Source organism: Streptomyces sp. NBC_01429 (assembly GCF_036231945.1).
Taxonomy (GTDB): Bacteria; Actinomycetota; Actinomycetes; order Streptomycetales; family Streptomycetaceae; genus Streptomyces.
The window spans coordinates 5,791,656-6,253,028 of sequence record NZ_CP109599.1 but is presented as its reverse complement, the minus strand read 5'-3'; the positions used below and the strand labels follow the sequence as shown (position 1 = coordinate 6,253,028).

Below are 461,373 nucleotides of genomic sequence, written 5' to 3'. Positions count from 1 at the left end.
TCCCGGTCAGGAGGGTCTGCCCCTCCCCCGCCCGCCTCCGCCCGTTCCCGAAGAGAGCCCCGCCGTGACCCACCCCCTGCTGGACCTGCCCCCGCTGACCGCCGCGCACTTCGCCGCGATCGAGCGCCGTGTCGCCGCGCTCCTGGCCACCGGGAACGATGTCGTGATCACGCAGGGCGAGGCCCTGCTGCCGCTGGAGGGGTGCGTGCGCGGCGGCGCGAGGCCGGGTTCGACCGCGCTGAACGTGGTCACCGGGCCCTACGGGCAGACCTTCGGCAACTGGCTGCGGGACTGCGGCGCGAACGTCGTCGACCTGGAGGTGCCCTTCCACACGGCCGTCACCGCCGCCCAGGTCGAGCACGCCCTCGCCGCGCACCCCGAGATCGACTTCGTATCGCTGGTGCACGCCGAGGCGGCGACCGGCAACACCAATCCGGTCGCGGAGATCGGCGAGGTGGTACGGGCCCACGGCGCCCTGTTCATGCTGGACGCCGTCGCTTCGGTGGCCGCCGAGCCGCTGCTGCCGGACGCCTGGGGCGTCGACCTGTGCGTCATCGGCGCGCAGAAGGCGATGGGCGGGCCCGCCGGGGTCTCGGCGGTCTCGGTGAGCCCGCGCGCCTGGGAGCGGTTCGCGGCCAATCCGGCGGCGCCCCGGCGCTCGTACCTGTCGCTGCTCGACTGGAAGGAGCGCTGGATCGACGCGGGCCGCAGGGCGCTGCCGCACGCACCGGCCCAGCTGGAGATGCTGGCGCTGGAGGCGTGTCTGGAGCGCGTCGAGTCGGCCGGCCTCGACACCGTGGCGGCCCGGCACGCGTCCGCCGCCGCCGCGACGCGGGCGGGCGCGCGGGCGCTGGGCGGCGGTCTCGATCCGTTCGTCCACGAGGCCGCGGACGCCGCTCCGGTGGCGACGACGCTCCGCACCCCGGCCGGGGCGGACGCGGCCGAGCTGGTGGCGAAGGCGCTGGCGGCCGATCCGGCGCTGCCGCTGATCGCGGCGAGGGCGGGAACCGCCGAGCTGGTCCGGGTCAACCACTACGGGCCCCACGCGACCCTCGAAACGGTGCGGGCCTCGCTGGCGGCGCTGGGCGCGGCGCTCGGCGCGACGGGCGCCCCGGTGGACCTCGAAGCCGCCTCGCGCGCGGCCGGTGAAGCCTGGAAGTGAGGGGCCCAGCCCGGGAGCGAGCATCCGAAAAATTAAATGAAATCCACCGGTGGAGTTAATTCATGAATATGGGAAGCTATTTGTCGCGAGTAGCTTCCCATATTCGTCTGCCCGTTCTTCCCAGAGCTAAACGCCTCGATTTCACTGCGGCCTCGCGAGCGTTACGGATATGTGATCGAGCCCACGACCGCGCCCGCTTTGTCGCTGATTTCGGCATATAGTACCCCGGTTTTGGCCGATCCGACAGCCGTGTCCGCGCCCGCGTGATAACACAGGGCCGCTTCTCACCCAACCCCTCCAGAAGATGCATCTTTTGAATTTGCTCGGTAAATTCAAGCCGTATGACCGCCGCACAAGCAGACCTTGCAGGCGCCCGAAGCGAATTCTCCCGACTCCGCACGATCGACACCCCACGAGTGGAGGACGGAGCCGCGATCTGGCGCATCGCCCGCGACTCCGAGGTCCTGGACCTCAACTCCTCGTACAGCTACCTGCTCTGGTGTCGTGACTTCGCCGCCACCTCACTCGTCGCCCGCGACGACGGCGGAGCGCCGGTCGCGTTCGTCACGGGGTACGTCAGGCCCGAGCGCCCCGAGACCCTGGTCGTCTGGCAGGTGGCCGTCGACCGCGGCCAGCGCGGGAAGGGCCTGGCCGGCGCGCTGCTGGACGAGCTGACCGCCCGGGTCACCGGCGAGCTGGGAATCACCGCCGTCGAGACGACCGTGACCCCCGACAACACCGCCTCGGACCGGCTGTTCACCGCGTACGCGGCGCGCCACGGCGCGACGCTGGAGCGCGAGGTCCTCTTCGACGGCGAGCTGTTCCCCGACGGCGTGCACCAGCCGGAGGTGCTGTACCGCATCGGACCGCTCTCGCCCTGAGGCCGGCCCTCCCGGGGCCGTGGGCCGCAGGCCCCGCCCCCGGGCCGACGCGCGCCCGCCCACCACGGCGCCTGCCCGCCGCGACACGCAACGCCGCGGCACGCAACGCCCGCCCCGGCAACGCACCGCCCCGGTGACGCGCGCACCGGTGGCCCGTGCCCGCTCCCGGGCCGGTCCGTGTCCCGATCGCCCGAGCACTCCCCCGCACTTCTCTCACACCCCACGGCTGGAGATCCCCGTGACCATCACCCCGCCCGCCCTGAGTGTCTTCGAAACCCTTGAGTCCGAGGTCCGCAGCTACTGCCGCGGCTGGCCCGCCGTGTTCGACCGCGCGCAGGGCGCCCGGCTCACCGACGAGGACGGCCACAGCTATCTGGACTTCTTCGCCGGGGCCGGCTCACTCAACTACGGGCACAACAACCCGGTCCTCAAACGCGCGCTGATCGACTACATCGAGCGGGACGGCATCACGCACGGCCTGGACATGGCCACGACCGCGAAACGCGCCTTCCTGGAGTCCTTCCAGAACGTGGTGCTGCGGCCGCGCGACCTCCCGTACAAGGTGATGTTCCCCGGTCCGACCGGCACCAACGCGGTCGAGTCCGCCCTCAAGCTGGCCCGCAAGGTCAAGGGCCGCGAGTCGATCGTCTCGTTCACCAACGCCTTCCACGGCATGTCGCTGGGCTCGCTCGCCGTCACCGGCAACGCGTTCAAGCGCGCCGGAGCCGGGATCCCGCTGGTGCACGGCACCCCGATGCCGTTCGACAACTACCTGGACGGCCAGACGCCGGACTTCCTCTGGTTCGAGCGGCTGCTGGAGGACCAGGGCTCCGGCCTGAACAAGCCCGCCGCCGTGATCGTCGAGACCATCCAGGGCGAGGGCGGCATCAATGTCGCCCACCCCGACTGGCTGCGCGCGCTGGCCGATCTGTGCCGTCGCCAGGACATGCTGCTGATCGTGGACGACATCCAGATGGGGTGCGGCCGTACCGGCGCGTTCTTCTCCTTCGAGGAGGCGGGCATCACACCGGACATCGTGACGCTTTCGAAGTCCATCAGCGGGTACGGGCTTCCCATGTCCCTCTGCCTCTTCAACCCGGAGCTCGACATCTGGGAGCCGGGCGAGCACAACGGCACCTTCCGGGGCAACAACCCGGCCTTCGTCACCGCGACCGCCGCGCTCAACACGTACTGGGCCGACGGCCAGATGGAGAAGCAGACCCTCGCCCGGGGCGAGCAGGTCGAGCAGGCGCTCCTGGCGATCAGCGCGGAGTCCACCGGCGACATCCCCACGTTCCGCGGCCGGGGCCTGGTCTGGGGGCTGGAGTTCGCCGACAAGCAGCGGGCCTCGGCCGTCTGCGCCCGCGCCTTCGAGCTGGGACTGCTGCTGGAGACCTCGGGCCCGCAGAGCGAGGTGGTCAAGCTGCTGCCGCCGCTGACCATCACCGCCGACGAGCTGGACGAGGGCCTGCGCACGGTGGCCCGCGCGGTACGCGACACCGCCTGAGACCGCGGACCCGTCGGCGCGGGCCGGGCGGACGCCGGGCTCGGGCCGACGGGGACAGCACACGAAAGAGAAGAAGCGCACACGAGAAAGCGCACGAGAGAAAGGGTCGACGCACTGTGATCGTCCGATCGTTCAAGGACATCGAGAACACCGACCGCCATGTGAAGGCGGCGTCGGGCACCTGGGAGAGCAAGCGCATCGTGCTCGCCAAGGAGAAGGTCGGCTTCTCCCTGCACGAGACGATCCTGTACGCGGGTACGGAGACGTCGATGTGGTACGCCAACCACATCGAGGCCGTGCTCTGTGTCGAGGGCGAAGCCGAACTCACCGATGACGAGACCGGCGAGACCCACTGGATCGAACCCGGCACGATGTATCTGCTGAACGGGCACGAGCACCACACGCTCCGCCCGAAGACCGACTTCCGCTGCGTGTGTGTCTTCAACCCGCCGGTGACCGGGCGGGAGGACCACGACGAGAACGGCGTCTACCCGCTGCTGACCGAGGAGGGCTGACCATGACCACCACCCCCGTCCGTACCGAACGCACCGACCTGTATCCGACCCGGGGCGTCGGGGAGGTGACCACCCCGCGCCAGGACCCCGTCGTGTGGTCCGCGCCCGGGGCTCCGGGCCCGATCGACCCGGTGGGTCTCGGCTCCTTCGAGCGGGACGGCTTCCTCGCCATCGAGCAGCTGATCGGTCCGGACGAGGTGGCGCTCTACGGCGCCGAGCTGGAGCGGCTGATCAACGACCCGGCGGTACGGGCGGACGAGCGCTCGATCATCGAGCCGTCGTCCCAGGAGGTACGGTCCGTCTTCGAGATCCACCGGCTGAGTGAGATCTTCGCCGGGCTCGTACGCGACGAACGGGTGGTGGGACGTGCCCGCCAGATCCTCGGGTCCGACGTCTACGTCCACCAGACGCGGATCAACGTCAAGCCGGGGTTCGGCGCCTCGGGCTTCTACTGGCACTCGGACTTCGAGACCTGGCACGCCGAGGACGGTCTGCCGAACATGCGGACGGTCTCCGTCTCCATCGCGCTGACCGAGAACTACGACACCAACGGCGGCCTGATGATCATGCCGGGGTCGCACAAGTCGTTCCTGGGCTGCGCGGGCGAGACCCCCCGCGACAACTACAAGAAGTCGCTCCAGATGCAGGACGCCGGTACGCCCTCGGACGAGGCGCTGACCTCGCTGGCGAGCCGGCACGGCATCAAGCTCTTCACGGGCAAGGCCGGTTCGGCGACCTGGTTCGACTGCAACTGCATGCACGGCTCGGGCGACAACATCACGCCCTTCCCGCGCAGCAATGTCTTCATCGTCTTCAACAGCGTGGAGAACACGGCGGTCGAGCCGTTCGCGGCGCCGGTGCACAGGCCGGAGTTCATCGGGGCGCGGGACTTCACCCCGGTGCGCTGACACCGCGGGACGCGAAGGGGCGCGGGCCCGGTCATGACGACCGGCCCCGCGCCCCTTCGCGTACGGGCCCCTGTGGTCAGCTCGCCAGGAACGGGTAGTCGATGTAGCCCTTGTCGTCGCCGCCGAAGAACGTGGCCGGGTCGGCGGCGTTGTACGGGCCGCCCGCTTTCAGCCGGGCCGGCAGGTCCGGGTTGGCGAGGAAGAGCACGCCGAAGGAGATCAGGTCGGCCGTGCCGTCCTCGATCAGCTTCAGGTCGTCGGCGCTGGTCGGGCCCTCGGTCTTGGCGTTGAGGATGAACGTGCCCGAGTAGAGCTTGCGCACGGCGAGGGTGAACTCGCGGTCGTGCTCGATCAGATGCACGAAGGCGAGGCCGAGCGTCTCCAGCTCCCGCACCAGCGCGGTGTACGTGGGCTCGGGGTCGGGCTCCTCGGTGCCGAGCAGGCCGATGGCCGGCGAGAGCCGGATCCCGGTCCGCGCCGCGCCGATCTCGGCGGCCACCGCGCGGGACACCTCGACGGCGAAGCGGATGCGGTTCTCGACCGAGCCGCCCCACTTGTCCTCACGCAGATTGGTGTTGGGCGCCAGGAACTGGTGGATCAGATAGCCGTTGGCACCGTGCAGCTCGACGCCGTCGAAACCGGCCTCGATCGCGTTGCGGGACGCGGAGACGAAGTCCCCGATGGTCGCCTCGACCTCTTCGGAGGTCAGCTCGCGCGGGACGACGTAGTCCTTGGGACCGTCGTGCAGATAGACCTGACCGGGCGCGGCGACGGGCGAGGCACCGACCGGGACCAGGCCGTCGGGCAGCAGGTCCGGGTGGCCGATCCGGCCGCCGTGCATGATCTGGGCGACGATCTTCCCGCCCTTGGCGTGTACGGCGTCGGTGACCTTGCGCCAGGCGGCTATCTGCTCCTGGCTGTGCAGCCCGGGGGTGTCCGGGTAGCCCTGGCCGACCACGGAGGGCTGCGTCCCCTCGGTGATGATCAGCCCCGCCGAAGCCCGCTGCGCGTAGTACTCGGACGTCGAGTCGGTGGGCGAGTTGCCCGCGCCGAAGGCACGGCTGCGGGTCATCGGCGCGAGCGCGATGCGGTTGCCGAGCTGCGTACCGGCGAGATCGATCGGGTCGAACGCGGTGGTCATGAAGGCTCCTGAGCGTATGGGGAAGCGGTGTCACTGCGGACGCCACAACGGGCGGCCATCCCGATATGTGGTCGGCCAAGTAAATAACCGGGATTCACTGTAACTCATTCCTTGGTCGGCCAAGCTAAACTCTTGACCATGCCTTCGGACCCTGCCTGTACCGACGAACTCCCCGGCGCGGCGCGTGGCGGCCCCCTCAGCCACGCCCTGTCCCGGGTCGCGCGGCTGCACCGGATCGCGGCGACGAAGCTGCTGCGGAGCACCGGCCTCTACCCGGGGCAGGAGCTGCTGATGATGCATCTGTGGGACGAACCCGCCGTCCGGCAGGCCGAGCTGATCAAGTCGATGGACCTCGACCCGTCGACCGTGACCAAGATGCTCCAGCGGCTGGAGAGCGCGGGGTACGTGCGCCGCTCCCCCGACCCCGCCGACCGGCGCGCCGTCCTGGTCGAGGCCACCGAGGACAGTTGCGCGCTGCGCCCCGAGGTCAAGGACGCCTGGGAGCAGCTGGAGGAGCACACCCTCGCGGGGCTCGACGCGACCGAGCGCGCCGAGCTGGCGCGGCTGCTGGCCAAGGTCGAGGAGAACCTCTGCACGGAGACCGAGGACTGCCCGGAGCGCCGGGGGCAGGCAGGCCCCACCCGCGAGTGACGGGCCCGGCCGCCCGCGCGCGTACGGGCGGCCGGGCCGTCCTCGCGCGTACGGGCCGTCAGTGCGCGTACGGGCCGCCCCCGCGCGTACGGGCCGTCAGTGCAGCCGTCCGCCGACGCCGTGGCCGCGAGGGCGGTCAGGGTGGCCGTCTCGTCCAGCGCGTGCGCGTCGTCCGTCCAGCCGCACGGCGCCTGCGCCCGTGACTGGTGCGGGAAGAGCGCGGGCCGCTGATGATCGCCCTCGCGTGCGCGCTGGCCTTCAACGTCACCGACGCCATCCAGCGGGCCCTGCCCGACTACCCGTCCGCCGCGCAGCGGAAGATCGAGGACAGCGACACCGCCAGGCAGCAGCTGTCCGGGCTGTACGACAACTCCGACAAGGAGCTGTCGCGCTGCGAGGACGGGGTGAACGAACTTCGCTCCTGCGGCAAGGCGCCCACTGTCGAAGGCATCTCGAAGTGGCTCAACACCCCCGGCGGAGCGCCCGTCACCCTCGAATCGCTGCGCGGAAAGGTGGTGCTGAACGCGGGCAACGTCGCCGACCAGGCGAAGAAGCTCGGGGTGACCTGCCCGGTGGCCCTCGACAACAAGCTGTCCACCTGGAACAACTACCGCAACCGCTTCTGGCCCGCCAAGTACCTGATCGACGCGGACGGCACCGTGCGGTACTTCAACCACCGCGCCAGGAACGTGAACGTCGTCCTCTCCGGCGAAGGGCCGGTCCAGGTCTCATCCGGTCCGCACCCCACGCCCACCACACCTCACCCCGCCAGCACGTCCAGCGCCCGGTCCACGTCGGCGACGGTGTTGTAGAGGTGGAACGAGGCACGCACGTTGCCCGCGCGCAGCGAGACGTACACCTCGGCCCGCCGGAGATCCGGCTGACGGTGCTCCAGCCCCGGGACGGAGACGATCGCGGAGGGCCCGGAGACCGGGACGGGCTCGTGCCCCAGGGAGACGAGTCCGTCCCGGAAGCGGGCGGCGAGGGCGGTGACATGGGTGTGGACCGGCTCCACACCGATCTCCTCCAGGAGCGCCAGGGACGGTTCGGCGCCGTGGTACGAGAGGAACGACGTGGCCTCGTCGTAGCGGCTCGCGGTCCGGCTCAGCGGGGAGACCGGGCCGTAGTTGCTGCCCCACAGGTCCTCGCCGTTGAGCCATCCGGCGTGGATCGGGGTCAGCGACTTCTGGGCCTCCTCGGTCACGGTGAGGAAGGACGTGCCGCGCGGGCAGAGCAGGTACTTGAACGCGCCGGTGACCGTGTAGTCGTACGCCCCCGCGTCCAGCGGCAGCCAGCCCGCCGACTGGCTGGCGTCCAGCAGCGTACGGGCCCCGTGCGCGGCGGCGGCCTCCCGTACCGCCGGCAGGTCGGCGAGCCGGCCGTCCGCCGACTGGACGGAGGAGAACGCGACCAGGGCGGTCCCCGGCCGTACCTCGTCGGCCAGGCGCTCCAGCGGCACGTACCGGGGCCGGAGATCGCCCCGCACCGCGAACGGGGAGACGACCGAGCTGAACTCCCCCTCGGGCAGCAGCACTTCGGCCCCCGGCTCCAGCGAGGCCGCGATCAGCCCGACATGGACGGCGACGGCGCTGCCCAGGGCGACCCGCTCCGCGTCCACCCCCGCCAGCCGCCCGAACGAGGCGCGCGCGGCGGCCAGTGTCTCGAAGCTCCCCGCGCCGTCGCCGCGCCGCCCGGTCGCGTTCGCCTCGGCGAGGGCCTGGACGGCGGCGACGGACCGGCGCGGCAGCAGACCGCAGCTGGAGGTGTTCAGATACGTGGTGTCGGGCGCGAACTCGGCGCCTGCCAGGGATTCCATGGCTCCACCCTGGAACGCGCGGTGCGCCCGGTCAATCACGCATCTGTTGAGAGCTGACCCAAGCGATGCTTACACATGGCTCCCGGCCTGCGAGGATCCCGTGCGCGGCACCTCGCACGCGCCGTCGGCGTCGCACACCGCGGCGCCGTCCGTGCCCGTTTCGCCCGCGGTGACGCCGATCGGGGTGAGGGCCGTGACCGTACGGGTCTGCCACGCCTGCTCCAGCGCCTGGGCGAACACCTCGACCGGCTGCGCGCCCGAGACCCCGAACCGCCGGTCGAGCACGAAGAACGGCACGCCGCTCGCCCCCAGCTCGGCGGCCTCCCGCTCGTCGTCCCGTACGGCCCGCGCGTACGCGGTAGGGTCCGCCAGCACCTCGCGCGCCTCGGTCTCCGCGAGACCGGCCTCGACCGCGAGCGCGACAAGCGTCTCGTCGTCGTAGACGGAGCGCTCCTCGGCGAAGTTCGCCCGGTAGACGATGTCCAGCAGTTCGTTCTGCCGACCGCGCGCCTTGGCCAGGTGCAGCAGCCGGTGGATGTCGAAGGAGCCGCCGTGGTCGCGCCCCTCGGTCCTGAACCCGAGCCCCTCGGCGCGCGCGTGCCCGGCCACCGTCTCCTCCATGGCGCGCACCTGCTCGGGGCTCCGCCCGTACCTGGTGGCCAGCATGTCGGCCACCAGCCCGGTCTCACCCCGCGTCCGCTCCGGATCCAGCTCGAACGACCGGTGCACCACCTCGATGTCGTCCCGGTGGGCGAACCCGGCGAGCCCCTTCTCGAACCGGGCCTTGCCTATGTAGCACCAGGGACAGGCGATGTCGCCCCAGATCTCGACGCGCATGTGTCTGCTTCTCCCCATGGTCACGGCATCGCTGCCTCGCTCCGGTACGGAGGCACCCTCCGCGGGTACGGGAACGCCGACGGCCCGCGCCTTCATTCCCGGGAGGCCGCACTCCGGGCCGGGCGGGGATGGGGACGCGGACGGGGACGGGGACGGTCAGCGCACCTGGTGGATGTAGAGGGCGCCGCACGCGTGGCAGAGCGGCCGGCCCGCCTCCGTGCCCCACGCGTCGGCCGACTGTGTGACGGCGTCCGGGGCGAGGTCCCGGCCGCAGAGCCCGATCGCTTCGCCGGCCCGGACCATGTGCCACACCTCGAACCGGGAATCGGCGTCGCGGGGTGAGCGCCCGTCCGCGTACTCCGCGCGCATTTCGTAGTCCATGGTGCGTCTCCTGATCGGCTCGTACGGTGCGACGGCCGGGCCGTCCGGCGGACCGGCGACGCATGATTTCCGCGTGGACCGGCGCTTGAAACAGCGTCGGGCGGTCCTGCGGCCGTCAGAACACCGGGGTGAACCGGACGGAGCGCAGCTTCAGCCGGCTGCTCGCCGAGCCGCCGGGCGCCAGGGTGTAGCGCTCGCCGTCGCAGTCGGGCCCGGTGAAGACCGTCGCCCGGGAATCGGTGCGGTTGCGCGGTGAGTGCGCGGGCGGGAGGTATTCGCCGGCCGCGCCGGGGATCGTGACGCAGATCCAGCTGTCGGGGTTCTCCAGCACTCCGGTGTGCGGATCGCCGTCGAGGCCCGTGTACGTGTAGGCGAACTCGCCCTCGGCCGCCGCCGCGGATCCGGAGGCGGAGACGAGCAGGGCGAGAGCGCCGAGTGCGGCGACAAGTGCGGTACGGGTGCGCATGGCAGGTGACTCCTCGGGTCGGTGACGGACTCACGCTCCCCGACCCGGTGCCCCGGGAAGAGCCGCACCGGCCTCGTGTCACCTGAAAGGAGTCATCGGCCGGCCGTGCTTCATATGCCGATATGACGGACGGCCGTCGCTGTCACAGGACTCCCTTGCGCCACTCGCGCAGCAGCAGATAGCCGAGATAGACGCCGCCGATGGCCATCGTGTAGATGCCGACGGGCAGGTTCTCGAACAGGGGCAGCTGCTGTGCGCAGAGATCGGCGAGGACCAGCAGCAGCGCGCCGATCAGGGCGGAGAGCATCAGATGCGGGCCCGAGCCCCGGGTGAGGCGTTTGGCGATCTGGGGCGCGGTCAGGGCGACGAAGGAGATGGGGCCCGCGACGCTGACGGCGCCCGCCGAGAGCACGATGGAGAGCAGGACGGCGAGGGTCTTCGTGGTGCGCGGCTCGGCTCCGAGGCCGCCCGCGATCTCGTCGCCCATCTCGCCGATGGAGAGCCGGCGCGCGATGAGGGCGGTGAGCGGGGCGACGACCAGCAGGACGAGCCAGATGGTGGTGGCGTGGTCCCAGGAGCGGGCCGCGAGGCTGCCGTTGACGTAGGCGGTGAGGATGGCGGCCTTGTCGCGTTCCACCGCGTAGACGACGTACTGGATGACCGCAGTGGCGATGGCGGCGACGCCGATCCCGGCGACCACCAGCCGCCCGGGGTTGCGGAAACCGCTGCCCGTCGACACGTACACCAGCGCCATGGCGAGCGCGGCTCCGGCGAGCGCGCCCGTCCACACCGGTACGGTGCCGGGCAGCAGCAGCGCGACGATGGCGGCGCCCGCCCCGGCGCCCGCGCCGAGGCCGATCACGTCGGGGCTGCCCAGCGGGTTGCGGGTGACCGACTGGAACAGCGCGCCCGAGAGCCCGAAGGCCGCGCCGGTGCCGATGCCGACGACGAGGCGGGGGCCGCGCAGGCGTTCCAGCACGAAGGCGTCCTTGCCGCGCGCGCCGCCCGTGAGGGCGTCGGGGAGGTCGGCGAGGGAGACGCCGAGCCGGCCGAGGGTGAGCGTGGCGGTCGCGGCCGCCAGGAGCAGGACCACGGTGACGAGCGCGACGACGACGGAGATCCGCCGGACGGGCAGCGCGACGGCGCCCCCGAGGGTGAGGAAGCCGCGCGGGGCCGCGCTACGGGTGCCCCCGGCGCCCGGGAGACCCTTGGCCCCCTCGGTCCCCGCGGTCGGTTCGGTGCCGTCCGGTCGCTCCGCCTCCGTACCGGCCGGTGTGCGCGTCGTCATGCGTTCCCCCTCATCCTGCGTACGGCGAAGAGCAGCGCGGGTGCCCCGATGAACGCCGTCACCACACCGACCATCAGCTCCTGCGGGCGCAGCACGACCCGGCCCACCACGTCCGCGAGCAGCAGCAGCGCCGGTCCCAGGACGGCGGAGAACACGATCTGGACCCGGAAGTCGACGCCGACCAGGGCCCGCACGATGTGCGGTACCGCCAGACCGACGAAGGCGATGGGGCCGACGGCCGCCGTGGCCGCCGCGCTGAGCAGCGTGGCCGCGATCAGGCCGCCGCCGCGCAGCAGGGCCGGGTTGGCGCCGAGGGAGGTGGCGGATTCGTCGCCGAGCGCGAGGGTGTTGAGTCCGGGCCCGAGCAGCAGCGCGAGGAGCAGCCCGGCCGCGGCGAACGGCAGGACGGCGGTGAACACGTCGAAGTCCCGGCCGCCGAGGGCGCCGACGACCCAGTACCGGTAGCTGTCGAAGACCTTCGGCCTGCTCAGCGTCACCGCCTGGATGAACGCCATCAGGACGGCGGAGAGGACCGCGCCCGCGAGGACGAGCCGTACCAGACTCGTGCTCGCGCCCGCCGAGCCGATGGCGTGCACGAGCACCCCGGCCAGCAACGCCCCGGGCAGCGCCCACCACATGGTGTCCGTCGTGCCGGAGGCGCCGAGGAAGGCGGTGCCGGCGACGACGCCGGCCGCCGCGCCCGCGTTGATCCCGAGCAGCCCGGGGTCGGCGAGCGGGTTGCGGGTGACGCCCTGCATGAGCGTCCCCGCGACGGCGAGGCAGACCCCGGCGAGCAGCCCGAGCGCGGTCCTCGGGTAGCGGCTCTCGATGACGGTGGTCACATACGGGTCCGCCGTGCCGGACAGCGCGTCCACGACATCGCCGAACGAGGTGGTCCTGCTGCCGAACATGACGCTCGCGAGCACCGCGAGCACGAGCACGACGAGCCCGGCGATCAGGCTGTACACCAGCCGAGCGGTCCCCGCACGCGAGGTGCGGGCACCGCTCGGCGAAACGTGTGTGGTGGTGGTCATCCGGTTACGACACGCCTTACTTGTCGAGCTTGTCGAGTCATCCGCCCAGTGTGACCAGTCACTTGTCGAGTGTGGTGAGGGCCTTGTCGATCAGCGGCAGGTAGCGGTCGATGACCCACGGGACGGTCAGCGGGTTGATGATCGACGAGGCGGTGACGAAGGAGTTGTCGTTGCTGGCGACCACGGATCCGCGCTTGACGGCGGGGATCGCTCCGTACAGCTTCTGCGCCTCGATCTCCTTCTTCGTCTTGGCGTCGCTGTAGAAGGTGAAGACCAGGTCGCTGTCCTTGAGCTTCTCGGCGTTCTCCAGCCCGATGAGCGCGGAGGCGGTTCCCTCGGTCTCCTTGAACGTCTTCACCACGGGGTCGGGGGTGAGGCCGAGCGAGGAGACCATCTTCACGCGCTGCTCCTCCGGCAGGAACACCCCGAGGGTGCCGGGGCCCGAGGTGTAGATGTACGAGAACGAGACGTCCTTGTACTTGGGCCGGGTCGCCGCGGCGTCGGCGAGCTGCTTCTCGATCTTCGTGGTGAGCGTCTTCGCCTCGGCCGGCTCACCGAGCGCCTTGGCTATGATCTCGATCTGCTCGTCCCAGTCCGTGCTCCACGCCAGCTTGGGGTAGGCCACGGTCGGCGCGATGTCGGACAGGATGTCGTACTGCTCCTGCGTGATGCCGGACCAGGGCGCGAGGATCACATCGGGTTCCAGCTCGGTGATGGCCTCGAAGTCGATGTCCTCGCCGCCCGCGAACTGGGTGGGCGGTTTGTCACCGTTCTTCTTCACGGCCTCGTTGATCCACGGCAGGTAGCCGGACTTGTCGCTGCCCCACTCGTAGCTCTCGATACCGACCGGGGTGTGGCCGAGCGCGATGGCGGTCTCGGCGGACCCCTGGCCCAGGGTGACGACGCGCTCGGGCTGTTCGTCGATCTTCGCCGTGCCGAGCGCGCTCTTGATGGAGACGGGGAACGCGCCGTCGGCGCTCTTCTCCTTCGAGGACGAACCGGTCGACTCCGTGTCGCTCGACGAGCAGCCTCCGAGTACGAGCGCGAGAGCGGCCACCGTGGCGGTGGCCGATACGGTGAGGGTCTGGCGACGCGCGCGAGTGAACCAAGCTGGCATGGAGGGTCCTTCATGTTTTCGTCGGGCAGCACGGATCGCAAATTCTTAGGTAAGCCTAAGCTAAGCCCGATTTCACTTTCAACCGCCCTGCCCGAAGCGGCCCACGCGCACCATGAACAGGTGGAGGGGGCGGCCGCGAACGGCCGCCCCCTCCACCTTTCCCGTACCGAGCCGGTCCGGGTCAGTTCTCCCTGCGGCCGTCCACCCGGCGCGGCAGGTCCAGCGGGTTGTCGTCGCGCAGCTCCGGCGGGAGCAGCGCGGCGGGCGTGGACTGGTACGAGACCGGGCGCAGCCAGCGTTCGATCGCCGTGGTGCCGACCGAGGTCGAGGTGGAGGTAGTCGCCGGGTACGGGCCGCCGTGCTGCTGCGCGGGGGCCACGGCGACGCCGGTCGGCCAGCCGTTGACCAGGACGCGGCCCGCCAGCGGGGTGAGCGCGGCGAGCAGTTCGGCGCCGCCGGGCTGGGTGCCCGCGCCCTCCTCCTCGGCGATCTGGAGGGTGGCGGTGAGGTTGCCGGGGAGGCGGGAGAGCACCGCGGTGATCTCGTCGGCGGAGGTGTAGCGGGCGACGACCGTGACGGGGCCGAAGCACTCCTCCAGCAGCAGGTCGTGCGGGCCCTCGGCCGTGAGCAGGGCGGCGGGCAGCGTCAGGAAGCCCGCGCTGACGGTGTGTTCGCCGCCCGCGCCGGGGGTGATCGGGGCGTCGACGTCGGGGAGCGCGGCCCGTTCGGCGACGCCCGCGACGAAGGCGTCGCGCATCCGGTGGTCGAGCATCACGCCGGGCTCGGTCTCGCTGACGGCCGCCGTCAGGGTCTTGAGCAGCCGGTCGCCGGGCTCACCGGCCGGGGCGAGCACGAAGCCGGGCTTGGTGCAGAACTGGCCTACGCCCATGGACATCGAGCCCGCGAGGCCGGAGCCGATCTGCTCGGCGCGCTCGGTCGCGGCGGCCTCGGTGATCACGACGGGGTTGAGGGAGCCCAGCTCGCCGTAGAAGGGGATGGGCGTGGGCCGGGCGGCCGCCGCGTCGAAGAGGGCGCGGCCGCCGCGTACCGAGCCGGTGAAGCCTGCCGCGGTCACCAGCGGGTGGCCGATCAGCTCGACGCCCGCTTCGAAGCCGTGCACGAGCGTGATCACGTTCTCGTCGAGCCCGACCTCGGCGGCGGCCCTGCGCAGCACGGAGGCGCACAGTTCCGAGGTGGCCGGGTGGTCGGGGTGCGCCTTGACGACGACCGGGCAGCCGGCCGCGAGCGCGCTCGCGGTGTCGCCGCCGGGTACGGAGAAGGCGAGCGGGAAGTTGCTCGCGGAGTAGACGGCGACGACACCGAGCGGCACCTTGTAGCGGCGCAGGTCGGGCCACGGCGGGGTGCGCTCGCCGTCGGCGTGGTCGATGTACACGTCGAGAAACGCGCCTTCGTCCACGACCTCGGCGAACGCCCGCAACTGGGCGGTCGTACGGGCGAGTTCACCGGTGAGCCGGACCGGCCCGAGCGCGGTCTCGGCGTCCGCGGCCTCGATGACGTGCTCGCCGGCCTCGTCGAGGAGGTCCGCAGCCCTGCGCAGCAGCGCGGCGCGCGTGGTGCGGTCGGCGAGCGAACCGACGGCGGCGTGGGCACCCCGTACCGCGAGGTCCACTTCCTCGGCCGTGGCCTCGTGCGCGACCTGCTCACGAGGCTTTCCCGTTCGGGGGTCGACACTCCAGACTGGTGCTGTTGCCACCGCGGCTTCCTTCCCGACTGCGCGTACCTCGGCCCGGCCACGCGTGCTCCGGACCTCTGCCATCCACTGCTGTCCCACAGGATTCGTTCGGTATTCTGAACAAGATTCCTGATAGTGAATCTTCAGGGACTCTATTTCCGCGCGTTCCATGTGGTCAAGGTCTGTCCGGGCCAGGGCCCCGCGGCATGCGGTCGAGCGGTGAGAAGGGGCGAGTGACGATGTCGGCTGCGGAGAGCGGTGGCGCGCAGGTCAAGTCCGCTGTACGGACGGTGGAGCTGCTCGAGTACTTCGCCGGGCGTCCCGGGATGCACTCCCTGGCGACCGTCCAGGAGGCGGTCGGCTATCCCAAGTCCAGCCTCTACATGCTGCTGCGCACCCTGGTCGAGCTGGGCTGGGTGGAGACCGACGCGACGGGCACCCGGTACGGGATCGGGGTACGGGCGCTGCTGGTCGGCACCTCGTACATCGACGGTGACGAGGTGGTCGCCGCGGCCCGGCCCACCCTGGACCGGCTCTCGGACGACACCAGCGAGACGATCCACCTGGCGCGTCTCGACGGCACCAATGTGGTCTATCTCGCGACCCGCCAGTCCCAGCACTATCTGCGCCCCTTCACCCGCGTCGGCCGCCGGCTGCCCGCGCACTCGACCTCCCTCGGCAAGGCGCTGCTCGCGACGCACAGCGACGAGCAGGTGCGCGCGCTGCTGCCCGAGACGCTGCCGCCGCTGACCGAGCACACCATCACGGACCGCGAGAAGCTCATCGAGGAGCTGCGCTCCATCCGCGAGCAGGGGTACGCGGTGGACCGCGAGGAGAACACCCTCGGGCTGCGCTGCTTCGGCATCGCGGTCCCCTACCGGACCCCGGCGCGCGACGCGATCAGCTGCTCGGTGCCGGTGGCCAGGCTCACCCCGGGGCATGAACAGATGATCAAGGACGCGCTGTTCGACGCCCGCGACCGGCTGACGCTCGCCACCCGCCGGCTCTGATCCGCGGGCGGGCGCCCCGGACCAGGAGAGCGCGCCGGACGAGCACATGAGGAAATCCTGAGAAGCCGGGCGCGGGGGAACGCCGGCCCCCGCCCCGCTCGTCCCTTCTCCGGGATGAACAAGACGATCAGACACACAGCGGTCATCTGCCTGGGGATGGTGCTCGCCCTCATGGTGCGGGCGACCTGGGTGCAGGCGTACGAGGCGAAAGCCCTCGCGGACGACACGTACAACCGGCGCAACGTCATCGCCCAGTACGCGCGTCCGCAGGGCGACATCGTCGTGGCCGGTTCGCCGGTCACCGGATCCGCGAAGACGGACAGCGGCGACCTGGCGTACAAGCGGACCTACACCGACGGCGCGCTCTACGCGCCCGTCACCGGCTACAGCTCGCAGGTGTACGGCTCCACGCAGCTGGAGGGCATCTACAAGGACGTCCTCGACGGGACGGACACCCTGCTGAAGAACCCGCTCGACGCGCTCACCGGCAGACAGACCAAGCCGGGCGACGTCCTGACGACGATCGGCCCCTCGGTCCAGCGGGCCGGATACGCGGCGCTCGGCGGCAACAAGGGCGCGGCCGTCGCGATCGACCCGAAGACCGGCCGGGTGCTCGCGGTGGTCAGCACCCCCTCGTACGACCCGGCGAAGATCAGCGGCACGACGGACGGCGCCGCCTGGAAGCAGCTGACCGGCGACGCGGACAAGCCGATGGTCAACCGCGCGCTGCGCCAGCCGCTGCCGCCCGGCTCGACGTTCAAGCTGGTCGTCGCGGCGGCGGCGCTGGAGGACGGGCTGTACGGGTCGGTGGACGAGAGGACCGACAGCCCGGACCCGTACACCCTGCCCCACACGAAGACCGTGCTGGAGAACGAGAGCACGTCGGCGCCGTGCGAGAACGCCACCATCCGCACCGCCCTGCGCTACTCCTGCAACACCGTCTTCGCGAAGATGGCCGATCAGCTGGGGCAGTCGAAGGTCCGGGCGATGGCGGAGAAGTTCGGCTTCAACGACGCCGAGCAGGACGTGCCGGTGCGCGCCTCGCAGAGCGTGTACCCCTCCGGCATGGACGACGCCCAGACGGCGCTGTCGGGAATCGGCCAGTTCGACGTGACCGCCACCCCGCTCCAGATGGCGATGGTCTCGGCGGCGCTGGCGAACGACGGGCTGATGGCGGCGCCGCACATGGTGTCGAAGGTGGTGGACGGCAGCGGCGGCACGCTGCGGTCGTACCGGGACGGGGACACCACCCGGATCGTCTCCTCGGCCACGGCCGCGCAACTGCGCAGCGCGATGGTGACGGTGGTGGAGGACGGTACGGGGACGAACGCGAGGATCGCCGGGGCCGAGGTCGGCGGCAAGACGGGGACCGCCCAGCACGGCGTGGACAACGACGGGACGCCGTACGCCTGGTTCACCTCGTACGCGAAGGACGCGTCCACCGGCAAGGAGGTGGCCGTCGCTGTCGTGGTGGAGGACTCGGGCGCGGCGCGCTCGGAGGTCAGCGGCAACGGACTGGCCGCGCCCATCGCACAGAAGATGATGGCGGCGGCCCTGAAATAGCCACTTCCCCCCACCTCCTCCACACAACCGGCACAGCCACTCGTCGACCTGGACCACCCCTCATGTGATCCAGGTCATCTTTGGGGTTGGCCGAAATCAGTGTTACTTTTTCGTCGTCACGAGTCTCAGCGACAAGCCCCGGCTTGCTGAGCGGCAACCCTCCTTCTGCGGTGGGGTGCCCCGGGTGATGACACGGCTCCACGCGCACACCGATGTGCCGGGAGCAAGCGCGGACCTGTCGGCCAGGTCCTGGACCTGATGACGGGAGTACGGGATGACATCGCGATCAGCGCTTTCCGCCCCTCGCGTCCCCCGTACCACTCGCACCCCTCGTGCCTCGTGGCTCCCGTTCCGGCTTCAGCATGCGCGGCAATCGCCGTACTCACTCACCGCACGGAGGAGTTCTCCCTCATGAGATCTGTCCTGCCCCGCCCCGCACGTGCCCGCGGGCGCGGCTATCTGCTGGCCCTCGCATCGGCCGGCACCGCCACCGTCCTGACCGCCGTGGCCGGCTGCGGGGTCGACACGGGCGGCGGCTCCGACTCCTCCTCCGGCAGCGGGTCCTCGGGCGGCAAGGGCGAGCAGATCACCGTCACCGCGTTCGCGGGGGCGTGGGGAGACCTGTTCAAGAAGTCCTTCGTCGAGCCGTTCGAGAAGGACACCGGCATCAAGGTGAACCTCGTCTACGGCGCCGACTCCGACTGGGTCACCAAGCTGCGCGCGGCGGGCGGCTCCAACGCGCCGTTCGACGTCGTGGCCCTCACCCCCGGCTCGCTGCACCAGGCGGTCGGCGGCAAGCTCCTCCAGCCGCTGAAGACGGGCGATCTCAGCAACTGGAAGCAGCTCGACCCGGTGCTCACCCAGCAGTCGACGATCGACGGATCGTCGTACGGCGTGCCGCTGACCACCGGCTCCAACGGTCTGCTCTACCGCACCGACAAGATCAAGCAGGCGCCCAAGGACTGGACCGACATCTTCGACAAGAAGTTCTGCGGTCATGTCGCGCTGCCCCCGCTGACGTACAACGCGGGCCTGGAGTTCTTCTCCGCGCTGGTCTCCCAGGACGGCGGCAAGCTGTCCAACCCCGCCGATGTCGACAAGGGGTTCGAGAAGCTCGCCCAGCTGAAGAACTGCGTCTCGTCCTACCCGGCGGACGCGGGCAGCGTCTCCACGGTCCTCCAGAACGGCGACGCCTGGATCGTCCCGTTCTGGGACGGCCGCGCCTTCGCCATGGAGAAGGAGGGGCAGCCGATCGGCTTCACCTACCCCGCCTCCGGCGCGGTGGGCGCGCTGACCTCGTACTACGTGCCGAAGGGCTCGAAGCACACGGCCGCGGCCTACAAGTTCCTGGACTACCTCTCCTCCGCCGAGCACCAGAAGCCGTTCGCCGAGGGCACCTTCTACGGCGCGGGCAACGACACCATCGACTACGACCCCGCCTTCAAGGCCAAGGTGAAGTACGGCGAGGACGTCTACAAGAAGTTCACCTGGGTCGACTACAAGACCGCCACTCCGAAGCTGAACGAGTGGCAGCAGCGTTGGAACCAGATCTTCAAGTGAGCGGGAACCCCACAGTGACCAGCGACCGTGAAGCGGCCGGCGAACCGCCGGCGCCGCACACCCCGACCACCCCGCACATCGAGATCGAGGATCTCGCCGCCGGGTACGAGGGGCAGCGGGTGCTCGACGTCGACCGGCTCTCCATCCGGCGCGGCGAGTTCCTGTCGATCCTCGGCCCCAGCGGCTGCGGCAAGACGACCCTGCTCAACAGCCTGGCCGGATTCGTGCGTCCCACCGGGGGCCGGATCACGCTGGACGGGGTGGATCTCACCGATGTCCCGACCCACCGTCGGGGCCTCGGTCTGGTCTTCCAGAACTACGCGCTCTTCCCGCACATGACCGTCGCGGACAACGTCGCGTACGGGCTGAAGGTGCGGCGGGTGGAGCGCGCCGAGCGGGACGAGCGGGTCGCCGAGGCGCTGCGCCTCGTCGGTCTGGAGGCGTACGCGGGCCGTCGGCCCAAGCAGCTCTCGGGCGGCCAGCAGCAACGCGTCGCCGTGGCGCGGGCGCTGGCCACCCGGCCCGCCGTGCTGCTGCTCGACGAGCCGCTGTCGAACCTGGACGCCAAGCTGCGCCGCGAGATGCGGGTGGAGCTGCGGGAGCTCCAGCAGCGGCTCGGCATCACGATGGTCTTCGTCACGCACGACCAGGAGGAGGCCATGTCGCTGTCCGACCGGATCGCCGTGATGAACGGCGGCAGGGTCGAGCAGCTCGGCTCGCCCACCGAGGTCTACCGGACCCCGGCGACCCGGTTCGTCGCCGAGTTCATCGGCGCGGCCAACATCCTGGAGGGCACCGGCGCCTCCGACGGAACGCTCACCGTGGGCGCGGCACGGCTCGACTCGGGTCTGCCCTCGCTGGTGGACGGCGCGCCGGTCACCCTCGCCGTACGGCCCGAGCGGGTCGTGGTGGCCCCCGCCGGGGACGCGGGGACGGACCGGGCCGCGTTCCCCGCCGGGAGCGCCGCTCGCGGCTCCGGGATCGTCGGCTACCGGGCCTTCACCGGCGAGGCGTGGCAGGCGCAGATCGTCGTGGCGGAAGGCGTCGCGCTCAACGCCCGTACGGCGCAGGAGCCGCCGGCCGTCGGGGCCGCGGTGTCGTTCGGCTGGGGCCCGGACGACGTCATCCGGCTCGGTGACGTCCCCGGGGACGTCAGCGAGCCGCGGAGGACGGCCGTATGAGCGCGCCCGCGACCGCCCCCGCCGACAGGACCACGGGCAAGACCACCGCCGAGACCGCCGGGAAGACCGCCCGCAAGCGCTACGGCGTGCGCGGGCTGCTGCCCGTCACCCCCGTCGTCGTGTTCCTGCTGGCCCTGTTCGTGGTGCCGCTGGTGCGGGTGTTCTCGCTCAGCCTGCACCCGGTGGACGCGAACGGCTATCCCCTCGACGGCTACTCCTTCGTGCAGTACCGCAGGGTCTTCACCGAGTCGTTCTTCTCCGAGGCCCTGTGGCACAGCCTGTTCACCGCCCTGCTGGTGACCGCCCTGTGTGTGCTGCTCGGCTTCCCCGCCGCGTACGCGCTCTCCCGGGCCCGCAAGGGCGTGGTGCGCACGCTGCTGTTCGTGGCGGTCGTCTCGCCGCTGCTGACCAGCGTCGTCGTGCGCAGCTACGGCTGGGTCGTGCTGTTCTCGGCGAACGGGGTGGTGAACCGCGTACTGGTCGGGGTCGGTCTGCTGGACCAGCCCGCGCGCCTGCTGACCAGCTATTTCGTGGTGGTCGTCTCCATCGTCCACGTCATGCTGCCGTTCGCGATCCTGCCGCTGACCACCGCGCTGGGCGGGATCGACGACAATCTGCGCCGCGCCTCGCGGAGCCTGGGCGCCGGTCCTGTCCGTACCTTCTGGAAGGTCACCGTGCCGCTCAGCCTGCCGGGCATCGCGGTCGGCGCGACCGTGGTCTTCCCGCTGGCCATGGGCATCTACATCACGCCGCTGCTGGTCGGCGGCGCGAACCAGCCGCTGGCCGGGCTGCGGGTCTACTCGCAGATCACCAGCGTCTTCGACTATCCGGTGGCGGCGGCGCTCAGCCTCACCCTGCTGCTGCTCACCCTGCTGGGCGTCTCCGCGCTCGGCACCGGGTTCCGCTTCTGGGAACGGAGACTTCATGGCTGACACCTCGCGTGCCCCGCGCGCTCTGCGCCGTGCCGGGCGGATCGCCGCCGGGCTGCCCGCCGCCGCCGTCTTCGTCTTCCTGCTGGCGCCGCTCGTGGTGCTGGCGCTCAGCTCGCTGAACTCCACGAGTTCGCTGAGCTTCCCGCCGAGCGGTCTGTCCCTGCGCTGGTACGGCGAGGTGCTCTCGTCCCCCGACTGGCTGGTCTCGTTCCGGCTCAGCGGCATGCTGGTGCTGCTGGTGGTGCTCACCACCGTCACCATCGGCACCCTCGCCGCCTACGGGCTGGTGCGCGGTGACTTCCCCGGGCGCGGGGTGCTCTCCGGGCTCGCGCTGGCACCGCTGATGGTTCCCGAGATCATCATCGCGCTGGGGCTGCTCTACTACTTCCAGGGCCTCGGCCTGGTCAACACCCTTCCCGGGCTGTGGCTGGCGCACTCCCTGGTGGCGCTGCCCTTCGTGATCCGTACGGTGATGGTCAGCGCGCAGGCCCTCGACCCGACCCTGGAGCGGGCCGCGGCCACCCTCGGCGCCGGCCGGGCCCGAACGTTCCTCACCGTCACCCTGCCGCTGCTGCGGCCCGGCATCCTCGCGGGCGCGGTCTTCGCCGCCGTCACCTCGCTGGGCGAGGTCGCGGTCTCCGCGCTGGTGTCCGGGTCGAACACCACCACCGTGCCGGTACGGATCTTCTCCGCCGTGCAGTTCCAGCTCGACCCGTCCGTGGCCGCCGTCTCCACGCTGCTGATGCTCGCCAGCGTGGTGGTCCTGGTGGCGGTCGACCGGTTCACCAACTTCTCCGAGGTGCTCTGACCATGACCGCTGACCCCACCGCCGCGACCCCGCGCGCCCGTGTCGGGATCGACGTGGGCGGTACGTTCACGGACTTCGTCCTCGCGCTGCCCGGTGATCCGCGCGGGCTGCTGCACCACAAGGAGCCCAGCACCCCCGACGACCCGGCCCGCGCGGTCGCCGACGGCATCGCCGCCGTGCTCGGCCGGGCGGGACTGGACGCCGCCGACCTGGCGTCGATCACGCACGGCACCACCATCGGGCTGAACGCGATCATCCAGCGGCGCGGCGCCCGGATCGCCCTCGTCGTCACCGAGGGGTACCGGGACATCCTGGAGATCGGCCGCAGCCGGATGCCGTCCTCCTTCGATCTGCACGCCGCCAAGGAGGAGCCGCTCGTCCCCCGGGACCGGATCGTGGAGATCCCCGCGCGGCTCGGACCCGACGGGCGCGCGGTCCGTACGCCCAGCGACGCCGAACTGGCGCGCGTCGCCGAGGAGCTGGCCGCCACCGGGGCCGAGGCGGCCGCCGTACTCGTCCTGCACGGACACACCGACCCGGCGTTCGAGTCGGAGGTGACACGGCGGCTCGGCGCGCTGCTTCCGGAGATGCCGCTGACGTCGTCGGCCGCGATCTGGCCGGAGGTGCGCGAGTTCGAGCGCGCGCTCGTCACCTGTCTCAACGTCTACATCCAGCCGTTGATGCGCCGCTACTTCGACCGGCTCGAAACCCTGCTGGACGGGCTCGGGGTGACGGCTCCCGTCTATATCGCCGCCTCCAATGGAGGTTCGCTCAGCCTGCGTTCGGCGGTCGAGCGGCCCATCGAGACCGTGCTGTCGGGTCCGGCGGCGGGGGTCACGGCCGCCACCCGTCTCGGCCGGGCGGCCGGGATCTCCCGGCTCGTCACCTTCGACATGGGCGGCACCAGCAGCGACATCGCGGTGGCCGTCGACGGCGAGCCGGAGTTCGCCACCCACACCACCATCGGCGGACTGCCGCTGATCCTGCCCGTGGTCGCGGTGAGCGCCATCGGCGCGGGCGGCGGCTCGGTGGTACGGGCGGACGAGCACGGCGTCCTCAAGGTCGGCCCCGAGAGCGCGGGAGCGGCCCCGGGGCCCGTCGCGTACGGCCGGGGCGGCACCCGCCCGACCGTCACCGACTGCTATCTGCACACCGGGGTCATCGACCCGGCGACCTTCCTCGGCGGCCGGATGACCCTGGACGCGCCCGCCGCCGCCCGCGCGCTGGGCGAGGTGGCCGAGGGACTCGGCTTCGGCTCCGGCTCCGACGACGGCGGTACGGGTACGGGTACGGGAGCGGACCGCGCGGCCGACGGCGCGCTGCGCGTCGCCACCGCCGGGATGGCCGTGGAACTCCAGAAGACGCTGGCCGGACGCGGCCTGGACCCGGCCGAGTTCACCCTCGTACCGTTCGGCGGCGCGGGCCCCACCCACGCCGCCGTGCTGGCGGAGGAGGTCGGGATCCGCGAGATCGTCGTCCCGCCGACCGCCGCCACCTTCTGCGCGCTCGGCGCGGTCGGCGCCGACCTGCGCCGGGACTTCGCGCGCAGCCTGCGCCGCGAGCTGGACGGCGCCTCGGTCGCCGCCCTGGACGCCGTCCTGGCCGGTCTTGAGGAACAGGCGCGCGACTGGCTCGCCGGGCAGGGGCCTGCGGCCGGAGCGGCCGAACTGACCCTGGCCGCCGACATGAGCTACCGGGGACAGGCGTACGAGCTGCGGGTGCCGCTGCCCGCGCCGCTCACCCAGGACGCGCTGCGCGAGGCGTTCCACACCGAGCACGAGCGGCTGTACGGCTTCCGCGACACCGACGCCGCCATCAGCCTCGGCACCGCGCGCCTCGCCATCAGTTCGGCGGGGCCCGAGATCGTACCGGCGGCGGTGCCCGTCACCGCGCGCACGGAGCCGCCCGTCCCGACCGGGCACCGTACGGTCCTGCTCGCCGGGGACCGGGTCACCGCCGAGGTGCACCGGCGCGACGCGCTGCGCCCCGGGCAGACCCTGACGGGACCGGCCGTGGTCGAGCAGGACGACACCACCGTGCTGGTGCCGCCGGAGTGGACGGCCGGGGTGGACCCGCTCGGCAACCTCCGCCTCACCCGGTCCTGAGCCCCCCCGCTCCTGATCAGCACCCACCCGCACACAACGGCACGCACTGGCACGCACTGGCACGCAACGGCAAGGACGCACCCGCCCATGAAGCTCGACCCGGTCACCCTGGAGATCATCGGCAACAAGCTCGGCGCGCTGACCGAGGAGATGTGCCTCACCCTCCAGCGCACCAGCCGCTCCCTGTACGTCAAGGAGACCGCCGACTTCTGCTGCGCGCTCGCCGGGCCCGACGGCCGCTTCACCGCGTACCCGCGCGGCATCGGCGTCTCCGGCTTCGTCGGTCTCGACGTGCGCACGGCGGTCGAGCACGTGGGGCCGCTGGAGCCGGGCGACGTCATCATCACCAACGACCCGTACACCTCGGGCGGTCTGGCCACCCATCTGCCGGACATCCAGCTCATCGAGCCGTACTTCCACGAGGGCGAGATCGCGGGCTACGGCTGGGCGTTCATCCACTGCTCCGACATCGGCGGCCGGGTGCCCAGCAGCCTCGCGCCGACCAACCACGAGATCTACCAGGAGGGCCTGCGGATACCGCCGGTCAAGCTGGTACGGGCCGGTGAGCCCAGCCGTGACATCGCCGCCCTGCTCGCCGCGAACAGCCGTACCCCCGAAGCCAACGACGGCGATCTGCGCGCCATGCTCGCCGCGCTGCGCACCGGCCGTGAGCGGCTCGCCCGGGTGATCGAGCGGCACGGCGCGGCCGAGGTCGCCGCCGCCCACACGGACCTGGTGGAGTACACGGCGCAGAAGGCGCGGGCGGCGCTCGCCGGGCTGCGCGACGGCACCTACCGGTTCACCGACTATCTGGACGACGACGCCGTCTCCCCCGTACCGGTCCGTATCTCCGTCGCCGCCACCCTCGACCGGGGCGCGCTGCACCTCGACTTCACCGGCACCGACCCGCAGGTCGCCGCGGCCTTCAACATCGCCAGCCACGGGCGGGCGCACGCCTGGATCACCACCCGGGTCCTCGCGCTGATCTGCACCCTCGACCCGGCGATCCCGCTCAACGGCGGGCTGATCCGGCCCGTGACCGTCACCGCGCCGGAGGGCTCGGTCGTCAACGCCTCGGCGCCCGCCGCCGTCGGTATCCGGCACGCCACCGCCTCCCGGGTCAACGACGCGCTCGGCGGGGCGCTCGGCCTGGCCGCGCCCGAGGTGATGCCCGCGGCGAGCAGCGGCCTCGTCGTGCCCGTCGTCGTCGCCGAGAACGCGCCGGGCGGCGGGCAGAACGTCCAGGTCCTGGAGCCCATGGTCGGCGGCACCGGCGCGCGGGAGGGCGCGGACGGTGTGGACGGACGCGACAGCGGCATCTCCAACCTGGCCAACAACCCGGTGGAGACCGTCGAGACGGAGATCGGCGCGGAGATCGTCCGCTACGCGCTGCGCCCCGACTCCGGCGGCCCGGGACGCTGGCGCGGCGGCTGCGGTCTCGAACTCGTCTTCCGGATCCTCGGCGACGACTGCCGGCTGCTCGCCCGGGGCCTGGAGCGGATGCGCTTCCGTCCGTGGGGCGCGGCGGGCGGTGGCCCCGGAGTACCGGCCGAACTCGTCGTCAACGAGGGCCGGGACGACGAGCGGCGCCACGGGAAGATCGACATGGTGGCGCTGCGCAAGGGCGACACGGTCACCCTGCGCACCTCGGGCGCGGGCGGCTACGGCGACGCGTGGACCCGCGACCCGGCGGCGGTGCTGGACGACGTACGGCGCGCTCTGGTCACCGAGCGGGCCGCCGCGCGCGACTACGGCGTGGCGATCACCACCGGCGCCGACGGCCGCCCGGCGCTCGACGCACCGGCCACCGCCGAGCTGCGCCGCACCCCGCCGAACGCCCCGCACGGCGCGGGACCCGAGCGGGCCGCCTGGGACGCGGTGCACTCGACGGAGGCCGCCGACCGGCTGGTCGCGGCGCTCTTCGCGCTGCCGGCGGCGGGCCGCTACGCGCGCCGGGCCGCGATCCACACGGCGGTGCTCAACGAGCTGCCCGAGGGCTTCCCCTCGACGGCGCGGACCGCCCCGGCCTCCGAGACGCAGCTGACGGCGGCGCGCGCGGTGCTGGACCGGCTCACGGCGGAACTGGAAGCGGAGAGCACTGTCTAGGGCTGTCCGCAGCGCTCGCATACGGCGTTCACCCGATGCCGGAACCCGGTCCTCAGCCGCACGCTGACGGCTGTACGGGAACCGGAGCGGACGGGGCGGCGGCTGTGGGTGCGGGTGTGCGTGCGACGGCACGGGGTGGCGGGGTCCTGCGGGACCGCGAGGCGCGGCTGTATCTGTCCGGGGTGGTCGTCTCGGGTTTCGGCACGTCGGCGATGTGGCTGGCGGCGGGCGTCTGGACCAAGTCCCTGACCGGCTCGGACAGTCTGGCCGCGCTCACCGTCTTCGCGATGTGGGCGCCGGTGCTGGCGGGCCCGCTGCTGGGGGCGGTCGCCGACCGGGTGCGCAGACGGCCGCTGCTGATCGGCTGCCATCTCGCGATGGCGGTCGCGCTGTGCGCGCTGCTCGCCGTCGACGCGGCGGACCGGATCTGGATCGTCTTCTGCGTGCTGTTCCTGTACGGCGTGAGCGGGGTCGTCCAGGACGCGGCGGAGGCGGCCCTCGTCGCCGCGGCGGTCGCTCCCCGGCTGCGCGGCGACTTCAACGGGCTGCGGCTCACCGCCAACGAGGGCATGAAGCTCCTCGCCCCGCTCGCGGGCGCCGGGCTGTACGCCCGCTTCGGCGGCTCCACCGTCGCCCTCCTCGACACCGTGACCTTCGTGCTCGCCGCCGGATGCTTCGCGCTGATGCGCGTACGGGAGGAGCGGCCGGCGCCGCCGCCCCGGGGTAGCCGGCTCGCCGGTACGGCCGAGTCGGTCCGCAGGCTGTGGGAATCACGGACGCTGCGTCCGCTCGTCGGCGCGGCGGCGGCCACCATGCTGCTCGCCGGGCTCAACGGCGCGGCGGTCTACGCGGTGGTGGACCAGGGGCTCGGCCGCGCCCCCACGTACGTGGGGGTGTTGTACGCCGTCCAGGGCGCGGGGTCCGTGCTCACCGGACTGCTGGCGGGCCCGCTGCTGCGCCGGCTGCCGGAGCGGGTGTTCGGCGCGGCCGGGATCGCGCTGTTCGCGGTATCGGTGGCGGCGCGGGCGCTGCCGTACGACGCGGTGGTGCTGGCGGGTGCCGCCGGGGTGGGCGCCGGACTGCCGTGTGTGCTGATCGCCGCGCTGACGGCGGTGCAGCGGGAGATACCGGGCGCGGTGCTCGGCCGGACGGCCGCGACCGCCCACACGGTGATGTACGTACCCAACGCCCTCGCGCTGGCGCTGGGCGCGGGGCTGCTGACGGTCGTGCCGCCGGCCGTGCTGCTGCCGGTGGCCGGGGCGGCCGGGCTGCTGACGGCGTGCGCGCTGGCGGGCCGCGGCGGCCTGCCCCGGCTCCGGCCGCGCACGCGACAGCGGTCCAGGTCCGGGTCAGCCGAGGCGTGAGATCTCGCGCAGCGCGGATGCGACGGCCGCCAGGTCCGGGTCCGAGGCCAGCCCCGCGTGGTACAGCCGCAGTTCGGTCGCGCCGAGCGCCTTCGCCCGTACCGCGTCCCCGGCGAGCCCGTCGGGATCGCCGCCCATGCCCGTGACGACACCGAAGTTGGCGGCCAGTACGGACGCGTCGCTCCGGTGGTCAGCGAAGGGGCCGAGCATCGCCCCGGCCGCTCCTCCGGTACAGGGCAGGACGACGCCGTCCGCGACGCCCAGGATGTGCGCGGGGTCGACTCCGGCGTTGGCTCCGGTGCGGTACGGGGCGGGGTCGGCGTGCAGCAGCACCTGGAAGCCGGGGCCCGCCTCGGCCCGTACGGCGGCGACCGCCGACTCCTGGAGCGTACGGGCGACCCCGCCGCGCCAGTCGGCGGCGAGGGCGGCGAGATCCGCGCCGAGGAGCTTCTCGACGGCCGTCCATCCGGCCTCGGTGGAGCCGGTGGCCCAGCCGGGTGCCAGCGCGCGCCGCACGGCGTCGGCCAGTTCGTCCGGGTCCCCGCCGAGACCGGCGTATCCCTCCCGGCAGTCGGAGCAGAAGCAGAGCGACATCAGGTACCGCGCCGCGTCACCGAGCGCGACGCCGCCGGTCTTGTCGTGGGCGTGCAGATGCGTGAATCCGTACCAGCCACAGGATTCCAGCTCGACGCCGCGCGCCCCGGGGCGTACGGCCGCCTCGGCCGCCAGCTCCACGAGGTACGCGGCGACGGCGGGCCGCGCGATGCAGGGCGCCCAGGGGTAGCGGTCGCCGTACGCGTTGACCACGGAGGTGTCCGGGTGCTCGGCGCCGAGGCGGGAGCTGTGCGCGAGGACGACCCAGCTGTGCACGTCGAGACCGGCGGCGGTCAGCGCCTCGGCGGCCTCGCCGTACGCGTCGCCCGGCGCCCAGTCGCCCGCCGGGTAGGGGCGCGTCGCGTGGTCCGCCCATCGCGCGGGGTCCGGCGGGTAGAGGACGGCGGCGTACTCGGCGGTGACGACGCGGTGGCGCGGATGGCGCGGGGTCAGCGCGCGGGTGGAGTGGTAGGCGGCGGCGAGGGTGACCTGCTGGACGCCGAGGTCCGCGATCCGGGCGGCGGCAGCGGGGTCCCCCACCACGTCCCAGGGGTAGAGAAACACCGAGGTCTTCACGCGCCGGTCTCCTTGTCGTGGGCAGTGGATGCTCGCGGATCGCTCGCGGGGTCCCGTCCGTCGCCCTGGGGCAGCCGCGCGAGCAGGGCACGGCCCCGCTCGACGATCCCGGCGAGTTCGCCGATGTGCGCCGGGTCCGGCTCGCTCAGGGGCGGCCGTACCTCGCCGACGTCCAGTCCGCCCATTCTGACGCCCGCCTTGACGAGCGAGACGGCGTATCCCTTTCCCTTGGACCGCAGTTCGACCAGCGGGCGGTAGAAGCCGTCCAGCAGCCGGTTGACGGTGGTGTCGTCGCCGGTGGTCAGGGCCCGGTGGAAGGCGAGGGCGATCTCGGGGACGAAGCAGAAGACGGCGGAGGAGTAGAGGGTGATGCCGAGTCCCCGGTAGGCGAGAGCGGTGAGTTCGGCCGTGGGCAGCCCGTTGAAGAACAGGAAGTCCCGGCCGGGCCGTTCGGTGCGTACGGCGCTGACGATGCGCTGCGTCAGCTCCAGGTCGCCGTGGCCGTCCTTGAGACCGGCGATGGACTCGACCCCGGCGAGCGCGACGACGGTCTCGGGGGTGAGGACCGCGTTGTCGCGCTGGTAGACGATGGTCTCCAGGGAGGTGGCGGCGGCCAGCGCGGTGTAGTGGCGCAGCAGCCCCCGCTGGTCGGCGACGACGAGGTACGGCGGCATGGCGAGCAGCCCGTCCGCGCCGGCCTCCTCGGCGGCCCGCGCGTACTGGATCGCGAGCGCCGTGCCGTAGCCCGCGCCCGCGACGACGGGGATCCGGCCCGCGGTCTCCTCGACGGCCGCGGCGACGCAGTCGCGGAACTCCTCGGGGCTCAGGGCGTGGAACTCGCCGGTGCCGCAGCACGCGAAGACGGCGGCGGCCCCCGCCTCGACACCGCGCCGGACGTGCTCGCGGTAGGTGGCGAGGTCCGGGCCGCCGTCCGGACCGTACGCGGTGACGGGGAAGAACAGCGGCCCGGCCACCCGGGTGAGCCGGGCGGCGAGCGGGGCTGAGGTCACGGGGGCTCCCTGGCCGTGCGGCGAGCGGCGGACCACTCGTGCACCATGGTGATCGATGTCCATATCCCTGAACATCGCACGCTAAGGCAGCCTCTCCGGGCCGGTCAAGACGCGAAACAGCGACTCCGAGACGGATCCTCCCCTGTCGCGAGGCACTTGACGACGGTTCGCCACCCTCCATAAATTGTCCACGCATGTGAATGGCAGCTGCGCATATGAGCCTGGTTCGGGTCCGGATCCGATCCGGAAGCGGATCCGAGCCGTCGAGGAGAGACCCCATGCCCGCACCCCGCACCGTCCTGCTGACCGGCGCCGCCGGGGGCCTCGGCACCCTGATGCGGGGGCTGTTGCCCGCGTACGGCTATGAGCTGCGGCTCCTCGACGTCGCCCCCGTCGAGGGCGAGCCGGACGCCATCACCGCCGATCTCGCGGACCGCGAGGCGTTGCGCGAGGCCGTGCGGGGGGTCGACGCGATCATCCACCTCGCGGGCATCTCGCTGGAAGCCTCCTTCGACAAGATCCTGCGCGCCAACATCGAAGGCACCTACAACCTGTACGAGGCGGCCCGCGCCGAAGGGGTGCGGCGGACGGTCTTCGCCTCCAGCAACCACGCCGTGGGCTTCACCCCGCGTCCGGAGGACGGCGATCCGCTCATCGCGGTCGGGACCCCGCACCGTCCCGACACGTTCTACGGCCTGTCCAAGAGCTTCGGCGAGGACCTGTCCCAGTTCTACTGGGACAAGTACGGCCAGGAGACCGTCTCCGTACGCATCGGCTCCTGCTTCCTGGAGCCCACCTCGGTCCGCATGCTCTCCATCTGGCTGAGCCCCGGGGACTGCGCCCGGCTCTTCCACGCCGCGCTCACGGCGCCGGACGTCGGCCACAGCGTCGTGTACGGCTCGTCGGCCAACACCCGGCTCTGGTGGGACCTGACGAGCGCGCGGGCGCTGGGGTACGAGCCCCGGGACGACTCGGAGCAGTACGCGGAGAAGCTCGTCGCCGAACAGGGCGAGCTGGACCCGGCCCGCCACCCGGACCACGCCTACCTGGGCGGCGCGTTCGTCACGGACCCGCCGCGGTGGCCGTACTGAGCGCGGTGGCCGTACTGAGCGCGGGGCGAGGGCGGGGGACGAAGGCCCGGCCGGGGAAGACGCGTTCGGGTAAGGGAACGGCAAAGCCGAGCCGTTCGTTACACGCGGCATGACAGCAATGACCCCAGGCTCGAACATCCCCCTCTCCACCGCCCATGTGGCGGTGGACGTCGCCGCACCCGTGCGGCTCGACGTGTCGGGCCTGCTGCTCACCGGTGACGGCAAGGTGCGCTCGGACGACGACTTCATCTTCTACAACCAGCCGACGGGCCCCGGCGTGAGCTACCGCTCCGGCGGGGGCGCCGCGCCCGACGCGATCGTCATCGACACGGCGGCCGTCCCGGCCGGCATCGAGAAGATCGTCGTCACCGCGAGCCCGGACGAGGCGGGCCAGAGCTTCCAGGGCGTCGAGCCCACCGCCACCATCCGCGACTCCGCCACCGGCGCCGCGCTGGCCACCTTCACCCCGCCCCGGCTCGGTACCGAGACCGCCCTGGTGATCGTGGAGATCTATCTGCGCAACGGCGCCTGGAAGGCCCGCGCGGTCGGCCAGGGGTACGCGAACGGACTGGCGGGCATCGCCACCGACTTCGGCGTCTCGGTCGAGGAGCCCGCGCCCGCCCCGGCGGCGGCCCCGCGGCCCCCGACGCCCTCGCTCGCGACGCCCGCCCCGCCGGTCGCCCCGCCCGCCCCGGTGGCCGCGCCCGGCAGCGGCAAGATCAATCTGGACAAGGGCCGCGTCAGTCTCCGGAAGAACGAGACGGTGTCGCTGGTCAAGGCGGGCCGTCCGCTGCTCAGCCAGGTCAAGATGGGCCTCGGCTGGGAGCCCGCGTACAGCGGCGGCGACATCGACCTCGACGCCTCCGTCATCGCCTACGGTCCGAACCGCGACCATGTGGACAGCTGCTACTTCGGCAAGCTCTCCATCCTCAATGGAGCCATCAAGCATTCGGGTGACAACCTCACCGGCGACGGCGCGGGCGACGACGAGGTGATCGTGGTCGACCTCGGCCGGATCCCCCAGGAGGCGACCGGGCTGGTCTTCACGGTCAATTCCTTCTCGGGCCAGAAGTTCACCGAGGTCGCCAAGGCTTACTGCCGGCTGGTCGACGCGGCCACCGACGAGGAGCTGGTGCGCTTCGATCTGACGGGCGCCGAGCCGCAGACCGGCGTGATGATGGCCAAGCTGATCCGTCAGTTCTCCGGCGAGTGGGAGATGACGGCCATGGGCGAGTTCGTCAAGTCCCGCACGGTACGGGGGATGGTGAAGCCCGCCTCGAAGAGTCTGTGACGCAAGCGATCGCCCGACCGGGCGACGGGGCCGCGCGCAGCGCGATGACCCCAGGGCCTGTCCGGCGGATCATGGCCGGGTCCGCGACGCCTGACACAGCACCTCGCCGCGTTGCCGAAACGCCCGATAGCTCCGCTATCAGGACGCTCCGGCGCCTTGCGATGTACCGCGCCAGACGCCGCGGCCCGTCCGACCCCGACCCGCCGGACAGGCCCTGGCCGCCACGGGTCCTGACGGTCCGCGGCGCGAATCCCAGGGGCTCCGGCCTACCGGGGCAGCACGCCCTGGCTCAGGGACGGGCTTCAGAGCTTGGTCAGTTTGGAGAAGGGGCTCAGGATCCTCCCCTGGCGCCCCGAGAAATCGATGAGCACGGCATGTTCGCCCTCGACTCCGATGACTCTTCCCAACCCGAACTGATCGTGGGAGACACGGTCTCCCACATCGAACTGCTCGGGCGGGGGTGAGGCCGGGGCCTGGCGGTTGAAGGGACTGGACGGCAGGTGGCGCCGGGATCCGGCTGACTTTGTCATTACTTTGAGTATGCGCCCAATGAGGGCCGCCGCGCCATGCCCGATCAACCACAGGCCGCCCGATCACCCTTCCCACAGGGGCCTACGGGCGAATTCTTTACCCTTGCCCCGGCCGCCCCACAGGCCCCCGAGGCACCGGTGCGGGCCCCGGCGCCGACCCGGAAGCCGTCCCCCCACGGCTCCCTCACGACTCCCCGCCACCGCCCACGCGGCTCCGCCCTCAGCGCCCCGCGCGGGACCTCGCCTTGAACGCCGCCTTCCGGGCGTCCTTGGACGCCGTACGGTCCCGGTGCAGCCGCCCCATCGCCTCCAGCACCTCCGCCGTCGCCGGGTGGTCGACGCGCCAGGCCGCCTCGAAGAAGCCGCTGTGCTGCCCGACCAGGCCCTCCACCAGCTCCTGGAGTTCGTCCGGCTCACCCTCCGCGTCCAGCTGCGCCGCGATGGTGTCGATGGCCAGCCAGAAGATCATCGACTCGGGCGGCGGCGGTACGTCGGCCGCGCCCAGCTCGGCGAGCCAGACCCGGGCCAGACCGCCCAGCTCGGCGTCGTCCAGGACCTCCCGTACGGCGGGCTCGGCCTCCGCGCCGACCAGCGAGAGCGCCTGCTGACAGTGGAGACGGCGCAGCGGCGCGCCGGTGTCCGTGCCCCGGGCGGCGGCCAGCAGGTCACGCGCGGCGTCGGCGGGCGCGCGGCGGGCCAGCCACTGTTCGGTCTCGGCGCGGGCCGACAGCTCGGGGAAGGCGGCGACTCCGTCGAGCAGCGCGTGCGCGTCCTTGTCCGCGAGGTCGCCGACGGCGGGCGCGTCGACGCCCGCCTCCAGCATCCGGGCCCTGATCCCGTAGAGCCCCAGCGGCGTCAGCCGGACCATCCCGTACCGCGAGATGTCCTCCTCGTCAGCGGAGAGCGAGCGGTCGCCGCCCTCCGGGCCGCCCGCGCCGGCCGGCTCCTCCCCGTCCTCGATCATCAGGGCCTCGTCGACGGGGACGTACGAGACGAGACCGATCGGCTCCAGCAGCCTGAACTGGTCGTCCAGCCGCATCATCGCCTCGGAGACCTGCTCCAGGATGTCGTCGGTGGGCTCGCCCATGTCATCGGGAACGATCATCGACGCGGCGAGGACGGGCAGCGGTACGGGGCCCTCGGCCACGCCGCCGCTCTCCGCGACGGTCAGCAGATAGAGGTTGCCGAGCACGCCTTCCAGGAACTCCGCCTCCTCCTCCGGGTCCCAGTCGAGCGACTCGAAGTCGATCTCGCCGTCCTCCCCGATGACGGCGGCCAGGTCGTCCAGGACCGGCGCCGTCGCGTCGGCGAAGACGACGTCCAGGGCGTCCAGCCAGAGGGAGAGGACGTCCCCGGGGCCGCCCGAGGTGACCAGCGCCAGCTGCTCGCCCTCGGTGACGCGTCCCGTGCCGTCCTCCTCGTCCGAGCGGCCGTGGGCCTCCTCGTCCGGGTCCTCGACCGCCACCAGCCCGGTGTCGACCGCGACCCGCCACGCCTCGCTCGCGTACGCCTCGCCGTCGCCCTCCGACAACTCGTCCGCCTCGCCGCCGAGGCCGAGGACCTCCGCCGCGGCGGGCAGCTGTGCGTCGACCAGCTCGCCCCCGGCGCCGACCCGGGTGCCGGGACCGGCCCAGCGGGCGAGGCGCACCGCCCTGGCGAGCAGCGGAGCGGCCAGCGCGTCCCGCGCCAGTTCGGCCTCCGAGGTCAGTCGCACCGGCGGCAGGGTGGGGCGGTCTCCGGGCATCTGGAGGGTCTCCTTGTGGCATACGAGGGCAAGGCGGCCCCCAGCGTAGACGTTTTTGGCCCAACCCTTCCGGTCCACGTACTTGACAAGATCCTCGGCGCACCGTTTCGGGCAACCCCCGAAACAACCGCCCGCGGGCGCTACCCGGCGCTCAGACTGATGGCGGGCGTGTACCGCGACACCGCGTTGTGCCGCATTCCCGGGTACGTGAGCACCCGCCGCCACTTCTCGGTCGGGGAGCCGACGCCGTCCCCGGGCGCGGAGAGCGCGTCGTCGTACGCGGCCGCGCTCTCCCACTCCGCGTAGTTGAGCGCGCGCGTCCCGTCCGTGCCGAGGTGGAAGTGCGCCGAGATCAGGCCGGGGGCGGGGGCGGGGTCCGTGGCGAGCGCATCGAGGACGGCCTCGACCCACCCCTCGCGCCCCTCGCGCCCTTCGCCCCTGCTCGCGCCCTCGAACTCGACCTCGATGATCGCGACGCACCCCGCCACCCGCTCGTCGCCCGGCGTCCTCGGCAGGCTCCGGTACCGCTCGTACCGGCCCAGCCCGACGCGCTCGATGCCCGGCACCGCCGCGTCGATCTCCGCCACGCGCTCGTCCCGCGAGGCGGCGGCGAACCTCCCGTACACCTCAGCGCCGCTCCACTGCGCGTAGTTGAGCAGGGTGTCCCCGTCCTCCCCGATCGCCACGCTGTACGAGAGCAGCCCGGCGTCCGGCCACGCGCGGCCGCGCCAGACCCGGGAGACGGCCTCGGCAGCGGCCCGCTGGCGCGCGGGCGTACCCACGCGCCAGGTACTGACCGTGACGGCCCCGACGCCGGATCTGGCCGGATCGGGGGCCGTGGTGAGCTGAACGGACATGGCTGCGTACCTCCTGAGGAGGGCGCACCCCCGTGGTGCGCCGGCACTCACCATGCTCAAAGATGAAGCACGGTTGAGGTCAACCACGCCGGGCACACGGAGGCAGGACCGCCCCTCAGACCGCCCCTCAGACCACCACGTCGAACCACGGCCGGCGCGTGGTCGCCCAGTGCGCCACCCAGCCCGCGAAGCCCTCGCCCTCCGTACGGTGCCCGAACGCGGCCCCGAAGGGCGCCGCGCCCACATCGCTGATGTTCCAGATCCGCCCCCGGTGCGCGCCGGTGACGACCAGGTGCCAGTACATGCCGCTGCCGTCGGTGCCCAGCACCACGCTGCCGTGGTTGGAGACCTCGTCGATGAGCGGCTCTATCTCCTCGTACGGCCGGGGATCGTCCTCCCACACCCATGCCTCGGTGAGCGGAAAGGGCTTCGCCAGCACGCGCTGCGTCTGGTCGCACCCCCAGTCGGCGGGCAGCGCCGCCACGGGTATCAGCCCGTCGACATCGGCCGGCCCCTCCGGGCAGCCGTCGCATATCTCCGCGACCAGCGTGCGATAGGGCTCGGGCAGCACGATCCCGTGCTCGAACTCGAAGGCGCGCACGCCCTCCCAGCCCAGCGGTGGCAGGCTGTGCTCCGGCGGGAAGGCCGCGCGCAGCCCGTCGAGCTCACTCCTGAACGCATCGCCGCGGTCGGCGTATTCGCTGTTCATGCTTCTCCATGCCCCCATGTCCTCTATTGGACCAGCACCCACTGACAGTCCTGCCCCGGCTACCCCGCTTACCCCGAAGTACCTGCGGCACACAGGCAGTCCGGGGCCCGGTCATCCACTGGAGGCGGATCGCCACGGGGTCCACAGCGTCGCGGTCACCACTGAGCCGTACGATACGACCGCTCGCGACGCACGCGTACTCATGTCGAAGCCAACCTCGCCCGGCGCGTCGTAGGAGCATCCTCCCGTACGCCGAACAGGCGCCCGATCAGCGTCCGGTCGAACCGCCCGAAGCCACCGCGGAAACCTGTCCGGAAACCGACGGCGTCGGCAACCCTTCTTCGACAGCGGTCCGCGCACCGCCACGCTTCAGCATTCCTACGCCTTCACCCGAAGAAGATCTAAGTGGACCTTCACGGTCGACCGGGCGGACACTGCGGCCATGACCCCGGACCCACCGCACTCCGACGCACCGCACTCGACCGCCCCGCACCCCGCCGTCCCGGGTGCCGAAGCCACCACCGTCCCGCGCCCCTTCGGCCGTGCCCTCTGCGCCATGGTCACCCCCTTCACCGCCGCCGGGGAGCTGGACCTGGCCGGCGCCCGCGCGCTCGCCGCCCTGCTGGTCGCCGAAGGCTGCGACGGACTGGTGCTCAGCGGCACCACCGGCGAGTCGGCCACCACCACGGACGCCGAGAAGACCGCGCTCGTCAGGGCCGTGTGCGCGGAGGTCGGCGACCGGGCCGCCGTCCTCGCCGGCGTCGGCAGCGCGGACACCCGGCACACCCTCGCCCTGGCGCGCGAAGCCGAACGCGCGGGCGCGCACGGCCTGCTGGTGGTCGCGCCGTACTACAGCCGCCCGCCGCAGCGGGACGTCGAGGCGCACTTCCTGCGGATCGCGGACGCGTCGGGCGTCCCGCTGATGCTGTACGACATCCCGGCCCGCACCGGCACCCGTATCGAGCCCGGGACGCTGCTGCGGCTCGCCGCGCACCCCCGGGTCGTCGCCGTGAAGGACTGCGCGTACGACCTGTTCAGCAGCTCCAAGGTGATCGCCCGCACCTCGCTCGCGTACTACTCCGGCTGCGAGGAGCTGAACCTCCCCCTCTACGCGGTCGGCGGCGCCGGATTCGTCAGCACCGTGGCCAACGCCGCGCTCCGGCCGCTGCGGGCCGTGCTCGACGCGTACGACACGGGCGCTCGCGCCGAGTCCCTGCGGCTGCATCAGGCGGCGCTGCCGCTGGTGGAGTCGATGATGGGCGCGGGGCTGCCGGGCACGGTCACGGCCAAGGCGCTGCTCGGGGCGCTCGGGCGGCCGGCCGGACCGGTCCGTGAACCACTGCGGCCCGCCGGCCGGGAGACGGCCGACGGGCTGCTGAGGGCGTACGCGGAACTCACGGCGGCGGCGCGGGCGGTGTAGCCGCCGTACGCGGGCCAGGCCACCGCCCGTCCGCGCGTGATCAGTTGTGGCTGTGGAGCATGTCGTTGAGGCCGCCCCAGACCGCGTTGTTCGGCCGGGCCTCGACGGCGCCGGTGACCGAGTTGCGACGGAAGAGGATGTTGCTCGCGCCGGACAGCTCGCGCGCCTTGACGATCTGGCCGTCCGGCAGCGTGACCCGCGTCCCCGCCGTGACGTACAGCCCCGCCTCGACCACGCACTCGTCGCCCAGCGCGATCCCCACTCCGGCCTCGGCGCCGACCAGGCAGCGCTCGCCGATGACGATGCGCTGCGTGCCGCCGCCGGAGAGGGTGCCCATGGTGGAGGCGCCGCCGCCGATGTCGGAGCCGTCGCCGATGACCACACCGGCGGAGATGCGGCCCTCGACCATCGACGTGCCGAGCGTGCCCGCGTTGAAGTTGACGAAGCCCTCGTGCATCACCGTCGTGCCCTCGGCGAGGTGCGCGCCGAGCCGCACCCGGTCGGCGTCCGCGATACGGACGCCCTTGGGCGCCACGTAGTCCGTCATCCGGGGGAACTTGTCGACCGACGTCACCTGAAGGTGCAGGCCCTCGGCGCGCGCGTTGAGCCGTACGGTCTCCAGCGCGTCCACGGGGACCGGCCCGAGCGAGGTCCAGGCGACGTTGGCGAGCACGCCGAAGAGGCCGTCCAGGTTCTGGCCGTGCGGCTCGACCAGGCGGTGGCTGAGCAGGTGGAGGCGCAGGTACGCGTCGTGCGCGTCCAGCGGCTTGTCGTCGAGGGAGGCGATGACCGTACGGACGGCGACGACCTCGACCCCGCGTCGCGCGTCGGCGCCGACGGCTTTGGCCGCCCCCTCGCCCAGCAGCTCCGCGGCACGCTCGGCGGTCAGCCGCTCGGTGCCGGCCGGACCGGGCTCCTCGGAGAGCGCGGGCGACGGGTACCAGGTGTCGAGGACGGTGCCGTCCTCGGTCAGGGTGGCGAGGCCGGCGGCGACGGCGCCGGTGGTGCGGGGAGAAGTCTTCTCGGTCATGCTCAGAACCTAACGTTCCGGGCGCCGCGCGGGCCAACCGGTCTCAGGTGCCGGGCGCGCGGCGCGCGGGCCGCACGGGCGGCCCGCGGTCAGCTCAGCCGGTTGCCCTCGGAGCCGCCGGCCACATGATCGACGTCGTCCTCCGCGCGCGGCAGCGGACCGTGCCCCTCCGAATGGTGGTTCACCCAGCCGCAGACCCCGCAGCTGTAGCGCCCGTCGAGACCGGCGATCAGCGTGCCGCACTGTCTGCACTCGCCGTACGTGATCTCGGGCCCGGGAGGCGGTACGGGCCCGGTCGGCGGGACGGACGGGGAGGGCGGGACGCTCATCCCGCCAACCTACCGCCGGAAGCCGGACCGGCACCCGCACGCGCCCCTGGTCCGGCATCCGCACGCGCTTGCGCACCCGCCCCCGCGTCCGCACCCGCCATCACCCGCGCCAGCATCTCGCGCGCGTACGCCTCGTCGTACACCGAGCCCGTCAGCAGCACCTGGAGACAGATCCCGTCCAGCAGCGCGACCAGCGCCCGCGCGGTGACCGGATCGGTGCGGGGGGCGAGCGCCTCGGTGACCCCGGAACACCACTCGGCCGCCACCGGGCGCAGCGCGGGCCTGCGCAGGGCCGCGAGGTACAGCTCGTACTCCAGCTCCACACCGGTACGGTCACCGGCCAGCCACTCCCCCGTGAGCCGCGCCAGCTCGCCCGCGACGTCGCACCCCGGGGCCGCGAAGGCGCCGCTCTCCCGTACGGCCGCCGCGAAGCCCTCGTTGGCCTGCCGCAGGGCGGCGATCAGCAGCTCGTCGAGGGAGGCGAAGTGGTAGGTGGTCGAGCCGAGCGGCACATCCGCCTCGGTGGCGACGGTGCGATGGCTCAGCCCGGCGATACCTCCGCGCCCGACCACCCGGATCGCCGCGTCGATGATGCGCTGGCGCCGTTCGGGATCGTAACGACGGGTCATCAGTGGGCTCCTCCGAGGTTGAGGACGACGACGCCCGCGATCACCAGGGCGATGCCCGCCAGTTTGACCGCGTCCGCCGGCTCGTTCATGAAGAGCATGCCGATGACGGCGATGAGCGCCGTACCTGAACCGGCCCAGATCGCGTACGCGGTGCCCACGGAGAGCGTCTTCAGCGTCTGCGCGAGCAGGCCGAACGCCAGCAGATAGCCCGCCACTGTCAGCAGTGAGGGCCACAGCCGGGTGAAGCCCTCGCTGTACTTCATGGCCGTCGTGCCGGCCACCTCCGCCGCGATCGCCGCGGCCAGCAGTCCATATCCCATGTGTACGAGTGTACGCATCGATACGTACGACCGTACACAAACGGTCGAACGGGTGCCGTATACGGTGTGTTGTTCAGATAAAGAGATACCTCGGGGGCAGAGCGATGACGCAGGGCGGCACAGGTCAAGACGGTATGGGGCAGGGCGGTATGGGGCAGGGCGGAGGCGGAGGCGGACCGTACGCCAACGGGCCGCACGGGAACGGCCCGTACGGCAACGGGCCGCACGGCTGGGGCGGTCACGGTGGCTGGGGCGGCTGGACGCCGCCGTCGCCTCCCAAGCCCGGCGTGATACCGCTCGGCCCGCTCCGCACGAGCGACATACTCAGCGGCGCCTTCGCCACCATCAGCCGCTACTGGAAGCAGCTGCTCGGCACGGCCCTGGCGGTGTACGGGACGGCCGCGCTGGCCATGGCGGGCGCCGCGCTGGTCGCGTACTTGGCCGTCGGCGACCATCTGCGCACGATCTTCGGCGACCGGGGCGACACCGAGCCGCCGTGGGCGGAGATCCGCCCCGTGGTGATCGCCTTCGCCTGCTTCTGGCTCTTCGGGGTGCTGCTGGCGACCGCCACCAACGCCGCGATCCAGACGGCCTGCCCGGTCATCGTCCAGCAGGCGGTCCTGGGGCGCCCGGTCACGATCGGCGAGGTCGCCCGCAGAACGGGGGCACGACTCCCCTCGGTCCTGGGCGCCGTCCTCCTGACCTTCCTGACCGCCCTGCCGCCGGCCGCCCTGTTCCTGCTCGGCTGCGTCGGCCTGCTGTTCGTCCCGTCCGGCGCCGAAGACTGGCCCTTCGAGGGACCGAAGTGGCTCCTGCCGGTCGGATTCCTCGGCGCCTTCGCCCTGATGCCGCTCGCCGTCTGGCTCTGGACCCGCTTCTGCCTCGCCCCCTCGGTGGCCGTGATCGAGTCCAGCGGCCCGGTCACGGCCCTGCGCCGCTCGGCGGAACTGGTGCGCGGCGCGTGGTGGCGGATCTTCGGCGTCTCGCTCCTCGGCGCCCTCCTGGCCGGCATGGCCGGAGCACTCGTCCAGCAGGTCGTCAACGTGCTGGGCATGCTCACCGGCCAACTGAGCTTCACCACCGACGAGTCCGGCGTGTCGCCCGCCCGACTCCTCGCTTTCCTGGGCGGATACCTGATCGTCACCCTCGTCGTCGGCGTGATCAGCCAGGCCATCACGGCGACGTTCCCCCAACTCGTCCTGAACCTGCTCTACGTGGACCAGCGCATCCGCAACGAGAACCTGGGCCCCGTCCTGGCGACGGCCGCGAGCACCTCGCCGACATCGACACCAACACCGTAATTTCGGCCAATCAGTCGGCACATCAGGCGATATGCGCGTCGCCGCAATACGGGCAGGGGACAATGGCCGGCAAGGGGAAAAGAACATCGAGATCCTGTTCGGAAATCGCGTTCGAATGCTCACGAGTTCGATAATCGAATTCCCCCGAACTCCAATATCCCGGGAGTGAGATGAGGGGCATCAAGATTGCCGCCTGGACCCTGACGACCCTGCTGGCCGGCGGGACGGCGGTGACGGTGAGCACCGCGGCGTCGGCCTCCGCGGCGGTGGCCAGACCGGCGGGGTGTTCCGCCCCGAAACCGACCCTGTCCGAGAAGAACGGACTGCTGAAAGGGCGGGGGACGTCGACCTGCGACGCGGCCCTGACCCGCACCCTGCACATCGAGATCAAGTGGAACAAGTCCTACTTCCCCGACCCGCTGACGGCCAAGAGCGCCGACTCCGGGACGAAGAAGAAGTACGACGCCCAGGTCAGCACATGTGACGGCGGGGCGAAGCGGGGCTACTACGCCCGGGCGTACTTCACCCGCGACGACAACCACCACGACACCTCACCGCGCGACATCCGTTCCTGTGGCTGACACACACGACCGGACGGCAGGGGACGAGAGCAAGGGAATGACCGTGCGGGTGGTCGAGGCCCACGCACTGGAACAGCGCCGTGGAAAGCGGAAGATCCTGCACGGCCTCTCCTTCGGTATCGGAGAGGGAACGACAGGGTTGTTGGGACCCAATGGCGCGGGCAAGACCACCCTGCTGGAAACGCTCTGCACACTGCTCCGGCCGACCGCCGGGTCGCTGACGGTCCTCGGACTGTCGGCGGCCCGGCGGTACGACCGGGCCCAACTGCGGGCCTCCATTGGATTCCTGCCGCAGAACTTCGGCTATCAGCCGTCATTCAGCGTCCGCGACCATGTCGAATACGCGGCATGGAGCAAAGGACTCGGCGCGCGGGAAGTCCGCGAGGCGGCCCGCGCGGCCATCGCCTCGGTCGGCCTGGAGAAGGAGACCGGCCGACCGCTCAAGGCGCTCTCCGGCGGAATGCTCAGACGCGCCGGCATCGCCGCGTCCCTCGTGCACCGGCCCCGGCTGCTGATCCTGGACGAACCGACCGTGGGCCTCGACCCGGGCCAGCGCACCGGCTTCCGTGAACTGCTGCGTACGGTGGGCGAGTCCTGTGCGGTGGTACTGAGCACCCACCTGACCGAGGACATCGCGGCCGTGTGCGACCGCGTCATCGTGCTGGACGAGGGCCGGATCGCCCACGAGGGCACCACGGCCTCGCTGGCACGGCTCACGGGCGAGCGGGTCATCGGCCCGGGGACGGCCCCCGAGCTGGAACGCGGATACAACACGGTGGTGGGCCCGCGTGATTGAGTCGGCCAACGAGCGACCGCCGACGAGGAGCCCGCGCCCCGCTCCCCCGGACGCCGCACACCCCCCGGCCGTGGGCACCCGGGGCTTCTGGACCGTCGCCCTGCGCATCGAGCTGCTCCGCTCCCCCGTCGTATGGCTGGTGCCGGTCCTGCTGGGCGTCGGCATCGGCGTCACCTGGCACGCGCTGCCGCGGGGCATCGCGTACTGGCCGAGCACCCTCGCCGCGGCGAACGCGTCCGTCGCGCTGACCGGCCCGGTGCTCGGCGCCTTCGCCGCCTTCACCGGATCGCGCGAACACCGCCTCGGCCTGGGCCCGGCGCGGCGGCTCTCGATCCGTGGCGGCTGGCTGTTCGGCGCCGCCGAACTGGGCGCGCTGGCCGTGTGGAGCCTCGTGGCGCAGGCTGGGGTGGTCCTGACCGTGGTGATCCGCACGGCCCTGTCCTCCCCCACCGGCGAGTTCAGCCTCCTGGTCGTCACGGCGGGAGCGGCGGGCCTGCTGTGCAACGTGGCCCTCGGCCATCTCGCGGGTCGTCTGCTGCCGTACCGGCTGCTGCCCCCGCTGGTGGCGATCGCGCTGTACACGATCAACTTGCTGGGGTCGGGCCGCTACGGCAAGCAGGACTACCTGCTCTTCCCCGTCCTCATCGACGAACCCGGCGTCTTCGATGCCTGGCAACCGGGCCTGTACGAGCGCCAGTCGCTCTGGCTGCTCGGCGCGGCCACGCTGATCGCCCTCGCCTCCCTCGCCCTGGCCGGCCCGACCCGGACGCTGTACGTCGCGGGCGCGGCGGCACTGGCGGTCACGGTCACCGGAGCGGTGGCGACCACGGCCCTGGAGGGCCGGTACTTCGCCCGCTCCACCCCGGCCTTCACGTACTCCTGCGAGACCCGGTCCATCACCGTCTGCGTCCACCCGGCCTTCGCCGGGGCGCTGCCCGGCCTCACCCGTACCTTCACTCCGGTGGCCCGCCAGCTGGCCGGTACGCCGGCCTCCTTCGACCGTCTGGAACAGCGACCCAGAGGCGTCGGCGGCGCACCGTCCCCCGGCTCCCGCGCGATCCGCATGGACGATCTCGCCCCGGGCCGGATGGCCGCCACCCGGCAGGAGTTCTTCGAGGAACTCCTCGACGTCGACCGCTGCGCGGCGGCGGACCCGGAAGCGGTGGCGCGTACGGACGAGGCGGCGGCACTGCTCGAACGGACCCCCGAAGCGCTGCCGCCGCGCTGGGCGGCGGACCGCTTCGAGGCATTCACCACCTGCGCACTGCGGAAGAGCGATCTCCCCCGATGAAACACGTCGCCGAATGGCGCTTCCTCCCCCTCTTCGCCCGCGCCCGCAACCTCGGCCGGACAGCAGCCGCGGCGGGACTGCTCCTCATCGCTCCGGCGCTCGCCGGCGACCGCACCGTACGCACGGGGATCGACACCCCGATCACACTCCCGCTGGCCGTGCTGGTGCCCGCCGCGCTCGCGACGGTGATCGGCGCGGGAACGCACGAGGCCATGCCCCACCTGGACCGCCTGTCGAACGGCCGAGTGGTCCGCATGCGCGCGCGGTACGGCGTACTGACCCTGCTGGTGGCAGGCGCCGGTACGTGGCTGATGACCCCGGCCGCCAACGGGGCCCCGGACGTCCTGGCCCAGGGCCCGGAGGTGGCGGTACGCAACCTGGCCGCCCTGACCGGCCTCGCCCTCGCCTGCGCGACCGTCCTCGGCGCGGAACTCTCCTGGCCCCCGGCGGTCCTCCTCCTGGGCGCCGCGCTCTTCCTCGGCCGCACGGGCACGGCGGCCCCCCTCTGGTCCTGGCTGACCGCCCCGCCGGGCGACCCGGCCGCCCTGACCACCGCGTGCGCGCTGACGGCCACGGGCATCGGCCTGTACGTGCCGTACGGGGACGGGGGCCTGCGGCACGCGCTGCTGAGGGCGTGACGTCCCGCCCGTGTCAGGGGCGCGGTGCCGAGTCCGCAGCCCGGCCGGGGGCGGCCAGCAGCCCGGCGAGCAGGGTGAGCCGCTCGGCGTCGGGCCCGCCCTCCTCCGCCGTGTACACGATGAGCACCGGGCCGGGGGCGCCCGGCATCGGGTAGGCGTCCCAGTCCAGGTTCACCTCCCCGACCAGCGGATGGTTGACGCGCATCCGGCCACGGGTCGTCTCCGCCACGTCGTGACGGGCCCATATCGCGGCGAACTCGTCACTGCGCACCGCGAGTTCGCCGACCAGCTCCACGGCGCGCGGGTGCCCCGGCTCGGCGGCGACCTGTGCCCGCAGCATCGCGGTCAGCTCGGCGACGGTGGCCGCCCGTTCCGGGCATGCCTGGTCCGCCTCCGGGTGCAGCAGCAGCGACAGCAGGTTCCGCTCCGCCCGCGGCCGCTGGGTGAACTCGCCGAGCAGGGCGCCGGCGAGCGGGTTCCACGTCAGTACGTCCAGGAAGCGGCCGACGACCACGGCGGGCGAGGACAGGGTCCGCAGCAGCCGCAGCGTCGTGGGCGGCACCACCTCGGGCTCGTGCCGTCGCGGGCCGCGGGCGGGGGTGCGCGCGGCGGCGGCGAGGCTGTGCAGGTACCGCGACTCCTCGGTGGTGAAGTTGAGGGCGCGCGCGAGGGCGTCCAGGACCTGCTCGGAGGGCCGCACGTCGCGTCCCTGCTCCATGCGCTGGTAGTAGTCCGCGCTCACCCCTGCCAGCAGGGCCAGTTCCTCCCGCCGCAGCCCGGCGACGCGGCGCCTCGGACCGGGTTCCAGGCCGACGTCCTGCGGCCGGAGCCGGGTCCTGCGAGCCCGCAGGAAGTCGGCCAGTTCGCGTCGGGGATCGTCGGTCACGGGGAGGGGGGTCTCGGTCACGACGCCAGTATGGCGCGGGCGCGGCCGCCGAGGGTGGGTCTGCCGGTCCCAGGAAAAGGCGAACGACCGTGATGTGGCGTGCGGGGTCCAGTATCGGAAACACCACAGCCCACCACGGAAGGACCCCTCACATGAAGGCCGCCCAGATCACCGGTTACGGGGCGTCCGACGTCCTGCGGGTCAACGACGTCGACCGCCCCGCCCCCGCCGCGGGCGAGGTCCTGGTGTCGGTCGAGGCGTCCAGCGTGAACGGACACGACGTGATCATCCGCTCGGGGGAACTCCGCATCGTGTCGGGACGCCGTTTCCCCCTCGGTGCCGGTCTGGACTTCGCGGGCGTCGTCGTCGAGACCGGCGCCGACGTCGAGGGCCACCGGGCCGGCGACCGGGTGTGGGGCACGGTGCATCCCCGCCGGCGGCACACCACCGGTGGGGCGGCCGAGTACGTCGTGGTCTCCGCGGACCGCCTCGCGACCGCCCCGGCGGGCATCTCCCCGACCGACGCGGCCTCCCTGGTCGTCGCGGGCACGACGGCGCTGATCGCGCTGCGGGACACCGTGCACCTCGCGAGCGGGGAACGCGTCCTGATCCGGGGCGCGGCGGGCGGAGTCGGCACGGCCGCCGTACAGCTGGCGCACGCGCAGGGCTGCCACGTCACCGCGCTGGCCCGCGACCGCCACGCCGAAACGCTCACCGCCCTCGGCGCCGACCAGGTCCTCGACTACGGCTCCACCACCTCGGACCGGATCGGTCCGTTCGACGTCATCGTCGACATGGTCGGCACGGAACTGCACTGCTACCGGAGCCGGCTGGCCAAGGGCGGCCGGATGGTCACCGTCGGCCTCTCCGCCCCCGCCCTGGCCGCGATCGCGGCATCGACCGTGCACGGCCCGCGCCGCATCCGCACCTTCAGCGCGAACCCCGACACCGCCGTACTGCGCGACCTGGCCGCCCACGTCACCTCGGGCGCGCTGCGCCCGGTGGTCGACAGCGTCCACCCGCTCGCGGACATCGCGGCGGCGCACCGGGCGTTCGAGCGCGGCGGCGTCGTGGGCAAGCAGGTGATCGAGGTGGCGACGTCCTGACGGCGCACCGAACTCCCGCGCCTGACCCACGTCGGACCCGCGCCGGAAGGCTGTCGTCATCCGCGGTGGTGACAGAGAAGGGCCATCCCTACCCGTGCCCTCGGGCGCGACTGCGCCCGGCAGTCGACAACGGGATAGTTGCGGTGCGTGACGGAGTGCGGGTACCCGCTCGCGACAGTAGTTCTACGGTGCCAGAGTGCGCAGGACGCAGAACTCGTTGCCCTCGGGGTCTGCCATGACCACCCAGTTTCGGTCTGCGCCCTGCCCCGCATCCGTCTTGGTGGCGCCGAGGCCGAGCAATCTGGTCACCTCGTCCTCGGTGCTGCCGTCGATCGGGCAGGTCTTTCGCTTCGGTAGCTCCTTGATCAGCTGCTCGATGCGCACACGGGTCTCGGGCGGGAGGACCACGCGGAGGTGATCAGCGTCGAGGGCCACCGCCGCATGCGCACCCTGTCCCCCGACCGCGCCCTGCGCGCGTACCGTCTGGGCGCGCAGGTCACGCCGCAGCTCGTGTGGCTGTAGCCGGGATCAGGGTTCGGCCCCGGCCCCGGAGCCGAACCCCGAGACGGGCGGATCGAAACGTGCGAGGGCCCCGTCGACCGGTCCGGTCGACGGGGCCCTCGCACGCGCCGTCACAGCGCGGCGCGGCGCGGCGCTCAGACGTTGAAGCCCAGCGCCCGCAGCTGCTCGCGGCCGTCGTCGGTGATCTTGTCCGGGCCCCACGGGGGCATCCAGACCCAGTTGATCTTCAGCTCGTTGACGATGCCGTCCGTCGCCGACTTCGCCTGGTCCTCGATCACATCCGTCAGCGGACAGGCCGCCGACGTCAGGGTCATGTCCAGGGTGGCGATGTTCGCGTCGTCGATGTGGATGCCGTAGATCAGCCCGAGGTTGACGACGTCGATCCCCAGCTCGGGGTCGACCACGTCGTACAGCGCCTCGCGGACCTCCTCCTCGGAGGCCGGCTTCATCGTCACGGTGTCGTTCTCGCTCATGCCGTCTCCTTCAGAGGGTCGTCGCCCGAATCGTCGCCCGCGCCGGCTCCCAGCGCCTGGGCCGTGGCGTCCTTCCATGCCATCCAGGACAGCAGGGCGCACTTGACCCGGGCCGGGTACTTCGAGACGCCGGCGAACGCGACCGCGTCCTCCAGCACCTCCTCCATCGCGTCGTCCGGCTCCAGCTGGCCCCTGGACTGCATCAGCTCCAGGAAGGTGCCCTGGATCTTCCGCGCCTCGGCCAGCTCCTTGCCGACCAGCAGGTCGTTGAGCACGGACGCGCTGGCCTGGCTGATGGAGCAGCCCTGGCCCTCGTACGAGACGTCCGCGATCCGCGAGCCCTCGTACCGCACCCGCAGGGTGATCTCGTCACCGCAGGTCGGGTTCACATGGTGCACCTCGGCGTCGCCGTCCCGCAGACCGCGCCCGTGCGGGTGCTTGTAGTGGTCCAGGATGACGTCCTGGTACATCGAATCCAGCTTCACGGCTCAGTCCTCGACCCTCATCCGAAGAAGTTACGGACGTGCTCCAGCCCGTCGACCAGAGCGTCCACCTCGGCCGGAGTGGAGTACAGATAGAAAGACGCTCGCGTGGTCGCGGGAATTCCGTACCGCAGGCAGACCGGACGGGCGCAGTGGTGGCCGACCCGTACCGCGATGCCCTGCTCGTCGAGTACCTGCCCCACATCGTGCGGGTGGATGTCGCCGAGGGTGAAGGAGATCGTGGCGCCCCGGTCCTCGGCCGTCGTCGGGCCGATGATCCGCAGGTCGGGGACGTCCAGCAGGCGCTGGACCGCGTACTCGGTGATCGCGTGCTCATGCTCGGCGATCTTGTCCATGCCGATCGCGGACAGGTAGTCCACGGCCGCGCCGAGGCCGACGGCCTGGGCGATCGGGGGTGTACCGGCCTCGAACTTGTGCGGCGCCGGGGCGTAGGTGGACGAGTGCATCGACACGGTCTCGATCATCTCCCCGCCGCCCAGGAACGGCGGCAGGTCCTCCAGCAGCTCCTGGCGGCCCCACAGGACGCCGATGCCGGTCGGTCCGACCATCTTGTGGCCGGTGAAGGCCACGAAGTCCGCCTGGAGCGCCTGGACGTCGAGCACCTGGTGCGGTGCCGCCTGCGAGGCGTCGATGCAGACCAGCGCGCCGACCTCCTGGGCGCGGCGGACGATCGCCTCGACCGGGTTCTGGGTGCCCAGGATGTTGGAGACGAGCACGAAGGAGACGATCTTCGTCTTCTCGGTGATGACCTCGTTGATGTTGGACAGGTCGAGCCGGCCGTCGTCGGTGATGCCGAACCACTTCAGCTTCGCGCCGGTGCGCTGCGCGAGCAGCTGCCACGGGACGATGTTGGAGTGGTGCTCCATCTCCGTGATGACGATCTCGGTCTCGTGGTCCACCCGGTAGGGCTCGTCGGCGAAGCCGAGCATGTTGGCCACGAGGTTGAGCGACTCGGACGCGTTCTTGGTGAATATCACCTCGTCGCGGCTCGGCGCGTTGATGAACGCGGCGACCTTGTCACGGGCGCCCTCGTACAGCGCCGTGGCCTCCTCGGCGATGGTGTACACGCCGCGGTGGACGTTCGCATTGTGCTGCTCGTAGTACTCGGCGAGCGCGTCGAGGACCTGGCGCGGCTTCTGCGAGGTCGCCGCGGAGTCCAGGTACACGAGCTTCTTGCCGTGGATCACCCGATCGAGGATCGGGAAATCCTTGCGGAGCGCCTCGTCCAGGAGGCGGTCCGACGTGGGGAGAAGGCCCGGCAGCTGTGTCACGCGGTGACGCCACCCTTCACGTACGCCTCGTAGCCCTCGTTCTCCAGCTTGTCGGCCAGCTCGGCGCCGCCGGACTCGGCGATGCGGCCCTGGGCGAAGACGTGCACGAAGTCGGGCTTGATGTAGCGGAGGATCCGCGTGTAGTGCGTGATCAGCAGGGTGCCGACCTCGCCGGTCTCGCGGACGCGGTTGACGCCCTCGGAGACGACGCGCAGGGCGTCGACGTCGAGGCCGGAGTCGGTCTCGTCCAGGATCGCGACCTTGGGCTTGAGCAGTTCGAGCTGGAGGATCTCGTGGCGCTTCTTCTCGCCGCCGGAGAAGCCCTCGTTGAGGCTGCGCTCGGCGAAGGCCGGGTCCATCTGGAGGCGCTCCATGGTCTCGCGCACCTCCTTGACCCAGGTGCGCAGCTTGGGGGCCTCGCCGCGGACGGCGGTGGCCGAGGTGCGCAGGAAGTTGGAGACGGAGACGCCGGGGACCTCGACGGGGTACTGCATCGCCAGGAAGAGACCGGCGCGGGCGCGCTCGTCGACGGTCATCTCCAGGACGTTCTCGCCGTCCAGGGTGACGGTGCCGCCGGTGATGGTGTACTTCGGGTGGCCGGCGAGGGAGTAGGCGAGGGTCGACTTGCCGGAGCCGTTGGGGCCCATGATGGCGTGCGTCTCGCCCTGCTTCACGGTGAGGTCGACACCGCGCAGGATCTCCTTCGTGGCGTTCTCCGCCTCGACAGTGACGTGCAGGTCGTGGATTTCAAGCGTTGCCATGGGTGACTCAGGACTCCTGGGTGACGGAGACGAGCACATCGTCCCCTTGGATCTTTACGGGGTATACGGGGACGGGGCGCGTCGCGGGAAGGCCGGACGGCTTGCCGGTACGGAGGTCGAAGCTGGAACCGTGCAGCCAGCACTCGATCATGCAGTCCTCGACCTCGCCCTCCGAGAGGGACACGTTCGCGTGCGAGCAGATGTCGTTGATCGCGAACACCTCGCCCTCGGTGCGGACGACGGAGACGGGCGTGCCGTCGAGTTCCACCCGCTTCGGGGTGTCCTCCTCCAGCTCGCTCAGCCCACAGGCACGGACGAAGGTCATCAGACCGTTGCCTCCAGCTCCGCCTCGATCTTGGTCATCAGCCGCTCCTCGACGTCCGGCAGTCCGATCTGCTGGACCAGCTCGGCGAAGAAGCCGCGGACCACCAGTCGGCGGGCCTCGGTCTCCGGGATGCCGCGGGCCATCAGGTAGAAGAGCTGCTCGTCGTCGAAGCGGCCGGTGGCCGACGCGTGACCGGCGCCGGCGATCTCGCCCGTCTCGATCTCCAGGTTCGGTACGGAGTCGACGCGGGCGCCGTCCGTGAGGACCAGGTTGCGGTTCATCTCGTACGTGTCGGTGCCCTCGGCCTGGACGCGGATGACGACGTCACCGATCCACACCGCGTGCGCGTCGGCGCCCTGGAGCGCGCCCTTGTACATGGCGTTCGACTTGCAGTGCGGGGCGTTGTGGTCGATCAGGAGGCGGTGCTCCTGGTGCTGGCCGCGGTCGGTGAAGTAGAGGCCGAACAGCTCGGCCTCGCCGCCGGGCCCCGCGTAGCGCACGCGCGGGTGGAGCCGTACGACGTCGCCGCCGAAGGTGACGACGATCGACTTGAAGGAGGCGTCGCGGCCGACCAGCGCGTTGTGCTGGGCGACGTGGACGGCCTTGTCGTCCCAGTCCTGGACGGAGACGACGGTCAGCTTGGCGCCGTCGCCGATGAGGTAGTCGACGTTGGCGGCGAACACCGCGTCGCCGGTGTGGTCGATGACCACGACCGCCTCGGCGAAGGCTCCGAGTTCGACGATCTGCTGGCCGTAGGAGACGCCGCCCTCGCCGTGGACGGTGATCCTGATCGGCTCGGTGACGACGGCCTCCTTGGGCACCGAGATGACCGAGGCCCGCTCGAAGGAGGAGTACGCCTGGGCGGCGACCCGGTCCACGGGCTCGCCGGCCCGGCCGACCCGCGCGTCGTCGCGGCCCACCGTCTCGACGGTGACGCCCTCGGGGGCGGTCACCTCGACAGTGACGCCGTCCGTCGCGACGGCCGTACCGTCGTGCAGCCCGCGCAGGCGCTCCAGCGGCGTGAACCGCCACTCCTCCTCGCGACCGTGCGGGACGGGGAAGTCCGCGACGTCGAAGGACGGGGGCGCGCTCATGCGCGTGGCGACGGTCGACTCGGCGGCCACCGCGATCGAACCGGCGGTGGTGGAACCCACCGGAATGTTCTGAGCCTCAGCCATGGCTGTCGTCGTGCTCTCTCTCTGCCTCTGCGTAGGGAATGCGTTCGCGGTCGCCGCCGGGATACCCCGGCGGCGGCGTCGGTCGGTGCTGGTCGGCGCCGTCAGCCGACCGACCCCTCCATCTGAAGCTCGATCAGCCGGTTCAGCTCCAGCGCGTACTCCATGGGCAGCTCCTTGGCGATCGGCTCGACGAAGCCGCGCACGATCATCGCCATCGCCTCGAACTCCGTCATGCCGCGGCTCATCAGGTAGAAGAGCTGGTCCTCGGAGACCTTGGAGACGGTCGCCTCGTGGCCCATGGACACGTCGTCCTCGCGGACGTCCACGTACGGGTAGGTATCGGAGCGCGAGATGGTGTCGACCAGCAGCGCGTCACAGAGCACGTTGGACTTGGAGCCCTCGGCGCCCTCGCCGATCTCGATCAGACCGCGGTAGGAGGTGCGGCCGCCACCGCGCGCCACCGACTTGGAGACGATGTTGGACGAGGTGTTCGGGGCCATGTGGACCATCTTGGCGCCGGCGTCCTGGTGCTGGCCCTCGCCCGCGAAGGCGATGGACAGGGTCTCGCCCTTGGCGTGCTCGCCCATCAGGTAGACGGCGGGGTACTTCATGGTGACCTTGGAGCCGATGTTGCCGTCGACCCATTCCATCGTCGCGCCCTCGTAGGCCACGGCGCGCTTGGTCACCAGGTTGTAGACGTTGTTCGACCAGTTCTGGATGGTCGTGTAGCGGCAGCGGCCGCCCTTCTTGACGATGATCTCGACCACGGCGCTGTGCAGCGAGTCCGAGGAGTAGATCGGGGCGGTACAGCCCTCGACGTAGTGGACGTAGGCGTCCTCGTCGACGATGATCAGCGTCCGCTCGAACTGGCCCATGTTCTCCGTGTTGATACGGAAGTAGGCCTGGAGCGGGATGTCGACCTGCACGCCCTTCGGCACGTAGATGAACGATCCGCCGGACCACACGGACGTGTTGAGCGAGGCGAACTTGTTGTCGCCGACCGGGATCACCGTGCCGAAGTACTCCTGGAACAGCTCCGGGTGCTCCTTCAGCGCGGTGTCGGTGTCCTGGAAGATGACACCCTTCTCCTCCAGGTCCTCACGGATCTGGTGGTAGACCACCTCGGACTCGTACTGCGCGGCGACACCGGCGACCAGGCGCTGCTTCTCCGCCTCCGGGATGCCGAGCTTGTCGTACGTGTTCTTGATGTCCTCGGGCAGCTCCTCCCACGAAGCGGCCTGCTTCTCGGTGGAGCGCACGAAGTACTTGATGTTGTCGAAGTCGATGCCCGACAGGTCCGAGCCCCAGTTGGGCATGGGCTTCTTGTCGAACAGCCGCAGGCCCTTGAGGCGCAGCTTCAGCATCCACTCCGGCTCGTTCTTCTTCTCCGAGATGTCGCGGACGACGGCCTCGGAGAGACCGCGCTTGGCCGCGGCGCCTGCGGCGTCGGAGTCGGCCCAGCCGAATTCGTACGTACCCAGACCTTCAAGCTCAGGGTGGGCAGTCTCCGTGGGGAGCGTCATGCGGGGTTCCTCCCGGCTGTGCTTTCAGAAGCGTGATGGGTGGTCTGTGCGGGTGGTGGAGTCTGTGGTGGCTGTGGAGTGGCGCGGGGGATGAACGTCGTGCAGACACCGTCACCGTGGGCGATGGTGGCCAGTCGCTGCACATGTGTCCCGAGCAGCTGGGAGAAGAATTCCGTCTCCGCCTCGCACAGCTGGGGGAACTGCTCGGCGACATGCGCGACCGGGCAGTGGTGCTGGCAGAGCTGTTCGCCCTGCCGGTTCGGCGCGCCGCGAGCCGTAGCAGCGTACCCGTCCGCGCTCAGCGCCTCGGCGAGTGCCTTGGTGCGCCCGTCGGGACCGGCGGCCTCGACGGCCGAGCGGTAGCCCTCGGCCTGGTCGGCGATACGGGCCCGGGCGAAGGCGGCCACGGCGGCCTCGCCCCGCTCCCCGCCGCCGGCCGCGGTGGCGATCCAGCGCAGGGCGTCGGCGGCGAGCTGGTCGTAGGACTGGTCGAAGGCGTCCCGGCCGCAGTCGGTCAGGGCGAACGCCTTCGCGGGCCTGCCACGTCCTCGTGAGCCGTAGACTCGCTGGTCGCGCGGCTCCACCACGGAATCCGCGACCAAGGCGTCCAGATGGCGGCGGACGGCGGCCTGAGTGAGCCCGAGGCGCCCCGCCAGCTCGGAGACGGTGGACGGGCCGTGGTCCAGGATGGAGCGCGCGACCCGGTTGCGAGTGGAGTGCTCACCGGTCGCGAGTTCCTCCTGGGGAGCCTCGCCAACGTATTTCACAACGCCATTGTTGCGTAATTCCTTCGACGGCGGCAACCGCCGCCCCGCGCGGCCGACGGTGCCCTTCATCACTAAGGGTTACCTAAGAAATAGGGCGGAAGCGGGCCGGCGGCGGGCGGTCGCGGGGTTTCCGCCCCGCCGGGCCCGGCCACGATCCACCGGAAAGGCCCCCCTAGACTTCCGGGCATGCAACAGGTCTCCCCGGGTGGCTCCGTGCCCGACAGTCTCGTAGAGGTACGGGGGCTGGTGAAGCGGTACGGGACCAAGACCGCGGTCGACGGCCTCGACCTGGTGGTGCGCGCCGGTACGGTCACCGCCGTGCTCGGCCCCAACGGCGCGGGCAAGACCACCACCGTCGAGACCTGCGAGGGATACCGCCGCCCGGACGCCGGGACCGTACGCGTCCTCGGCCTCGACCCCGTCGCCGACGCCGCCCGGCTGCGCCCGCGCATCGGCGTGATGCTCCAGTCCGGAGGCGTGTACTCCGGCGCGCGCGCCGACGAGATGCTGCGCCACATGGCCCGGCTGCACGCGCACCCGCTGGACGTGGACACGCTGATCGAGCGCCTCGGCCTGGGCAGCTGCGGCCGTACCACCTACCGGCGGCTCTCCGGCGGCCAGCAGCAGCGGCTCGCGCTGGCGCTGGCGGTGGTCGGCCGGCCCGAGCTGGTCTTCCTGGACGAGCCGACCGCCGGGCTCGACCCGCAGGCCCGCCGCTCCACCTGGGAGCTGGTCCGCGAGCTGCGCGCCGACGGCGTCGGCACCGTGCTGACCACGCACTTCATGGACGAGGCCGAGGCACTGGCCGACGATGTCGTGATCATCGACGCGGGCCGGGTCATCGCCCAGGGCAGCCCCGAGGAGCTGTGCCGGGGCGGCGCGGAGAACACCCTGCGCTTCACCGGCCGCCCCGCGCTCGACCTCGGCTCCCTGCTGAAGGCCCTGCCCGACGGCACGGCCGCCGCCGAGCTGTCGCCCGGCGTGTACCGGATCAGCGGCGGGATCGATCCGCAGCTGCTGGCCACGGTGGCCTCCTGGTGCGCGCAGCACGGGGTGATGGCGGACGGGATCTCCGTCGAGCGGCGCACGCTGGAGGACGTCTTCCTCGAACTGACCGGCAAGGAGCTGCGTCCATGAGCACAGGGACCCCCGACACGGGGACCCACGCGGGCGCCGGCGCGTACGCCCCGGCGCCCGGAGCGGCCCCGCTGCTCCGGATGATCGCGGCACAGACGGCGTTCGAGACGAAGCTGCTGCTGCGCAACGGCGAGCAACTGCTGCTGACGGTGATCATCCCGTCGCTGCTGCTGGTGCTCTTCTCGACGGTGGACATCGTCGACACCGGTTCGGGCGCGGCGGTCGACTTCCTCGCTCCTGGCATCCTCGCGCTGGCCGTGATGTCCACGGCCTTCACCGGCCAGGCCATCGCGACGGGCTTCGAGCGGCGGTACGGGGTGCTCAAGCGGCTCGCGGTGTCGCCGCTGCCGCGCTGGGCGCTGATGACGGCGAAGTCGTTCTCCGTACTGGCCACCGAGGTGTTCCAGATCGTGCTGCTCGCGGTGATCGCCTTCGCGCTCGGCTGGTCGCCGCACGGCAATCCGTTCGCCGTGCTGCTGCTGCTCGTGCTGGGCACGGCGGCGTTCTCCGGGATCGGGCTGCTGATGGCGGGCACGCTCAGGGCGGAGGCGACCCTGGCGGCGGCGAACCTGGTCTTCCTGCTGCTGCTGATGGGCGGCGGGGTGATCGTGCCGCTGGACAAGTTCCCGGACGCGGCGGCCTCGGTCCTCGGGCTGCTGCCGATCTCGGCGCTCTCCGAGGGGCTGCGGGACGTCCTCCAGCACGGCGCGGCGATGCCGTGGGGCGATCTGGGGATCCTCGCCGTGTGGGCGGTACTGGGGCTCGGCGCGGCCGGCCGGTTCTTCCGCTGGGAGTAGCCGGGACCCGGTCGGCGAAGGCGCCGGGACCCGCTCCCACGAGGCGAAACGTGCCGTACGTACCCCTCGTGAAATCCTGCACAAGCGCCGTCCTACGATGGTGGCCGTGTTGAACCCCCTCGCGTATATCGCTCAGCGCTGGACACCTTCACCCCGCATTCTGCGCCGCGCCGCGCTCACCGCCGTCGTGATGAGCGTGGCCATCGTCGTGACCGGCGGCGCGGTGCGGCTGACCGGTTCCGGTCTCGGCTGCGACACCTGGCCCAAGTGCACGGACGACAGCCTCATCGCCACGCCGGAGCAGGGCCTGCACGGCGCGATCGAGTTCGGCAACCGGATGCTGACGTACGTCCTGTGCGCGGCCGTGGGCTGGGCGATCATCGCGGCGCGCTCCGTGAAGCCCCGGCGCCCCGGGCTGACCAGGCTCGCCTGGTCGCAGTTCTGGCTGGTGATGGGCAACGGTGTCATCGGCGGCATCACGGTGCTGACGGCCCTCAACCCGTGGACCGTGGCAGGTCACTTCCTCCTCGCCAGCGCCCTGCTCACCGTCACCACGCTCACCTGGCTGCGCACCCACGAGGGCGACGGCGCTCCCCGCCCGCGCGTCCCGCGTCCGGTGCGCAAGCTGTCCTGGGCGCTGGTCGTCTCCTCGGTGATACTGATCGCGGCGGGTACGACGGTGACGGGGTCGGGCCGGCACGCGGGCGACAGCAGCGACGTGCCGAGGATGCCGTTCGACTATGTGACCGCCGCCCATGTGCACGCGGTGTTCGCCTGGGTCGTCTGCGCGCTGGCGGTGGCGATGTGGCTGACGCTGCGCGTGGTGGACGCCCCGCTCGACACCCGGGCGCGGGCCCGGGATCTGCTGCTGGTGCTGCTCGCGCAGGGCGCCATCGGCTATGTGCAGTACTTCACCGACACCCCGGAGATCCTGGTCGGGATCCACATGCTCGGCTCGTGCCTGGTGTGGATCGCCGTGCTGCGGGTCGCGATGAGCACCCGGGAGCGCCCGCACACCACGGCGGAGATCCCGGCCCAGCCGACGGATCCGGCGCTGTCGACGGTCTGACCCCCGGTCGGCCCGGCCCTCGTCCCGCTCTCAGCCCGCCGCCGGAAGTCCGTACACGCGGCGGGCGTTGCCCCCGGCGATCATCCCCGCGACCCGCCGGGCGTCTCCGGGCGACCACGCCCCGTCGGCGACCCAGCCGCCGAGGACCCGCTCCAGCGCCTCCCGGAAGGTCTGGGCCGCCACCACGTGCAGTTCGGGCAGTCCGCGCGAGCCGCTGGAGAACATCAGCTTCCCGAACGGCGCGACGTCCAGCATCTGGGCGAGTACGGCGGCGGCCCCGGCCCCCGTGCGGGTGAGCGCGGTGCCCAGATCGGCGTACACGTGCGGGAAGACGCTCGCCAGATGCGCCGCCTGCCGGTGGTACGGGTAGCGGCCGAGGAGTACGAGATCGGCGCCGAGTCCGGCCGTGGCCGCCGCGAAAGCGGTGAGCGGCACCGGATCGGCGCTGTCGGTGCCGGTCCCCGGGAACGCGTCGTCCCGGTCACCGGGGCGCAGTTGCAGCGGCAGCCCCGTGCCGATGGCGGTCCAGAGCAGATGGCGCACGAGCAGGGGGTCGGTGAGCCGCCCGCCCGCCCGGCGCCCGGTCAGCCACCGCACGGCCGCGCCCCTGACCGCGCCGGGGCCCGGCGGCTCCGGCGCGAGGACGCCGCCGTGGGCCGTGGCGCTGACCGAGCTGAAGGCGACGGCCGTCGCCGCGGCGTGGTGCACGGACTCGGCCAGGCCCGCCAGGAAGGTGCTGGCGCCGCCCGAGACATCCGCGACGCGTTCGGCGAGACGTTCCAGCCGGACGATCTCGTGGCCGGCCGCCGCGCCCACGGCGGCCGTCTCACCGGGGCCCGCCAGATCGCCGGGCGCCGCCGGGTCGCCGGGGAGCCCGGTGTCCACCAGATAGGCGGAGATCCCGGTGGAGCGCAGCAGTCTGCGCCCGGTTTCGAGCGCGCCGAGTTCCCGGCGGCGCGCCAGGTAGTGGGCGGGCGGGCAGTGCGGTTCCAGCCCGAGTAACGGCGGGCACCAGCGCCGTACCGCGAACCCGGTCTGGGTGTCGAAGAAGGTGGTGCCGGCCGCGGGCTGTCCCACCGCCCCGCCGAGCTGTGTCTCGAACGTGCCGAGGCCCAGCTCCGTACGGAGGACACCGTGGCAGTACTGGTCCACCAGGGACGCTGTTTCGATCATCGGGATTCCCGTCGTGGACCTGGAACGCCGGCCGCTCGCCGGCCGGCGTCCTCCTGTAGTCCTAACGGATGAGCCCCCGGTCGGGTGGCGCTCCCGCCGGTGCCGGGCGCCTCAGGCGCTCCGGCGTCCACCGATCTGGAGTCCGGCCATCCGGTTCCACTCGTACGGTCCGGTGCGCACCTTGGCGGCGAACTCTCCGTCGAAGGACTCGTGGAGCGTAAGGCCCGCCCGCTCGGCCGCGCCACGCGCGATGTCGTGGGTCGGGGCGACGAGGTCGCCCCACGCGCCGTCCTCGCCGACGAGCACGATCCGGGTGCCCGCCTGCCCGATGTAGGCGAGCTGGCCCTCGGCGCCGCCGTGCTCGCGGGCGAACGCGTCGATCCGCCTGGCGAGCCGGGCGGCCCTGCGGCCCGCGCGCGCCTCGCGCCGGGCGAGGGCCCGGTCCTCGTCGCTCCGGCTGCCGCCGTCGTTCTCGTCGACCTGCTGGTTCTCTGCCATGAAAGGGATGCTACCGACGGGTAGCGAGAACGGGTAGGAAGAAAATAGAGAACGAGCGGCCGGTCAGCGCAGGAAGGGATCCACCGCGACCGCGACGAAGAGCAGCGACACATAGGTGATGGACCAGTGGAACAGCCGCATCTCCTTGAGCTTGGCGCCCTCTTTGCCCGCCTTGGCGCGGGAGTGCAGGCTGTGCGCCTCCCACAGCCAGAAGCCGCCCGCCAGCAGCGCCACCGTCGTGTAGAACCAGCCGGTGTAGCCCAGCGGGGTCAGCAGCAGCGAGACGGCGACCATCACCCAGCTGTAGAGGACGATCTGCCGCGCCACCACCCGGTTGGTCGCCACGACGGGAAGCATCGGGACGCCGACCCTCGCGTAGTCGTCCTTGACCTTCATGGACAGCGGCCAGTAGTGCGGCGGCGTCCAGAAGAACATCACGAGAAAGAGGATGACGGCGGCCCAGGACATCGAGTCGGTGACGGACGACCAGCCGATGAGTACCGGCAGACAGCCCGCGATACCGCCCCACACGATGTTCTGTGAAGTGCGCCTCTTGAGAATCATCGTGTAGACGACGACGTAGAAAAGCAGTGCGCCCAGTGCCAGCCAGGCGGAGAGCCAATTGACCAGGAATCCGAGCCAGAGAGTGGAGATCACCGCGAGGGTGAGTCCGAAGACCAATCCCTCGCGCGGCGACACCATTCCGGTGACCAGGGGGCGCTGCGACGTACGGTCCATCAGGGCGTCGATATCGCGGTCGATATACATGTTCAGCGCGTTGGCGCCGCCGGCGGAGAGATAACCGCCGACGCACGTGGCGAGTACCAGCCAGAGATCCGGCACGCCTTGCTGAGCCAGGAACATCACCGGAACAGTGGTGATGAGCAGTAGTTCGATGATTCGCGGCTTGGTCAGCGCCACGAACGCTTTGACGCGGGCCCCGAACGGCCGATGGCCACCCGAGCTCGGAGTCAGAACGACCCCTGCGGGTCGGGACTCGACGGCCGTCACGCACACCCCTGACAGAGAAATCCCAGCAAGCCACCGGCGTTAAGTCCCGGTAAAGACCTGCGCGTACCACGCCACTCTAGACGTTGCCCGCATGCCGATCCTCGCGGGGGTCGGGTCACCGGAACTCGTGTTGAACGCCCTGCGGACACGGCCCGTACACCCTGCCGAGAGCCTGCCGAGAGGCGAAGTCCTCACCCGCACCGCACCCTGGAAACGCGCTCGGAAAGATGCCAGATGCTGCGGGTAGGCTCGACAGCGAACCGGTGCGCCCAAAGACACCGGGATTCGAACATGTGGAGAGGAGCCCTGACTCAGGGTGAGCACCAAGCCGACCACCACAGACCTCGAGTGGACCGAAACGGACCGCCGGGCCGTTGACACCGCCCGCGTCCTGGCCATGGATTCCGTACAGAAGGTCGGCAACGGCCATCCGGGTACGGCCATGAGCCTCGCGCCCGCCGCGTATCTGCTCTTCCAGAAGCTCATGCGGCACGACCCCGCCGACGCGCAGTGGACGGGCCGCGACCGGTTCATCCTCTCGGCGGGTCACTCGTCGCTGACGCTCTACATCCAGCTCTACCTGGCCGGCTACGGCCTGGAGCTTTCCGACCTGGAGTCCTTCCGCACCTGGGGTTCGAAGACCCCCGGACACCCGGAGCACGGACACACCGTCGGTGTGGAGACGACCACCGGCCCGCTCGGGCAGGGGGTCGCCAACGCCGTGGGCATGGCCATGGCCGCCCGCTACGAGCGTGGCCTGTACGACCCGGACGCCGCCCCCGGCACGTCCCCCTTCGACCACACCATCTTCGCGATCGCCGGTGACGGCTGCCTCCAGGAAGGTGTCTCCGCGGAGGCGTCCTCGCTGGCCGGGCACCAGAAGCTCGGCAACCTCGTCCTGCTCTGGGACGACAATCACATCTCCATCGAGGGCGACACGGAGACCGCGGTCTCCGAGGACACCATCAAGCGGTACGAGGCGTACGGCTGGCACGTCCAGCGTGTGGCGCAGTCGCCCGACGGCGACCTCGACCCGCAGGGGCTGTACGAGGCGCTGCGGGCGGCCAAGGCCGAGACCGAGCGGCCCTCGTTCATCGCGGCCCGCTCGATCATCGCCTGGCCCGCCCCGCACGCCCAGAACACCGAGGCCGCGCACGGCTCGGCGCTCGGCGACGAGGAGGTCGCGGCGACGAAGAAGGTGCTCGGCTTCGACCCCGAGAAGTCCTTCGACGTCTCCGACGAGGTCATCACGCACACCCGTGAGGCCCTCGACCGCGGCCGTGAGGCGCGTCGTGAGTGGGACAAGGCGTTCGCCGCCTGGCGCACCGCCAACCCGGAGCGCGCGCAGACGTTCGACCGGGTGCGCGCGGGTGAACTGCCCGCCGGCTGGGAGGAGAAGCTCCCCGCCTTCGAGACCGGCAAGTCCGTCGCGACGCGCGCCGCGTCCGGCAAGGTCCTCCAGGCGCTCGGTGAGGTCATCCCCGAGCTGTGGGGCGGCTCGGCCGACCTGGCCGGCTCGAACAACACCACCATCGACAAGACGTCGTCGTTCCTCCCGGCGGGCAACCCGCTGCCGGAGGCCGACCCGTACGGCCGCACCGTGCACTACGGCATCCGCGAGCACGCCATGGGCTCGACGATGAACGGCATCTCGCTGCACGGCAACACCCGTATCTACGGCGGCACCTTCCTGGTGTTCTCCGACTACATGCGTCCGCCCGTCCGGCTCGCCGCGCTGATGAAGCTCCCGGTGACCTACGTGTGGACGCACGACTCGATCGGTCTCGGCGAGGACGGCCCGACCCACCAGCCGGTCGAGCAGCTGGCCGCGCTGCGCGCCATCCCGGGCCTCAACATCGTCCGCCCGGCCGACGCCAACGAGACGGCGATCGCCTGGCGCGAGATCCTCAAGCGCCACGACAAGGGCGCCCCGCACGGTCTGGCGCTCACCCGCCAGGGCGTGCCGACGTACGACGCCAACGAGGATGCCGCCAAGGGCGGTTACGTGCTGTTCGAGGCCGAAGGCGGCGCGCCGCAGGTCGTGCTGATCGGTACGGGCTCCGAGGTGCAGCTGGCCGTGGAGGCGCGCGAGCGGCTCCAGGCGGCGGGCGTGCCGACGCGTGTCGTGTCGATGCCGTCGGTGGAGTGGTTCGACGAGCAGGACCAGGCGTACAAGGACAGCGTGCTGCCGCCGTCCGTGAAGGCGCGCGTGGCGGTCGAGGCGGGCATCGGCCTGACCTGGCACCGTTTCGTGGGCGACGCCGGTCGCATCGTCTCGCTGGAGCACTTCGGAGCCTCGGCCGACGCGAAGATCCTCTTCCGCGAGTTCGGCTTCACCGCGGACGCGGTCACCGCCGCCGCCCGGGAATCTCTTGAGGCCTCGGCGCGCTGACGCCCATATACGAACTGTAGGAGATGCAAACCTCATGACAGACGCACTCAAGCGCCTCTCCGACGAAGGCGTCGCGATCTGGCTCGACGACCTCTCGCGCAAGCGGATCACGTCCGGCAATCTCGCCGAACTGATCGACCAGCAGCACGTGGTGGGCGTCACGACCAACCCGTCGATCTTCCAGAAGGCGATCAGCAGCGGTGACGGCTACGAGCAGCAGCTCGCCGATCTCGCCACCCGCAAGGTCACCGTCGAAGAAGCGGTCCGCATGATCACGACGGCGGACGTCCGTGACGCCGCCGACATCCTGCGTCCGGTCTTCGACGCGACGCAGGGCCAGGACGGCCGGGTCTCCATCGAGGTGGACCCGCGGCTGGCACACCACACCGAGGCGACCATCGCCGAGGCCAAGCAGCTCGCCTGGCTGGTGGACCGCCCGAACACCCTCATCAAGATCCCGGCGACCAAGGCCGGGCTGCCGGCGATCACCGAGACGATCGGCCGGGGCATCAGCGTCAACGTCACGCTGATCTTCTCGCTGGAGCGCTACCGCGAGGTCATGGCCGCCTACATCGCGGGTCTGGAGAAGGCGAAGGCCGCGGGCCTGGACCTCTCCAAGATCCACTCGGTGGCGTCCTTCTTCGTGTCCCGCGTGGACACCGAGATCGACAAGCGGCTCGACGCGCTGGACACCCCCGAGGCCAAGGCCGTCAAGGGCAAGGCCGCCCTCGCCAACGCCCGGCTCGCCTACGAGGCGTACGAGGAGGTCTTCGGCGGGGACGGCTGGGCGGACCTGGACCGGGCGCAGGCCAACAAGCAGCGTCCGCTGTGGGCCTCGACCGGCGTCAAGGACCCGGCGTACAAGGACACCCTGTACGTGGACGACCTGGTGGCCCCCAACACGGTGAACACCATGCCGGAGGCCACGCTCGACGCCACCGCCGACCACGGCCGGATCACCGGTGACACCGTGCGCGGCACCTACGACCAGGCGCGCGCCGAACTCGAAGCCGTCGCCAAGCTCGGCATCTCGTACGACGACGTCGTACAGCTGCTGGAGGACGAGGGCGTCGAGAAGTTCGAGGCCGCCTGGATTGACCTGCTCAAGTCGACCGAGGCGGAGCTCCAGCGCCTCGCCCCCTCGGAGGGCTGATCCCTTGACCGCAACCCACGGAGTGAACCCGCTCCGTGACGCCGCGGACCGACGGCTCCCGCGTATCGCGGGGCCGTCGGGCCTGGTCATCTTCGGCGTCACGGGCGATTTGTCCCGCAAAAAGCTGATGCCTGCCGTCTATGACCTCGCCAACCGTGGTCTTCTGCCGCCGGGCTTCTCCCTCATCGGCTTCGCCCGTCGCGAATGGCAGGACGAGGACTTCGCGAAGGAGGTCCACGACGCCGTCAAGGAGCACGCGCGCACGCCGTTCCGCGAGGAGGTCTGGCAGCAGCTCGTCCAGGGGATGCGCTTCGTCCAGGGCGTCTTCGACGACGACGACGCGTTCGAGAACCTGAAGGCGACGATCGCGGAGCTGGACAAGGCGCAGGGGACGGGCGGCAACTTCGCCTTCTACCTCTCCGTACCGCCGAAGTTCTTCCCGCAGGTCGTCCAGCAGCTCAAGAAGCACGGGCTCGCCGACCAGAAGGAGGGCTCCTGGCGGCGCGCCGTCATCGAGAAGCCCTTCGGCCACGACCTGGACTCGGCGATCGAGCTGAACAAGGTCGTCCACGAGGTCTTCCCGTCCAACGAGGTCTTCCGGATCGACCACTATCTGGGCAAGGAGACCGTCCAGAACATCCTGGCGCTGCGCTTCGCCAACACCCTCTTCGAGCCGATCTGGAACCGGTCGTACGTCGACCACGTACAGATCACGATGGCCGAGGACATCGGCATCGGCGGCCGGGCCGGGTACTACGACGGCATCGGCGCCGCCCGTGACGTCATCCAGAACCACCTCCTCCAACTGCTCGCGCTGACCGCGATGGAGGAGCCCGCCTCCTTCGACGCGGACGCGCTGGCGGCGGAGAAGACCAAGGTGCTCGGTGCGGTGAAGCTGCCCAGGGACCTGGGCGCGCACACGGTGCGCGGGCAGTACGCGGACGGCTGGCAGGGCGGCGAGCAGGCCGTCGGCTACCTCCAGGAAGACGGCATCGACCCCCGGTCGAAGACCGACACGTACGCCGCCGTGAAGCTGGAGATCGACAACCGCCGCTGGGCGGGCGTCCCCTTCTACCTCCGTACCGGCAAGCGGCTCGGCCGCCGGGTCACCGAGATCGCGGTCGTCTTCCAGCGCGCCCCGCACTCCCCCTTCGACCACACGGCGACGGAGGAGCTGGGGCAGAACGCCCTGGTCATCCGGGTCCAGCCGGACGAGGGCGTGACCATGCGGTTCGGTTCGAAGGTGCCGGGCACCTCGATGGAGGTGCGCGACGTCTCGATGGACTTCGCGTACGGCGAGTCCTTCACGGAGTCCAGCCCCGAGGCGTACGAGCGGCTCATCCTCGATGTGCTGCTCGGCGACTCGAACCTCTTCCCGCGCGTGGAGGAGGTCGAGCTGTCCTGGAAGATCCTCGACCCGATCGAGCGCTACTGGGACAAGCACGGCAAGCCCGCGCAGTACGAGTCCGGGACCTGGGGTCCGGTCGAGGCGGACGAAATGCTCGCACGAGACGGACGGAGCTGGCGTCGGCCATGAAGATCGACCTAACGGACACCACGTCCAGCAAGATCAACAAGGCGCTGGTGCAGGGCCGCCGGGCGATCGGCACCCCCGCCATCGGCATGGTCCTCACCCTGGTCCTCGTCACCGACGAGGAGAACCAGTACGACGCGCTCAAGGCCGCCAACGACGCGTCCCGCGAGCACCCGTCGCGCAAGCTGGTCGTCGTCAAGCGGGTCTCCCGCTCGCCGCGCGACCGCGCCAAGGCGAGGCTCGACGCGGAGGTACGGGTCGGAGCCGACGCGGGCACCGGCGAGACGGTCGTGCTGCGTCTGTACGGCGACGTGATAGACCACGCCCAGTCGGTGGTGCTGCCGCTGCTCCTGCCCGACGCCCCGGTCGTCGTGTGGTGGCCGGTCAACGCGCCGGTGAACCCCGCCAAGGACTCGCTGGGCAAGCTGGCGCAGCGCCGGGTGACGGACACGTACTCCGCCGAGAACCCGGTGGAGGAGCTGACGGCCCGCGCCGACGCCTACACCCCGGGCGACACGGATCTGTCCTGGACCCGGATCACCCCGTGGCGCTCGATGGTCGCCGCCGCCCTGGACCAGGTGGACTGCAAGGTCACCTCGGTGGAGGTGGAGGGCGAGGTGCACAACCCGAGCTGTGAGCTGCTCGCCATGTGGCTCGCGAACCGGCTGCGGGTGCCGGTGCGGCGCAGTGTCTCGGGCGGCCCCGGGCTGACGGCCGTCCGGATGGAGACGACCTGCGGGCCGATCAAGCTGGACCGGGCGGACGGGTCGCTGGCGACGCTGTCCATCCAGGGCCAGCCGGACCGCGCGGTGGCGCTGAAGCGGCGGGACACCGCCGAGCTGATCGCGGAGGAGCTGCGCCGGCTGGACCCGGACGACACCTACGCGGCGTCGCTGCGCTTCGGTGTGCACCGGCTGGGTGACACGTCGCGGGCGTCGCTGTCGGCGCCCTCGCACGCGGCGTCGTCGGTCGCGTCGGGATCCGCCGGGGAGTCCTCGGACGACTCGGCGTCCTCGGTGGCCACTCCGGCCACCATGCCGAAGAAGGCGTCGCCGAAGTGAGTACGCCGCAGCTGGTCGTGCACCGCGACAAGGAGTTGATGGCGCAGGCCGCGGCGGCCCGGCTGATCACGAGGATCGTGGACGCCCAGGCCGCCAGGGGCTCCGCCTCGGTGGTGCTGACCGGTGGCCGCAACGGCAACGGGCTGCTGGCCGCGCTGGCGGCGGCGCCCGCCAGGGACGCGGTGGACTGGGCGCGGCTCGACCTGTGGTGGGGCGACGAGCGCTTCCTGCCGGAGGGCGATCCGGAGCGGAACGTCACCCAGGCCAGGGAGGCGCTGCTCGACTCGGTGCCGCTGGACCCCGCGCGGGTGCACGCGATGCCGGCCTCGGACGGTCCGTACGGCAGTGACGTGGAGGCGGCGGCCGCCGCCTACGCCACGGAGCTGGCGGCGGCCGCCCGGCCCGGGGACCACGGGCGGGTGCCGACGTTCGACGTGCTGATGCTGGGCGTCGGTCCCGACACCCATGTCGCCTCGCTCTTCCCTGAGCTGCCGGCCGTGCGGGAGACGGAGCGCACGGTGGTCGCCGTGCACGGCGCGCCCAAGCCGCCGCCGGTCCGGATCTCGCTGACGCTGCCGGCGATCCGCGCGGCGCACGAGGTGTGGCTGCTGGCGGCGGGCGAGGACAAGGCGAAGGCGGCGGAGATCGCGCTGTCGGGAGCGGGCGAGATCCAGGCCCCGGCCGCCGGGGCGTACGGCCGTGGCCGCACGCTGTGGCTGCTGGACGCGGCGGCGGCCTCGGCCCTGCCGCGCGCTCTCTATCCCCCGGCGTCCGCCTGACGCCACCACGTCGGCCCGCCCCGGTACCCTCTTCGGTCCCGGGGTGGGCCGACGTGTGTGTCGGCTTCCTGTGCCGGTGTCCCCGACGGTCAGAGGATGGCCTGGTCGGAGCGGGCCTCCAGCCGCGCGACGGCCGTACGGGCAGCGCCCACGAACCGGTCGAAGACCTCGTTGGTGGAACCGGGGCGCCCGGCGCGGGTGTTGACGCCGAACATGGCCTGGCGCAGCTCGGTGGTGATCTCCAGCTGGCCGCCCATGGAGAGGACCGTGCGGTTGGCGATGTTCAGGGGCTGCACCCCGGCGAGGGCGGGCCTGGCCGAGCCGTCGACCGTCTGGAAGCCGGCCGCTCCGAAGGCGTCGTGCAGATACTGCTTGAAGGTGTTGTTGAGGCCGCCCACCACGATGGCCTCGGGCCGGCTGCCGGCGACGCCGGCCTGTGCCGCCGTACAGCCGTGCAGGCTCAGGACGTTGAGGCTGCCGCCCGCCATCGACAGGGCCACCCGGTCGTCGCAGTTCACGGACGTGACATGCAGTTCACCGTTGTCGCTCGACCGCAGCCCCTCGAACATCCAGTAGTCGTACACCGGGCCGGTCCCGGGTCTGACCTCGAAGGTCGCCGGATGGTAGCCGGCGATACCGATGCACAGCTCGGAGGTGCCGGTCTCGATGCCGCCGCCGTGGAGGGCCATGATCGTGGTGCGGTGGAACGGGTAGGAGGCGCTGAGGCTGTTGTCGGACTTCTCGTGCCGCTTGTAGCGCCGGGCGAAGTCGGTGCCCTCCTTGCCCGCGAGCTTGGTGTAGAGGTCGGTGTTGGAGGCGTACAGGTCGTCGGCGGCGTACGCGGGGGCGGCGCCCGCCCCGGTCAGCAGGGGACCGCTCACGGCGGCGGTGGCGAGGACGGTAAGAACCGCGCGGCGGCTGGCAGTTGTCATGCCGTAATGATCCATGCGCCCTGAGACCGACCGTCACATGGGGAGTGGGGGAGCTGTGCTGCCTGACTCCGCCGCGCGGTGCGGTGCGGGGTCCCTCACGAGGAAGGGCTCCAGCAGCCCCGGTACGGCCTCGGCGGCGAAGGCGAGTCCCTCGTCCCTGGCCGCGTCGTGGACGTGGTAGGCGCCCTCGCCGGCCGCCGTGGTCGCCGTCAGCGTGAGCAGCCCGGCGCGGCGCTGGAAGTAGGACTGCTTGACCGTCCAGCCGATCACGCCGCCGCGCTGGAGCGCCACGGTCGTCCGGCGCAGGGTGCCCGAGCGCGCCACCAGATAGCCGCCGCTCAGGCCGTGGCCCAGATTGCGGTAGGCGTCGAGGGCGAGGAGTACGGCGACCGGCAGCGCCACCACGGCGCAGACCGCGGCGGCCTGGAGGAGTACGCCGGTCAGCAGCGCGCCCAGCACGGCGAGGACAGCGACCGGCGCCAGCGCGGCGGCCAGCGCCCAGCGCAGCCGCCGGCCGCGCGCGGCGCGGGGGTGCGGGGCGAGCCGGGCGGTCCGGGTCGGGGAGAACGATTCGCCCAGCACGCGCGCGGCCACCTCGTCCGCCACCGCGCGCGGCGCGGCGGGCAGCAGGGTCTTGTGGTCGGCGTGCTCGTCCTCCTCGTCCTGGGCGAGACCGGTGGCGACCGCGTCGAGCCTGGCCGCACCCGCCAGCCGTACGCCGAGCGGCTCGACCAGCTCCACCCCGCGCAGCCGGCGCTCCTCGATGGAGACCGAGCGGGAGGTGAGCAGCCCGCGGCGCACCCGCAGGGTGCCGCCGGGCTCCCGCTCCAGCCGGTAGTTCCACCACATCTCGGTCCACAGCCCGAGCGCGCCGATCACCCCGGCGAGGGCGGCGGCGGCCACGACGGAGGCGATCAGCCAGCCGAGCGGGGTGTCGTGGAAGCGGTCGTCGACCCAGTGGAACAGCCGGGCCTGTACGCCGAACCAGTCGCTCACCTGGAGCACGGCGCCGATGGAGGCGCCGCCGAGCACGGGGGCGAGGAACGAGATCGGCGCGTACCGCATCCAGCGGAGGTCGAGGACCGCCAGCATGCCGTCGCGGTCGGCGCCCGGCTCGCCGGTGACGGCGCGGGCGAGGAGGACGGTGCGCAGCCGCTCGCCCTCGGCCTTGGTCACCGGTTCCAGCTCCAGCGTGGATTCGCCGCCGGACTGTTCGCCGGTGCCGATACGGACCTTGACCAGGCCGAGTATCCGCAGCAGCGGGTGGGCGGTCAGATCGACGCTGCGGATGCGTTCACGCGCCAGGGAGCGGCGCTTGACGACGAACAGGCCCGTGTGGAGTTCGGCGCGCTCGGGCCCGACGCGGTAGCGGGTACGGCGCCAGCGGACGTACTCCCCCCACAGCCCGAGGCCGATGACCAGCACCGCGGCGGCGGCCACCCAGGACAGCGCCCGCCACAGCGGCATCCGGCCGGTCATCCCGATGGCGGTCGGGACCGCGCCGCCGAGGACGACCCCGGCGAGGACGACGGCCGTGACGAGCAGGGTGCGCGGGTCCAGCCGCCGCCACTCCCCCTCGCCGGCGGCCCCGGCCGTTTCGGCGGGGGCCACGGGGGCGCCGGGGACGACGGCTTCGGCCGCCCCCGGCAGCGGCTCCACGAACTCCACGGGCTCGCTCATGTGGCGTCCCCGGGGGTGGCCTGGGTGATGTGCGTCAGCCGCTCGGCCAGCTCGGCGGCCAGCTCGTGGTCGAGCCCCGCGATATGCACCGCGCCCTTGGACGACGCGGTGGTGACGATCACCGTGGAGAGCCGGAACAGCTGCTCCAGCGGACCGCGCACGGTGTCCACCGTCTGGATCCGGGACATCGGCGCGATCCGCCACTCCTGCCAGAAGAAGCCGGTACGGACGTAGACCGCCTCGTCCGTCACCTCCCACCGGTGCACCCGGAACCACCACACGGGCACCAGCACCGCGCAGACCAGCCCGATCACGGCCAGGACGGCGGCGGGCACCAGCAGCCAGGTCCGTGCCGGGGCGATGAGCACCCCCAGCACGGCCAGTACGGCGACCGGGACCAGGGTCAGCAGCAGCCACTGCGCGCGCCACCAGCCGACGGCGCGCGCTGCCGGTGTGTTGTTCGGCGGCCGGAGCCGTACCCCCTCCCCCATCTGCTCAGCGACCGCGCAGCGAGCGGTACGTGGCGACGAGCGCCGCCGTCGAGGTGTCCAGCCCGTCGCCCCGCGCGTTCCCGGTGAGCACGGGCTCGATCTTCTTGGCGAGGACCTTGCCCAGCTCGACGCCCCACTGGTCGAAGGAGTCGATGTTCCAGACGGCGCCCTGGACGAACACCTTGTGCTCGTACAGCGCGATCAGCTGGCCCAGCACGGACGGGGTGAGGGACTCGGCGAGGATGGTGGTGGTCGGGTGGTCGCCCTGGAACGTCTTGTGCGGCACCAGCTCCTCGGGCACGCCCTCCGCCCGTACCTCCTCGGGCGTCTTGCCGAAGGCGAGCGCCTGCGTCTGCGCGAAGAAGTTGGCCATCAGCAGGTCGTGCTGGGCGACCAGACCGGGCAGCAGATCATCGACGGGCCGGGCGAAGCCGATGAAGTCGGCCGGGATGACCTTCGTGCCCTGGTGGATCAGCTGGTAGTACGCGTGCTGGCCGTTGGTGCCGGGCGTGCCCCAGACGACGGGGCCGGTCTGCCACTCCACCGGGTCGCCGTCCCGGTCCACCGACTTGCCGTTCGACTCCATGTCCAGCTGCTGGAGGTACGCGGTGAACTTCGACAGATAGTGGCTGTACGGCAGGACCGCGTGCGACTGGGCGTCGAAGAACGCCCCGTACCAGACGCCGAGCAGCCCGAGCAGCAGCGGAGCGTTCTCCTCGGGCGGCGCGGTGCGGAAGTGCTCGTCCACGAGGTGGAAGCCGTCGAGCATCTCGCGGAACCGGTCGGGGCCGATCGCGATCATCAGGGAGAGCCCGATGGCCGAGTCGTACGAGTAGCGCCCGCCGACCCAGTCCCAGAACTCGAACATGTTCGCGGTGTCGATGCCGAAGCCGGAGACCTTCTCGGCGTTCGTGGAGAGCGCCACGAAGTGCTTGGCGACGGCGCTCTGGTCGGCGCGCAGGCCGGTCAGCAGCCAGTCGCGCGCGGAGGTGGCGTTGGTGATGGTCTCGATGGTGGTGAAGGTCTTCGACGCGATGATGAACAGCGTCTCGGCCGGGTCCAGGTCCCGGACCGCCTCGTGCAGGTCGGCGCCGTCGACGTTGGAGACGAAGCGGACCGTCAGCTCGCGGTCGGTGAAGGAGCGCAGCGCCTCGTAGGCCATCGCGGGACCGAGGTCGGAGCCGCCGATGCCGACATTGACGATGTTCTTGATGGGCCGGCCGGTGTGACCGGTCCACTCGCCGGACCTGATCCGCTCGGCGAAGGCGCTCATCTTGTCGAGAACGGCGTGCACCGCCGGTACGACGTTCTGACCGTCGACCTCGATCACGGCGTCCCGGGGGGCGCGCAGCGCGGTGTGCAGCACCGCGCGGTCCTCGGTCGTGTTGATCTTGTCCCCGCGGAACATCGCGTCCCGCAGCTCCGCCACTCCGGTGGCGACGGCCAGCTCGCGCAGCAGCGCCAGCGTCTCGTCGGTCACCAGCTGCTTGGAGTAGTCCAGATGCAGATCGCCCACCCGAAGGGTGTAACCGGTGCCGCGTGCCGGGTCGGCGGCGAACAGCTCCCGCAGCCCCGTCCCGCCCAGCTGCTCCCGGTGCTTGCCCAGCGCGCTCCACTCGGGCAGCCGGTTGAGCTTCGTGCGTCCCTCTGCGTTCATTCGGACATCAGCCCACTTCTTCTCGTGCTTGCAGACATGCCCCGCTGTCGTCCCAACCTAATTGATCAGACGGCTGTACGAGACGCGGACAAGTGCAAGGCACGCGCAGCATTCCGGCCGGACACCTCTGGGGTGCCCGGCCGGAAGAAAGGCGGGAATGCGTGGAAAACGAATTGGCTAGAATTCGCCGCGAAGCTTGGCCAGGGCTTCGGCGAGGATCGCCTCGCCGTCCGCGTCGCTGCGCCGCTCCCGTACATACGCGAGATGCGTCTTGTACGGCTCGGTGCGGGGCGGGTCCGGCGGATTGTCCCGGTCCTGGCCTGCCGGGAAGCCGCAGCGCGGGCAGTCCCACGTCTCCGGAACCTGCGCGTCGCTGGCGAAGCTCGGCACCGTCTCGTGCCTGTTGGAGCACCAGAAGGAGATGCGCAGGCGGGGCGCTGACTCGCCGCGCTCGGCCTCACCCATCGGCCCCGCTCCGACCCGGCTTCCCCGGATCGCGTTGCCACTTGCCACGGTCGTAACTCCCTGCGTGATGGTGCCGCAATGCATCGGTAGGCAGCTCCGCTGCCGGGCTGGCCAGAGTCTACGTAAGGCCCAACGCGCTTGCAGTGAAGGGAGTTACTCCCCCGACGCCCGGCGCGGAACCCCATGATAGGCCGCGCCCGCGACGTCGTACCGTACCTCTGCTCAGCTGTCCAGCTTCATCAGCAGACCCAGCACGACAATGCACGCGAACCACAGCAGACCGACAACAACGGTGATGCGGTCGAGGTTACGCTCGGCGACCGAGGAACCACCCACCGACGACTGCATTCCGCCACCGAACATGTCGGAGAGGCCGCCGCCCTTTCCCTTGTGCATCAGCACCAGCAGCATCAGCAGCAGGCTGAAGATGATGAGGGCGATCGAGAACCCCATAACCACGGCTGGACCAACTTCCTCGGACTGACAGGCCAAGAACTGACAGGACTGAAAACGGATAACGGGGGCCGATGCGCCTGCCCCGAATACACGGAGTCGCGCTCCGCATACTCGGTTGAGCGTTCTCGGCCCCCGCCAGGGTACGACGGATCCGTGCTACCGCATACTTACTGGTCGCGGAACCTGACGATCTTGACGAACTCGTCGGCGTCCAGCGCCGCCCCGCCGACCAGAGCGCCGTCCACATCGGGCTGCGCCATGATCGCGGCGACATTCCCGGACTTGACCGAGCCGCCGTACTGGATGCGGACCCCGTCGGCCAGCTCCTGCGAGTACAGCTCGGCGAGCCGCGCGCGAATCGCCGCGCACACCTCCTGGGCGTCCTCGGGGGTGGCGACCTCGCCGGTGCCGATCGCCCACACCGGCTCGTACGCGATCACGACGGTCGCGGCCTGGTCGGCGGGAATGTCCTTGAGGCCGCCGTCCAGCTGGGCGAGCGTGTGCGGCACCTGCTGTCCGGCCTTGCGGACGTCGAGTCCCTCGCCGACACAGAGGATCGGGGTCAGACCGTGCTTGAAGGCGGCCTTCACCTTGGCGTTGCAGACCTCGTCCGACTCGGCGTGGTACTGCCGGCGCTCGGAGTGCCCGACGGCGACATAGGCGCACTTGAGCTTGGCGAGCATCGGGCCGGAGATCTCACCCGTGTACGCGCCGGAGTCGTACGCCGAGATGTCCTGGGCGCCGTACTTGATCTTGAGCTTGTCGCCGTCGACCAGGGTCTGTACGGACCGCAGGTCGGTGAAGGGCGCCAGGACGGCGACCTCGACGGCGTCGTAGTCCTTGTCCGACAGCGCGAAGGCGAGCTTCTGGGTGTGCGCGATGGCCTCAAGATGGTTGAGGTTCATCTTCCAGTTGCCCGCCATCAGCGGGGTGCGGCCGGTCTTTTCGGTGGAAGCGGTCATGAAGAGTTCAGTCCTCCAGTGCGGCGAGGCCGGGAAGCGTCTTGCCTTCGAGGTATTCGAGGCTCGCGCCGCCACCGGTCGAGATATGGCCGAATGCGTTCTCGTCGAAGCCGAGAATGCGGACGGCGGCGGCGGAGTCGCCACCGCCGACCACCGAGAAGCCCGGGGAGTCGACGAGCGCCTGGGCGACGGCGCGGGTGCCCTCGGCGTAGTCGGGGTGCTCGAAGACGCCCATCGGGCCGTTCCAGAAGACGGTGGCCGCGTCGGCGAGCTTCGAGGCGTAGAGCCGGCCGGTCTCGGGGCCGATGTCCAGGCCCATCCGTCCGGCGGGAATGGCGTCGGCGGCCACCGTCTCGGGGTGGGCGGGCGCCTTGGTCTTGAGGTCGGGGAACTCGGCGGCGACCAGGACGTCGACGGGGAGCACGAACTCCACGCCGCGCTCCTTCGCCCGCGTCAGGTACTCCTGGACGGCCGGGATCTGGTCCTCCTGGACGAGCGAGGAGCCGATCTCGTGGCCCTGCGCCTTGAGGAAGGTGAAGACCATGCCGCCGCCGACCAGGATGCGGTCGGCCCTCTCCAGCAGGTGGTCGATCACGGCGAGCTTGTCGGAGACCTTGGCACCGCCGAGAACGACCGCGTACGGCCGCTTCACGTCGTCGGTGAGCTTCTTGAGGACACCGACCTCGGTGGCGATCAGATAGCCGGCCGCGTGCGGCAGCCGGGCGGGCAGGTCGAAGACCGAGGCGTGCTTGCGGTGTACGGCGCCGAAGCCGTCACCCACGTACAGATCGGCCAGCCCGGCCAGTTCGTCGGCGAAGGCGCCGCGCTCGGCGTCGTCCTTCGAGGTCTCGCCCGCGTTGAAGCGGAGGTTCTCGATGACGGCGACCTCGCCGTCGGCGAGGGCCGCGACGCTCGCCCTGGCGGACTCGCCGACCGTGTCGGTCGCGAACGCCACGGGCGCGCCGAGGAGTTCACCGAGGCGCGCGGCGGCGGGGGCGAGCGAGAAAGCGGGGTCGGGCGCGCCCTTGGGGCGGCCCAGGTGCGAGGCGACGACGACGCGCGCGCCGGCCTCGGCCAGCTTGGCGATGGTCGGCGCGACGGCGCGGATCCGGCCGTCGTCGGTGATGGTGGTGCCGTCGAGCGGCACGTTGAGGTCGGCGCGGACGAGTACGCGCTTGCCCGCGACCCCGTCGGTGAGAAGTTCGTCGATCGTCTTCATCTGCTGCTGGACTCCTTGGGGATGTCTGGACAGGCCAACAGGGCTCGGACCGCGCCGCTGGAACATGTCCAGTGCGCCGCCCGAGCCCTGTCGCTCATGTCGAGGTGCCTACCGGCCCTGAATCAGAGCTGGCCGCCGACGAAGACGGTCAGGTCGACCAGACGGTTGGAGTAGCCCCACTCGTTGTCGTACCAGCCGATGATCTTCACGCTCTTGCCCTGGACCATGGTCAGGGAGGAGTCGAAGGTACAGGAGGCCGGCCAGTTGACGATGTCCGAGGAGACGATCGGGTCCTCGGTGTAGTCCAGGTAGCCCTTCAGCTCACCCTGCGAGGCCTTCTGGAACGCGGCGTTGACCTCTTCCTTGGTCACCACGCGCTCCGTCTCGACGACCAGGTCGGTGACGGATCCCGTCGGGACCGGCACCCGCATCGCCATGCCGTTGAGCTTGCCCGCCAGCTCCGGGATGACCAGGCCGAGGGCCTTGGCCGCACCGGTGCTCGCCGGAATGATGTTCTCGGCGGCGGCGCGGGCGCGACGCAGGTCCTTGTGCGGGAAGTCCTGGAGACGCTGGTCGCTGGTGTAGGCGTGGACCGTGGTCATCAGGCCCGAGACGATGCCGAAGTTCTCCAGGAGAACCTTGGCCATCGGCGCCACACAGTTGGTGGTGCAGGAGGCGTTGGAGATGATGTGGTGGTTCGCCGGGTCGTACTTGTCCTCGTTGACGCCGAGCACGATGGTGATGTCCTCGTCCGAGGCCGGAGCCGAGATGAGGACCTTCTTGGCGCCACCGGCGATGTGCTTCGCGGCGTCGGCCTTCTTGGTGAAGATGCCGGTCGACTCGATGACGATGTCGACGCCCAGCTCACCCCAGGGGATGTCGGCCGGGTCGCGCTCGGAGAGCACCTTGATGGTGTGACCGTCGACCGTGATCGTGTCGGCGGTGTGGGACACCTCGGCCTTGAGGCGGCCCAGGATGGTGTCGTACTTCAGCAGATGCGCCGTGGTCGCAGTGTCACCCAGGTCGTTGACAGCCACGATCTCGATGTCTGCACCCTGCTCCAGCAGCGCGCGGAAGTAGTTACGACCGATGCGGCCAAAGCCGTTGATGCCTACGCGGATCGTCACGAACCGATCTCCTCGTTGGTACGCCGGGTTTCGACGCCGGCGAGTTGTATGGGATGTCCCCGACCGCTTATGACCCTACCTCTCCACGGGCCGCGCGGTGACATCGAGTGGCCCCCGGAGCCGGCGCCCGCCCGCACCCGCCATTACCGGCGAGTACGGACAGACCCGGCGGCGCCGCGCACCGCGCCCGAACCGAGGTCCGCACGGGTGCGCGCGGATCCGTACGGGCGTACGCGCCGGGCCCGTACGGGCATCGCGACGGCGTGCGTACGGGCGCCCCGGCCGGATCCGCGCGGTGCGGCCCGGCCGGTGCGGCGTCAGCCGACGAGGCCGTCGGCCAGCTCCTCGCTGAGGTTGGACTCCGTGCCCGGAATCCCCAGGTCCTGGGCCCGCTTGTCGGCCATGGCCAGCAGCCGCCTGATCCGTCCGGCGACCGCGTCCTTGGTCAGCGGCGGGTCGGCGAGCGCGCCCAGCTCCTCCAGGGACGCCTGCTTGTGCTCCATCCGCAGCCGGCCGGCTGCGGCCAGGTGCTCGGGCACCTCCTCGGCCAGGATCTCCAGCGCGCGCTGCACCCGGGCTCCGGCGGCGACCGCCGCGCGGGCGGACCGGCGCAGATTCGCGTCGTCGAAGTTGGCCAGCCGGTTGGCCGTGGCGCGGACCTCGCGGCGCATCCGCCGCTCCTCCCAGGCCAGCACCGATTCGTGCGCCCCGAGCCGGGTCAGCAGCGCGCCGATCGCGTCCCCGTCCCGTACGACCACGCGGTCCACCCCGCGCACTTCGCGGGCCTTGGCGGCGATCTGGAGTCTGCGGGCCGCGCCGACCAGCGCGAGGGCGGCCTCGGGACCCGGGCAGGTCACCTCCAGGGAGGAGGAGCGGCCCGGCTCGGTGAGCGATCCGTGCGACAGGAACGCGCCGCGCCAGGCGGCCTCCGCGTCACAGGTGGCGCCGGAGACGACCTGTGGGGGAAGCCCGCGGATCGGGCGCCCCCTGCCGTCCACCAGACCGGTCTGCCGCGCCAGCTGATCACCGCCGGTGATCACCCGAACGACGTAACGGCTGCCGCGGCGCAGCCCGCCGGGGGCCATCACCACCAGCTCCGAGTTGTGCCCGAAGATCTCCAGGATGTCCTTGCGCAGTCGGCGCGCGGCGATGCTGGTGTCCAGCTCCGCTTCGATCACGATGCGGCCGCTCACCAGGTGCAGCCCGCCCGCGAACCGAAGGATCGCCGAAACCTCCGCCTTCCTGCAACACGTCCGGGTGACGGGGAGGCGGGCGATCTCGTCCTTCACCGCTGGCGTCATCGCCATGGGCCGATCCTTCCATGCATCCGAAAAATACGGTCGTACGCGGCTGCCAACAGCTCGGGATCATGGACCGGCGAACTGTCGGGCGCTGCCACCGGCGCCAGCTCGACCGCGGCACCGAACCGCTTCGCGGCATCGGAGAGAGATTCGCAGTCAGGCACGGCGGCCTCGTCGGCCAGCACCACGTCCAAGGCGAGTTTAGGGGCGTGTCGCCCCAAAACCTCCAAATGACGCTGCGGTGAGAAGCCATCGGTTTCACCGGGTTGCGGAGCGAGGTTCAGCGAGAGGACGCGTCGGGCCTTGGTCTCGACGAGCGCGTCGAGCAGCTCGGGCACCAGCAGATGTGGGATCACGGAGGAGAACCAGGAGCCGGGGCCGAGCACCACCCAGTCGGCGTCCATGACGGCGGCGACCGCTTCGGGGACGGCCGGGGGATCCTGCGGCACCAGATGGACGGACTGCACCTCGCCGCGGGTGAGCGCGACGGTCGCCTGGCCGCGTACGGTGTCGATCCGGTCGGGGAGGGCCGGGTCGTGCCCCCGTACGAGCGCCTGCAGCTCCAGCGGGACGGCGGACATGGGCAGCACCCGGCCGTGCGCGCCGAGGAGCTTGCCGACCAGGTCGAGGGCCTGGACATGGTCGCCGAGCTGCTCCCAGAGGGCGACGATCAGCAGATTGCCGACCGCGTGCTCGTGCAGGTCGCCCTGGGACTGGAAGCGGTGCTGGATGACCCGTGCCCAGGTCTGGCCCCAGTCGTCGTCCCCGCAGAGCGCGGCGAGGGCCTTGCGGAGATCGCCGGGCGGCAGGACGCCCAGCTCCTCCCGGAGCCGGCCGCTGGAGCCGCCGTCGTCCGCGACGGTGACGACCGCGGTGAGATCGCCGGTGATCCGGCGGAGCGCGGCGAGGGAGGCCGACAGGCCCATCCCCCCGCCGAGCGCGACGACCTTCGGCTGGGCGCCGCGCCCGCGCGCCGACAGCGTCGGGACACCCCGGCGCAGTCGGCGCATACGGAAGGTCCGTCCGGTCACTCGCGCCCCAGGTCCCGGTGGACGACCACGGTCTCGACGCCCTCCGCGGCGAGGCGCGCGCCGATCTTCTCGGACATCGCGACGGAACGGTGCTTGCCGCCGGTGCAGCCGACGGCGACGGTCACATAGCGCTTGCCCTCGCGGCGGTAGCCGGCGGCGATCAGCTGGAGCAGCTCGGTGTAGCGGTCGAGGAACTCCTTGGCGCCGGGCTGGTTGAAGACATACGTGGCCACCTCCTCGTTGAGCCCGGTGAAGGGGCGCAGCTCGGGGACCCAGTGCGGGTTGGGCAGGAAGCGGCAGTCCACCACCAGGTCGGCGTCGACCGGCAGCCCGTACTTGTAGCCGAAGGACATGACGGTGGCCCGCAGCTCCGGCTTCTCGTCGCCGGCGAACTGGGCGTCCATCTTGCTGCGCAGCTCGTGGACGTTGAGGTCGGAGGTGTCGATCACCAGGTCGGCGTCGCCGCGCAGCTCGCGCAGCAGATCGCGCTCCGCCTCGATGCCGTCGACGATCCGGCCGTCGCCCTGGAGGGGGTGCGGGCGGCGGACGGATTCGAAGCGGCGGACCAGCGCGTCGTCGGAGGACTCCAGGAAGACGATCCGCCGGGTGACCTCCTTGGCGTCGAGGTCGGCGAGGGATTCGCGGAGGTTGTCGAAGAAGCGCCGGCCACGGACGTCCACGACGACCGCGATCCGCGCCACGTTGCCCTGCGAGCGGGCGCCCAGCTCCACCATGGTGGGGATGAGCGCGGGCGGCAGGTTGTCCACGACGAACCAGCCGAGGTCCTCCAGGCACTTGGCCGCGGTGCTGCGGCCCGCGCCCGACATGCCGGAGATGATCACCAGCTCGGGGATGGCCGCCTCGACGGCGTCGCCGTTCTCCTTGGTGGTGCCCGTACCGCCTGCGCCCGTACCGCCCGTGCTCGTACTGCCCGTGCCTGTACTGCCCGTACTCACGTGCCCTGCTCCGTCCCGGTCGTGCTCAGTCATGCGTGGTGCCCCCGTTGTCTTCCATGATCTCTCCTGTTGCCGTGTTCACGGCGGGTGCCGCCGGGGCCGCGTCGGCGAAGGCCACGACAACCGACTCGGCCGTCTTGCGGCCGACGCCGGGCACCTCGCAGATCTGGTCGATTGTCGCCTGCCGCAGCCGCTTCACCGAGCCGAAATGCTTGATGAGGGCCTGCTTGCGGGACTCGCCCAGCCCGGCCACGTCGTCCAGCGGGCTGGTCCTGATGCGTTTGGCCCGTTTGGCGCGCTGATAGGTGATGGCGAAGCGGTGCGCCTCGTCGCGCACGCGCTGGAGCAGATAGAGCCCCTCGCTGGAGCGGGGCAGGACGACCGGGTCGCTCTCCCCCGGCACCCAGACCTCTTCGAGGCGCTTGGCCAGGCCGCAGACCGCGACATCGTCGATGCCCAGCTCGTCGAGGGCCCGCTGGGCGGCGGCGACCTGGGGCTGACCGCCGTCGACCACGACGAGCTGGGGCGGGTAGGCGAACCGCTTGGGCCGGCCGTCGTCCTCGGTGAGGGGCTCGGAGCCGGGCTGCTGATCGGGGCTGTCCGGCAGGGCGGCGCCGTCGGGCAGGGCGGCGGCGTCCGCGTCAGCGGGGATCTCCGGCTCGGTGGGGGTCTCCGGCTCGGTGGAGGTCTCCGGCTCCTCCGACCACTCGCCCGTGCGCTCCTTCTCCTGGAGGTAGCGCCGGAAGCGACGGGTGATCACCTCGTGCATCGACCGTACGTCGTCCTGGCCCTCGAACGTCTTGATCTGGAAGCGGCGGTACTCGCTCTTGCGGGCGAGGCCGTCCTCGAAGACCACCATGGACGCCACGACGTCGTCGCCCTGGAGGTGCGAGATGTCGAAGCACTCGATGCGCAGCGGCACGCTGTCCAGGTCGAGCGCCTGGGAGATCTCCTCCAGCGCGCGCGAGCGGGTGGTGAGGTCGCTGGCGCGCTTGGTCTTGTGCAGGACCAGGGACTGCTGCGCGTTGCGCGCGACCGTCACCATCAGGTCCTTCTTGTCGCCGCGCTGCGGGATGCGCAGCGAGACCTGGGCCCCCCTGCGCTCGCTCAGCCACTGGGCGAGGGCCTCGGTCTCGCCCTCGTCCCGGGGCAGCGCGGGGACGAGCACCTCCTTGGGCACGGCGTCGCCGCGCTCCTCCCCGTACAGCTGCTGGAGCGCGTGTTCCACCAGGCCCGCCGTCTCGACGGCCTCGACCTTGTCGGTGACCCAGCCGCGCTGGCCGCGGACCCGGCCGCCGCGGACGTGGAAGATCTGTACGGCGGCCTCCAGCTCGTCCTCGGCGACCGCGATCAGGTCGGCGTCGGTGGCGTCGGCCAGCACGACGGCGTTCTTCTCCATCGCGCGGCGCAGGGCGCCTATGTCGTCGCGCAGCCGGGCCGCCCTCTCGTACTCCATCTCCTCGGCCGCGTCCGTCATCCGCTTCTCCAGGCGGCGGAGGTACGTGCCGGTGCGGCCGGCCATGAAGTCGCAGAACTCCTCGGCCAGTTCGCGGTGCTCCTCGGGGGTGACCCGGCCCACGCAGGGCGCCGAGCACTTGTCGATATAGCCGAGGAGGCAGGGGCGGCCGGTCCGCGCCGCGTTCTTGAACACCCCGGCGGAGCAGGTCCGTACGGGAAAGACACGGAGCATCAGGTCGACGGTCTCGCGGATGGCCCAGGCGTGTCCGTACGGTCCGAAGTAGCGCACGCCCTTCTTCTTGGCGCCGCGCATCACCTGGACCCGGGGGAACTCCTCGTTCAGCGTGACGGCGAGGGACGGATAGCTCTTGTCGTCGCGGTACTTGACGTTGAACCGGGGGTCGTACTCCTTGATCCAGGAGTACTCCAGCTGGAGCGCCTCGACCTCGGTGGAGACGACGGTCCACTCGACGGAGGCGGCGGTGGTGACCATGGAGCGGGTGCGCGGATGCAGACCCGCCAGGTCCTGGAAGTAGCTGGCGAGCCGCTGACGCAGGCTTTTCGCCTTCCCGACGTAGATCACCCGGCGGTGGTCGTCGCGGAATTTGTAGACCCCCGGCGAGTCGGGGATCTGTCCCGGCTTGGGGCGGTAGCTGGAGGGGTCGGCCATACACTCCACCCTACTGTCGGGCACCGACAGCGGGGTGGTGCAGGGCGGTGCGAGGTGAACGGCTCACGCCGTCAGCTCCGCGGGCCTCAGTTCTGCGGCCCTCAGCTCCGCCGGCCTCAGCTCCGCGGGCCCGCGACGAGCTTCCCGCCCGCGGCCGTCACCGGCACCTCGGGCAGCGGCGCGGTCGCCGGGCCGTGGAGCACCTCTCCGGTGGTGACGTCGAACTTGCTGCCGTGGCACGGGCAGTCCCCCACGGTGCCCTCCAGCTTCTCCAGGAGGCAGCCCGCGTGGGTGCACTGCGCGCTGAACGCCTTGTACTGGCCCTTCGCCGGGCAGCTGACCACGACGCGCTGCTCCTTGTAGAGCTTGGCGCCCCCGACCGGCACCTCGGACGCCTCGCCCAGATCGACCGGCGCGGTGGGCGTGGGGGTCTCCGCGTGGCCGAGCTTCGAATCGGTGGAACAGGCGGCCACTCCCAGCCCGGCCACCCCGGCGAGGGCTGCGCCCTTCAGCACGGTACGGCGGGGGGCTGACGGGCCGGCCATGGTGTCTCCACTGGTCAGGGGGTCGGTGACATACCTGACGATACCGGTGCCCTCCCGGCGGCCGGTCAGGGGCCGCCCTCTGCGGCCCCCTCGCTCCCGGGAGCGGGAGCGGCAGGGGGAGCCGGGGCGGAGCCGGGAGCGGGCTCGGGAGCCGGGGCGGGCGCGGGCGGGGAAGCGGGCGCGGGCGCGCCCCCGGTGCCGCTCCCGCCCGTCCGGCGGTGGCTGGAGATCCGCCGCAGCACTTCGACGGCGTCCTCGATGCGGTGCGCGGCCACCCCGTCGAGGCTCTCCGCCAGCGACGCCTGGGAGGCGCGGTCGACGCGCGCCAGGGTGTCCGACCCCAGCGGGGTGGGCGTGATCCGCCGCGCGCGGCGGTCCGCCGGTTCCAGCACGCGTTCGACCAGACCTTGTCGTTCGAGTTCCCGTACCTGCCGGGTGACATGGGGGGTACGGACCCCCAGCCGCTCCGCGATCCGTCCGATCCGCAGGGGCTGCCCCTCCTCCACCAGCACGCGCAGGAGGGCGAGCCCGGCGCGGTCGACCGGCATTCCGGCCATGGCGACGATCCGCTCGTGGGTCCGGGGGCGGGTGAGGTCGTAGGCGAGCGCGGACAGCAGCGCCTGCAGCTCGGCGATGCCGCGTCCCGTCCGGTCGGATGAACCGTGCACCCGGTCCATCATGCCGGAGACCGCGCGCGCCGCGGAGTGCCGGGACGCGCCGGGGCGCTGCCCCCCGGGAGCGGCGGGCGCGGAGATGGCCGAAGACGTACTTGTCCTATACACGCACCGAGGAGACGCTACTTAAGGTAACTAACTTCAGACCCGCACCGGTATCCGCGGAGAAGTGGAGAAATCCCATGCGTATCGCGATCGACGAGGACAAGTGCTGCGGCGCGGGACAGTGCGTTCTCGCGGCCGACGACCTCTTCGACCAGCGGGACGAGGACGGCGTCGTCGTCCTGCTCGATCCCGCGCCGCCCGCCGACGCCCTCGACCGGGCGCGGGAGGCCGCGACGCTGTGCCCGGCCGCCGCCATCGAGGTCAGCGCCTGACCCCCGCACGACCAGCCACCCCCTACTGCCCGGAGGAAGCGTCATGCCCGAGACGGCCGTCCCCACCTTTCCGCTGAGCCGCGCGTCCGGCTACCCCTTCGACCCCCCACCGCAGTACGCGACGCTGCGCGAAGAGGCACCGGTCTCCCCGATCCGTCTCTGGAACGGGCAGGTCGCCTGGCTGCTGACGCGTTACGCGGACCAGCGCGCCGTACTCGCCGATCCGCGGTTCAGCGCCGACGTCACCCGTCCGGGACACCCGGCCCAGAGCGCGGGCGTGGAGGCCAGCCGCAACCTCGACCGGCTGCCGTTCATCGCCCGGGACGACCCCGAGCACAACCATCAACGGCTCATGTTCACCGCCCACTTCACGGTCAAGCGCGTCGCCGCCATGAGGCCCCGTATCCAGGAGATCATCGACCGGCTCCTGGACGACATGGAGGCGGCCGGCCCGCCGGCCGACCTGGTGAGCGCGTTCGCCCTGCCGATGCCCTCGCTCGTCATCAGCGAACTCCTCGGCGTCCCCCACCGGGACCGCGGTCTCTTCCAGCGCGCCGCGCGCGCCCTGGTCACCCTCGACAGCACACCGGAACAGGCCAGGGCGGCCTCCGGGGAACTCGCCGCCTATCTGGACGAGCTGATCACCGTCAAGGAGCGCGAGCCCGCCGACGATCTGCTCAGCACTCTGGTCGTGGAGCGGGTGCGCACCGGCGAACTGGACCGGAGGCATCTGGTCGAGAACGCGATCCTGCTGCTGAGCGCGGGCCACGAGACCACCGCGAACATGACCGCCCTGGGCACCCTCGCCCTGCTCCACCACCCCGAACAGCTCGCCACCGTCCGGGACAGCGACGACCCCGCCCGCGTCGCCAACGCCGTGGAGGAGCTGCTGCGTTATCTCACCATCACCCACAGCGGGCGGCGCCGCGTGGCCACCGAGGACGTGGAGATCGCCGGCACGGTCGTCCGCGCGGGTGAGGGGGTCGTCCTCGCCAATGACGCCGGGAACCGGGACGGGACCGTCTTCCCCGACCCCGACCGTCTCGACATAGACCGGCCCGAGGTGCGCCGCCACATGGCCTTCGGCCACGGCAGCCATCAGTGCCTCGGCCAGAATCTGGCCCGCGCCGAGCTGCAACTCGCCTATCCGGCCCTGCTGCGGCGCTTCCCCGGCCTGCGCACCACCGTCCCCGACGGCGAACTCCGCTTCAAGGAGGACATGCTCGTGTACGGCGTCCACGAACTCCCCGTCGCCTGGTAGGGCCACTGCCCCGTCCGTCCCGTCCCGTCCACCCGTGGGGCGGACGGAACGGGACGGCCTCGCGTCAGGAGCGGCGCGAGCCGGTGGCGGACTTCTTGGCCGGTGCCTTCTTGGCGGCGGCCGTCGTCTTCACCGCGGCCGGCTTCACGGCGGCCGGCTTCTTGGCCGCGGTCGCCTTCTTGGCCGCCGTCTTCCTCGCCGGGGCCTTCTTCGCAGGGACCGCCGCGTCGCTGATGCGCTCGGCGTCCAGGATGTCGCGCAGGAACTTGCCGGTGTGGCTGGCCGGGACCCCGGCCACCTGCTCCGGGGTGCCTTCGGCGACGACCAGGCCGCCTCCGTTGCCGCCCTCGGGACCCATGTCGATCACCCAGTCCGCCGTCTTGATGACGTCCAGGTTGTGCTCGATGACGATCACCGAGTTGCCCTTTTCGACCAGCCCCGACAGCACGGTGATCAGCTTGCTGATGTCCTCGAAGTGCAGACCGGTCGTCGGCTCGTCCAGGACGTAGACCGTACGGCCCGTGGAGCGCTTCTGCAGCTCGCTCGACAGCTTCACGCGCTGGGCCTCGCCGCCCGAGAGGGTCGGCGCGGACTGGCCGAGCCGGACATAGCCGAGTCCGACCTCGTTGAGCGTCCGGAGGTGGCGCGAGATGGTGGGAACGGCCTCGAAGAAGTCCAGCGCCTCCTCGATCGGCATGTCCAGCACCTCGGCGATGGACTTGCCCTTGTAGTGGACCTCCAGCGTCTCCCGGTTGTAGCGCGCCCCGTGGCAGACCTCGCACGGAACGTAGACGTCCGGCAGGAAGTTCATCTCGATCTTGATGGTGCCGTCGCCCGAGCAGTTCTCGCAGCGGCCGCCCTTGACGTTGAAGGAGAAGCGCCCGGGGAGGTAGCCGCGGACCTTCGCCTCCATCGTCTCCGCGAAGAGCTTGCGGACATGGTCGAAGACACCGGTGTACGTGGCCGGGTTGGACCGGGGCGTCCGGCCGATGGGCGACTGGTCGACATGGACGACCTTGTCGACCAGGTGGTCGCCGTCGACCCGGGTGTGCCGGCCGGGCACCGACTTGGCGCCGTTCAGCTCGCGCGCCAGATGCGTGTAGAGGATGTCGTTGACCAGCGTCGACTTGCCGGAGCCCGAGACCCCGGTGATCGCGGTGAACACCCCCAGCGGGAAGGAGACGTCGATGTCCCGCAGGTTGTTCTCCCGGGCACCGTGCACCGTGAGCCGACGTGCCGGGTCGACGGGGCGGCGGATGTCCGGGGTCGGGATGGACCGCTTGCCGGAGAGGTACTGGCCGGTCATCGACTCCTTGTTGGCCAGCAGGCCCTTCAACGGGCCCGAGTGGACGACCTTGCCGCCGTGCTCACCCGCGCCGGGGCCGATGTCGACCACCCAGTCGGCCACCTTGATGGTGTCCTCGTCGTGCTCCACGACGATCAGGGTGTTGCCCATGTCCCGCAGCCGGACCAGGGTCTCGATGAGCCGGTGGTTGTCCCGCTGGTGCAGACCGATGGACGGCTCGTCCAGGACGTACAGCACGCCCACCAGACCCGAGCCGATCTGGGTGGCGAGCCGGATGCGCTGTGCCTCGCCGCCGGAGAGGGTGCCGGCCGCGCGGTTGAGCGAGAGGTAGTCGAGGCCGACGTCGACCAGGAATTTCAGCCGCTCGTTGACCTCCTTGAGCACCCGCTCGGCGATCTTCTTGTCGCGCGCGTTGAGCGTGAGCCTGCTGAGGAAGTCGGCGCAGTCGCTGATGGACAGCGCGGAGACCTCGGCGATGGACTTGTCCATCACCGTGACCGCGAGGACGATCGGCTTGAGCCGGGTGCCGTCACAGGTCGGGCAGGGCACCTCGCGCATATAGCCCTCGAAGCGCTCCCTGCTGGTGTCGCTCTCGGCCTCGGTATGACGCCTCTTGACGAAGGAGACCGCGCCCTCGAAGGCGGGGGTGGTGTAGGCGCGCTCGCGCCCGTACCGGTTGCGGTAGCGGACCTCGACCTGCGTCTTGTGCCCGTGGAGCAGCGCCTTCTTGGCGCGCTGGGGCAGTCCGGCCCACGGGATGTCCGTACGGAAGCCGAGGGCCTTGGCGAGGCCGCCGATCATCCGGCCGAAGTACTCCTTGGTGTGGCCGTGGGACCAGGGGTGGATCGCGCCCTCGTCGAGGGACTTGTCCTCGTCGGGGACGATCAGCTCCGGGTCGACCTCCATGCGCGTCCCGATGCCGGTGCAGTCGGGGCAGGCGCCGAAGGGGGAGTTGAAGGAGAAGGAGCGGGGCTCCAGCTCCTCGAAGGAGAGGTCGTCGTACGGGCAGTACAGATGCTCGGAGTACATCCGCTCGCGCTCGGGGTCGTCCTCGGGGAGGTCGACGAAGTCGAGCACGACCATGCCGCCGGAGAGCCCGAGGGCCGTCTCGACGGAGTCGGTGAGCCGGCGCTTCGCGCTGTCCTTCACCGTGAGGCGGTCGACGACCACCTCGATGGTGTGCTTCTCCTGCTTCTTCAGCGTGGGCGGCTCGGTGAGCTGGACGGTCTGCCCGTCGACCCTGGCCCGGCTGTACCCCTTGGTCTGGAGGTCGGAGAAGAGGTCGACGAACTCGCCCTTGCGCTCGCGCACCAGCGGCGAGAGCACCTGGAAGCGGCTGCCCTCGGGCAGCTCCAGGACCCGGTCCACGATGGCCTGCGGCGACTGGCGGGAGATCGGCCGCGCGCACTGGGGACAGTGCGGCTTGCCGATCCGGGCGAAGAGCAGCCGGAGGTAGTCGTAGACCTCGGTGATCGTGCCGACCGTCGAGCGCGGGTTGCGCGAGGTCGACTTCTGGTCGATGGAGACGGCCGGGGAGAGCCCTTCGATGAAGTCGACGTCCGGCTTGTCCATCTGGCCGAGGAACTGCCGGGCGTACGAGGAGAGCGACTCCACGTACCGGCGCTGCCCCTCGGCGAAGATCGTGTCGAACGCGAGAGAGGACTTGCCCGACCCGGAGAGCCCGGTGAAGACGATGAGTGAGTCACGGGGGAGGTCGAGCGAGACGTTCTTGAGATTGTGCTCGCGCGCGCCACGGACGATGAGACGGTCGGCCACGCCGGTCCGCACCTTTCTGAAGAGAGACAGGGGCAAAGCCCCCGCCCGGACCTGTCGGGTCCGGGCCTCGGGGATCGCCGGAACGAATGAATCGCCAAGCGGTGGATCGCCGGGCTTCGGGGCCGGGCTCGGGAGCGCCGGTGGAATTGCCTACATGCCAGGATGCCTCTTCCGAGCTTATAGCACGTACATTCGATTTGCGGCGGCCCTCCGTCGTCTTCACCCGATCGAGTGGCGGCGCTATCGTCGGCGGCATGATCGATCACGCGCGGGACCTGGAATCCCTACGGGAAGCGACCGACCGACTCCTCGGCGCGGCCGCCGCACTGGACAACGCCGCCGTCGCCGAGCCGTCACGGCTGCCGGGCTGGAGCCGTGGTCACGTACTGGCGCACATCGCCAGGAACGCGGACGCGCTGGCGAATGTTCTGGAGGGCCGGCCGATGTACACGGACAGCACGACCCGTGACGCGGACATCGAGCGGGACGCTCCCCGGCCCCTCGCGGTCCAGCTCGACGACGTACGTAACACCGCGGACGGTTTCCGGCATTCCGCGGCCCGCTCCGTCGACTGGAGCCGGGTGGTCACGTTGCGCAACGGCGTGACGGACACGGCAGCCCGGGTGCCCTTCCGCCGCTGGATCGAGGTCGAGCTGCACCATGTCGACCTGGGGCTGGGCAGCGAGCTGGAAGATCTCTCCGCGGAGTTCACCGAACGGGAGATCGGCTTCCTGGCGGAGCGCTTCTCGGGGAACCCCGCGGTGCCGGCGCTGACACTGAGCGCGCCGGACGGGCGGACCTGGCGCACCGGCCGCCGGGAGGGCGCAGCGCTCGCGGTGACCGGCCCCGCGCCCGACCTGCTGGGCTGGCTGGCGGGCCGGCGCGACGGGGCCGCGCTGGACCTCGCGGGCGGGGAGCTGCCCGTACTTCCGCCGCTTTAGATCGGCCGTCCCAGCGGTCTCGTGTGAGAGGCCACGCGCCGGTTATAGGCTGCGCGGCATGACATACAGCGGAGCGGTGAAGGTCGGCGGACCGGCGGACGTGCATGAACTGCCCGCCCTGATGATCTCCAAGGTCGCCGTCGGGCCGATGGAGAACAACGCCTATCTGCTGCGCTGCCGGGCCACCGGCGCGCAGTTGCTGATCGACGCGGCCAATGACGCGCCGACCCTGCTGACCCTGATCGGCGCCGACGGCATCGCGTCCGTCGTCACCACCCATCGCCACGGCGACCACTGGCAGGCACTGGCCGAGGTCGTGGCGGCCACGGGCGCCACGACGTACGCCGGCCGGTACGACGCGGAGGGCATCCCCGTACCCACCGATGTGCCGGTCGCCGACGGGGACACCGTCAGGGTCGGGGAGATCGGGCTCAGGGCGCTGCACCTGGTGGGCCACACCCCCGGGTCGATCGCGCTGGTCTACGACGATCCGCACGGTCACGCGCATGTCTTCACGGGTGACTGCCTCTTCCCGGGCGGCCCGGGGAAGACGGCGGGTCCCGCCGAGTTCACCAGCCTGCTGGACGGGCTCGAAGCGAAGATCTTCGACACCCTGCCGGACGAGGCGTGGATCTATCCGGGCCACGGCGACGACTCCACGCTCGGCGCCGAGCGCCCGCACCTGGCCGAGTGGCGGGCGCGGGGCTGGTAGGCGCGGGACCGGTGGTCGCGGACCGGCCGGTCACGGTCACGCGGGGCGAGTGGCGGCTCTGACACTCGCCCCGCGCTTCTGACCGCGTGGGTCAGACCTGGATGCTGTCCTTGCCGGACTCGCCGCCGCCCTGGTCGCCGCCGTCCGCCTCGGCCGCCTCGCGCTCCGCCTGCTTCTTGGAGGCGATGAGGCTGGTGATCGTGGTGACGACCAGCACACCGCAGATGACCGCCAGCGAGACCGGTATGGAGATCTCGGGGACGTGCACCCCGGACTCGTGCAGCGCGTGGAGCACCAGCTTCACACCGATGAAGCCGAGGATCACCGACAGGCCGTAGCTGAGGTGCACCAGCTTCTTGAGCAGACCGCCGATCAGGAAGTAGAGCTGCCGCAGGCCCATCAGGGCGAACGCGTTGGCGGTGAAGACGATGTACGGGTCCTGGGTGAGACCGAAGATCGCGGGGATGGAGTCCAGAGCGAAGAGCACATCGGTGGTCCCGATGGCGAGCATGACCACCATCAGCGGGGTCAGGATCCGCTTGCCGTTGGCCCGGATGAAGAGCTTGGTGCCGTGGTAGCGGTCGGCGACGCCGAAGCGCTTCTCGATGGACTTCAGGAGGCGGTTCTCCTCGAACTCCTCTTCCTCCTCGTCCGAGCGCGCCTCCTGGATGAGCTTCCAGGCGGTGTACATCAGGAACGCGCCGAAGATGAAGAAGACCCACGAGAAGCTGGCGATGATGGCGGCGCCGGCGGCGATGAACACGGCCCGCAGGACCAGGGCTATCAGCACCCCGACCAGCAGCACACGCTGCTGGAGATGGGTGGGCACCGAGAACTTCGCCATGATCAGGACGAAGACGAAGAGGTTGTCGACGCTGAGCGACTTCTCGGTGATGAAGCCCGCGAAGAACTCTCCGGAAGCCTGTGCCGTACCGAACAGCATCAGGCCGAGGCCGAACAGCGCGGCGAGGGCGATCCAGACGACCGTCCAGATACCGGCTTCCCTCATCGACACGTCATGGGGCTTGCGCCCGATGAAGAAGTCGACGGCGATCAGGGCGGACAGACCAAGAATGGTCAGCACCCACAGGTTCAACGAGACGTCCACTGTTCCTCCGGCTTGGTACGGCAACTGATCAGCGTTGTCCGCTGCCGGAGGTCTCCTCCACCCGGGCGGCTCAGCCGCGTACCGGGCCGACGCCCCGGGACCGATGGCGGTCCGTATTGACGGGTACGTCGCGATGGTGGGAGTACTCCCCTCCGCTGCGAAAACAGTACAGCAAAACCCAAGAGAAGGTAAAGAGAAAGGTAAAGAAGACCCAAGTATGCAGGTCAGCGCCGGGGGGCGCGACGTTTTTGCGCCACTTGGCGCAAAACGCGATCCAGTATCCCGCTGCCCGGAGGGACCACCGGCGGCTCGTACGTCCACGCGTGGCCGACCCAGGGATCCGCCAGGTGATCATCGGGGACGGGGGTGATCCGGAGCAGCGACCGCCACAGCGGATCCAGCACCGGTCCGTAACCGCTCGCGTCCTCGCGGTCCGCGACCATCATCAGATGGACGCCGACGGCGGGCCCCTCGTCGGCGAGGTAGCGCAGCTGGGTCACCGTGCGGTCGTCGAAGCCGTGCGGGAAGTCGTGGACGATCAGCAGCTGCTCCGCCGGGTCCAGATCCGGCGGCAGCGACTCGGCGGCGCCGCCGCGCACCGCCATCTGCACCAGGTCCACCCGCCGGGTGAGCCGCGCGAGGAGCGCCGCCACTCCCCCGGCCCCGGTGGCCGGCGGCCCGTCGAGCACTCCGGCGGCCGTGAGCGGCGCCAGGGCGGCGGTCGCGGAGCCGGCCGGGTCGATCACCTGGACGGTGAACGCGCCGGGCGGATGGACCGCGAGAAGGCGCGCGGCGTGCGAGACCGCCGTGTCCATGGCCGACCGGCGCGGGTCGGCCGCCGGGGCCACCGCGGGGCCGGAGCGGCCGCTGTCGATCCACAGCCCGCGCTCCAGCGGCAGCCGCACCAGCATCGGGATCCGCAGCCCGGGGCGCTCGGGCAGCCGGAGATCGCCCAGGCGCAGCGCCATCGGGGCCTCCCGGGGCACCTGGTAGTCCTGCCAGCAGGCGCTGTCCCAGCGCGCGTACGCCGGTGGCAGGGCGGGCTCGACGACCTCGGACTCGGCGGCGAGCCGGTCGAGGTCGCGGTCGAGAACGGTGCGGGCCCGCCCGGCCAGCTCGTCGTGCGCGGCGCGGGCCCGCGCGCGGGCCGCCTCGCCCGCCCCGCCGGTCCGGCCGCGCGGGTCGGCGAGGAGGCGGTCCAGCTCCTGGTCCATCCGGGACTCGGCGAAACCCGTCGCGCTCCGGTACGCGGCGACGGAGCGGGCGAGGTCCTCGAACATGCCCCAGACCTGGTTGTAGAGGCGCTCGTCCATGGTCCAGCCGCCGGCGTCGCCCGCCACCGGGCGGGGCGGCTCACCGGGCCCTGACGGCGGGGCGGACGCCTCGGCCGGGGACGAGGTCGCGGGCGGGGTCGCGGGCGAGGTCGCGGGAGTGGCGGTGAGCCTCGGCCGGCCCGGGTGGATGTAGTTCACGGCGCCGGGGCGGCGCGCTCCGTCGGGCGTTCCCGGCCCGGGCCCGGCTTCCCGCACGGCACGGGCCGGGTGGCGGCCGGCCGCCTCCTGGATTCCGGCGGCTGTCTCGCGGGCGCCGGGCACTCCCTGGTCGGCGAGGAGTTCCCCGAGGCCGCCCGCGTATCCCTGGCCGACCGCGCGGACCTTCCAGCCGCCGTGACGGCGGTACAGCTCCAGCGCGATGACGGCGGACTCGGCGTCCAGTCCGGTCAGGGTGAAGCCGGCGATCTCGGCGCCGTCAGCGGAGGCGACCACGGCGGAGGGGGCGGCGGCGGCGCCGAAGCGGTCGGGCCCGCCGACGCCCTCGGGGAGCGCGAGCACCACCCGTACCAGCTGTACCGGTGCGGGTACGGCTTCCAGATCGATGTGGAAGCGGGGGCCGGTGGCGGCCCGGCGGGAGACCTCGACGCCCGGCAGGGCGGGTGAGCCGGGGTGGGCCACCGAGTCGGTCCCCGGCGCGTCACCCCGTTCGTCGCCGAACGTGGCACAGGCCAGGACGGGGACACCGGCCGTCACCCGTATCTCCAGTCGGGTGTGCGGCAGGGGATGGTTCTGCCCCCGGACCAGCTCGGCGGTCATCGCCTCTGTCCCCTCGTCGGCTGTGGCGGTACGGGTGTGGCGGTACTGGTGTGGCGGTACGGGGCGCCACGGCAGCGGCGCGGCCCCCGGCGGATCGCGCGAGGCGACCGGTCGCCGGGGACCGCGTGCGGCTGTCGGACAGGACCTACAGGTGCGGCAGGATCGCCGGCATCAGGTCCTGGAACGTACGGCCGTTGGCCGGGCTGCCCAGGGCCGTCATCCGCCAGCCCGCGCCCGAGCGGTGGACCTTCGCCATGATCTGCGCGGTGTACTGGCCACCGCCGTCCAGGGTGTAGCGGGCCAGCTCCTGGCCGTTCGTCTCGTCGACGATGCGGCAGAACGCGTTCTGGACCTCCTGGAACGTCTGGCCGGTGAACGAGTTCACCGTGAAGACGATCTGGTCGATATGGACCGGGACCCGCTCCAGGTCGACCAGGATCGCCTCGTCGTCGCCGCCCTGGCCCGCCCCGCCGACCAGGTTGTCCCCGGTGTGCTTGACCGAGCCGTCGTCACTGACGAGGTGACGGAAGAAGACGACGTCGACCGGCTGCTTGTCGGCGAAGAGGACCGCCGAGGCGTCGAGGTCGATCTCGCGCGTGCGGGAGCCGAACAGCCCCCGGCGCGGCGCGGCCTGCCAGCCGAGCCCCATCCGCACCGCGGTCAGGGTGCCGCCGCCCTTCTTCTCCAGGCTGATGGCCTGCCCCTTGGTCAGATTGACCCCAGGGCCCCCGGGCGCACTGCCCTTGGATACGTCCGCCACGCGCTGTCCCCTTCTCGAATGGTCCCCCGCAACCGTCCGTGTGCGGTTGTGCGGAACCCTACGCAGAGGCGTGGCGGACGCAGCAGGCCCGAGCCTGTTTTGTGGCGTTCTTGCAACACACCCGATGTCCCGGCGTGTCAGGCGAGTCCCGCCTCCCTCATCTGCCGCAATTCCTTCTTCAGCTCGCCGACTTCGTCCCGGAGCCGGGCGGCCACCTCGAACTGCAATTCGGCGGCGGCGGCCCGCATCCGGTCGGTCATCTCCTCGATGATCCCGGCCAGTTCGGCCGCGGGCCGGTCCGTGACCACCGCGCCGGAGGCGCCCGCCCCGCCGCCCTTGCGGCCGGCCTTGGCGCCGAGCGAGGGCACCGGAGTCCTGGCGGGCTTGCCGTCCTTCGTCTGCCGGTAGCCGGTGCCGAGCAGCGCCTCCGTGTCGACCTCCTCACGCGCGATGGTCGCGACGATGTCGTTGATCTTCTTGCGGAGCGGCTGGGGGTCGATGCCGCGCTCGGTGTTGTACGCGATCTGCTTCTCGCGGCGGCGGTTCGTCTCGTCGATGGCCTGCTCCATCGCCGGGGTGATCCTGTCCGCGTACATGTGGACCTGCCCGGAGACATTGCGCGCCGCCCGGCCGATGGTCTGGATCAGCGAGGTGCCCGAGCGCAGGAAGCCCTGCTTGTCCGCGTCGAGGATCGCCACCAGCGAGACCTCGGGGAGGTCGAGGCCCTCGCGCAGCAGGTTGATCCCGACCAGGACGTCGTACTCCCCGGCGCGCAGTTCGCGCAGCAGCTCGATCCGGCGCAGGGTGTCGACGTCGCTGTGGAGATAGCGCACCTGGATGCCCAGCTCCAGGAAGTAGTCGGTGAGGTCCTCGGCCATCTTCTTGGTGAGGGTGGTCACCAGGACGCGCTCGTCCTTCGCGGTGCGCTCGCGGATCTCGTGCACCAGGTCGTCGATCTGGCCCTCGGTGGGCTTGACGACGACCTCCGGGTCGATGAGTCCGGTGGGGCGGATGATCTGCTCGACGAAGCCGTCGGAGCGGGACATCTCGTAGGTGCCCGGGGTGGCGGAGAGGTAGACGGTCTGATCGATCCGCTCCTGGAACTCCTCCCACTTCAGCGGCCGGTTGTCGAGCGCGGACGGCAGCCGGAAGCCGTGGTCGACCAGGGTCCGCTTGCGGGAGGCGTCCCCCTCGTACATCGCGCCGATCTGCGGCACGGTGACATGGGACTCGTCGATGACCAGCAGGAAGTCCTCGGGGAAGTAGTCGAGGAGGGTGTTGGGCGGGGAACCGGGGTCGCGGTCGTCGAAATGCATGGAGTAGTTCTCGATGCCGGAGCAGGAGCCGATCTGCCGCATCATCTCGATGTCGTACGTCGTCCGCATGCGCAGCCGCTGGGACTCCAGCAGCTTGCCCTGCTTGTCCAGCTCGGCCAGCCGGGATTCCAGCTCGCGCTCGATCCCGTTGACCGCCTTCTCCATGCGCTCGGGTCCGGCCACGTAGTGGCTGGCGGGGAAGATGTACAGCTCCTGGTCGTCGCTGATGACCTCGCCGGTGAGCGGGTGCAGCGTGGAGAGCGCCTCGATCTCGTCGCCGAACATCTCGATCCGGACGGCCAGCTCCTCGTAGACCGGGAAGATCTCGATGGTGTCGCCGCGCACCCGGAAGGTGCCGCGCGTGAACGCCAGGTCGTTGCGCGTGTACTGGATGTCGACGAAACGGCGCAGCATCTGGTCGCGGTCCATCTCGGCGCCGACCTTCAGCGGCACCATGCGGTCCACGTACTCCTGTGGGGTACCGAGGCCGTAGATGCAGGAGACCGAGGCGACGACGATCACGTCGCGGCGGGTCAGCAGCGAGTTGGTCGCCGAGTGGCGCAGCCGCTCCACCTCGTCGTTGACGGAGGAGTCCTTCTCGATGTAGGTGTCCGACTGCGGGACGTACGCCTCCGGCTGGTAGTAGTCGTAGTAGGAGACGAAGTACTCGACGGCGTTGTTGGGGAGCAGCTCGCGGAACTCGTTCGCCAGCTGGGCGGCGAGCGTCTTGTTCGGCGCCATCACCAGGGTGGGCCGCTGAAGCTTCTCGATCATCCAGGCGGTGGTCGCCGACTTGCCCGTGCCGGTCGCGCCGAGCAGGACGACGTCCTTCTCACCCGCGCGGACACGCCGCTCCAGGTCGGCGATGGCCGCCGGCTGATCGCCACTGGGCTGGTAGGAGCTGACGACCTCGAAAGGCGCCACCGTACGTTCGATCTTGGAAACGGGCCGCATGGATCCACCGTACGACCCCGCACTGACAGTCGGGCGATTCCGGACTGCGGACCGCCCCCGGGACCCCGCCGGCTCACCAGTCGTGGAGGTCCTGGGAGCCGTGCCGGGGCCGGGCGGAGCGGGCGGCCGCCCGGTCGGCGGGCTCGCGGTGGGGCGAGCGCGCCCGGGACCGCTGCGCGGGCACGCCCGTGTGATCGCACGGACCGGGAACGGCCGGTGCGGGACGCTCCTCCCGGTCCCGGCCAGCCACCAGGAACGGATCGAACAGCACGGCCACCCCGGCCAGCAGCAGGAAGACCGCCGGGCCGATCAGCATCGGGATGAGCAGTTCGGTGGCCGGTTCGCCGCCGGGGGCGGCGTTGACCTCCGCGAGATGGACGTGGACGGCGGACATCCCCGTGTAGTGCATGCCGGTCGACGCGACGCCCATCACCAGGCTGGCGGCCAGGCCGGCCAGGAAGCCGCGGTGCGAGACGACGACCCACAGCGCGGCCGTCGCGGCGGCGACGGCGATCAGGACGGAGAGGGTGACGGTCGCGATGTCGTAGTCGACGCGCCCGTTCACCCGCATCCCGGCCATGCCGAGGTAGTGCATGGTGGCGATGGCCAGGCCGGTGATGATGCCGCCGGTGACCAGCGCCATCCGGGTCGAGCCCCGGTAACCGACGATGAAGATCCCGATCCCGACCATGATGATCCCCACGGCCAGACTGGCGAAGGTCGTCGGCGCGTCGTACCCGATCGGCGCCTCCGCGACGGAGAAACCCGTCATCGCGATGAAGTGCATGGTCCAGATGCCCGAACCGATCGCGGCCGCGCCCAGGGCGAGCCCGCCCGGCTTCCAGGAGCTGTGGGCGCGCAGGGATCTCACGGTGCAGCGCAGGCCGAGCGCCGCGCCCAGGCAGGCCATGAGAAAGGCCGCCACGGGTGTGACGAGGCCGTAGCTGAATCCGTCGATGGTGCCCTGCATAGTGGTGTGCCCTTCGCCCCTTGTGCTTACTGTACGGATGCGCTGGTTCCGGGAGGGTAGGACGGCAAGCACGTGAATCAAACAGATGTCTGCCGATTTGTCGATATGACCTTGGCCTCATTCTGGTCCGCGCCCCGTCCGCACCCTCGATTCACGCCTCTCACGAGCACGAGGAGTTCCCGTTGAAGACACGATCCTCGGTGACAGTGGCCGCCGTGCTGCTGAGTGCCGCGTTACTGGTCGCGCCGGGCGCCGCCACGGCCGCCGGGCCCGACGGGGAGGCGGGCGCGCGGCACGGGCGCCCGCTGGTCATCGCGCACCGGGGCGCCTCGGCGTACGCGCCCGAGAACACGCTCGCCGCCGTCGACAAGGCCCATGAGCTGGGCATCGACTGGGTGGAGAACGATGTCCAGCGCACCCGGGACGGCGAGCTGGTCGTGATCCACGACGACACGCTGCGGCGGACCACGGACGCCGAACGGGTCTTCCCCGACCGCGCCCCCTGGAAGGTCGAGGACTTCACCGCGGCGGAGATCGCGCGGCTGGACGCGGGCAGCTGGTTCGGCGAGCGGTGGGCGGGCGCGCGGGTGCCGACCCTGAGCCAGTATCTGAGGACCGTCGAGGCCAACGGGCAGAAGCTGCTCCTGGAGATCAAGGCGCCCGAGCTGTACCCGGGCGTCGAGGGCGACATCCTGCGCGTGCTGCGCGCGGAGGGCTGGCTGGACCGCTCGCACGTCGCGCGGAGGCTGGTCGTCCAGAGCTTCTCGGCGGACAGCGTCCGTACGGTGCACGAACGGCGGCCGGAGATCACGACGGGCTTCCTGGGCACGCCCGAGGCGGCCGACCTGCCCGGGTACGCCGCGTTCACGGACCAGATCAATCCGTCGCACACCTCGCTCACCGCCGGGCAGGTCGCGGCGGCGCACCGGCTGAAGGGGCCGCACGGCAAGCCGCTCACGGTGCACACCTGGACCGTCAACGACGCGGCGGGCGCGGTGCGGGCCAGGGATCTCGGGGTGGACGGGATCATCACCAACAACCCCGACGTGGTGCGGGACGCGCTGGGCCGGGCCGGGAGCGGCTGAGCCGGGGGAAGGGGCGGCCGGGCGGCCGTCCGGGCCGGTTGTCAGTGGCGGCCCGTACCGTGGTCCGCATGAACGAGTACGGGGAGTCGCGGCCTTCGGTGGAGTGGGCGGTGACGCCGAGCGACATCGGGCCGCTGCTGCTGGCCGCGACCCGGCGGGGGCTGGTGAGCGTGGTCTTCCACGCCCGGGGGCCGGTGCGGGAGCGGGCGCTCGGGCGGATAGCCGGCCGGCTGGGCGCCGAGCCGGTCGCGTGCGCGTCGGGGCTGCTGGCCGAGCCGATACGCCGGCTGTCGGCGTATTTCGCGGGCGAGCCGCTGGAGTTCGGGCTGCCGCTCGACTGGTCGCTCTCCGCCGGCTTCAACGAGCGGGTCCTGCGCGAGCTGGCGTCCGGCGTTCCGTACGGCACGGTGGTGGGATACGGCGAGCTGGCGGAGCGGGTGGGGCGGCCCGGGGGCGCGCAGGCCGTGGGTGCGGCGATGGGCTCCAACCCGCTGCCGGTGGTGGTGCCGTGCCACCGGGTGGTGGAGAGCGACGGCGGGCTCGGCGGCTTCGGCGGCGGACTGGAGACGAAGCGGCGGCTGCTGGCGCTGGAGGGCGTGCTGCCGGCGCCGCTCTTCTGAGCCCACGGCCTACCGGCCCCACGGGTTTCCGAGCCCACGGGTTTCCGAGCCCACGAACCTGTGGCCCGATTCATGAATTTTACCCTCACTTGTCCGTATTCCTTGCCGGACTTAGGCTGAGGGTGGAGCACCACCGCGCGTACGGCCCGGCGGAGTCGGCGCACCGGCACCCCCGTACCCCTTGCCCGTACGCGGCCCTGGCCGGACCGCCCGAGCGGTAGCAGACTCCATCCGGACCGAGTCATCCGCTGGACGAGCAGATCCGAAGGGACGGCGAACCGGCATGAGTGGTGGAAACAAGGCGGTCGCTTACATCAAACCGGGCATCGTGGACGTGAGAACCACGGAGTATCCGACGCTCCAACTCCAGGACGGGCCGGGGGTGGCCCGGGACAACATCGGGCGCACCTGCCGGCACGGGGTCATCCTCAAGGTCCTCGCCACCAACATCTGCGGCAGCGACCAGCACATGGTGCGTGGCCGCACCACCGCGCCGGAGGGGCTGGTCCTCGGCCACGAGATCACCGGAGAGGTCGTCGAGTGCGGCCCCGACGTCGAGTTCATCACGGTGGGCGATGTCGTCTCCGTGCCCTTCAACATCGCCTGCGGGCGCTGCCGCAACTGCAAGGAGCGGCAGACCGGTATCTGTCTGAACGTCAATCCGGCCCGGCCGGGCGCGGCGTACGGCTATGTCGACATGGGCGGCTGGGTCGGCGGTCAGGCCGAGTACGTGATGGTGCCGTACGCGGACTTCAATCTGCTCCGCTTCCCCGACCGGGACGCGGCCCGCGAGAAGCTGCTCGATCTGACGATGCTGTCGGACATCTTCCCGACCGGCTTCCACGGCGCGGTGACCGCCGGTACGGGCGTCGGTTCCACGGTGTACGTGGCGGGTGCGGGCCCGGTGGGCCTGGCGGCCGCCGCCTCGGCCCAGTTGCTCGGCGCCGCCGTCGTCATCGTCGGCGACCTCAACGCGGAACGGCTCGCCCAGGCCCGCAGCTTCGGCTGCGAGACCGTGGATCTCACCCAGGGCTCGGTCGAGGACCAGATAGCCCAGCTCCTCGGCGAGCCCGAGGTGGACGCGGCGGTCGACGCGGTCGGCTTCGAGGCGCGCGCCCACGGCCGGGACTCCGAGGAGGCCCCGGCGACCGTCCTCAACTCCCTGATGGGCGTGGTGCGGGCGGGTGGCGCGCTCGGCATTCCGGGGCTGTACGTCACGGAGGACCCGGGCGGCGTCGACCAGGACGCCAGGACCGGGACGCTGAAGGTGCGCCTCGGCCTCGGCTGGGCGAAGAGCCACCAGTTCAGCACGGGCCAGTGCCCGGTCATGAAGTACCACCGGGGGCTGGCGATGGCGATCCTGCACGACAAGGTCCATATCGCCAAGGCGGTCAACGCGACGGTGATCTCGCTGGACGACGCGCCGCGCGGCTACGCGGAGTTCGACCACGGCGCGAGCCGGAAGTACGTGCTCAACCCGCACGGCGCGCTCGACGGGGTGCAGGCCGCCTGACCGTTCCCGGGCCGCCGCCGGAGCCGTCCGGCGGCGGCCGACGTTTGCGCGGACCTCGCGCGCGCCATGGATGGGGACATGCCAGACACATCGCACCGCGCCGCGTCGCGGTTGTCACCCGAGGTACGTGAGGCGTTCGCCACGGGCCGTCCCGTGGTCGCCCTGGAGTCGACGATCATCGCGCACGGACTGCCGCGCCCGCGCAATCTGGCGGTCGCGGAGGAGCTGGAGTCGCTCGTTCGGGAGGGTGGCGCCGTGCCCGCGACGGTGGCCGTACTGGACGGCCGGCCCCAGGTGGGGCTGGTCAAGGACCAGTTGGAGCGGATCGCGGAGGACGACTCCGTGCGCAAGCTGGGCCACCGGGATCTGGCTCCCGCGCTCGCGGCGGGCGCCAGTGGGGCGACGACCGTCTCCGCCACGGCGTTTCTGGCCGCGCGCGCCGGGATCCGGGTCTTCGCGACGGGCGGGCTCGGCGGGGTGCACCGCGGCTGGACCAAGACCCAGGACGAGTCGGCGGACCTGCGGCTGCTGGCGACGGCCCGGATCACGGTCGTCTGCGCGGGCGTCAAGTCGATCCTCGACGTACCGGCCACGCTCCAGCGGCTGGAGACCCTGGGCGTGACGGTCCTGGGGTACGGGACGGATCGTTTCCCCGGCTTCTACCTCGCCTCCTCCGGCGAGCCCGTCGACTGGACGGTCCGTACCCCCGAGGAGGTCGTCGCGGTGATGGACGCGCGGGACGGGCTCGGCGGCCCGGAGTCGGCGATCATCGTCGCCAACCCCGTACCCGAGTCGGAGCAGCTGGATCCGGCGCTGCACGACCGGGTCCTCGCCGAGGCGCTCGGCGCCTGCCGGGAGCGGGGCATCGGCGGGCAGGCCGTCACCCCGTTCCTGCTGGAGGAGTTGGCGCGGCGCACCGGTGGCGCGTCGCTGGAGGCCAATCTCGCGGCGGTGCGCGGCAATGTACGGCTCGCGGCACGGATCGCCGTGGCCCGCGCCGCGGCGGTCCGGTGAGCGGCAGTCCGGTGAGCGGCAGTCCGGTGAACGGCGGGGCGCTGCTGGTGATCGGGGACGTGGTCACGGATGTGGTGGCCCGGCACCGTACGCCGCTCGCCCACGGCACCGACACGGTGGCCGAGATCCGTACGCTGCCCGGCGGCGCCGGGGCCAACGCCGCCTGCTGGGCGGTGCGCGCCGGATGCGCCGACGTACGGCTGCTGGCCCGGGTGGGCGCGGACGCCCACGACTGGCACGAGGAGCGGCTGCGGCGGGCGGGGGTACGCACACATCTCGTGCGCGACGAGAAGGAGCCGACCGGAACGGTGATCTGCCTGGTCGACGCCGCCGCGGAACGTACCCTGCTCACCGACAGCGGCGCGACGCTGCGGCTGACGCCCGCGGACTGGTCGCCGGCCCTGCTGGAGGGGGTCGGCCGGCTGCACCTCTCCGGCTATCTCTTCTTCGCCGCGACCACCAGGGAACTGGCCTCGGCCGCGATGGAATCGGCGCGGGAGCGAGGGATTCCGGTGAGCGTGGATCCCGCTTCGGCCGGATTCATCGAGGAGTTGGGCGTGCCTCGCTTCCTGGCGGCCGTCGCGGGCGCGGAAACGCTTCTCCCCAATGCGGACGAGGCACGGCTCCTCACCGGCCGGACCGACCCCGAGGACGCAGCCGCCGAACTGAGCCGACGGGTACCGCTCGCGGTGGTGACCCTCGGCGGCGCCGGCGCGCTGGTGGCCGAGGCGGGCGCGGTCACGGCACGGCTGCCCCCGGTCCCGGCCGAGGCGGTGGACTCGACCGGCGCGGGGGACGCCTTCACCGGCACCTTTCTCGCCTCCCGGCTCAGGGGCTCCACGCCCGCGCGCGCCGCGGCGGCGGGGTGCCGGGCGGGCGCCCACGCGGTGACGATCCCGGGCGGACGGCCGCGGACGCCGTGACCCCCGGGGCGTACGGCGGTGCGAAGCGAGCCGTCCCGACCGGGTCAGTCGCCGCCGCCCCGGCCGAAGCCGCCCCACGCCGGGTGCCGCGGATCGTCGGTCCGTACCACCACGTCGGCGGCCTCGGCCGGGGCGACCTCGGCCTCGTACCTCTCGAAGGCCGGAAGCGTCCAGCGCTCCGCCTCCGCCGTGCGCCGCCGGAGCGCGCCCGGGGAGAGCCGCAGATGCACCGTGAGGTCGAACGGGAACCAGTGCCCCATCAGCAGCGGCCCGTGCACCACCAGCACACCGCCGGGCGGCAGTTCGGCGCGCGGGCTGCGGGTCGCCCGGTCGGTGGCCGGGTCCCAGAGGTCGGGCAGGACCAGCCCCGTACCGCCGGGCTCCAGCGGTCCGAGGACCTCCCGCCAGAGCGCGCCGGTGTCGAACCAGCCGCCGTAGTACGTGTCGGGGTCCTCGCGCCCGTACTCGAAGCGCAGCGAGGCGGGACGCAGGAAGCCGCCCGTACCGACCACCAGCACCGAACGGCCGCGCAGCCGCAGTGCCTCGGCCAGCGCCTCGGCCCGCTCACCGGTCCCGGCGGCCGGTGCTCCGTCCACGGCGACGCGCGGCCAGGGACCGCCGTCCGCCGTCGCGGCGCTCAGCACCCGCTCGGCGAGGGTGTCGGTCAGCCGCTCCCAGGTGATCGCTTCAAGTCGCACCCGGCCATCTTCGTCCAAGGGACTCCCGAAGGGCGGCGGGCGACAGCGCGGGCCCGAAGCCGGGGTACAGCGGGTCCGGAGGCGCGGCAGGTCAGCCGATCTCCACCGGAAGCGTCTGTTCCGCCCAGATCGTCTTACCGGCCGCGCCCTGCCGGGTGCCCCAGCTCTGGGTGAGCTGGGCGACCAGGAGCAGCCCCCGACCGCCCTCGTCGGAGACGCGTGCCCGGCGCAGATGAGGGGCGGTGTTGCTGCCGTCGGAGACCTCGCAGATGAGGCTGCCGTCGTGGATCAGGCGCAGCTGAATGGGCGCCTCGGCGTAGCGGATGGCATTGGTGACCAGCTCGCTGACCACCAGTTCCGTGGTGAAGACCGCTTCCTCCAGCCCCCAGAGGGCCAGCTGCTCCGAGACGTTTCTGCGCGCCTCCGCCACGATGGCCGGATCGCAGGCCAGCTCCCAGGTCACCACCTGGCTCGTACCGAGCGCGCGGGTACGGGCCAGCAACAGGGCGACGTCGTCGGCCGGGTGGGCCGGGAGCAGTGAGCCGAGGACGGTGTCGCAGATGTCCTCCAGCGGTGCGGCGGGCCGCGCCAGGGCGGTGCGCAGCGCGGCCAGCGTCTCGTCGGGGGCGCGCTCGCGCGACTCGATCAGGCCGTTGGTGTAGAGGGCGAGCAGGCTGCCCTCGGCCAGCTCCACCTCGACGCTCTCGAAGGGCAGTCCGCCCAGCCCGAGCGGGGGTCCGGCGGGCACGTCGAGGAATTCGACTCCGCCGTCCGGGCTGACCACGGCGGGCTCCGGGTGTCCGGCGCGGGCCACGGAACAGCGGCGGGAGACCGGGTCGTACACCGCGTAGAGACAGGTCGCTCCGACATCCCCGCTGATCTCCCCATCGATCTCGCCGCCGGACTCCCCCTCGGCGCCGGCGCCGCGGCCGCCCGCCGCCTCGGCGGAGAGGTGGGTGACGAGATCGTCGAGATGGGTGAGCAGTTCGTCCGGGGGAAGATCGACGTCGGCGAGGGTGCGTACGGCCGTACGGAGCCGGCCCATCGTGGCCGAGGCGCGCACGCCATGTCCGACCACATCGCCCACGACCAGGGCCACCCGCGAGCCGGACAGCGGGATCACATCGAACCAGTCGCCGCCCACCCCGGCCCCCGTGTCGGTGGGCAGGTACCGGAAGGCGGCCTCGACCGCGACGTGTTCGGGCAGCGCCGCCGGCAGCAGGCTGCGCTGGAGGGCGAGGGCGATCTCGCGTTCGCGGGTGTAGCGGCGGGCGTTGTCGACGCAGACGGCGGCCCGCGCCGTTATCTCCTCGGCGAGCAGCAGATCGTCCTGCTCGAAGGGGTCCGGCCGGCGGTGGCGGGAGAAGGTGGCCACGCCGAGGGTGGTGCCGCGGGCCCGCAGCGGGACGGCCATCGTGGAGTGGAAACCGAAGGCGCGTATCGTCGCGGCCCGGTCCGGATCCTGGCTCGCCCAGCTCATCGTGCCGGGCTCCGTCACCCTCTCCAGGAGCGCCTTTCCGCTGCTCAGGGACTTCGCGGGGGGTGTCGAGCGCGGATAGACGGCGGTCTCGCCCAGCGGAATCACCAGCTCGGGGCAGCCCTCCAGGACCGAGCCGCAGGCGACGCGGCGCAAGGTGACCTCACCGCTGAGCGGGCCGGGCGGCGGTTCGCCGCCGTCGGTGACGGCGGGCAGCAGATCGACGGTGACGAAGTCCGCGAGGAGGGGAACCGACACGTCGGCCAGCTCCTGGGCGGTGCGTCCGACGTCGAGGGTGGTGCCGATCCGGGTACTGGCCTCGTTGACCAGCAGCAGCCGCTGCCGGGCGACGTACTGTCTGGTCCTGTCGTGTGCCGCCACGATCACACCGCGCACCCGGCCGTCGGCGGCCCGCATCGGAGCGATGGAGAGCGACCAGACGAGTTCGCGCGCGTGGCCCTCCATACGGGTGGGCAGTTCCAGCTGCTGCGCCTCGCCGGTCTCCACCGCCAGCCGCATATGCCGCTCGATGTCGTCGGCCACGGGTCCCGGCGCGAACTCCGACAGCCGCAGCCCGCGGATGTCCTTCTCGGCGACGCCCATCACGCGTTCCACGCCCTCGCTCGCGTGCCGCAGCCGCAGCTCCGTGTCGTAGATGCCCTCCGCGCACGGGGACTGGGCGAAGGACTGCTCCAGCAGCTCGGCGTCCAGTTCGTCGTGGGCCGGGTCCAGGGCCGATCCTTCGGGACGGGAGACGAGGAGCCACTCGCGGGCGCCGTCCCGCGCGGTACGGGGGTGGGCCAGCAGGGGTACGTCCAGGGGGATGCCGTCGCGGTGCCGCAGCGTCACCGTCCCCTTCCACCGGCCCCGCTCGTCCAGGGTCCGCAGGGCCTGCGCGACGTGGTCGGGAAGGGGGGCCGAGACGGCGAGGAGCCGGGCGGCGGGGCGGCCCACGATCTCGGAGCGGCGGTATCCGAGCAGCGCGCGGGCGCCCGCGCTCCAGCCGGACACGATGCCGCGCGCGTCGACCGTGGCCGTGGCCGCGTCGGCGACCGAGGCTGTCGTGTCACCGTCCGTGACCGCTTCCGTATCCGTAGACGCCTCCGGTCCCGTCATCGCCGCTCATCCCACCCGTCCCCCCCCCCCGTTCTCCTCTGTGGGAAAACATGACATCAGGTGTGAATCTTCCCTTTTTACCCCGACTGGAAACGAGCGCGCACGCGGCGTACGCGGAGCGCGCGCACTGGTCCGCACACCGGCCCGCGCCCGCTCACTCCCCACGCAGCGCCTTCGCGAGCACCCCGTCGCCCACCACCTCGATACGCCCGTCCCGCACCCCGTCAGCGACCGTCAACGACCCCTCGCTCAGCTCGCGGCAGGCCACCGCGTCCAGCACCAGGCAGGCGTCGGGGCGCCCGGCCGGACCGTCCCCGTACACCCCTTCGCTCCCGTGCACCCCTTCGGTCCCGTCGACCCCTTCACCGGCGGGACCCGCCGCCCCGAGCCGCAGATGGAACACCCCTTCGTCGAGGCGCACTTCCACCACACCCTCCGCCTGCGGACCGGCCGGCCCCGACAGCGCCCGCAGCAGCGGCACGGCGAACCAGTGCGCCCGTACGGCATCGGTCGGCAGGCGCTCGCGCAGCGCGGGCGCGCCCCACTCCGCCAGCGCCCCGAGGACCGGCAGCAGCCCGCGCCCGCGCTCGGTCAGCTCGTACACGTACGCGGCGGCGGGCGGGGGCAGCTTGCGGCGCGTGGCCAGCCCGTCGCGCTCCATGTCCTTGAGCCGGGACGCGAGGACGTCGGTGCTGACGCCCGGCAGATCGGCGTGCAGATCGGTGTAGCGACGGGGGCCGGCCAGCAGCTCCCGCACGATCAGCAGGGTCCAGCGGTCGCCCACGGCATCGAGGGCACGGGCGGCGGCGCAGTACTGGTCGTAGCTTCTACGGCGTGGCATGCGACTCAGTTTAGACATGTCGTTGGACTTTCCAAGCTCGCGCTTGGTAAAACCAAGTATCGCACCAAGGTCTGGGAGGCCACCGCATGGAATTCCGGCAGTCGAGCAAGCTGAACGAGGTCTGCTACGAGATCCGCGGCCCGGTCATCGAGCAGGCGGACGCACTGGAGGAGGCGGGCCACAGCGTGCTGCGCCTGAACACCGGGAACCCCGCGCTCTTCGGTTTCGAGGCGCCGGAGGAGATCGTCCAGGACATGATCCGGATGCTGCCCAAGGCGCACGGGTACACGGACTCGCGCGGCATCCTCTCCGCTCGCCGCGCCGTCGCCCAGCGCTACCAGACCCTGGGGCTGCCCGATGTCACCGTCGACGACGTCTTCCTGGGGAACGGCGCCTCCGAGCTGATCGCGATGTCCGTGCAGGCGCTGCTGGAGGACGGCGACGAAGTCCTGATCCCGGCCCCCGACTTCCCGCTCTGGACGGCGGTCACCACGATGGCCGGGGGCCGGGCCGTGCACTATCTGTGCGACGAGTCGGCGGACTGGTACCCGGATCTGGACGACATGGCCGCGAAGATCACCGACCGGACGAAGGCCGTCGTGATCATCAACCCCAACAACCCCACCGGCGCCGTCTATCCGCGCGAGATCGTCGAGGGCATCCTCGATCTCGCCCGCCGCCACCAGCTGATGGTGTTCGCCGACGAGATGTACGACCAGATCGTCTACGACGACGCGGTTCACCACACCGCCGCCGCCCTCGCCCCCGACCTGGTCGTCCTGACCTTCAGCGGGCTGTCGAAGACCTACCGCGTGGCGGGTTTCCGCTCCGGCTGGCTGGTCGTCTCCGGCCCCAAGCAGCACGCGCGCAGCTACCTCGAAGGGCTCACGATGCTCGCTTCGATGCGCCTGTGCCCCAACGCGCCCGCCCAGTACGCCATTCAGGCCGCCCTCGGCGGTCGCCAGACCATCAAGGAACTGGTCGCGCCGGGCGGCAGGCTCCACGAACAGCGCGACCGGGCCTGGGAGAAGCTCAACGAGATCCCCGGCGTCTCGTGCGTGAAGCCCAAAGGCGCGCTGTACGCGTTCCCCCGGCTCGACCCCAAGGTCCACAAGATCCATGACGACGAGCGGTTCGTCCTGGACCTGCTGCTGCGCGAGAAGATCCAGGTCGTCCAGGGAACGGGCTTCAACTGGCCGCGCCCCGACCACTTCCGGATCCTGACGCTGCCGTACGCGGACGATCTCGACGCCGCCATCAGCCGTATCGGCCGGTTCCTCAGCGGCTACCGGCAGTGAGAGGGCGGCGAACGGGCAGAGAAAGGAGCGGGCCCGGGGGCGTAGCCGGCCTCCCGGGCCCTGAGATGCCACCCATGTCGCACACCGGCACGTTTAAGAACCCAGGTCAGTCATGAAGTCGCCGCGTCCTGCCTTTGGACCACCGCGCATCGAGCTGCGCAGGCCGGACTTGAACCGGCATTTCGACGTCCGGGGCCTGGGCCCGTTCGTTCCGGCGATCGGCGGCGAATACTGAATCTGGAGCAAGAGTCTGAGATTGAACGCGGTCCGCTCACCGGCGGTACCGCGCCTTCACGACAAACTTCAGTTTCAGCTTGCGCTCCTCGCGCGCCCCGGCACGCCACAACAGACGGCCGGGGAGTCATGAAGGCTACCCGAACAGGTAGCCGAACACCGCGTCTCCCACCCGCTGGTCGGTGACGTCGGCGCCGTTGGCCTCCTCGCGGGCGAACTTGACGGCCTGCTGGAGCTTCTCGACCCGGTCGAGCAGCTCGTTCACCCGGCGGGCCGGCAGCGCTCCGCTGAATTTCACCGTGGTCCAGTAGCCGACCGGTATGTCCTCGTAGTACACCTCGACCTGCGCCGGGTGCTTCTCCGTGGCCTCCGCCTTCACATGGTTGCGCGGCACCTTCTTCGTACGGAGCGTCCGTACCGCCTCCGTCTTCCACGCGTCCGTCGACGGGTCCTGGCTCCAGGACTCCGACGCGTCCAGCACCGGCAGCTTGCGCACGAAGGCGTTGAGCTCCGTCAGCTGCTTCTCCAGGAAGAGCAGATAGGCGACCGGCACCTCACCGACCAGCACCCGCCCGTCGACGGTGACATCGGCGCGCGCCGAACAGTTGGCCCAGTCCTTGGTGGCGGTCACATCGAACAGCCTCGTCAGGGTCTTGGCCGTCTCGCGCAGTACGTCCTCGGCCTGGACCTGGACCCGGGTGGACTCGGGAGGAAGCTGCTCGCCCTCCTCGTCCTTGGCCTGGTACGTACGGGAGATTCCGGCCAGCAGCGCCGGTTTCTGGAGACCGTGCTGAACGGCCGTCAGGTCTTGGTGCGCCTTGGCCTTGACGCCTTTCTCCACTGCGATGATCTGATTCAATTTCGCCACGTCCGGACATTAGCAAGGCCGACAGGGCAGTTCGAACGAATAATCGGCCTCAACTCCCGGGCCGGCCCCCGTCGCAACTCCCGGGCGGCGTCCGCCCAACTCGCGGGCCGATGTCCGCCCAACTCCCGGACCACGTTGGTATGGACCTGCCAATAGTCCTCCGCTACGCTCCGGCTGACAGTGCCCGAGAGCGCTCTCACGCACCTGCTGCTCCACCCCCACCACGCTGGAACCAGAAGGGCTCACCCCCATGAGACGTACGACAGTCATACGCACCGGTCTGTCCGCCCTCCTCCTCGTCGGCACCTGGGCGACCGCCGGATTCGCCCCCGCCCTGGCGGCCGCCCCCACCGCCGCCCCCGCCGACGACGCGCCGGCCTCGGCCGGAATGCTCTCCGCCATGCAGAAGGACCTGGGGCTGACGGCCGGACAGGCCAAGGCCCGGCTCGCCGCGGAGAAGACCGCGACCGCCGTGGAAGGAAAGGCCGTTCGCGCGGCGGGGTCGTCGTACGGCGGCTCCTGGTTCAACCCGGACAGCAACAGCCTGACGGTCGCCGTCTCCGACTCCGGCAAGGCCGCGGCCGTACGGGCGACCGGCGCGACCGTGCGCGTGGTGAAGCACAGCGCGAGTCAGCTCGACGCGGCCAAGTCGAAGATCGACAAGCTCGGCGCCTCCGCACCCGACGGCATCGCCGGCTGGGGAGTCGACGCGAAGACCAACCAGGTCGTGGTGAACGTCGTCGCCGACCAGCGGAACGACAACGATGTCCGCGCCTTCGTGGCCCGCGCCGAGAAGGCCGGCCCCGTCACCGTCGAGGAGACCGCCGAGGCGCCCAGCACCACCGCCGCCGGCACCGTCGGCGGCGACCCGTACTACACGGGCAACGTCCGCTGTTCCATCGGCTTCTCCGTCCACGGCGGCTTCGTCACCGCCGGTCACTGCGGCGGCACCGGCGCCTCGGTCAGCGGCTGGGACGGCTCGTACATCGGCAACTTCCAGGGCTCGACCTTCCCCGGCAACGACTACGCCTGGGTGAACGTCGGCAGCGGCTGGTGGACCGTCCCCGTCGTCCTCGGCTGGGGCACCGTCTCCGACCAGCTGGTCCGCGGCTCCAACGAGGCCCCGGTCGGCGCCTCCATCTGCCGCTCCGGCTCCACGACCCACTGGCGCTGCGGCACCCTCCAGGGCAAGAACATCACCGTCAACTACGGCAACGGCGCGCTCGTCTACTCGCTGACGCAGACCAGCGCCTGCGCCGAGGGCGGCGACTCCGGCGGCTCCTTCATCAGCGGCGACCAGGCCCAGGGAGTCACCTCGGGCGCCTCGGGCAACTGCAGCAGCGGCGGTAACTCCTTCTACCAGCCGATCAACCCCATCCTGAGCCGCTACGGCCTCACCCTCCACACCGCCTGACCCGCACACCCCGATCCCCGCGCCGGAGCCGGGGGTACGGAACGATCGCACGCGCGACAGCGCCGCCGACCGCCCGTACCCCCGGCTCCGGCCGTGTCACGGGCCGGGCGGGACCCCCGCCCTGCGCGTACGATCTTCAGCATGTCGCCGGAGCCACCGTACGGACCCTCGGCCGTATGGGCAGTTGAGGAAACGGGCACGTCGGGCCGTGCGCCCCGGGCGGCGGACGCTCCGGGCCCGGACGCCGGGCAGCGGACCGTGCTGTACGCGGTGCGGTCGGCGACCGCGCTGAACCGGCTGCTGGACGCGGTTCCCGTGTTCGCCGGGGACCATCGGGTGCGGCCGCGGTTCACGCTCGTGCCCGGGTCCGACTTCGGTACGGACGCGCTCGCGGCGCTCGACGGGGTCGGCGCGCGTACCGTGCCGTGGCCGGAGGCGGTGCGGGGCGGGCACGATCTGGTGGTGGCGGCGAGTCCGAACGGGCCGCTGGACGAGCTGCCGGGGCCACTGGTGCTGCTGCCGCACGGGGCCGGGTTCAACAAGCGGCTGCCGCACACCTCCGGGGACGATTCCGCGTCCGGCCTGCATCCGCGGCAGCTGCTGCGCGACGGGACTCCGCTCGCGGCGCTGCACGCCCTCGCGCACCCCGACCAGTTGGCCGCGCTCGCCAGGCGGTCACCCGCCGTGGCGGAGCGGGCCGCCGTCGTCGGGGATCCGACGCTGGACCGGATCCTGGCCTCCGGGCCGCGTCGGGAGCGGTTCCGCGAGGCGCTGGGAACCGGGGGGCGGCGGCTCGTGGCCGTGGTGTCCACCTGGGGTCCCGAGTCGCTGCTCGCGCGCCGGCCGGGGCTGCCGCGACGGCTGACGGCCGAACTGCCCTACGACGCCTACCAGGTGGCTCTCGTCGCGCATCCCAACGTCCACAGCGACCTCGGCGAGTTCGCGCTGCGGCAGCGGCTCGCGCCCGCGCCGGAGTCCGGGCTGCTGCTGGCGCGGCCCTACGAGGAGTGGGCGGCGGTCCTCGTCGCCGCCGACTGCGTCCTGACCGACCACGGATCCACGGCGCTGTACGCGGCGGCCCAGGACCGGCCGGTGATCGGCTGCTACGAGGGCGGTACGGAGCTGATCCCGGCCAGCCCCATGGCCGGCCTCCTCGCCCGCGCGGCCCGCTGGTCGGACCAGGAGCCGCCCGACGCCCAGATCGAGGCCGCCGTCACCGCCCACCGTCCGGGGGACGGCACCGCGCTCGCCGCCACGGCCTTCGCCGAGCAGGGGCGCTCGCTGGAGCGGTTGCGCGCCCACTGTTACGCGCTGCTCGGGCTCGATCCGTACCCCGGGCCCGTCCCCGCGCGTCCGCTGCCCGTGCCACGGATCCCGGCGCGGCGGCCGACCGCTCTGGTGGCGTTCGTCGACACGGCCGGAACCACCGTGTCGGTGACCCGCCATCCGCTGGACGGAGGGCCGCACGGCGGACATGTGGTGGCGGAGGACGGCTTCTCGACGCTGAACGAGATGCGGAGCGCCGGGCTCATCCACCGGCGCGCGCGGCGGCCGCGCACGGGCGTCGACGCCATGGCCGATGCCGTCGCCGACGCCGTCGCGGGCTGGACCGCGGGTTCCTGGACCGCCCATGCTCTGGCGGAGTTTCCCGGCTGCCGGACCGCCGCTGCCGTCCTCGCGCCCGGCCACTGCGTCCTGCGCCGCCGCGAACCGCCGTACGCCGACGGACCGGCGCTTGTCTCCGTACGGATCGCCGCCGCCGGCGCGGCGGGGGGCGAGCCGGTGGTACGGCCCGATCCCGCCGCCGTGCTCTCCGGCGTCCACGACTGGCTGGAGGCGAACCCGGCCCCCCGCCTGCCCGTGACCCTCGACTGCGTGGTGGGAGGCCGGCCGGTGACGGTGCTGCTGGCGTACGGGACGGACGGGAGCGCGGGCGCGGAACTCTGACCGCGCCCGCTTCAGACCTCGCCCACCTCTGGCCCAGCCCGCTCCAGATCACGCCCGCCTCTGGCCCCGCCCACTTCAGACATCGCCCCCCCCCGCTGACCGCTTCCGGCCGTGGCGGGTTCAGCGCGTGTCCGGCGCCGCCCCCGCCCGTACCCGCAGCTCGTGCGCGCGGGCGCGGTACGCCTGCGCCGCCTGCCGGTCACCGCTCTCCTCGGCCAGACCGGCGAGTTCCTCGCCGAGCACGGCCTCGTCGTACGTCGAGCCGCGCCGCCGCTCCAGCTCCAGCGCCTTCTCCAGCGCGGCCACCGCGCGGTCGGGCCGGCCCAGAGCGCGCTGGATACGGCCGAGTTCGGCCTCGCAGCGCGCGGTCATCCGGTCGTGGCGCAGCTCGCGCGCCAGCCGGAGCGCGGTGTCCGTCTCGGCCCCGGCCTCGGGCAGCCGGCCGGCGGCGCGCAGGGTCCTGCCGAGCAGGAAGCTCTGGAGGAGGACGCCGTAGTCGTTCGGGACCGGGAGGGCGCGATGGATGTCGCGGGACTGCCGGAAGAAGTCGACGGCCCGGTCGGGCTCGCCGCGCCACACGAGGAACTTGCCCCGGAACTCCAGCGCCGACGCGTGCGGTTTGGTGCCGGGGACGATCGCCTCGGCCGACCGTACGGCCTGCGCCGTCTCCGTGTCCGCCTCGCCCGCCCGGCCCCCGGACCAGAGCGCCTGGGCCAGCTGGCAGCGCAGCCGGATCAGCGCGTCGGCTCGCTCACAGCGCTGGGCGGCGTCGCGGCCCACGGTGAACGCGCGGATCGCGTCGTCATGATTGCCGTGGTCCTCGTAGTGCTTCCACAGCGGCTCGCACAGCGACCAGGCGTGGGTGTCCTCGCCGAGGTCGGCCGCGATCCCGACCCATCCGTACAGCGCCCTGCGTTCGGCGTCGAGCCAGCTCCGCGCGTCCGGCTCGTCCGCGAACGGCAGGTCGGGCGCGTACGGCAGCTCAGGAACGGGCTCGGCCCGCCGCATCCGTTTCGCCGCTATCGTGCGGTCGGCCCGCTCCGCCTGGCGGCGGTACCAGAGGAGAAGCCTGCGCAGCCCCTCCTCGGCCTCGGCGGGGTCGCCGTGCCGGTCCGCGCAGCGCGTGGCGTGGGCGCGCACCAGCCCGAGCAGGCGGAAGCGTCCGCCGCCGTACGCGGGTGACGCGGAGGGCGACATCTCCAGCAGCCCGGCCCGCACCAGCGCGCCGAGCGCGTCCTCCGCGTCGTCGAAGCCCGTGCCGAGGAGGGCGGCGGCGGCCTCGGGCGTGATGTCGTAGCCGGGGTGCTGGGGCAGCAGCCGGTAGAGCAGCGCGGCGGGCGCGGGCAGCTCCTCGTACGTCGTGTTCCAGACCGCCTCCACCACGGGCAGTCCCCTCTCCTGGAGTTGGGACGTGAGGTCCGCGACGAGCCGCTCCATACGTCTGGTGGGGTGCTCGTGGAGCAGGGTGCCCACCGCGCGCAGGGCGGCGGGGAAGCCTTCACAGAGGCGGGCGAGCGCGGCCGTCGTCCGGGGGGACTCGTCGGGCCGTACGGCGGTGACGATCTTGCGGAGCGCTTCGGAGCTGTGTTCGTGGGAGAGCGGCCCCAGCGCGAGCCCGATCGCGCCGCGCGCCTCCAGTCCGGGCAGTCGCCGCTGTCCGGTGACGAGGACCAGCGCGTCGGCGGAGTGCGGAAGCAGGGTGGTGATCTCGTCGGCGGACCACGCGTTGTCGATGACGAGCGCCGTGCGCGCGCCCCGGGTCTTCTCCGCGTACAGCTCGACCAGCGCGCGGTACTCCCCCGGCAGCCAGCTCTCCGCCACTCCGAGGCGGCGGAGCCGGTGTCTGAGGATCGCCTCGGTGTCGACGGATCCGGCGGTGCGCCACTCGTCCAGGTCGATGTAGGCGCTGCCCGCGGTGAAGCGGGGGGCGAGTTCGTGGGCGAGCCGGACGGCCAGCGCGGTCTTGCCGATGCCGCCCACTCCGCTGAACACGACGGTCAGCGGACGTACGAGGGGGGATGCGCGCCGCTCGTCGAGGGCCCGCAGGACCCGGGCGCGCTGCTCGTCCCTGTTCTCGAACGGCTCCTCCTCCAGCGGAAGCTGATGGTCCGCCGCCGTCGGCAGTACGGCCACCGCCGCGTCGGGCCGTCCTCCGGCGGCCGGGCCGTGGAAGTGGAGATGCTGGGTGAGGGTACCGATCTCCGCCGCCTGCACGGCGGAGCCCGCGCTGACGTCACCGCTGAACACCGTTGTCCCGGGGGCCAGCTCGCCCAGCAGCTCGCGCAGCTCGGCCGCCGCGTCCGGGTCGGCCCGCAGGGTGCGGTGCAGCCGGTCGCGCCACTCGTCGTGCAGGCGGCGGGCGGTCTCCTCGTCGTTGTCCCGGCGGGCGGCGGCGAGTGCGGCGCGCGCCGACTCCAGGTCGGAGCCCACCGCGTCCGGGGTGGCGGCGGAGGAGCGCCGCGCGCCGAAGAAGCGCGCCATCCGGTCGCGGGCGCGCGTCCAGCCGTCCGTCGCGACCTCCTGGAACAGCGCCGTCACGACCGCCGTCGCCAGCGCCACCAACTCGGCTTCCACCGCGCCCCCTTCGACCGCCGTTCCGTACGGACATCCGAGCCTACCGGTCACCTCCCCAGCAGGGCCGCGAGTGCGCCCACCGGGTCGGTGTCGGGGGTGCCGCGCGGCCACCAGTCCTCCCGGTCGCGGTCCGACTCGTATCCGTACCAGAGGGCGTCTCGGCCGAACCGGAGCTGGAGGGACCGGGTGGAGAGCCGGTTGCGCCAGGGGCGGAAGTGCGGGAAGTCCGCCGCGACGAGCGCCGGACGGGCCCGGTCGAAGGGTCCGGCCGGCGGGTCCCACGCCTCTTCCAGTACGACGAGTCCCGCCGGGCCGCCCTGGCGCCAGGCCGCGACGGCGCGGGCCAGATCGGTCGGGGTGCGGTCGAGGGCCGCCGCCAGATCGCGGTAGAGGGCGCGGGTGGAGGCGGCGAGTCCCGAGCCGGGGTGGGCGGCGGCCAGGCGCACCGCGTCCTGCCAGGGGGTGAGCGCGCCGACGGGGTCGAGCCCGGTGGTGAGGAAGGTGTGCGCGCGGGCCGCGGCCTCGGTGGCGAGCAGGTCGAGCGCCAGCGGATCGGGCGCGCCGGTGACGTGCGGGTAGGCGGGCGGCCTGCCGGGCAGCGCGGGGACGGGGAACGGTGGCGGGAGCGCCCGCGAGGTGCGCGGGGCGAGGACCTCGTCGGCCGCGACCGTGGGCATGGGCGGTGCGGTCGCGGCCCGTTCGGTGGCGGAGCGGGCGGCGTTGCGGCGGGTCAGGTCGGCGAGGACCTCGCGTTCGCCCCGGCCGCGCATCAGGAAGAGGACGAACGGGTCCTCGTCCAGGAGCCGGGCCGTCTGGTAGCAGAGCGCGGCGGCGTGCTTGCAGGGGTAGCCGTCGTCGGGGCAGGAGCAGTCCGGTGTCAGATCACCGGCGGAGGGCAGCAGGTCGGCCGAGGCCGCGAGAGTGTGCGGCATGTCCTTGTCGAGCAGGGCGGCGATGTGGTCGGGGCGGGCCGCCGCCGTGTCGAGGAGGTCCTCCCAGTCGGCTTCGCCGAGGGTGCGCAGCCGGATCTCCGTGCGGTAGGGGCGGGGCCTGGAGCCGTGGACGTACGCCATGACCCGGCCGGGGGTGACGGTGATCGCGTCGACATGGCCCCCGTCCGCGTAGCGGCGCCCGCGCTGGAGCCTGGCCGGGTCGAGAGCGCTCTCCTCCATGGACTCCACCCAGGCGTTGCCCCACCAGGTGGCGGCGAAGTCGTCCTGCGCGCCGGGCCTCGGGGGCAGGGCGGGGAAGGTACGACGGCGGTCGTCGTGCCGGGGCGTGCGCCGCGTCTTCACGAGGGCCTCCGCAGGGAGACCAGGTCGCCCAGTTCCCGGTCGGTCAGCTCGGTCAGCGCGGTCTCGCCCGAGCCGAGGACGGCGTCGGCCAGCGCCCGTTTGGAGACGAGCATCTCGGCGATCCGGTCCTCGACGGTCCCCTCCGCGATCAGCCGGTGGACCTGCACGGGCTGGGTCTGGCCGATGCGGTAGGCGCGGTCGGTGGCCTGCTCCTCCACGGCCGGGTTCCACCAGCGGTCGAAGTGGACGACATGGCCGGCCCTGGTCAGGTTGAGACCGGTGCCCGCCGCCTTCAGGGAGAGGACGAAGACCGGGGTCTCGCCGGACTGGAACCGGTCGACCATCCGTTCACGCTCCAGCACGGGCGTACCGCCGTGGAGCAGCTGGGACGGGATCGCGCGGGCCGTGAGGTGGGCGGAGAGCAGCCGCGCCATCGACACGTACTGGGTGAAGACCAGCACCGAGCCGTCCTCCGCGAGGATCGTGTCGAGCAGCTCGTCCAGCAGGGCGAGCTTGCCGGAGCGGCCGGTGAGCCGGGCCGCGTCCTCCTTCAGATACTGCGCCGGGTGGTTGCAGATCTGTTTGAGGGAGGTGAGCAGCTTCATGACGAGACCGCGGCGCGCGATGCCCTCGGCCGCCTCGATGGCCGCCATCGTCTCGCGGACGACTGCCTCGTACAGCGACGCCTGCTCCCGGGTGAGGGCGACGGGGTGATCGCTCTCGGTCTTCGGTGGCAGCTCGGGCACGATGCCGGGGTCGGACTTCTTCCTGCGCAGCAGGAACGGCCGCACCAGCCGGGCCAGCCGCTCCACCGCCTCCTCGTTCTCCGCGTCCTTGACGTCGGCGTTCCTGGCGTTCTCGACGTTTTCCACGATGCGGGCGTGGCGGGAGCGGAACGCCTTGAGCGGACCGAGCAGCCCCGGGGTGGTCCAGTCGAGCAGGGCCCACAGCTCGGAGAGGTTGTTCTCGACGGGGGTGCCGGTCAGCGCGACCCTGGCGGGCGAGGGGATGGTGCGCAGCGCCTTGGCCGTGGACGAGAACGGGTTCTTCACGTGCTGGGCCTCGTCGGCGACGGTCATCCCCCAGGAGTGCGCGGCGAGCGCGTCGGCGCTGGAGCGCATCGTGCCGTACGTGGTGAGCACGAAGCCCTCCGAGACGCCGTCGAGGGTGCGTCCGGCGCCGTGGTAGCGGTGTACGGGCACCCCGGGCGCGAAGCGGGTGACCTCCCGCTGCCAGTTGCCGAGGAGGGACGCCGGGCAGACGACCAGCGTCGGCGCGGGGCGGGCGCGGTGCAGATGCAGGGCGATGACCGTGATGGTCTTGCCGAGGCCCATGTCGTCAGCGAGGCAGCCGCCGAGGCCGAGGGAGGTCATCAGGTCCAGCCAGGCCAGCCCGCGCAGCTGGTAGTCGCGGAGCGTGGCGGCGAGCGCGGGCGGCTGGGGAACGGTGGCGGGTCCGGCGAGGAGCCGGTCGCGCAGCGCCGCGAGCGCGCCCGTCGGCACGGCCTGGACCGTCTCGCCGTCGACCTCGGCGGTGCCGGTGAGTGCGGCGGCCAGCGCGTCGACCGGCTCCAGCAGGCCCAGCTCCCGCTTGCGTGCCTTGCGCACGAGGGCGGGGTCGACGACCACCCACTGGTCGCGCAGCCGCACGATCGGGCGGTGCGACTCGGCGAGCGCGTCCATCTCCCCCTCGGTGAGGGGATCGCCGTCGAGCGCCAGCTGCCAGTTGAACTTGAGCAGTTCCTCGCTGTCGAAGAACGGCGTGCCGTCCGTCGCGGAGCCCGGCGCGGGCCTGACGACCGCGGCGGCGGTCAGCGTGCGGGCCAGCTCCCTGGGCCAGTGCACGGCGACCCCGGCCGAGGCGAGGCGGGCGGCGCCGGGGCCGAGCAGCTCGTACAGCTCGTCCTCGGAGAGCGGCAGCGCGTCGGGGATGTCGCGCTCCAGGAGCCGCGCGAGCGGGGACCAGACGCGGGCCGCCCGGCGCAGCGCGAGCATCGCGTCGATCCGGGCGCGCGGTCCGAAGCTGTCGGCCTTCTCCCCCGCCCAGAGCGCGGCCGCGTCGATGACCAGGGTCGGATCGGCCAGGCTGTGGATCTGCACCAGGGCGGCACCGGCCCGGCGCACGGCGTCGTCCGCCTCGGCGCCCCCGGGGTAACGGCGAGCGGAGCCGGCGTCCCGGTCCCTGTCCGCCCCTTCGCTGTCCGCCCGTTCCTCGTACGTCGCGGGCGCCGGGGCGGCCACCGCTTCCGCGTGGTCGAACAGCTCGTACGCCGACAGATCGAGCCGCAGCGAGACCCGCACCCCCGCGTCCATCCCCGCCGCCGCCTCGGCGGCCCAGGTCCTGGCCCCCGGGAGATGCTGCCCGGCCCGCGCCGCGAACGGAGCGCCCGCCGCGTGGGCGGCGGCCGGGGTACGCGGCAGGGAGTCGGCCACGGCGTCCAGGAAGGCCCGCACCAGCGCCTCCGGGTCGGGCAGCCGGAACGGGGCCTCGCGCGTGAGCGGTACGGCGTGCGCCTCGGGTGGCATGGCGGCGGCGATGGCCCTCAACTGCGCGATGTCGTCGGCGTCGAGCGGGCCGGCCCGCCAGGCGTCGTGGTCCGACGCGGTCAGCCCGGGAAGCAGCCGGCCGCGCGCGGTCAGGTGCAGCGCGTGCAGCGCGGCGGCGCCCCAGCACGCGGCGGCGGGATGCGCGGACCTGTCGTGCCGGGCGCGGACCAGCAGCGGGAGCGCCTCGGCGACGGACAGCAGAACGGCGGGCACCGTGCGCGCCCGCACTCCCTCTTCCCCCTCGTCCCGTACGACCGTCAGCTCTCCCGCGCCGAGCCCCGCCGGGGCCACCTCGCCCTCCTCGCCCGGCGGCCGGGGCGGCGGGCCTCCGTCCGGCGCGTCCGGGGACCGGAACGGGTCCGGGGACCAGAAGGCGACGCGTCCCTCGCGCGGCAGTCCGGCGGGCAGGAAGACGGCGGCCCGGCCCGCCGGAACGGCGAACTGGTTCATGGTCGTCGACTCCCTCCCGCCAAGGCCCGCCGGACCTGGGGCCGCTGGGGCACCCAAGATCCGATTACCTCTGCGAGTCTAGGCGGGGGGTCTGACAGTCGGCCCTGACCAGCGGCTTCAGCGCCGGGGCGGCACCGGAGCCGACCCGGCCGCCGCGGTCTCCTCGTCCACGGCCGGGGCCGGTTCGACCGGCGAGGCACCGGCCGGGACGGCAGGTTCGACCGGCGGCACGAGGTCGGTGGGCGCGGACGGTGCTGGTGGCGTCGCGGGTGCCGCGGGTGCGGAAGTGGCCGCGGAAGTGGTTTCGGCTCCCGCTCCCGCCCCCGTCGCCCCCGTCGCCTGCACGGCTCCCGAGACCGCCTGCACTGCCTGTACCGCCTCGGAAGGCGTCGCCCGCTCCAGGAAGCGGAGCAGCTCGACGGGGAACGGCAGGACCAGCGTGGAGTTCTTCTCGGCGGCCACGGCCACCACGGTCTGCAACAGCCGCAGCTGGAGCGCGGCCGGCTGGCCGGACATCTGCTTGGCCGCTTCGGAGAGCTTCTTCGACGCCTGTAGCTCCGCGTCCGCGTTGATCACCCGGGCGCGGCGCTCACGGTCCGCCTCGGCCTGGCGCGCCATGGACCGCTTCATCGTCTCGGGCAGCGACACGTCCTTGATCTCGACGCGGTCGATCTGCACGCCCCAGCCGATCGACGGGCTGTCGATCATCAGCTCCAGGCCCTGGTTCAGCTTCTCGCGGTTCGACAGCAGGTCGTCGAGATCGCTCTTGCCGATGATCGACCGCAGCGACGTCTGGGCCATCTGGGACACCGCGAAGCGGTAGTCCTCCACCCGGATCACCGCGTCGGCCGCGTCCACGACCTTGAAATAGATCACCGCGTCGACGCGCACGGTGACGTTGTCGCGCGTGATGCCGTCCTGTGCCGGGACCGGCATCGTCACGATCTGCATGTTGACCTTGCGCAGCTTGTCCACGAACGGGACGACCGTCGTGAATCCGGGTCCCCGGACGCCCTCGCGCAGCCGGCCGAGGCGGAAGACCACGCCTCGCTCGTACTGTTTGACGACCCGAGCGGCTGCCATCGCGTACAGAGCGCACGCGCAGAGCACCGCTATGACCGCGATGACCAGTTCCTCGACCATGATGGGCCCCCAGACGCCGGACCGATGGTGCTAATAACCACGGTATGCCCTGTATGACCCACCGGTCGAGGCGGGCGGCACAACAAGGAGCCGCGACCCCGTCGGCCCGCGGAGCGCGCCCGCCCGGCCAGGGGCCCGCTCGCCCGGCCGGCCCCGCCCCGGGTGCCGCCGCCCCGGGAATCGGGCAGTGTGACCTCCAGCGCCGGACCCGCACGGACCGGCCGCCAGTCACCGCGCACGCCGCCCCCGCACAGACGAGGACCGCCCATGTCCGTGACCCAGCACCGGCGCCTCGGCCTCGCCGCCGGGGCAGCGTGCCTCGCCCTCGCCGCCACCACCGGCTGTTCCGGCCTCGGCCGCAGCGCCCTGGGCACCATCGCGTACGAGACCGGGCAGAAGCGCCTGCTCCAGGTGGACAACCCGTCGGTCAGGGGCTGCCACCGCCTCGCACCGGCCGGCGCCGTCGCGGTCACGAACCGCACGCTGGTCGACATCGTGATGTACCGGACGGCCGACTGCACCGGCGGGAACACCATCTACATCGCCACCACGGTCTCCGACGTGATCGCCCCCGGCTCCGGCCCGTGGCGGAGCTACAGCGTCGTGCACTGACCCCGGCCGCACAGGCATCCGAAGACGGGAATGTGGGTACATACCGGACGGGAGGTGCGAGGTGTCATGCGTACGCGTACTGGAAGTGAACCCGTCACCGCGCGCAGCGCCCTGCGCATGCGGTTCTGGCTGGCCCTGTGGGGCGTGATCTGGACGGGCGCGGGCACCGTGGCGTTCGCGCTGGCCGGGCGGCCCTGGTGGGCGCTGGCCTGCGCGGTGCTCCTGCTGATCGTCGTGACCGACCTGTTCGTGATCCTGCGGCGCTTCCGGCAGGGCCCGCGCTTCCAGCCGGACCGGGACACCGGCCCGTACCCGCCGAAGCACGGCCCGAACGTGATCCTGGAGGAGGACCGCGAGCGCCGACGCGATCTGCTGCGTCAGCGGCGCAACCGCACCGGCAGTGGTGTCGGCGGCGCGGGGCGCGGCTCCTGAGTCCGGGTCCGGAGCGGGCGGCGCCCGCCCGCTCCGGCCGTCCCTGCGTCGGCCGCCGTCCCTACGTCGGCCGCCGCGCGTACGTCGGCCACCGCGCGTACGGTCAGCTGCCGCCGCCACTCGCGTCTGCGTCGAACCTGGCGGCCTTCACGTACTCCGGCTTGGGATCCAGCGCCGCCGCCAGCCGGAAGTGCCGCTTCGCCTGTTCGGGGCGGCCCGAGCGCTCGTACGTACGGGCCAGAGCGAAGTGCGCGAAGGCGTTGTCCGGCTCCCGCTCCAGGACCAGCTCGAATTCGAGTTCGGCGGGCCGCAGCTGCGCGGCGGCGAAGAAGGCGCGGGCGCGCAGCAGCCTGGCCGCCGTGTTCTCGGGATGGGCCGCGATGACCGAGTCCAGCAGCTTCACGGCCCCGCGGGGATCCCGCGCCGCCAGCAGCTGTTCGGCCGCGCGATAGTCGATGACGTGGGTTTCCGGACTCTCGGGCACGGTCGCATCCTTCCCTAGCTGCGCGCGTTCAACGCCGGAACCGGACAGGCTATTCCTCGCCCGTCCGGCCGGCTCAGGAGCGGGCCGCCGCGCGTGCGGTCAGCTCCTGCCAGATCTCACGGACCCGCGGCTCCAGTGCGTCCAGCGGGCCGTCGTTGTCGATCACGAGGTCCGCGACGCTCCGGCGCTCCTCCCGGGTCGCCTGCGCGGCCATCCGCCCGCGCGCCTCGGCCTCCGTCATCCCCCGTAGCCGTACCAGCCGCTCCAGCTGGGTCTCCGGGGACGCGTCCACGACCACCACCAGGTCGTACAGGGCGGCCATCGCGTTCTCGACCAGCAGCGGCACGTCGTGCACCACGATCGAGTCCCGCCCCGCCGCCGCCTCCAGTTCGGCGGAGCGGGCGCGGACCAGCGGATGCACGATCGCGTTCAGCGCGCGCAGCCGGTCGTGGTCGCCGAAGACGATCCCGCCGAGTTTCGGACGGTCCAGCGCGCCGGAGCCGGTCAGCACGTCCGGGCCGAACTCGGCGGCCACGGCCGCCAGTCCGGGGGTCCCGGGCGCCACGACTTCCCGCGCGATCCGATCGGAGTCGATCAGAACCGCCCCGTAACCGGTCAGCAGCCGAGAGACCTCGCTCTTGCCCGCGCCGATTCCGCCCGTAAGTCCCAGCCTCAGCATGGGGCCAGCCTAAAGCCTGCCGTCAACGCCCCGACCGGTCCCGCCCCGACCCGCACCGCCCCGGCGGGCCCGCTCTCACGCGCCGCCGTCGCCCTCCCGCTCCGCGAGGAACTTCTCGAACTCACGGCCGATCTCGTCGGCCGACGGCAGCTCCGTCGGCTCAGCGACCAGATTGCCCCGGGTCTCGGAGCCCGCGAGGGCGTCGTACTGGTGCTCAAGCCCCTGCACCATCGTGACCAGCTCCTCGTCCCCCTCGCCCAGCTGCCGCTCGATCTCGGTCTGGGTGCGCTGCGCCTCCGTGCGCAGGGAGTGCGCGACGCTCGGCAGCACCAGCCCCGTCGCGGCCGTGATCGCCTCCAGGGCGGTCAGCGCCGCGTCCGGGTAGGACGACCGGGCGACATAGTGCGGAACGTGCGCCGCGACACCGAGCACGTCGTGGTCCGACTCCATCAGCCGGTACTCGACGAGCGACTCGGCGCTGCCGGGGACCTGCGCCTCGTCGAAGGGGCTGCGATGGCCCGGCATCAGGTCCGTGCGGTTGCCGTGCGGAGTGAGGCCGACGGGCCTGGTGTGCGGCACGCCCATGGGGATGCCGTGGAAGTTGACGGACAGGCGCACGCCCAGCCGCTCCACGATCTGCCGTACGGCCAGCGAGAAGCGCTCCCACTCCACATCCGGCTCGGGCCCCGACAGCAGCAGGAACGGCGCTCCGGTGGCGTCCTGGACGAGCCGGACGTCGAGCGTCGGCGTCTCGTAGTCGGACCAGCGGTCCCGCCGGAACGTGAGCAGCGGACGGCGCGCGCGGTAGTCGACCAGCCTGTCGTGGTCGAACCGGGCCACCACCTGGTGGGGCAGCGAATCCAGCAGGTTCTCGACGATCTGGTCGCCGGTCTCACCCGCGTCGATGTAGCCGTCGAAGTGGTACAGCATGACCAGGCCCGCCGACTCCTGCGCCAGTGCCATGTCGACGACGGCGAGGCCCTTGGGCTCCCATTCGTACAAACCCTGCGGATCAAGCACGGTTACCGCTCCTCCTCGTGTTCGTAACGAAGAACGCACCACAGAGCGCGGGCATTCCCCGCGCCCCACGGCGCCAACCCCGATCCGGCGCTTCACGCCCCGCTGAGGACCCGTGCGTGCAGTGCGGTGACGGTCTTGCGGGCGGAGGTGAAGGCGCCGTGCTGCCAGGCGTCGGCGTACGAGAGGTAGTCACCGGTGAAGTGGACGCGTCCGGCGGGCCTGTTGAGCGGATCGAAGACGGGAGCGTCGGGGCCGCCCGCCAAGGAGTGCCAGGACGCCTCCGGATAGGGGGTCTGGCGCCAGTGGTGGGAGAAGGACGCGGCCAGCTCGCTCCGGTACTTCTCGCCGTGGATCCGCACCCCCTGCGCCACCGCCCGCGCCTCCCGCTCGCGCGGTGCGAGCCGGGCGTAGGCGTCGGCCGGCGCACCGGTGTTGTAGTAGCCGACGAGCACGCCGCGCCGGCCGTGATGGCCGTACGACGGGTACCAGATGTGCGCGAGATCGAGATCGGTCTCGGTGATCCCGCCGTATATCCGGTGGTCGCTCTCCCACCAGCGGCTGCGGTGTTCCAGACCGATCTTCCCGGCGGAGGACGGCTTGCACGCCTCCAGCGCCGTCTGCACGGACGCGCCCAGGTTGTGCCGGGTCCCGGCGAGGATGTTGGGCGGCAGCGCGGCGACGCAGTAGTCCGCGTCGAGAGCGCGTACCCGGCCGCCCCGCGTGTAGGTGACGGTCACGCCGTGCCCCTTGTCGGTGATCTCCTGGACGGCCGCGCCGGTCAGTATCCGGTGGGCGCCGACCGCGCGGGTCAGCGCGGCGGGTATCCGGTCCATGCCGCCGCCGACGATGACGACCTTGGCCGCGGCTCTGCCGGTGAGGGTGAAGTCCCCGGTCCTGGGCGCGTGGAAGACGGGTTCGCGGCTCGCGGCCTCGGCGGTGGGGGCGAGGCCCAGGGCCCCCATGGTGGCGAGCATCGCCCCCGCCCCTCCGGTGGCGCCCACCTGGCGCAGAAACCCGCGGCGGCTGGTGCCCGTGGTGATCTCAGGCGGGTGGCTCATGTCCCGGTACCCCTTCCGGTCTTCAGGTGTGCCGGGATCCTGGCAATGGCGTGTTACGGACCGTCAGATACTCGTGTGTCCCTCGCGTTGCCCTCCGCTCACCACGGGCCGGGGGCGCGAGCACGTATAAGGCCCGCCCGCGAGCACGCGTAAGGCCCGCCCCCCGAAGGGAGCGGGCCTTACGTGTGAACTCAGCTACCGCTTACTCGACCGGAGCGTCAGCTCTGGCCGCCGGCCAGCTTCTCGCGCAGGGCGGCGAGCGCCTCGTCCGACGCCAGGGCGCCGGAGTTGTCGTCCGACTCCGAGGAGTACGAACCGCCACCACCGGAGGCGGCGGGAGCACTGCCACCGGCGGCGGGTGCGGCAGCACCCTCGGCGGCAGCGGCCTCGTCGGCCTCGCGGGACTTGATGACCTGGGCCTGGTGCTGCTCGAAGCGCGTCTGCGCCTCGGCGTACTGGCCCTCCCACGCCTCGCGCTGGGTCTCGAAGCCCTCGAGCCAGTCGTTGGTCTCGGGGTCGAAGCCCTCGGGGTAGATGTAGTTGCCCTGGTCGTCGTAGGACGCGGCCATGCCGTAGAGGGTCGGGTCGAACTCGACCGAGGCCGGGTCACCACCGAACGCCTCGTTGGCCTGCTTCAGCGACAGGCTGATGCGGCGGCGCTCCAGGTCGATGTCGATGACCTTGACGAAGATCTCGTCGTTGACCTGGACGACCTGCTCCGGGATCTCCACGTGGCGCTCGGCCAGCTCGGAGATGTGGACCAGACCCTCGATGCCCTCGTCGACGCGGACGAACGCACCGAAGGGAACGAGCTTGGTGACCTTACCCGGGACGACCTGACCGATCTGGTGCGTCCGGGCGAACTGCTGCCACGGGTCTTCCTGCGTCGCCTTGAGCGACAGGGAGACACGCTCGCGGTCCATGTCCACGTCGAGAACCTCGACGGTGACTTCCTGGCCGACCTCGACAACCTCGGAGGGGTGGTCGATGTGCTTCCAGGACAGCTCGGAGACGTGCACGAGACCGTCGACGCCGCCGAGGTCCACGAACGCGCCGAAGTTGACGATCGAGGAGACGACGCCGGAGCGGACCTGGCCCTTCTGCAGGGTCGTGAGGAAGGTCTGGCGGACCTCGCTCTGGGTCTGCTCCAGCCAGGCACGGCGGGACAGGACCACGTTGTTGCGGTTCTTGTCCAGCTCGATGATCTTGGCTTCGAGCTCCTTGCCCACGTAGGGCTGGAGGTCGCGGACGCGGCGCATCTCGACGAGGGAGGCCGGCAGGAAGCCACGGAGGCCGATGTCGAGGATGAGACCACCCTTGACCACCTCGATGACGGTACCGGTGACGATGCCGTCCTCTTCCTTGATCTTCTCGATCGTGCCCCAGGCGCGCTCGTACTGGGCGCGCTTCTTCGAGAGGATCAGGCGGCCTTCCTTGTCCTCCTTCTGGAGAACAAGGGCTTCGATCTCGTCGCCGACCTTGACGACCTCATTGGGGTCGACGTCGTGCTTGATCGAAAGCTCGCGGGACGGGATGACACCTTCGGTCTTGTAACCGATGTCGAGCAGGACCTCGTCCCGGTCGACCTTCACGATGACGCCATCCACGATGTCGCCGTCGTTGAAGTATTTGATGGTCTCGTCGATCGCGGCGAGGAAGGCTTCCTCGTTACCGATGTCGTTGACCGCAACCTGCGGAGTGGTGGCGGTGGTCTCGGTGCTGCTCGTCATGTGGGAAAGGGCTCCGGTGCGGACAGTGAGTCGTAGGTACTGCTACGCCGGGAGCCCGTATCGCCACCTGTAGAAGCCGGACAGCCAAGGAAGCGCCGCCCCGGACAAAGGGAAAGCGCCTCGACAACCGAGGGACACACAGATGCGAGCGCGGCTGCTACGTCTGAGGCGCGCAAGCCCGCAGCGCAACCTTTAGCATACGGGGGCAGCCGGGCACGGTCAATGCGCGAAGGCGCACACCCGGGGTGGAACCTCTCATTCCCGGCACAACCAGCGTTCGCTGAGGCCAACGGCCCCCGCGGCGGCACCCCGAATCCCCGAAGAGCAAGACGACGGACACGATGATCCAAGAGCAAGAACCCCAGGCCGAGCCCGAGGCGACCCGACGTGACTCCGACGGTACGGAGAGCAGCCGGGCCAACCGGGGCTGGTGGGACAGCAACGCCGACGACTACCAGATCGAGCACGGCACCTTCCTCGGCGACGACCGGTTCGTCTGGTGCCCGGAAGGGCTCGACGAGGTGGAGGCGGGCCTCCTCGGACCCCAGGAATCGCTGAACGGCCTCGACGTCCTGGAGATCGGGGCCGGCGCCGCGCAGTGCTCCCGCTGGCTGGCCGCGCAGGGCGCCCGCCCGGTGGCCCTCGACCTCTCCCACCGCCAGCTCCAGCACGCGCTGCGCATCGGCGAGGGCCGCTCGCTGACGTTCCCGCTGATCCAGGCGGACGCGGGCGCGCTGCCCTTCGCGGACGGCGCCTTCGACCTGGCCTGCTCCGCCTACGGCGCCATCCCCTTCGTCGCCGATCCGGTACGGGTGTTCCGCGAGGTGCACCGGGTACTGCGGCCGGGCGGCCGGTGGGTCTTCTCCGTGACGCATCCGGTCCGCTGGGCGTTCCCCGACGAGCCGGGGCCCGAGGGGCTGACGGCGGCGGCCTCCTACTTCGACCGCACCCCCTATGTCGAGCAGGACGACCGGGGGCGGGCCGTCTACGTCGAACACCACCGGACGCTCGGCGACCGGGTGCGGGATCTGGTGGCGGGCGGATTCCGGCTGGTCGACCTGGTGGAGCCCGAGTGGCCGGCCTGGAACACCCAGGAGTGGGGCGGCTGGTCGCCGCTGCGCGGCACCCTGCTCCCGGGCACGGCGATCTTCGTCTGCGTACGGGACTGACCAGGCGTCCGGGTCCCCGGCGCCAGGACTGAGCAAGCGTCCGGGCCGCCCGGCGCCGGGACTGACCACGCGTCCGGGCCGCCCGGCGCCGGGCGACCGGTGGCGGACACTGAACGGGTGATCCGCGACGACATCCTCGGCAGCCTCCCCGTACACACCGCCCTGCCCGCGCTGGAGCGGGCCCTCGACCGGCACGGCTGCGCGATGCTGTGCGCGCCGCCGGGGACGGGCAAGACGACGCTCGTCCCCCTGGCGCTGGCCGGGCTGCTGGACGGCGGTCCCGTCCGGCGCGTGATCGTCGCCGAGCCCCGGCGGATCGCGGCGCGCGCCGCGGCCCGCCGGATGGCCTGGCTGCTCGGCGAGCGCGCCGGGGAGCGCGTCGGCTTCACCGTGCGCGGGGAGCGCGTGGTGGGGCGCGGGACGGTGGTGGAGGTGGTGACCACCGGCGTGCTGCTCCAGCGGCTCCAGCGCGACCAGGAGCTGGCGGGCGTCGATGTGGTCATCCTCGACGAGTGCCACGAGCGGCATCTCGACGCCGACACCGTCGCCGCCTTCCTCCTGGACGTACGGACGACGCTGCGGCCCGAGCTGCGGCTGATCGCCGCGTCCGCGACCACCGACGCCGAGGGCTGGGCCCGGCTGCTGGACGACGCGCCGGTGGTGGCGGCGCGCGGCGTCTCCTACCCGGTGGAGACGGTCTGGGCGCCGCCGCCCGCCCCCGTACGACCACCGCACGGCATGCGGGTCGATCCGGCGCTGCTGACGCATGTGGCGTCGGTCGTGCGCCGGGCGCTGGCCGAGCACGACGGCGATGTGCTCTGTTTCCTGCCGGGGGTCGGGGAGATCGGCCGGGTGGCCGGGCAACTGGGCGATCCCGGCGCCGAGGTGCTCCAGGTGCACGGGCGGGCCCCGGCGGCGGTGCAGGACGCGGTGCTCGCCGGGGCGCCGGAGGGCCGCCGGGTGGTGCTGGCCACGGCGGTGGCCGAGTCGAGTCTGACCGTGCCGGGGGTGCGGGTCGTCGTGGACGCGGGGCTCGCGCGCGAGCCCCGTACCGATCACGCGCGCGGGCTGAGTGCCCTGACGACGGTCCGGGTGTCCCAGGCGGGCGCCGGGCAGCGGGCCGGACGCGCCGGGCGCGAGGCGCCGGGGACGGTCTACCGCTGCTGGTCGCAGGCGGAGGACGGCCGGCTGACGCGCTTCCCGTCCCCGGAGATCAGGGTCGCGGATCTGGCGGCGTTCGCGCTCCAGGCCGCGTGCTGGGGCGACCCCTCCGCCGGGGGTCTCGCCCTGCTGGATCCGCCGCCGGCCGGCGCGCTGGCCGCCGCCCGCTCCGTACTGACCGCGATCGGCGCGGTCGGCGAGGACGGGCGGGTCACGGAGCGCGGCATCCGGATGGCCCGCGTCGGCCTGCATCCCCGGCTCGCCCGCGCCCTGCTGGACGGCGCCCCCGAGGTGGGCGCGCGGCGGGCGGCCGAGGTGGTGGCGCTGCTGAGCGAGGAACCGCCCAGGGCGTACGGGGACGATCTCGCGGCGGCGTGGCGCACGGCCCGCAGGGGCGGGGACGCGTACGCGGCGCGCTGGCGCCAGGAGGTGCGGCGGCTGACGTCCGCCGTTCAGGGCGCGGGGCCCGCCGCGGGGGACGTCGGCGGAACCGATGATTCCGCCGCCGGGCTGATCGCCGCGCTCGCGTTTCCCGAGCGGGTGGCGCGGGCGCGGGGCGCGGGTTCGTATCTGATGGTTTCGGGCACGGGCGGCGAGTTGTCGGACGGGTCCGCGCTGCGCGAGGCGTCGTGGCTGGCGGTGGCGGTCGCCGACCGGCCCGCGGGAGCGGCGTCCGCGCGGGTCCGGCTGGCCGCCGTCATCGACGAGGGCACGGCGCGGGCCGCCGCCGGGGGGCTGCGGGTGGCGGGTGAGGAGGTCCGCTGGGAGGCGGGCGAGGTGCTGGCCCGGCGGGTGGAGCGGCTCGGCGCGGTCGAGCTGTCCGCGCGCGCCCTGAAGTCACCGGCTCCCGCGCTGGTGCGTGCGGCGCTGCTGGAGGGGCTGCGGCGCGAGGGGCCCGCGCTGCTGCGCTGGACGCGTGAGGCGCTGGCGCTGCGCGAGCGCCTCGGCTTTCTGCACCGGGAGTTGGGCGGCGGCTGGCCGGATGTCTCGGACGCCGCGCTGGTCGATCGCGCCGACGCGTGGCTGGAGCCGGAGCTGTCGCGGGCCCGCCGCCGCGCGGATCTGGCCCGGCTGGACGCGGGGCAGGCGCTGCTGCGGCTGCTGCCCTGGGCGACCGGCGAGGCCGCGCGGCTGGACGAGCTGGCTCCGGAACGTATCGAGGTGCCCAGCGGGTCGCGGGTAAGGGTGGAGTACGGCGGGCCGCAGCCCGTACTGGCGGTGAAGCTCCAGGAGTTGTTCGGGCTGCGGGAGACGCCGAGGGTGGCGGGCGCCGCGGGCGTCCCCGTACTGGTGCATCTGCTGTCGCCCGCGGGGCGCCCGGCGGCGCTGACGGCGGACCTGGCGTCGTTCTGGCAGGACGGCTACCGGGCCGTACGGGCCGAGCTGCGCGGCCGCTATCCGCGCCACCCGTGGCCGGAGGACCCGTCGACGGCGGTGGCGACGCGCCGCCTGAACAACCGGCGTTGACGGACGGGAGCGCCCCGGCCGTCGTATCGACGGCCGGGGCAGGCCCGGGTCCAACCCGGGTCAGGCCCGGGTCAGGCCCGGGCCAGGCCCGGGTCAGGCGACCTTCAGTTCGATGGTGAGGGTGGCGCCGCCCTCGGTTTCGAGGCGGAGCAGATACGTGCCGGCCGCGTCGGCCGCGTAGAGCTTCGGGAGCTGGAGGACGCCGTCGGCGTCGGTCGTCAGATCCGCGAGGGTCCGCAGCGCGTTGCCGTTCGCGTCCTTGAAGTAGGGCCCGGCCGCGGGCGCCGTGGCGTCGGTCGCTGACGTGACCACCATCGCGCTGACCGCCACCTTGCCGGCGGCGGCTCCCTTGTAGGTGGCCCTGACCTCGACCGGGTCGGCGAACTCGGCGCCGGGCGCCGCCGTCAGGTCCCCCGTCGTGGTCCTGGCGAGGGCGTCCGCCTGGCGGGCCGTGACGGTCGCGGTGTAGCCGACGGGGGCGACGCCGGGCACGACGGCGGTCGCCCGGATGGTGAAGTCGCCGGTCCGCTCGCCCGCCTGGACGGCCGGCGCGCTCGCCGTGCCCTCCGTGCCCGTGACGACGACCGAGGTGGTCAGGCCCGTCACGAACCGGGCGTCGGTGTCACCGACGATCTCGAACCGCACGACCGTCTTGGCCACCGGCTTTCCGGCCGCGTCCACCGCGCGTACGGCCGCCTGCCGGGCGAACCGGCTGCCGGCGACGGCGGTCAGCGGTGCCGTGACGGTCTTCTCGATCCGCGCGGCGACCGGCTTGGGGGCCGGGGTGGTGGGGGTGCCGGGATCGCTCGGGGAGGGGGTGGTCGTACCGCCGCCGGGCTCGGTCGGCTTCGGGGAGCCGGAGCCGCCACCGGGCTTGGGCGTCGAGGGGCTCGGGCTGGGACTGGGGCTCGCGCTCGGGGGGCTGCTCGGCTTCGGGGTACTGGGCGTGCTGGGGGCGGTGACGGTGGGAGCGGTCGCCGGGGCCGACGGGGAGACCGGGCCGGTGGACACGGGCACCGTGCCGGTGCCGTCCGGGATCTCGTGCGTCCCGTTCTTGTAGTACTGGAACCAGGTCAGGACCGTGTTCAGGTACTCACGCGAGTGGTTGTAGCCGAGGATCGCCTTGTGGAGGTCCTCCTCGACGGAGAGATCACGCTCTCCCGCGCACAGGTAGTACGCGGCGGCCAGCGCCGCGTCGAAGATGTTGTTGGGGTCGCTGCGGCCGTCGCCGTTGCCGTCCTTGCCCCAGGTCTTCCAGGTCGACGGGATGAACTGCATCGGCCCGACGGCGCGGTCGTGCTCCGCGTCGCCGTCGAACTCACCGTTGTCGGTGTCGGGGATGTTGGCGAAACCGACACCGTTGAGGACCGGGCCGAGGATCGGCGCGAGCGTGGTGCCGTCGTCGTCGACCTGGCCGCCGCGCGCGTGGCCCGACTCGACCTTGCCGATCGCGGCGAGCAGCTGCCACGGCAGATTGCAGCCGGGCTTGGCCTCCGCGATGGTCTGCTCCGCACGCTGGTACGCGGAGAGCACCGTGGCCGGTATACCCGCCTCCGCCGCGGCCACCCCCGAACCCGTACCCGGCAGGTCTATCGAGGTGCCCGGCTTGTCGGGCGTCGTCAGCGGCGGAAGTTCCGTGTAGTACGAGGAGTTGCCCGACACCGGCGTCCCGGGCGGCGGCGTCACATCGGCCGCGTGATTCCCTCCCACGTCCGCGGGGAGGGCGCCCGGTGCCTGAGAGGCCGAGAGCGCCGCGATCGCGGCCGCGGCCACGGCGGTGGTCGTCGCTCCTTTGCGCAGTCGACTGCCGAATAGCGCTGCCATGGTCTGGCCCCTCCCCGTGGTGGCTGTTCGCGCTCCCCGCGCGAGGACTCAGGCGACCCTATGTCAACTCCTGGCCCCGGCACACCGGTCCGTGACCGCCTTTCACCAGTTCGCCACCTCGACGTCGCCCGGTTGCGGGAAGCCCCGACACACCGGGGCTTCCCGCAAGGCTTTTTCCGGTCAGTGGGCCGCCGATTCCCAGTCCGCGCCGACGCCCACCGAGACATCCAGCGGCGCCCGCAGCTCGACCGCGCTCGACATCTCCCGGCGCAGCAGCTCCTCCACCGGCTCCCGCTCCCCCGGAGCGATCTCCAGGACGATTTCGTCATGGACCTGGAGCAGCATCCGCGAGGTCAGACCGGCCTCCGCCATCGCCCGGTCCACCTTGAGCATGGCGACCTTGACGATGTCAGCGGCGGTGCCCTGGATGGGCGCGTTGAGCGCCATCCGCTCCGCCATCTCACGCCGCTGGCGGTTGTCGCTGTTGAGGTCGGGCAGATAGCGGCGGCGTCCGAGCATCGTCTCCGTATAGCCCGTGGCCCTGGCCTCCACCACGGCGCGCTGGAGATACTCCCGCACTCCCCCGAAGCGCTCGAAGAAGGTGTCCATCAGCGCGCGCGCCTCGCCCGCCTCGATGTTCAGCTGCTGGGAGAGACCGAACGCCGAGAGCCCGTAGGCCAGTCCGTACGACATCGCCTTGATCTTGCGGCGCATCTCGGGGTCGACGGCCGACTTCTCCACCCCGAACACCTGCGAGGCCACCGTGGTGTGCAGGTCCTCGCCGGAGGTGAACGCCTCGATCAGACCCGCGTCCTCGGAGAGATGGGCCATCACCCGCAGCTCGATCTGGCTGTAGTCCGCCGTCATCAGCGACTCGTAGCCCTCGCCGACGACGAAGCCCCGGCGGATCGCCCGGCCCTCGTCGGTGCGCACCGGAATGTTCTGCAGGTTCGGATCCGTGGACGAGAGCCGGCCCGTCGCCGCGACCGTCTGGTTGAACGTCGTGTGGATACGGCCGTCCTCGGCGATCGACTTGATCAGGCCCTCGACCGTGACCCGCAGCTTCGCCTGCTCGCGGTGGCGCAGCATGATGACCGGCAGCTCGTGCTCGGTCTTGGCCGCGAGCCAGGCCAGCGCGTCCGCGTCCGTCGTATAACCCGTCTTCGTCTTCTTCGTCCTGGGCAGCCCCAGCTCACCGAAGAGGACCTCCTGGAGCTGCTTGGGCGAACCGAGGTTGAACTCGTGGCCGACCGCCGCGTGCGCCTCCTTCACGGCCTGCTGCACCGCGGCCGCGAACTGCCCCTCCATGGCCTCCAGATGGGCGCGGTCGGCGGCGATGCCGTGGCGCTCCAGCCGGGCCAGCAGCGCGGACGTGGGCAACTCCACCTCGTGCAGCAGCTCCGAGGCGCCGACCTCGGCCAGCCGCTCGGTGAACGCCTCCCCCAGATCGAGGATCGCGCGGGCCTCCGTCATCAGCGCGTCCGCCTCGGCCTGCTCGTCACCGCCGAAGGCCAGCTGCCCGTCGGCGGAGGCGGCCGGCGCCAGCTCACGGCCGAGATACTCGATCGCCAGAGCGTCCAGCGCGAACGAGCGCCGCCCCGGCTTCACCAGATAGGCGGCCAGCGCGGTGTCCATCGAGACCCCGCCGACCCGCCAGCCGTGCTCCGGAGCGACCCGCATCGCGCCCTTCGCGTTGTGCATGACCTTCGGGCGCTCCGGATCGGCCAGCCACCCCGCGAACGCACGCTCGTCGGACTCGTCCAGCTGCGTGGGGTCGAACCAGGCCGCCGCGCCACCGGCCGCCGCGAGCGCGACCTCACCGACGCTGCCCGTACCGAGCGACCAGGTGTCGAGCGTCGCCACCCCCAGCGGCTGCGCGCCGTGCTCGGCCAGCCAGGGCGCCAGCTCCCCCGACCCCAGGACCTTGCCGTCCAGCTCGACACCGGCGGCGGGCGCCGGAGCCTCCTCCACCACCGCGCCCGGATCCACCGCGAGCAGCCGCTCGCGCAGACTCGGGTTGCGGATCTCCAGCACCTCCAGCACCCCGGTCAGCGCCGCACGGTCGTAGGGAGCGCGCTCCAGATCCTCCGGCGTCTTGGGCAGCGCGACATCACGCACCATCTCCGTGAGCCGCCGGTTGAGCTTGACCGACTCCAGATGGTCGCGGAAGTTCTGCCCGGCCTTGCCCTTCACCTCGTCGGCGCGCGCCACCAGCTCGTCGAAGGAACCGAACTGGTTGATCCACTTCGCCGCCGTCTTCTCCCCGACCCCCGGAATGCCCGGCAGATTGTCCGACGGGTCACCGCGCAGCGCGGCGAAGTCCGGATACTGCGCCGGCGTCAGCCCGTACTTCTCCTGGACCTTCTCCGGAGTGAAACGGGTCAGCTCCGAGACACCCTTCGTCGGATACAGCACCGTCGTGTGCTCACTGATCAACTGGAAGGAGTCCCGGTCCCCCGTGACGATCAGCACCTCGAACCCGGCGGCCTCCGCCTGCGTGGCGAGCGTCGCGATCACGTCGTCCGCCTCGAACCCGTCGATCGCGAACCGGTCCGCGCGCATCGCGTCCAGCAGCTCACCGATCAGCTCGACCTGCCCCTTGAACTCGTCGGGCGTCTTCGACCGGTTCGCCTTGTACTCCGGGAACTCCTCGGAACGCCACGTCTTGCGGGACACGTCGAACGCGACGGCGAAATGCGTGGGCGACTCATCACGCAACGTATTCGCCAGCATCGACGCGAAGCCGTAGATGGCGTTCGTCGGCTGCCCCGTCGCGGTCGTGAAATTCTCCGCGGGCAGAGCGAAGAACGCCCGGTACGCCAAGGAGTGCCCGTCCATGAGGAGCAGGCGAGGACGGTTGTCTTCGGTCTTCTTCGATGCTGTCTCAGCCACGTACCCGATCCTGCCACGCCCCACTGACAATCCCGACCGGCCGACCGGCCGCGGCGACCGTCCCCCGCACCACTCGGCCCGCCCCGCGCCGGTGACGCGTGACAGGATCGGGTACGTAACCGGGTACGTACACAAGTGCGGAACGTACGCGAAGCAGAAGCAGAAGCAGCAGGCCCGAAGGAGAGCGCGATGGCCACCAAGCCGCCCGCAGGAGATCCGGTCCAGGACGCGCCCCGCGTCGCGGCCCCCCAACACGCCGCCGCGGGGCTCCCCGCCATCGCGCACACCCTCAAGATCGCCCAGCAGCAGATGGGCGTGGTGCGCACCGCGCGCACCCTCCTCAAGGTCAACCAGAAGAACGGCTTCGACTGCCCCGGCTGCGCCTGGCCCGAAGGCGACCACCGCCACACCGCGGAATTCTGCGAGAACGGCGCCAAGGCCGTCGCCGAGGAAGCCACCCTGCGCCGGGTCACCCCCGAGTTCTTCGCCGCCCACCCCGTGTCCGACCTCGCCACCCGCAGCGGCTACTGGCTCGGCCAGCAGGGCCGCATCACCCAGCCGATGCTGCTGGACCGCGACGCCCGGGGCGGCGGCGGCGACCACTACACCCCGGTGAGCTGGGAACGCGCCTTCGCGATCATCGCGGAGGAACTGACCGCGCTCGGCTCCCCCGACGAAGCCCTCTTCTACACCTCGGGCCGCACCAGCAACGAGGCCGCCTTCCTCCTCCAGCTGTTCGCCCGCGAATACGGCACGAACAACCTGCCCGACTGCTCCAACATGTGCCACGAGTCATCCGGCTCGGCGCTCTCGGAAACCATCGGCATAGGCAAGGGCAGCGTCTCCCTCGAAGACCTCCACCAGGCCGACCTGATCATCGTCGCCGGACAGAACCCCGGCACCAACCACCCCCGGATGCTCTCCGCACTGGAGAAGGCCAAAGCGGCCGGCGCGAAAATCATCTCGGTCAACCCCCTGCCCGAAGCCGGCCTGGAACGCTTCAAGAACCCCCAGACCCCGCAGGGCATGATCAAGGGCGCCGCCCTCACCGACCTCTTCCTCCAGATCCGCATCGGCGGCGACCAGGCCCTCTTCCGCCTGCTCAACAAGCTGATCCTGGAGACCCCCGGCGCCCTCGACGACACCTTCATCCGCGAACACACCCACGGATACGAGGACTTCACCGCAGCCGCCCGGGCCGCCGACTGGGACGAGACCCTCACCGCCACCGGCCTGGAACGCGACCTCATCGAACAGGCCCTCGCCCTGATCCTCGCCTCCGAGCGCACCATCGTCTGCTGGGCCATGGGCCTGACCCAGCACAAACACTCCGTGCCGACCATCCGCGAAGTCGTCAACTTCCTCCTGCTGCGCGGCAACATCGGCCGCCCCGGCGCCGGCGTCTGCCCCGTGCGCGGACACTCCAACGTGCAGGGCGACCGCACCATGGGCATCTTCGAACGGCCGGCCCCCGCCTTCCTCGACGCCCTCGACAAAGAATTCGGCATCACCTCGCCCCGCCACCACGGCTACGACGTCGTACGGTCCATCGAAGCCCTGCGCGACGGCGAGGCCAAGGTCTTCTTCGCCATGGGCGGCAACTTCGTCGCGGCGACCCCCGACACGACCGTCACCGAAGCCGCGATGCGCCGCGCCCGCCTCACCGTGCACGTATCGACCAAGCTCAACCGCTCGCACGCCGTCACCGGCGCCCGCGCGCTGATCCTGCCCACCCTCGGCCGCACCGACAAGGACATCCAGGACGGCGGCCGGCAGGTCGTGACCGTCGAGGACTCCATGGGCATGGTGCACACCTCCCGCGGCAACCTCCCGCCCGCGAGCCCCCACCTCCTCTCCGAACCCGCCATCGTCGCCCGGCTCGCCCGCGCCACCCTCGGCCCCGCCTCCCACACCCCCTGGGAGGACTTCGAGAAGGACTACGCGCGCATCCGCGACCGCATAGCCCGCGTCGTCCCCGGCTTCGAGGACTTCAACGCACGCGTCGCCCGCCCCGGCGGCTTCGCCCTCCCGCACGGCCCCCGCGACGAACGCCGCTTCCCCACCGCCACCGGCAAGGCCAACTTCACCGCCGCGCCCGTCGAGTTCCCCGCCCTGCCCGAAGGCCGTCTGCTCCTGCAGACCCTGCGCTCGCACGACCAGTACAACACCACGATCTACGGCCTCGACGACCGCTACCGAGGCATAACCGACGGCCGCCGCGTCGTGCTCGTCAACGCGCGCGACGCCGCCGAACTCGACCTCCGCGACGGCTCCTACACCGACCTCGTCAGCGAATGGAAGGACGGCGTCGAACGCCGCGCCCCCGGCTTCCGCGTCGTCCACTACCCCACCGCACGCGGCTGCGCCGCCGCCTACTACCCCGAGACCAATGTGCTCGTCCCGCTGGGCGCCACGGCCGACACCAGCAACACACCGGCCAGCAAGTCCGTCGTCGTCCGCTTCGAGCCGAGCGAACGCGTCACCGACGGCACGACGAACACCGCGGACACCGCGGACGCGGCGGAGACCGCGCGATGACCGGCGCCGGGGAACGGCCCGCGGGCACACCGTTCCCCTAAGCGTTCGCTCAGCCATCTGATAAGCAGGACGGTGCACACAGCACGCACACGACCACACAATCGGAGCCGGGCCATGGGTGAGCAGTCCACTGTGAAGTTCCCGCAGGAGATCATCGACGAATACGGCGCGCTCGGCGTCGATCTGGCCGCGCTCTTCTCGGCCGGCCATCTCGGCACGCGCATGGGAGTACGCATCGTCGAAGCCGCCGCGGAACGCGTCGTCGGCACCATGCCCGTCGAGGGCAACACCCAGCCTTACGGACTGCTGCACGGCGGCGCGTCCGCCGTCCTCGCCGAGACCCTCGGCTCCGTGGGCGCCATGCTCCACGGCGGCACGGCCAAGCTCGCCGTCGGCGTGGACCTCAACTGCACCCACCACCGAGGCGCCCGCAGCGGGCTGGTCACGGGCGTCGCCACCCCCGTCCACCGGGGACGCTCCACCGCGACGTACGAGATCGTCATCACCGACGAGCAGGACAAGCGGGTCTGCACCGCCCGGCTCACCTGCATGCTGCGCGACGCCCCCGCCCCCGCCCCCGGCGAGACCACGTAAGCGGCACACGGAGCCGCACAGGAGGCGGCACCGCAAGCCGCACCCACCGCTCAGAACCAGCCACCCCACGGGTCCGGCGCGCGCACAGCGCCGGGCCCGTTTACGCGCCGTACGACCACACCCCCGCACGCCCCCTTGTACCCGCCGGGAACACCACCTACGGTGCCCCCAAGAGCCGGGCAGAAGGCGCGAATCCCCTGCCCCACACCACACGGTGCACATCACGCCCAATGTCACTCTGTGTAACATCGGCGTGAACGAAAATCGGACGCGCTCTCCACAACCACACACGCGCTGCCCGCTTCACAGCTCCTCTATGCCCGTTTGGACACGTCAGTAGCAAAAACCCTCAAGTCCCTTAGCGGAACTGCGGGTTCTCACCATGCGGTCACCACGGAAGGCGAACAAAAGCCGCATCACGCCCGGCGAGGTCGACCGGCGTTGGCCTTGGCATAACAAGACAGTCACATCCTGCCCCCACCGCTCCACACCTCCCCCACCTGCGCTTAGAGTCACGCCCAGTCACCGCGCCACCGGATTACTTTCAGTTCGGTTCCAGCGCTCGACCCGGCGGCCCAGCAGGGGCCGCCGCGTGCCAGGGGAGGACTGATCGTGCGTCACCGTTCCTTGTTCATCATCACCACTGCCGTCACCGCAGGGGCTCTCACACTGTCCGCCTGCGGATCCCGCGGCGACAGTGACGGAGGCAGCAGCGGCGGCGGCGACACGACCACCGTCGTCATCGGCCTCGACGCGCCGCTCTCCGGCGACCTCTCCGCGCTCGGCCAGGGCATCAAGAACTCCGCCGACCTCGCCGTCAAGACCGCGAACAAGAACAAAGAGGTCCCCGGGGTCACCTTCAAGCTCGAAGCCCTCGACGACGTCGCCCAGGCCGCCACCGGCCAGCAGAACGCCACCAAGCTCGTCGGCGACAGCAAGGTCATGGGCGTCGTCGGCCCCCTGAACTCCGACGTCGGCCAGTCGATGCAGAAGGTCTTCGACACCGCCAAGCTCGTCCAGGTGTCGCCCGCCAACACCAACCCCGCCCTCACCCAGGGCAAGGACTGGCAGACCGGCAAGAAGGAACGCGGCTTCAAGACGTACTTCCGCACCTCGACGACCGACGCCGTCCAGGGCCCCTTCGCCGCGCAGTACATGTACAACAAGAAGAAGCTCAAGAAGGTCTACGTCATCGACGACAAGAAGACCTACGGAGCCGGCCTCGCCGCCACCTTCGCCGGAGAGTTCAAGAAGCTCGGCGGAACCGTCGTCGGCACCGACCACATCAACCCCGACGACAAGGACTTCTCGGCCGTCGCCAGCAAGGTCGCCGAGGCCAAGGCCGACTTCGTCTACTACGGCGGCGAATACCCCGCCGGCGCCCCCCTCGCCAGCCAGATCAAGAACGCCGGCGCCAAGATCCCCACCGTCGGCGGCGACGCGCTCTTCAGCGCCGAGTACATCAAGCTCGCCAAGAAGAACGCCGAAGGCGACATCGCCAGCTCCGTCGGCGCCCCGCTGGAGACCCTCGACACCGCCAAGAAGTTCATAGCCGACTACGAGACCGCCGGCTACAAGGACGCCTACGAGGCCTACGGCGGCTACTCCTACGACTCCACCTGGGCCATCATCCAGGCCGTCAAGGCGGTCGTCGAGAAGAACGACGGCAAGCTGCCCGACAGCAAGGACGCCCGCGAGCAGATCACCGCGGCCATGCAGGACGTCACGTTCGACGGCGTCTCCGGCTCGGTCGGCTTCGACGAGTTCGGCGACACCACCAACAAGCAGCTCTCCCTCTACGAGGTCAAGAACGGCAAGCACGTCGCCGTCGAGGTAGGCCAGTTCGAGGGCTGACCCGGCCACCAGGCCACCGCCCGTACACACCAGTACACCCAGACCGCGCGGGGGGCGCCACAGCGCCCCCCGCGCGGCCGTATCTGACGACACCCACTCGGAGGCCCCGCGGTGAACGATCTGCCGCAGCAACTTGCCAACGGCCTGCTACTCGGCGCGCTGTACGGACTCATCGCAATCGGTTACACGATGGTCTATGGCATAGTCCAGCTCATCAACTTCGCCCACGGCGAGATATTCATGATCGGCGGCTTCGGCGCGCTGACCGCATTCCTGATCCTCCCCACGGGCACCAGCCTCCTCATCGCACTGCCCGTCATGATCCTCATGGCCATGGCCTGCTCCGTACTGGTCGCCATGGGCGCGGAACGCTTCGCCTACCGGCCACTGCGCGGAGCCCCCCGACTCGCCCCGCTCATCACCGCGATCGGCCTCTCCATCGCACTCCAGCAAGCCATCTGGGCCTTCTACCCGGACGCCAAGAAGGCGCGCCCCTTCCCCGAATTCGAAGGCGGCCGCATCGACCTCGGCGCCTTCACCATCGGACGCGGCGACCTCTTCCTGCTCATCGCGGCCCCCGTCTGCATGATCGCCCTCGGCGTCTTCGTCTCGAAGACCCGCACCGGCCGCGCCATGCAGGCCACCTCGCAGGACCCCGACACCGCCAAGCTCATGGGCATCAACACCGACCGCATCATCGTCACGGCCTTCGCCATCGGAGCCGCCTTCGCCGCCATCGCCGCCGTCGCCCACGGCCTGCGCTACGGCAACATCGACTTCCGCATGGGCTTCATCGCCGGACTCAAAGCCTTCACCGCCGCCGTCCTCGGCGGCATCGGCAACATCTACGGCGCCATGATCGGCGGCCTCGTCCTCGGCCTCGCCGAAGCCATGGCCACCGCCTACATCGAAAACATCCCCGGCATGTCCCAGCTGGGCGGCGGAGCCTGGAAGGACGTGTGGGCCTTCGTCCTCCTCATCCTCGTACTGCTGCTGAGGCCCCAAGGCCTACTCGGCCAACGAGTAGCGGACAGGGCGTGACACCCATGACCACCACAGAACAGCAGACCACCACCCCGACCGCCCCGCGCCAGACGCCGGCGATCATCCCCCTGCCCCCCGCAACCGCTCGCGCGGCCACCGGCATCGGCGCCCTCCTCACCCTCGCGAGCACCTTCCTCGCCTGGACCTGGACCTCCGAATTCCCCGGCGACCTCACCGTCAACGGCTACCCCGGCGGCCTCCAGGTCCTCACCCTCACCGGCGCCCTCCTCACCCTCGTCTTCACCCTCTCCGCCTACGGCATCCGCGGCCTCGGCTGGCTCACCCCCGGCGGCAAGAACAGCGCGATACTCCTCTTCGCCCTCGGCACCTTCGCCACCACCTGGTACGCGATCATCGCCATCGCGGTGAACCTCGGCGGACTCGCCAACCTCGAACCCGGCGGCTGGATCGCCGCCATCACCGCACTCCTCACCCTCGTCGCCGCCCTCGGACTCCCCAGCGACGTCCCCCTCGACGACGACAGCTCCACCTCACCCTGGAAGCGGTTCACCCAGTCCTTCAAGGCCCCCGTGCCCGGACAGGCCGCACCGCTCCCCTCCTGGGCCGAAATCCTGATCATCGCGATCTCCTTCGGCCTCGGACTCTTCGTCTTCACCTACGGCATCGACACCGAGTACGCGGAACTCTTCATCGGCTTCATGCTGATGGTCTGCTTCGGCGCCACCGCCGTCTCCCGCGCCGGCCTCAACCGCCGCCTCGCGAGCTACACCGCCACCCACAAGAACGTCACCGTGACCGCGGCCTTCGTCGCCGCCTTCGCCTTCCCGTTCACCCAGACCAACGACGCCTACGCCACCATCGGCGCGAACATCCTCATCTTCGCCACCGTCGCACTCGGCCTCAACGTCGTCGTCGGCCTCGCCGGACTCCTCGACCTCGGATACGTCGCCTTCCTCGGCGTCGGCGCCTACACCGCCGCCCTCGTCTCCGGCTCGCCGTCCTCCACCATCGGCATCCAGCTGCCCTTCTGGGCCGCCGTACTCGCCGGCGCCGCGGCCTCACTCGTCTTCGGCATCGTCATCGGCGCACCCACCCTGCGGCTGCACGGCGACTACCTCGCCATCGTCACCCTCGGCTTCGGCGAGATCTTCCGCATCGCCATGCAGAACATGGACGGCACCTCGGGCCCCAACGTCACCAACGGCCCCAACGGCATCCCGAACATCCCGGACCTGGAAATCTTCGGCTTCAACCTCGGAGAATCCCACACCGTCCTGGGCGTCGAACTCGGCAAGTTCTCCAACTACTACCTGCTGATGCTGTTCTTCACGATCATCGTCGTGACCGTCTTCCGCCGCTCCGACCAATCCCGGATCGGCCGCGCCTGGGTCGCCATCCGCGAGGACGAGACAGCCGCCCGCGCCATGGGCATCAACGCCTTCCGGCTCAAGCTCCTCGCCTTCGCCCTCGGCGCCACCCTCGCCGGCATGGCGGGCACCGTGCAGGCCCACGTGACCACCACCGTCACCCCCACCCAGTTCAAGTTCGTCGAAGCCGTACCCCCCAACTCCGCCTTCCTCCTCGCCGCCGTCATCCTCGGCGGCATGGGCACGGTCAGCGGACCCCTCATCGGCGCCTCACTGCTCTACCTCATCCCGGCCAAACTCCAGTTCATGTCGGACTACCAGCTGCTGCTCTTCGGCGTCGCCCTCGTCCTGCTCATGCGATTCCGCCCCGAGGGCCTCATCGCCGACCGCAGGAAGCAGCTCGAATTCCACGAAACCGACCAACTAGACACGCCTAAGGGCGATATCGGCCTCAGCAAGGCGGGGGTGTGAACCAGATGACCACCGACACCACCACCACCGTGGCCACCGGCACACCCGTACTCCACGCCTCCGGCGTCACCATGCGCTTCGGCGGACTCACCGCCGTACGCGACGTCGAACTCACCGTCAACAGCGGCGAGATCGTCGGCCTCATCGGCCCCAACGGCGCCGGCAAGACCACCTTCTTCAACTGCCTCACCGGCCTCTACATACCCACCGAGGGCACCGTCTCCTACAAAGGAAACGTGCTGCCCCACAAGTCCCACCTCGTCACCCAGGCCGGCATCGCCCGCACCTTCCAGAACATCCGGCTCTTCGCCAACATGACCGTCCTGGAAAACGTCCTCGTCGGCCGCCACACTCGCACCAACGAAGGACTCTGGTCCGCGCTCCTGCGCACCCCCGGCTTCAAACGCGCCGAACGCGCCTCAGAAGCACGCGCCATGGAACTCCTGGAGTTCACCGGCCTCGCCCACAAGCGCGACCACCTCGCCCGCAACCTCCCCTACGGCGAACAGCGCAAGCTCGAAATCGCCCGCGCCCTCGCCAGCGAACCCGGCCTCCTGCTCCTCGACGAGCCCACCGCCGGAATGAACCCCCAGGAGACCCGGGCCGCCGAAGAACTGATCTTCGCCATCCGGGACCAGGGCATCGCCGTCCTCGTCATCGAGCACGACATGCGGTTCATCTTCAACCTGTGCGACCGCGTCACCTGCCTCGTCCAGGGCGAAGTACTCGTCGAAGGCAGCCCGACCGTCGTCCAGAGCGACGAGCGCGTCGTCGCCGCCTACCTCGGCACCCCCTTCGAAGGCGCCCCCGGCGCCGAAGAAGCCGCGGAGGTCAACGCGGCCGAAGCGGCACACGCCGCCGACGCCCCGAACGACAGCGTTACGAGCACCACCAGCACCACCAGCACCACCGGTACGGAAGGGGACCCGAAGTGACCGCACTCCTGGAGGTCGAGGACCTCAAGGTCGCCTACGGCAAGATCGAGGCCGTCAAGGGCATCTCCTTCAGCGTCGAAGCCGGCCAGATCGTCACCCTCATCGGCACGAACGGCGCCGGCAAGACCACCACCCTGCGCACCCTCTCCGGGCTCCTCAAGCCCGCCGCCGGCCGCATCACCTTCGACGGGAAACCCCTCGGCGCCGTCCCCGCCCACAAGATCGTGGCACTGGGCCTGGCCCACTCCCCCGAGGGCCGGCACATCTTCCCCCGGCTCACGATCACCGAGAACCTCCAGCTCGGAGCGTTCCTGCGGACCGACAAGGCCGGCATCGAAAAGGACATCCAGCGCGCCTACGAACTCTTCCCCATCCTGGGAGAACGACGAAAGCAGGCGGCGGGCACCCTCTCCGGCGGCGAACAGCAGATGCTCGCCATGGGACGCGCCCTCATGTCCCAGCCCAAACTGCTCATGCTCGACGAGCCCTCCATGGGCCTCTCCCCGATCATGATGCAGAAGATCATGCAGACCATCGTGGAACTCAAGGCCGGCGGCACGACGATCCTCCTCGTCGAACAGAACGCCCAGGCCGCCCTGTCCCTCGCCGACCAGGGCCACGTCATGGAAATCGGCAAGATCGTCCTCTCCGGCACCGGTGAGGACCTGCTGCACGACGAATCCGTACGCAAGGCTTACCTCGGCGAGGACTGACACCCAGGCCCGACACGGAAGAGGCCCGGTGTACCGCGTACGTACGCGGTACACCGGGCCTCTTCCGTCATCCCCGGACGCGCTACGGCTGGCCGCCGCCGCCCTTGCTGTTCTTCTTCTCCGCCGCGTCCTCGATGACCGCCTCGGCCACCTGCTGCATCGACATCCGCCGGTCCATCGACGTCTTCTGGATCCACCGGAACGCGGCGGGCTCCGTCAGCCCGTACTGCGTCTGAAGCACCGACTTCGCCCGGTCCACCAGCTTCCGGGTCTCCAGCCGCAGCGACAGATCCGCGACCTCCTTCTCCAGCGTCCGCAGCTCCGCGAAGCGCGACACAGCCATCTCGATGGCCGGCACCACGTCGCTCTTGCTGAACGGCTTCACCAGATACGCCATCGCCCCGGCGTCCCGCGCCCGCTCCACCAGATCGCGCTGCGAGAACGCGGTGAGCATCAGTACGGGCGCGATGGACTCCGCCGCGATCTTCTCGGCGGCGGAGATCCCGTCCAGGACCGGCATCTTCACATCGAGGATCACCAGATCCGGCCGGTGCTCCCGCGCCAGCTCCACGGCCCGCTCGCCGTCACCGGCCTCGCCGACGACCGAGTAGCCCTCTTCCTCAAGCATCTCTTTGAGGTCGAGGCGGATCAGCGCCTCGTCCTCTGCGATGACGACTCGCGTCGTCAGCGGCGGGACGTGCGACTTGTCGTCATCGTCTACGGGCTGGGGCGACTCGGGGGCGGTCACGGGGGCTCCTTGTTCGGGCAGGGTGCTGCTCTCCATGAGCCTACCTAGCTACGGTATGGTTGGGGCACGGAGGGTCCTTGCCTTCCTTCGTTTCGAAGGAGCCCCGGTAGCCCAGCGGTAGAGGCCATGGATTCAAAACCCATACAGCGTCGGTTCGAATCCGACTCGGGGCACTCTCCCTTCGTTTCCAAGGTGGATCACCCAAGTGGCGATCTTCACTCGAAACGGTGAACACGGGTTCGATTCCGCGTGTCGAGCTGATGCCCCAGCGAGGCTCGCGCCATGGAACGGCACCATCCTTCGGTACGCGAAGAAGCACTCGCCCTATTGAGGCGCGGCATGACCGATCGCGCTGTAGCAGAGCGATTGAACGTCCCTCGGGGAACGGTCGGTTGGTGGCGCCACGAAGACCGCGGGAAGCGTGGCGAACGCGTAGCTTCACGCCCTTCACTGCTCTGCCCCGTCTGCGACAACCAGCCGCTCGACAGAGTCTCCTACGCGTACCTGCTCGGCCTGTACCTCGGTGATGGCTACATCGGCGTCTACGCGAAGCACAAGGTCCCGAGCCTGCTCCTCACGATGGACAACGCGTGGCCCGGACTGCAAGACGTCGCAGAGGCCGCCCTCCGCGCCGTCTTCCCCCACAACGCCACGTGTCGCCTACGCCGCAAGGGGTGCCAGAACCTCAAGGTCTATTTCAAGCACCTAACCTGCCTCTTCCCCCAGCACGGACTGGGAAAGAAGCACGAGAGGGCCATCGCACTCGTCGGCTGGCAACAGGAAATCGTTAACCAGCACCCATGGGCGTTCATTCGCGGCCTGATCCACTCCGACGGCTGCCGGATCACCAACTGGACCGAGAAGACCGTCAGCGGTGTACGCAAGCGGTACGAATACCCGCGCTACTTCTTCTCCAACGTCTCCGCAGACATCCTGCGCCTCCACACCGACGCTCTCGACGCGGTCGGTGTCGAGTGGAGGCCCGCCAACCAGCGCCGCGCCGTCGAAAACGTCTCCGTCGCCAAACGCGCTTCCGTCGCCCTCATGGAGGCCCACATCGGCCCCAAGTACTGACCACTCCCGTCCCACTACTTCGGACTGTCGTCCTCGCCGATGTGATGCACCCGCACCAGGTTCGTCGAGCCCGCGACCCCCGGCGGGGAGCCCGCCGTGATGACGACGATGTCGCCCTTCGCGCAGCGGCCGATCCGTAGGAGTTGCTCGTCGACCTGGTCGACCATCGCGTCGGTGGAGTCGACGTGCGGGCCCAGGAACGCCTCGACGCCCCAGGTGAGGGTGAGCTGGGCGCGGGTGGCGGGGTCGGGGGTGAAGGCGAGGAGGGGGATGGGTGAGCGGTAGCGGGAGAGGCGTTTGACAGTGTCGCCGGACTGGGTGAAGGCGACGAGGAATTTCGCGCCGAGGAAGTCGCCCATTTCGGCTGCCGCGCGGGCGACGGCGCCGCCTTGGGTGCGGGGTTTGTTGTTATCGGTGAGGGGTGGCAGGCCGTTGGCGAGGATGTCCTCTTCGGCGGCTCGCACGATGCGGCTCATGGTTTTGACGGTGTCGACGGGGTATTTGCCGACGCTGGTTTCGCCGGAGAGCATGACGGCGTCGGTGCCGTCGATGACGGCGTTGGCGACGTCGGAGGCTTCGGCGCGGGTGGGGCGGGAGTTCTCGATCATCGAGTCGAGCATTTGGGTGGCGACAATGACGGGTTTCGCGTTGCGCCTGGCGAGTTTGATGGCGCGTTTCTGGACGATCGGGACTTGTTCCAGGGGCATTTCGACGCCGAGGTCGCCGCGGGCGACCATGATGCCGTCGAAGGCGGCGACGATGTCGTCGATGTTCTCGACGGCCTGGGGTTTTTCGATCTTGGCGATGACAGGGAGCCGGCGCTGTTCTTCGTCCATGACGCGGTGGACGTCGTTGATGTCGGCGCCGCTGCGGACGAAGGAGAGCGCGATGGTGTCGGCGCCGATGCGCAGGGCCCAGCGGAGGTCGTCGATGTCCTTCTCGGAGAGTGCGGGGACGGAGACGGAGACGCCGGGGAGGTTGAGTCCCTTGTGGTCGGAGACCATGCCGCCCTCGATGACGAGGGTGCGGACGCGGGGGCCGTCAACGGAGGTCACTTCGAGGGTGACTTTGCCGTCGTCGACGAGGATGCGTTCGCCGGTGGTGACGTCGGCGGCGAGTCCTTGGTAGGTGGTGGAGCAGGTGTGGCGGTCGCCGTCGTGGGGTTCGACGGTGATGGTGAATTCGTCGCCGCGTTCAAGGAGTACGGGGCCTTCGTGGAAGCGGCCGAGGCGGATCTTCGGGCCTTGAAGGTCGGCGAGGATTCCTACGCTGCGGCCGGTTTCTTCCGCTGCCTTGCGTACGCGGTGGTAGCGCTCCTCGTGTTCGGCGTAGGTGCCGTGGCTGAGGTTGAGGCGGGCTACGTCCATTCCGGCTTCGACCAGTGCTTTGATCTGGTCGTATGAGTCGGTGGCTGGCCCCAGGGTGCAGACGATCTTCGCTCGGCGCATATTTCGAGCCTAGAGCTTACCGGCGGGTAGGTAATTGGCCCTGCATGACTACTCAACGTCCTTTGCGTGAAGGGTTATTGACAAGTGTTGAATTGTGCGCGAGGGCGCTCCTTTGAGCATTTCAGCCGTTCAGTTGTGGCGGGGCCATGGTGAATCGCGCATTGACCTGGGCATGGACCTGCTGTCGTTGGGGTTCGAGGTCGAGCGGGGGCGCTTCGTCCTGTTCCGCCGCTCCGTACGCCGACCGGCTGCGCAGGGCGCCGGGGACGGCCGGCGCGCCGTAGCCTCCGGCGTTCTCGGCGCCGAGGTCGGCCAGCTCGACGAGGGCGGCGAGCCGGGTGTCGAGTGCCTCGGCGTATTCGCGGGCGCGCTGGACGGCGTCCCGTACGGCTTGGCGCCTGGCGGTGGCGTGGGCCGGGGAGTCGGGGCGCAGGGACCACCAGGGGCCGTCGACGCGGGTGAGTTCGTGGTCGGCGAGGCGGGTGGTGAGTTCGCCGAGGGTGGTGAAGTCGGTGAGCTCGACGGTGAGGTGGACCCGGCCGTGGTAGGCGCGGACGCGTTCGCCCCGGCCGTGTTTGGTGAGTTCCGGGCTGATGGAGAGGGATCCGGTCTCCAGCTTTTCGATCGTGTCGCCGTAGCTTTTGATCAGGGCGATGATCTGTGCGTTGCGCCGGGTGAGGTCGTCGAGGGCGGCGCGGCGGTCGGTGCCGCGTGCGCCGACGGTGACGGTGATGCGGGCGAGTTCGGGGTCGACTTCGAGTCGTGCTTCGCCTCGGACGGCGACCCGGGGGGTTTCGGGGGTGCCGTAGGGCGGGGTGACGGGGTCGCTGGTCATGGAGGGGTGCTCCTTCGTACGGCCGGGCGTCTGCGGGTGAACGCTCTGTACGGACACTGTCGCACCCGGGTACGACAGTGGGTCGTGACCATCGGCAGTCATCTGATCGAAACCCTGCGGGGGTGTTGCGGTCAGGTGTGTTTGAGCCAGAATCTACGCGCGTTGTGCGATGGATCGGTCGCGCGATGGTCTTGCGATGGATCAAAGGGAGAAGAAAATGCCGCTGAATCGAAGGACGTTCCTGGGCAGCTCGGCTGCCGCCGGTGCCGGGGCGGCGCTGGCGGGGGCGGTCACGCCCGCCGAGGCCACCGGGCGTGGTCAGGGTCAGGGGCCTGTTCATGGACGTCCGCGGAAGCGGTACTCGTTCACGGTGATGGGGACGACGGATCTGCACGGCAACGTCTTCAACTGGGACTACTTCACGGACAAGGAGTTCGACGACGCGGCCCACAACGATGTCGGTCTCGCGAAGATCTCCACGCTGGTCGACAAGATCCGTAAGGAGAAGGGCCGGCACAACACGCTGCTGATCGACGCGGGTGACACGATCCAGGGCACGCAGCTCTCGTACTACTACGCGAAGATCGATCCGATCACGGCGAAGCGTGGTCCCGTGCACCCGATGGCGCAGGCCATGAACGCGATCGGTTATGACGCGGCGGCGCTGGGCAATCACGAGTTCAACTACGGCATTCCGGTGCTGCGGAAGTTCGAGGAGCAGTGTCGCTTCCCGCTGCTGGGTGCCAACGTGCTGGACGCGAAGACCTTGAAGCCGGCCTTCGCCCCGTATGTGATCAAGAAGGTGCGGACGCCGTTCGGGCGTGATGTGAAGGTGGCGATTCTGGGGCTGACGAACCCGGGGATCGCGATCTGGGACAAGGCGAACGTCCAGGGGAAGATGACGTTCCCGGGGCTGGAGGAGCAGGCGGCGAAGTGGGTGCCGAAGCTGCGTTCCATGGGTGCGGATGTGGTGATCGTTTCGGCGCATTCGGGTTCGGACGGTTCGTCGTCGTACGGTGATCAGCTTCCGTATGTGGAGAACGCGGCGTCGTTGGTGGCCGAGCAAGTGCCGGGGATCGACGCGATCCTGGTCGGGCACGCGCATGTGGAGATCCCGGAGCGCCGGGTGGTCAACAAGAAGACCGGCAAGGACGTGGTGCTGTCCGAGCCGTTGAAGTGGGGGCAGCGGCTGACGCTGTTCGACTTCGATCTGGTGTGGGAGCGGGGCGGCTGGACGGTCGAGAAGGTCGCGTCGAAGGTGCTGAACTCCAACACGGTGGCGGAGGACAAGAAGATCACCGGGCTGCTGAGCGATGAGCATCGCAAGGTGGTGGCGTATGTGAATCAGGTGATCGGTACGTCGACGGTGGCGATGTCCACGGTCGACGCGCCGTGGAAGGACGAGCCGATCATCGATCTGATCAACCATGTGCAGACGGAGACGGTGAAGGCGGCTCTGGCGGGTGGCGAGTGGGCGGCGCTGCCGGTGCTGTCGCAGGCGTCGTGTTTCTCGCGTACGGCGGCGATTCCGGCGGGCAATGTGACGATCAAGGATGCGGCGGGGCTGTATCCGTTCGAGAACACGCTTGAGGCGCGGTTGGTGACGGGGGCGCAGCTCAAGGCGTATCTGGAGTATTCGGCGAAGTACTACGTGCGGACGGCTTCGGGTGCTCCGGTGGATACGGCGAAGCTGACGAACGCGGATGGTACGCCGGATTACAACTACGACGTGGTGTCGGGTCTGACGTATGAGATCGATATCGCGAAGGCGGCGGGTTCGCGGATCGTGAATCTTGAGTTCGAGGGGAAGGCGCTGGATCCGGCGGCGAAGTTCGTGCTGGCGGTGAACAATTACCGGGCGAGTGGTGGCGGGAATTTCCCGGGGATCGCGGCTGCGCAGCAGTTGTGGGCTAATTCGGACGAGATTCGTAACACGATCATCGGGTGGGTGCAGGCGGCGGGGACGGTGGATCCGTCGGTGTTCGCTTCGGTGGACTGGAAGCTGACGCGGGACGGTACGCCGGTGTTCTGAGGTTGGTGTGACCGGTCCCGGTGGGTGTTTTGTCTCGGGGCTGGTCAGCGGACTTCGGTGAGGGGGATCAGGCCGTCTCTGGGTGCGGGTACGGAGGCGGTCCGGTCCTGTCCGTCGAGGCCGAAGCTGGTGAAGGCGGTGCGTCGGGGCAGGGGGTAGGGCTCGGTGCCGGTGAGGTGGTTGAGGATGCTGGCGCTGCGCCAGGCGGCGAGTCCGAGGTCGGGTGCGCCGACGCCGTGGGTGTGGCGTTCGCCGTTCTGGATGTAGACGGAGCCGGTGACGCTGTGGTCGAGCAGGAGCCGGTGGTGCTGGTCGATGCGGGGGCGGGTGGAGCTGTCGCGGCGCATGTAGGGGTCGAGTCCGGCGAGGATGCGGTCGAGGGGGCGTTCGCGGTAGCCGGTGGCGAGGACGACTGCGTCGGTGGTGAGGCGGGAGCGGGTGGCCTGTCGGGTGTGTTCGAGGTGGATCTCGATTTGGGTGGTGGCGACGCGGCCGGCTGTGCGGACGGAGACGCCGGGGGTCAGGACGGCGTCGGGCCAGCCGCCGTGGAGGGTGCGTCGGTAGAGCTCGTCGTGGATGGCGGCGATGGTTTCGGGGCCGATGCCTTTGTGGAGTTGCCATTGGCGGGGGATGAGGTCGTCGCGGGCGTGTTCGGGCAGGGCGTGGAAGTAGCGGGTGTAGTCGGGGGTGAATTGTTCGAGGCCGAGCTTGGAGTACTCCATGGGGGCGAAGGCTTCGGTGCGGGCGAGCCAGTGGATTTTTTCGGCGCCGGTGGGGCGGGCGCGCAGCAGGTCGAGGAAGATTTCGGCGCCGGATTGTCCTGATCCGATGACGGTGATGTGTCCGGCGTCGAGGATCCGGGTGCGGTGCTGGAGGTAGTCGGCCGCGTGGATGACGGGGACGGTGGGGGCTTCGGTGAGGGGTCTGAGCGGGTCGGGGATGTAGGGCTCGGTGCCGATGCCGAGGGCTACGTTGCGGGTGTAGGCGCGGCCGAGGGCTTCGGCTTCGCCGTCGGGGGCGAGTTGGGTGAAGTCGACTTCGAAGAGGTCGCGTTCGGCGTTCCAGCGGACGGCGTCGACCTGGTGGCCGAAGTGGAGTGTGGGGAGTTGTTCGCTGACCCAGCGGCAGTAGGCGTCGTATTCGGCGCGCTGGATGTGGAAGCGCTCGGAGAAGTAGAAGGGGAAGAGGCGGTCGCGGGTTTTGAGGTAGCTGAGGAAGGACCAGGGGCTGGCGGGGTCGGCGAGGGTCACGAGGTCGGCGAGGAAGGGGACTTGGAGGGTGGCGCCGTCGAGGAGGAGGCCGGGGTGCCAGTGGAAGGCGGGGTTCTGGTCGTAGAAGGTGGTGTTGAGGGGGTTTTCGGGGCGGCGGATGCCGTCGGCGAGGGCGGCGAGGGAGAGGTTGAACGGGCCGATGCCGATGCCCACCAGGTCGTGGGGCTGGTCGAGGTCGGTGGGGTGCGCGGTCATCGGCGGGTGCTGCCTTCCACGAGTCGGGCGCCCGGGGGTCCGGGGTCGGTGGTGGTGCCTATGAGCACAACGAGCCGGACATGAACGGGGTAATGGGGGTGGGGCGTCCGTACGGCGTGGCCGGCCGTACGGCGTAGTCGGCCGGCCTGTGCCGGTTCGGTGCCATGGACGCGGCCCGGCGTGGCCGGCCGTACGGCGTAGTCGGCCGGCCTGTGCCGGTTCGGTGCCATGGACGCGGCCGGGTGGCCTGCTGACCGGGGGCCGACGGGCCGGGGGCCGGGTGGCCGGGGGCGGGTGGCCGGGGGCGGGGTGGCCGGGGGCCGGGTGGCCGGGGGTGTAAGCGGCGTCCGTGCCGCTGTGCTCGCCCCCGGCCTTGTCCGGCGGCCCGGCGCTACGTGAGGACAGGCCCGGCGGCGTCCTGCGTGCTGTCCTCGTGGATCAGCCGCGTACTCGCAACGCCCGGCGCAGATCGTCCAGTTGGTCGGCGATTTTGCGGCGGAGCGCCGGGATCATTTCGGTGCTGTCGAGGCATTTCTGTCCGAGGTGGAGGGATTCCTCGTCGATGGCGTGGAGGGGGAAGGCGTAGCGGCCGGCGGCGTCGGCGATGGCGGGGCCGCGACGGTCGGCGAGGGCGACGGCTTCGGGATAGAAGCGGGGGACGTATTCCTTGACGAGGTCGGTCTGTTCGGGCTGCCAGAAGCCTTGGGCGGTGGCGGCGAAGAGGTAGTTGGAGAGGTTGTCGGAGTCGAAGAGGCGGGCCCATGCCTGGGCTTTGGAGTCCGGGTCGGGGAGGGCGGCGTGGCAGCGGGCGGCGCCTTCCTGGCCGGTGGCGCTGGGGTCGTGGTCGAGTTCGGTGTCGATGGTGGTGGGGGTGACGGCGCCGAGGACGGCGAGTCGGGTGAGGGTGCGCCAGCGCAGTTCGGGGTCGAGTTCGGGGCCGCCGGGGATGCTGCCGGAGTCCAGCCATTCCTGGAGTGTGCCGGGCTGGGTGGCGGCGTCGATGAAGTGGCGGACGGCGGTGAGGCGCAGTCCGGGGTTGTTGCCGTCCTCGGTGCGGCGGAGGAGGTCGCGGGTGAGGTCGGTGAGGGTGGCGAGGGCGGCGGGCCGGTCCTGGGGGATGAGGTAGCGGTCGGTGATCTGACCGGCGGCGAAGGCGAGGACGCCTTGGACGAGGGCGAGGTCGGTTTCGTGGGGCAGGTGGGCGCGGGCGGCGTCGAGGTAGGCGGTGGGGGCGAGTTCGCCGTCGCGGACCATGTCGCGGGCGGCGTTCCAGATGACGGCGCGGGTGAGGGGGTCGGGGATGCCGGAGAGTGCGCGGAGCGCGGTGTCCCATGAGGCGCTGTCGAGGCGGACCTTGGCGTAGCTGAGGTCGCCGTCGTTGAGGACGGCGAGGGCGGGGCGGGGGCCGGGGTGGGTGGTGGCGGTGCTGGTGCCGGTGCCGGGCAGGTCGAGGTCGATGGGGTCGCGGGCGGTGAGCCGGGCGGGGTCCGCGGGGTCGGGGTCGTAGCTGCCGAGGGTGAGGCGGTGGGGGCGGCTGCCGTCGTGGGTGATGTCCAGGGTCCACCGGGTGTCGGTGGCGGTGATGTGCGGGGTGAGGGTGTCGACTCCGGTGGTGCGGAGCCATTGCGCGGCCCAGGCGTGGACGTCGCGGTCGGTGGCGTGGGCGAGGGAGTCGATGAAGTCGGCGAGGGTGGCGTTGGCGAATTTGTGCCGGGCGAAGTGGATGTTGATTCCGGCGAAGAAGTCCTTCTCGCCGAGCCAGGCGACGAGTTGGCGTAGCGCGGAGGCGCCCTTGGCGTAGGAGATGCCGTCGAAGTTGAGGAGCGCGGCGGCGGTGTCGGGTACGGCGTCGGGGTCGGGGGCGACGGGGTGGGTGGAGGGGCGTTGGTCGGCGTCGTATCCCCAGGCTTTGCGTCCGATGCCGAAGTCGACCCAGGTGTCGGTGAAGCGGGTGGCTTCGGTGAGGATCTGGTAGCCCATGTATTCGGCGAAGGACTCGTTGAGCCAGATGTCGTCCCACCAGGTGAGGGTGACGAGGTCGCCGAACCACATGTGGGCCATCTCGTGGGCGATGACCACGGCGCGGGTCTGGCGTTCGGTGTCGGTGACCGCGGAGCGGTAGACGTATTCCTCACGGAAGGTGACGAGGCCGGGGTTCTCCATGGCGCCGGCGTTGAATTCGGGGACGAATGCCTGGTCGTAGGAGTCGAAGGGGTAGGGCTCGTCGAACTTCTCGTGGTAGCGGTCGTAGCAGGCGCGGGTGATGCCGAGGATTTCCTCGGCGTCGGTGTCGAGGTGGGGGGCGAGGGAGCGGCGGCAGTGGATGCCGAAGGGGAGCCCGGCGTGTTCGGTGCGGATGGAGTGCCAGGGGCCCGCGGCGACGGCGACGAGGTAGGTGGACAGGAGTGGGGTGGGGGCGAGGGTCCATCGGTGCGCGTCCGCCGGTGCGGTGCCGGTGCCGGTTTCATCAGTGCCGGTGCCGGTGCCGGTGCCGGTGCCGGTGCTGGTGCGTTCGGCGATGCTGTTGCCGAGGACGGTCCAGTCGGCGGGTGCGGTGACGGTCAGTTCGAAGACGGATTTGAGGTCCGGCTGGTCGAAGGCGGCGAAGACGCGCTGGACGTCTTCCATGAACATCTGGGTGTAGACGTAGGTCGCGCCGTCGGTGGGGTCGGTGAACCGGTGCATGCCTTCGCCGGTGCGGGAGTAGCGCATCGCCGCGTCGACGCGCAGTTCGTGTTCACCGGCGGTGAGGCCGCGCAGCGCGAGCCGGTTGCCGTCGAGGCCCGCGGGGTCGAGCGGCTGTCCGTCGAGGGTGACGGAGCGCAGGGTGGCGGGCTTCAGCTCGACGAAGGTGTCCCCGGCCGTGCGCGCGGTGAAGCGGATGAGGGTGCGGGAGTCGAAGGTGTCCTCGCCGGTGGTGAGGTCGAGGGCGATCGTGTAGCGGTGGACATCCAGGAACAGGGCTCGGGTCTGCGCTTCGTCGCGCGTCAGTACGGACATGGGTTCATGCTGCACGATGGGTCGCGCCCGGCGCATGGGGGATATTTGCGCTCAGAGCGCACGCGTATCAGGGTCACGGAGCGTGTCGGCGCCGCCCGACCGGGTACGGCGACGTTTTACGGCCGGCCCCCCGGCCGCCGGGTCACGTCCCGGCCGACCGGGTCGCGTCCCCGGCTCCCCTCCCCCGCTGCGCCCGTCTCGTCGTACCGTCCGTCACGCGTCGCTGCCGCGTGTCCCGTCCGCGATCGTCTCGTGGTGGCGGATCACCTCGGCGATGATGAAATTGAGCAGTTTCTCCGCGAAGGCCGGGTCGAGCCGTGCGCTCTCCGCCAGCTCTCGCAGCCGGGTGATCTGACGGGCCTCGCGGGACGGGTCGGCCGGTGGCAGTTGGTGCTCGGCCTTGAGGACGCCGACCTGCTGGGTGCACTTGAAGCGCTCGGCGAGCATGTGGACGACGGCGGCGTCGATGTTGTCGATGGAGGCACGCAGCCGGTTCAGCTCGGCCTGTACGGAGTCGTCCATGCCGGTGCCGGCCGGGCCGGGGTCGCTCCCGGTGTCACTCGTGGTCATGGTCCGGCAGCTTAGACGGACCGGGAGCGGGCGTCGGTCGCTGATCAGAATGCGGGATCGGGTCGGAACGCTGGAGGGGGCTGCGGGGTGGCGCCGGGCAGCGCGCGGCTCTCCTGTTCCCGGAAGCGTACGGGCGCGAGGCCGACCCGGCGGGTGAACAGCCGGGAGAAGTAGGCCGGGTCGTCGTAGCCGACGCGGCGTGCGACGGCGGCGACGGGCAGTTCCGTGGCGGCGAGGAGTTCCTTGGCGCGGCCGAGGCGGATACCGAGGAGGTATTCCTTGGGGGTGCGGCCCGCGGCGGCGCGCACGGCCGTCCGCAGCGCGGCGGGGGTCATGCCGTGACGGGCCGCGTGGTCGGCGACGGTGAGGGGCAGGCAGGCGTCGCGGGCGAGGGCCTGGAGTACGGGGTCGGTCTCCGCCGCCGTTCCGGCGCGGGCCCTGCGCAGCGCGACGAGCAGTTCGTGGACGGCGGCGCCGGTCTCGACTTCGCGGAGGGGGTTGCCGCGGCGGGCGGCGCGGGCGATGCGGGCGACGACGGCGCGGGCGTCGGCCGGGTCGCGGAGGGGGACGACGGACCGGTCCGGCTCGATGTAGCCCAGTTCGGTGTAGGTGGCGGTGGCGGGCCCGGTGAAGGCGACGAAGCTCTCGTCCCAGCCGTGGTGGCGGTCGGGTCCGTAGTGGTGGGGCGTGCCGGGGGTGAGCCAGAGCAGTGCGGGCGCGGTGACGGCGACGCGGCGTCCGTCGGCGGAGCGGAACCATCCGTTTCCGGTGCTGATGACCACGGCCACGTGGTGGTCGAGGGTGCGTGGTCCGACCGTCGGCAGGGAGCCGTGCTGGAGGCCGACGCCGAGGCAGACGAGTCCGAGCCGGTGGTGGACGGGGCTGGGCGTGAAGTACCGCATCCAGGTGTGCCGCATGCGTGCCCCCTCTTTTTTTCGCTGTCGCCGCGCGTGCCCGGCCGTGGCGTGCGGGCGGCGTCCGCCGGGGCCGTCTCCGTACCCGTACCCGTGCCGCCGTCCTCGTGCCCGCGCTCGCGCCCGTCAAATGTGTCCAACCAGAGGCGATCTTTGTCCATGGACCCGCCGGACGCCAACGGGAAAGGTGGCCGTCGAGCGTCCGGACGAGGGTCGATGAGCCGGACGCGCATCGATGAGAGAGGGAGTGCGGCGGCGATGCCCGAGTTCACCGTGGGACCGGCGGAGTTTCTGATCGACGGCAGGCCCGTGCGACTGCTGTCGGGGGCTCTGCACTACTTCCGGGTCCATGAGGAGCAGTGGGACCACCGGCTCGCGATGCTGCGCGCCATGGGTCTGAACTGTGTGGAGACGTACGTTCCGTGGAATCTGCATGAGCCGGCGCCGGGCCGCCTCCACGAAGTGGAGGCGTTGGGCAGGTTCCTGGACGCGGCGCACGCGGCCGGGCTGTGGGCGATCGTGCGGCCGGGACCGTACATCTGTGCCGAGTGGGAGAACGGCGGGCTGCCGCACTGGCTGACCGGGCCGCTCGGGGCGCGGGTGCGGACCAGTGATCCGGAGTTCCTGGGGGCGGTGGAGCGCTGGTATCGGCGGCTGCTGCCGCAGGTGGCGGCGCGTCAGATCGACCGGGGCGGTCCGGTGGTCATGGTGCAGGTCGAGAACGAGTACGGAAGTTACGGCTGCGATCAGGTTTATCTGGCGCGGCTGACAGAGCTGACCCGGGAGTGCGGCATCACTGTGCCGCTGTTCACCTCGGACGGTCCCGAGGACCACATGCTGTCCGGCGGTTCGATTCCCGGTCTGCTGGCGACGGTGAATTTCGGATCCGGCGCGCGTGCCGCTTTCGAGACGCTGCGCCGGCACCGGTCCGAGGGGCCGCTGATGTGCATGGAGTTCTGGTGCGGCTGGTTCGAGCACTGGGGCGGCGAGCCCGCCGTGCGGGACGCGGCCGACGCGGCGGCCGCGCTGCGGGAGATCCTGGAGTCGGGTCCCGGCGCCTCGGTCAATGTGTACATGGCGCACGGCGGTACGAGCTTCGCGGGCTGGGCGGGTGCCAATCGCGGTGGTGAGCTGAACGGCGGCGCGCTGGAGCCGGACGTGACGTCGTACGACTACGACGCGCCGATCGACGAGGCGGGGCGGCCGACGGAGAAGTTCCATCTGATGCGTGAGGTCCTCGCGGAGTACCAGGAGGGTCCGCTGCCCGGCGTGCCGCAGCCGCCGGCCGTCCTGGCGGCCCCGGTGCGGGCGGAGTTCGCGGGCTGGGCGCCGCTGGAGGAGGTCGTGGAGGCGCTCGGCGGGCCGGAGTCCCGTACGGTGCTGCCGCCGACCTTCGAGGAGCTGGACGTCGATCGCGGTCTGGTGCGCTACCGGGTGGAGGTCCCGGGGCCCCGGAAGCCCCTGCCGCTGGCGCTGGCGGGGGTGCGTGACCTGGCCGAGGTGTACGTGGACGGGGTACGGGCGCACACGCGCGGCGGCGAGGGTTCCGGCTCGGCGCTGACCCTGGTGGAGCCGGTGGCCGGTCCGGCGTCCGTGGAGATCTGGGTGGAGTCGCTGGGCCGGGTCAACTACGGTCCGGGGCTGGGCGAGTCCAAGGGGCTGACGGGCGGGGCGCTGCACTCGCTCCAGTATCTGCACGGGGTAAGAGCCCGGGGGCTGCGCCTGGACGCGTTCGACGACGCGGCGGCGGTGTCCGGGCTCCCGTTCCGGGCGACGTCGCGGCCCGAAGCGGCCGGGACGGAAGCGACGGCGACTGAGGCGACAGCGACGGCAGCGGCGACGGCGCCGGGTGACACCCGGGGCCTGTACCGTGCCGCCTTCGATGTGCGGGACCCGGGCGACGCCCGCCTCGCCCTGCCCGGCTGGACCCGGGGCTTCGTGTGGGTCAACGGCCACTGCCTGGGCCGCTACTGGCCGTCCGCCGGTCCGCAGGAGTCGCTGTACGTCCCGGGTCCCGTTCTGCGCGCGGGCGCCAACGAGGTATGGGTCCTGGAGCTGGCGGGCCGGGAGGCGGACGCGGCGGGTGTCCCGTACGTACAGCTCGCCGGACGGGCTGGGAGCAGCCCGTCCGGCGAGTGACGCTACGACGGCGCGGCGGCGCGAGGTGAGTCGCGGGCCGCGGTCGCGCTACAGCGTGGCCGCGGCCGAGGCGATCGCGGAGGCGAAGGTCGAGACCTTGGTGTAGACGCCGGGGTAGCCGGGCCGGGCGCAGCCGTTGCCCCAGCTCACGATGCCGACCTGGACGTACTCGCCGGCGTTGTCCTTGCGGAACATCGGGCCGCCGGAGTCGCCCTGGCAGGAGTCGGTGCCGCCCGAGGCGTAGCCGGCGCAGATCTCCTCGCTGGTGATGACCTCGCCTCCATAGGAGGCGTTGCAGCTGGCGTCGGAGACGAACGGGACGGACGCCTTGAGCAGGTAGCGCTGCTGTGCGCCGCCCTCGGTGGCGGCGCCCCAGCCGGCGACGGTGAAGGTGCCGGTGTTGTACGTGGTGCTGGTGGCGAGCTTCAGGGTCGCCTGGTTGGTGATCGGGGAGGCGAGCTTGATCAGCGCCCAGTCCTTGCCCGCGCCGTTGTAGCCGGGGGCCTGGAGGACCTTGGTGGACTTGACGGTGATGGCGCTGCTGCTCTGGAGGTCCACGACACCGGCGGTGGCGGTGATGCTGGTGTTGTTGCCGGAGCCGTTGACGCAGTGCGCGGCGGTCAGGACGACGGTGGAGGAGTAGAGCGCGCCACCACAGCCCATGGAGAGCCGGACCATGAAGGGGAATTCGCCCTGGGCCGCGCGGGTGCCGCCGACGATGGGGGCGGGGGCGGCGGAGGCGGAGGTGGGCTGGAGGCTGACGGCGGCGAGGACGACGGCGCCGACGGCGGCGAATCTCTTGATGGCACCCAGAATGCTCAACGGATTGCCTTCCATAACAATGTGTGGGGGTATGGGGGGTTTCACGCGGAAAGACCCGGTCAACGCGCGTTGCATTGTGCTGACATGGGCCCGACAAGAAAGCGTGATCCGGATTATGCGGAGGGGATCCGTCGCGCCACAAGAGCCGTCTTTCGGCCAGCAAGTGCCATCGATATCAAGACATCGTCCGATCACCGGACACGAGCCCGGTCGCCCCGCGCCCGTCTGCCGCTCCCCCGCGCCCGCCTCCCCCGCCGGGCGCATCGCCGTAGAGTTGGGTGATGTGACGGGGGTACGGACGTGACGGGGGTACGGACGTGACGGGGGTACGGACGTGACGGGGGTACGGACGTGACGAACGGCCAGGACGGCGGAGCCGCGCAGGGCTATCCGCATCTGGAGACCGCGCGCGCCGCGATCACCCTGCTCTACCAGCGGCTCTCGGCCGACGGGATCCGCTCGTACGCCCCCAGCGTGGCCCCGGCCGATGTCGCCTTCTCCGATCTGGACGACCTCCATCTCGGCACCCAGCGGGTCGCCGAGGCGCTGGTCCAGCAGCTCCGGCTGCCGGAGGCGCGCGTGATCGTGAGTTTCCGGGAGATGACACACGCGGCCCATGTGGAACTGACTTCGGGGCCCGAGTACTTCATCGAGTTGAACAACCGCTTCCGCACCCACCGCAGGGACATCGGCGCGGCCCTGGCACACGAGATCACCCATGTCCTGCTGCACCGGCTGGGGATCGGATTCCCGGGCATCCACGACAACGAGATCCTCACCGACACGGCCACGACCTATCTGGGCGCCGGATGGCTGCTGCTCGACGCGTACCGCGAACACGGCGGGCAGAGCCAGCGGCTGGGCTACCTCACACCGGAGGAGTTCGGCTACGTCCTGGCCAAGCGCGCGCTCGTGTTCGACGAGGATCCGCGCGTCTGGTTCACCAGTCCGCAGGGCTACACGTCGTATACGAAAGGCAGGGCGCGGGCGCTCGACGACGAACAGCGTCCGCCGCTGACCACCGCCGGCTGGGCGGGCCGGCGCCGCTACGCCAAGGCCCGCCGCCACGCGCTCGACCATCCCGGCGCGGCCCCCGAGACCGACTCGCCGCACGCCTTCGAGCAGCTGCCGGACGGACTGCGTGTCACCTTCCCCTGCCCGACCTGTTTCCAGCGCATCCGGGTCCCGGTCAAGGGGCGGATCCGCGCGCGCTGCGGGCTGTGTGGAACGGTCCTGGACTGCGACACCTGAGCGGCGCGGCCCGCGCGCGACGCCGGCGCGCGGGCGAACGTAAGGTCGAAGCATGACGAATGAGCCGACAGCGGGCGTACGGGACCTCTTCGAGGCGGTGTACGAGGGCGCGGACGACGCCGTCGTGGCGCTGCTCAGGGCCGGTGTCCCCGCCGAGGCGACCGACGAGGAGGGCCAGACGGCGCTGTATCTGGCGGCGGTCAGCGACGCGCCGGGGCCGGTGCGGCTGCTGCTCACGGCGGGCGCCGACCCCGACCGTCCGAGCGGTCCCGCGGACGGCCCGGAGGGCGGGGACCTGCCGCTGTGCGCGGCGGCTTGCGGCGGACACACCGAGGTCGTACGGGCGTTGCTGGCCGCCGGGGCGAGGCCGGACCGCCGGGAGGCGTTCGAGCTGACGGCGCTGGTCTGGGCGGTCCGCCAGGGCTTCGCCGACACGGCGGAGGCGCTGCTGGAGTACGGCGCCGATCCGGCCCTGCCGGGCCCCGGCGGCGAGTCCCCGCTGCTGCTGGCCGCGCGGCGCGGCTCGACCGCGACCGTACGGGTCCTGCTGCGGTACGGCGCGGACGCGGTGGAGGCGGCGCTCGCGGAGGCGCGGCGCTGGATGCCGCTCGATGTCGCGCGGGAGCTGCGCGCTTCGCTGCTGCGCGGCTTCGGCGACGGATACGAGACGGTGGTGCGCCGGATCGACCGGATCAGCGAGGACGGTTCGGTGACCGTGGTGGTCGAGCTGCTGCGGGACGGGGAGCCGGTGGCCGGGCAGGAGCAGCAGACCGGGCACGCGGCCGTCGTGACGATGCTGGAGGCGTAGCTGGGGATCGCGACGCCGTGCGAGGAGCTGGCGGCGCGGGCGCTGCGCTGCGGGGATCCGCGCCGGGACGACTGGGTGGAGGCGGTGGCCGCGCTGTGGCGGCGCGGGGACGAGGAAACGTTCCTGGCCGCCACGCGGTGGTGTGCGAGCGACGAACCGGCGCGGCAGACGTTCGGTGCCGGGGTGCTGGCCCGGCTCGGCTCGGCGGAGGGGGTGGACGGGGAGAGTCCGTTCGCCGGCCGCGCGGTGCCGCTGCTGCGGGAGCTGTCGCGGCAGGCGGTGGAGCCGGAGCTGATCCGCGCGGTGCTGGACGCCCTGGGCCAGCACGCCGATCCGGCGGCGCTCCCGGAGGTGCTGCGCCATACCGGGCATCCGGACGCGGGGGTACGGCGGCGGGTGGCGCTCGCGCTGACCGGGCTCGTGGCGTCGGGGTCCGCCGGGCCGGGCGAGGCCGACGCGGACGCGGTGCGGGCGGGGGTGCTGCTGAGCCGGGACGCGGACGCCTCGGTCCGGGACCGGGCGGTGCTGGCGCTGGCACGGATGGCGGCGGACACGCGCGAGTTGCGGGAGGCGCTGGCGGCGCGGCTCAACGACCCGGAGGCGGACACGGCCGCCACCGCAGCGCACGGTCTGGCGGTGCGTCAGGATCCGCGGGCGGTGGAGGCGCTGGCCCGGCTGCTGAGCGACGAGGACCCGGCCGGTTACGCCCGGGGGACCGCGGTGGACGCGGTGCGCTACGTGCCGCCGGGGCCGGAGCGGCGGCGGCTGGAGCGCACGCTGCCGCGTCAGCGCTGACGGGAGGCCGTCAAGGGACAGGCCCCCGTCAACGCCGAAGGGCGATGCCCTCAGTCGAGCCGCAGCACGCCGGGGGCGGTTTCCTCGATGAGCTGCACCAGTTCGTCGAAGACGGTGGGGCCGCGGCCCGCCCGTGCGGCGTCCAGCCGGGCCTGCACGGCGGCCTTGCCGGTGGGGTGCACACGCTCCAGCCGCCGCTGGAGCGTGTGCGCGGTCTCCTCGTGGCCGAGGGCCCGGCGCGACAGGTCGTGCCGGCGCCATTCGATGACGAAGTCGCCGTCGTCCGGCGTTCCGTACCCGCCGCTCAGACAGTCGGCGAGCGCGTCGAGATTGTTCCCGAAGTACCCGCCGGGCCCGTTCACGGCCGCGCCGATCACCTGCCAGAAGCGGTCGAGCCCGGTGACCTCCGCCCCGTCGATCACATACGTCACGGTCATGGGACGGAGGTTACCTTCCGGTTCAGCAGCTGTAGTTGATGAGCGAGAACGAGGCGTAGTGGTCGGCGGTGTAGTAGTCCTCCTTCGACTTCTGACCGGTCACGATGCGCCGCGCGCCTCGGGTGGAGGAGCCGGGGGTGACCACGGTGTACTCGTGGTAGTAGCTGCTCGACTGGCTCGGCAGGATGCCTTCCCTGTTCTGGAAGACGGTGCCGTCCTGGGAGTAGGGGAAGGGTCCGTTGGAGGCGATGAGGCCGAGGGTCGTGTACGCCTGGGACGGCAGGTTCGAGTAGCAGACGCTGCCGACGGCGGCGACCGCGGTGGGGGCGGCGGTCGCGGAAGCGGTGACTCCACCGACGAGCAGAGTCGAGACCAGAGCGGCGAGGCCACCAAGGGTGGCGATACGTGGGGGTATTCGCATGCGCCCATAATGACGCGCGTAGACGTGCACACGTCAATCCCAAGGCCCTTGAATTTCCCGGAAGTTAACCGACGGCCCCTCCCCTTCGCGCGCCCGACACCCGCCCCGACCCGGGCACCCGCCCCGGACCCCGCGCCACGCGGTCGCGAACAGGGCGCGGGCGACAGCGTGCGGGCGACAGTGTGCGGGCGACAGCGCGAAGCCCGGCGCCGCGCTGCGTGCGCGGGGCCGGGCTTCGTCGTGCCGTGTGCGGGTCGCCCCGGGGGTCAGGCCGCGGTGCGGCGTCCGCCCTCGGCGCCCCGTCCCGAGCCGCCCCGGCGGCCGCGGCTGCCGCGCCCGGCGCCGCCGCCCGCGCGTGCGCCGGATCCGCCGGCGCCCGTACCCGTACCCGTACCGGATCCGGAACCGGAGCCCCTGCGGGCGCCGCCCGGACGCGCGGTCCTGGGCTTCTTCTGCTGGACCACGGGCTGCGGCACATCGATGGTGACGGCCACCCCGGAGGGCACCCGCGCTCCGGTGAGCCGCGCCAGCTCCTCGTCGGTGGACTTGATCCGCGCGGACCGGGGGTCGATGCCCGCGTCCGACATCAGCCGCGTCATCTCACGCCGCTGCTCGGGGAGCACCAGCGTCACCACACTGCCGGACTCCCCCGCCCTGGCGGTGCGGCCGCCCCGGTGCAGGTAGTCCTTGTGGTCGACGGGCGGGTCGACGTTCACGACCAGGTCGAGGTCGTCCACGTGGATGCCCCGGGCCGCGACGTTGGTCGCGACGAGGCAGGTGACCAGGCCGTTCTTGAACTGCTCAAGGGTCCGGTTGCGCTGCGGCTGCGAACGGCCGCCGTGCAGCCCCGAGGCCCGTACGCCGCTCGCCAGCAGCCGCTTGACCAGCCGGTCCACGGACCGCTTGGTGTCCAGGAAGAGCAGCACCCGGCCGTCGCGCGCGGCGATCCGCGTCGTGACTTCCTTCTTGTCCGTCTCGTCCAGGACGTACAGCACGTGGTGTTCCATCGTGGTGACCGCGCCCTGGGACGGGTCGACGGAGTGGACCACGGGGTCCGTCAGGTACTGCCGGACGAGCCGGTCGATGTTCTTGTCCAGGGTCGCCGAGAACAGCATCCGCTGCCCGTCCGGCTCGACCTGCTTGAGCAGCGCCGTGACCTGCGGCATGAAGCCCATGTCGGCCATCTGGTCGGCCTCGTCGAGGACCGTGATGGCGACCTCGTCGAGCCGGCAGTCGCCGCGCTCGATGAGGTCCTTGAGCCGGCCGGGCGTCGCGACCAGCACCTCGGCGCCGCGCCGCAGCGCGTTCGACTGCTTGGTGATCGAGAGCCCGCCGACCACCGTGGTCAGCTTCAGGTTGACGGCGGTCGCGTACGGCGTGAGCGCGTCGGTCACCTGCTGCGCCAGCTCACGCGTGGGTACGAGCACCAGCGCGAGCGGGGCGCGCGGCTCGGCCCTGCGGCCCGCCGTACGGGCGAGCAGCGCCAGGCCGAAGGCGAGGGTCTTGCCGGAACCGGTCCGTCCGCGGCCGAGGATGTCGCGGCCCGCGAGCGAGTTCGGCAGGGTCGCGCCCTGGATCGGGAACGGTTCGGTCACCCCCTGGGCGGTGAGGGTCTTGAGCAGACCGGCGGGCATGTCCAGCTCGTCGAACGACTCGACGGCGGGCAGCGCGGGGGTGATGGTCTCCGGCAGGGTGAATTCCTGCGGGCGCGCGGGAGCGCGGCGGGGCGAGGGTTTCGCCGCGCCCTTCGCGGGTCCCTTGGCGCGGGAGTGCGCCGGGCGCTTGCCGGCGGGACGGGCGGCGCGGTCCTGCCGTTCGGATCGAGTCATTCGGAAAAGCCTTCCTGGGGCCTGAGTGCTGCGGCCTGAGAACAGCGCGAGCCGGGGCCCGCACCTGCACGGTGCGGGCCCCGGCTGCGAGGTACACGTCCGGGAATTAGGCCGGGACGATGTTCTCCGCCTGCGGGCCCTTCTGGCCCTGCGTGACGTCGAACGAGACCTTCTGGCCCTCCTGGAGCTCACGGAAGCCCTGGGTGGCGATGTTCGAGTAGTGGGCGAAGACGTCGGCGCCGCCGCCGTCCTGCTCAATGAAGCCGAAGCCCTTTTCCGAGTTGAACCACTTCACGGTGCCAGTAGCCATGTCATTCTCCTAAAACAGGTGCAGAGCCGGAAATCCGCACTTTACGAATTCCTCGTCGCCGCATTGAGCCCCATCCGGAGAAGCCGGCAAAAACAATAATGCGCCTGAGGAACATTCCCGTCAGGCGCACATAAAGTTCATGGGTACCAAAACTGCAACGAAGTCAGCCTAGCACGCCCTCGCGGTGAGATCGAGTGAGGCACACCACATGATCGTGAGCCCCACCGCCACCCCGCCCGGCGGCCCGCTCAGCGGGCCGCCGGACCGCCCACCCGCAGGTCCTCGCGCGGCGCGGCGTCGTCGGTCCCGCGCCGTACGGTGTGCAGCGGCCGGCCCGGGCGCCAGGACCTGAGCACCAGGTCATCCCCCTCGATCTCGGTCTGCACGATCTCGCCGACCTCCACCCGGAACAGCTGGAACGGCAGCGGCGGCCGTATCGCGTCGACGAACCGCGTCCGTATGCGGCGCTCCGTCACCTCCACCGCCCGGCCGCCGACCCTGACGTCTCCGTCGGCCATCGCGTCACCGGCCCCCGGATTCGCCTGGACGGCGAACCGGGGATCGCGCATGAGGTCACGGGCCTTGAGCGAATTGGGCATCATCCCGAGCCACAACTCGCCGAAAAGAAAGGTGACTTCGAGCCCGGTGACCCGAGGGGAACCGTCTCTGCGGAGGGTCGCCAGAACATGGTGCGGATACATCTCGAATCGCCGCTGAACGTTCTCGGCGAAGCGCGGCTCCGCCGAGACCACATCGGCCCAGGTAAATGTCATGGGTCTACTCAACACCTCATAGACGACACCTTCTGTCGCCATTTGTACGAAGGGATTCGGGGAACTGCCGGACGGCGACCGGACACGGCCCGATGTCCCGGCCCACCGCAGCCCTGATCAGTGGCCCCAGGGACGCCGTGGCCGATGCTCGTGCCCGAAACCCTAGTACTCCCAAGGCAGTTGACTGTTCCCGCACCCCGTGAGGACCGCGCCCGAGGACGCGCGCCGGCCCCGTGAACGCCGAGCGGCCCCTCGGCACGGATGCCGAGGAGCCGAGGGGGCCGCAATGCCACGGCGCCTGCCGTCGTCCGGTCGGGGACTGGGGGCAGGCGCCGCGTCTTGCGGAGGGTCCGGGAGACGCTCCCCGGACCGATACCGCCCGTACGCCGTTGTACGGGAGTCTGTGAGGCGGCGGATCAGGCCATCAGTGCCCGGTCCGTCGGCCTGATCGGGGCCGGCAGGTCGCTGGCGCCCGTCAGGAAGCGGTCCACGCCGGAGGCCGCCGAGCGGCCCTCGGCGATGGCCCAGACGATGAGGGACTGGCCGCGGCCCGCGTCACCGGCGACGTACACGCCCGGGACGTTGGTCGCGAAGTCGGCGTCGCGCGCGATGTTGCCGCGCTCGTCCAGCTCCAGGCCGAACTGCTCGACCAGACCGTTGGCCCGGTCGGTGCCGGTGAAGCCCATCGCGAGGGTGACGAGCTGGGCCGGGATGACCCGCTCGGTGCCCGCCTTCTGCTCCAGCTTGCCGTCCTTGAACTCCACCTCGATCAGGTGCAGGGACTGGACGTTGCCGTCCTCGTCGCCCTCGAAGTGGGTGGTGGAGACGGAGTAGATCCGCTCGCCGCCCTCCTCGTGCGCCGAGGTGACCTTGTAGAGCATCGGGAAGGTCGGCCACGGCTGGTGCGTGGCGCGCTCCTCGCCGGGCCTGGGCATGATCTCCAGCTGCGTGACGGAGGCGGCGCCCTGGCGGTGGGCCGTACCGACGCAGTCGGCGCCGGTGTCGCCGCCGCCGATGACCACGACGTGCTTGCCCTCGGCGGTGATCGGGGCGACGGTCAGGTCGCCCTCCTGCACCTTGTTGGCGAGCGGCAGGTACTCCATGGCGAAGTGGACGCCGTTCAGCTCCCGGCCAGGGACCGGCAGGTCGCGCGAGACGGTGGCGCCGGCGGCGATGACCACGGCGTCGTAGCGCCTGCGCAGCTTCGTCGCGGTGATGTCGCGGCCGATCTCGGTCTCGGTGCGGAACTTGGTGCCCTCCGCGCGCATCTGCTCGATGCGCCGGTTGATGTGCGACTTCTCCATCTTGAACTCGGGGATGCCGTAGCGCAGCAGTCCGCCGATGCGGTCGGCGCGCTCGTACACCGCGACCGTGTGACCGGCCCGGGTCAGCTGCTGGGCCGCGGCGAGTCCGGCCGGGCCGGAGCCGATGACGGCGACGGTCTTGCCGGAGAGCCGCTCGGGCGGCTGCGGGGTGACGTCGCCGCTGTCCCACGCCTTGTCGATGATGGCGACTTCGACGTTCTTGATGGTGACGGCGGGCTGGTTGATCGCGAGGACGCAGGCGGACTCGCAGGGCGCGGGGCACAGCCGTCCGGTGAACTCGGGGAAGTTGTTGGTGGCGTGCAGGCGCTCGCTCGCCGCCGTCCAGTCCTCGCGGTAGGCGTAGTCGTTCCACTCGGGGATCAGGTTTCCGAGCGGACAGCCGTTGTGACAGAACGGGATGCCGCAGTCCATACAGCGTCCGGCCTGCTTGCTGATGATCGGGAGCAGCGAACCGGGAACGTAGACCTCGTTCCAGTCCTTGACGCGCTCCTCGACGGGGCGGGTCCTGGCGACTTCGCGCTGGGTGGTGAGGAAGCCCTTCGGGTCAGCCATTGGTCGCCGCCTCCATCATCTTCTCGGTGGTCTCGGTCTCCGAGAGACCTGCGAGCTCGGCGGCGTCCTTGGCGGCGAGCACTGCCTTGTACGTGGACGGAATGATCTTGCTGAAGCGGTCGGCGGCGTTCTCCCACTCGGCGAGGAGCTTGCCGGCGACGGTGGAGCCGGTCTCCTCCTGGTGGCGGCGCACGACCTCGTGGAGCCACTGCTTGTCGGTGTCGTCGAGGGGCTCGACGGCCGCGAGGTTTCCGGCGTTGACGTTGTCCGGGTCGAGGTCGATGACGTACGCGACTCCGCCGGACATGCCGGCGGCGAAGTTGCGGCCGGTCTCGCCGAGGACGACGGCGTGACCGCCGGTCATGTACTCGCAGCCGTGGTCGCCGACGCCTTCGGAGACGACCGTGGCGCCGGAGTTGCGGACGCAGAAGCGCTCGCCGGTGCGGCCCCGCAGGTACAGCTCGCCGGCGGTGGCTCCGTAGCCGATGGTGTTGCCGGCGATGGTGGAGTACTCGGCGAGGTGGTCGGCGCCCCGGTCGGGGCGTACGACGATCCGGCCGCCGGAGAGGCCCTTGCCGACGTAGTCGTTGGCGTCGCCCTCCAGCCGCAGGGTGACGCCCTTCGGCAGGAAGGCGCCGAAGGACTGGCCGGCGGAGCCGGTGAAGGTGACGTCGATGGTGTTGTCGGGCAGGCCGGCGCCGCCGAACTTCTTGGTGACGCGGTGGCCGAGCATGGTGCCGACGGTCCGGTTGACGTTGCGGATGGCGATCTGGGCACGTACGGGCTGGGCGGACTCGGCGCTGTCGGCGCCCAGGGCGTCGGCGGCGAGCTTGATCAGCTCGTTGTCGAGGGCCTTCTCCAGTCCGTGGTCCTGGCCGGTCGTCCGGTGGCGTACGGCGCCCTCGGGCAGTTCCGGTACGTAGAAGAGCGGGGCGAGGTCGAGGCCCTGGGCCTTCCAGTGGTTCACGGCGCGCTCGGTGTCGAGGAGTTCGGCGTGGCCGACGGCCTCCTCGATGGAGCGGAAGCCCAGCTCGGCGAGGATCTCGCGGACCTCTTCGGCGATGAAGTTGAAGAAGTTGACGACGTACTCGGCCTTGCCGGAGAAGCGCTCGCGCAGCACCGGGTTCTGGGTGGCGATGCCGACCGGACAGGTGTCCAGGTGGCAGACGCGCATCATGACGCAGCCGGAGACGACGAGCGGCGCGGTCGCGAAACCGAACTCCTCGGCGCCGAGGAGCGCGGCGATGACGACGTCGCGGCCGGTCTTGAGCTGGCCGTCGGTCTGCACGACGATGCGGTCGCGCAGGCCGTTGAGCAGCAGCGTCTGCTGGGTCTCGGCGAGTCCCAGCTCCCAGGGGCCGCCCGCGTGCTTGAGCGAGGTGAGCGGCGAGGCGCCGGTGCCGCCGTCGTGTCCGGAGATCAGCACGACGTCGGCGTGGGCCTTGGAGACGCCCGTGGCGACCGTGCCGACGCCGACCTCGGAGACCAGCTTCACGTGGATGCGGGCCTGCGGGTTGGCGTTCTTGAGGTCGTGGATGAGCTGGGCGAGGTCTTCGATGGAGTAGATGTCGTGGTGCGGCGGCGGGGAGATGAGGCCGACGCCGGGGGTGGAGTGCCGGGTCTTGGCGACCCACGGGTAGACCTTGTGGCCGGGCAGCTGGCCGCCCTCGCCGGGCTTGGCGCCCTGGGCCATCTTGATCTGGATGTCGTCGGCGTTGACCAGGTATTCGCTGGTGACACCGAAGCGGCCGGAGGCGACCTGCTTGATGGAGGAGCGGCGCGCGGGGTCGTAGAGCCGTTCGGCGTCCTCGCCTCCTTCGCCGGTGTTGGACTTGCCGCCGAGCTGGTTCATGGCGATGGCCATGGTCTCGTGGGCTTCCTGCGAGATCGAGCCGTACGACATGGCGCCGGTGGAGAAGCGCCGGACGATCTCGGAGGCGGGCTCGACCTCGTCCAGCGGTACGGGGGTGAGGCCCCGGGCGAAGCCGAACAGGCCGCGCAGGGTCATCAGCCGCTCGGACTGCTCGTTCACGCGGCCCGTGTACTGCTTGAAGATGTCGTAGCGGCGCGAGCGCGTGGCGTGCTGGAGGCGGAAGACCGTCTCCGGGTCGAACAGGTGCGGCTCGCCCTCGCGGCGCCACTGGTACTCGCCGCCGATCTCCAGCTTGCGGTGGCTGGCGGAGATCCCGGAGGCGGGGTAGCCCTTGGCGTGCCGGGCGGCGACCTCCTGGGCGACGATGTCGAGTCCGGCGCCGCCGATCTTGGTGGGGGTGCCGTTGAAGTAGGCGTCGACGAAGCCCTGGTCCAGGCCGACGGCCTCGAAGACCTGGGCGCCGCGGTAGGAGGCGACGGTGGAGATGCCCATCTTGGACATGACCTTGAGGACGCCCTTGCCGAGGGCGTAGATCAGGTTGCGGATCGCCTGCTCGGGCGCGAGGCCCTCGATGAACGTACCGGCGCGGACGAGGTCCTCGACGGACTCCATGGCGAGGTACGGGTTGACGGCGGCGGCGCCGTAGCCGATGAGCAGCGCGACGTGGTGGACCTCGCGGACGTCGCCGGCCTCGACCAGCAGTCCGACCTGGGTGCGCTGCTTGGTGCGGATGAGGTGGTGGTGGACGGCGGCGGTGAGCAGCAGGGAGGGGATCGGGGCGTGCTCGGCGTCGGAGTGCCGGTCGGAGAGCACGATGTTCCGGGCGCCGTTCGCGATCGCCTCGTCGGTCTCGGCGCAGATCTCGTCGATGCGGGCGGCGAGGGCTTCGCCGCCGCCGCTGACCCGGTAGAGACCGGAGAGGGTGGCGGACTTCATGCCCGGCATGTCGCCGTCCGCGTTTATGTGGACGAGCTTGGCCAGCTCGTCGTTGTCGATCACCGGGAAGGGGAGGGTGACGCTGCGACAGGACGCGGCGGTCGGCTCCAGCAGGTTGCCCTGGGGGCCGAGGGAGGAGCGCAGGGAGGTGACCAGCTCCTCGCGGATGGCGTCCAGCGGCGGGTTGGTGACCTGTGCGAACAGCTGGGTGAAGTAGTCGAAGAGCAGCCGGGGCCGGGCGGAGAGCGCGGCGATCGGCGAGTCGGTGCCCATGGAGCCGATGGGCTCCATGCCGGCGCGGGCCATCGGGGCGAGCAGGACGCGCAGCTCTTCCTCGGTGTAGCCGAAGGTCTGCTGGCGGCGGGTGACGGAGGCGTGGGTGTGCACGATGTGCTCGCGCTCGGGGAGGTCGGACAGCTCGATCTCGCCGGTCTCCAGCCACTCCTTGTAGGGCTGCTCGGCGGCGAGGGACGCCTTGATCTCGTCGTCCTCGATGATGCGGTGCTCGGCGGTGTCCACGAGGAACATCCGGCCGGGCTGGAGGCGGCCCTTGCGGACGACCTTGGCGGGGTCGATGTCGAGGACGCCGACCTCGGAGGAGAGGACGACGAGGCCGTCGTCGGTGACCCAGTAGCGGCCGGGGCGCAGTCCGTTGCGGTCGAGGACCGCGCCGACCTGGGTGCCGTCGGTGAAGGTGACGCAGGCGGGGCCGTCCCAGGGTTCCATCATCGTGGCGTGGAACTGGTAGAACGCGCGCCGGTCGGCGTCCATCGAGTCGTGGTTCTCCCACGCCTCGGGGACCATCATCAGCACGGAGTGCGGCAGCGACCGGCCGCCGAGGTGGATCAGCTCCAGGACCTCGTCGAAGGAGGCGGAGTCGGAGGCGTCGGGGGTGCAGACCGGGAAGATCCGCTCCAGCTTCTCGGCCCCGAAGAGACCCGAGGCCAGCTGGGACTCGCGGGCGCGCATCCAGTTGCGGTTGCCCTTGACCGTGTTGATCTCGCCGTTGTGCGCGACGAAGCGGTACGGGTGGGCGAGCGGCCAGCTCGGGAAGGTGTTGGTGGAGAACCGCGAGTGGACCAGCGCGACGGCGGTCGCGAACCGGCGGTCGGAGAGGTCGGGGAAGAACGGCTCCAGCTGGCCGGTGGTCAGCATTCCCTTGTAGACGATCGTGCGCGCGGAGAGCGACGGGAAGTAGACCCCGGCCTCGCGTTCGGCGCGCTTGCGCAGCAGGAACGCCTTGCGGTCCAGCGCGATGCCGGTGCTCGTGCCGTCCGCGACGAACAGCTGGCGGAAGGCCGGCATGGTGGCGCGGGCGGAGGCGCCGAGCAGTCCGGGGGCGACGGGGACCTCGCGCCAGCCGAGGACGTCGAGGCCCTCTTCGGCGGCGATCGTCTCGATGCGTGAGACGGCGTCCGTGGCGTCGTCGGCGGGGAGGAAGCCGATGCCGACGGCGTACGAGCCGGCCTCGGGCAGCTCGAATCCGGCGGTCTCGCGCAGGAAGGCGTCCGGCACCTGGAGCAGGATTCCGGCGCCGTCGCCCGAGTCGGGCTCGGAACCGGTGGCGCCGCGGTGTTCGAGATTGCGCAGTACGGTCAGCGCCTGCTCCACCAGCTCATGGCTGGCAACACCGGTGAGGGTGGCCACGAAACCGACGCCACAGGCGTCGTGCTCGTTACGGGGGTCGTACATCCCTTGCGGGGCGGGGCGACCGTCCATGGGCGACCAGGCGTCGGAACGCATCGGCTCTCCCGTCGTCGTAGTTCGGCATTGGCATATGCGATTACCGAGGGACGACGCTGGCCCTCCAGGAAATTTCGTGCAGGTTACATGATGGAAAGCTTCTCGGGAAGTGGATAGCCCATTCCAGCATGTGGACACCGCTCGTAACGGTGGATGAGGGGCGCAGACGGACAGATCGTCGTCCGTTCGGCTGTGGCGGAGCGGGCTTCATTGCCCACGGCGCCTACAGCTCATGCCCGGCCATTAACGACTCGAAACCGCCGGGTAACGGTCACATACGGCCCGCCTGGCACAGTGTCGCATTCCGTCGGCCGGAACGCTCGGGGATGTTCGTCACAGGACGGGCGATATGGACCGTCGTGTTCACGCCACCGCAGGTCAGTGGCGGTGAGCGCCGGGTACCGGGTACGGGGTCAGAGCGCCGCTCCGAACAGCGCGCCGAGTCCGTAGGTGAGCGCGGCGGCGGCGCCACCGAGGAGCAGCTGCCGCAGCCCGCTGAACCACCAGCTGCGCGCGGTCACCCGGGCGACCAGCGCACCGCAGGCGAACAGCCCGGCCAGCGCGAGCAGCACCGCGGGCCACAGGGTGGTCGCGCCGAGCAGATACGGCAGGACGGGCAGCAGCGCGCCCAGGGCGAAGGAGCCGAACGACGACACGGCGGCGACCAGCGGCGAGGGCAGATCGTCCGGGTCGATGCCCAGCTCCTCGCGGGCATGGATCTCCAGCGCCTGCTCGGGGTCCTTCGACAGCTGCGCGGCCACCTGGCGGGCCAGCGCCGGATCCACGCCGCGCGAGACGTAGAGCGAGGCCAGCTCCTCCATCTCGTCCACCGGATGCTTGCGCAACTCCCGCCGTTCGACGTCGAGTTCGGCCTCCACCAGCTCGCGCTGGGAGGCCACCGAGGTGTACTCGCCGGCCGCCATGGAGAAGGCGCCGGCCGCGAGACCCGCGAGCCCGGTGATCACGATGGTCTGCTGCGCGACGGCGCCGCCCGCCACACCGGTCATCAGCGCGAGATTGGAGACCAGCCCGTCCATCGCGCCGAACACCGCGGGCCGCAGCCAGCCACCGGTCACATCGCGGTGCGTGTGATTGTCACGGTGCGCCTCGTGGAGCGCCGCCTCGGTCTCGATGAGCGACATGGTTCGCGTTCTCCCTCTCGGACGGCGGGTCCGGCTCGTTCGGCGGGCCCGTCGCCCGCCGCTCCCCAACCCTTCCGACGGTTCGAAAATACGCACGAAAAATCGCTCTCGCCAGCAAGGAAGGCCGTACTTACCGGGTGCCACCCGGGTGACTGCGGGGTTTCGCGGACTCAGCGGGAGCCCGGCGTGGGACAGATGCCGTAACACCGGGCGCGCGAAGGGGCACACCATGGAGCCGACCGCATACGCCGAGGCGGGGACCGGGACGCGGGAGCGGCACGCGGTACGGCGGGACCGGGCGCGCGGCGCCCTGCTGGGGCTGGCCGTCGGGGACGCGCTCGGGGCACCGGCGGAGAACATGCGGCCCTCCGAGATCCGCCGGCGCTGGGGCCGGATCGAGGGGTTCGTGTCCGACAGCCCGGCGGGTACGGACGACACCGAGTACGCCGTCTTCTCCGGGCTGCTGCTCGCCCGGCACGGCTCCGCGCTGACCGTCGCCCATGTCGAGGCGGCGTGGCACCGGTGGATCGCCGACCTCGACGAGGGCCCGTTCCGGGGGGCCGGGTTCAGCGAGCGCGGCACGCTGGAGAATCTGCGGCGCGGACTCGCCGCGCCCATCACCGCCCAGCACCGGCACGCCTGGAGCGACGGGCTCGCGATGCGGGCGGCGCCGTTCGGGGTCTACGCGGCGGGCCGCCCCGAGGAGGCGGCCCGGCTGGTCACCGTGGACGGGCGGGTCAGCCACGAGGGCGAGGGGATCTACGGCGGCCGGGCGGTCGCGGCCGGGGTCGCCGTCGCGATGACCGGAGCCGGACCCGCCCCGGTCATCGCGGCGGCGCTCTCCGTGATCCCCATGGACTCCTGGACCTCGCGCACCCTGCGCCGCGGAGTGGTCGCCGCGCGGCGCGCCCACCCCGACCGGCTGACGATGGAGCGCGCGGTCCGCTCGGCCGTGGTCATCGGCGGCTACCCGTGGACGGATCTCGCGCCCGAGGCGGTCGGCCTGGCCTTCGGCGCCTTCGCCGCGGCGCACGGCGACTTCCGCACCTCGGTCCTGACCGCCGTCAACATGGGCCGCGACGCCGACACCACCGCGGCGGTGGCGGGCGCGCTGGCCGGCGCGATGTCCGGGGCAGGGGCGATCCCGGCCGAGTGGGCCTCGGCCATCGGGCCCGTACGGGGGAGCTGCCTGCCCTCGATGCGCGGCCACCACGTCCTGGACGTAGCGGATCTGCTCACCCCGGACGACGAGGAGGCGGTGTCATGACCACGGAACCCGACAGCGGACAGGGGTACGGGTACGGTGCGCCTCCCCGCTCCGGGGCCACCGGCCCCTCCCCGCTCGGCCGGATCGAGGGGCTGCTGCTCGGGCTCGCCGCCGGGGACGCCGCCGGGTGGCCCGCCGCGCGGCACCGGGCGGCGCGGATGCCCGAGTGGACCCGACGGCTCACCCGGGAGCTGGACACCTTCGCCGAGCAGAACGCGACCACCACCCTGCCCGTCCCCATCGCGCTCAACCAGCCGCCGGAGCCGCTCAGGCTCGGCCCGTCCGACGACGCCGAGTGGGCCGCCTTCACCGCCGGATCGCTGCTGGCCGCGCGCGGGGAGCGGTTCCGGCGGCTCAGCCCCGGCCGGGCGGTACGGGCCGCCGTCGACCTCGGCTGGAGCGCGCTCGCCGCCGAGGTCGGCGCGGCGGCCGACCGGGCGCCCGAGGTGGAGTCCGCCGTACCACCGCTGCGGGCCAGGATCTCGGTGCGCGCGGGGCTCGGCAATCTGGCCACCGGGCTGCGCCCGCCCGCCACCGGCCACGACAACCCGCACTACTTCGACGACGCCGCCTGCGTACGGGCCGCCGTGCTCGCCGTCGCCCACCCGGGCGATCCGGCCGCCGCCGCCGACCTCGCGGAGTTCGACGCCCGGTACACGCAGGACGGCGACGGCGTGCACGGCGCCCGCGCCATGGCCGCCGCCGTCGCGAGCGCGCTCGGCGGGGCGGACGCCGAGGCGGCCGTCGAGGCGGCGCTCGCCCAGCTCCCCGGGACCACGGAGATCGGCCGCAACGCCCGGCACGCGGTCAAGACCGCGCATGACTTCGCCCGGGAGCCGGCCGGCGCGTTCGCCCTGGTCCCGCTGCTGGAGCACCAGATCGTGGACCACGTCTACAGCTACGGCATCGCGGCCGCCGAGACCGTACCGGTCGCCCTCGCGCTGACCCTGGCGGCCCGGGGCCGGGTGAGCGGGGCGGTGCCCGCCGCCGCGTGTCTGTCCCGGGTCGCGGACTCGGCGCCCGCCCTGGCCGGCGCGCTGACCGGCGCGCTCGGTGGCGGCGGCACCGTGCCCGCCGCCTGGCGCGAGACCTGCCGCACCCTGCCGGGGTGCGCGCTGCCCCGGCTCGCGGGGACGGACCTGGTGGAACTCGCCGGGCTGCTGGCAGCCACGGAACCGGCCGTCCCGGGTGGACAATTCCGACATGACGCCCCTTCAGGCTCCGGCAGCCACTCCTCCTGACGCTCTGCGCACTCCCCCGGACCCCCGGCCGGACACCGCCCCGCCGCTCTCCCTCGCCGACCGCGTCACCGGCGCCCTGATCGGCGCGGCCGTCGGTGACGCGCTCGGCGGCCCGGTCGAGGGGTACTCCCCCGACCAGATCGTGGAGCGCCACGGCGGGCGGGTCACCGGCATCGTCGGCCCGTGGAACGAGGAGTGGCGCACCGCCCGCCCCCTCGCCCCATACCACAAGGGCGACGGCCACATCACCGACGACACCCTGATGACCCACGCGCTGATCCGGGTGTACGAGAAGGTCCGCGACCACCTCGACGCGTACGCGGTCGCCGACCACCTCGTACCGGACCTCATCTCCACGCCGCGCTGGATCCCCGAGCTGGAGGCGGAGGCGCTGCCGCTGCACCGGATCTTCCTCGCCGAGAAGTGGCTGGTCACCCGGGTGCACTACGGGCACGTCGATCCGCGTGAGGCGGGCAGCGGAAATATCGTCAACTGCGGGGCCGCGATGTACATGGCGCCGGTCGGACTGGTCAACGCGGCGGATCCGGCCGCCGCGTACGCCGAGGCGATCGATGTGGCGGGCGCCCACCAGTCGTCGTACGGGCGGGAGGCGGCCGGGGTGTTCGCGGCGGCGGTCGCCGCCGCCTGCCGGCCGGGCGCCACCCCGGCCTCCGTCGTGGAGTGTGCTCTCGCCCTCGCGAAGGACGGTACGCGCGCCGCCGTCGAGGCGGTGTGCGAGGTCGCGGCCCGGCACCGCTGCACGGAGTCGGCGCTGCGCGGGCTGCGCGCGGCGGTCGCGCCGTACGACACGGTCGGGCCGCACTACCGCGATCCGTCGCTGGGCGCCCGGCGCCCCTCCCGGCTGCACTCCATCGAGGAACTTCCCATCGCACTGGGCATGTTGCTGATCGCCGGGGGCGACTACCGCCGTACGGTGCTCGGTTGCGTCAACTACGGCCGGGACTGCGACTCGATCGCCACGATGGGCGGCGCGCTCGCCGGGGCCCTGGGCGGCGAGGGCGCGGTCCCGGCGGAGTGGTCGACGCGGGTGGCCGAGGCGAGCAGGGTCGATCTGCGCGCCCCGGCAAGGGTGTTGACCGAGGTGGCGTACGAGGTGTTCCGGCGCGACACCCAGCGGCGCCGGACGCACGAAGCGCTCTTCACCGAGCTGACGGCCCCTCAGTTCGGCGATCCACGATGACCGTTCGGCGGCTGACCTGGGTACAGCCCGAGGATCTGCTCGGCCACGAGCTGCGCCAGGCGGCGGAGGACGGCCGTGACGCGGCGCAGTTCGTACGGCGCTGGCAGCGCGCGGGCGGCCGGCCGGCGCCGGTCCGCTCGGGCGCGTCACCCGATCCGGCCTCACCCCAACTGCGTTCACTCGCGCTCGACTTACTGGACGAGCTGGACCAACTCCCGTCCCCGCAGGCCGATCACGAGCCGACGGAGCTGTCCGCGATCCGCTCCGCCTGCCCGTCGTGGCCGACCTCCGCCCGGAACCAACAGCTTTTCTCCGTGAGCCAGTTGGAGGCCGCCTGGCTCGGCCGCGCGGTGGGCTGCCTGCTCGGCCGGCCCGTCGAGAAGCTGCCCCTCGACGGGATCCGCGCGATCGCCCGCGCCACCGGCAACTGGCCGCCGCACACCTGGTTCACCGCCCGGGGCCTGCCCGCCGAACTGGCCGCCGCCCACCCGTGGAACCGCCGCTCGGCGCCGAACTCGCTCGCCGAGAACATCGACGGCATGCCGGAGGACGACGACCTCAACTACCCGCTGCTCAATCTGCTCCTCCTGCGGCGCCACGGCCGGGACTTCACCACCGCCCAGGTCGCCTCGGTCTGGCTGGACACACTGCCGGCCGGGCGGACGTTCACCGCCGAGCGGATCGCCTACCGCAATCTGCTCAGCGGGATCGAACCGCCGGACACCGCCCGCCACCGCAACCCGTTCCGCGAGTGGATCGGCGCCGCCATCCGCGCCGACGTGCACGGCTGGACCCACCCCGGCGACCCCGGCGCCGCCGCCGAGCAGGCGCACCGGGACGCGACGCTCAGCCACACCGGCAACGGGGTGTACGGCGCGATGTTCGTGGCGGCGGTCATCGCGGCGGCGGCCGGGGCCGAGGACGTCCACGCCTGTCTGCGGGCGGGGCTCCGTGTCGTACCGCCGCGCTCCCGGCTGGCGGAGGCCGTACATGTCGGGATCGGGACGGCCCGCGCGGAGCGGGACTTCGCGACGGTGACCGACCGGCTGCACGCCGCCTACGGTCACTACCACTGGGTGCACGCCGTCCCCAACGCCGCGCTCCTCGCCGCCGCGCTCACCCACGCGGACGGCGAGTTCAGCGGCTCCATCTGCCGCGCGGTGTCCGGGGGCTGGGACACCGACTCGAACGGCGCGACGGCCGGGTCCGTGGCCGGACTGCTGGCCGGGCATCCGGCCCGGCTGCCGGAGCGCTGGACGGCGCCGCTCAAGAACCGGCTCGCCACGTCCGTCACGGGGTTCGACGGCATCGGCTTCGACGGCATCGGCTTCGACGCCCTCGCGGAGCTGACCCGCACCCTCACCACCCGCGCACCCACTCACCAGGAGGCACCCCGCACATGACCGGCATCGTGGTGCTGGGCAGCACCCATATGGATCTCGTCACGTACACCGCGCACGCCCCCCGGCTCGGCGAGACCGTCACCGGCCGCGAGTTCCGTACGGTCCCCGGCGGCAAGGGCGCCAACCAGGCGATCGCCGCCGCCCGCGCGGGCGGCGAGGTGGCGCTGATCGGCGCGGTCGGCGACGACGAGTACGGGGCGCTGCTGCGGCACACCCTCGAAGCCTCCGGTGTCGACACGGACCTGCTGCGCACGGCGGAGGGCCCCTCGGGCACCGCCCACATCGTCGTGGACGACGAGGGCGCCAACGCGATCGTGGTCATCCCCGGCGCGAACGGGACCGTCACGCATCTGGCACCGGGCGAGGAGAGCGTCATCGCCGCCGCCTCCGCCCTGCTCCTTCAGCTCGAACTCCCCCTGAACGCCGTGCTGGCCGGAGCGCTGGCCGCGCGCCGGCACTCCGTACGGACGGTCCTCACCCCCTCCCCCGCCGTGCCCCTGCCGCCCGAACTGCTCGGCGCCGTCGATCTGCTGGTGCCCAACGAGCACGAGGCGGCCGCGCTCACCGGGATCGCCGACGTCCGGATGTCGGCCGAGGCGCTGCTGCGGCAGGTGCCGGAGGTCGTCGTCACCCTCGGCGCCGCGGGCAGTCTGTACGCGGCCCGGGGCGCGGAGCCCGTCACCGTGCCCGCGCCCCGGGTCAGGGCCGTGGACACCACCGCCGCCGGGGACACCTTCGTGGGCGCGCTGGCCGTCGCTCTCGGGGAGGGCCGTCCGATGACCGACGCCATGGGCTGGGCCTCGGCGGCGGCGGCGCTCTGCGTCCAGCGCCCCGGGGCGTCCACCTCCATGCCGTACCGCACAGAGATCGAGGCGTGAATGACCGCTCCCGGCACCGATCCCAGCAGCGCCCCCCATACGGACCCGGGCACGGCCCCCGGCACAGGCCCCGATACCGGCCACCGCTCGGACCCCGGCACCGGTCCCGATACCGGCGCCCGCGCCTCCACCGGGGCTCGGCCCGCCCCGCCGCTCTCCGGTCTGCGCGTCCTCGACGTGGCGACGCTCTTCGCGGGGCCGCTGGCCGCCACCCTGCTCGGTGACTTCGGCGCCGAGGTCATCAAGATCGAGCACCCGGTCCGCCCCGATCCCTCCCGCGGCCACGGCCCCTCCAAGGACGGCATCGGCCTGTGGTGGAAGCTGCTCGGCCGCAACAAGCGCGCCATCACCCTCGACCTGTCCACCCCGGGCGGCCGGGACGTGCTGCTGCGGCTGGCCGCCGACGCCGATGTGATCGTCGAGAACTTCCGCCCCGGCACCCTGGAGCGCTGGGGGCTGGGCTGGGAGGAGCTGTCCGCCGTCAACCCCCGGCTGGTGCTGGCGCGCGTCACGGGCTTCGGCCAGTTCGGACCGTACTCCGGCCGCCCGTGCTTCGGCACGCTCGCCGAGGCGATGAGCGGTTTCGCGGCCGTCACCGGCGAACCCGACGGGCCGCCCACGCTGCCGCCCTTCGGCCTCGCCGACTCGATCGCCGCGCTGGCCACGGCGTACGCGGTGCTCACGGCGCTCGCCGGACGGCAGGCGACGGGGCGCGGCCAGGTGGTGGACCTGGCGATCATCGAGCCGATCCTCACCGTCCTGGGGCCGCAGCCGCTCTGGTACGACCAGCTCGGTTACGTCCAGCCCCGCACCGGCAACCGTTCCCGCAACAACGCCCCGCGCAACACCTACCGCAGCGCCGACGGCGCCTGGCTCGCGGTGTCCACCTCGGCGCAGTCCGTGGCCGAGCGGGTGATGCGGCTGGTGGGCCGCCCGGAGCTGGCCGACGAGCCGTGGTTCGCCACCGGCGGCGGGCGCGCCGAGCACGCGGACACGCTGGACGAGGCGGTCGGCGGCTGGATCGCCCGGCACGAAGCGGCCGACGTGCTGGCCGCGTTCGAGAAGGCCGAGGCGGCGATCGCGCCCGTCCAGGACATCCGCGACGTGATGGCGGACCCGCAGTACCGGGCGCTCGGCACCGTCACCGAGGTGCCCGATCCGGAGCTGGGGCCGCTGCGGATGCAGAACGTCCTCTTCCGGCTCTCCGAGACTCCCGGCGCGATCCGCTGGGCGGGCCGCCCGCACGGCGCGGACACCGATGCCGTGCTGACCGAGCTGGGGCTGACCGGACCGGAGATCGCCGCGCTGCGCGCGGGGGGCGCGCTGTGACCGCCGCCGTCCCGCCCGTACTGCCTGCACCGTCCGTCCCGCCCACCCCGCTGACCTGGCTTTACGTCCCCGGGGACCGGCCCGGGATGATGGCGAAGGCGGTGGCGGGCGGCGCGGATGTGGTGATCGTGGACCTGGAGGACGCGGTCGCCCCCGACCGCAGGGCGTACGCGCGGGACGCCACCGCCGACTTCCTGTCCTCCCCGCACGGGAAGCCGGTCCATGTGCGGATCGCCGACCGGGCGGATCTGCCGTACGTGACCGGGCTGCCCGGACTGTGCGCGCTCCGGCTGCCGAAGATCGGCCATGCCTCGGCCGTGCACGCCGTCGCGGAGCGCGCGCCCGGCACGGATCTGTACGCGCTGCTCGAATCGGCCCTGGCCGTGGAGCACGCCTACGCGATCGCCTCCGCGCACCCCTCGGTGCGGGGCATCGCCCTGGGCGAGGCGGACCTGCGCGCGGATCTGGGGGTACGGGAGGACGCGGGCCTCGACTGGTCGCGCGGCCGGGCCGTGGTCGCGGCGCGGGCGGCGGGGCTGGCGCCGCCGGCCCAGTCGGTCTTCCCCGACGTACGGGATCTGGCGGGGCTGGCGGCGTCCTGCCGGCACGGCCGGGCGCTGGGGATGCTGGGGCGCGCGGCGATCCATCCGGCGCAGCTCCCGGTGATCGAGGAGGCGTACCGGCCGACGCTTCAGGAGGTGGCCTCGGCCCAGGAGATCATCGAGGCGGCGGCCCGGGACGCGGGGGCGCAGGCCCTGGTCGACGGCCGGTTCGTGGACGCGGCGATCGTGGCGGCGGCCCGGCGGACGCTGACGCTGGCCCACCGTCCGTGACGGTCAGGGGGCGCGGCGCCGAGCGCCGCGCCCCCTGAGGCCGGAAAAATACCGCGTCGCGCGCGGAGTGCGAAGAGGCCGGTGAGGCTCAGGAACCTTCCTTGGCCGTACCGGAGAGCGGTTCCTTCGCGAGGTCCGCTTCCTTGCCCTCATCTCCCTCGTCGGCCGATTCCGCCGCGCCGGGCTTCTTGGAGTCCTTCGAGCCCTCGTCGGCGGAGTCATCGGTCGCGGCCGCGGAATCCGCGCCGTCGGTGTCGTCGGCCGCCTTGCCCTCGCCGTTCTGCCACTCCGGTTCGACGATCTCCTCGCGCCCCGGCCGCTTGATCGCGGAGAGCACCAGGTACACCACGGCGAGCGTGAAGATGATGGCCGCGGTCCACACGTTGAGCCGCAGGCCCAGGATGTGGTGGGCGTCGTCGACCCGCAGGTACTCGATCCAGGACCGTCCGACGCAGTACGCGGCCACGTAGAGGGCGAACGCGCGCCCGTGCCCGAGCCTGAAGCGGCGGTCGGCCCAGACGACCAGCGCCGCGACACCGAGGCACCACAGGGACTCGTACAGGAACGTCGGGTGGTAGAGACCCGCTTCCCGGTTCGGGCCCGCGCTGATCTCCAGCGCCCAGGGCAGGTCGGTGCGCTTGCCGTACAGCTCCTGGTTGAACCAGTTCCCCCAGCGGCCGAACGCCTGGGCCACGGCGAGGGCCGGCGCCAGCGCGTCCGCGTACGGCGGCAGCGCGATGCCCCGGCGGCGGCAGCCGATCCAGGCGCCCACGGCGCCCAGCGCGACCGCGCCCCAGATGCCGAGTCCGCCCTCCCAGATCTTGAAGGCGTTGACCCAGTCACGGCCCTCGCCGAAGTACAGCTCGTAGTCGGTGATGACGTGGTAGAGCCGGCCGCCCACCAGACCGAACGGCACGGCCCATACGGCGATGTCGGTGGTCGTGCCCGGTTTGCCGCCCCGGGCGACCCAGCGGCGGTTGACGATCCAGAGGGCCACGAACAGCCCGACGAGAATGGAGAACGCGTAGCCGCGCAGCGGAAGTGGTCCGAGGTGGAGCACTCCGGTCGACGGGCTCGGAATGTAGGCAAGGTCCATAGCGGAACCGACGCTACAGTGCCGGGCGGGTCCCAGGGCAACCCGCCCGGCAGATTTTCGCGTAACGGGCCCGGAGAAATCAGGCCGCGGGCGTACCCTGCGGCGTCGTTCCCGGGGGCTCGGAGACCGGGGCCGAGGCGGGCTCGGAGGCGGGCTCGGAGGCGGGGGCCGAGCCGGGCGCCGACGGGGTTTCGGTGCCCGCCTTCTTGCCCTTGTTCGCCTCGGAGACCCATTTGCGCAGATTGTCGGGTGTGATGTTCTCCTCGCCCTTCTTCGGGAACACCGCCTCACCGTTGAGCAGGACGGTCGGCGTCCCGGAGAATCCGCCGTTGCGGAACGCCTCGGAGGACTTCTCCACCCACTTGTCGTGCGCTCCGTCCTCCACGCACTGACGGAACCCGGGCGCCGACTCCAGGCCGTCCACCTTGCCCGCCAGCTCCAGCAGGTGGCTGTTCTTGGCGAACGCGTCGTCCGTCTCCGCCGGCTGGTTCTCGTACAGCGCGTCGTGGTACGGCGCGAACTTGCCGACGTCCTGGGCGCAGGCGGCGGCGTTGGCGGCGCGCACCGATCCCGTGCCGCCCATGTTGCCGTCGATGAGCGTCGCGAGGTGGTACTCGACCTTGAGCGCTCCCGCCTTCTCCAGCTCGTGGATCACCGGCCGGAACGCGTTCTCGAACTGGGCGCAGGCCGGGCAGCGGAAGTCCTCCCACACCGTGAGCGTGGACGGCGCGTCCGTGGCGCCCACGGGGATCGCCAGATCGTCCTTGCCGTTCACCCCCGAGGGCGCGCTCACCGGCCCGGCCGCGCCGCCGCCGTCCTTGTGCTTGCCCATGTTCACGGCGAGCAGCCCGACCGCGCCGGCCAGGGCCAGCACGCCGACCGCCGACGCGGCCACGATCAGGCCGCGCTTGCGCTTCTCGCGTGCCTTGAACTCAGCACGTTCCTGCTGGAGCCGCTCTCTCGCGCTCCGCTTTGCCTCACGGTTCTTCTCGCTCACGCCCACAGCAACGAACCGGGGAGGCGCGAACGCACCTCCCCGGCCCCAGGTCCACCCGTACGGATGACGCGGGCGTGCCCGCACCCGTCAGCGCTTGCGAACGCCCTTGGCCAGCTCGCCCGCCAGCTCACGCACCGCGACCAGCCCGGCGGCCTCGTCGGGCGCGTCCAGCATCCGCTTCACGAACGCCGAACCGACGATCACGCCGTCGGCGAATCCGGCGACCTCGGCCGCGTGCTCCGCCGTGGAGACGCCGAGCCCGACGCAGACCGGCAGTTCCGTCGTCGTACGGGTCCGCTCCACCAGCGTCCGCGCCTCCAGGCCCACCGAGGTACGGGTCCCCGTGACGCCCATCAGCGACGCCGCGTAGACGAAGCCGCTGCCCGCGGCGGTGATCTTCGCCAGCCGCTCGTCCCTGCTGCTCGGCGCCACCACGAAGACGGTCGCCAGCCCGTGCCTCTCGGCGTGCTCACGCCATTGGGCGGACTCCTGGACGGGCAGGTCGGGCAGGATGCACCCGGCGCCGCCCGCCTCGGCCAGCTCGGCGGTGAACCGCTCGACGCCGTACCGGTCGATCGGATTCCAGTACGTCATGATCAGCACCGGCCTGCCGGTGGCCTCGTACGCCTCGCGGACCGTGCGCATCACATCGGCGATCTTCACCCCGCCGCGCAGCGCGATGTCGTCGGCGGTCTGGATGACCGGTCCGTCGAGCACCGGGTCGCTGTGCGGCAGCCCGACCTCGACGATGTCGGCGCCGCCCTCGAAGACGGCCTTGACCGCGGCGATGCCGCCGTCCACGGTCGGGAAGCCGGCCGGCAGGTAGGCGATCAGCGCGGCCCGGTCCTCCGCCTTCGCCGCGGCGAGGGTGTCGCTCAGCAGCCGAATGTTCCCGCTCACTTGGTGCCCTCCCCGTCGTACAGCCCGAAGTAGCGGGCGGCCGTGTCCATGTCCTTGTCGCCGCGCCCGGAGAGGTTGACCACGATCAGGCCGTCCTCACCCAGCTCGCGCCCCACCTCCAGCGCCCCGGCCAGCGCGTGCGCGCTCTCGATCGCCGGGATGATGCCCTCGGTGCGCGAGAGCAGCAGCAGCGCCTCCATCGCGTCGTCGTCGGTCACCGCCCGGTACTCGCCGCGCCCGCTGTCCTTGAGATACGCGTGCTCGGGTCCGATGCCCGGGTAGTCGAGCCCGGCCGAGATCGAGTACGGCTCGGTGATCTGGCCCTCCTCGTCCTGGAGGACGTAGGAACGCGACCCGTGCAGGATGCCGGGCTCGCCCGCGCTGAGCGTGGCGGCGTGCTCACCGCTCCCGATGCCGTGCCCGGCGGGCTCGCAGCCCACCAGCCGTACGTCCGCGTCGGGGATGAAGGCGTGGAAGAGGCCGATCGCGTTGGATCCGCCGCCCACGCACGCCACGGCGGCATCGGGGAGCCGGCCGGCGCGCTCCAGGATCTGCCGCCTGGCCTCCACGCCGATGACGCGGTGGAAGTCGCGGACCATCGCCGGGAAGGGGTGCGGTCCCGCGACCGTGCCGAACAGGTAGTGCGTACGGTCCACATTGGCGACCCAGTCGCGGAACGCCTCGTTGATGGCGTCCTTCAGGGTCCGGCTGCCGGAGGTGACGGGGACGACCTCCGCGCCGAGCATCCGCATCCTGGCCACGTTCAGGGCCTGGCGCTGGGTGTCGATCTCGCCCATGTAGATGGTGCATTCGAGGCCGAACAGCGCGCAGGCGGTGGCGGTGGCGACCCCGTGCTGCCCGGCGCCGGTCTCGGCGATGACGCGGGTCTTGCCCATCCGCCGGGTGAGCAGCGCCTGGCCCAGCACGTTGTTGATCTTGTGCGAGCCGGTGTGGTTGAGGTCCTCGCGCTTGAGGAACACGCGGGCGCCCCCGGCCCGCTCGGCGAAGCGCTTCACCTCGGTGAGCGGGCTGGGCCGGCCGGTGTAGTCGACCAGCAGCCCGTTCAGCTCGGCGGCGAAGGCGGGGTCGTTCTTCGCCTTCTCGTACTCGACGGCCACCTCGTCGACGGCGGCGACGAGGGCCTCGGGGATGAACTTGCCGCCGTAGGCGCCGAAGTACCCCTCGGCGCTCGGGATCCGACCCTCGGGGTCGGGAATGAAGAACTCGGAAGACACGCGGGAACTCCTCGGGAAGCAACGGACGGAGAGCACCGTATGCGTCCTGGGCGGGCCGCCCCGCGCCCATCCGCCGTACGGACAGGGCCGCACGGGAGAGCGGTCCGTACGGACCGGGCCGTACGGACGGGGGTGGACCGGGTCAGGACGCGGCTACCCGCGCCATCGCATCCCGTTGACCTGACCGGGCTCGTCCCCGATGACGTACCGCACCCGCCGCCCGCGCACCCGCCGCGCCGGTGCGCGGCACCCGCGCGGGCGGCAGCCACGCGCCAGGGCGCCGTGCGGCGGCCGGTGGAGTACGGGGACGGAGAGGGCGATACCCATGGGTGCGGGTCAGTCCCTGCCGTGCCGCAGCGCCGGGTGGGCGCCCGCGGCGACGAGGTCGGCCACGGCGGTCCTCGGGTCGCGCCCGGTGACGAGCGACTCGCCGACGAGCACCGCGTCGGCGCCTGCGTTGGCGTACGCGATCAGGTCGTGCGGCCCGCGCACCCCGGACTCGGCGATCTTGACGATGTGGTCCGGGATCTCGGGGGCGACCCGCTCGAAGGTGGAGCGGTCGACCTTGAGGGTCTTCAGATCGCGGGCGTTCACCCCGATGATCTTCGCGCCGGCGTCCACCGCGCGCTCGGCCTCGTCCTCGTCGTGCACCTCGACGAGCGGGGTGAGCCCGATCGACTCGGCCCGCTCGATCAACGACACCAAGGCCTGCTGGTCGAGCGCGGAGACGATCAGCAGGACGACATCGGCGCCGTGCGCCCGTGCCTCCCACAGCTGGTACGACGTGACGATGAAGTCCTTGCGCAGCACGGGAATGTCGACCTTGGCCCGGACCGCGTCCAGGTCGGCCAGCGAACCGCCGAAGCGGCGCTCCTCCGTCAGTACGGAGATGACGGCGGCGCCGCCCGCCTCGTAGTCGGCGGCGAGCGCGGCCGGGTCGGCGATCGCGGCGAGCGCGCCCTTGGACGGGCTGGAGCGCTTGACCTCACAGATCACCTGGACGCCCTCGCCGCGCAGCGCGGCGGCGGCGTCCTTGGCCTGGGGCGCCTTGGCGGCGCGCTCCTTCAGCTCGTCAAGGCCCACGCGCGCCTGTCGCTCTGCGAGGTCGGCGCGTACGCCGTCGATGATCTCGTCGAGCACACTCACGCGAGCGGCCCCCCTTTCGATTGCACTTCGGACATGGGCGCCGTCCGGTCCAACCGGTGACCAGGTGGATCAGGATCAGCCATATCGATGCTAGCCGGAACAGGACGGATGACTCGCATCCGGATGGCCGGGCATGTCACTGCCAGGGGTTTCACGGTGCGAGCCAGCTGCCGAAGGGCAGGTTTCTGACCACGGTGAAGACCAGGAGTACCGCCCCGATGCCCCACCAGACGGCGGGGTGCCGGGGAATCGGCGCGGGAAGGCCCTTGCGGGCGCGCATCACCCACACGAGCCATCCGACGGCGAAGACCGCGTAGCCGACGACCGCCATCGCGTTGGCGCCGAGGGCGGCGGCCGGATCGCCGTGGGCGACGGCGTGGGCGCTGCGCAGGCCGCCGCAGCCGGGGCAGTAGAGGCCGGTGAGGGCGTAGAGCGGGCAGACCGGGTAGTGGCCGGATTCATTCGGGTCGATCAGGCCGACGTAGGTGAAGGCCGCGCCGATCGCGCCGAGGGTGGCCAGCGGCGGCAGCAGCCGGCGCAGCGGTCCCGGGAGCCGGTCGCGGCCGGTGGCCGGGGCCGCCGGATCGGGCACCCGGACAGGGCCTGGGTCGGTCATCGCGTCGTCCACCCCGTGATTGTCGCCGCTGGAACGCGAAGACGCAGCCCGGTCCCAGGGCCTGTCGGGTGGCCGCTGACCGGACTGCGTCCAGGGAATGTCGCCGGGGACCGCTCAGGCGGTCTGTGCCTGCGCCTCCAGGGCGGCCGGCTTCGCGGGCTCGTGCGCCGTGTGCGCGGACTCGGCGCGGGCCAGGTAGGCGGCCTTGATGTCCTCGGAGCGCATGTTCACCTGCTTGTTGGCGGCGGCGGCCCTGGCGCGGACCAGCTCCTCCGACTCCTTGGGCTTGCCCAGGCCGGCGGCCCGCATCGCCATGCCGACGACGCCCGCGAGCAGTATCACGGCGAGACCGCCCCAGAACGCGATCATGTTCACCGCCACCATGCCGACACCCGAGATGCCGAAGCCGATGAAGGCGATGAAGACACCGGTCCAGGCCGCCGGGGTGTGTCCGTGGCTGCTGCCCGCCATGAGTTGCTCCTCGTTGCTGTCGCGCTGGGTGAGTCGGACTGGGTGACTCGGACGCTCACCGACATTGTCCCGCATGGGGGTGGCGGAACGGGCCGGGGGGTGGGTGTGAGTCAGCTCTCGCGCGTCGGGTCCTCGCCCCGGTCCAGGGCCTTCCACAGGTCCTCGGGACGGTCGGGGTCGACCACCGGTGCCTTGCGGGCGCGGCCCCCGGCCGGGGCGGGCGCTCCGGGGCCGGCCGCGACGGCCGTGGCGCCGGGCCGTTCGTACCGGCCGGACATGCCGGGCCACCTCCTGCCGTACACCAGGGCCAGCACTCCGGCGAGCAGGATCAGGACGCTGCCCACCGAGGTCACGTAGGGCCAGGCCGTGTGGGACAGCGCGTGGACGGTGGCGGCGGTGTCGCCGGTGGTCTTCGCCGCCATCCCGTCCAGCGCCGAGCGGTCGGAGGCGCCGAGGAACGCGGCCAGCGCGGCGCCGGCGCCGCTCAGCGCGAGCAGCGCGGCGACCAGGAGCCGGCCGGCGCGGCGCACGGCGAAGACGGCGACGAGCGCGGCGAGACCGACGACGGCGAGGGCGGCCGGGACGCCGGTGATGTCACGGCCGTTGGCGTCGAGCGGCACGGAGCCGCCGCCGACGGCGGCCGTGCCGCCGGCCCAGGTCTGGCCGGAGGCGATCAGCACCACGGCGGCGCCGACGGCGCCGAGCAGCAGGGCGGCGGCGAGGCTGCGGCGGCCGCTCGGGCCGCCGCCGTCATCGCCGTCGCGCGCCGGTCGCGCGGCGGAGGTGGGGGTGGAGGTGGCCGCCGGACCGGCGGCACGGGGCTGGGGTACGGGTACGGCACTCACGTACCCCACTATCCCCTACGCCCCGGTGTGCGGGGGAACGCGGGCTCCCGACCGCCCTCCCCCGGTGTCTCTCCCCGGTGCCTCACGCGTCCTTGAGGCGGTTCGCGGTGTGGACGGCCCGCAGTACGGCCGCCGCCTTGTTCCGGCACTCGGTGTCCTCGGAGACCGGATCGGAGTCGGCGACGACCCCGGCCCCCGCCTGCACGTACGCGGTGCCGTCGCGCAGCAGGGCGGTGCGGATGGCGATGGCGGTGTCCGAGTCGCCCGCGAAGTCGAGATAGCCGACGCAGCCGCCGTACAGCCCGCGCCGGGTCGGTTCCAGTTCGTCGATGATCTGGAGGGCGCGCGGCTTGGGCGCCCCGGAGAGCGTGCCCGCCGGGAAGCAGGCGGTCAGGACGTCGAAGGCGGAGCGGCCCTCGGCGACCTCGCCCGTCACCGTCGACACGATGTGCATGACGTGCGAGTAGCGCTCGACGGACATGAAGTCGACGACTTCGACGCTGCCGGGCACGCAGACGCGGCCCAGGTCGTTGCGGCCGAGGTCGACCAGCATCAGGTGCTCGGCGCGCTCCTTGGGGTCGGCGAGGAGTTCGTCGGCGAGCGCCTGGTCCTCCTGGGGCGTGGCGCCCCGGTGCCGGGTGCCGGCGATCGGGTGCACCAGGGCGCGGCCGTCCTCGACCTTGACCAGTGCCTCCGGGCTGGAGCCCACGACGTCGAAGCCGTCGAAGCGGAAGAGGTACATGTACGGCGAGGGGTTGGTGGCCCGCAGCACCCGGTAGACGTCGAGCGCGCTCGCGGTGACGGGGGTCTCGAAGCGCTGCGAGGGCACGACCTGGAACGCCTCGCCCGCCCTGATCCGCTCCTTGATGTCCTCGACGGCCTCCTGGTAGGCGGCGCCGCCCCACAGCGCGGTGTACTCGGGCAGCTCGGAGGCGGGCAGCGCGGTGGGCGCGGTGTGGACCGGCTCGGCGAGATCGGCGGCCATCGCGTCGAGGCGGGCCACGGCGTCGGCGTACGCCTCGTCGACCCCGGTGTCCAGGTCGTTGTGGTTGATCGCGTTGGCGATCAGCAGGACCGAGCCGTCCCAGTGGTCGAGTACGGCGAGGTCCGAGGTGAGCAGCATGGTCAGCTCGGGGATGCGCAGGTCGTCGCGCGCGTGGTCGCCGACCTTCTCCAGCCGCCGCACGATGTCGTAGCCGAGGTAGCCGACCATGCCGCCGGTGAAGGGCGGCATGCCGGAGACCGGCCGGACAGGGCCGAGGTCGCGGGGGGTGTGCAGCGTCTCCAGGGTGGCGCGCAGGGCGGCCAGCGGGTCGCCCTCGGTGGGCACGCCGACCGGCGGGGTGCCCTGCCAGTGGGCGCGGCCGTCGCGCTCGGTGAGGGTGGCGGCGGACCGTACCCCGATGAACGAGTAGCGGGACCAGGAGCGGCCGTTCTCCGCCGACTCCAGCAGAAACGTCCCGGGGCGCTCGGCGGCGAGCTTGCGGTACAGGCCGACCGGCGTGTCCCCGTCGGCGAGGAGGCGCCGGCTGACGGGGATGACACGGCGGTCCGCCGCCAGCTCGCGGAAGGTCTCAAGATCCATGGCGGCTGACCCTACTGCCCGGGGACGGGGCCGAGGGGCAGCACGTCGGCGTCGAAGCAGGTCCGCGCGCCGGTGTGGCAGGCGGCGCCCACCTGGTCGACCTGGACGAGCACCGTGTCGGCGTCGCAGTCCAGGGCGACGGACCTGACGTGCTGGACATGGCCGGAGGTGTCGCCCTTGACCCAGTACTCGCGGCGGCTGCGCGACCAGTAGGTGCAGCGGCCGGTGGTCAGGGTGCGGTGCAGGGCCTCGTCGTCCATCCAGCCGAGCATCAGCACCTCGCCGGTGTCGTACTGCTGGGCGATGGCGGGGAGCAGTCCGTCGGCGCTGCGCTTGAGCCGGGCGGCGATGGCGGGGTCGAGCCCACCGGTCATGCTGGTCATACGGACATTGTGCCGCGCCCGGCGTCCGCGCCGGGCCGCGGTCCACTGGGCGGACGGGGTGCGGGCGCCGTAGGCTGGGTGCCATGTCGACCCATGCAAAGCGTGAACGACTTCTGCTCGCCGACCTGTTGGAGGCGGTGGGTCCCGACGCGCCGACGCTCTGTGACGGCTGGCTGGCGCGTGATCTCGCCGCCCACGTGGTGCTGCGCGAGCGGCGCCCGGACGCGGCGGGCGGGACGCTGCTGCCCGCGCTGCGGGGCCGGCTGGAGCGGGTGCAGGCCGAGTTCGTGGCGAAGCCGTACGAGGAGCTGATCCAGCTGATCCGTACGGGACCCCCGAGGATGTCCCCGTTCGGCATCAAGCAGCTGGACGAGGCGGCGAACACGGTCGAGTTCTACATCCACGCCGAGGACGTCCGGCGGGCGCAGCCCGAGTGGACGCCGCGCGAGCTGGACCGGGTCTTCTCGGACACGCTGTGGGCGCGGCTGGAGAAGGGCGGCCGGATGATGGGCCGCAAGTCCCCGGTGGGCCTGGTGCTGCGCCGCCCCGACGGCCAGACGACGGTCGCGCACCGGGGCACCCCGGTGGTGACGGTCACGGGCGAGCCGGCCGAGCTGCTGCTCTTCGCGTTCGGGCGGCAGGCGGTGGCGGACGTGACGCTGGAGGGCGACAAGGCGGCGGTCACGGCGGTACGGGACGCGAAGCTGGGCATCGCGTAGCGCGCCTTCAGGCCCCGTCCGGGGCCGGGGCGGGCCCGAAGCGGCGCCGGTACGCCGACGGGGTGAGCCCGGTCCCGCGCCGCATCAGTGTGCGCAGATGGGCGGCGGAGCCGAGCCCGCTGCGCCGGGCGACCACGTCGAATCGGGACTCGCCCCGCTCGATCAGCCGGCAGGCGAGGGCGAGCCGCTCGCCGGTGAGCCAGACCAGTGGTGTCGTACCCAGCTCGGCCTGGAAGCGGCGGTGGAGCGTGGCGGAGCTGACGGCCGCGCGGGCGGCGAGGTCGGGCACCGTGAGCGGTGTGTCCAGCCGTTCCTGGGCCCAGGCCAGCACGGGGGCGAGTGATTCGTCGGCGACCGCGGGCACCGGCCGCTCCACGAACTGCCGTTGACCGCCGTCCCGGTGTGCCGCGAAGACCAGTCGGCGGCTCACCGCGTTGGCGATCTCCGCGCCGTGGTCGCGGCGGACCACGTGCAGCCCGAGGTCGAGCGCCGCGGCGCTGCCCGCGGCGGTGAGGATGTCGCCGTCGTCCACGAACAGCACATCGGGTTCGAGCCCGACGGTGGGGAAGCGGGCGCGGAAGTCGTCCGCCCACTGCCAGTGCGCGGTGGCCCGGCGCCCGTCGAGGACCCCGGCCTCGGCCAGGGTGAAGGCGCCGCTGCAGAATCCGATCAGCCGGGTGCCGCGCGCGTGCGCCCGCCGGACGGCGTCGAGTACGGCGGGGCGCCGGGGCACCTCGATATCGGGTCTGTTCGGGACGATCAGCGTGTCGGCCTCGTCGGCCGCCTCCAGGCCGACGACGCCGCTCAGGGTGAAGAACCCGTCCCGCATCACCGTGCGCGGTCGCGGCGAGCAGAGCCTGAAGTCGTACAGATCACGGCCGATCTCGGGCCTGTGCAGCCCGAAGATCTCGGTGGCGCAGCCGAGTTCGAAGGGGTTGGAGTTCTCGTCCACGATCACCACGACCCGGTGCGGGTCCGCCCCGCGTACGGCCCCGGCCGCGCCGCGAACCGCCCTGCGAACCGGTCCGGCCACCTGCGAGGATTGTTGCGTCATATGCGATTTCTAGCACTCACACCGGTCGGCGCGCACCGTCGAGGATGAGTCCATGACCGACGAACCCATCGCCCTCGACACGGCTCTGGCCTCCTTCGACGCCCTGTGGAGCCCCCGCATCGTGACGCGGGTCAACGACTACGACGTACGCGTGACGAAGGTCGAGGGGGAACACCTCTGGCACGTCCACGACGACACCGACGAGTTCTTCCTCGTCCTCGACGGGGAACTGCACATCTCGCTGCGCGAACCGGCCGGGGAGCGCACCGTGCGGCTCCCCCGGGGCGCGGTGTTCACCGTCCCCCGGGGGACGGAGCACAAGCCGTACGCTCCGTCGCGCACCTCGATCCTGCTGTTCGAGCCCACCGGCACACCGACCGTCGGCGACCGTCACGACGAGATCCCCGATCACGTCGACGCGACGACGGGGCACGCCCTCGGTACGTGACGAGCCGGGGAGCGTGCGCCGCGCGGCACGCTCCCCGTCGAGCTCTCACGCGCCGGTACGCGGCCCGGCACCGTCTCGTCGCCTTCTGCCAGACTCTGGCGACGTATCCGGCGGGTCGCGACCGGTGCGCCGTCAGCCTCCGGCCGGGCTCCGCCGTTCCCCTGGTTCGTCCCGTGTTTCTGGGAGGTCTCGTATGCGCGGATTACCGATATCGCGGCGCCGGGTACACCGACGATGTCGCCGTGGGAGCCACCACGACGTCCGCCGGCACGCTGTTGCAGGTCTTCGGCAACCACAGCGACGGCCGGCTGTGGACCGTCACGCAGTCCGCGCCCGGCACAGCGGCCGAACCGACCGGGACGTGGGACGTGAACAGCACGTTCGACCTGGGCCCGGCCCTGGTCGGGCTGCCCACAGCGGTGGCCAACGCCGACGGCCGGCTCGCCGTGTTCGGTGTGAACGCCAACCGCCGGGTGACCGAGTTCCTCGGGCCCTGGCATCTGCATATGGCCCCGTGCGTACCCGGCGACACGACACAGCAGTGGTATCTCGACCCGGTCACCCCGACCACCACGGCCGGGCCCACCGCCTACCGGATCGTCCAGGTCAGCTCGGGGACGTGCCTCACCGCGCTCGACAGCGACCCGCTGGTGGAGCGGATCGACTGCCGGAGCACCGATCCGAACCACCACAACACCTGGCTGCTGGGCCGCGGCGAAGCCGTCGCGCCCGGTGTGCTGAACCTGGCGCTCGCCCGCGCCGCCCAGCAGTGCGCCGCCGATCCGAACAGCAACACCTGCACGTTCGTCGACGCGAGCACCCCGTCCGCCTACCGGGCCTCCCAGGGCTGCGTGGTCGGCAGTGTGCTGTTCAACGACGGCGTCGGCGACGCCAAGTACACGGCGAGCTGGACACGCACGACGGGCTCCGAGTGGTCGGTGGCCGGGACAGTGGAGTGGGAGCCGAGTGACAAGATCACGCTCTCGTTCACCGCCTCCCACAGCTGGATCGAGGAGTCCTCGACGACGGAGTCGGTCGAAGTGACGGTGGCCCCCAAGCAGTTCGGCTGGGTCGAGTACACACCGGTGGTGCGGGAGACCATCGGGTACTGGAAGATCGTCCTGGGCACCGGCACCTGGACGGTGCCAGGACACAACATCTCCGTCGCGAAACCCGGCACGAACGGCGCGCGGGACTTCTGGATCGCCAAGTCCTCCGGTGTTCCGCCCACGGGTGGTCACTGCGATCGGTGAGCCCGCCGGTCACCACGGCCCCGGCGCCGCCAGCAGGCGGGCCAGTTCGGTGCGTGAGCGCACCCCCAGCGCGGCGAAGACATTGCGCAGGTGGTGGTCGACGGTACGGGTGGAGACGGAGAGCCGGCGGGCGACCTCGCGGTTGGTGGCGCCCTCGGCCACACAGCGGGCGACGCGCTGCTGCTGCGGGGTGAGCAGGAGCAGCGGGGCCGCCGGGGTGGTGGTGTGCGCGGGGTTCGCGGGGGCCGGCTCGCCGGCGGCGCGCAGTTCGCCGCGCACCCGGTCGCACCAGAGGAGGGCGCCGCACCGCTCGAAGGAGGCGAGGGCGTCGCGCAGCGGGGTGCGGGCCGCGCGGGGGCGGCGACGACGGCGCAGCCAGTGTCCGTAGAGGAGTTGGGTACGGGCCCGTTCGAAGTCGCCGCCGGAGCGGTCGTGGTGGGCGAGGGCCTCCTCGTACCGTGCGGCCGCCTCGGTGTCCGGGGCCAGCAGGGCGCGGCAGCGGGCGAGTTGGGCCGGGGCGTGCGGGTCGGCGGTACGGGCGCACCAGGCCGCGAACGCCTCGACCGCCGCGCGGGCGTCGGCGCCCCGGCCCGCCAGGACGGCCGCCTCCACGAAACACGGGACGAGCGCCGTCCGGGAGGCGAAGTGGCCGGGCCGGGGGCCGGGGCCGACCAGGGGGGCGAGGAGGGCAGCGGCCTCGGCCGAGCGGCCGACGGCCAGTTCGGCGCGGGCGACGGCCCAGCTCGCGAGGGTCGTCGCGTGGAGCAGCCCGTGCGGTCCCGCGCCCGCCCGCGCCGCTTGGGCGTGGGCGGCGCAGGTGCGCGCGTCGCCCTCCGCCGAGGCGGCGAGGGCGAGTACGGCGTGCAGGTGGGCGGCGGCGTTGCGCTGGCCGAGCCGGTCGGCGGCGGCGAGCCCCTCGTGGGCGTGCACCCGGGCCCGCGCGTGCCGGCCGGCCCGCAGTTCGCCGTACGCGAGGTGCTCCAGGGCCTGCGGGAGCAGCGCGTCGGGGCCGTGTGCCCGTACGGCGGCCAGCGCCCGCGCGCCCGCCCGGCAGGCGATGTCCACCTCGCCGACGACGAGCGCGGCGATACCGGCGCGCAGCAGGGGCGCGGGGTCGCCGGGAACGGGGCCGGGGCGGGAGCCGGGGGCGGAGTCGTGGCCGGGGTCGGAGGCATGGCCGGGGCCGGGGCCGGGGTCGGCCGTGCCGCTCCCCATCACCCGTGCGACGTACCCGCGCAGCAGCGCGTCGCCCTCCTCCGGCCGGCCGGCGAGGAGGGCGCAGATCCCGGCCCGGTAGCGGTCGAGCGCAGGGTCGTCCGGACTCGCCGGTACGCGGCTCATCGCGTCGAGACAGCCGCGCGCGTCGCCCGCCGCCCAGGCCGCCTCCGCCGCGCCGAGCAGGGCGTGCACGGTCCGTACGGTGTCGTGGGGCGCGAGCAGCGCGGCGGCCGTGAGCAGGGCCTGTCCGGCGTCGGCGGCCGGGCCGTCGCGCAGCGCGAGCAGCCCGCGTACGTAGTGCGCGTGGCCCGGGGCGGGGACGGTGCGGACGCGGGCGAGCAGGACGCGCGCCTGGCCCGGCTCCCCGGCGAGCCAGGCGTGTTCGGCGGCGGCGGCGAACCGGGTGGCGCGCAGCGTCTCGTCCGGGGAGAGCGCGGCGGCCCGCGCCAGTGCCCCGGCGCGGTCGGCGTGCGGGGCCGGGGCGACGGCGGCCAGGGCGAGCGCGTCGGCGAGCGCCGGGTGGTATCCGTCGGCGGCGCACGCGCGCTGGACGAGCCTCGGCAGGGCGAGGTCGGGTCCTTCGAGCGCAGCGGCGAGCAGCCGGTGCGCGGCGAGGCGGCGGTCGAGCGGGGCGTCGCGCAGTACCGCCCTGCGGGTCAGTGGATGGGTGAAGCGGATACGGGAACCGGCGCCGCGCAGCACTCCCGCGCTCTCGGCGGGAGCGGTCCGGCCGGGGGCGATCCCGGCCAGCCGCCCGGCGCGCAGCAGCAGACCGGCGTCCGCGCCCGCCCCCTCGGGTTCGTGCTCCTCGGCCGCCGCGACGAGCAGCAGCAGCGCGCGGGTGTCGTCGGGCAGGGCCGCGAGCGGAGCCGCGTAGGCGTCGAGGAGGTCTTCGCCGCCGGGCAGTGGATGGGGCAGTGGCTGACGCCCTGACAGTTGACGTGGCGTCAGGTGTTGGACGAGCGAGACCAGCAGCCGGGGGTTGCCGGCCGCCTCGCGGCGCAGCTCTTCCCTTACGGCAGAACCGATATGACAGGGAGTCAGCTCGGTCAGCAGCTCATCGGCGTCCACCGCATCGAGCGGTCCGAGCCGCAGTACGGGCAGCCCGGAGAGCGCCTCCGCGCCGTTCCGGCCGTGCGCGCCGTCCCGGCCGTCCGTGGCGGTGAGCAGGACGGCGACCCCGGCTCGGGCCGTGAGCCGGCGGACCGCGAACGTCAGCGCGGCGCGCGAGCGCGGATCCCAGAGGTGTACGTCGTCCACGCAGACCAGCAGGGGCCGCCGGGCGCCGAGGGCGGTCAGCAGATCGAGCAGGGCGGCGGGCGCGAGACCGGAGCGCAGCACCTCGGCGGGCCGCACCGGCAGCGGGAGCGCGTCCGGGGCCGAGCAGAGGAGCGCGTGGAGTCCGCTGTACGGCAGCAGCCGCTCGGCGGGGGCCGCAGTGGTCCGCAGGACCGGCCCGGCGCGGTGGCCCTCCGCCGTGTGCAGGGCCAGGGCGCTGCGCCCGAGGCCGGGCGGCGCTGTCAGTACGAGTGTGGTGCCGTGTCCGGCGGCCAGGAGGGCCAACAGCTTTTCCAGTACGGCGAGTTCACCGCTGCGGCCGGACAGCCGGCGGGGAGCGCGCCCGGTCGTGGAGAGGGTCACGGCCGTCAGGTTACTGCCGCGTAAACAACCTCGGAAGACATCGGTCCGGGGCGGGTTCGCACCCGCCCCGGACGGCCCCTCCCGATCCGGTGCCTCCCGGATCGGGAGGGGCCGCGCCGGGAGGCGCCGGGTCAGGACGTGTGCGGGCAGTTGCCCCGGTACTCAGCGATGGTGGCGCCGGCCTGCGGCAGCGGGCAGAGGAACTGCTCGTAGCGGGTGTCGCTGTCGATGAAGCGCTTCAGCCAGGACAGGCTGTACTTCGCGATCGTGGTGTTCGCCGTGGTAGGGGCCGAGTGGCTCGCGCCCTTCAGCTCCAGGTACGCCTTGTCGAGCGAGCCGGGCAGCGACTCGTAGAACGGCTCGGAGTGCGAGGCGACCGGGGCGACGGTGTCACCGTCGGCCCCGACCAGCAGGGTGGGCGTCCGCAGCTGCGCCCAGTTCTTGTTCAGGTCCCAGGCGGTCAGCGGGACTGCCGCCTTCAGCGAGGTGCGGCTCTTGGCGGCCTCCAGGCTGCCGCCGCCGCCCATGGAGTGCCCCATGACGCCCAGCCGCGCGCTGTCGATCCGGGTGCGCACGGACGAACTCTGCGTCAGATAGTCGAGTGCGGCGAGGAGTTGGCGGCCACGGCTGTCGGGGGCGTCCAGGGTGGTGTTGGTGTCGATGGTGAAGACGACGAAGCCCTGGGAGGCGAGCCGGGGGCCGAGCCAGCCGACGCTGGACTGGGTGGCGGTGAAGCCGGGCGAGACGGCCACGGCCCCGAAGGTGCCGTCGGCGGTGGAGGTCGGGTAGTAGATCGTGCCGCCGCCGAACCCGGTGGCGCTCGCCGAGGAGACCGTGGTCTGCGAGACGGCGTAGCTGCCGCGCGCGGCCTCGATACCGGCCACCGTGGGCGCGGGACCGCGCTCGTACGGATTGTCGGCGACCAGCGCCTGGGCCCCGGAGGCGCCGGGGATCAGCGCGGCGAACAGGCCCAGGGTCGTGAGTGCCGCCGCCCATAGCCCCTTGGCGGTACGGGGGGAGGCGGGCGGTGAGGAGTGCTGACGCACGGTGGGGGGTCCTCTCGGTCGTGACGGAGCCACGCCGGAGGCCGTACGGGTGCACCGGAGTGGGACCGCCATTTGACTGGCGGTCGCCACTGTCGCGGCGCACACGACACGGAAGCATCGGCAAATTCACCGGTCTTGATGAACCGGTCGAGAACCACCCGGGAATCGCCCGCGAACCGCCCCGGGAACACCGCCCGGGAAACCGTCGGGGGCACCGGCCGCTCGGCGGCCGGTGCCCCCAACACCGTTCTCCCTGACCGGTGTTCAGCGCACCGGATGCCCCGCCAGCCGCAGGGCGTCCTTGACCTCGGAGATCCGCAGATCGCCGAAGTGGAAGACGGACGCGGCGAGTACGGCGTCGGCACCGGCCTCGACGGCCGGGGCGAAGTGCTCAAGACGGCCCGCGCCGCCGGACGCGATGACGGGCACGGTGACGTGCTTGCGGACGTTTCCGATCATGACGGTGTCGTAGCCGTCCTTCGTGCCGTCCGCGTCCATCGAGTTGAGCAGGATCTCCCCCGCCCCCAGCTCGGCGGCCCGGTGCGCCCACTCGACCGCGTCGATGCCGGTGCCCCGGCGCCCGCCGTGCGTGGTGACCTCGAAGGACCCGTCCGGGGTCCGCCGGGCGTCCACCGACAGCACCAGCACCTGGCTGCCGAACCGCTCCGAGATCTCCCGGATGAGGTCGGGCCTGGCGATCGCGGCGGTGTTGACACCCACCTTGTCCGCACCGGCCCGCAGCAGTTTGTCGACGTCGTCGGCGGTACGGACGCCACCGCCGACCGTGAGCGGGATGAAGACCTGCTCGGCGGTGCGGCGCACCACGTCGTAGGTGGTCTCGCGGTCGCCGGACGAGGCGGTGATGTCGAGGAACGTCAGCTCGTCGGCGCCCTCGGCGTCGTACAGCCTGGCCATCTCGACGGGGTCGCCCGCGTCGCGCAGGTTCTGGAAGTTGACGCCCTTGACCACGCGGCCCCGGTCCACGTCCAGGCAGGGAATGACCCGTACGGCCAGCGTCATGCGCCACCTCCGGGGCCCCGGTACGCCTCGACCTCGACCTCGACGACCAGGCTCGGGTCGATGAGTCCGGCGACGACGACCATCGAGGCGGCCGGGCGGGCCGTGTCGAACAGTTCCTTGTGGGCGCGGCCGACCTCGTCGGCGTCCCGGACATGGGTCAGGTACATGCGGGTGCGCACCACGTCCCCGGCTCCGAGCCCCAGCTCCCCCAGCGCCTTCAGGGCGACGCCGAACGCGGTGACGGCCTGCTCGTAGGGACCGCCCTCGGCGATGCGGCCGTCGACCACCGACGTACAGCCGGACACCAGGACCAGACCGTTCGGGAGTTCCACCGCGCGGGAGTAGCCGAAGGACTCCTCCCAGGGGCCGCCGGAGGAGATCTTCCGTACCCGCCGCACGGAGTCCTCACTCATCCGGACACCGCCGCCAGCGCCTCTTCCAGCGTGAACGCCTTCGCGTACAGCGCCTTGCCGACGATCGCGCCCTCGACGCCCTCGGGCACCAGGCCGGCGATCGCCCGCAGGTCGTCCAGCGAGGAGACCCCGCCGGAGGCGACCACGGGCTTGTCGGTGGCGGCGCAGACGTTCTTCAGCAGCTCCAGGTTGGGGCCCTGGAGGGTGCCGTCCTTGGCGATGTCGGTGACGACGTAGCGCGCGCAGCCCTCGGCGTCGAGCCGGGCCAGGGTCTCGTAGAGGTCGCCGCCGTCGCGGGTCCAGCCGCGGCCGCGCAGCGTCGTACCGCGTACGTCGAGGCCGACGGCGATCTTGTCGCCGTGCTGCGCGATGATCTTCGCGACCCACTCGGGGGTCTCCAGCGCGGCCGTACCGAGGTTGACCCGGGTGCAGCCGGTGGCGAGGGCGGCGGCGAGCGTGTCGTCGTCGCGGATGCCGCCGGACAGCTCGACCTTGATGTCCATGGCGGCGGCGACCTCGGCGATCAGCGCGCGGTTGTCACCGGTGCCGAACGCCGCGTCGAGGTCGACCAGATGCAGCCACTCGGCGCCGGAGCGCTGCCAGGCGAGGGCGGCTTCGAGAGGGGAGCCGTACGAGGTCTCCGAGCCGGACTCGCCGTGGACGAGCCGTACGGCCTGGCCGTCCCGGACGTCGACGGCGGGGAGCAGTTCGAGGGCCGGCACATCGAGCTTCGGCACAGAAGGCATTCAGAGGGTTCCGATCCAGTTGGTCAGCAGCTGGGCGCCGGCGTCGCCGGACTTCTCGGGGTGGAACTGGGTGGCCCACAGGGCGCCGTTCTCCACGGCGGCGACGAACGGCTCGCCGTGCGTGGCCCAGGTGACCCGGGGGGCGCGGATCTTGGGGTTGGTGACCTCAAGGCCCCATTCCCGCACGGCGTACGAGTGCACGAAGTAGAAGCGGGCGTCGGCGTCGAGTCCGGCGAACAGGTCGCTGTCCGCGGGCGCCTCGACCGTGTTCCACCCCATGTGGGGGACGACCGGGGCCTTGAGCGGCTCGACCGTACCGGGCCACTCGTCCAGGCCCTCGCTCTCCACGCCGTGCTCGATGCCGCGCTCGAAGAGGATCTGCATCCCGACGCAGATCCCCATCACGGGACGGCCGCCGGCCAGCCTGCGGCCGATGATCCACTCACCGCGGGCCTCCTTCAGCCCCGTCATGCAGGCGGAGAAGGCGCCGACACCGGGGACGAGGAGCCCGTCGGCGTTCATCGCCCGGTCGAAGTCGCGGGTGATCTCGACCTCGGCGCCGGCCCTGGCGAGGGCGCGCTCGGCGGAGCGGACATTGCCGAATCCGTAGTCGAAGACCACGACGTTCTTCCGCGTCACCGCGCTCATTCCCAGATCCCCTGAATACGGAGCGCACCGGCGACGAGACAGAGCGCCGAGCACAGGCCCAGCAGCACGATCACGCCTTTGGGCAGCTTCTGCTTGTGGAAGGAGTACGCCCCGCCCGCCAGGAACAGCCCGACGAAGATCAGGATCGTCGACAGCCCGGTCACAGGGCACCCTTCGTGGAAGGAAGGATGCCGGCGGCGCGCGGGTCGCGCTCGGAGGCGTACCGCAGCGCGCGGGCGAGGGCCTTGAACTGGCACTCCACGATGTGGTGCGCGTTGCGCCCGTACGGGACGTGGACGTGCAGCGCGATCTGGGCCTGGGCGACGAAGGACTCCAGGATGTGCCGGGTCATCGTCGTGTCGTACTCGCCGATCATCGGCGCCATGTTCTCGGGCTCGGTGTGGACGAGGTACGGGCGCCCCGACAGGTCCACCGTCACCTGGGCCAGCGACTCGTCCAGCGGCACCGTGCAGTTGCCGAAGCGGTAGATGCCCACCTTGTCGCCGAGCGCCTGCTTGAAGGCGGCGCCGATGGCGAGGGCCGTGTCCTCGATGGTGTGGTGCGAGTCGATGTGCAGATCGCCCTCGGTCTTCACCGTGAGGTCGAACAGGCCGTGCCGGCCGAGCTGGTCGAGCATGTGGTCGTAGAAGCCGACCCCGGTCGACACGTCGACCTTTCCGCTGCCGTCGAGGTCGATCTCGACGACGACGGATGTCTCCTTGGTTGTGCGTTCCACGCGGCCGATGCGGCTCATGCGCTCTGCTCCTTCTTGAGATCACGTACCGCGTCGAGGAACGCGTCGTTCTCGGACGGGGTTCCCGCGGTGACCCGCAGCCAGCCCGGTACGCCGTTGTCGCGGACGAGGACACCCCGGTCGAGGATCCGCCGCCACACCGCGTGGGAGTCCTCGAAGAGGCCGAACTGGACGAAGTTCGCGTCCGAGTCGGTGACCTCGTAACCGAGGGCGCGCAATTCGGTGACCAGCCGGTCCCGCTCGGCCTTGAGCGTCTCGACGTACCCGAGCAGCGTATCGGTGTACTCCAGCGCGGCGAGCGCGGTGGCCTGGGTGACGGCGGACAGGTGGTACGGCAGCCGCACCAGCTGGACGGCGTCCACCACGGCGGGGTGCGCGGCCAGATAGCCGAGCCGCAGCCCGGCGGCCCCGAACGCCTTGGACATCGTGCGGGAGACGACCAGGTGGGGCCGGCCCTCGATGAGCGGCAGCAGGGAGGGGCGGTGACTGAACTCGACGTACGCCTCGTCCACGACGACCAGCGACGGCCGGGCCGCCTGGGCGGCCTCGTACAGCGCGAGGACGGCGTCGGCGCCGACGGCGGTGCCGGTGGGGTTGTTGGGCGAGGTGATGAAGACGACCTCGGGCCGGTGCGCGGCGATCGCCTCGCGCGCGGCCGCCACGTCGATGGTGAAGTCCGCGTTGCGCGGCCCCGAGATCCAGCCGGTGCCCGTGCCGCGCGCGATGAGGCCGTGCATCGAGTAGGAGGGCTCGAAGCCGATCGCCGTACGGCCGGGGCCGCCGAAGGTCTGGAGGAGCTGCTGGATGACCTCGTTGGAGCCGTTGGCGGCCCAGACTTCGGCCACCGTCAGCGGGTGGTTCCCGGTACGGCTGAGATAGCGGGCCAGTTCGGTGCGCAGCTCCACCGCGTCCCGGTCCGGGTAGCGGTTGAGGGTCCGCGCGGCCTCGCGGACCCGCTCGGCGATCCGCTCGACCAGCGGCTCGGGCAGCGGGTAGGGGTTCTCGTTGGTGTTGAGCTGTACGGGGACGTCCAGCTGGGGGGCGCCGTAGGGGGACTTGCCGCGCAGCTCGTCCCGTACGGGCAGGTCGTCGATACCGAACGTCACTTTCCGGGCACCTTCCACTGGAACCTCGCCTTGATCGCCGCGCCGTGCGCGGGCAGGTCCTCGGCCTCCGCGAGCGTCACCACGTGGTGGGCGACCTCCGCGAGCGCGTCCTCGGTGTAGTCCACGATGTGGATGCCGCGCAGGAACGACTGGACCGAGAGCCCCGAGGAGTGGCAGGCACAACCGCCGGTGGGCAGGACGTGGTTGGAGCCGGCGCAGTAGTCGCCGAGGGAGACGGGGGCGTACGGGCCGACGAAGACGGCGCCCGCGTTGCGCACACGGCCGGCGACGGCGGTGGCGTCCGCGGTCTGGATCTCCAGGTGTTCGGCGCCGTACGCGTTGACGATCCGCAGGCCGTCCTCGACGGAGTCGACCAGCACGATGGCCGACTGCCGGCCGGAGAGCGCCGGGACCACCCGGTCCTCGATGTGCTTGGTCGCCGCGGTCTGCGGCTCCAGCTCCTTGTCGACCGCGTCGGCCAGCCGCACCGAGTCGGTGACGAGGACGGCGGCGGCGAGCGGGTCGTGCTCGGCCTGGCTGATCAGGTCCGCCGCGACGTGCACCGGGTCGGCGGTGTCGTCCGCGAGGATCGCGATCTCGGTGGGGCCGGCCTCGGCGTCGATGCCGATCCGGCCGGTGAAGTACCGCTTGGCGGCGGCGACCCAGATGTTGCCGGGGCCTGTGACCATGTTCACGGGCGCGCAGCCGTCGGGGCCCGTCGTCCCGTACGCGAACATCGCGACGGCCGAGGCGCCGCCCGCCGCGTACACCTCGTCGATGCCGAGCAGCGCGCACGCGGCCAGGATGGTGGGGTGCGGCAGGCCGTCGAAGTCCTTCTGCGCGGGCGAGGCCAGCGCGATCGACTCGACGCCCGCCTCCTGCGCCGGTACCACGTTCATGATCACGGAAGAGGGGTAGACGGACCGCCCGCCGGGCGCGTACAGCCCGACCCGCTCGACCGGCACCCACTTCTCGGTGACCGAGCCGCCCGGCACCACCTGGGTGGTGTGCGTGGAGCGGCGCTGGGCGCGGTGCACCAGCCTGGCGCGGCGGATCGACTCCTCCAGCGCGGCCCGTACGGCGGGGTCCAGCGCCTCCAGGGCGGCGGTGAGCGCGGCGCCCGGGACACGCACCCGCGCCAGCTCCACACCGTCGAACTCGGCCGCGGCCTCGATCAGCGCCGCCGTGCCCCTGTGCCGTACGTCCTCGCAGAGCGGCCGCACCTTCTCCAGGGCGGCTTCCACGTCGAATTCGGCTCGGGGCAGCAGGTCACGCAGGGCTCCGCCCTCGGGAAGGGGTTCGCCGCGCAGATCGATTCGTGAGATCACGGGGTCAATTCTCGCAGACCGGACCGGGCCGCCGGACGCCTGTATCACTGGCTGATACATAACGCCACCAGCGCCGCACACCATCAGTGTCACTCATTGTGTTCAGTACGCCACGGAGAGGGAACAACGTTTGTACGGAGCAACTGCCCGCAGTTGTACGGACCGGCTGTCATCAGTTGTTCGGACCATCTGTACGCACACGGGGAAGCGGAGGCGCGGCCGTGACCGAGCCGCAGTACGACGAATCTCCCGACTGGCTCAGCGCGGCGGAACTCGGCATGTGGCAGTCGTTCCGCAACGGCAGTACGTACGACCTGAGCACTTCGGACCCCCTGCTCAACGACCCCTTCGCGCCGCGCCCCTGGGGCACGGAGCGCAGCGTGCGCGCCCGGGTGGTCGCCCTGCTGCTGCTCAGCGGCCCCACGGCGCTGCCCGGCAGAGTGGCGGCGCTCAAGCTGTGCGGTGTGCAGATCACCGGGACGCTCAACCTCGCGGGCGGCACGATCGCGCCGTATGTGGAGCTGACCTACTGCCGCTTCGAGAACGAGGTGGTGCTGCCCGAGTCGCACTTCACCACGTTACGCATGGTGAGCTGTGCGATCCCCCGGCTGGAGGCCGCCCGGCTGCACACCGAGGGAGATCTCCATCTGCCCCGCTGCCGGGTCGACCGGGGCATCCGGCTGACGGACGCCCAGATCGGCACGGATCTGCTGATCAGCGAGATCGACGTACGGCCGGACCGGACCGGCCGCGCGATCGCGGCCGACGGGCTGGTCGTCGCGCAGGATCTCCAGGCCGATCAGATCGAGACATACGGCGAGGTGAGTCTGCGGGGCGCGAAGATCGGGGTGTCGCTGAGTCTGCGCGGCAGCCGGCTGCGCGCGGCGGAGGAGCGGCGCGCGCTCAACGCGCCTCAGCTGACGGTCGAGCGCTCGCTGCACATGACCGGCGCGTGGGTGAACGACGACGCCGGCCACCACGGCATCACACCCCCGCACGGCATCGGGGCCGGGTCAGCGGCCCTGCTCGGCGCCCGGCTCCAGCGCTTCGAGTGCCGGGGCGGGGTGCGGCTGGACGACGGCCGGTTCGGGGACGCGGTCGACGTCGACCAGGCGCGGTTCTTCCTGACCGCCGCGGAGGAGCTGTCGCTGCGCCGGATCGTCACCCCCGAGCTGCGCTTCACCTGCGACCACATCGAGGACGGCCGGGTGGTGCTGAGCGGCGCGCGGATCGTCACCCTGATCGACATGTCGACGAGCTGGCCGGGCCCCGGCGGTCTGGGCATGGGCGGCTTCACCTACGAGAACCTCGTCCCGTTCGGCCACTTCCCGCTCATCCGGCGCCTGGAGTGGCTGGCGGCGGCGACGCCGGAGTACTCCCCCGAGCCGTACGAACGGCTGGCGCAGGTCCTGCGGCAGAGCGGCGAGGACGCGGACGCCCGCGAGGTGCTCCTCGCCAAGCACCGCCGCCGCCGCGAGACGCTGTCGCTGGCCGGGAAGGTCTGGGGCTACATCCAGGACTGGACGGTGGCGTACGGCTACCGTCCGGGGCGGGCGGCGCTGTGGATGGCCGTGCTGTGGGGGGCGAGCACGGTGGCCTTCGCGCGCAACGCGCCGCCGGCCCTGCGGGGCGAGGAGCACCCGGCGTGGAACCCGGCGCTCTACTCACTCGATCTGCTGATCCCCGTCATCGACTTCGGGCAGGACGGCTACTGGCTGGTGTCGGGCGGCTGGCAGTGGGCGGCGGCGGCCCTGACGGTCCTGGGCTGGATCCTGGCGACGACGGTCACGGCGGGCGCGACGAGGGCGCTGCGCCGGGGATGAGCCGGGGATGAGCCGCCCGGCGGGCGATCCACCCGCTTTCGATACGAAAGCTTCACGCTGACCCCCTGGCGCCCCGGTCCGGGCCCGCTTTCAATGGTCCGCACCATGTCTTTTCTCCGCGCCCTGATCAGCACCGCGCGCATGGTCCGGCACACCCCGCACCTCGCCGCCGGGCTGCCGCCGGACCGTGAGGTGCTGCTCGACGCGCCCGACGACCGGCTGGCGCCGGCGCTCGTCTCCGCCGCGCTCGGCGAGTACGACCGGGCGGCCAAGGTGCTCGCGGCCACCCGGGAGGCGGCCGAGTGGGAGAACCGCGACCGGTACGTCACGCGGCTGGCCGCGTTCGCCAAGAGCCGGGACGGCTGGCTGACGGAGTGGCTGCGGGCCGCGCCGCACGATCCGGACGCGGCCCTGGTCCGGGCCGAGCTGGCCGTGCACCGGGCCTGGGAGTCGCCGGCCCGCGCGGAGCGGCTGCGCGAGACGGGCCCGCTGATCGACGCGGCGGCGGACGGCGACCCGCGCGACCCGGTGCCCTGGCGCGTGGCGCTGGACCACGCGCGGGGCTCGCACGCCCCGCACTCCGCGTTCGAGGCGCTGTGGGAACAGGCCGTACAGCGCTCGTCGCACCACTACGGCTGTCATGTAGCGGCGCTCAAGTACCTCTCGGCGCACTGGTACGGCTCGCACCGCGAGTGCTTCGACTTCGCTGAGCAGGCGGCGCTGGACGCCCTGCCGGGCTCCCTGGTACAGGCGCTGCCGGCGCGGGCGGCCTTCGTCCAACTGCTCGGCGGGGAGCCGACACCGCTCCAGGCGGACCGGATCGACGCGGCGGCCGATCTGGCGATCGAGCTGTCGGCCGCCTACGGCCCGGACGACCCGTGGCCGGCGGAGGTACGCAATCTGCTGGCGTTCGTGCTGGTGGAGCGGGGGCGGTGGACGGCGGCGCTCGACCAGTTCCGGCTGATCGGGCCGTACGCCACCTCGTTCCCGTGGATCTGTCTGACCGAGGATCCGCTCGCCCGGTTCCTGGAAACGCGGGACGCGGTACGGATCCAGGTGGCCTCGGCGACGCCTTTGCGACGCCGGGCCGACCGGAGCCGGGCCCGCGGCCATTAGGCTTGACCGTTGTGACCACCGCACGCCTCCCTCTCTTCCCGCTGAACGCGGTGCTGTTCCCGGGCCTCGTCCTGCCGCTGAACGTCTACGAGGAGCGTTATCGCGCCATCATGCGCGAGCTGCTCAAGACGGACGAGTCCGAGCCGCGCCGCTTCGCCGTGGTCGCCATCCGCGACGGGCACGAAGTCGCGACGACCGCGCCGGGGATGCCGGACGGGAGCGCGCCGCCCGAGCGCGGCCCCGCGACCGGCTTCGGCCCCGATCCCCTCGCCGCCTTCCACCCGGTGGCCTGTGTCGCGGACACGGCCACCATCCGCGAACGTCCCGACGGCAGCTTCGAGGTGGTCGCCACCGGCACCACCCGGGCCCGGCTGCTGTCGGTCGACGCGAGCGGCCCGTATCTGACGGGTGAGCTGGAGGAGCTGCCCGAGGAGACGGGCGAGGGCGCCGCCACGCTCGCCGAGGGGGTGCTGCGGGCGTTCCAGAGCTATCAGAAGCGGCTGGCCGGGGCGCGGGAGCGCTCGCTGTCCAGGAGCGACGAGCTGCCGCACGAGCCCTCGGTGGTCTCGTACCTGGTGGCGGCGGCGGCCGTGCTCGACATCCCGACCCGGCAGCGGCTGCTGGAGGCGCCCGACGTCGCGGACCGGCTGCGCGCGGAGCTGAAGCTGCTGCGCGCCGAGACGGCGGTGATCCGCCATCTTCCGTCGCTGCCCGCGGTGGATCTGACCCACGCGCCGAACAGCCCCAACTGAGACCGCCCAACTGAGACCGGGAGAGAGCGGCCTTGGCGAAGAAGACCAAGAAGCAGCAGACCGGCGGAACTCCGGCGACGGTCGCGCTGACCGCCGCGGGCACGTCGTACACGCTGCACGCGTACGAGCACGACCCCGCCTCCCCCTCCTATGGCGAGGAGGCGGCCCGCGCGCTGGGCGTCCCCGCCGAGCGGGTCTTCAAGACGCTCGTCGCGGACGTCGACGGCGAACTCACCGTGGCCGTCGTCCCGGTCGCCGGCTCGCTCGACCTCAAGGCGCTGGCGGCGGCGGTCGGCGGCAAGCGCGCCACGATGGCCGACCCGGCGGCGGCGGAGCGTACGACGGGGTACGTGCGCGGCGGCATCTCACCGCTGGGCCAGCGCAAGCGGCTGCGTACGGTGGTGGACGCCTCGGCCGGCGGGCACGCGACGATCTGTGTCTCGGCGGGCCGCCGGGGCCTGGAGGTCGAACTGTCCCCGGCGGACCTGGCGTCCCTCACCGGGGCGACGCTGGCGCCGATCGGCCGGACGGCTCTTCTTTAGGAACGGCTCTTCTTCAAGAGGGGCGTGCGCCTCTCGCGCCTCTTGAAGAAGGGCCTGTTAAAAGAGCGCACGCGCGTCAGCCGCGCGGCTCGTCCCCGCCGGGCCTCCGGGGCGCCTGGGAAGCCTCGGGCATGTGGGGCGCCGGGGACGCCTGGGGTGCGGGAGGCGTGTGGGGGGTCCCGTACATCGGGGCCGGGCCCCAGTCCCACTCCGGTTCCGGGTCGCGCGGCCCGAACAGGGCCGTCAACGCCAGATGCACCACCATCGCGGCGACCGGCCACGCCAGCAGCACGCCCTTCGCGTTCAGTTCGAGCGGCGCGTCGAAGGTGACCCCCTTGCCGACCGCCCTGGCGTGCGCCACCACGTCCGACGTGGGGCCCAGCCACGCGCCGAACTTCCAGGCCAGCACCGATCCCAGGACGCCGCCCAGCGCGAGCCCGGCGACGACCGCGATCCCGCCGCGCCGCCGGAAGAGGAAGACCAGCACCGCGCTCAGCACCCCGAAGCCGAGGGCCAGCAGCAGAAACGTGCCGTCCGCCGCGATGGCCTCCTCGCCCTCCGTGTCCTTGAGGAAGACCGCCGTGTCGTCCGAGACGAGCGGGACCCGGGGCGCCAGCCACATCCACAGCAGCCCGAGCGCGAGGCCCACCAGGGCCACCGCCACCAGCACCGCCACGCCCTGGCGCAGCTCCGATTTCAGGTCGAAGTCGCTGTCCCGCTCCGCTCCGGACCCGGAGTACGGGGAGAGCCCGGGCGGCGGTGTCTGCCAGGGGTCGTCGTGCGGCGGTTGGTGGGGAGGCGTCAGCGGTGCGGTCACTGTGCCATCGTGCCAGGCCCGGCGGCGGGCCGCCTCACCGGACCGCCGCCCGCCGGTAGGCCCACGTCGCCACCGCCAGCGAACAGACGCCGACGGCCGCGCAGACACCGAGGTCGAGGGCGACCGCGGACCAGTCGGGGTGCGCGTCGAACGTACGGGCGAAAGCCTCGACGCCGTAGGTGGAGGGCAGCAGATCGCGCGCGTACCCCACCGGTCCCGGCAGCCGGTCAGCGGGCAGCACGCCCAGCAGCAGCGCCGCCGACATCCCCAGCTGCCCGAGGAGCGTGGCCAGTTCCGGGCGCGGCGCCAGCAGCCCGCACGCGGCGCCGAGACCGGCGAGGGCGGCGCCGGAGAGCGGGATGACCGCCACCAGCACCCACAGATGCGTCAGCGGCAGCTGGAACAGCACGCTGCCGGTGACGGCGGTGACCAGGGTGCCGGGCACCGTGAAGGAGGCGTACGCCCCGGCCGCGCCCAGCACCACGGCGGCGGGCGGCACGGGCAGGGTCGCGTAGTGGTCGAGCCCGCCGCTCGCGCGCAGCTGGCCGAAGTACTGGGCGAGCAGATTGAGCGCGACGAACGCCACGACGAGCACGCTGGACCCGGCGACCACCGCCCGCGCCTCGCCGCCCCCGTCGACGACCCCGCGCATCAGGATCATGATCCCGACGGACTGGAAGGTCGCCACGAAGAGCAGCGGGATCCGGGCGACCCGCGCCCGCGACAGCTGCGCGCGGTAGACGGCGGCGAGCGAGGGCAGCAGCCGCGCGCGGGGGGCGAGCGGCGCGGGGGCGCCGTCCGCCGTCCCCTGGGTGGTGTCCCGGCCGGTCCGGATTCTCCCGGAGACGGCCTCCGCGGGCACGATGCTCACCTGGCGCTGCTCCTGTTCGGTACGTTCGCTGTGGTCGGTGCGCCGCAGGCGCCGGGCAGGGAGGCGCGGGTGCGGGCCGTGACCGTCCTCGTGCTCATGGCTTCGTCCGGCCTCACGCCTTCACCAGCCCCTTCGCCCGGCCGCCCAGCGCCAGATAGACATCCTCCAGGCTCGGCGTCGCCAGCGTGAAGTCGTCCAGCGCCGCGAACGCCGCGCCGCCGGTCACCGCGGCGACCGCCGCGCGCGCCTCGTCCGGCGCGAGCCGCAGCACCCAGCGGCGCCCGGACTCCTGCGCGGATCCGCGCAGCGCAGCGACCTCGGGAACGTCGAGCGGGGCGCGCTCGCGCCACACCAGCTCCACCCGTACCTCGTTCGCGACCTCGTGCTTCAGCCCCGCCGGGGTGTCGCAGGCGATGACCTTGCCCCGTTCCAGCACGGCGACCCGGTCGAGGACGGTCTCGGCCTCGATGACGTTGTGGGTGACCAGCACCACGGTCGCGCCGTGCTCGGCGCGCCGCCGGTCCACCGCCGACCACACCGCGCGCCGCGCCACGGGGTCCATCCCGGTGGTGGGCTCGTCCAGTACGAGGACGGGCCGCTCCCCCACCAGCGTGGCCGCGAAGCACGCCAGCCGCCGCTGGCCGCCGGAGAGCTTCTTCAGGGGCCGCCCGGCGATCTCGGTCAGCCCCAGCTCCGCGAGCACCTCGTCCCGCTCCGCCCGCGCCGCCCTGAGCGTCAGCCCGCGCAGCCTGCCGGTGGTCTCGGCGGCCAGGGAGACCGTCAGCTCGTCGAGCGCGCTCGACTCCTGGCCGAGATAGCCGATGAGCCGGGCGGCGCGCTCGGGGTGGCGCACGAGATCGTGCCCGAGGAGCTGGACCTCGCCGGAATCGGGCCGCATCAGGCCGGTGAGCTGCCGTACGAGCGTGGTCTTGCCCGCTCCGTTGGGCCCGAGCAGACCGAAGATCTCGCCGCGCCGCACTTCGAGGGAGATCCCGTCGGTGGCCCGCACCGCCGGTGTCCCGGGGGCCCCTCGGCCACCGCGCGCGGCGGGGTACGTCTTCACCAGATCGCGCACCACGCACACCGTACTCACGAGCAACGACCTTACGGGTCCCCGACGTCGCGGCGGGCGGCGGGGCGGGGACCCGGCCGGGACCGGGACCGGAACCGGGTCAGGAGCCGGGAGCCGCGTTGACGTTCTCCGCCGCCGCCCGTACGTCGATCTCGCGCCAGAACCCGGCGCGGATCGCGTAGCGGTCGTGCTCGTCGATCTGGTCGTCCTTGTGGGCGAGCAGCCCGAAGCGCGCCGCGTAGCGCAGCAGTTCGCCGTCGATGCGGTGCGGTACGCGCGGATACATGACGGACAGCTTCTGCACATGGCCGCCGTCCGGGAGCCGTTCCATCCAGCGGCGGGCGAAGACCTGTCCGACCTCGAACGGGTCGCCGCCGACCGTCGTGATGTCCTCCTCGCGGTCGGCCCAGCGCTGCTCCGCGCTGGTGAGCTGCGCCAGCGTGGGCAGGGACGCCGTCTCGGGCGGCTCGCCGGCCGCGGCGGCGCCGGGGCGCTCGATCCAGCCCTTGTCGGAGGACCAGCGCAGCGTCGCGTTGGCCGGAACCCGGTCGGGCCGGACGTCGGCGGCCCGGTCGGTGCCGGGAGCGCGCAGCCCCGCCAGGTCCTTGGGCGTGGGCACGCCCTTCGTCCCGGCGGCGGAGGCGGCGGGGTGGGGTTCGGGGGCGCGCTCGGCGGCGGGCGGCGCGGCCGGGGCGGCGCGCCCCTCGGCGGCCCGTGCGTCCCGCGCGGCCCGCTCCGCGCCCTCGGCGGAGGCGGCGAGCGCGGACTCGGGCAGCGGCGCGGAGAGGATCGCCGCGATCTCGGGGCGCGGTGCGGGCGGCGGCGGACAGATCCCGCCCAGCTCCTTGGCGCGGACGGCCTTGGTGATCCAGGCCCGGTCCAGCACCCGCCGCTCGTCGGCCTCGGCGACCAGGTCCTCGGACTGGTTGTAGTCCCCGTCGGCGGCCTGGACGGCCCACAGGTGGACGGCGACGCCGTGCTCCTTGGCCGACATCAGACCGGGCAGCAGATCGCCGTCGCCCGTCACGAGCACCACGTCGGAGCAGGCCCGGTTCCTGGCCAGCTCGGTCAGCTCCGCGTGCATCGCGGCGTCGACGCCCTTCTGGGCCCAGCGCCCGTCGCTGCGGGTGAGCGCACCGAGGCGCACGGTGACCCGGGGCATGACGCGCAGCCGCCGGTGTTCGGGCTGCGGGACCCGGTCGGGGGCGCCGTCGAACCAGTAGATGCGGAGCAGCGGCTGTTCCGTGTCGGCCTCGGCCCGCTCGCGCAGGCCCTGGATGAGCGCGGCGTGGTCGACGGTGATGCGGGAACGGGCCGGTTCTCCGGCGAGGAGACTCGCGGCGGCGCCCAGCAGATAGCCGGCGTCCACCAGGACGACGCAGCGGTCCACGTGTTCCACCTTCTTTCGGGAACCTCGGGATCAGGAGGATCTGGAGAGGGGGAGTTACTGCGGGTTTCCTTCGAGTCTGCCCGACTGCCGGTGGCTAGCGGTCCGGAACTCGATCATCGGCGTGGCGTATTACCGACCGGACGGTTGACGAGGCACCACTACACACGGCAATGATCCAAAATGCGGCGTTTAATGGGCTATGTGAGTCTGAGGGCGGTCCCAGCCCCGCAGAATCACCCGCAGGAGGCATCGCCATGGCCAAGCACAAGAATCGCGATCGCGGCAATAAGCAGCATGCCCGTTCGGAGTCCGAGCGTGGTAACGAGGAATCGAAGTCCTCGTCCATGGAAGACCGTACCGAAGAGCGGCTGTCGCACATAACGCCTTCGGATGTCGCCCAGAAGGGCCGGCAGAAGCGTTTCGGTCACAACTGACGACGCTCCGGATACGCGGAAGCGGGGCGCGCCCATGGTGGGCGCGCCCCGCTTCCGCGTATCCGTGCGGCGCCTAGCCGGCCAGGCAGGCCGGGCCGAGCAGGACCTTCAGGTCGCCGAAGAGCGCCGGATCGGGCTGGACGCGGTGCCGGTCGAGCCGCAGGACCGTGGTCTTGCGGGCTCCCTGGAGCTTGATCCGCACCTCGGAGTTGCCCCGGTGGTGGCTGAGGATCTCGCCGAGCCTGCTGACCATCGGCGGGGTGAGCTTCACCGTGGGGATGGTGATGGTGACGGGCGCGTCCGTCCCGGCGGACGACACGTCGGGGACCTGGAGTTCCATCGCGACGAGCCGGGGGACGTCCTCGCGCTTGTCGAGGCGGCCCTTGACGAAGACGACGGTGTCCTCGACGAGCTGGGTGGAGACCAGCTGATAGGTGGCGGGGAAGAACATGCATTCGATGGAGCCGGCCAGGTCCTCGACGGTGGCGATCGCCCAGGCGTTGCCCTGCTTGGTCATCTTGCGCTGGAGGCCGGAGATGATGCCGCCGATGGTGACGACCGCGCCGTCGGCGTGCTCACCGCCGGTGAGCTGGGAGATCGCCGCGTCGGACTTGTCGGACAGGACGTGCTCGATGCCGAAGAGGGGGTGATCGGAGACATAGAGGCCGAGCATTTCGCGCTCCTGCGCGAGCAGATACGACTTGTCCCATTCGATGTCGGAGAATTCGACGTCGAGTCCGAAGCCCGGCTCGTTCGATTCCTCGTCGCCGCCGCCGAAGAGGTCGAACTGCCCCTCGGCCTCCTTGCGCTTGACCGCCACGACATTGTCGATCATCGGCTCGTGGTGGGCGACCAGCCCCTTGCGGGTGTGGCCCATCTCGTCGAACGCCCCGGCCTTGATGAGCGATTCCACGGTGCGCTTGTTGCAGACGACCGCCTCGACCTTGTCGAGGAAGTCGGGGAACGTCGCGTATTTCCCCTTCGCCTTGCGGCAGCGGATGATCGAGTCCACCACGTTCTGGCCGACATTCCTGATGGCCGTCAGACCGAACAGGATCACATCGCTGCCCTGTGCCGCGAAGTTCGACTGCGACTCGTTGACATTGGGCGGCAGCACCTTGATGCCCATACGCCGGCACTCGTTCAGATAAACCGCCGACTTGTCCTTGTCGTCCTTGACCGACGTCAGCAGCGCCGCCATGTATTCGGCGGGGTAATTCGCCTTCAGATACGCGGTCCAGTAGGTGACCAGGCCGTACGCGGAGGAGTGCGCCTTGTTGAACGCGTATCCGGCGAACGGGACCAGCACGTCCCACAGGGCCTTGATCGCCGCGTCCGAGAAGCCGTTCTTCTTGGCGCCCGCCTCGAAGAGGACGAAGTTCTTCGCCAGCTCGTCGGCCTTCTTCTTGCCCATCACGCGGCGCAGGATGTCGGCCTCGCCGAGCGAGTACCCCGCGACGATCTGGGCGGCCTTCTGCACCTGCTCCTGGTAGACGATCAGGCCGTAGGTGAGCCCGAGGACCTCCTTGAGGGGCTCCTCCAGCTCCGGGTGGATCGGGGTGATCTCCTGGCGGGCGTTCTTGCGCTCCGCGTAGTTCGTGTGCGAGTTCATGCCCATCGGGCCCGGCCGGTAGAGGGCCGAGACGGCGGAGATGTCCTCGAAGTTGTCGGGCTGCATCTGGCGCAGCAGCGAGCGCATGGGGCCGCCGTCGAACTGGAAGACGCCGAGCGTGTCGCCCCGGCAGAGCAGTTCGTACGTCTTGGGGTCGTCCAGCGGCAGGGAGAGCATCTCCAGGTCGATGCCCTTGTTGGCCTTCACCATCTTGACGGCGTCGTCCATGATGGTCAGGTTGCGCAGGCCGAGGAAGTCCATCTTCAGCAGGCCGAGCGACTCGCACTGCGGATAGTCCCACTGCGTGATCGTCACACCGTCGGTGTGCCGGACCCAGACCGGGACGTGGTCGGTGATCGTCTCACTGGACATGATCACGCCGGCCGCGTGCACGCCCATCTGCCGGACCAGGCCCTCCACACCCTTCGCGGTGTCGATGACCTTCTTGACGTCCGCCTCGTTCTCGTACATCCCCCGGATCTCGCCGGCCTCGCTGTAGCGCGGGTGCTTGGGGTCGGTGATGCCGTTGAGGTCGATGCCCTTGCCCAGGACGTCGGCGGGCATGGCCTTGGTGAGGCGGTCGCCCATCGCGTACGGGTAGCCCAGGACGCGGGCGGAGTCCTTGATGGCGTTCTTGGCCTTGATCTTGCCGTACGTACCGATCATGGCGACCTTGTCCTCGCCGTACTTCTCGGTGACGTACCGGATGACCTCGCCGCGCCGGCGTTCGTCGAAGTCGATGTCGACATCGGGCATCGAGATGCGCTCGGGGTTGAGGAACCGCTCGAAGATCAGTCCGTGCTCGATCGGGTCGAGGTCGGTGATGCCCATGGCGTACGACACGATCGAACCGGCGGCGGAACCACGCCCGGGGCCGACCGCGATGCCGTTGTTCTTCGCCCACATGATGAAGTCGGCGACCACGAGGAAGTACCCCGGGAAGCCCATGTCGATGATGATGCCCATCTCGTACTCGACCTGGCGCATGCGGTCTTCCGGGATGCCGTTCGGGAAGCGCCGGGCCATGCCCCGCATGGTCTCCTCGCGGAACCAGGAGACCTCGGTGAACCCCTCGGGCACATCGAACTTGGGCATCAGGTTCCGCTCCTGGAACCAGCCCTCGGGGTCGATCTGATCGGCGACCAGGCGGGTGTTGGCGCAGCCCTGCTGCCAGGCGTCGGAGGAGTCGACGGCGTACATCTCGTCGGTGGACTTGAGGTAGTAGCCGGTGCCGTCGAAGCGGAAGCGGTCGGGGTCGGAGAGGTTCTTGCCGGTCTGGATGCACAGCAGCGCGTCGTGGGCGGTGGCCTCGTTCGCGTACGTGTAGTGCGAGTCGTTGGTGACCAGCGGCGGAATGCCGAGCTTCTTGCCGACCTCAAGGAGACCGTCGCGCACCCGGCGCTCGATCTCGATGCCGTGGTCCATCAGCTCCAGGAAGTACCGGTCCTTGCCGAAGATGTCCTGGTAGTCCGAGGCCGCCTGCACCGCCTCGTCGAACTGGCCGAGCCGCAGCCGCGTCTGCAACTCGCCCGAGGGGCAGCCGGTCGAGGCGATCAGCCCCTCCGACCACTTCGCGATGGTCTCCCTGTCCATCCGGGGCCACTTCTGGAGCCAGCCCTCCTTGTACGCGTCCGAGGAGAGCCGGAACAGGTTGTGCAGCCCGGTGCGGTTGGCCGCCCAGATCGTCTTGTGGGTGTAACCGCCCGAACCGGACACGTCGTCGCGCTTCTGGTGCGGCTGGCCCCACTGGACCTTCCGCTTCAGCCGGCGCGACTCCGGCGCCACGTACGCCTCGATCCCGATGATCGGGGTCACCCCGGCCTTCTTGGCCTGATGGAAGAAGTCGTACGCGCCGTGCAGATTTCCGTGGTCCGTCATCGCGATGTGCGACATGCCCATCTCTTTGCACGCGTTGAACATGTCCCCCAACCGCGCGGCACCGTCCAGCAGCGAGTACTGGGTGTGCACGTGCAGGTGCGTGAAAGGCGGCTTGGTCACGGCGGGGGCCTCCAACGAGCGGACGACACGGTGTTTCCCCGGGAGTAACCTCCGGGGCCCCGGTGCCGAGAGCGGTCCGGGGGGACAGCTGGGAAGTCTACGTCGCGGCGGTGACAGTCGACGGGCACTCGCGGGAGGCGTCGAGCGTTGCCCCTGCGAGGGCGCCGGCGGCGCCCTCCGCCGCGCCGCTCACGGCTCCGTCCCCGCACATACCGCCTTTTTCACCTCAATGTCATCTCTACAGGAGGCACCCAGCGATGTCGGTCCCGCGACCCGTGGAAGCAGCTGACGAGCAGCGCGGCGAGGAGATCCTCGCCGTCTTCGACACGGCGTTCGGTGAGCTGCTGGCGGCGGACCCAGCGGCCTTCCGGGTGAAGTTCCGGAAGATGGCGGCCTCGGCCTTCGCCTTCTACCGGGGCACGGCCAGCCTGTTCTACAGCGATCTGGAGCGGGAGCGCGCTGATTCCCTGGCCGCGGGACCGTTCCTCGACGAGCGCACCGCGCGGGTGTGGATCCACGGCGATCTGCACGCGGAGAACTTCGGCACGTACATGGACGCGAACGGGCGGCTGATCTTCAACGTCAACGACTTCGACGAGGCGTACGTCGGCCCGTTCATCTGGGACCTGAAGCGCTTCGCCGCCTCGCTGGCGCTGATCGGCCACACCAAGGCCCTCAGCGACGAGGTGATCACCGAACTGGTGGAGATCTACGCGGGCGCCTACCGCGAGCGGATCCACGCGCTGGCGACCGGCGCCAAGGACGACGAGGTGCCGCCCTTCACCCTGGACACCGCGCAGGGGCCGCTGCTCGGCGCGCTGCGCTCGGCGCGTTCGCTGACCCGCTTCGGGCTGCTGGACTCGATGACCGAGATCCGCGAGTACGAGCGGCGCTTCGCGCCCGACGGCGGCTCCGTCGAGCTGGACGCGGCCACCCGGTACAAGATCCTGGCGGCGTTCGACGGCTATCTGGAGACGCTGCCCGAGTCCAGCCTGAGCCGCCCCGACTCCTACCGCGTGAAGGACGTCGTCGGCCGGCGCGGCATCGGCATCGGCTCGGCGGGGCTGCCCTCGTACAACATCCTCCTGGAGGGCAACAGCGACGCCCTGGAGAACGACGTGGTCATCTATATGAAGCAGGCGCAGACCCCGGCGGTCTCCCGGCACATCACCGACCGGTCCGTGCGGGAGTACTTCCAGCACGAGGGGCACCGTACGGTCATCTCGCAGCGCGCCCTCCAGGCGCACGCCGATCCCTGGCTGGGCTGGACCGAGCTGGACGGGGCCGGGCAGCTGGTCGCCGAGGTCTCGCCGTACGCCGTGGACCTGGACTGGTCGGACCTGGACGACCCGGAGGAGATCGCGGCGGTCGTCGCCGACCTCGGCAGGGCCACGGCCACCATGCACGCGGCGGCGGACGACGAGAGCGGCCACTCCCTGGTGCCGTTCTCCACGGAGCGGGCCATCGACGCGGCGATCGCGGCCGACGAGGACGGCTTCGGGGCGCTGCTGGTGGACTTCGCGCACGCCTACGGGGCGCGGGCCAGGGCGGACCACCAGATCTTCGTGGACCTGTTCCGCAACGGGAAGCTGGAGCCGGGTCCGGCCCCCCGGGTGCGGTGAGGCACCTCCTTTAGGGACCGTTTACCGGCGCTCATGGCACACTCGGCGGCGATGGACATATCAGGGACGCGGCTCAGAGCTGCGCGGGCAGCACTCTTCACGGCACTGGTCGTGACGCTGTCCGCGGGCTCGCACGTGCTGCTCTCCCGCGTCCCGCTCCCGCTGCCCCTGGTCGCCGCGCTGAGCGTCGTGGTGTTCCTGCTCGCCTACGCGGCGGCCGGGCGCGAGCGGGGCTTCTGGCGGATCTCCGCGCTGCTCGTCCCGCTGGAGCTGGCCGCCGACACCGTCTTCACCAGCGGCCAGCACGTCTGTTACGGCCCGGCGGGCGGCCCCGTGGCGGGGTCGCTTCGCTCGGTCGGCCTCGACGTGCTGTGCGGGGGCGGGATCGGCGCGCCGCTGCCCGGCGTGGTCCCGGCCGACTCCACCGCTTCGGCGCTGCTGAACTCCCCGGACCCGGCCCTGCCCTGGCTGCTGCTCGCCGCCCATGTCTCGGTCGGGCTGTTCGCCGCCGCCTGGCTGCGGCACGGCGAGGCCGCGCTGTCCGGTCTCGTACGGGCGGCGGGCGCCGCCGCCTTCCGCCCGCTGCTGCTCGCGGTCGCGGCGGCGGGCACGGTCCGCGGGGCGCTGCGGCGCGCGGCCAGCCCGGCCGGCCGGCCCCGGGTCTCCCGTACCCGGCTCCTGGTGCACTCCGTAGGACGGCGGGGACCGCCGCGCCCCGTGCTCGGCGCTGTCTGAGCCTTCCGGCCGTCCCCTCACGTAGCAGTACGTCATCACACGGAGTGAACCAGCATGAGCGCACGCAACAACCAGTCCAACAAGGCCGCGGCCCGCGAGCGGCTGCGCCAGGAGCGCGAGCGGCAGGCGAAGAAGGACAAGGTCCGCCGCCAGGTCGTCGTCGGCGTCTCGGCGGTCGCGATACTCGCGATAGCCGGCGGCGTCGGCTACGCGGTCGTCCAGGCGAACAAGCCCACGCACTGGGAGGCGATGAAGGACGAGAAGACCGTCGTCGCCCCGAAGAACACCACGGGCACGAACGGTACGACCGTCGTCATCGGCAAGTCCGACGCCAAGAAGACGCTCGAACTGTACGAGGACTCACGCTGCCCGGTCTGCGCCCAGTTCGAGCAGACGGTAGGCGAGACAGTCCACAACGGCCTCGACGCCGGCAAGTTCAAGATCAAGTACGTCGGCGCGACCTTCATCGACAACTCCGACAACGGCACGGGCTCGAAGAAGGCCCTGTCGGCGCTGGGCGCGGCGCTCGATGTGAGCCCCGAGGCGTTCCTGGAGTACAAGTCGGCGCTCTACTCCACGAAGTACCACCCGGAGGAGACCAGCGACAAGTTCGCCAAGGACAGCTACCTGATCGAGGTGGCCGACTCGGTGAAGGCGCTCAAGGACAACGCGGCGTTCCAGAAGAACGTCAAGGACGGTACGTACGACGCCTGGGCGATGAAGATGTCCGCCGCCTTCGACAAGAGCGGTGTGCAGGGCACCCCGACGCTGAAGATGGACGGCCAGAAGCTCACCGCCGAGGGCAGCGACAGCGCGCCCATGACCGTGGCCGACTTCAACGCGGCGCTCACCAAGGCGCTGAAGGGCTGACCGACCGGTCCAGCCACCCCCGGCGCGCTTCGTCGCCGGGGGCCGGGCCCCGGCCGGAAGGGGCCGGAACGGCGGCTACAGCGAGTCGATGAAGGCGAGCCCGGTCCGCCAGGTCTCCTCGGCGGCCGGCTCGTCGTAGTCGGGCAGCTCCCGGTCCGTGTACAGGTGCCCGGCCCCCGGATAGCGGTAGATCTCCACATCGGCCCCCGCCCGCCGCATCTGGAGGTACCAGGAGTTCAGCCAGTCGTGCGACTCGAAGGGGTCCGGGTCGGCGACGTGCAGTTGTACGGGCAGATCGTCGACGGACGCGCTCTCCGCGATGTCGGACGTGCCGTGCATCAGCAGCAGCCCGCGCGCCTTCGCGTCCCCCAGCGCCAGGTTCTGCGCGATGGAACCGCCGAGCGAGAAGCCCACGTACACCAGCCCGCGCTCGGAGTAGGGGGCGGCCGCCAGGACCGCGCGGCGCAGCAGCTCCTCCTTGCCGATCCTGTCCTTCAGCTCCCTGCCCTCCTCCGCGCTGGAGGCGGTTTGCCCCTCGAAGAGGTCGGGCACGCGCACCTCGTGCCCGGCGGAACGCAGCCGGTCGGCCGCTTCCCGCACCGCGGGGCGCAGACCGTAGACCGAGTGGAAGAGCATGATGTCCATCCGGACATCCTGCCAGTCCGCCCCGACCGGAACCCATCGAGGGAGTCATGGACCACCTGCTGCGCCCGCTGATCGTTTTCGGGGGCTCCGTACTGCTCACGCTGACGCTCGGCTGGATCGTGGATCTGCTGCTGCGCCGCGTGGACGGCCGCCATCCCGAGACCCCGCTGTGGGGGCTGCTGCGCCGCTGCCGGCTGCCCCTCCAGGTGCTCCTGCTCACCACCGCGCTGCGCGGCACCTACCGCCAGACCCGGTGGACGTTCATCGAGACGCACCACGCGGGCATCGGCCGGGCGCTGTCCCTGGTGCTCATCGGCGCGGGCGCGTGGCTGGTGCTGCGGATCGTGTCGGCGGCGGTGGAGTCGACGTACGCCCGGTACGCGTCCTCGACCCGGGACCCGGCCCGGCTGCGCCGGGTCCGTACCCAGGTGACGCTGATCATGCGGATCGTGACCGCCGTCGTGGTGGTGGTCGCGGTGGCCGCGATCCTGCTCACCTTCCCCGACATGCGGGCCGTCGGGACGTCGATGCTGGCCTCGGCGGGCATCATCGGCATCGTCGCCGGTGTCGCCGCGCAGTCCACGCTGGGCAATCTCTTCGCCGGGTTCCAGATCGCGTTCGGCGACATGGTGCGGATCGGCGACACGGTGGTGGTGGACGGCGAGTGGGGCGTGGTCGAGGAGGTCACGCTGACGTTCCTCGCCGTACGGACCTGGGACGAGCGGCGCATCACGATGCCCGTGTCGTACTTCACCAGCACGCCGTTCGAGAACTGGTCGCGCGGCGGGGTCCAGATGACCGGCACGGTCTTCTTCCAGCTGGACCACTCGGCGCCGATGCGGCTGATGCGCGAGCGGCTGCACGAGATCCTGCTGGAGTGCCCCGCCTGGGACGGCAGGACGTGGAGCCTGGCCGTCACCGACACCACCCCGACCACCATCGAGGTGCGCGCGGTGGTCACGGCCAAGGACGCGGACGACATCTGGACGGTCCGCTGCGCGGTGCGGGAGCAGCTGATCGGCTGGCTGGTGGAGCACCATCCGTACGCCCTGCCGAGGATCGCGACGGAGCCCGGTACGGTGCTGCCCGCCCCGCGCGGCGGACGCCCGGCGGCGAACGCGGCGGCGAACGGGGCCACCGCGCGCGGCACGGAGGCCGGGGAGCGCGCCCCGGGCGACGAGGCCACCGAGCAGCCCCCCACGGGCCGGGGCTGACGGCGCTCACCCCGGTGGAGGGACGTGCGCGCCGTCAGTGCATGGAGCGCACGTCCAGGTGGCGCAGCACGCGGTCCACGACCTCCGGGTCCGAGCCGGGTTCGTTACGGGCCGAGAGGACCTCGTGCCGGGCCGCCGACATCATCTCGCGCTGGATGCGCTGAACGATCTTGACGCGTTCCACCCGGGTGGCGACCCATTCGCGGCGTTCGTCGTCGGCAAGGTCGGGGCTGATCCGCAGCCCGATGTCGACGGCTCCGCGCATCAGCCGCTCGCTGATGTCCTCGGGGAGCTCCTCGACCTCCTCGATCTCCTTGAGCCGGGCCTTGGCCGCCTTGGCGGCGCGGACCGCGAGGGAGTGCTCCAGCTCGTGCTCGGCGTTGGTGTCGGCCCGTACGCCGAGCCTCTTCACCAGCCAGGGGAGGGTGAGGCCCTGGACGACGAGGGTGGCCATGATGACCGCGAACGCGATGAAGATGATCTCCTCGCGCCCGGGGAACGGCTCCCCGCTGTCGGTCTCCAGCGGGATGGCCAGCGCCAGCGCGACCGACGCCACCCCGCGCATCCCGGCCCACCACATGACGACGGTCTCGCGCCAGCTGGTGGGGATCTCCTCGTCGTAGTCGCGCAGCTTGTGCATCCGCTTGGCGAGCCAGGTGGCGGGCAGCAGCCACAGCAGGCGTACGAACACGACGACCCCGACGACCGCCGCGCCCCAGCCGAGCATCTCGCCCGCCCGGCCGTTGGCCGCGCCGAAGGCGTTGTGCAGCTCCAGCCCGATGAGGCCGAAGGCGACGCCGGTGACGAGGGTGTCGACGACCTCCCAGAAGGAGTTGCCCGCCAGCCGCCCCATCACGTCGTCGGCGTCGGCCGTGTGCGTGGCCAGGAAGAGCGCGATGGTGAGGACGGCGAGGACGCCCGAGCCGTGCAGCTCCTCCGCCAGTACGTAGGCGACGAACGGCACCAGGAGCGACAGCCCGATCTGGAGGGTCGCGTCACCGAGCAGGGACATCAGCTTGTTGGTGAGCCAGCCGAGCGCGAGTCCCACCGCCACCGCCACCACGGCGGAGAGCACGAGCGAGCCGACCGCGCTGGGCCAGGAGAACGTTCCGGAGACGGCCGCGGCGATCGCCACGTGGTAGAGCACGATCGCGGTGACGTCGTTGAAGAGCCCCTCGCCCTCCAGGATCGACACCAGCCGCCTGGGCAGTCCGAGGGAGCCGGCCACCGCGGTCGCGGCCACCGGGTCGGGCGGCGCGACGAGCGCGCCGAGCGCGATCGCGCCGGCGATCGGCAGTCCGGGCACGATGGAGTTGGCCACCGCGGCCACGGCGGCCGTCGTCACGAAGACGAGCGCGACCGCCAGCAGGAAGATCGGTCTCAGGTTCGCGGTGAACTGCCGCCAGGACGTGCGTTGCACCGCCGCGTAGAGCAGCGGTGGCAGCAGCAGCGGAAGAATGAACTCCGGCGGAACCTGAACGTTGGGGACGAACGGCAGCAGCGCCAGGACGACGCCCACGATCGTCATCAGGACGGGCGAGGGCAGCCCCAGCCGGTCCCCCAGCGGCACGGTCAGCACCGCCCCGAGCAACAGCACGATCAGCAGTGCCAGCTGGTCCACGGTGTGCCCTCCGGTGGTCGGCGGCCTTGACGGCGGAATTCGGTGATCAAGAGCCCAAGCCTGCCATGGGCCCCGACGGAATCAGGCCAGGGGGTGGCCGGTACATGCCGTTCTCGGTGTACGGGGTACGGGCGGACGGCCCGGAATCACGGCGCCGGGGGCGCCGGCAGTTCCTTGCGCATGGCGCGGTGCGCGATGCCCGCGTCCAGGAACTCGGGCCCGTGGGCGGCGTAGCCGAGCCGTTCGTAGAAGGCCAGCGCATGGGTCTGGGCGTGCAGGTCCATCGCCGTGAGACCGCGCTCGACGGCCGCCGCCTCGATCCCCCGCACCAGCGCGGCGCCGATCCCCAGTCCGCGCGCGGACTTGAGGACGGCCAGCCGTCCCAGCGCGCCGACGCGCGGGTCGCCGCCGGTCCGGTCGGCGGCCACGGGGCCGTGCAGCAGCCGTCCCGTACCGAGCGGGGTGCCGTCCGCGCGCACGGCCAGCACGTGGACCGCCCGGTCGTCGAGGCCGTCGTACTCAAGATCTTCGGAGACGCCCTGCTCGTGGACGAAGACCTCGCGCCGGACGGCGAGACACGCCTCGACCCCGGCCGGATCGGTCACGACCCGGACCAGCGGCCCGGCGCCGTCCCCGGCCGGGCGCACCCGGCTCACGCGTTGCTCTCCGCCCTGACCTTGTCCAGCGCGCTCTGGAGGTCGTCCGGGTAGGTGCTGGCGAACTCCACCCACTGCCCGTCCGACGGGTGCTCGAAGCCGAGCCGCACCGCGTGCAGCCACTGCCGGGTCAGCCCCAGCCGCTTGGACAGCGTCGGGTCGGCGCCGTAGGTCAGGTCCCCGACACAGGGGTGGCGGTGGGCGGACATGTGCACGCGGATCTGGTGCGTACGGCCCGTCTCCAGCTTGATGTCCAGCAGCGAGGCCGACCGGAACGCCTCGATCAGGTCGTAGTGCGTGACCGACGCCTTGCCCTCGGCGGTGACCGCCCACTTGTAGTCGTGGTTCGGGTGGCGGCCGATGGGCGCGTCGATGGTCCCGCTCATCGGGTCCGGGTGGCCCTGCACCAGCGCGTGGTAGCGCTTGTCCACGACCCGCTCCTTGAACTGCGCCTTGAGCAGGGTGTACGCGCGCTCCGACTTGGCCACCACCATCAGCCCGGAGGTGCCGACGTCCAGCCGGTGCACGATGCCCTGCCGCTCGGCCGCGCCGGAGGTCGAGATGCGGTACCCGGCGGCGGCGAGGCCGCCGATCACGGTCGTACCGGTCCAGCCGGGGCTGGGGTGCGCGGCGACGCCGACCGGCTTGACGATCACGACGATGTCGTCGTCGTCGTGCACGATCTCCATGCCCTCGACGGGCTCCGCCACGATCTGCACGGGCGCGGCGGCGGGGGGCATCTCCACTTCGAGCCAGGCACCGCCGCTCACCCGCTCGGACTTCCCGACGACGGCGCCGTCGACCTGGACCTTCCCGGAGGCGGCGAGGTCGGCCGCCTTCGTACGGGAGAAGCCGAACATACGGGCTATGGCGGCGTCGACGCGCTCGCCCTCCAGGCCATCGGGCACGGGCAGGGTTCTGATCTCGGGAAAGCTCACCTGTCGAGTATGCCTTGTAGCGACAAAGTGCCGAACCGCGCGCCCTCGGACCCTCAGTCCTTGTGGACGGTCCCGTCGGGGTCGAGCCCCCGGAAGGAGAGCAGCACGATCAGGATGCCGCCGCAGACGATCGCGGAGTCCGCGAGGTTGAAGACGGCGAAGTGGGCGGGCGCGATGAAGTCCACGACCGCGCCCCGGAAGACGCCGGGCGAGCGGAAGATCCGGTCGGTGAGGTTGCCGAGCGCGCCGCCGAGCAGCAGCCCCAGCGCGATGGCCCAGGGCAGGCTGTAGAGCTTGCGGGCCAGCCGGGCGATCACCACGATGACGCCCGCCGCGATGATCGTGAAGATCACCGTGAACGCCTCACCGATCCCGAAGGCGGCTCCCGCGTTCCTGATCGCGTTGAACTGGAGCAGATCACCGATCACCCGGATCGGCTCGTGGTGCTCCAGCTTGGCCACCACGAGCATCTTGCTGCCGAGGTCCAGCAGGTACGCCACGACGGCGACGGTGAAGAGCGCGACCACCCTGCGCTTCCCCTGGGGCCGCTCCTCAGGAGCCGCCGCCTCGTCGTCCACATCCGGCGTACCGATGACCCGCTCCGCCTCTGCCACGTGAATCCTCAAACCTAGGTGCCGACTGAGGACGAGGGTACGGCACACGGATGGGGCACACAGGTACGACGTACGACGTCAGCCTCGGCGTTCCTGCTTCTGCTTGTCCTCCACACAGAGGGTCGCCCGCGGGAAGGCCTGCATGCGCGCCTTGCCGATGGGCTTGCCGCAGATCTCGCAGAGCCCGTACGTCCCCGCGTCGAGCCGCAGCAGCGCCCGCTCGGTCTGCTCCAGCATCTCGCGGGCGTTGGCGGCGAGGGACATCTCGTGCTCGCGCGTGATGTTCTTCGTACCGGTGTCCGCGTCGTCGTCGCCCGCGCCGTCCCCGGAGTCCCGCATCAGCCCGGCGAGCGAGGTCTCTGAGGTGGTGATCTCGGCCTGGAGTCGGGCGGTCTCGCTCTCCAGCTCGGAGCGGGCCTCCGCGACCTCCCGTGGTGTCCACGGATCCTCCCCCGGCCGTACCGCCAGCCCGTCCGGGGGCGTGGGGGTGCCGGGCGCCGTGGTGACGGCGGTCGCCACCCCCGCCCCGCCCGCTCCGGCCGCCGTACCCCTGCCCGCGGTCTTCTTGGCTGCCACCGTCTTGGCTCCCGTCTGTTCAGCGGCCTCGGCCGCCCGGTCGGCCGCGGACGCGGCCTTCTTCGCGGTCGAGCCGGAGGCCGCCCGGGCGGGCGCCGCCTTCTTGGCCGCGGACTTCTTCGCAGGTGCCTTCTTGGCGGCGGTCTTCCTCGCCGCCGTCTTCTTGGCGGGCGTCTTCTTGGCCGCCGCCTTGGTCGCCGTCTTCTTCGCGGCCGACTTCTTGGTCGTCTTCGTCTTCGTCGTCGTCTTCGCGGCAGCTGTTTCGCTGGCCGCCGTCTTCCTGGCCGCCGTCTTCTTCGCCACCATGGCCGCGGCCCCTTCACATGTGGTGATCGCGCACGCGAATCGTGCTGGGACGATAAATCGACCCCAGCCCCGCGGCAACGGGGCACGCCGCCGGTCAGGCCCTCCCCGCGACGCTGCGAGACGGGCCTCCATCCGTTGTGCCCAGCTCCTCGCCAGGTAATCCGCCGCCACGCGCGCCGGGGCGGCCGCCGGCGCCGGTATAACCGTTCGGGTCTCGCGTTCGGCCGTACGGCGCTCCCCGGGAAAACGGGTCGGCCCCGCCCGGCCCCTCCCCGTACACTGGCCGCAGCGAAAAGGCGTGGATGGGGACAAGCGGCGTCGTACGCGGCCATGAGCGACCCGGGGACGGTGCGAGCCCGGGGGCAGAGCGCGAAGCGGAGCATCACCCCTGAGCCGCCGGAAGAAAGCCCGGGTCACCCCGGGTGAGTAGAACCGGCAGCGCGACCCCTAATGAGGGGGCCGCGGACGACACCCTCGTCCGGGGCCAAGGAGGGTGGTACCGCGGGAGCGCAGGCTCTCGTCCCTTCGACGGAGATTGCCGCAGTTCCGCCGGAGGAAGCACCCCATGACAGCAGAATCCCAGCCGACGACCGCCGCGACCGGCCCCCGGTACCGCCAGGTGCCCGCCCAGGTCGACCTGCCCGCGCTGGAGCACGCCGTGCTCGACTTCTGGCGTGAGAACAAGGTCTTCGACAAGACCCTGGAACAGTCCGAGGGCCGCCCCGAGTGGGTCTTCTACGAGGGCCCGCCCACCGCCAACGGCATGCCGGGCGCGCACCACATCGAGGCCCGCGTCTTCAAGGACGTCTTCCCGCGCTTCCGCACCATGCGCGGCTACCACGTCGCGCGCAAGGCCGGCTGGGACTGCCACGGCCTGCCCGTGGAGCTGGCCGTCGAGAAGGAGCTGGGCTTCACCGGCAAGAAGGACATCGAGGCGTACGGCATCGCCGAGTTCAACGCCAAGTGCCGCGAGTCCGTCACCCGGCACACCGACGCCTTCGCCGAGCTGACAACCCGCATGGGGTACTGGACGGACCTGGACAACGCCTACCGCACCATGGACCCGGAGTACGTCGACTCCGTCTGGTGGTCGCTGAAGGAGATCTTCGGCAAGGGCCTGCTGGTCCAGGACTACCGCGTCGCCCCCTGGTGCCCGCGCGACCAGACCGGCCTGTCCGACCACGAACTGGCGCAGGGGTACGAGACGATCGTCGACCCCTCGGTCTTCGTCCGCTTCCCGCTCACCTCGGGCCCCCTCGCGGGCGAGGCGGCGCTGCTGGTGTGGACCACCACCCCCTGGACCCTCGTCTCGAACACCGCCGTCGCCGCGCACCCCGGCGTCAGGTACGTGGTCGCGACCGACGGCACGGAGAAGCTCGTCGTCGCCGAGCCGCTGCTGGAGAAGGCCCTCGGCGAGGGCTGGGAGCCCACCGGCGTCTCCTTCACCGGCGCCGAGATGGAGCGCTGGACGTACGACCGTCCCTTCACCTTCGTGGAGTTCCCGGCCGAGGCGCACTACGTCGTCAACGCCGATTACGTGACGACGGAGGACGGTACGGGTCTGGTCCACCAGTCCCCCGCCTTCGGCGAGGACGACCTCAAGGTCTGCCGCGCCTACGGCCTCCCGGTCGTGAACCCGATCCGCCCCGACGGCACCTTCGAGGCGGACGTGCCGCTGGTCGGCGGCGTCTTCTTCAAGAAGGCCGACGAGGCGCTCACCGAGGATCTCAAGGCGCGTGGCCGGCTGTTCCGCCACGTTCCGTACGAGCACAGCTATCCGCACTGCTGGCGCTGCCACACGGCGCTCCTCTACTACGCGCAGCCGTCCTGGTACATCCGGACGACCGCCGTCAAGGACCGGCTGCTGGAGGAGAACGAGGGGACCAACTGGTTCCCCGACTCGGTCAAGCACGGCCGGTACGGCGACTGGCTGGACAACAACGTCGACTGGGCGCTGTCCCGCAACCGCTACTGGGGCACGCCGCTGCCCATCTGGCGCTGCGAGGACAACCACCTGACCTGTGTGGGCTCGCGCGCCGAGCTGACCGAGCTGACGGGCACCGACCAGAGCGGCCTGGACCCGCACCGTCCCTTCATCGACGCGCTCACCTTCACCTGCACCGCCGAGGGCTGCTCCCACGAGGCCGTCCGGGTGCCCGAGGTGATCGACGCCTGGTACGACTCGGGTTCGATGCCGTTCGCGCAGTGGGGCTACCCGTACAAGAACAGGGACCTGTTCGAGAAGCGCTACCCGGCGCAGTTCATCTCGGAGGCCATCGACCAGACGCGCGGCTGGTTCTACACGCTGATGGCCGTCGGCACGCTCGTCTTCGACAAGTCGAGCTACGAGAACGTCGTCTGCCTCGGCCACATCCTCGCCGAGGACGGCCGGAAGATGTCCAAGCACCTGGGCAACATCCTCCAGCCGATCCCGCTGATGGACAAGCACGGCGCGGACGCCGTCCGCTGGTTCATGGCGGCCGGCGGCTCCCCGTGGGCGGCGCGGCGCGTCGGTGACGGGACGATCCAGGAGGTCGTCCGCAAGACGCTGCTGACGTACTGGAACACGGTGGCCTTCCAGGCGCTGTACGCCCGGACGTCCGACTGGGCGCCCAGCGAGGCCGACCCGGCGCCGGCCGACCGGCCGATCCTGGACCGCTGGCTGCTGAGCGAGCTGCACGCGCTGGTCGACCAGACCACCCGGGCCATGGAGACGTACGACACCCAGCGCACCGGCAAGCTGCTCTCCGCCTTCGTCGACGATCTCTCCAACTGGTACGTGCGCCGCTCGCGCCGTCGCTTCTGGCAGGGCGACAAGGCGGCGCTGCGCACGCTGCACGACGTGGTCGAGACGGTGACGCGGCTGATGGCGCCGCTGACGCCGTTCATCACGGAGCGGGTCTGGCAGGACATGATCGTCCCGGTCTCTCCGGACGCGCCCGAGTCGGTGCACCTGGCGTCCTGGCCGCAGGCGGACCTGTCGGTGATCGACCCGACGCTCTCCCAGCAGACGGCGCTGGTACGGCGGCTGGTCGAGCTGGGCCGGGCGACCCGCGCCGAGTCCGGCGTGAAGACCCGCCAGCCGCTCTCCCGGGCGCTGATCGCGGCCACCGGCTTCGAGGCGCTCTCCGCCGAGCTGCGCGCCCAGATCACCGAGGAGCTGAACGTCTCCTCGCTGGCCACGCTCTCCGAGGTCGGCGGCTCGCTGGTCGACACGACGGCGAAGGCGAACTTCCGGGCGCTGGGCAAGCGCTTCGGCAAGGGCGTGCAGGCCGTGGCGAAGGCGGTCGCCGAGGCGGACGCCGCGGCCCTGTCGGCGGCGCTGCGCGAGGGTACGGCGTCGGTGACCGTGGACGGCGAGAGCGTCTCGCTCGCCCCGGACGAGGTGATCATCACGGAGACGCCGCGCGAGGGCTGGTCCGTCGCCTCGGACTCCGGTGCGACGGTCGCCCTGGACCTGGAGATCACGCCCGAACTCCGGCTGGCGGGTCTCGCCCGTGACGCCATCCGCCTCATCCAGGAGGCCCGCAAGAACAGCGGCCTGGACGTCGCCGACCGGATCGCCGTCCGCTGGAACGCGGCGGACGCCGCGACGACGGAGGCGCTCACCGCGCACACGCCGCTGATCTCGGACGAGGTCCTGGCCACGGACTTCGCGCCGGGCGAGGCGGACGACACGTACGGCAAGCCGTTCGAGGACGAGGGCCTGTCCCTCACCTTCCGTCTGCGCAAGGCGTAACGGCCTGGCGCACCACAGCCCCGGGCGCCGGGCGGGCCGGACCTCCGGCCCGCCCGGCGCTCAGCCGGGGAGTCCGGCGGGCCCCGCGTCGACGGTGTGGTCGAAGACGAACATGTGGCCGGGATGGTGCGTGATCGTGTAGGCGGCCCGTACGGCGGGCAGCGCCAGCTGCGGGGTGACCCCGCAGGCCCAGAAGACCGGCACGTCGCCCGGTTCGACGACCGGCGAGGGGCCGAAGTCCGGCCGGTCGAGATCGGCGATGCCGAGCGCGGCCGGATCGCCGATGTGCACGGGCGCGCCGTGTCCGGCGGGGTACCGGGACGTGATCTCGACGGCGCGCGGGACCAGCCGGGCGGGGATCGCCCGCATGCTGACCACCAGGGGCCCGGACAGCCGTCCGGCGGGCCGTGTCGGCAGCGTCGTGACGTAGACGGGCGGCGCCGCCGACTCCTCGGCGTAGCGGACGGGGACGCCCGCCGCGCGCAGCGGCCCCTCGAAGGTATGACTGCACCCGAGCAGGAATCCGACCGCGTCCTCGCGCCAGTACGCCGTGATGTCGGTGGGCTCGGCGACCTGTTCGCCGTGCTGCCAGACCCGGTAGCGGGGCAGCTCGGTACGGAGATCGGCCGTGGTCGCGCCGAGCCGTACCGTCGGATCGCCCGGCTCGGTGACGGCGAGTACCGGGCAGGGCTGGGGGTTGCGGGTGCAGTAGAGCAGGAAGTCGTACGCGAGGTCCCTCGGGACGATCACGAGGTTGGCCTGCTGGTAGCCGTCCAGCAGCCCGGCCGTGGGCCCGGTCCACCGGCCGGCCGCCACGAGGCGGCGCAGCTCGGCCGGAGTGGCGGGGACGGTTCCGGTCGTCATATCAGCTCCGCCCGGCTGGATTCCTTCACGGTGCGCAGCGTGAGCAGCGCCATGACCGAGGCCGCCATCAGCAGGAAGCCCGGGGCGAGCAGATTGCCGGTGCTGGCGATCAGCCAGGTGGCGAGGTAGGGGCTGAGCCCGCCGCCGATGATGGTGCCGATGTTGAAGCTGAACGAGAGACCCGTGTAGCGCACCCTCGTCGGGAACATCTCGGCGTAGGTCGGGTAGGTGACCGACTGGACGATGGGCATCGGCAGGGCGAGCACGACCATGGCGGCGACGGCCAGCGGGAAGCTGCCGAGCCCCATGACGAGCATGGCGGGGACGACCAGGATCGCGTACCCGGCGAAGCCGACGGTGATCAGCCGCTTGCGGCCCCACCGGTCGGAGAGCCCGCCGCAGACCGGCATGAGACAGGCCACGAACAAGCTGATCCCGCCCATGATCCAGAAGGTGGAGGACGTGGAGTAGCCGAGATCGGTGGTCAGGTAGATGTTCATGAAGATCAGCCCGACCCAGTAGCCGCAGTTGGACCCGATGGCCAGCAGGGTCACCTTGAGCACGGCGGCGCGGTGCTCGGTGAGCACCTCGGTCAGCGGCGCCTTCGCCGTGGCCTTCTCCGACTTCTTCGCGAGGAAGGTCTCGGAGTCCTCCAGCCGGTTGCGGGCGATCAGCGCGAGGGCGATCAGGGGCAGCGAGAGGAGGAAGGGGATGCGCCAGCCGTAGGCGTCGAGCTGACGCTCGTTCAGTACGGTCGTGGTGATCCCGGCCACCAGGGCGGCGGTCCCGCCGCCGAGGGCGACGCCGACGGGGGTGAACGCCCCGAAGAATCCGCGCCTGCCGCGCGGGGCCGACTCGGCCAGATAGGTGGCGGAACCGGTGACCTCCCCGCCCGCGAAGAACCCTTGGGCGAGCCGGACGAGCAGCAGCGCCACCGGCGCGGCGACCCCGATGGTGTCGGCCGTGGGCAGCAGTCCGACGGCCGCGGTGGCGCTGCCCATCCCCACCACCGTGAGGATCAGTACCGGTTTTCGGCCGACCCGGTCGCCCAGCCTGCCGAGCACGATGCCGCCCAGCGGCCGCATCAGGAAGGCGCTGCCGAAGACCGCCAGCGTGGCCAGCAGGGAGGCGGTGGGGTCGTCGCCGGGGAAGAAGTGCGGCCCGATGATGACGGCGAGATAGCTGTAGACGCCGAACTCGTAGTACTCGATGGCGGTGCCGGCGGCGGCCGCCATAGCCGCCCTGCGCGGCCGGCCGCTCGCCGCCCCGGCGGGCGCCGGCGGGTTGACGGCGCCCGGGGAGGCCGGTTCGCTCGCCGTCTCTCCGGGGTCGGCGACCGTCGTTGGTAGGCTCTTCATGGGTGTCCTCCGGATCTGACATGTCCTGTGGCCGGGATGTGCTGTCAGTCGTGCGGGCTTGTCTTCTGTGGTCCGTACGGCGCGGGGTCCCCCGCGCGACGGCCATCAGCGGGACCAGTCCTCCTGCTGGTGACCGTCGTCACTGGTGGACGGGTTCAGACGGCGAAGAGCTGGCTGATGTCGGCGAACGCCTTGAACTCCATCGCGTTGCCGGCCGGGTCGAGGAAGAACATCGTCCACTGCTCGCCCGGCTCGCCCTGGAAGCGGACGTACGGCTCGATCACGAACTGCGTGTCGACGGCGGTGAGCCGCTCGGCGAGTTCCTGGAACTCCGGCACCGGGAGCACCAGCCCGAAGTGCGGCACCGGCACCTGGTGGCCGTCGACGGGGTTGGTCCCGGCGATGCCGTCACGCGGTGTCCCGGACGGGCCGTCGCCGACCTGGTGGGTGACGACCTGGTGGCCGCCGAAGTTCCAGTCGATCCACTTCGTGTCGGAGCGGCCCTCGCTGAAGCCGAGCACCTTGCCGTAGAACTGCCGGGCGGCGTCGATGTCGTCGACCGGGATGGCCAGGTGGAAGGGGGCGAGGGAAGCGGGCTGGTCGGTCATGGTTCTCTCCTTCTGGTACTGCGGTGCTGTTCGGCGGGGAATGAACGGCGTGGGCGCCGTGGTCTGTTCGGCTGCTGCCCTCCTCTCCGGGCACGGGCTCTCGGCGTACGGGCTCTTGCCGTACGGGCTCTCGGCGTACCGGCTCTCACCGCATGGGCATGAGCCGCAGTTCGTCGCCGGGGACGGCCTGGCCGACGAGATCGATGTCGGCGTCGGTGACGACCCCGATGACGGGATAGCCGCCGGTGACCGGGTGGTCGGCGAGGAACACGATCGGCTCGCCCGAGGGCGGCACCTGGATGGCACCGCGCATGGTTCCCTCACTGGGCAGGTCGACCGAGCCGATGGACAGCGCGGTGCCCGTCAGCCGCGCGCCCACCCGGTCGCACTGGGCGGAGACCCGCCAGGGCGCCCCGGTCAGCCGGTGCCGGTCGGCGGCGCCGAACAGCTCGTGGCGCGGCCCCCACCGGAACCGGACGGTGACCGGCCCCCAGCAGGGGACGACACTGAACGCCAGCTCCAGCGGAACCCCGGGGACGGGTCGCGCGGGGCCGAGGCCGTACCGCGACCCGGCCCGGACGGGCTCGGGACCGAGCCCGGTGAGCGAGTCGCGCGAGGCCGACCCCAGCACCCGCTCCGGCTCCATCCCGCCGCAGACGGCCAGATAGGTACGGCAGCCCGCCCAAGGACGCCCGATCGCCAGCACGGACCCGGCACCCAGCCGCACGAGCGTCGCGTCGCGCACCGGTACGCCGTCCACCGTCACCGGAGCCGGTGCCCCGGTGATCGCCACGTACCGGGACTCCGACAGGGTCACGGCCAGGCCGCCGACGGTCGCTTCGAGGGCCGGGGTGTTCTCCGGGTTGCCGGCCAGCCGGTTGGCGAGGCGGAAGCTGCGCCGGTCGGCGGGGCCGGACGCCGGGACGCCCAGATGGGCGAGGCCGGGTCGGCCCAGGTCCTGGACGCTGGTCGCGACGCCCGCCCCGACGACGGTCAGTACGGCGCCGGTGACCTCCGCCGCGCGCCCCGCGCCGTCCCCCGGCGCTGTGCCCGCGGGCGCCGCCGGGCCGCGCCGGGCGCCGAGTGCGGTGGTCATGACGCGACCGCCTCGAACACGACCCGGTCACCGACCGCCAGCCGGTTGGGCGGCTCGGCGTTCACGTCCCACAGCCGTTCCGCCGTGACGCCGATCTGGTGCCAGCCCCCGGGGGTCCCGCCGGGGTAGACGACCGTCTGGTTCCCGGCGATCGCCACCACCCCGGCCGCCACCCGGGGGCGCGGGCTGGACAGCCTGGGCAGCCGCAGGCTCTCCGGTACGCCGTCCAGATACGCGAATCCGGGGGCGAAGCCGAAGAACCCGACCGAATACTCCGCCTCGGTGTGCAGCCGCGCGATCTCGCGCGGAGCCATACCGACGCGCTCGGCGACCGCGGCCAGATCCACGCCCTCGTACCGGACCGGGATCACGACCGTGCGCCCCGGGGCCGGCGGGGACTGCCGGGAGCCGACGTCGTCGAGCACGGCGCGCAGTTCGGCGGCGAGCGGCTCCATCCCGGCGAGCGTCTCGGCCACCACCAGGACGGTCGTCGCCGCGGGTACGACGTCCCGCAGCCCCGACGCCCAGGGGCGCTCCCTGATCGCGGTGGCCACATCGGCGGGGCGCGCCCCGGCGCACTCGATCAGCCAGCCCCGGTCGCCCGCCCGCCGCAGGACCGGCTCCGCGCGGGTCACGGCCGTACCTCCGGCCGCTCGGCGGCGGGAGCGGCGCCGAGGAGGCCGGCGGGCGTGCTCACCGTGATACCGGCCGAGGCCAGGCTCGTCCGTACGGCGGCGGTGATGGCCACAGCGCCGGGCGTGTCGCTGTGCACGCACAGCGCCGCCACCTCACCGCCGTCCGGGGCGATCCGTACGGTCCGGCCACTGACCGAGACGACCGTGCCCGTCTGCGCCATCCGCAGCGCGCGCCGCGCCGCCTCGGCGGGATCGGTGACCAGGGCGCCCGGCGCCGACCGGGGCACGAGCAGCCCCTCGTCCGTGTAGCCCCGGTCGGCGAACGCCTCGGCCAGCGGCCGGCAGCCGGCCTCGACCGCACGCTCCCACACGACCGTACGGGGCTGGCAGAGCAGCGGCAGCCCACGGTCGTACAGCGTGACCGCCTCGACGATCGCCTCCGCGTGTCCCACGTGGTGGGCCGCCGCGTTGTACAGCGCGCCGTGCGCCTTCAGATAGCTGACCCGGCTGCCCGCCAGGCGCGCGAAGACCTCCAACGCGCCGATCTGGTAGAGGAGTTCATTGACCAGCGTCTTCTTCGGCACATCGATGAAGCGCCGTCCGAAGCCGGCCAGATCGCGGTAGGAGACCTGCGCGCCGATCGCCACGCCCCGGGCGGCGCTCGCCTCGCAGGTACGGCGCAGGATGTCGGGATCGCCCGCGTGGAAGCCACAGGCGACGTTGGCGGCCGTGACCTGGTCGAGCAGGTCCCCCTCGTCGGCGGGCCCCCACACCCCGAACCCCTCGCCCACATCCGTGTTGATCGCGAGCGCGGTCATCGGGCCGACTCCGCCCAGTAGGCGTGAATCGTGTTGCTGCTGTTCTCCCAGGCGGCGTGCAGACCGTGCTGGCCGCCGTCGATGTGCGCGACTATCTGCCGGGCCAGCTCCCGGGCGTCACCGTCGGCCAGCGCCTGGACCATCGCGGCGTGTTCGCACTGCACCCGCTCGTACGCCGATGTGCCGTGCACGTAGAACCGCGAGTACGGCTCCAGCCGGTGGTACATCCCCGAGATCACCTCGTAGCGCAGCGGCAGCCGGGACAGCCGGTACATGTCGAGGTGGAACGCGAGGTTCGTCCGCGACCAGGAGTCCGCGGCGGACTCGGCGACGCGCTCCATCTCCTTGGCCATGGCGTCGAACCGGCTGATGTCGCGCCGCGAGACCCGTTCGGTGACATGTTCGGCGAAGCTCGGCTCGACCAGCCGGCGCAGGTTGTAGATCTCGTCGATCTCGTCCAGATCCAGCACCGTCACGAACGTGCCGCGCCCCGGTGTCGTACGGAGCAGACCCTCACTGGCGAGGGTACGCATGGCCTCCCGCAGCGGGATCCGGCTCACCCCGAAGCGGTCGGCCAACTCGTCCTGGACGAGCCGGCAGCCGGGCGGATAGACGCCCTCGACGATCAGCCGACGCAGCTCGCCGGTGACATCGTCGGCGCCGTTGGCATCACCACGGGTACCTCTGACTTCTCGACTCATATCCCGTGTATACAGTGGATGCACAAGGATGGGGAAGAGTCTCGACCAACAGTGATCCGGGTTTTACCGCCCGGAAACCGACCACCCCTTGAGCGCACCTGCGGACCCACCTGGCGAGGGCACCCCAAGCCGCCCGGCGATTGAGGGCATCTTCAGGCCCGCCCGGCGATCGAGGGCCGGGGCCCGGGTCAGAGCCCCGCAGCGGCCACGCCAAAGGGCCGGGCCCGGGACATAAGTCCCGGGCCCGGCCCTTTCAGCCTGCCGCCGACGGCTACGCGCACTTCACGCGCACACCCGTCAGTTGTCGTCCTCGTCGATCAGGAAGCCGCGCATCGGCGACGGCGCCTGCTGCATCGGCTGCGGCGCCTGCGGCCGCACCGGCGCCATCGGCTGGGTCATCGCCGGGGACATCTGCTGCTGACCGCCGTACGAAGGGGCCTGCGAGGGCCCGCCCATCGAAGGACCGCCCATCGACGGGTTTCCGCCCATGCTGTGGCCCATCGCGCCCGCACCGGCCGGCGCCATGGACGGCGACGGCGGCAGGGAAGCGGTCGCCGGGGTACGCGGCGGGGCGAGCGAGTCGTCCGCCTGGGTCTCCAGCTGACGCAGCTGGCTCTCCAGGTAGGACTTCAGCCGGGTGCGGTACTCACGCTCGAAGCCGCGCAGATCCTCGACCTTGCGCTCCAGCGTGGCGCGCGCGGACTCCAGGGAGCCCATCGCCACGCGGTGCTTCTCCTGGGCGTCCCGCTCCAGCGCGTCCGCCTTGGCGCGCGCGTCGCGCTCCAGACCCTCGGCGCGGCTGCGGGCCTCGCCGACGATCTTGTTGGCCTCGGAACGCGCCTCGGCGATCGCCTGGTCGGCGGTCTGCTGGGCGAGCGAGAGCACACGTGCGGCGCTGTCGCCGCCGGGGCCCTGACCGGGCTGCTGCATCTGCGGGTTGTGGCCGCCCATGGGGCCGCCCATCGGTCCACCCATGGGACCGCCCTGCTGCTGCATCGGGCCGCCCTGGCCCATCGGACCACCCTGACCCATCGGGCCGCCCTGCCCCATGGGACCGCCCTGCTGCATGGGGCCGCCCTGCATCGGGCCACCCTGCTGCTGCATGGGGCCGCCCTGCATGGGGTGCTGGCCGCGCGGGTCGTGTCCCTGCGGACCGGGACCCTGGCCGTGACCGCTCGGTCCCGCGGGCAGCTGAGGCGCGCCGCCGGGCAGCTGGGGGGGACCCATCTGCGGGGGCTGCTGCTGCTGCGGCGGACCGGATATGGCGGCGGGCACCGGAGCCCCGGGCCGATCCTGCTGCTCGGGCGGCTTGCGCATGCCCTGTTGCTGCTGCTGTTGTTGCTGCTGCTGCTGTTGCTGGTTCTGCGCGGCGGCACGCGTCGCGGCGGCCAGCTTCGCGCGCAGATCCTCGTTCTCGCGGAGCAGGCGGGTCAGTTCGGCCTCGACCTCGTCGAGAAAGGCATCGACCTCGTCCTCGTCGTAGCCTTCTCGGAGGCGGACGGTCGTGAACTGCTTGTTCCGCACGTCCTCGGGGGTCAACGGCATCTCTACTTCACCTCTACGTAGTCGTCGGCAGTCGGCAAGACCGTATCGCTCACATTCCCCTCGCAAGATTGCTCACAAGCGAGATCAGGATCCAAACGATGATCATCAGAACGAAGAAGGACAGGTCGAGTGCCACGCCCCCGAGACGCAGCGGCGGAATGAACCGCCGCAGAAGCTTGAGCGGTGGATCGGTGACAGTGTAGGTGGCCTCCAGAACGACCACCATCACCTTGCCGGGCTGCCATGAGCGGGCGAACTGGAAGACGTAATCCATGACCAACCGGAAAATCAGCACGATGAGGAAGCACATCAGCGCGATGTAGACCACCTGTAGTGCGATGCCCATCCCGCTGCTTCCCTCTCCCCTGGTTCACTCTGGTCGGTCGTCCGCGGGCCGTTCCCGCCGTACGACCGGGTTGTTCCCGGCGCTGTGTTCTAGCTCTGGTTGAAGAACCCGCCCTCTGCGATGCGGGCCTTGTCCTCCGCCGTGACATCGACGTTAGCAGGAGACAGCAGGAACACCTTCTGCGTCACTCGCTCAATGCTGCCATGGAGACCGAAGACAAGTCCTGCGGCAAAGTCGACAAGTCGCTTCGCGTCCGTATCGTCCATCTCCGTCAAGTTCATGATCACCGGGGTGCCTTCGCGGAAGTGTTCCCCGATGGTACGGGCCTCGTTGTAGGTCCTCGGGTGCAATGTGGTGATGCGGTAGGGCTCCCGCTCGGACACGACCTTGGGCATGATCACCGGTGCGTTCTTCTCCAGGCTCGGGCGTTCAGGTGTGATGGATGCCACGGGGGCGATTCGCGCCGGACGTCCGTTTTCCGCCGCCATCGCGACCGGCTCGCGCTCGCGCTGCGCGGGCGGTTGGACCATACGTACCGGTTCTTCCCGTTCCGGCTGGTGCACGGGCTGGTGGCGCCGGTGTTCCCGCTCCGGCTCGGGCTCGGGTTCGAAATCATCGTCGGGGTCGAAGCCCCGGCCGTCGTACCCATCGTCCTCCACGAGGCCGAGGTAGACCGCCATCTTGCGCATCGCGCCGGCCATGCTCTGAGTCCTCCGCTCTGTGGTGGATCGGCCTCGTCACCAAGTGCCCGCGATCCACTGGGTCTACCCGCCTTTGGCGGAAATGACCATATTTTCTGCTGTGGTCCGACTTGCTTCGCGACGTTACCCGAGCCGGGGTCGGACTCCGAGTACCGCCGTACCGACGCGTACATGTGTCGCCCCGGCCGTCACGGCGTCCTCAAGATCCGCGCTCATCCCCGCCGAGACCATGTTCGCAGCAGGATGGTCCGCGCGCAGGCGGGATGAGATTTCCCTCAGCCGCTCGAACGCCGCCGCCGGGCGGCCCGCGAACTCCCCGGCCAGCGGCGCCACGGTCATCAGACCGCCGAGCCGCAATCCGGGCGAACCGGCCACCGCCGCCGCCAACTCCTCGACCCCGTCGGGTGCGACACCGCCCCTGCTGCCCCGCTCGCCGGACTCGGCGTCCAGCGCGACCTGGATCAGACAGACCGGCTCGCGCCCCGCGCGCACCGCCGCGGTGGAGAGCGCGGAAACAAGCTTGAGCCGGTCGACAGACTGCACCACATCGGCGTAACTGGCTACGGAACGGACCTTGTTCGTCTGCAATTGGCCCACAAAATGCCAGATCAGCGACAAATCTTTACAACTGGTGGCCTTGGGGGCGGCGTCCTGGTCGCGGTTCTCGGCCACCTGCCGTACGCCGAGTTCGTGGAGCAGCCGTACGTCGCTCGCGGGGTAGGTCTTGGTGACCACGATCAGGGTCACCTCCTCGCGGTCACGTCCCGAGGCGGCGCAGGCGGCGGCGATGCGCCGCTCCACCGTCGCGAGGTTCGCGGCGAGTTCCGTCTTGCGGTCTTCCATGTCCCTCAGTCCAGCCAGACATAGCCGGCGAGCCGCCCGGTCGTGCGGTCGCGGCGGTACGAGTAGTGATCGGGCGACTCCAGCGTGCAGACCTCCGAGCGCCGACGGTCCGTCACCCCGAGGTCCGCGAGCTGCGCGTGCACTCCGGCGACGACATCGACGGCGGGGGTGGACCAGCTGGTCTCGCACCCGGCCGCGGGTACGGCGGCGGCGACTTCGTCGCGCATCGCGGCGGGGACCTCGTAGCAGCGGCCGCAGACGGCGGGGCCGCTGAGGGCGGTGATCCGTTCCGGCCGCGCACCGAGCGTGATCATGGCCTCGACCGCGGCCGGGACGATCCCCGCGACCAGTCCCGGACGTCCGGCGTGGGCGGCGGCCACGACCCCGGCGGCCGGGTCGGCCAGCAGCAGCGGAACACAGTCCGCGGTGAGTACGGCGAGCGCCAGCCCGCGCCGTACGGTGACGACGGCGTCGACTGCGGGAATGTCCTCGCCCGTCCACGGCCCTTCGGCGACGGCCACCTCGCGGCCGTGCACCTGGTTCATCCACACGACCCGCCCGGGATCGAGGTCCAGGGACTTCGCGGCGAGTTCGCGGTTGGCCAGGACGGCGGCGGAGTCGTCACCGACCGCGCCGCCGAGATTGAGCTGATCGTACGGAACGGCGCTCACCCCGCCCCACCTGTCGGTGAAGGCGAAATGCGCGCCGCTCAGTGTCGTGCGGGTTCCTATCACTTGAGGAAGTCCGGGACATCCAGCTCTTCGGCCTGGCTGTCCTGGTACGGACGGGCCGGCGGGACCTGGGGCTGGCTCAGCTGCGACAGCTTCTCGCTGACCGCGGGAGCCGGCTCGGGCTGGCTGTCCTCGCGCGACGGCACCATGCCCAGTCCGCCGGTGGTGCGGCCGGTGTCGCCAGTCCGGGCCGGGGGCTGCTGCTCGTCGCGCTTGGAGCCCGCGCCGAGCACGTTCTCGCGCCGGGTCGGCGGCTGTCCGCCGTCGAAGCCGGCCGCGATGACCGTGACCCGTACCTCGTCGCCCAGGGCGTCGTCGATGACGGCGCCGAAGATGATGTTGGCCTCGGGGTGGGCGGCCTCGCTCACCAGCTGCGCGGCCTCGTTGATCTCGAAGAGACCGAGGTCGCTGCCGCCGGAGATGGAGAGCAGGACGCCCCGGGCGCCGTCGATCGACGCTTCGAGGAGCGGCGAGGAGATCGCCATCTCGGCGGCGGCCACCGCGCGGTCGTCGCCGCGGGCCGAGCCGATGCCCATGAGGGCCGATCCGGCTTCGGACATCACGGACTTGACGTCGGCGAAGTCCAGGTTGATCAGACCGGGGGTGGTGATGAGGTCGGTGATGCCCTGGACACCGGACAGCAGGACCTGGTCCGCCGACTTGAAGGCGTCGAGGACGCTGACCTGACGGTCCGAGATGGACAGCAGGCGGTCGTTGGGGATGACGATGAGGGTGTCGACCTCTTCGCGGAGTTCCGCGATGCCGTCCTCCGCCTGGTTCGCCCTGCGGCGGCCCTCGAAGGTGAACGGGCGGGTGACCACACCGATCGTCAGGGCGCCCAGGGAGCGCGCGATGTTGGCGACGACGGGCGCGCCGCCGGTGCCGGTGCCGCCGCCCTCACCGGCGGTGACGAAGACCATGTCGGCCCCCTTGAGGACCTCCTCGATCTCCTCGCGGTGGTCCTCTGCCGCCTTCCGGCCGACCGCCGGGTTGGCTCCGGCGCCGAGGCCGCGGGTGAGTTCCCGGCCGACGTCGAGCTTGACGTCGGCGTCGCTCATCAACAGCGCTTGCGCGTCGGTGTTGATCGCGATGAACTCGACGCCCTTGAGACCGACCTCGATCATTCGGTTGATGGCATTGACACCACCGCCGCCGACACCGATGACCTTGATGACTGCGAGGTAGTTCTGCGGTGCTGCCACGTCGAAGGCCTCTCGCCTCGAGTTACGTGTCGTCGCTGCGCCGATGTGGCGCCGCGACGACTGATGCCGATGGGACGGTCCGGAACGCCGACCCAAACCCTCACGTTGAAGTTCAGGGTTACCAGTGTGTCCGCTTCTTGGACTCTTCCGAACAGGACACTAAGTCGACAAGTGGCGCACGTTCAACGAACACGCCGAACCTCCCGTTTTTCTTTTCACCCTATGTGATCACCCATAGCGCTGACCAACCAGGGTGCTGGCCAGCACAAATGAGCGTCAACTCCCCTCCACGGCAGGCGCGGTGGGTGCGCTCACATCGAAGTGCCCCGCTTTGGGAGCCGCTTTCATGAGAGCGGAGAGCGCACGCGCCTTGGCCGGCCCGTCCTCGCCGCTTCCCCACATCACCGTACGTCCACCGGTCAATTCCAGGGAGATCGCGTCGTACGAACGGACCCGTACGGCCTTCGTGTCCTTGGCCACCCCGGCGGGCAGCTCTCCGCGTACCCGCACCGCTTCGAGAGTGAGCCGGGCGGCCGGGAACCGCTGCGTTCCGGCCGGTTGACCGGCCGTCAATTCGAGCAGCGGGACGCCCTTGGGCGCCTGGTCCACCGTGGCGAACCTGACTCCCTTGACGTCCATTTCAATAAACTTTCCGTTCTCTTTGATCAGCAGCGCGGGTTTACGCTCGACCACTTCGAGGCGGACTCCGTTCGGCCACGACCGTTCGACCTCGATCCGGTCGATACGGGGCAGCTTCCGCAGCAGCCGTGCCTCGATCGCGTCCGTGTCGACCGAGATCAGCGGCGCACCGAGCGGCACGGCCGCGACGGCCTCCACACGGGAGCGGGTGAGCACGTCGGTACCCGTGACACCCACCCGCTCCGCGCGCAGCCAGGGCGAGCCGTACAGCAGCCAGATCACGCCGGCCGCCAGCAGCACCGACGCGATCAGCGCGATCAGCGGACGGGGCCGGGAGAGCCGGAACCGGCGCTCCGGCCCGTCCTCCTCGGGATGGCCGGACGCCGACCCCGGTCTCGCTCCGCGCTCGGCGGTCGTCGGTCCGGCCACGCTCCCTGCCTCCCTGTCTACGCCTTACGGCGTGCGGCGATCGCCTCGTACACCATGCCGACGAGCAGATCGTCGGCGTCCCTGCGGCCGAACTCCGCCGCCGCGCGGGACATCTCGAACAGCCGGTGCGGATCGGCGAGCACCGGGAGCACATGGCTCTGGATCCACTCGGGCGTCAGTTCGGCGTCGTCGACCAGCAGTCCGCCGCCGGCCTTGACCACCGGCTGGGCGTTGAGCCGCTGTTCGCCGTTGCCGATCGGCAGCGGTACGTAGGCGGCGGGCAGCCCGACGGCGGAGAGTTCGGCGACGGTCATCGCGCCCGCGCGGCAGAGCATCATGTCGGCCGCGGCGTACGCGAGGTCCATCCGGTCGACATACGGTACCGGGATGTAGGGCGGCATTCCGGGCATGTTGTCCACGCGCGGCATTTCGTTCTTCGGACCGACCGCGTGCAGGATCTGGATCCCGGAGCGCTGGAGCGCCGGAGCGATCTGCTGGACCACCTCGTTGAGCCGGCGCGCGCCCTGCGAGCCGCCGGAGACGAGCAGCGTCGGCAGGTTGGGGTCGAGCCCGAAGGCGGCGCGCGCCTCGGGGCGCACCCGGGCCCGGTCCAGGGTGGCGATGGTGCGGCGCAGCGGGATCCCGATGTAGCGGGCGTCACGCAGCTTGCTGTCCGGGGTGGAGACCGCCACCCCGGCCGCGTACCGGGAGCCGATCTTGTTGGCCAGTCCCGGCCTGGCGTTGGCCTCGTGGACGATGATCGGCACTCCGAGCCGCTTGGCCGCGAGGTAGCCGGGCAGCGCGACATAGCCGCCGAAGCCCACGACGCAGTCCGCCTTGGTGCGCTCCAGGATCTGCTCGGCGGCCTTGATCGTGCCGCGCAGCCGTCCGGGGACGGTGATCAGCTCGGGGGTGGGCCTGCGCGGCAGCGGTACGGCGGGGATCAGCCCCAGCTCGTACCCCCGCTCGGGCACGAGCCTGGTCTCCAGGCCGCGCTCCGTGCCGAGGGCCGTGATCCCCACAGTGGGGTCCTGCCTGCGCAGGGCGTCCGCGAGGGCGAGCGCGGGCTCGATGTGGCCGGCGGTCCCCCCACCGGCGAGTACGACATGCACCGAAATTCACCGCTCTCCGGACGGACGCTTCTTGACGCGCCGTCTCATCGTCTTCCATCTCACCCCGGCCCGCTTCCCCCGGAAGACAGGCTGCCGCATGGCCAGGGCCGCTTTCGCGGCGGGATCCTCCCGCGCGAACGCGATCAGGAGCCCGACGGCGAACATGGTCGGCAGCACGGCCGACCCTCCGTAGGAGAACAGCGGGAGCGGGACTCCGGCGATCGGCAGCAGGCCGAGCACCGCACCAATATTGATCACGGCTTGCACCATGATCCAGGTGATCACACCTCCCGCGGCGTACCTCACGAAGGGATCCTCCGTGCGTCCGGCCACGCGGATACCCGCATAGCCTAGAGCCGCGAAGAGCGCGAGTACCGACAGCGTCCCCGCCAGCCCCAGTTCCTCCCCAGTGACGGCGAAAATGAAGTCGGTGTGCGCTTCGGGCAGTTGACCCCACTTTTCCACACTCGCGCCGAGGCCGGAACCGAACCATCCGCCGGAGGCCAGCGCGTAGATTCCGTGGACGGCCTGCCAGCACTCCCCCTCGGGCCCCAGGTCGACCGCTCCGACGCAGGAGAACCGGGACAGCCTGTTCTCGCTGGTCTTGATGAGCGTGAACCCGATGAGTACGGCGACCCCGAGCACGCCGCCGAACAGCCGGGTGGGCGCCCCGGCCAGCCAGAGCAGCCCGAAGAGGACGGCGGTGAGAATGATCGCGGTGCCCATGTCGCCGCCGAGCATGATCAGACCGAGCAGCATGAACGCGCCGGGGACCAGCGGCACCAGCAGGTGCTTCCACTGGGTCAGCAGCCGCTTGTCCTGTTTGCGGGCGAGCAGGTCGGCGCCCCACAGGACGAGCGCGAGCTTGGCGAACTCGCTGGGCTGGAGCTGGAACGGGCCGCCGAGATAGATCCAGTTCTGGTTGCCGTTGACGGAGCGCCCTATCCCGGGGATCTGGACGAGCACCATCAAGATGACCGTGACGACCAGCAGCGGGTACGACAGGGCGCGGTGCAGCTTGAGCGGCATCCGGGCGGCGAGCAGCATCAGACCGCCGCCGATGACGACCGCGATGAACTGCTTGCGGAAGAAGTACGCGGCGGGCAGCGATTTCTCGAGCGCGTAGATCATCGACGCGGAGTAGACCATCACCAGGCCGAGCACGGCGATCAGCAGGGCGCTGCCGAGGATCAGGTAGTACGCGGTGAGCGGCCGGTCCCAGGTGCGCCGCAGCTGCTCGTACAGCCGCCGGGGGCCGCCGCCGCGCGGCGCCCGGGACGCACCGCCACCGCCACCGCGCCGGGCCGCTGGGGGCTTGCGTACGGCCGCTCCCGGGGCCCTGCCGCGCAGGGCGAGCGGGAACCGCCGGCCGTTGCCGGGGCAGGCCCCGGTCTCCCTGGCTGTGTCGGCGGCGTGCGGGCCCGCCAGGGCGGGCGCGCCCGGGAGTACGCCCGCGTAGCCCCAGCGGCCCGCCGCGGGGCGCGGCTCCCGGTCCGCGATGTCGTCGGCCGGCATCGTCGCTGTCCCCTCCAGTCGTGCCTGGCGCGGCTGTCGGCGGGCGGAGCCTCCCAGAACCACTCGACGGTGGCGCGGCCCCGGCCGGACAGCTCGGCACGGCACGGGGCCGGACCGGTCAGGCGTGCTCGGCGGCGAGGGCGTGTACCGCGTCCGCGAACGCCTCGCCCCGCTTGTTGTAGTTGACGAACATGTCCATCGAGGCACACGCCGGGGCCATCAGGACCGTGTCCCCGGGCTGTGCGAGGCGTGCCGCTTCCCGCACCGCCTCCGACATCGCTCCAGTGTCGGTCCGGTCGAGGTCCACGACCGGGACTTCGGGGGCGTGTCGCGCCAGGGCTTCCCGGATGAGCGCCCGGTCGGCGCCCATCAGGACCACCCCGCGCAGCCGTCGGGCCGCCGTGCCGACCAGCTCGTCGAAGGACGCGCCCTTGGCGAGGCCGCCGGCGATCCAGACGATCGGGTCGTAGGCGGCGAGGGACGCCTGGGCGGCATGGGTGTTGGTGGCCTTGGAGTCGTCGATGTACGTGACGCCCGCGACCTCCGCGACCCGCTCGATGCGGTGCGGGTCGGGGTGGAAGGCGCGCAGTCCGTCCCGTACGGCCGCGGGCTCCACGCCGAAGGCGCGGGCCAGGGCGGCGGCGGCCAGGGCGTTGGCCACGTTGTGCGGGGCGGGCGGGTCGACGTCGGAGACCTGGGCGAGTTCCTGGGCCTGCTCGCGGCGGTTCTCCACGAAGGCCCGGTCGACCAGGATGCCGTCCACGACACCCAGTTGGGAGGGGCCCGGGGTGCCGAGGGTGAATCCGATGGCCCGGCAGCCCTCCTCGACGTCGGCGGCGCGCACCAGCTCCTCGGTGGCCGGGTCGGCCGCGTTGTAGACACAGGCGACGCGGTTGCCCTCGTAGATCCGGCCCTTGTCGGCCGTGTAGGCCGCCATGGAGCCGTGCCAGTCGAGGTGGTCGGGGGCCAGGTTGAGCACGGCGGCGGAGTGGGCGCGCACGCTCGGCGCCCAGTGCAGCTGGTAGCTGGACAGCTCGACGGCGAGGACGTCGTACGGTTCCTCGGCGGTGACGGCGTCCAGCAGTGAGACGCCGATGTTGCCGACGGCGGCCGTACGCAGCCCGGCGGCCTCCAGGATGGAGGCGAGCATCCGTACGGTGGTGGTCTTGCCGTTGGTACCGGTCACGGCGAGCCAGGGCGCCGCGTCGGGCTTCCGCAGCCGCCACGCCAGCTCGACGTCGCCCCAGACCTCCACGCCCGCCGCCTCGGCGGCCGCGAAGAGCGGCTTGTCGGGCCGCCAGCCCGGCGCCGTGACGATCAGCTCCGTGGAGTCGGGCAGCGTCGCGCCGTCGCCGAGGCGGACGGTGACGCCGAGCTTCTCCAGCTCGGCGCCCTGGGCGCGGGCCCGCTCGTCGTCCACCTCGTTGACCACGGTGACCGCCGCGCCGAGTCCGTGCAGGACCCGGGCCGCCGGGATCCCGGAGACCCCGAGACCCGCGACGGTGACCCGCTTGCCGTGCCAGTTCACTTCTCGGCCGCCCAGCCCGCGTAGAAGATGCCGAGCCCCACAATGACGCACATGCCCTGAATGATCCAGAACCGCACCACCACAAGGACTTCGGACCACCCCTTGAGTTCGAAGTGGTGCTGGAGGGGTGCCATCCGGAAGACCCGCTTGCCGGTCATCTTGAAGGACCCGACCTGGATGACCACCGACATGGTGATCATCACGAAGAGGCCGCCGAGGACGGCCATCAGGAACTCGGTACGGGAGAGGATCGCCACGCCAGCGATGGCACCGCCGAGCGCGAGCGAGCCCGTGTCACCCATGAAGATCTTGGCGGGTGAGGTGTTCCACCACAGGAACCCGAAGCAGGAGCCCATCAGCGCGGAGGCGACGACCGCGAGGTCGAGTGGATCTCGTACCTCGAAACAGGCGTTGGGGTTGGTCAGGGTCAGCGCGCTGGCGCAGGACTCCTGGAACTGCCACAGACCGATGAAGGTGTACGCACCGAAGACCATCACCGCCGCGCCGGTGGCCAGACCGTCCAGACCGTCGGTCAGGTTCACGCCGTTGGACATGGCGAGGATCATGAACAGCGCCCAGATCACGAACAGCACCGGACCGATCGACCAGCCGAAGTCCGTGACGAACGACAGCTTGGTGGACGCCGGGGTGTTCCCCCGGTGGTCGGCGAACTGGAGCGACAGCACCGCGAAGGCGATGCCGACGATCAGCTGTCCCGCCATCTTCGCCTTGGCCCGCAGCCCCAGCGACCGCTGCTTGACGATCTTGATGTAGTCGTCGAGGAACCCGACGAGACCCATGCCCGCCATCAGGAACAGCGCCAGCGCACCCGAGATGGACGGCCGCTCGCTGGTGATCACCTTCGCCAGGGCGTAGGCGATCAGCGTGGCGAGGATGAAGGCGATGCCGCCCATGGTGGGCGTCCCCTTCTTGCTGCCGTGCGTGCGCGGGCCGTCGTCCCGGATGAACTGCCCGTATCCCTTGCGGGCCAGCAGCTTGATCAGCAGCGGAGTGCCGATCAGGGTCAGAAAGAGCCCGATGGCTCCCGCGAAGAGGATCTGCCTCATCGGCCGGAGACCTCGCCCTCGGTGGCGTTCTCCAGCAGCGCCTGGGCGACCCGCTCGAGACCGACCGACCTGGAAGCCTTCACCAGCACGACGTCTCCCGGACGCAGTTCACTGCGCAACAGGTCGACCGCCGCCTGCGCGTCGGACACGTGCACCGACTCCTCACCCCACGAACCCTCGTTGTAAGCGCCCAATCGCAGCCAGGACGCTTCCCTGCCCCCGACTGCCACGAGCTTGCTGACGTTGAGCCGGACGGCGAGCCGTCCGACCGCGTCGTGCTCGGCGAGCGATTCGTCCCCCAGCTCGGCCATCGGGCCGAGCACCGCCCAGGTACGGCTCCCCTCGGGCCGTGAGGCACCACCCATGGAGACCAGCGCACGGAGCGCCGCCCTCATGGACTCGGGGTTCGCGTTGTAGGCGTCGTTGACGATCGTCACGCCGTCCGAGCGCTCGGTGACCTCCATACGCCAGCGGGAGAGGGTTCCCGCCTCGGAGAGCGCCACGGCGATCTCGTCGGCGGACATGCCCAACTCATGGGCGACGGCGGCCGAGGCGAGCGCGTTCGACACGTGGTGCTCACCGTACAGCCGCAGCGTCACGTCGCTGCACCCGGAGGGTGTTCGAAGCCTGAACGCGGGCTGTCCGGTGGCTGTGAGGCGGACGTTCTCTGCCCGTACGTCTGCTTCGCCCGACTCTCCGAACAGCACGACGCGCGCCTTGGTGCGCGAAGTCATGGCGCGCACGAGCGGGTCGTCGGCGTTGAGGACGGCCACTCCGCCGTCCTCGGCGGACGGCAGCGACTCCACCATCTCGCCCTTGGCCTGGGCGATCTGCTCGCGCCCGCCGAACTCGCCGATGTGGGCGGTGCCGACGTTCAGCACGAGGCCGATCCGGGGCGGGACGAGTCCGGTGAGGTAACGGATGTCGCCGATGTAGCGCGCACCCATTTCGAGGACGAGATAGCGGGTGTCGGCCACGGCCCGCAGCGCGGTCACCGGCAGGCCGATCTCGTTGTTGAGGTTTCCCTCCGGCCAGACCGTGGGCCCGGCGCGCTGGAGCAGCTGGGCGATCAGGTCCTTGGTGCTGGTCTTGCCCGCCGATCCGGTCAGCGCGACCGCGGTGGCGCCGAGGCGCTCCACGACGGTGCGGGCGAGGGCTCCGAGGGCCTGGACGACGTCGTCCACGACGATGGCGGGCACCCCGACGGGGCGGGCGGCCAGAACGGCCACCGCGCCCGCCTCGACGGCGCCCCGCGCGTAGTCGTGGCCGTCGACGCGCTCGCCGGCGAAGGCGGCGAACAGGCTGCCGGGTTCCACCGCGCGGGAGTCGTAGACGACGGATCCGGTGACCAGAACGGCCGGATCCGGTATGTCGTGCGGCTGCCCGCCGACGATGGCGGCGATCTCGGCGAGAGAGAGGGCGATCACTGGGTCATCCCTGACTGTTGTTCTCGTGACGGTGCTCGTGACGGAGCGGGTGGGAACGCTCGGGGCTGGGGTCGTCGCGGCGGGAGCGCAGGATGGCCTCGCGCAGCACCTGGCGGTCGTCGAAGGCGCGGACGACCCCGGCGATGTCCTGGCCCTGCTCGTGGCCCTTGCCCGCGATCAGTACGGTGTCGTCGGGCCGCGCGCGGGCGACGACGGCGGCGATGGCCGAGGCGCGGTCCGCGTCGACCAGGACGTCGCCGCGCTCGTGGATCGGCACCTCGGCGGCGCCCGCGAGCATCGCGGCGAGGATCGCGAGCGGATCCTCGCCCCGGGGGTTGTCCGAGGTCAGTACGGCGGTGTCGGCGAGCCGGGCGGCGGCTGCGCCCATCGGCCCGCGTTTGGTCTCGTCGCGGTCGCCGCCGCAGCCGAGGACGATGTGCACCTCGCCGGTGGTGACCTTGCGCAGCGAGCGCAGAACCGATTCGACCGCGTCGGTCTTGTGCGCGTAGTCCACGACGGCGAGGTACGGCTGGCCCGCGTCCACGCGCTCCAGGCGGCCCGGCACGCCGGGGACGGCGGCGATGCCGTCGGCGGCGGTCTGCGGGTCGATCCCGGCGGCGGCCAGGGTGACGACGGCGGCGAGCGTGTTGGCGACGTTGAAGGGTCCTGGCAGCGGCGCCCGGGCGGTCACCCGTTCGCCCTTGGGGCCGACGGCGGTGAAGGTCGAGCCGTGCGAGCCGACCTCGACGTTCTCGGCGCGCCAGTCGGCGTCCGGGTGGCCCTCGGCGGAGAAGGTGGTGACCGGGACGCCGGACTCGTCGACGAGCCGGCGGCCGTACTCGTCGTCGAAGTTCACCACGCCGGTCCTGCTGCGCTCGGGGGTGAACAGCCGGGCCTTGGCCTGGAAGTAGTCCTCCATGCCGGAGTGGAACTCCATGTGCTCCGGGCTGAGGTTGTTGAAGACGGCGACGTCGAAGACGCAGCCGTCGACCCGGCCGAGCACCAGGGCGTGGCTGGAGACCTCCATGGCGACCGAGTCGACGCCGCGTTCGCGCATGACGGCGAAGAGCGCCTGGAGGTCGGTGGCCTCGGGGGTGGTGCGCTCGGACTTGATGCGTTCGTCACCGATGCGCATCTCCACGGTGCCGATCAGGCCGGTGCGGTGGCCGGCCTCGCGCAGGCCGCCCTCGATCAGGTACGCGGTGGTGGTCTTGCCGGAGGTGCCGGTGATGCCGATCTGGAGCAGACCGGCGCCGGGGCGTCCGTAGATCTCGGCGGCGAGTTCTCCCATGCTGCCGCGCGGGTCGGCGACGACCAGCAGCGGAAGCCCGGTGGCGGCGCAGCGTTCCGCGCCGGCCGGGTCGGTCAGGATCGCGGCGGCGCCGAGGTCGGCCGCCTGGCCGGCGAAGTCCGCGCCGTGCAGGCGGGCGCCCGGCAGCGCCGCGTACACGTCACCTGGGCGTACCGCGCGTGAGTCGTGTGTGATGCCGGTCGCTTCCCCCGGGCCCCTCACCTCCTCCGGGGCGGGTGTCTCGGCGCCCAGCAGGGCGGCCAGCTCCGTGAGGGAGATCGGGCGGACCCGCTCCGGGCGGGGCGTCCCCGGCTGGTTCACAGGGGCGTCCTCGGGGGTGGTTCGGTGATCAGCTTGTGGCACGGCGGTGAGCGTACCGGGCTCGGCGGGCGCCGGGCCACGTGAGGTCGGGCGGTACGCGGGGGGTTCCTGGTGGTTCCCGGAATCGGGGGTGATCGTTGTCACTGGCGCTTTCCCTGGGGGTCACTCGCCGGGTTTGAAGGTGACCGGCAGCCGGGCGGGTGTACTGCCGGTCGGGGCGACCCGCAGTGTCTTGAGAGCGAACTCCATGACCTTCTTGTAGATGGGTCCGCAGATCTGGCCGCCGAAGTAACTGCCCTTGGTGGGGTTCTGGATGGCGCAGTAGACGGTGATCTGCGGGTCGTCGGCGGGCGCGAAGCCCGCGAAGGAGGCGGTGTATCCCTTGTAGACGCCGAGTTTCGGGTCGACCCGGTTGGCCGTACCGGTCTTGCCCGCGACGCGGTAGCCGGGGATGGCGGCCTTGGTGCCGGTCCCCTCCTCGTCGCCGACGACCGACTCCAGCATGGTGGAGACCGTCTTGGCGGTCTCCTCGCTGACCACGCGGGTCTTCTTGGGCGCGGGGGCCGCGGTGAAGCGGCCGTCGGGGTCGTGGGTGCCGCGGATGAGGGTGGGCTCGACCCGTACCCCGCCGTTGGCGATGGTGGAGTAGACGGAGGCGGCCTGCATGGCGTTGATGGACAGGCCCTGGCCGAAGGGGATCGTGTACTGCTGCGAGGTGGACCAGTCCTGCGGTTTGGCCAGGATGCCCTGGGTCTCGCCCGGGTAGTTCAGTCCGGTGGGCCGGCCGATGCCGAATTTGCTCAGGTAGGAGTGCAGGACCTTGTTGGCCTCGGGCTGGGTCTTGCCGAGCTGGCCGGTGGCGAGGATGGTGCCGATGTTGCTGGACTTGGCGAGGACGCCGTTGAGCGTCAGGTACCAGGTGGGGTGGTCGATGTCGTCGTGGAAGAGGCGGTCGCCCCGGTGCAGGGTGTTGGGGACGACGACATGGGTGCCGGGGGCGGCGGCCTTCTCCTCCAGTACGGCGGCCATGGACATGACCTTGCTGGTGGAGCCGGGTTCGTACACGTCCTGGAGGGCCGCGTTGCCCAGCGAGGCCGCGTCGGCGCGGGAGAGGTCGTTGGGGTTGAAGCCGGGGGCGTTGGCCATGGCGAGCACCTCGCCGGTCCTGGTGTTCTGCACTATCACGTACCCGCGGTCGGCCTTGGACTCCTTGACCTGGTCGGCGATGGCCTGCTGGGCGGCCCACTGGATGTCCCGGTCGATGGTCAGCTCGATGCCCGAGCCGGGTACGGCGGGGGTCTCCCGGGAGCTGGCGGTGGGGACGCGCCGGCCGCCGGACTGGACGTAGCTGACCTTGCCGTCCCGGCCCGCGAGTTCCTTGTCGAGCATGGACTCGATGCCGCCGCCGCCGTGGCCGGTGGCGTTCACGTATCCCAGTATCCCGGCGGCGAGGTCCCCGTTGGGGTACTCGCGCTTGCTGCTGCCCTCCTGGAACACGCCGGACAGCACGCTGACGCCGGAGCCGCCGCCGCTCTTCTCCTTGGCGGCCTTCTCGGCGAACACCCGCTTGAGGTCCTTGATCTGGTTCCAGACCTGCGGGGTCTGGCGCCGGGCCAGCACCGCGTAGCGGGACTTGGGGGTCTTGAGCTTCTTCACCAGCTCGTCGCTCTCCACGCCGAGGATCGGCGCGAGGAGCGCGGCGGCCTGTTCGGGGGCGTCCGCGATCTTGGTGAAGTCGGGGGTGAACATCATCGGGTCGGCGGTGATGTCGTACGCGTCGACGCTGGCGGCGAGGGCGACGCCGGAGCGGTCGGTGATCTCGCCGCGCTCCGCCGCGATCGTATGGCTGAGGTAGCGGCTCTTCTCGGCCTTGGCTGCGTACGCGCTGGCGTTGACGGCCTGCACCTGGAGCAGCCGGACGACGAACATCAGCATGATGACGGTCAGCGCCAGTCCGACCAGCCGCAGCCGAGGGCGCGGGCTGCCCAGTTGGATGGTGCGCGGGCCGGTGGGGCGGGTACGGGGCCGGCCGGCCGGGGGGCGGGGCCCCGAGCGGGGCCGGCCGCCGCCGCTGCCGGAGCGGGCCGGGCCGGGCACCCGGCGGCGCGGTGGTTCCTTGGGCGGCACTGCGTCACCTGCCGGAGATCGTCGGGGTGGGCGGGCCGGGCGCGGGGGTCCCGGGCGGGTCGGCCGCGGCGGAGGCGGACGGGGAGGGGCCGGACGCGGAAGGGTCGGGCTCGGCAGCGGGAGAGCCGGCGGGCGCCGGTGCGGACGAGGAGGCGGCCGGCGGCGTCTCCTCCATGCCGGAGGGCTGCCCCGACGGCTGCGGTTCGGCAGATTCCGGCTCGCCCTTGACCGTGCCGTCGGCGTTCAGGAAGGCGGGGCTGCCGCCGGGCACCATGCCCAGCTCCCGGGCGCGCCGCTGCAGGGCGTACGGCGCCGAGAAGTCGTCCACGTCCCGTTGCAGGGCCTGCTGTTCGTCGGTGAGGTCGGTGGTGCGCTTCTTGAGGTCGGTCAGCCGGAAGGATCCCTCGCTCAGCGCGGAGTTCAGGATCAGCAGGGAGATCAGTCCGCCGGCGAGGAGCAGAACGACCAGCAGGACGAAGGGGGTACGGGCCGCCGAGCTGTTCCCGGCGGGCATCAGCCGGGCGAGCCGCGCGGCCCTCCCCTTCAACTGCTTGGCCGGGCCCCTCACAGAACGTCCTCCCGGATCCGCTGCGCCCCCCGTAGCCGGGCCGGGGCCGCGCGCCGGTTCTCGGCGACCTCTTCCTCCGTGGGGAGTTCGGCGCCCCGGGTGAGCAGCTTGAGCCGGGGCTGGTAGCGCTCGGGGACCACGGGCAGTCCGGGCGGCGCGGTGTTGGCAGCGCCGGCCGCGAAGACCTGCTTGACCAGCCGGTCCTCCAGCGAGTGGTACGAGAGGACGGCGATGCGGCCGCCGACGGCGAGGCTCTTGACCGCGGCGGGGATCGACCGCTCCAGCACGGGCAGCTCACCGTTGACCTCGATGCGCAGGGCCTGGAAGGTGCGCTTGGCGGGATTGCCCCCGGTGCGCTTGGCGGCCTGCGGAAGCGCGTCGCGGATCAGCTCCACGAGCCGGGCGCTGCGGGTGAAGGGCTCGTTGTCGCGCTCTCTGACCACGGCGGAAACGATCCGCTTGGCCTGCTTCTCCTCGCCGTAGGCGCGCAGGATCCGCACGAGTTCGCCCGGCGGGTAGGTGTTGAGGACCTCGGCGGCGCTGACGCCGGTCGTCTGGTCCATCCGCATGTCGAGCGGCGAGTCCTGGGCGTAGGCGAAGCCCCGGTCGGCCTCGTCCAGTTGCATCGAGGAGACGCCCAGGTCGAACAGGACGCCCTGGACCCGGGGGACGCCCAGCCGGTCGAGGACCTCGGGCAGTTCGTCGTAGACGGCGTGCACCAGGGTGGCGCGGTCGCCGAACGGGGCGAGGCGCTCACCGGAGAGGCGCAGCGCCTCCTGGTCGCGGTCGAGGGCGATCAGCCGGGCGCCGGGGAAGGCCGCGAGCAGCGCCTCGCTGTGTCCGCCGAGGCCGAGCGTGCAGTCGACGACGACCGCGCCGGGCTCGGCGAGTGCCGGGGCCAGCAGGTCCAGGCAGCGCTGGAGCATCACGGGGACATGTCTGACCTGGTTCACGCGCGTCCCCCGGTACGGGCGGGGCGGGTGGCGGCCGTCCGCGTACCGCACTCCGCCGACGTGCGGCTCTCCATGGCCGGCTCGCTGCGCTCGCTCATGCGCCCTCTCAGGTCCGGCGCGGCCGTACGTACTGCCGGGTCCCCGCCCGCTCAAGAAGGGGAGGTGGTCCGCCGGCGCCGGGAAGGGCGTCGGCCGACCGCCGAGCGGGAGGGGGCCGAGCCGCACGTTTCGCCGCACACGCGGGGAAATCAGGATGTGGTCCAGGACGTGATTCGGAAGGTGAATCGGGGGGTGTCCGTGAACTTCGCGTCACTTTAGTCCACTGGTCCTTCGGGTCAATCAACCGGACAGCGCGTCGCGCGGGTCGCGTGCCGGAGGGGGCGAAGGCCGCGATTCACCCGATTGGCCGTTGCCCGCCCAGCCCTGTGGGTTAGCTCACACCAAGCCGCGTTGAGGTTCTTTGTCCCCTCTCACCGGGGGCTTCACCACCCTTGGCCGACTAACGTCATGGGTATGTCGACTTCCGCGCATCTCCCCGCAGAGCCCGCCGGGGCCTCCGCCGGTGCGGCCCGTACCGACGGAACAGTCACCGACCGGCTCGTGCACGCCAACAACGACTACGCCGCCGGGTTCACCGACCCGGGCATGGACGCCCGCCCGGTGCTCCAGGTCGCCGTGGTGGCCTGTATGGACGCCAGACTCGACCTGCACGACGCGCTGGGGCTCGCGCTCGGCGACTGCCACACCATCCGCAACGCGGGCGGCGTGGTCACCGACGATGTCATCAGGTCCCTCACCATCAGCCAGCGGGCGCTGGGTACACGCAGCGTGGTGCTCATTCATCACACCGGCTGTGGTCTGGAGAGCCTGACCGAGGAATTCCGGCACGATCTGGAGATGGAGGTCGGGCAGCGGCCCAACTGGGCCGTGGAGGCGTTCCGCGACGTGGACCAGGACGTGCGCCAGTCGATGCAGCGCATACGCACGTCTCCCTTCCTTCCGCACACCGACGACGTCCGCGGCTTCGTATTCGACGTGAAGACGGGGCTGCTGCGGGAGATCGATCCCGCCACCGCCTGAACGGCGGGCCGCCGAGAGGCGTTCGACTGAGCAGCACGGCGCCGGGGCACGTACTCCGATAGGCACCGTTCGAGGTGCCCATCGGAGCAGAAAGCTTGCAAAGCCGACAAATAACACCGACTTATCCACAGGCGGATGACACGAGACGGTAACGGCAACAAGAATGCGAGGGGTGGCAGCGTTCCGGAACCTTCCGGGGACGGTGCCCGTGTTTCGGGGAGGGCCGGGCCGTCTGATGACCTTCGGCCCGAGGAAAGGGCCGAGGAGGGCCGGGTGACGACCTATGACGATCGATCGAGCCTCACTGATCTGACCACCACAGCGGAGCGTGTGCGCGCGTCGGTGGAGGGTGTGATCGAGGGCAAGCCAGAGGTCGTACGGCTTTCGCTGACCGTGCTGCTCGCCGAGGGACATCTTCTGATCGAGGATGTCCCCGGTGTGGGCAAGACCATGCTGGCCAAGGCGCTGGCACGTTCCATCGACTGTTCGGTGCGGCGTATCCAGTTCACCCCGGACCTGCTGCCGTCGGACATCACCGGTGTGTCGATCTACGACCAGCAGCAGCGGGAGTTCGAGTTCAAACCGGGCGCGATCTTCGCCCAGATCGTGATCGGCGACGAGATCAACCGCGCGTCGCCCAAGACCCAGTCGGCGCTGCTGGAGTCCATGGAGGAGCGCCAGGTCACCATCGACGGGCACACCTATGAACTGCCCGACCCCTTCATGGTGGTGGCCACGCAGAATCCGGTGGAGATGGAGGGCACCTATCCGCTCCCCGAGGCCCAGCGCGACCGCTTCATGGCCCGGGTGTCGATGGGATACCCGAGCGCCGAGGCCGAGTTGCAGATGCTCGACGTGCACGGGGGCGTCTCCCCGCTGGACGACCTCCAGCCGGTGGCCCACGCGCACGACATCGTGAAGCTGATCGACGCGGTGCGCACCGTCCATGTCGCCGAGTCCGTCCGGCGGTACGCGGTGGAGCTGGTGGGGGCGACCCGTAACCACCCGGATCTCAGACTCGGCGCCTCGCCGCGCGCCACGCTCCATCTGGTGCGGGCCGCGAAGGCGGCGGCGGCGCTGGCGGGCCGGGACTACGCGCTGCCGGACGATGTGCAGTCGCTGGCGGTCGCCGTGCTGGCGCACCGGCTGCTGCCCACGGCCCAGGCCCAGCTGAACCGGCGTACGGCCGAGCAGGTCGTGCTGGACATCCTCCAGCGCACCCCGGTGCCCACGGCCGACGGGGGCCGGGCCCCTGGGCGGGCGGCGGCGTCCGGCGGCGGGCTCTTCGGCCAGCAGTCCGGCGTTCGGCGGCTGTGATGGCGCCCGGGGGCCCGGCCGCGGCGGACGGCGAGGAGCGCGGCGGGCTGCGGGCGGCGCTGTCCGGGCTGACCACGCGCGGCCGCTCGTTCCTGGCCGCCGGGGTCGCCGCGGGGATCTGCGCCTATGTGCTGGGCCAGTCGGATCTGCTCCGGGTGGGCATCCTGCTCGCCGCGCTGCCACTGATCTGCGTGACCGTCCTCTACCGCACCCGCTACCGGGTCGCGGGCAGCAGGCGGCTGACACCCTCCAGGGTCGCCGCGGGCTCCGAGGCGCGCGTGCACCTGCGGATGGACAACGTCACCCGGCTCCCCACCGGGCTGCTCATGCTCCAGGACCATGTGCCGTACGTGCTCGGGCCGCGCCCCCGGTTCGTGCTGGACCGGGTGGAGCCGGGCGGCCGCCGCGAGGTGTCCTACCGGGTCCGCTCGGACCTGCGCGGCCGCTATCCGCTCGGGCCGCTCCAGCTGCGGCTGAGCGACCCCTTCGGGATGTGCGAGCTGACCCGCTCGTTCAGCGCGTACGACACCCTCACCGTCATCCCGCGCACCGAACCACTGCCGCCGGTGCGGCTCGCGGGCGAGTCCGCCGGGTACGGGGACGGACGGCAGCGCTCGCTGGCGCTGGCCGGCGAGGACGACGTGATCCCGCGCGGCTACCGCTACGGCGACGACCTGCGCCGCGTGCACTGGCGCTCCACCGCCCGCTACGGCGAGCTGATGGTGCGCCGCGAGGAGCAGCCGCAGCGCGCCGGATGCACGGTGCTGCTGGACACCCGGCGGGCCGGCTATCTGGGCTCGGGGCCCGACTCGGCCTTCGAGTGGGCGGTGTCGGGCGCGGCCTCCGCGCTGGTGCACATGCTGGAACGCGGCTTCGCGGTGCGGCTGTTGACCGACACCGGCAGTTCGGTGCCGGGCGAGAGCGCCGACGGCTTCGCCGGGGCGACCCAGGAGTCCGGTGAGGCCGCCGCGCTGATGCTGGACACCCTCGCGGTCGTGGACCACTCGGACGAGCCGGGGCTCTCCCGCTCCTACGACGTGCTGCGCGGCTCCGCCGAAGGGCTGCTGGTGGCCTTCTTCGGTGATCTCGACGAGGAGCAGACAGCGGTGGCCGTGCGGATGCGGCAGCGCGGCGGCGCCGCCGTCGCCTTCGTGCTCGACAGCGGCGGCTGGTCGCAGGGCGCCGGGGCCGCCCGCGGCGAGCAGCGGTTGCGGCAGCTGCGCGAGGCGGGGTGGACCGCGCTCGCCGTGGAGGCGGGGGCCGAGCTGCCCGAGCTGTGGCAGCGGGCCGCGCGCCAGCACGCGGAATCGGCCGTCGCCGGCGGCTCCACAGGGTTCTCCGGAGGATGGTCATGAGCGGTCGCGGAAGGCTGGCGCTGTGTGCGCTGGTCGCCACGCTGATGTCGGCGGGCGCCCTGGTGCCGCTGGTGGAGCCGGCGTTCTGGCTGGTCCAGGCCGGCTGCATGGTGGCGGTGATGAGCGGGGTCGGCGCGCTGGCCAGGCGGGTGCCGCTGGCGCGCACGATGACGGTCGTGCTCCAGGGGCTCGCGGCCCTGCTGATGCTCACGGCGCTCTTCGCGCGGGATCAGGCGCTGCTCGGTTTCGTACCGACCCCGGGGGTGCTGGGCGAGTTCGTGGACCTGCTCACCGAGGGCGGTGACGATGTCGGCCGCTACGCCATACCGGCTCCGGCCACGGACGGCATCAAGCTGATGCTGATCGGCGGCGTGCTGCTCATCGGCCTGGCGGTGGACGCCATCGCGGTGACCTTCCGCAGCGCGGCGGCGGCCGGGCTGCCGCTCCTCGCGCTCTACTCGGTGGCAGCGGGGCTCTCCGGCGGGACCGGCGGCTGGCTGTGGTTCCTCCTCGCGGCCGTCGGTTATCTGCTGCTGCTGCTGGCCGAGGGCCGCGACCGGCTGTCCCAGTGGGGACGGATCTTCGGCGGCGCGGCGGCGCCGGGCCGCTTCACATCCGGGCCCGACGCGGCGGAGCGCCGTGCCCCGGTCCGTACGGGACGCAGGATCGGTGTGGTGGCGCTGGGGGTCGCGCTGGCCGTCCCGGCCGTCCTGCCCGCGCTGGACGGCGGTCTGCTTGCCGAGGCGGGCCGGGGCAGCGGTTCGGGGCCGGGCGGCGGAGGCACCATCTCGGCGGTGAACCCGCTGGTCTCCCTCCAGGACAATCTGAACCAGCCCGAGGACCGCGAGGCACTGCGCTACAAGACCAACGCGAAGAACACCCAGGACCTCTATCTGCGGATCATGGCGCTGGACAAGTTCGACGGAACGTCCTGGCGGTTCTCCCAGCGCGGCGTCGAGGACGTGCCCGACCGGCTGCCCGGCGCGCCCGGTCTGCGCTCCGATGTCAGCACCACCGAGGTCACCACCAACATCTCGGCCGCCGGCTGGTACCGGCAGAACTATCTCCCGATGCCCTACCCGGCCACCAAGGTGGATATCGCCGGGCGCTGGCGCTTCGAGCCGACCGGCCGGACGCTGGTGGGCGACCGGGGCCAGTCGACGCGCGGCGCCCGCTACGAGGTCGGCAGCCTGCTGGTCAACCCCACCAAGGAGCAGCTCGCCTCGGCTCCCGAGGCCCCGGCCGCGCTGCGCCGCGAGTACACACAGATTCCGGCGATCCTCCCGGACGTGGTGAAGGAGACGGCGCTCGGCGTCACCGAGGGCGCCACGACCGACTACGAGAAGGCCGTCAGGCTCCAGGACTGGTTCGCGCTGGACGGCGGGTTCAGCTACAACACCGAGGTCGATTCGGGCACCGGGGTCGCTGCGATCACCCGTTTCCTCCAGAACAAGGAGGGGTTCTGCGTCCACTTCTCCTTCGCGATGGCCGCGATGGCCCGCACGCTGGGCATACCGGCGCGGGTCGCGGTGGGCTTCACCCCGGGCACCCCGCAGTCCGACGGCAGCATGTCGGTGGGGCTGCGGGACGCGCACGCCTGGCCCGAGCTGTACTTCGAGGGCGTCGGCTGGACCCGGTTCGAGCCGACCCCGAGCCGGGGCAGCGCGCCGGACTACACCCGCCCCGACGCCCCTGTCGACGGGCCGACGGACCCGAGCAGCCCCGACGCCAGTGCGTCGGACACGCCGTCCGACGAGCCGTCCGCCTCGGACAGCTGCCCGGCCCAGGGCCGGCAGCCGGCCGAGTGCGGCACGGCCGTGGCCGACGGTGCGGTGCCGCCGACGGACGCGGGACCGCCGGTGGGGACGGTGATCGGGATCGTCCTGAGCGCGCTGGCCGTGCTGCTGATCCCCCTGCTGCCGCTGCTGTGGCGGACCCGGATCCGTGCCCTGCGGCTCGGATCGGCGGGACGCACCGTCGAGGACGCCTCGGCGCGGACGCTGGCGGCCTGGCGGGAAATCACGGATACGGCCTGGGATCACGGCATCCCGCCGGACGATTCGCGGACGCCCCGCAAGACGGCGGCCAGAATCGTCCGGCTGGGCGGGCTGGAAGGGCTGCCCGCCGAGGCGGTGCACCGGGTGGCCGGTGCGGTGGAGCGGGTTCTGTACGCGCCGGATCCCCAGCCGGGTACGGGCCTCGCCGAGGACGCCCGGCTGGTCAGGGAGGGTCTGCGGGCCGCCGCGGGCCGCTGGCCCCGGCTGCGCGCACTGCTCGCGCCCCGCTCGTCCGTTCGGGTTGTCTGGGCCGCCTCGGAGCGGCTGCGGGCGCTGAACGACCGCTGGGCGGCCGGGCGCGCGAGGCTCGCCACCCGCTGGGCGGCGGCCACAACCCGCTTGCGGCCGTCCCGGCAGCGCGGCTGACCGAAGAAGCGGGGCGCCGCACAGCGGAGCGGACCGGAGCGGGACGAGAAGGACGGGACGCCGGGTACTGACACGGATCAGTGCCCGGCGTTCCGGCGTTCCGGAGCCAGGCATCCGGCATCCCGCCCGCGGCCTGCGGCTCGGCGCGCACACGGCTGAGGGGCGAACGCGTGATGCGTTCGCCCCTCAGCCGTACGGTTACTGCTTCAAGGACTCACTGGCCCTGTTCGTCACGGCGGCGCTGCCACCGCTGCTCGATCCGGTTCATCATCGAGCGACGCTGTCTGGGTTGTCGCCGGTCGGCCGGGGCGCCCGAGGCACCGCCCGCCGTCTGTTGCTCACCTGGTTTGGGCGCTTTGCGCCAGCCGGTGACCGCCAGGACCGCACAGCCCAGCATGACGAGGAACCCCACCACGCTGATCCAGATCTGCTGGGCGACCATTCCGGCCATGAGGAGCGCGATACCCACCAGGAAGCCTGCGACTGCCTGGTAGACCCGTCGCCGGGTGTATGTACGCAGCCCGCTTCCCTCAAGCGCTGTCGCGAACTTGGGATCTTCGGCGTACAGCGCTCGCTCCATTTGCTCGAGCATTCGCTGCTCGTGCTCCGAGAGCGGCACGGAGTCCTCCTAGTCGTCGGTCGCGGGGGGCGACCGGTATGCGGCTCCTTCAAGGATAGGCAGGGAATCGCCCCCGTGAAACCCGCCCTCAACGCCAATTCGCCATTCCGGGCCACCATGTCGGCTCGGCTGTTGAGGCGTTGATTCCCCAACCATCGACCCGTCATGCCGGATGGTGTACCCCGATCATACGGCGCCGGGGGCGCCGCCGGGGGGCCTGTGGCGCACTCCATGCGCCGCTGCGTCGCTGATCAGCCACGCGATGGGTGCTTCCGGGCCCCCTCGGCCCGCTCCGGAGCGGGCCAGGAGGCTCTGTGCGGGCTCTCGCGGGCCGGAGGGAACGCTCTTCCACAAGGTGCTGGGGAAAGCTTCTCCCGGAGGTTCCGGAACCGCCCGGCCAAGCCCTGGAGAGCCCCGGAGAACCCGGAAGAAACCCGGAGAGCCCCGAGAAGCCCGGGGTCAGCTCCGCTTCTCGCCCAGGACATGCAGCTGCGAGGCCACGGCGTGGAAGGCGGGCAGCGCGGCCGCCTCCGCCTCCAGCTTCAGCAGCGCGTCCAGCGCACCTGGCTGGGTGTCCACCAGGCTGCCGGGCACCAGGTCGGCGAAGACCCGTACCCCGTGCACGGCGCCCACCCGCAGGCCGGCCGCGCCGACCAGCTCCGTGAGCTGCTCGGCGGTGAACCGCCTGGGCACCGGGTCGCCCTCGCCCCAGCGTCCCGCCGGGTCGCTCAGCGCCTGCCTGGCCTCGGTGAAGTGGCCGGCCAGCGCGCGGGCCAGCACGGCGCCGCCCAGGCCCGCCGCGAGCAGGCTGAGCGCCCCGGCGGGACGCAGCGCCTCCACCGCGTTGCGCACGCCCTCGGCGGGGTCGTCCACGTATTCCAGGACCCCGTGGCACAGCACGGCGTCGAACCCGCCGCGCTCGACCACGTCGAAGAGGCCGTGGATGTCGCCCTGCACGCCACGTACCCGCTCGGCGACCCCCGCCTCGGCCGCGCGGCGCTCCAGCGCGAAGAGCGCGTTCGGGCTGGGGTCGACCACGGTCACCCGGTGCCCCAGACGGGCGACGGGCACCGCGAAGTTGCCCGTGCCCCCTCCGGTGTCCAGCACGTCGAGGACGTCCGTCCCCGCCGCCTTGGCACGGCGGTCGAGGGCGTCGCTGAGGACCTCCCAGACCACGGCGGTACGGAGGGAACCACGGGGGCGGGATGGCGTCTCCCCGCCGAAGACAGCGGAAGGCTCCGACACGGCAGTTGACTCCTCGGGGCGGCGCCGCCCCGGACGGCGGGGCGTGGAACAGTGCGGGTTCGGGCTCCACCCTATTGCCTCCGCCCCGCCCGCCCGGTCACCCGGCCGCGCCGCTCACCCGGCGGAATCGCCCGGTCGCGCGGCGGGCGGCCCCGCCCGGTCGGCCCGGGGCCGGGGAAGTACCGGATCGAGCACGAGCAGCCGCTCCACCAGGCGCAGGAACATCGCCGCGTCGCGCAGCAGATCGTCCGCTTCCCGGCTGCTGGCCGCGCCCTTTATCCCGGCCTCGGCGCGCGCCCTGCGGGTGGCGCCCGAGGCGAACAGGCCGCTCCACTCGGTCAGCTCGGGAGCGATCTCGGGGAGCACCTCCCAGGCGCTGCGGATCCGCCGCCTGCGCTGCGGCGTGGTCTCCGGGCGCCCGCGGACCGCGAGCACCGCCGCGGCGGTGCGCAGGGCGGCGAGATGGGCTGTCGCGTAGCGCTCGTTCGGAGTGTCCAGGGCGGCGGCCTCGTCGAGCCCCGTACGCGCCTGGGCGAGCAGATCCAGCGCGGCGGGCGGCGCCGACTCCCGCCGGACGACGGGGTGGACATCGGTGGGCGGTCCGGTCGGGGGCGGCGGTGCGGAGGGAGCGGCGTGAGCGGAGGGGAGCGAGGGCGCAGGGGCGTCCGTACGGCGCCGGTGGGCGGCGCCCGTGAAGGGGCTGGCCATGACGAGCCTCCTGTCGTCGTGTGACGGCGCTGTGGCCGTATGTGTCCATCCTGGAGGACACCACTGACAATCGGCTCTGACCTGCGGTTTTGCCGCACGGGGGACATACGGGACGCCGGTCCGGCGCGGCTCGGTCATGCTGAGCCGCACCGGACCGGCGCCTTTCCCCCGTGTCCCCCGTTCCCCCGTACTCCCCCGTACTCCCCCGTGTCCCGGAACCCCCGTATCCCCCGTTGGTTCCCGGTACTTCTTCCCTCGTATCCCCGTATCCCCCTTTCCCGCGTCCCCCGTTCCCCCGTATCCCCCGTATCCCCCGTCGCGGCAGGGGAGCCGCGCCGTTCCGCCGCCCCGTGTCGGCAGTGCCGGCGCCGCGCCCCCTTCGCGCTCACCACTCTTCCCTCTCCGGGGGTGGCGGCCCATCCGTGTCCCTACTCAACCCGTGCTCTGAGTACGGGTACTCAGAGCGTCCGTACACCGCCCCAGGAGGTGCGCGCTCTGGATACGATCGCGTCCGTGTCCGTACTCCCCCTGATCTTCACCAGCGGCTGGGCCAGCGGTGTCAACGCCTACGCGGTGATCCTGCTGTTCGGCCTGTTCGGCGCGACCGGGCTCACCGACCAGGTGCCCGACTCGCTCCAGCGCACCGATGTCCTGATAGCCGCCGGCGTGCTCTTCGTCTGTGACGCGGTGGCGGACAAGATCCCGTACGTCGACTCGGTCTGGGACACCGTGCACACGGTCGTCCGCCCGCTGTCGGGCGCCGTGGTCGGCGCGCTGCTGGCCGGGCAGAGCGGGTCGCTGCCGGAGATCGCCGCGGGGGCGGTGGGGGGTTCGACCGCCCTGCTGAGCCATCTGGTGAAGGCGGGCACCCGGATGGCGATCAACACCTCCCCCGAGCCGTTCAGCAATGTCCTCATGAGCACGGCCGAGGATCTGGGCATCGCCGCCGTCGTCACGTTCGCGATCTTCCATCCGGTGGCGGCCGCCGTCATCGCGGGCACGCTGCTGCTGGCCGGCATCGTGGTCGTCGCGTTCCTCGCCTCCCGGATCCGCCGCTTCCTGCGGCGCAGGGCCCAGCGCCGCGCGGACCGCGAGGACGCACGCGGCGGCGGCGCCGAGGGCGCCACCCGCGCCGGAGGCCCCCCGGTCCCGGGCGATTAAGGTCCCTGTCATGGCAGGGATTGTGGTGATCGGCGCCGGGATGGGCGCCATGGCGACGGCCGCCCGGCTGGCGGTGGCGGGCCACCGGGTGACGGTGTACGAGCGTTCGGCCACGTACGGCGGGTCGGTGGGCCGGTTCGAGCGGGACGGGTTCGTCTTCGACACCGGGCCGGGGCTGCTGCGGCTGCCGGCCGTCTACCGCGACCTGTTCGTCAAGACCGGCAAGGAGTCCCTGGAGCAGAGCGTCCGGCTCGACCAGGTGGAACCGGCCGCTCACCATCTCTTCGCCGACGGTACGGACGTACGGCTGCCCAACACCTCCCGCGCGGGCGTGGTCTCCGCCCTGGACGCGGCGCTGGGCGCGGGCGCGGGCGAGCGGTGGGCGGAGTTCCTGGGACGGGCCAGGGACGCCTGGGACCGGTCCCGCAGGCCGCTGCTGGAGGAGCCGCTGTGGCCGGACCGGCAGGTGCTCGGGCGCGATCCGTATCCGGCCGTACGGCAGCGGCGGCTGCTGCGCGGCGCCCGGCAGGCGACCACGCTCACGGAGATCGGCGCCTGGGAGCTGGCCGACCCCCGGCTGGCCGCCCTGCTGGACGGCTACGCCCTGGCGTACGGCCTCGATCCGCGCCGCGCCCCGGCGAGCGCGGCCGTGCTGCCGTATCTGGAGCAGACCTTCGGCAGCTGGTATGTGCGCGGCGGAATGCGGGAGTTGGCGCGCGCGGTGTACGAACGGTGCCTGGCCCGCCGGGTGGAGTTCCGCTTCGGCGCCGAGGTCGTCCGGATCGTCGAGAAGGACGGCGCCGCCACCGGGATCGAGCTGGCGGACGGTACGGTCGCGCCGGCCGACCACGTCGTGGCGGGCGTCGCCCCCGAACGCCTCGTCGCCCGGGACCCCGACGGGGACGGCGGCGTACGGCCGCGCGGGACGGCCGGGAGCGGGGACGGCGGCGCTCCGGTGCCGGGCCGGTTCACGGTGCTGCTGGCGCTGCGCGGTGCCCGGGACCCGGACGCGGCGCACCGTACGGTGGTGCACTCCCCCGACGGAAGCGCCGAGGCGGCCGACCTCTTCGCGGGCCGGACCTCCGCCCTCCCCACGGTCACGGTGACCCGCCCCGACGACCCGGCGACCCGCCCCGACGAGAACCACGAGGCGGTGACGCTCACCGCGACCGTGGCGGCGCACGGTCCGCTGGACTGGTCGGACGCCGCACTGCGCGAGCGGTACGCCGACGTGCTGGCGGAGCGCGCCGGGGCCGTGCTGCCCGGGCTGGCGGAGCGGCTGATCCGGCGCGAGGTGCGCACCCCGGCCGACACCGAGGCGCAGACGGGCGCCGCGGGCGGTTCGGTGCCGCCTCCCGCGCTGGCCGGGGCCTCGGGCGGGTTTCTGTATCCGGCCAACGCCACCCGTCTGACCGGGCTGTACCGCGCGGGCGGCTGGGCACATCCGGGGGGCGGACTCGCACATGCCGGGATGTCCGGGGCACTGGTGGCCGGGCTGATCGTGGAAGGCGCGGAGTTCCGGGGCTCGCAGTGAGCGGTGATCGGTGAGCGGCGAGCAGTGCGGCGACCGGGCATTGAATCGCCGGCGCCCTCTCGTCCGTCGCACCGTTCGCACCCGGCGCACACCGCTCGCCGGTGACGCCGCAAGGCCGGTGACAGCTCGTCACCGGCCTTGCGCAGCAGACTGCTTGACCGGTCGTCAGTACCGGTACCGCTGGTCGTTGTAGTTCGGGTCGTAGCCCTGCTGCTGGGGCTGTTCGCCGGGTGCGGGCGGGAACGCGTTCTCGTCGCGCTCGCGCTGCTGCGGGACCCAGACCCCGCCGGGCGGTGTGTCGCCCGCGTACTGCTGGCCGTCGTAGGGGTCGGCGTACTGCTGCCGCCCGCCGCCGAACCCGTCGTACGAGCCGTACTGCTGGCCGTCGTTGGCCGGGGCGCTGTGGGACGAGCCGACGTACGGGTCGGAGTAGGCGGCGTACTGCTGCTCGCCGGCCGCGTTCCCGTAGTCGTACTGCTGCGGGTAGCTGTCCTGGGCCGCGTACACGTCCTGACCGGGGTAGCCCGTGCCGTAGGCGTCCTGGCCGGTGCTGTACGCGTCCTTGCCCGCGTACGCCTCCTGACCCTGACCCGCGTAGGAGTCCTGGTTCGCGTAGCCGTCCCGCGTCGGGCTCGCGAAGACGTCCTGGTCCGCCTGGTCCACCTGGTCCGCGGAGTACTGCGGATAGGCGGGGTAGGCGTCGAAGCCGCCGCCCCATCCGTCGGCGTCCTGCCCGCTTCCCTGGTTCTGACGCCCCTGGTCCTGGGCGGGGCCATCGGACCGCGCGCCGGCCGGGCTCTCGTCGTAGACGCCGTACTGCCCGGTCTCGTCGGGGATCGGCTCCGTCGCGTACACCGACGCGGGGTCGGCGGCCGGGGCGACCGGTTCGTACTCCAGGTCCGAGATCTCAAGGGCGGGTTCACGGTCGGCCGCCGCCGAACTCACCGCCCTGCGGCGGCGGCTGGCACCGGGGCTGCCGCCGATCGACCAGCCGGTGGAGAAGCCGCGGCGGAACGAGAGGGTGACATACGTCTGGCCGACCGCGAAGGCGATCGCGCCGACCGCGATGACGAAGACCTGCGGAATCAGGACTCCGAGGACCACCACGACGAATCCGGCGAAGGCGAGGAGCCGCCAGCGCAGCCGCGCCTTGTACTGGAGCAGTACTTCGCCCAGCAACCACAGGGCCACAATGCCGAATGCGATGTAGAGGACCGTCCAGCCCATGCGCGCCCCTCTCCTGCGACCGCCCGCCCGGGACGGGGCGGGTGCGGCCGGTCACGACTGCACGTGCAGTCCGAGATTCTCGTAGATTTCGAGCGTCGCCGTGGAGTTGTTGAGCGTGATGAAGTGCAAGCCGGGGACACCCTCGGAGAGCAGCTCGGCGCAGAACTCCGTCGCGAACTCGATGCCAATGGAGCGTACAGCGGCCGGATCCTCCTTGACCGAGAGGATCCGCTCTTTCAGCTCGGGCGGGAAGGCAGCGGTGGAAAGCTGCGGCAGCCGCTCCAGCATCTTGATGCTCGTGACGGGCATGATCTCGGGAATGATCGGTGTCGCGCAACCGGCGGCGGCGACCCGGTCGCGCAGCCGGAGGTAGCCCTCGGGCTCGAAGAACATCTGCGTGATGGCGTAATCGGCACCGGCGCGGCACTTGTCGACGAAGTGCCGGGTGTCCGATTCCCAGTCCGCGGAGCGCGGATGCATCTCGGGGAAGGCGGCCACCCCGACGCAGAAGTCCCCGGACTCCTTGATGAGCCGGACCAGTTCGGCGGCGTAGCGCACGCCCTGCGGGTGCTTGACCCACTCGCCCATCGGGTCGCCTGGCGGGTCGCCCCGTACGGCGAGGATGTTGCGGATCCCGGCGTCGGCGTACTGGCCGACCATGTTGCGCAGCTCGGCGACGGACTGGCCGACCGCCGTCAGATGCGCGACGGGGGTGAGCGTGGTGTCGGCGGCGATGCGCTCGGTCGCCTTGACCGTGCCGGCGCGGGTGGAGCCGCCGGCACCGTAGGTCACGGAGACGAAGCTCGGCGCGACGGCCTCGACCCGGCGCAGCGCGTTCCAGAGGTTGCGCTCGCCTTTTTCGGTTTTGGGCGCCCAGAACTCGAACGAGTAGGACGTTTTTCCGGATGCGAGCAGATCACGCACGGTTCGCGCGTGATCCGATCTGGTCGAAGCTGTGCCGAGGGCCATACGTGCAGGTTAGCCAGGGCCCGCCGGTCCCCCCAACCAAACCGGGAACATTTGACGGTAATGCCGGGTAACTGGCCGAATTCGCTGTCCACATTCCGATACGGGAGAGGACGCGATTCCGATACGGGAGGGCACGAGTCTCACTCGGCGCGTTCCCGTACGCGCCGGGCCAGAGCCGCCGTCGCGGCGGCCGGGTCGTCGGCCTCGGTGATCGCGCGGACGACGACGACCCTGCGGGCTCCGGCGTCCAGCACCTCGTCGAGGTTGGCAGCGTCGATCCCGCCGATGGCGAACCACGGACGCGGCGGGGCCAGCGCCGCCGTGTACCGCACCAGACCGAGGCCGGGGGCGGGCCGGCCGGGCTTGGTGGGGGTGGGCCAGCAGGGGCCCGTGCAGAAGTAGTCCACGCCGGGCTCGGCGACGGCGGCGTCCACCTCGGCCTCGGAATGGGTGGAGCGGCCGATCAGCGGGGTGTTCCCGAGGATCGCGCGGGCCGCGGGGACGGGCAGGTCGCCCTGGCCCAGATGCAGCACGTCGGAGCCGATGGCGTGCGCGACATCGGCCCGGTCGTTCACGGCGAGCAGCCGGCCGTGCCGGCGGCAGGCGTCGGCGAAGACCTGGAGGTGGTCCAGCTCCTCGGCCGCCTCCATGCCCTTGTCGCGGAGCTGGACGATGTCCACCCCGGACGCGAGCACGGCGTCGAGGAACTCGGGCAGGTCGCCCTGGCGCCTTCGGGCGTCCGTGCACAGATAGAGCCGGGCGTCGACCGGCGGCCTGTCGGCCGTGGGCATGAGAAATCCCCCCGTTGTCGGTTCTGCGGGTGCGCGGCGGCGCCGTGGCCACCGGGGGCCGGGACGGCGCCGCCGCGCACCGCGGACGGTGATGGCGTCAGACGGCGAGCGCCTGGGCCCGGCGCTTCACCTCCGTGCCGCGGTTCTCGCTGAGCGCCTGCGCGGGTGTGCCCGGCAGGCTGGGGTCGGGAGTGAAGAGCCACTCGAGCATCTCTTCGTCGCTGTAGCCGTCGTCCCTCAGCAGCGTCAGGGTGCCGCTGAGGCCCTTGACCACCTTGCCGCCGTCAATGAAGGCGGCGGGTACCTGAAGCGCCCTGTTCTCCCCGCGCCGTACGGCGATCAGCTGGCCTTCCTTCACCAGCTGCCGCACTCGCGTCACCTCGACATCGAACATTTCGGCGATATCGGGCAGGTGGAGCCAGGCGGGGACGAGAGCATCGATCTTTGCGTCAATCTCGGTCACAGGACAAGCGTGCCATCCCGGACTGACAGTCGGTAGCCAAGGCCCGCTGAACGTGCCGCCTCCGCGTCGCGGCCGTGTCCCTCCGTGACGCGGAGAGGACGAGGAGAAGCGGCTCAGCGGACCGCCTTGCGCAACGGTACGGACGGATCCGCCACCGCCTCGGGCGCGAGCCGCGCGCCCGCCTCGATCAGCTTCCTGCCCTGCGCCAGGTCCCGGGGTCTGCCGATCGCCAGCAGCGCCACCAGCACCCCGTCCCGCAGCCACACCGCCGACCAGGCCGCGCCCGCCGGATCGCCGCGCCGCACCAGGGTGTCGGCCGCCGCGTGGTGGCCCGCGTACTGCGCGAACCGGCCGAACTGCTCCGACCAGAAGTACGGCACCGGGTCGTAGACCCGCTCGCTCTCGCCCACCACCTGCGCGGCGACCGTACGCGGCCCCTGGAGCGCGTTGTCCCAGTGGTGGACGAGCAGCCGCTCGCCGTAGCGGGCGGAGGGGAACGACGCGCAGTCACCGACGGCGTAGACGCCGGGCAGCGAGGTGCGCAGCCGCTCGTCCGCCGTGACGGAGCCGTCCGGCCCGAGCGTGATGCCGGAGCCCGCCAGCCAGCCCGTCGCGGGCCGCGCGCCGATACCCACGACCACCGCGTCGGCGGGCAGCCGCCGGCCGTCGGCGAGCGTCACCGCGCCCGGCTCGACGGCGGCCACGCGCGCGTGGGTGAGCAGTTCGGCGCCGCTCTCCGCGTACCAGCCGGTCATCGGGGCCGCGACCTCGGCGGGCAGCGCGCCCGCCAACGGCCGGTCAGCCGCTTCGACGACCGTCACCGCGCACCCGGCCTCGCGGGCCGCCGTGGTGAACTCCGCGCCGATCCAGCCCGCTCCGACGACCACGATCCGCTGCCGCCGGCCGAGGACGGGGCGCAGCCGCTCGGCGTCGTCCAGCGTCCGCAGGGTATGGACCCCGGCGACGCCCTCGGTGCCGGGCAGGGCGACCGGCTCCGCGCCGGTGGCGAGCACGAGCACGTCGTACGGGACGGGGCCCGCCGCCGTGTCGAGTTCGCGGTCGGCGGGGCGCAGTCCGGTCACGTCGAGGCCGAGCCGCAGATCGACGGAGAGCGCCCCGAAGTCGATGTCGAAGGCCGAGCTGTCGGCCTTGCCGAGCAGCAGCGCCTTGGAGAGCGGAGGCCGGTCGTAGGGCGGGTGCGGTTCGGCCCCGATCAGGGTGATCGGCCCCCGGTAGCCCTTCTCCCGCAGGGCGACGGCCGTCTGTACGCCGGCCATGCCCGCCCCGACGACGACGGCGCCCGGCTCCCCGGGCCGCCCCTGCCCCTGCTGCCCCTGGTGTTCCTGGTGTCCCTGCTGCTCCGGCTCGCTCACCCGGTCACCTTACGCAGGGCGCCCGACGGGCGCGGGCAGCTCCTCCACCACGCTCGTGCCGCTGCCCTCCTGGGACTCCCACTCCCAGGTCTCCGCCAGGCTCACCCGCCCGTCGGGACGTTCGGAGACGGTGGAGACGCAGTGTCCCGAGGACGTCGCGCCGTCCCGCTTGAGCTGGACGTACCGGAAGTCCAGCCGGTCGCCCTCGCGGGTCCCGACGAGATGGCCGCGCACCACGTCGCCGCCCGCGTAATCGGCCCAGATGTGGCCGTTCTCCTCGTGGTAGACGAAGCGCGTCCCCGTGCCCACCTGGCCCGGGGCCTGGTCGGCGACCGGGGAGAGGACGAGTCCGTCGAGTGAACGTGCCATGGCGAAGCCTCTCGTGCATCGGGTCGTTTCCGCACGGCGGACCGGGCGTTAGTCTGGCAGGCGACACTACCTCGCGGGAGTCCGGACGCACCGGGCTGAGAGGGAGGCTGACGCGGCCTCCGACCGTACGAACCTGATCCGGGTCATGCCGGCGAAGGGAGGGGCTGGATGCCCATGCAGTCGTCCCGTACCGGTCGCACCGGCAGCGACGTCCTCGTCATCGGGGGCGGGATCATCGGTCTCGTCACGGCCTGGCGGGCCGCGCTGCGCGGGCTGCGCACCGCCGTCGCCGACCCCGACCCGGGCGGCGGGGCCGCGCGGGTCGCCGCGGGCATGCTGGCCGCCGTCACCGAACTCCACCACGGCGAGCAGACCCTGCTCGGGCTCAACCTGGCCTCCGCCGAGCGCTATCCGGCCTTCGTCGCCGAACTGGAGGCCGCGAGCGGGCAGGACACCGGCTACCGCGCGTGCGGCACGCTCGCCGTCGCCCTGGACACCGACGACCGCGCCGAGCTGCGCGAACTGCACGCGCTCCAGCAGCGCTCGGGGCTGACCTCCGAGTGGCTGACCGGGCGCGAGTGCCGCCGTCTCGAACCGATGCTCGCGCCCGGTGTGCGCGGGGGCCTGCGGGTGGCCGGGGACCACCAGATCGACCCCCGGCGGCTGGCGGGCGCCCTGCTGACGGCCTGCGAGCGCGCCGGGGTCGTCCTGCACCGTTCCCGGGCCGCCCGGCTCACCGTCGTACGCGACCGGGCCACCGGCGCCGTCCTGTCCGACGGGCGCGCGCTCGACGCCGACCAGGTGGTGCTGGCCGCCGGCAGCCTCAGCGGCGTGCTCGACGGCGTACCGGACGAGGTGCGCCCGCCCGTACGGCCCGTCAAGGGCCAGGTCCTGCGGCTGACCGTGCCACGCCCGTACGCGCCGTTCCTGAGCCGGACCGTGCGGGCCGTGGTGCGCGGCGGCCAGGTCTATCTGGTGCCGCGCGAGAACGGCGAGCTGGTCGTCGGCGCCACCAGCGAGGAACTCGGCTGGGACACCACCGTCACGGCGGGCGGGGTGTACGAGCTGCTGCGCGACGCGCACGAACTGGTCCCCGGCATCACCGAGCTGCCGCTCACCGAGACCCGCGCCGGGCTGCGCCCCGGCTCGCCGGACAACGCGCCGCTGCTGGGGCCCACCGCGCTGCCGGGGCTGATCCTGGCCACCGGCCACCACCGCAACGGGGTGCTGCTGACGCCCGTGACCGGCGAGGTGCTGGCCGACGTGCTGACGACCGGCGCGCTGCCGGACTTCGCGCGGGCCTTCACGCCGCTGCGCTTCGGCCCGACGCCCCGCCGCCCGCTTCCGCCCGTACGTCTGGAGCGCACCGCATGACCGACCGGCCCCGCACACCTCCCCCGGCGCAGGCCGCCGCGCCCGCCCGCGTGCGCGTCCTGGTGAACGGCGAGCCGCGCGAGTTCGCCGCCCCGGCCGCCCTCGACACCGTCGTCGCCGCCCTCACCCGGGCCCCCTCGGGGGTCGCCGCCGCCGTCAACGAGACGGTCGTACCGCGCACCCGGTGGTCCGCCACCTCCCTCCGGGAGGGCGACCGGGTCGAAATCCTCACCGCCGTCCAGGGAGGCTGACCGGCATGGCCGATACCCCGCTCGTCAACGACGATCCGCTGATCATCGGTGACACCACCTTCGCCTCCCGGCTGATCATGGGCACCGGCGGTGCGCCCAGCCTCGATGTGCTGGAACGGTCCCTGACCGCGTCCGGGACCGAACTCACCACCGTCGCGATGCGCCGCCTCGACCCGGCCGTCCAGGGCTCCGTGCTCTCCGTCCTGGGCTCGCTGGGCATCCGCGCGCTGCCCAACACCGCCGGCTGCTTCACCGCCGGGGAGGCGGTCCTCACCGCCCGGCTGGCCCGTGAGGCGCTCGGTACGGACTGGGTGAAGCTGGAGGTCGTCGCGGACGAGCGCACCCTGCTGCCCGACCCCGTCGAGCTGCTGGACGCGGCGGAGACCCTGGTGGACGACGGCTTCACCGTCCTGCCGTACACCAATGACGACCCGGTGCTCGCCCGCAGGCTGGAGGAGGCGGGCTGCGCCGCGATCATGCCGCTGGGCTCACCGATCGGCTCCGGTCTCGGTATCCGCAACCCGCACAACTTCCAGCTGATCGTGGAGCACGCGCGCGTGCCGGTGATTCTGGACGCGGGCGCGGGCACCGCTTCGGACGCGGCCCTCGCGATGGAACTGGGCTGCGCAGCGGTGATGCTCGCCTCGGCCGTGACCCGCGCGCGGGAGCCGGTCCTGATGGCGGAGGCGATGCGCCACGCGGTCGCGGCGGGCCGCCTCGCGTACCGCGCGGGCCGGATTCCGCGCCGCCACTTCGCGACGGCGTCGTCCCCGGCGGCGGGGGTGGCTGACCTGGATCCGGAGCGCCCGGCCTTCTCGTGAACGGCCCAAAGACACCGGAGCGTCACAGGTCCGCTTCAGTACCTGGGCCGGTCAGCCCGGGTGTCGGTCGTGGCTCGTAGACTCAACAGCGTGGATACGACCCTTCAGGACCCCATCGTCGGGCAGCTGCTCGACGGCCGCTATCGCGTCGACGCGCGCATCGCCGTCGGCGGCATGGCCACGGTCTACCGGGCCGTCGACACCCGGCTCGACCGGGTGCTCGCCCTCAAGGTGATGCACCCGGCGCTCGCCACCGACGCCACCTTCGTGGAGCGGTTCATCCGCGAGGCAAAGGCGGTCGCGCGGCTGTCGCACCCCAATATCGTCGGGGTCTTCGACCAGGGCGCCCAGGGGGCGTACGTCTATCTGGCGATGGAGTACGTCGCGGGGTGCACGCTGCGCGACGTGCTGCGGGAGCGCGGCGCGCTCCAGCCCCGGGCCGCGCTGGACATCCTGGAGCCGGTCCTGGCCGCGCTCGGGGCCGCGCACCGGGCGGGCTTCGTCCACCGCGACATGAAGCCGGAGAACGTGCTGATAGGGGACGACGGCCGGGTCAAGGTCGCCGACTTCGGTCTGGTGCGCGCCGTGGGCGATGTCACCAACACGACGGGGACGGTCCTGGGGACGGTCTCGTATCTCGCGCCCGAGCAGATCGAGCACGGCACGTCGGACACCCGGGTCGATGTGTACGCCTGCGGAGTCGTTTTGCACGAAATGCTGACCGGCGCCAAGCCGCACGGCGGCGACACCCCCGCTCAGGTGCTCTATCTGCATCTGAACGAGGACGTGCCCGCGCCCTCGGCCGCCGTCCCCGGGCTCGCGCCCGAGCTGGACGAGCTGGTCGCCGCGGCCACCGCGCGCGACCCCGAGGGGCGCCCCGGCGACGCGGTGGCGCTGCTCGCCAGGGCGCGCGCGGCGCGCGCCGCGCTCACCGACGCGCAGCTCGACGCCGTACCGCCGAAGGCGAAGCCGGAGCCCGAGTCGGGCGCCGGCGCGGAGAACCGTACGACGGTGATCCCGCGCGCCCTGTCCACCGGGGACCACCCGGTGAACCGGACGAGCCGACTGGAGATGGCGCCTGCGGGCGCCGTCCCGCCCGACCGGTCACGGCGGCCGCGCCGGGGCCCGGCGATGGAGCGGCGGGGGATCGTCGCGGTGGTCCTCGGGGTGCTGCTGGCGCTCGGCGTCGGCACGGGGGTCTGGTACATCAACTCGGGTCAGTTCACCCGCGTCCCCTCGCTGCTCGGCCAGAGCGAGCAGACGGCCAGGAAGCGGCTCGCTGACGACGGGCTCGACGCGAAGGTCACGAAGGACTTCAGCGACGCGTTCGAGCGCGGCACGGTGATGCGCACCGACCCCGAGCCGCGCTCGCGGGTCCGGGGCAGCGGCCCGGTGACGCTGGTCGTCTCGCGCGGTCCGAAGGTCGTCCAGGTCCCCGACCTGGAGGGCCGGCCGCTCGCCGAGGCGCGCGCCGCGCTGAAGAAGGCGGGGCTGGCCGCAGGAGCGGTCACCAAGGAGTTCAGCGACGACATCGACCAGGGCGCCGTGATCAGCTCGAAGCCCGGCTCCGGGACGGACGTGCGGCCGGACACCGGGGTGGCGCTGCTGGTGAGCAAGGGCGCCGCGATCGACGTCCCCGATGTCAGCGGCAAGTCGCTGGACAGCGCCACCGCCGAGCTGGAGGACGCGGGGCTCACGGTCAAGGTCGCCGACGGGCGGGTGAACTCGACGGTGCCCGAGGGCTCCGTGGCCAAGCAGTCGGCGGCCCAGGGGTCCCGGCTGGCCAAGGGCGACACGGTGACGCTGACGGTCTCCAAGGGCCCGCGCATGATCTCCGTGCCCGATGTCACCGGGCAGAAGACGGACGACGCCAGGAAGACGCTGGAGGCAGCGGGGTTCCAGGTCGAGGAGGAGCGCAGCTTCCCCTTCCTGGGCGACACGGTGGGCAAGCAGTCCGTGGCGGGCGGCGACGAGGCCCCCGAGGGCAGCACCATCACCATCACGACCAAGGGACTGTAGAGCGATGCGCAACCCCGTCGGCGGCCATGTCCCCGTGGCCGGGGGACTGGCGACCGTCGGTCTGGGCTACGCGAGCGAGCTGGCGGCCGAGGCCGTCCAGGTGTTCGTCGCCAATCCGCGCGGCTGGGCGACGCCCGCCGGGAATCCGGCGCAGGACGAGCTGTTCCGCGCCGGGTGCGCGCAGGGGCGGATCCCGGCGTACGTGCACGCCCCGTATCTGATCAACTTCGGCTCGCACACCGAGGCGACCGCCGAGAAGTCCGTGGAGTCGCTGCGCCACAGCCTGCGCAGGGGCCGGGAGATCGGCGCGCTGGGCGTGGTGGTGCACACCGGCTCGGCGACGGGCGGACGGCCCCGTGAGGTGGCCCTCGCGCAGGTGCGGGAGCGGATGCTGCCGCTCCTGGACGAACTGACCCACGACGACGACCCGTTCCTGCTGCTGGAGTCGACCGCGGGCCAGGGCTCCTCGCTCTGCTCCAGGACCTGGGACTTCGGCCCGTACTTCGAGGCGCTCGACTCCCATCCCAAGCTGGGCATCTGCCTGGACACCTGCCACATCTTCGCCGCCGGGCACGATCTGACCGGGCCGCACGGGATGCGGCAGACGCTGGACCTGCTGGTGGAGACGGTCGGCGAGGGGCGGCTCAAGCTGATCCACGCCAATGACTCCAAGGACGTGGCGGGCGCGCACAAGGACCGCCACGAGAACATCGGGGCGGGCCGGATCGGGGAGGACCCGTTCCGCGAGCTGTTCTCGCATCCGGCGACCGAGGGCGTCCCCCTGGTGATCGAGACGCCGGGCGGCAAGGAAGGGCACGTGGCCGACGTGGAGCGGCTGAAGACGCTGCGCGACGGCTGATCCACCGAACGGGCGCGCGGGCGCCGCGATGCTCCGGCAGGGGCGCCCTCAGAGCTCCGGACCGTCGCCGGGCGCCTCCTGGTACGAATAGCGCTGCTCGGCCCACGGGTCACCCACGTTGTGGTAGCCGCGCTCCTCCCAGAAACCGCGCCGGTCGGCCGTCATGTATTCCACGCCCCGGACCCATTTGGGACCCTTCCACGCGTACAGCCCCGGCACGACGAGCCGGACCGGGAATCCGTGTTCCGCGGTGAGCAGTTCCCCGTCCTTGTGGGTGGCGAAGACCGTACGGTCGGAGACGAAGTCGGCGAGCCGCAGATTCGCGCTGAAGCCGTATTCGGCCCAGACCATCACATGGGTGACTCCGGGGGCGGGCGGCGCGAGTTCCGCGATCGTACGTGCGGGAACGCCGCCCCATTCGGCCCCCAGCATGCTGAACTTCGTGACGCAGTGGAGATCCGCGACAACCGTGGAGAAGGGCAGCGCCGAGAATTCCTCGTGATTCCAGCAGTGTTTCTCGCCGTCGGCAGTGGCCCCGAAGACCCGGAACTCCCAGCGTTCCGGCCGGAACTTCGGCACGGGACCGTAATGCGTCACCGGCCAGCCGCGCTGCAATCGCTGCCCCGGTGGTAGCTCGGACGCTCCCGGCTCTCGACGTTCCCGGCTCTCCGGCTGACCCATGTCTTCCATGGTGACAGACCGGCGGGGGTGGTCATGACCAGGCAAGGAACGATACGGGCAACTCATACTAAGCATGCACTTACTGGACGGCCCGTCGGCGACGGTGCAAAGATGCGCGCATTCCCACTCCGCCACCTGCCCGAAAGGAGTCTCTGCGATGCAGGGCGACCCCGAGGTCCTTGAATTCCTCAATGAGCAGCTGACTGCCGAACTGACCGCGATCAACCAGTACTTTCTGCACGCGAAGATGCAGGAGAACTTCGGCTGGACCAAGCTCGCGAAGTACACCCGCGCCGAATCATTCGACGAGATGAAGCACGCCGAGCTGCTCACCGACCGGATTCTCTTCCTGGACGGACTGCCCAACTATCAGCGGCTGTTCCACGTACGGGTCGGGCAGACCGTCACCGAGATGTTCCAGGCCGACCGGCAGGTCGAGGTGGAGGCGATCGACCGGCTGAAGCGCGGAATCGACGTCATGCGCGGCAAGGGGGATCACACGTCCAAGGGGATCTTCGAATCGATCCTGGAGGACGAGGAGCACCACATCGACTATCTGGACACCCAGCTGGAACTGATCGAGAAGCTCGGTGAGGCGCTGTACATCGCGCAGCTGATCGAGCAGCCCGACAGCTGAGCCGGGCCCCGGGAGCGGGAGCCGGAGACTAGGCCGCTTCGGGGAAGGCCGCGGGCGCCGTGTCCGGGGCCTCGGAGAGCACCTCGGACAGCGCCGAGGGCGAGCCCTGGTCGAGCAGCTCACGGCGCGGGCAGCCGCCGCGCCCCAGGAGCGACTGGATACGGCGTACGCACGAGCCGCAGTCGGTGCCGGCCTTGCTGGCCGAGGCGATCTGCCGGGGCGTGCACGCTCCGGCCGCCGCGTGTTCCCTGACCTGTGTCTCGGTGATGCCGAAGCACGAGCAGACGTACACGCGGTTCACCTCCCTGCGGGGTCGTTGGTCGGGTCTTCGGGCTGGCCACCCCGAACCCTTTCGGTGAGGCTAACCTAACCTTACCCGCCACCGGGCGCACGGAAAAGTCCCGGAAACACCAGTGGGGTACGGATCACATCGATCCGTACCCCACTGCCGTACTACGCCTGACTACGGGCGCTTCCTCCTGCCGTACTACGCCTGACTCCGGCCGCTTCCTACTGGTCGCGGTACATCTCGGCGACCAGGAAGGCCAGGTCGAGCGACTGGCTGCGGTTGAGGCGCGGGTCGCAGGCCGTCTCGTAGCGCTGGTGCAGATCGTCCACGAAGATCTCGTCGCCGCCGCCCACGCACTCGGTGACGTCGTCGCCGGTCAGCTCGACGTGGATGCCGCCGGGGTGGGTCCCGAGGCCCTTGTGGACCTCGAAGAAGCCCTTGACCTCGTCGAGCACGTCGTCGAAGCGGCGCGTCTTGTGGCCGGAGGCCGCCTCGAAGGTGTTGCCGTGCATCGGGTCGGTCACCCAGGCCACCGTGGCGCCGGAGGCCGTGACCTTGTCGACCAGCTCGGGGAGCTTGTCCCTGACCTTGTCGGCGCCCATCCGGACGATGAAGGTCAGCCGGCCGGGCTCGCGGTCCGGGTCGAGCCGGTCGATGTAGGTGAGCGCGTCGTCCACCGTCGTCGTCGGGCCGAGCTTGATCCCGATCGGGTTGCTGACCTTGGAGGCGAACTCGATGTGCGCGCCGTCCAGCTGGCGGGTGCGCTCACCGATCCAGAGCATGTGGCCCGACACGTCGTACAGCCGGCCCGTACGGGAGTCGACGCGGGTCAGCGCCGACTCGTAGTCCAGCAGGAGCGCCTCGTGCGACGAGAAGAACTCGACGGTGCGGAACTCGGCCGGGTCGGTGCCCGCCGCCTTCATGAAGTTCAGCGCGTTGTCGATCTCACGGGCGAGCTGCTCGTAGCGCTGGCCCGAGGGGGACGACTTCACGAAGTCCTGGTTCCAGGCGTGCACCTGGCGCAGGTCGGCGTAGCCGCCGGTGGTGAAGGCGCGGACGAGGTTGAGGGTCGCTGCGGACGCGTGGTACATCCGCTTGAGCCGCTCGGGGTCGGGGATCCGGTCCTTCTCGTTGAACGCGAAGCCGTTGACCGAGTCGCCCCGGTAGGTGGGCAGCGTGACGCCGTCGCGGGTCTCGGTCCCCTTCGAGCGGGGCTTCGAGTACTGACCGGCGATCCGGCCGACCTTCACCACCGGCACGGACGCCGCGTAGGTGAGGACGGCGCCCATCTGGAGCAGCGTCTTGAGCTTGTTCCTGATGTGGTCGGCGGAGACGGCGTCGAACGCTTCGGCGCAGTCGCCGCCCTGGAGCAGGAACGCCTCGCCCTTGGCGACCGCGCCCATCCGGGCCCGCAGCTGGTCGCACTCGCCCGCGAAGACCAGCGGAGGATAGCTCTCCAGCTCGGCGACGACCTCGCGCAGGGCCGCCCGGTCCGGATACTCCGGCTGCTGGGCAGCGGGCAGTTCCTGCCAGGACGGCACATCGGTCGTGGGCTTCTCAGCGTTCACTGTCACGCGCACCAGATTACGTGGTCGGCGGCGCGGGCATTCGCGACGCTCACAGTGTGGAACGCGGCCGGTCCTGATGCGTGAGGACAGGTGCTAGGGTGCCGCTCATGTTCGCGCTTTCGAATCAGACCTGGTGGTGGCCCGCTCGTCCGGCGGCCCACTGATTCATCGCGCGTCACGAATCGCGAAGGCCGCCCGAGGGGCGGCCTTCAGTGTTTTCCGGGGCCGGACGCCGGCCGGGGAAGGCGGGCCGTTCCTCTTCCCCGGAAGGAACACCGCCCATGCACCACCTCGCCTCTCCCGCCCGTCTCGTCGACCGGCTCCGCTCCCCCGGCTGCCCGCCCTTCGCGCTGCTGCGCCGCCGCACCCCCGGCCGCGACCACGGCGTCGTGGAGCTGCTGATCGGCTCCGTGCGCGAGGTGGACCGGCTGGCCGACCTCCCGGACGGCTCTGCCGGGACGTCGCTCGCCCTGGTGCCGTTCCGGCAGATCAGGGAGCGCGGCTTCGACGTACGGGACGACGGGACGCCGCTGGCCGTGCTGGTCGCGGACGAGACGTACGAGCTGCCGCTCGACGCGCTCATGGACCTGCTGCCGGCCCATGACGTACGGGTCGAGGACGGCGCCTTCGACATCGACGACGAGCGGTACGCGCGGATCGTGCGGCGGGTCGTCGAGGAGGAGATCGGCCGGGGCGAGGGCGCCAACTTCGTGGTGCGGCGGACCTTCGAGGGGCGCGTCCCGGGCTTCGGCCGGGCGGACGCCCTCGCGCTCTTCCGGCGGCTGCTCGCGGGCGAGCGGGGCGCGTACTGGACGTTCCTCGTGCACACCGGCGGGCGGACCCTGGTCGGCGCGAGCCCCGAGGCGCATGTGCGGATGAGCGGCGGGACCGTCGTGATGAACCCGATCAGCGGCACCTTCCGCTATCCGCCCGGCGGCCCGGACCGGGCGGGGCTGCTGGAGTTCCTCGGCGACCGCAAGGAGACCGACGAGCTGTCCATGGTGGTGGACGAGGAGCTGAAGATGATGTGCACCGTCGGCGACCGGGGCGGGGTGGTGATCGGCCCCCGGCTCAAGGAGATGGCCCATCTCGCCCATACGGAGTACGAGTTGCGCGGCCGGTCCTCGCTCGATGTGCGCGAGGTGCTGAAGGAGACGATGTTCGCGGCGACGGTCACCGGCTCGCCGGTGCAGAACGCGTGCCGGGTCATCGAACGGCACGAGGCGGGCGGGCGCGGCTACTACGGGGGCGCTCTCGCGCTCATCGGACGGGACGCCGGAGGGGCGCAGACGCTCGACTCGCCCATCCTGATCCGTACGGCGGACATCGACGCCGGGGGCGCGCTGCGGGTGCCGGTCGGCGCGACGCTCGTCCGTGACTCGCGCCCGGAGAGCGAGGTCGCTGAGACGCATGCCAAGGCGGCCGGCGTGCTGGCGGCCCTCGGCGCCGGACCGGCCGGGCCCCGCGTGGCACCGGGCGGGCCCGGCCTCGCGGACGATCCCCGGGTGCGGGCGGCGCTGGACGCCCGGCGGGCGGATCTCGCGCCGTTCTGGCTGCGGATGCGCACCGGGCCGGCGCTGCTGGCCGGGCACGCCCTCGTCATCGACGGCGAGGACACCTTCACCGCGATGCTCGCGTATCTGCTGCGGTCCTCGGGGCTGGAGGTGACGGTGCGGCGGTACGACGAGCCGGGGCTGCGGCGGGCCGCGCTCGCGCACGAGGGCCCGGTGGTGCTCGGCCCCGGCCCCGGCGACCCGGCCGACGGGGCCGACCCGAGGATCCGCCTGCTGCGCGGGCTCACGGCCGAGCTGATCAAGGGGGCGGCCGGGCCGCGCCGGGGCGGTGTGCTGGGTGTCTGTCTCGGCCATGAGCTGATCGCGGCGGAGCTGGGGCTCGACACCGTGCGCAAGAGGGTGCCGTACCAGGGCACGCAGAGCCGGATCGACCTCTTCGGCCGCGCGCGGACCGTCGGCTTCTACAACAGCTTCACCGCGCGCTGCGACGACGCGACGGCGGCTGAACTGGCGGCGCACGGCGTGGAGGTGAGCCGGGACGGGTCCGGCGGGGAGGTGCACGCGCTGCGGGGCCCCGGGTTCGCCTCGGTGCAGTTCCACCCGGAGTCCGTCCTGACGCTCGACGGCCCGGGGATCGTGACGGAGCTGCTGACGGGCATCGGCGCCGGACGCGTCGCGGACGGGGCCGGGCGGGAGGCGCGGACCCTCGGCTGAGCACGGGCCGGGGGGGCGGCCCCACCGTACGGAAGACGGCCGCCCCCGGAACCGGCCACCGGCTACCGGCTCAGATGTCGTCCAGTCCCCGCTCGATCGCGTACCGCACCAGCTCGACGCGGTTGTGCAGCTGGAGCTTGCCGAGGGTGTTCTGCACATGGTTCTGCACGGTGCGGTGCGAGATGACCAGCCGCTCGGCGATCTGCTTGTACGAGAGCCCCTTGGCGACCAGCCGCAGCACCTCGGTCTCCCGGTCGGTCAGCTCCGGGGCCTTGGGCTCGTCGGACGCGGCGGGCGCGGGCTCGGAGGCGAGCCGGCGGTACTCCCCGAGGACCAGCCCGGCGAGCCCGGGGGTGAAGACGGGGTCACCGGCGGCGGTGCGGCGCACGGCGTCCGTCAGCTCCTGCGTACTGGCCGACTTGAGCAGATAGCCCGTCGCCCCCGACTTGACCGCTTCGAGGACATCGGCGTGCTCCCCGCTGGCCGAGAGCACCAGGACGCGCAGCCCCGGATGGGAGCCGACCAGTTCCTTGCAGACCTGCACACCGGGCATGCCGGGCAGGTTGAGATCGAGGACGAGCACCCGCGGGGTGGTGGCCAGCGCCCGGCGCACGGCCTGCGGGCCGTCGCCCGCCGTGGCGACGACCTCGAAGCCCGCCGCGTCCAGGTCCCGGGCGACCGCGTCGCGCCACATCGGGTGGTCGTCGACCACCATCACCCTGATCGGGCCGTCCGTGTCCGTACCCGGCCGCCCTGCGTCCGGTCCGTCCGGTCCGCTCATGTCCCGCTCGCTCATCGGTCCGCTCTTCCCCGTCCCCGTGGAACTCTCAGCTCTACTTCCGTGCCCTGGCCCGGCACCGAGATCAGCTCGGCGGTGCCGCCGAGGTCCCGCAGCCGCCCCCTGATCGAGAGGGCCACCCCGAGCCGGCCCTCCCCCTCGGCCTGCGCGAGCCTGCCCTCCGGGATGCCGGGACCATCGTCCCGTACGGTCACGGTCACCTCGTCCGCCCAGTCCTCGACCAGGATCCACGCGCGCGCGTCGGCGCCCGCGTGCCGGGTGACATTGTCCAGGGCGGCGCTGACGGCCGCCGCCAGCTCACGGGCCGCGCCCGGCGCCAGCAGCACCGGAGCGCCGGGCTCCGCGAAGGTGACCTTCGAGGTGCTGTACGGCGCGAGCAGCGTGCGCAGATCGCACGGGCCGGTGCCGGCGGCGCCGTCCGGGTCCTCGCCCGTCGCGTCGTCCGCGTCGACGCTCCGGACGACGGCGCCCTCGGCGGCGTCCTCCGAGACCCGGGTGGCCGGCACCAGTCCGCTGGAGACCAGGCTGCGCAGGGCGATCTCCTGCTCCCCCGCCATCCGGCCCAGTTCGGCGGCCTCACCGCCCATGGCGGTACCGCGCCGCTGCACCATCGCCAGCACCTGGAGCACGCTGTCGTGGATGTCCCGGGCCAGCCGCTCCCGTTCCCGCGTCGCCGCCTCGATCTCCAGGGCGCGGGCGAGGGTGCGCTCGGAGGCGCGGGCGACCTGGACGACGTAGCCGATGGCGATGGAGGAGACCCACACCAGGACGACGTTGTGGATGGTGTCCCTGCTGGGGTGGCCGCGCTCGATGAGATTGGCGGCCGCCACGAGGGACGAGGCGAAACCGGCCCAGCGCCAGCCGCCCTTGATGGCGAAGGCGAGGACCGAGCCCGCGGTCCATATCGACGGCAGGGTGGTGCCGTCCACGCTCCGGGCGTCGAAGTCGGCCAGCGGGGTCAGCAGGATGCCGGTGATCGCGACGGTGAGATCGGCGATCAGGAAGCGCTTGGTGCAGCTGACCGCGTTCGCCACCTTGGGCAGGGTGGCGAACGTCCAGAGAGCCAGGAAGGCGAGGAACGCGATGGCCACCCAAGGGCGTTCGAAGCGGTCGCGCCCGAAGACGAAAAGCAGCACCGCGTAGACCATCGCCAGTACGCGGAACCCGGTCAGCGCGCGCCACAGCGGCTGCTCGACCGACATCCGCACGACGCGCTCGCGCTTCGCCATGTGCCCCCCTTGTTTCTCGCCCCTCCAGCTCGGAGCCCCTCCGGGCCGAAGGCCGCCCCACGGGCCCTCAGTCGTCCTTCGCGCCCGCCTGCTTCGTCCCCTGCGCCTTGGCGCTCGCCGCCTTGGCCTCGTCCGCCAACTGCCGCTTCGCCGCCGTCGCGTAGACGTCGACGTACTCCTGGCCGCTGAGCTTCATGATCTCGTACATGACCTCGTCGGTGATCGACCGCAGGATGAAGCGGTCGCCCTCCATGCCGTGGTAGCGGCTGAAGTCCAGCGGCTTGCCGATCCTGATCCCCGGGCGCATCAGCTTGGGGACCACCTTGCCGGGCGGCTGGATCTTCTCGGTGTCGATCATGGCGACGGGGATGACCGGCGCCCCGGAACCGAGCGCCACCCGGGCCAGGCCGCCGGGCTTGCCCCGGTAGAGCCGGCCGTCGGGCGAGCGGGTGCCCTCCGGGTAGATACCGAAGAGTTCGCCGTTCTCCAGGACCTTTATCCCGCTCTGGATCGCCGCCTCGCCCGCGCCCCGCACGCCGGAGCGGTCCACCGGCAGCTGTCCGACGCCCTTGAAGAAGGCGGCGGTGAGCTTGCCCTTCACTCCGGGCGAGGTGAAGTACTCGGACTTCGCGATGAAGGTGACCTTGCGGTCGAGTACGGCCGGCAGGAAGAAGGAGTCGGAGAAGGAGAGATGGTTGCTCGCGAGGATCGCCGGCCCCTCCGCGGGAATGTTCTCGAGGCCCTCCACCCAGGGCCTGAAGGCGAGTTTCAGTGACCCGCCGATGGAGAACTTCATTGCGCCGTAGATCAACTCGGGTGCCTCCTGTGTGCTGTCGGACAGACCTTAACCCGTGGGGGCCCCGGGCTCCCCTTCATGGGTGCCCGACGGACCTGGTCGGTGTCGGTCCGGTCGCGTACGGTGAAGTACATCTTCCGAGACTCACGAACAGGAGACCCCGTGCCGGTCCTGCCTGGAGCCGAGCCGTACCGCCACGAGGGCGGGGAGGTCGGTGTCCTTCTCTGTCACGGATTCACCGGATCCCCCCAGTCGATGCGTCCCTGGGCCGAGTATCTGGCCGAGCGCGGGCTGACGGTCGCGCTGCCGCTGCTTCCCGGCCACGGCACGCGCTGGCAGGACCTGCGGATCACCGGCTGGCAGGACTGGTACGCCGAGGTGGACCGGGCGTTGCGGGAGCTGCTGGAGCGGTGCTCCCAGGTCTTCGTCCTCGGGCTCTCGATGGGCGGGGCGCTGGCGCTGCGGCTGGCCGCCAAGCACGGGCGCGCGGTCAGCGGGGTCGTGGTGGTCAATCCGGGGATAAAGGTGCACGGGGCCGCCGCGTACGCGCTGCCGGTCCTGCGCCATCTGGTGCCGTCGACGAAGGGACTGGCGAGCGACATCGCCAAGGAGGGGAACGCGGAGCTGGGTTACGACCGGGTGCCGCTGCACTCCGCGCACTCGCTGCGCGACTTCTTCCGGCTGGTGGACGCCGCGCTGCCGCAGGTCACCCAGCCGCTGCTGCTGCTGCACAGCGCCGTGGACCATGTGGTGCCGCCCGCGGACTCCGCCCGGATCCTGGGCCGGGTCTCGTCGGTGGATGTCCGTGAGGTTCTGCTGGAACAGAGCTACCACGTCGCGACGTTGGACCATGACGCGGAGCGGATTTTCGAGGAGAGTCTCGCGTTCATCGGCCGGCTCGCTCCGACTGTCGGGAAGAAGGGGAGCACCACCGGTGGCTGAGCACAACGCGGACCGTGAGCCGCAGCCGATCGACGAGGACGCGGCCTGGGCCGCGATCGTCGCGGGGTACGGCGAGGAGCCGGCGGATCCGCCGGGCGCCAAGCCGTTCAAGTCCGTGGAGGATCTGGCGCTGCTGGAGGGCGAGCGCAACAGCGAGCGCAAGCCTCCGGAGAAGGAGCCGAAGGACCTCGCGAAGGATCCCGGGAAGGATCCCCTGAAGGACTTCGTCAAGGACCCGGAGAAGGCGGCGGAGGGAGCGGAGAGACCCGCGCCGCCGGAGGGGGAGCGGACCGCGGACCCGGGTCCCGCCGCTTCCGGGTCCGCCGTTTCCGCTCCGGGCGTTTCCGACACCGCCGCCTCCGCCTCCGACGGCACCGCCTCCGGCACCGCCGAGGACACGGACGCCGCCGGCCCCGATGCCCCGAAGGCCGCGCTGGGCGGTTCCGTGGTGTTCGCGCCCGGCGTCGGCGGTCCGCGCGACTACCGGCTGGCCGAGCCGAGCGAGAAGGACTTCGACGAGGGCGACGAGGGCCATTTCGTCCCGCCGGAGCCGCCTCCGCTGCCGGAGAGCGACGTGACCACCAGGTTCGCGTGGCTCGCGGTGGTCGGCGGTCCGGTGCTGATGCTGGTCGCTGTGCTGCTCCAGTGGGAGATGACCTGGTGGCTGACGACCGTCTGTATCGGCGGCTTCCTGGGCGGCTTCGCCACCCTGGTGGCCCGGATGCACGAGGACGACGACGAGAGCGACGACCCGGGGCGCGGCGCGGTCGTCTGACGGCCGCCCCGGGCGGCCCGCCGCACGGCGGGCCTGGGCGTGGTCAGGAAACGGGTACGCGCAGGGCGGCCAGCACCGGAAGGTGATCGGTGGCCGCCCGCAGATCGTCCTCGGTGACGCCGGGCAGCCCGCGCGGCACACCGCAGCCGAGGACCTCGATCCCCTCGGTGACGAAGACCGCGTCGATGCGCTGCCGGGGATCGGCGGGCGTCGAGGTGTACTCGTCCCCCCAGGGCCTGACGGTCCAGCAGTCCCGCAGCGCCCCGGCGAGCAGCCGGAAACTCCGGCCGGTGGGCCGGTCGTTGAGGTCACCGGCGGCGACGGCGTACGGCACGTCCATGGCCGCCAGCCGCTCCAGCAGCGCCCCGGCCTGGGTGTGGCGTTCCGCCGCCTGGAGGCTCAGATGGCAGCTGAGCACCCCGAAGCGGGCGCCGCCGATCCGTACGACCGCCGTCGCGAAGCCGCGCCGGTGCAGTCCGGGGGTGTGGGGCAGCAGGATGTCCTCGGTCCGCTCGACCGCGACGCGCGGCGAGCAGAGCAGCAGCGGTCCGGTGGCGGGGGCGCCGCCGCCGAGGACCACGAGGCCGGTGTGCGCGGCGAGCCAGGCGGCGTGCTTGCGCCAGCGGAAGAAGCGCGGCGCCTCCTGGACGAGGACCAGATCGGGGGCGCAGGCGCTGATCACCCGCGCCAGCGCCGCCCGGTCGTCCCGCATGGAGCGGATGTTGTAGCTGAGCACCCGGATCAGGGCCGAACCGTCCGGCCCGGTAGCGGAGTCGGGCAGCGTGGGCATCGCCATGGGGTCAATCTAGGCCCTCCCCCCGGGCGGTACGTGCCGACACCCACCGCCCGCCCGGCACGGCCGCGCCCGCCGTATCCCCTGACGGACACGGCGGGCGCGGCACTCTGCGCGGTACTGCTGTCAGCCCTGCCTGGCGAGGTCGGCCGCGCCGACCAGCCCTGCCTCGCCGCCCAGTTGGGCCGCGAGCACCTGGGCGTGCGGACGCCACTCGCCACCGATCAGCCAGCGGCGGAACGACTTGCGGATCGGGTCGAGGACCAGCTCGCCCTCGTCCGAGACGCCGCCGCCCACGATGAACGCGGACGGGTCGAAGAGCGAGGCCAGGTCGGCCAGGCCCGCGCCCGCCCAACGGGCCAGCTCCCGGAAGGAGTCGATGGCCACCGGGTCGCCCGAGCGGGCCGCGGCGCTGATGTGCCGCCCCTCGATGCCCTCCGGTGTGCCGTCGCCGAGGCCGAGCAGGACCTTCGCGTTCTCGGGCGTCGCGTTGGCGCGCTGCCTGGCGTACCGGACGAGGGCACGCCCCGACGCGTACTGCTCCCAGCAGCCCTGGCTGCCGCAGCCGCACAGCAGTCCGTCCGGCACGACCCGGATGTGCCCGAACTCGGCGGCCACTCCGAAGCGTCCGCGCCGCAGCTTGTTGCCGATGATGATGCCGCCGCCGAGCCCGGTGCCGAGGGTGATGCAGATGACGTCCTCGTGGCCCTGGCCCGCGCCGAACTTGTACTCGCCCCAGGCCGCCGCGTTCGCGTCGTTCTCCACGACGACCGGCAGCCCGACCCGCTGCTCGACCTTGTCCTTGAGCGGTTCGTGCCGCCAGTTGATGTTCGGCGCGAAGAGGACGGTCGCGCGCTTGTCGTCCACGTAGCCGGCGGCGCCGATGCCGACGGCCTCGATCCGGTGCCCCTCGCCCGCGCCGGAGACGGCCGCGCAGATCGCGTCGACGATGCCTTCGGCGGTCGACGGGGTGGGCACCTTGTGTGTCTCCAGGATGGTGCCCTCTTCGTCGACCACGCCGGCCGCGATCTTCGTGCCGCCGATGTCGACGCCGATGGTGAGTCCCATGTGTCCCTCAGTTTTCGGTCGAGCCCCGCTGGGGCCAACCGTACCCGAGGGCGCGCGCCCGACCGGTCAGTCCAGGTCGATGTGGCCGTCGGAAGCGGGTCCTTCGTCCTTGCCGTCGCCGTTGTTCCCGGGGCGGTCCGCGGAATCGCCCCTGGGGTCCGACGGATCCTCGGACTTCCTGGTCTCCGCCGTGGGCGCCGGGGCGTCGTCCCGGGTCCAGCGGGCCTCCTGGCCCTCGACTGCGGAGCGGTAGGCGGCGAGGAGTTCACCGCCGGCGGCGGCGAGGTGGTCGAAGACGTCGGGGTTGCGCTCGATGACGGGCTCGACGGCCGCCTTGGCCTGGTGGATGAACTGCTGGACGGCGCCCTGCGCCGCCATCCCGAACAGCGGGTTCTGGAGGGACGAGACCTTGTCGGCGACGGCGTCGACCAGCTTGCGCAGCTCCTCGGCGGCGGAGCCGGGCGGCGGACCGTAGGCCGCGCGGCGGCGCGCCTTCTCCGCCTCCAGGTCCTCGGCACACGCCGTCGCCCACGCGTCGGCGTCGGGACGCTCGGTGGCTTCGCTCATGGGGTACTCCCGCATCGGGTGCCGGTCCTTCCGCCATGGGCAGGGGAAGGGGGTGCTCACCTTCGACGGTACCCGAACGGCGTGAAGTCGTTCAGGGCGTGCGCGGCCACAGCGCGGGATCGGGCGTGAACCGGACCCGCAGCACCCCGTCCGTGAGAGCGGCGCCGGTGACCGTGCAGCGGCGCAGCGCCGAGGGCAGCGGCACCGTGCGGCGGAACGGGCCCACGCTGAGCAGGAGTTCGTCGTCGCGGCGCACCAGGCCCAGCTCGCTCTTGACCGCGCCCGGCAGCGGTACGCACCAGACGAGGAGGTTCTCCTCGGTGAGCCGGTCCTCGACCGGCCACGGCACGCGGGCGGCGCCCTCGCCGACGGCGGCGGCGCCGAGGAGCGCGAGATCGTCGGCCCCGCGGGGGTCCCGGCCCAGGTGGGCGGTCTCGTGGGTGGCCGGCCACTCCTCGGACCACTCGTCCAGGCACTTGCGCTGCTGGGCGACGAGCGTGGTCAGCCAGGCCCCGGCGTCCGGGGGCAGTACCCGGTTGGCCACGACGGTGTCGGCGCGCAGGCCGTACAGCGCGAGCGCGGTACGGGCGGAGCGCAGCGCCTCGGCCGCGGCGGGGCCGGGCTCGGCGACCAGCCGTACGGTCGTCCCGGGGGCCTCGATCAGCGCCTGTACGGCGGCGAGCCCCTCGTCCCAGCGGGTGGCGGTCTCGTAGAGCCACCGCGCGGGCATGGGTATCCCGGCGAGCTGGGCCATCATCGGGCGCAGCGCGCGGGCGGCCTGGCGTTCCTGGGGCAGCAGGCGGCGCAGATAGCGGCGCAGCTGCTCGGGCAGGGCGAGCAGGGCGAGGGCGTCGCGCAGCGGGGGCAGGTCGACGACGACCACGTCCCAGCGGCCCTCGGCGGCCCGGCGCAACGCGTGGAGCAGGGCGGACTGTTCGCCGCCGGGCAGTTCGGTGATCTCCTCGGCGGCCAGCGGGCGGGCGCCGAGCAGGTCGAGTCCGGCGGAGAGGCGCTCCTGGAGGGCGAGGGTCTCGGTGCGGAAGTGCTCCCCCGAGTCGATGCCGGCGGCCCACAGGCCGGGCTCGGCCTCGACGGGCTCCGGGCCGGGCGCGACGCCGAGCGGGCCGTCCAGGGAGCCGCCGGAGATCAGCAGGGCGCGCCCGCCGTCACGGGCGGCGGCCAGGGCGGTGGCGGCGGCGACGGTGGTACGGCCCGAGCCGCCGGGGCCGGTGACGAGGACCGTACGCATGGGGGTCAGGCTCCCGTACCGGCTTCGACGCGCTTCTTGAGACCGGCGAGGGCGCGGTCGATGATGACCTTCTCCGCCTTGCGCTTGATCATGCCGAGCATGGGGATCTTGACGTCGACGGTGAGCCGGTAGGTGACCTCGGTGCCTCCGGCGACGGGCGCGAGGTGGTACGAGCCGTCCAGGGCGCGCAGCATCTGGGACTTGACGAGCGTCCAGCTGACCTCGTCGTCGCCGGTCCAGGTGTACGCGAGGGTGTGGTCGTCCTTGATCGCTCCGGCGTCCAGCACCAGCCTGACCTGCTCGGCGCGGCCCCGGTCGTCGGTGGCCAGTACCTCGGCCTCCTTCACCTCGCCGGTCCAGTCCGGGTAGCGGGCGAAGTCGGCGATCACGCCCATGACGTCGGCCGGTGCCGCCTCGATCGTGATGCTCGAACTGGTGTGTTCCGCCATCGCCGTGCCTTTCGGGTCCCTGTGGGTGCGCGGTGTGCAGGCTATCGCGACCGCGCCGGTCCGCTCTGCCCGGTATCGGTCACCGCTCGCGGCCGGGGCCGCTCACCACTCCATGGTCCAGGGCCGCCCGGTCGAGGCGAAGTGCCCGACGTTGACGCACTCCGTGGCGCCGATCCGCATCCGGCGGGCCAGCGGCTGGTGGACGTGGCCGAACAGCGCGTAGCGCGGCTTCGTCCGGCGCAGGGCGTCCAGCAGGGCGCGGCTGCCGCGCTCGAAGCGGCGGGCGACGGTGTCGTACGTCAGCTCGGGCACGTCCGGCGGTACGTGCGAGCAGAGCACGTCGACCTCGCCGAGCGCCTCGACCTTGGCGGCGTACTCCTCGTCGGAGATCTCGTACGGCGTGCGCATGGGCGTGCGCAGTCCGCCGCCGACGAAGCCGAAGACCCGGCCGCCCAGCTCCACCCGTTCCCCGTCGAGCACGGTGGTGCCGGGTCCGGCGTACTCCGCCCAGAGGCCGGGGATGTCGACATTGCCGTAGGTCGCGTACGTCGGAGTGGGGAGGGCTCCGAAGAGTTCGGCGTACTGGCTCCGTACGGCCCGCTCGATGGCGGTGGCCGGTGCGACGTCGAGTCCGTCCCACAGCTCGCGCCCGAACGCGTGGGCCTCCTCGAAGCGGCGGGCGGTGCGCAGTTCCACGAACCGGTCGGCGTTGGCGGCGCCGAAGAGGTCGGGGAAGATGCCGCGCGCGTGGTCCGCGTAGTCCAGGAAGAGCACGAGATCGCCGAGACAGATCAGGGCGTCGGCGCCGTCCCCGGCCGTGGCCAGATCCCGCGCGTTCCCGTGCACATCACTGACCACGTTGACTCGCATGCCATTCACCCTAGGACCCGGTCGGCGCACCCGGTAGTGGGGGCCGGACCTGCGCTTCCGTACCGGTGTTCAGGGGCGTGGACTACTGTGCGCGAGGTACCGTCAATTACGTGTGACGCAGGGAACATCGGCCGGGACCCCCTATCGGTGGGTGAGTACCGATGGGTAACGTCCGGGCAGTCCAGTCGTGCTCGCCCCGCCGAGCACCTGCCCGTCTTGGACCGCAGCCGGCGCGCACAGAGCCGTGGCGCCGGCGCCCGATGAGGAGCAGCAGTCTTGCGCGAGTTCAGCCTTCCGGCCCTGTACGAGGTCCCCTCGGACGGCAATCTGACCGATCTCATCCGCCGCAACGCCGCTCAGCATCCCGAGGTGGCGGTCCTGTCACGCAAGGTGGACGGCGTCTGGACGGACGTCACCGCGACCCGGTTCCTCGCCGAGGTACGGGCAGCGGCCAAGGGGCTCATCGCGGCGGGCGTCGAGCCGGGCGACCGGGTCGCCCTGATGTCGCGCACCCGCTTCGAGTGGGTGCTGCTCGACTTCGCGATCTGGAGCGCGGGCGGCGTCACCGTCCCGGTGTACGAGACCAGCTCGGCCGAGCAGGTGCGCTGGATCCTCGGCGACTCGGGCGCGGTCGCGGCGATCGTCGAGAGCGGCGACCACGCCGCCACCGTCGAGTCCGTACGCGACGGGCTGCCCGGTCTGCGGGACGTCTGGCAGATCGACAAGGGCGGCGTCGAGGAGCTGGTCGCGGCCGGCGCGGACATCACCGAGGAGACGGTCGACGCGCGCGCCACCAGCGCCCGCGCCGACGATCCGGCGACCATCGTCTACACCTCGGGCACCACCGGCCGCCCCAAGGGCTGTGTGCTGACCCACCGCAGCTTCTTCGCGGAGTGCGGCAACGCGGTCGAGCGCCTCAAGCCCCTCTTCCGCACCGGCGAGTGCTCCGTCCTGCTCTTCCTCCCGGCCGCGCACGTCTTCGGACGGCTGGTCGAGGTGGCGGCGGTGATGGCCCCCATCAAGCTGGGCTGCGTACCGGACATCAAGAACCTGACCGAGGAGCTGGCCGCGTTCCGGCCGACGCTGATCCTCGGTGTCCCCCGCGTCTTCGAGAAGGTCTACAACGGGGCGCGCGCCAAGGCACAGGCCGACGGCAAGGGCGCGATCTTCGACCGGGCCGCGCACACGGCCATCGCCTACAGCCGCGCCCTGTCCACCCCGGGCGGCCCCTCCCTGGGCCTGCGGATCCGCCACAAGGTCTTCGACAAGCTGGTGTACGGCAAGCTGCGCGCGGTGCTCGGCGGCCGCGGCGAGTACGCGATCTCCGGCGGCGCCCCGCTCGGTGAGCGGCTGGGCCATTTCTTCCGGGGCATCGGCTTCACGGTGCTGGAGGGGTACGGCCTGACCGAGTCCTGCGCGGCCACCGCCTTCAACCCCTGGGACCGGCAGAAGATCGGCACGGTCGGCCAGCCGCTGCCCGGCTCGGTCGTCCGGATCGCCGACGACGGCGAGGTGCTGCTGCACGGCGAGCACCTGTTCACGGGCTACTGGAACAACCCGGAGGCCAGTGCGGAGGCGCTGGCCGACGGCTGGTTCCACACCGGCGACATCGGCACGCTGGACGAGGACGGCTATCTCGCCATCACGGGCCGCAAGAAGGAGATCCTCGTCACCGCGGGCGGGAAGAACGTCGCCCCGGCCGTCATCGAGGACCGCATCAGGGGGCACGCCCTGGTGGCGGAGTGCATGGTCGTCGGCGACGGCCGCCCCTTCGTGGGCGCGCTGATCACGCTGGACGAGGAGTTCCTCACCCGCTGGGCGGCCGACCACGGCAAGGCCGCCGGCTCGACGGCGGCGGAGCTACGGCTCGACCCCGACCTGCTGGCGGAGGTGCAGCGGGCGGTGGACGAGGGCAACGCGGCGGTGTCCAAGGCCGAGTCCGTACGCAAGTTCCGGGTGCTGACGGCCCAGTTCACGGAGGAGGCGGGGCACATCACGCCGTCGCTGAAGCTGAAGCGGAACGTGGTGGCGAAGGACTTCGCGGAGGAGATCGAGGCGCTGTACCAGCGCTGAGGCCCGCGCCCCGCGCCCGCTACAGCAGCTCCCGCAGCCGCTGCGCCAGCAGGTCCCAGCGCCACTTCTCCTCGACCCACTCCCGCCCCCGCTCCCCCATCCGCTTCCGCAGCGCGGCGTCCTGGAGCAGCGTCACGATCCGCTCGGCCGACTCCGCCGACGCGACGCCCGGCGGCCCCCCGCGCACCACCCAGCCGCTCTCGCCGTCGAGCACGGCGTCCGGCGCGCCGCCGGAGTCGCCCGCCACTACCGGGAGGCCGGTGGCGGACGCCTCCAGGTAGACGATGCCGAGGCCCTCGACGTCGAGGCCGCCCCGGCGCGTACGGCAGGGCATGGCGAAGACGTCGCCTGCGCCGAAGTGGGCGGGCAGCTCCGACCAGGGGACGGCGCCGGTGAACCGTACGGAGCCGGTGACCCCGGTCGCTGCGGCGAGCTTGCGCAGCTCGTCCTCGTACGGGCCGCCGCCCACGACGAGCAGCACCGCGTCCGGGACCCGGGCCAGGATCGCGGGCATGGCGCGGATCAGCGTGTCCTGGCCCTTGCGCGGGACGAGCCGGGAGACGCACACGACGACGGGCCGGCCGGCCAGCCCCAGCGCGGCGCGGACGGCGTCGCCGCCGGAGCCGGGGTGGAAGGTCTTCTCGTTCACGCCCGGCGGCAGTTGGACCATCCGCGCGGCGGCCGACGGCGTGAGCGCGGACGCGATGCGCGAGCGCGTGTACTCGCCGAGGTAGGTGATCGTGTCGGTGGACTCGCCGATGCGCCGCAGCAGCTGCCGCGCGCCCGGCAGCTGCGCCCACCCCGCCTCGTGACCGTGTGTGGTGGCGACGAGGCGCCGCGCGCCCGCCCGGCGCAGCGCGGGCCCCATCAGGCCGAGCGGGGCCGCGGCGCCGAACCAGACGGACTCACAGCCGTGTTCCCGCAGCAGCCCGGCGGCCCGCCGGGTGACGCGCGGGGTCGGCAGCAGCATCGTCGTACGGTCGCGCACGACGGTGAAGGGCTGCTCGGCGTCGAACGCGGCGGTCGCCTCGGCGCCTTCCCGGCCGCGCTTCCAGGTGGAGGCGTAGACGACGAGCCGGTCGGGGTCCAGACGCAGCGCCATGTTGTGCAGAAACGCCTGGATGCCCCCCGGCCGGGGCGGGAAGTCGTTGGTGACGATCAGTGTCTTGCGCATCCCGGCCGACAGTACCGGGCGGCCCCCGGCCCTGCCTCATGGCTCCCGCACAGCCTCGCCCGGCATAGTGACAGGCGCCGACCGGAGGACGACGCGGAGACAGGTGATCATGGCGGCCGGGCACAGCACACGCACCGCGGCCGGGGGCGCGATCGCGCTCTGGGCTCTGACCAGGGCCGCGCTGCTGCTCTGCGTCTTCAAGGTCGTGACCCTGCCGGGCCCCGATGTGACCAGCGACGTGTCGGTGATCTACCGGGGCTGGTACGAGGTGCTGCGCACCGGCACCTACCCGCTCTCCGACGTGACCTGGCAGTATCCGCCCGGCGCCGCGCTGGCGATCGTCTCCCCCGCAGCGCTGCCCTTCCTCGGCTACGCGTCCGCGTTCTTCGTGCTGGTGTGCCTGTGCGACGCGGTGGTCCTCGGGCTGCTGCTGCGCGCGGGCCGGGGCGAGGCGCGGTCGGTGCGGGGCGCGTGGGTGTGGGTCGTGGGGGTGCCGCTGCTCGGCACGACCTCGTACGCGCGGTACGACCTGATGGTGACGGCGGTCGCGGTGGGCGCGCTGCTCGCGGGCGCCGCGCGGCCGAGGCTGATGGGGGTGCTCGCCGGGTTCGGCGCGCTGCTGAAGGTGTGGCCGGTGCTGCTGCTGGCGGGCACCCCGCGCGGCCGGGCGACCCGGCGGTCGTGGACGGCCGCCGCGGTCACCGGGTTCGCGGTGACGGCGCTGTGCTGGGCGGCGCTGCCCGGCGCGCTGGAGTTCCTCACGTACCAGCGCGACCGGGGTACGGAGGTCGAGTCGCTGGGCGCGCTGGTCTTCCAGGTGGCGCGGCACTTCGGCTGGGAGGGCAGCGTGCTGTTCAGCTACGGCTCGGTGGAGTTCGCCGGCCCGTACGTCCCGCTGGTCAGCCGGGCGGCGCTGGCGCTGGCGGTGCTGGCCTTCGGCTGGCTGCTGGTGTGGCGGCTGCGGGCGCGCGACATGGCAGCGGCCACGGTGTACGACGCGGCGTTCGCCGCCGTGCTGCTGTTCACCGCCACGAGCCGGGTGATCAGCCCGCAGTATCTGCTCTGGCTGGTCGGCCTCGCGGCCGTCTGTCTGACGCTGCGGGGCAGCCGTATGGTGCTGCCCGCCGGGCTGGTGCTGGCCGCGACTGCGGTGACGCAGCTGGAGTTCCCGCTGATGTTCGACCGGGTGGTGGCGGGCGAACCGGTGGGGGTCGCGCTGCTGTTCACGCGCAACGGGCTGCTGGTCGCCGCTGCGCTGACCGCCTGCCGTGTCCTGTGGCGCGGGACGGTCCCCCGCCGGGAGCGGCCGGCGGACGGGGCGGGGCTGATCAGCCGAGCCGCTGCCGTACGAAAGCGCGCCAGCGCTCGGTGAGGGCCTCCTGCGTGGTGGCCAGGACATCGTGCGCCGCCGTCGCCACCGCGCCCTTGCGGTGGCCGTGCGCGCCCACCGCGCGGTAGAAGTCGGTCAGCTTCCGCTCGCCCCACCGCTCGGCGATCATCTCGCAGGCCAGCCAGCCGCTCTCGTACGCCCTGGCCAGCCGGTCGGCGTCACCGGCGAAGGCGAAGTCCGCGTCGGACGGCAGGGACTCGGGGGCCTCGCCCCGGCGGACGGCCCGCTGGAGTTCGGGGGCGATCTGCCCGGCGGAGCGGCCGGTGCCCCGGTAAGCGACGAGGTCGGCGAAGCCCTCGGAGAGCCAGACCGGGGTGGCGGCGGAGGTCGCGGCGCGGGTCGCGACATGGGTGGTCTCGTGGGTGAGGACGACGCGCTGTCCGAAGTCGCCCAGCGGCGCGTACGCCTCGGGGTTCACGATGACCCGGTCGGCGGGCGAGGCGCCCGAGCCGCCCGTCTCGCCGGTGGTGACCGCGGCGATGGACCGGTAGGCGTCGGCGGACTCGCCCAGCAGCGCCGCCATGTCCGCCAGCGAGCCCGGTACGAGCAGGACGACCCGGCGGGCCCAGCGGCCCGGCCAGGCGTCGTCGACGGCGGGTACGGCGAGATCGGCGGTGGCCGCGATCCGGCGCAGCAGACGCTCGTCCTGGCCGACGCCGAGGACCAGGCTGTGCTCGCCGCGTACGGCCCGTACCGCGCCCTGCTGCCAGAGCTGCCGGGCGCCGCCCGGGCCCGGCTCGTCCTCGGTGACGTACCAGTGGCCGTCGTGCTCGGTGAGCCGCATCGCGCGGGGCGTGGAGACCGGCGCGCTGTCGTAGCCGGTGATCCGGTAGCGCAGCTCGGCCCGTACGGTGGCGTGGTCGCCGGCGCGTTCGACGCTGGTGAGGCGGTACGCCCAGGAGCCGATGGGCGCCTCGGCGAGGTTCGCGAACTCCGCGCGCGCGGAGGCCCGCAGAGCGCTGGACGCCGGGTCGAGGACGGCGAGGTAGGCCGGTTCGTCGCGGTCGGCGAGAGCCGCGGCCCGGCGGTCGAGGACCCGCCCGATCCCGGCGGCGGCAGCGGTGGCGGTGGCGGTGCGGGGGTCCTTCGCCGGGGCGGCGCAGCCGGTGCCCGGCAGCAGCAGGAGGGCGAGCGCGGACAGGACGGCCCGGCGCCCGGCGCGCCGCCGCGACCGCGCCGCCGCGCTGTGTTCCCTCCGGCCCGCCATGCGGCTGATCGTACGGGCCGTCGCGCGGGGCCGGTCCCGACCGTCCCTCAGACGCGGGTGACCGACGAGACGGGCATCATGCCGACGGGGTCGTAGCGCACCGGGGCGCCGGGGTAGGGGGCGTGGATGACCTGCCCGTTGCCCACGTACATGGCGATGTGGCTGGCGTCGGCGCGGTACGCGACGAGGTCACCGGGGAGCGCCTGGGAGAGCGGGACCTGCCGGCCCGCGTACCGCTGGGCCTGGGAGGTGCGCGGCAGCCCGACGCCCGCCTGTGCGTACGACCACTGGGTCAGCCCCGAACAGTCGAAGCCGGAGGGCCCGTTGGCGCCCCACACGTAGGGCCGCCCCACCGCGTTCTGGGCGGCGCGCACGGCGGCGGCGGCCCGCGCCGAGGAGGCCGCGCCACCGGGGCCGCCGAAGAGCGGGCTCCCCATCGCGTCGCGGTCCGAGCGCGAGGAGCGCCCGTAGCCGGCACGCTCGGTGGTGGGCAGGGTGGCGAGCACCCGGCGCGCCTCGGCGAGCTTGCCCTCGACGGCGCGTTTGTGGCGGGCGACCGCGGCTCTGCTGCGCTCCAGCTCGGTGAGGTCGCGGGCGGCCTCGGACCGTACCCGCCCCAGCGTCCGCTGTGCCTGCTCCAGTTCGCGCAGGGCGCCGGACTGGCGCACGCCGACCCGTTCGAGGACGGCGGCCCGGTCGAGGTAGCTGTCGGGGTCGGAGGAGAGCAGCAGGGAGAGCGCCGGGTCCAGGCCGCCCGAGCGGTACTGGGCGAGGGCGAGCGAACCGAGCGCTCCGCGCATCTTGTTGACGGCTTCCTGGCCGCGCGCCGCGCGGTCCTGGGCCTGCTCCACGAGGCCGCGCAGCTTGCGGGCCCGCTCGTCCGCCGAGTTGTAGCGCTCGGTGGCCTTCTCGGCGTCGGCGAAGAGCTGGTCGACCGTGGCGCGGGTGACCTCGGGCCGCCGCTGCGGCTCGGCTCCCGCCGGGGAGGCGCCGAGCGTTGCCGCCGCCGTGGCCGCCGCTGCGGACACGACCGTGACGGCGCTGACGCGGGCACCGATGCCCGGTCCTGACTGTGTGGGACGGCGATGGGACACCACGGGAAGCCGAACTCCCTTCCGCTGTACGCGCTGAGTTGCCCCCTGCCGCCCGACGGGCGGACCGCTGGCCGGGGGCCGCGCGCAGCAGACAGTAGCCGGGCGACCACGGAGCGGCCAACGACCGCCCCGCGCACACAAAGTGGCGCCCCGTCGAAGACCACAAGGTCATCGGCGGGGCGCGACGTCAGCGAAAGGTTCGGGATTTCCCCCGAATGGGCGGTGTCGGCGGCGGGTCAGCCGATTCGTACGCCGAACTGGAAGGGCATGTTGCCGATGGCCTCGTAGCGCACGCTGGCACCGGGCTTGGGGGCGTGCAGCACCTGGCCGTTGCCCGCGTAGAAGCCGACGTGGTGCAGGTCGCCGTAGAAGATGACCAGGTCGCCCTGTTGCAGCTGGCTCATGCCGAGGCGCTGGCCGGCGTTGGCCTGGGCCTCGGAGGTGCGGGGTATGGAGACGCCGGCCTGGGCGTAGGCCCAGGAGGTCAGCCCGGAGCAGTCGAAGGAGCTGGGGCCGCTGGCGCCGTACACGTACGGGGTGCCGATCTTGCCCTGCGCGGCGGCGAAGGCGGCCGAGGCACGCTGCGAGGCGGGCACGGACTCGCCGAGGTCGGTGCGGGAGGAGTCGGCGCCGGAGCCGGCGCTGGAGGAGGAGCGGCTGGCGCGCTGCTCGTCCTCCTTGACGAGGGCGGCGCGCTCCTGCGCGGTGAGGGTGTTGAGCAGCTTCTGCGCGGCGGTGAGCTTGCTCTGGACCTCGTCCTTCTTCTTGCCGAGTTCCTTGCGGGTGTCGGCCAGGTCCGCGACCTTCGACTGGGCCTCCTTGCGCTCCTGCGCGAGGGACCGCTGCTTCGACTGGATCTGCTGGAGCGCCTGGGCCTGCTTGGCGCTCACCTGGTCGAGCGCGGAGGCCTGGTCCAGGTAGGAGTCCGGGTCGGAGGAGAGGAAGAGCTGCATGGCGGGGTCGATGCCGCCGGTGCGGTACTGGGCGCTGGCGATCGAACCGAGGCCGTCACGCAGCTCGTTCAGCTCTTCCTGGCCGCGCGCCACCTTGTCCTGGAGGGCGCTGACCTCCTTCTCCAGCTTCTCCTGCGACTCCTTGGCCCCGCTGTACTTCTCGGTGGCCTTCTCCGCGTCCTCGTAGAGCTTGTCGACCTTCTCCTTGACCTCCGACTTGCTGGGCGTCGGTGCGGCGTTGGCGGAGTTGGCGGTCAGCGCGACGGCGGCGGCGGCGGTCGCGGTGAGCACGGTCACCCGGGTGCGGCTCGGGGGCTTGGGACGACGGTGGGACGCCACGGAGGCGAGCTCCTTCTCCTCAGCCGCCTACCGGGCCAGTGGGGGACGTCGGCCCCGGCTCCACGCGTCCAGCACCTCGGGGAAAGGGGCGAACGGTGTGAAATCGGCGGTCCCTTCGCTGCCACCCCGGATGGGTGATCAACCGCGCGAAGGTTCGAGCCATGACCATAGTGACCTACTTGTGATCAGTTCAAATCCTTGCAAGAAAAAACTCGGTCGTGACGCATAGTTTTTACACATCCAGCCGCGCATCACACGCTCAGTCATGGACATTTGGCGGCGTGTCATCCCGATGAGCTACTAATTCGGTCATTTTCCGAAGGAGTTGCCCGGAACGGACCTAAGACCGCGAAAGCCGCCGGAGCAGCAGCGCGGAGGCGACGGGCCTGGCACCGGCCTTCGCCACCCCGTCCGCGACCTCGCGGTCGGTGGAGACCACCACCACGGGCCGGCCGGGCGGCTCCGCCCTGACGAGCTGGCGGATCAGCTCGTCCGCCGTCACCCCCGGCTTGGAGAACAGCACGCGCACCCCGCGCGGCGGCGCGAGCAGTACCGGCGCGGCCAGCTCGGCGCCGTCGAACACACAGGTCATCTCGGCGCCCGTCTGCGCCGCCAGCATGGCGAGCCCGCCGAGCAGCCGCAGCCGCTGCTTCTCCAGCGGCATCGTCGGATAGCCGGTCTTGGTGACGTTGTAGCCGTCCACGATCAGATGCGCCTGCGGCAGCGCCAACAGCTGGTCGAGCAGCGCCGGATCGGTCTCGGAGAGCGCCCGCGCCGCCACGTCCTTGGGCGACATCCGGCCCGGCTCCACCGCGTCGACCGTGTCGGCGGGACGGCTGGTGGCGGGCGGCAGCGCCAGCTCGCGCCGCAGCCCCTGCGCCGACTCCAGCACCGTGTCCAGCAGCAGCCGCAGCCGCATGTCCTCGACCGAGCGGCCCTCACGGGCGGCCCTGCGGCTCGCCTCCACCGTCGCCTCGGCCTCGGCCAGCCGCGCCCTGATCCGGCGCGTCTCGCTCTCGGCCGCCGACACCTGGACGGCGCTCTCCGCCCGCAGCGCCTCCGCCTCCGCGTTCGTACGGCGCAGGGCGGCCTCGCCGCGCTTCACATCGCTCTGGGCACTGCGCAGCTTGCGGTGGAGCGCGTCGGTCTCCTTGCGGGCCGCCTCCAGCTCCGTACGCAGCCGCTCGGTGTCGTTCCTCGTCTGCGTCCTGGCGACGGCCAGCTCCTCGCGCAGCCGCTCCAGCTCCCGCCGGGTCTCCTCGTCGGCCCGCTCGGCGTCCGCCCGCTGGGCCTCCTCGCCCGCCGCGGCCACCAACTTCACCCATCCGGGTGGTCTGAGCACATACGCGGCGGCGGCCACGTCCACGGGGTCGGCGGCGGCGGGCGGCGAACCCGCCTCCAGGGCGGCGGCCAGCTCGGGCTGGGACTGGCCGAGCCGGTCCCCGATCCGCTGCCGGAACAGCGGATCGGCCTCCAGCGCGGCGGCCATCGCGTTGCCCGCGAATTTCGCACGCCTGTTCGGAGTGAAGCGCGCGTACTGCCGCAGCTGCGCGGGCAGCTCCGTGACGGTCAGACCGCCGAAGGCGTCCGAAACGAGCGCCACGACCCGGCGCCGTACCCCGTCGGGAAGCGGGCGGTCGAGCGCCTCCGCGGTGTCACCGGCCGCACCGGCCGGCTCAGCACCGCTCGCGGGCTGCTCCACGATCCGTCACCCCACTACCCCTTTCGGGCGGCTCCCTCAGGAACCGGCGCCCGGCCTGTCCACCAGTTCGATCTGATCCACCGCGTTGCACCAACGGCAGCGCACCGACTCGATGGTCTCACTGACCACCTCGCGCTCCTCGACCGTAGGCTCCCCCGCCAGGTCCAGATGGACGTACTCGACGGCCTTCGACGACCGGGTCACGTCGAAACGGGTGAGATTCCCGCACAACGTGCAGCGCCACCGGGTGGTGGCCGTCGGCTGCGGAACCGTCGGAAGGGTTGCCATCGCGTCGTCCTCTTTTCGTCGTCCCTCGTGCGGTGCCCCGCGGCGCGCCGTCGAACCGCGGATCACACCCGGCAACCCTACGGCCTCGCGGGCACCACGCGGGGCGGCGAGGCACTCTGTACCGAAGGGTCCCGGTACGGCATGCTCTGTCGGTGATCACATGGCGGAGGGCGGCCGGCGTACCCGTGGTGACCTACGGGCTGATCGGCCTCTGCTGTCTGGCCTTCCTGATCGGCCCGGTGTCCGGCACGGGCCCCGGCTACGGCAGCGGCGACGCGCTCCTCGCCGCGCAGAGCGCGTATTTCGAACGGTGGGGAGTGATCCCCGCCGAGCTGCTGCACGGCTCCCCGCGCGCCCTGCTCACCCCGCTCACCGCGCTGTTCGTGCACGGCGGCTGGCTGCATCTGCTCGGCAACATGCTCTTCCTGCATGTCTTCGGGGCGATGACGGAGGAGCGGATGGGCCGGATCCGGTTCCTGCTCTTCTACCTCGCCGTCGGCTACCTCGCGCTGTTCGCCTACGCGGCGGCCAACGCCGACTCGCGGCAGACCCTGGTGGGGGCCTCCGGAGCGATCTCCGGAGTGCTCGGGGCCTTCCTGTACCTCTTCCCCAGGGCCCGCGTCACCAGCCTCTTCCCGTTCCTGCTCTTCCTGCCGCTGCGCTTTCCCGCCTGGATCGTGCTGATCTTCTGGTTCGCCCTCCAGTGGCTGGCCGCCCGGGACGCCGGAGAGGGGCCGGGGGTCGCCTATCTCGCCCACGTGGCCGGGTTCGGCGCGGGCTTCCTGTACGCCTGGGGGTGCTACTGGCGTACCGATAGAGTGGGCGCACAGACCGGGGCCACCGAGGGAGAACGCCAACCGTGATCACCGCGATCGTGCTCATCAAGACCAGCGTCGACCGGATCCCCGAGATCGCCGAGGCGATCGCCGCCCTGGAGAGCGTCAGCGAGGTCTTCTCGGTGACGGGTACGTACGACCTGATCGCCATGGTGCGCGTACCGAAGCACGACGATCTCGCCGATGTCATCCCCGGCCGGATCAGCAAGATCCCCGGCGTCGAGGCCACCGACACCCACGTGGCGTTCCGCACGTACTCCCAGCACGACCTGGAGGCGGCCTTCGCGATCGGACTCGACGCGTAGGACCGCCTCCGGCAGGGTCTCCGAGGGGGGTTACGCGGCGGCCGCGCCCCGGTCCGGCACGCAACGGCCGTCCTCCGTGCGGTAGTTCCAGCGCGCGCCGTCGCTGACCAGCTCGCGCACCGCCCGTACGAACCGCTCCACGTGCTCGTCCGGCGTCCCCGCCCCGAAGCTCACCCTGATCGCGTTGAGCGAGCGCGCGCCCGGCTCGGCCTCCGGCGCGCCGCACTCCCCCTGCTCCTGCGGGTCGCCGTCGAGCAGCGTCCGGACCAGCGGGTGGGCGCAGAACAGGCCGTCGCGCACCCCGATGCCGTACTCCGCGGAGAGCGCGGCGGCGAAGTGCGAGCTGTTCCACCCCTCGACCACGAACGACAGCACGCCGACCCGCGGCGCGTCGTCCCCGAACAGCGAGAGCACCTTCACCTCGGGCACCTCGGCCAGCCCCGCGCGCAGCCGGGCGACGAGGCGCTGCTCGCGGGCGGCCAGCGCGTCGAATCCGGCCTCCTCCAGCGCCTTGCAGGCCGAGGCGATCGCGTACACCCCGATGACGTTGGGCGAGCCGGCCTCGTGGCGGGCCGCCGTGGCGTGCCACTCGACCTCCACGCCGCCGTCGGCGCGGCGCGCCACCTTGCGGCTGGCGCCGCCGCCCGCGAGGTACGGCTCGGCGTCCTGGAGCCAGTCGGCCCGGCCGGCGAGCACCCCGGAGCCGAACGGCGCGTACAGCTTGTGCCCGGAGAAGGCGATCCAGTCCACGTCCAGCTCGGCGATGTCCACGGCGTGGTGCGGTACGAGCTGCGCGGCGTCGAGCACGATCCGGGCGCCGTGCCGGTGCGCGGCGGCGGCCAGCTCCCGCACGGGCCACAGCTCACCCGTCACATTGGACGCGCCCGTGACACAGACCAGCGCCGGTCCCCGGGAGTCGCGCGAGGCGAGCGCGCGCTCCAGGGTGGCGACGGCGGCGGCCGGGGTGCGGGGGGCGTCCAGGTAGCTCACCCGGGCGTCCCGCCAGGGCAGCAGCGAGGCGTGGTGCTCCGTCTCGAAGACGAACACCTCGCACTCCTCGGGAAGGGCCGCCGCCAGCAGGTTCAGCGAATCCGTGGTCGAGCGGGTGAAGACCACCTGGTCGTCCGGGCGGCAGCCGAGGAAGTCGGCGACCGTGCGGCGGCTGTTCTCGAAGAGGTCCGTGGACAGCTGCGAGAGGTAACCGGCGCCCCGGTGGACACTGCCGTAGTACGGGGCGTACGCGGCGACGTCGTCCCACACCCGCTGGAGCGCCGGGGCGCTCGCCGCGTAGTCCAGGGCGGCGTAGCCGACCTCGCCGCCGGTGACGAGCGGCACGGTCACGTCCCGTCCGAGCACCGGCAGCGGCGCGCCACAGGCGGGGTCGTCGGAGGGCTGGGCGGTCTGCGTGGCGGTGGCGGTGGCGTTCGGGTATGCGGACATGGCGGTATCTCCCGGCAGGACAAGGCGGAAAGGCGGCTTCAAGGACCCGCGGGCACGGCGAAAGCCGTGACGATCACGCGGGGAATGCCTCGACACACGGAGAACACCGTGCGGAGGATGTTGAAGAGGGGGCGTAGAAGCCCTAACGCATTCGCTTGCTCACGAGACTGCTCCCTTGAGGACCAGGACCCCAAAGGTGCGAGGGGTCCGCGCTTGCCGCAGACCTCGCTGCCTACGGCCTGGTCTTCACCCGGGGCACCCCGCCACGGACGGAGGGTTGCCGGACAGCGAGCCGGGGCCTAAATCGCTGTCACTCATGACCTTGGCCGAAAGTATGGCACAGCGTGCCGCACCGCCCAACAGATGTCCGCGATACGGGACGGGGCGGGTGCCGACCGGCACCCGCCCCGTCCCACCCGCTCGCCGTCAGGCGTTGCTCGCCTCGACCCAGCGCGCCAGCGAACGCCCCGCCGCGCCCGAGTCGATCGACTCCGCAGCCCGCGCGATCCCCGCCGCCAGCTGAAGCTCCAGCGGGTCGTCCGTCGGGTCCAGCGCCACCAGCGCCGCCGCCGAGTTGAGCAGGACGGCGTCCCGTACGGGACCGGTCTCGCCGGCCAGCAGTCTGCGGGCCACGTCCGCGTTGTACGAGGCGTCCGCGCCGCGCAGCGCCTCGACCGGCACCAGGGACAGGCCGACGTCGCGCGGGTCGAAGGGCTGCTCGGTGACGCTTCCGTCCCGGACGACCCAGATCCGGGAGGTCGCGGTGGTGGTCAGCTCGTCGAGCCCGTCGTCGCCCCGGAAGACCAGCGCGGACGAACCGCGCTCGGCGAGCACGCCCGCCATGATGGGCGCCATCCGGGCGTCGGCGACACCGGTCGCCTGGGCCCGTACCTTCGCGGGGTTGGTGAGCGGCCCCAGGAAGTTGAAGACCGTGCGGATCCCCAGCTCGCCGCGCGCGGCGGCCACCTGACGCAGCGCGGGGTGGAACTTCACCGCGAAGCAGAAGGTGATGCCCGCCTCCTCCGCGACCTGGGCGACCCGCTCCGGGGACAGCTCCAGATTGACGCCGAGCTTCCCCAGCACGTCGGAGGCGCCGCTCGCCGAGGACGCGGCCCGGCTGCCGTGCTTGACGACCTTGGCACCGGTGCCGGCGACCACGATCGAGGACATGGTGGAGATGTTGACGGTCTTGGCGCCGTCGCCGCCGGTGCCGACGATGTCGACGGTCCTGCCGGGCACCTCGATGACCCTGGCGTGCTCGTACATCGCCCGGACGAGGCCGCTGATCTCCTCGACGGTCTCGCCCTTGGCCCGCAGTGCCACCGCGAATCCGGCGATCTGCGCGTCGGTGGCCGCGCCGCTCATGATCCGGTCCATCGCCCAGGCGGTGGCGTCGGCGCTCTGGTCGGTGCCGTTGAGCAGCGTGTCCAGGACGACCGGCCAGGTGCGGGCCGACACGGTGTCGCCTCCGACGGGGGTAACAGCGCTCATCGCTCGCTCCTGGGGTCCGGGACGGGTACGCGGACCCCCTGGGGGTCCGGTAGCAGCCTATCGGCGTACGCCCTGCCCGGCGGACGACCGACCGCACTGCGGACAGGCCGCGTGCCGGACGGGGACCGGGAACGCCGAGGGCCCCGGCCGGCCCCCCTCGCGGGGAGACCGGGCCGGGGCCCTCGGTGGTGGCGACCTCGGTGAGGCCGGGTGGGATCAGTGGTGGCCGTGGCCGCTCTGGATCTCCTTGTACTCCTCCGCCGTGGGCTTCGGCAGCTGGTTTCCCTCGCCGTAGTAGCCCTTGCTCAGCTTGACCCTGAGCTTCTCGACGGGCGACACCTTGCGCTCCACACCGTTCTCGTCGACCGTCGGGCCGATCTCGGCGGGCGTGTACTGCTCGTGCGCGGTGAGCTTGTGCAGCGCCGCCGGGTCGAGCGGTGCGTGGACCTCGATGAACTCACCGTGCGGCAGCCGCTTGATGACACCGGACTCGCGTCCGTGCAGGACCTTCTCCGCGTCGCGCCGCTGCAGACCGATACAGATCCGCTTGGTGATGATGAAGGCGACGACCGGCGCCACGAAGAACGCGACGCGGACGAACCAGGTGATCGTGTTGATCGACAGGTGGAAGTGGGTCGCCCAGATGTCGTTCCCGCCGCCGATCAGCAGGACGAAGTACCAGGTCAGCCACGCCACACCGAACGCGGTACGGGTCGGCACGTTGCGCGGGCGGTCCAGGATGTGGTGCTCGCGCTTGTCCCCGGTGACCCAGGACTCGATGAACGGATAGACCGCGATCGCGACCAGGACCAACGGGAAGATCATCAGCGGAACGAAGACACCCAGCACGAGGGTATGTCCCCAGGCGTTGATCTCCCAGCCGGGCATCACACGGACGAGCCCCTCGGAGAAGCCCATGTACCAGTCGGGCTGGGCGCCGGTGGACACCTGGTCGGGCCGGTAGGGGCCGAGCGCCCAGATCGGGTTGATCGTGGCGATCGCGGCGACCAGCGTGATCAGGCCGAAGACCAGGAAGAAGAATCCACCGGCCTTCGCCATGTAGATCGGCAGCAGCGGCATGCCCACGACGTTGTTGTTCGTCCGGCCGGGGCCCGCGAACTGGGTGTGCTTGTGGTAGAAGACCAGGATCAGGTGGGCCACGACCAGCCCGAGCATGATGCCGGGCAGCAGCAGGATGTGGACCGAGTAGAACCGGGCCACGAAGTCGCCGCCGGGGAACTCGCCGCCGAACAGGAACATCGAGATGTACGTGCCGACGATCGGTACGGACAGGATCGCGCCCTGGGTGAAGCGCACACCCGTACCCGATAGCAGGTCGTCGGGGAGCGAGTAACCGGTGAACCCGGTGAACATGCCCAGCACGAACAACAGGAAGCCGAACAGCCAGTTGATCTCGCGCGGCTTGCGGAACGCGCCCGTGAAGAAGACGCGCATCATGTGGACCATCATCGCCGCGAGGAAGATCAGCGCGGCCCAGTGGTGGATCTGCCGGATCAGCAGACCACCGCGGATGTCGAAGCTGATGTCCAGCGTCGAGGCGTACGCCTCGGACATCAGCACGCCCTGGAGCGGGACGTAACTGCCGTGGTACTCCACCTCGTTCATCGACGGGTGGAAGAACAGCGTCAGATACACACCCGTGAGGATGATGATGATGAAGCTGTAGAGGCAGATCTCCCCGAGCATGAAGGACCAGTGGTCCGGGAAGATCTTCCGCATGTTGGCCTTGGCGAGGGAGTAGATCCCCAGCCGGCCGTCCGCCCAGTCGGCGACCCGCTCACCGGCGGGCGCCTTGCGGCTTTTCTCGTCTGTAGCGGTCGTGGTACTCATCCGCGCTCCCAGAAGGCAGGGCCGACGGGCTCGTCGAAGTCGCCGAGCGCCTCAAGGTTCCCGTCCGCGTTCACGCCGATCCGCAGCTGCGGAAGCGGGTGACCGGCCGGGCCGAAGATGACGCGGGCGCCGTCGGAGAGATCGAAGGTGGACTGGTGGCACGGGCAGAGCGCGTGGTGCGTCTGCTGCTCGTACAGGCTGATCGGGCAGCCGACGTGGGTGCAGATCTTCGAGAAGGCCACGATCCCCTGGTGGGACCATTCCAGCTCGCGCTTGTCCTTGATCTCGTCCGGCTGGATCCGGATGATCATCAGGGCTGCCTTGGCGATCTCGCTCTGGAAGTTCTCGTCGTGCTCCGAGAGCCCCTCGGGCATGGCGAAGGTCAGCGACCCCACCACGACGTCCTCGGGACGCAGCGGCTCATGCGTGTTCATGTTGATGAGCTGCTTGCCCCTGGCCCACAGCGTGGACCTGAGCTTCTTCTCGGGCAGCGGCCCCAGGTCGCGCAGGAGCACCACACCGGAGAGCGGCACCAGCGCGAGCGCGCCGAACATCGTGTTGCGGATCAGCTTGCGCCGGCCGAAGCCGGACTCGGCCGCGCCCGCCGCGAAGTCCGCGAGGACCTTCTGCTTGACCTCCGGCGGCGCCTCGATCGGGTGACGGTCGTCCGCCACCTCGACGTCCGACATCAGCGTACGGGCCCAGTGGACCGCGCCCGCGCCGATGCAGAACAGCGCGACGGCCAGCGTCACACCCAGCGAGAGGTGCAGGATGCTGACGTGGCCGAGCGGGAAGACGAAGACGCTCTTGTCGACCGGGAACGCCACGAACGAGGCGATGAACGCCACCGTCGCGAGCATCGACAGCACGAACAGGAGCGCGACCAGGCGCTCGGACCGCTTGGCCGCCCGCTCGTCGATGTCCTGTATGCGCGGCTGGTGCGCCGGCAGGCCCGGGTCGGCGAACGGGTCGTCCGCGGTCACCACCGCGCCGTGCGCGGCATCCTGCTCGCTCGGCAGGTTCTCTTGTGAGATCTCTTCTTGGCTACTCATGACTTCTTGGCCTTAGCGGTGTGGGCAGCGACCCAGACGGCAGCCGCGATCAGAACACCGAGACCGAAGATCCAGGCGAACAGCCCCTCACTGACGGGGCCGAGGCCGCCCAGTTCGAGACCGCCAGGGCTCTCGGTATCGTCCCCGTTCACCGCCTTGACGTAGGCGATGATGTCCTTCTTCTGCTGCTCCGGCATCGTCGTGTCGGGGAAGGAAGGCATGTTCTGCGGGCCGGTCTGCATGGCCTCGTAGATGTGCTTGGGATCCACGCCCTCAAGGCTCGGTGCGGTCTTGCCGTGAGTCAGCGCGCCACCCTTGCCGGTGAAGTTGTGGCACTGGGCACAGTTGGTGCGGAACAGCTCGCCGCCGGAGGCGACGCTCGCGTCGGAGGCGCTGTACTGCTCCTTGGTCGGCGTGATCGGACCGGCTCCGAGGGACGCCACGTACGCGGCGAGCTGGTCGATCTGCTTCTGGGTGTAGATGACCTTCTTCTTGGGCATCTGCGGGCCGGGCTGCTGGGCCGGCATCCGGCCCGTTCCGACCTGGAAGTCCACGGCGGCGGAGCCGACGCCGACCAGGCTCGGCCCGTCGGAGGTTCCCTGACCACCGGTGCCGTGGCAGCTGGCACAGCCGACGGAGTAGAGCTTCTTGCCCTCGTCGATGGCGAGGGACTGGGAAGTTTCGTCGGCCTGCGCCTTGCCCGCGGGCGCGAACGCGGTGTACAGCCCCCCGGTGGCCGCCAGCGCGAAGAGTAGGACGACGACCGCCGCCAGCGGATGGCGTCGTCGTGCGGAGAGCTTTTTCACGGATTACCCCGGTGTCAGGATCTTCTGCGTCGGTGCTTCTGGACTGTGTGCGCGTCGGGCGCGTTGCCCGGGCTACTTGATCAAGTAGATCGTGGCGAAGAGGCCGATCCAGACGACATCGACGAAGTGCCAGTAATAGGACACGACGATGGCTGCGGTTGCCTGCTCGTGGGTGAACCTCTTGGCCGCGTACGTCCTGCCCAGGACGAACAGGAACGCGATCAGACCCCCCGTCACGTGCAGACCGTGGAAGCCGGTGGTCAGGTAGAACACCGAGCCGTACGGGTCGGAGGAGAGCGAGATGCCGTCCTTCTTGACCAGTTCGGAGTACTCGTAGACCTGACCGCCGATGAAGATCGCACCCATCACGAACGTGACCACGAACCAGGTTCGGAGCTTCTTCACGTCACCCCGCTCCGCGGCGAAGACGCCGAGCTGGCAGGTGACGGAGGAGAGCACGAGGATGGTGGTGTTCGTCGCCGAGAACGGGACGTTCAGGGCATGAGCCATTTCCTTCCAGTGCTCTGCGCCCATCACCGACCGCAGGGTGAAGTACATCGCGAAGAGGGCCGCGAAGAACATCAGCTCGGAACTCAGCCAAATGATGGTTCCGACGCTGGTGAGGTTCGGCCGATTGACCGACGGGTGCGCGTGCCCGGTTTCTACTGTCGTTGCTGTCGCCACGACCGACATTATGTCGGTCGCTTATCCCGCGCTGACTCCCGGGGTGCCATTCGGTGTGTCCATGGGGTGTGCGCAGCTCTAACGGCCCAGTGAACGGACGTTCTTACCCGTGCTGACACGGTGTCCGACGGAGTACGATCCGCGCATCGGTCCAGGGCCTGTGGAGCCCTGGAGCCCTCGCAGACACTGATGTCACGGAGGAACAATGCAGCCGACCGCCACGGTGCTGGTCTACAGCGACGACGCGAACATCCGCGAGCAGGTCCGGCTGGCGGCGGGCCGCCGGCCGGCCGCCGACGTACCGCGGGTCGAGTTCCTCGAATGCGCGACGCTGCCGGCCGTCCTGAAGCGACTGGACGAGGGCGGTGTCGATGTCTGTGTGCTGGACGGCGAGACGGCCCCGGCGGGCGGTATGGGCGTCTGCCGCCAGATCAAGGACGAGATCTTCAACTGCCCGCCGGTGCTGCTGCTGATCGGCCGCCCGCAGGACGCCTGGCTGGCCACCTGGAGCCGCGCGGACGCCGCGGTGACGCTGCCGGTCGAGCCGGTGGGCTTCGCGGACGCCCTGGCCGGGCTGTTGCGCGGCAGGCTGGCAGGGGCCGCCTGAGAGGCCGCCGCGGGCGGGCGGGGCCGTTGGTGGCCCCCGCCCGCCCGCGGCAGCCCGCGGGCCGTGTCCGCCGGGCTCCTGCGGACGTCAGACCTGGGGGCGCAGCCGGGCCGCGTCGGCGGGGCTGCTGCCGTCCCTGACCCCGGCCTGGACGACGCTGCCCTTGCGCCAGTCCTTCCAGTCCAGGTTCCAGTCGCCGAAGCCGTTGCCGAAGTCCTCCATGTAGTCACCGGCGCTGTTGATGACCTGGACGATGTCGCCCTCTTCGACGATCTCGTAGAACCAGGCCGCGTTGGCGGTGGACATCCCGGTGCAGCCGTGGCTGACGTTCGCCGCCCCCTGCTGCCCCACGGACCACGGCGCCGCGTGCACATACTCACCGCTCCAGGTCACCCGGGTGGCCCAGTAGACCGGCAGGTCGTACCCCTCGCTGCCGCCGATGCCGACGCTGGAGCCGCGCATCCGTACGAAGCTCTCCTTGCCCAGCACGACCTTGATGCCGTTGCGGGTGGAGAATCCGGGCTTGCCGGTGGTCACCGGGATGGTGTTGACCCATTCGCCGTTGCGGTACACCGTCATCGTGTGCGCCGAGGCGTCGACGATGGCCTCCAGCTTGTTGCCGATCTTCAGGGTGAGCGGCTTGACGGGGCCCCCGTACAGCTTGTCGCTGACCTTCACTCCTTCGAGGCTGCTGGAGGCGGTGACGGTGCTGTTCGCGGGCCAGTACTCCTTGGGCCGGTAGTGCAGCTCCGTGTCGTCCACCCAGTGCCAGGTGCCCTCTTCGGCGCCCGGTGCGCGGATCTTGAGGGAGCGTTCGACGACGTCCCGGGCCGCCTTGGCCTTGATGGGCTCGCTGAGGGTGGCGGTGATGGGCTGTCCGACCCCGTAGGAGCCCTCCTCGGGGCCGAACTCGACCGTCAGTTTCTTCTTGGCGGCGGCGGTGTCGAAGGTGAGGGTGCGGTTGCCGGGGGCGCCGTCGTTGTTCTCGGTGGAGACCCTGACCGTGTAGCGGGCGCCGGCCGCCAGCGGGGCCGTGGAGTGCCAGCGCATGCCGTCGGCGGTGAGTTCGCCCGCCAGGTAGTGGCCGCCGGTGTCGACGGCGGTGACGTCAGTGATCCGGCTGTCGCGGTTCTTGGCGGTGATCTCCAGGGGCTTGTCCGGGTTGGCCTTGACGCTGCCCCCGGGCGCGCTGAAGGCGACCTGCCCGGTGGCGTTGTAGGGCTTGGTGGCGAGGGGGTGGGGGTCGTTGCTGCTGCCGCACGCGGTCGCGCCAGCCCCGAGGGACACGACCAGGGTGCAGCTGAGGACGGTGCGCAAACGCGGCGTGTGGGTCATGGATCACACGGTATGAAGATTCCGTGAGGACAGCGCGACGAGTGACGCAAACGGGGGGGCCCGGACCCTCCGTGCTGGAGTGTCCGGGCCCCCCGGAACGACGCTCTGCGGCAGCCGCTACTGGGTGCGGCTCTCACCGCGGTAGTACTCGAAGACCCAGCCCCACAGGCCGATGAGCAGCAGCGGGGCCGAGAAGTACGCCAGCCACCAGCCGATCGCCACACTGAGGAAGAGGAGGGCTCCGCCGATCGCGAGCGCGAACGGCTGCCAGCTGTGCGGGGAGAAGAACCCCACCTCGCCGGCCTCGTCCGAGACGTCGGCCTCCTTGTTGTCCTGGGCGAGCGCGTCCATCCGGCGGGCCGTGAAGGCCAGATAGAACCCGATCATGATGCTCAGGCCGAAGGCCAGGAACAGCGCCGTCGTGCCGACCGGCTCCTTGGACCAGATGCCGTAGACGACGGCCACGACCAGGATGAAGAAGCTGAGCCAGATGAACATCCTGCCTTGGATCTTCACTTTCCGGCCTCCTTACCGCCGACGAGGGCGCCGGTTCCGGCGCCGAGGCCGGCGCTCTCCAGCTCTTCGAGGGCCGCGATCTCCGGGTGGTGCAGATCGAACGCCGGGGATTCGGACCGGATGCGCGGCAGGGTGACGAAGTTGTGCCGCGGCGGCGGGCACGAGGTCGCCCATTCGAGCGAACGGCCGTAGCCCCAGGGGTCGTCCACCTCGACCTTCTTGCCGTACTTCGCGGTCTTCCACACGTTGTAGAAGAACGGCAGGATCGACAGACCCAGTACGAACGAGCTGATCGTGGAGATGGTGTTCAGCGCGGTGAATCCGTCGGCGGCGAGATAGTCCGCGTAACGGCGCGGCATGCCTTCGGCGCCCAGCCAGTGCTGGACGAGGAAGGTCCCGTGGAAACCGACGAACAGCGTCCAGAAGGTGATCTTCCCGAGCCGCTCGTCGAGCATCTTGCCGGTGAACTTCGGCCACCAGAAATGGAATCCGGCGAACATCGCGAACACCACGGTGCCGAACACCACGTAGTGGAAGTGCGCCACCACGAAATACGAGTCCGACACGTGGAAGTCCAGCGGCGGTGACGCCAGGATGACCCCGGTCAGACCACCGAAGAGGAACGTCACCAGGAACCCGACGGTCCAGAGCATCGGTGTCTCGAAGGACAGCGACCCCTTCCACATCGTCCCGATCCAGTTGAAGAACTTCACGCCGGTCGGCACGGCGATCAGGAACGTCATGAACGAGAAGAACGGCAGCAGCACGCCACCGGTCACGTACATGTGGTGCGCCCACACCGTCACGGACAGACCCGCGATCGAGATCGTCGCCGCGACCAGACCGATGTAACCGAACATGGGCTTCCGGGAGAACACCGGAATCACCTCGGAAACGATCCCGAAGAACGGCAGGGCGATGATGTACACCTCTGGATGCCCGAAGAACCAGAACAGGTGTTGCCAGAGCAACGCCCCGCCATTGGCCGCGTCGAACACATGCGCACCGAATTTACGGTCCGCCTCCAGCGCGAACAGCGCCGCCGCGAGCACCGGGAACGCCAGCAGCACGAGCACGGCCGTCAGCAGCACGTTCCATACGAAGATCGGCATCCGGAACATCGTCATGCCGGGGGCGCGCATGCAGATGATCGTGGTGATGAAGTTGACCGCGCCGAGGATCGTGCCGAACCCGGAGAACGCCAGACCCATGATCCACAGGTCCGCCCCGATCCCCGGCGAACGCACGGCGTCCGACAGGGGCGAGTACGCGAACCACCCGAAGTCCGCCGCACCCTGCGGCGTGATGAAACCGCTCACCGCGATCAGCGAACCGAAGAGGTAGAGCCAGTAGGCGAACATGTTCAGCCGCGGGAACGCCACATCGGGCGCGCCGATCTGGAGCGGCATGATCCAGTTCGCGAACCCGGCGAACAGCGGCGTCGCGAACATCAGCAGCATGACCGTGCCATGCATCGTGAACGCCTGGTTGAACTGCTCGTTGGACATGATCTGCGTGCCCGGACGCGCCAGCTCGGCGCGCATCAGCAGCGCCATGACGCCACCGATGCAGAAGAACGCGAACGACGTGATCAGGTACATCGTGCCGATCGTCTTGTGGTCCGTGGTGGTCAGCCACTTCACGACGATGTTGCCCGGCTGTTTGCGCCGTACCGGCAGCTCGTTCTCGTAAGAGTCGTCAGCTGCTGCGGCGGCACCCTGGGGTTCGTTGAGGATGCTCACAGTTTGTTCGTCTCCGCGTTCTTGGCCGGATCCGTCTGCGCGATGCCCGACGGGATGTAGCCGTTCTGGCCCTTCTTGGCCAGCTCTTCGAGGTGCTGCTGGTAGCGCTCCGGAGAGACCACCTTGACGTTGAAGAGCATCCGCGAGTGGTCGGCGCCGCACAGCTCGGCGCACTTGCCCATGAAGGTGCCCTCCTGGTTGGGGGTCACCTCGAAGGCGTTGGTGTGCCCCGGGATGACGTCCTGCTTCATCAGGAACGGCACCACCCAGAAGGAGTGGATGACATCACGTGAGGTCAGGATGAACCGGACCTTCTCCCCCTTGGGGAGCCACAGCGTCGGACCCGGGTTGTTGTTCTGGGGGTTCCGGGTGCCGGGGATGCCGTAGTCGTAGACGCCCTCGGCATGCTGCGGGAAAGCCTTCACGAACCGGTCCGGGATGGCGTCAAGTTCCTTGGGGACCTTGTTGCCGGTGGTGGTCTTCCCGTCCACGTTCTCGATGTAGTTGAAGCCCCAGCTCCACTGGTAGCCGACCACGTTGATCGTGTGGGTCGGCTTGGCGGAGAGCGTGAGGAGCTTCGACTCGTCCCGAGCGGTGAAGTAGAAGAGCACCGAGACGATGATGAGCGGGACCACGGTGTACAGCGCCTCGATGGGCATGTTGTACCGGGTCTGCGGAGGTACCTCCACCTTGCTGCGGCTGCGCCGGTGGAAGATGACGCTCCACAGGATCAGACCCCATACCAGTACGCCCGTGATGAGCGCTGCCGCCCACGAGCCCTGCCACAGGGAGAGGATCCGGGGAGCCTCCTCCGTCACCGGGGTGGGCATTCCGAGGCGGGGGAAGTCCTTGTATGTGCAACCGGTGGAGGTCGCGAGGATCAGGCCCGCAGTCAGCACCTGCGGCAGCTTCCGCCGCATCGGGCGCCGCGACGAGCGGTCGGAGCCGTTGGGACTCACGTAGCGCCTTCCCGAGAGTCTCGCCCGCGCGACCGGCTGCGGCCGTCTCCTGGTCGGTCGCCGGCCCGACGCGGGCAGGGGTTTGGATGTTTATGCGGACCAAACCCTACTGGACGTGATTTGAGGTCGTGCGGGGAGGGTGCCCAACGCGCCGCCCGACTCCCCGAAGGGATGGACCACGCTATTCGCACGGCGCCCCGATCTCCGACCCGGTGACCCGGGGGCGTTCCTGACGCTCCTTCCGGGCGCGCTTCCCGGCGTGCGCGTTAGCGTGACGACGTGCCCTACTTCGACGCCGCCTCCTCGGCCCCGCTGCATCCCGTCGCCCGCCAGGCCCTCCAGGCGTCCCTGGACGAGGGATGGGCGGATCCCTCACGGCTCTACCGCGAGGGCAGGCGGGCCGGGCTGCTGCTGGACGCGGCCAGGGAGGCGGCGGCGGAGGCCGTCGGCTGCCGCCCGGACGAGCTGGTTTTCACTCCTTCGGGGACGCACGCGGTGCACTCGGGAATGTCGGGCGCGCTCGCGGGGCGTCGGCGTGTCGGACGCCATGTGGCGGTCTCCTCGGTGGAGCACTCCTCGGTGCTGCACGCGGCGGCCGCGCACGAGAGCGCGGCCGGCGGGACGGTGAGCGAGGTGGGGGTGGACCGGTACGGAACGGTGGACCCGGACGCGTACGCGGCGGTGCTGCGCGCCGACACCGCCCTGGCGTGTCTCCAGTCGGCCAACCACGAGGTGGGGACGGAGCAGCCGGTCTCCGCCGTCGCCGAGGTCTGCCGCAGCCGGGGCGTGCCGCTGCTGGTGGACGCGGCGCAGTCGCTGGGCTGGGGCCCGGTGGACGGCGCCTGGTCGCTGCTGACGGCGAGCGCGCACAAGTGGGGCGGTCCGGCGGGCGTCGGGCTGCTGGCCGTGCGCAAGGGGGTGCGGTTCGCCGCGCCGGGCCCGGCCGACGAGCGCGAGTCGGGCCGCGCCCCGGGGTTCCAGAACATCCCGGCGATCGTCGCCGCCGCCGCCTCGCTGCGCGCGGTGCGCGCCGGGGCGGCGGCCGAGTCGGTACGGCTGCGGGCGCTGGTGGACCGGATCAGGGCGCGGGTGCCGGAGCTGGTGCCCGATGTGGAGGTGGTGGGGCATCCGGTCCACCGGCTCCCCCATCTCGTCACGTTCTCCTGTCTCTACGTGGACGGGGAGACGCTGCTGCACGAGCTGGACCGGGCGGACTTCTCGGTGTCCTCGGGCTCCTCCTGCACCAGCTCCACGCTGACCCCCAGTCATGTGCTGCGGGCGATGGAGGTGCTCTCGGAGGGCAATGTCCGGCTCTCGCTCCCCCTCGGGACACCGGAGGCGGAGGTGGACCGCTTCCTGGAGGTGCTGCCGGGGGTGGTGTCCGGGGTACGGGAACGGTTCGGCGCGCCCACCTCGGCCGCGCCCGCCGCCGGCCGGGAGGGCGGCCCCGCCGAACGGGTGCTGGACACGCTCGGCCGGCGCTGCCCGATCCCGGTGATCGAGCTGGCCAAGATCTTCGGCGAGGTGCCGGTGGGCGGCACGGTGGCGGTGCTCTCGGACGACGAGGCGGCGCGGCTGGACATTCCGGCGTGGTGCGAGATGCGCGGCCAGGAGTACGTGGGCGAGCGGCCGGCGGACCACGGTGTCGCGTATGTGGTCCGCCGGGTGTCGTGAGCGTCGCCCGCGTGCTCCCGCCGCCGGCTCGCGCGTCGGCTCAGGCCACCGTCTCGGGCAGATGGGCCTGGACCTCGGCCCCCGCGTCGTGGCCGTACGCCTTGGTGAAGCGCTCCATGAAGTGGGTCCTGCGCAGGGTGTACTCCTGGGTGCCCACGGTCTCGATGACCAGGGTGGCGAGCATGCAGCCGACCTGCGCGGCGCGCTCCAGGCCGACGCCCCAGGTGAGGCCGGAGAGGAATCCGGCGCGGAAGGCGTCGCCGACGCCGGTCGGGTCGGCCTTGACGGTCTCGTCCGGGCAGCCGACGACGATCGGCTCGTCGCCGACGCGCTCGATCCGTACACCGTTCTTGCCGAGCGTCGTGACGCGGTGGCCGACCCGGGAGAGGATCTCCGCGTCGTCCCAGCCGGTCTTGGCCTCGATGAGTCCCTTCTCGTACTCGTTGGAGAAGAGGTAGGTCGCGCCGTCGAGCAGGGTGCGGATCTCGTCGCGCTCCATGCGCGCGATCTGCTGCGAGAAGTCGGCGGCGAAGGGGATCTTGCGGCTGCGGCACTCCTCGGTGTGGCGCAGCATGCCCTCGGGGTCGTCCGCGCCGATCAGCACCAGGTCGAGACCGCCGACGCGGTCGGCGACCTTCTTCAGCTCGATCTGGCGGGCCTCGCTCATCGCGCCCGCGTAGAAGGAGCCGATCTGGTTGTGGTCGGCGTCGGTGGTGCACACGAAGCGGGCCGTGTGCAGGACCTCGGAGATCCGCACGGAGGTGGTGTCGACGCCGTGCCGGTCCAGCCAGGCGCGGTACTCGTCGAAGTCCTGGCCGGCGGCGCCGACCAGGAGGGGACGGGCGCCCAGCTGGCCCATGCCGAAGCAGATGTTCGCCCCGACACCGCCCCTGCGCACTTCTAGGTTGTCGACCAGGAAGGAGAGGGAGACCGTGTGCAGCTGCTCGGCGACCAGTTGGTCGGCGAAGCGGCCGGGAAAGGTCATCAGATGATCGGTGGCGATGGAGCCGGTGACTGCGATTCGCACGGCGTGAACGCTCCTGATGAGGAGAACGGTTGACAGTTCACGCTACCGGGTCGGTACGCCGGGCGGTGCCGCGCGACGATCGGGGGGAACCGCTCGCGCGCCCCTTCCGTCCAACGGGTGTTCCCCCTTACCGGGGATACGGAATACGACGGAGCCACGGAACGTATCGAATCGGTTACGCTCCGCTTGCCGGGTCCGGGAACGTACGGATCCGCCCGGTGTACGGATATGCCCGATACGCAGTCGAAGGAGCAGCGGTGACCAGTACGGAGCGGCCCCCCGAGGGCACAGCCGAAACCGGCGGCGCCGGTGTTCCGCGCCGTCGCCGTCCCCGGTTCGCCGTCGCGACGGTGGCCGCGGCGGTATTGATCGCCGGAGGCGGGGGCGCGTACTTCGCGACGAACGCCTTCGGCGGCAGCGCCGCGCCCTCGGCGGACGGCGGGCCGCCGCCGCTCGCCCTCGACACGCTCGGCACCCCCGCCGGGGCTCCGGTCGGCGCCGGGGGCCCGGACGCGGCCGGGGGGACCGCCGGGGAACCGGCGCCGCCGGCCATCGCGCCCGGCGAGCCCGATCCGGGCGGGGTCACGTACCGCGCCAAGGGCAAGCTGCCGCAGGGCCCCGGTACGGCGCGGGTCTACCGGACGAGCGGCGCGGTCACGGCGGCCGACGTGACCCGGCTGGCGACGGCGCTGGGGCTGACGGGGGCGCCCAGGTCCGACGGGACGGCCTGGAAGGTCGGTACGGACAAGGACGGTTCGGGCCCGCTGCTGAGCGTCTCGAAGCAGGCGCCGGGCACCTGGACCTACGCCCAGTTCGGACGTTCGGGCGGCGACAACTGCCTCAAGGGCAAGGCGTGCCCGTCGGGCGGTTCGAGCGCGAGCGGCGCCGGGGGTCCGGCCTCCGGGGACGCGGGCGCGGCGGTGAGCGAGGCGGCGGCGAAGAAGGCGGCGGCGCCGGTGCTGAAGGCGCTGGGGCAGGCCGACGCGGATCTGGACGCCGGGCAGTTGATGGGCTCGACCCGGGTGGTGAACGCGGATCCGGTGGTCGGCGGGCTGCCCACGTACGGCTGGTCGACCGGGATCCAGGTGGGTACGGACGGCCAGGTCACCGGCGGCGGCGGACAGCTGACGGCGCCGGAGCGCAGTGACGCCTATCCGGTGATCGGCGCGGACGCGGCCCTCAAGGAGCTGAACAAGGCCGCCGAGGGCGCGGGCGGTACGGCCGCGGGCCGGATCGGCGGCTGCGCGACAGCCGTACCGCTGGAGAGCGAGGAGCCGGCCGCTCCGTGCGCGGGCGCCGCCCGCGCGGCCGCCGCTCAGCCGGTGGAGATCGACAAGGCGGTCTTCGGGCTCGCGGTGCGGTCGGTGGCGGGCAAGGGCGCGCTCGTACCGTCCTGGCTGTTCGAGGTGGCCCCGGGCGGCGGCGCCGCGCCGTACACGGTGACGCACCCGGCGGTGGCCCCGGAGTTCCTGACCAAATCAGAGCCGCCGCACCAGGAGCTGCCGGGCGGACCCGCACCGGTGGGCCCGGACACGCCGGGGGGCGACAAGGCCGCGCCGGACACGTCCCGGTCGAGCGCCATCACGACGTACACCACGGAGGGCCGGAAGCTGACGCTCCACTTCATGGGCGGGGTGTGCTCCACGTACACGCCGCAGGCGGACGAGAGCGGCACCGCGGTGAAGGTGAAGCTGGTGGTCTCCCACCCGGATCCCGACAAGGTGTGCATGGCGATCGCCAAGGAGCAGTCCGCGACGGTGACCCTGGACGAGCCGCTGGGCGAGCGGACGGTGGTGGACGCGACGACGGGCGAGAAGATCGCGCGTCGCTGATACAGGTCACGGATACACGTCACGCGGAAGGCGGCGGTCCCTCTCGGGGCCGCCGCCTTCCGTATGCGCTCTGTCCTCCGCGGAGACGTCCTAGCTGAAGGAGTCACCGCAGGCGCAGGAGCCCGACGCGTTCGGGTTGTCGATCGTGAAGCCCTGCTTCTCGATCGTGTCGACGAAGTCGATGGAGGCGCCGCCCAGGTAGGGGGCGCTCATCCGGTCGGTGACGACCTTGACGCCGCCGAAGTCCTTGATGACGTCGCCGTCGAGCGAGCGCTCGTCGAAGAACAGTTGGTAACGCAGGCCGGAGCAGCCGCCGGGCTGGACGGCGACGCGCAGCGCGAGGTCGTCACGCCCTTCCTGGTCCAGCAGGGCCTTCACCTTGCCCGCGGCGGCGTCGGACAGGAGGATGCCGTCGCTCACGGTGGTGGTCTCGTCCGATACGGACATCTGCTTCTCTCCCGGGTTGTACGGACTGCTTGCGGACAGCTTGCCGACAGTGCAACCGGCTCGGCCGCGGATTCATTCCGGGCACTGACGCTTGTCATTCCCGGCTGTCTTTCCCCATTCATGCTCGCACACCGGCCGCCCCTTCGGAATGCGTCACATCGACGCTATCGCCGTCGTCAAAGTGACGTGAAGCGGCTATGATAGATAGCGTCATTTAGACGAAAAGGCTCGTCCGTTCGTCCGTAGAGAAGAAAAGGTGCGTGCCGTGACCACCACCCAGTCCGTGGACCTCGATGTCCAGCCGACCCCTCTCGCCCTGCTGCTCCTCGGCCGCGCGGCCGATCCGAGCAGCGAGCGCGGCGTGGAGTGCCCCGGCGACCTGCCCTCCCCTTCGGACCCGGATCTGGTGGAGCGCGCCCGCGCGGCGAAGGAGAAGCTCGGCGACAAGGTCTTCGTCCTCGGCCACCACTACCAGCGCGACGAGGTCATCCAGTTCGCCGATGTCACCGGGGACTCCTTCAAGCTGGCCAAGGACGCGGCGGCCCGCCCCGCCGCCGAGTACATCGTCTTCTGCGGTGTGCACTTCATGGCCGAGTCCGCCGACATCCTCACCACCGACGACCAGAAGGTCGTCCTGCCCGACCTGGCCGCCGGCTGCTCCATGGCCGACATGGCCACGGCCGAACAGGTCGCGGAGTGCTGGGACGTGCTGGCCGAGGCCGGGATCACCGACCGGGTGGTGCCCGTCTCGTACATGAACTCCTCGGCCGACATCAAGGCGTTCACCGGCAAGCACGGCGGCACGATCTGCACCTCGTCGAACGCCGAGCGCGCGCTGAAATGGGCCTTCGAGCAGGGCGAACAGGTCCTCTTCCTCCCCGACCAGCACCTGGGCCGGAACACGGCGGTACGGGACCTGGGGATGTCGCTGGACGACTGCGTCCTCTACAACCCGCACAAACCGAACGGCGGGCTGACCACGCAGCAGCTGCGGGACGCCAAGATGATCCTGTGGCGCGGCCACTGCTCGGTGCACGGGCGCTTCTCGCTCGACTCCGTACGGGACGTGCGGGAGCGGATACCGGGGGTCAACGTGCTGGTCCACCCCGAGTGCAAGCACGAGGTCGTGGCGGCGGCGGACTACGTCGGCTCCACCGAGTACATCATCAAGGCCCTGGAGGCGGCCCCGGCCGGCTCGAAGTGGGCGATCGGCACGGAGCTGAATCTCGTACAGCGCCTGGCGAACCGTTTCGCCCCGGAGGGCAAGGAGATCGTCTTCCTCGACAAGACAGTCTGCTTCTGCTCCACGATGAACCGCATCGACCTGCCGCACCTGGTGTGGACGCTGGAGTCGCTGGCCGAGGGCAACGAGGTCAACGTCATCCGGGTCGACAAGGAGACGGCGGACTTCGCGCAGCTGGCGCTGGAGCGGATGCTGGCGCTGCCGTAGCGGACGCGTACGTACGTACGTGGGTACGTGACACGCCCCCGGAGCCTGGTCTGTGGCTCCGGGGGCGTACTCGGTCCGTGCCCTCGGTGGTGACGGGAGCCTTCACCCAGGTCTTGCCGCCGTCGTAGGACGCCTTGACCTCAAGGGACTTGACGCCCACGCCGTTGCCCGCCGCGTAACCGTCGACGGACAGCGGCACCGTCAGCTTCGCGCCCGCCTCGGCCGTGCTGGCCAGGTTCAGCTTCGGTGCGAAGGTCAGGGTGGAGAGCGGCAGATCCACCGGCCGCCTCCTGGACCACGTTCATCGCCACCCTCAAGGCATAAGGCGCAGCGCAGCCGTTTCCCCAGTTCAGCCCGCCCCAGCACCGACCCAGGACGGGCTGAACTCATCCCCGCCGGGCCGGAATCCTGTGAGCCGGTGGGCCCTGCGGGGCACGCGGCAGTTGCATGGAGTGGTGGCGCGTTTCGTCAAGCGTCCGTCGACCGGATGCTTGCTGGGATTCATGCCCCGCTGATCACTGTCAGCTGTAATCGGCGGGTCAGTACCAAGAGGTAAGCGTGGTGAACGGGGCCGTTGGTGACGGGTGGGGGCAGTGTCTCGCTGCGGGCGGAGCTGACCGACGGGGACGGGAACACCCTGACCCAGACGATCGAGCGGGCCTACCTCCTCACGAAGTAACCGAACCACGGCCCCGCACGCGCCGACGCCCCGGTACGGACCGTGCATTCGGTCCGTACGGGGGCGTCGGCGTCTATCCGGCCCGGTGGTTACACCTTGACCGGCTCCTGGTCCGGCTCCGTGGCCGGGGCGCCCGTGGCCGGCTCGTCCTTGGCGGAGCGCTTGGCGGCCTTCTTGGCGGCCCGGCGCTCCTTGCGGAGTTCGACCATCGCGTACAGCGCGGGCACCAGCAGCAGTGTCAGCAGCGTGGACGAGAGCAGACCGCCGATCACGACCACCGCGAGGGGCTGGCCGATGAAGCCGCCCTCGCCCGTGACCCCCGCCGCCATCGGCATCAGCGCGAAGATCGTGGCGAGCGCCGTCATCAGGATCGGGCGGAGCCGGTGACGGCCACCCTCGACGACGGCCTCCACCACGCCCAGGCCCTGGGCCCGGTACTGGTTGATCAGGTCGATCAGCACGATCGCGTTGGTGACGACGATGCCGATCAGCATCAGCATGCCGATCATGGCCGGGATGCCCAGCGGCGTACCGGTGAGCAGCAGCAGGGCGATCGCGCCGGTCGCGGCGAACGGGACGGAGACGAGCAGGATCAGCGGCTGGATGAGCGACCGGAAGGTCGCGACCAGCAGCATGAACACGATCGCGATCGCCGCGAGCATGGCCAGCGCCAGGTTGGTGAAGGCGTCGTCCTGGTCCGAGGAGACACCGCCGATGGTGGCGGTGGCGCCGTCGGGCAGCTTCAGACCGTCGATCTTCGTCTGGAGAGCCGTGCTGACCGCGCCGGTGTTGTCGCCGAGCGGCCGCGCCGTGATCGTCGCGGAGCGGGCGCCGTCGATGCGGGTCATGGAGACCGGGCCCGGAACGAGCTTCACATCGGCGACCTGACCGAGCGTGACCGGACCGAGCTGCACCTTCTTCAGCTGGGCGATCGTGGTGGCCGGCTTCTCGGAGGTGACGATGACATCGCGCTCACTGTCGTCCAGCATGGCCGTGCCCGACCGGGTGCCGCTCACGGCCTGCGCCACGGCGCCGCCGATCGCGGTGTCGTTGAAGCCGGCCTCGGCGGCCTTCTCGTTGGCCTTCACCGAGATGCGCGGGACGGACTGCGCCAAGTCGCTCTGGACATCGGTGACGTCGTCCAGCGTGGCGACGGCCTTGCGTACCTCTTCGGCCGCCTTTTCGAGGGTGTCCGACTCGGACGCCTTGACGACCACGCTGAGGTCCTGGCTGCCGAAGCCGCCGCCCCCGCTGATCGTGGTGGTGCCGATGCCCTTGAGCTTGGCGAGTTCCTTCTCGATGTGCTCCTGGGTCTCCGCGGACTTCTCCGCGTCCTTCAGCGTGACCTGGTAGGACGCCTGGTTCGCGCCCGAACCGCCGCCGAAGGCCGCCATGAAGCCGGAGGAGCCGACGGTGACCTGGTAGTCCGTGACCTCGTCGAGGCCGGAGAGGAGCTTCTCGACCTTCTTGGCGGAGGCGTCGGCCGTCTCCAGGCTGGTGCCGGGCTCCAGCTTCTGCGAGATCGTCAGGCTCTCCTGGTCGCCCTCGTCGAAGAAGTTGGTCTTGAGGAGCGGTGCCATGCCCAGCGTGACGAGCAGGACCGCCGCGGCGATGACCACGCTGGTGATGCGGCGGCGGGTGGCGAACCCGAGCACGGGGACGTACAGCCGCTGGAGCCTGCTGCGGGTCTCCTCCTCCTCGGCCTTGCGGCGCGCCTCGTCCGGGTCGGCGCCGTCCGCGAGGCCCGGTGCCTTGAGGAACCAGAACGAGAGGACGGGGATGACGGTGAGGGAGACGAGCAGCGAGGCGAGCAGGGCCGCCGTGACGGTGAGCGAGAACGAGCTGAACAGTTCGCCGACGATGCCGCCGACCAGGCCGATCGGCAGGAACACCGCGACGGTCGTCAGGGTCGAGGCGGTGACCGCGCCCGCGACCTCCTTGACGGCGGTGAGGATGGCCTTCTCGCGCTCCTCGCCGTAGCCGAGGTGGCGCTTGATGTTCTCCAGCACGACGATCGAGTCGTCGACGACGCGGCCGATCGCGATGGTCAGCGCGCCGAGGGTGAGCATGTTGAGCGAGAGGTCACGCGTCCACAGCACGATCAGCGCCAGGACGATGGAGAGCGGGATGGAGACCGCCGTGACGATCGTGGAGCGGATCGAGGCCAGGAAGACCAGGATCACGATCACCGCGAAGAGCAGACCGAGCGCGCCTTCGGTGGTGAGTCCCGAGATCGACTTGGAGACCTCGGGTCCCTGGTCGGTGACGACGGTGAGGGCAGCGCCGGAGCCGAGGTCCTTGCGGAGGCCGGGCAGCTTGTCCTTGACGCCGTCGGAGATGGCGACGGCGCTGCCGTCCTTGTCCATCGTGACCACGACGGCGAGGCTGGGCTTGCCGTTGGTCCGGGTCAGGGAGGTCGCGGCGGACGGCGTCTGCTCGACGGTGGCGATGTCACCGAGGCGTACGGGCTTGGGCGCGGTCGCGTCGCCGGCGCCGCCCTGGGCGGCCTGGGGCGCGATCCGCAGGTCCTCGATCTGCTTGATCGAGGTGTAGCCGCCGCCGACCTGGACCGTACGGCTCTTGCCGTCCTCGGTGAAGGCGCCGGCGGGAAGGGTCGCGCCGCCGGCCTTGAGGGCCTCGGAGAGCGACATGGTGGTCAGTCCGGCCGCCGCGAGCTTGCCGTCGTCGGGCGTGACGGAGACCTGGAGCTTGCGGACGCCGTCGATGGTGACCTGGCCGACGCCGTCGATGCCCTGGAGCGCCGGGACGACCGTGCGGTCGAGCTGGTCGGCGAGGGCCTGCTGGTCCTTGTCGGAGGTCACGGCGAGGACGACGGTCGGGATGTCGTCCGTCGAGCCGGCGATGACCTGGGGGTCCACGCCCGTCGGCAGCTGGGACCTGGCGCGGTTCACGGCCTGCTGGACATCGGCGACGAGCTGCTTGGTGCCGCTGTCACCGAAGTCGAAGGAGGCCATGACGATGGCGCTGCCCTCGCTGGCCGTGGAGGTGACGGACTTGATGCCGTCGACGGACTTGAGCGAGTTCTCCAGCGGCTCGACGACCTGCTTCTCGACCACATCGGGGGAGGCGCCCTGGTAGGGGGCGAGCACCGAGACCATCGGAAGTTCGATGGAGGGCAGCAGCTGCTGCTTGAGCTGCGGTATCGCAACCGCGCCGAACACGATCGCGATGATCGAAATCAGCCCTATCAGGGCCCGTTGCGCGAGGCTGAATTTTGCCAGCCAGGACATGGGGTCTCTCTTCTGTGGTGTACGCGGCAGGTGGTTCGGCGGCTCGGCCCGGGAGGCGTACGGAACGTCTCCGGGGGTGGGGCGCTGAGGCCCCCTCTATACGATCTGCCATCCGGGAGGCCGAACGCGTAGCCCCCAGGTCCCCTTCTTTATCTGCCGCATACCGCGCCTGGAGTAGCGCGGAGCTGAGTCAGTCCACCCTCGGACGTACCAGGCCCGACTCGTACGCGATGACGACGAGCTGTGCGCGGTCGCGTGCGCCGAGCTTCGCCATCGCCCGGTTGACGTGGGTCTTCACGGTCAGCGGGCTGACCTGGAGGCGCTCGGCGATCTCGTCGTTGGAGAGGCCGCCGGCGACCTGGACGAGCACTTCGCGCTCGCGCACGGTGAGGGCTTCGAGGCGCGCGGAGCGGCCGGTGCCGCTCCGGTCGGGGTCGGCGCCGCCGCCCTGGGCGAGGAAGGTGGCGATGAGCCCCTTCGTCGCGACGGGCGAGAGCAGCGCGTCGCCCGCCGCCGCGATCCGGATCGCGCTGAGGAGTTCCTCCGGCTCCGCGCCCTTGCCCAGGAAGCCGGAGGCCCCGGCGCGCAGCGACCGCACCACGTACTCGTCGACCTCGAAGGTGGTCAGCATGACGACATGGACCCCGTCGAGGTCCGGGTCGGCGCTGATCGTGCGGGTGGCGGTGAGGCCGTCCGTACCGGGCATCCGGATGTCCATCAGGACGACATCGGGGCGGGTGGCGCGGGCGAGTTCCACGGCCTGCGCCCCGTCTGCGGCCTCCCCGACGATCTCCATGTCGGGCTCGGAGTCCACCAGTACGCGGAACGCGCTGCGCAGCAGTGTCTGGTCGTCGGCGAGCAGCACCTTGATCGTCATGCGTTCTTCCCCTGCCGCGTACGGTCGTTGACGGGCAGTATCGCCTGGGTGCGGAAGCCGCCGCCGTAGCGGGGGGCGGCGGTGAGGGTGCCGCCGAGGGCCGTGACGCGCTCGCGCATCCCGATGAGGCCGTGGCCGCCGCCGTCGGGTTCGCCGGGGTCGGGGTGGCCGGGGTCCGCGTCAGTGTCCGCGCCGGTGTCCGTACCGTTCACGGGCGCCCCGGTGCCGCCGCCGTTGTCGAGCACGGTGATCTCCACGGTCGCGCCGAGGTGGACGACGCTGACCTCGGCCCTGGCCGTCGGGCCGCCGTGCTTGCGGACGTTGGTCAGGGCCTCCTGGATGATCCGGTACGCGGCGAGGTCGGCGGCGGCGGGCAGGCGCTGGGCGTGGGCCCGGCCGTTCATCGCGAACTCCACGGGCAGTCCCGCGTTGCGGAAGGTGTCCAGCAGGCGGTCGAGGTGCGCGAGGCCGGGGGCGGGTTCCGTGGGGGCCGCCGGGTCGCCGGACTGCCGGAGCAGCCCGACGGTGGCGCGCAGCTCGCTGAGCGCCGAGCGGCCGGCCTCCCGTACGTGTGCGAGCGCCTCCTTGGCCTGGTCGGGGCGTTTGTCCATGACGTGCGAGGCGACGCCCGCCTGCACATTGACCAGCGCGATGTGGTGGGCGACGACATCGTGCAGATCGCGGGCGATCCGCAGCCGCTCCTCCGCGACCCTTCTGCGCGCCTCCTCCTCGCGGGTGCGCTCCGCCCGTTCGGCGCGCTCGCGGATGGCGCCGACGAAGGCCCGCCGGCTGCGTACGGCGTCGCCGGCGGCGCTCGCCATGCCGGTCCAGGCGAAGATCGACAGGTTCTCCTGGGCGTACCAGGGGCCGGGGCTGAGGATCATCGCGACGGCGGTGAGCACGGACATGGTGGCGACCCCGACCCGCCAGGTGGTGGGCCGGTCGGTGCGTGAGCCGACGGTGTAGAGCGCGATGACGGCGCTGAGGACGAGGGGCGCGGGCGGCTGGGCCAGCAGGAGTTCGAGGAGGGTCAGCCCGGCGGTGCAGAACAGCACGGGCATGGGGGCGCGGCGCCGGAAGACCAGCGCGGCGCCGCTGAGCACCATGAGCAGGACGCTGACCGGGTCGGGCGTGCGGGTGCCGAAGGTGGGGCCCTCGGGGCTGCCGTGGTCGGTGAACGACCCGAAGATCATGCAGGCGAGGACGGCGGCGGCCAGCGCGCCGTCCGAGGCGAGCGGGTGTGCGCGTGCCCAGCTCCTTGTGCGGGTGTACGCGCTTTCGATTCGGCTCACATCGGGCAACGGTACGGGGTGCGGGCGCGCGCCGGAACGCACGAGCGCCCCGCACCGTGTGGGTGCGGGGCGCGGACGAGTCATTCCGAAGGAGCGTCGTCCGGCCGAAGGCCGAGCAGACGGGACTTCGGAATGACTCGTCCAGGAGTGGCTGGAGTGCGGATGCGGACGGCCGCGCCCTCCGCTGCCGGGAGGACGGAGCCCGCCCCGTCAGGAGGACGGGATCAGGCCGTCGTCGTTCAGCATCGCGCGGACCTCTTCCATGGTCGCGCCGGGCGCGGGAAGAATCAGCTCGGACGGCTCCAGAGCGTCGTCCGGCAGCGGCTCGCCGAGTTCGCGGACCTTGTCCAGGAGCGCGTGGAAGGTGCGGCGGAAGCCGGCCTCGTCCCCGTCCCTGACCTCGGCCAGCAGCTCGTCGTCGAGCTTGTCGAGTGCGGCGAAGTGGCTGTCCGCCAGCTTCACCTGACCCTCCCCCATGATCCGTACGATCATGACGCGCCCCTACTGCTTGTCGAATTTATTGGTGGACGGCTGGGCGTCCTGCGTGCCCGTACCGCCGTTGCCGCCCTCGATCGCCTGGTTCGGCGTCGAGCCGCCGGCCAGCTCCGCCTTCATGCGCTGGAGCTCCAGCTCGACGTCGGAACCGCCGGAGATCCGGTCCAGCTCGGCGGCGATGTCGTCCTTCGCCATCCCGGACTGGTCGTCCAGGGCGCCGGAGGCGAGCAGCTCGTCGATCGCGCCGGCCCGCGCCTGGAGCTGTGCGGTCTTGTCCTCCGCACGCTGGATGGCCATGCCGACGTCGCCCATCTCCTCGGAGATGCCGGAGAACGCCTCGCCGATCCGGGTCTGTGCCTGCGCCGCCGTGTAGGTGGCCTTGATGGTCTCCTTCTTCGTACGGAAGGCGTCGACCTTGGCCTGGAGGCGCTGCGCGGCGAGCGTGAGCTTCTCCTCCTCGCCCTGGAGCGTCTGGTGCTGCGTCTCCAGGTCGGTGACCTGCTGCTGGAGCGACGCGCGGCGGGACAGCGCCTCGCGCGCCAGGTCCTCGCGGCCCAGCGCCAGCGCCTTGCGGCCCTGGTCCTCCAGCTTGCTCGACTGGCCCTGCAACTGATTCAGCTGCAATTCCAGCCGCTTGCGCGACGTCGCCACATCGGCGACACCGCGGCGCACCTTCTGAAGCAGCTCCAGCTGCTTCTGGTACGAGTAATCGAGGGTCTCGCGCGGATCCTCGGCCCGGTCAAGGGCCTTGTTGGCTTTCGCGCGGAAGATCATCCCCATACGCTTCATGACACCGCTCATGGGCTTCGCGCGCCCCCTTCTGACGGACTCCAGCTACAGCACTCCAACAGAACCCACAGTACGGGCCCTGCCTCTATTACCGCACTGTTCCAGCGCGGATGCGCTCCTCCCCAAGGACGACTGGCCGCCCGTACGCTCGGACGCAGGGAGTAGGAAACCCTGGGCGACCGTGGCGAAAAGTGGGGACAATACCCACTCTGTCCCTGTACTGACGCAGGACGTTGCGGGATCGTTCCCCGTGGGGGTGGGGCCGAACCACGACACCCCGTACCCTTGGGCTTTGTGTTCCGAAGCCGCTCCAAGGAAGAGAAGGCCACCGCCACCAAGGTGACGGCGGACCTCTCCACGCAGCCCCGCGACCCGCAGGCCCCCAAGGGCCGCCCGACCCCCAAGCGCAGTGAGGCCGAGTCGCAACGCCGACGCGCCTCCACGACGCCGACCGACCGCAAGACGGCCATGAAGCGCCAGCGCGAAGCGCGGCGGGCCGACCTGACCAGGCAGCGCGAAGCGCTGGCCAGCGGCGACGAGCGTTACCTGCCGGCCCGTGACAAGGGCCCGGTGCGCCGCTTCGTCCGCGATTTCGTGGACTCGCGGTTCGCCATCGCCGAGTTCTTCCTGCCGCTCGCCGTCGTGATCCTGGTGCTGAGCATGGTCAGGGTCGGCGCGCTCCAGAACATCGCGCTGCTGCTGTGGCTCGGTGTGATCGTGCTGATCGTCGTCGACTCGATCGGCATCTGGCTCCGGCTCAAGAAGCAGCTCGCCGAGCGCTTCCCCGACACCCCCAAGCGCGGCGCGGTGGCCTACGGCCTGATGCGTACGCTCCAGATGCGCCGACTGCGCCTGCCGAAGCCGCAGGTCAAGCGCGGAGAGCGGCCCTGAGTACGGAGGTCTCCGGCTTCTCGGGCGCACGGGTCAACTGGCTCGCCGGGCTCGGGGGGCTGCGTAACGTCGTCCGCCAGGAGCTGGTCGCGCGCCAGCTCGACGAGCAGATAACCGCGCGTTTCCCCCTCGGGAAGCGGCTGCGGGTGCTGGACGTCGGTATGGGCCAGGGCACGCAGGCGCTGCGCCTGGCGCGGGCCGGTCACACCGTGACCGGTCTCGAATCCGATCCCGGGATGCTGGCCACGGCGCGCGAGACGTTCGCCCAGGAGCCGGCGGGCATACGGGAGCGGGTCAGGCTGATCGAGGGCGACGGCCTGGAGACCGGGGTGCACTTCCTGCCCGGCAGCTTCGACGTCGTGCTCTGCCACGGCGTACTGATGTACGTGGCCGAGCCGGACGCGATGCTCGCGGGCCTGGCCCGGATGCTGGCGCCCGGCGGTCTGCTGTCCCTGCTCGTGCGCAACGGCGACGCGCTGGCCCTGCGGCCCGGCCACGCCGGGGACTGGGACGGCGCGCTGGAGGGCTTCGACTCGGCCATGTACACCAACCGCCACGGACTGCGCGTCCGGGCGGACCGGCTGGAGGCGCTGACCGCGACGCTGGCGGGGATCGCAGCGCCGCTGCACGCCTGGTACGGGGTGCGGGTCTTCACGGACGCCTCGGCCGCCGACGCGGTGCCGCCCGTCGGCGAGGAGCTGGAGCGGCTGCTCACGGCGGAGGACCGGGCGGGACGTACGGAGCCGTACCGCAGGGTGGCGGCGATGCTGCATCTGTGCGGGGTCCGTGGCTGAGTCAGGTGTGGGGCGCGGTTGTGCGTCCTCTCCAGGATGAGCAGCACAGAAGTGAACAGCGTCGCGTCCGGCGCGCGGGAGACACCCAAGCTGCCCGCCCGGGAGACCTGGCGGGCCCTGTACCGGCATTTCCGGCCGCATCGCGCGACGGTGGCCCTCGGCGCGCTGCTGGCGCTGATCGGCACGGCGACCGGGCTGGCGCAGCCGCTCGCCGCGAAGGCCCTGGTCGACCGGCTCGGTGAGAGCGGCTCGATCACCGGGGTCCTGCTGCTGCTCACCGGGCTGGTGGTGTTCGGTACGGCGGTCCAGGCGCTCGGCTCGTACCTGCTGGAGCGGACCGCCGAGTCCGTGGTCCTCGCCGCCCGCCGCACCCTGATCGGGCGGCTGCTGCGGCTGCGGCTGCCGGAGGTGGAGCGGACCCAGCCGGGCGATCTGATGTCCCGGGTCACCTCGGACACCACGCTGCTGCGCGCGGTGACGACGCAGTCGATCGTCTCGGCGGCGACCGGCAGCCTGGCGTTCCTGGCGACGATCACGCTGATGGGCTGGCTGGACCCGGTGCTGCTGGGCGTCACGCTCGGGGTGATCGTGGTGATCGGCAGCGCCGTCGCGCTGGTGATGCCGAGGATCGCGCGGGCGGCCAAGCGCTCACAGGAGGCGGTCGGGCACATATCCGCGGTGCTGGAGCGGGCCTTCGGGGCGTTCCGCACGCTCAAGGCGTCGGGCGCCGAGGGCCGGGAGACCGCGGTGGTGGAGACGGCGGCCCGGGACGCGTGGCAGCACGGGGTGGCGGCCGCGAAGTGGCGGACGGTGGCCGGGGCGTCGGTCGGGCTGGCCGTGCAGGTGTCGTTCCTGGCGGTGCTGGGGGTGGGCGGGGCGCGGGTGGCGTCGGGGGCCATCTCCGTATCGACGCTGGTCGCCTTCCTGCTGTTCCTGTTCTATCTGATCGACCCGGTGTCCGATCTGGTGAACGCGGTGTCGCAGTACCAGGTGGGTACGGCGGCGGTCGCCCGGATCGTGGAGGCGGAGCGGCTGGAGACGGAGACGCTGGAGGCGGAGCCAGGAGTTCCTGGCGCCCCGGGCGAGGGGCCGGTCTCGGGCCGGGGTCCGGCCTCGGTCGTCTTCGAGGACGTGTCCTTCCGCTACCGCGACGACCTTCCGTACGTCCATCGCGGGGTCTCCTTCGAGGTGCCGGGCCCGGGGATGACGGCCTTCGTCGGCCCGTCCGGAGCGGGCAAGACGACGGTCTTCGGGCTGGTGGAGCGGTTCTACGAGGCGAGCGGCGGCCGGGTCCTGCTCGACGGGCGCGATGTGCGCGACCTGCCGCTGGCCGAGCTGCGCGCCGCCATCGGCTATGTCGAGCAGGACTCCCCCGTGCTGGCCGGGACGCTGCGCGAGAATCTCGTCTTCGCCGCGCCGGACGCCTCCGAGGAGGAGATCCGGGAGGTGCTCGTACGGGCCAGGCTCGACGGGCTGGTGGAGCGGCTGCCGGACGGTCTGGACACGCTCGTCGGCCATCGCGGCTCCAAGCTGTCGGGCGGCGAGCGGCAGCGGGTGGCGATCGCGCGGGCGCTGCTGCGCAAACCCCGGCTGCTGCTCCTCGACGAGGCGACGTCGCAGCTGGACGCGGTCAATGAGCTGGCGCTGCGGGACGTGGTCACGGAGGTGGCCGCCGAGGTCACGGTGCTGGTGGTGGCGCACCGGCTGTCGACGGTGACGCTGGCGGACCGGATCGTGGTGATGGACGCGGGGCGGGTACGGGCGGTGGGCACGCACGAGGAGCTGGTGGCGGGGGACGCGCTGTACGGGGAGCTGGCGGCGACGCAGTTCCTGGCGGCGGCGCGCTGAGGCAGGGGGGTGCCCCCGGGCACCCCCTCCGCGTCTCTCCCCGACCCCCTGATCGGCGGCGTACCGCAGGCCGGGCCCCGGGGACAAACGGGATACTCCGGGCATGACTGCTTCTCTTCACCGCCGTCCCCCGCGCCGGATCCCGCTGACCCTGACCGCCGTGACCTGCCTGGTCGCGCTGGTGGGCGGCTGCTCGGGCACCGCCGCCACGGGCTCCGGCACGTCGATGTCCGGTACCACCACGCGGGCCGCCGCCGAGCGGCGCAGCGGAAGCGACCTCCAGACGGACTACGAGACGGTGATCAAGAACGTGCTGCCGTCGGTCGTCCAGATCGAGACCGGCAACGACCTCGGCTCGGGCATCGTCTACGACGGCCAGGGCCATATCGTCACCAACGCCCATGTGGTCGACAAACAGCGGTCGTTCACGGTCACGGTGGCCAACAGCGAGCAGCCGCTCAGGGCGACGCTGGTCTCCAGCTACCCGCAGCAGGATCTCGCCGTCATCAAGCTCGACTCGGTGCCCAGCGGGCTGAAGGCGGCGAAGTTCGGTGACACCGCCCAGGTCGCCGTCGGCCAGATCGTGCTGGCCATGGGGTCGCCGCTGGGGCTCTCCGGCAGCGTCACCCAGGGCATCGTCTCGGCCGTCGGACGGACCGTCAGCGAGGGCTCGGAGGGCGGCGGTACGGGGGCCACGATCGCCAACATGGTGCAGACGTCGGCCGCGATCAACCCGGGCAACAGCGGGGGCGCGCTGGTCAATCTGAACGGCGAGGTGATCGGCATTCCGACGCTCGCCGCGACCGATCAGCAGCTGGGCAACGGCGCGGCGCCCGGGATCGGCTTCGCCATTCCGGTGTCCATGGTCAAGACGGTCGCCGACCAGATCATCAAGAACGGCCGGGTCACCGACTCGGGGCGGGCCGCCCTGGGCATCACGGGCCGTACCGTCCTCGGTCCCGACCTCCAGCCCGCGGGGGTCGCGGTGGTGGCGACCACGAAGGGCGGCGCGGCGGCCGGGGCGGGGATCAGGGCCGGGGACATCATCACCAAGCTGGGCGGCTCGCCGGTGACCTCGATCGAGTCGCTGTCCGAGCAGCTCGCGTCGGACCGGCCGGGTCAGAAGGTGAAGGTGACCTTCAGCCGGTCGGGGACGGCGAAGACGGTGGAGGCCACGCTCGGCAAGACGTGAGCCGCCACGAAGCCGCGGTGGCGGCCGCGGCGCGACGGCCGTGGCTGCACGGGAGGCTCCCGTGCAGCCACGGCTACAGCCGTCGCGCGTCGCGCCCGGTCAGCTCCCGTCGGCCCGGAGGCTCATCGGACCGTAGATCTTGCTGCCGTCCTCGAAGAGCGTGACCTGCTCCGCGCCGCCCTTCAGGAGGTCCTTCCAGACCTCGCCGACCCACGACTCGGCGTCCCCCTGCGTGGTGAACTCCTCCGGCTCCACCGCCGGGGCGACCTCCGTCCCGTCGGCCGTCTCGAACCGCCACGTCCACGCCATGTGCGCCTCCCGATCCCGAGAAACTGATCAAATTTCCTGCCCGCAGCGTAGCCGGGCGCGCACCCTGAGCGGTGACGCGGGAGGATCGTCCTCGTGGAACTGACTCTGCTCGGCACCGGAGCCCCCGCCGGACTCCCCCGCCCCCACTGCCCCTGCGCCGCGTGCGCGACCGCACGCGGCGCGCGGGCCCGCGCCGCCACCGCGCTGCTGGTGGACGGCGTCCTGTTGCTGGACCTGACCCCGGGGGCCGCGCTCGCGGCGGCCCGCGCCGGGCACTCGCTGGCCGGGGTGCGGCAGGTCCTGCTCACCCATCCGCACGACGGACCGGCCGTGGAGCTGCCCGCCGGGCTGCCGACGGCGGGCCGGGTCGCCGACGGCCGGGTGCTGACGCTGCTCGGCGGGCACCGGGTGCGGGCGGTGGCGATGGACGCTCCGGGCACGGGGTACGAGGTGACGGCGTCCGGCGGGGAGCGGCTGCTGTACCTGCCGCCGGGCGGGGCGCCCGCCGGGGTGCCGGACAACGGCGGCGGCACCTCGGCACCGGCCGCCGTGCCGGCTCCGTACGACATGGTCGCCGCGGATGTGGTCGGCCGGCCCGACGCGGTGGCCCGGCTGCGGGCGGCCGGGGCGATCGGGCCCGCGACCGATGTGGTCGCCGTGCATCTGGACCACGACGTACCGCCCGGCGCCGAACTGGACCGGCGGCTGGCCGCCGCGGGCGCGCGGGCCGTGCCGGACGGGACGACGCTGACGGTCGGCGCGTACCACCCCGTACCGGAGGTGCCCCGGCGCACGCTGGTGACCGGCGGAGCGCGCTCGGGGAAGTCCTGGGAGGCCGAGCGGCGGCTCGCGGCCTTCCCCGACGTGCTGTACGTGGCGACGGGCGGCGGGCGCGACGGCGATCCGGAGTGGGACGCCCGGGTACGGCTGCACCGTGAGCGCCGGCCGTCGTCCTGGCGGACGACCGAGAGCTGTGACCTGGTGCCGCTGCTGGCCCAGGACGGTCCGCCGCTGCTGATCGACTGCCTGTCGCTGTGGCTGACGGACGCGATGGACCGGGTGAACGCGTGGGACGACGCGGCGTGGGCGGCGGGCGGCGAGAAGTCGCTGCGCGACCGGACGGCGGAGCTGGCGCGCGCGGTGCGCGAGACCCGGCGCACGGTCGTCGCTGTGACCAACGAGGTGGGCGGGGGCGTGGTCCCCGCGACCGTCTCGGGCCGCCGCTTCCGCGACGAACTGGGCCGGCTGAACGCGGCGGTGGCGGCGGAGTGCGAGCACCTGCTGCTGGTGGTGGCGGGCCAGGCGCTGCCCCTGCGGTGAGGGCCGGAGGCGAGCCGGGCCCGCGGAGGACAAGCGATAGTGTCGGCGGATGAGTTCGCTTAATCTCGACGACTTCTCCGACCTGATCGAGCGCCCCGACGGCGCGATGCGGCGCGACGCCGAAGAGCGCCGGGAGCGGCTGACCGTGCCGGCCGGGGCGCTCGGGCGCCTGGACGAGCTGGGCGACTGGCTGGCCGCCGCGCAGGGTGCCGTACCGGTCAGGGCGATCCGGCAGCCGCGCGTGGTGCTGTTCGCCGGGGACCACGGGGTGGCCTCCCTCGATGTGTCGGGGCGGCCCGCGAAGGGCGCGCACCGGCTGGTGCGGGCCGTGCTGGAGGGCGAGAGCCCGGTCGCCGTGCTGGCCCGCCGGGCGGAGGTGCCGGTACGGATCGTGGACGCCGGTCTCGACTGCGACCCCGGGCTGCTGCCCGACGAGGTGGTACGTCATCGGGTGCGGCGCGGCAGCGGGCGGATCGACGTCGAGGACGCGTTGAGCGCGGAGGAGGCGGAGCGGGCCGTACGGCTGGGCATGGCGATCGCGGACGAGGAGGCGGACTCGGGGACGGATCTGGTCGTCCTGGGCGATCTGAGCGTCGGCGGCACCACGGCGGCGGCCACGCTGATCGCCGCGCTGTGCGGCACGGACGCCTCCGTGGTCACCGGCCGGGGCGGCGCGGGCATCGACGACCTGGCGTGGATGCGCAAGTGCGCGGCGGTCCGGGACGCGCTGCGCCGGGCGCGGCCGGTCCTCGGGGACCAGCTGGAGCTGCTGGCGACGGTCGGCGGCGCCGATCTGGCGGCGATGACGGGCTTCCTGCTCCAGAGCGCGGTGCGCCGGATGCCGGTGATCCTGGACGGCGTGGTCTCGGCGGCGTGCGCGCTGGTCGGGCAGCGGGCGGCGTTCCGGGCGCCCGACTGGTGGCTGGCGGGGCAGTTGAGCGGGGAGCCGGCGCAGGCGAAGGCGCTGGACCGGATGGCGCTCAACCCGTTGCTCGACCAGGGCGTCACTGTGGGGGAAGGTTCCGGGGCGCTGCTCGCGCTTCCGCTCGTCCAGGCGGCCGCCGCTCTCGCGGCGGAGCTGCCGGAGCGGCCCGGGACCGAGAAGGAATCCGCCGAGAAGGAAACCATCGGGATCGAGTGAGACATCGGATGCGACCGCCGGTCGGCGGTCGCATCGTCCGACGTGGAACGCGATGCCCCATATCATCGCGTTTCATGGGAGATGTTCAGTTGGCTGCCGACCGATCGACCCGGGCCCCGGTCTCCGCCCGGGATGTCACCGCGGAGCGGGGCACCGCGCGTTCGCGGCGGAGCGCGGCGTTCGCCGTCTGGTACCTGCGCGTCGTCGCGTTCATGAACTTCCTGAGCGCCTTCTGGGTCTCCTTCGGCCAGGATCTGCGGCGGCACAACACCCAGGACCTGTTCACCCCGTACATGCTCACGGCCGGCTTCGCCTCGGGCGCCTTCACGCTCTTCCTCGCGATCACCATGCGCCGCCGCAAGCGCGCCGCGTGGATCCTCAACCTCGTGATCGCCGGGTCCTTCCTGCTGCTGCTCGCCCTCGTGATGATCCTTCCGGAGATCCGGCACTATCCGCAGAACTGGGTCTCCCTCGGCCTGACCGCGGCCTTCGTGGGCGCGCTGCTGCTGGGGCGGCGGGAGTTCTACGCCAAGGGCGACCGGTCCAATCCGAAGCTGGCCGCCGCCGTGGCGGTGGGCGGTCTGCTGGCCGCCTCGCTGCTGGCCGATCTGCTCGTCACCCTCACCAACACCGGGCACGGCGGTTCGACCTTCGCCGAGCGCTGGCGGTACGGCGGGATGCGGCTGGTCTCGCTGTCCACGGACGGCGCCCGCTTCCCGGGGATCTCCACGCCGGGCTGGGTCAATGTCACCATCAACGTGCTCTCCACCCTGCTGCTGCTCGCCGTGCTGTACGCGGCCTTCCGCTCCCGCCGGGCCGTCGACCCGCTGACCGAGGACGACGAGGCGCGGCTGCGGGTGCTGCTCGACCGGCACGGGGAGCGCGATTCCCTGGGGTACTTCGCGCTGCGCCGCGAGAAGAGCGTCATGTGGTCGCCGAGCGGGAAGTCCGCCGTCGCCTACCGGGTCGTGGGCGGGGTCTCCCTCGCGTCCGGCGATCCGATCGGCGATCCGGAGGCGTGGCCCGGGGCGATCGACCAGTGGCTGGCCGAGGCCAGGGAGCACGGCTGGATTCCGGCCGTCATGGGGGCGAGCGAGGAGGCCGGCACGATCTACGCCCGGCACGGCATGGACGCGCTGGAGCTGGGCGACGAGGCGATCGTGGAGACCGCCGACTTCGCCCTGGAGGGGCGTGCGATGCGGACCGTGCGCCAGGCGTACAACCGGGTCGCGCGCGCCGGTTACCAGGTCCGCGTCCGCCGCCACGAGGACATCCCCGCCGACGAGATGGCCCAGCTGCTGCGCCGCGCCGATGACTGGCGCGACGGTGCCACCGAGCGCGGCTTCTCGATGGCGCTCGGCCGGCTCGGGGACCCGGGCGACGGGCGGTGCGTGATGCTCGAATGCCGGGAGAACGGCCCGGAGGGGCCCGGCACCGGCGAGCTGAAGGCGGTGCTGAGCTTCGTGCCCTGGGGGCCGCACGGCCTCTCGCTCGACCTGATGCGCCGCGACCGGGACAGCGAGAACGGCCTGATGGAGTTCATGGTCATCGAACTCCTCCAGCGCGCCGGAGAGATCGGGATCACTCAGGTCTCACTGAACTTCGCGATGTTCAGGTCCGTCTTCGAGCGCGGCGCGAAGCTGGGCGCGGGTCCGGTGCTGCGGATGTGGCGTTCGCTGCTGAGCTTCTTCTCCCGCTGGTGGCAGATCGAGTCGCTCTACCGCGCCAACGCCAAGTACCGCCCGATCTGGGAGCCGCGTTTCATGCTGTTCGAGAAGAGCGCCGATCTGCTGCGCATCGGCGTGGCGGCGGGCCGCGCCGAGGGCTTCCTCGAAGCGCCCGCCCTGCCGGGGTGGTTGCACCGCAGACGGCTGGAGAGCCGCCGGTGAACCGTGCGGGTCCGCGCGAGGTCGCGCGCCGCGAATGGGGACCGCCGGTCCGGGCCGTACGGGGAGCGCTGGCGGCACGCGGACCGCGCGCCGTTCCGCTGACGATCGGGGCGGTGCTGCTGACGGGGCTCCTCCAGGTCGTGCAGAACCAGCCGTGGGGCTACCGGCCGGTGATGGACCTCGGCGCGGTACGGGCCGAGGATCCGCTGTGGGTGGCCCTGCTGCGTACCCCGCTGTCGCTGTTCGTACCGGCCCTGGACCTGCCGGTGTGGGGCGCGCTCGGGCAGATCCTGGTGGTCTTCGGGCTCGCCGAGATCTGTCTGGGACGGTGGCGCACGCTGGTGATCGCGTACGTGGCGACGCTGGCCGGGACGCTCTACGCGCGCGTGGGGATCGCGCTGGGGCCCGACGCGTTCTTCGGGCTGCCCGCCTCCGACGCGCTGATCGTCGACACCGGCCCCTCGGCCGCCGTGGTGGGGCTGGCGCTCTTCGTGTGCCGCCGCTACCGCGCGTGGTGGACGGGCGGGGCGCTGATCGCCGGCCTGGTGGTCGAGTGCGTCGTCAAGGACAACCTGGCGGGGCGGGAGCATCTGGCGGCGACGGCCGCCGTCCTGGTGGTGTGCGCGGTGCTCTCCCGGATTCAGCGGCCGCGCGGCGGCAGCCCCCGTTCCCCGTCGGGCGTCCCGCCGATCCAGTCCTGAATCCGGCGGCGCGGGCCCGCCCAGCGGGCGTCGCGCCGGTAGGCGCGCAGCGCGGCCCTGGCCCGCGCCTTGGGGCGGTCGCGGTAGACGCGGCGGGCGTACGGCGAGGTCGGCTTGGCCAGCCGGAACGCGCCGACGAGCGCGACGAAGGGCACCAGGGTGCCGACGAGCGCCATCCGCAGCTTGCCCTTGACGAGGGTGATGAGCACGAAGACGAAGTTGACGAGCAGCGTCAGCACGGCCGAGCCCCGGCTCTGCTGCTGACCGGGGGTCAGCGAGCTGACGTCGAGCGGCGAGAACCCGCTGAGCACCAGCAGCGCCAGCGCGGCGGCCATGATCACGGCTTCCACGCTCTGCCGGCCCTGCTCGGTCCAGTAGACGTCGTGCAGGTGCAGGATCAGCGCGAACTCGTCGAGCACCAGGCCCGCGCCCACGCCGAAGATCACCGCGCAGACCGAGGCGCCGATCCCGTGCCGGCCGCTGCCGACCGCGCCGAAGCCGCCGATCACGGTCAGGATGACGCCGGGCACCACGTGGTGGATGTGCACCCCGCCCGGCGCGATGTTCCGGAACGGCCCCTTGCCGGCCCGGATGAGCCGGGTGACCGTACGGGTCAGGGCGAAGGTGAGCACGAAGGAGGCGAGGGCGAGCAGCGTGGGGAGCTTGCCCGGCTCGACGATGTTCTGGTGAAACCAGTGACCCATGCCACCTGCTTCCGAATGGTGCGGTACGGGTAATTTATCGGCTTTTGCCAGCTGCACGGTTCCGGCGCCCGGACTACGCTCGCGCGATGACTTCCATGGACGGCGGTACGGACGGCGAGGCGGCCCGGGTTCCGGCCGGACGCGCCTCGGCGGCCGACGGCGCGCGGTTCGCCTTCGGCACCCTCACCGTGCTGCCGGTACGGGTGGGGCGCTGGGACCGCCCGGCCGCCCGCGCCGGGATGCTGTGGGCGCCGGCCGCCGGGCTGGTCGCGGGCGGCGCGGCAGCGGCGGCGGGCGCGCTGCTGCTGTGCGCGGGCGCGACGCCGCTGCTCGCGGCCGTCGCCACCGCCGCCGTCCCCGCCGTACTGACCCGGGGCCTGCATCTGGACGGGCTCGCCGACACCGCCGACGGCCTGGGCAGCGGCAAACCGGCCGAGGACGCGCTGCGGATCATGAAGCGGTCGGACATCGGCCCGTTCGGGGTGATCACCCTGCTGCTGGCCCTGCTCTCGCAGGTCGCCGCCGTGAGCGCGCTGTACGACGAGAGCGGCGCGCGCGGGGCTCTCGCCGTCGTCCTGGCCGGGGTCACGGCCCGGCTCGCCCTCACCCTGGCCTGCCGTACGGGCGTACCGCCGGCCCGCCCCGACGGACTCGGCGCGGCGGTGGCCGGGGCCGTGCCGGTCCGGGCGGCGGTGGCCGCCGCGCTGCTCGGCACCGGGGCCGCCGCGGCGGCGGGCGCGCTGTTCGGCCCCCTCGGCGCCGCGCACCACGCCCTGGCGGTCCTCGCCGCCCTCGGCGCCGCGCACCTGCTGCTGCGTCACTGCGTACGGCGCTTCGGCGGGGTGACCGGGGACGTCTTCGGAGCGCTCGCGGAGACGGCGGCGACGGTCGCGCTGGTCGCGCTGGCACTCGGGTAACCACCGGCCGCCATAGGCCCGGAAGCCGTTACCACCGGCGGGCGCCCGCGACGGGGGCAATCATGGAAAAGCCGCCCACAGCCACGTGAACCGCCGCCCCCGTGAGCGCCGTACATCACTGAGCGTAGGCTCGTTCCCGCCGCTGTCCCGGCCGGATCCCGATCGTGGTCGTTACGATGCGGCGGGCACGGTCGGCCCACCCCTCGACCGCCAAAGAACTCTACGGAAGCGAGATTTCACCACCGTGACTGCTCTCACTCTCTCCACCTCCGGCGCGGCGACGCTGCGCGCGGACGCGGTCGTCGTCGGCGTCGCCAAGGGCGCCAAAGGGCCGGTAGCGGCGCCGGGATCCGAGGCCGTGGACCAGGCGTTCGACGGAAAGCTCGGCAGCGTGCTGGAGACCCTCGGCGCCTCGGGCGCCGAGGGCGAGGTGACCAAGCTGCCCTCGCCCGCCGGGCTGAAGGCGCCGGTCGTCCTCGTGGTCGGGCTCGGCTCCCTCCCCGACAAGGACGAGGCGTACCCGGCCGAGACCCTGCGCCGGGCCGCCGGCTCCGCCGCCCGTGCCCTGTCCGGTGTGAAGAAGGCCGCGTTCGCGCTGCCCGTCGAGACGTCCGAGGACGTCGCGGCCATCGCCGAGGGCGCCCTGCTCGGCGCGTACGCCTTCACCGCCTACCAGGGCGGCGAGAAGGGCGCGAAGAAGGGCGACGGCCCCAAGCGCCCCCTCGCCGAGATCGCCCTCCTCGGCGCCAAGCCGCGCGACAAGGCGCACAAGGCGGCCGCCGAGCGCGCGATCGCGCTGACCGAGGAGATCAACCGCGCCCGCGACCTGATCAACACCCCGCCGAACGACCTCACCCCCGAGGCCTTCGCCGCCGTGGCCACCGCCGCCGGCAAGGAGAACGGCATCAAGGTGCAGGTCCTCGACGAGAAGGCGCTCGCCAAGGGCGGCTACGGCGGCATCCTCGGCGTCGGCCAGGGCTCGGCCAACCCGCCGCGCCTGGTCAAGCTCGCCTACACCCACCCGGAGGCGGAGAAGACCCTCGCTCTGGTGGGCAAGGGCATCACCTACGACTCGGGCGGCATCTCGCTCAAGCCCGCCGGGCACAACGAGACGATGAAGTGCGACATGAGCGGCGCCGCCGCCGTGTTCGCCGCCGTCGTGAGCGCGGCGCGGCTGGGCCTCCGGGTCAACGTCACCGGCTGGCTGGCCCTCGCGGAGAACATGCCGTCCGGCTCGGCCACCCGCCCGGGTGACGTCCTGCGCATGTACAGCGGCAAGACCGTCGAGGTCCTCAACACCGACGCCGAGGGCCGGCTCGTCCTGGGCGACGCGCTGACCCGCGCCTCGGAGGAGAACCCGGACGCGATCGTCGACGTCGCGACCCTCACCGGCGCGATGATGGTGGCGCTGGGCAACCGTACGTTCGGCATCATGGCGAACGACGACGCGTTCCGCACCTCGCTGCACGAGATCGCCGGGGAGGCGGGCGAGGCGTCCTGGCCGATGCCGCTGCCCGCCGATCTGCTCAAGGGCATGGACTCCCCCACCGCCGACATCGCCAACATCGGCGAGCGGATGGGCGGCGGACTGGTCGCCGGACTCTTCCTGAAGGAGTTCGTCGGCGAGGGGATCACCTGGGCGCACCTGGACATCGCCGGCCCCGCCTTCCACGAGGGCGCCCCGTACGGCTACACGCCCAAGGGCGGCACCGGCTCCTCGGTCCGTACGCTGGTCAAGCTGGCCGAGCGCACGGCCTCCGGCGACCTCGGGTAGCCACGACGTCGCCTTCGGCGACGGGCGCGGGGGTGCGGGACGGGTACGGCGTGTGCCCCCTGCCACCCCCGCCCCCGCCGGACGCCGCACCGTGCGAAGATGGGTAATCGGCAGGACAGGGCCCCCACCACAGGGCCGAAGACATAGCGGCCGAAGACCAGCCGCCGCCCGGTCACCGGACCGCGCCCGGCGCACATGCATGGAGGACGTGACGTGGCGAACGACGCCAGCACCGTTTTCGACCTAGTGATCCTCGGCGGCGGTAGCGGCGGTTACGCCGCGGCGCTGCGCGGAGCGCAGCTGGGCCTGGACGTCGCACTGATCGAGAAGAACAAGCTGGGCGGCACCTGCCTGCACAACGGCTGCATCCCCACGAAGGCCCTGCTGCACGCGGGCGAGATCGCCGACCAGGCGCGCGAGAGCGCGCAGTTCGGCGTCAAGGCCACCTTCGAGGGCATCGACATCGCGGGCGTGCACAAGTACAAGGACGAGGTCGTCTCGGGCCTGTACAAGGGCCTTCAGGGTCTGGTCGCCTCCCGCAAGGTCACGTACATCGAGGGTGAGGGCCGGCTGTCCTCCCCCACCTCCGTGGAGGTGAACGGCCAGCAGGTCCAGGGCCGTCACGTCCTGCTCGCGACCGGTTCCGTACCGAAGTCGCTGCCGGGCCTGGTGATCGACGGCGACCGGATCATCTCCTCGGACCACGCGCTGACCCTGGACCGCGTTCCGCAGTCCGCGATCATCCTGGGCGGCGGCGTCATCGGCGTGGAGTTCGCCTCCGCGTGGAAGTCCTTCGGGACGGATGTGACGGTCGTCGAGGGCCTCAAGCACCTCGCGCCGCTGGAGGACGAGAACAGCTCCAAGCTGCTGGAGCGCGCCTTCCGCAAGCGCGGCATCAAGTTCAACCTCGGCACGTTCTTCGAGAAGGCCGAGTACACCGAGACCGGCGTCCGGGTGACCCTGGCCGACGGCAAGACCTTCGAGGCGGAGGTGCTGCTGGTCGCGATCGGCCGCGGCCCGGTCTCGCAGGGCCTCGGCTACGAGGAGCAGGGCGTCGCGCTCGACCGCGGTTACGTGGTCGTCGACGAGTACATGCGGACGAACGTGGAGACGATCTCCGCCGTCGGTGACCTCGTCCCGACCCTCCAGCTCGCGCACGTCGGCTTCGCCGAGGGCATCCTCGTCGCCGAGCGGCTGGCCGGCCTGAAGACCGTACCGATCGACTACGACGGCGTGCCCCGGGTGACCTACTGCCACCCCGAGGTCGCCTCCGTCGGTATCACCGAGGCGAAGGCCAAGGAGATCTACGGCGCGGACAAGGTCGTCGCCCTCAAGTACAACCTCGCGGGCAACGGGAAGAGCAAGATCCTCAAGACCGCCGGCGAGATCAAGCTCGTCCAGGTCAAGGACGGCGCCGTGGTCGGCGTCCACATGGTCGGTGACCGTATGGGCGAGCAGGTCGGCGAAGCGCAGCTGATCTACAACTGGGAGGCTCTGCCGGCCGAGGTCGCGCAGCTCATCCACGCCCACCCGACCCAGAACGAGGCGCTCGGCGAGGCCCACCTGGCCCTGGCCGGCAAGCCGCTGCACTCCCACGACTGATGGTTCAGTCCGGGCGCGACGACGACCACTTCCGCACATCTGTTAGGAGCAACTGAAACCATGGCGGTTTCCGTAACCCTGCCGGCGCTCGGCGAGAGCGTCACCGAGGGCACTGTCACCCGCTGGCTGAAGGCCGAGGGTGAGCGCGTGGAGGCCGACGAGCCGTTGCTCGAGGTCTCCACCGACAAGGTCGACACCGAGATCCCGGCGCCCGTCGCCGGTGTGCTGGCGTCCATCAAGGTCGCCGAGGACGAGACCGTCGAGGTCGGCTCCGAGCTGGCGATCATCGACGACGGCACGGGCGGCCACGAGGCGGCCCAGCCGACGGAGGCCGCCGCGGCCCCCGCCCCGGCAGCCGAGCCCGCCCCGGCGCCCGTCGCCGAGGCCCCCGCGGCTCCGGCTCCGGCCGCCGAGCCCGCCCCCGCTGCCGCCGCCCCTGCCGGTGGCGCCTCCGGTACCGACGTCACGCTGCCCGCGCTGGGCGAGTCGGTCACCGAGGGCACCGTCACCCGGTGGCTGAAGGAGGTCGGCGAGGAGGTCGCGGAGGACGAGCCGCTCCTTGAGGTCTCCACCGACAAGGTCGACACCGAGATCCCCGCCCCGGTCGCCGGTGTGCTGCTGGAGATCGTGGTCGGCGAGGACGAGACCGCCGAGGTCGGCGCCAAGCTCGCCGTGATCGGTGCTCCGGGTGCCGCTCCGGCAGCCCCCGCCGCCCCGGCCCCGGCCGCTCCGGCTCCTGCCCCGGCCGCTCCGGTCCAGGAGGCCCCGGCCCCCGCTCCGGCTCCCGCGCCCGCCCCGGCTCCTGCTCCGGCCCCCGCGCCGGTCCAGGCCGCGCCCGCCGCTCCGGCCGCCCCCGCGGCTCCGGCGCCCGCGCCGGTCGCGCCCGCCGCCCCGGCCCCGGCTCCCGCCGCGACCGCCGGTGACGACGGCGCGTACGTCACGCCGCTGGTCCGCAAGCTCGCCTCCGAGAACGCGGTCGACCTCAGCACCGTCAAGGGCACCGGCGTCGGCGGCCGTATCCGCAAGCAGGACGTCATCACCGCCGCGGAGGCCGCCAAGGCCGCCGCCGCCAAGGCGCAGGCCCCGGCCGCCGCTCCGGCTCCGGCCGCCGCGTCCAAGGCGCCGAAGCTGGAGACGTCCCCGCTGCGCGGGCAGACCGTCAAGATGACCCGCATGCGCAAGGTCATCGGCGAGAACATGATGAAGGCGCTGCACACGCAGGCCCAGCTGACCTCCGTGGTCGAGGTGGACATCACCAAGCTGATGCGGCTGCGCGCGCAGGCGAAGGACTCCTTCGCCGCCCGTGAGGGCGTCAAGCTGTCCCCGATGCCGTTCTTCGTCAAGGCGGCGGCCCAGGCGCTGAAGGCCCACCCGGTCATCAACGCCCGGATCAACGAGGACGAGGGCACCATCACGTACTTCGACTCGGAGAACATCGGCATCGCCGTGGACTCCGAGAAGGGTCTGATGACCCCGGTCATCAAGGGCGCGGGCGACCTGAACATCGCCGGCATCTCCAAGAAGACCGCGGAGCTGGCGGCGGCCGTCCGGGCGAGCAAGATCACCCCGGACGACCTGGCCGGCGCGACCTTCACCATCAGCAACACCGGCTCGCGCGGTGCCCTGTTCGACACGATCATCGTGCCGCCGAACCAGGTCGCCATCCTGGGCATCGGTGCCACCGTCAAGCGTCCCGTGGTCATCAACCACCCGGACCTCGGCGAGACCATCGCGGTGCGCGACATGACCTACGTCGCGCTCTCCTACGACCACCGTCTGGTGGACGGCGCCGACGCCGCCCGCTACCTGACCGCGGTCAAGGCGATCCTCGAAGCCGGCGAGTTCGAGGTCGAGCTCGGCCTGTAAGGCTCGACCCGAACGCCTGTAGGCACCCTGTACGGCAACGGCGCCCCCGCCCGGAATCTCCTCCGGGCGGGGGCGCCGCCGTATCGTTGTCCATCGACCGCCGACCCCGAGGAGCCCTTTCATGACCGCGCCCGTCGTCCACTCGCTGCGCGAACAGATCCGCGAGCACATCGTGGAGGGGATCGTCAGCGGTCGCTGGAAGCCGGGCGAGCGGATCGTGGAGCGGCGGATAGCGACCGAACTCCAGGTCAGCCAGACCCCCGTGCGCGAGGCCCTGCGCGAGCTGGAGAGCCTGCGGCTGATCGAGTCCGCGCCGAACAAGGGCGTACGGGTACGGAATCTGACCGCGGCCGATCTGGAGGAGAGCTACCCGGTACGGGCGGGGCTTGAGCAGATCGCCGCCGAGCTGGCGGCCGAGCGCCTCGCCGCGGACTGCTCCGCGCTGGAACCGCACGTGAGCGCGCTGTACACGGCGGACAGCCTGGCCGACGGCACCGCCCAGGTGCGGCACACCGTGGGCTTCCACCGGGAGCTGGTGCGGGCCGCGGGGAACGGCGTACTGCTGCACACCTGGGAGGGGCTGGGCATCGAGGTCTTCACCGCGCTGTCGATCCGCTGGCTGGGAACCGTGCAGAAGTCGTACGCCGAGGAGCACCAGGAGCTGGTCGAGGCGTTCCGGCGGCGCGATCCCGGCATTGGCGCACTGGTGAAGGACCATGTGCTCGGATGTGCACCACGCGCCTGAATTGCCCCTTACTTCATGATTTCACCCCAGTCACTCGGTGCCCACTATCACGGCACGGGATGCCAATTCCTTGAGATCGAGAAGTTTTTCCTTTCAACCCTTTGATCGATCATCGATCAACGAATTACAGTCGACGACGGGCTGCACCCAGCCCTTCGCCCTGTCCTGCCAGACAAGGCCATTTCTCCACCCCCCTCCTGTCCGGAAGGCGGCGACCATGCCCGACCCCGTAGGCAAACTTCCGAGCGAGCTGGACCAGCTCCCGGACCGTGATGCCGAGGAGACCGCCGAGTGGGCGGCCTCGCTCGACGCCGTCACCGAGCACGCCGGCCCGCACCGCGCCGCGTACCTGATGCGGCGCACCCTCCAGCACGCAGGAACGGCCGGGGTCCCGGTACCGGCGCTGCTGGAGACGGATTACGTCAACACCATCCCCACCTCCGCCGAGCCGGCGTTCGACGGCGACCTGGAGATGGAGTCCCGGATCACCGCCTGGAACCGCTGGAACGCGGCGGCCATGGTCACCCGGGGCGCCCGCTACGGCGTCGGCGGCCACATCGCCACCTTCGCGTCGGCCGCCTGGCTGTACGAGACGGGCTTCAACCACTTCTTCCGCGGCAAGGAGGGGGACGGCTCCGGCGACCAGCTCTACATCCAGGGCCACGCCTCCCCCGGCATCTACGCCCGCGCCTTCCTCGACGGCCGGCTCACCGAGACGGACCTCGACCACTTCCGCCAGGAGTCGGGCGGCAAGGGCCTGCCCTCGTACCCGCACCCCCGGCGGCTGCCCTGGCTGTGGGAGTTCCCCACCGTCTCGATGGGTCTGGGCCCGCTCTCCGCGATCTACCAGGCGCGCTTCAACCGCTATCTGACCAACCGCTCCATCAAGGACACCTCCAACTCGCACGTCTGGGCCTTCCTCGGCGACGGCGAGATGGACGAGCCCGAGTCGACGGCGGCCCTCGCCCTCGCCTCCCGCGAGCAGCTGGACAACCTGACGTTCGTCATCAACTGCAACCTCCAGCGGCTCGACGGTCCCGTCCGCGCCAACTTCAAGATCGTGCAGGAGCTGGAGGCCCAGTTCCGCGGCGCGGGCTGGAATGTCGTCAAGTCGCTGTGGGGCTCCGCCTGGGACGAGCTGTTCGCGCTGGACACCACGGGCGCGCTGGTACGCCGGCTGCGCCAGGTGCCGGACGCCCAGTTCCAGACGTACGCGACCCGCGACGTCGCCTACATCCGTGAGCACTTCTTCGGCGTCGACCCGGCGCTGATCGAGCTCGCGAAGCTGCTGCCCGACGCCAAGATCGCCGAGTGTTTCTTCACCTCGCGCGGTGGCCACGAGGCCCGCAAGGTGTACGCGGCGTACCGCGCGGCGCTCGCCCACAAGGGCGCGCCGACCGTGATCCTCGCGCAGACGGTGAAGGGCTACACGCTCGGCGCCGGCTTCGAGTCGCGCAACGCCAACCACCAGATGAAGAAGCTCTCCGGCGAGCAGTTCCGCACCATGCGCGACCTGCTCGACCTGCCGATCCCGGACGCGAAGCTGGACGAGAGCCTGGTGCCGTACGGCCACCCGGGCGCCGACTCCCCCGAGGTGCGCTACCTCCAGGAGCGCCGCGCGGAGCTGGGCGGTCCCGCTCCGGCCCGCCGGGTGCACGCGGTGGCGCTGCCCGAACCGTCCGAGAAGCCGTTCCAGGCGGTCTACAAGGGCTCCGGCAAGCAGTCCGTGGCGACGACCATGGCCTTCGTGCGCCTGATGAAGGACCTGATGCGGGACAAGGAGACCGGCAAGCGCTGGGTCCCCATCGTCCCCGACGAGGCGCGCACCTTCGGCATGGAGGCGCTGTTCCCTTCGGCCGGCATCTACTCGCCGCTGGGCCAGACGTACGACCCGGTCGACCGCGACCAGATCATGTACTACAAGGAGGCCAAGGACGGCCAGATCCTCAACGAGGGGATCACCGAGGCCGGTTCCATGGCGGACTTCATCGCCGCCGCCACGTCGTACGCGACGCACGGCGAGACGATGATCCCGTTCTACATCTTCTACTCGATGTTCGGCTGGCAGCGCACGGGCGACCAGATGTGGCAGCTCGCCGACCAGCTCGGCAAGGGCTTCATCGTCGGCGCCACGGCGGGCCGTACGACCCTCACGGGTGAGGGCCTCCAGCACGCGGACGGCCATTCGCACCTGATCGCGTCCACCAACCCGGCGTCGCTCAACTACGACCCGGCGTTCGCGTACGAGGTCGCGGTGATCGTCAAGGACGGTCTGCGCCGGATGTACGGCCCCGAGGCCGAGAACGTCTTCTACTACCTGACGGTCTACAACGAGCCGATGCCGCAGCCCGCGATGCCCGAGGGCGTCGAGGAAGGCATCATCAAGGGCCTGTACCGCTTCAAGGAGGGCACCCCGGCCGCCGCCGACGCCCCCCGCACCCAGCTGCTGGCGTCCGGTACGGCGATCCACTGGGCCCTGGCGGCCCAGGAGCTGCTGGCCGCCGACTGGGGCGTGAGCGCCGACGTCTGGTCCGCCACCTCCTGGACGGAGCTGCGCCGGGACGCGCTGGAGGCCGACGCGGCGCTGCTGCGCGGCGAGGAGCGGGTGCCGTACGTGACGCGCGCGCTGTCCGGCGCGCCGGGCCCGGTGCTCGCGGTCAGCGACTGGATGCGCCAGGTCCCGGACCAGATCAGCCAGTGGGTCGAGCAGGACTACTCCTCGCTCGGTACGGACGGCTTCGGCCTCTCCGACACCCGCGACGCGGCGCGCCGTCACTTCGGTGTCGACGCCCAGTCGATCGTCCTCGCGGCGCTGGCGCAGCTGGCCCGCCGGGGCGAGGTCAAGCCGGAGCGGGTCGCGGAGGCACGCGAGCGCTACGGTCTCTGACCGTGCCGGGGCCCCGCGGGGGCCGTCCCACGGGTCCCTCCTGACCTTCGGACCCCACCGCGGCCCCTATACCAGCTCAGGGAGCCCCTGTCACCCAGTGACAGGGGCTCCCTGCATCATGGAGTCATGCGTGCTGCCCGGCTGATCAAAATGGTGCTTCTGCTCCAGTCCAGACCCTCCATGACCGCGGGCCAACTGGCCCGTGAACTCGACGTCTCCGAGCGGACCATCACCCGGGACGCCCAAGCTCTCTCCGAGGCCGGGGTACCGGTCTACGCCGACCGGGGCAGGACCGGCGGCTACCGGCTCGTGGGCGGCTACCGCACCCGGCTGACGGGGCTCGCGCGCGGCGAGGCCGAGGCGCTGTTCCTGTCCGGGGTGCCGGGCGCGCTGCGCGAGATGGGGCTCGACGACGTGTCGTCGGCGGCCCGGCTGAAGGTGTCGGCTGCGCTGCTGCCGTCGCTGCGCGACGCGCCGGACTCGGCGGCGCAGCGCTTCCATCTGGACGCGCCCGGCTGGTACCACGAGCCCAGGACCCCGGAGCTGCTGCCGCTGGTCGCCGAGGCCGTCTGGGCCGACCGGCTGCTCCACGCGCGCTATCCGCGCCGGGGCGCCGAGGTGGAGCGGGAGCTGGCCCCGTACGGTCTGGTCCTCAAGGCGGGCGTCTGGTACCTGTGCGCCGGTGTCGAGGAGACCTTCCGGGTCTACCGGATCGACCGGTTCACGGGCGCGGAGATCTTGCAGGAACGTTTTGCCAGAGATGAGTCCTTCGACCTCCCCGCGTTCTGGGAGGAACGGGCCACCGAGTTCGCCCGCTCGCTGCTGCGCACCCAGGTCCTCGTACGGCTCTCCCCCGAGGGCGTCCGCAGGCTGCCGCACGTCACGGACCGGGCGGCGGCGCGGGAGGCGATCGAGGCGGCGGCCGGAACGGACGGGACGGAGATGCTCACGGTGGTCCTGCCGGTGGAGTCGCTGGACGTCGCATACGAGCAGCTGCTCGCGCTGGGCCCGGAGGCCGAGGTCCTGGAACCGGCCTCGCTGCGCGCCCGTTTCGCGGCGACGGCCGACCGGATGCGGACGCTGTACGGCTGAACGGGTGGCACCGGAGCCGAACATAACGCTACGAAACGGCGGCTCCGCGTGCGCGGCCCTCCCGCAAGCAGGATGCTTGACCCGTGATGGACGAGACGGAGTTCTGGGAGATCATCGACACGACCCGCGAGGCCGCCGACGGCGACCCCGAGGACCATGCCGATCTACTGGTCGAGCGGCTGCTCCAGCTCGACCCCGACTCCGTACTGGACTTCGCGCGCCACTTCGAGTCCCGCTACAACCGCGCGTACCACTGGGACCTGTGGGGCGCTGCGGCCGTCCTGCTCGACGGCGCGAGCGACGACGCCTTCGACTACTTCCGCTGCTGGCTCATCGGGCAGGGCCGCGAGATCTTCGAGGGCGCGGTGCACGACCCGGACAGCCTCGCGGAGCTGCTGGACGACTTCGACGAACGCGTCGACGGGGACGGCGAGGAGCTGGGCTACGCGGCGGACGAGGCGTACGAGCAGCTGACGGGCGTGGTGGCCCCCGCCCTGGGCATCGCGGCGCAGCCCGCCGAGCCGACGGGCACGCCGCTGGACTTCGAGAACGAGGCGGCGCTGGCGGAGCGGTTCCCCCGGCTGTCGGAGCGCTTCGGCCCGCAGTGAGGTACCGAGGCCCCGTCCCGGCCCCCGGTCAGGAGGTCAGCGGCAGGGCCATGAGCACATCGTCCACATAGACGCCCTCCAGCAGGAACTCGCCGGGCAGGACCCCCTCGACGACGAAGCCCTCCGACGCGTACAGGCCGCGCGCGGCGGCGTTGTGCCCCAGCACCCGCAGCGTCAGCCGCCGCGCGCCCTGGTTGCGCGCGTGCAGCGCCGCGGCACGCAGCAGGGCACGCCCCACGCCCCGGCCGCGCGCCCGGTCGTGGACGACCAGGCCCTGTATCTGCCGTACGTGCGCGTTGCTGGCGAGCGGCGTGGGCCGGGTGATCCGGATGTACCCGGCGATGACGTCCTCCTGCCCGCCCGTCCCCGCCTCCGCCACCAGGAACTCCTCCACCGGATGCAGCGCGTCGAAGAAGGGCCCGAACGGCGGGGCCGGCCTGGGGGTCACCGCGTGCAGCGGCGACCAGGAGGCCCGGTCGAGCAGGTTCAGCGCGTCGTCGTCGGCGTGGGTCGCGGGGCGAATCTGCGGGACAGCCATGGCGCAACTGTGCCATGTGGCTCCGGAGAGGCAGGATGGAACCCATGAGGATCGCGGTCACCGGTTCCACCGGGCTCATCGGTACGGCACTTGTACGCTCCCTGCGCACGGACGGCCACGAGGTGATCCGCCTGGTGCGCCGCCCCGCCCGAGCGGCCGACGAGGTCACCTGGGACCCCGAACGGCAGCACATCGACGCACGCGCCCTCAACGGCACCGACGCCGTCGTCCACCTCGCCGGCGCGGGCATCGCCGGCCGGCGCTGGAGCGAGGCGTACAAGAAGGAGATCCGCGACAGCCGGGTCCTCGGCACCGCCACCCTCGCCGAGGCCATCGCCTCACTGGACGCCCCGCCCCGGGTGCTGGTCTCCGGCTCCGCGATCGGCTTCTACGGCTACACCGGAGACCGGAAGGTCGACGAGAGCGCGCCCCCCGGCGACGGGTTCCTGCCCGCCCTGTGCGTCGAGTGGGAGGAAGCCGCGCTGGCGGCCGAGGAGGCGGGCGTCCGCACGGTCTTCGCCCGCACCGGCCTGGTCGTCGCGGCCAAGGGCGGCGCCTGGGGCCGCCTCTTCCCGCTGTTCCGCGCGGGCCTCGGCGGCCGGCTCGGCGACGGCCACCAGTACTGGAGCTTCATCGCCCTCCACGACGAGGTCGCCGCGCTGCGCCACCTCATCGACACGGACGCGCTGGAGGGCCCGGTCAACCTCACGGCCCCGCACCCGGTCACCAACCGCGAGGTCACCGCCGCCATGAGCCAGGTCCTCCACCGCCCGGCCCTCTTCCCGGTCCCGGCGGCCGCGCTGCGCCTGGTCCTGGGCGACCTCGCGGAGGACGTCCTCGGCAGCCAGCGCGTCCTGCCGACGCGGCTGCTGGAATCGGGCTTCACGTTCGCGTTCCCGACGGTGGCCGAGGCGGTGCGGGCCGCCGCGTAGCGGCGGGTGCGGGCTGGGGGGTGCGTTGTTGGCTCGGCCCGGTGGTCGTGTGCGGGTGGTGGCCGGGTGTCCCTCCGGGACGGCGGGGCCGTCTTGTGACGGCGGGGTGCGGTGCGGTGTTGGCGGGGGCCGGTGGTTGCGTGCGGGTGGTGGCCGGGTGTCCCTCCGGGGGTACATCCGGGACGGCGGGGCCGTCTTGTGACGGCGGGGTGCAGTGCGGTGTTGGCGGGGGCCGGTGGTTGCGTGCGGGTGGTGGCCGGGTGTCCCTCCGGGGGTACATCCGGGACGGCATGATTTACGGCGCGTGCGGGCCGGTGATTTCCCTGCGGGTCGTGTGCGCCACAAATCACGCTTTATTGTCCCGGACGCACCCCCTGCGGGCCCCCCTTCCCCGGCCGCCACAGACGTGGGGGCCGCCCACCGGCCCGCACCCGCCCGCCCCATTCCCATCAGCGGTGCGGGGTGCTGGGCCCACCGGCGGGAGGGGGGCCGGGGGTGTCCCCCGGAAAAGCACAGCATGCCGTCCGGACATGCGCCTCCGGAGTGCCCCGGCCCCCGCACCACCAACGCACCGCGCACCCCCACCCCGCCGCACCCCGCCGCCGCCAGGCGGCCACGCACCCCCCATGCATCGGTGACCCCTCCCGCGCGCGTCCGCGACCGCCCCCTTCCCTCCCTAGTCTCGGCGTGGACTCGGGCGTTCCAGGGGCCCGGTGCGGGCATCCGCCCTCGCCCGCCGCCTCACCAGCCGCGCCAACCTCGAGGAGGGGCACGTGCTCAGCACCGGCATCACCAGCGCGCCATACGCGCACAACGCGGACGTCGTCATCATCGGAGCGGGCATCGCGGGGCTGTCCGCCGCTCATCATCTGACCAGCGCGGGCGTCACCGTCTCGGTCCTGGAGGCCGCCCCGCACGTCGGCGGCCGCATGGCCACCGACGAAGTGGACGGCTTCCGGCTCGACCGGGGCGGGCGGCTGCTCACCACCTCGTATCCGGAACTGCTGCGCACTCCGGGGCTGGAGGCCGCCGCCGTCCGGATGTTCTCGCCGGGCGTCCTCGTGCACAGTGACGGCCGCAACTACCGCACAGGCGCCGTCGGGAGCGCACGGAGCGCACTGACCGTGGCGCGCGCCCTGGCGAGCGCCCCCCGCCCCCCGCTCGGCGGGGCGCTCGACCAGGCCCGGCTGATCGCGGCCCTCGGCCGCCTCGCGGCGACGCCGACGGACCGGCTGCTGGCCCGGCCGGAACGTACCGCGCTGGAGGCCCTGTCCGCGCGGGGGCTGCCCGCGCGTACGGTCAACAGCTTCGTCCGTCCGCTGCTGTCCGCGCTGCTGTGCGACCCGGATCTGCGTACGTCGAGCCGGTGCGCGGACCTCACGCTGCGGGCGTTCGCGCGCGGCAGGCTGTGCGTCACGGCGGGCGGCGCAGCGACGCTGCCGCGGCTGCTGGCGCGGACGCTGCCGGAGGGCACGGTCCGTACGGGGGTCTGCGTGACGGACACGTCGATCAACAACGTCACGACCAAGGAGCACGGCGAGATCGGCTGCCGTTCGCTCGTCGTGGCGACCGGCGCGCGGGCCGCCGCCGAGTTGCTGCCCGGGTTGCGCGTGCCGGACTTCCACGCCGTGACGGTGCTCCACCACACCGCGCCCACCGCCCCGTTGGCGGATCCCGCGCTGCTGCTGGACGCGGACCGCGGCGGACCGGTCGCGCACACCGCCGTGATGAGCGCGGTCGATCCCTCGCGCGCGCCCGGGGGCAGGGTGCTGATCTCGTCGACGGTGCTCGGGCCGCCCGGCCCGGCCGCCGAGTTGGACCGTGCGGTGCGCGCGCATCTCGCGCGGCTGTACGGGACGCCGACGGACGAGTGGGAGCTGCTGGCGGTCCATCACGACCCGGAGGCGGTGCCCGCCATGTCGCCGCCGCACGACCTGCGCCGTCCGGTGCGGCTGCTGTCCGGGCTGTACGTGTGCGGCGACCACCGGGACACCAACACGGTCCAGGGCGCGCTGTTCTCGGGCCGCCGCGCCGCCCACGCGATCCTGCGCGACCTGGGCGTGGGACCGGCGCGGGAGCCGATGCCGCTGACGGCCGTGGCGTAACACGGGCCGTGGCGCGACCACGACTCCGGTCCCGCCCGGGGCGTCCACCTCCCCCGGACGGGACCGGCTCAACTCCGGTCAGCCGATGGCCGCGACCCGGTCGCGGTAGGTCCGTACGGCCGCCGCGTTCCGGTACGGCTCCAGCCGCCGTTCGAAGTCGCGTACGTACTCGACCGCCCGCGCCGACCGCATCTCCGTGGCCTGCTGCGCCGCCTCCGCGCCCAGCAGGCACGCCTGGTCCAGCTCGCCGAGGCCCAGCCGACCGCAGGCGAGCACGACGCGGCAGAAGAGGCGGCTGCGCGCGAACGCGGTGGCGCGCAGCCGGAGGGAGCGTTCGGCGTGCTGGACGCAGCTGCGGTACTGCTGGAGGTCGCGGTGGCAGTGCCCGAACTCGTCCGCGAGCTGCGCCTCGTCGAAGAAGCGCGCCCAGTGCGGTACGTCGTCGCCCGGCCGCGCCGCCTCCAGGGCGCGTTCGGCCCGTACGAGCGCCGATGTGCAGGCGCGCGCGTCGGTGAGCACCCCGTGGCCGCGCGCCTCCGCCGAGTGCAGCAGCGCCTGGACGACCGGGGGCGCGGACGCGCCGATGCCCTGCTGGGCGACGCGGGCCAGCTGGACGGCCTCGCGGCCGTGGCCGAGGTAGACGGCCTGGCGGCTCATGGTGATCAGGACGTACGAGCCGTACGCGCGGTCTCCGGCGGCCTGTGAGAGCCGCAGGGCCTGGACGAAGTAGCGCTGGGCGAGGCCGTGCGCGGCGATGTCGTACGAGGTCCAGCCGGCCAGCCGGGTCAGATCGGCGGCGGCGGCGAAGAGTCTGCGCCCGGTGGTCTCGCCGTACGTGCCGCGCAGCATGGGTTCGGCCTCGTGCTCCAGGTAGCGGATGAGGGCCTGCCGGGCGTGGCCGCCGCCGTACGCCTGGTCGAGGGTGCGGAAGAGGTCGCCGACCGAGCGCAGGGCGTCGATGTCGCCGGAGGTGACCTTCTGGCCGGCGGCGCGTTCGGTGCGCTGTCTGGGGACGGCGGGGAGCGCGGCAGAGAGGTGGGGCGCGGGGCCCGCCGTCCCCGCCGCGGCCGTACGGACCGCCGGGTGGCCGGGGCCCGCGCCCGCCGTCGACCGCCCCTGGGCGGGCACCCGGACGCCGGTGCGCGCTGCGGACGGTCCCGGGTGGCCGACCCGTTCGTCGGGGCGGCCGATGAGCCAGTCGCGGCTGGGCACGACCAGTCCGGCCGGAGTGAACGCGATCTTGCGCAGTTCGCTGTGGCTGCCGGAGTCCTTGCGCCACAGGCCGCCGACGATGTCGACGGCCTCCTCCGGGCTGGAGGCGAATTCGAGCCCCGCGTAGACGGGGGCGCACGCGTCGAGCCCCAGGTCCTGGGCGGAGAGCCGGCGGCCGAGCCGGCGGGTGAAGACCTCGGCGATCAGTGCGGGCGTGGTGCCGCGTGGCTGCTGCCCGCGCAGCCAGCGCGTCACCGACGTCTTGTCGTACCGCAGGTCGAGGCCGTGCTCCAGGCCGAGCTGGTCCACCCGCCGGGCGAGCCCCGCGTTGGAGAATCCGGCTTCTGAGATGAGCGAGGCGAGCTGGCGGTTGGGAATGCGCTGCGGAGGTCGGTCCGACATCAGCTGTACGGTCTCCTGCCTTCCGGGCCCGGGAGCAGCCCTCATGGAACGGCGCGAATTTAGTAGCCAGGACCGCTCCGGCCACCACCTTTGCCCAACATTCATCCGATCGTGTGAGGAGCGCTTGCGTCACTGACCCCGGTGTGACCGGACCTGTTCCGGGGTGGTCCGGGGACCGGCGGGGAGCGCCCCGGACCACCTGCCCGGCCGAACCGCCGGGGGCCGCCGTACAGTGGCGTGGGCGCCTGTGGCGCGCGGTGAAGTGGTGAGGGAGGCACGGGCGTGAGTGAGCTGCGGTACATCCACCTGGGGTTCGGCGCGGATCGCGTCGAGTACCAGGAGGCATGGCAGGAGCAGCGCCGGGTGCACGCGGCCCGCTTCGCCGACGAGATCCCGGACACCTGTCTGCTGCTGGAACACCCTCCCGTCTACACGGCGGGACGGCGCACGGTGGACAGTGAGCGCCCGCTGGACGGCACCCCGGTCGTGGATGTGGACCGGGGCGGGAAGATCACCTGGCACGGCCCCGGCCAGCTGGTGGGCTACCCGATCCTCAAGCTGCCGCGTCCCGTCGATGTCGTCGCGCATGTGCGCCGTCTCGAAGAGGCCATGATCCGTACGGTCGCGGACTTCGGTCTTCGGACCACCCGGGTCGAGGGCCGCAGCGGGGTGTGGGTGCTCGGTGACCCGGTGGCGGATCGCCCCGCGGTGGGCGGCCTGACCCTGGACTTCGATCCCCGGGTGGCGGACGAGGAGTTCGACCCGCGGCTGAACGGGCCGGAGTACGCCCCCTCCAACGCCGGCCAGCGCCGCGAGGACCGCAAGCTCGCCCAGATCGGTATCCGGGTGGCGAAGGGTGTGACGATGCACGGCTTCGCCATGAACGTGAACCCGGACAACACCTGGTTCGACCGGATCGTGCCGTGCGGGATCCGGGACGCGGGCGTGACGTCGCTCTCGTACGAGCTGGGCCGTGAGGTGACGGTCGAGGAGGTCGTTCCCGTACTGGAGAAACATCTGCGGGACGTGCTGGAGGGGGCCGATCCGAAACCGCGCGAGATCGTCCGCGAGGGCGCTCAGGAGGAGAAGTCCGCGCGCGAACCGGAGCGCGCGGGAGCGTAGCCCCCGAAGCCCCCGCCCCCCGGCGCCACCGCCCGGGGGAATGCGCCCCCTTGGCCACGGGTTGGCCAGACGTAATGCCACGCAAATAACGGGCGTAACCTGGTGTTCGCCGAAGAATCGAATGCCGCGCCAGCAGAGAGAGGTGCCGGACGTGTCCGCTGTCGCACCCGACGGACGCAAGATGCTGCGCCTGGAGGTCCGGAACAGCCAGACCCCCATCGAGCGCAAGCCCGAGTGGATCAAGACCCGGGCGAAAATGGGCCCCGAGTACCAGCAGCTCCAGAAACTCGTGAAGAGCGAGGGACTGCACACGGTCTGCCAGGAGGCCGGCTGTCCCAACATCTTCGAGTGCTGGGAGGACCGCGAGGCGACCTTCCTCATCGGCGGTGAGCAGTGCACCCGGCGCTGCGACTTCTGCCTGATCGACACCGGGAAGCCGGAGGCGCTGGACCTCGACGAGCCGCGCCGCGTGGGTGAGTCCGTCGTCACGATGGACCTGAACTACGCCACGATCACCGGTGTCGCGCGGGACGACCTGGAGGACGGCGGCGCCTGGCTGTACGCGGAGACCGTGCGCCAGATCCACGGCCTGACGGCGGACCGCGAGAGCGGCCACACCAAGGTCGAGCTGCTCATCCCCGACTTCAACGCGGTGCCCGAGCAGCTGGCCGAGGTCTTCTCGTCCCGCCCTGAGGTGCTCGCGCACAACGTCGAGACGGTGCCGCGCATCTTCAAGCGGATCCGTCCCGGGTTCCGGTTCGAGCGCTCCCTCGAAGTGATCACGCGCGCCCGCGAGGCGGGGCTGATCACCAAGTCCAACCTGATCCTGGGCATGGGCGAGGAGCGCGCCGAGGTCAGTGACGCGCTGCGGCAGCTGCACGACGCCGGGTGCGAACTGATCACGATCACGCAGTATCTGCGTCCGTCGCCCCGGCACCACCCGGTCGAGCGCTGGGTGAAGCCGCAGGAGTTCGTGGAGCTGAAGGACGAGGCCGACCAGATCGGCTACTCGGGCGTCATGTCGGGTCCGCTGGTGCGTTCCTCGTACCGCGCGGGCCGGCTGTACCAGCAGGCGAACGAGCGGCGCGGCGCGGCGGTGGCCGGCCAGGCCGTGTGAATCGGAACACAAGCGATTACCCGCCAGTAACTCATGGCGCGACGCGGCCCGTACGCTTCCCCGCAGGCAGGGGCGGTGGCACGGGCCGCGTCGGCGTTCGGAGGGCCGCGTCCGTACCCGCGTCAGGGTTTCATGCGCGTTTGACCGCTCGGTCACGCCCTGGTAACACCAGTGAGTGACGCTGGATTCACGCACCGCGCACACGCGCTCAACGCCTTCACCTCTGCGAGGGGACCGCCACCATGCAGGTCGCGCCGGTACGACCCGTACACCACACCGCGGACGCCGCCGCGCGCCGCACCGCGGGCGTCCCCGCCGAGGGCTCCGTCGCCCAGGCCGCGGCGGCCGCCTCGCGCACCGCCCTGGCCCTGCCCCCGCTCCCCTCCCTCTCCGGCGCGCTGCGCGCGATGGAGACCCTCCTCCTCGCCGGCGGCCAGCGCACGGCGCGCCGCAACGCCTGGACGGCCGTGCTGGAGGACCGCAGCCGGGCCAAGGACCGGGTCGAGACACAGCACGTACTGGAGGCGGTGTCGGACGCCACTTCCCACGCCACGTAAACTTCTGGGTATGGCGAGGAAGGAAAACGCAGACACTGCTGCGAACACGGGGCGACTGAAGCAGATCGCCCTCACCTACAAGATGACCCGGAAAGCCGACTCGAAAGTCGGACTTATCCTCGCGGGTGTGGGAATCGTCACCTTCGGTGTCTTCCTCGCGATCGGTTTCTTGATCAACCACCCCATCTATCTGGGCATCCTCGGGTTCATCCTGGCGTTCCTCGCGATGGCGATCGTCTTCGGCCGCAGGGCCGAGCGCGCGGCCTTCGGTCAGATGGAGGGCCAGCCGGGCGCCGCGGCGGCTGTTCTGGAGAACGTGGGCCGTGGCTGGACCACGACGCCCGCGGTCGCGATGAACCGCAGCCAGGACGTCGTCCACCGGGCGGTCGGCAAGGCGGGCATCGTGCTGGTCGGCGAGGGCAACCCGAACCGGGTGAAGGGCCTGCTCGCCGCCGAGAAGAAGCGGATGGCGCGCATCGTCGTCGATGTGCCGGTGCACGACATCATCGTCGGTGACGGCGAGGGCCAGGTGCCGCTGAAGAAGGTCCGTACGACCATGCTCAAGCTCCCGCGCGTCCTGGCGGGACCGCAGGTCACGGCGGCCAACGACCGGCTGCGCGCGATGGGCGACCTGATGAGCAACATGCCGCTGCCGAAGGGGCCGATGCCCAAGGGCATGCGGATGCCGCGCGGCGGAAAGGCGCGCTGACCTTCACACGTACGCGTATGTGACAAGAGGGTGGCCCGGAACGCGAGTTCCGGGCCACCCTCTCCTACGTTCCGCCTGCCTTCCGCCTGCCTTCCGCGGACGCGGATGTCAGATCCGCACCTGCACGGCACGGGCGAGGCGGTCGTGCAGACCGCGTCCGTCGCGGTCCCAGACCAGCGCCGGGATGGCCAGGCAGAGCAGTACGGTACGGATGAGCACGCGGACCGGTCCGATCCGCTCGCCGTTCTCCGCGACGACCCGCAGGCCGAAGAGGCGCTTTCCGGGGGTGAAGCCGACCGTCCCGACGGTGAGCAGGCTGAGGACGAGCAGGACGGCGAGCGCCCAGTTCCCCGACGCCTGCCAGTCACCGCCGGAGAGCAGTCCGTATGCGATCAGCATGCAGAGCGCCCAGTCCACGAACAGGGCGCCGAAGCGCCGGCCGAGCGGGGCGATGGAGCCGGGCCCGTGCTCCGGCAGACCGAGCCGTTCACCCCGGTAGCCGAAGTCGACGCCCATCTGTTCGGCCGCCGCGCGCGGTCCGGAGAGCCACGATCCGATTGCTTGCCTGTTATCCACCCGTCCACGGTACTGCGGCGGTGTTCGGGCACCCGGAACGGGGTTGGCGGGAGGCATGGGGACGGGGTACGGGGGTAGCGGAGCGGAGCCGTCGTACGCCCGGCGCACGCCCAGGCTGGTTAACTTCGGCGAAACAAATGGGTCATGCTGGAGAAATCCCGGAAACCTATGGTCGGGTCCAGCGTGTGCCACCGCACTGGCCGCACGACCGATAACCCCCGCCCCTCCCCGGGACGGGAGGAGGAGGAGCTGGATGTTCCAGAACGCCGACGAGGCCAAGAAGTTCATCGCGGACGAGGACGTGAAGTTCGTCGACGTCCGGTTCTGCGACCTGCCTGGCGTGATGCAGCACTTCACGATCCCGGCGAAGGCGTTCGACCCGAACGAGGAGCTGGCCTTCGACGGCTCCTCGATCCGCGGCTTCCAGGCGATCCACGAGTCGGACATGGCGCTGCGCGCGGACCTGTCGACGGCCCGGGTGGACCCCTTCCGCCGCGACAAGACCGTGAACATCAACTTCTTCATCCACGACCCGATCACGGGCGAGCAGTACAGCCGCGACCCGCGCAACATCGCCAAGAAGGCGGAGGCGTACCTCGCCTCCACCGGCATCGCGGACACCGCGTACTTCGGCCCGGAGGCCGAGTTCTACGTCTTCGACAGCGTGCGCTTCAACACCACCGCCAACGAGGGCTTCTACCACATCGACTCCGAGGCCGGCGCCTGGAACACCGGCGCGGTCGAGGACAACCGCGGCTACAAGGTCCGCTACAAGGGCGGCTACTTCCCCGCCCCGCCGGTCGACCACTTCGCCGACCTGCGCGCCGAGATCTCCCTGGAGCTGGAGGCGTCCGGCCTCCAGGTCGAGCGCCAGCACCACGAGGTGGGCACCGCCGGCCAGGCCGAGATCAACTACAAGTTCAACACGCTGCTCGCCGCGGCCGACGACCTGATGCTCTTCAAGTACATCGTGAAGAACGTCGCCTGGCGCAACGGCAAGACCGCGACCTTCATGCCCAAGCCGATCTTCGGTGACAACGGCTCCGGCATGCACGTCCACCAGTCCCTGTGGCAGGGCGGCACGCCGCTCTTCTACGACGAGCAGGGCTACGCGGGCCTCTCGGACATGGCCCGCTACTACATCGGCGGCATCCTCAAGCACGCCCCGTCGCTGCTGGCCTTCACCAACCCGACGGTCAACTCGTACCACCGCCTGGTCCCCGGCTTCGAGGCCCCGGTCAACATGGTCTACTCGCAGCGCAACCGCTCCGCCGCGATGCGCATCCCGATCACGGGCTCGAACCCGAAGGCCAAGCGCGTCGAGTTCCGCGCCCCGGACCCGTCCTCCAACCCGTACCTGGCCTTCTCGGCCCTCCTCCTCGCGGGCCTCGACGGCGTCAAGAACAAGATCGAGCCGGCCGAGCCGATCGACAAGGACCTCTACGAGCTGGCTCCCGAGGAGCACGCGGGCGTCCCCCAGGTCCCGACCTCCCTCCCGGCCGTCCTGGACGCGCTGGAGGCGGACAACGAGTACCTCCAGGCGGGCGGCGTCTTCACCTCGGACCTGATCGAGACCTGGATCGACTACAAGCGCACCAAGGAAATCGCCCCCATCCAGCTGCGCCCGCACCCGCACGAGTTCGAGCTGTACTTCGACATCTAAGCCGAACCACCGCTGACCCGCGCAAACGCCTTCCAGGCTGGCGCCCGGGTCGCAACGGGGCGCTGCCCCGAGATGTCCGCTCGTGAGTCGAGGCCGTCGACCGCCGCCGTCATGGCGCGGTCGACGGCCTTCTTCGTCGAGCGCTCTCCGTGTTCCTGGGCCCCCGTGGCGCGGTGTTTGTGCGACTCCGTGGCCATATGCCGAGACGGTGTTGCGGAGCGCGGCCGTGAGGCGTTGCATCGCGCCGTGCGATCAGAAAACGAATGCGAACGCGAAGACGAACACGAGTCCCCCGCCGGGCGTGACGCCGCCGATCGGGCGGCCCGGCGGGCTGTGACCGTGTTTCCGGTGCTGGTGCTGGTCGCGGGGGCGCTCGGGCTGGTGTTGCCCGGGGCGTTCGCGGAGTGGAAGACGTCCGTGCCGTACCTGTTGGGCGTCGTCATGTTCTGCATGGGGCTGACGATGACGCCGAAGGACTTCCAGGGGGTCGCCAGGCGGCCCTGGGCGGTGGGGCTCGGGCTGGTGGCGCACTACGTGATCATGCCGGGGCTGGGCTGGCTGATCGCGAACGGGCTCGGGCTGCCGCCGCAGTTGGCGGCGGGGGTGATCCTGGTCGGGTGTGCGCCGAGTGGTACCTCGTCCAATGTGGTCACCTATCTGGCGCGGGGCGATGTGGCGCTGTCCGTGTCGGTGGCCACGGTGTCGACGGTGCTCGCGCCTCTCGTGACACCGCCGTTGACACTGCTGCTGGCGGGTGAGTTCCTGCCGGTCGACGCGGGGGCCATGGTCACCGACATCCTGAAGACCGTGCTGCTCCCGGTCCTCGCGGGGCTGGCGCTGCGGCTGCTGGCGGGGCGGTACGTGGACCGGGCGCTGGGGGCGCTGCCGTGGCTTTCGGCGGTGACGATCGCCGTGATCGTCGCCGTGGTGGTGGCGGGGAGTGCGGCGGCGATCAAGTCGGCGGCTCTGCTGGTGTTCGTCGCGGTGGTGCTGCACAACGGTCTCGGGCTGGCACTCGGCTACGGCGCCGGGAAGCTGGCCCGGCTCGGGCCGCCCGCGAGCCGCGCCATGGCGTTCGAGGTCGGCATGCAGAACTCGGGGCTCGCCGCCTCGCTGGCCACCGCGCACTTCAGCCCGCTGGCCGCGCTGCCCGCCGCGGTGTTCTCGGTGTGGCACAACGTGTCGGGCGCCCTGGTGGCCGCCTGGATGGCGTACCGGGCGCGGAGGGCCGACGAGGTCGGCCGGCCCTCCGCCGGGCTTCCCCGGCAGTCACCTCACGGCGACGGCGGCGCCGCGGATACGTCAGGTGCCGTCGGCGGGAACGGGACCTCCGCCAGTACGGGGAGCAGTGACTCCTCCTCGTAGTCGAGATGCGCCTCCAACTCGCCGGTGATCCGGTCCAGTTCGGTACGGAATCGGTCCGGGTCAGCGGTGCCTATGTCGGCCAGCAGGGCGGTCAGTTCGTCCTTGATCCGCGCGATCGTACGGTGTTCCTCCCCGAGCCGGTCGAGCGTGTCGCGCAGCCGGGGGTGGTGGTGCGCGAGGGCGGGGAAGATGTGCGCGTCCTCGCCGGTGTGATGGAACGTCAGGGCGTCGCAGAAGGCGAGGCAGTGCTGCCGGATCCGCATGCCCAGCCCCGGCGCGGGCGGTTCCCCGGGTCCCTGGTGGGCGGCCCGCGCCGCGAGATGGGCATCGGCCTCGGAGCGTACGTACCGCAGCTGCGCGCGCAGCCAGGTGTGCGTCTCCAGCAGTTTGTCCGCGAGCGTGGTGATCTCCCGAGGAACCGCAGCGGGGACTCCGGGCTCCTCGTACCGCGGGCGTTCCAGCACCACGACGGGCAGCAGTCTGGACGTTCCGGCCTGGTAGTCGCCGTATCCGGGCGCGACGCGGACGACCCGCTCCATCAGCCGGTCGCGCCGCGCGCCCTCGGCGGGGACGGCGACGGCCTCGTAGCGCTCGGTGCCGATCTCCACCGTGACCACGGGATGGGCCAGCAGGTTGTGGTACCAGGCGGGGTGATGGCGCGCGCCTCCCGCCGACGCGACGAGCAGCAGCCGCTCGCCGTCGCGGACGTAGCCGAGCGGCACGGTGTGCCGGGCGCCCGACCGGGCGCCGGTGGTGGTCAGCAGGAGGAGGTCACCGCCCTCGAAGGGGCCGCCGACCTTTCCCTCGTTGGCGCGGAACTCCTCGATGACGGTCTGGTTGAAGGACATGGGCATGCGGTGTGGGCTCTCCGTAAGAAGTGAGTGCGGCTGTCCTCGGTGACGGCGCCGGAACACTGCCTGGCGCGGCCCGGCACGGCGAAGCGCGGCCCGGCACGGCGAGGCGCGGCACGGTGCGTCAAGGACGGGGATGACCTGCGGGACGGCGCTCGGAGCGCGGCCCTTGAGGCGCGCGGTGCGCCCGGTGGCTCGGATCAGTCGCGAGGCGCGGAGTGTGAACTCATGGCGTGGTCCCTCGGTGAAGGTGCTCGCCCGACCGCCGGCCGGCCCACTGCTCTTTGGCCGGTGTCACGCGACACGCGCACCATTACAGCCGCCCCTCGGACCGCGTGTCAACGCGGCCGGCGGGCGCGCGGGGCGCCGTGCCGGTGCGCCCGAATGCGCCGTGAGCTGCGGGCCGCCGCGATGCGTGGTCGGATTCCTGGTGTGGAGGCGATTGTCATGGCATCCGATCCGACCGCGTTCGACGTCACCGTGGAGATCCCGCAGGGGTCGCGCAACAAGTACGAGATGGATCACGCCGCCGGGCGCATCCGGCTCGACCGGACCCTGTTCACCGCCACCCGTTATCCGGCCGACTACGGCTACATCGACGGCACCCTGGGCCGGGACGGTGATCCGCTGGACGCGCTGGTGCTGGTGGGCGAGCGGACGTTTCCCGGCTGTGTGATCCGCTGCCGGGCCCTCGGCATGTTCATGATGCGCGACGAGAAGGGGCCGGACGAGAAGGTCCTGTGCGTACCGTCCGACGATCCCCGGCACGCCATGCTCCAGGAGATCACCGATGTCTCCGACTTCGATCTGCTGGAGATCACCCACTTCTTCCAGGTCTACAAGGACCTGGAGCCCGGCAAATCGGTCGAGGGCTCCCACTGGGAGGGGCGCGAACAGGCGTACGCGGAGATCGAGGCGTCCCGGGCGCGCGCGGTGGCGCACCCCGGCGCCGTAGCGCACCCCGGGGCGGTTGCGCACCCCGGCGCGGTGTACTCCAGCGGCACGCCGGTCCGCCCCGGCGCGGGCGGCTGACGCCCCGTGCTCCGTATCGCGCGCCTCCACGCCGTCGAGATCCTCGACTCCCGGGCCAGGCCCACCCTCGCCGTCACCCTGGAGACCGACAGCGGACTGCGCGTACGGGCCGGGGTCCCCTCCGGGGCGTCCACCGGCTCCCGGGAGGCCGTCGAACTGCGCGACGGGGACGAGGAGCGCTACGGCGGTCAGGGCGTACGGCGGGCGGTCGCCCGGGTCAACGGCGAGATCGCGCAGGCACTGACCGGGCAGCGCTTCGCCTCGCTCGAAGAGGTGGACGCCACGCTGATCGACCTCGACGGCACCCCGGACAAGTCCCGGCTGGGCGCGAACGCGATCATCGGTGTCTCGCTCGCCGCGGCCCGTACGGAAGCGGCGCAGTACGACCGCGAGCTGTGGCAGCACATCGCCGCCCTCGCGGGCGCGCCGCCGCTGCTGCCGGTGCCGCACTTCAACGTCGTCAACGGCGGTGTGCACGCCTCCAACAACCTGGACTTCCAGGAGTTCATGATCGCTCCGCTCGGCGCCGCCGGTCTCCCGGACGCCGTGCGCGCCGGGGCCGAGATCTACGCCCGGCTGAAGGCCCGGCTCGCCGCCGGGGGGTACACCGTCGGGCTGGGCGACGAGGGCGGTTTCGCGCCCGCGCTCGACCGGCCGGAGGATGTGCTGCGGGAGCTGGTCGCCGCCATCGCGGACGCCGGATACACCCCCGGCCGCGACGGCGTGGCCATCGCGCTGGACCCGGCGGCGAGTGAACTGCGTACGGAGGACGGCCGTTACCGCGTCGCGGGCGAGGAGCTGACCTCCGACCAGCTCATCGACCGGTACGAGGAGATCGTCGACCGTTTTCCCGTCTGGTCCATCGAGGACGGTCTCGGCGAGGACGACTGGGACGGCTGGGAACGGCTGACCGCGCGGCTGGGCGACCGGGTGCAGCTGATGGGTGACGACCTGTTCGTCACCCATCCGGCGGTCATCGCCGAGGCGATCGGCCGGAACGTCGGGAACTCCGCGCTGATCAAGGTCAACCAGATCGGCACCGTCACGGAGACCATGGCCGCCATCGGGGTCTGCCGGGGGGCCGGTTACACGCAGATGGTCTCCCACCGCTCCGGCGAGACCACGGACAGCTTCATCGCCGACCTGGCCGTCGGCGCGGGCTGCGGACAGCTCAAGTCGGGCGCCCCGGCGCGCGGGGAGCGCGTCGCCAAGTACAACCGGCTGCTGGAGATCGCCGACGCCCGGCCCGATCTGCCCTTCGGCCTCACCGCGCCCGCCGACGAGGCCCCGGGCCGCTGAACCGTGGCCGGGCCGGGGCCGATCGGCCTGGCCGGGCCCGGTCACGGAGGTGCGGGGTGCGGGGGTGCGGGGGTGCGGGGCTGCCGGTGCCTCCGTACGTCCGTACCTACGTGCCTACGTACCTGCGTACCTACGCCGGTTACGGCCACACCGCCCCCGCCATCGCCACCCCCGCGTACACCGCGCCGAGACCCGCCGCCACGCTCGCCGCCACATTGGCCAGGGCGTAGAACCCGGCGCCGTCCTCGGCCAGCCGCAGCGTCTCGTAGCTGAACGTCGAGTACGTCGTCAGCGCCCCGCAGAGCCCCACCCCGAGCAGCAACTGCGTACGGGACGACGCGGCCCCCGCCGTGACCGCGCCGGTGACCAGGCCGAGGACCAGACAGCCCGCCACATTGACCACGAGCGTCCCCCACGGGAAGACCGAGTCGTGTCTGCGCTGGACGGACCGGTCGGTGAGGTAGCGCAGCGGGGCGCCGACCGTCGCGCCGATGATCACCAGGAGCCAGTTCATCCGGCCTCCCCCCGACCCGCGTAGCGGATGACCTCGCAGTCGTCCAGGATCACCAGCCCCTCGGTGACCAGCTCGTCCAGTTGCGGCAGGAACGCCCGTACCTTCTCCTCGGTGTCCACGATCACCACCGCCACCGGCAGGTCCTCGCTCAGCGACAGCAGTCGCTGGGTGTGGATCAGCGAGGACGCCCCGAACCCCTCGATCCCCTGGAACACACTGGCGCCCGCGAGGCCCGCCCCGTGCGCGCGGTGCACGATCTCGGTGTAGAGGGGCCGGTGATGCCACAGATCGGCCTCCCCGACGAAGATCGTCACGCGCAGCGCGGTACCTGTCAGCCTGGTCATGTCTGCCTCCACGTCAGTACGCGGCGTGTCAGCCACACCGCACTCCACACCGCGCCGAACGCCGCGATCAGGGTCAGTCCCAGATAGGCCGGCCCGGTGCGCGCCCGGCCGTCGGCCACCAGCCGCTGGATGTCCACGGCGTAGGTGGAGAAAGTGGTGAACCCGCCCAGGACGCCGGTGCCGAAGAACGGCCGTACCAGCGGGTGCGCCCGCCACAGGTCGGTGATCACCACCATGAACACGCCGATCACCGCGCAGCCGACCGCGTTGACGATCAGCGTCGTCCAGGGAAAGGCGCCCGGGGCGGTGGGCCATATGAGGGACGAGCCGTAGCGCGCCGAGGCGCCGATCGCGCCGCCCAGCGCCACGACGGCGACCGGACGCCACTGCTCACGCACCCGTTCGCGCAGCGGCCGGTGTCGGGGGTGTGCCGGTCGCGGGCGTCCCACGGATCGGGAGCGTCCTACTGGCCGGGAGCGTCCCATGGGCATACGTCTCTCCTACTCGCAGGTGCGCCGGGGATCCGGGCACGCTTCCTCGCAAGTAGGGACCGTTGGCGGCGTGACGCCGCGGTTCGGGTACGGCGGGCCCCACCGCCGCACGGCTGCCCGTGAAGGCCGCCGTGGGACCAGGTTAGCCCCGTGGCCCGGACCGCCGCGAACCGCGGCGCGTCGATTGTCAGTGGTCGCTGGCACCATGACCGCATGAAGACCTGCAACTGGCGTCCGTTCCCCGATCGGTGGCGCGCCGACCGGACGGACTCCCCCGCCGTTCCGCGTATACGGGTTCACCGTGCGCGGCCGCGGGATCGAGTCGTGGGGCGTGCCGCCGGGGCCGCTCGGGGCCGACCGCACGCCGTCGTGACGCGGCGGGGCCGGGGCGACGGGCAGCGGGCTCCGGGCGGCGCGTCGTGACGGCGATCCTGACAGCGGCCATCGATACCGAGCGGCTGACGCTGCTGCCCCTGCGGGTCGAGCACGCGGAGGAGATGGCCGCCGTGCTGGGCGATCCGGCGCTGCACCGCTACATCGGCGGGGCGCCCGCGACGGCGCAGGAGCTGCGCAAGCGGTACGCCCGGATGGTCGCGGGCTCGCCCCTGCCGGTCATCTCCTGGTGCAACTGGGTGATCAGCGTCGAAGAGGAGGCGGGACGGGGCCGGTGTCTGGCCGGGTACGTCCAGGCGACCGTGACCCCGAGCCGTGACGGTGCCGGTCTCGTCGCGGAGATCGCCTGGGTGGTGGGCGGCGCGTGGCAGGGACGCGGCATCGCGAAGGAGGCCGCGCGGGGGCTGGTGCGGTGGCTGGAGGAGCGCGGCGTGGGAACTCTGATCGCTCATATCCATCCGGACCACCTGGCCTCGGTCGCCGTCGCCGCGTCGGTCGGGCTCACGCCCACCGATCAGTGGCAGAACGGCGAAGTGCGCTGGCGGCGGCGCGTCGTGTCCTGAGCCGGGCCGCACGGAGCCTCGCGGGGAACTCGGCGAGCGGGGGCCGTCAACCACCGTTCCCCCGGCCCGGATCGGGGCCGGGGGAACGGCGTCGGCAGACTCGCCCGGCCGACCAGCCGGTCAGCCGGTCAGCCGGTCAGCCGATCAAGGTGCGCACCATGCGGCAGGTGGTGTTGGACGGCGGGTGGATTCCGATGCGGGCCGCCGTGCTCCGTATCCTCCGGTTGCTCGCCTTCTCCGGCGCGTACACGCCCGAGTCCAGCAGGGCGATGGCGAGGCGCATCGCCTTCAGGCGCCGGTTGTGCGTCTCGTACCACTCGCGGGGCCGGCCCGCGGGCAGTGGCTTGCGCTTCAGCGCCGGTGATGTCCTGCGGGATGTCTTGAGCGGTGTCCTGGACGACGTCTTGGGCGACGTCCTGGACGGTGTCCTGACGGATTTCGTGGTGATGGTGGCAGCAGCCATCGGCGACCTCCCGGCACGGTGGTTGGACCCTCACGAACTACCTCTATTTTACCGCCTCCCACTGACAATCGCCCCTGGCCAGAGGCCATTTGACGACCTCGGAGCCAAGGCCGTTGAGCGGACTGGGCGGCCCGCGCGTATGTAACGGCGCACCGATCCCCCCACCGGCCCCACCCGTACGCGGCCGGGAACAGGAGCCCGTCACGTGTCCCGTAAGAAGACCCTCAGCGGCCGGAAGAAGATCGCCCTGCTCGTCGGCGCGGCGGCGCTCGCGGGCGGTACGGCGGTGATCATGACCGGCACCAGCCAGGCGTCGGTGGTGTGCGACGGACTGGCCACCGCCGTGACCAACAACGAGAGCTTCATCGCGGATCAGCGCGCCGCGCCTGACGCGCAGTCCGAGGCACGGATCGCCAACAGGGTGGCGGTCATCGAGGAGATCCGGCGCAAGCAGGTGGCGTCCGGCTGCGAGCCCGGGAGCGCGGGCGGAGAGGCGGGCGCTGGCACGGCCGGGAGCGGGAGCGGGAGCGGCGACGCTGCCGCCGGGAACGGACAGGCCGAAACGGGTGGTTCCCCGGGCACGGGCACGGACACCGGCACCGGCGACGACAACGCGGAAGGCGCGGCCGACGCGACCGACGCGACCGGGGAAGTCGTCTGCGCCGGTTCGACCGTCACGCTCTCCGGCGAGGCGGGTCCCCCGGCCGCGTCCAGCAACCAGTTCCCGGTCGGCACCACCCTTCGGGTGACCAACCTCGACAACGACAAGTCGACGACGGTGCGGGTCACGTCGGCCTCCGGCAGCTGCGCCCTGCTCAACGACGCGGCGTTCGAACTGGTCCGCGAGGAGGGCAAGTTCCTGATCCGCAACGCCCGGATCGAGCAGATCCAGAGCGTCCGGTCGACGCCGCAGGAGCAGATCGAGAGCGTCGGCTGACCGGATAGCCGACGGGCTCCCCGGGGAATCGGCCTCCCCGGGGAGCCCGTCGGCTATCCGGCCGCCACCTGCGCCTCCGCCGCCGCCAGGATCTCCGTCAGCCGCAGCCCGAAGCGCACGTCGCACGCGTGCGGCTGGCCCGTACGCACCGCCTCCAGCAGCGCGTCCACGGCGGCGGCGAAGGAGTCGACGGGATCGCCCCAGTTCTGCGGCAGCTCGGCCGTGCCGTGCTCACCGCGCAGTTCGAGCCCCGTACCCGCGCTCGCGTGCGGCGCGCTCAGGCTCAGCGCCACCGTGCTGGCCGCCCCCGACACATGCCGCAGCACGAGGTGGGTGAGGTCGGGCTCGGCGCGTGCGGCCAGCACATCCGTGACGTCGCCGAGCAGCGGGATCAGCGCGGACAGCGCGTGCGGTCCCACGTCCCACAGGCCGCCCTTCTCGCGGCGCCAGGGCGAATCGGCGAACGCGCTGTCGCTGCCCGGCGTGAAGAGGCCGCCGAGCCAGTAGGCGTGGGCCGTGAACCAGCCGCCCGTGGCGGCCTGCCGCGCCACCCACCGCGCGGTGTCGGGGGCGAACCGAAGGGTGCAGAACACCACGGACGCCACCCCGGCCTCCGCCGCCGCGTCCGCCACGGCGCGGGCGCCGGCCACGGTCGTCGCGACCGGCTTGTCCATGATCAGGTGGCATCCGGCGGCGGCGGCGCGGGCCGCCAGCGGCGCCTGGATGTCGGGCGGCAGCGCGAACGCGATGGCGTCGCTCTCGGCGAAGAGCACATCGAGCCCGGCCTCGCCGGAGTGGGCGGCGGTGTCGTGCGCGGCGGCGAGCGCGGCGGCGGCCTCGGGCCGCCGTCCCCAGACGCCGCTGAATTCGATGCCGGAGTGGGCGGCGAGGGCGGGCGCGTGCGTGCGCTCGGCCCAGGGGCCGGTGCCGAGAAGTCCGATACGGGGCTTGTCCATACGGGTCAGTGTGGCCCGTCCCCGTGCCGGGTGGGGAGGTACGGGCGTACGCGGGCGGGAAAAACCTGTGCCGGGCGTCCCGTACCGGGTGTTACGTTGCCGGGGCCGGCCGCCGGCCTCCGGTGCGACTTCCGGGACTTGCCTGTACAGCAGTGATTTCGCTGATCGCGCCCCCATGCCCCGGCCGGCGCTCACCAGGGGGAACACCATGCCGGAGACCTTCTCCGATCTTGTCGCGGCCGAGGACGTGCTGCTGTTCGTCAACGCGGCCGTCACGGCCACCGGACAGCGGGAGTTCCGCTCCGGGGCGTACGAGCAGAGCCTGTCGCTCGGCTCTCTGCACGAGTACGTACGCGTCAACTACCGGCCCGTCTACGCCGCCGCGCTCGCCCTCGACATCAACGACCGCAAGGCCGCGCTGATCATCGAGGGGCTGCTGCGGACGCACGGCGACGCGAGCCGGGAGCAGAAGCGGGCGGAGGGCCGTCTCATCGCCGCCCGGCTGGCCCGGCTGCCGCCGCAGCGTGTCTACCGGCTGTTCGGACGGCTCGCCGCGGCCGGGGTGAGCAACCGGCGCACCCGGGCGATCGTGCGTGACTGGCTGGCGGCCAGGACCGACCCGGATCATCGACGCCCTGGAGCACTCCCCCGACCGGCTCGTCATCGTCTCGGACGGCTGGGACAACGCCCCGCCGGGCCTGGCGGGCGAGGTGCTGCGGGTGTGGCGCACCCGTATCGACCGGGAGCGGCGGACCGCCGTCGTCCATCTCAACCCCGTATACGACGCGGAGGTTTTCGAGGTGCGCCGGCTGGCGCCGAGCGTGCCGACGGCCGGGATCCGGGACGCGTATCCGGACCGCCGGGTGCGGCTCTTCACGCAGGAAGGAGAGGGACGGTGACCAGGCTCGATCTCACCGGCTGACCGCCCGCCCCGCCCAGGTCCGGGGCGGGCTGCGGCTCGTACCGCTGGTCCGCGACGAGCCGGTGCGCGGGCTGCGGCTGCACCGCGAGATCTACGACGCGTACGGCGAGGTCCGGGTGGCCCCGGGACGCGGTACGTCTCGTACATCCCGCACGGTTTCGTCGCCGACTGGTCGGACGACGGCGGGCAGCGCGTGTCGTACGGCGGAGGCGCTGGGGACCGGTTACGACGAGTTGATACGCCGGATCCACGCGGCGGGTTCGGGTCGCTGCTGAACACCCACGAGGTCGCCCGGCGGTCCCGTCAGGGATAAAACATATGAAACAAAATAAAACCGGGTAACACCTGGTTCACGGTGGGGCAATCACCGGGAAATCCTGTATTGCGAAGCTGCGGGTCAAACCTGCTGCACCCGCAAAGGATGAGGCCCCGTGACGTTCAAGGCTGAGTACATCTGGATCGACGGCACCGAGCCGACCGCGAAGCTGCGCTCGAAGACGAAGATCCTCACCGACGGTGCGGAGCTTCCCATCTGGGGCTTCGACGGGTCGAGCACCAACCAGGCCGAGGGTCACGCCTCCGACCGGGTGCTGAAGCCGGTCTTCTCCTGCCCCGACCCGATCCGCGGCGGCGACGACGTCCTCGTCATGTGCGAAGTCCTGAACATCGACATGACGCCGCACGAGTCCAACACCCGTGCCGCGCTGACCGAGGTCGCGGAGAAGTTCGCGGGCCAGGAGCCGATCTTCGGGATCGAGCAGGAGTACACGTTCTTCAAGGGTTCGCGCCCGCTGGGCTTCCCCGAGGGCGGCTTCCCGGCCGCGCAGGGCGGCTACTACTGCGGCGTCGGCGCGGACGAGATCTTCGGCCGTGACGTGGTCGAGGCGCACCTCGACAACTGTCTGAAGGCGGGACTGGGCATCTCCGGCATCAACGCCGAGGTCATGCCGGGCCAGTGGGAGTTCCAGGTCGGCCCGCTGGCGCCGCTGGTGGTGGCGGACCAGCTGTGGATCGCGCGCTGGCTGCTCTACCGCACCGCCGAGGACTTCGGGGTCTCCGCGACGCTCGACCCGAAGCCGGTGAAGGGCGACTGGAACGGCGCGGGCGCGCACACCAACTTCTCCACGAAGGCGATGCGCGAGGGGTACGAGGCGATCATCACCGCCTGCGAGTCGCTGGGCGAGGGCTCGAAGCCGCTCGACCACGTCAAGCACTACGGCGCGGGCATCGACGACCGGCTGACCGGGCTGCACGAGACGGCCCCGTGGAACGAGTACAGCTACGGCGTCTCGAACCGCGGCGCTTCGGTGCGTATCCCGTGGCAGGTCGAGCAGGACGGCAAGGGGTACATCGAGGACCGCCGCCCGAACGCCAACGTCGACCCGTACCTCGTGACGCGGCTGATCGTGGACACGTGCTGCACGGCGCTGGAGAAGGCCGGACAGGTCTGACCCGCGGCGCCGCCGCGCACCGCGCGCCACCGCGCATCCCTGGGCTCCATCACGCGCACCACGCACCACCGGCCACGGCAGGCGGGGGCGATCGCCACGGCGGCGGTCGCCCCCGCCTGCCGTGGCCGCCTTGGTTCGAGCAGGTCGCGGGGCCTCCGTATCGACAGATGAAAGGAGCGTGCGGCGTGACGGCAATGTCTGCTTCAATGGAGTCATGGCCAGCTTCCAGTACCCCGTGACAGGTCGCACCGATCTGGAGCCGTTCTGGCCGTCCCGGCAGCACCACGACTTCGACCGGGTGTGTCGCCGCGTGAGGAACGCGCCGGCCCTCTAAAGCCCCTTCTTCCGGGCCTTCGGCCGCGCGCGCAGACGTACGTACCTCCCTTGTGCCGTTCGTCCTGTCGTTTCGACGACTCCTCCGCGCGAAAGAGCTGACCCCTCATGGCGAACTCCGTTCTGTCCTCGATCTCCTCCGCCACCGCGGCCGCGACCGCCGGTTCCGCGACGTCCCCGGGCCGGCACCGGCTCCGGTCCGTAGACCGTGACGAGACCGCCCCGGCGCCGGTCGCCGCCGTGTCCGCCGGCTTCGCCCCCGGCCGGATCGTGGACTTCCTGCCGCCCGACGCGACCTGGCTGCCCGCACCCCAGCACACCCTGCCGTCACTGCCGGGACAGCCGCCGATGGTCGGCTACCTCGTGCTCGTACCGGCCGAACGGCACGCGGCGGCGCTCGCGGCGTCGGCGCCCCGGACCGCGACGGGGGGCACCGGTCCCGTCCTGATCGACAGCGTCCAGCGGATCGCCGTCGTGGACGGGCAGCAGCTGGACCTCACGTATCTCGAATTCGAGCTGCTCGCCCATCTGGTGGCGCATCCGAACCGCGTGCACACCCGCGACCAGCTGGTGACCACGGTCTGGGGCTACGGGCACGTGGGCGACGGGCGCACCGTCGATGTCCATGTGGCGCGGCTGCGCCGCAAGCTGGGTGCCGAGCACCGCCGCGCGATCCAGACCGTACGGCGGGTCGGGTACAAGTACACCCCCTGACCGGTGAGTTGTTCCGGTACGGAAGCGCGCGACTACGCGAAAGGGAGTCCTGCCCGGCTCTGATCACCGGGCAGGACTCCCTCCGTCGTGCCTATCCGCGTGCCGCCGCCGCGCGCCTCGCGCGCGCCCACAGGCCGAGCGCCGCGTCCAGGGCGAGGAACACCAGCAGGCTGATCCCGAGCAGCGGCAGGAACCATCCGACCACCGCCGTCACCGCCGCGAGCGGCAGCAGCCAGGTCAGCGGCACCTTGCGCCAGGTGCCGCGCGGTATCGGCCGGCCCACGCCGAGCGCGCGCTCCTTGGTGGGACGGCGCAGCCACCACATCCGGTAGCCCCAGACGATGAGCAGGATCAGCGCGAGGGCCAGCGCGGCGAGCGCGAGCTGGTTGGCGAGGCCGAGGAACAGCCCCATGTGGGCGTCGATGCCGAAGCGGGTCAGCTTGGCCAGCAAGGGGTAGTCGGCGAAGCGCAGTTCGTCGATGATCGTGCCGTTGGCCGGGTCGACGGCGACGGAGTCGAGGCGGACGGGGAACTGTTTGTCCGTCTGCGCGATGACATAGCCGCTCCCCTCGGTCGGCAGGGTCACCTGGACCGGCCCGTCGAGTCCGGCCTGCCGGGCGGCGACCACGGCGAGGTCGACACCGACGTCCGTTCCCTCCATGCCCTCCATCCCGGGCATGTCCTCCATGCCCTCGTGCCCCTCGTGGCCGCCGCCGCCCGCGCCGGCCGTGCCGCCGTCGAGGGCCGCCGAGACGGACGGGGTCGCGCTGCCGAGCTGGTCCTTGATCTCGGTGATGTTCCCGCCCGCGTACTTCGACCAGGTCAGCCCGGTGGCGGAGAGCAGGACCAGTCCGGTCACGGCCCACAGTCCGAGCGAGCCGTGCAGGGAGAGCGTTCGGCGCCGTCCGGTGGTGCCGCGCTCGGGAACGAGCAGCGCCCGCTTCGAGGCGCGCTTGCGGCCGACCCAGAGCAGCAGCCCGCCGAGGGCCACCACCCAGAGCCAGCTGGCGGCGAGTTCGCTGTAGTAGAGGCCGGGCTCCCCCAGCTGGAGATGGCGGTGGAACTCGGAGAGCCAGGCCCGCACCGGAAGGGCGCCCGAACTGCCGTAGCTGTCCAGCGCGCCCCGTACCTCCGCGGTGTACGGGTCGACGAAGACGGCGAGGGAGTGGGACTCCTTGGCGTCGGGGGTGGCCATCAGGACCTGCGTCGTCGCGCCCTCCTCCTCCGGCAGGCGTACGGAGGTGACGGTGCCCTCCGGGTGCGCGGCGCGGGCGGCGGCGAGCTGGTCGGCGAGGGGCTGGGTGCGGTCGCCGACCGGGGCCCACATCTCGTGGCGGTAGAGGACCTTCTCCGCCTGGTAGGAGAGGGAGTAGAGGAGTCCGCTGACGGCGGCGACGAGCATCAGCGGGGCTATCAGCAGGCCCGCGTAGAAGTGCAGCCGCAGGACGAGGGGGCGCAGGGAACTCCAGCCGGAGGGAGCGGGAGTACCGGCGGTGCTGCCTGCCGCGTCTGCGGATGCGGCACCGGGTGCTTCTGCGGGCGCGGCCCCGGGTGCGGTCTCCGGCGCGGCCTTGGACGCTGCTTCCGGTGCGGGGGATCTTCCGTCTCCCGTTCCCTCGTCCGTACGGGGCCCCTGTACGGGGTCGTCAATGGCCATGACTGTCCTAGGTGTTGGCATGCGGCATGGGGAAAATGGCCCCGGCCGCCCGCCGGTCCTCAGACGGTGACGACGGCGACGGCTCCAGGGGCTGTGACGCGGGGGATGCGCCGGCCGGGCGGGCCGCGCCGCGACAGGGTGTGCGCGAGGACGATTCCGCGGAAGCGGTGGGCCGCCGGAGCGCCGGGAGCGGGCCGCAGCGGCGCGGGCGCGGCGGGCAGCGCGCTCGCGGTGAGCAGCAGCCGCAGCGGAGCGAAGGCCAGCGCGCCGACGGCGTGCGCGAGCCGGAAGAGCGCCGCCTCGCCCCTGGCCAGCCAGACGGCGCAGACGGCGGCGGCGAGCAGGTGCGCGAGGAGCATGCCGGCGGAGCCGTCGAGCACGGCGTCCATGCCGGGTCCCGTACCGGATCCCGCACGGGACGCCGGTGCGGCGGCCGTACCGGCGTCCGCCATCTCCATGCCGCTGTGGGCGGCCGGCGGCCCGGACAGGCCGTAGGGCAGCGCCCCGGAGAGGATCAGGTGCAGCAGCCCCTGGACGGTGAGCAGCCCGGCGCCGATCGAGGCGACGCCCCGGCGCCGTCGCCCCGCGAGCCACGCCACCGCGCCGGTCACCGCGAACGCCGTCCACAGCGCTCCGGGCCGGATCTCGTGCGCGGGGCCGCCGCCCGCCTCCGAGGCGAGTGCGTGGCCGACCGCCGCGAGGGTCACGCAGACCGCCGCGAAGGCGGCGGCGCGCAGGGCGCGGAGCGGTGACCGGGCGTCTGTCATGGTCCGCACATGTTGCCATCCCGTCGCCGCGCGCGGCAGACCCACGGCCCGCGATTCCACCGTCGGCGAATCCGCGGGCCACGGGCGTCCGCGCGTGGCAGGTTGGGATCTCATGAGGCTCCTCCTTCTCGGTGGTACGGAATTCGTCGGCCGCGCGCTCACCGAAGCGGCGCTCGCGCGCGGCTGGGAGGTGACGGTCTTCCACCGTGGCCGTCACCCGGCACCGCCCGGCGCGGTCTCCCTGCTCGGCGACCGCACCGCCCCCGGCGGGCTCGCGGCGCTCGGCACAAGCGGAAGGAACGGCACGAGCGGCCCCGGCGAGTGGGACGCGGTCGTCGACACCTGGTCGGCGGCACCGTCCGCCGTGCTCGCGACGGCCCGGCTGCTGGCGGACCGCGCCGGGCGGTACGCGTACGTCTCCAGCCGCTCCGTGTACGCGGAGACCGCACCGGCCGGGTGCGCGGAGGGCAGCGCGCCGGTGGAGGGCGCTTCGGCGGCGGCAGGAGCGACCTCCTACCCGCGGGACAAGCGGGGCGGCGAGCTGGCGGCCGAGTCCGTCTTCGGCGACCGGGCGCTGTCGGTGCGCGCCGGTCTGATCCTCGGCCCCGGTGAGAACGTCGGCCGGCTCCCCTGGTGGCTGGGCCGGATCGCCCGGGGCGGCCCGGTGCTCGCGCCCGGCCCCCGCGACAACCCGTTGCAGTACGTCGACGCGCGCGACCTGGCCACGTGGACGCTGGACGCGGTACGGCAGGGGCTCGGCGGCCCGTACAACCTGGTGAGCCCGCCGGGGCACACCACCATGGGCGAGTTGCTGGACACCTGTGTGCGGGTCACCGGTTCGGACGCCGAGCTGCGCTGGACGGATCCGGAGACGATCATCGAGGCGGGCGTCGAGCCCTGGATCGAGCTGCCGGTCTGGCTGCCGCCGGGGGAATCCCACGACGCCGTGCACCGCACCGATGTCTCCAAGGCCCTGGCGACGGGGCTGCGCTGCCGCCCCGTGACGGAGACCGTGGCCGACACCTGGGCCTGGCTCGGCTCGCTCGGCGGCCCGGCGCCGCTGCGGCCGGACCGGCCCCGGGTGGGGCTGTCCCCCGAGGTGGAGGCGCGGCTGCTCGGCGGCTGAGGCGGCCGCGCGGTGGTGCTGGGTGCACCCCGGGCCGGGGGGAGAGCACGCTCCCGTCCAGGGGTGGTTTCGCGTCAGACTGAACAGGTGCCCGGAGGTCGGGCTGTCGGAGCCCGCGGGGCCGTCCGGCCGTGAGGGGAAGCAGAGACCGGCATGAGTGGGAACGCCACCATCAGGAACGGCAGAGGCAACGGCAACGGGGGCGGGGACGGAAACGGGTTCGGGCGCGGAAACGGGTTCGGGAACGGGTTCCTCAGCGGCGAGCGGATCCGCGCGGCGCTGCTGGCGGGCGCGCGGGGGCTGGTCCTGGCCCCCGTCGCGCTCGTCGGGGGGATCGTGTTCCTGGTCACCTCGGTGCTCTCGATCGCCTTCATCGTGCTGGGGATCGGGCTGTTCGCCACCCCCCTGGTCCTGACGGCGCTCCGGAGGTACGCGAACCTGCGCCGGCTGCTCGCCGCCACCTGGTCCGACGTCCGCGTCCCCGTGCCGTACCGGCCCTTTCCCCAGGACGCGGACGGCCGCGGCCCCGGCCCGGTGCGGCGGTGCTTCCTGATGCTGCGGGACCCGGCGACCTGGCGTGATCTGCTCTGGCTGGTGGCGGACATGACGGCGGGGTTCTTCCTCGCGCTGCTGACCGCCGTGCTGATCCTCTACCCCGTGGAGGGGGTCGCGCTGGCCGCCGGGCTCTGGCGCCCCTTCGCGGACGGCACCTACTGGTACGCCTTCGTGCCCGTCAGCGGCCCGGGGACCGGCCTCGCCGCCGGGGCTCTCGGGCTGGTGCTGCTCACGGGCGCTCTGCGCTACTGCCCCGACGTCCTGCGGCTGCACTTCCTGCTGACGAAGGCGGTACTGGCGCCCACGAGCGACCGGGAGATGGCGCTGCGGATCGAGCGGCTCACCGAGTCGCGGCACGACGCCGTGGACAACTCGGCCGCCGAACTGCGCCGCATCGAACGGGATCTGCACGACGGGGCGCAGGCCCGGATCGTGGCGATGGGGATGGATCTGGGGACCATCGAGTCGCTGATCGAGAAGAACCCGGCCAAGGCGAAGGAACTGATCGGCAAGGCCCGGCAGTCCTCCGCCGAGGCGCTGACGGAGCTGCGCGATCTGGTGCGGGGCATCCATCCGCCCGTACTCGCCGAGCGGGGGCTCGGGGACGCGGTACGGGAGCTGGCGCTGCGGCTGCCGCTGCCGCTGGAGGCCGAGGTGAGCGCGGAGCTGCCGGGGCGTGCCGAGCCGCCGGTGGAGTCCGCCGCGTACTTCGCGGTGAGCGAGACGCTGACCAACACGGTCAAGCACGCGGGCGCCGACCGGATCTGGATCGATCTCTCGCACTCCGGGGGGATGCTGCGGATCTCGGTCACCGACAACGGCACGGGCGGCGCGGTGCTCGGGGGTGGCTCGGGGTTGTCGGGAGTGGAGCGCAGGCTCGGTACATTCGACGGTGTCCTGGCCGTCAGCAGCCCCGCGGGCGGTCCCACCATGGTCACCATGGAGATTCCTTGCGAGTTGTCCTAGCCGAAGATCTCTTCCTGCTGCGCGACGGTCTGGTCCGGATGCTGGAGGCCCATGACTTCGAGATCCTCGCCGCGGTGGAGAGCGGGCCCGAACTGGCCCGGGCCCTGGCCGAGTTGGAGCCGGATGTCGCCGTGGTCGACGTCCGGCTGCCACCGTCGCACACGGACGAGGGGCTCCAGTGCGCGCTGGCGGCGCGCCGGGCCCGTCCGGGGCTGCCCGTCCTCGTCCTCTCCCAGCACGTCGAGCAGTTGTACGCGCGCGAGCTGCTGGCGGACGGCAACGGTGGCGTCGGCTATCTGCTGAAGGACCGGGTCTTCGACGCCGAGCAGTTCATCGACGCGGTGCGCAGGGTCGCGGCGGGCGGTACGGCGATGGACCCGCAGGTGATCTCGCGGCTGCTCTCCCGGCGCGCCCAGGACAAGCCGATCGGCGGGCTGACCCCGCGCGAGCGCGAGGTGATGGAGCTGGTGGCACAGGGCCGCTCCAACGCGGCGATCGCGGCCCAACTCGTCGTCACCGAACGGGCGGTGGCGAAGCACACCTCGAACATCTTCGGGAAGCTCGGTCTTCCGGTGTCGGACGACGACAACCGGCGGGTGCTGGCGGTGCTCGCCTATCTGGAGCACGGCCGGTGACGCGTCCGGCGTGAACGCTTGACGGGCATACGCCCGGTTTGTCGATGGAGATTTCTATGAATTCCCGGGACCTCTGAACACCCTGTGAATGATGTCCGTATGGAACGGAGCGCTTCGCTTCTCCCCCTGCCGCGATTTTCCTGTAACCGGCAACGAAGCTTGAGGAGTTAGTTCCATGGCACGCACATCGAGAAAACGCTCCACAACGGCAAACCGGGCGATCGCCGCCGGGGCTGCCTTGCTCCTTGGCGGGGGCGGGCTGGTAGCGGTCAATGTCTACGCGTCTGCCGGCGAGGGCAAGTCCTCCCCGCGGAGCCAGAACACCGCGCAGTCGTGGTCGACCATCAAATGCCCGGACGTGGCCAACCAGAAGCAGTTGGCGGACGTCCCCGAGCCGGCGCGCCCCGAGGTCGCCCGCGAGTTGGCACTGCTGGACGAACAGATCACCGAGGCGTACAAGCGGTTCGCCGACTCCAAGTCCGCGATCGCAGGCGATCCCGGCTACGCCAACAACGCCATCCTGGGCCCGCTGAAGGACAAGCGGGTCGCCACCCTCGACCGGATCGCCATCTCGATCGGCCGCTTCGGGCAGAAGCCCGAGGGACTGGAAACGTTCGCGGGCTGCGCCCTCCAGGCCGACGACAGCCCGAAGGAGGGCAACGGCGGCAACAACAACGGCGGCGACAACGGTCAGAACGGCGGCCAGAACGGCGGCCAGGGCGACGGGCAGAACCAGGGCCAGGACGGCGGCCAGGACGGCGGCGACCAGGGCCAGAACGGCGGTCAGGGTGACGGTCAGGACCAGGGTCAGGACGGCGGCCAGGATGGCGGTCAGGATGGCGGCCAGGGCGGTAACGGCCCCGAAGCCTCCGACTTCGTCGACATCACGACCGTCCAGCCCAACGTCAAGAAGGTCCGCACCGGCCGCGGCGGCTCGAAGGGCACGTTCAGCTCCTCCTGCGGCGTCAACGCGAACAAGCTTTACAACACCGACAACGTCATTGTCGCCCCGGGTGTGAGCAACGGCGCGCACCACCTGCACGACTACATCGGCAACCAGTCCAACAACGCGTTCGCGACGGACGACGACCTCGCCGGATCCAGCACCACCTGCGAGAACCAGGGCGACAAGTCGTCCTACTTCTGGCCCGTGCTGCGCCTCCAGAACGGCGAGCAGGAATTCGACGCCAACAACGACGGCGGTGGCATCGAGGGCAACGTCGGCAAGATCCTCACCGCGAGCGAGGTGACCAACACCTTCGTCGGCAACCCGAAGTCGAAGGTCACCGCCATGCCGCGGCTGCTGCGCATCATCACCGGTGACGCCAAGGCGTTCGTCAACGGCGACGCCAACGCCAACGCCTCGTGGAGCTGCACCGGGTTCGAGGACCGCCAGCTGAAGGACAAGTACCCGCTCTGCCCCGAGGGCAGCCAGGTCGTCCGTACCTTCAAGTTCCAGAGCTGCTGGGACGGTCAGAACATCGACAGCGCCAACCACCGTACGCACGTCGCGTTCGCCAGCGGCAACGGCAGCTGCCAGAACGGCTTCAAGGCCATCCCGCAGCTCGTGCAGCGCCTCGTCTACGACGTGCCGCAGGGCGGGGGCTTCGCGGTGGACTCCTTCCCGGAGCAGCTGCACAAGCCGATCACGGACCACGGTGACTTCATCAACGTCTTCGACGAGAACGTGATGAACGATCTGGTGGGCTGCGTGAACCAGGGCCGCAAGTGCTGACAGGCCACCGGCCTTCGAAGCACTGAGGCTTCGCGCGGGAGGAGGCGCCGGGTCCTGTCGGACGAAACCGACCGGTCAGGACCCGGCTCTCTTCCCTTCTCCCCCCGCTCCCCCGCTTCCCCCCACACCCGCGCTGCGCGGTCAGTTCATGTCGTGACCGGAATGCTCCTCGTCCCCCCCACTGTCACCACTGCCCCCGGAGTGGTGCGACGAGCCGCTCTCCACGGTCCCGCCGAGCCGGCCGCGCAGCGCTTCTATGATCTTCTCGTCGCCCACTGCGGTCCACTTCCTGCCGAGCAGATACGAACCGCCATAGTCCTTGGCCTCGTTGATCCACTCGCGCTGGCCGCGGTCGGTGGCGAAGGTGGCCAGCACCCACTTGCCGTCGTCCGTCTCGCAGTTGCCCACCCGCAGCTCGGTGGCGTCAGTACTGATGTGCGGTTCGCACTTCGCCTGCTCGGCAATCTCCTCCAGACTCCCGGTCGCCGTCTTCGGCACTTCGGGGGCCTTCTCGTCGTCCGCGCCGCAGCCCGTCGCGAGAACCGCGGTCAGGGCTGCCATTACCACCAGGGATCGTTCCTTACGCATACGGTCATCGTCTCCCGTGAACACACCTCCGCGCCCCCGAACGGCGGGATCCGCGGGACCGGACCGGAACCGTCCCGTCCGGAGTGACCATCGGATCTATGGCTCGTTCTGCTGAACGTGTCCCCCGACAGAAACGTCTCTGCACCCCCGGCGGCCCGCGTACCGGCCGCCGCCCCCACCGCCGTCCCCACCGCCACCCTGGTCGAGCACTATCCGCGCCTCGTGCGGATCGCCTATCTCGTGCTGCCGCCCTCCCCCGGCGGCGACCGGCGCGTCCTGGCCGCGCACGGGCTCGTCCAGCGCGCGCTGCCACCCGGCCGTACGGACCCCGGCTACGCGTATCTGCGCGAGCGGGTGCTGCGCTCGGCGCTGGACGCCGGGCGCCCGCGCCGGTGGCCGGGGCGGGTCCTGCGGGCCGCGCGGGCCGTCCTGCCGCCGCCGCTGCCGTACGTCCGGGGGCTGCGGCTGGCCCCGCGCTCCGGCGGCGCGGCCGAACTCGCCCTGGACCAGCGGCTGTCCGCCCTCTCCGGGCCCGCCCGTGCCGCGCTCGTGCTGCGCGCGCTGGAAGGGCTGCCCGACGCGGAGGTGCGGCGCGCGCTCGCGGCGGCCGGGGCCGGGGACGGGGTCACGGACGCGGCGCTCGCCGAAGCCGCCGAGGTGGCCGACGTCGCACCGGACCCCACGGGCCCCGTCAGCACGGGCCCCACCGGCGCGGACACCATCGACGCCGGCCCCACCAGCGCGGGCCCCACCGGGATCGCCGCGCTGCTGCTCTCGCCCGGCTTCGACGCCTGCTCGCTGCGGGCCAGGCCCACCGATCTGCTGCGCAGGCGCCAGCGGGGCCGGGCCGCGCTCGCCGCCACCGCCGCCGTCCTCTTCTGCGGGGCGCTGCTCGCCCTGCCCGGCGGCGGCTGGGGCCCGGACGGCACCGGCGCGGCCGCCTACGCCCAGCACCCGGCCGATGGCGCGGCTCTCGATCCGGCGCTGGTACGGAGGGTCGCGCCGGCCGCCTGGCGGACCTCCGCCCGTACCGACTTCTCCGTCTGGCCCGCGCGCGGGCCGCTGGCCGGGGACGACGCCCTGCTGGGCCGCGCGCTGGCGGTCTGGGGCGCGCCCGGCGGCTCCGTACAGGTCTTCGCGACCCCGGCCACCCCTGCGGGGCCGCCGATGGGTCCGCCCCAACTGCTGTACGCGGGGCCGCTGGACGGGGAGCGGGTGGTGGTCTTCCACGACGGGCTGCGGATCGTGCGGTACGCCGAGACCGCCGGGTCCGCCGGGTCCGCCGGGCACCCCGCCCCGGCCACGCTCGACTTCGCGCGGACCGACGGCGCCGACGCCGCCGCCTCGAACGCGCTGGCCGTCGGCCGCCCGGACGGCAACGTCCGCTATCTGACGGCGCCCTGGGTGACCCGTACCTCCGTACGGGACCTGCGGGCGCCCAGGGCGCCCGCGCGCCCGCTGCGCCGGGACGCGGACGGCGTGACGGATCCGCTGCCGAGCCCGGCGGCGGCCCGCGACTGCGCGGCCTGGGACACGCTGGAGGTGCACGACACCGGCGGGGGCCGCGGCGGCGCGGACCGGCTGCTCACCGACCTCGGCGAGCCGGTCCCGGCGCGGCTGACCTCCGGGCCGCCCGCGGCGCCGCACGACGTGCGGGACCCGGCCGACCGCGCGGCCTGGGCGCGGACGGCCTGTCTGCTGCCCATGGTGCGCTCGCACGGCGTACGGTCCGTGAACTCCTGGGAGTTCGCCCGCCAGCCGCTGCCCGAGTCGGGCGGCACCGCCCGGTGGCTGTGCACCAGGGCCGAGACCTGGCGCGGCCCCGGCAGCAGGGTACTGGCGCAGTTCCAGGCGCCGTCCCCCAAGGCGGCCGGGGAGCCGGGCGCCGTCGCGGCCAGGGCGGAGGACTCGCCCGCCTGCGGGGCGCGCGATCCGCGGGTGCTGGCGGGCGTGGTGTGGCAGTCGGGCGGCGGGCGGTGGTACGTACTGGCGGCGGGCAGCGGGCAGTTCAGGTCCCTGGCGACGACCGGCGGCGTGCCGGGCGCCGCGCGCGGCAACCTGCTCGCCCTGCCGGCCTCGCGGGGCGCCCACGCGGAGCTGTCGGGGCGGCTGTCGGACGGTACGGAGGTCGGCGCGCTGCGCTAGGCCCCGCCCCGCCGCGCCTCGCCGGACGGGCGCTACGGCAGCAGCAGCCAGTCCGCGCCCAGCGCCGCCACCAGGCAGGCCCCCAGCAGCCAGCTGCCCAGCCGGGTGCGGCCGTGCCGACTGAGTTCGATCACCACACCGCACAGGATCATCGCGAACCCGTACACCCCGACCACCAGCACCGAGGTGCGCTCCGCGAGCCGGATCACCAGCAGCGCGGCCAGGCCCACCAGCAGCGCGGACGCCACCGCGATCCGGATGAGCCGCGCCTGACGGGGCGTCAGGCCCACGTACTCCGGATCCGGTGCGGGGGTGTCCACGGACTCGTGCTGGTCAGATGCGCTCATGGACCGCGAGCGTATCGGAGATCCCGGGCGGCCTGCCGGTTAGGCTGTTGGTATGACGACCGGGGTGCGCCGCAGGATGGGCGTCGAGGAGCGCAAGCGGCAGCTGATCGGGGTGGCCCTCGAACTGTTCAGCAACCGCTCCCCCGACGAGGTCTCGATCGACGAGATCGCCGCCGCGGCCGGTATCTCCCGTCCGCTCGTCTACCACTACTTCCCCGGCAAGCAGAGCCTGTACGAGGCGGCCGTGCGCCGCGCCGCCGACGAGCTGGCCGCCAGCTTCGTCGAGCCGCGCGAAGGGCCCCTGGGGGCACGGCTGCTGCGGGTGATGGGGCGCTTCTTCGACTTCGTGGACGATCACGGCCCCGGCTTCTCCGCGCTGATGCGCGGCGGCCCCGCCGTCGGCTCCTCGACCGCCAACGCGATGATCGACGAGGTGCGGCAGGCCGCGTACGAACAGCTCCTGGCCCATCTGGGCGTCGCCGTCGACGCGCCGCCCGCGCGGCTGGAGCTGGTCGTACGGTCGTGGGTGTCGCTGGCCGAGTCGACCGCGCTGATCTGGCTCGACGGGCGGCGGATACCCCGGCGCGAGCTGGAGGCCCAGCTGGTGCGCGACTTCGCGGCGCTGGCCGCCGTGAGCGCCGCGTACGACGCGGAGATGGCCGGGATCCTGCTGCGTATCGTCGCGGACGAGCCGGCCGACGGCCCGTTCGCGGACCTGTTCGGCCGGCTCGCCCTGCTGAGCGCGGGGGCCGCTCCGGAGGGGGCGGCCGGGGTGCCGGGTCAGCGGGTTCAGGCGTAAACGACCTTCACCTGGGTGAAGCCCAGGGAGTGCAGCAGGCCCTGGAGCATGCTGGTGGTGTTCTTCTCGGCCCGGCCGGTCAGTTCGCTGTCCTTGGCCGCCTCGCCGATGTGGCGGGCGGCGAGCTGGTTCACGGCGCGCTCGTCGGCCGGGTTGTCGGAGAAGAGATCGCCGAGCCGGTCGAGCAGCCCGCGCTGCTTGGACACGGCGTACGAGCGGTCCGGGTCCATCGCGGGCTTGCCGAGCCGCGCGTGCGGCAGCCGGATCGTCGCCGCCGTGCGCTCGTCGTTGACCTGGACGCTCTTCTCCCCGATGCCGCCGAAGTCGACGTACGAGGAGACGGTGCCCGCGCCCACGAAGAGCGTGCGGGTGCCCTTGAGCGCGTCGGGCAGGTACTTGGTGTCCTTCTCCAGGTCCACGACGACCTGGAAGTTGCCCGAGGCCGCCTCGTACCGGTCCAGATCCTGAATGGATTCGAGCAGGGTCGGTCCGGTGCGGTCGTGGGTCTCCTCGCCGAACAGGTTGCCGAATCCGGGCAGCAGGTCGAGCCGGCTGCCGAGGAACAGCAGCCCGGCCACGACGACGAGGGCCAGGGGAACCTTGCCCCACCAGGGCAGCCGTGCGGGGCGGGTGCCGCTCCGGCTCTCTTCCGGTTTCGCGTCGGTGGACGTCATGCCTACCGGATATCCCGCCCAGCGCGGTTCACACGGTCACAAGGAAAAGCTTTGGCTCAACTTCCTTGATCCACAGTCCAGTTGCGGACCCTATGGCGCCCTATGCCCCCGGGAAATGCCCCCGCAGCGCCCGCGCGAGACCGCTCTGCCCGTCGTCCACCAGCCCCCGGTGGAAGGCGTCCTCGTACGCGGGGTTCCCGGCCGCCGCGCGCGCCTGGCGTTCGCACTCGGCGCGCACCGGGGCCAGCTCGGGGGTGCCGCGCTGCGGATGGCCGACCATGCGCCAGAACGCCTGGCCGGTGCCGTAGGCGTGCGCGGCGCGCTCGCCGTCGCCCTGGGCGGCGACGGAGGCGGCCAGCAGATCGAGGCCGAGCGCGATACCGAAGCTGTCCCCCAGCTCCTCCTTGCCGCTGACCATCGAGCGGGCGTGCGCCTCGGCCTCGTACGGCCGTCCCTGGAGCAGATGGATCAGGGCCAGCTGGTAGTCGGCGTAGGCGCGGGTCCAGCACTCGCCGCGCTCCAGGCAGACGCGGCGCAGCTCCTCGGCCTGCTCCCGGGATTCGTCGAGCCGGCCGAGCGCGGTGAGCGAGAAGATCCGTACCAGTCGGCAGCGCAGCTGCGAGGGCGAGTCGAAGGGGTCGGCGGGCCGTTCGCGCAGGGCGCGGTCCGAGACGGTGAAACCGGCCTGGGCGCGGCCCATCATCAGACAGGTGAGGCTCAGCAGATAGGCGGCGGAGAGCATCGACTCGGGGTCCTGGTCGCGCCAGGCCGCGGTGGCGCACCGCTCGCCGAGCCGGTAGGCGCCCTCGTGGTCGCCCTGGAGCATGACGGTGACGCCGAGGGCCCACAGGGCGCGGGTGCGGTGCGGTCCCGGTTCCCGGGCGGCGTCCAGGGCGTGTTCCAGATAGATCCGGGCCTCGTGGAGGTGGCCGCAGCAGCTCCAGAAGAAGGCCACGCGGCCGGCCATCTCGACGGCCGTCTCGGGCTCGTGGGCGAGCAGGTGGTTGAGCGCGGCGCAGAGATCGGCGTGGGTGTCGGTGATCCGCCGGTACCAGCCGACCTGTTCGGGGCCCGGCCAGCCGGTGTGGGCGAGGCGGGCGAGGTCGGCGAAGTGGGCGGCGTGCCGGTCGGCGAGCGGCTTGTCCTCGCCGAGTTCGGTCAGCCACATCGCGCCGTACTCCCGGATGGTGTCGAGCATCCGGTAGCGGGCGCCGTCGTGGCGCAGCACGGAGCGGCCGGCGAGCCCCTCCAGGGCCTGGAGGACCGCGTCGGCGGTGAGGGGGCCGCCGGTGCAGACCGCCACCGCGTCCTGCGGGTCGATGTCGCCGCCGAAGACGGAGAGCCGGGCCCACAGCAGACGTTCGAGGGGCGCGCACAGCTCGTGGCTCCAGCCGATGGCGGTGCGCAGGGCGCGGTGGCGCTGCGGCCAGACGCTGTCGTGGGTGAGGGTGTCGAGCCGGGAGGTGAGGCGGGAGGACAGCAGATCGGCCATGTGCTCGACGGAGCGGCTGTCGAGCTGGGCACAGGCGAGTTCCACGGCGAGCGGGACGCCTTCGAGTTCGCGGCAGATCCGGACGGCCGCCGCCGCGGTCGCCGTGTCGTCGAGGCGCAGCCCGGGTGCGGCGGTGACGGCGCGGTCGCGGAACAGCATGAGGACGTCGCCGGGGCCCTCCAGCGGCAGCGGCGTCACGTCGAGGACGTGTTCGCCGCTGACGCCGAGGGGCTGGCGGCTGGTGGTGAGGACGGTGAGTCCGGGGGCGGCGGTGAGCAGTTCGCCGACGAGGTGCCGGCAGGCGGCGACGACCCGGTCGCAGGAGTCGAGGACGAGCAGCAGCCGCCGGTCGGCGAGCCACTCGCAGAGGGCCTCGATGGGCATCCGCAGGGAGTGGTCGCTGAGTCCGACCGTGTCCGAGACCGTGATCAGCAGCGTCCGCTCGTCGTAGAGCGGGGACAGGTCCACCCACCAGACCCCGTCGGGGTACGGCCGGCCGTGGGCCGGCCCCACCGGGACGCCCGCCCACTCGGGGGCGCGCCGCTCCACGTGCCCGCGGGTGCGCTCGGCGGCGCGCAGCGCGAGCCTGGTCTTGCCCACCCCTCCGCTGCCGGTCAGGGTGATCAACCGGTGCTCTTCGAGCGCGCCTTCGAGGAGGCGCAGCTCTGTGCCGCGCCCCACGAAGCTGGTCTTCTCCTCGGGAATGTTCCCCACCACGGGAACATTCTGGACCAGTTTCGGCCCAGGACCGACACGCGCGGGAAGAATCGGTCAGGGCCTGGCGGCGTCGGCCGCCGAGATGGTGGCCGGGGTCCCGAAGCATCAGGCAGATGAACGCACTTGGCGCGGGGACGGCTTCCGGCCTTGGCTGTTCTGTCGCCGTTCTCGTCGGGGGGGGGGGGACTCCAACGTCTTCAGCAGGGGCGCGGCGGCGGGCGGGTGACTTCAGGCGGCTCGGACGATCAGCGCGACGGCCACGGCAGCCACCGCAGCCGCGCACGCGATCAGCGTCAGCCCCATGCTGATCAGCGCCACCATCACACGCTTCTGCCCGTGCTCCTCATCCGTCATCATGCGCGGACGGCCGGGGCCAGGCCCAGCGTGATCACCGCGCGGCACGCCATCACGCTTAGACCGTGTCCTATGTGGTGATCGTTCGCTGGGTAGGGCATGGGGGTTTCGGGATATCGAAAGTCGGCTGCCCATCTCCGCTTCGTGATCTGGTCGAGGACTGGCGTGTGGGGCCAACTGCACGAGGCCGTACTCGACGAGTGCAGTCTGTTCGACCTGTCGCGGGTGGTCCTCGACTCCGTGCACGTACGGGCGCAAAGGGTGGCAACTCTCAGGCCCAAGCCTCCTGGGCCGGGGTAAGTCTGGCTTCATGATCCACGTTCTGTCCGACGCGGCCGGACTGCCCCCTTGCCGCCGGCGTCTCCGCCGCCAGCCCTCACGACAGCCACGATCTGAAACCCGTGGTCGCCGGTCTCCAATCGAGACACGACACGGAAAACGGCTGGCACCACAGACCCCGCAACTACCTGGCATTCCTCGGCCTCGCCACAACCCTATGCCACTACAAGCCACTCAACCGACTCGCCAGATAAGACACGGCATTAGGTAGTTTCCCAGGTCAATTTAACGAAAAGAGCGTCAAAGTGTCTAAATCTGTCTTAAATTTTTCGGAAGTCCTATAGTTTTCCGTATCTTCGGCAATATCAGCCATCCGGCGTGAACTCCACGCTCCGTGTTCGCAATGTGTGTTAGAGTTACATCTGAAATGCGAAGGGGCGACAAATCGGCGCCCCTGACTTTTTCTGTTCCCAGGGGGGGAAATGAGTTCGTTCGCGACTCGCATAAGGAACAGCAAGGCCGCAAAGGGTGCAGTCATTGCGGCTCTGGCGACTGCGGCTATCGGCCTCACGGCCCCGACGTCGAGCGCCTCCTATGAAAGCACATGGCAAGAGGGCTGCCGTGGGTATTGGTACTCGACTTCCGGCCACGGCTATTGCCAGAATGCAACGGGATATCCGTCCTATGGCTATTTCGCAACCTACGACTGCAATGTCGAGATCGATACACAACGCTACAAGAAGCTCTCTGCCGGCTACGTAGGCAAGTTCGACAGTCATGAGTGCACGTTCAAGATAAACAAGACTCGCGTCTACCAGTAATCTGCCAACACCGTGATGGGTCCGCCGGACTGGCGGGCCCATCACGCATTTCGGGGAATTATATCTATGACGGTTACTCCGGTTGCCCGGTTGACGGCCCTTACACAGGGATACGGTGGTCGACGCATCATCGAGGATCTCAATCTGTCCATTCGGCCAGGTGTCACTGGATTGTTGGGTCCCAACGGAGCAGGCAAGACCACGCTCTTCCGTACCCTCGCCACGATCGCGCCGCCGCAGAGCGGGGAACTGGCGTTGTTCGGTAAGCCCGTCACCAGTGAACGGGAGGTCCGGCAAGTTCGTCGCCGGATTGGTTACCTGCCCCAGGACTTCGGCTACTATCCGGCGTTCTCCATTACCGACTTCGTCCGCTACTGCGCCTGGTTGCGTGAGGTTCCCTCCAAGGAGGCCGGGCCGGCCGCTGAGGAGGCGCTGGCTGCGGTCGGACTGGCAGATCGGGCGCGCGACCGCATGAAGTCACTGTCCGGTGGCATGCTCCGTCGTGCCGGGATCGCTGCGGCCATCGTCGGCTCTCCCTCTCTGCTCCTGCTCGATGAGCCCACCGTCGGCCTCGACCCGGCGCAGCGCCTCGACTTCCGTGAACTCATCCGTTCACTTGCCCGCGAGGGTGCTGCCGTTGTGCTCAGCACACACCTTGTGGAGGATGTGGGCGCTGCCTGCGACACCGTCCTCGTACTGGACAAGGGGCAGGTCGCCCATAGCGGTACGCCACAGCAACTGGCAGAGCTGTCCACGCCGACGGCTCCGGGGGACAGCCCGCTGGAGCGCGGTTACATGAATGTCCTGGGTAACCGCCGACCGACCGAGGAAGCGGCATGCTGAACACCTACCGCATCGAGCTACGGCGCTCACCTCTGCTCACTGTCTTCCCCTTGATGATCATCGTGGACCTGGTGGTGCTTTTCGGGCGCTCCCAGTACTGGATCGGCGTGTGGCCCGAGGCCAGTGTTGCGGCACAGATCGTCACGCTTTTCCTGGGGCCCGTGCTCGCCGGTGTTTCCGCCTGGCAGGCCGGGCGCTCCTCTCGTTCGGGGATGCCCGAGTTCCTCCTCGCGGCTGCCCGGCCGGGCTGGCGGATCGAGGCCGCGCGACTGGCCGCCACCCTTACCCTCGGATTCCTCGCGTACGGAGTCGGGTGCCTCACCGCGGCGGCCGTCTCGCTGGGTGACGCGGGGCCGGGCTTCTTGTGGCCGTCCTACCTGCTGTTAGGGGCCGCAACCCTGATTATCTTCGCGTCGGTGGGACACCTGGCCGGTCGCTGGTGGCCCTCGCCTGGATTCACTCCTGTGATCTGTGCGCTGGGCTGCTTCATCAGCATGCTGGCCCTGCCGTTCAGGCTCAATGTCCTGGCGGGGCCGCCGGACACCTACCTGCGCCCGCTGCCGCTCGCTGTCCGTCTGTTTCTGGCTCTCGCGCTCGCCGTGCTGGCGGTCACGGCGCCCCCACTGACGAGGACGGTGGAGCGTCAGATGCCCCGTCGGAAACTGCCTCGTCACATGGGCGGTGTCGTCGTCGGGTCGGTGGTCTGTTCCCTTATCGCACTGGCTATGCTTCCGGCCGCCGGTGAACTGCGCGTGGAGCGTTCGGCTTCGGCGACCGCACCGCTATGCGACCGTGCCGAGGAGAGTGCGCCACGGGTGTGTGTCTGGCCCGAGCACCGGAAGTACCTGCCGGACCTCGCGCGAATGGCTGAGCGCTTCGACCGGCTTGCTCAACCAGGGATCAAGTCTCCGCGCGAATTCTACGAGTTCGGGCTGCGGCGAGGCGAATTGGGAGACCGAGGGTTCGACATCGCCGAAGGACACGTACGTACCGCAGCGATGGCTATGGCCAACCAGGTGTTCACTGAGTCGTTTGGCCGATGCACACCGCCTCGCCAGGAGCGCCGTGCGTGGCAGGCCATCAACAGCATCCACATCTGGCTCGAATACCGTGCCATGGCCCAGGATCCTGCTGTCGCCGACAAGGGGCTCCATCTTGAAGGAGTCGCTACCGCCCAGCGTGAGGCAACCGAGGCCGCGCGGATGTCGTCGGCTGATCAGCAGAAGTGGGTTGCGCAGGAGCGTAGCCATTTCCTTCGTGAGACCTCCTGGTGTGCGCCTGATGAATGGCACTGACCTGTTCAGCTATGCAAGAGTCCACCGGGGCGGAGCGATCCTTCTTGGAACGGCAGTTGTTGCCCTGGTGTCGGCATTCTTCGGTGGCGCCCATGTGGCGCTTCCCTCCATCGGCAGCGGGGGACTCACGTCAGGTGTGCCCTACCGGCAACAGCTTCCGCTTCTGTCGGCGGTCTTCCTGACCGCCGCGCTCGACGGAGCCATGTCGGCACATGACGAGATGGGTGCATCCACGATGCACCGATTTCGCATCGCATACTGCACCGCACTGACACTGACGGCTTGCGTCTTCTCCTTCGGTGCTGAAGCGCTCGCCATCGGGCCGGAACATGGCGTCGTGTTCGTCCGATCCCTTTTGATCTGGCTCGGCCTGGCCCTGCTATCCGTCAGGTTGCTGGGGCAGCAACTCAGCTGGGCCATCCCCCTGACGTCCGCCTTCCTGTTGATCTGGTATCCCCTCAAATGGTGGGATTGGACGTCCACCCCGGCTACAGACGCATTTAGTTGGGCTGCTGCCGCAATCGCCTTGACCGTCGGATTTGCTGCGACCGCGGCAACTCCTTGGCGGAGAAGGGGCTTCCGTCGCAGGAGAAAGCTGTCAGCAAGGGAACCCGCGGCGCGATCAAACGCTTAAGACCGTGTCCTATGTGGTGAGGCGGATGAGGCGTTTGTAGCAGCAGAGGGCGGCGGCGAGACCGAGGAAGGCCAGGTAGCTGCGGGGTTGGCGTTCGTAGCGGTGGTTGAGTCTGCGGTAGCCGGTCAGCCAGGACGTTGGGTCGGCCGCGCGGTGAGGTGCTCGCCGTGGGGCGAGTCCTGTTCCGCGCGGCCTCCCGCCGAACCGGACATGACGGTTTCCCTGTCATCCGGCTCTCCAGTGACTACTGCGTGAGTGTTCTGGCCGGCTGTTCCGTATGGATGCGGTCGTGGCAGACATCGCAGGCCACGACCGTTTTGCGGCGTCGTTGGAGCATGACGCGCGCCCAGTCGGAAGGCTGCCATCCGGCATGTGCGAGGTCGGCGAGAGCCCGGACGTGACGCACCTGCACGTTGCCCTTGCTTCCACAGATTTCGCAGGTATCCGCCAGGAGTCTCGCAATGAGTTCCTTCTGCGGATAGTCCACCCGGACCGGCTCGCGGTCGGCGAGTTCCGCCGCTCGCTGCCTTTGGAGGGGGATTCCACCGAACCGTGCCACCAGTGGTTTCCTGTTCTTCCGCTCGATACGGGCCTCGAAGCAGACTCTGAGACCATGAGACCAATAGGTGTGTTGATTCTGGCCTTGTGCTTGACGGCCATCTTCGACACCGACGAGCGGTGCTTGGCAGCAAGAGTCTTGAGCATGGATGTCTCCATGACCCATTGCAGCCGATGCAGCCGGAAGACGTCTCCGGCGAGCAGGTAGTACTGGACAACACCCCGGTAAACGGTCCCGAACGTCGCCACGATCGCATGATCGCTGCTGAGCCTTTTCCAACCTCACGCCGAGGCGTGATGAAGGACGAGGACGGCCTGGACGATCGCGGTGATGCGGGTGGTGCTGCAGCGGAGCTTTCGTAGGAGGCGCCAGCCCTTCAGCGTGGCCATGGCCTGCTCGCCGAGGCAGCGGATCTTGGCGTGTGTGCTGTTGTGCCGGCGCTGCCACCGCTTGAGGCTGCGACCGCGGAAGGGTACTCGGATGGAACCACCGGCACCTTGATACGCCTTGTCGGCCCAGCACTTGAGGTCGGTGTCGGCTAGTGCGTCGACGATGCCGTGGGTGCGGGCGGCGGTCGGGGCGTGGGTGGAACCGGGCAGCGCGGGCGAGGCCCACAGCAGGCGGCCGAACGGGTCGGTGAGGACTTGGACGTTCATGACGTGGCGCTTGTGTTTTCCCGAGTAGTAGGGGGTGTCGGCGGCGATTCGGTCGATCGGCAGCAGGGTGCCGTCCAGGATCACGAACGCCTTGGTCCGCGTGATGCGCATCGCCTCGGCCAGGGTGGGCGCGAGAGCGGCCAGCACATCGACGGCCTCGTGTATGTAGCGGTACACGGTTGCGACGCCGATACCGAACCCGGCGGCGAGCTGGGCGTAGGTATCACCGCATCGCAGATGGGCCAGCGCGAGGAGAGCCTGACGGTTGGCGGTCAGGCGACGCCATCGGGTCCCGATCTCCCCTCGCCGGGCAACGAGCCGTCCCGTCAGGAACCGCAGGGTGCGACTGGACAGGTCGATCGACGACGGGCAGACAAGCACGCGAAGCTCCTGGTGGCTACGGGCGATCTTGGTCGAGAACCCGCCTACCAGGAGCTTCATCGTTCCACCGATCTGTCCAACACGCGGCCAGCCCCGTCAGGCTGGAAACGACTCAGTGGCTCCACGTCTCGCGACGGATTGAGCCCGCACCCGCCCGACCGGCGTACCCGACGGGACCAGCCAAGAGGGGGCTAGCCTCGGGTTTTCACTTGGGGTCCGTCCGAATCATGGGCGGTAACGCGAAAGTGCCTTCTGCGCTGGGACGATGAACCTTGTCGAGGGGTTCTGTCGGTCCAGGTGGAAGGCACTTTCTGCGTGCAGGGTATCGGTTCTCGTCCCAGGCTTCATGTCTCGGCGGACGGCGCCGGGATGGTCGGGCATGCCGGGGCACGGTTGCTGGCTGATCTCGCCGATGTCACCGGACTGACCAGCGCGTACTCCACCGCGCTGAGACCGCTCCGGCCACGAGGCACCGGTCATGACCCGGGCCGGATCGCCACCGACCTCGCCGTGACAGTGGCTGACGGCGGTCAGACCATCACGGATCTGGCCGTGCTGCGCGACCAGGGCGAGGTGTTCGGCCCGGTCGCCTCGACACCGACTGCCTGGCGGCTGCTGGCCGCCGTCGACGAACACGTACTGGACCGCCTGCGCTCGGCACGCGCCCAGGCCCGGGAAGTGGCCTGGCTGCAAACATCCGAGACCCGCGGCGGCATACCGGCGGCGACAGCCGGCGGACGGGAACTGCCCGGCCTGGTCCTGGACATCGACGCCACGCTGATCACCTGCCACTCGGACAAGGACCAGGCCGCACCCACCTACAAAGGCGGCTTCGGGTTCCACCCTCTGCTGTGTTTCCTGGCCAACACCGGCGAGGCGATGTCCGGGCGCCTTCGGCCCGGGAACGCCGGAGCCAACACCGCCGCAGACCACATCGCGGTCCTGAACGACGCTCTCGCACAGATCCCCGACGCCCACCGGCACGGCACCGACATCCTCGTCCGCACCGACAGCGCCGGATCCGCAAAGTCCTTCCTCACTCACGTTCGCAACCTGCGAACACGCGGAATCCGCACCTTCTTCTCGGTCGGATACGCCGTTGCCGAGCCGGTCCGCCGCGCGATCCGATCCCTGCCCGACCATGTCTGGCACCCCGCTCTGAACCAGGACGGCACCCTCCGCGAGTCCGCCGAGGTCGCCGAACTGACCGGCATGACCGACCTGAACGGTTATCCGGCCGGCACCCGCATCATCGTCCGCCGCGAACGCCCCCACCCCGGAGCCCAGCTCTCACTCTTCGACCAGGACGAGGGCATGCGGCATCAGGTCTTCCTCACCGATACCCCATTCGCCTCCGGCTCGGCCCAGTTCCTGGAGGTCCGTCACCGAGGACACGCCACCGTCGAGGATCACATCCGGTGCGGCAAGACCACCGGTTTCGGCCGCTTCCCCTCCCCGCCGCTTCGGCGTCAACGCCGCCTGGCTCGAACTCAGCCTCGCGGCGATCGACCTCCTCGCCTGGACCCGCGTCCTCCTGCTGGACGGCGAACTCGCGACTGCCGAACCCAAGAAACTCCGCTACCGGATCCTGCACGTCGCCGCCCGGATCACCCGGGGCGGCCGCCGCCTCCGCCTACGGATATCGGCAACCTGGCCCTGGCGACATGAACTCGCGGCCGCATTCCACCGACTGGCCGCACTACCCCGCCCCGCCAGCTGACTCGCCGTCCCCGCCCACCCTCGACTCAAAGGACCTTGGAGAACCCGACCCCGCATCGGGCCCTCACCATGCCCACCGGCCGACACGGGCTCAAACAACCTCGCTCAGCAGCTCAGCAGCCCCAACTGAAACGGCGAGGCTAGAGTTCACTATGCGTTCCAATGCCTCGACTGCCCCATCCAGCGGGGACGCTGCGGCGTCTCCAAGGGCCCTCTCGCCGTGCGAGGGCAGGCCGCCGCACAGTCTCGAATGGACCGCCGAGTGGAACCACGGTTCGGCCCCCGTGTCGCTGTCGATCAGTGAACTCGCTCACCGGTGCCAAGTGAGCACGCGGTCACTGCGGTACTACGAGGAGCAAGGTCTCCTGCTCCCGTCGCGCAACGCCGTGGGGCACCGCAGATACCAGGCAAAAGACGCCGACTGTGTTGGGTTTATCCAGCGTCTGTACGGCGCGGGCATGCCGAGCGACCTGATCCGTACGGTGGTCCAGGAGTGGAAACTTCCCGACTCCGCGCCCCGGATCGAGGCTTTACTGCGCACGCGGCACGCCGAACTCTCACGAGAAGCGGAAGAACTGCACGCCAAGCTGACCGGCCTGGAAGCCGTACTGAACGCGGTGACCGACAACAGCTGACTTGCCCTTCACGCCAGTGTGAACGTCTACCTTCCTCGCGAAAGCCCCGACGGGACTCGCAGGAAAGGCAGACATATGAGCAGCTACATGCTGGCGCAGCTCCAGCTCAAGTACGGTTTCGCGAATCTGGTGCGCTACGAAGCCGCCATGGTGACCATCCGTGAACTCTTCGAGTCGCAGGGCATCTCGCTGGTTGCGGGCACGGTGACGCAAGTCGGACCGCTGTACGAAGCGTTCAACCTGTGGGAGATCGAGGACCAGGGCCACCTGGAGCGCGCACTCGGCGCCTTGACGCTCAGTGATCCTCGCGCCCTGGCGGCCATGGGCGAGCTGGACGCCACCGTGGAACACGAACAGACGCGATTTCTCGGCTCACTCGCGTTCGCGGGGAGCCCGAACACTGACCCTTTTCCAGCCTGACGGGGCTGGCCGCGTGTTGGACAGATCGGTGGAACGATGAAGCTCCTGGTAGGCGGGTTCTCGACCAAGATCGCCCGTAGCCACCAGGAGCTTCGCGTGCTTGTCTGCCCGTCGTCGATCGACCTGTCCAGTCGCACCCTGCGGTTCCTGACCGGACGACTCGCTGCCCGGCGAGGGGAGATCGGGACCCGATGGCGTCGCCTGACCGCCAACCGTCAGGCTCTCCTCGCCCTGGCCCATCTGCGATGCCGTGACACCTACACCCAGCTCTCCACCGGGTCCGGGATCGGCATCGCGACCGCATACCGCTACATACGTGAAGCCGTCGACGTACTGGCCGCCTTCGCGCCCACCCTGGCCGAGGCGATGCGCATCACGCGGACCAAGGCGTTCGTGATCCTGGACGGCACCCTGCTGCCGATCGACCGAATCGCCGCCGACACCCCGTACTACTTGGGCAAACACAAGCGCCACGTCATGAACGTCCAAGTCCTCACCGACCCGTTCGGCCGCCTGCTGTGGGCCTCGCCCGCGCTGCCCGGTTCCACCCACGCCCCGACCGCCGCCCGCACCCACGGCATCGTCGACGCACTCACCGACGCCGACCTCAAGTGCTGGGCCGACAAGGCATACCAGGGCACCGGCGCCTCCATTCGGGTTCCCTTCCGCGGCCGTCGCCTCAAGCGGTGGCAGCGCCACCACAGCATGCCAAGATCCGCTGCCTCGGTGAGCAGGCCATGGCCACCCTGAAGACCTGGCGTCTCATACGGAAACTCCGCTGCAGCACCACCCGCATCACCGCGATCGTCCAGGCCGTCCTCGTCCTTCATCACGCCTCAGCGTGAGGTTGGAAAAGGCTCCTTGTTGCCCGGGTGCGGGCATGAGTGATCAGCGGCTTTTCCTGGGACAGTTTCAGCCTGAGTTCTTCACGCAGGAACCGGGCCAGACGTTGTTTGATCTGCTCGGCCTCGGTCTTCGGTCCGGTGAAACCAAGGAGATGGTCGTCCGCATAGCGTATGTAGCGCAGCCTGCGATATCCCGGATCGTTCGGATCCGAGCTCGGCAGGCTGACCATCCGCTGACGCATTGCACGGGCCTGGACCCGGTCACCGCGCCGACGGGCCTTCGCCAGCAGATTCTGCAACTCCAGATAGGCCGGAGAAGGTCGGCTCGTAATACGCCTCCAATAACAGGCGGATCACTTCACCGACGAGCTTGTCCGACCAGGTCGGCAGCCCCAACGGACGCATCGTCCCGTTCTTCTTCGGGATATGGACACGCCAGACCGGACGGAAACGGTAGCGCTCGTGACGCATTGCCTCGATGATCCGGCCGATCTTCCGCTGTGACATGCCGTCCACGGTTTCCGGTGTGACCCCGGGCGTCATCGCGCCATGGTTGGCGTAGATCCGCCCGTAGGCCAGCAGATACAACTGCGGATTGAACAGTTGCCGATACAGTTCCTCACCCGGCAGGCCACGCCTGCCGCGTTCACGCAGGACACCCAGCACCGTTTTGGTGCTCTGCATTTCGCATACCTCCCGAGTCTGTGGTGTCCGAATCACCTGGCCCCCTTCGCCCGATGTGGACGGCTTTCCCGTCCTCCCTGGCCGGTCGTAACTCCGGCGACTACTACGGGGCCTCCGTCGCCATAGGACTCGCGTCCCGTAGGCGATCCCACGTTCGTCCCTGTCTGTACGTTCTAGCGCGACTTAGGCGTCCCACTCATCTCCTTGAATGTCCTCACTGGACATCGCTCCGCACCCCGGAAGTGCACCGGGTCACAATGAAACCCAGTGCAGAGCGCGGCGCCGGTTTCAGCTGCCATTTCCGGCGAAGGATGGTGACCCCCTGCTCCTCACACCAGACCCCCAGTCCGTCACCGAGATCGACATGGTTGTCGCCAGCGCAGTAGGTCATCGCGCCCGCCGTGCGGTGAGCCGCAGTGCCGCCCCGGTCTCGCAGACCGTACGAGTCGGCTGGTCGTGGCGGGGCCTGTGCGCGTCGGCCAGGATGCGGGCCACCCGGGCGAGGGCCCGCAGCTGGACCCAGGTCCTGACGCGGTCCTCCTGCGGGGCGACGACGAGGAGCTGCTCAGCATCTCGCAGGGCCCCGGGCACCAGCACCCGGTCGCGCCCCTCGTACTCCCCGCGCCGCGCCTCCGCCATCGGGATCAGCGCCGCCAAGTGGCGCCGCATCAGGTCGGCCTGGTCGGTCAGGGACGAGTGACTGGTCGTCGACTGATGTGAGGCGAGCGCGGCGTCGCAGTCGTCCGCGATGACCCGGACGTTCCGCTCCATGGCGCACGTGGTGCACGCCCGCATGTGGTCGAGCAGGTCTCGGTGGACGGTCTCCCGCCGCTCCAGCGCCGCCAGGCGCTCGTGCCCGACCTGGAGGAGCGCGGCCACCACCTCGGGGTCGCAGAGCTGCCCGGGTCTGTCCACGGGCACGGCCCAGTACGGCCGCCGACGGTCTTCGACGGGGACCGTACAGTCGGGGCGCGGCACCGCGCACCACGTGCCCGAGCCGAGCCCGGAACCCTGCCGGTCGATCCACGCATCGGCCGTGCCGACCGGCACCAACACGTAGTAACAACGGCCTGGTTCACAGATCACCGGCCCGCTCAGCTGGGAGAGCGCGGCGCTGACGTACGACGGCGACCGACTGCCCACCGCAGCGTGCACGAGTCCCACCGGTGCCTTCACCGCGTCGAATACGCAACCGAGAGGGAGCAGGGCGGGAGAGCCGCCGTCCCATTCGTGCTGTGCCCGGTGCGCGTCCTCAGCGGCGGACAACAGCCATCGAGCGATCGATTCCGACGGTGCCCGGTCTTGCATCGCCGGCCTCACCGTACGGTTTCCAGTCCGCGAAGCGGGACCGCGGCCGAAGCCGGGGCGGGGTCGACGGGCCCGGCAGGAGCACCTCCGGCGGCGCCGCCTCCGAGGCCGGGCCGTACGGACACCGCGAGGATTTGGGCGATGCGCGTGGCGCAGCCTTTCTCCTCGCCCCGCTCACCCACCTCGTACCCGTGCGAGGTGACGTACCGTCCGCGATGCGCGATGATTTCTTCGGCACCGTGCAGGGGGTTGGTCACTTGCATGCGGTGCTCAGCGTCGTTCTCGTCGATGCTGAGCCCGTAGTCCCGCAGGTGACCGGCGAGTTTTCGCAAGCCGTTGGTATTCACACATTGACGGTCTCAGTACGGGAGTTCCTAGAGGATATGACAAGCTATGACACGAAGTCGATCATGAAAGTCACGATCACCGGCACGCGCGATACCGAGCACCGCCCCCTCAGTGAGTACGCAAATCTTTTTTTCGACTTTATAGGGCCATTCGCTGGCGCGCGGTCCCACTTCTTCATCGGCGGCGCAAAGGGAATCGATAGCCTGGCCCTGCTCTGGCTCGCCGAGAACACTGGCGCGAAGATCACAATCGTCGCGCCGGGGAGGCTCGCCCAGCAGCCTGCGGAGGCCCGCCAGGCTATCGCTCGCACACGCGGCCGGATCGAGGAAGTCATCGAACTCGCCGCCGCCGAACTGCGGACACCGGCCTACTTCGCCCGCAATCAGTGGATGGTCGACCGCGCAGATATGACGATCGGATTCCCCCGCGAGGACGCGCCTCCAACGGGGACCTGGCAGACGCTCAACTACACGGCGGACCAAGGAAAACCCAGGCTGATCGTGCCCGTATAGCGGAATTCTGCGTCACTATGGCGGAATGAACGGCAGAGCAACGGGGGCCACCGCACTGAAGCGCCTACGGCGACGGCGCGGGCTCTCTCTCGCGGACGTGGCACGGGCGCTCATCCAGTACGCGGAAGACCTGCGTCTTCCGCGCCTGCCTGCGGTGGCCAGCGTGCAACGGTCAGTGGCCCGCTGGGAGTCACCGACTCCCACGACGCCCGATGAGCGGTATCAGCTGGTCATGGCCCATCTGTACGCGCGCACTCCCTCCGGAGAATTGGCCGTTGGTACGGGAACCGACTTCGCGGAGTACCTTGCCGCGCTCGGACAGCTCGGCGAGAGCCAGACCCGGATCGCAGAGCTGCGTACTGCCCTCATGCGGACAGCTACCGACGCGGGCGGCGGCATGCTGGCGCTCCTCGCCTCCGGCACTCAAGCCGGCCTCGCTGACGCTCTCGCAGATCCCTCCCGGGCCGACGACACGACGGTGACGGCTCTGACCTCAGTCGTCGCTGACGTCAACGCCCAGGTGGGATCGCTACCGTTCGTGCGGCTGCAACTCATGCTCGCGCCCGCCGTTGAAATGTGTCGTCGCCTCCTGGCGGGGCCCCTTCCCACGCCGATCGCTCCAGCCGTGCGCAACGCAGCCGTGGCCGCGTCCGCACTAGCCGGGCGCCTTGCCTTCGAAACACGCGACGACTCGGCTTCCCAGGCGCTGTACGTCGAGGCGAGGCGCGAGGCCGCGCTTCTGGGACGGCCGTGGCGAGAGGCCGGCGTTTACATGAGCCATGCGCTCGTCACGCTGTACTCCGCCGAGGGCATCGCCGGCGCTCGCGTACTGGTCGACCAGGCCGTACGGACCGCTCGAACCGGGGACAGCACCCTCGTGCGAGCCCGCGCTCACGCTCTCCAGGCGGAGATCGCAGCACGGGCCGGGCAGGAGCGCCAGTCCCAGGCAGCGCTCGGGTTGAGCTGGTACGACATCGAGAACGACCACACCGACGACCCGGCTGCCACCTCCACATCGTTCTCAGCCGGGCATTTGCACGGATTCGAGGGAGTGTGTGAGCTGTACGTGGGCAACCCGGTCACGGCGCACGACCGGTTCGCCCGGTCGGTGGCGTCACTGACCGCGCCGCGCGAGCAGGTGCAGCGGGCCATCGTCACCACGGACCAAGCCCTGGCTCGAATCCGCATGGACGACCCTCACGCGGCTGCCGAACTTCTACACGACTGCGTCACGGCAGCGACCACGACCGGGGGTCGGGTTCCCGCAATCCGACTCCGGCGAGCCAGACAGGAACTGCGGCCGTGGAGGCGCGAGAGTTTCGTGGCTGACCTTGATGATCACCTCATGGATGTGCTCGGCACATAGCAGGCGCACCGCTGTCCGACGTGACGGTCCTCGGTAGTCCCACCCAAGAGAGGCGAACACCCCCTCCCGCAAGTGCAGGAGGGGGCGAAACCGTAACCCCGCGCACGCGGGGACCATGTCCGCCCGCCCGGTGCGCCCGAGGGGCGCGCGGGATCACCCCCGCACCCGCGGGGACCATGCCCGGTGAATCTGGTCAACGGTGGCGCGCGTCGGACCACCCCCGCAGCCGCGGGGACCATACTTCCTGACCTGGGCTCCTCGCGCCGGATAAGCGCCGCCGGCATCAGTCAGCTCAGCCCGACCATACCGACAGCGTTACGTCGCCGTACCGCCCATCAGGACACGCCCGCACCTCACCCCGCCCTGAACACCGCGACAGTACGGGCCGACACGGTGAAGGTGCCCGAACTCCGCTCGTAAGAGGATCCCTTGACCGTACGGTCGGATCCCGCCGCCTGTACCGGGTGCAGCGCGTACGTGCGGCCCGCGAGGTCCGGCACTCGCTGGTCGTGTGCCGCAGGCGTCGCGTTGAGGACGACGACCAGGTCGCCGAGGCGCATGGTGAGGACGCCGGGAGTCTCGCCGGGGCCGGAGAGCGGGAAGGACAGCGCGTTCTGCACCTCGCGGGCGGTGGTGAGCCCGAACGCCGGTTCCGTGGTGCGGATGCGCAGCAGGTCCCGGTAGGCGGCCGAGGCGGCCTCGGTGTCCCGGCAGCCGACGGTGAGCGAGGGGTTGGTCAGCAGTGGCCGCGCGTAGGGCCACTTGTCCTCGTTGTCGGCGGCGGGCGGCAGCCCCCGGCCGAAGCCGTTGCCGTCGCGGCAGTCCCAGTGGATGGCGTTGAACCAGTCGCCGCTGTCGTAGGAGTTGCGGTCGAGCGATTTGGAGCGCAGCAGATCCGTCCCGGCCTGGGAGAGCGCGGGCCCCTGCGAGAGGGTGGCGGTGGCGAGTGCCAGCACCTGCATGCGGGAGCGGTCGGCGGGCCCGGTCGACGGTGGCAGCTTGAAGGCGAGCGTGTCGAACAGGCTCTCGTTGTCGTGGGCGTCCGCGTAGGCCACGGCGTCGCCGGGGGCGGCCGCGTAGCCGGCCGGGGCGCCGTTGTAGTCGACGTCGGAGCCCCGTACCGCGCGGCCGGAGGTGTCGGTGAAGGTGTATCCGGCGAGGGCGCCGGTCAGCCCCACCTTGATCAGATCCTGGTAGTGCAGCAGCCGGGACCGCTGCTCGGCCGGAGTGCCGTTGGCGGGCGCGGAGTTGGGGTCGGTGTAGAGGCCGGAGGCGAAGCCCTGGACGCCCGGGTCCGCGTCGAAGGGGCTGCCGCCGCGCACCGCGTCGCGGGCCCGGTCGTCGAAGGTGGCGATGCCGGTGCCCGCCATGTTCCGCTGGGTGGCCTGGACGAAGCGGGCGTCGTCGGCGATCTCGCCGAAGTTCCAGCCCTCCCCGTACAGGACGATCTTCTTCCCGTCCACGCCGTCCTGACGGAGCGTCAGTGCGTCGAGCGCCTTGCGCACGGCGAGGATGTTGGCCTTCGGGTGGTGTCCCATCAGGTCGAAGCGGAAGCCGTCGACCTTGTACTGCCGCGCCCAGGTGACCACCGAGTCCACCACGAGCTTGCCCATCATGGCGTTCTCGGGCGCGGTGTTGGCGCAGCAGGTGGAGGTGGCGACGGAGCCGTCCTCCATCAGCCGCTGGTAGTAGCCGGGCACGATCCGGTCCAGGACGGAGGCGTCGTCCTGTCCCGAGGCGGCGGTGTGGTTGTAGACGACGTCCATGACCGTGCGCAGCCCGGCCCCGTTCAGCGACTGCACCATCCGGCGGAACTCGACCGTGCGCCGGGTGCCCTCCGGGTCGGAGGCGTAGGAGCCCTCGGGCACGGTGTAGTGCAGGGGGTCGTATCCCCAGTTGTAGGCGTCCCGCGCGGCGGTCAGCGCGACGCACGCCTGCTGCTGCGCCGAGTCGGGCGCGAAGACCTTCAGGTCACAGGGCGGCGTGGTCTGTTCGGAGCGGCGTTCGGGGATGGTGGCGATGTCGAAGGCCGGCAGGAGATGGACGTACGAGGTGCCGGCTGCGGCGAGCGCGCGCAGATGGCGCATGCCGTCGGAGCCGGAGTCGGTGAAGGCCAGATACTGGCCGGGGTGGGCGGAGGTGCGGTCGGCGATCGAGAAGTCGCGGATGTGCAGTTCCTGGATCCGCGCGTTCCGCAGCGGGACGGCGGCGGGCTTGGCCAGCCCGGCCCATCCCTTGGGTGCCAGCTCCGGATCGGCGAGGTCCACGACGAGGCTGCGCGCCGAGTCGGTGGTGAGCGCGGTCGAGTACGGGTCGGTGACCTTGTTGGTGACGTACTTCCCGGCGCCGGGCGCCCAGACCCGCACGGCGTACCGGTACGGCTTCCCGCTCCAGGACGCCGGGCCGCGCGCCTGCCAGACGCCGGAGGCGTCGTCGCGCTCCATGGGGACGGTGCGGCCGTCGAGTTCGAGGGCGACGGTGCGGGCGGTCGGCGCCCAGACGGAGAGCGTGGGCCGGCCGTGGGTGAACACCGGGCCGAGCGACGCCCTGGCCGCCCGCGCGCTGTAGAGGTCGTCGAGGACGCCCTGGGTCTGCACGCCGGTGGCGGCGAGCAGTGTGCCCTCGGCCGTGCGCTGGGTGGCGGTGAGCCGGCCGCGCAGGGCGGTACGGGCGCGTGCCCGGTCCCGTACGTCCACGGTGAACGCGGGCACGTCCTTGAGGTGCGGGTACGTGGCGCGCTGCGCGGCGGTGAGCCGGGTGGGCGCGAGGCGCAGCCGTCCCTCGTCGTAGTCCAGCTCCAGACGGGTCCCGGGGGTGGCGGTGACCTTCCAGACGACGGTGCCGGCGTCGATCCACTGCGCTTCGGAGGCGGTGGGGACCGGCGGGGGCGGGGGCGCGGCGGTGGCGGGCGCGGGCATGAGCACCGCGCACAGGACGGCGGCGAGGACGGCGGTCACCGTTCCGCGCGGGGACGGGCGTTTCACGCGAGGTCTCCTCGGGGGCAACTGGGGCGGGGGAAGGGCGTACGGGCAGGGTGAGGGGGCGCCGGACGGGCCGGGTGCGGCCCGTCCGGCGCCCGGAAGGGGTGTTGTCCTGTGCGTGCGGAGGGGCTACGGGCGCCAGGTGTCGTTCAGCGTGACCTTGCCGGAGGCGGGCACGGTCGCCGTGCGGTTCGCGCCGCTCTCCCAGGTCACCGCGCCGGCCGCGTCCTTGCGCAGGTACTTGTACGCGAAGGACGTACCGGCGGGCAGGGCCACGTCGAGCTTCCACACCGGGTAGGACGCCGGGTCGAGCTTCAGCGCGCTGCCGGTGTTCCAGTTGCCCAGCGCGGACTGGTCGCCGGTGACGTAGATGTTCTGCCCGAGGACCGTGGTCGCGTTGACGCCGAAGCTCGCGCCCGACGACCCCGTACCGCCGCCGTTGCTCCCGCCGGAGCAGGTGCGGGCGCCGGTGTGCAGCGCGAGCGCGGTGTTCGCGCCGAGGGTGGCGGTGAACTGTCCGGAGCCGTTCACCGTGACCGTACCGCCGCTCTGCACGTCGCAGTAGGCGCCGCTCGGCAGTGAGGTCTGGTAGGTGCGGGTGAGCGCGGAGCCCTCGTGGTTGATGGCCACGTATCCGGTCGAGCCGCGCCCGAAGGCGATCTGGTTCGCGCCGTTGTCCCACCAGTTGGTGACGGCCTGGCCGCGCGTGGTGTTGCGGAAGCCGACCATGGACGAGATCTCCCGCCACGCGTGCTGGCACTTCCAGCCGTCGCTGTAACAGGCGTTGACCGTACCGCCGTTGGGCGGGCCGGCGTCGTGGTCGGTGAACTCGTACCCGGAGTGCACGTCGGGCGAGCCGTAGGGCCAGGCCAGCATGAAGACGTTGGCGAGGGTGTAGTTGGCGCCGTCCTTGTAGCTGAGGGTGTCACCGCCGCGCTCGGTGTCGTGGTTGTCCACGAAGACGGCGGACTTGCCCGACTCCATGTATCCCCAGCTCTCGCCGTAGTTCTTGAGGTTGGCGAGCTTCTCGTTGTTGAAGGTCCGCTTCAGGTCGCGGGCGTAGCGGAACTCCTGCACGTCTCCGGTGCCGAGGTACTCGCTGGGCGAGACGGCCTCGCCCGCGCCGTAGATGGCCTCCTGCTTCCAGTAGGCGCCCGTATTGCTGAGCCGGCTCTTGATGTTGGCGAGGTCGGCGGCGGCCATGTGCTTGGCGCCGTCGATCCGGAAGCCGTCGACGCCGAGGGAGAGGAGGTCGTTCAGGTACGAGGCGATCCGGCCGCGCACGTAGTCGGCGCCGGTGTCGAGGTCCGAGAGGCCGACCAGTTCGCAGTTCTGCACGTTGGAACGGTCGTTGTAGTTGCTGATGTTCGTCCGGCAGGTGTGGAAGTCGGCGTCCGAGTAGGTTCCGGGGTAGTTGTACTTGGTGTACGAGGAGCCGCCGGTGCCGGTGCCGCTGCCGGCCGTCATGTGGTTGATGACCGTGTCGGCGACGACCTTGACACCGGCGCCGTGGCAGGTGTTCACCATGTTCGAGAAGGCGGCACGGTTCCCGAGCCGGCCGGCGATCTGGTAGCTGACGGGCTGGTACGAGGTCCACCACTGGCTGCCCTGGATGTGCTCCTGGGGCGGTGAGACCTGGACGTAGCCGTAGCCGGCCGGGCCGAGGGTGTCCGTGCACGCCTTGGCTATGGAGTCGAACTTCCACTCGAAGAGGACGGCGGTGACGTCCTTGGAGCCGGGCGGGGCCGCCTGGGCGGTCCCGCCGGGTACGGCGAGGGCGGCTGCCGCGCCGGCCACGAGGGCGAGCGTGGCGGCCAGGGATCTGCGGGCCATGATTCCTCCAACAACACTGGTGGGGAAGTGCGGGTGCAGGTGCTGGTGGTGCTGAACGGGTGATGCTCGACGGGTGATGCTCGACCGGCCGTGCTCAGCCGGTGGTACGTGCCGCACGCGTGGTACGGGCCGTGCGGGCGGTGGTGCGGGTGGTGCGTCTGTGGGTGGTGGTGGAGCCGCGGACCACCAGCTCGGGCTGGAAGACGTACTCGGTGCGCTGTACGGGGCTGCCGCCGATCTCCTCCAGCAGCGCGCCGACGGCCGCCGCCGCCATCGCCCGTACCGGCTGGCGCACCGTGGTCAGCGGCGGGTCGGTGAAGGCGATCAGCAGCGAGTCGTCGTACCCGACGACCGAGAGGTCGTACGGCACGCGCAGCCCGCGCTCCCGGGCCGCGCGCACCGCGCCGAGCGCCATGAGGTCGCTGCCGCAGACGATGCCGGTGCAGCCGAGGCCGAGCAGGGCGTCGGCCGCGACCTGGCCGCCCTCGACTCCGTACAGCGTGCAGCGGACCAGCTCCTCGGCCTCCGCCCAGGCCAGCCCCAGCATTCCGACGGCCGCGTCGAGGAAGCCCTCGCGCTTGCGCCGGGACGGCACGTAGCGCTGCGGCCCGGTCGCGAGCCCTATCCGCCGGTGGCCCAGCTCGGCGAGGTGGGCGACGGCCATCCCGACCGCCGCGTGGTCGTCGGCGGAGACGAAGGGCGCGCTGACGCGCTCGTTGTAGCCGTTGATCAGCACGTAGGGCACCCCGCGCGCGGTGAGCGCCGCGTAGCGCGCCGGGTCGGCCGAGGTGTCGGCGTGCAGCCCGGACAGGAAGACGATGCCGCTGACGTCCCGGTCGACGAGCTGCTCGACCAGCTCGTCCTCCGTCGCGCCGCCGGGCAGTTGGGTGCAGAGGACGGGGGTGTGGCCGTGTCCGGCCAGCACCTGTTCGATGGCCTGCGCGAAGGCGGGAAAGACCGGGTTGGTGAGTTCGGGGGTCACCAGCCCGATCAGTCCCGCGCCGCCGCGCCGGGCCCCGGCGGGGCGCTGCCCGCCGAGGACGTCGAGCGCCGCGAGCACCCGCCCCCGGGTGGTGTCGGCGACACCCGGCCTGCCGTTCAGGACGCGGCTGACGGTCGCCTCGCTGACCGCCGCCCGGCCCGCGATGTCCACGAGTCGCGGGGCGCCGCCTCCTTGCGGCAGGAGGGCGTTCACACGGTCCACCACACCGTGGTGTCGGCGGGCAGTTCGGTGACGGGGCCCTCGGACACCGGCACCGGTCCGCTCGCCAGCAGCAGCCGGCCCGGTGTGTCGATCCGTACGGCCGTGTCCGTGGTGTTGACCGTGCAGACGAAGCCGGTCCTGGCGAGGTGGAGCACGCCTTCGGGGGCGTCGTGCCACTCCACGGCGGTGCCGGCGCCCAGGTCCGGGTGCTCCCTGCGCACGGTCAGCGCCGACCGGTACAGCTCCAGGGTGGAGCCGGGGTCGCCGGTCTGCGCCTCGACGGAGAGCGCGCCCCAGCCGTCCGGCTGCGGGAGCCAGCTGGAGCCCTCGCCGAAGCCGTACGAACTGCCCTCGCGCGTCCAGGGGATGGGCACCCGGCAGCCGTCGCGGAAGCCGTCCTGGCCGTCGGCGCGGAAGAAGGACGGGTCCTGCCTGACCTCGTCGGGCAGGTCGGTGACGTCGGGCAGCCCGAGTTCCTCGCCCTGGTACAGGTAGGCGGAGCCGGGCAGCGCCAGCATGAGCAGGGTCGCGGCGCGCGCCCTGCGCAGTCCGAGCGCGCGGTCGCCGGGCTCGCGGGTCTGGGTGCCGGTGCCGGGCGGTCCGGCGAAGCGGGTGGCGTGCCGGGTCACGTCGTGGTTGGAGAGCACCCAGGTGGCGGGGGCGCCGACGGGACGCATCGCGGCGAGCGACACGTCGATGACCTCGCGCAGCGCGGCGGCCTCCCACGAGGTGCCCAGGTACTGGAAGTTGAACGCCTGGTGGAGTTCGTCGGGGCGTACGTAGTTGGCGGTGCGCTCGACGGTCGGGGTCCACGCCTCGGCGACGGCGATCCGGTCGCCGGGGTACTCGTCGAGGATGGTGCGCCACTGCCGGTAGATCTCGTGCACCCCGTCCTGGTCGAAGAAGGGCATGACGTCATTGCCGAGCAGCCGGAGCTGTCCCGCGTCGCCGATGTCGGGCAGTCCGGCCGCCTTGACCAGGCCGTGGGCGACATCGACCCGGAAGCCGTCGACGCCCATGTCCAGCCAGAAGCGCAGGATGGAGCGGAACTCGTCGGCGACGGCCGGGTGGTCCCAGTCGAAGTCGGGCTGCTCGGGGGCGAAGAGGTGCAGATACCAGTCGCCGGGGGTGCCGTCCGGGTCGGTGGTCCTGGTCCAGGCGGGGCCGCCGAAGATGGACTCCCAGTCGTTGGGCGGCAGTTCGCCGTCCGCGCCCTTGCCGGGACGGAAGTGGTAGCGCTCGCGCAGTGCGGACCCGGGGCCCTCGCGCAGGGCGCGCCGGAACCATTCGTGCTCCACCGAGGAGTGGTTGGGCACGAGGTCCACGATGATCCGCAGGTCCAGTTCGTGGGCGTCGCGGATCAGCGCGTCGGCGTCCAGCAGGGTGCCGAACATCGGGTCGATGGCGCGGTAGTCGGCCACGTCGTACCCGGCGTCGGCCTGCGGGGAGGCGTAGAAGGGGCTGAGCCATACGGCGTCGACGCCCAGCTCCGCGAGGTGGGGAAGCCGGCGGCGCACCCCTTCGAGGTCGCCCATCCCGTCGCCGTTCCCGTCGGCGAAGCTGCGTGGATAGACCTGGTAGATCACCGCGTCCCGCCACCAGCCGTGGCCCGGGGCGTCGTCGGACGTGCCGGTGAGGGGGGCAGTGAGGTGCTGGGTCATGTCGTCCCTGGAGTGTCTGGGGGGCGGGGGGCGGCGCCGCGCCGGGTGGGCCGTCGGCGCCGTCTTCGTGGTACGGAATCGGTGGTGCGGGTCCCGGTGGTACGGGAGGCGGTAGGGGCGGCGGCGGGCGGTCAGCCCTTGACGGCACCGGCGGACATGCCGGTGACCAGGTGCCGCTGCGCGAAGAGGAAGACGAGCGCGGCGGGGATCGCGATCAGTACGGACGCGGCGGTCATCGGGCCCCACTGGGCGCCGTACTGGTTGACGAACTTCTGGAGACCGCCGGCGAGGGTGAGGTTCTCGTCGCCCACCATGAAGGCCGAGGCGTAGGCCACTTCGCCCCAGGCGGTGATGAAGGAGTAGAACGCGGTCACCGCGAGTCCGGGCTTGGCGAGCGGCAGGATCAGCCGGAAGAACGTCCCGAAGGGCGTCAGTCCGTCGACCATGCCGGATTCGTCGATCTCCCGGGGGATGGTGTCGAAGAAGCCCTTCATCATCCAGGCGCAGAAGGGCACGGCGATGGTGAGGTACGTGATGACCAGGCCGGCCGACCTGTTGAGCAGCCCGAGTCCGGCCATGATGTTGTAGATCGGCACGATGAGTACGGCGACCGGGAACATCTGGGTGACCAGCAGGGTCCACATCAGTCCGCGCTTGCCGGGGAAGCCGAAGCGGCTGACCGCGTAGCCGGTGGTGGCGGCCACGAACACCCCGAGGAGGGTGGTGAGGCCCGCGATGACCAGCGAGTTGCCGAACCAGGTGAGGAACGGGGTGTCCCGCAGCAGGTTGGTGTAGTTCTCGAAGGTCGTCTCTTTGAAGAAGTCCGTGGTGGTGGCGTAGCTCGCGGGCTTGAGCGAGGTCAGCAGGACCCACAGCACCGGGAAGACCGCGATCACGGACGCGACGACGAGGGTGGCGTGCAGGGCGACCGAAGCCACCGGTGAACGCCGCCCGCGCAGCGGGGGGTTGGCGGCCTGGACGGCGGGTGCGGTGGAGGTCGGGGCGGGGGCTGTGGTGGTCACCACGTATCTCCCTGCTGGCGGAGGACTCGCCGGTAGACCGCGGCGAAGAGCATCAGGAGGACCAGGATCAGCACGCCCCAGGTGGAGGACTGCGCGAAGTCGCGCGGGCTGATCTCGAAGGAGAACTTGTACGCCTGCGTGACCAGGATCTGTGTCGCCTCGCCCGGTCCTCCCCTGGTCAGCAGGAAGATCACCGGGAACATGTTGAACGTCCAGATGGTGGAGAGCAGGATCACCGTCGTGCTGACCGGGCGCAGTCCCGGCATGGTGATGTGCCGGAACCGCTGCCAGGCGTTCGCGCCGTCCATCTCGGCGGCCTCGTACATCTCCCCCGGGATGGACTGGAGTCCGCCGAGCAGCGCGACCATCATGAAGGGCACGCCGAGCCAGATGTTGACGGCGATGACCGAGAACTTGGCCCAGGTGGGGTCGTTGAGCCACGGCACGGCGTCGATGCCGCCGCCGGCGAGCAGCTTGTTGAGGAAGCCGCGGTCCTCGTTGTAGAGGAAGCGCCAGGCGAAGACGGAGACGAAGCCGGGGACGGCCCAGGGCAGGATCAGCAGCATCCGGTAGAAGGAGCGCCCGGCGATCCGGCGGTTGAGGATGTTGGCGAGGGCCAGCCCGAGCGCGAAGGTGACGCTGACGCAGGAGACCGTCCACACCAGGGTCCAGCCCAGGGTGGAGAGGAACTGATTGCCCGTCAGCGCGTCGGCGTAGTTGTCGAGTCCGACGAACTTGTAGGTGGCCGGGAGGTGGTTGACGCCGATGTTGCGTTCGACATTGCGTTCGTTGGCGTCGGTGAGCGACAGGTAGACACCGCGCAGCAGCGGGTATCCGATGATCACGCCGATCACGACGACCACCGGGGCGACCATGGTCCAGGCGTACCAGTGGGTGGAGACGGCTCGCCGGAGCCCGCCGGCCGCCCGGGTCCCGCCGGTCGGTGTGCCGGAGCCGGAGCCCCGGCCCCGGGCGAGTTCGTCGCCCGGGGCCGATGCCACCGACCGGCCGGTGTGGACAGCCATCAGCCGGTCCGCCTTCCTTCCGCTGCCACGTTCACGTTCACGGTCCCGATCTCGTTCTGGGTCTGGGTCTGGGTCTGGGGCTGGGTCTGCTTCTCGGTCCGGTGCTGGGTCCGGTGCTCGGCCGCCGTGGTGTGCACGGTCGCCGTGGTGTGCACGGTCGCCGTCCCGCTCGGGCTCTCGCTCGCGTTCTCGTTACTTCCAGCCCTTGAGGAGCTTGCGGTACGAGTCGCCGGTGGTCTCGACGCCCTTCTTCGGCGTGGTCTGGCCGGTGAGGACCTTGGTGTACTCGGTGACCAGCGGGGCGAACAGGCTGCCGGTCTCGGGGATCCAGGGCCGCTCGACGGCCTTGTCCACCACGGGCTTGAAGAAGCCGACGATCTCGTTGTCGGCGACGCCCGGCATGTCGTAGACCGCGGTACGGGTGGGCAGCAGGCTGAGCTGCTCGGCGACCTTGGCCTGGCTCGCGGCGGACGTCATGTACTCGGTGAAGGCATAGGAGGCGTCGAGGTTCTTGGAGCCCGCGTACACCGCGAGGTTGTGGCCGCCCTGCGGGGCGCCCTGCCCCGCGGATCCGGCCGGTACGGGCGCGATGCCGAGGTTGGCCTTGTCCTTGAACTGCGCGCCGCCGTAGGTGTCGGCGACGGCCCACGGACCGTTGATGATCATCGCGACCTTGCCGTCCTTGAACGACGCCTGCATGTTCTCCCAGCCGTCGGTGGCGTCGGTCTTGGCGGCGCCGGAGTCGACGAGGTCCTTGACGACGGTCATGGCCTTGGCGCCGGCCTCGTCGTCGACGGTGATCGTCCTGGACTTGGCGTCGACCAGGTTGCCGCCCTCGCCGTACAGGAACGACAGGAACCAGTACGCGTCGTCGCCGCGCAGGTACATGCCGGTCTTCCCGGTCCTGTCCTTGATCGTCTTCGAGACGGTCTTCAACTCGTCGATGGTCTTGGGCACTTCGACGCCCGCGTCCTTGAAGATCTTCTTGTTGTAGAAGATGCCCATGGAGTCGATGACCTGCGGCACCGCGTAGGTCTTGTCGTCGTACTTCGTCGAGGCGGCGGCCTGCGGAAGGAAGTCCTTCTCGTCCTTGAGCGCGGCCGTGCCGTCGAGCGGCGCGAGGTAGCCGAGATCGGCGAACTCGGGGGTCCAGGCGACCTCGGAGCGGATCACGTCGGGGGCGCCCGAGCCGGACTGGGCCGCGTTCTTGAACTTGTTCTGGGCGTCACCGAAAGGCACGTTGACGTAGTTGACCTTGACCTTCGGGTGCTGCGCCGTGAAGCCCTCGGCCAGCTTCTTGAAGACCTTGTCCTCGCTGCCGACGGTCGAGGTGTCCCACCAGGTGACGGTCCCGGACAGCTCACCGCCCTTGCCACTGCCGTTTCCCGAATCGCCGTCACTGCCGCAGGCGGTCGCCGCGAGGGCCAGGATCGCGGCCAGGGCGGTGGCCGTTATGCCACGTCGCATCCGAACTCCTTCAACTGCCGTACCGCTCCGTCGCGGCGCCGGGTCGGTCGTGAAAGTAACAGCGATGCAAGAAGGCCGAAAGACCTTGCGGAAAATTTCCGCAAGAACTACTGATCGTTACCGTCGCGTGTCCTGGTGATTACCGGCCGGTGCCTTGACGTGAGCGCCAGGACCGGTCAGGGGGCACACCCGTACCGCAACCGCACCTCAGCCCCACGGCGGGAAGGTTTCGCAAGATCTTGCAAGAGCTTGCTGCCATGGCCGGAAACCGTGCGTGGTGGGCAATCCGACACCCGCCCGGTACAGTCCACTCCCATGACCGCACGGCTTGCCGATATCGCAACTCAGGCGGGGGTCAGCGAAGCGACGGTCAGCCGCGTTCTGAACGGCAAGCCCGGGGTTGCCGCGACCACCCGCGAGTCCGTACTCGCCGCGCTCGATGTCCTCGGATACGAACGCCCCGTACGGCTGCGCCGCCGCAGCGCGGGGCTGGTCGGCCTGATCACCCCCGAGCTGGAGAACCCGATCTTCCCCGCCCTGGCCCAGGTCATCGGCCAGGCGCTGACGCGGCAGGGCTACACCCCGGTGCTGGCGACCCAGACCCCCGGCGGCTCGACCGAGGACGAGCTGACCGAGATGCTGGTCGAACGGGACGTCTCCGGCATCATCTTCGTCTCGGGACTGCACGCCGACACCTCGGCCGACATGCGCCGTTACGAGAAGCTGCGCGCCCAGGGCGTGCCGTTCGTCCTCGTGGACGGTTTCTCGCCGAAGGTGCGGGCACCCTTCATCTCTCCCGACGACCGGGCGGCCGTCCGGCTCGCGGTGACCCATCTCGTCTCGCTCGGCCACCAGCGCATCGGTCTGGCGGTCGGCCCCAAGCGGTTCGTGCCCGTACTCCGCAAGATCGAGGGGTTCCGCGCCACGGTGCAGGAGCTGCTGGACCTCTCCCCGGCGGAGACGGAGGAGCTGATCCAGCAGTCGCTGTTCACCCTGGAGGGCGGCCAGGCCGCGGCGGCGGCGCTGATCGAGCGCGGCTGTACGGCGGTGGTGTGCGCGAGCGACATGATGGCGCTCGGCGCGATCAGGGCCGCGCGCCGGCTCGGACTCGACGTACCCCGGGACCTGTCGGTGGTCGGTTTCGACGACTCGCCGCTCATAGCCTTCACGGACCCGCCGCTGACGACGATCCGCAAACCCGTGCCGTCCATGGGTCAGGCGGCGGTCCGTACCCTGCTGGAGGAGATCGGCGGTACGCCCGCGCCGCACAGCGAATTCGTCTTCATGCCCGAACTGGTCGTACGCGGTTCAACCGCCTCGGGACCGCTCCCCGGCCCCCCGGCCGTACCCGGATCGCGGCATCGTCCTTGAGGCGTAGCGGATGCGTCGAGAACCCGCCCGAGGGATGATCGGTCGGTGGCACGAATCTGGCAGACTTTCCCACCATGGGTGAATCCACCGTGAACACACAGGAAAGCCGAACGGCCACTCCGTCACCCATCCCTGACGAGACGGCCCGCCCGGTGACCGACGACCGCACCAGGCTCCAGCGCCTCCGGTCGCCCGGCCGACCGCGTATCTGGTTCGAAATCCTGCTGATCGCGGTGAGTTACTACACGTACTCGCTGATCCGCAACGCCGTGCCCGAGCAGAAGGCGAAGGCCCTCAGCAACGCGGACTGGATCTGGCGGACGGAACAGACCCTCGGTATCGCGGTGGAGCGTTCGGTCAATCACGCCGTGGACTCGGTGACCTGGCTGATCATCGCCATGAACTACTACTACGCCACGCTGCACTTCATCGTGACGATCGGGGTGCTGGTCTGGCTGTTCCGCAGCCACCCCGGCCGTTACGCGGCGGCCCGGCTGGCGCTGTTCGCGACCACGCTGGTGGCCCTGCTCGGCTACTACCTGTATCCGCTGGCGCCGCCGCGGCTCATGACCGGACAGCACTTCATCGACACCGTCGTGCACCACCAGACCTGGGGTTCGATGGCCTCGGGCAACCTGAAGAACATGTCCAACCAGTACGCGGCCATGCCGTCGATGCACATCGGCTGGTCACTGTGGTGCGGGCTGATCATCTTCGCGCTCGCCAGGGCGCCCTGGGTACGGATCCTCGGTCTGCTCTACCCCATGGTCACCCTGCTGGTGATCGTCTCCACCGCGAACCACTTCTGGCTGGACGCGGTGGGCGGCATGATCTGCCTGGCGTTCGGCTTCACCGTCTCGTACCTCTGGTACGGCTCCCTCCCGCACCAGCTGCCGCGCCGGGTCGGGACACACGCGGCGCCTCCGCGCCTCGGACCGATGACGGGCGGACGCGGCGGCACGGGCCGCCCCGGGCCCCGGCCGATCCGGGATCCTCACGCCGGAGGAACCGCGCCCTCCGCCTCCGGCGCGGCGTATCCGGCCACGGAAGGCCATCGCACGGTCAGCACCACGGAATCGTCCTCAGCCACCCAGGAGTGATCCACTCCCCGGCCCCAGACGACGTAATCGCCTTGCTCTTCCAGCAGCACGCTGCGACCGGGGAACTCCATACGGAAGCGACCCGTGACGAGGACCAGGAGAGCCGTCCGCACCTCGCCCTCCACCCACTGGGCTCGCCGCTCACCGCGTGGGTGGACACCCCACTTGACCTCCACGGCGTGGCTGTGGCGCGGATCGCCGTGCTCCTTGAAGTGCCCGAGCAGCCATCCCCGGTCCACCGTCGCGTCCTTGCCCGCGTTGCCCACGTACACGCCGTCTTCCATGGGCCCGAACGCTAGCAATCGACCACCGCGCCGGTCGCGGCGCGATCAGCGCTTCCGCGCACCGGCCGGGGCGGCCCCGCTCACCGGAGCGCCTCGACCAGCAGGCCCGCGGCCACCTCCGCCCCGTCGGTGCGGATCCGGCTGCCCACAACCTTCGCCCGCGCCCCGGTCCCGGGGGCCAGGGCCGTCTTGAACGCGACGCCCAGGGACTCGGCGGTCGGGGGCGGACCATCGAGTGCCGCACCGAGCTCCAGATCCGCCACCCGGCCCGCCCAGTACGGGTTGTCCGAGAGCTGGAGCGGTATCACCACCTGCGGCGCGCCCGCCCGGGCGGCTGTCAGCGTCGTGCCGGCGCCGCCGTGGTGCACCACGGCGGCCACCCTGCCGAACAGGCTCTGATGGCTGACCTCGCCGACGGCGAAGCAGTCGTCCCGGTCGTCGGCCAGGTCCAGGTCCGCCCAGCCGCGGGACACGAGCACCCGGCGCCCCTGTGCCCGGATCGCCTCGACGGCCATGCGGCCGATGTCCCGCGCCGGGCGCATGCTGCCGAAGCCCACGTAGACCGGCGGCGCGCCCGCGTCCAGGAACGCCTCCAGGTCGGCCGGGAGCGGGCGTTCGTCCGGCAGGCTCCACGCACCTGTCTGTACGACGTCGATGCCCGGGGTCTCCTGCCACCGTCCCAGGACCGGGTCCGCCGCCAGCCACGGCCGGTCGGTGAGGACGTGGTCGCGGACGTTGTCCACCGGTGGCAGACCGATCGCCGCCCGGTGGCCGTTGAGCACCTCACCGAACTGCGCGTTCACGTGGCGGGCGTCCAGCTCCCACAGCGCCCGGTTGCCGTTCGCCACCGGCTCCGGCCAGCCCGGCCGCGGTGGTGGCGCGTGGTGCGGCGACGGCAGATGGACCGCCGCGTAGCTGGCGTACACGTAACGGATGCCCGCGGCCTCGGCCACGGACCGCGCGGCGACCTGCGCCAGGCCGGCCGCCACCAGCGCGTCACACCCGTCGAGCGCCGCGGGGAAGACGTCGAACTGCGTCGCGACCATCTCGGTCCGGTACCGGGACAGGTCCGCCGCCGACGGCAGAGCCGTCCCGCGCATCATCTCCCGCACCGGGGGCCCGACCGGCACCAGTTGCACCCCGATACCGGCGAGCCGCTCGGCGAACTCCTCGTCCGGCGGGGCGCACATCCGCACCCCCACCCCGAGAGCCCTCAGCCGCACAGCGAGGGCCACCAGCGGTTCGACATCGCCGCGCGTCCCGTACGTGGACAACAGCACCCGCATTCCGCGTCTTCTTTCGTCGTGGGACCTCGACCGGGCCGTCAGCCCTGGTGACGGTACACGTCCGAAGGCGCCCGGCACGGGCCGGGAGGCGGCCGGTCCCGCCCTTGTCCATGGGCCAACTCGGCCATTCCGGCGCAAACTTGTGCCTTCGCACGCGGCGGCGGGCATCCGCGGGGACCCCTCGCCCACGACCTGGTCGATCAACGCCGCGATTTTCTTCTGGGAGCCGTCCTCAGTGACTACGGTGAGCGCCAGCGTGCCTTGGGGCCGACGGTGCCGCGTCGGCGCGCTTCCGGCCGCCCGCACGGCGAGGTACGCAAGGTCCCCGATCGTCCACACCACCGGAGAGCTGCTCGATGCACAGTTCGTCCACGCCCGTCCCCGATGTCTCGGTCATCCTGCCCTGCGCCGGAGTCGGAGCCCGTTTCGGGGCGTCCTACCCGAAGGAGCTGCACTGTCTGGCTCCGGGGGTCACCGTGCTGGACCGCAGCCTGGAAGCCGTTGTCGAACTGGCCAAGAGCGGACTCAAGGTGCGCCTGGTCGTGGTGTTCGGGACCCACAAGCTGGACACGGTGGCCTATCTCGCGCGCTACGCCGAGATCTTTCAAATGGTCTTCGTCTACCAGGACGAGTCGTGCGGCCCCGGTCTCGACGGAGCGATCCGGTCCGCCCTGCCGATGACGCGGGGGCCGGTGGCCCTCGTCCTGCCCGACATCGTGGTGACCGGCCCGGACACGGCCGGCAAGCTCCTCGCCGCGCTGCGGCGGACAGAGGTGACGGGGTGGAGCGTCGTGGCCGCCGAGGAGCGGGATCCCGGCACGCTGCGGCAGATGGGCGCGCTGGCCGTGGCCGAGGCGGACGGCGTCGTGACCGTGGGGGCGGCGACCGACAAACCAGTGGATCCCTCGGGCTACAACGCGTTCTGGGGCATGGTGGCGGTCACCGAGGACGAGGCGCACCGGCTGCCCGACGTCGTGGGGCAGGGAACGGCCAGCCCACTGGCGGGCGCGGCCGCCCTCATGGTGGAGGGCATAGTCAACTACAACACTCCCGCGGGCTGACTCCCCGCGCGCCCGCGAGCGCGTGCACGCCAGGACCGTTCTGAGAGGATCCGGGCATGCACACGCCCGACTACCAGCAGCTTCTGCACACCTCCATGGCCGCCGCCCGCGCGACGGCGGGCACGGGACGGGTCGCCGACTACATCCCGGCGCTCGCCACGGTCGACCCCGACGCCTTCGGCATGGCCCTCGCGACGGTCGACGGCGAGGTGTACGGGGTCGGCGACTGGGAGCAGCCGTTCTCGGTGCAGAGCGTCTCCAAACTCTTCAGCCTGGCGCTGGTGCTGGCCCACGGCGGCAACCGGATCTGGCGCGGCGTGGGGCGCGAGCCGTCGGGCAATCCGTTCAACTCGCTGGTGCAGCTGGAGGCCGAGCACGGCATCCCGCGCAACCCGTTCATCAACGCCGGCGCACTGGTGGTCACCGACCGGCTGCACAGCCTGACCGGCGACGCCGCCGGGGCCGTACGCGACTTCCTGCGCGAGGAGTCCGGCAACCCGCTGCTGGACACCGACCCGGTGGTGGCCGCCTCGGAGGCCGGGCACGGACACCGCAACGCCGCGCTGGCGCACTTCATCGCGAGCCACGGCAATCTGGAGAACCCGGTCGAGACGGTCCTCGACCGCTACTACGCACACTGCTCCATCGCGGCGAGCTGCCGCGATCTCGCGCTGGCCGGCCGCTTCCTGGCGCGGCACGGGCTGCGCGCCGACGGCTCCCGGCTGATGACCGGCAGCGAGGCGAAGCGGATCAACGCGGTCCTGCTGACCTGCGGCGCCTACGACGCGGCGGGCGAGTTCGCCTTCCGGGTCGGCCTGCCGGGCAAGAGCGGCGTGGGCGGCGGCATCGTGGCCATCCTGCCGGGCCGGGCCGCGCTGTGCGCGTGGGGGCCGAGCCTGGACCCGGTGGGCAACTCGGTGGCGGCGGTCGCCGCGCTGGACGCGTTCACGACCGCCACCGGCTGGTCGGTCTTCTGACCGGGCCGGTCCGCCGGGGCGGCGCCGCCCCGGCCGCGCCCCTCACACCGTCCCGTAGAACAGCTTCTCCATCACCGCCCGCGCCCTGCGCGTCGTGCGGCGGTAGTCGTCCAGCATGCCCCCGCTGTACGCGGTGTGCGCCGGGTGGGCGGGGGGCGTGCCGTTGGCCGGGGGTGTGCCGCCCGCCGGGACCGGGTCGCGGCCGGCCGCCGCCCCCGGTGTGTATCCCAGGTAGCGGGCCATCGCGCCCAGTTCGCGGCCGTCCGACGGGAAGGTGTCGCCCGGCCTGCCCCGTACCAGCATCGCGCCGTTGCGGACCCGGGTCGCGAGCACCCACGCGTCGTCCAGGATCCGGGCCTCCTCCGCCGGGATCAGCCCGGCCGCGTGAGCGGCGGCGAGGGCCTCGCGGGTACGCGTGGTACGCAGGCCGGGTTCGGCGGCGCCGTGGCGCATCTGGAGGAGCTGGACCGTCCACTCGACGTCGGAGAGGCCGCCCCGGCCCAGCTTGGTGTGGAGCGTGGGGTCGGCGCCGCGCGGCAGCCGCTCCGTCTCCATCCGCGCCTTGAGCCTGCGGATCTCCCGTACCGCGTCCTCGCCGAGGCCGTCGGCCGGGTACCGCAGCGGATCGATCAGCTCGATGAAGCGGCGGCCCAGGTCAGCGTCGCCCGCCATCGGCTCGGCGCGCAGCAGCGCCTGGCTCTCCCACCCCAGCGACCAGCGGCGGTAGTACGCCGCGTAGGAGGCGAGCGTGCGCACCATCGGGCCGCTCTTGCCCTCCGGTCGCAGATCCGCGTCGATCATCAACGGCGGCTCGGAGGAGGGCACTTGGAGCAGCCGGCGCATCTCGGTGACCACCGCGTTCGCCGCGCGGGCCGCCTCCTGCTCGGACACGCCCTCGCGGGGCTCGTGGACGAAGAGGACATCGGCGTCGGAGCTGTAACTCAGCTCGTGGCCGCCGAAGCGGCCCATGCCGATGACCGCGAACCTCGTCGGCAGGGTGTCGCCCCACTGGGTGCGGACGACCGCGCGCAGCGCGCCCGCGAGGGTCGCCGCGTTGAGGTCGGTGAGCGCGTTGCCCACCCGGTCGACGAGCGCGCCGGGGTCCTTCTCGGCCGGGCTCTCCTCCGTACCGTACGAGCCGATGATGTCCGCCGCCGTCGTACGGAACAGCTCCCGCCTGCGCACCCCGCGCGCCGCGGCCACCGCGCCCTCGGCCGTGTCGGCGCGGCCGACCGCCGCGAGGACCTCCTGCTCCAGATGGTCACGGCCGCGCGGTGTCAGCCCGTTCGGATCGCCCAGCATGGCCACCGCCTCGGGGGCCCGCAGCAGCAGGTCGGGGGCGAAGCGCCCGGCCGACAGCACCCGGGCCAGATTCTCGGCCGCCGCGCCCTCGTCGCGCAGCAGCCGCAGGTACCAGGGCGTCTTGCCGAGCGCGTCCGAGACCTTGCGGAAGCCCAGCAGCCCGGCGTCCGGGTCGGCCGAGTCGGCGAACCAGCCCAGCAGCACCGGCAGCAGCGTCCGCTGGATCGCCGCCTTGCGGGTCACCCCGGAGGAGAGCGCCTCCAGATGGCGCAGCGCCGCCACCGGGTCCGCGTACCCGAGCGCTTCGAGGCGCTGGCCCGCCGCCTTGGTGGAGAGCCGGATCTCGCCGGGCGCGAGCTGCGCGACGGCGTCGAGCAGCGGCCGGTAGAAGATCTTCTCGTGCAGCCGCCGCACCACCGAGGCGTGCCGCTTCCAGGCCCGGTTCAGCTCGGCGACCGGATCGCCGCGCAGTCCGAGCGAGCGCCCGAGGCGGCGCAGATCGGCCTCCTCCTCGGGCACCAGATGCGTGCGCCGCAGACGGTAGAGCTGGATGCGGTGCTCCATGGCGCGCAGGAAGCGGTACGCGTCGTCGAGCTGCGCCGCGTCCGTACGGCCCACGTAGCCGCCCGCGGCGAGCGCGGCCAGCGCTTCGAGCGTGGAGCCGACGCGCAGCGAGGCGTCATTGCGGCCGTGCACCAACTGGAGGAGCTGGACGGCGAATTCGACGTCCCGCAGCCCGCCGGGGCCCAGCTTCAGCTCGCGTTCCACCTGTCCCGCCGGGATGTTGTCGATGACGCGGCGGCGCATCTTCTGCACGTCGGGGACGAAGTGGTCGCGCTCGGCGGCCTGCCAGACCAGCGGTGACACGGCGTCGATGTACTGGGCGCCGAGCACCGGATCCCCGGCCACCGCGCGGGCCTTGAGCAGCGCCTGGAACTCCCACGTCTTGGCCCAGCGCTGGTAGTAGGCGAGATGGCTGCTCAGCGTCCGCACCAGCGGACCGTTGCGCCCCTCGGGACGCAGGTTGGCGTCGACCGGCCAGATCGTGCCCTCCATGTTCGACTCGGAGCAGATCCGCATCAGATGGGACGCCAGCCGGGTCGCCGCCTGGATGGCCGCGCCCTCGTCCACGCCGTCCGCCGGTGGCTCGGCCGGCTCCCCGACGAAGATGACGTCCACGTCGGAGACGTAGTTCAGCTCGTGTCCGCCGCACTTGCCCATCGCGATGACCGCGAGCCGGCACGCGGCGGCGTCCTCGGGCGCGGCGGCCTTGGCGATCGCGAGGGCGGCGCGCAGCGTCGCGGTCGCCAGGTCGGCCAGTTCCGCGGCGGTCTCGGCGACGTCCGTCGTCCCGCAGACGTCCCTGGCCGCTATGGCCAGCAGGCTGCGCCGGTAGGCGACCCGCAGCGCGACGGGATCCGTGGCCTCGGCGAGCCCGCGCTCGAAGTCCGCCACGCCGGGGTGCAGGTCCGCCAACTCGTAGGTGACCAGGACCCGCCAGTCCTCGGGGTGCCTGGCCAGATGGTCCCCGAGCGCCTCGGAGGCGCCCAGCACGCCCAGCAGCCGGTCGCGCAGCGGCTTCGCGGTCACCACGGCGTCCAGCAGCAGCCGCCGCTCCTCGGGCAGCTGCGCCTCGGCCAGCCGGGCGAGCCCGTGCAGCGCGAGATCGGGGTCGGCGGTCCCGCCCAGCGCGTCGAGCAGCATCAGATCAGCCCGTACGGGTGCCATCTCGGGCAGGTCGAGCAGCCGCTCGGCGCCGGACGGGTCGGTGAAACCGTGCCGCAGCAGGCGGGTGAACGTGCTGCTCCTGCGCCCCGGCAGTGCCATCTTCGCCGTCTCCTGTTCCGCGGATCCATCCGGTGGACCCGTCCGATCACGCTCTGGAACGGAGCCTAATACCAGGCGGCGGAGGCGGGACCGATGAGTCGCGGGACCGCGCGCGGTCTATGGATGAACGGTCTATGGATGAACGGCCAGTGGATGGACGGCCAGTGAACGAGCAGGGCCCGGGACCCGCCCGGCCCCGCGGACCGAGAAGAGAGGACGGCACACCATGTCAGCGAAGGACCCCGGCGGCGCCCGTGTCCCCCGCACCGAACTGGACCCCCGTTACGGCGAGCCGGAGGCCGAGGCCCTGCCCTGGCGGGAGGCCCTCGATCTGCTCGCCGGGGCGGAGGTCTTCTGGCTGACCACCGTGCGGCCGGAGGGGCGCCCCCACGTCACGCCCCTGCTGGCCCTGTGGTGGGACGGCGCGCTGTATTTCTGCACCGGCGCCGCCGAGCGCAAGGCCATGAACCTCGCCCACAGTCCGGAGGTCGTCCTCACCACCGGCACGAACGCCCTGCGCACGGGATACGACCTGGTGGTCGAGGGCACGGCGGTACGGGTGACGGACGACGGCAGGCTGACGGCCCTGGCGGAGGCGTGGGAGGCGAAGTACGGCCCGGACTGGCACTTCGACGTACGGGACGGGGCCTTCGCGGGCCCGGCGGGCAATACGGCGCTGGTCTTCGCGGTCTACCCGCGCACGGCGTTCGGCTTCGGCAGGGCGCCGTACAGCCAGACCCGCTGGCGTTTCTGACCCGGTCGGGACGGGCTAACACAGCGTCCCCTATCGCGCAAATTGACTGGCGAAAGAAACTCCAACTGGTCAAGGATGAACACCCTCGACCCGCGACACCGGCAGCCACGGGGGTGCAGCCGGTACGGCGGGTCGGTCTCGGGCGGGGTGTGCGCGGTGACGGCTTCACGGGTGGCACCCGCCCGCGGGCGATCGTGGTCATGGCACGGCGGACGGAGAGCGTCCCGCGTCCGCCGTCCTGGGGACGGCCACGATCGCCTCCTTCCGAGAGGACCGGACAGCCGTCTCTCTCACTTCGGCCCACGCCCGCCGGATCGTCCGTTTCCCTGCCTAGCCTGGGAAACGCGGGGTGGAACATCCCCTCGCGCAGGCGCTACGGACGAGACGACCAAGGACGGCCCAGGCAAATGAACGAGATGCGCGCGGCGCTCTACGACCGGTACGGCCCTCCCGAGGTGCTGTACGAGGGCAGCGTCCCGGTGCCCGTCCCCGCGCCCGGCGAGGTGCTGGTGCGGGTCCACGCGGTCGGCGTCAACGGGGGCGAACTGTACGGCCGGGCCGGACGGCTCCGCCTGGTGACGGGCCGCCGCTTCCCGCAGCGGATGGGCATCGACTTCGTCGGCGAGGTCACCGAGGTGGCCGGGGCCGACGGGAGCGCCCGGAGGGCCGGCCGGGCCGGCGCGGCCCCCGGCCCGCGCGTGGGCGACCGGGTGTGGGGCGGGCTGGGGCGCAGGCTGGGCAGCGCAGCCGAGTACGTGGCCGTCCGCCCCCGGCAGATCTCCCCGGCGCCCGGGAACCTCACCCCCGCCGAGGCCGTCTCGATCCTGGCCGGCGGCACGACCTCGCTCACCGCCCTGCGCGACAAGGCGCGGCTCAAGCCGGGGGAACGGCTGCTCGTACGGGGCGGCAGCGGCGGAGTGGGCAGTGTCGCCGTCCAGATCGGCAAGATGTTCGGCGCCCATGTCACGGCGCTGGCGGGCCCGAAGAACCTCGACTTCGTCAGGGAGCTGGGGGCGGACGAGGTCATCGACTACACGACGACCCGCGGCCCGGAACTCGGCTCCTTCGATGTCGTCATGGACACCGTGGGCACCGAACTCCGCTCGTTCCGCGGGCTGTTGGCCCCGGGTGGACGGATGGTGGGCGTGAGCTTCGACACCGACCACCTCGTCTCCAGCCTCGGCTACATCCTCGGCTCCGCCGTGCACGGCACCGGCCGGGTGCGTTTCTTCAGCGGCAACCCCCGGCACGCCCTGCTGGCGGAACTGGCCGGGTACGCGCGCGACGGCGCCGTACGCCCCGTACTGGACACGGCCCGCCCGCTCTCCGACATCGCCGCCGCGCACCGGGCCCTGGAGGCGGGCGGGGTACGCGGAAAGCACGTCGTCGAGATCGGCTGACGCACAGGCACGCCCTGGCCCCGGCGGTCTCCGCCGTTGGGCGGGCGAGCAGACTTCGGGCCCGCGCCGTCACGGCGCGGGCCCGAAGTCCCGTTCATGCGGGGAAACCCCGCTGACCTGCGGCTACAGCACCGGAAGGTTCTTCTTCAGCTCGAAGGCCGTCACCTCGGAGCGGTACTCCTCCCACTCCTGCTTCTTGTTGCGCAGGAAGAAGTCGAAGACGTGCTCGCCGAGCGTCTCCGCCACCAGTTCGCTGCGCTCCATCAGGGAGATCGCCTCGCCCAGGTTCTGCGGGAGGGGCTCGATGCCCATCGCGCGGCGCTCGGAGTCGGAGAGCGCCCAGACGTCGTCGTCGGCGCCCGCCGGGAGTTCGTACCCCTCCTCGATGCCCTTGAGGCCGGCGGCGAGCAGCACCGCGTAGGTCAGGTACGGGTTGGCCCCCGAGTCGATGGAGCGGACCTCGACCCGGGCGGAGCCGGTCTTGCCGGGCTTGTACATCGGTACCCGGATCAGCGCGGAGCGGTTGTTGTGGCCCCAGCAGATGTACGAGGGGGCCTCGCCGCCCGAGCCCGCCGTGCGGGTGGAGCCGCCCCAGATGCGCTTGTAGGAGTTGACCCACTGGTTGGTGACGGCCGAGATCTCCGCCGCGTGCTTGAGCAGCCCGGCGATGAAGGAGCGGCCGACCTTGGAGAGCTGGTACTCGGAGCCCGACTCGTAGAACGCGTTGCGGTCTCCCTCGAAGAGGGAGAGGTGGGTGTGCATGCCCGAGCCCGGGTACTCCGAGAACGGCTTCGGCATGAACGTGGCCTGCACGCCCTGCTCCAGCGCGACCTGCTTCATGATCAGCCGGAACGTCATGATGTTGTCGGCGGTGGACAGCGCGTCCGCGTACCGCAGGTCGATCTCCTGCTGGCCCGGGGCGCCCTCGTGGTGGCTGAACTCCACCGAGATGCCCATGGATTCGAGCATCGTGATCGCCTGGCGCCGGAAATCCATCCCCACGTTCTGCGGGGTGTGGTCGAAGTAGCCGGAGCTGTCGGCGGGGGTGGGACGGCTGCCGTCGACGGGCTTGTCCTTCAGCAGGAAGAACTCGATCTCGGGGTGGGTGTAGAAGGTGAAACCCAGGTCCGAGGTCTTGGCGAGCATCCGCTTGAGCACATAGCGCGGGTCCGCGAAGGACGGCGAGCCGTCGGGCATCAGGATGTCGCAGAACATACGGGCGGTGCCGGGGGCCTCCGCGCGCCAGGGCAGGATCTGGAAGGTGCCCGGATCAGGCTTGGCGATCATGTCGGACTCGTACACCCGGGCGAAGCCCTCGATGGCCGAACCGTCGAAGCCGATGCCCTCGTCGAATGCCTGCTCCAGCTCGGCGGGCGCGACGGCGACCGACTTCAGGAACCCGAGAACATCGGTGAACCAGAGACGCACGAAGCGGACGTCGCGCTCCTCCAGCGTGCGGAGCACAAATTCCTGCTGCTTATCCATATAGCTGTCCTACCCATCCTTGCTGGTCAGGCCACCTGCTCCCATGCCGCGGGGCACGTTGAGGCACATGAGCATCCCACCACACGATTTCGGTCGCGTTGCGAACCCCCGTCCAACGCCCCGCGTCCTGGACGTGTCGGTCTCCTGCCCATAGTGCCTGTCCGTGTGGTGCCCGTGAAACAGCCGACCGCAATCCATGCTGTTCAAGATCGATTCTGGCGACCACCCGCCATCCCGACGGCGACCTTCGGTCAGGGAATGGCTACTTTCCGTCGTCGCACCGCCGGGTTCGGGTGCCCGTCCGGTCCGGCCGCCGGGCGTGCGTGTCCGTCCAGCCCAGCGGGTACGGCTCCGTCTCGTCGCCCGGCACCACCGGCTCCCCGCCCGCCTCGGTGAACGCGGTGAGGGCGTCGACGAGGGCGGCGCGCTGCCCGGGGGCCAGCCGCTCGACGATCGCGGCGATCTCCCGGTGCCGGGCGGCGCCGACCCGGTCGACCAGCTCCAGACCGGCCGGGGTGAGCCGCAGCATCGTCTCGCGGCGGTTGCCGGGGTTGCTCTGCCGGGTCGCGAGCCCGGCGGCGATCAGCCGGTCCAGCGTGCGCATGGCCGTCGACGGATTCACCCCGAGCCGCTCGGCGACCTCCACCAGCTTGGCGTCGCCATGGGTGGCCAGGACCGTGAGCAGCCGCAGCTGGGGCAGGGTGACCGGCTCGCCCGCGGCGGCCAGGGAGCGTACGGAGACGGCGACCAGCAGCCGTGACGCGGTCAGTACGGCGCGGGTCACGGCATCGACGTCCGGCGGCGGCTCTGCTTGCTCGGGCATGTCTCTTCCGTACCGCACCGATGACCGTTTCATTCCGTATTGATTCCGTATTGATGGTGATGGACGGGCCGGATGTGGCCGGGTTAGCCGCTCCTCCCTGCTGCGACCGGGGCCGTACGCACTACCATCTGCGCCCATGGGGGGATCGCGGCGCGGCCACATACGCAACGCGCGTCCCACGGCACTCGTGAGCGCCGTGGCGGCGCTGTTCGCCGCACTCTTCGTCTGTCTGTCACCCGGCCCCGGAGCGCCCGAACCGCACCACGCGGAGCGCTCGGCGACCGCGGTGGGACAGGCCCAGACCGAGTACGTCTGTCCGTACGGCAAGGGCGACTGCGGGCTCGCCCCGCACCTCAGCCAGGCCGTCCTCACCGTGCCGCCGCCGGTGGCCGCGCTCCCCGGCGGCCCGCGCATCTCGCATCTCGAACCGGAGCGCCCCGCCGGCCAGGTGGCGCGCTCCGGCGCGCAGGCCCGCGCGCCGGATCTGCACGTCCTTCAAGTACTGCGGACGTAACCGGGCCCGTACCCCCGCACCGGGGGCCCGGGCAACGCCGACCGCCGTTTCGTGATCACCGCGATCACCGCACTCACCGAAGGACGCACCATGGCTTCCAAGTCCCAGTCCGCCGAACGCAAGGCCCGAATAGAGGAGATGCGCCGCGCCGAGCGGGCCCGTGAGCGGCGCAGCCGCATCATCACGATCAGCGCGAGCGCGCTCGTGGTCGCGGCGCTCATCGCCGGCGGCGCCGTCCTCCTGAACAAGGAGTCGGAAAAGAAGGCGGAAGCCAAGGCCGAGGCGGCCTCCCCCGTCAAGGAGGAGAAGTCCTGGGACGCCGAGAAGCTCGGCCGCAACCACGTCGCCGAGGCCGTCAAGTACCCGATGAACCCGCCGGTGGGCGGTGACCACAACCAGGTCTGGATGAACTGCGACGGCGACGTCTACACGGACCCGGTCCCGAACGTGAACGCGGTGCACTCGCTGGAGCACGGCGCGGTCTGGGTCACGTACAACGACAAGGCGTCGGACGACGATGTGAAGGCGCTCGGCGAGAAGGTCAAGAAGACCAAGTACTCGCTGATGAGCCCGGTGAAGGACCAGGCCGGCGCGATCATGCTGAGCGCGTGGGGCAAGCAGGTCACGGTGGACAGCGCGACGGACTCGCGGGTGAACCAGTTCTTCACGAAGTACGTCCAGGGTGAGCAGACCCCCGAGCCGGGCGCCGCCTGCACGGGCGGAATGGACGCGCCGTGACCGGCCCGGAGAGCGACGCCGGGAACGACGGCGTGCGCGACGGCGTGCCCGACGGTACGAGCGACGGCTTGAGCGGCGCGGAGAACGACGGCGTGGCGGAGTTCCCCCCGCGCCGCCGCGTCACGCGCACGCAGTGGGCGGCCGTCACCGCCGTCGCCCTCGCGCTGATCTTCGCCGGTACGGCCGCGGTGGCCTCCGCCGGCGGCGACGGCGGCTCCGCCGGACCCGCCACCCCGACGTCGGAGTCGGCGGACGCGGGCTTCGCGCGGGACATGGCGGTCCACCACCAGCAGGCCGTGGAGATGTCCTTCATCGTGCGCGACAGCACGGACGACGAGGAGGTGCGCCGGCTGGCGTACGACATCGCCAACACCCAGGCCAACCAGCGCGGGATGCTGCTGGGCTGGCTGGACCTGTGGGGGCTGCCGAAGCTGGAGGCCGGGCAGGAGCCGATGGAGTGGATGTCCACGGCCGACGCCAAGGACACCGGGTCGGCCGACGGCATGTCCATGGACGACGGAAGCACCATGGACCACGGCGGCGGCACGGACCACGGCAGCGCGGGGCACGGCGCGTACGAGCCCCACGACGGGTCCCTCATGGTCGGCATGGCCACGAAGACGGAGCTGGCCCAGCTGCGCGACGCGCGCGGCGAGCGGGCCGAGATCCTCTACCTCCAGCTGATGACCGACCACCACAAGGGCGGCGTCGACATGGCCGAGGGCTGTGTCCGGCTCTGCGAGGTCGGTACGGAGAAGGCCCTCGCCAAGGGCATGGTCGCGGCGCAGGAGTCGGAGATGCGGCTCATGGCCGACCTGCTGAAGGCCAGGGGCGCGAAGCCGCGCTCCTGAAGCCGCCCCCCGGCACCAGGTGTGGGGCGCTTGGGATGGGGCGCCCCCGAGTGAGCGCTCCGGGTGGGGCGCTCCCGTGTGGGGTGCTCCGGGTGGGGCGCTCCCGAGTGGGGCGCCCCACACCTCCGCACCCGTACATCGCGTCAGACAGACGATTACACTGGGCGGCGTGCCTCAACTACGCCTCGCTCTGAATCAGATCGACTCGACCGTCGGTGACCTCGCCGCGAACGCCGAGGCGATCGTGCACTGGACCCGGCACGCCGCCGAGCAGGGAGCGCATCTCGTCGCGTTCCCCGAGATGGTGCTGACCGGCTATCCCGTCGAGGACCTCGCGCTGCGCTCGTCCTTCGTCGACGCGTCCCGGGCCGCCGTGCGCGCGCTCGCGGTCCGGCTCGCCGAGGAGGGCTTCGGGGAGCTGCCCGTCGTCGTCGGCTATCTCGACCGCTCCGAGACCGAGCGGCCCCGCTCCGGCCAGCCCGCGGGCGCCCCGCGCAACGCCGCAGCCGTCCTGCACCGGGGGGAGGTCGCGCTCAACTTCGCCAAGCACCATCTGCCGAACTACGGCGTCTTCGACGAGTTCCGGTACTTCGTGCCGGGCGACACCATGCCGGTGATCCGGGTGCACGGGGTCGACGTGGCGCTGGCCATCTGCGAGGACCTCTGGCAGGACGGCGGCCGGGTGCCCGCCGCCCGTTCGGCCGGGGCCGGGCTGCTGCTCTCCGTCAACGCCTCCCCGTACGAGCGCGAGAAGGACGACACCCGCCTCGACCTGGTGCGCAAGCGCGCCCAGGAGGCCGGGTGCACCACCGCGTACCTCGCGATGATCGGCGGCCAGGACGAGCTGGTCTTCGACGGCGACTCGATCGTCGTCGACAAGGACGGCGAAGTCATCGCGCGCGCCCCGCAGTTCGCCGAGGGCTCGGTCGTCCTGGACCTCGACCTGCCGGCCGCGGCGGCGCAGCCGCCCTCGGGTGTCGTGGACGACGGGCTGCGCATCGACCACGTCGTCCTCTCCGAGGACCCCCTCCCGGCGTACGAGCCCGAGCTGACCGGCGGCTACGCCGACCGTCTCGACGACGACGAGGAGGTGTACTCGGCGCTGGTCGTGGGGCTGCGCGCGTACGCCGCGAAGAACGGCTTCCGGTCGGTGCTGATCGGGCTGTCCGGCGGCATCGACTCCGCGCTCGTCGCCGCCATCGCCTGCGACGCGCTGGGCGCGCAGCACGTGTACGGCGTCTCCATGCCGTCCAAGTACTCCTCGGACCACTCCAAGGACGACGCGGCCGAGCTGGCCCGCCGTACGGGGCTGAACTTCCGTACGCATCCGATCGAGCCGATGTTCGACGCGTACATGGAGTCGCTCGGGCTGACCGGGCTCGCGGAGGAGAACCTCCAGGCGCGGCTGCGCGGCACGATGCTGATGGCGCTCTCCAACCAGGAGGGCCAGATCGTGCTGGCGCCGGGGAACAAGTCCGAGCTGGCGGTGGGGTATTCGACGCTGTACGGGGACTCCGTCGGGGCGTACGGCCCGATCAAGGACCTCTACAAGACGTATGTGTTCCGGCTGGCCCACTGGCGCAACCGGGCCGCGCTGGAGCGGGGCCAGACCCCGCCGATCCCGGAGAACACCATCGCCAAGCCGCCGAGCGCCGAGCTGCGCCCCGGCCAGGTCGACGCGGACTCACTGCCGGACTACGACGTGCTGGACCGGATCCTGGAGCTGTACGTCGACCGCGACCAGGGCATGGACGCGATCGTCGCGGCCGGTTTCGACGCGGAGCTGGTCGCGAAGACACTGCGGATGGTGGACACGGCGGAGTACAAGCGGCGCCAGTACCCGCCGGGCACCAAGATCTCCGCGAAGGGCTTCGGCAAGGACCGGCGGCTGCCGATCACGAACCGCTGGCGCGAGCTGACGGACTGACGGCAGTCCTGGGACGACGTACCGGGAAGGACCCGAACGGGCCCTTTCCGGTACGGGTACCCGTCCGTCCGCCCTGCGCGGTCAGCGCCGCTGCTGGACCGCGACGGCCTCCGGGACCGCCCCCGGGACCTCGGCGGCGTCGCCGCGCGCCACCATCCGCGAGGCCGCGCCCGTACCCCGGCCGCCCCGGTCGAGCACTCCCGCCGTGACCGCGATGGCCAGGCCGATGACCGCCAGTACGGCGCCGACCAGCGTCGGGGACATCCAGCCCCAGCCCGCGGCGATCGCCGCGCCGCCGGCCCAGGCGCCGCCCGCGTTGGCCAGGTTGAAGGCCGAGTGGTTCGAGGCTGAGGCGATCGTGGGGGCGTCCTTGGCCTTGCTCATGACGAGCATCTGGAGCGGCGTGGTGGTCATGAATCCGACCGCGCCGAGGATCACCACGGTCACCAGCGCCGCCCACTGCACATGCGCCGTGAAGCGGAAGGCGACCAGCACCACGGCGAGGGTGGCGAGCGAACCGTAGAGCGTGGGCCGCAGCGCCCGGTCGGTGAGCGGTCCGGCCGCCAGCGCGCCGAGCGTCATGCCGATGCCGAAGAGGGCGAGCACGAGGGTGACGGAGGACTCGCCGAAGCCCATCACCTCGGTCGTCATCGAGGCGAGGTACGAGTAGACGGCGAAGACCCCGCCGAAGCCGAAGACGGCCGTCGCGAGCCCGAGCAGCACCTGCCGGTCGCGCAGGGCGCGCAGCTCGCGGCGGACGCTCTGCTGAGCGTCCACGGGCACGTACGGAATGAGCCGGGCCAGTGCCGCCAGCGCGACCAGGCCGATCACCGTGACGACCAGGAAGGTGGCGCGCCAGCCGAGGTGCTGGCCGAGCAGGGTGGCCGCCGGGACGCCGATGATATTGGCGACGGTCAGTCCGAGGAACATGGTCGCCACCGCCCGCGCCTGCCGGCCCTCGCGCACCAGTCTGGCGGCGACGACGGCGCCGACGCCGAAGAACGCTCCGTGCGGCAGTCCGGCCAGTACCCGGCCCGCCATCAGCCAGCCGAAGCCGGGGGCGAGCGCGGAGGCCAGGTTGCCGACGACGAAGAGGGACATGAGCAGCAGGAGCATCCGTTTGCGCGGGATGCGGGAGCCGAAGGCGGTGAGCAGCGGGGCGCCGATGACGACGCCGATCGCGTAGGCCGACACCAGATAGCCGGCGGTGGGTACGGAGGTTCCCAGATCGTCCGCGACGTTGGGCAGCAGGCCCATCATGACGAACTCGGTCGTCCCGATGCCGAAGGCCGAGACGGCCAGGGCGAGCAGGGCGAAGGGCATGGAGAGTGGCCTTTCGTGGAGAGTGTTCCCGGAAGGGGCGGTTCCGATGTAAGTACCCCTACGGAACAAAGTCTCTCAGGCCGTTTGTTCCGGCAGATGAACACCGGATTGCGTGTGCCGCATCACTTATCGGCGTTCGCGAGATCCACCCTGGCCGCTATCGGCAGATGGTCGCTCCCCGTCCTGGGCAGGGTCCAGGAGGAGGTCGGCTCGACGCCCTTGACCATGATCTGGTCGATCCGGGCCAGCGGGAACGCCGCCGGCCAGCTGAAGCCGTACCCGTCGCCCGCCGCGCCCTGGGTGGAGCGCATCTGGGAGGTGACGGCGTTCAGGGAGCGGTCGTTCATGGTGCCGTTGAGGTCGCCGAGCAGGATCACCCGGCTCAGCGTCTCGTCGGCGATGGCCTCGCCCAGCGCGTCCGCGCTCTTGTCGCGCTGGTTGGCGGTGAACCCGGCGTGCAGCTTGACCCGTACGGAGGGCATGTGCGCGACGTAGACGGCGACCGGGCCCTCCGGGGTGGCGACCGTGGAGCGCATGGCGCGGACCCAGCCCAGCTGGATGTCGACGGGCTTGGTCGCGCTCAGCGGGTACTTGCTCCAGAGCCCGACGGTGCCCTGGACGGAGTGGTACTTGTACGTGCCGGCCAGCGCCGCCTCGTACACCGGTACGGCGCTGGCCTTCAGCTCCTCCAGGGCGATGACGTCCGCCCCCGACTCCGCCAGGTCGCTCGCGGTGGCCTTCGGGTCGGGGTTGTCGGCGTTGACGTTGTGGGTGGCGACCATGAAGTCGCCGCCGCCGCCCGACTTGTCGGTCAGGAGCCCGCCGAAGAGGTTGAGCCAGACGACGGCGGGCAGCAGGAGGGCGATGAGCGCGGTGGCGGAGCGCCGTACGAGGGCCAGGACGAGGATCACCGGGACGAGCAGACCGAGCCAGGGCAGGAAGGTCTCGGTGAGACTGCCGAGGTTCCCGATCTTGTTCGGGATATGGGCGTGAAGGATCATCAGCAGCGCGCTGCCCACGGCGATCAGGGCCAGGACGATGCCGCGCCGCCAGATCCCGGGATCCCGGCGCCAGCGATTGAGCCAGGCCCTGACGCGCGATTCCGGGCGGTGCTCCTCCTCGCCCGTCGCGACCGACCGCACCGTGTACTCCTGCGTCATGTCCGCTGCCCTCACTGCCTTGCTGTGCACACCCGCCCCCTGACCCTAGGCGATGTGCGGGTGCTTTCTCCGCCGTCCGGGAACGGCCGTACAGGCGGGGAGACGACAGGGCTGTCCCGGCGAGTTCCGATCAAGGACGGATGACCGGGAGTTGTGACAGAACGGTCACGGTCGGGGCGGGTGGCGCGGCGGGATCGGGGGTGCGGACGGCGGGGGTGTGATCAGCCTCACCGGCCGGGCGTTTCGGCGCGGCCCGCGCCGGGCGCGTCGGGCGCGTCGCATGTGTCGGGCACGTCGCGTGTGCCTGACCGGTCGCGTGCGCCGGACACGTCGCTCGTGCCGGGCGGGCGCGGGGCGAGTCCCTGGAGCGCCGTCCTGATGATCTGGTCGGCGAGGTCCTCGTCGAGCGACGCGCCGGGCCGGTGCAGGGTGCGCATCAGCATGGGGCCGATCATCATGTCGTTGATCAGCTCCGCCCCCAGGTCGTCCCGGAACTCTCCGTCGGCGATCCCCCGGCGGATCACGGCGAGCGTGGTCTCGCGCCGGGGGTCGATGACGGTCCTGTGGTACTCCTGCCAGAGCTTGGGCCGGCTCTTCATCTCCACGCTCACGTTGTGCAGGAGGGCCGAGTTGCGCTGGGCCAGCCCGCGCTTGCGCAGCGACTCCAGCATGATCCGGAGGTCCTCGGTCGCCGAGTCGCCCGGCAGTTCGGGATCGGGCGGTTCGATCTCGCGCAGGACGTCGACGAAGAGTTCCTCCGCGCCCCGCCAGCGCCGGTAGATGGTCGCCTTGCCGACCCCCGCCGTGCGGGCGATGCGCTCGATGGACAGGGCGCCCAGCGGTACGCCGTCCTCCAGCAGGGCCACGACGGCTTCCAGGATCGCCCGCTCGGCCGCCTCACTGCGTGGCCTGCCGCGCCGGTGTTCCTTCTCGTCCCCGTGATCCCGCTCCCGCACGTGTTCCGCCTCTCGCCGTCCCGGCGCGCCGCCCCGTGGCCGCTGTCACCGCTCGATGCCCGCACCACCGATTCTCGTACACGGGGCGGGGCGCCCTGGACGGTCAGCCCCGCGCCGCGCCCGCGGGCTCCGGCAGCTCGTCGGACACGTCCCCGGCGGGCTCGGGCGCCGGGGGCCGCCCCGGCAGGAAGGCGGCGACGACGACCGCGCCGATCAGCGCGACCGCCGCCGAGCAGTACGCCGTCAGGTGCATGGCGTCGAGGAACGCGTCGTACGCCGCCCCGGCCAGCGGCTCGCCCGCCGCGCCGAGCCCGCGCGCGACACCGAGGGTGGCCTCGATCGACTCCCCCGCCGCGTCCCTGGCCGCCGCGGGAACCGCGCCGAGGTGGCCGTCGATGCGGCCCCGGTACGTCGCGGACAGCACCGAGCCCAGTACGGCGACCCCCAGCGCGCCGCCCACCTGGCGGAAGGTGTTGTTGATCGCCGAGCCGGAACCGGCCTTCTCGCGGGGCAGCGCCTGCATGACGGCGACGGTCACCGGCGGCATGATGTGGGCCATTCCGGTGCCCTGGACGAAGAAGACCACGCACAGCACCCAGACGGGGGTGGTGGCGTCGAAGAATCCGAACGCCGCGAGCCCCGCGGCCACCAGCACCAGGCCGACCGTGCAGACGGCGCGGGCGCCGAAGCGGTCCACCACCAGCCTGGCGCGCGGCGCGAAGATCATCTGCCCGGCGGCGAGCGGCAGGATCAGCAGCCCGGACTGGAGCGCGCTGTAGCCGCGCACGCTCTGGAGGTAGAAGGCGGAAAAGAACGTGACGCCCATCAGCGCGAAGAAGACCAGCGCGATGGCGGCCACGGCGGCGGAAAAGGCCGGCTTCTTGAAATAGGAGACGTCCAGGGCGGGATGGCTGGTGCGCTTCTCGTGCCATACGAACGCGAGGAGCACCACGACGCCGCCGAGCAGCGGGGCCAGCGCGGTGGCGTCCGTGAAGTCGGCCAGCTCGCCGCCGCGGATGATGCCGTACACCAGCAGGACGAGTCCGACGACGGAGAGCGCGACCCCGAGCGGGTCGAGCCGTCCCGGCCGGGGGTCCCGGGAGTCCGGCACCAGCAGCGCCATCGCGATCAGCGCGACGACGGCGACCGGCACGTTGATGAGGAAGACGGAACCCCACCAGAAGTGTTCGAGCAGGACTCCGCCGGTGATCGGGCCTATGGCGATGCCCAGACCCACGCCGCCCGCCCAGATGCCTATGGCCTTGGGCTGCTCGTCGCGCTCGAAGACGTTCATCAGCACGGCGAGGGTGGCGGGCATCACGAAGGCGGCGCCGAAGCCCATCAGGGCGCGGTAGGCGATGAGTTCGCCGGGCGACCCGGAGAGCGCCGCGAGACCGGAGCCGATCCCGAAGACGGCGATGCCGAAGAGCAGCACCTTCTTGCGGCCCATCCGGTCGCCGAGCAGCCCGGAGGTGAACAGGAGTCCGGCGAAGACGAGCGTGTAGGAGTTGATCGCCCACTCCAGCTCGCTCTGGGTGGCGCCGATGCCGGTGGGCGCGGGGGCGGCGATCGTCTTGACCGCCACGTTCAGGATCGAGTTGTCCAGCACGACGATCAGCAGGCTGAACATGAGGACACCGAGAATGGCCCAGCGGCGGCGGTGGACCGCCTCGGGGACACGGGACTCGGCGGGACGGGACAGGGGATCACGGGGTGCGGGATCGCGGGGTGCGGCGGCGGGCGCGCCGGACGGCTTGGACATGGCCCACACCCTAAACCGGTTTCGATACGAGACCGTCTCGTATCGAAACCGGGAGAGGAACCCTGGGGAAATCTTTACGTGCGGGGCGCGGGATGCCACCATGGAAGCGGTCCGGGGACGCCGTCAGGGTGCCTCGAGATGACGAAAGGGCCTTTGGCCATGACTGTTCAGTCCGCGGCTGCCCAACAGCCGCCCGCAGGACGCCCCGCGAGCGAGGGCGCGCTCTCCGCCGCCCCCACGACGACAGTCCCCGCGGCCCCCGCGGCAGACACCGCCGCCACGGCCGCCACCGGCCATCCGAAGGCGCTGTACGGCGGTACGGGCACGCGCCGTATCACCGTCCACGACATCTCCGCCGCCAAGGAGCGCGGCGAGAAGTGGCCCATGCTCACCGCATACGACGCGATGACCGCCTCCGTCTTCGACGAGGCCGGCATCCCGGTGATGCTCGTCGGCGACTCCATGGGCAACTGCCACCTGGGGTACGAGACCACCGTGCCCGTCACGCTCGACGAGATGACCATGCTCTCCGCCGCCGTCGTCCGGGGCACCAAGCGCGCCCTGATCGTCGGCGACCTGCCCTTCGGCTCGTACCAGGAAGGCCCGGTCCAGGCGCTGCGCAGCGCGACGCGGCTGGTCAAGGACGCGGGCGTCGGCGCCGTCAAGCTGGAGGGCGGCGAGCGCTCGCACGCCCAGATCGAGCTGCTCGTGCGGGCCGGCATCCCGGTGATGGCGCACATCGGGCTCACCCCGCAGTCCGTCAACACCCTCGGCTACCGGGTGCAGGGCCGGGGCGAGGAGGCCGCGCAGCAGCTGCTCCGCGACGCCAAGGCGATACAGGACGCGGGCGCCTTCGCGGTCGTGCTCGAACTCGTACCGGCCGAGCTGGCCGCCGAGGTCACCCGCAGCCTGCACATTCCGACCATCGGGATCGGCGCGGGCGTCGACACCGACGCGCAGGTGCTCGTCTACACCGACATGGCCGGTCTGACACAGGGCAGGGTGCCGCGCTTCACCAAGCAGTACGCCAACCTGCGCCGGGCCCTCGGGGACGCGGCGCGGGAGTTCGCCGACGAGGTCGTCGGAGGAACGTTCCCGCAGGAGGAGCACACCTTCCACTAGAACCGGCGGCGGAGGTCCGCGCCCTGGCACAGGGCCCGCGCCACCGCCGAGAAGCCACTGCCCGCACGAGCGACAGCCCGCCGATCTTCCCCCGTCGGCGGGCTGTCGCACGCGGTGGCCCGGTCCGGCCGCCCGGCCGTTGCCGGGGTGTCCCCGGGTTGTCCACAGGCTGTCGGCGGCCTGTCGGTGGATTGTCGGTGGCGGGTGGTCCACTGAGGCCATGAAGCGAAACGACAAGAACCCCAGCGGCGGCCGGACCGGCAACGCCGTCGAGGTACGGGGGCTGGTCAAGCACTACGGCGCCACCAAGGCGCTGGACGGGGTGGATCTCGACGTCCGCGAGGGCACCGTCCTCGGCGTGCTCGGGCCCAACGGAGCCGGCAAGACGACGCTGGTCCGCATCCTCTCCACCCTGGTCCAGCCGGACGCGGGAAGCGCGATGGTCGCGGGGTACGACGTGCTGCGCCAGCCCCGCCAGCTGCGCCGCACCATCGGCCTCACCGGCCAGTACGCCTCGGTGGACGAGAAGCTCTCCGGCTGGGAGAACCTCTACATGATCGGCAGGCTTCTCGACCTGCCCCGCAAGGACGCGCGTCGGCGCGCCGACGAGCTGCTGGAGCGTTTCTCGCTCACCGAGGCGGCGAAGAAGCCCGCTCTCCAGTACTCGGGCGGCATGCGGCGGCGGCTCGACCTGGCCGCGTCGATGATCGGCAGCCCGGCCGTCCTCTATCTGGACGAGCCGACGACCGGACTCGACCCGCGTACCCGCAACGAGGTCTGGGACGAGGTGCAGCGGATGGTCGCGGAGGGGGCGACGGTGCTGCTCACCACCCAGTACATGGAGGAGGCCGAGCAGCTCGCGAACGAGCTGACGGTCATCGACCGCGGCCGGGTCATCGCCAGCGGCGGGGTGAACGAGCTGAAGGCGAAGGTCGGCGGCCGTACGCTCCAGATCCGGCCCGCCGACCCGGCCCAGCTCCCCGCGATGACGCGGGCGGTCACCGAGAGCGGCCTCGACGGCATCGGCGGCGCCCAGGCCGTCCCGGACGAGGGCATGCTCTACGTCCCGATCCTGAGCGACCAGCAACTGACAGCGATCGTGGGCCTGCTGGGCGAGCGCGGCTTCGCCATCGCCGACATCGGCACCCATCTGCCCAGCCTGGACGAGGTGTTCCTGGCCATCACCGGCCAGAAGACCGTCTCCGAGTCCGACACCGCCCTTGAGGAAGCCTCGGTATGAACACGACCCCGACCACCACCACCACCACCACGACGGCGGCTCCGACGACGCCGCCCGCGTCCGCTCCCGGGCAGCCGGCCGCCCGGCCCCCGGCGGCCGTGTCCGACGAGGGCCGGATCGGACTGCGCGGCAATCTGCGGCACATCGGCGCGCTGGTGCGCCGCAACGCCCTCCAGATCAAGGCGGATCCGGAGTCGATGTTCGACGTCCTGCTGATGCCGATCATCTTCACGCTGCTGTTCGTGTACGTCTTCGGCGGCTCGGTGGGCGCGAGCCTCGGCGGCTCGCGCGACGACTATGTGAACTATGTGGTGCCCGGTCTGATGGCGATGATGGGGATGAACATCGCCATGGCCGTCGGCACCGGTGTGAACGACGACTTCCGCAAGGGGGTCATGGACCGCTTCCGTACGATGCCGATCGCCCGGTCCTCCGTACTGATCGCCAAGATAGTCGTCGAGATCGGCCGGATGCTGGTCGCCATCGCGATCCTGCTCGGCATGGGCTTCCTGCTGGGCATGGAGATCAAGACCTCCGTGTTCGACCTGCTCGCGGCCGTCGGTCTGTCCGCCGTGTTCGGCGCGTCGCTGATGTGGATCTTCATTCTGCTGGGCCTCACGATGAAGACGGCGCAGGCCGTGCAGGGGGTGGCCATGCTCGTCCTGATGCCCTTGCAGTTCGGGTCCTCGATCTTCGCGCCCACGGCGACCATGCCGGGCTGGCTCCAGACGTTCACCGACGTCAATCCGCTGTCCAACCTGGCGGACGCGGCCCGGGCCCTGATCAACGGCGGTCCCGTGGCGCACTCGGTGTGGATCACGCTGGCGTGGGCGGCGGGCATCACGCTGGTGACGGCGCCGCTGGCGGTGGCCAAGTTCCGCAAGAAGTCCTGAGACCGGGGGCCGACCCGCGCGGCCGCGGCGGCCGGGATCAGACGAGGGCGACGGCCTGCGCCAGTGTGAGGCCGGTGCCCTCGGCCCGCGCCGCCTCGAAGGCGGCCTCACCGAGCACGGCCACCGCGGCCTCGCGGGCCGCCGCCATCATGCCCAGCTCCAGCGGGGTGCGGAAGTGGCCTTCGGGCAGCTGCGCCTCGTACGCACCGATCAGCCGGCCGGCGTCCCGTACCCGCCCGGGTCCGGTGTCCGGCCGGTCCGCCAGGCCGGCCAGGGCCCAGCCGGCGGTCATCAGATGGAGCGCGGCGATCTCGGGGGCCAAGATCCGCGACATCGGTGAGTCCGAGATCTCCAGGGCCTTACGGGCCTTCTCCAGCCCTGGCCCGTACCGGCCCTCCAGACAGTCGAGCCAGGCGAGGAGGCCCACCATGAAACCTTGGTGGAAGAACTTATCGGCGCCCGGGTCGTGCGCGTTGAGCATCGTCTCGATCTGCTCACGCGCCTCGCCGAGGCGTCCGCTGCGGCCCAGCAGCATGACCAGGAAGAGCCGGGCGGCGGTCAGCGCCTCGAACCCGGTGTCCCGCCCGTCGCGCAGCACCTCATGGAGGATGCGCTCCGCCTCCTCGGGCCGGTCCAGCTCCATCAGCGTCGCCGCCAGCCGGGCGCGCAACAGGATCACCTGGCTCTGCACACCCAGTCCCTGGGCGAGGCCGACGGCCACCCGGAAGTCCTCGCCCGCGCCCGCGAAGTCACCGCACTTCTCCCGGGCCTCGCCCCGGGCGGAGAGCGCCTCCACCCGGCCCCAGGCGTCCCCGAGCCGTTCGAAGATCTCCAGGCTGCGATCGGCGTCGCGGACCGCGGCGCCCGCCGAAATCCCGCGGTTGGCCAGGACGTTGGCGCGGGTGTGCAGCACCATGGCCAGCTCCCACTCGTAACCGGACTCCTCGCAGACGCGCACGGTCTCGTCCAGGCCGAACCGCAACTGACCGCCGTCCCCGGTGAACACCGTCGCGAAGAACCAGAGGCTGCCCGGGTACCAGCAGGTCTGCGGCAGGCCCGGCCGGTAGGCGGTGGCCACGGCGTCCAGCCAGGCGTTCCGCTCGGGATCGGCCCAGTTGCCGCGACTGCGGTCGTCGTACAGCATCCCCAGCATCCGCACCTCGCGCCGGGCTTCCTGGAGGACTTCGGCGGACATCGGCGGCGGCGCGTCCGTGACGCGATGCGCGATCGGCGGGGCCTGCTGGACGGGTCTGGTGAACGGATCGGGGCCGAGGGCCGCGACGCCGCCCGCCCACTGCCGGACGTCGCCGCGCAGGTCGCGCATCTGCCAGAACCAGGCGAGGGAGAGGCCGAGGCACAGCGCCTCGTGCTCGTCCTCGGCGGCGATGGCCCGGCGCAGCGCGGTGCGGAAATTCTCGTACTCCCGCTCGAACAGGGCGATCGCGGCGTTCTGCCCCGACCCGCGCAGCTGGGGATCGGTGGTGCGGGCCAGCTCGCGGAAGTACAGGAGGTGTCCGCGCTCGACGGCCGCGCGCTCACCGGCCTCGTCGAGCCGCTCCGCGCAGTACTCGGCGACCGTTTCGAGGAGGCGGTAGCGCATGTCGCCACCGTCCGGCGTCGGGGCGGCGACGACGAGGGACTTGTCGATGAGCGAGCCGAGCAGCGCGGCAACATCACGCGGCCCGACGGCGGCGGGCCCGGCAGCCGCGCGGGGCGCCTCTGCGGGGTAGACGGGTATACCGGGGTGGTCGGGTCTGTCGGCGCAGACCACCTCGGCGGCCGGCAGGTCGCAGCCGCCCGTGAAGACGGACAGCCGCCGCAGCACCGCGCGTTCGGCTCCGTCCAGCAGCTCCCAGGACCAGTCGACCACGGCGCGCAGCGTCTGCTGGCGCGGCAGAACGGTTCTGCTGCCGCCGGTCAGCAGGCGGAACCGGTCGTCGAGACGGTCGGCTATCAGCCGCGGGGTGAGCAACCGCAGCCGGGCGGCGGCCAGTTCGATGGCGAGCGGCAGCCCGTCCAGCCGCCGGCAGATCTCCGCGACCGCGTCGGTGTCCTCGTCCGGGTCGAAGTCCGGCCGTACGGCACGGGCCCGCTCCGCGAACAGCCGGTGCGCCGGATCGGGCGCCAACGGCCCCACGGGACGCACGATTTCACCGGGAACGCCGAGCGGTTCCCGGCTGGTCGCCAGGATGGTCAGCTCGGGACAGCGCGCCAGCAGTTCGTGGGCGAGGGCCGCGGCGGCGCCGATCACATGCTCGCAGTTGTCGAGGAGCAGCAGCATGCGACGCCGGGCGCAGTGCTCGGTCAGCCGGACGAGCGGCTCCCCGGCGTGCCGGTCGGCGGCCCGCAGCTCCTCGGCCCCGGCGCCGCGCAGCACGGTCTCGCGCGCTCCGAGCGCGCTCAGTACGGCTTCGGCGACGTTGTCCGGGGCGTTGACGGGCGCCAGTTCGGCCAGCCACACCCCGTCCGGCCACGCGTCGGCCGCGCGCTCGGCGGCCTCCTGCGAGAGCCGGGTCTTCCCGGCCCCGCCGGGCCCGAGGAGGGTGACGAGCCGGGCCAGCCCGAGGTCGCCCCTGATCGCCTCGATGTCGTCCTCGCGGCCGACGAAGCTGGTGAGCCGGGCGCGGAGGTTGCCGTGGCGGCGGGCGGGGGCGGGTAGGGGTACGGGAGCGGCCGGGACGGGCGGCGCGGGCTCGTACCGGTCGTCCGGCGCGCCACGTTTCCCGCCGCGTTCGCCGCTACGGTGCTCGCCGCCGCGCTCACCGCCGCCGCCCAGCAACTCCGCGTGCAGCGCGCGCAGCTCAGGACCGGGGTCCGTGCCGAGCCGGTCGGCGAGGTCGCGGCGGACCTGTTCGTACGCGACGAGCGCCTCGGCCCGGCGGGACGCGTCGCGCAGGGCGCGTACGCGCAGCGCCTGGAGACGCTCGTCCAGGGGGAACCGGCCGCACAGCTCGACCAGCTCGGGGAGGGCCTCCTCGGCCCGGCCGAGCGCGAGCGCGGCGGCCAGCCGGGTGCGGCGGGCGTCGATCCCGCGGGTCTCCCAGCGGACGGCTTCGGCCGTACGGTCGGGGAGGTCGTCCAGCGCGGGCCCGCGCCAGAGCGCCAGCGCGTCGTCCAGCAGGCTCGCCGCCTTGACCGCGTCGCCCTGCGCCAGACACCGGGCGCCCTCGTCGGCGAGGACGCCGAAGCGGTGCAGGTCGATGTCCTGCGCGTCCACGCACAGCCGGTACCCGCCGTCGTCCGAGGCCACGGCGGCCGGGCCGATCGCCCGCCGCAACCGCCCGACCAGCGCCTGAAGCGCCGCCACGGCGTCCGCGGGCGGATCCGCCGCCCAGACCTCCTCGACCAGCACCCCGACCGGGACCGTACGGCCGGGCCGCAGCGCGAGCACCGTCAGCAGCGCGCGCAGCCGCGCACCGCCGAGGGCTACGGGCGTGCCGTCGGCATGAAAGGCCCCGGTGGTTCCGAGGACGGAAATCCGCATCCGTCCATTGTCGGTGAAAGCCGTCAGCACGGTCGCCCCACATCCCCCATGGGCACAGCATTCCGGGCACCCGTACCCGGAGTCGAGGCATTTCCCCCGGCGTGTCCCGCACAGGCCGGTCGAGAGGACCGGGCGAGAGAGGGTAGGGAGACACGGAGACACTTGACGGGGCGGGTACGGCAGAGCACGGCCCGTACCGCACGCCTCATCCGTCCCGCACGCCTTACCCGTACGCACGCCTCACCCGTCCCGCACGCCTCACCGCACCACCGCCTCGCCCGCACCACCGCGCCGATCTCCCGGGAGCCCCGCCCATGACCACCGCCATCCGAAAAAGCGACCGGCGCATCTCCCCCGTCTTCCTCGGCATCGTCGCCGTCACGGCGGTCGCGGGGTGGGCGGTGTGGACGGACTTCGCGGCGAGCGTCGGCTTCGCCGTCTTCCTCTTCGTCACGGGCGGCTGGATCACCTCGCTCTGCCTGCACGAGTACGCCCACGCGCGCACCGCGCTGCACAGCGGCGACATCTCGATCGGCGCGAAGGGCTATCTGACGCTCAACCCGCTCAAGTACACGCACGCGCTGCTCAGCATCGTGCTCCCGGTGATCTTCGTGATCATGGGCGGTATCGGCCTCCCCGGCGGCGCGGTCTTCATCGAACGGAACCGCGTCCAGGGCCGCTGGAAGCACAGCCTCATCTCGGCCGCCGGCCCGCTCACCAACGTGCTCTTCGCCTTCGTCTGCACAGCGCCCTTCTGGCTGCACGCCCTGTCCGGCGTCCCGGCGCCCTTCCGCTACGCCCTGGGCTTCCTCGCCCTGCTCCAGGTCACCGCCGCCATCCTCAACTTCCTGCCGGTCCCGGGCCTGGACGGGTACGGGGTGATCGAGCCCTGGCTCTCCCCCAAGGTCCGCCACCAGGTGGCACCCTTCGCCCCGTTCGGCCTGATGGCGGTCTTCGTCCTGCTCTTCTTCATCCCCGAGGTCAACCGCGCCTTCTTCGACGCGGTCGACGCGATCCTGAGGGGGCTGGGCGTCTCGGAGCTGGACAGCTACTGCGGCCGGAACCTCTTCAGTTTCTGGACGACGCGGAACGAGTACGTCTGCGGTCCGTGAGCCGTGAGCCGTCAGCCCGTGGTGGCGGCCCGGTCGGACCTGGCCTTGCGGAGGTAGTACCAGGCCATGTTGGACGAGAGCCCGGCGACCAGCACCCAGACGACGCCGAGCCACATGCCCTGGACGAAGGAGACGACGGCCGCCACGACGGCGAGGAGACAGACGGCGAGGGCGTAGAGAGCGAGGCGGGGCATGGGAGGCGGCTCCTGGTCGGGGGCATTCGGGAGTGCGTCGTACGCGCTCCAGTGTCTCCCATGGTCCCCGGTGCCCAGGAGCGTCCCCCCGCGCGCCTCCGCCCTCGCTCCCCGCGCCCTCGTCCTCGCTCTCCCTCGCTCTCCCGGGCTCTCAGGGTCCCCGCCCGCTACACGTCCGTCACGCGCAGCCCCGCGTGCGCCTTGTAGCGGCGGTTCACCGAAATGAGGTTGGCGACGAGCGACTCCACCTGGTGGGCGTTGCGCAGCCGGCCGGCGAAGACGCCGCGCATGCCGGGGATACGGGAGGCCAGCGCCTGGACGAGGTCCGTGTCGGCCCGCGCCTCACCGAGCACCAGCACATCGGTGTCGATCCGCTCGACCGACGGGTCCTGGAGCAGCACCGCCGACAGGTGGTGGAACGCGGCCGTCACGCGGGAGTCCGGCAGCAGGGAGGCGGCCTGCTCGGCGGCGCTGCCCTCCTCGGGCTTCAGGGCGTACGCGCCCTTCTTGTCGAAACCGAGCGGGTTGACGCAGTCGATGACCAGCTTGCCCGTCAGCTCCTCGCGCAGGGACTCCAGCGTCTTGGCGTGGCCGTCCCACGGCACGGCGACGATGACCACGTCGCTGCGGCGCGCGCAGGTGGAGTTGTCGGCGCCCTCGACGCCGTTGCCCAGTTCCGCCGCCGCCGACTCGGCGCGCTCGGCGGCCCGGGAGCCGATGATCACTTTCTGTCCGGCGAGGGCGAGCCGGTAGGCGAGGCCGCGCCCCTGGTCGCCCGTCCCGCCGAGCACGCCGACGACCAGACCCGAGACATCGGGAAGGTCCCACGGGTCCTTGGCCGGTGCCTTGGCCGGTGCTCCGGAAGAGGTCGCGGCGGAAGAAGCCGCGGCCGAAGAAGTCGCGGCGGAGGGAGCGGAGGAAGAGGAAGAGGGAGCGCTGCCACTGTCCGTTGAAGTCATGAGCCCGAGCCTACTTCTCGGTAGCCCGCGGAAAACCTCGGCAGCCGACGGGAAACCTCGCTTCCGAAGGCCCCGTTCGGGTGAGCCGCGGCCGACCCGCCGCGCCACGCGCCGTACTGCGGCAGGATGCGGCCGCATGGATGCCGTACGTGTCGCGCTGCTGCGCGAAGTCCTCGCCGGGACGGAATGGCCGTCCGCGACCCGCCGGTTCGCGGGAGCGCTGCGCTCCTCCGTCGTACCGCAGGGCGGCGGGCTGCTGCTGGTCGGGACGGAGGAGTACGAGCCGTGGCACCTGGCCGCGCACCTCGTGGACGAGGCGGCGTGGTCGGGGCAGCCGGAGCTGAACCCGACGCTGGTACGGCACCGGGTACGCCCCGACGACCCCGCGCATCTCGCCGTCGGCCTCGGCCGGCTCGAAGCGGCGGGCCGGGGCGAGACGCTGCTCGTCGTGGCGCCGGAACGCCCGGACGGCGGCCTGCTGGAGCGGGTGCACGACGCCCGGCGCGCCGGGGCGACGGTGCTGGCGCTGGACGGCGGGGACGCCGAGGTGCACGGGCTCGCGCACGACGCGCTGACCGTGGCCGCCTCGGACGCGGCGCACGGCGTGAGTCTGGACACCGTGCAGCACCTCGTATCGGCGGCCACCGGCGAGAACAGCCTCCCGGCGCCGCGCGGGCGCCGCCGCTTCCAGGACCGGCTGTCCCGGCTGGCGGACCAGCTGACGGCGCCGCCGCCGTCCCGCTGGTAACCGCCACCGGGTCCGTACCCAGCCCCCGGTCCCCCGCGCCGCTCCGCCGGCCCCGCCCCGGAACGCCCCCTGTCCCGCCCCGGAACAATTGAGCTTGCCCTTCCCCACTCCCGCCACCGATCATGGCCCCTCGTGACCAGAACGCCCGGCGCGATCCTGCCCGACCTCACCCCCTTCCGTTCGTCCCGGCAGTTCCGGCTGCTCTGGGTGCAGGGGCTGGTGACGTACTTCGGCAGCTCGATGGCCATGATCGCGTTGCCGCTCCAGATCAAGGACCTCACCGATTCCCCCCTCGCGGTCGGCGCGATGGGCGCCGTCGAACTGGTGCCACTGATCGTCTTCGGCCTGTACGGCGGCGCGCTGGCCGACGCCGTGGACCGGCGCAAGGTCATCCTCCTGTCGGAGGCGGGCCTCGGGCTGCTGGCCGTCGTACTGCTCGTCAACGGGCTGATGCCCGAGCCCGCGCTGTGGCCGCTGTACGTCGTCGCTGCCGGGGTCTCCGCGCTGGCGGGGCTGCAACGCCCGGCGCTGGACTCACTCATGGCGCGGATCGTGCCGCACGACCAGCTCACCGCGGCCGCCGCGCTCAACTCGCTGCGCTGGCAGATCGGGGCCGTGGCGGGCCCGTCGCTCGCCGGGGTGGTCGTGGCGTACGCGGGCGCGCCCACCGCGTACGCGGTCACCGTCACCGGCTTCGCCGCCTCGGTGCTGATGTGCCTGCGGCTGTCGCCCGCGCCGCCGTCCGGGGAGGCGGACCGGCCCTCGCTCCGCACGATCGCCGAGGGCGCGCGATACGCGTGGAGCAAGCCGGTGCTGCTCGGTACGTACGTGATCGACCTCGCCGCGATGTTCTTCGCCTTCCCGCTGGCGATCTTCCCGTTCCTCGCGCAGGACCTGGGCGCCGAATGGGCGCTGGGGCTGATGTACGGGGCGATCCCGCTGGGCTCCATAGTCGTCAGCCTCACCAGCGGCTGGGCCTCACGGGTCCGGCGGCACGGCCGGATGGTGGTGCTCGGCGCGGCGGGCTGGGGGCTGGCGATGGCGGCGGCCGGATGGATGTCGAACATCTGGCTCGTACTGCTCTGCCTCGTCGCGGCGGGCGGCGGCGACACCATCAGTGGTCTGGGCCGCTCCACGATCTGGAATCAGACCATCCCGGAGGAGTTCCGGGGCCGCCTCGCGGGCATCGAGGTGCTCTCGTACAGCTGCGGCCCGCAGCTCGGCCAGGTCCGCGCGGGCGCCATGGCCGGCTGGACCGGGACCCGTACCGCCGTCTGGGGCGGCGGGCTGGCGTGTGTGGCGGCGGTCGGGCTGCTGGCGGGCGTGCTGCCGAAGCTGCTGACCTACCACGCCGACACGGACGAGGACGCCCAGCGCCGCCGCGCCCAGAAGGACGAGGCGCGGGGGAACGAGGCGCGGGGGAACGAGGTCCGCAGCGGCGAGGCGACGGCGGACACCCCGTAGGCGGCGGCCGACAGCCCCGCGCCCGCGAGCGCGCCTCTCAGGTATTGGTGTCCGTGCCCGTACCCGTGTCCGGGTCCGGGTCCTTGGAGCCGTCATGCCACTTGGGGTCCGTCTCCCACTCCAGATTCCGGTCCCGCGCCGTCTGCATCGCGTGCTCCGCCTCCTGCCGCGACGTGTACGGGCCGAAGCGGTCCTTGGCCGGGCACTCGGGGCCCTCCTCGACCTTCTGGTGCTTCAGGCAGTAGTACCACTCGCCGGGCTTACCGACCGTGCGCTTCTTGAACAGGGCCATCATCGGCTCCTTCCTCTGACGCCATGCTGCCCCACAGTCGCTGGTTAGACTCGCTGGCATGTCTGGCCAGTCACTGCTCGTACCGGGGCAGCTCTCTCCCGTCCGTTCCGTTCCCGGAAAAATCCGGCGCCCCGAATATGTCGGGAAGCCCGCTCCTACCCCGTATACCGGGCCGGAAGTGCAGACCGCCGAAACGATTGAGCGGATGCGGATCGCCGGGCGGATCGCCGCGCGGGCGATGGAGGAGGCCGCCAAGCACATCTCGCCCGGGGTGACCACGGACGAGCTGGACCGGGTCGCGCACGAGTACATGTGCGATCACGGCGCCTACCCCTCGACCCTCGGCTACCGGGGGTTCCCCAAGTCCCTGTGCACCTCGGTCAACGAGGTCATCTGCCACGGAATCCCCGACTCCACGGTCCTGCGCGACGGCGACATCGTGAACCTCGACGTCACCGCGTACATCAACGGTGTGCACGGCGACAACAACGCCACCTACCTCTGCGGCGATGTCGACGAGGAGTCCAGGCTGCTGGTCGAGCGGACCCGCGAGTCGCTGAACCGCGCCATCAAGGCCGTACGGCCCGGTCGCCAGCTCAACATCATCGGGCGCGTCATCGAGTCGTACGCCAAGCGGTTCGGCTACGGCGTCGTCCGGGACTTCACCGGACACGGGATCAACTCGTCCTTCCACTCCGGGCTGATCGTCCCGCACTACGACAGCCCGCACGCCACCACCGTCATCCAGCCGGGCATGACGTTCACCATCGAGCCGATGCTCACCCTCGGTACGTACGAGCACGACATGTGGGACGACGGCTGGACCGTGGTGACGAAGGACCGCAAGCGGACCGCGCAGTTCGAACACACGCTGGTGGTGACGGAGACGGGGACCGAGATCCTGACCCTCCCCTGATCTGACGGTTCCGATCTCGACCGTTTTAGACATCTTTGTGCCGTCACTGGTTCGAATCGGGCCGTTTTTTACCGACAGGCCGTCGGGAAGCTGTTGACTTAGGTATGCCTAAGTAAGAGTATCGGGAGGGGCGGCGACACGGAAACGTGCTGCCGCCGCCCATCGGCCGGCATTCGCCTGCTCCCGTCCCCCTCGGTCTCCGGAGGCCCGCCTTGGACGCACCCGCCACCACCCCCTTCTCCACGCTCATCCGCACCGCCTCCCACGAGCAGCACACCGTGGCGAACAACTCGACCTTCATGAGCGATCTGCTGGGCGGCCGGCACGGGGTCGACGCGTACACGCGCTACACGGAGCAACTGTGGTTCGTGTACCGCGCGCTGGAGGAGGGCACGGAGACGCTGCGGCGGGACCCGGTCGCCGGGCCCTTCATTCAGCCCGAGCTGGCGCGCACGCCCCAACTGGAGCGCGACCTCGCGCACCTGCGCGGCGCGGACTGGCGCACGGGACTCGAACCGCTGCCCGCGACCGCCGCCTACACCGCGCGGGTCCAGGAGTGCGTGCGGACGTGGCCCGGCGGGTTCGTGGCCCACCACTACACCCGCTACCTCGGGGACCTCTCCGGCGGCCAGGTCCTGCGGGACCGGGCCGAGCGGACGTGGGGCTTCGAGCGCAAGGGCGACGGCGTGCGGTTCTACGTCTTCGAGGAGATCACCAACCCGGCCGCGTACAAGCGGGGTTACCGCGAGCTGCTGGACTCGGTGGCGGCGGACGATCTGGAGAAGCAGCGGATCGTCGACGAGTGCAAGCGCGCGTTCGACTTCAACGTGGCGATGCTCAACGAGCTGAGCGCCCAGTTCCCGCTGAGCGCGTAGCGACGAAGACCCGAAGCCGCCCCGAGGACCTCCGGTGTGGTGTGCCGCCCGGGTAGCACACCACACCGGAGGTCTCCGCGTTTCCCCGCCGGACGGGGGAAGCCGGGGATCGTCAGACGGTGACCACCAGCAGGTCTTCCCCGCTCGACGGGCGAAGGCCGTCGGTCCGGTCGGCGAAGTAGCGGTCGGCCAGCGCGGTTCCCGGGATGTGCCGGACGTCCTCGAAGCCGGCGTCGCGGGCCAGTGACAGCATCTCGCGCGGGGTGTAGAAGCTGATGAACGGCGTTCCGGCCGCTCGCGCCTGCGGCTTGGTCGCCTCCAGCGCGGGGCGATCGGCGTCGTCGACGAGTTCGGCGGGCAGCAGGAACGTCATGACGAGCGTGGAGCCGGGGGCCAGCCCCGCGAGCCGGCGCAGAGTGGCCGCGGTGGCGTCCCCGCTGAGGTACTGGGTGACACCGGCGCAGACCACGACCGCCGGCAGCTCGGGACGGAATCCGGCGTCGATGAGCCGCTCCCACCAGTCCGCGCCCGCCTCGAAGTCGACCGGCACCAGTCGCAGCCGGTCGGGGATCCCGTAGCCGAGTTCGACCAGGCGCCGGCGCTTCCATGCCTGGGTGCCCGGCTGGTCGATCTCGAAGATCCGCAGACGGGCGGCGGTCTCCGGGCTGCGCTGGGCGAAGGTGTCGAGCCCGGCCCCCAGCACGACGTACTGGGTGACACCGTGGTCGACCCGTCGGCCGAGCAGATCCTCGACGAAACGGGCGCGGGCCACGATGGCCGCCCGGAACCCGGCGGTGGTGCGCGGGTCCATGTCCGGACGTTGCCGCCAGCCGTCGTCCGGGGCCACCAGCCGCAGCCCGATCTCGTCCTCGAACACATGGGGCGGCGGGTCGACCCGTACGTGCATCGCCCGCCAGAGAGCGACCCGCACCGCCGTACTGTCCGGCGCTTCGGTCCTGTCCGGCGCCTCGGTCCTGTCCGGCGCCTCGTTGTGCTCCTCCGCCACGACGTCACCACTCCTTTGTGCCAGTCCTTACGGCGGCCCGGACGACGGCTCGGACGACGGCTCAGTGCGCGGTGAGCAGTCGCACCCGGCCGCCGATCTCGATCGTCCCGTCCGGGCCCGGGGCGGTGATCAGCTGCGACCCCCGGCCCTGCGTGATGTTCAGCGCGCGGCCCAGCCGCGCGCTGAGCAGCAGGGCCGCCGCGCCGGTGGCCTCGTCCTCGACGATGCCGTCGTCCCGGCGCGGGAAGGCCCGCGCCCTGACGCGACCGGCCGCCTCGTCCTCCCAGGCCCACGCGTAGAGCCATCCCTCGCCCGGCGGCGGCGCGGGCAGCGCGTCGACCTCGGCGGCGGACGCGTACTGCTGGAGCGTGCGCGGCGGCGCCCACTCCGGGCGGGCGGTGATCCAGGTGAACTCGCCGTCCTGGCGCACCCACACCTCGCCCGCCGGTGGGTTCACCACCTCGAGGTCGAGCAGCCAGGCCGTACCGACCAGCGGATGCCCGGCGAACGGGAGCCGCAGCCCCGGTGTGTAGATGTCGACCACACCACGGTCGGGATCGTCGACGAACACCGTCTCGCTGTAGCCGAGTTGGGCGGCGATGGCCTGCCGGTCCGCCCGGTCGGGGTGGTGCCGCCCCTCGCGTACGACACCGAGCGTGTTGCCGTGCCTCCCGTCGGCACCGCAGAAGACGCTGAGTACGTCGATGTCAGAGATGTCAGCCACCCGGGCATTCAAACACGGGGACCGGGGGACGGCTCTTCGGCTTCCGGATCGTCGGCGTCCGAGCTGTCGGCGCCCGCCGGGGCGTGCCGCGCGTCGTCTGCGGTGACGGACCAGCTCGCCAGGAGCTTCAGCCCGTCCTCGGCGGCGGTACCGGCCGGGGCGCTGTAGACGACCACGGACTGTCCGGATTCGCCGGGCAGGATCATCGCCTGGTGGTCGAGCGCCAGGTCCCCGACGACCGGATGCCTGAACCGCTTCGTCCCCTCGCGGAAGACGTGCACGTCATGGGCGCCCCACAGGACGCGGAAGGTGTCGCTGCGGGTGGACAGCTCACCGATGAGGTTCGACAGCTCACGGTCGTAGGGGTTCTTGCCCGCTTCGATGCGCAGCGCGCCCACCGCGCCCCGGGCCACGCGCTCCCAGTCGGTGTAGAAGCGCCTCGCGGCGGGGCTGTAGAACACGAACCGGGTGGTGTTCGCCCCGGCGGCGGGATCGGCGTACATCTCCGAGTAGAGCGCGCGGGCCAGCGGATTGGCGAACAGGACGTCGAAGCGGTTGTTCTGCACGAACGCCGGCAGCCGCGGCATCCCCTCGACGATGCGCCGCACCGCCGGCCGCACGGCAGCCGGAGCCGCCGACGGTACGGGCCGACGCCGCGCGCGGCCCGGCGCGGCCTGCGCGGCGCGGGCCAGGTCGTGCAGGTGGGTGCGCTCGATGTCGTCCAGGCGCAGGGCCTGGGACAGGGCCTCCAGGACGCTGTCGGAGACACCGCCGAGGTTCCCGCGCTCCAGACGCGTGTAGTACTCCACGCTCACTCCGGCCAGGACCGCGACCTCGCTGCGGCGCAGCCCCGTCACCCGGCGGTTGCCGTACGTCGGCAGCCCCACCTGCTCGGGTGTGATCTTGTCCCGGCGCGACTTCAGAAACGCGCGGATTTCCTCCCGGTTGTCCATCCGGTTGTCCATCATTCCAGGTTAAGCGCGCCATGCCGGGGTGGGAGTCCCTGCCAGTACCCCTCTCAGCGGGGACTCCCCGCCCTTCGGCGCATCACCTTGACTTGTCACTGCTTCAACTGTCCGGACCGGACCGCCCGATCCCCCTCGGAAGGAACGCCCCCTCATGCAGTACCGCACCCTCGGAAACAGCGGCATCCTCGTCTCCAACCTGGCCCTGGGCACCATGAACTTCGGGACCGAGGAGACCTCCCAGGAGGAGGCGTTCACCCAGCTGGACGCCTTCATCGCGGCCGGTGGCAACCTCATCGACACCGCCGATGTCTACAACGGAGGCATCGCGGAGGCGACCGTCGGCGAGTGGATCGCCGCCCGCCCGCGCGACATCACCGACCGCGCCGTCATCGCCACCAAGGGCCGCGTGCGGACGGGTGACGACGTCAACGACGTCGGCCTCTCCCGCCGCCACCTCGACCGCGCGCTCACCACTTCCCTGCGCCGGCTCGGGACCGACACCATCGACCTCTACCAGCTCCACGCCTGGGACCCGCTGACCCCCGTCGAGGAGACGCTCTCGTTCCTCGACTCCGCGGTCCGCGCCGGGCGGATCCGTTACGTGGGCCTGTCGAACTTCACCGGATGGCAGCTCCAGCTCGCCGTCTCCACCGCCCGCGCCCACGGCTACCAGCTCCCGGTGAGCCTCCAGGCGCAGTACAACCTCGCCACCCGCGAGACCGAGTGGGAGATGCTGCCCGCGGCGAGGCACAACGGCCTCGGCGTCCTGGCCTGGTCGCCCCTGGCGAGCGGGTTCCTCACCGGCAAGTACACGCGCGACGCGGCACGGACACCCGACACCCGCGCGGGCGAGGACAACCCGCTGTACCAGTACACGTCGTCGAACTACGAGACCTCGGACCGCACCTGGAACGCGGTGGACGCCGTCCGCCGGGTCGCCGAGGACACCGGCGTCACGCCCGCCCAGGTGGCACTCAGCTGGGTCGCCGACCGTCCCGGCGTCGTGTCCGCCATCGTCGGCGCCCGCACCGTCCGGCAGCTCACCGGCAGCCTCGCCGCGGCCGACCTGCACCTGGAGGCCGACGCCCTCGCCACCCTCGACTCCGCCAGCGACCCGAACCCGGCGCCCTACCCGTACGGCCCGTTCGGCTCGGCGCAGCGCCGCCGTGTGGCGAGCGGCACCGAGGCCCTCGGCGAACTCATCCAGGCGCACCAGGCAGGCACGGAAGCCAGGACGTCCGGGAGCTGAGCCCTGTCCTGTGCGCGAACCGTAGGGCACAGGCACGGGTACGGATACGGATACGGATACGGATACGGATACGGATCAGCGGGCTGCCCGACCGTCGGCACGGCGCCGCAGCCACGCGGCCTCCGCAGGCGTCAGGTTGGGGTCGGCCAGCTTGGCCTCGATCACCTCTTGGGCCCGTCCCGCGGGTTCGGTCCCGCACCCCCTGCGCATGCCGCGCAGAAACAGGCGCCGTCCCAGGCGCGCGGTGAGCTGGGGAACCTCAGCGCCGCCGACCGTCACGAGGGTCATCGCCACATCGGCGGCGGGATCACCGGCGCCCGCGTTGCACCAGTCGATCACCATCGGGCCCCGCCCGGTCAGAAGAACGTTGCCGGGATGCAGGTCCAGGTGCAGCACCCGGTCATCACCCGCCGTACCGAACCGTCTGGGCAGCCACTCCGGCGCCGGCAGCGCGTGCAGCCGGTCGTGGAGACCGCCCAGCATGCGACCGAGCCCGGCGACCCGCCACGGGCGCCTGGCCAGCACGTCCAGCATGGTCGGCCCGGCCAGCCGTTCCAGAACCATGTCGGTGGCTGTGGTCTCGTACACCTTCGGAACGGGATATCCGCAGGCCGCCAGATGCGTCATCAACCGCGCCTCCAGACCGGTCGGCCCCCCGTGTCGGTACCGCCGCAGCACCCTGGACTCGTCCAGGGCATACACATCCGCGTCCCGTCCCCGCGCTATCAACTCCACGTACGGCAGTCTGACTTGGCGAAGCACCGCCTGCCAACAGCAAGCCCACGACCCACGCCCGAGCCCCACTCCGTGTCGCCCTGGGGGCTGCGCACACTTTGTGTGGGGTGGCCCGGGTCGGTTCGGCGGCTGACGGCCGGATGCTTGCTGGGATTCATGCCCCGCTGGTCACTGTTGCGTTGCGTGCTGCGGGTCAGTACCAAGGGGTAAGCGTGGTGGGCGGGGTCGTGGATGGCGGGTGGGGGCCGCCCCTCTCGGTTTGAGTTTCGCGCCTCCGGGCCGGGTGTAAAGGGCGCTCCTTCGTCGCGTCGCTGCGCGATGACCTTCGGTCACCCTTGACACCCGGCCCTGCGGCGCAAGTGCAGGTACTCGGGAGGGGCGGCCCGGGGGGGAGGGGTCCCGGAGGGCATATCTGTGCGCGGGGGCCCGATCCCGGCCGCCGGGCCGGTTCACCCTGCGGGGCTGCGCGGCAGTGGTGTGGGGTGGCCCGGCCCCGGCTCAGCGGCTTTCCGTCTGCTGTGTGCTGGGATGCATGCCCCGCTGGTCACTGTGTGGTGGGAGGGGTGGGGCAGCTGAGGTTTGTGTGGCACCGAGTGGGTCCCTGAAGGGAGTCGGTGTGCCGTAGAGCGCGGTTTGTGCAGCCGAGGACACATGACGGGTTGGAGGGGAGCCTCAACGCCCTGCCAATCTAGGGCATATGGGGCATCTTGGTGGGGGTGGGTGCCGAGATCCCGTGGAGTGTGACGTTGCAGTGCCCAGACGGCCTCGCAGTGGCTCTCACGTCGCACTCGACGGACCTCGGCCCCCGAGCGGGCGGGAGATCTCTGTCAGATTCCGGGCACCCCCCACCACGGTGACCAGCGGGGCATGAGTCCCAGCAAGCATCCGGTCGACGGACGCTTGACGAAACGCGCCACCACCCCATGCAACTGCCGCGCAGCCCCGCAGGGCGAACCGGCCCGGCAGCCAGGGTCCGGCCCGCGCAACGATCCTGCCTTCCCTGGGGAACCCTTCCCCCCGGGCCGCCCCTCCCGAGTACCTGCACTTGCGCCGCAGGGCCGGGTGTCAAGGGTGGAGCGCAGCGCAATCGGCGCAGCCGACGCGACGAAGGAGCGCCCTTTACACCCGGCCCGGAGGCGCGAAACTCAAACCGAGAGGGGCGGCCCCCACCTGCCATCAACGGCCCCGCTCACCACGCTTACCTCTTGGTACTGACCCGCAGCATGCAGCGCGACAGTGACCAGCGGGGCATGAAGCCCCACCAACAGCAGACCGTCAGCCGCCGAACCGACCCGGGCCACCCCACACAAAGTGTGCGCAGCCCCGCCCTCAGCGGGCCGCTGCCTCAAGGGCGGTGATGCTGCCCGACATGATCGTGCGCACGTGTTCGGTGATGTGCTCCGCCGGCCAGTCCCACCACGCCACTGCCAGCAGTCGGGCGATGTCCTCCTCGCTGTAGCGGGTGCGGATGAGCCGGGCCGGGTTGCCGCCGACGATCCCGTAGTCGGGCACGTCGGCGGTGACCACGGCGCCGGAGCCGATGATCGCGCCGTGTCCGATCCGTACGCCCGGCATCACCGTCGAGCCGTAGCCGAACCAGACGTCGTTGCCGACGACGGTGTCTCCCCGGTTCGGCAGACCGGTGAGCAGGTCGGCGTGGTCGGACCACGAGCCGCCCATGGTGGGGAAGGGGAAGGTCGAGGGGCCGTCCATGCGGTGGTTGGCGCCGTTCATGATGAACCGCACTCCCGTGCCCAGCGCGCAGAACTTGCCGATGACCAGCTTCTCCGGGCCGTAGTGGTAGAGCACGTTGCGCGTTTCGAAGGCGGTCGGGTCGTCCGGGTCGTCGTAGTACGAGTACTCCCCGACCTCGATCAGCGGGGACTTCACGAGCGGCCTGAGCAGCACCACTCTCGGCTGCTCGGGCATCGGATGAAGCACTGTCGGGTCGGCGGGCACAGGCATGGCGGGCGATTCCTCACGGGTGGCGGGTCAGTGTCCGGACCCATGATCGCCGTACCGCGCAGGCCGGAAAACCGATGTGCCGCCCACGGGGGCGTGCACCCGCTCCCCCCGTATGCGACCGGCCGTTCAGTGCCCCACCGGCCGCGGCCCCGATGCGGGGACCGCTCCGCTCAGCGGTATCCGGTGACGTCGGCGGGCTTGCCCGGCCCCTGGACCTCGGTCAGGTAGCGGAACGCGTCCGGCCGGCTGCCGTCGCGGTCGGTGAAGCCGTAGACCTGGGCGAGTTGGCCGCTGGACAGCGACTGTCCGTTCCAGCGGTTCACCCCGGGATCGGCGGCCAGGGCGGCGACGGCCCGTCCGACGTAGAACGGCGTTTCGGAGACGCCGAAGTGCGGCTCGCCCTCCACCGCGTCGTACCACGACTCCTCGGTCACGCCGAAGTGTTCGAGCATGATCTCGGAGCGCATCCACCCCGGTGTGAGCGCCACCGCCGTGGCGCCCCTCGGGCCGAGTTCGTGGCCCAGGGCGAAGGCCATGCGGAGGACGGACGCCTTCGCCACGTCGTAGAAGAAGGAGACCCGATAGGTGTCCTGGTTGTACTCGGCGGTGCCGTCGGTCATCTCGACCACCAGGCCGCCGTCGTTGCGCAGCAGGAGCGGGAGGGCGTGGTGGCTGGTGATCGCGTGGGTCTCCACCGCGAGCCGGAGCAGCCGCAGCCCCTTGTCCAGGTCGTGCTCCCATACGGGGACGTCCGCCTCGAAGAGGAGTTCGCCGCCCCAGATGTCGTTCACCAGGACGTCCAGCCTGCCCTGTTCGGCGTCGATGCGCCGCACCAGGTCGCCGACCTGCGAGGGGACGAGGTGGTCCGTCGGGACGGCGATCCCGTGGCCTCCCGCGGCGGTCACCAGATCGGCGGTGTCCTCGATGGTCTCGGGCCGGTCGTACTCCGAGCGCTGCCCGCGCGTACTGCGCCCGGTCACGTAGACCGTCGCCCCCGCGGCGCCCAGCTCGACCGCGATCCCCCGCCCGGCGCCCCGCGTCGCCCCGGCGACGAGAGCGACCTTGCCCTCCAGCGTTACCGACATTCGCGCTTCCTTCCTTCGCTGCCCACACCGCACCGTGCTCGACGCACCGTGCTCGACGCCCACCGGACGGGCGTCGAGCACGATGGTTACGCAGATACCGGACGTCTTCTGTCGTGTTTTCCCGAGTGCGTCAGCGGGCGTGTCAGCGGTCGCGGCGCGGGCCCGGGACGAAGGCGTGTCGTCGTGCGGTTGTCACGATGGCCAGGGAGACCGCCGTGAGAGCCAGGAGCACCCAGGGGAAGGTCCCGGCTCCGCCGGATTCCAGGAGCACCCCGCCGAACGCGCCGCCGCCGAAGATGGCGAGGTTGAACGAGGTGGTGAGCATGGCGTTGGCGACGTCCGCGTCGTTCCCGGCGGCGTCCGCTGAGGCCGTCTGCAACTGAGTGGCGGAGCCTCCGAAGGTGAAGCCCCACACCAGGACGGCCGCGCAGAAGGCCGCCGGGTTGTGCGCGACGAGGGCGAAGGCGAGGGCGGCGAGGCCGAACGCGGTCAGGCTGTACAGGGCCAGGGCGCGCAGTGCGCGGTCGACGAAGGTGCCGGTCACCCAGATTCCGGCCAGCGCGGCGAGGCCGAACAGGAGCAGGGCGAGGTCGACGCGGATGCCGACACCGGCGTGGGCGGTGAAGGGAGCGATGTACGTGTAGAGGATGTTGTGCGCGAGCATCCAGCTGAACACCACCGCCAGAATCGGCAGGATCCCCGGGGTCAGCAGCACGCGGAGCAGCGACGTACGGGCCTCGGCGGTCTGGCCGGGGGCGTCGGGGACCCTGGCCCACGCGAAGAGGACGAGTACGAGGGAGAGGATGGTCATCGCTCCGAAGACCCAGCGCCAGCTGACGAGGGTCCCGGCGAACGTGCCGAGCGGGGTGCCGATGGACAGCGCGACCGGTGTGCCGACCATGGCCACGGCGAGCGCCCGGCCCCGCTGGTCCGGCGGCGCGATCTTGCGCGCGTAGCCGGCCAGCATGCCCCACAGCAGCCCGGAGAACGCGCCCGCGACGAATCGCGCGGCGAGCGCGGTCGGGTAGTCGCCCGCCAGCGCCGTGACGGTATTGGCGACGGCGAATCCGAGGATGCCCGTGAGCAGCAGCGGCTTGCGGCGCATCCCCCGGGTGAGGGCGGTCGCCGGGATCGCGGCCAGTACCGTCCCCGCCGCGTAGGCGCTCACCAGCTGACCGGCCCCCGACTCGGTCACGTCGAGCCCCGAGGCGATCTCCGGGAGCAGCCCTGCGGGGAGCGTCTCGGTCATGATGACGACGAATCCGGTCCAGGCCATCGCCAGCAGGCCGGCCCACGGCAGCCTTCGGCCCGCCCCGGCCTCCTCCCTCTCCCTCTTCCCCTCGTGCGCGTGCTCGCTTCGGGCGGGTGGCGCGTCGTGTGTCCTGCTCACCGTGTTCCTCTCCACTTACAGATCGATCGATCCATAAGTAGAGCAGCCCGCCACACCCTCGTCAAGAATTTATGGATCGACTATTCTTTAATTCTCGGCCGACAGGATCCGACCGACAGGACAGGAGCACCGGACCGGTGGCACGTACGGGAAGACCTCGGCAGTTCGACCCCCTTGAGGCCACGGACGCGGCCTTGCGGCTGTTCTGGCAGTACGGGTACGAGTCGACATCGGTGGCGCAGTTGCGCGGGGCGATGGGCATCTCCGTCGCCAGCTTCTACGCCGCGTTCTCGTCGAAGGACCAGCTCTTCGACGCGGTCGTGCAGCGCTATCTGTCCACCTTCGGGCAGGTGACGGCCATCGCCACCGACCAGGACCTGCCGCCCCGGGAAGCGGTCGAGCAAACACTGCGCCAGTCGGTCCACATGCAGACCGACCCCTCGCACCCGAGCGGCTGCCTGGTGGCGCTGGCCGAGACGACCGGCGCGTCCGAGAACCAGCGCGTGCGCGATCTGCTCGCCGACCGCCGCGCGTGGGACCGCCGGAACATCGAGGCATGCGTGGAACGAGGCGTCGTCCTCGGCGACCTGTCGGCCGGCACGGACGCGGGCGCGCTGGCCGCCGTCTTCCACAGCTTCCTCCTGGGCGTCTCCACCCAGGCCAGGGACGGCCTCCCGGCGGAGACCCTCGACGCGGCGGTCACGCACGTGATGCGCGTCTGGGACAGCGCTCGCGCAGGCCACAACGGCCAGGACCCCGGCCGGTGTTCCGGTCGGGGTCCTGATCGGTGAGCGGTCCTGATCGGTGAGCGGTGGTGAGCGGTACGGAAGGAGCCGGCAGGCGCGTTACGCCGTCTCGGGCTGCGCCGGGCGGCGGCGCCTGGCGGTGAGGACCACGGCGGCGCCCGCCGCCGCGATCGCGCCCGCAGCGCCGAGGAACGCGCCGACCGGCAGGTCGGAGCCGGTGGAGGCGAGGGAGCCGCCGGTGGTGGAGCCCGTCGTGCCGCCCACCGTGCCGCCGCCCGCCGTGCCGGAGCCGCCGGTGGTGCCCGTACCGCCGGTGGAACCGCCCGTCGAGCCGCCCGAAGTGCCGCCCGTGGTCGGGAGGGTGGCGTCGTCGTCCAGGGAGACCGCGAGGGTCAGCGCGTCGAGGGCGGTGCCCCCCGTGTACATGCCGCTGAACGCCTTCGCGCCGTCGGCGGTCAGGGTGGCCGGGACCGCGTCGAGCGTCAGGACGCCGTCCTTGGCCGTGAGGTCGCCGCTCGGGATGTCGAGGGTGGCGAAGGGGACGCCGGTGGACGTGGTGACCTTGTGGGTCGTCATGTCCTTGGTGCTGATGTCCGCGTACAGAACGCCCTTGCCGTCCTTGACCTTGACCTCAAGACCGCTGAGGTTGAGGTCGAGCAGGTACTCGCCGTCCGTCTCGTGGCCGACGAAGCGGACCTTGCCGCCGAAGGCCGCGTCCAGCGTCTGCGCGTCCGCGTCGAAGTCGCCCGTTCCCTTGGGGAAGCGGTACGCGGCGCCCGACTGGGTGGCGCCGTCGCCGAGTTCGACCTTGCCCTGGGCGATCGGGCCGACGACGTACGAGCGGAACGACTCCTTCAGGCCCCAGTCCAGGTTGCCGTCCACGATCGCGCCGTCCTCGGCCGCCGGGGACGACGGGGACGACGGGGAGACCGACCCGGTCGGACCCGTGGGCGTGGGCGTGGGGGTGCCGGACGTCGGGGACGGGCTCGACGTACCGGGCGGGGTGGTCGTACCGCCGGTCGGGGAATCCGTCGGCGAGTCCGTCGGGGCCTCGCTGCCGGGCGGGTCGGTGGGGGTGCCGCTGCCGGGCGGGTCCGTGGGGGTGGGGGTCTTCTCGTACGTGAGGGCGAGCGTGGCCTTGTCCAGCTCGGTGCCCGCCGCGTACATCCCGTTGAACGCCTTCGCGCCGTCGGCGGTCAGTTTGGTCGGGATGTCCTTGTAGACCATGGAGCCCTCGCCGGTCTCCGGGCGCAGACCGGTCAGGTCGATGGAGGCGAGGTCGATGTCCTCCTGCGTGGCGCCGTTCAGGGTGACGTCGGCCTGGATGGCTCCGGTCGTACCGCTGGTCACCACCTTGAGATCGGTGACCTTGATGTCGAAGAAGTGCACGGTGGAGCTGAACCGGACGGTGCCGTCGAAGGCCGTGTCCAGCGCGTGCGTACCGGTGTTGTAGCTGCCCGTGCCGTTCGGGAAGGTGAAGACGCCGTTGTCCGGCGCCTGGGCGGCGCCGCCGGTGGGCGCGATGGTGCCCGCGGCGATGCCCGTGACGTACGTACGGAAGGACTCCTTCAGCCCCCACTCCAGGGTCGAGTCCTTCAGTTCGAGCGCCGGAGCCGCGGCCGGTACGAAGGCGGGCGCGGCGGCCAGGGCGGCGGGCGCGGCGGCGCGGGTGGTGCCCGCCGCGAGCGCGGGAAGGGTGAACGCGGTGGCGCCGAGGGTGGCCGCCGTGGCGATGGCGGCGGCGAGAGTTATGGGGCGGCGAGTGGCTGCCATGGTGAGTGTTCTCCTCGTATGCGGATGTGAGCCGGCTGGGTGCACGGGCGCCGGGTGCCATGAGCGGCCGGGCGGCGTGCGGTGCGCGTGGGGGGAGGATGAACGGCCGTACGGTTCAGGTGGTGTCGGTGCCCGCGCCGGACCGCGCCGCGCCGCCGGTCTCGGTAACGCCGCGGCGCCTGCGGATCAGGAGGAACACGGCTCCGGCGGCGACCAGTACGCCCGCGCCGATCGCTCCGTACGTTCCGGCGCCCACGGACGAGGACGAGGCGGCGGCCTCGGTGGACGGGGCGGCCGGTCCGGTCGCGGTGGCGGCCGGGTCGGCGGAGGGCGAAGCGGAGGCGGTGGCCGTGGTGTCGCTGCCGAGGTCGGGCAGGGCGGGCAGTCGGGCCTTCTTGCCGGTGGTGACGGCGAGCGAGACGGGGTCCATCTCCGTACCGGCCGGGTACAGGGAGCCGAAGGACGCGGCGCCCTGGGCGGTGAGCTTCGCGGGGGCCTCGGTGAGTGAGGCCAGACCGTCCTTCGGCGTGAAGTCCTTGGCGGCGAAGGTGACCAGCGGTACGGCCTTCCCGGCGTCGGCGGCCTTCGCGTCGGTGACCTCGGCGTACAGCGTGCCCTTGCCGTCCTTCACCTTCACGGCGACCTCGCTCAGCGTCAGGTCCAGCCCGGTGCCGGTGAAGCGGACCCGCCCC

General features: G+C 71.6%; 403 protein-coding genes, 1 tRNA gene, 9 pseudogenes and 3 riboswitches (1 of these 416 cut by a window edge). Of the genes and pseudogenes, 175 read left to right on the top strand and 238 right to left on the bottom strand.

Annotated elements, in window-relative coordinates; all coding sequences use genetic code 11:
• The first annotated feature begins 64 nt into the window (after window positions 1–64).
• The 5 genes from OG627_RS27510 to thpD all read left to right on the top strand — a co-directional run bounded on the left by OG627_RS27510 (window position 65) and on the right by thpD (window position 4,973).
• On the top strand, window positions 65–1,162 hold the full coding sequence (locus OG627_RS27510) for a pyridoxal-phosphate-dependent aminotransferase family protein (protein ID WP_329069547.1): 1,098 nt from the start codon (window positions 65–67) through the stop codon (window positions 1,160–1,162).
• A 341-nt stretch (window positions 1,163–1,503) separates the two neighbouring features.
• Window positions 1,504–2,043 carry a diaminobutyrate acetyltransferase gene (gene ectA, locus OG627_RS27505; RefSeq protein ID WP_329069545.1) on the top strand — a complete coding sequence of 180 codons (540 nt, stop codon included), beginning with the start codon at window positions 1,504–1,506 and terminating at the stop codon, window positions 2,041–2,043.
• Between the two features lie 238 nt (window positions 2,044–2,281).
• On the top strand, window positions 2,282–3,550 hold the full coding sequence (gene ectB / locus OG627_RS27500) for a diaminobutyrate--2-oxoglutarate transaminase (RefSeq protein WP_329069543.1): 1,269 nt from the start codon (window positions 2,282–2,284) through the stop codon (window positions 3,548–3,550).
• Between the two features lie 116 nt (window positions 3,551–3,666).
• A complete protein-coding gene (locus tag OG627_RS27495) occupies window positions 3,667–4,065 on the top strand; it encodes an ectoine synthase (RefSeq protein ID WP_329069541.1) in 399 nt (132 codons plus the stop codon).
• A gap of 2 nt (window positions 4,066–4,067) precedes the next feature.
• Window positions 4,068–4,973 carry an ectoine hydroxylase gene (gene thpD, locus OG627_RS27490; RefSeq protein WP_329069539.1) on the top strand — a complete coding sequence of 302 codons (906 nt, stop codon included), beginning with the start codon at window positions 4,068–4,070 and terminating at the stop codon, window positions 4,971–4,973.
• A gap of 76 nt (window positions 4,974–5,049) precedes the next feature.
• On the opposite strand, the gene OG627_RS27485 is transcribed toward thpD, so the two are convergent.
• Window positions 5,050–6,114: an alkene reductase gene (locus tag OG627_RS27485; protein ID WP_329069537.1), complete on the bottom strand. Its 1,065-nt coding sequence runs from the start codon at window positions 6,112–6,114 to the stop codon at window positions 5,050–5,052.
• Between the two features lie 138 nt (window positions 6,115–6,252).
• Here OG627_RS27485 and OG627_RS27480 point away from each other — a divergent pair, with 138 nt between their 5' ends.
• Both OG627_RS27480 and OG627_RS27475 read left to right on the top strand, forming a co-directional pair.
• A complete protein-coding gene (locus OG627_RS27480) occupies window positions 6,253–6,765 on the top strand; it encodes a MarR family winged helix-turn-helix transcriptional regulator (RefSeq protein WP_329069535.1) in 513 nt (170 codons plus the stop codon).
• 230 nt (window positions 6,766–6,995) lie between these two features.
• Complete coding sequence (locus tag OG627_RS27475; RefSeq protein WP_329069533.1) at window positions 6,996–7,577, top strand: hypothetical protein; 582 nt, start codon at window positions 6,996–6,998, stop codon at window positions 7,575–7,577.
• Here the strand turns inward: OG627_RS27475 and OG627_RS27470 are convergent.
• The 8 genes from OG627_RS27470 to OG627_RS27435 form a co-directional block, all read right to left on the bottom strand.
• Entirely contained in the window at window positions 7,526–8,581 is a 1,056-nt protein-coding gene (locus OG627_RS27470) for an aminotransferase class V-fold PLP-dependent enzyme (protein WP_329069531.1), read from the bottom strand. The two genes, OG627_RS27475 and OG627_RS27470, sit on opposite strands and share 52 nt — an antisense overlap.
• 69 nt (window positions 8,582–8,650) lie before the next feature.
• Window positions 8,651–9,418 carry a DsbA family oxidoreductase gene (locus OG627_RS27465; protein WP_329069530.1) on the bottom strand — a complete coding sequence of 256 codons (768 nt, stop codon included), beginning with the start codon at window positions 9,416–9,418 and terminating at the stop codon, window positions 8,651–8,653.
• 156 nt (window positions 9,419–9,574) lie between these two features.
• Complete coding sequence (locus OG627_RS27460) at window positions 9,575–9,799, bottom strand: hypothetical protein (protein WP_329069528.1); 225 nt, start codon at window positions 9,797–9,799, stop codon at window positions 9,575–9,577.
• A gap of 115 nt (window positions 9,800–9,914) precedes the next feature.
• A complete protein-coding gene (locus OG627_RS27455; RefSeq protein ID WP_329069527.1) occupies window positions 9,915–10,265 on the bottom strand; it encodes a hypothetical protein in 351 nt (116 codons plus the stop codon).
• 142 nt (window positions 10,266–10,407) lie between these two features.
• Entirely contained in the window at window positions 10,408–11,553 is a 1,146-nt protein-coding gene (locus OG627_RS27450; protein WP_329069525.1) for a FecCD family ABC transporter permease, read from the bottom strand.
• Window positions 11,550–12,587, bottom strand: a complete 1,038-nt coding sequence (locus OG627_RS27445) for a FecCD family ABC transporter permease (protein ID WP_329069524.1) — start codon at window positions 12,585–12,587, stop codon at window positions 11,550–11,552. The genes OG627_RS27450 and OG627_RS27445 overlap by 4 nt, the downstream gene beginning before the upstream one ends.
• Window positions 12,588–12,645: 58 nt before the next feature.
• On the bottom strand, window positions 12,646–13,704 hold the full coding sequence (locus OG627_RS27440; protein ID WP_329069522.1) for an iron-siderophore ABC transporter substrate-binding protein: 1,059 nt from the start codon (window positions 13,702–13,704) through the stop codon (window positions 12,646–12,648).
• Window positions 13,705–13,885: 181 nt separating this feature from the next.
• Entirely contained in the window at window positions 13,886–15,418 is a 1,533-nt protein-coding gene (locus tag OG627_RS27435) for an aldehyde dehydrogenase (NADP(+)) (RefSeq protein WP_329069520.1), read from the bottom strand.
• Between the two features lie 218 nt (window positions 15,419–15,636).
• On the opposite strand from OG627_RS27435, the gene OG627_RS27430 reads away from it, so the two are divergent.
• The 9 genes from OG627_RS27430 (at window position 15,637) to OG627_RS27390 (ending at window position 28,026) form a co-directional block, all read left to right on the top strand.
• Window positions 15,637–16,407 carry an IclR family transcriptional regulator gene (locus OG627_RS27430; protein WP_329069518.1) on the top strand — a complete coding sequence of 257 codons (771 nt, stop codon included), beginning with the start codon at window positions 15,637–15,639 and terminating at the stop codon, window positions 16,405–16,407.
• 114 nt (window positions 16,408–16,521) lie between these two features.
• Entirely contained in the window at window positions 16,522–17,970 is a 1,449-nt protein-coding gene (locus OG627_RS27425) for a penicillin-binding transpeptidase domain-containing protein (protein ID WP_329069517.1), read from the top strand.
• A gap of 114 nt (window positions 17,971–18,084) precedes the next feature.
• Window positions 18,085–18,206: riboswitch (SAM riboswitch) on the top strand.
• Window positions 18,207–18,381: 175 nt separating this feature from the next.
• Window positions 18,382–19,530, top strand: a complete 1,149-nt coding sequence (locus OG627_RS27420) for an ABC transporter substrate-binding protein (protein ID WP_329069516.1) — start codon at window positions 18,382–18,384, stop codon at window positions 19,528–19,530.
• A gap of 14 nt (window positions 19,531–19,544) precedes the next feature.
• On the top strand, window positions 19,545–20,711 hold the full coding sequence (locus OG627_RS27415) for an ABC transporter ATP-binding protein (protein ID WP_329069514.1): 1,167 nt from the start codon (window positions 19,545–19,547) through the stop codon (window positions 20,709–20,711).
• Window positions 20,708–21,643, top strand: a complete 936-nt coding sequence (locus OG627_RS27410; RefSeq protein WP_329069512.1) for an ABC transporter permease — start codon at window positions 20,708–20,710, stop codon at window positions 21,641–21,643. The genes OG627_RS27415 and OG627_RS27410 overlap by 4 nt, the downstream gene beginning before the upstream one ends.
• Window positions 21,636–22,451 carry an ABC transporter permease gene (locus OG627_RS27405; RefSeq protein ID WP_329069510.1) on the top strand — a complete coding sequence of 272 codons (816 nt, stop codon included), beginning with the start codon at window positions 21,636–21,638 and terminating at the stop codon, window positions 22,449–22,451. The genes OG627_RS27410 and OG627_RS27405 overlap by 8 nt, the downstream gene beginning before the upstream one ends.
• Before the next feature lie 2 nt (window positions 22,452–22,453).
• The gene (locus OG627_RS27400; protein ID WP_329069508.1) at window positions 22,454–24,556 is read left to right on the top strand and encodes a hydantoinase/oxoprolinase family protein; all 2,103 of its coding nucleotides are present in this window, start codon (window positions 22,454–22,456) and stop codon (window positions 24,554–24,556) included.
• 87 nt (window positions 24,557–24,643) lie between these two features.
• Window positions 24,644–26,662: a hydantoinase B/oxoprolinase family protein gene (locus tag OG627_RS27395; RefSeq protein ID WP_329069506.1), complete on the top strand. Its 2,019-nt coding sequence runs from the start codon at window positions 24,644–24,646 to the stop codon at window positions 26,660–26,662.
• Between the two features lie 116 nt (window positions 26,663–26,778).
• Entirely contained in the window at window positions 26,779–28,026 is a 1,248-nt protein-coding gene (locus OG627_RS27390; RefSeq protein ID WP_329069504.1) for an MFS transporter, read from the top strand.
• Here OG627_RS27390 and OG627_RS27385 read toward each other — a convergent pair.
• Entirely contained in the window at window positions 28,012–29,196 is a 1,185-nt protein-coding gene (locus OG627_RS27385; RefSeq protein WP_329069502.1) for a hypothetical protein, read from the bottom strand. The two genes, OG627_RS27390 and OG627_RS27385, sit on opposite strands and share 15 nt — an antisense overlap.
• On the bottom strand, window positions 29,193–30,206 hold the full coding sequence (locus tag OG627_RS27380) for a 5-dehydro-4-deoxyglucarate dehydratase (protein WP_329069501.1): 1,014 nt from the start codon (window positions 30,204–30,206) through the stop codon (window positions 29,193–29,195). Before OG627_RS27380 ends, OG627_RS27385 begins: the two co-directional genes overlap by 4 nt.
• A 278-nt stretch (window positions 30,207–30,484) precedes the next feature.
• On the opposite strand from OG627_RS27380, the gene OG627_RS27375 reads away from it, so the two are divergent.
• Both OG627_RS27375 and OG627_RS27370 read left to right on the top strand, forming a co-directional pair.
• Window positions 30,485–31,297 (top strand): NAD-dependent epimerase/dehydratase family protein, encoded by an 813-nt coding sequence (locus OG627_RS27375; RefSeq protein ID WP_329069499.1) that lies wholly within the window; start codon window positions 30,485–30,487, stop codon window positions 31,295–31,297.
• Between the two features lie 118 nt (window positions 31,298–31,415).
• Window positions 31,416–32,588, top strand: a complete 1,173-nt coding sequence (locus OG627_RS27370) for a TerD family protein (protein ID WP_329073031.1) — start codon at window positions 31,416–31,418, stop codon at window positions 32,586–32,588.
• A gap of 302 nt (window positions 32,589–32,890) precedes the next feature.
• Here OG627_RS27370 and OG627_RS27365 read toward each other — a convergent pair whose 3' ends face one another.
• The 4 genes from OG627_RS27365 to OG627_RS27350 form a co-directional block, all read right to left on the bottom strand.
• Window positions 32,891–33,118: a hypothetical protein gene (locus OG627_RS27365; protein WP_114626100.1), complete on the bottom strand. Its 228-nt coding sequence runs from the start codon at window positions 33,116–33,118 to the stop codon at window positions 32,891–32,893.
• A 220-nt stretch (window positions 33,119–33,338) separates the two neighbouring features.
• A complete protein-coding gene (locus OG627_RS27360) occupies window positions 33,339–34,862 on the bottom strand; it encodes a hypothetical protein (protein ID WP_329069496.1) in 1,524 nt (507 codons plus the stop codon).
• A gap of 140 nt (window positions 34,863–35,002) precedes the next feature.
• On the bottom strand, window positions 35,003–35,719 hold the full coding sequence (locus OG627_RS27355) for an antibiotic biosynthesis monooxygenase (protein ID WP_329069494.1): 717 nt from the start codon (window positions 35,717–35,719) through the stop codon (window positions 35,003–35,005).
• Between the two features lie 127 nt (window positions 35,720–35,846).
• Window positions 35,847–36,428 (bottom strand): SMI1/KNR4 family protein, encoded by a 582-nt coding sequence (locus tag OG627_RS27350; protein ID WP_329069492.1) that lies wholly within the window; start codon window positions 36,426–36,428, stop codon window positions 35,847–35,849.
• Window positions 36,429–36,870: 442 nt separating this feature from the next.
• On the opposite strand from OG627_RS27350, the gene dapA reads away from it, so the two are divergent.
• Window positions 36,871–37,848: a 4-hydroxy-tetrahydrodipicolinate synthase gene (dapA, locus tag OG627_RS27345; RefSeq protein ID WP_329069490.1), complete on the top strand. Its 978-nt coding sequence runs from the start codon at window positions 36,871–36,873 to the stop codon at window positions 37,846–37,848.
• Between the two features lie 40 nt (window positions 37,849–37,888).
• Here the strand turns inward: dapA and dapD are convergent, their stop codons facing one another.
• The 4 genes from dapD to OG627_RS27325 form a co-directional block, all read right to left on the bottom strand.
• A complete protein-coding gene (gene dapD, locus OG627_RS27340) occupies window positions 37,889–38,878 on the bottom strand; it encodes a 2,3,4,5-tetrahydropyridine-2,6-dicarboxylate N-succinyltransferase (RefSeq protein WP_329069488.1) in 990 nt (329 codons plus the stop codon).
• An 89-nt stretch (window positions 38,879–38,967) separates the two neighbouring features.
• On the bottom strand, window positions 38,968–39,207 hold the full coding sequence (locus OG627_RS27335) for a hypothetical protein (RefSeq protein WP_329069486.1): 240 nt from the start codon (window positions 39,205–39,207) through the stop codon (window positions 38,968–38,970).
• Complete coding sequence (locus OG627_RS27330) at window positions 39,204–39,836, bottom strand: TetR/AcrR family transcriptional regulator (protein WP_329069484.1); 633 nt, start codon at window positions 39,834–39,836, stop codon at window positions 39,204–39,206. Before OG627_RS27330 ends, OG627_RS27335 begins: the two co-directional genes overlap by 4 nt.
• The gene (locus OG627_RS27325) at window positions 39,836–40,156 is read right to left on the bottom strand and encodes a DMT family transporter (RefSeq protein WP_329069482.1); all 321 of its coding nucleotides are present in this window, start codon (window positions 40,154–40,156) and stop codon (window positions 39,836–39,838) included. Before OG627_RS27325 ends, OG627_RS27330 begins: the two co-directional genes overlap by 1 nt.
• 149 nt (window positions 40,157–40,305) lie before the next feature.
• Here OG627_RS27325 and OG627_RS27320 point away from each other — a divergent pair, with 149 nt between their 5' ends.
• From OG627_RS27320 to OG627_RS27300, 5 genes are all read left to right on the top strand, one after another.
• Complete coding sequence (locus OG627_RS27320; protein WP_329069480.1) at window positions 40,306–41,457, top strand: hypothetical protein; 1,152 nt, start codon at window positions 40,306–40,308, stop codon at window positions 41,455–41,457.
• 170 nt (window positions 41,458–41,627) lie between these two features.
• Window positions 41,628–42,038 (top strand): hypothetical protein, encoded by a 411-nt coding sequence (locus OG627_RS27315; protein WP_329069479.1) that lies wholly within the window; start codon window positions 41,628–41,630, stop codon window positions 42,036–42,038.
• The gene (locus tag OG627_RS27310) at window positions 42,031–42,834 is read left to right on the top strand and encodes an ATP-binding cassette domain-containing protein (RefSeq protein WP_329069478.1); all 804 of its coding nucleotides are present in this window, start codon (window positions 42,031–42,033) and stop codon (window positions 42,832–42,834) included. Before OG627_RS27315 ends, OG627_RS27310 begins: the two co-directional genes overlap by 8 nt.
• 70 nt (window positions 42,835–42,904) lie before the next feature.
• Window positions 42,905–44,125, top strand: a complete 1,221-nt coding sequence (locus tag OG627_RS27305; protein WP_329069476.1) for a hypothetical protein — start codon at window positions 42,905–42,907, stop codon at window positions 44,123–44,125.
• On the top strand, window positions 44,122–44,763 hold the full coding sequence (locus tag OG627_RS27300) for a hypothetical protein (RefSeq protein WP_329069474.1): 642 nt from the start codon (window positions 44,122–44,124) through the stop codon (window positions 44,761–44,763). The genes OG627_RS27305 and OG627_RS27300 overlap by 4 nt, the downstream gene beginning before the upstream one ends.
• A 13-nt stretch (window positions 44,764–44,776) precedes the next feature.
• On the opposite strand, the gene OG627_RS27295 is transcribed toward OG627_RS27300, so the two are convergent.
• Window positions 44,777–45,670: a helix-turn-helix domain-containing protein gene (locus tag OG627_RS27295; RefSeq protein WP_329069472.1), complete on the bottom strand. Its 894-nt coding sequence runs from the start codon at window positions 45,668–45,670 to the stop codon at window positions 44,777–44,779.
• 131 nt (window positions 45,671–45,801) lie between these two features.
• Here OG627_RS27295 and OG627_RS27290 point away from each other — a divergent pair, with 131 nt between their 5' ends.
• Complete coding sequence (locus OG627_RS27290) at window positions 45,802–46,755, top strand: NAD(P)-dependent alcohol dehydrogenase (protein WP_329069470.1); 954 nt, start codon at window positions 45,802–45,804, stop codon at window positions 46,753–46,755.
• Window positions 46,756–46,938: 183 nt separating this feature from the next.
• Here the strand turns inward: OG627_RS27290 and OG627_RS27285 are convergent, their stop codons facing one another.
• The 9 genes from OG627_RS27285 to OG627_RS27245 all read right to left on the bottom strand — a co-directional run bounded on the left by OG627_RS27285 (window position 46,939) and on the right by OG627_RS27245 (window position 54,078).
• Entirely contained in the window at window positions 46,939–47,124 is a 186-nt protein-coding gene (locus OG627_RS27285) for a VOC family protein (RefSeq protein ID WP_443073656.1), read from the bottom strand.
• Window positions 47,125–47,411: 287 nt separating this feature from the next.
• Window positions 47,412–47,750: a metal-sulfur cluster assembly factor gene (locus tag OG627_RS27280; RefSeq protein ID WP_114626004.1), complete on the bottom strand. Its 339-nt coding sequence runs from the start codon at window positions 47,748–47,750 to the stop codon at window positions 47,412–47,414.
• A complete protein-coding gene (gene sufU / locus OG627_RS27275) occupies window positions 47,747–48,235 on the bottom strand; it encodes a Fe-S cluster assembly sulfur transfer protein SufU (protein ID WP_329069467.1) in 489 nt (162 codons plus the stop codon). Before sufU ends, OG627_RS27280 begins: the two co-directional genes overlap by 4 nt.
• A 17-nt stretch (window positions 48,236–48,252) precedes the next feature.
• The gene (locus tag OG627_RS27270; RefSeq protein ID WP_329069465.1) at window positions 48,253–49,524 is read right to left on the bottom strand and encodes a cysteine desulfurase; all 1,272 of its coding nucleotides are present in this window, start codon (window positions 49,522–49,524) and stop codon (window positions 48,253–48,255) included.
• On the bottom strand, window positions 49,521–50,285 hold the full coding sequence (gene sufC, locus OG627_RS27265) for a Fe-S cluster assembly ATPase SufC (RefSeq protein WP_329069463.1): 765 nt from the start codon (window positions 50,283–50,285) through the stop codon (window positions 49,521–49,523). The genes OG627_RS27270 and sufC overlap by 4 nt, the downstream gene beginning before the upstream one ends.
• A gap of 7 nt (window positions 50,286–50,292) precedes the next feature.
• The gene (locus OG627_RS27260; RefSeq protein ID WP_114626000.1) at window positions 50,293–50,610 is read right to left on the bottom strand and encodes a bifunctional 3-phenylpropionate/cinnamic acid dioxygenase ferredoxin subunit; all 318 of its coding nucleotides are present in this window, start codon (window positions 50,608–50,610) and stop codon (window positions 50,293–50,295) included.
• Window positions 50,610–51,788: a Fe-S cluster assembly protein SufD gene (gene sufD, locus OG627_RS27255; RefSeq protein WP_329069460.1), complete on the bottom strand. Its 1,179-nt coding sequence runs from the start codon at window positions 51,786–51,788 to the stop codon at window positions 50,610–50,612. The genes OG627_RS27260 and sufD overlap by 1 nt, the downstream gene beginning before the upstream one ends.
• Before the next feature lie 101 nt (window positions 51,789–51,889).
• Window positions 51,890–53,311 (bottom strand): Fe-S cluster assembly protein SufB, encoded by a 1,422-nt coding sequence (gene sufB, locus OG627_RS27250; protein WP_329069458.1) that lies wholly within the window; start codon window positions 53,309–53,311, stop codon window positions 51,890–51,892.
• On the bottom strand, window positions 53,308–54,078 hold the full coding sequence (locus OG627_RS27245; protein ID WP_329069457.1) for a helix-turn-helix transcriptional regulator: 771 nt from the start codon (window positions 54,076–54,078) through the stop codon (window positions 53,308–53,310). The genes sufB and OG627_RS27245 overlap by 4 nt, the downstream gene beginning before the upstream one ends.
• 186 nt (window positions 54,079–54,264) lie before the next feature.
• Here OG627_RS27245 and OG627_RS27240 point away from each other — a divergent pair, with 186 nt between their 5' ends.
• From OG627_RS27240 to OG627_RS27230, 3 genes are all read left to right on the top strand, one after another.
• Window positions 54,265–55,215, top strand: coding sequence for an ABC transporter ATP-binding protein (locus OG627_RS27240; protein WP_329069455.1), 951 nt, complete (start codon window positions 54,265–54,267; stop codon window positions 55,213–55,215).
• Entirely contained in the window at window positions 55,212–56,012 is an 801-nt protein-coding gene (locus OG627_RS27235; protein WP_329069453.1) for an ABC transporter permease, read from the top strand. The genes OG627_RS27240 and OG627_RS27235 overlap by 4 nt, the downstream gene beginning before the upstream one ends.
• A 97-nt stretch (window positions 56,013–56,109) precedes the next feature.
• The gene (locus OG627_RS27230; RefSeq protein WP_329069451.1) at window positions 56,110–57,081 is read left to right on the top strand and encodes a COX15/CtaA family protein; all 972 of its coding nucleotides are present in this window, start codon (window positions 56,110–56,112) and stop codon (window positions 57,079–57,081) included.
• 30 nt (window positions 57,082–57,111) lie between these two features.
• Here OG627_RS27230 and OG627_RS27225 read toward each other — a convergent pair whose 3' ends face one another.
• From OG627_RS27225 to OG627_RS27215, 3 genes are all read right to left on the bottom strand, one after another.
• Complete coding sequence (locus OG627_RS27225; protein ID WP_329069449.1) at window positions 57,112–58,254, bottom strand: amidohydrolase; 1,143 nt, start codon at window positions 58,252–58,254, stop codon at window positions 57,112–57,114.
• 111 nt (window positions 58,255–58,365) lie between these two features.
• A complete protein-coding gene (locus tag OG627_RS27220; protein ID WP_329069447.1) occupies window positions 58,366–58,752 on the bottom strand; it encodes a hypothetical protein in 387 nt (128 codons plus the stop codon).
• Window positions 58,753–58,815: 63 nt separating this feature from the next.
• Window positions 58,816–59,769, bottom strand: coding sequence for a heme o synthase (locus OG627_RS27215; protein WP_329069445.1), 954 nt, complete (start codon window positions 59,767–59,769; stop codon window positions 58,816–58,818).
• A 310-nt stretch (window positions 59,770–60,079) separates the two neighbouring features.
• Between OG627_RS27215 and tkt the strand changes: the two genes are divergently transcribed.
• The 5 genes from tkt to pgl are packed head-to-tail and all read left to right on the top strand — an operon-like array spanning window position 60,080 to window position 66,682.
• Window positions 60,080–62,155 carry a transketolase gene (gene tkt / locus OG627_RS27210; protein ID WP_329069443.1) on the top strand — a complete coding sequence of 692 codons (2,076 nt, stop codon included), beginning with the start codon at window positions 60,080–60,082 and terminating at the stop codon, window positions 62,153–62,155.
• Window positions 62,156–62,189: 34 nt separating this feature from the next.
• Window positions 62,190–63,308, top strand: a complete 1,119-nt coding sequence (gene tal / locus OG627_RS27205; RefSeq protein ID WP_329069441.1) for a transaldolase — start codon at window positions 62,190–62,192, stop codon at window positions 63,306–63,308.
• A gap of 4 nt (window positions 63,309–63,312) precedes the next feature.
• Window positions 63,313–64,845: a glucose-6-phosphate dehydrogenase gene (gene zwf, locus OG627_RS27200; protein ID WP_329069440.1), complete on the top strand. Its 1,533-nt coding sequence runs from the start codon at window positions 63,313–63,315 to the stop codon at window positions 64,843–64,845.
• Entirely contained in the window at window positions 64,842–65,903 is a 1,062-nt protein-coding gene (gene opcA / locus OG627_RS27195) for a glucose-6-phosphate dehydrogenase assembly protein OpcA (protein WP_329069438.1), read from the top strand. The genes zwf and opcA overlap by 4 nt, the downstream gene beginning before the upstream one ends.
• Entirely contained in the window at window positions 65,900–66,682 is a 783-nt protein-coding gene (gene pgl, locus OG627_RS27190) for a 6-phosphogluconolactonase (RefSeq protein ID WP_329069436.1), read from the top strand. Before opcA ends, pgl begins: the two co-directional genes overlap by 4 nt.
• An 89-nt stretch (window positions 66,683–66,771) precedes the next feature.
• Here the strand turns inward: pgl and OG627_RS27185 are convergent, their stop codons facing one another.
• The 15 genes from OG627_RS27185 to OG627_RS27115 form a co-directional block, all read right to left on the bottom strand.
• On the bottom strand, window positions 66,772–67,614 hold the full coding sequence (locus tag OG627_RS27185; RefSeq protein ID WP_329069434.1) for a poly-gamma-glutamate hydrolase family protein: 843 nt from the start codon (window positions 67,612–67,614) through the stop codon (window positions 66,772–66,774).
• A gap of 33 nt (window positions 67,615–67,647) precedes the next feature.
• Entirely contained in the window at window positions 67,648–69,294 is a 1,647-nt protein-coding gene (locus tag OG627_RS27180; RefSeq protein ID WP_329069432.1) for a PH domain-containing protein, read from the bottom strand.
• Window positions 69,291–69,785, bottom strand: coding sequence for a PH domain-containing protein (locus tag OG627_RS27175; RefSeq protein WP_329069431.1), 495 nt, complete (start codon window positions 69,783–69,785; stop codon window positions 69,291–69,293). Before OG627_RS27175 ends, OG627_RS27180 begins: the two co-directional genes overlap by 4 nt.
• Before the next feature lie 4 nt (window positions 69,786–69,789).
• Window positions 69,790–71,442, bottom strand: coding sequence for a glucose-6-phosphate isomerase (gene pgi, locus OG627_RS27170; RefSeq protein ID WP_329069429.1), 1,653 nt, complete (start codon window positions 71,440–71,442; stop codon window positions 69,790–69,792).
• Window positions 71,443–71,619: 177 nt separating this feature from the next.
• On the bottom strand, window positions 71,620–71,955 hold the full coding sequence (locus tag OG627_RS27165) for an RNA polymerase-binding protein RbpA (protein ID WP_443073548.1): 336 nt from the start codon (window positions 71,953–71,955) through the stop codon (window positions 71,620–71,622).
• Between the two features lie 174 nt (window positions 71,956–72,129).
• Window positions 72,130–72,360 (bottom strand): preprotein translocase subunit SecG, encoded by a 231-nt coding sequence (gene secG / locus OG627_RS27160; protein WP_329069427.1) that lies wholly within the window; start codon window positions 72,358–72,360, stop codon window positions 72,130–72,132.
• A 170-nt stretch (window positions 72,361–72,530) separates the two neighbouring features.
• Window positions 72,531–73,325: a triose-phosphate isomerase gene (gene tpiA / locus OG627_RS27155; RefSeq protein WP_329069425.1), complete on the bottom strand. Its 795-nt coding sequence runs from the start codon at window positions 73,323–73,325 to the stop codon at window positions 72,531–72,533.
• A 7-nt stretch (window positions 73,326–73,332) separates the two neighbouring features.
• A complete protein-coding gene (locus OG627_RS27150; RefSeq protein ID WP_329069423.1) occupies window positions 73,333–74,544 on the bottom strand; it encodes a phosphoglycerate kinase in 1,212 nt (403 codons plus the stop codon).
• Window positions 74,545–74,666: 122 nt separating this feature from the next.
• Entirely contained in the window at window positions 74,667–75,671 is a 1,005-nt protein-coding gene (gap, locus tag OG627_RS27145) for a type I glyceraldehyde-3-phosphate dehydrogenase (RefSeq protein ID WP_329069421.1), read from the bottom strand.
• A 317-nt stretch (window positions 75,672–75,988) separates the two neighbouring features.
• On the bottom strand, window positions 75,989–76,978 hold the full coding sequence (gene whiA / locus OG627_RS27140) for a DNA-binding protein WhiA (RefSeq protein WP_329069419.1): 990 nt from the start codon (window positions 76,976–76,978) through the stop codon (window positions 75,989–75,991).
• Window positions 76,969–78,003 carry a gluconeogenesis factor YvcK family protein gene (locus tag OG627_RS27135; RefSeq protein ID WP_329069417.1) on the bottom strand — a complete coding sequence of 345 codons (1,035 nt, stop codon included), beginning with the start codon at window positions 78,001–78,003 and terminating at the stop codon, window positions 76,969–76,971. The genes whiA and OG627_RS27135 overlap by 10 nt, the downstream gene beginning before the upstream one ends.
• A complete protein-coding gene (gene rapZ / locus OG627_RS27130; protein WP_329069415.1) occupies window positions 78,000–78,992 on the bottom strand; it encodes an RNase adapter RapZ in 993 nt (330 codons plus the stop codon). Before rapZ ends, OG627_RS27135 begins: the two co-directional genes overlap by 4 nt.
• Window positions 78,985–81,087, bottom strand: a complete 2,103-nt coding sequence (gene uvrC / locus OG627_RS27125; RefSeq protein ID WP_329069413.1) for an excinuclease ABC subunit UvrC — start codon at window positions 81,085–81,087, stop codon at window positions 78,985–78,987. Before uvrC ends, rapZ begins: the two co-directional genes overlap by 8 nt.
• A gap of 116 nt (window positions 81,088–81,203) precedes the next feature.
• Window positions 81,204–81,632, bottom strand: coding sequence for a Rieske (2Fe-2S) protein (locus tag OG627_RS27120; protein WP_329069411.1), 429 nt, complete (start codon window positions 81,630–81,632; stop codon window positions 81,204–81,206).
• 65 nt (window positions 81,633–81,697) lie between these two features.
• Complete coding sequence (locus OG627_RS27115; RefSeq protein WP_329069409.1) at window positions 81,698–82,300, bottom strand: MarR family winged helix-turn-helix transcriptional regulator; 603 nt, start codon at window positions 82,298–82,300, stop codon at window positions 81,698–81,700.
• A 188-nt stretch (window positions 82,301–82,488) separates the two neighbouring features.
• On the opposite strand from OG627_RS27115, the gene OG627_RS27110 reads away from it, so the two are divergent.
• Both OG627_RS27110 and OG627_RS27105 read left to right on the top strand, forming a co-directional pair.
• Window positions 82,489–82,683, top strand: coding sequence for a ferredoxin (locus OG627_RS27110; RefSeq protein ID WP_329069407.1), 195 nt, complete (start codon window positions 82,489–82,491; stop codon window positions 82,681–82,683).
• Window positions 82,684–82,726: 43 nt separating this feature from the next.
• Entirely contained in the window at window positions 82,727–83,944 is a 1,218-nt protein-coding gene (locus tag OG627_RS27105; protein WP_329069405.1) for a cytochrome P450, read from the top strand.
• 64 nt (window positions 83,945–84,008) lie between these two features.
• On the opposite strand, the gene uvrA is transcribed toward OG627_RS27105, so the two are convergent.
• Window positions 84,009–87,026, bottom strand: coding sequence for an excinuclease ABC subunit UvrA (uvrA, locus tag OG627_RS27100; protein WP_329069404.1), 3,018 nt, complete (start codon window positions 87,024–87,026; stop codon window positions 84,009–84,011).
• Between the two features lie 254 nt (window positions 87,027–87,280).
• Between uvrA and OG627_RS27095 the strand changes: the two genes are divergently transcribed.
• Window positions 87,281–87,967: a maleylpyruvate isomerase family mycothiol-dependent enzyme gene (locus OG627_RS27095; protein ID WP_329069401.1), complete on the top strand. Its 687-nt coding sequence runs from the start codon at window positions 87,281–87,283 to the stop codon at window positions 87,965–87,967.
• Window positions 87,968–88,025: 58 nt separating this feature from the next.
• Complete coding sequence (locus OG627_RS27090; protein WP_329069399.1) at window positions 88,026–88,679, top strand: MBL fold metallo-hydrolase; 654 nt, start codon at window positions 88,026–88,028, stop codon at window positions 88,677–88,679.
• Window positions 88,680–88,770: 91 nt separating this feature from the next.
• On the opposite strand, the gene OG627_RS27085 is transcribed toward OG627_RS27090, so the two are convergent.
• The 5 genes from OG627_RS27085 to OG627_RS27065 form a co-directional block, all read right to left on the bottom strand.
• Complete coding sequence (locus OG627_RS27085) at window positions 88,771–89,787, bottom strand: TerC family protein (RefSeq protein WP_329069398.1); 1,017 nt, start codon at window positions 89,785–89,787, stop codon at window positions 88,771–88,773.
• Window positions 89,788–90,011: 224 nt separating this feature from the next.
• Window positions 90,012–91,877: a TerD family protein gene (locus OG627_RS27080; RefSeq protein WP_329069396.1), complete on the bottom strand. Its 1,866-nt coding sequence runs from the start codon at window positions 91,875–91,877 to the stop codon at window positions 90,012–90,014.
• Between the two features lie 145 nt (window positions 91,878–92,022).
• On the bottom strand, window positions 92,023–92,589 hold the full coding sequence (locus OG627_RS27075) for a TerD family protein (protein WP_329073027.1): 567 nt from the start codon (window positions 92,587–92,589) through the stop codon (window positions 92,023–92,025).
• A 185-nt stretch (window positions 92,590–92,774) separates the two neighbouring features.
• Window positions 92,775–94,907: an excinuclease ABC subunit UvrB gene (gene uvrB / locus OG627_RS27070; protein ID WP_329069394.1), complete on the bottom strand. Its 2,133-nt coding sequence runs from the start codon at window positions 94,905–94,907 to the stop codon at window positions 92,775–92,777.
• Between the two features lie 73 nt (window positions 94,908–94,980).
• Window positions 94,981–95,877 carry an MHYT domain-containing protein gene (locus tag OG627_RS27065; RefSeq protein WP_329069392.1) on the bottom strand — a complete coding sequence of 299 codons (897 nt, stop codon included), beginning with the start codon at window positions 95,875–95,877 and terminating at the stop codon, window positions 94,981–94,983.
• A 182-nt stretch (window positions 95,878–96,059) separates the two neighbouring features.
• Here OG627_RS27065 and OG627_RS27060 point away from each other — a divergent pair, with 182 nt between their 5' ends.
• From OG627_RS27060 to OG627_RS27040, 5 genes are all read left to right on the top strand, one after another.
• Window positions 96,060–96,962, top strand: coding sequence for a glycerophosphodiester phosphodiesterase (locus tag OG627_RS27060; protein ID WP_329069390.1), 903 nt, complete (start codon window positions 96,060–96,062; stop codon window positions 96,960–96,962).
• Window positions 96,963–97,030: 68 nt separating this feature from the next.
• Window positions 97,031–97,582, top strand: coding sequence for a methylated-DNA--[protein]-cysteine S-methyltransferase (locus OG627_RS27055; RefSeq protein ID WP_329069389.1), 552 nt, complete (start codon window positions 97,031–97,033; stop codon window positions 97,580–97,582).
• Window positions 97,583–97,865: 283 nt separating this feature from the next.
• Complete coding sequence (gene fdhA, locus OG627_RS27050) at window positions 97,866–99,095, top strand: formaldehyde dehydrogenase, glutathione-independent (protein ID WP_329069387.1); 1,230 nt, start codon at window positions 97,866–97,868, stop codon at window positions 99,093–99,095.
• A 78-nt stretch (window positions 99,096–99,173) separates the two neighbouring features.
• Entirely contained in the window at window positions 99,174–100,109 is a 936-nt protein-coding gene (locus OG627_RS27045) for a pseudouridine-5'-phosphate glycosidase (RefSeq protein WP_329069385.1), read from the top strand.
• Between the two features lie 11 nt (window positions 100,110–100,120).
• Window positions 100,121–101,032: a carbohydrate kinase family protein gene (locus tag OG627_RS27040; RefSeq protein ID WP_329069383.1), complete on the top strand. Its 912-nt coding sequence runs from the start codon at window positions 100,121–100,123 to the stop codon at window positions 101,030–101,032.
• Between the two features lie 44 nt (window positions 101,033–101,076).
• Here OG627_RS27040 and OG627_RS27035 read toward each other — a convergent pair whose 3' ends face one another.
• The 3 genes from OG627_RS27035 to OG627_RS27025 all read right to left on the bottom strand — a co-directional run bounded on the left by OG627_RS27035 (window position 101,077) and on the right by OG627_RS27025 (window position 105,182).
• The gene (locus tag OG627_RS27035; RefSeq protein ID WP_329069382.1) at window positions 101,077–101,730 is read right to left on the bottom strand and encodes a uridine kinase; all 654 of its coding nucleotides are present in this window, start codon (window positions 101,728–101,730) and stop codon (window positions 101,077–101,079) included.
• Between the two features lie 91 nt (window positions 101,731–101,821).
• Entirely contained in the window at window positions 101,822–104,323 is a 2,502-nt protein-coding gene (locus OG627_RS27030) for a SpoIIE family protein phosphatase (RefSeq protein WP_329069381.1), read from the bottom strand.
• 154 nt (window positions 104,324–104,477) lie between these two features.
• The gene (locus OG627_RS27025) at window positions 104,478–105,182 is read right to left on the bottom strand and encodes a winged helix-turn-helix transcriptional regulator (RefSeq protein ID WP_329069379.1); all 705 of its coding nucleotides are present in this window, start codon (window positions 105,180–105,182) and stop codon (window positions 104,478–104,480) included.
• A gap of 68 nt (window positions 105,183–105,250) precedes the next feature.
• Here OG627_RS27025 and OG627_RS27020 point away from each other — a divergent pair, with 68 nt between their 5' ends.
• Window positions 105,251–106,462 carry a pyridoxal phosphate-dependent aminotransferase gene (locus OG627_RS27020; RefSeq protein ID WP_329069377.1) on the top strand — a complete coding sequence of 404 codons (1,212 nt, stop codon included), beginning with the start codon at window positions 105,251–105,253 and terminating at the stop codon, window positions 106,460–106,462.
• Between the two features lie 370 nt (window positions 106,463–106,832).
• On the opposite strand, the gene OG627_RS27015 is transcribed toward OG627_RS27020, so the two are convergent.
• Window positions 106,833–107,564, bottom strand: a complete 732-nt coding sequence (locus OG627_RS27015) for a DUF7873 family protein (RefSeq protein ID WP_329069375.1) — start codon at window positions 107,562–107,564, stop codon at window positions 106,833–106,835.
• 250 nt (window positions 107,565–107,814) lie between these two features.
• On the opposite strand from OG627_RS27015, the gene OG627_RS27010 reads away from it, so the two are divergent.
• Both OG627_RS27010 and OG627_RS27005 read left to right on the top strand, forming a co-directional pair.
• Entirely contained in the window at window positions 107,815–108,978 is a 1,164-nt protein-coding gene (locus OG627_RS27010; protein ID WP_329069373.1) for a S1 family peptidase, read from the top strand.
• Between the two features lie 141 nt (window positions 108,979–109,119).
• Complete coding sequence (locus OG627_RS27005) at window positions 109,120–110,925, top strand: translation initiation factor 2 (protein WP_329069371.1); 1,806 nt, start codon at window positions 109,120–109,122, stop codon at window positions 110,923–110,925.
• Window positions 110,926–111,045: 120 nt separating this feature from the next.
• Here OG627_RS27005 and OG627_RS27000 read toward each other — a convergent pair whose 3' ends face one another.
• The 4 genes from OG627_RS27000 to OG627_RS26985 form a co-directional block, all read right to left on the bottom strand.
• Window positions 111,046–113,499, bottom strand: a complete 2,454-nt coding sequence (locus tag OG627_RS27000) for a tetratricopeptide repeat protein (protein ID WP_329069369.1) — start codon at window positions 113,497–113,499, stop codon at window positions 111,046–111,048.
• A gap of 47 nt (window positions 113,500–113,546) precedes the next feature.
• Window positions 113,547–114,794: an SWIM zinc finger family protein gene (locus OG627_RS26995; protein ID WP_329069367.1), complete on the bottom strand. Its 1,248-nt coding sequence runs from the start codon at window positions 114,792–114,794 to the stop codon at window positions 113,547–113,549.
• A complete protein-coding gene (locus OG627_RS26990) occupies window positions 114,791–117,790 on the bottom strand; it encodes a DEAD/DEAH box helicase (protein WP_329069365.1) in 3,000 nt (999 codons plus the stop codon). Before OG627_RS26990 ends, OG627_RS26995 begins: the two co-directional genes overlap by 4 nt.
• Before the next feature lie 117 nt (window positions 117,791–117,907).
• Window positions 117,908–118,933, bottom strand: a complete 1,026-nt coding sequence (locus tag OG627_RS26985; protein WP_329069363.1) for a slipin family protein — start codon at window positions 118,931–118,933, stop codon at window positions 117,908–117,910.
• A 267-nt stretch (window positions 118,934–119,200) separates the two neighbouring features.
• Between OG627_RS26985 and OG627_RS26980 the strand changes: the two genes are divergently transcribed.
• Complete coding sequence (locus OG627_RS26980) at window positions 119,201–119,545, top strand: hypothetical protein (RefSeq protein WP_329069361.1); 345 nt, start codon at window positions 119,201–119,203, stop codon at window positions 119,543–119,545.
• A gap of 66 nt (window positions 119,546–119,611) precedes the next feature.
• Complete coding sequence (locus OG627_RS26975) at window positions 119,612–119,977, top strand: DUF6343 family protein (protein ID WP_329069359.1); 366 nt, start codon at window positions 119,612–119,614, stop codon at window positions 119,975–119,977.
• 103 nt (window positions 119,978–120,080) lie between these two features.
• Here OG627_RS26975 and OG627_RS26970 read toward each other — a convergent pair whose 3' ends face one another.
• From OG627_RS26970 to rpsA, 5 genes are all read right to left on the bottom strand, one after another.
• Window positions 120,081–120,461 carry a tetratricopeptide repeat protein gene (locus tag OG627_RS26970; RefSeq protein WP_329069357.1) on the bottom strand — a complete coding sequence of 127 codons (381 nt, stop codon included), beginning with the start codon at window positions 120,459–120,461 and terminating at the stop codon, window positions 120,081–120,083.
• Window positions 120,462–120,534: 73 nt separating this feature from the next.
• Entirely contained in the window at window positions 120,535–121,140 is a 606-nt protein-coding gene (gene coaE / locus OG627_RS26965) for a dephospho-CoA kinase (protein ID WP_329069356.1), read from the bottom strand.
• A gap of 75 nt (window positions 121,141–121,215) precedes the next feature.
• Window positions 121,216–122,160, bottom strand: a complete 945-nt coding sequence (locus OG627_RS26960; RefSeq protein WP_329069354.1) for a PAC2 family protein — start codon at window positions 122,158–122,160, stop codon at window positions 121,216–121,218.
• Between the two features lie 92 nt (window positions 122,161–122,252).
• Complete coding sequence (locus OG627_RS26955; RefSeq protein ID WP_443073547.1) at window positions 122,253–123,218, bottom strand: flavin monoamine oxidase family protein; 966 nt, start codon at window positions 123,216–123,218, stop codon at window positions 122,253–122,255.
• A 218-nt stretch (window positions 123,219–123,436) separates the two neighbouring features.
• Window positions 123,437–124,948, bottom strand: a complete 1,512-nt coding sequence (gene rpsA / locus OG627_RS26950; RefSeq protein WP_114622514.1) for a 30S ribosomal protein S1 — start codon at window positions 124,946–124,948, stop codon at window positions 123,437–123,439.
• Window positions 124,949–125,289: 341 nt separating this feature from the next.
• On the opposite strand from rpsA, the gene OG627_RS26945 reads away from it, so the two are divergent.
• Both OG627_RS26945 and hrpB read left to right on the top strand, forming a co-directional pair.
• Entirely contained in the window at window positions 125,290–126,117 is an 828-nt protein-coding gene (locus tag OG627_RS26945; protein ID WP_329069352.1) for a class I SAM-dependent methyltransferase, read from the top strand.
• Between the two features lie 117 nt (window positions 126,118–126,234).
• A complete protein-coding gene (hrpB, locus tag OG627_RS26940; RefSeq protein WP_329069350.1) occupies window positions 126,235–128,745 on the top strand; it encodes an ATP-dependent helicase HrpB in 2,511 nt (836 codons plus the stop codon).
• Window positions 128,746–128,838: 93 nt separating this feature from the next.
• On the opposite strand, the gene OG627_RS26935 is transcribed toward hrpB, so the two are convergent.
• A complete protein-coding gene (locus tag OG627_RS26935) occupies window positions 128,839–130,569 on the bottom strand; it encodes a lytic murein transglycosylase (RefSeq protein WP_329069349.1) in 1,731 nt (576 codons plus the stop codon).
• Between the two features lie 180 nt (window positions 130,570–130,749).
• Window positions 130,750–133,461, bottom strand: coding sequence for a DNA polymerase I (gene polA, locus OG627_RS26930; RefSeq protein ID WP_329069348.1), 2,712 nt, complete (start codon window positions 133,459–133,461; stop codon window positions 130,750–130,752).
• Window positions 133,462–133,650: 189 nt separating this feature from the next.
• Between polA and OG627_RS26925 the strand changes: the two genes are divergently transcribed.
• From OG627_RS26925 to OG627_RS26895, 7 genes are all read left to right on the top strand, one after another.
• Window positions 133,651–135,999, top strand: coding sequence for an FdhF/YdeP family oxidoreductase (locus OG627_RS26925; protein ID WP_329069346.1), 2,349 nt, complete (start codon window positions 133,651–133,653; stop codon window positions 135,997–135,999).
• Window positions 136,000–136,113: 114 nt separating this feature from the next.
• Window positions 136,114–136,593 (top strand): PaaI family thioesterase, encoded by a 480-nt coding sequence (locus OG627_RS26920; protein ID WP_329069344.1) that lies wholly within the window; start codon window positions 136,114–136,116, stop codon window positions 136,591–136,593.
• Window positions 136,594–137,205: 612 nt separating this feature from the next.
• A complete protein-coding gene (locus tag OG627_RS26915) occupies window positions 137,206–138,447 on the top strand; it encodes a branched-chain amino acid ABC transporter substrate-binding protein (protein WP_329069342.1) in 1,242 nt (413 codons plus the stop codon).
• A gap of 111 nt (window positions 138,448–138,558) precedes the next feature.
• Complete coding sequence (locus tag OG627_RS26910; RefSeq protein WP_329069340.1) at window positions 138,559–139,488, top strand: branched-chain amino acid ABC transporter permease; 930 nt, start codon at window positions 138,559–138,561, stop codon at window positions 139,486–139,488.
• Between the two features lie 5 nt (window positions 139,489–139,493).
• The gene (locus OG627_RS26905) at window positions 139,494–141,290 is read left to right on the top strand and encodes a branched-chain amino acid ABC transporter permease (protein WP_329069338.1); all 1,797 of its coding nucleotides are present in this window, start codon (window positions 139,494–139,496) and stop codon (window positions 141,288–141,290) included.
• A 5-nt stretch (window positions 141,291–141,295) separates the two neighbouring features.
• Window positions 141,296–142,225 (top strand): ABC transporter ATP-binding protein, encoded by a 930-nt coding sequence (locus tag OG627_RS26900; RefSeq protein ID WP_329069336.1) that lies wholly within the window; start codon window positions 141,296–141,298, stop codon window positions 142,223–142,225.
• Window positions 142,222–142,938: an ABC transporter ATP-binding protein gene (locus OG627_RS26895; protein ID WP_329069334.1), complete on the top strand. Its 717-nt coding sequence runs from the start codon at window positions 142,222–142,224 to the stop codon at window positions 142,936–142,938. The genes OG627_RS26900 and OG627_RS26895 overlap by 4 nt, the downstream gene beginning before the upstream one ends.
• 82 nt (window positions 142,939–143,020) lie before the next feature.
• Here the strand turns inward: OG627_RS26895 and OG627_RS26890 are convergent, their stop codons facing one another.
• The gene (locus tag OG627_RS26890) at window positions 143,021–143,686 is read right to left on the bottom strand and encodes an ANTAR domain-containing response regulator (RefSeq protein ID WP_329073023.1); all 666 of its coding nucleotides are present in this window, start codon (window positions 143,684–143,686) and stop codon (window positions 143,021–143,023) included.
• A gap of 100 nt (window positions 143,687–143,786) precedes the next feature.
• Here OG627_RS26890 and OG627_RS26885 point away from each other — a divergent pair.
• Both OG627_RS26885 and OG627_RS26880 read left to right on the top strand, forming a co-directional pair.
• Window positions 143,787–143,859: transfer RNA gene (locus OG627_RS26885), tRNA-Leu, on the top strand.
• 109 nt (window positions 143,860–143,968) lie between these two features.
• Window positions 143,969–144,760 (top strand): helix-turn-helix domain-containing protein, encoded by a 792-nt coding sequence (locus OG627_RS26880; RefSeq protein WP_443073546.1) that lies wholly within the window; start codon window positions 143,969–143,971, stop codon window positions 144,758–144,760.
• 14 nt (window positions 144,761–144,774) lie between these two features.
• On the opposite strand, the gene pyk is transcribed toward OG627_RS26880, so the two are convergent.
• Window positions 144,775–146,208, bottom strand: coding sequence for a pyruvate kinase (gene pyk / locus OG627_RS26875; RefSeq protein ID WP_329069330.1), 1,434 nt, complete (start codon window positions 146,206–146,208; stop codon window positions 144,775–144,777).
• 121 nt (window positions 146,209–146,329) lie between these two features.
• Complete coding sequence (locus tag OG627_RS26870) at window positions 146,330–147,043, bottom strand: SIMPL domain-containing protein (RefSeq protein ID WP_329069328.1); 714 nt, start codon at window positions 147,041–147,043, stop codon at window positions 146,330–146,332.
• A 217-nt stretch (window positions 147,044–147,260) separates the two neighbouring features.
• Between OG627_RS26870 and OG627_RS26865 the strand changes: the two genes are divergently transcribed.
• Window positions 147,261–149,075: a bifunctional metallophosphatase/5'-nucleotidase gene (locus OG627_RS26865; RefSeq protein ID WP_329073021.1), complete on the top strand. Its 1,815-nt coding sequence runs from the start codon at window positions 147,261–147,263 to the stop codon at window positions 149,073–149,075.
• Between the two features lie 44 nt (window positions 149,076–149,119).
• Here the strand turns inward: OG627_RS26865 and OG627_RS26860 are convergent, their stop codons facing one another.
• From OG627_RS26860 to OG627_RS26845, 4 genes are all read right to left on the bottom strand, one after another.
• Window positions 149,120–150,541 (bottom strand): lysine N(6)-hydroxylase/L-ornithine N(5)-oxygenase family protein, encoded by a 1,422-nt coding sequence (locus tag OG627_RS26860; protein ID WP_329069327.1) that lies wholly within the window; start codon window positions 150,539–150,541, stop codon window positions 149,120–149,122.
• A gap of 438 nt (window positions 150,542–150,979) precedes the next feature.
• The gene (gene pepN, locus OG627_RS26855; RefSeq protein WP_329069325.1) at window positions 150,980–153,541 is read right to left on the bottom strand and encodes an aminopeptidase N; all 2,562 of its coding nucleotides are present in this window, start codon (window positions 153,539–153,541) and stop codon (window positions 150,980–150,982) included.
• A 213-nt stretch (window positions 153,542–153,754) separates the two neighbouring features.
• Window positions 153,755–154,111 (bottom strand): chorismate mutase, encoded by a 357-nt coding sequence (locus OG627_RS26850; protein WP_329069323.1) that lies wholly within the window; start codon window positions 154,109–154,111, stop codon window positions 153,755–153,757.
• Window positions 154,112–154,155: 44 nt separating this feature from the next.
• On the bottom strand, window positions 154,156–155,028 hold the full coding sequence (locus OG627_RS26845; protein ID WP_329069321.1) for a helix-turn-helix transcriptional regulator: 873 nt from the start codon (window positions 155,026–155,028) through the stop codon (window positions 154,156–154,158).
• 255 nt (window positions 155,029–155,283) lie between these two features.
• On the opposite strand from OG627_RS26845, the gene OG627_RS26840 reads away from it, so the two are divergent.
• Window positions 155,284–157,164, top strand: coding sequence for a glycoside hydrolase family 35 protein (locus OG627_RS26840; protein WP_329069319.1), 1,881 nt, complete (start codon window positions 155,284–155,286; stop codon window positions 157,162–157,164).
• Window positions 157,165–157,212: 48 nt separating this feature from the next.
• Here OG627_RS26840 and OG627_RS26835 read toward each other — a convergent pair whose 3' ends face one another.
• Complete coding sequence (locus OG627_RS26835) at window positions 157,213–157,986, bottom strand: S1 family peptidase (protein ID WP_329069317.1); 774 nt, start codon at window positions 157,984–157,986, stop codon at window positions 157,213–157,215.
• A 351-nt stretch (window positions 157,987–158,337) separates the two neighbouring features.
• Here OG627_RS26835 and OG627_RS26830 point away from each other — a divergent pair, with 351 nt between their 5' ends.
• The 3 genes from OG627_RS26830 to OG627_RS26820 all read left to right on the top strand — a co-directional run bounded on the left by OG627_RS26830 (window position 158,338) and on the right by OG627_RS26820 (window position 160,840).
• Window positions 158,338–159,237: a hypothetical protein gene (locus OG627_RS26830; RefSeq protein ID WP_329069315.1), complete on the top strand. Its 900-nt coding sequence runs from the start codon at window positions 158,338–158,340 to the stop codon at window positions 159,235–159,237.
• Between the two features lie 52 nt (window positions 159,238–159,289).
• A complete protein-coding gene (locus OG627_RS26825) occupies window positions 159,290–160,045 on the top strand; it encodes an ankyrin repeat domain-containing protein (protein ID WP_329069313.1) in 756 nt (251 codons plus the stop codon).
• 75 nt (window positions 160,046–160,120) lie between these two features.
• Complete coding sequence (locus OG627_RS26820) at window positions 160,121–160,840, top strand: HEAT repeat domain-containing protein (protein ID WP_329069311.1); 720 nt, start codon at window positions 160,121–160,123, stop codon at window positions 160,838–160,840.
• Window positions 160,841–160,890: 50 nt separating this feature from the next.
• Here the strand turns inward: OG627_RS26820 and OG627_RS26815 are convergent, their stop codons facing one another.
• The 8 genes from OG627_RS26815 to OG627_RS26780 all read right to left on the bottom strand — a co-directional run bounded on the left by OG627_RS26815 (window position 160,891) and on the right by OG627_RS26780 (window position 172,181).
• Window positions 160,891–161,277, bottom strand: a complete 387-nt coding sequence (locus OG627_RS26815; RefSeq protein WP_329069309.1) for a barstar family protein — start codon at window positions 161,275–161,277, stop codon at window positions 160,891–160,893.
• A 22-nt stretch (window positions 161,278–161,299) separates the two neighbouring features.
• Complete coding sequence (locus tag OG627_RS26810; RefSeq protein WP_329069307.1) at window positions 161,300–161,698, bottom strand: ribonuclease domain-containing protein; 399 nt, start codon at window positions 161,696–161,698, stop codon at window positions 161,300–161,302.
• A 266-nt stretch (window positions 161,699–161,964) separates the two neighbouring features.
• On the bottom strand, window positions 161,965–163,527 hold the full coding sequence (locus OG627_RS26805) for a DEAD/DEAH box helicase (RefSeq protein ID WP_329069305.1): 1,563 nt from the start codon (window positions 163,525–163,527) through the stop codon (window positions 161,965–161,967).
• A gap of 106 nt (window positions 163,528–163,633) precedes the next feature.
• Entirely contained in the window at window positions 163,634–163,837 is a 204-nt protein-coding gene (locus tag OG627_RS26800) for a cold-shock protein (protein WP_015607926.1), read from the bottom strand.
• A 248-nt stretch (window positions 163,838–164,085) separates the two neighbouring features.
• The gene (locus OG627_RS26795; protein WP_329069302.1) at window positions 164,086–164,610 is read right to left on the bottom strand and encodes a pyridoxamine 5'-phosphate oxidase family protein; all 525 of its coding nucleotides are present in this window, start codon (window positions 164,608–164,610) and stop codon (window positions 164,086–164,088) included.
• A 416-nt stretch (window positions 164,611–165,026) separates the two neighbouring features.
• Window positions 165,027–166,487 carry a glutamate synthase subunit beta gene (locus OG627_RS26790; protein WP_329069300.1) on the bottom strand — a complete coding sequence of 487 codons (1,461 nt, stop codon included), beginning with the start codon at window positions 166,485–166,487 and terminating at the stop codon, window positions 165,027–165,029.
• A complete protein-coding gene (gene gltB / locus OG627_RS26785; protein WP_329069298.1) occupies window positions 166,480–171,039 on the bottom strand; it encodes a glutamate synthase large subunit in 4,560 nt (1,519 codons plus the stop codon). Before gltB ends, OG627_RS26790 begins: the two co-directional genes overlap by 8 nt.
• Window positions 171,040–171,452: 413 nt before the next feature.
• Window positions 171,453–172,181, bottom strand: coding sequence for a VIT1/CCC1 transporter family protein (locus OG627_RS26780; protein WP_329069296.1), 729 nt, complete (start codon window positions 172,179–172,181; stop codon window positions 171,453–171,455).
• A 229-nt stretch (window positions 172,182–172,410) separates the two neighbouring features.
• Between OG627_RS26780 and OG627_RS26775 the strand changes: the two genes are divergently transcribed.
• From OG627_RS26775 to OG627_RS26745, 7 genes are read left to right on the top strand one after another with little or no spacing between them, the layout of a single operon-like run.
• Window positions 172,411–173,448, top strand: coding sequence for an ADP-ribosylglycohydrolase family protein (locus tag OG627_RS26775; RefSeq protein WP_329069294.1), 1,038 nt, complete (start codon window positions 172,411–172,413; stop codon window positions 173,446–173,448).
• Window positions 173,445–174,689, top strand: coding sequence for an ADP-ribosylglycohydrolase family protein (locus OG627_RS26770; protein ID WP_329069292.1), 1,245 nt, complete (start codon window positions 173,445–173,447; stop codon window positions 174,687–174,689). The genes OG627_RS26775 and OG627_RS26770 overlap by 4 nt, the downstream gene beginning before the upstream one ends.
• On the top strand, window positions 174,652–175,890 hold the full coding sequence (locus tag OG627_RS26765; RefSeq protein ID WP_329069290.1) for an ADP-ribosylglycohydrolase family protein: 1,239 nt from the start codon (window positions 174,652–174,654) through the stop codon (window positions 175,888–175,890). Before OG627_RS26770 ends, OG627_RS26765 begins: the two co-directional genes overlap by 38 nt.
• The gene (locus tag OG627_RS26760; protein ID WP_329069287.1) at window positions 175,887–177,293 is read left to right on the top strand and encodes an ADP-ribosylglycohydrolase family protein; all 1,407 of its coding nucleotides are present in this window, start codon (window positions 175,887–175,889) and stop codon (window positions 177,291–177,293) included. Before OG627_RS26765 ends, OG627_RS26760 begins: the two co-directional genes overlap by 4 nt.
• Window positions 177,290–178,171 (top strand): ribokinase, encoded by an 882-nt coding sequence (gene rbsK, locus OG627_RS26755; protein ID WP_329069285.1) that lies wholly within the window; start codon window positions 177,290–177,292, stop codon window positions 178,169–178,171. Before OG627_RS26760 ends, rbsK begins: the two co-directional genes overlap by 4 nt.
• Window positions 178,172–179,500 carry a CaiB/BaiF CoA transferase family protein gene (locus OG627_RS26750; protein WP_329069283.1) on the top strand — a complete coding sequence of 443 codons (1,329 nt, stop codon included), beginning with the start codon at window positions 178,172–178,174 and terminating at the stop codon, window positions 179,498–179,500.
• Complete coding sequence (locus OG627_RS26745) at window positions 179,497–180,333, top strand: HpcH/HpaI aldolase/citrate lyase family protein (protein ID WP_329069281.1); 837 nt, start codon at window positions 179,497–179,499, stop codon at window positions 180,331–180,333. Before OG627_RS26750 ends, OG627_RS26745 begins: the two co-directional genes overlap by 4 nt.
• 88 nt (window positions 180,334–180,421) lie before the next feature.
• On the opposite strand, the gene lgt is transcribed toward OG627_RS26745, so the two are convergent.
• The 11 genes and pseudogenes from lgt to hisI all read right to left on the bottom strand — a co-directional run bounded on the left by lgt (window position 180,422) and on the right by hisI (window position 189,607).
• Complete coding sequence (gene lgt, locus OG627_RS26740; RefSeq protein ID WP_329069279.1) at window positions 180,422–181,429, bottom strand: prolipoprotein diacylglyceryl transferase; 1,008 nt, start codon at window positions 181,427–181,429, stop codon at window positions 180,422–180,424.
• A gap of 79 nt (window positions 181,430–181,508) precedes the next feature.
• Complete coding sequence (locus tag OG627_RS26735; RefSeq protein ID WP_329069277.1) at window positions 181,509–182,426, bottom strand: DsbA family protein; 918 nt, start codon at window positions 182,424–182,426, stop codon at window positions 181,509–181,511.
• Between the two features lie 87 nt (window positions 182,427–182,513).
• Window positions 182,514–183,326: a tryptophan synthase subunit alpha gene (trpA, locus tag OG627_RS26730; RefSeq protein ID WP_329069275.1), complete on the bottom strand. Its 813-nt coding sequence runs from the start codon at window positions 183,324–183,326 to the stop codon at window positions 182,514–182,516.
• Complete coding sequence (trpB, locus tag OG627_RS26725) at window positions 183,323–184,561, bottom strand: tryptophan synthase subunit beta (RefSeq protein WP_329069273.1); 1,239 nt, start codon at window positions 184,559–184,561, stop codon at window positions 183,323–183,325. The genes trpA and trpB overlap by 4 nt, the downstream gene beginning before the upstream one ends.
• Window positions 184,562–184,714: 153 nt before the next feature.
• Complete coding sequence (gene trpM, locus OG627_RS26720; protein WP_329069271.1) at window positions 184,715–184,888, bottom strand: tryptophan biosynthesis modulator TrpM; 174 nt, start codon at window positions 184,886–184,888, stop codon at window positions 184,715–184,717.
• A gap of 9 nt (window positions 184,889–184,897) precedes the next feature.
• Complete coding sequence (gene trpC, locus OG627_RS26715; protein WP_329069269.1) at window positions 184,898–185,707, bottom strand: indole-3-glycerol phosphate synthase TrpC; 810 nt, start codon at window positions 185,705–185,707, stop codon at window positions 184,898–184,900.
• 151 nt (window positions 185,708–185,858) lie between these two features.
• Window positions 185,859–186,335, bottom strand: a complete 477-nt coding sequence (locus tag OG627_RS26710) for a DUF2752 domain-containing protein (protein ID WP_329069267.1) — start codon at window positions 186,333–186,335, stop codon at window positions 185,859–185,861.
• A gap of 216 nt (window positions 186,336–186,551) precedes the next feature.
• A pseudogene (locus OG627_RS26705) lies at window positions 186,552–186,794 on the bottom strand (HGxxPAAW family protein); the annotation flags it as partial.
• A 110-nt stretch (window positions 186,795–186,904) separates the two neighbouring features.
• Window positions 186,905–187,648: a TIGR02234 family membrane protein gene (locus tag OG627_RS26700; protein WP_329069265.1), complete on the bottom strand. Its 744-nt coding sequence runs from the start codon at window positions 187,646–187,648 to the stop codon at window positions 186,905–186,907.
• 73 nt (window positions 187,649–187,721) lie between these two features.
• Window positions 187,722–189,224, bottom strand: a complete 1,503-nt coding sequence (locus OG627_RS26695) for an anthranilate synthase component I (protein WP_329069263.1) — start codon at window positions 189,222–189,224, stop codon at window positions 187,722–187,724.
• A gap of 11 nt (window positions 189,225–189,235) precedes the next feature.
• Complete coding sequence (hisI, locus tag OG627_RS26690) at window positions 189,236–189,607, bottom strand: phosphoribosyl-AMP cyclohydrolase (RefSeq protein ID WP_329069261.1); 372 nt, start codon at window positions 189,605–189,607, stop codon at window positions 189,236–189,238.
• 83 nt (window positions 189,608–189,690) lie between these two features.
• Between hisI and OG627_RS26685 the strand changes: the two genes are divergently transcribed.
• Window positions 189,691–190,326, top strand: coding sequence for a TIGR03085 family metal-binding protein (locus tag OG627_RS26685; protein ID WP_329069259.1), 636 nt, complete (start codon window positions 189,691–189,693; stop codon window positions 190,324–190,326).
• A 7-nt stretch (window positions 190,327–190,333) separates the two neighbouring features.
• Here the strand turns inward: OG627_RS26685 and OG627_RS26680 are convergent, their stop codons facing one another.
• The gene (locus tag OG627_RS26680; protein ID WP_329073019.1) at window positions 190,334–191,284 is read right to left on the bottom strand and encodes a GlxA family transcriptional regulator; all 951 of its coding nucleotides are present in this window, start codon (window positions 191,282–191,284) and stop codon (window positions 190,334–190,336) included.
• A gap of 148 nt (window positions 191,285–191,432) precedes the next feature.
• Between OG627_RS26680 and OG627_RS26675 the strand changes: the two genes are divergently transcribed.
• Window positions 191,433–191,828, top strand: coding sequence for a cupin domain-containing protein (locus OG627_RS26675; RefSeq protein ID WP_329069257.1), 396 nt, complete (start codon window positions 191,433–191,435; stop codon window positions 191,826–191,828).
• 242 nt (window positions 191,829–192,070) lie between these two features.
• Entirely contained in the window at window positions 192,071–193,081 is a 1,011-nt protein-coding gene (locus OG627_RS26670) for a hypothetical protein (RefSeq protein WP_329069255.1), read from the top strand.
• A 9-nt stretch (window positions 193,082–193,090) separates the two neighbouring features.
• Here OG627_RS26670 and OG627_RS26665 read toward each other — a convergent pair whose 3' ends face one another.
• The 10 genes from OG627_RS26665 to hisD form a co-directional block, all read right to left on the bottom strand.
• Window positions 193,091–195,940, bottom strand: coding sequence for a helix-turn-helix transcriptional regulator (locus OG627_RS26665; protein ID WP_329069253.1), 2,850 nt, complete (start codon window positions 195,938–195,940; stop codon window positions 193,091–193,093).
• A gap of 131 nt (window positions 195,941–196,071) precedes the next feature.
• Entirely contained in the window at window positions 196,072–196,986 is a 915-nt protein-coding gene (gene bdeA / locus OG627_RS26660) for a bis(hydroxyethyl) terephthalate hydrolase (RefSeq protein ID WP_443073545.1), read from the bottom strand.
• Between the two features lie 264 nt (window positions 196,987–197,250).
• On the bottom strand, window positions 197,251–198,006 hold the full coding sequence (gene hisF / locus OG627_RS26655) for an imidazole glycerol phosphate synthase subunit HisF (protein ID WP_329069251.1): 756 nt from the start codon (window positions 198,004–198,006) through the stop codon (window positions 197,251–197,253).
• Complete coding sequence (locus OG627_RS26650) at window positions 198,003–198,419, bottom strand: RidA family protein (RefSeq protein WP_329069249.1); 417 nt, start codon at window positions 198,417–198,419, stop codon at window positions 198,003–198,005. The genes hisF and OG627_RS26650 overlap by 4 nt, the downstream gene beginning before the upstream one ends.
• Window positions 198,416–199,141: a bifunctional 1-(5-phosphoribosyl)-5-((5-phosphoribosylamino)methylideneamino)imidazole-4-carboxamide isomerase/phosphoribosylanthranilate isomerase PriA gene (gene priA, locus OG627_RS26645; protein ID WP_329073016.1), complete on the bottom strand. Its 726-nt coding sequence runs from the start codon at window positions 199,139–199,141 to the stop codon at window positions 198,416–198,418. The genes OG627_RS26650 and priA overlap by 4 nt, the downstream gene beginning before the upstream one ends.
• A gap of 24 nt (window positions 199,142–199,165) precedes the next feature.
• Window positions 199,166–199,813, bottom strand: coding sequence for an imidazole glycerol phosphate synthase subunit HisH (gene hisH / locus OG627_RS26640; RefSeq protein ID WP_329069247.1), 648 nt, complete (start codon window positions 199,811–199,813; stop codon window positions 199,166–199,168).
• Complete coding sequence (locus tag OG627_RS26635; RefSeq protein WP_329069245.1) at window positions 199,810–199,977, bottom strand: hypothetical protein; 168 nt, start codon at window positions 199,975–199,977, stop codon at window positions 199,810–199,812. Before OG627_RS26635 ends, hisH begins: the two co-directional genes overlap by 4 nt.
• Window positions 199,974–200,567 (bottom strand): imidazoleglycerol-phosphate dehydratase HisB, encoded by a 594-nt coding sequence (gene hisB / locus OG627_RS26630; RefSeq protein WP_329069244.1) that lies wholly within the window; start codon window positions 200,565–200,567, stop codon window positions 199,974–199,976. The genes OG627_RS26635 and hisB overlap by 4 nt, the downstream gene beginning before the upstream one ends.
• Window positions 200,564–201,673 carry a histidinol-phosphate transaminase gene (locus OG627_RS26625; protein ID WP_329069242.1) on the bottom strand — a complete coding sequence of 370 codons (1,110 nt, stop codon included), beginning with the start codon at window positions 201,671–201,673 and terminating at the stop codon, window positions 200,564–200,566. Before OG627_RS26625 ends, hisB begins: the two co-directional genes overlap by 4 nt.
• Window positions 201,670–203,001 carry a histidinol dehydrogenase gene (gene hisD / locus OG627_RS26620; protein ID WP_329069240.1) on the bottom strand — a complete coding sequence of 444 codons (1,332 nt, stop codon included), beginning with the start codon at window positions 202,999–203,001 and terminating at the stop codon, window positions 201,670–201,672. The genes OG627_RS26625 and hisD overlap by 4 nt, the downstream gene beginning before the upstream one ends.
• 221 nt (window positions 203,002–203,222) lie before the next feature.
• On the opposite strand from hisD, the gene OG627_RS26615 reads away from it, so the two are divergent.
• The 4 genes from OG627_RS26615 to ybaK all read left to right on the top strand — a co-directional run bounded on the left by OG627_RS26615 (window position 203,223) and on the right by ybaK (window position 207,234).
• Window positions 203,223–204,824 carry an oxidoreductase gene (locus tag OG627_RS26615; protein ID WP_329069238.1) on the top strand — a complete coding sequence of 534 codons (1,602 nt, stop codon included), beginning with the start codon at window positions 203,223–203,225 and terminating at the stop codon, window positions 204,822–204,824.
• Between the two features lie 93 nt (window positions 204,825–204,917).
• Window positions 204,918–205,940: a hypothetical protein gene (locus tag OG627_RS26610; protein ID WP_329069236.1), complete on the top strand. Its 1,023-nt coding sequence runs from the start codon at window positions 204,918–204,920 to the stop codon at window positions 205,938–205,940.
• An 11-nt stretch (window positions 205,941–205,951) separates the two neighbouring features.
• Window positions 205,952–206,692, top strand: a complete 741-nt coding sequence (locus OG627_RS26605) for an LON peptidase substrate-binding domain-containing protein (RefSeq protein WP_329069234.1) — start codon at window positions 205,952–205,954, stop codon at window positions 206,690–206,692.
• 32 nt (window positions 206,693–206,724) lie between these two features.
• Window positions 206,725–207,234, top strand: a complete 510-nt coding sequence (gene ybaK / locus OG627_RS26600; RefSeq protein WP_329069232.1) for a Cys-tRNA(Pro) deacylase — start codon at window positions 206,725–206,727, stop codon at window positions 207,232–207,234.
• Window positions 207,235–207,310: 76 nt separating this feature from the next.
• Here ybaK and OG627_RS26595 read toward each other — a convergent pair whose 3' ends face one another.
• The 4 genes from OG627_RS26595 to OG627_RS26580 all read right to left on the bottom strand — a co-directional run bounded on the left by OG627_RS26595 (window position 207,311) and on the right by OG627_RS26580 (window position 211,393).
• Window positions 207,311–208,051 (bottom strand): ABC transporter permease, encoded by a 741-nt coding sequence (locus tag OG627_RS26595; protein ID WP_329069229.1) that lies wholly within the window; start codon window positions 208,049–208,051, stop codon window positions 207,311–207,313.
• Between the two features lie 34 nt (window positions 208,052–208,085).
• Complete coding sequence (locus OG627_RS26590) at window positions 208,086–208,922, bottom strand: ABC transporter permease (RefSeq protein ID WP_329069227.1); 837 nt, start codon at window positions 208,920–208,922, stop codon at window positions 208,086–208,088.
• A gap of 112 nt (window positions 208,923–209,034) precedes the next feature.
• Entirely contained in the window at window positions 209,035–210,006 is a 972-nt protein-coding gene (locus tag OG627_RS26585; RefSeq protein ID WP_329073014.1) for an ABC transporter ATP-binding protein, read from the bottom strand.
• Window positions 210,007–210,094: 88 nt separating this feature from the next.
• The gene (locus OG627_RS26580; protein WP_329069225.1) at window positions 210,095–211,393 is read right to left on the bottom strand and encodes an NYN domain-containing protein; all 1,299 of its coding nucleotides are present in this window, start codon (window positions 211,391–211,393) and stop codon (window positions 210,095–210,097) included.
• A 245-nt stretch (window positions 211,394–211,638) separates the two neighbouring features.
• Here OG627_RS26580 and OG627_RS26575 point away from each other — a divergent pair, with 245 nt between their 5' ends.
• Window positions 211,639–211,818: a hypothetical protein gene (locus OG627_RS26575; protein WP_329069223.1), complete on the top strand. Its 180-nt coding sequence runs from the start codon at window positions 211,639–211,641 to the stop codon at window positions 211,816–211,818.
• 73 nt (window positions 211,819–211,891) lie between these two features.
• On the opposite strand, the gene dnaE is transcribed toward OG627_RS26575, so the two are convergent.
• Window positions 211,892–215,428, bottom strand: a complete 3,537-nt coding sequence (gene dnaE / locus OG627_RS26570) for a DNA polymerase III subunit alpha (protein ID WP_329069222.1) — start codon at window positions 215,426–215,428, stop codon at window positions 211,892–211,894.
• A 257-nt stretch (window positions 215,429–215,685) separates the two neighbouring features.
• On the opposite strand from dnaE, the gene OG627_RS26565 reads away from it, so the two are divergent.
• Genes OG627_RS26565 through OG627_RS26555 form a run of 3 tightly spaced genes read left to right on the top strand, consistent with a single transcriptional unit; the run spans window position 215,686 to window position 218,655 of the window.
• Window positions 215,686–217,050, top strand: a complete 1,365-nt coding sequence (locus OG627_RS26565) for a DUF2252 domain-containing protein (RefSeq protein WP_329069220.1) — start codon at window positions 215,686–215,688, stop codon at window positions 217,048–217,050.
• Between the two features lie 51 nt (window positions 217,051–217,101).
• Window positions 217,102–217,785, top strand: a complete 684-nt coding sequence (locus OG627_RS26560) for a hypothetical protein (protein WP_329069218.1) — start codon at window positions 217,102–217,104, stop codon at window positions 217,783–217,785.
• A 54-nt stretch (window positions 217,786–217,839) separates the two neighbouring features.
• Window positions 217,840–218,655 (top strand): DsbA family protein, encoded by an 816-nt coding sequence (locus OG627_RS26555; protein ID WP_329069216.1) that lies wholly within the window; start codon window positions 217,840–217,842, stop codon window positions 218,653–218,655.
• Window positions 218,656–218,730: 75 nt separating this feature from the next.
• Here the strand turns inward: OG627_RS26555 and OG627_RS26550 are convergent, their stop codons facing one another.
• Entirely contained in the window at window positions 218,731–219,300 is a 570-nt protein-coding gene (locus tag OG627_RS26550) for a dienelactone hydrolase family protein (RefSeq protein WP_329069214.1), read from the bottom strand.
• Window positions 219,301–219,347: 47 nt separating this feature from the next.
• On the opposite strand from OG627_RS26550, the gene OG627_RS26545 reads away from it, so the two are divergent.
• On the top strand, window positions 219,348–220,514 hold the full coding sequence (locus OG627_RS26545; RefSeq protein ID WP_329069210.1) for a mechanosensitive ion channel family protein: 1,167 nt from the start codon (window positions 219,348–219,350) through the stop codon (window positions 220,512–220,514).
• A 34-nt stretch (window positions 220,515–220,548) separates the two neighbouring features.
• On the opposite strand, the gene OG627_RS26540 is transcribed toward OG627_RS26545, so the two are convergent.
• The 5 genes from OG627_RS26540 to OG627_RS26520 form a co-directional block, all read right to left on the bottom strand.
• Entirely contained in the window at window positions 220,549–222,135 is a 1,587-nt protein-coding gene (locus OG627_RS26540) for a Na+/H+ antiporter (protein ID WP_329069209.1), read from the bottom strand.
• 146 nt (window positions 222,136–222,281) lie between these two features.
• A complete protein-coding gene (locus tag OG627_RS26535; protein ID WP_443073655.1) occupies window positions 222,282–222,782 on the bottom strand; it encodes a GNAT family N-acetyltransferase in 501 nt (166 codons plus the stop codon).
• Between the two features lie 5 nt (window positions 222,783–222,787).
• Window positions 222,788–223,729, bottom strand: a complete 942-nt coding sequence (locus tag OG627_RS26530) for an RluA family pseudouridine synthase (protein ID WP_329069205.1) — start codon at window positions 223,727–223,729, stop codon at window positions 222,788–222,790.
• Between the two features lie 53 nt (window positions 223,730–223,782).
• A complete protein-coding gene (gene lspA, locus OG627_RS26525; RefSeq protein ID WP_329069204.1) occupies window positions 223,783–224,343 on the bottom strand; it encodes a signal peptidase II in 561 nt (186 codons plus the stop codon).
• 78 nt (window positions 224,344–224,421) lie between these two features.
• Entirely contained in the window at window positions 224,422–225,225 is an 804-nt protein-coding gene (locus OG627_RS26520; RefSeq protein WP_329069202.1) for a TraR/DksA family transcriptional regulator, read from the bottom strand.
• A gap of 565 nt (window positions 225,226–225,790) precedes the next feature.
• On the opposite strand from OG627_RS26520, the gene ileS reads away from it, so the two are divergent.
• Complete coding sequence (ileS, locus tag OG627_RS26515) at window positions 225,791–228,964, top strand: isoleucine--tRNA ligase (protein WP_329069201.1); 3,174 nt, start codon at window positions 225,791–225,793, stop codon at window positions 228,962–228,964.
• 60 nt (window positions 228,965–229,024) lie between these two features.
• Here ileS and OG627_RS26510 read toward each other — a convergent pair whose 3' ends face one another.
• The 23 genes from OG627_RS26510 to rsmH all read right to left on the bottom strand — a co-directional run bounded on the left by OG627_RS26510 (window position 229,025) and on the right by rsmH (window position 253,389).
• The gene (locus tag OG627_RS26510; protein ID WP_329069199.1) at window positions 229,025–229,828 is read right to left on the bottom strand and encodes a putative hydro-lyase; all 804 of its coding nucleotides are present in this window, start codon (window positions 229,826–229,828) and stop codon (window positions 229,025–229,027) included.
• Window positions 229,825–231,186 (bottom strand): MFS transporter, encoded by a 1,362-nt coding sequence (locus tag OG627_RS26505; protein ID WP_329069197.1) that lies wholly within the window; start codon window positions 231,184–231,186, stop codon window positions 229,825–229,827. The genes OG627_RS26510 and OG627_RS26505 overlap by 4 nt, the downstream gene beginning before the upstream one ends.
• Before the next feature lie 155 nt (window positions 231,187–231,341).
• A complete protein-coding gene (locus tag OG627_RS26500; RefSeq protein WP_329069195.1) occupies window positions 231,342–231,794 on the bottom strand; it encodes a VOC family protein in 453 nt (150 codons plus the stop codon).
• Between the two features lie 145 nt (window positions 231,795–231,939).
• Window positions 231,940–232,890 (bottom strand): biotin-dependent carboxyltransferase family protein, encoded by a 951-nt coding sequence (locus OG627_RS26495; RefSeq protein ID WP_329069193.1) that lies wholly within the window; start codon window positions 232,888–232,890, stop codon window positions 231,940–231,942.
• Window positions 232,887–233,525 (bottom strand): 5-oxoprolinase subunit B family protein, encoded by a 639-nt coding sequence (locus tag OG627_RS26490; RefSeq protein WP_329069191.1) that lies wholly within the window; start codon window positions 233,523–233,525, stop codon window positions 232,887–232,889. Before OG627_RS26490 ends, OG627_RS26495 begins: the two co-directional genes overlap by 4 nt.
• Window positions 233,522–234,343 carry a LamB/YcsF family protein gene (locus OG627_RS26485; protein WP_329069189.1) on the bottom strand — a complete coding sequence of 274 codons (822 nt, stop codon included), beginning with the start codon at window positions 234,341–234,343 and terminating at the stop codon, window positions 233,522–233,524. Before OG627_RS26485 ends, OG627_RS26490 begins: the two co-directional genes overlap by 4 nt.
• On the bottom strand, window positions 234,340–235,044 hold the full coding sequence (locus tag OG627_RS26480) for a GntR family transcriptional regulator (protein ID WP_329069187.1): 705 nt from the start codon (window positions 235,042–235,044) through the stop codon (window positions 234,340–234,342). The genes OG627_RS26485 and OG627_RS26480 overlap by 4 nt, the downstream gene beginning before the upstream one ends.
• 297 nt (window positions 235,045–235,341) lie before the next feature.
• Complete coding sequence (locus tag OG627_RS26475; protein ID WP_329069185.1) at window positions 235,342–236,589, bottom strand: DivIVA domain-containing protein; 1,248 nt, start codon at window positions 236,587–236,589, stop codon at window positions 235,342–235,344.
• A gap of 49 nt (window positions 236,590–236,638) precedes the next feature.
• Window positions 236,639–236,935, bottom strand: a complete 297-nt coding sequence (locus tag OG627_RS26470; protein WP_114658741.1) for a YggT family protein — start codon at window positions 236,933–236,935, stop codon at window positions 236,639–236,641.
• Window positions 236,936–237,024: 89 nt separating this feature from the next.
• Window positions 237,025–237,636 carry a cell division protein SepF gene (locus OG627_RS26465; protein WP_329069181.1) on the bottom strand — a complete coding sequence of 204 codons (612 nt, stop codon included), beginning with the start codon at window positions 237,634–237,636 and terminating at the stop codon, window positions 237,025–237,027.
• A gap of 123 nt (window positions 237,637–237,759) precedes the next feature.
• Window positions 237,760–238,479, bottom strand: a complete 720-nt coding sequence (locus tag OG627_RS26460) for a YggS family pyridoxal phosphate-dependent enzyme (protein ID WP_329069179.1) — start codon at window positions 238,477–238,479, stop codon at window positions 237,760–237,762.
• A gap of 5 nt (window positions 238,480–238,484) precedes the next feature.
• On the bottom strand, window positions 238,485–239,192 hold the full coding sequence (pgeF, locus tag OG627_RS26455; protein WP_329073012.1) for a peptidoglycan editing factor PgeF: 708 nt from the start codon (window positions 239,190–239,192) through the stop codon (window positions 238,485–238,487).
• 17 nt (window positions 239,193–239,209) lie between these two features.
• Entirely contained in the window at window positions 239,210–240,412 is a 1,203-nt protein-coding gene (ftsZ, locus tag OG627_RS26450) for a cell division protein FtsZ (RefSeq protein WP_329069177.1), read from the bottom strand.
• Window positions 240,413–240,688: 276 nt separating this feature from the next.
• Window positions 240,689–241,480, bottom strand: coding sequence for a cell division protein FtsQ/DivIB (locus OG627_RS26445; protein ID WP_329069175.1), 792 nt, complete (start codon window positions 241,478–241,480; stop codon window positions 240,689–240,691).
• Window positions 241,481–241,497: 17 nt separating this feature from the next.
• Window positions 241,498–242,592, bottom strand: a complete 1,095-nt coding sequence (gene murG, locus OG627_RS26440) for an undecaprenyldiphospho-muramoylpentapeptide beta-N-acetylglucosaminyltransferase (RefSeq protein ID WP_329069173.1) — start codon at window positions 242,590–242,592, stop codon at window positions 241,498–241,500.
• A gap of 6 nt (window positions 242,593–242,598) precedes the next feature.
• A complete protein-coding gene (gene ftsW, locus OG627_RS26435) occupies window positions 242,599–244,107 on the bottom strand; it encodes a putative lipid II flippase FtsW (RefSeq protein WP_329069171.1) in 1,509 nt (502 codons plus the stop codon).
• A gap of 118 nt (window positions 244,108–244,225) precedes the next feature.
• Window positions 244,226–245,635 (bottom strand): UDP-N-acetylmuramoyl-L-alanine--D-glutamate ligase, encoded by a 1,410-nt coding sequence (gene murD / locus OG627_RS26430; protein WP_443073544.1) that lies wholly within the window; start codon window positions 245,633–245,635, stop codon window positions 244,226–244,228.
• Window positions 245,632–246,702, bottom strand: a complete 1,071-nt coding sequence (gene mraY / locus OG627_RS26425) for a phospho-N-acetylmuramoyl-pentapeptide-transferase (RefSeq protein ID WP_329069169.1) — start codon at window positions 246,700–246,702, stop codon at window positions 245,632–245,634. Before mraY ends, murD begins: the two co-directional genes overlap by 4 nt.
• Window positions 246,699–248,129, bottom strand: a complete 1,431-nt coding sequence (locus OG627_RS26420; RefSeq protein WP_329069167.1) for a UDP-N-acetylmuramoyl-tripeptide--D-alanyl-D-alanine ligase — start codon at window positions 248,127–248,129, stop codon at window positions 246,699–246,701. Before OG627_RS26420 ends, mraY begins: the two co-directional genes overlap by 4 nt.
• Window positions 248,130–248,133: 4 nt before the next feature.
• Window positions 248,134–249,885: a UDP-N-acetylmuramoyl-L-alanyl-D-glutamate--2,6-diaminopimelate ligase gene (locus tag OG627_RS26415; protein ID WP_443073543.1), complete on the bottom strand. Its 1,752-nt coding sequence runs from the start codon at window positions 249,883–249,885 to the stop codon at window positions 248,134–248,136.
• An 18-nt stretch (window positions 249,886–249,903) separates the two neighbouring features.
• Window positions 249,904–251,868, bottom strand: coding sequence for a peptidoglycan D,D-transpeptidase FtsI family protein (locus tag OG627_RS26410; RefSeq protein WP_329069165.1), 1,965 nt, complete (start codon window positions 251,866–251,868; stop codon window positions 249,904–249,906).
• A gap of 4 nt (window positions 251,869–251,872) precedes the next feature.
• A complete protein-coding gene (locus OG627_RS26405; protein WP_443073542.1) occupies window positions 251,873–252,436 on the bottom strand; it encodes a cell division protein FtsL in 564 nt (187 codons plus the stop codon).
• Window positions 252,433–253,389 (bottom strand): 16S rRNA (cytosine(1402)-N(4))-methyltransferase RsmH, encoded by a 957-nt coding sequence (gene rsmH / locus OG627_RS26400; protein WP_329069163.1) that lies wholly within the window; start codon window positions 253,387–253,389, stop codon window positions 252,433–252,435. The genes OG627_RS26405 and rsmH overlap by 4 nt, the downstream gene beginning before the upstream one ends.
• A 513-nt stretch (window positions 253,390–253,902) precedes the next feature.
• Between rsmH and OG627_RS26395 the strand changes: the two genes are divergently transcribed.
• The 4 genes from OG627_RS26395 (at window position 253,903) to OG627_RS26380 (ending at window position 259,564) form a co-directional block, all read left to right on the top strand.
• Complete coding sequence (locus tag OG627_RS26395) at window positions 253,903–254,469, top strand: beta-class carbonic anhydrase (RefSeq protein ID WP_329069160.1); 567 nt, start codon at window positions 253,903–253,905, stop codon at window positions 254,467–254,469.
• A 273-nt stretch (window positions 254,470–254,742) separates the two neighbouring features.
• Complete coding sequence (locus OG627_RS26390; protein ID WP_329069158.1) at window positions 254,743–255,786, top strand: AAA family ATPase; 1,044 nt, start codon at window positions 254,743–254,745, stop codon at window positions 255,784–255,786.
• Entirely contained in the window at window positions 255,786–257,141 is a 1,356-nt protein-coding gene (locus OG627_RS26385; RefSeq protein ID WP_329069156.1) for a DUF58 domain-containing protein, read from the top strand. The genes OG627_RS26390 and OG627_RS26385 overlap by 1 nt, the downstream gene beginning before the upstream one ends.
• Window positions 257,138–259,564 (top strand): transglutaminase TgpA family protein, encoded by a 2,427-nt coding sequence (locus OG627_RS26380; RefSeq protein WP_329069155.1) that lies wholly within the window; start codon window positions 257,138–257,140, stop codon window positions 259,562–259,564. Before OG627_RS26385 ends, OG627_RS26380 begins: the two co-directional genes overlap by 4 nt.
• A 214-nt stretch (window positions 259,565–259,778) precedes the next feature.
• Here OG627_RS26380 and OG627_RS26375 read toward each other — a convergent pair whose 3' ends face one another.
• From OG627_RS26375 to OG627_RS26365, 3 genes are all read right to left on the bottom strand, one after another.
• Window positions 259,779–260,183: a DUF3040 domain-containing protein gene (locus OG627_RS26375; RefSeq protein WP_114626634.1), complete on the bottom strand. Its 405-nt coding sequence runs from the start codon at window positions 260,181–260,183 to the stop codon at window positions 259,779–259,781.
• A gap of 459 nt (window positions 260,184–260,642) precedes the next feature.
• Complete coding sequence (locus tag OG627_RS26370) at window positions 260,643–261,428, bottom strand: methyltransferase (RefSeq protein ID WP_443073541.1); 786 nt, start codon at window positions 261,426–261,428, stop codon at window positions 260,643–260,645.
• A gap of 114 nt (window positions 261,429–261,542) precedes the next feature.
• Window positions 261,543–262,136, bottom strand: coding sequence for an SAV_6107 family HEPN domain-containing protein (locus OG627_RS26365; protein ID WP_329069153.1), 594 nt, complete (start codon window positions 262,134–262,136; stop codon window positions 261,543–261,545).
• 513 nt (window positions 262,137–262,649) lie between these two features.
• Between OG627_RS26365 and OG627_RS26360 the strand changes: the two genes are divergently transcribed.
• Window positions 262,650–263,297 carry a DUF4126 domain-containing protein gene (locus OG627_RS26360; RefSeq protein ID WP_329069151.1) on the top strand — a complete coding sequence of 216 codons (648 nt, stop codon included), beginning with the start codon at window positions 262,650–262,652 and terminating at the stop codon, window positions 263,295–263,297.
• A 10-nt stretch (window positions 263,298–263,307) separates the two neighbouring features.
• Window positions 263,308–264,831, top strand: a complete 1,524-nt coding sequence (locus OG627_RS26355) for a phytoene desaturase family protein (RefSeq protein ID WP_329069149.1) — start codon at window positions 263,308–263,310, stop codon at window positions 264,829–264,831.
• Between the two features lie 165 nt (window positions 264,832–264,996).
• On the opposite strand, the gene OG627_RS26350 is transcribed toward OG627_RS26355, so the two are convergent.
• The 6 genes from OG627_RS26350 to OG627_RS26325 all read right to left on the bottom strand — a co-directional run bounded on the left by OG627_RS26350 (window position 264,997) and on the right by OG627_RS26325 (window position 270,023).
• Window positions 264,997–266,058, bottom strand: coding sequence for a hypothetical protein (locus OG627_RS26350; protein WP_329069147.1), 1,062 nt, complete (start codon window positions 266,056–266,058; stop codon window positions 264,997–264,999).
• A 51-nt stretch (window positions 266,059–266,109) separates the two neighbouring features.
• Window positions 266,110–267,027: a methylenetetrahydrofolate reductase [NAD(P)H] gene (gene metF, locus OG627_RS26345; protein ID WP_329069144.1), complete on the bottom strand. Its 918-nt coding sequence runs from the start codon at window positions 267,025–267,027 to the stop codon at window positions 266,110–266,112.
• Between the two features lie 140 nt (window positions 267,028–267,167).
• Window positions 267,168–267,818, bottom strand: a complete 651-nt coding sequence (gene thiE, locus OG627_RS26340) for a thiamine phosphate synthase (RefSeq protein WP_329069142.1) — start codon at window positions 267,816–267,818, stop codon at window positions 267,168–267,170.
• Window positions 267,819–267,915: 97 nt separating this feature from the next.
• Entirely contained in the window at window positions 267,916–268,281 is a 366-nt protein-coding gene (locus tag OG627_RS26335; protein WP_329069140.1) for an Rv2175c family DNA-binding protein, read from the bottom strand.
• Window positions 268,282–268,394: 113 nt separating this feature from the next.
• On the bottom strand, window positions 268,395–269,558 hold the full coding sequence (locus OG627_RS26330) for an NAD(P)/FAD-dependent oxidoreductase (RefSeq protein WP_329073003.1): 1,164 nt from the start codon (window positions 269,556–269,558) through the stop codon (window positions 268,395–268,397).
• A gap of 105 nt (window positions 269,559–269,663) precedes the next feature.
• Window positions 269,664–270,023: a hypothetical protein gene (locus tag OG627_RS26325; RefSeq protein ID WP_329069138.1), complete on the bottom strand. Its 360-nt coding sequence runs from the start codon at window positions 270,021–270,023 to the stop codon at window positions 269,664–269,666.
• A gap of 63 nt (window positions 270,024–270,086) precedes the next feature.
• A riboswitch (TPP riboswitch) is annotated at window positions 270,087–270,200 on the top strand.
• Here OG627_RS26325 and thiO point away from each other — a divergent pair.
• The 5 genes from thiO (at window position 270,198) to OG627_RS26300 (ending at window position 275,347) form a co-directional block, all read left to right on the top strand.
• Window positions 270,198–271,397, top strand: a complete 1,200-nt coding sequence (thiO, locus tag OG627_RS26320) for a glycine oxidase ThiO (RefSeq protein ID WP_329073000.1) — start codon at window positions 270,198–270,200, stop codon at window positions 271,395–271,397. (Overlaps the previous riboswitch by 3 nt.)
• 50 nt (window positions 271,398–271,447) lie before the next feature.
• The gene (gene thiS / locus OG627_RS26315; RefSeq protein WP_329072998.1) at window positions 271,448–271,648 is read left to right on the top strand and encodes a sulfur carrier protein ThiS; all 201 of its coding nucleotides are present in this window, start codon (window positions 271,448–271,450) and stop codon (window positions 271,646–271,648) included.
• Window positions 271,649–271,653: 5 nt separating this feature from the next.
• A complete protein-coding gene (locus OG627_RS26310; protein WP_329069136.1) occupies window positions 271,654–272,469 on the top strand; it encodes a thiazole synthase in 816 nt (271 codons plus the stop codon).
• A 90-nt stretch (window positions 272,470–272,559) separates the two neighbouring features.
• Window positions 272,560–274,488, top strand: coding sequence for a Stk1 family PASTA domain-containing Ser/Thr kinase (gene pknB / locus OG627_RS26305; RefSeq protein ID WP_329069134.1), 1,929 nt, complete (start codon window positions 272,560–272,562; stop codon window positions 274,486–274,488).
• A 4-nt stretch (window positions 274,489–274,492) separates the two neighbouring features.
• Window positions 274,493–275,347: a deoxyribonuclease IV gene (locus tag OG627_RS26300; protein ID WP_329069132.1), complete on the top strand. Its 855-nt coding sequence runs from the start codon at window positions 274,493–274,495 to the stop codon at window positions 275,345–275,347.
• Window positions 275,348–275,395: 48 nt separating this feature from the next.
• Here OG627_RS26300 and OG627_RS26295 read toward each other — a convergent pair whose 3' ends face one another.
• A complete protein-coding gene (locus OG627_RS26295; protein ID WP_329069131.1) occupies window positions 275,396–276,028 on the bottom strand; it encodes a sulfite oxidase-like oxidoreductase in 633 nt (210 codons plus the stop codon).
• Window positions 276,029–276,185: 157 nt separating this feature from the next.
• Between OG627_RS26295 and bfr the strand changes: the two genes are divergently transcribed.
• Window positions 276,186–276,665, top strand: coding sequence for a bacterioferritin (gene bfr, locus OG627_RS26290; protein ID WP_329069129.1), 480 nt, complete (start codon window positions 276,186–276,188; stop codon window positions 276,663–276,665).
• A gap of 28 nt (window positions 276,666–276,693) precedes the next feature.
• Here the strand turns inward: bfr and OG627_RS26285 are convergent, their stop codons facing one another.
• Together OG627_RS26285 and OG627_RS26280 are read right to left on the bottom strand one after the other, a co-directional pair.
• Window positions 276,694–276,966, bottom strand: a complete 273-nt coding sequence (locus OG627_RS26285; RefSeq protein ID WP_329069126.1) for a (2Fe-2S)-binding protein — start codon at window positions 276,964–276,966, stop codon at window positions 276,694–276,696.
• A gap of 209 nt (window positions 276,967–277,175) precedes the next feature.
• Window positions 277,176–278,534: a class II 3-deoxy-7-phosphoheptulonate synthase gene (locus tag OG627_RS26280; protein ID WP_443073540.1), complete on the bottom strand. Its 1,359-nt coding sequence runs from the start codon at window positions 278,532–278,534 to the stop codon at window positions 277,176–277,178.
• 269 nt (window positions 278,535–278,803) lie between these two features.
• Here OG627_RS26280 and OG627_RS26275 point away from each other — a divergent pair, with 269 nt between their 5' ends.
• On the top strand, window positions 278,804–280,750 hold the full coding sequence (locus tag OG627_RS26275) for an anthranilate synthase family protein (protein WP_329069124.1): 1,947 nt from the start codon (window positions 278,804–278,806) through the stop codon (window positions 280,748–280,750).
• Window positions 280,751–280,820: 70 nt separating this feature from the next.
• Here OG627_RS26275 and OG627_RS26270 read toward each other — a convergent pair whose 3' ends face one another.
• The 3 genes from OG627_RS26270 to OG627_RS26260 all read right to left on the bottom strand — a co-directional run bounded on the left by OG627_RS26270 (window position 280,821) and on the right by OG627_RS26260 (window position 283,589).
• Window positions 280,821–281,531: a response regulator transcription factor gene (locus OG627_RS26270; RefSeq protein ID WP_329072993.1), complete on the bottom strand. Its 711-nt coding sequence runs from the start codon at window positions 281,529–281,531 to the stop codon at window positions 280,821–280,823.
• Between the two features lie 11 nt (window positions 281,532–281,542).
• On the bottom strand, window positions 281,543–282,778 hold the full coding sequence (gene macS, locus OG627_RS26265; RefSeq protein WP_329069122.1) for a MacS family sensor histidine kinase: 1,236 nt from the start codon (window positions 282,776–282,778) through the stop codon (window positions 281,543–281,545).
• A 67-nt stretch (window positions 282,779–282,845) separates the two neighbouring features.
• Window positions 282,846–283,589: a lysophospholipid acyltransferase family protein gene (locus tag OG627_RS26260; RefSeq protein ID WP_329069120.1), complete on the bottom strand. Its 744-nt coding sequence runs from the start codon at window positions 283,587–283,589 to the stop codon at window positions 282,846–282,848.
• 147 nt (window positions 283,590–283,736) lie between these two features.
• On the opposite strand from OG627_RS26260, the gene OG627_RS26255 reads away from it, so the two are divergent.
• Window positions 283,737–284,516 carry an alpha/beta hydrolase gene (locus OG627_RS26255; RefSeq protein WP_329069118.1) on the top strand — a complete coding sequence of 260 codons (780 nt, stop codon included), beginning with the start codon at window positions 283,737–283,739 and terminating at the stop codon, window positions 284,514–284,516.
• Entirely contained in the window at window positions 284,509–285,291 is a 783-nt protein-coding gene (locus OG627_RS26250) for a hypothetical protein (RefSeq protein WP_329069116.1), read from the top strand. Before OG627_RS26255 ends, OG627_RS26250 begins: the two co-directional genes overlap by 8 nt.
• Window positions 285,292–285,334: 43 nt before the next feature.
• Here OG627_RS26250 and OG627_RS26245 read toward each other — a convergent pair whose 3' ends face one another.
• The 6 genes from OG627_RS26245 to OG627_RS26220 form a co-directional block, all read right to left on the bottom strand.
• Window positions 285,335–286,087 (bottom strand): endonuclease/exonuclease/phosphatase family protein, encoded by a 753-nt coding sequence (locus tag OG627_RS26245; RefSeq protein ID WP_329069114.1) that lies wholly within the window; start codon window positions 286,085–286,087, stop codon window positions 285,335–285,337.
• Window positions 286,088–286,210: 123 nt separating this feature from the next.
• Window positions 286,211–287,152, bottom strand: a complete 942-nt coding sequence (locus OG627_RS26240) for an ROK family glucokinase (protein WP_329069112.1) — start codon at window positions 287,150–287,152, stop codon at window positions 286,211–286,213.
• 66 nt (window positions 287,153–287,218) lie between these two features.
• The gene (locus tag OG627_RS26235) at window positions 287,219–287,719 is read right to left on the bottom strand and encodes a DUF5304 domain-containing protein (protein WP_329069110.1); all 501 of its coding nucleotides are present in this window, start codon (window positions 287,717–287,719) and stop codon (window positions 287,219–287,221) included.
• 91 nt (window positions 287,720–287,810) lie between these two features.
• The gene (locus OG627_RS26230) at window positions 287,811–288,968 is read right to left on the bottom strand and encodes an ArsA family ATPase (protein WP_329069109.1); all 1,158 of its coding nucleotides are present in this window, start codon (window positions 288,966–288,968) and stop codon (window positions 287,811–287,813) included.
• A 5-nt stretch (window positions 288,969–288,973) separates the two neighbouring features.
• Entirely contained in the window at window positions 288,974–289,417 is a 444-nt protein-coding gene (locus OG627_RS26225; protein ID WP_329069107.1) for an SRPBCC family protein, read from the bottom strand.
• Window positions 289,418–289,519: 102 nt separating this feature from the next.
• A complete protein-coding gene (locus OG627_RS26220; RefSeq protein ID WP_329069105.1) occupies window positions 289,520–290,287 on the bottom strand; it encodes a metallophosphoesterase family protein in 768 nt (255 codons plus the stop codon).
• A 276-nt stretch (window positions 290,288–290,563) separates the two neighbouring features.
• On the opposite strand from OG627_RS26220, the gene OG627_RS26215 reads away from it, so the two are divergent.
• Window positions 290,564–292,360: an AMP-dependent synthetase/ligase gene (locus OG627_RS26215; RefSeq protein ID WP_329069103.1), complete on the top strand. Its 1,797-nt coding sequence runs from the start codon at window positions 290,564–290,566 to the stop codon at window positions 292,358–292,360.
• A 19-nt stretch (window positions 292,361–292,379) separates the two neighbouring features.
• Here the strand turns inward: OG627_RS26215 and OG627_RS26210 are convergent, their stop codons facing one another.
• Window positions 292,380–293,534 carry a glycosyltransferase family 4 protein gene (locus OG627_RS26210; protein ID WP_329069101.1) on the bottom strand — a complete coding sequence of 385 codons (1,155 nt, stop codon included), beginning with the start codon at window positions 293,532–293,534 and terminating at the stop codon, window positions 292,380–292,382.
• A gap of 109 nt (window positions 293,535–293,643) precedes the next feature.
• On the opposite strand from OG627_RS26210, the gene OG627_RS26205 reads away from it, so the two are divergent.
• Window positions 293,644–294,906, top strand: a complete 1,263-nt coding sequence (locus OG627_RS26205; protein WP_329069099.1) for a glycosyltransferase family 87 protein — start codon at window positions 293,644–293,646, stop codon at window positions 294,904–294,906.
• On the opposite strand, the gene OG627_RS26200 is transcribed toward OG627_RS26205, so the two are convergent.
• From OG627_RS26200 to OG627_RS26180, 5 genes are all read right to left on the bottom strand, one after another.
• A complete protein-coding gene (locus tag OG627_RS26200) occupies window positions 294,863–296,131 on the bottom strand; it encodes a hypothetical protein (RefSeq protein WP_329069096.1) in 1,269 nt (422 codons plus the stop codon). The two genes, OG627_RS26205 and OG627_RS26200, sit on opposite strands and share 44 nt — an antisense overlap.
• 47 nt (window positions 296,132–296,178) lie before the next feature.
• On the bottom strand, window positions 296,179–297,228 hold the full coding sequence (locus tag OG627_RS26195; protein ID WP_329069094.1) for a C40 family peptidase: 1,050 nt from the start codon (window positions 297,226–297,228) through the stop codon (window positions 296,179–296,181).
• Window positions 297,229–297,461: 233 nt separating this feature from the next.
• The gene (locus OG627_RS26190; protein ID WP_329069092.1) at window positions 297,462–298,517 is read right to left on the bottom strand and encodes a C40 family peptidase; all 1,056 of its coding nucleotides are present in this window, start codon (window positions 298,515–298,517) and stop codon (window positions 297,462–297,464) included.
• 340 nt (window positions 298,518–298,857) lie between these two features.
• Complete coding sequence (locus OG627_RS26185) at window positions 298,858–300,219, bottom strand: NYN domain-containing protein (RefSeq protein ID WP_329069091.1); 1,362 nt, start codon at window positions 300,217–300,219, stop codon at window positions 298,858–298,860.
• A gap of 36 nt (window positions 300,220–300,255) precedes the next feature.
• Entirely contained in the window at window positions 300,256–300,507 is a 252-nt protein-coding gene (locus OG627_RS26180) for a hypothetical protein (protein WP_329069089.1), read from the bottom strand.
• Between the two features lie 152 nt (window positions 300,508–300,659).
• Here OG627_RS26180 and OG627_RS26175 point away from each other — a divergent pair, with 152 nt between their 5' ends.
• Window positions 300,660–301,370 (top strand): rhomboid family intramembrane serine protease, encoded by a 711-nt coding sequence (locus OG627_RS26175; RefSeq protein ID WP_329069087.1) that lies wholly within the window; start codon window positions 300,660–300,662, stop codon window positions 301,368–301,370.
• The gene (locus OG627_RS26170) at window positions 301,367–301,648 is read left to right on the top strand and encodes an Lrp/AsnC family transcriptional regulator (RefSeq protein ID WP_329069085.1); all 282 of its coding nucleotides are present in this window, start codon (window positions 301,367–301,369) and stop codon (window positions 301,646–301,648) included. Before OG627_RS26175 ends, OG627_RS26170 begins: the two co-directional genes overlap by 4 nt.
• A gap of 30 nt (window positions 301,649–301,678) precedes the next feature.
• Here the strand turns inward: OG627_RS26170 and OG627_RS26165 are convergent, their stop codons facing one another.
• The 6 genes from OG627_RS26165 to ctaE form a co-directional block, all read right to left on the bottom strand.
• The gene (locus OG627_RS26165; protein WP_329069083.1) at window positions 301,679–303,088 is read right to left on the bottom strand and encodes an aminotransferase class V-fold PLP-dependent enzyme; all 1,410 of its coding nucleotides are present in this window, start codon (window positions 303,086–303,088) and stop codon (window positions 301,679–301,681) included.
• A 204-nt stretch (window positions 303,089–303,292) separates the two neighbouring features.
• Window positions 303,293–303,410, bottom strand: a riboswitch (SAM riboswitch).
• Window positions 303,411–303,514: 104 nt separating this feature from the next.
• Window positions 303,515–304,579 carry an anthranilate phosphoribosyltransferase gene (trpD, locus tag OG627_RS26160; protein ID WP_329069082.1) on the bottom strand — a complete coding sequence of 355 codons (1,065 nt, stop codon included), beginning with the start codon at window positions 304,577–304,579 and terminating at the stop codon, window positions 303,515–303,517.
• A gap of 216 nt (window positions 304,580–304,795) precedes the next feature.
• Complete coding sequence (gene qcrB / locus OG627_RS26155; RefSeq protein WP_329069080.1) at window positions 304,796–306,430, bottom strand: cytochrome bc1 complex cytochrome b subunit; 1,635 nt, start codon at window positions 306,428–306,430, stop codon at window positions 304,796–304,798.
• Window positions 306,427–307,482, bottom strand: coding sequence for a cytochrome bc1 complex Rieske iron-sulfur subunit (gene qcrA / locus OG627_RS26150; protein ID WP_329069078.1), 1,056 nt, complete (start codon window positions 307,480–307,482; stop codon window positions 306,427–306,429). The genes qcrB and qcrA overlap by 4 nt, the downstream gene beginning before the upstream one ends.
• Complete coding sequence (gene qcrC, locus OG627_RS26145) at window positions 307,479–308,288, bottom strand: cytochrome bc1 complex diheme cytochrome c subunit (protein ID WP_329069077.1); 810 nt, start codon at window positions 308,286–308,288, stop codon at window positions 307,479–307,481. The genes qcrA and qcrC overlap by 4 nt, the downstream gene beginning before the upstream one ends.
• 72 nt (window positions 308,289–308,360) lie before the next feature.
• Window positions 308,361–308,981 carry an aa3-type cytochrome oxidase subunit III gene (ctaE, locus tag OG627_RS26140; RefSeq protein WP_329069076.1) on the bottom strand — a complete coding sequence of 207 codons (621 nt, stop codon included), beginning with the start codon at window positions 308,979–308,981 and terminating at the stop codon, window positions 308,361–308,363.
• Between the two features lie 196 nt (window positions 308,982–309,177).
• On the opposite strand from ctaE, the gene OG627_RS26135 reads away from it, so the two are divergent.
• Window positions 309,178–309,579 carry a hypothetical protein gene (locus tag OG627_RS26135; RefSeq protein ID WP_329069074.1) on the top strand — a complete coding sequence of 134 codons (402 nt, stop codon included), beginning with the start codon at window positions 309,178–309,180 and terminating at the stop codon, window positions 309,577–309,579.
• Between the two features lie 87 nt (window positions 309,580–309,666).
• Here the strand turns inward: OG627_RS26135 and OG627_RS26130 are convergent, their stop codons facing one another.
• The 4 genes from OG627_RS26130 to ctaC form a co-directional block, all read right to left on the bottom strand.
• Window positions 309,667–310,914: a L,D-transpeptidase gene (locus tag OG627_RS26130; RefSeq protein ID WP_329069073.1), complete on the bottom strand. Its 1,248-nt coding sequence runs from the start codon at window positions 310,912–310,914 to the stop codon at window positions 309,667–309,669.
• Between the two features lie 117 nt (window positions 310,915–311,031).
• Window positions 311,032–311,430 carry a cytochrome c oxidase subunit 4 gene (locus OG627_RS26125; RefSeq protein ID WP_329069071.1) on the bottom strand — a complete coding sequence of 133 codons (399 nt, stop codon included), beginning with the start codon at window positions 311,428–311,430 and terminating at the stop codon, window positions 311,032–311,034.
• Window positions 311,427–313,172: an aa3-type cytochrome oxidase subunit I gene (gene ctaD, locus OG627_RS26120; RefSeq protein ID WP_329069069.1), complete on the bottom strand. Its 1,746-nt coding sequence runs from the start codon at window positions 313,170–313,172 to the stop codon at window positions 311,427–311,429. The genes OG627_RS26125 and ctaD overlap by 4 nt, the downstream gene beginning before the upstream one ends.
• Entirely contained in the window at window positions 313,169–314,131 is a 963-nt protein-coding gene (gene ctaC, locus OG627_RS26115; protein ID WP_329069067.1) for an aa3-type cytochrome oxidase subunit II, read from the bottom strand. The genes ctaD and ctaC overlap by 4 nt, the downstream gene beginning before the upstream one ends.
• Window positions 314,132–314,410: 279 nt before the next feature.
• Here ctaC and OG627_RS26110 point away from each other — a divergent pair, with 279 nt between their 5' ends.
• On the top strand, window positions 314,411–315,805 hold the full coding sequence (locus tag OG627_RS26110; RefSeq protein WP_329069065.1) for a cysteine desulfurase/sulfurtransferase TusA family protein: 1,395 nt from the start codon (window positions 314,411–314,413) through the stop codon (window positions 315,803–315,805).
• 40 nt (window positions 315,806–315,845) lie between these two features.
• Here the strand turns inward: OG627_RS26110 and OG627_RS26105 are convergent, their stop codons facing one another.
• Entirely contained in the window at window positions 315,846–316,832 is a 987-nt protein-coding gene (locus OG627_RS26105; protein ID WP_329069063.1) for a carbohydrate kinase family protein, read from the bottom strand.
• A 257-nt stretch (window positions 316,833–317,089) separates the two neighbouring features.
• On the opposite strand from OG627_RS26105, the gene OG627_RS26100 reads away from it, so the two are divergent.
• Window positions 317,090–318,664 carry a hypothetical protein gene (locus OG627_RS26100; RefSeq protein WP_329069061.1) on the top strand — a complete coding sequence of 525 codons (1,575 nt, stop codon included), beginning with the start codon at window positions 317,090–317,092 and terminating at the stop codon, window positions 318,662–318,664.
• 90 nt (window positions 318,665–318,754) lie between these two features.
• Here OG627_RS26100 and OG627_RS26095 read toward each other — a convergent pair whose 3' ends face one another.
• Entirely contained in the window at window positions 318,755–319,111 is a 357-nt protein-coding gene (locus tag OG627_RS26095) for a HesB/IscA family protein (protein ID WP_329069058.1), read from the bottom strand.
• Window positions 319,112–319,376: 265 nt separating this feature from the next.
• Here OG627_RS26095 and nadA point away from each other — a divergent pair, with 265 nt between their 5' ends.
• Window positions 319,377–320,561, top strand: a complete 1,185-nt coding sequence (nadA, locus tag OG627_RS26090) for a quinolinate synthase NadA (protein ID WP_329069056.1) — start codon at window positions 319,377–319,379, stop codon at window positions 320,559–320,561.
• 768 nt (window positions 320,562–321,329) lie between these two features.
• Here nadA and OG627_RS26085 read toward each other — a convergent pair.
• From OG627_RS26085 to OG627_RS26065, 5 genes are all read right to left on the bottom strand, one after another.
• Entirely contained in the window at window positions 321,330–324,491 is a 3,162-nt protein-coding gene (locus OG627_RS26085; RefSeq protein ID WP_329069054.1) for an efflux RND transporter permease subunit, read from the bottom strand.
• 190 nt (window positions 324,492–324,681) lie between these two features.
• Window positions 324,682–325,368, bottom strand: coding sequence for a response regulator transcription factor (locus OG627_RS26080; protein WP_329069052.1), 687 nt, complete (start codon window positions 325,366–325,368; stop codon window positions 324,682–324,684).
• Window positions 325,365–326,660 carry a sensor histidine kinase gene (locus OG627_RS26075; RefSeq protein WP_329069050.1) on the bottom strand — a complete coding sequence of 432 codons (1,296 nt, stop codon included), beginning with the start codon at window positions 326,658–326,660 and terminating at the stop codon, window positions 325,365–325,367. Before OG627_RS26075 ends, OG627_RS26080 begins: the two co-directional genes overlap by 4 nt.
• Before the next feature lie 210 nt (window positions 326,661–326,870).
• Window positions 326,871–327,152, bottom strand: coding sequence for a PspA-associated protein PspAA (gene pspAA, locus OG627_RS26070; protein WP_114625365.1), 282 nt, complete (start codon window positions 327,150–327,152; stop codon window positions 326,871–326,873).
• 9 nt (window positions 327,153–327,161) lie between these two features.
• The gene (locus tag OG627_RS26065; protein WP_329069046.1) at window positions 327,162–327,956 is read right to left on the bottom strand and encodes a PspA/IM30 family protein; all 795 of its coding nucleotides are present in this window, start codon (window positions 327,954–327,956) and stop codon (window positions 327,162–327,164) included.
• 282 nt (window positions 327,957–328,238) lie between these two features.
• On the opposite strand from OG627_RS26065, the gene OG627_RS26060 reads away from it, so the two are divergent.
• The 4 genes from OG627_RS26060 (at window position 328,239) to OG627_RS26045 (ending at window position 332,669) form a co-directional block, all read left to right on the top strand.
• Complete coding sequence (locus OG627_RS26060; RefSeq protein ID WP_329069044.1) at window positions 328,239–328,835, top strand: DUF3043 domain-containing protein; 597 nt, start codon at window positions 328,239–328,241, stop codon at window positions 328,833–328,835.
• A 59-nt stretch (window positions 328,836–328,894) separates the two neighbouring features.
• Window positions 328,895–329,629 carry a class I SAM-dependent methyltransferase gene (locus tag OG627_RS26055; RefSeq protein ID WP_329072991.1) on the top strand — a complete coding sequence of 245 codons (735 nt, stop codon included), beginning with the start codon at window positions 328,895–328,897 and terminating at the stop codon, window positions 329,627–329,629.
• A gap of 36 nt (window positions 329,630–329,665) precedes the next feature.
• Entirely contained in the window at window positions 329,666–331,477 is a 1,812-nt protein-coding gene (locus OG627_RS26050; RefSeq protein ID WP_329069042.1) for an ABC transporter ATP-binding protein, read from the top strand.
• 103 nt (window positions 331,478–331,580) lie between these two features.
• Window positions 331,581–332,669: a S1C family serine protease gene (locus tag OG627_RS26045; protein ID WP_329069040.1), complete on the top strand. Its 1,089-nt coding sequence runs from the start codon at window positions 331,581–331,583 to the stop codon at window positions 332,667–332,669.
• Between the two features lie 99 nt (window positions 332,670–332,768).
• Here the strand turns inward: OG627_RS26045 and OG627_RS26040 are convergent, their stop codons facing one another.
• On the bottom strand, window positions 332,769–332,978 hold the full coding sequence (locus tag OG627_RS26040) for a hypothetical protein (protein ID WP_329069039.1): 210 nt from the start codon (window positions 332,976–332,978) through the stop codon (window positions 332,769–332,771).
• A 93-nt stretch (window positions 332,979–333,071) separates the two neighbouring features.
• On the opposite strand from OG627_RS26040, the gene OG627_RS26035 reads away from it, so the two are divergent.
• The 4 genes from OG627_RS26035 (at window position 333,072) to OG627_RS26020 (ending at window position 338,029) form a co-directional block, all read left to right on the top strand.
• A complete protein-coding gene (locus OG627_RS26035; protein ID WP_329069037.1) occupies window positions 333,072–334,298 on the top strand; it encodes a bifunctional adenosylcobinamide kinase/adenosylcobinamide-phosphate guanylyltransferase in 1,227 nt (408 codons plus the stop codon).
• 49 nt (window positions 334,299–334,347) lie between these two features.
• Window positions 334,348–335,439, top strand: coding sequence for a nicotinate-nucleotide--dimethylbenzimidazole phosphoribosyltransferase (cobT, locus tag OG627_RS26030; RefSeq protein WP_329069035.1), 1,092 nt, complete (start codon window positions 334,348–334,350; stop codon window positions 335,437–335,439).
• Window positions 335,440–335,513: 74 nt separating this feature from the next.
• Window positions 335,514–337,328, top strand: coding sequence for a phosphatidylglycerol lysyltransferase domain-containing protein (locus OG627_RS26025; protein WP_329069033.1), 1,815 nt, complete (start codon window positions 335,514–335,516; stop codon window positions 337,326–337,328).
• Window positions 337,325–338,029: a hypothetical protein gene (locus OG627_RS26020; RefSeq protein WP_329069030.1), complete on the top strand. Its 705-nt coding sequence runs from the start codon at window positions 337,325–337,327 to the stop codon at window positions 338,027–338,029. The genes OG627_RS26025 and OG627_RS26020 overlap by 4 nt, the downstream gene beginning before the upstream one ends.
• Here the strand turns inward: OG627_RS26020 and OG627_RS26015 are convergent.
• Window positions 337,969–338,733: a hypothetical protein gene (locus OG627_RS26015; protein WP_329069028.1), complete on the bottom strand. Its 765-nt coding sequence runs from the start codon at window positions 338,731–338,733 to the stop codon at window positions 337,969–337,971. The two genes, OG627_RS26020 and OG627_RS26015, sit on opposite strands and share 61 nt — an antisense overlap.
• A gap of 95 nt (window positions 338,734–338,828) precedes the next feature.
• On the opposite strand from OG627_RS26015, the gene OG627_RS26010 reads away from it, so the two are divergent.
• The 8 genes from OG627_RS26010 (at window position 338,829) to OG627_RS25975 (ending at window position 350,224) form a co-directional block, all read left to right on the top strand.
• Window positions 338,829–339,650, top strand: a complete 822-nt coding sequence (locus tag OG627_RS26010; protein ID WP_329072989.1) for an adenosylcobinamide-GDP ribazoletransferase — start codon at window positions 338,829–338,831, stop codon at window positions 339,648–339,650.
• 244 nt (window positions 339,651–339,894) lie between these two features.
• Window positions 339,895–341,424 carry a leucyl aminopeptidase gene (locus OG627_RS26005; protein WP_329069025.1) on the top strand — a complete coding sequence of 510 codons (1,530 nt, stop codon included), beginning with the start codon at window positions 339,895–339,897 and terminating at the stop codon, window positions 341,422–341,424.
• A gap of 213 nt (window positions 341,425–341,637) precedes the next feature.
• Complete coding sequence (lpdA, locus tag OG627_RS26000) at window positions 341,638–343,026, top strand: dihydrolipoyl dehydrogenase (protein WP_329069023.1); 1,389 nt, start codon at window positions 341,638–341,640, stop codon at window positions 343,024–343,026.
• 60 nt (window positions 343,027–343,086) lie between these two features.
• A complete protein-coding gene (gene sucB, locus OG627_RS25995; protein WP_329069021.1) occupies window positions 343,087–344,892 on the top strand; it encodes a 2-oxoglutarate dehydrogenase, E2 component, dihydrolipoamide succinyltransferase in 1,806 nt (601 codons plus the stop codon).
• A gap of 121 nt (window positions 344,893–345,013) precedes the next feature.
• Window positions 345,014–345,637 (top strand): GntR family transcriptional regulator, encoded by a 624-nt coding sequence (locus tag OG627_RS25990; RefSeq protein WP_329069019.1) that lies wholly within the window; start codon window positions 345,014–345,016, stop codon window positions 345,635–345,637.
• 217 nt (window positions 345,638–345,854) lie between these two features.
• Window positions 345,855–348,524: a pyruvate dehydrogenase (acetyl-transferring), homodimeric type gene (aceE, locus tag OG627_RS25985; RefSeq protein ID WP_329069017.1), complete on the top strand. Its 2,670-nt coding sequence runs from the start codon at window positions 345,855–345,857 to the stop codon at window positions 348,522–348,524.
• Between the two features lie 126 nt (window positions 348,525–348,650).
• A complete protein-coding gene (locus OG627_RS25980) occupies window positions 348,651–349,616 on the top strand; it encodes a helix-turn-helix transcriptional regulator (protein ID WP_329069015.1) in 966 nt (321 codons plus the stop codon).
• 86 nt (window positions 349,617–349,702) lie between these two features.
• Window positions 349,703–350,224 carry a DUF4240 domain-containing protein gene (locus tag OG627_RS25975; protein WP_329072987.1) on the top strand — a complete coding sequence of 174 codons (522 nt, stop codon included), beginning with the start codon at window positions 349,703–349,705 and terminating at the stop codon, window positions 350,222–350,224.
• A gap of 28 nt (window positions 350,225–350,252) precedes the next feature.
• On the opposite strand, the gene OG627_RS25970 is transcribed toward OG627_RS25975, so the two are convergent.
• Window positions 350,253–350,762 (bottom strand): GNAT family N-acetyltransferase, encoded by a 510-nt coding sequence (locus OG627_RS25970; RefSeq protein ID WP_329069013.1) that lies wholly within the window; start codon window positions 350,760–350,762, stop codon window positions 350,253–350,255.
• A 35-nt stretch (window positions 350,763–350,797) separates the two neighbouring features.
• On the opposite strand from OG627_RS25970, the gene OG627_RS25965 reads away from it, so the two are divergent.
• Both OG627_RS25965 and OG627_RS25960 read left to right on the top strand, forming a co-directional pair.
• Window positions 350,798–351,694, top strand: coding sequence for a TIGR01777 family oxidoreductase (locus OG627_RS25965; RefSeq protein ID WP_329069011.1), 897 nt, complete (start codon window positions 350,798–350,800; stop codon window positions 351,692–351,694).
• Window positions 351,695–352,467: 773 nt separating this feature from the next.
• Window positions 352,468–353,799 carry an NAD(P)/FAD-dependent oxidoreductase gene (locus OG627_RS25960; RefSeq protein ID WP_329069008.1) on the top strand — a complete coding sequence of 444 codons (1,332 nt, stop codon included), beginning with the start codon at window positions 352,468–352,470 and terminating at the stop codon, window positions 353,797–353,799.
• Between the two features lie 78 nt (window positions 353,800–353,877).
• Here OG627_RS25960 and OG627_RS25955 read toward each other — a convergent pair whose 3' ends face one another.
• Window positions 353,878–355,413: a regulator gene (locus OG627_RS25955; protein ID WP_329069006.1), complete on the bottom strand. Its 1,536-nt coding sequence runs from the start codon at window positions 355,411–355,413 to the stop codon at window positions 353,878–353,880.
• Window positions 355,414–355,695: 282 nt separating this feature from the next.
• On the opposite strand from OG627_RS25955, the gene lipB reads away from it, so the two are divergent.
• The 4 genes from lipB (at window position 355,696) to OG627_RS25935 (ending at window position 358,918) form a co-directional block, all read left to right on the top strand.
• Entirely contained in the window at window positions 355,696–356,535 is an 840-nt protein-coding gene (gene lipB / locus OG627_RS25950; RefSeq protein WP_329069004.1) for a lipoyl(octanoyl) transferase LipB, read from the top strand.
• A gap of 151 nt (window positions 356,536–356,686) precedes the next feature.
• Window positions 356,687–357,652, top strand: coding sequence for a lipoyl synthase (locus OG627_RS25945; RefSeq protein WP_329069002.1), 966 nt, complete (start codon window positions 356,687–356,689; stop codon window positions 357,650–357,652).
• Between the two features lie 362 nt (window positions 357,653–358,014).
• Window positions 358,015–358,209, top strand: a complete 195-nt coding sequence (locus OG627_RS35575; RefSeq protein ID WP_443073654.1) for an SCO2195 family GlnR-regulated protein — start codon at window positions 358,015–358,017, stop codon at window positions 358,207–358,209.
• Between the two features lie 10 nt (window positions 358,210–358,219).
• The gene (locus OG627_RS25935) at window positions 358,220–358,918 is read left to right on the top strand and encodes a DUF4191 domain-containing protein (RefSeq protein WP_329069000.1); all 699 of its coding nucleotides are present in this window, start codon (window positions 358,220–358,222) and stop codon (window positions 358,916–358,918) included.
• Between the two features lie 108 nt (window positions 358,919–359,026).
• Here the strand turns inward: OG627_RS25935 and OG627_RS25930 are convergent, their stop codons facing one another.
• Window positions 359,027–359,494, bottom strand: a complete 468-nt coding sequence (locus OG627_RS25930) for an RDD family protein (RefSeq protein ID WP_329068998.1) — start codon at window positions 359,492–359,494, stop codon at window positions 359,027–359,029.
• 253 nt (window positions 359,495–359,747) lie between these two features.
• Between OG627_RS25930 and glnA the strand changes: the two genes are divergently transcribed.
• The gene (glnA, locus tag OG627_RS25925; RefSeq protein WP_329068996.1) at window positions 359,748–361,157 is read left to right on the top strand and encodes a type I glutamate--ammonia ligase; all 1,410 of its coding nucleotides are present in this window, start codon (window positions 359,748–359,750) and stop codon (window positions 361,155–361,157) included.
• 246 nt (window positions 361,158–361,403) lie between these two features.
• Window positions 361,404–362,522: a bile acid:sodium symporter family protein gene (locus tag OG627_RS25920; RefSeq protein WP_443073539.1), complete on the top strand. Its 1,119-nt coding sequence runs from the start codon at window positions 361,404–361,406 to the stop codon at window positions 362,520–362,522.
• Here OG627_RS25920 and OG627_RS25915 read toward each other — a convergent pair.
• A complete protein-coding gene (locus OG627_RS25915; protein WP_329068988.1) occupies window positions 362,432–363,376 on the bottom strand; it encodes a nitroreductase/quinone reductase family protein in 945 nt (314 codons plus the stop codon). The two genes, OG627_RS25920 and OG627_RS25915, sit on opposite strands and share 91 nt — an antisense overlap.
• 444 nt (window positions 363,377–363,820) lie before the next feature.
• On the opposite strand from OG627_RS25915, the gene OG627_RS25910 reads away from it, so the two are divergent.
• Both OG627_RS25910 and eno read left to right on the top strand, forming a co-directional pair.
• On the top strand, window positions 363,821–364,405 hold the full coding sequence (locus OG627_RS25910; RefSeq protein ID WP_329068986.1) for an inorganic diphosphatase: 585 nt from the start codon (window positions 363,821–363,823) through the stop codon (window positions 364,403–364,405).
• A 6-nt stretch (window positions 364,406–364,411) separates the two neighbouring features.
• A complete protein-coding gene (eno, locus tag OG627_RS25905) occupies window positions 364,412–365,704 on the top strand; it encodes a phosphopyruvate hydratase (protein ID WP_329068984.1) in 1,293 nt (430 codons plus the stop codon).
• A 139-nt stretch (window positions 365,705–365,843) separates the two neighbouring features.
• Here the strand turns inward: eno and crcB are convergent, their stop codons facing one another.
• From crcB to OG627_RS25890, 3 genes are read right to left on the bottom strand one after another with little or no spacing between them, the layout of a single operon-like run.
• On the bottom strand, window positions 365,844–366,218 hold the full coding sequence (crcB, locus tag OG627_RS25900; RefSeq protein ID WP_329068982.1) for a fluoride efflux transporter CrcB: 375 nt from the start codon (window positions 366,216–366,218) through the stop codon (window positions 365,844–365,846).
• Window positions 366,215–366,562, bottom strand: a complete 348-nt coding sequence (locus tag OG627_RS25895; protein ID WP_329068980.1) for a DUF190 domain-containing protein — start codon at window positions 366,560–366,562, stop codon at window positions 366,215–366,217. The genes crcB and OG627_RS25895 overlap by 4 nt, the downstream gene beginning before the upstream one ends.
• The gene (locus tag OG627_RS25890; protein WP_329072985.1) at window positions 366,559–367,047 is read right to left on the bottom strand and encodes a fluoride efflux transporter FluC; all 489 of its coding nucleotides are present in this window, start codon (window positions 367,045–367,047) and stop codon (window positions 366,559–366,561) included. Before OG627_RS25890 ends, OG627_RS25895 begins: the two co-directional genes overlap by 4 nt.
• A 425-nt stretch (window positions 367,048–367,472) precedes the next feature.
• On the opposite strand from OG627_RS25890, the gene OG627_RS25885 reads away from it, so the two are divergent.
• Window positions 367,473–368,009, top strand: a complete 537-nt coding sequence (locus OG627_RS25885; RefSeq protein ID WP_329068978.1) for a GNAT family N-acetyltransferase — start codon at window positions 367,473–367,475, stop codon at window positions 368,007–368,009.
• A gap of 136 nt (window positions 368,010–368,145) precedes the next feature.
• On the opposite strand, the gene OG627_RS25880 is transcribed toward OG627_RS25885, so the two are convergent.
• On the bottom strand, window positions 368,146–368,472 hold the full coding sequence (locus OG627_RS25880; RefSeq protein ID WP_329068976.1) for a hypothetical protein: 327 nt from the start codon (window positions 368,470–368,472) through the stop codon (window positions 368,146–368,148).
• A gap of 205 nt (window positions 368,473–368,677) precedes the next feature.
• On the opposite strand from OG627_RS25880, the gene OG627_RS25875 reads away from it, so the two are divergent.
• Window positions 368,678–369,409 carry a hypothetical protein gene (locus OG627_RS25875; protein WP_329068974.1) on the top strand — a complete coding sequence of 244 codons (732 nt, stop codon included), beginning with the start codon at window positions 368,678–368,680 and terminating at the stop codon, window positions 369,407–369,409.
• Window positions 369,410–369,462: 53 nt separating this feature from the next.
• Here the strand turns inward: OG627_RS25875 and OG627_RS25870 are convergent, their stop codons facing one another.
• Window positions 369,463–370,365: a Gfo/Idh/MocA family protein gene (locus tag OG627_RS25870; RefSeq protein ID WP_329068971.1), complete on the bottom strand. Its 903-nt coding sequence runs from the start codon at window positions 370,363–370,365 to the stop codon at window positions 369,463–369,465.
• A gap of 208 nt (window positions 370,366–370,573) precedes the next feature.
• Here OG627_RS25870 and OG627_RS25865 point away from each other — a divergent pair.
• From OG627_RS25865 to OG627_RS25850, 4 genes and pseudogenes are all read left to right on the top strand, one after another.
• Window positions 370,574–371,213, top strand: a pseudogene (locus OG627_RS25865) (hypothetical protein); the annotation flags it as partial.
• A gap of 47 nt (window positions 371,214–371,260) precedes the next feature.
• A pseudogene (locus OG627_RS25860) lies at window positions 371,261–371,531 on the top strand (ARPP-2 domain-containing protein); the annotation flags it as partial.
• 187 nt (window positions 371,532–371,718) lie between these two features.
• Window positions 371,719–372,738 (top strand): glutamine synthetase, encoded by a 1,020-nt coding sequence (gene glnII, locus OG627_RS25855; protein ID WP_329068969.1) that lies wholly within the window; start codon window positions 371,719–371,721, stop codon window positions 372,736–372,738.
• A gap of 441 nt (window positions 372,739–373,179) precedes the next feature.
• Window positions 373,180–373,785 carry a winged helix-turn-helix domain-containing protein gene (locus tag OG627_RS25850; protein ID WP_329068967.1) on the top strand — a complete coding sequence of 202 codons (606 nt, stop codon included), beginning with the start codon at window positions 373,180–373,182 and terminating at the stop codon, window positions 373,783–373,785.
• Between the two features lie 91 nt (window positions 373,786–373,876).
• On the opposite strand, the gene OG627_RS25845 is transcribed toward OG627_RS25850, so the two are convergent.
• Window positions 373,877–375,442 (bottom strand): PepSY-associated TM helix domain-containing protein, encoded by a 1,566-nt coding sequence (locus OG627_RS25845; RefSeq protein WP_329068965.1) that lies wholly within the window; start codon window positions 375,440–375,442, stop codon window positions 373,877–373,879.
• Between the two features lie 59 nt (window positions 375,443–375,501).
• Window positions 375,502–376,209 carry a hypothetical protein gene (locus tag OG627_RS25840; protein ID WP_329068963.1) on the bottom strand — a complete coding sequence of 236 codons (708 nt, stop codon included), beginning with the start codon at window positions 376,207–376,209 and terminating at the stop codon, window positions 375,502–375,504.
• A gap of 112 nt (window positions 376,210–376,321) precedes the next feature.
• Here OG627_RS25840 and OG627_RS25835 point away from each other — a divergent pair, with 112 nt between their 5' ends.
• The 4 genes from OG627_RS25835 to OG627_RS25820 all read left to right on the top strand — a co-directional run bounded on the left by OG627_RS25835 (window position 376,322) and on the right by OG627_RS25820 (window position 381,226).
• Window positions 376,322–377,335, top strand: a complete 1,014-nt coding sequence (locus OG627_RS25835) for an NAD-dependent epimerase/dehydratase family protein (protein ID WP_329068961.1) — start codon at window positions 376,322–376,324, stop codon at window positions 377,333–377,335.
• 153 nt (window positions 377,336–377,488) lie between these two features.
• Complete coding sequence (locus tag OG627_RS25830) at window positions 377,489–378,856, top strand: sensor histidine kinase (protein ID WP_329068959.1); 1,368 nt, start codon at window positions 377,489–377,491, stop codon at window positions 378,854–378,856.
• Window positions 378,841–379,491 carry a response regulator transcription factor gene (locus OG627_RS25825; protein ID WP_329068958.1) on the top strand — a complete coding sequence of 217 codons (651 nt, stop codon included), beginning with the start codon at window positions 378,841–378,843 and terminating at the stop codon, window positions 379,489–379,491. The genes OG627_RS25830 and OG627_RS25825 overlap by 16 nt, the downstream gene beginning before the upstream one ends.
• 175 nt (window positions 379,492–379,666) lie before the next feature.
• The gene (locus tag OG627_RS25820) at window positions 379,667–381,226 is read left to right on the top strand and encodes a DUF1996 domain-containing protein (protein ID WP_329068956.1); all 1,560 of its coding nucleotides are present in this window, start codon (window positions 379,667–379,669) and stop codon (window positions 381,224–381,226) included.
• Between the two features lie 141 nt (window positions 381,227–381,367).
• Here OG627_RS25820 and OG627_RS25815 read toward each other — a convergent pair whose 3' ends face one another.
• Window positions 381,368–381,814, bottom strand: coding sequence for a hypothetical protein (locus tag OG627_RS25815; RefSeq protein WP_329068954.1), 447 nt, complete (start codon window positions 381,812–381,814; stop codon window positions 381,368–381,370).
• A gap of 108 nt (window positions 381,815–381,922) precedes the next feature.
• Between OG627_RS25815 and OG627_RS25810 the strand changes: the two genes are divergently transcribed.
• The gene (locus OG627_RS25810; protein WP_443073653.1) at window positions 381,923–383,959 is read left to right on the top strand and encodes a hypothetical protein; all 2,037 of its coding nucleotides are present in this window, start codon (window positions 381,923–381,925) and stop codon (window positions 383,957–383,959) included.
• Between the two features lie 32 nt (window positions 383,960–383,991).
• Here OG627_RS25810 and OG627_RS25805 read toward each other — a convergent pair whose 3' ends face one another.
• Window positions 383,992–384,306 carry a hypothetical protein gene (locus OG627_RS25805; protein ID WP_329068952.1) on the bottom strand — a complete coding sequence of 105 codons (315 nt, stop codon included), beginning with the start codon at window positions 384,304–384,306 and terminating at the stop codon, window positions 383,992–383,994.
• A gap of 52 nt (window positions 384,307–384,358) precedes the next feature.
• Between OG627_RS25805 and OG627_RS25800 the strand changes: the two genes are divergently transcribed.
• The gene (locus OG627_RS25800) at window positions 384,359–385,105 is read left to right on the top strand and encodes a TetR/AcrR family transcriptional regulator (RefSeq protein WP_329068950.1); all 747 of its coding nucleotides are present in this window, start codon (window positions 384,359–384,361) and stop codon (window positions 385,103–385,105) included.
• Here the strand turns inward: OG627_RS25800 and OG627_RS25795 are convergent.
• From OG627_RS25795 to OG627_RS25785, 3 genes are all read right to left on the bottom strand, one after another.
• Window positions 385,096–385,779: a DUF4230 domain-containing protein gene (locus OG627_RS25795; protein WP_329068948.1), complete on the bottom strand. Its 684-nt coding sequence runs from the start codon at window positions 385,777–385,779 to the stop codon at window positions 385,096–385,098. The two genes, OG627_RS25800 and OG627_RS25795, sit on opposite strands and share 10 nt — an antisense overlap.
• A gap of 100 nt (window positions 385,780–385,879) precedes the next feature.
• Window positions 385,880–387,985 carry an ATP-binding protein gene (locus tag OG627_RS25790; RefSeq protein WP_329072981.1) on the bottom strand — a complete coding sequence of 702 codons (2,106 nt, stop codon included), beginning with the start codon at window positions 387,983–387,985 and terminating at the stop codon, window positions 385,880–385,882.
• A 231-nt stretch (window positions 387,986–388,216) separates the two neighbouring features.
• A complete protein-coding gene (locus tag OG627_RS25785) occupies window positions 388,217–388,345 on the bottom strand; it encodes a hypothetical protein (protein ID WP_329068946.1) in 129 nt (42 codons plus the stop codon).
• Between the two features lie 108 nt (window positions 388,346–388,453).
• Here OG627_RS25785 and OG627_RS25780 point away from each other — a divergent pair.
• From OG627_RS25780 to OG627_RS25760, 5 genes and pseudogenes are all read left to right on the top strand, one after another.
• Window positions 388,454–388,875: pseudogene (locus OG627_RS25780) on the top strand (hypothetical protein); the annotation flags it as partial.
• A gap of 228 nt (window positions 388,876–389,103) precedes the next feature.
• Window positions 389,104–389,442 carry a hypothetical protein gene (locus tag OG627_RS25775; protein ID WP_329068944.1) on the top strand — a complete coding sequence of 113 codons (339 nt, stop codon included), beginning with the start codon at window positions 389,104–389,106 and terminating at the stop codon, window positions 389,440–389,442.
• 66 nt (window positions 389,443–389,508) lie between these two features.
• Window positions 389,509–390,285 carry an ATP-binding cassette domain-containing protein gene (locus OG627_RS25770; protein ID WP_329068941.1) on the top strand — a complete coding sequence of 259 codons (777 nt, stop codon included), beginning with the start codon at window positions 389,509–389,511 and terminating at the stop codon, window positions 390,283–390,285.
• Window positions 390,279–391,580, top strand: a complete 1,302-nt coding sequence (locus OG627_RS25765; protein ID WP_329068939.1) for a DUF7224 domain-containing protein — start codon at window positions 390,279–390,281, stop codon at window positions 391,578–391,580. The genes OG627_RS25770 and OG627_RS25765 overlap by 7 nt, the downstream gene beginning before the upstream one ends.
• Complete coding sequence (locus OG627_RS25760) at window positions 391,567–392,214, top strand: hypothetical protein (protein WP_329068937.1); 648 nt, start codon at window positions 391,567–391,569, stop codon at window positions 392,212–392,214. The genes OG627_RS25765 and OG627_RS25760 overlap by 14 nt, the downstream gene beginning before the upstream one ends.
• Window positions 392,215–392,223: 9 nt before the next feature.
• On the opposite strand, the pseudogene OG627_RS25755 reads toward OG627_RS25760, so the two are convergent.
• From OG627_RS25755 to OG627_RS25740, 4 genes and pseudogenes are all read right to left on the bottom strand, one after another.
• Window positions 392,224–392,349, bottom strand: a pseudogene (locus tag OG627_RS25755) (IS5/IS1182 family transposase); the annotation flags it as partial.
• A gap of 109 nt (window positions 392,350–392,458) precedes the next feature.
• The gene (locus OG627_RS25750) at window positions 392,459–392,773 is read right to left on the bottom strand and encodes an HNH endonuclease (RefSeq protein ID WP_329068935.1); all 315 of its coding nucleotides are present in this window, start codon (window positions 392,771–392,773) and stop codon (window positions 392,459–392,461) included.
• 149 nt (window positions 392,774–392,922) lie between these two features.
• Window positions 392,923–393,021: pseudogene (locus OG627_RS25745) on the bottom strand (hypothetical protein); the annotation flags it as partial.
• A gap of 33 nt (window positions 393,022–393,054) precedes the next feature.
• On the bottom strand, window positions 393,055–393,810 hold the full coding sequence (locus OG627_RS25740; RefSeq protein ID WP_329072979.1) for a transposase family protein: 756 nt from the start codon (window positions 393,808–393,810) through the stop codon (window positions 393,055–393,057).
• 315 nt (window positions 393,811–394,125) lie between these two features.
• Between OG627_RS25740 and OG627_RS25735 the strand changes: the two are divergent.
• The 4 genes and pseudogenes from OG627_RS25735 to OG627_RS25720 all read left to right on the top strand — a co-directional run bounded on the left by OG627_RS25735 (window position 394,126) and on the right by OG627_RS25720 (window position 397,429).
• Window positions 394,126–395,530 (top strand): annotated as a pseudogene (locus OG627_RS25735) (IS1380 family transposase).
• Window positions 395,475–396,164: a MerR family transcriptional regulator gene (locus OG627_RS25730; RefSeq protein WP_329068933.1), complete on the top strand. Its 690-nt coding sequence runs from the start codon at window positions 395,475–395,477 to the stop codon at window positions 396,162–396,164. The pseudogene OG627_RS25735 and the gene OG627_RS25730 overlap by 56 nt, the downstream one beginning before the upstream one ends.
• A 75-nt stretch (window positions 396,165–396,239) precedes the next feature.
• Entirely contained in the window at window positions 396,240–396,584 is a 345-nt protein-coding gene (locus tag OG627_RS25725; RefSeq protein WP_329068931.1) for an NIPSNAP family protein, read from the top strand.
• A gap of 96 nt (window positions 396,585–396,680) precedes the next feature.
• Window positions 396,681–397,429, top strand: a pseudogene (locus OG627_RS25720) (transposase family protein).
• Between the two features lie 8 nt (window positions 397,430–397,437).
• Here OG627_RS25720 and OG627_RS25715 read toward each other — a convergent pair.
• A pseudogene (locus OG627_RS25715) lies at window positions 397,438–398,113 on the bottom strand (maturase); the annotation flags it as partial.
• Window positions 398,114–398,500: 387 nt separating this feature from the next.
• Window positions 398,501–399,277 carry a DUF6415 family natural product biosynthesis protein gene (locus tag OG627_RS25710; protein WP_329068930.1) on the bottom strand — a complete coding sequence of 259 codons (777 nt, stop codon included), beginning with the start codon at window positions 399,275–399,277 and terminating at the stop codon, window positions 398,501–398,503.
• A gap of 359 nt (window positions 399,278–399,636) precedes the next feature.
• Here OG627_RS25710 and OG627_RS25705 point away from each other — a divergent pair, with 359 nt between their 5' ends.
• Both OG627_RS25705 and OG627_RS25700 read left to right on the top strand, forming a co-directional pair.
• The gene (locus tag OG627_RS25705) at window positions 399,637–400,281 is read left to right on the top strand and encodes a hypothetical protein (protein ID WP_329068929.1); all 645 of its coding nucleotides are present in this window, start codon (window positions 399,637–399,639) and stop codon (window positions 400,279–400,281) included.
• Between the two features lie 232 nt (window positions 400,282–400,513).
• Entirely contained in the window at window positions 400,514–401,647 is a 1,134-nt protein-coding gene (locus tag OG627_RS25700; protein ID WP_329068927.1) for a hypothetical protein, read from the top strand.
• A 353-nt stretch (window positions 401,648–402,000) separates the two neighbouring features.
• Here the strand turns inward: OG627_RS25700 and pulA are convergent, their stop codons facing one another.
• From pulA to OG627_RS25660, 8 genes are all read right to left on the bottom strand, one after another.
• A complete protein-coding gene (pulA, locus tag OG627_RS25695; RefSeq protein ID WP_329068925.1) occupies window positions 402,001–404,631 on the bottom strand; it encodes a pullulanase-type alpha-1,6-glucosidase in 2,631 nt (876 codons plus the stop codon).
• A 126-nt stretch (window positions 404,632–404,757) separates the two neighbouring features.
• Complete coding sequence (locus OG627_RS25690) at window positions 404,758–406,461, bottom strand: carbohydrate-binding module family 20 domain-containing protein (RefSeq protein WP_329068923.1); 1,704 nt, start codon at window positions 406,459–406,461, stop codon at window positions 404,758–404,760.
• Window positions 406,462–406,555: 94 nt separating this feature from the next.
• Entirely contained in the window at window positions 406,556–407,656 is a 1,101-nt protein-coding gene (locus OG627_RS25685) for a LacI family DNA-binding transcriptional regulator (RefSeq protein ID WP_443073538.1), read from the bottom strand.
• The gene (locus OG627_RS25680; protein WP_329068919.1) at window positions 407,653–409,326 is read right to left on the bottom strand and encodes a glycoside hydrolase family 13 protein; all 1,674 of its coding nucleotides are present in this window, start codon (window positions 409,324–409,326) and stop codon (window positions 407,653–407,655) included. The genes OG627_RS25685 and OG627_RS25680 overlap by 4 nt, the downstream gene beginning before the upstream one ends.
• A gap of 131 nt (window positions 409,327–409,457) precedes the next feature.
• Window positions 409,458–410,351, bottom strand: a complete 894-nt coding sequence (locus OG627_RS25675; RefSeq protein WP_443073537.1) for a sugar ABC transporter permease — start codon at window positions 410,349–410,351, stop codon at window positions 409,458–409,460.
• Window positions 410,345–411,373, bottom strand: coding sequence for a carbohydrate ABC transporter permease (locus OG627_RS25670; RefSeq protein ID WP_329068917.1), 1,029 nt, complete (start codon window positions 411,371–411,373; stop codon window positions 410,345–410,347). Before OG627_RS25670 ends, OG627_RS25675 begins: the two co-directional genes overlap by 7 nt.
• Complete coding sequence (locus OG627_RS25665; RefSeq protein WP_329068915.1) at window positions 411,373–411,528, bottom strand: hypothetical protein; 156 nt, start codon at window positions 411,526–411,528, stop codon at window positions 411,373–411,375. Before OG627_RS25665 ends, OG627_RS25670 begins: the two co-directional genes overlap by 1 nt.
• 37 nt (window positions 411,529–411,565) lie before the next feature.
• On the bottom strand, window positions 411,566–412,840 hold the full coding sequence (locus OG627_RS25660; protein ID WP_329068913.1) for an extracellular solute-binding protein: 1,275 nt from the start codon (window positions 412,838–412,840) through the stop codon (window positions 411,566–411,568).
• 315 nt (window positions 412,841–413,155) lie between these two features.
• On the opposite strand from OG627_RS25660, the gene OG627_RS25655 reads away from it, so the two are divergent.
• Together OG627_RS25655 and OG627_RS25650 are read left to right on the top strand one after the other, a co-directional pair.
• The gene (locus OG627_RS25655) at window positions 413,156–414,211 is read left to right on the top strand and encodes a LacI family DNA-binding transcriptional regulator (RefSeq protein WP_329068911.1); all 1,056 of its coding nucleotides are present in this window, start codon (window positions 413,156–413,158) and stop codon (window positions 414,209–414,211) included.
• Window positions 414,212–414,285: 74 nt separating this feature from the next.
• Complete coding sequence (locus OG627_RS25650) at window positions 414,286–415,311, top strand: phosphatase PAP2 family protein (RefSeq protein ID WP_329068909.1); 1,026 nt, start codon at window positions 414,286–414,288, stop codon at window positions 415,309–415,311.
• On the opposite strand, the gene OG627_RS25645 is transcribed toward OG627_RS25650, so the two are convergent.
• Both OG627_RS25645 and OG627_RS25640 read right to left on the bottom strand, forming a co-directional pair.
• Entirely contained in the window at window positions 415,206–415,595 is a 390-nt protein-coding gene (locus tag OG627_RS25645) for a signal peptidase I (protein ID WP_329068907.1), read from the bottom strand. The two genes, OG627_RS25650 and OG627_RS25645, sit on opposite strands and share 106 nt — an antisense overlap.
• A gap of 80 nt (window positions 415,596–415,675) precedes the next feature.
• Complete coding sequence (locus OG627_RS25640) at window positions 415,676–416,881, bottom strand: glycosyltransferase (protein ID WP_329068906.1); 1,206 nt, start codon at window positions 416,879–416,881, stop codon at window positions 415,676–415,678.
• Window positions 416,882–417,237: 356 nt separating this feature from the next.
• Between OG627_RS25640 and OG627_RS25635 the strand changes: the two genes are divergently transcribed.
• Both OG627_RS25635 and OG627_RS25630 read left to right on the top strand, forming a co-directional pair.
• Complete coding sequence (locus OG627_RS25635; protein WP_329068905.1) at window positions 417,238–417,942, top strand: NTP transferase domain-containing protein; 705 nt, start codon at window positions 417,238–417,240, stop codon at window positions 417,940–417,942.
• Between the two features lie 56 nt (window positions 417,943–417,998).
• Window positions 417,999–418,919: a glutaminase gene (locus tag OG627_RS25630; RefSeq protein ID WP_329068903.1), complete on the top strand. Its 921-nt coding sequence runs from the start codon at window positions 417,999–418,001 to the stop codon at window positions 418,917–418,919.
• Window positions 418,920–418,961: 42 nt separating this feature from the next.
• Here the strand turns inward: OG627_RS25630 and OG627_RS25625 are convergent, their stop codons facing one another.
• Window positions 418,962–422,048, bottom strand: coding sequence for a bifunctional [glutamine synthetase] adenylyltransferase/[glutamine synthetase]-adenylyl-L-tyrosine phosphorylase (locus tag OG627_RS25625; protein ID WP_329068901.1), 3,087 nt, complete (start codon window positions 422,046–422,048; stop codon window positions 418,962–418,964).
• A gap of 226 nt (window positions 422,049–422,274) precedes the next feature.
• On the opposite strand from OG627_RS25625, the gene OG627_RS25620 reads away from it, so the two are divergent.
• Both OG627_RS25620 and OG627_RS25615 read left to right on the top strand, forming a co-directional pair.
• Window positions 422,275–422,802 carry a pyridoxamine 5'-phosphate oxidase family protein gene (locus OG627_RS25620; RefSeq protein WP_329068899.1) on the top strand — a complete coding sequence of 176 codons (528 nt, stop codon included), beginning with the start codon at window positions 422,275–422,277 and terminating at the stop codon, window positions 422,800–422,802.
• 407 nt (window positions 422,803–423,209) lie between these two features.
• Window positions 423,210–424,202, top strand: coding sequence for an NAD(P)-dependent alcohol dehydrogenase (locus OG627_RS25615; protein ID WP_329068897.1), 993 nt, complete (start codon window positions 423,210–423,212; stop codon window positions 424,200–424,202).
• A gap of 123 nt (window positions 424,203–424,325) precedes the next feature.
• Here OG627_RS25615 and OG627_RS25610 read toward each other — a convergent pair whose 3' ends face one another.
• Both OG627_RS25610 and OG627_RS25605 read right to left on the bottom strand, forming a co-directional pair.
• Window positions 424,326–425,687 carry a glutamine synthetase family protein gene (locus OG627_RS25610; RefSeq protein ID WP_329068895.1) on the bottom strand — a complete coding sequence of 454 codons (1,362 nt, stop codon included), beginning with the start codon at window positions 425,685–425,687 and terminating at the stop codon, window positions 424,326–424,328.
• Between the two features lie 262 nt (window positions 425,688–425,949).
• Window positions 425,950–426,510 (bottom strand): MarR family winged helix-turn-helix transcriptional regulator, encoded by a 561-nt coding sequence (locus tag OG627_RS25605; RefSeq protein WP_329068894.1) that lies wholly within the window; start codon window positions 426,508–426,510, stop codon window positions 425,950–425,952.
• Between the two features lie 136 nt (window positions 426,511–426,646).
• On the opposite strand from OG627_RS25605, the gene OG627_RS25600 reads away from it, so the two are divergent.
• The 4 genes from OG627_RS25600 (at window position 426,647) to OG627_RS25585 (ending at window position 430,540) form a co-directional block, all read left to right on the top strand.
• Window positions 426,647–427,024 carry a hypothetical protein gene (locus tag OG627_RS25600; RefSeq protein WP_329068891.1) on the top strand — a complete coding sequence of 126 codons (378 nt, stop codon included), beginning with the start codon at window positions 426,647–426,649 and terminating at the stop codon, window positions 427,022–427,024.
• A 90-nt stretch (window positions 427,025–427,114) separates the two neighbouring features.
• The gene (locus OG627_RS25595; protein WP_329068889.1) at window positions 427,115–427,762 is read left to right on the top strand and encodes a DUF3105 domain-containing protein; all 648 of its coding nucleotides are present in this window, start codon (window positions 427,115–427,117) and stop codon (window positions 427,760–427,762) included.
• Between the two features lie 92 nt (window positions 427,763–427,854).
• A complete protein-coding gene (locus tag OG627_RS25590) occupies window positions 427,855–428,613 on the top strand; it encodes a DUF305 domain-containing protein (protein ID WP_329072975.1) in 759 nt (252 codons plus the stop codon).
• A 169-nt stretch (window positions 428,614–428,782) separates the two neighbouring features.
• Window positions 428,783–430,540, top strand: coding sequence for an NAD+ synthase (locus OG627_RS25585; protein ID WP_329068887.1), 1,758 nt, complete (start codon window positions 428,783–428,785; stop codon window positions 430,538–430,540).
• Window positions 430,541–430,621: 81 nt separating this feature from the next.
• Here OG627_RS25585 and OG627_RS25580 read toward each other — a convergent pair whose 3' ends face one another.
• The 4 genes from OG627_RS25580 to OG627_RS25565 all read right to left on the bottom strand — a co-directional run bounded on the left by OG627_RS25580 (window position 430,622) and on the right by OG627_RS25565 (window position 435,741).
• Window positions 430,622–431,863 (bottom strand): MFS transporter, encoded by a 1,242-nt coding sequence (locus OG627_RS25580; RefSeq protein ID WP_329068885.1) that lies wholly within the window; start codon window positions 431,861–431,863, stop codon window positions 430,622–430,624.
• Window positions 431,864–431,985: 122 nt separating this feature from the next.
• A complete protein-coding gene (locus OG627_RS25575; RefSeq protein ID WP_329068883.1) occupies window positions 431,986–433,023 on the bottom strand; it encodes an endonuclease/exonuclease/phosphatase family protein in 1,038 nt (345 codons plus the stop codon).
• A 227-nt stretch (window positions 433,024–433,250) separates the two neighbouring features.
• The gene (locus OG627_RS25570) at window positions 433,251–433,979 is read right to left on the bottom strand and encodes a TetR/AcrR family transcriptional regulator (protein ID WP_329068880.1); all 729 of its coding nucleotides are present in this window, start codon (window positions 433,977–433,979) and stop codon (window positions 433,251–433,253) included.
• 103 nt (window positions 433,980–434,082) lie between these two features.
• Entirely contained in the window at window positions 434,083–435,741 is a 1,659-nt protein-coding gene (locus OG627_RS25565; protein ID WP_329068878.1) for an MFS transporter, read from the bottom strand.
• A gap of 159 nt (window positions 435,742–435,900) precedes the next feature.
• Between OG627_RS25565 and panB the strand changes: the two genes are divergently transcribed.
• The 3 genes from panB (at window position 435,901) to OG627_RS25550 (ending at window position 438,996) form a co-directional block, all read left to right on the top strand.
• The gene (panB, locus tag OG627_RS25560) at window positions 435,901–436,863 is read left to right on the top strand and encodes a 3-methyl-2-oxobutanoate hydroxymethyltransferase (protein WP_329068876.1); all 963 of its coding nucleotides are present in this window, start codon (window positions 435,901–435,903) and stop codon (window positions 436,861–436,863) included.
• Between the two features lie 220 nt (window positions 436,864–437,083).
• A complete protein-coding gene (locus OG627_RS25555; protein WP_329068874.1) occupies window positions 437,084–438,103 on the top strand; it encodes an ATP-binding cassette domain-containing protein in 1,020 nt (339 codons plus the stop codon).
• Window positions 438,100–438,996 carry an ABC transporter permease gene (locus OG627_RS25550; protein ID WP_329068872.1) on the top strand — a complete coding sequence of 299 codons (897 nt, stop codon included), beginning with the start codon at window positions 438,100–438,102 and terminating at the stop codon, window positions 438,994–438,996. Before OG627_RS25555 ends, OG627_RS25550 begins: the two co-directional genes overlap by 4 nt.
• Window positions 438,997–439,033: 37 nt before the next feature.
• Here the strand turns inward: OG627_RS25550 and OG627_RS25545 are convergent, their stop codons facing one another.
• Complete coding sequence (locus OG627_RS25545; RefSeq protein WP_329068870.1) at window positions 439,034–442,480, bottom strand: AfsR/SARP family transcriptional regulator; 3,447 nt, start codon at window positions 442,478–442,480, stop codon at window positions 439,034–439,036.
• Between the two features lie 314 nt (window positions 442,481–442,794).
• Between OG627_RS25545 and OG627_RS25540 the strand changes: the two genes are divergently transcribed.
• The gene (locus OG627_RS25540; RefSeq protein ID WP_329068868.1) at window positions 442,795–443,592 is read left to right on the top strand and encodes a site-2 protease family protein; all 798 of its coding nucleotides are present in this window, start codon (window positions 442,795–442,797) and stop codon (window positions 443,590–443,592) included.
• Between the two features lie 11 nt (window positions 443,593–443,603).
• On the opposite strand, the gene OG627_RS25535 is transcribed toward OG627_RS25540, so the two are convergent.
• Together OG627_RS25535 and npdG are read right to left on the bottom strand one after the other, a co-directional pair.
• On the bottom strand, window positions 443,604–443,786 hold the full coding sequence (locus OG627_RS25535; protein WP_329068866.1) for a hypothetical protein: 183 nt from the start codon (window positions 443,784–443,786) through the stop codon (window positions 443,604–443,606).
• A gap of 167 nt (window positions 443,787–443,953) precedes the next feature.
• Entirely contained in the window at window positions 443,954–444,745 is a 792-nt protein-coding gene (npdG, locus tag OG627_RS25530) for an NADPH-dependent F420 reductase (protein ID WP_329068864.1), read from the bottom strand.
• A 136-nt stretch (window positions 444,746–444,881) separates the two neighbouring features.
• On the opposite strand from npdG, the gene OG627_RS25525 reads away from it, so the two are divergent.
• Together OG627_RS25525 and OG627_RS25520 are read left to right on the top strand one after the other, a co-directional pair.
• A complete protein-coding gene (locus tag OG627_RS25525; protein WP_329068862.1) occupies window positions 444,882–445,493 on the top strand; it encodes a hypothetical protein in 612 nt (203 codons plus the stop codon).
• 132 nt (window positions 445,494–445,625) lie between these two features.
• Window positions 445,626–446,957, top strand: a complete 1,332-nt coding sequence (locus OG627_RS25520; RefSeq protein ID WP_329068860.1) for an MFS transporter — start codon at window positions 445,626–445,628, stop codon at window positions 446,955–446,957.
• A 37-nt stretch (window positions 446,958–446,994) separates the two neighbouring features.
• Here OG627_RS25520 and OG627_RS25515 read toward each other — a convergent pair whose 3' ends face one another.
• Window positions 446,995–447,249, bottom strand: coding sequence for a hypothetical protein (locus tag OG627_RS25515; protein ID WP_329072973.1), 255 nt, complete (start codon window positions 447,247–447,249; stop codon window positions 446,995–446,997).
• A 58-nt stretch (window positions 447,250–447,307) separates the two neighbouring features.
• On the opposite strand from OG627_RS25515, the gene map reads away from it, so the two are divergent.
• Both map and OG627_RS25505 read left to right on the top strand, forming a co-directional pair.
• Window positions 447,308–448,165 carry a type I methionyl aminopeptidase gene (map, locus tag OG627_RS25510; protein WP_329068858.1) on the top strand — a complete coding sequence of 286 codons (858 nt, stop codon included), beginning with the start codon at window positions 447,308–447,310 and terminating at the stop codon, window positions 448,163–448,165.
• A gap of 212 nt (window positions 448,166–448,377) precedes the next feature.
• Window positions 448,378–449,040, top strand: a complete 663-nt coding sequence (locus OG627_RS25505) for a biliverdin-producing heme oxygenase (RefSeq protein WP_329068856.1) — start codon at window positions 448,378–448,380, stop codon at window positions 449,038–449,040.
• Window positions 449,041–449,152: 112 nt separating this feature from the next.
• On the opposite strand, the gene OG627_RS25500 is transcribed toward OG627_RS25505, so the two are convergent.
• The 3 genes from OG627_RS25500 to OG627_RS25490 all read right to left on the bottom strand — a co-directional run bounded on the left by OG627_RS25500 (window position 449,153) and on the right by OG627_RS25490 (window position 451,723).
• Window positions 449,153–450,046 (bottom strand): class I SAM-dependent methyltransferase, encoded by an 894-nt coding sequence (locus OG627_RS25500; RefSeq protein WP_329068854.1) that lies wholly within the window; start codon window positions 450,044–450,046, stop codon window positions 449,153–449,155.
• A 61-nt stretch (window positions 450,047–450,107) separates the two neighbouring features.
• On the bottom strand, window positions 450,108–450,761 hold the full coding sequence (locus OG627_RS25495; protein ID WP_329072971.1) for a PhzF family phenazine biosynthesis protein: 654 nt from the start codon (window positions 450,759–450,761) through the stop codon (window positions 450,108–450,110).
• Between the two features lie 17 nt (window positions 450,762–450,778).
• Window positions 450,779–451,723, bottom strand: coding sequence for a helix-turn-helix transcriptional regulator (locus tag OG627_RS25490; protein ID WP_329068852.1), 945 nt, complete (start codon window positions 451,721–451,723; stop codon window positions 450,779–450,781).
• A 166-nt stretch (window positions 451,724–451,889) separates the two neighbouring features.
• Here OG627_RS25490 and OG627_RS25485 point away from each other — a divergent pair, with 166 nt between their 5' ends.
• Entirely contained in the window at window positions 451,890–452,987 is a 1,098-nt protein-coding gene (locus OG627_RS25485; protein WP_329068850.1) for an aldo/keto reductase, read from the top strand.
• A 75-nt stretch (window positions 452,988–453,062) separates the two neighbouring features.
• On the opposite strand, the gene OG627_RS25480 is transcribed toward OG627_RS25485, so the two are convergent.
• The 4 genes from OG627_RS25480 to OG627_RS25465 all read right to left on the bottom strand — a co-directional run bounded on the left by OG627_RS25480 (window position 453,063) and on the right by OG627_RS25465 (window position 458,162).
• A complete protein-coding gene (locus OG627_RS25480) occupies window positions 453,063–453,665 on the bottom strand; it encodes a phosphotransferase (protein WP_443073652.1) in 603 nt (200 codons plus the stop codon).
• 1,386 nt (window positions 453,666–455,051) lie between these two features.
• Window positions 455,052–455,687, bottom strand: coding sequence for a CatB-related O-acetyltransferase (locus tag OG627_RS25475; protein WP_329068845.1), 636 nt, complete (start codon window positions 455,685–455,687; stop codon window positions 455,052–455,054).
• Window positions 455,688–455,857: 170 nt separating this feature from the next.
• Window positions 455,858–456,772: an SDR family oxidoreductase gene (locus OG627_RS25470; protein ID WP_329068843.1), complete on the bottom strand. Its 915-nt coding sequence runs from the start codon at window positions 456,770–456,772 to the stop codon at window positions 455,858–455,860.
• A 142-nt stretch (window positions 456,773–456,914) separates the two neighbouring features.
• A complete protein-coding gene (locus tag OG627_RS25465; RefSeq protein ID WP_329068840.1) occupies window positions 456,915–458,162 on the bottom strand; it encodes an MFS transporter in 1,248 nt (415 codons plus the stop codon).
• A 137-nt stretch (window positions 458,163–458,299) separates the two neighbouring features.
• Here OG627_RS25465 and OG627_RS25460 point away from each other — a divergent pair, with 137 nt between their 5' ends.
• Window positions 458,300–458,953, top strand: a complete 654-nt coding sequence (locus OG627_RS25460) for a TetR/AcrR family transcriptional regulator (protein WP_329068838.1) — start codon at window positions 458,300–458,302, stop codon at window positions 458,951–458,953.
• Between the two features lie 54 nt (window positions 458,954–459,007).
• Here OG627_RS25460 and OG627_RS25455 read toward each other — a convergent pair whose 3' ends face one another.
• A complete protein-coding gene (locus OG627_RS25455; RefSeq protein WP_329068836.1) occupies window positions 459,008–460,681 on the bottom strand; it encodes an HtaA domain-containing protein in 1,674 nt (557 codons plus the stop codon).
• 115 nt (window positions 460,682–460,796) lie between these two features.
• A protein-coding gene (locus OG627_RS25450) for an HtaA domain-containing protein (protein WP_329068834.1) crosses the window boundary here: on the bottom strand, window positions 460,797–461,373 show its 3' portion. Its footprint extends 902 nt past the window's final position; the window shows 577 of its 1,479 coding nt (coding positions 903–1,479); the start codon falls outside the window, past its right edge; its stop codon occupies window positions 460,797–460,799.

Coding starts and splice junctions, on each gene's coding strand:
- OG627_RS26355 (WP_329069149.1), top strand. CDS start 263,308: ATGGCAGGGATTGTGGTGATCGGCGCCGGGATGGGCGCCATGGCGACG.
- ectA (WP_329069545.1), top strand. CDS start 1,504: ATGACCGCCGCACAAGCAGACCTTGCAGGCGCCCGAAGCGAATTCTCC.
- OG627_RS26760 (WP_329069287.1), top strand. CDS start 175,887: ATGACCGTTCGGCGGCTGACCTGGGTACAGCCCGAGGATCTGCTCGGC.
- OG627_RS27445 (WP_329069524.1), bottom strand. CDS start 12,587: ATGACCACCACCACACACGTTTCGCCGAGCGGTGCCCGCACCTCGCGT.
- OG627_RS27235 (WP_329069453.1), top strand. CDS start 55,212: ATGAGCACAGGGACCCCCGACACGGGGACCCACGCGGGCGCCGGCGCG.
- dapD (WP_329069488.1), bottom strand. CDS start 38,878: ATGACCGAGAAGACTTCTCCCCGCACCACCGGCGCCGTCGCCGCCGGC.
- OG627_RS25990 (WP_329069019.1), top strand. CDS start 345,014: ATGACCGCGCCCGTCGTCCACTCGCTGCGCGAACAGATCCGCGAGCAC.
- OG627_RS25805 (WP_329068952.1), bottom strand. CDS start 384,306: ATGAGCGCATCTGACCAGCACGAGTCCGTGGACACCCCCGCACCGGAT.
- OG627_RS25975 (WP_329072987.1), top strand. CDS start 349,703: ATGGACGAGACGGAGTTCTGGGAGATCATCGACACGACCCGCGAGGCC.
- OG627_RS26505 (WP_329069197.1), bottom strand. CDS start 231,186: ATGAAGAGCCTACCAACGACGGTCGCCGACCCCGGAGAGACGGCGAGC.
- OG627_RS25545 (WP_329068870.1), bottom strand. CDS start 442,480: ATGCGGATTTCCGTCCTCGGAACCACCGGGGCCTTTCATGCCGACGGC.
- OG627_RS26750 (WP_329069283.1), top strand. CDS start 178,172: ATGACCGCTCCCGGCACCGATCCCAGCAGCGCCCCCCATACGGACCCG.
- OG627_RS25580 (WP_329068885.1), bottom strand. CDS start 431,863: ATGCCCTTCGCCCTGCTCGCCCTGGCCGTCTCGGCCTTCGGCATCGGG.
- uvrB (WP_329069394.1), bottom strand. CDS start 94,907: ATGCGGCCCGTTTCCAAGATCGAACGTACGGTGGCGCCTTTCGAGGTC.
- OG627_RS27090 (WP_329069399.1), top strand. CDS start 88,026: ATGACATACAGCGGAGCGGTGAAGGTCGGCGGACCGGCGGACGTGCAT.
- macS (WP_329069122.1), bottom strand. CDS start 282,778: ATGGCGAAGCGCGAGCGCGTCGTGCGGATGTCGGTCGAGCAGCCGCTG.
- OG627_RS27240 (WP_329069455.1), top strand. CDS start 54,265: ATGCAACAGGTCTCCCCGGGTGGCTCCGTGCCCGACAGTCTCGTAGAG.
- OG627_RS26270 (WP_329072993.1), bottom strand. CDS start 281,531: ATGAGCGGACCGGACGGACCGGACGCAGGGCGGCCGGGTACGGACACG.
- OG627_RS25650 (WP_329068909.1), top strand. CDS start 414,286: ATGGGTGAATCCACCGTGAACACACAGGAAAGCCGAACGGCCACTCCG.
- OG627_RS25595 (WP_329068889.1), top strand. CDS start 427,115: ATGGCTTCCAAGTCCCAGTCCGCCGAACGCAAGGCCCGAATAGAGGAG.
- OG627_RS25840 (WP_329068963.1), bottom strand. CDS start 376,209: ATGACAGACGCCCGGTCACCGCTCCGCGCCCTGCGCGCCGCCGCCTTC.
- OG627_RS26010 (WP_329072989.1), top strand. CDS start 338,829: ATGGACGGCGGTACGGACGGCGAGGCGGCCCGGGTTCCGGCCGGACGC.
- OG627_RS25565 (WP_329068878.1), bottom strand. CDS start 435,741: ATGTCCAAGCCGTCCGGCGCGCCCGCCGCCGCACCCCGCGATCCCGCA.
- thiO (WP_329073000.1), top strand. CDS start 270,198: ATGCAGTCGTCCCGTACCGGTCGCACCGGCAGCGACGTCCTCGTCATC.
- OG627_RS25575 (WP_329068883.1), bottom strand. CDS start 433,023: ATGACGCAGGAGTACACGGTGCGGTCGGTCGCGACGGGCGAGGAGGAG.
- OG627_RS27290 (WP_329069470.1), top strand. CDS start 45,802: ATGAAGGCCGCCCAGATCACCGGTTACGGGGCGTCCGACGTCCTGCGG.
- hisI (WP_329069261.1), bottom strand. CDS start 189,607: ATGACCAGCATGACCGGTGGGCTCGACCCCGCCATCGCCGCCCGGCTC.
- OG627_RS27120 (WP_329069411.1), bottom strand. CDS start 81,632: ATGGCCGGCCCGTCAGCCCCCCGCCGTACCGTGCTGAAGGGCGCAGCC.
- OG627_RS25845 (WP_329068965.1), bottom strand. CDS start 375,442: ATGGCCATTGACGACCCCGTACAGGGGCCCCGTACGGACGAGGGAACG.
- OG627_RS26565 (WP_329069220.1), top strand. CDS start 215,686: ATGTCGGTCCCGCGACCCGTGGAAGCAGCTGACGAGCAGCGCGGCGAG.
- OG627_RS26130 (WP_329069073.1), bottom strand. CDS start 310,914: ATGACCCACACGCCGCGTTTGCGCACCGTCCTCAGCTGCACCCTGGTC.
- OG627_RS25630 (WP_329068903.1), top strand. CDS start 417,999: ATGCACACGCCCGACTACCAGCAGCTTCTGCACACCTCCATGGCCGCC.
- OG627_RS25835 (WP_329068961.1), top strand. CDS start 376,322: ATGAGGCTCCTCCTTCTCGGTGGTACGGAATTCGTCGGCCGCGCGCTC.
- crcB (WP_329068982.1), bottom strand. CDS start 366,218: ATGAACTGGCTCCTGGTGATCATCGGCGCGACGGTCGGCGCCCCGCTG.
- OG627_RS27485 (WP_329069537.1), bottom strand. CDS start 6,114: ATGACCACCGCGTTCGACCCGATCGATCTCGCCGGTACGCAGCTCGGC.
- OG627_RS27005 (WP_329069371.1), top strand. CDS start 109,120: ATGTCGCCGGAGCCACCGTACGGACCCTCGGCCGTATGGGCAGTTGAG.
- OG627_RS25680 (WP_329068919.1), bottom strand. CDS start 409,326: ATGACCCAGCACCTCACTGCCCCCCTCACCGGCACGTCCGACGACGCC.
- OG627_RS27400 (WP_329069508.1), top strand. CDS start 22,454: ATGACCGCTGACCCCACCGCCGCGACCCCGCGCGCCCGTGTCGGGATC.
- OG627_RS25765 (WP_329068939.1), top strand. CDS start 390,279: ATGCTGAACACCTACCGCATCGAGCTACGGCGCTCACCTCTGCTCACT.
- hisF (WP_329069251.1), bottom strand. CDS start 198,006: ATGACGCTGGCCGTACGGGTCATTCCCTGCCTGGACGTGGACCGGGGC.
- OG627_RS27425 (WP_329069517.1), top strand. CDS start 16,522: ATGAACAAGACGATCAGACACACAGCGGTCATCTGCCTGGGGATGGTG.
- OG627_RS26775 (WP_329069294.1), top strand. CDS start 172,411: ATGGAGCCGACCGCATACGCCGAGGCGGGGACCGGGACGCGGGAGCGG.
- OG627_RS25700 (WP_329068927.1), top strand. CDS start 400,514: ATGGCCCATCTGTACGCGCGCACTCCCTCCGGAGAATTGGCCGTTGGT.
- qcrB (WP_329069080.1), bottom strand. CDS start 306,430: ATGAGTACCACGACCGCTACAGACGAGAAAAGCCGCAAGGCGCCCGCC.
- OG627_RS27370 (WP_329073031.1), top strand. CDS start 31,416: ATGACCCCAGGCTCGAACATCCCCCTCTCCACCGCCCATGTGGCGGTG.
- OG627_RS26045 (WP_329069040.1), top strand. CDS start 331,581: ATGACTGCTTCTCTTCACCGCCGTCCCCCGCGCCGGATCCCGCTGACC.
- OG627_RS26135 (WP_329069074.1), top strand. CDS start 309,178: ATGCAGCCGACCGCCACGGTGCTGGTCTACAGCGACGACGCGAACATC.
- OG627_RS26210 (WP_329069101.1), bottom strand. CDS start 293,534: ATGCGCAAGACACTGATCGTCACCAACGACTTCCCGCCCCGGCCGGGG.
- OG627_RS27460 (WP_329069528.1), bottom strand. CDS start 9,799: ATGGACTACGAAATGCGCGCGGAGTACGCGGACGGGCGCTCACCCCGC.
- OG627_RS26610 (WP_329069236.1), top strand. CDS start 204,918: ATGGTCCGCACCATGTCTTTTCTCCGCGCCCTGATCAGCACCGCGCGC.
- OG627_RS26795 (WP_329069302.1), bottom strand. CDS start 164,610: ATGACATTTACCTGGGCCGATGTGGTCTCGGCGGAGCCGCGCTTCGCC.
- OG627_RS26350 (WP_329069147.1), bottom strand. CDS start 266,058: ATGGGCTGGACGGTCCTCTACATCGCATTCGGCATTGTGGCCCTGTGG.
- OG627_RS25670 (WP_329068917.1), bottom strand. CDS start 411,373: ATGGCTGTCCACACCGGCCGGTCGGTGGCATCGGCCCCGGGCGACGAA.
- OG627_RS27020 (WP_329069377.1), top strand. CDS start 105,251: ATGGAATTCCGGCAGTCGAGCAAGCTGAACGAGGTCTGCTACGAGATC.
- sucB (WP_329069021.1), top strand. CDS start 343,087: ATGGCGGTTTCCGTAACCCTGCCGGCGCTCGGCGAGAGCGTCACCGAG.
- secG (WP_329069427.1), bottom strand. CDS start 72,360: ATGGGGTTCTCGATCGCCCTCATCATCTTCAGCCTGCTGCTGATGCTG.
- OG627_RS27080 (WP_329069396.1), bottom strand. CDS start 91,877: ATGACCGCCGAGCTGGTCCGGGGGCAGAACCATCCCCTGCCGCACACC.
- OG627_RS26560 (WP_329069218.1), top strand. CDS start 217,102: ATGGACATATCAGGGACGCGGCTCAGAGCTGCGCGGGCAGCACTCTTC.
- OG627_RS25455 (WP_329068836.1), bottom strand. CDS start 460,681: ATGGCAGCCACTCGCCGCCCCATAACTCTCGCCGCCGCCATCGCCACG.
- OG627_RS25870 (WP_329068971.1), bottom strand. CDS start 370,365: ATGGACAAGCCCCGTATCGGACTTCTCGGCACCGGCCCCTGGGCCGAG.
- ftsW (WP_329069171.1), bottom strand. CDS start 244,107: ATGCCGGCCGACGACATCGCGGACCGGGAGCCGCGCCCCGCGGCGGGC.
- OG627_RS27225 (WP_329069449.1), bottom strand. CDS start 58,254: ATGATCGAAACAGCGTCCCTGGTGGACCAGTACTGCCACGGTGTCCTC.
- pspAA (WP_114625365.1), bottom strand. CDS start 327,152: ATGATCGTACGGATCATGGGGGAGGGTCAGGTGAAGCTGGCGGACAGC.
- OG627_RS26330 (WP_329073003.1), bottom strand. CDS start 269,558: ATGGCCGGCGTACAGACGGCCGTCGCCCTGCGGGAGAAGGGCTACCGG.
- OG627_RS26860 (WP_329069327.1), bottom strand. CDS start 150,541: ATGACCGCGCACCCCACCGACCTCGACCAGCCCCACGACCTGGTGGGC.
- OG627_RS25970 (WP_329069013.1), bottom strand. CDS start 350,762: ATGGCTGTCCCGCAGATTCGCCCCGCGACCCACGCCGACGACGACGCG.
- tal (WP_329069441.1), top strand. CDS start 62,190: ATGACAGACGCACTCAAGCGCCTCTCCGACGAAGGCGTCGCGATCTGG.
- OG627_RS25625 (WP_329068901.1), bottom strand. CDS start 422,048: ATGGCACTGCCGGGGCGCAGGAGCAGCACGTTCACCCGCCTGCTGCGG.
- OG627_RS25895 (WP_329068980.1), bottom strand. CDS start 366,562: ATGACCAGGCTGACAGGTACCGCGCTGCGCGTGACGATCTTCGTCGGG.
- OG627_RS25535 (WP_329068866.1), bottom strand. CDS start 443,786: ATGCCCCGCCTCGCTCTCTACGCCCTCGCCGTCTGTCTCCTCGCCGTC.
- OG627_RS25610 (WP_329068895.1), bottom strand. CDS start 425,687: ATGGATAAGCAGCAGGAATTTGTGCTCCGCACGCTGGAGGAGCGCGAC.
- OG627_RS26825 (WP_329069313.1), top strand. CDS start 159,290: ATGACGAATGAGCCGACAGCGGGCGTACGGGACCTCTTCGAGGCGGTG.
- OG627_RS26165 (WP_329069083.1), bottom strand. CDS start 303,088: ATGTCCGCATACCCGAACGCCACCGCCACCGCCACGCAGACCGCCCAG.
- OG627_RS27455 (WP_329069527.1), bottom strand. CDS start 10,265: ATGCGCACCCGTACCGCACTTGTCGCCGCACTCGGCGCTCTCGCCCTG.
- OG627_RS27430 (WP_329069518.1), top strand. CDS start 15,637: ATGTCGGCTGCGGAGAGCGGTGGCGCGCAGGTCAAGTCCGCTGTACGG.
- OG627_RS25730 (WP_329068933.1), top strand. CDS start 395,475: ATGAACTCGCGGCCGCATTCCACCGACTGGCCGCACTACCCCGCCCCG.
- OG627_RS26805 (WP_329069305.1), bottom strand. CDS start 163,527: ATGACTCGATCCGAACGGCAGGACCGCGCCGCCCGTCCCGCCGGCAAG.
- sufB (WP_329069458.1), bottom strand. CDS start 53,311: ATGACGCTCCCCACGGAGACTGCCCACCCTGAGCTTGAAGGTCTGGGT.
- hisH (WP_329069247.1), bottom strand. CDS start 199,813: ATGAGCGCGGTGACGCGGAAGAACGTCGTGGTCTTCGACTACGGATTC.
- OG627_RS25955 (WP_329069006.1), bottom strand. CDS start 355,413: ATGTCGGACCGACCTCCGCAGCGCATTCCCAACCGCCAGCTCGCCTCG.
- OG627_RS26245 (WP_329069114.1), bottom strand. CDS start 286,087: ATGGCGATGCCCACGCTGCCCGACTCCGCTACCGGGCCGGACGGTTCG.
- glnA (WP_329068996.1), top strand. CDS start 359,748: ATGTTCCAGAACGCCGACGAGGCCAAGAAGTTCATCGCGGACGAGGAC.
- coaE (WP_329069356.1), bottom strand. CDS start 121,140: ATGCTGAGGCTGGGACTTACGGGCGGAATCGGCGCGGGCAAGAGCGAG.
- OG627_RS26225 (WP_329069107.1), bottom strand. CDS start 289,417: ATGGCGGAACACACCAGTTCGAGCATCACGATCGAGGCGGCACCGGCC.
- OG627_RS26780 (WP_329069296.1), bottom strand. CDS start 172,181: ATGTCGCTCATCGAGACCGAGGCGGCGCTCCACGAGGCGCACCGTGAC.
- OG627_RS26310 (WP_329069136.1), top strand. CDS start 271,654: ATGGCCGATACCCCGCTCGTCAACGACGATCCGCTGATCATCGGTGAC.
- OG627_RS26480 (WP_329069187.1), bottom strand. CDS start 235,044: ATGAGTCGAGAAGTCAGAGGTACCCGTGGTGATGCCAACGGCGCCGAC.
- OG627_RS27365 (WP_114626100.1), bottom strand. CDS start 33,118: ATGACAAAGTCAGCCGGATCCCGGCGCCACCTGCCGTCCAGTCCCTTC.
- OG627_RS26865 (WP_329073021.1), top strand. CDS start 147,261: ATGCCGCTGAATCGAAGGACGTTCCTGGGCAGCTCGGCTGCCGCCGGT.
- rpsA (WP_114622514.1), bottom strand. CDS start 124,948: ATGACGAGCAGCACCGAGACCACCGCCACCACTCCGCAGGTTGCGGTC.
- OG627_RS26975 (WP_329069359.1), top strand. CDS start 119,612: ATGCGTACGCGTACTGGAAGTGAACCCGTCACCGCGCGCAGCGCCCTG.
- OG627_RS26945 (WP_329069352.1), top strand. CDS start 125,290: ATGATCCAAGAGCAAGAACCCCAGGCCGAGCCCGAGGCGACCCGACGT.
- OG627_RS25475 (WP_329068845.1), bottom strand. CDS start 455,687: ATGCCTGTGCCCGCCGACCCGACAGTGCTTCATCCGATGCCCGAGCAG.
- OG627_RS26845 (WP_329069321.1), bottom strand. CDS start 155,028: ATGCGGCACACCTGGATGCGGTACTTCACGCCCAGCCCCGTCCACCAC.
- OG627_RS26880 (WP_443073546.1), top strand. CDS start 143,969: ATGGAACGGCACCATCCTTCGGTACGCGAAGAAGCACTCGCCCTATTG.
- dapA (WP_329069490.1), top strand. CDS start 36,871: ATGACCCCGGACCCACCGCACTCCGACGCACCGCACTCGACCGCCCCG.
- OG627_RS26500 (WP_329069195.1), bottom strand. CDS start 231,794: ATGACCGACCAGCCCGCTTCCCTCGCCCCCTTCCACCTGGCCATCCCG.
- OG627_RS26815 (WP_329069309.1), bottom strand. CDS start 161,277: ATGACCGTGACGTATGTGATCGACGGGGCGGAGGTCACCGGGCTCGAC.
- OG627_RS27320 (WP_329069480.1), top strand. CDS start 40,306: ATGGGGCAGGGCGGAGGCGGAGGCGGACCGTACGCCAACGGGCCGCAC.
- OG627_RS26935 (WP_329069349.1), bottom strand. CDS start 130,569: ATGGCAGCGCTATTCGGCAGTCGACTGCGCAAAGGAGCGACGACCACC.
- ileS (WP_329069201.1), top strand. CDS start 225,791: ATGACAGCAGAATCCCAGCCGACGACCGCCGCGACCGGCCCCCGGTAC.
- OG627_RS25830 (WP_329068959.1), top strand. CDS start 377,489: ATGAGTGGGAACGCCACCATCAGGAACGGCAGAGGCAACGGCAACGGG.
- OG627_RS27055 (WP_329069389.1), top strand. CDS start 97,031: ATGAACGAGTACGGGGAGTCGCGGCCTTCGGTGGAGTGGGCGGTGACG.
- hisB (WP_329069244.1), bottom strand. CDS start 200,567: ATGAGCCGCATCGGCCGCGTGGAACGCACAACCAAGGAGACATCCGTC.
- OG627_RS25690 (WP_329068923.1), bottom strand. CDS start 406,461: ATGGCCCGCAGATCCCTGGCCGCCACGCTCGCCCTCGTGGCCGGCGCG.
- OG627_RS26235 (WP_329069110.1), bottom strand. CDS start 287,719: ATGAGCGAAGCCACCGAGCGTCCCGACGCCGACGCGTGGGCGACGGCG.
- OG627_RS25620 (WP_329068899.1), top strand. CDS start 422,275: ATGTCAGCGAAGGACCCCGGCGGCGCCCGTGTCCCCCGCACCGAACTG.
- OG627_RS25800 (WP_329068950.1), top strand. CDS start 384,359: ATGACGACCGGGGTGCGCCGCAGGATGGGCGTCGAGGAGCGCAAGCGG.
- OG627_RS26300 (WP_329069132.1), top strand. CDS start 274,493: ATGCGCAACCCCGTCGGCGGCCATGTCCCCGTGGCCGGGGGACTGGCG.
- OG627_RS26520 (WP_329069202.1), bottom strand. CDS start 225,225: ATGGTGGCGAAGAAGACGGCGGCCAGGAAGACGGCGGCCAGCGAAACA.
- ctaE (WP_329069076.1), bottom strand. CDS start 308,981: ATGTCGGTCGTGGCGACAGCAACGACAGTAGAAACCGGGCACGCGCAC.
- OG627_RS26065 (WP_329069046.1), bottom strand. CDS start 327,956: ATGAGCGGTGTCATGAAGCGTATGGGGATGATCTTCCGCGCGAAAGCC.
- OG627_RS27095 (WP_329069401.1), top strand. CDS start 87,281: ATGATCGATCACGCGCGGGACCTGGAATCCCTACGGGAAGCGACCGAC.
- OG627_RS26695 (WP_329069263.1), bottom strand. CDS start 189,224: ATGGATCTTGAGACCTTCCGCGAGCTGGCGGCGGACCGCCGTGTCATC.
- gltB (WP_329069298.1), bottom strand. CDS start 171,039: ATGCGTTCCGACGCCTGGTCGCCCATGGACGGTCGCCCCGCCCCGCAA.
- OG627_RS25645 (WP_329068907.1), bottom strand. CDS start 415,595: ATGGAAGACGGCGTGTACGTGGGCAACGCGGGCAAGGACGCGACGGTG.
- aceE (WP_329069017.1), top strand. CDS start 345,855: ATGCCCGACCCCGTAGGCAAACTTCCGAGCGAGCTGGACCAGCTCCCG.
- OG627_RS27360 (WP_329069496.1), bottom strand. CDS start 34,862: ATGCCCGGAGACCGCCCCACCCTGCCGCCGGTGCGACTGACCTCGGAG.
- OG627_RS25785 (WP_329068946.1), bottom strand. CDS start 388,345: ATGATGACGGATGAGGAGCACGGGCAGAAGCGTGTGATGGTGGCGCTG.
- OG627_RS27355 (WP_329069494.1), bottom strand. CDS start 35,719: ATGTCCGTTCAGCTCACCACGGCCCCCGATCCGGCCAGATCCGGCGTC.
- OG627_RS25600 (WP_329068891.1), top strand. CDS start 426,647: ATGGGGGGATCGCGGCGCGGCCACATACGCAACGCGCGTCCCACGGCA.
- OG627_RS26380 (WP_329069155.1), top strand. CDS start 257,138: ATGAGCGGTCGCGGAAGGCTGGCGCTGTGTGCGCTGGTCGCCACGCTG.
- OG627_RS26240 (WP_329069112.1), bottom strand. CDS start 287,152: ATGGGACTCACCATCGGCGTCGACATCGGCGGCACGAAGATCGCGGCC.
- OG627_RS27375 (WP_329069499.1), top strand. CDS start 30,485: ATGCCCGCACCCCGCACCGTCCTGCTGACCGGCGCCGCCGGGGGCCTC.
- mraY (WP_329069169.1), bottom strand. CDS start 246,702: ATGAGGCAGATCCTCTTCGCGGGAGCCATCGGGCTCTTTCTGACCCTG.
- OG627_RS25910 (WP_329068986.1), top strand. CDS start 363,821: ATGGCATCCGATCCGACCGCGTTCGACGTCACCGTGGAGATCCCGCAG.
- OG627_RS26985 (WP_329069363.1), bottom strand. CDS start 118,933: ATGGTCGAGGAACTGGTCATCGCGGTCATAGCGGTGCTCTGCGCGTGC.
- OG627_RS25655 (WP_329068911.1), top strand. CDS start 413,156: ATGACCGCACGGCTTGCCGATATCGCAACTCAGGCGGGGGTCAGCGAA.
- OG627_RS26295 (WP_329069131.1), bottom strand. CDS start 276,028: ATGGGTCAGCCGGAGAGCCGGGAACGTCGAGAGCCGGGAGCGTCCGAG.
- OG627_RS27335 (WP_329069486.1), bottom strand. CDS start 39,207: ATGAGCGTCCCGCCCTCCCCGTCCGTCCCGCCGACCGGGCCCGTACCG.
- OG627_RS25795 (WP_329068948.1), bottom strand. CDS start 385,779: ATGACGTCCACCGACGCGAAACCGGAAGAGAGCCGGAGCGGCACCCGC.
- OG627_RS25965 (WP_329069011.1), top strand. CDS start 350,798: ATGGAACCCATGAGGATCGCGGTCACCGGTTCCACCGGGCTCATCGGT.
- OG627_RS25550 (WP_329068872.1), top strand. CDS start 438,100: ATGAACACGACCCCGACCACCACCACCACCACCACGACGGCGGCTCCG.
- lgt (WP_329069279.1), bottom strand. CDS start 181,429: ATGGACCTTGCCTACATTCCGAGCCCGTCGACCGGAGTGCTCCACCTC.
- OG627_RS25485 (WP_329068850.1), top strand. CDS start 451,890: ATGCAGTACCGCACCCTCGGAAACAGCGGCATCCTCGTCTCCAACCTG.
- OG627_RS26810 (WP_329069307.1), bottom strand. CDS start 161,698: ATGCGAATACCCCCACGTATCGCCACCCTTGGTGGCCTCGCCGCTCTG.
- OG627_RS25490 (WP_329068852.1), bottom strand. CDS start 451,723: ATGGACAACCGGGAGGAAATCCGCGCGTTTCTGAAGTCGCGCCGGGAC.
- OG627_RS25935 (WP_329069000.1), top strand. CDS start 358,220: ATGGCGAGGAAGGAAAACGCAGACACTGCTGCGAACACGGGGCGACTG.
- OG627_RS26555 (WP_329069216.1), top strand. CDS start 217,840: ATGAGCGCACGCAACAACCAGTCCAACAAGGCCGCGGCCCGCGAGCGG.
- OG627_RS26275 (WP_329069124.1), top strand. CDS start 278,804: ATGCACCACCTCGCCTCTCCCGCCCGTCTCGTCGACCGGCTCCGCTCC.
- OG627_RS26870 (WP_329069328.1), bottom strand. CDS start 147,043: ATGACCAGCGACCCCGTCACCCCGCCCTACGGCACCCCCGAAACCCCC.
- OG627_RS26080 (WP_329069052.1), bottom strand. CDS start 325,368: ATGACGATCAAGGTGCTGCTCGCCGACGACCAGACACTGCTGCGCAGC.
- OG627_RS26545 (WP_329069210.1), top strand. CDS start 219,348: ATGGACCACCTGCTGCGCCCGCTGATCGTTTTCGGGGGCTCCGTACTG.
- uvrC (WP_329069413.1), bottom strand. CDS start 81,087: ATGGCCGACCCCTCCAGCTACCGCCCCAAGCCGGGACAGATCCCCGAC.
- OG627_RS25770 (WP_329068941.1), top strand. CDS start 389,509: ATGACGGTTACTCCGGTTGCCCGGTTGACGGCCCTTACACAGGGATAC.
- OG627_RS27185 (WP_329069434.1), bottom strand. CDS start 67,614: ATGACAACTGCCAGCCGCCGCGCGGTTCTTACCGTCCTCGCCACCGCC.
- OG627_RS27480 (WP_329069535.1), top strand. CDS start 6,253: ATGCCTTCGGACCCTGCCTGTACCGACGAACTCCCCGGCGCGGCGCGT.
- whiA (WP_329069419.1), bottom strand. CDS start 76,978: ATGGCGATGACGCCAGCGGTGAAGGACGAGATCGCCCGCCTCCCCGTC.
- OG627_RS26180 (WP_329069089.1), bottom strand. CDS start 300,507: ATGGCAACCCTTCCGACGGTTCCGCAGCCGACGGCCACCACCCGGTGG.
- OG627_RS26575 (WP_329069223.1), top strand. CDS start 211,639: ATGGCCAAGCACAAGAATCGCGATCGCGGCAATAAGCAGCATGCCCGT.
- pgi (WP_329069429.1), bottom strand. CDS start 71,442: ATGAACGCAGAGGGACGCACGAAGCTCAACCGGCTGCCCGAGTGGAGC.
- OG627_RS26685 (WP_329069259.1), top strand. CDS start 189,691: ATGTCGACCCATGCAAAGCGTGAACGACTTCTGCTCGCCGACCTGTTG.
- OG627_RS25880 (WP_329068976.1), bottom strand. CDS start 368,472: ATGGCTGCTGCCACCATCACCACGAAATCCGTCAGGACACCGTCCAGG.
- OG627_RS27420 (WP_329069516.1), top strand. CDS start 18,382: ATGAGATCTGTCCTGCCCCGCCCCGCACGTGCCCGCGGGCGCGGCTAT.
- OG627_RS26470 (WP_114658741.1), bottom strand. CDS start 236,935: ATGGGCATCGCACTACAGGTGGTCTACATCGCGCTGATGTGCTTCCTC.
- OG627_RS26840 (WP_329069319.1), top strand. CDS start 155,284: ATGCCCGAGTTCACCGTGGGACCGGCGGAGTTTCTGATCGACGGCAGG.
- OG627_RS27440 (WP_329069522.1), bottom strand. CDS start 13,704: ATGCCAGCTTGGTTCACTCGCGCGCGTCGCCAGACCCTCACCGTATCG.
- OG627_RS25705 (WP_329068929.1), top strand. CDS start 399,637: ATGCGCGATGATTTCTTCGGCACCGTGCAGGGGGTTGGTCACTTGCAT.
- OG627_RS25980 (WP_329069015.1), top strand. CDS start 348,651: ATGCGTGCTGCCCGGCTGATCAAAATGGTGCTTCTGCTCCAGTCCAGA.
- OG627_RS25615 (WP_329068897.1), top strand. CDS start 423,210: ATGAACGAGATGCGCGCGGCGCTCTACGACCGGTACGGCCCTCCCGAG.
- cobT (WP_329069035.1), top strand. CDS start 334,348: ATGAGTTCGCTTAATCTCGACGACTTCTCCGACCTGATCGAGCGCCCC.
- OG627_RS26550 (WP_329069214.1), bottom strand. CDS start 219,300: ATGGACATCATGCTCTTCCACTCGGTCTACGGTCTGCGCCCCGCGGTG.
- OG627_RS26230 (WP_329069109.1), bottom strand. CDS start 288,968: ATGCGTACGGTCCTCGTCACCGGCCCCGGCGGCTCGGGCCGTACCACC.
- OG627_RS26900 (WP_329069336.1), top strand. CDS start 141,296: ATGACCACCGACACCACCACCACCGTGGCCACCGGCACACCCGTACTC.
- OG627_RS27065 (WP_329069392.1), bottom strand. CDS start 95,877: ATGCAGGGCACCATCGACGGATTCAGCTACGGCCTCGTCACACCCGTG.
- OG627_RS26925 (WP_329069346.1), top strand. CDS start 133,651: ATGGCCACCAAGCCGCCCGCAGGAGATCCGGTCCAGGACGCGCCCCGC.
- OG627_RS27105 (WP_329069405.1), top strand. CDS start 82,727: ATGCCCGAGACGGCCGTCCCCACCTTTCCGCTGAGCCGCGCGTCCGGC.
- opcA (WP_329069438.1), top strand. CDS start 64,842: ATGAAGATCGACCTAACGGACACCACGTCCAGCAAGATCAACAAGGCG.
- OG627_RS26465 (WP_329069181.1), bottom strand. CDS start 237,636: ATGGCCGGCGCGATGCGCAAGATGGCGGTCTACCTCGGCCTCGTGGAG.
- OG627_RS25635 (WP_329068905.1), top strand. CDS start 417,238: ATGCACAGTTCGTCCACGCCCGTCCCCGATGTCTCGGTCATCCTGCCC.
- sufD (WP_329069460.1), bottom strand. CDS start 51,788: ATGGCTGAGGCTCAGAACATTCCGGTGGGTTCCACCACCGCCGGTTCG.
- OG627_RS25470 (WP_329068843.1), bottom strand. CDS start 456,772: ATGTCGGTAACGCTGGAGGGCAAGGTCGCTCTCGTCGCCGGGGCGACG.
- OG627_RS25725 (WP_329068931.1), top strand. CDS start 396,240: ATGAGCAGCTACATGCTGGCGCAGCTCCAGCTCAAGTACGGTTTCGCG.
- OG627_RS26365 (WP_329069153.1), bottom strand. CDS start 262,136: ATGGCCAGCCCCTTCACGGGCGCCGCCCACCGGCGCCGTACGGACGCC.
- npdG (WP_329068864.1), bottom strand. CDS start 444,745: ATGACTTCAACGGACAGTGGCAGCGCTCCCTCTTCCTCTTCCTCCGCT.
- OG627_RS26790 (WP_329069300.1), bottom strand. CDS start 166,487: ATGGCTGACCCGAAGGGCTTCCTCACCACCCAGCGCGAAGTCGCCAGG.
- rbsK (WP_329069285.1), top strand. CDS start 177,290: ATGACCGGCATCGTGGTGCTGGGCAGCACCCATATGGATCTCGTCACG.
- bfr (WP_329069129.1), top strand. CDS start 276,186: ATGCAGGGCGACCCCGAGGTCCTTGAATTCCTCAATGAGCAGCTGACT.
- OG627_RS27405 (WP_329069510.1), top strand. CDS start 21,636: ATGGCTGACACCTCGCGTGCCCCGCGCGCTCTGCGCCGTGCCGGGCGG.
- OG627_RS27315 (WP_329069479.1), top strand. CDS start 41,628: ATGAGGGGCATCAAGATTGCCGCCTGGACCCTGACGACCCTGCTGGCC.
- OG627_RS26475 (WP_329069185.1), bottom strand. CDS start 236,589: ATGCCGTTGACCCCCGAGGACGTGCGGAACAAGCAGTTCACGACCGTC.
- OG627_RS25915 (WP_329068988.1), bottom strand. CDS start 363,376: ATGCCCATGTCCTTCAACCAGACCGTCATCGAGGAGTTCCGCGCCAAC.
- OG627_RS27395 (WP_329069506.1), top strand. CDS start 24,644: ATGAAGCTCGACCCGGTCACCCTGGAGATCATCGGCAACAAGCTCGGC.
- trpD (WP_329069082.1), bottom strand. CDS start 304,579: ATGAGCGCTGTTACCCCCGTCGGAGGCGACACCGTGTCGGCCCGCACC.
- OG627_RS27475 (WP_329069533.1), top strand. CDS start 6,996: ATGATCGCCCTCGCGTGCGCGCTGGCCTTCAACGTCACCGACGCCATC.
- thpD (WP_329069539.1), top strand. CDS start 4,068: ATGACCACCACCCCCGTCCGTACCGAACGCACCGACCTGTATCCGACC.
- OG627_RS26905 (WP_329069338.1), top strand. CDS start 139,494: ATGACCACCACAGAACAGCAGACCACCACCCCGACCGCCCCGCGCCAG.
- OG627_RS27410 (WP_329069512.1), top strand. CDS start 20,708: ATGAGCGCGCCCGCGACCGCCCCCGCCGACAGGACCACGGGCAAGACC.
- OG627_RS26205 (WP_329069099.1), top strand. CDS start 293,644: ATGGCGGCCGGGCACAGCACACGCACCGCGGCCGGGGGCGCGATCGCG.
- OG627_RS25540 (WP_329068868.1), top strand. CDS start 442,795: ATGACCACCGCCATCCGAAAAAGCGACCGGCGCATCTCCCCCGTCTTC.
- metF (WP_329069144.1), bottom strand. CDS start 267,027: ATGGCCCTCGGCACAGCTTCGACCAGATCGGATCACGCGCGAACCGTG.
- OG627_RS27465 (WP_329069530.1), bottom strand. CDS start 9,418: ATGCGCGTCGAGATCTGGGGCGACATCGCCTGTCCCTGGTGCTACATA.
- OG627_RS27330 (WP_329069484.1), bottom strand. CDS start 39,836: ATGACCCGTCGTTACGATCCCGAACGGCGCCAGCGCATCATCGACGCG.
- OG627_RS26675 (WP_329069257.1), top strand. CDS start 191,433: ATGACCGACGAACCCATCGCCCTCGACACGGCTCTGGCCTCCTTCGAC.
- OG627_RS26200 (WP_329069096.1), bottom strand. CDS start 296,131: ATGGCGGGCCGGAGGGAACACAGCGCGGCGGCGCGGTCGCGGCGGCGC.
- OG627_RS25515 (WP_329072973.1), bottom strand. CDS start 447,249: ATGGCCCTGTTCAAGAAGCGCACGGTCGGTAAGCCCGGCGAGTGGTAC.
- OG627_RS27470 (WP_329069531.1), bottom strand. CDS start 8,581: ATGGAATCCCTGGCAGGCGCCGAGTTCGCGCCCGACACCACGTATCTG.
- OG627_RS27260 (WP_114626000.1), bottom strand. CDS start 50,610: ATGACCTTCGTCCGTGCCTGTGGGCTGAGCGAGCTGGAGGAGGACACC.
- OG627_RS27150 (WP_329069423.1), bottom strand. CDS start 74,544: ATGAAGACGATCGACGAACTTCTCACCGACGGGGTCGCGGGCAAGCGC.
- OG627_RS26095 (WP_329069058.1), bottom strand. CDS start 319,111: ATGTCCGTATCGGACGAGACCACCACCGTGAGCGACGGCATCCTCCTG.
- OG627_RS26085 (WP_329069054.1), bottom strand. CDS start 324,491: ATGTCCTGGCTGGCAAAATTCAGCCTCGCGCAACGGGCCCTGATAGGG.
- OG627_RS26050 (WP_329069042.1), top strand. CDS start 329,666: ATGAGCAGCACAGAAGTGAACAGCGTCGCGTCCGGCGCGCGGGAGACA.
- OG627_RS26955 (WP_443073547.1), bottom strand. CDS start 123,218: ATGAGCCACCCGCCTGAGATCACCACGGGCACCAGCCGCCGCGGGTTT.
- OG627_RS25820 (WP_329068956.1), top strand. CDS start 379,667: ATGGCACGCACATCGAGAAAACGCTCCACAACGGCAAACCGGGCGATC.
- OG627_RS25815 (WP_329068954.1), bottom strand. CDS start 381,814: ATGCGTAAGGAACGATCCCTGGTGGTAATGGCAGCCCTGACCGCGGTT.
- OG627_RS26800 (WP_015607926.1), bottom strand. CDS start 163,837: ATGGCTACTGGCACCGTGAAGTGGTTCAACTCGGAAAAGGGCTTCGGC.
- OG627_RS27450 (WP_329069525.1), bottom strand. CDS start 11,553: ATGACGACGCGCACACCGGCCGGTACGGAGGCGGAGCGACCGGACGGC.
- panB (WP_329068876.1), top strand. CDS start 435,901: ATGACTGTTCAGTCCGCGGCTGCCCAACAGCCGCCCGCAGGACGCCCC.
- OG627_RS25640 (WP_329068906.1), bottom strand. CDS start 416,881: ATGCGGGTGCTGTTGTCCACGTACGGGACGCGCGGCGATGTCGAACCG.
- OG627_RS26025 (WP_329069033.1), top strand. CDS start 335,514: ATGGGAGATGTTCAGTTGGCTGCCGACCGATCGACCCGGGCCCCGGTC.
- OG627_RS26650 (WP_329069249.1), bottom strand. CDS start 198,419: ATGAGTGAGGACTCCGTGCGGCGGGTACGGAAGATCTCCTCCGGCGGC.
- fdhA (WP_329069387.1), top strand. CDS start 97,866: ATGAGTGGTGGAAACAAGGCGGTCGCTTACATCAAACCGGGCATCGTG.
- pyk (WP_329069330.1), bottom strand. CDS start 146,208: ATGCGCCGAGCGAAGATCGTCTGCACCCTGGGGCCAGCCACCGACTCA.
- OG627_RS27350 (WP_329069492.1), bottom strand. CDS start 36,428: ATGAACAGCGAATACGCCGACCGCGGCGATGCGTTCAGGAGTGAGCTC.
- trpM (WP_329069271.1), bottom strand. CDS start 184,888: ATGGGTATCGCCCTCTCCGTCCCCGTACTCCACCGGCCGCCGCACGGC.
- OG627_RS25850 (WP_329068967.1), top strand. CDS start 373,180: ATGGCGAACTCCGTTCTGTCCTCGATCTCCTCCGCCACCGCGGCCGCG.
- OG627_RS27010 (WP_329069373.1), top strand. CDS start 107,815: ATGAGACGTACGACAGTCATACGCACCGGTCTGTCCGCCCTCCTCCTC.
- sufC (WP_329069463.1), bottom strand. CDS start 50,285: ATGGCAACGCTTGAAATCCACGACCTGCACGTCACTGTCGAGGCGGAG.
- OG627_RS25525 (WP_329068862.1), top strand. CDS start 444,882: ATGGATGCCGTACGTGTCGCGCTGCTGCGCGAAGTCCTCGCCGGGACG.
- OG627_RS26015 (WP_329069028.1), bottom strand. CDS start 338,733: ATGGGTCACTGGTTTCACCAGAACATCGTCGAGCCGGGCAAGCTCCCC.
- OG627_RS26220 (WP_329069105.1), bottom strand. CDS start 290,287: ATGCGAGTCAACGTGGTCAGTGATGTGCACGGGAACGCGCGGGATCTG.
- OG627_RS26770 (WP_329069292.1), top strand. CDS start 173,445: ATGACCACGGAACCCGACAGCGGACAGGGGTACGGGTACGGTGCGCCT.
- OG627_RS25660 (WP_329068913.1), bottom strand. CDS start 412,840: ATGCGACGTGGCATAACGGCCACCGCCCTGGCCGCGATCCTGGCCCTC.
- OG627_RS26040 (WP_329069039.1), bottom strand. CDS start 332,978: ATGGCGTGGACGTGGCGGTTCGAGACGGCCGACGGGACGGAGGTCGCC.
- OG627_RS26385 (WP_329069156.1), top strand. CDS start 255,786: ATGGCGCCCGGGGGCCCGGCCGCGGCGGACGGCGAGGAGCGCGGCGGG.
- OG627_RS26495 (WP_329069193.1), bottom strand. CDS start 232,890: ATGACCACCGCACTCGGCGCCCGGCGCGGCCCGGCGGCGCCCGCGGGC.
- tpiA (WP_329069425.1), bottom strand. CDS start 73,325: ATGACCGCTTCCACCGAAAAGACCGGCCGCACCCCGCTGATGGCGGGC.
- OG627_RS26850 (WP_329069323.1), bottom strand. CDS start 154,111: ATGACCACGAGTGACACCGGGAGCGACCCCGGCCCGGCCGGCACCGGC.
- OG627_RS27300 (WP_329069474.1), top strand. CDS start 44,122: ATGAAACACGTCGCCGAATGGCGCTTCCTCCCCCTCTTCGCCCGCGCC.
- OG627_RS27175 (WP_329069431.1), bottom strand. CDS start 69,785: ATGGGGGAGGGGGTACGGCTCCGGCCGCCGAACAACACACCGGCAGCG.
- OG627_RS27220 (WP_329069447.1), bottom strand. CDS start 58,752: ATGGCAGAGAACCAGCAGGTCGACGAGAACGACGGCGGCAGCCGGAGC.
- OG627_RS27280 (WP_114626004.1), bottom strand. CDS start 47,750: ATGAGCGAGAACGACACCGTGACGATGAAGCCGGCCTCCGAGGAGGAG.
- OG627_RS26980 (WP_329069361.1), top strand. CDS start 119,201: ATGTCCGTGACCCAGCACCGGCGCCTCGGCCTCGCCGCCGGGGCAGCG.
- OG627_RS26920 (WP_329069344.1), top strand. CDS start 136,114: ATGGGTGAGCAGTCCACTGTGAAGTTCCCGCAGGAGATCATCGACGAA.
- OG627_RS26510 (WP_329069199.1), bottom strand. CDS start 229,828: ATGACGACCGGAACCGTCCCCGCCACTCCGGCCGAGCTGCGCCGCCTC.
- OG627_RS25605 (WP_329068894.1), bottom strand. CDS start 426,510: ATGCCCGAGCAAGCAGAGCCGCCGCCGGACGTCGATGCCGTGACCCGC.
- OG627_RS26765 (WP_329069290.1), top strand. CDS start 174,652: ATGACGCCCCTTCAGGCTCCGGCAGCCACTCCTCCTGACGCTCTGCGC.
- OG627_RS25775 (WP_329068944.1), top strand. CDS start 389,104: ATGAGTTCGTTCGCGACTCGCATAAGGAACAGCAAGGCCGCAAAGGGT.
- OG627_RS25555 (WP_329068874.1), top strand. CDS start 437,084: ATGAAGCGAAACGACAAGAACCCCAGCGGCGGCCGGACCGGCAACGCC.
- OG627_RS26395 (WP_329069160.1), top strand. CDS start 253,903: ATGTCGACTTCCGCGCATCTCCCCGCAGAGCCCGCCGGGGCCTCCGCC.
- OG627_RS27030 (WP_329069381.1), bottom strand. CDS start 104,323: ATGACGGGACCGGAGGCGTCTACGGATACGGAAGCGGTCACGGACGGT.
- map (WP_329068858.1), top strand. CDS start 447,308: ATGTCTGGCCAGTCACTGCTCGTACCGGGGCAGCTCTCTCCCGTCCGT.
- OG627_RS26325 (WP_329069138.1), bottom strand. CDS start 270,023: ATGGCACGTTCACTCGACGGACTCGTCCTCTCCCCGGTCGCCGACCAG.
- qcrA (WP_329069078.1), bottom strand. CDS start 307,482: ATGAGTAGCCAAGAAGAGATCTCACAAGAGAACCTGCCGAGCGAGCAG.
- OG627_RS26990 (WP_329069365.1), bottom strand. CDS start 117,790: ATGAACCAGTTCGCCGTTCCGGCGGGCCGGGCCGCCGTCTTCCTGCCC.
- OG627_RS27180 (WP_329069432.1), bottom strand. CDS start 69,294: ATGAGCGAGCCCGTGGAGTTCGTGGAGCCGCTGCCGGGGGCGGCCGAA.
- OG627_RS25760 (WP_329068937.1), top strand. CDS start 391,567: ATGAATGGCACTGACCTGTTCAGCTATGCAAGAGTCCACCGGGGCGGA.
- OG627_RS27025 (WP_329069379.1), bottom strand. CDS start 105,182: ATGTCTAAACTGAGTCGCATGCCACGCCGTAGAAGCTACGACCAGTAC.
- OG627_RS26485 (WP_329069189.1), bottom strand. CDS start 234,343: ATGACCGCGCTCGCGATCAACACGGATGTGGGCGAGGGGTTCGGGGTG.
- OG627_RS27045 (WP_329069385.1), top strand. CDS start 99,174: ATGCCAGACACATCGCACCGCGCCGCGTCGCGGTTGTCACCCGAGGTA.
- OG627_RS27110 (WP_329069407.1), top strand. CDS start 82,489: ATGCGTATCGCGATCGACGAGGACAAGTGCTGCGGCGCGGGACAGTGC.
- OG627_RS27325 (WP_329069482.1), bottom strand. CDS start 40,156: ATGGGATATGGACTGCTGGCCGCGGCGATCGCGGCGGAGGTGGCCGGC.
- OG627_RS25890 (WP_329072985.1), bottom strand. CDS start 367,047: ATGGGACGCTCCCGGCCAGTAGGACGCTCCCGATCCGTGGGACGCCCG.
- OG627_RS27230 (WP_329069451.1), top strand. CDS start 56,110: ATGGTGGCCGTGTTGAACCCCCTCGCGTATATCGCTCAGCGCTGGACA.
- pepN (WP_329069325.1), bottom strand. CDS start 153,541: ATGTCCGTACTGACGCGCGACGAAGCGCAGACCCGAGCCCTGTTCCTG.
- thiE (WP_329069142.1), bottom strand. CDS start 267,818: ATGCCCACGGCCGACAGGCCGCCGGTCGACGCCCGGCTCTATCTGTGC.
- OG627_RS26460 (WP_329069179.1), bottom strand. CDS start 238,479: ATGGAAGACCGCAAGACGGAACTCGCCGCGAACCTCGCGACGGTGGAG.
- rapZ (WP_329069415.1), bottom strand. CDS start 78,992: ATGACTGAGCACGACCGGGACGGAGCAGGGCACGTGAGTACGGGCAGT.